Origin of the sequence: Streptomyces sp. AC558_RSS880, assembly GCF_019049255.1 — a bacterium.
Classification (GTDB): Bacteria; Actinomycetota; Actinomycetes; order Streptomycetales; family Streptomycetaceae; genus Streptomyces.
This window is the reverse complement of record NZ_JAGMUJ010000029.1, coordinates 57,672-402,653: the sequence shown is the minus strand read 5'-3', so window position 1 is coordinate 402,653 and position 344,982 is coordinate 57,672. Positions and strand designations below refer to the sequence as shown.

Annotated in this window: 259 protein-coding genes, 10 pseudogenes and 1 riboswitch (1 of these 270 cut by a window edge); of the genes and pseudogenes, 114 read left to right on the top strand and 155 right to left on the bottom strand. The window is 72.1% G+C overall.

The genetic code is table 11. The features are described 5' to 3' along the window. The 5 genes from KUM38_RS11870 to KUM38_RS11850 all read left to right on the top strand — a co-directional run. On the top strand, positions 1-792 hold a 792-nt coding region (locus KUM38_RS11870), incomplete at its 5' end, for a polysaccharide deacetylase family protein (RefSeq protein WP_217129270.1). Continuing rightward, positions 789-974, top strand: a complete 186-nt coding sequence (locus tag KUM38_RS11865) for a hypothetical protein (RefSeq protein ID WP_217129269.1) — start codon at positions 789-791, stop codon at positions 972-974. The genes KUM38_RS11870 and KUM38_RS11865, both read left to right, overlap by 4 nt. A gap of 33 nt (positions 975-1,007) precedes the next feature. Continuing rightward, positions 1,008-1,724, top strand: a complete 717-nt coding sequence (locus tag KUM38_RS11860; protein WP_217129268.1) for a peptidyl-tRNA hydrolase — start codon at positions 1,008-1,010, stop codon at positions 1,722-1,724. A gap of 16 nt (positions 1,725-1,740) precedes the next feature. Beyond that, positions 1,741-2,052, top strand: a complete 312-nt coding sequence (locus KUM38_RS11855) for a hypothetical protein (RefSeq protein ID WP_217129267.1) — start codon at positions 1,741-1,743, stop codon at positions 2,050-2,052. A 223-nt stretch (positions 2,053-2,275) separates the two neighbouring features. Beyond that, positions 2,276-3,106: a helix-turn-helix transcriptional regulator gene (locus KUM38_RS11850; protein ID WP_374227051.1), complete on the top strand. Its 831-nt coding sequence runs from the start codon at positions 2,276-2,278 to the stop codon at positions 3,104-3,106. Positions 3,107-3,157: 51 nt separating this feature from the next. Here KUM38_RS11850 and KUM38_RS11845 read toward each other — a convergent pair whose 3' ends face one another. Beyond that, on the bottom strand, positions 3,158-5,023 hold the full coding sequence (locus tag KUM38_RS11845) for a glycoside hydrolase family 76 protein (protein WP_217129265.1): 1,866 nt from the start codon (positions 5,021-5,023) through the stop codon (positions 3,158-3,160). Next, the gene (locus KUM38_RS11840; protein WP_217129264.1) at positions 5,023-6,519 is read right to left on the bottom strand and encodes a glycoside hydrolase family 76 protein; all 1,497 of its coding nucleotides are present in this window, start codon (positions 6,517-6,519) and stop codon (positions 5,023-5,025) included. Before KUM38_RS11840 ends, KUM38_RS11845 begins: the two co-directional genes overlap by 1 nt. Before the next feature lie 255 nt (positions 6,520-6,774). Between KUM38_RS11840 and KUM38_RS11835 the strand changes: the two genes are divergently transcribed. The 5 genes from KUM38_RS11835 to KUM38_RS11815 all read left to right on the top strand — a co-directional run bounded on the left by KUM38_RS11835 (position 6,775) and on the right by KUM38_RS11815 (position 12,538). Next, positions 6,775-7,719 carry a C45 family peptidase gene (locus KUM38_RS11835; RefSeq protein ID WP_217129263.1) on the top strand — a complete coding sequence of 315 codons (945 nt, stop codon included), beginning with the start codon at positions 6,775-6,777 and terminating at the stop codon, positions 7,717-7,719. Between the two features lie 291 nt (positions 7,720-8,010). Next, positions 8,011-8,532, top strand: coding sequence for a hypothetical protein (locus tag KUM38_RS11830; protein WP_217129262.1), 522 nt, complete (start codon positions 8,011-8,013; stop codon positions 8,530-8,532). A gap of 105 nt (positions 8,533-8,637) precedes the next feature. Continuing rightward, on the top strand, positions 8,638-9,948 hold the full coding sequence (locus tag KUM38_RS11825; RefSeq protein ID WP_217129261.1) for a DUF692 domain-containing protein: 1,311 nt from the start codon (positions 8,638-8,640) through the stop codon (positions 9,946-9,948). A 107-nt stretch (positions 9,949-10,055) separates the two neighbouring features. Then, a complete protein-coding gene (locus KUM38_RS11820) occupies positions 10,056-10,835 on the top strand; it encodes a TIGR04222 domain-containing membrane protein (RefSeq protein WP_217129260.1) in 780 nt (259 codons plus the stop codon). 89 nt (positions 10,836-10,924) lie between these two features. Continuing rightward, positions 10,925-12,538 carry an alpha/beta hydrolase gene (locus KUM38_RS11815; protein WP_217129259.1) on the top strand — a complete coding sequence of 538 codons (1,614 nt, stop codon included), beginning with the start codon at positions 10,925-10,927 and terminating at the stop codon, positions 12,536-12,538. Here the strand turns inward: KUM38_RS11815 and hemQ are convergent, their stop codons facing one another. Both hemQ and hemG read right to left on the bottom strand, forming a co-directional pair. Then, on the bottom strand, positions 12,539-13,270 hold the full coding sequence (hemQ, locus tag KUM38_RS11810) for a hydrogen peroxide-dependent heme synthase (RefSeq protein ID WP_217129258.1): 732 nt from the start codon (positions 13,268-13,270) through the stop codon (positions 12,539-12,541). A gap of 5 nt (positions 13,271-13,275) precedes the next feature. Beyond that, entirely contained in the window at positions 13,276-14,733 is a 1,458-nt protein-coding gene (gene hemG / locus KUM38_RS11805; protein WP_217129257.1) for a protoporphyrinogen oxidase, read from the bottom strand. 156 nt (positions 14,734-14,889) lie between these two features. Here hemG and KUM38_RS11800 point away from each other — a divergent pair, with 156 nt between their 5' ends. Further along, positions 14,890-15,891 carry a DUF4349 domain-containing protein gene (locus tag KUM38_RS11800; protein ID WP_217129256.1) on the top strand — a complete coding sequence of 334 codons (1,002 nt, stop codon included), beginning with the start codon at positions 14,890-14,892 and terminating at the stop codon, positions 15,889-15,891. A 48-nt stretch (positions 15,892-15,939) separates the two neighbouring features. Beyond that, positions 15,940-17,337 (top strand): FAD-dependent oxidoreductase, encoded by a 1,398-nt coding sequence (locus tag KUM38_RS11795; protein ID WP_302181194.1) that lies wholly within the window; start codon positions 15,940-15,942, stop codon positions 17,335-17,337. Positions 17,338-17,467: 130 nt separating this feature from the next. Here the strand turns inward: KUM38_RS11795 and KUM38_RS11790 are convergent, their stop codons facing one another. Continuing rightward, positions 17,468-17,791: a hypothetical protein gene (locus KUM38_RS11790; protein ID WP_217129255.1), complete on the bottom strand. Its 324-nt coding sequence runs from the start codon at positions 17,789-17,791 to the stop codon at positions 17,468-17,470. A 132-nt stretch (positions 17,792-17,923) separates the two neighbouring features. Between KUM38_RS11790 and KUM38_RS11785 the strand changes: the two genes are divergently transcribed. Continuing rightward, positions 17,924-18,748, top strand: a complete 825-nt coding sequence (locus KUM38_RS11785; protein ID WP_217129254.1) for a rhomboid family intramembrane serine protease — start codon at positions 17,924-17,926, stop codon at positions 18,746-18,748. 79 nt (positions 18,749-18,827) lie between these two features. Here KUM38_RS11785 and KUM38_RS11780 read toward each other — a convergent pair whose 3' ends face one another. From KUM38_RS11780 to KUM38_RS11770, 3 genes are all read right to left on the bottom strand, one after another. Beyond that, the gene (locus tag KUM38_RS11780) at positions 18,828-20,117 is read right to left on the bottom strand and encodes a ribonuclease D (protein WP_217129253.1); all 1,290 of its coding nucleotides are present in this window, start codon (positions 20,115-20,117) and stop codon (positions 18,828-18,830) included. 164 nt (positions 20,118-20,281) lie between these two features. After that, positions 20,282-20,941, bottom strand: coding sequence for a response regulator transcription factor (locus tag KUM38_RS11775; RefSeq protein WP_073930923.1), 660 nt, complete (start codon positions 20,939-20,941; stop codon positions 20,282-20,284). A gap of 269 nt (positions 20,942-21,210) precedes the next feature. Then, positions 21,211-21,894, bottom strand: a complete 684-nt coding sequence (locus tag KUM38_RS11770) for a DUF3000 domain-containing protein (RefSeq protein ID WP_217129252.1) — start codon at positions 21,892-21,894, stop codon at positions 21,211-21,213. 128 nt (positions 21,895-22,022) lie between these two features. Here KUM38_RS11770 and hemE point away from each other — a divergent pair, with 128 nt between their 5' ends. Continuing rightward, entirely contained in the window at positions 22,023-23,117 is a 1,095-nt protein-coding gene (gene hemE, locus KUM38_RS11765) for a uroporphyrinogen decarboxylase (protein ID WP_217129251.1), read from the top strand. Between the two features lie 102 nt (positions 23,118-23,219). Continuing rightward, the gene (locus KUM38_RS11760; RefSeq protein WP_217129250.1) at positions 23,220-25,292 is read left to right on the top strand and encodes a SpoIIE family protein phosphatase; all 2,073 of its coding nucleotides are present in this window, start codon (positions 23,220-23,222) and stop codon (positions 25,290-25,292) included. Here the strand turns inward: KUM38_RS11760 and KUM38_RS11755 are convergent. The 3 genes from KUM38_RS11755 to KUM38_RS11745 are packed head-to-tail and all read right to left on the bottom strand — an operon-like array spanning position 25,270 to position 28,366. Continuing rightward, positions 25,270-26,100 carry a carbohydrate ABC transporter permease gene (locus KUM38_RS11755; RefSeq protein ID WP_217129249.1) on the bottom strand — a complete coding sequence of 277 codons (831 nt, stop codon included), beginning with the start codon at positions 26,098-26,100 and terminating at the stop codon, positions 25,270-25,272. The genes KUM38_RS11760 and KUM38_RS11755 overlap by 23 nt on opposite strands. Continuing rightward, positions 26,097-27,050 carry a carbohydrate ABC transporter permease gene (locus KUM38_RS11750; RefSeq protein ID WP_217129248.1) on the bottom strand — a complete coding sequence of 318 codons (954 nt, stop codon included), beginning with the start codon at positions 27,048-27,050 and terminating at the stop codon, positions 26,097-26,099. The genes KUM38_RS11755 and KUM38_RS11750 overlap by 4 nt, the downstream gene beginning before the upstream one ends. After that, positions 27,050-28,366 (bottom strand): ABC transporter substrate-binding protein, encoded by a 1,317-nt coding sequence (locus KUM38_RS11745; RefSeq protein ID WP_217129247.1) that lies wholly within the window; start codon positions 28,364-28,366, stop codon positions 27,050-27,052. The genes KUM38_RS11750 and KUM38_RS11745 overlap by 1 nt, the downstream gene beginning before the upstream one ends. Before the next feature lie 151 nt (positions 28,367-28,517). Here KUM38_RS11745 and KUM38_RS11740 point away from each other — a divergent pair, with 151 nt between their 5' ends. From KUM38_RS11740 to KUM38_RS11725, 4 genes are all read left to right on the top strand, one after another. Beyond that, the gene (locus tag KUM38_RS11740) at positions 28,518-30,935 is read left to right on the top strand and encodes a glycoside hydrolase family 2 protein (protein WP_217129246.1); all 2,418 of its coding nucleotides are present in this window, start codon (positions 28,518-28,520) and stop codon (positions 30,933-30,935) included. Further along, entirely contained in the window at positions 30,932-31,966 is a 1,035-nt protein-coding gene (locus tag KUM38_RS11735; RefSeq protein ID WP_217129245.1) for a LacI family DNA-binding transcriptional regulator, read from the top strand. Before KUM38_RS11740 ends, KUM38_RS11735 begins: the two co-directional genes overlap by 4 nt. Before the next feature lie 296 nt (positions 31,967-32,262). Further along, on the top strand, positions 32,263-33,480 hold the full coding sequence (locus KUM38_RS11730) for an acetyl-CoA C-acyltransferase (protein ID WP_217129244.1): 1,218 nt from the start codon (positions 32,263-32,265) through the stop codon (positions 33,478-33,480). Next, entirely contained in the window at positions 33,477-35,606 is a 2,130-nt protein-coding gene (locus KUM38_RS11725; protein ID WP_217129243.1) for a 3-hydroxyacyl-CoA dehydrogenase NAD-binding domain-containing protein, read from the top strand. The genes KUM38_RS11730 and KUM38_RS11725 overlap by 4 nt, the downstream gene beginning before the upstream one ends. 52 nt (positions 35,607-35,658) lie before the next feature. On the opposite strand, the gene KUM38_RS11720 is transcribed toward KUM38_RS11725, so the two are convergent. Together KUM38_RS11720 and KUM38_RS11715 are read right to left on the bottom strand one after the other, a co-directional pair. Next, the gene (locus KUM38_RS11720; protein ID WP_217129242.1) at positions 35,659-35,805 is read right to left on the bottom strand and encodes a hypothetical protein; all 147 of its coding nucleotides are present in this window, start codon (positions 35,803-35,805) and stop codon (positions 35,659-35,661) included. Positions 35,806-35,815: 10 nt separating this feature from the next. Beyond that, the gene (locus KUM38_RS11715) at positions 35,816-36,496 is read right to left on the bottom strand and encodes a hyaluronoglucosaminidase (protein ID WP_217129241.1); all 681 of its coding nucleotides are present in this window, start codon (positions 36,494-36,496) and stop codon (positions 35,816-35,818) included. Positions 36,497-36,662: 166 nt separating this feature from the next. Here KUM38_RS11715 and KUM38_RS11710 point away from each other — a divergent pair, with 166 nt between their 5' ends. After that, positions 36,663-37,010: an NYN domain-containing protein gene (locus tag KUM38_RS11710; RefSeq protein ID WP_217129240.1), complete on the top strand. Its 348-nt coding sequence runs from the start codon at positions 36,663-36,665 to the stop codon at positions 37,008-37,010. Between the two features lie 79 nt (positions 37,011-37,089). On the opposite strand, the gene KUM38_RS11705 is transcribed toward KUM38_RS11710, so the two are convergent. From KUM38_RS11705 to KUM38_RS11685, 5 genes are all read right to left on the bottom strand, one after another. Beyond that, positions 37,090-39,831 carry a CDP-glycerol glycerophosphotransferase family protein gene (locus KUM38_RS11705; RefSeq protein ID WP_217129239.1) on the bottom strand — a complete coding sequence of 914 codons (2,742 nt, stop codon included), beginning with the start codon at positions 39,829-39,831 and terminating at the stop codon, positions 37,090-37,092. A gap of 50 nt (positions 39,832-39,881) precedes the next feature. Further along, the gene (locus KUM38_RS11700; protein WP_217129238.1) at positions 39,882-41,357 is read right to left on the bottom strand and encodes a glycosyltransferase family 2 protein; all 1,476 of its coding nucleotides are present in this window, start codon (positions 41,355-41,357) and stop codon (positions 39,882-39,884) included. Positions 41,358-41,378: 21 nt separating this feature from the next. Further along, positions 41,379-44,132, bottom strand: coding sequence for a glycosyltransferase (locus KUM38_RS42875; protein WP_217129237.1), 2,754 nt, complete (start codon positions 44,130-44,132; stop codon positions 41,379-41,381). Continuing rightward, positions 44,129-45,937, bottom strand: coding sequence for a stealth family protein (locus KUM38_RS11690; protein ID WP_217129236.1), 1,809 nt, complete (start codon positions 45,935-45,937; stop codon positions 44,129-44,131). The genes KUM38_RS42875 and KUM38_RS11690 overlap by 4 nt, the downstream gene beginning before the upstream one ends. Positions 45,938-46,255: 318 nt before the next feature. Continuing rightward, complete coding sequence (locus KUM38_RS11685; RefSeq protein WP_217129235.1) at positions 46,256-47,320, bottom strand: hypothetical protein; 1,065 nt, start codon at positions 47,318-47,320, stop codon at positions 46,256-46,258. A gap of 342 nt (positions 47,321-47,662) precedes the next feature. On the opposite strand from KUM38_RS11685, the gene KUM38_RS11680 reads away from it, so the two are divergent. Then, entirely contained in the window at positions 47,663-48,769 is a 1,107-nt protein-coding gene (locus KUM38_RS11680; protein ID WP_374227050.1) for an LCP family protein, read from the top strand. Positions 48,770-48,841: 72 nt separating this feature from the next. Here KUM38_RS11680 and KUM38_RS11675 read toward each other — a convergent pair whose 3' ends face one another. The 9 genes from KUM38_RS11675 to ngcE all read right to left on the bottom strand — a co-directional run bounded on the left by KUM38_RS11675 (position 48,842) and on the right by ngcE (position 61,074). After that, on the bottom strand, positions 48,842-50,344 hold the full coding sequence (locus KUM38_RS11675) for an amino acid permease (protein WP_217129233.1): 1,503 nt from the start codon (positions 50,342-50,344) through the stop codon (positions 48,842-48,844). A gap of 149 nt (positions 50,345-50,493) precedes the next feature. After that, a complete protein-coding gene (dxs, locus tag KUM38_RS11670) occupies positions 50,494-52,425 on the bottom strand; it encodes a 1-deoxy-D-xylulose-5-phosphate synthase (RefSeq protein ID WP_217129232.1) in 1,932 nt (643 codons plus the stop codon). A 275-nt stretch (positions 52,426-52,700) separates the two neighbouring features. After that, a complete protein-coding gene (locus KUM38_RS11665; RefSeq protein ID WP_217129231.1) occupies positions 52,701-53,993 on the bottom strand; it encodes a sugar ABC transporter permease in 1,293 nt (430 codons plus the stop codon). After that, positions 53,990-54,781 carry an ATP-binding cassette domain-containing protein gene (locus tag KUM38_RS11660; RefSeq protein WP_217129230.1) on the bottom strand — a complete coding sequence of 264 codons (792 nt, stop codon included), beginning with the start codon at positions 54,779-54,781 and terminating at the stop codon, positions 53,990-53,992. The genes KUM38_RS11665 and KUM38_RS11660 overlap by 4 nt, the downstream gene beginning before the upstream one ends. A 185-nt stretch (positions 54,782-54,966) precedes the next feature. Further along, on the bottom strand, positions 54,967-56,067 hold the full coding sequence (locus KUM38_RS11655) for a sugar ABC transporter substrate-binding protein (RefSeq protein ID WP_217129294.1): 1,101 nt from the start codon (positions 56,065-56,067) through the stop codon (positions 54,967-54,969). 135 nt (positions 56,068-56,202) lie between these two features. Beyond that, positions 56,203-57,414, bottom strand: coding sequence for an ROK family transcriptional regulator (locus tag KUM38_RS11650; RefSeq protein ID WP_217129229.1), 1,212 nt, complete (start codon positions 57,412-57,414; stop codon positions 56,203-56,205). A 233-nt stretch (positions 57,415-57,647) separates the two neighbouring features. Further along, on the bottom strand, positions 57,648-58,583 hold the full coding sequence (locus KUM38_RS11645) for a carbohydrate ABC transporter permease (protein WP_217129228.1): 936 nt from the start codon (positions 58,581-58,583) through the stop codon (positions 57,648-57,650). A gap of 15 nt (positions 58,584-58,598) precedes the next feature. Next, entirely contained in the window at positions 58,599-59,531 is a 933-nt protein-coding gene (locus KUM38_RS11640) for a carbohydrate ABC transporter permease (protein WP_217129227.1), read from the bottom strand. A 79-nt stretch (positions 59,532-59,610) separates the two neighbouring features. Then, positions 59,611-61,074, bottom strand: a complete 1,464-nt coding sequence (gene ngcE / locus KUM38_RS11635) for an N-acetylglucosamine/diacetylchitobiose ABC transporter substrate-binding protein (RefSeq protein WP_217129226.1) — start codon at positions 61,072-61,074, stop codon at positions 59,611-59,613. A gap of 373 nt (positions 61,075-61,447) precedes the next feature. Between ngcE and KUM38_RS11630 the strand changes: the two genes are divergently transcribed. After that, positions 61,448-65,251: a GH92 family glycosyl hydrolase gene (locus KUM38_RS11630; protein WP_217129225.1), complete on the top strand. Its 3,804-nt coding sequence runs from the start codon at positions 61,448-61,450 to the stop codon at positions 65,249-65,251. Positions 65,252-65,412: 161 nt separating this feature from the next. Further along, entirely contained in the window at positions 65,413-67,371 is a 1,959-nt protein-coding gene (locus KUM38_RS11625; protein ID WP_217129224.1) for an alpha-glucuronidase, read from the top strand. On the opposite strand, the gene KUM38_RS43255 is transcribed toward KUM38_RS11625, so the two are convergent. Beyond that, complete coding sequence (locus KUM38_RS43255; protein WP_217129223.1) at positions 67,317-67,505, bottom strand: Beta-galactosidase C-terminal domain; 189 nt, start codon at positions 67,503-67,505, stop codon at positions 67,317-67,319. The genes KUM38_RS11625 and KUM38_RS43255 overlap by 55 nt on opposite strands. On the opposite strand from KUM38_RS43255, the pseudogene KUM38_RS11615 reads away from it, so the two are divergent. After that, a pseudogene (locus KUM38_RS11615) lies at positions 67,490-68,141 on the top strand (transposase); the annotation flags it as partial. The gene KUM38_RS43255 and the pseudogene KUM38_RS11615 sit on opposite strands and share 16 nt — an antisense overlap. A gap of 33 nt (positions 68,142-68,174) precedes the next feature. Here KUM38_RS11615 and KUM38_RS11610 read toward each other — a convergent pair. The 5 genes from KUM38_RS11610 to KUM38_RS11590 are packed head-to-tail and all read right to left on the bottom strand — an operon-like array spanning position 68,175 to position 73,947. Beyond that, the gene (locus KUM38_RS11610) at positions 68,175-68,858 is read right to left on the bottom strand and encodes a hypothetical protein (protein ID WP_217129222.1); all 684 of its coding nucleotides are present in this window, start codon (positions 68,856-68,858) and stop codon (positions 68,175-68,177) included. Then, the gene (locus KUM38_RS11605) at positions 68,855-70,372 is read right to left on the bottom strand and encodes a xylan 1,4-beta-xylosidase (protein ID WP_217129221.1); all 1,518 of its coding nucleotides are present in this window, start codon (positions 70,370-70,372) and stop codon (positions 68,855-68,857) included. Before KUM38_RS11605 ends, KUM38_RS11610 begins: the two co-directional genes overlap by 4 nt. Beyond that, positions 70,369-72,024 carry an extracellular solute-binding protein gene (locus KUM38_RS11600; protein ID WP_217129220.1) on the bottom strand — a complete coding sequence of 552 codons (1,656 nt, stop codon included), beginning with the start codon at positions 72,022-72,024 and terminating at the stop codon, positions 70,369-70,371. The genes KUM38_RS11605 and KUM38_RS11600 overlap by 4 nt, the downstream gene beginning before the upstream one ends. Positions 72,025-72,079: 55 nt before the next feature. Further along, a complete protein-coding gene (locus KUM38_RS11595) occupies positions 72,080-72,961 on the bottom strand; it encodes a carbohydrate ABC transporter permease (RefSeq protein WP_217129219.1) in 882 nt (293 codons plus the stop codon). Continuing rightward, a complete protein-coding gene (locus KUM38_RS11590; RefSeq protein WP_217129218.1) occupies positions 72,955-73,947 on the bottom strand; it encodes a sugar ABC transporter permease in 993 nt (330 codons plus the stop codon). Before KUM38_RS11590 ends, KUM38_RS11595 begins: the two co-directional genes overlap by 7 nt. Positions 73,948-74,211: 264 nt before the next feature. Here KUM38_RS11590 and KUM38_RS11585 point away from each other — a divergent pair, with 264 nt between their 5' ends. Beyond that, positions 74,212-75,204: an acetylxylan esterase gene (locus tag KUM38_RS11585; RefSeq protein WP_217129217.1), complete on the top strand. Its 993-nt coding sequence runs from the start codon at positions 74,212-74,214 to the stop codon at positions 75,202-75,204. 61 nt (positions 75,205-75,265) lie between these two features. On the opposite strand, the gene KUM38_RS11580 is transcribed toward KUM38_RS11585, so the two are convergent. The 4 genes from KUM38_RS11580 to acnA form a co-directional block, all read right to left on the bottom strand. Then, entirely contained in the window at positions 75,266-76,360 is a 1,095-nt protein-coding gene (locus KUM38_RS11580) for a lytic polysaccharide monooxygenase (RefSeq protein WP_217129216.1), read from the bottom strand. A gap of 191 nt (positions 76,361-76,551) precedes the next feature. Next, complete coding sequence (locus KUM38_RS42870; RefSeq protein WP_217129215.1) at positions 76,552-77,784, bottom strand: caspase family protein; 1,233 nt, start codon at positions 77,782-77,784, stop codon at positions 76,552-76,554. Between the two features lie 13 nt (positions 77,785-77,797). Continuing rightward, positions 77,798-78,184, bottom strand: coding sequence for a hypothetical protein (locus KUM38_RS11570; protein WP_217129214.1), 387 nt, complete (start codon positions 78,182-78,184; stop codon positions 77,798-77,800). Positions 78,185-78,307: 123 nt separating this feature from the next. Further along, positions 78,308-81,031, bottom strand: coding sequence for an aconitate hydratase AcnA (gene acnA / locus KUM38_RS11565; protein WP_308408948.1), 2,724 nt, complete (start codon positions 81,029-81,031; stop codon positions 78,308-78,310). Positions 81,032-81,328: 297 nt separating this feature from the next. On the opposite strand from acnA, the gene KUM38_RS11560 reads away from it, so the two are divergent. Then, complete coding sequence (locus KUM38_RS11560; protein WP_217129212.1) at positions 81,329-81,535, top strand: DUF4236 domain-containing protein; 207 nt, start codon at positions 81,329-81,331, stop codon at positions 81,533-81,535. A gap of 64 nt (positions 81,536-81,599) precedes the next feature. Further along, positions 81,600-83,129, top strand: coding sequence for a UDP-N-acetylglucosamine 1-carboxyvinyltransferase (locus KUM38_RS11555; protein ID WP_217129211.1), 1,530 nt, complete (start codon positions 81,600-81,602; stop codon positions 83,127-83,129). 196 nt (positions 83,130-83,325) lie between these two features. Here the strand turns inward: KUM38_RS11555 and KUM38_RS11550 are convergent, their stop codons facing one another. Next, positions 83,326-83,580: a hypothetical protein gene (locus KUM38_RS11550; protein WP_308408947.1), complete on the bottom strand. Its 255-nt coding sequence runs from the start codon at positions 83,578-83,580 to the stop codon at positions 83,326-83,328. Between the two features lie 112 nt (positions 83,581-83,692). Here KUM38_RS11550 and KUM38_RS11545 point away from each other — a divergent pair. Continuing rightward, positions 83,693-83,851, top strand: a pseudogene (locus KUM38_RS11545) (transposase); the annotation flags it as partial. Positions 83,852-84,034: 183 nt separating this feature from the next. On the opposite strand, the gene KUM38_RS11540 reads toward KUM38_RS11545, so the two are convergent. From KUM38_RS11540 to KUM38_RS11515, 7 genes are all read right to left on the bottom strand, one after another. Next, positions 84,035-84,301, bottom strand: a complete 267-nt coding sequence (locus KUM38_RS11540) for a hypothetical protein (protein WP_254396991.1) — start codon at positions 84,299-84,301, stop codon at positions 84,035-84,037. Positions 84,302-84,516: 215 nt separating this feature from the next. Further along, a complete protein-coding gene (locus KUM38_RS42865) occupies positions 84,517-84,642 on the bottom strand; it encodes a hypothetical protein (RefSeq protein ID WP_302181193.1) in 126 nt (41 codons plus the stop codon). 389 nt (positions 84,643-85,031) lie between these two features. Next, positions 85,032-85,400, bottom strand: a complete 369-nt coding sequence (locus KUM38_RS41750) for a beta/gamma crystallin domain-containing protein (RefSeq protein WP_254396990.1) — start codon at positions 85,398-85,400, stop codon at positions 85,032-85,034. A gap of 293 nt (positions 85,401-85,693) precedes the next feature. Continuing rightward, the gene (locus KUM38_RS42860) at positions 85,694-86,140 is read right to left on the bottom strand and encodes a hypothetical protein (RefSeq protein ID WP_302181202.1); all 447 of its coding nucleotides are present in this window, start codon (positions 86,138-86,140) and stop codon (positions 85,694-85,696) included. Between the two features lie 126 nt (positions 86,141-86,266). Then, positions 86,267-87,463, bottom strand: a complete 1,197-nt coding sequence (locus KUM38_RS11525) for an FAD-dependent monooxygenase (RefSeq protein WP_217129210.1) — start codon at positions 87,461-87,463, stop codon at positions 86,267-86,269. Between the two features lie 5 nt (positions 87,464-87,468). Beyond that, a complete protein-coding gene (locus KUM38_RS11520; RefSeq protein WP_217129209.1) occupies positions 87,469-88,686 on the bottom strand; it encodes an FAD-dependent monooxygenase in 1,218 nt (405 codons plus the stop codon). A 226-nt stretch (positions 88,687-88,912) separates the two neighbouring features. Further along, positions 88,913-89,260 carry a hypothetical protein gene (locus tag KUM38_RS11515; protein ID WP_254396989.1) on the bottom strand — a complete coding sequence of 116 codons (348 nt, stop codon included), beginning with the start codon at positions 89,258-89,260 and terminating at the stop codon, positions 88,913-88,915. 460 nt (positions 89,261-89,720) lie between these two features. On the opposite strand from KUM38_RS11515, the gene KUM38_RS11510 reads away from it, so the two are divergent. Continuing rightward, positions 89,721-90,359 (top strand): TetR/AcrR family transcriptional regulator C-terminal domain-containing protein, encoded by a 639-nt coding sequence (locus KUM38_RS11510; RefSeq protein WP_217129208.1) that lies wholly within the window; start codon positions 89,721-89,723, stop codon positions 90,357-90,359. 59 nt (positions 90,360-90,418) lie between these two features. On the opposite strand, the gene KUM38_RS11505 is transcribed toward KUM38_RS11510, so the two are convergent. After that, entirely contained in the window at positions 90,419-90,652 is a 234-nt protein-coding gene (locus KUM38_RS11505) for a hypothetical protein (protein ID WP_217129207.1), read from the bottom strand. 517 nt (positions 90,653-91,169) lie between these two features. Here KUM38_RS11505 and KUM38_RS11500 point away from each other — a divergent pair. Both KUM38_RS11500 and KUM38_RS41745 read left to right on the top strand, forming a co-directional pair. Further along, on the top strand, positions 91,170-91,544 hold the full coding sequence (locus tag KUM38_RS11500) for a peptidase inhibitor family I36 protein (protein ID WP_217129206.1): 375 nt from the start codon (positions 91,170-91,172) through the stop codon (positions 91,542-91,544). A 355-nt stretch (positions 91,545-91,899) separates the two neighbouring features. After that, a pseudogene (locus KUM38_RS41745) lies at positions 91,900-92,471 on the top strand (transposase family protein); the annotation flags it as partial. On the opposite strand, the gene KUM38_RS42855 reads toward KUM38_RS41745, so the two are convergent. From KUM38_RS42855 to KUM38_RS43565, 6 genes and pseudogenes are all read right to left on the bottom strand, one after another. Continuing rightward, a complete protein-coding gene (locus KUM38_RS42855; protein ID WP_308408946.1) occupies positions 92,470-93,393 on the bottom strand; it encodes a protein kinase in 924 nt (307 codons plus the stop codon). The pseudogene KUM38_RS41745 and the gene KUM38_RS42855 overlap by 2 nt on opposite strands. A gap of 525 nt (positions 93,394-93,918) precedes the next feature. Then, positions 93,919-95,139 (bottom strand): FAD-dependent monooxygenase, encoded by a 1,221-nt coding sequence (locus KUM38_RS11475; protein ID WP_217129205.1) that lies wholly within the window; start codon positions 95,137-95,139, stop codon positions 93,919-93,921. After that, entirely contained in the window at positions 95,136-96,533 is a 1,398-nt protein-coding gene (locus KUM38_RS11470; RefSeq protein WP_217129204.1) for an MFS transporter, read from the bottom strand. The genes KUM38_RS11475 and KUM38_RS11470 overlap by 4 nt, the downstream gene beginning before the upstream one ends. 418 nt (positions 96,534-96,951) lie before the next feature. Next, positions 96,952-99,495: an FtsX-like permease family protein gene (locus KUM38_RS11465; protein WP_217129203.1), complete on the bottom strand. Its 2,544-nt coding sequence runs from the start codon at positions 99,493-99,495 to the stop codon at positions 96,952-96,954. After that, positions 99,492-100,322, bottom strand: a complete 831-nt coding sequence (locus tag KUM38_RS11460) for an ABC transporter ATP-binding protein (protein ID WP_217129202.1) — start codon at positions 100,320-100,322, stop codon at positions 99,492-99,494. The genes KUM38_RS11465 and KUM38_RS11460 overlap by 4 nt, the downstream gene beginning before the upstream one ends. Positions 100,323-100,846: 524 nt before the next feature. After that, positions 100,847-101,800: pseudogene (locus KUM38_RS43565) on the bottom strand (response regulator). A 134-nt stretch (positions 101,801-101,934) separates the two neighbouring features. Here KUM38_RS43565 and KUM38_RS11445 point away from each other — a divergent pair. The 5 genes from KUM38_RS11445 to KUM38_RS11425 all read left to right on the top strand — a co-directional run bounded on the left by KUM38_RS11445 (position 101,935) and on the right by KUM38_RS11425 (position 118,088). After that, the gene (locus tag KUM38_RS11445; protein ID WP_217129201.1) at positions 101,935-103,845 is read left to right on the top strand and encodes an SMI1/KNR4 family protein; all 1,911 of its coding nucleotides are present in this window, start codon (positions 101,935-101,937) and stop codon (positions 103,843-103,845) included. A gap of 168 nt (positions 103,846-104,013) precedes the next feature. Beyond that, positions 104,014-110,370, top strand: a complete 6,357-nt coding sequence (locus tag KUM38_RS11440) for a protein kinase (protein ID WP_217129200.1) — start codon at positions 104,014-104,016, stop codon at positions 110,368-110,370. Positions 110,371-110,411: 41 nt separating this feature from the next. Continuing rightward, positions 110,412-113,369 (top strand): DEAD/DEAH box helicase, encoded by a 2,958-nt coding sequence (locus KUM38_RS11435; protein ID WP_217129199.1) that lies wholly within the window; start codon positions 110,412-110,414, stop codon positions 113,367-113,369. Next, positions 113,369-117,487, top strand: a complete 4,119-nt coding sequence (locus KUM38_RS11430; RefSeq protein WP_217129198.1) for an Eco57I restriction-modification methylase domain-containing protein — start codon at positions 113,369-113,371, stop codon at positions 117,485-117,487. The genes KUM38_RS11435 and KUM38_RS11430 overlap by 1 nt, the downstream gene beginning before the upstream one ends. A 73-nt stretch (positions 117,488-117,560) precedes the next feature. Then, positions 117,561-118,088: a hypothetical protein gene (locus KUM38_RS11425; protein ID WP_308408945.1), complete on the top strand. Its 528-nt coding sequence runs from the start codon at positions 117,561-117,563 to the stop codon at positions 118,086-118,088. A gap of 46 nt (positions 118,089-118,134) precedes the next feature. Here KUM38_RS11425 and KUM38_RS11420 read toward each other — a convergent pair. Next, a pseudogene (locus tag KUM38_RS11420) lies at positions 118,135-118,260 on the bottom strand (DUF397 domain-containing protein); the annotation flags it as partial. A gap of 307 nt (positions 118,261-118,567) precedes the next feature. Here KUM38_RS11420 and KUM38_RS11410 point away from each other — a divergent pair. Together KUM38_RS11410 and KUM38_RS11405 are read left to right on the top strand one after the other, a co-directional pair. Further along, positions 118,568-118,977: pseudogene (locus KUM38_RS11410) on the top strand (hypothetical protein). A gap of 125 nt (positions 118,978-119,102) precedes the next feature. Then, positions 119,103-119,498 carry a hypothetical protein gene (locus KUM38_RS11405; protein WP_217129196.1) on the top strand — a complete coding sequence of 132 codons (396 nt, stop codon included), beginning with the start codon at positions 119,103-119,105 and terminating at the stop codon, positions 119,496-119,498. 37 nt (positions 119,499-119,535) lie between these two features. Here KUM38_RS11405 and KUM38_RS11400 read toward each other — a convergent pair whose 3' ends face one another. Next, positions 119,536-120,447, bottom strand: a complete 912-nt coding sequence (locus KUM38_RS11400) for an SDR family NAD(P)-dependent oxidoreductase (protein ID WP_217129195.1) — start codon at positions 120,445-120,447, stop codon at positions 119,536-119,538. 100 nt (positions 120,448-120,547) lie between these two features. Between KUM38_RS11400 and KUM38_RS11395 the strand changes: the two genes are divergently transcribed. Continuing rightward, positions 120,548-121,213, top strand: coding sequence for a TetR/AcrR family transcriptional regulator (locus tag KUM38_RS11395; RefSeq protein WP_217129194.1), 666 nt, complete (start codon positions 120,548-120,550; stop codon positions 121,211-121,213). A 51-nt stretch (positions 121,214-121,264) separates the two neighbouring features. Here KUM38_RS11395 and KUM38_RS11390 read toward each other — a convergent pair whose 3' ends face one another. Continuing rightward, complete coding sequence (locus KUM38_RS11390) at positions 121,265-122,335, bottom strand: hypothetical protein (protein ID WP_217129193.1); 1,071 nt, start codon at positions 122,333-122,335, stop codon at positions 121,265-121,267. 344 nt (positions 122,336-122,679) lie between these two features. Here KUM38_RS11390 and KUM38_RS11385 point away from each other — a divergent pair, with 344 nt between their 5' ends. Next, on the top strand, positions 122,680-123,120 hold the full coding sequence (locus KUM38_RS11385; protein WP_217129192.1) for an ATP-binding protein: 441 nt from the start codon (positions 122,680-122,682) through the stop codon (positions 123,118-123,120). 34 nt (positions 123,121-123,154) lie between these two features. On the opposite strand, the gene KUM38_RS11380 is transcribed toward KUM38_RS11385, so the two are convergent. The 8 genes from KUM38_RS11380 to KUM38_RS11345 all read right to left on the bottom strand — a co-directional run bounded on the left by KUM38_RS11380 (position 123,155) and on the right by KUM38_RS11345 (position 132,022). Beyond that, complete coding sequence (locus tag KUM38_RS11380) at positions 123,155-124,474, bottom strand: hypothetical protein (protein WP_217129191.1); 1,320 nt, start codon at positions 124,472-124,474, stop codon at positions 123,155-123,157. Between the two features lie 247 nt (positions 124,475-124,721). Beyond that, entirely contained in the window at positions 124,722-127,280 is a 2,559-nt protein-coding gene (locus KUM38_RS11375) for a hypothetical protein (RefSeq protein WP_217129190.1), read from the bottom strand. 268 nt (positions 127,281-127,548) lie between these two features. Next, on the bottom strand, positions 127,549-128,061 hold the full coding sequence (locus KUM38_RS11370) for a hypothetical protein (protein ID WP_217129189.1): 513 nt from the start codon (positions 128,059-128,061) through the stop codon (positions 127,549-127,551). 8 nt (positions 128,062-128,069) lie between these two features. Then, entirely contained in the window at positions 128,070-129,260 is a 1,191-nt protein-coding gene (locus tag KUM38_RS11365) for an ImmA/IrrE family metallo-endopeptidase (protein WP_217129188.1), read from the bottom strand. Positions 129,261-129,310: 50 nt separating this feature from the next. Continuing rightward, complete coding sequence (locus KUM38_RS11360; protein WP_217129187.1) at positions 129,311-129,619, bottom strand: GNAT family N-acetyltransferase; 309 nt, start codon at positions 129,617-129,619, stop codon at positions 129,311-129,313. After that, positions 129,616-129,939, bottom strand: coding sequence for a DoxX family protein (locus KUM38_RS43560; protein ID WP_217129291.1), 324 nt, complete (start codon positions 129,937-129,939; stop codon positions 129,616-129,618). Before KUM38_RS43560 ends, KUM38_RS11360 begins: the two co-directional genes overlap by 4 nt. 199 nt (positions 129,940-130,138) lie before the next feature. Next, positions 130,139-131,083, bottom strand: coding sequence for a C45 family peptidase (locus KUM38_RS11350; protein WP_217129186.1), 945 nt, complete (start codon positions 131,081-131,083; stop codon positions 130,139-130,141). A gap of 366 nt (positions 131,084-131,449) precedes the next feature. Then, complete coding sequence (locus tag KUM38_RS11345) at positions 131,450-132,022, bottom strand: GNAT family N-acetyltransferase (protein ID WP_217129185.1); 573 nt, start codon at positions 132,020-132,022, stop codon at positions 131,450-131,452. Between the two features lie 305 nt (positions 132,023-132,327). On the opposite strand from KUM38_RS11345, the gene KUM38_RS11340 reads away from it, so the two are divergent. Further along, positions 132,328-133,281, top strand: a complete 954-nt coding sequence (locus KUM38_RS11340) for a MerR family transcriptional regulator (RefSeq protein ID WP_217129184.1) — start codon at positions 132,328-132,330, stop codon at positions 133,279-133,281. Here the strand turns inward: KUM38_RS11340 and KUM38_RS43555 are convergent. The 3 genes and pseudogenes from KUM38_RS43555 to KUM38_RS11325 all read right to left on the bottom strand — a co-directional run bounded on the left by KUM38_RS43555 (position 133,232) and on the right by KUM38_RS11325 (position 134,628). Next, positions 133,232-133,801: an ABC transporter substrate-binding protein gene (locus KUM38_RS43555; protein WP_217129183.1), complete on the bottom strand. Its 570-nt coding sequence runs from the start codon at positions 133,799-133,801 to the stop codon at positions 133,232-133,234. The genes KUM38_RS11340 and KUM38_RS43555 overlap by 50 nt on opposite strands. Next, positions 133,743-134,267, bottom strand: a pseudogene (locus KUM38_RS11330) (hydrolase); the annotation flags it as partial. The gene KUM38_RS43555 and the pseudogene KUM38_RS11330, both read right to left, overlap by 59 nt. A gap of 46 nt (positions 134,268-134,313) precedes the next feature. After that, entirely contained in the window at positions 134,314-134,628 is a 315-nt protein-coding gene (locus tag KUM38_RS11325) for a trypco2 family protein (RefSeq protein WP_217129182.1), read from the bottom strand. 91 nt (positions 134,629-134,719) lie between these two features. On the opposite strand from KUM38_RS11325, the gene KUM38_RS11320 reads away from it, so the two are divergent. The 5 genes from KUM38_RS11320 (at position 134,720) to KUM38_RS11300 (ending at position 142,149) form a co-directional block, all read left to right on the top strand. Then, positions 134,720-136,045, top strand: coding sequence for a serine protease (locus KUM38_RS11320; RefSeq protein WP_217129181.1), 1,326 nt, complete (start codon positions 134,720-134,722; stop codon positions 136,043-136,045). Between the two features lie 46 nt (positions 136,046-136,091). Then, complete coding sequence (locus KUM38_RS11315; RefSeq protein WP_217129180.1) at positions 136,092-138,401, top strand: tetratricopeptide repeat protein; 2,310 nt, start codon at positions 136,092-136,094, stop codon at positions 138,399-138,401. 75 nt (positions 138,402-138,476) lie between these two features. Next, positions 138,477-139,868, top strand: a complete 1,392-nt coding sequence (locus KUM38_RS11310; RefSeq protein ID WP_217129179.1) for a hypothetical protein — start codon at positions 138,477-138,479, stop codon at positions 139,866-139,868. Further along, complete coding sequence (locus KUM38_RS11305) at positions 139,865-140,884, top strand: hypothetical protein (protein ID WP_217129178.1); 1,020 nt, start codon at positions 139,865-139,867, stop codon at positions 140,882-140,884. The genes KUM38_RS11310 and KUM38_RS11305 overlap by 4 nt, the downstream gene beginning before the upstream one ends. Next, positions 140,881-142,149, top strand: coding sequence for an ABC transporter substrate-binding protein (locus tag KUM38_RS11300; protein WP_217129177.1), 1,269 nt, complete (start codon positions 140,881-140,883; stop codon positions 142,147-142,149). The genes KUM38_RS11305 and KUM38_RS11300 overlap by 4 nt, the downstream gene beginning before the upstream one ends. Positions 142,150-142,230: 81 nt before the next feature. On the opposite strand, the gene KUM38_RS11295 is transcribed toward KUM38_RS11300, so the two are convergent. Next, entirely contained in the window at positions 142,231-142,671 is a 441-nt protein-coding gene (locus KUM38_RS11295) for a hypothetical protein (RefSeq protein WP_217129176.1), read from the bottom strand. 303 nt (positions 142,672-142,974) lie between these two features. Between KUM38_RS11295 and KUM38_RS11290 the strand changes: the two genes are divergently transcribed. Continuing rightward, the gene (locus tag KUM38_RS11290; RefSeq protein ID WP_217129175.1) at positions 142,975-144,663 is read left to right on the top strand and encodes a hypothetical protein; all 1,689 of its coding nucleotides are present in this window, start codon (positions 142,975-142,977) and stop codon (positions 144,661-144,663) included. 73 nt (positions 144,664-144,736) lie between these two features. On the opposite strand, the gene KUM38_RS11285 is transcribed toward KUM38_RS11290, so the two are convergent. The 3 genes from KUM38_RS11285 to KUM38_RS11275 are packed head-to-tail and all read right to left on the bottom strand — an operon-like array spanning position 144,737 to position 147,394. Further along, complete coding sequence (locus tag KUM38_RS11285; RefSeq protein WP_217129174.1) at positions 144,737-145,993, bottom strand: NAD(P)/FAD-dependent oxidoreductase; 1,257 nt, start codon at positions 145,991-145,993, stop codon at positions 144,737-144,739. Then, positions 145,990-146,403 carry a GtrA family protein gene (locus KUM38_RS11280; protein WP_217129173.1) on the bottom strand — a complete coding sequence of 138 codons (414 nt, stop codon included), beginning with the start codon at positions 146,401-146,403 and terminating at the stop codon, positions 145,990-145,992. Before KUM38_RS11280 ends, KUM38_RS11285 begins: the two co-directional genes overlap by 4 nt. Next, a complete protein-coding gene (locus tag KUM38_RS11275) occupies positions 146,390-147,394 on the bottom strand; it encodes a glycosyltransferase family 2 protein (protein WP_254396988.1) in 1,005 nt (334 codons plus the stop codon). Before KUM38_RS11275 ends, KUM38_RS11280 begins: the two co-directional genes overlap by 14 nt. A 121-nt stretch (positions 147,395-147,515) precedes the next feature. Here KUM38_RS11275 and KUM38_RS11270 point away from each other — a divergent pair, with 121 nt between their 5' ends. The 5 genes from KUM38_RS11270 to KUM38_RS11250 all read left to right on the top strand — a co-directional run bounded on the left by KUM38_RS11270 (position 147,516) and on the right by KUM38_RS11250 (position 153,831). Continuing rightward, positions 147,516-148,643, top strand: coding sequence for a hypothetical protein (locus KUM38_RS11270; RefSeq protein WP_254396987.1), 1,128 nt, complete (start codon positions 147,516-147,518; stop codon positions 148,641-148,643). Between the two features lie 170 nt (positions 148,644-148,813). Then, complete coding sequence (locus KUM38_RS11265) at positions 148,814-151,030, top strand: MMPL family transporter (protein ID WP_217129172.1); 2,217 nt, start codon at positions 148,814-148,816, stop codon at positions 151,028-151,030. 104 nt (positions 151,031-151,134) lie between these two features. Beyond that, on the top strand, positions 151,135-152,334 hold the full coding sequence (locus KUM38_RS11260) for a sensor histidine kinase (RefSeq protein ID WP_217129171.1): 1,200 nt from the start codon (positions 151,135-151,137) through the stop codon (positions 152,332-152,334). Next, positions 152,331-153,014, top strand: coding sequence for a response regulator transcription factor (locus KUM38_RS11255; RefSeq protein WP_217129170.1), 684 nt, complete (start codon positions 152,331-152,333; stop codon positions 153,012-153,014). Before KUM38_RS11260 ends, KUM38_RS11255 begins: the two co-directional genes overlap by 4 nt. A 79-nt stretch (positions 153,015-153,093) precedes the next feature. Further along, on the top strand, positions 153,094-153,831 hold the full coding sequence (locus KUM38_RS11250; RefSeq protein ID WP_217129169.1) for a cyclopropane-fatty-acyl-phospholipid synthase family protein: 738 nt from the start codon (positions 153,094-153,096) through the stop codon (positions 153,829-153,831). On the opposite strand, the gene KUM38_RS11245 is transcribed toward KUM38_RS11250, so the two are convergent. Beyond that, positions 153,777-154,391: a TetR/AcrR family transcriptional regulator gene (locus KUM38_RS11245; RefSeq protein WP_217129168.1), complete on the bottom strand. Its 615-nt coding sequence runs from the start codon at positions 154,389-154,391 to the stop codon at positions 153,777-153,779. The genes KUM38_RS11250 and KUM38_RS11245 overlap by 55 nt on opposite strands. An 88-nt stretch (positions 154,392-154,479) precedes the next feature. Between KUM38_RS11245 and KUM38_RS11240 the strand changes: the two genes are divergently transcribed. Beyond that, positions 154,480-154,812: a hypothetical protein gene (locus tag KUM38_RS11240; protein ID WP_217129167.1), complete on the top strand. Its 333-nt coding sequence runs from the start codon at positions 154,480-154,482 to the stop codon at positions 154,810-154,812. On the opposite strand, the gene KUM38_RS11235 is transcribed toward KUM38_RS11240, so the two are convergent. From KUM38_RS11235 to KUM38_RS11215, 5 genes are all read right to left on the bottom strand, one after another. Further along, the gene (locus KUM38_RS11235) at positions 154,754-155,476 is read right to left on the bottom strand and encodes an ABC transporter ATP-binding protein (RefSeq protein ID WP_217129166.1); all 723 of its coding nucleotides are present in this window, start codon (positions 155,474-155,476) and stop codon (positions 154,754-154,756) included. The two genes, KUM38_RS11240 and KUM38_RS11235, sit on opposite strands and share 59 nt — an antisense overlap. Beyond that, on the bottom strand, positions 155,469-156,446 hold the full coding sequence (locus KUM38_RS11230) for an ABC transporter ATP-binding protein (RefSeq protein WP_217129165.1): 978 nt from the start codon (positions 156,444-156,446) through the stop codon (positions 155,469-155,471). Before KUM38_RS11230 ends, KUM38_RS11235 begins: the two co-directional genes overlap by 8 nt. Then, the gene (locus KUM38_RS11225) at positions 156,443-157,330 is read right to left on the bottom strand and encodes an ABC transporter permease (RefSeq protein ID WP_217129287.1); all 888 of its coding nucleotides are present in this window, start codon (positions 157,328-157,330) and stop codon (positions 156,443-156,445) included. Before KUM38_RS11225 ends, KUM38_RS11230 begins: the two co-directional genes overlap by 4 nt. 95 nt (positions 157,331-157,425) lie before the next feature. Further along, complete coding sequence (locus tag KUM38_RS11220; protein WP_217129286.1) at positions 157,426-158,394, bottom strand: ABC transporter permease; 969 nt, start codon at positions 158,392-158,394, stop codon at positions 157,426-157,428. Between the two features lie 20 nt (positions 158,395-158,414). Continuing rightward, positions 158,415-160,004, bottom strand: a complete 1,590-nt coding sequence (locus KUM38_RS11215; protein ID WP_217129164.1) for an ABC transporter substrate-binding protein — start codon at positions 160,002-160,004, stop codon at positions 158,415-158,417. A 202-nt stretch (positions 160,005-160,206) separates the two neighbouring features. Next, positions 160,207-160,390: riboswitch (cobalamin riboswitch) on the top strand. A 29-nt stretch (positions 160,391-160,419) separates the two neighbouring features. On the opposite strand from KUM38_RS11215, the gene KUM38_RS11210 reads away from it, so the two are divergent. The 4 genes from KUM38_RS11210 to KUM38_RS11195 are packed head-to-tail and all read left to right on the top strand — an operon-like array spanning position 160,420 to position 163,138. Continuing rightward, positions 160,420-161,139, top strand: coding sequence for an energy-coupling factor ABC transporter permease (locus KUM38_RS11210; RefSeq protein ID WP_217129163.1), 720 nt, complete (start codon positions 160,420-160,422; stop codon positions 161,137-161,139). Further along, positions 161,136-161,522 carry an energy-coupling factor ABC transporter substrate-binding protein gene (locus tag KUM38_RS11205; RefSeq protein ID WP_254396986.1) on the top strand — a complete coding sequence of 129 codons (387 nt, stop codon included), beginning with the start codon at positions 161,136-161,138 and terminating at the stop codon, positions 161,520-161,522. The genes KUM38_RS11210 and KUM38_RS11205 overlap by 4 nt, the downstream gene beginning before the upstream one ends. A 6-nt stretch (positions 161,523-161,528) precedes the next feature. Continuing rightward, positions 161,529-162,278: a cobalt ECF transporter T component CbiQ gene (cbiQ, locus tag KUM38_RS11200; protein WP_217129162.1), complete on the top strand. Its 750-nt coding sequence runs from the start codon at positions 161,529-161,531 to the stop codon at positions 162,276-162,278. Continuing rightward, entirely contained in the window at positions 162,275-163,138 is an 864-nt protein-coding gene (locus KUM38_RS11195; RefSeq protein WP_217129161.1) for an energy-coupling factor ABC transporter ATP-binding protein, read from the top strand. Before cbiQ ends, KUM38_RS11195 begins: the two co-directional genes overlap by 4 nt. A 40-nt stretch (positions 163,139-163,178) precedes the next feature. Here the strand turns inward: KUM38_RS11195 and KUM38_RS11190 are convergent, their stop codons facing one another. Both KUM38_RS11190 and KUM38_RS11185 read right to left on the bottom strand, forming a co-directional pair. After that, complete coding sequence (locus KUM38_RS11190; RefSeq protein ID WP_217129160.1) at positions 163,179-168,152, bottom strand: DNA repair ATPase; 4,974 nt, start codon at positions 168,150-168,152, stop codon at positions 163,179-163,181. A 68-nt stretch (positions 168,153-168,220) separates the two neighbouring features. Continuing rightward, positions 168,221-170,266, bottom strand: coding sequence for a flotillin family protein (locus KUM38_RS11185; protein ID WP_217129159.1), 2,046 nt, complete (start codon positions 170,264-170,266; stop codon positions 168,221-168,223). Between the two features lie 373 nt (positions 170,267-170,639). On the opposite strand from KUM38_RS11185, the gene KUM38_RS11180 reads away from it, so the two are divergent. Next, positions 170,640-171,698 (top strand): helix-turn-helix domain-containing protein, encoded by a 1,059-nt coding sequence (locus KUM38_RS11180; RefSeq protein ID WP_217129158.1) that lies wholly within the window; start codon positions 170,640-170,642, stop codon positions 171,696-171,698. 14 nt (positions 171,699-171,712) lie between these two features. Here KUM38_RS11180 and KUM38_RS11175 read toward each other — a convergent pair whose 3' ends face one another. Continuing rightward, on the bottom strand, positions 171,713-172,168 hold the full coding sequence (locus KUM38_RS11175; protein WP_217129157.1) for a DUF6299 family protein: 456 nt from the start codon (positions 172,166-172,168) through the stop codon (positions 171,713-171,715). 233 nt (positions 172,169-172,401) lie between these two features. On the opposite strand from KUM38_RS11175, the gene KUM38_RS11170 reads away from it, so the two are divergent. Continuing rightward, positions 172,402-172,596, top strand: a complete 195-nt coding sequence (locus KUM38_RS11170; protein ID WP_217129156.1) for a DUF5999 family protein — start codon at positions 172,402-172,404, stop codon at positions 172,594-172,596. A 15-nt stretch (positions 172,597-172,611) separates the two neighbouring features. Here the strand turns inward: KUM38_RS11170 and KUM38_RS11165 are convergent, their stop codons facing one another. Together KUM38_RS11165 and KUM38_RS11160 are read right to left on the bottom strand one after the other, a co-directional pair. Continuing rightward, the gene (locus KUM38_RS11165) at positions 172,612-173,010 is read right to left on the bottom strand and encodes a RidA family protein (protein ID WP_217129155.1); all 399 of its coding nucleotides are present in this window, start codon (positions 173,008-173,010) and stop codon (positions 172,612-172,614) included. Continuing rightward, positions 173,007-174,239, bottom strand: coding sequence for an acyl-CoA dehydrogenase family protein (locus KUM38_RS11160; RefSeq protein ID WP_217129154.1), 1,233 nt, complete (start codon positions 174,237-174,239; stop codon positions 173,007-173,009). The genes KUM38_RS11165 and KUM38_RS11160 overlap by 4 nt, the downstream gene beginning before the upstream one ends. Before the next feature lie 117 nt (positions 174,240-174,356). Here KUM38_RS11160 and KUM38_RS11155 point away from each other — a divergent pair, with 117 nt between their 5' ends. Both KUM38_RS11155 and KUM38_RS11150 read left to right on the top strand, forming a co-directional pair. After that, complete coding sequence (locus tag KUM38_RS11155) at positions 174,357-175,967, top strand: AMP-binding protein (RefSeq protein ID WP_217129153.1); 1,611 nt, start codon at positions 174,357-174,359, stop codon at positions 175,965-175,967. Positions 175,968-176,002: 35 nt separating this feature from the next. Further along, the gene (locus tag KUM38_RS11150) at positions 176,003-176,824 is read left to right on the top strand and encodes a PaaX family transcriptional regulator C-terminal domain-containing protein (protein ID WP_217129152.1); all 822 of its coding nucleotides are present in this window, start codon (positions 176,003-176,005) and stop codon (positions 176,822-176,824) included. Between the two features lie 128 nt (positions 176,825-176,952). Here the strand turns inward: KUM38_RS11150 and KUM38_RS11145 are convergent, their stop codons facing one another. Both KUM38_RS11145 and KUM38_RS11140 read right to left on the bottom strand, forming a co-directional pair. Next, the gene (locus tag KUM38_RS11145) at positions 176,953-179,250 is read right to left on the bottom strand and encodes a bifunctional salicylyl-CoA 5-hydroxylase/oxidoreductase (RefSeq protein WP_217129151.1); all 2,298 of its coding nucleotides are present in this window, start codon (positions 179,248-179,250) and stop codon (positions 176,953-176,955) included. A 4-nt stretch (positions 179,251-179,254) separates the two neighbouring features. Then, positions 179,255-180,082, bottom strand: a complete 828-nt coding sequence (locus KUM38_RS11140) for an enoyl-CoA hydratase family protein (protein WP_217129150.1) — start codon at positions 180,080-180,082, stop codon at positions 179,255-179,257. A gap of 212 nt (positions 180,083-180,294) precedes the next feature. On the opposite strand from KUM38_RS11140, the gene KUM38_RS11135 reads away from it, so the two are divergent. After that, complete coding sequence (locus KUM38_RS11135) at positions 180,295-180,723, top strand: ATP-binding protein (protein WP_217129149.1); 429 nt, start codon at positions 180,295-180,297, stop codon at positions 180,721-180,723. A 15-nt stretch (positions 180,724-180,738) separates the two neighbouring features. Here the strand turns inward: KUM38_RS11135 and argF are convergent, their stop codons facing one another. The 3 genes from argF to KUM38_RS11120 form a co-directional block, all read right to left on the bottom strand. Beyond that, on the bottom strand, positions 180,739-181,746 hold the full coding sequence (argF, locus tag KUM38_RS11130) for an ornithine carbamoyltransferase (protein WP_217129148.1): 1,008 nt from the start codon (positions 181,744-181,746) through the stop codon (positions 180,739-180,741). A 59-nt stretch (positions 181,747-181,805) separates the two neighbouring features. Continuing rightward, the gene (locus tag KUM38_RS11125) at positions 181,806-183,056 is read right to left on the bottom strand and encodes an arginine deiminase (protein ID WP_217129147.1); all 1,251 of its coding nucleotides are present in this window, start codon (positions 183,054-183,056) and stop codon (positions 181,806-181,808) included. A gap of 74 nt (positions 183,057-183,130) precedes the next feature. Beyond that, positions 183,131-184,816, bottom strand: a complete 1,686-nt coding sequence (locus KUM38_RS11120) for an HEXXH motif domain-containing protein (protein WP_217129146.1) — start codon at positions 184,814-184,816, stop codon at positions 183,131-183,133. Positions 184,817-185,731: 915 nt separating this feature from the next. Here KUM38_RS11120 and KUM38_RS11115 point away from each other — a divergent pair. Further along, positions 185,732-187,057 (top strand): cation:proton antiporter, encoded by a 1,326-nt coding sequence (locus KUM38_RS11115; RefSeq protein ID WP_217129145.1) that lies wholly within the window; start codon positions 185,732-185,734, stop codon positions 187,055-187,057. Positions 187,058-187,107: 50 nt separating this feature from the next. On the opposite strand, the gene fxsT is transcribed toward KUM38_RS11115, so the two are convergent. From fxsT to KUM38_RS11065, 10 genes are all read right to left on the bottom strand, one after another. Continuing rightward, on the bottom strand, positions 187,108-191,706 hold the full coding sequence (gene fxsT, locus KUM38_RS11110; RefSeq protein WP_217129144.1) for an FxSxx-COOH system tetratricopeptide repeat protein: 4,599 nt from the start codon (positions 191,704-191,706) through the stop codon (positions 187,108-187,110). Further along, positions 191,707-192,786 carry a MoxR family ATPase gene (locus KUM38_RS11105; protein ID WP_217129143.1) on the bottom strand — a complete coding sequence of 360 codons (1,080 nt, stop codon included), beginning with the start codon at positions 192,784-192,786 and terminating at the stop codon, positions 191,707-191,709. After that, on the bottom strand, positions 192,783-194,330 hold the full coding sequence (locus KUM38_RS11100) for a hypothetical protein (protein WP_217129142.1): 1,548 nt from the start codon (positions 194,328-194,330) through the stop codon (positions 192,783-192,785). The genes KUM38_RS11105 and KUM38_RS11100 overlap by 4 nt, the downstream gene beginning before the upstream one ends. A gap of 170 nt (positions 194,331-194,500) precedes the next feature. Further along, complete coding sequence (locus KUM38_RS11095; protein ID WP_217129141.1) at positions 194,501-197,095, bottom strand: polynucleotide kinase-phosphatase; 2,595 nt, start codon at positions 197,093-197,095, stop codon at positions 194,501-194,503. Beyond that, entirely contained in the window at positions 197,092-198,561 is a 1,470-nt protein-coding gene (locus KUM38_RS11090) for a 3' terminal RNA ribose 2'-O-methyltransferase Hen1 (RefSeq protein ID WP_217129140.1), read from the bottom strand. The genes KUM38_RS11095 and KUM38_RS11090 overlap by 4 nt, the downstream gene beginning before the upstream one ends. Positions 198,562-198,726: 165 nt before the next feature. Then, positions 198,727-199,650 (bottom strand): LLM class F420-dependent oxidoreductase, encoded by a 924-nt coding sequence (locus tag KUM38_RS11085; protein WP_217129139.1) that lies wholly within the window; start codon positions 199,648-199,650, stop codon positions 198,727-198,729. Between the two features lie 299 nt (positions 199,651-199,949). Continuing rightward, positions 199,950-200,420, bottom strand: a complete 471-nt coding sequence (locus KUM38_RS11080; RefSeq protein ID WP_217129138.1) for a DUF6099 family protein — start codon at positions 200,418-200,420, stop codon at positions 199,950-199,952. Positions 200,421-200,601: 181 nt separating this feature from the next. Next, on the bottom strand, positions 200,602-200,943 hold the full coding sequence (locus KUM38_RS11075) for a nucleotide pyrophosphohydrolase (protein WP_217129137.1): 342 nt from the start codon (positions 200,941-200,943) through the stop codon (positions 200,602-200,604). Then, a complete protein-coding gene (locus KUM38_RS11070; RefSeq protein WP_217129136.1) occupies positions 200,936-202,243 on the bottom strand; it encodes an ATP-binding protein in 1,308 nt (435 codons plus the stop codon). Before KUM38_RS11070 ends, KUM38_RS11075 begins: the two co-directional genes overlap by 8 nt. A gap of 75 nt (positions 202,244-202,318) precedes the next feature. Next, positions 202,319-202,714 carry a cell division protein SepF gene (locus KUM38_RS11065; RefSeq protein WP_217129135.1) on the bottom strand — a complete coding sequence of 132 codons (396 nt, stop codon included), beginning with the start codon at positions 202,712-202,714 and terminating at the stop codon, positions 202,319-202,321. A 567-nt stretch (positions 202,715-203,281) separates the two neighbouring features. Here KUM38_RS11065 and KUM38_RS11060 point away from each other — a divergent pair. Then, on the top strand, positions 203,282-203,839 hold the full coding sequence (locus tag KUM38_RS11060; protein WP_217129285.1) for a YdeI/OmpD-associated family protein: 558 nt from the start codon (positions 203,282-203,284) through the stop codon (positions 203,837-203,839). A 19-nt stretch (positions 203,840-203,858) separates the two neighbouring features. On the opposite strand, the gene KUM38_RS11055 is transcribed toward KUM38_RS11060, so the two are convergent. From KUM38_RS11055 to KUM38_RS11040, 4 genes are all read right to left on the bottom strand, one after another. After that, a complete protein-coding gene (locus tag KUM38_RS11055) occupies positions 203,859-205,349 on the bottom strand; it encodes a glycoside hydrolase family 3 protein (protein ID WP_217129134.1) in 1,491 nt (496 codons plus the stop codon). A gap of 9 nt (positions 205,350-205,358) precedes the next feature. Then, on the bottom strand, positions 205,359-206,189 hold the full coding sequence (locus KUM38_RS11050; protein WP_217129133.1) for a carbohydrate ABC transporter permease: 831 nt from the start codon (positions 206,187-206,189) through the stop codon (positions 205,359-205,361). Next, on the bottom strand, positions 206,186-207,172 hold the full coding sequence (locus tag KUM38_RS11045; protein ID WP_217129132.1) for a carbohydrate ABC transporter permease: 987 nt from the start codon (positions 207,170-207,172) through the stop codon (positions 206,186-206,188). Before KUM38_RS11045 ends, KUM38_RS11050 begins: the two co-directional genes overlap by 4 nt. Positions 207,173-207,260: 88 nt before the next feature. Further along, the gene (locus tag KUM38_RS11040; protein ID WP_217129131.1) at positions 207,261-208,538 is read right to left on the bottom strand and encodes an extracellular solute-binding protein; all 1,278 of its coding nucleotides are present in this window, start codon (positions 208,536-208,538) and stop codon (positions 207,261-207,263) included. Between the two features lie 371 nt (positions 208,539-208,909). On the opposite strand from KUM38_RS11040, the gene KUM38_RS11035 reads away from it, so the two are divergent. The 7 genes and pseudogenes from KUM38_RS11035 to KUM38_RS11010 all read left to right on the top strand — a co-directional run bounded on the left by KUM38_RS11035 (position 208,910) and on the right by KUM38_RS11010 (position 216,682). Next, a complete protein-coding gene (locus tag KUM38_RS11035) occupies positions 208,910-209,674 on the top strand; it encodes a GntR family transcriptional regulator (protein ID WP_217129130.1) in 765 nt (254 codons plus the stop codon). A gap of 172 nt (positions 209,675-209,846) precedes the next feature. After that, positions 209,847-211,376 carry a glycoside hydrolase family 3 protein gene (locus KUM38_RS11030; protein ID WP_217129129.1) on the top strand — a complete coding sequence of 510 codons (1,530 nt, stop codon included), beginning with the start codon at positions 209,847-209,849 and terminating at the stop codon, positions 211,374-211,376. A 77-nt stretch (positions 211,377-211,453) separates the two neighbouring features. After that, on the top strand, positions 211,454-212,479 hold the full coding sequence (locus KUM38_RS11025) for a phytanoyl-CoA dioxygenase family protein (protein ID WP_217129128.1): 1,026 nt from the start codon (positions 211,454-211,456) through the stop codon (positions 212,477-212,479). Further along, positions 212,476-213,792 (top strand): DUF6271 family protein, encoded by a 1,317-nt coding sequence (locus tag KUM38_RS11020; RefSeq protein WP_217129127.1) that lies wholly within the window; start codon positions 212,476-212,478, stop codon positions 213,790-213,792. Before KUM38_RS11025 ends, KUM38_RS11020 begins: the two co-directional genes overlap by 4 nt. Beyond that, positions 213,750-214,952: pseudogene (locus tag KUM38_RS11015) on the top strand (type III PLP-dependent enzyme); the annotation flags it as partial. The gene KUM38_RS11020 and the pseudogene KUM38_RS11015, both read left to right, overlap by 43 nt. Next, on the top strand, positions 214,947-215,486 hold the full coding sequence (locus KUM38_RS41735) for a GNAT family N-acetyltransferase (RefSeq protein WP_308408949.1): 540 nt from the start codon (positions 214,947-214,949) through the stop codon (positions 215,484-215,486). The pseudogene KUM38_RS11015 and the gene KUM38_RS41735, both read left to right, overlap by 6 nt. A gap of 5 nt (positions 215,487-215,491) precedes the next feature. Beyond that, positions 215,492-216,682, top strand: a complete 1,191-nt coding sequence (locus KUM38_RS11010; RefSeq protein WP_217129126.1) for an MFS transporter — start codon at positions 215,492-215,494, stop codon at positions 216,680-216,682. 79 nt (positions 216,683-216,761) lie between these two features. On the opposite strand, the gene KUM38_RS11005 is transcribed toward KUM38_RS11010, so the two are convergent. The 4 genes from KUM38_RS11005 to KUM38_RS10990 form a co-directional block, all read right to left on the bottom strand. Next, positions 216,762-218,180 (bottom strand): Nramp family divalent metal transporter, encoded by a 1,419-nt coding sequence (locus KUM38_RS11005; protein ID WP_217129125.1) that lies wholly within the window; start codon positions 218,178-218,180, stop codon positions 216,762-216,764. A gap of 98 nt (positions 218,181-218,278) precedes the next feature. Continuing rightward, entirely contained in the window at positions 218,279-219,238 is a 960-nt protein-coding gene (locus tag KUM38_RS11000; RefSeq protein WP_217129124.1) for a phosphoglycerate dehydrogenase, read from the bottom strand. After that, positions 219,235-220,014, bottom strand: a complete 780-nt coding sequence (locus KUM38_RS10995) for an HpcH/HpaI aldolase/citrate lyase family protein (RefSeq protein ID WP_217129123.1) — start codon at positions 220,012-220,014, stop codon at positions 219,235-219,237. The genes KUM38_RS11000 and KUM38_RS10995 overlap by 4 nt, the downstream gene beginning before the upstream one ends. A 32-nt stretch (positions 220,015-220,046) precedes the next feature. Continuing rightward, on the bottom strand, positions 220,047-221,096 hold the full coding sequence (locus KUM38_RS10990) for an aldo/keto reductase (RefSeq protein WP_374227049.1): 1,050 nt from the start codon (positions 221,094-221,096) through the stop codon (positions 220,047-220,049). Between the two features lie 98 nt (positions 221,097-221,194). Between KUM38_RS10990 and KUM38_RS10985 the strand changes: the two genes are divergently transcribed. The 3 genes from KUM38_RS10985 to KUM38_RS10975 are packed head-to-tail and all read left to right on the top strand — an operon-like array spanning position 221,195 to position 224,488. After that, positions 221,195-222,652: a four-carbon acid sugar kinase family protein gene (locus tag KUM38_RS10985; protein WP_254396984.1), complete on the top strand. Its 1,458-nt coding sequence runs from the start codon at positions 221,195-221,197 to the stop codon at positions 222,650-222,652. Beyond that, positions 222,649-223,653: a 4-hydroxythreonine-4-phosphate dehydrogenase PdxA gene (gene pdxA / locus KUM38_RS10980; protein WP_217129122.1), complete on the top strand. Its 1,005-nt coding sequence runs from the start codon at positions 222,649-222,651 to the stop codon at positions 223,651-223,653. Before KUM38_RS10985 ends, pdxA begins: the two co-directional genes overlap by 4 nt. Before the next feature lie 25 nt (positions 223,654-223,678). Next, positions 223,679-224,488 carry a DeoR/GlpR family DNA-binding transcription regulator gene (locus tag KUM38_RS10975; protein ID WP_217129121.1) on the top strand — a complete coding sequence of 270 codons (810 nt, stop codon included), beginning with the start codon at positions 223,679-223,681 and terminating at the stop codon, positions 224,486-224,488. 124 nt (positions 224,489-224,612) lie between these two features. Here KUM38_RS10975 and KUM38_RS10970 read toward each other — a convergent pair whose 3' ends face one another. Next, positions 224,613-226,355 carry an ABC transporter ATP-binding protein gene (locus KUM38_RS10970; RefSeq protein ID WP_217129120.1) on the bottom strand — a complete coding sequence of 581 codons (1,743 nt, stop codon included), beginning with the start codon at positions 226,353-226,355 and terminating at the stop codon, positions 224,613-224,615. After that, on the bottom strand, positions 226,352-228,154 hold the full coding sequence (locus KUM38_RS10965; RefSeq protein WP_217129119.1) for an ABC transporter ATP-binding protein: 1,803 nt from the start codon (positions 228,152-228,154) through the stop codon (positions 226,352-226,354). The genes KUM38_RS10970 and KUM38_RS10965 overlap by 4 nt, the downstream gene beginning before the upstream one ends. A 200-nt stretch (positions 228,155-228,354) precedes the next feature. Here KUM38_RS10965 and KUM38_RS10960 point away from each other — a divergent pair, with 200 nt between their 5' ends. Beyond that, positions 228,355-229,089 (top strand): TetR/AcrR family transcriptional regulator, encoded by a 735-nt coding sequence (locus KUM38_RS10960; RefSeq protein ID WP_217129118.1) that lies wholly within the window; start codon positions 228,355-228,357, stop codon positions 229,087-229,089. A 25-nt stretch (positions 229,090-229,114) separates the two neighbouring features. Here the strand turns inward: KUM38_RS10960 and KUM38_RS10955 are convergent, their stop codons facing one another. Next, the gene (locus KUM38_RS10955; protein ID WP_217129117.1) at positions 229,115-229,786 is read right to left on the bottom strand and encodes a MerR family transcriptional regulator; all 672 of its coding nucleotides are present in this window, start codon (positions 229,784-229,786) and stop codon (positions 229,115-229,117) included. Between the two features lie 126 nt (positions 229,787-229,912). Between KUM38_RS10955 and KUM38_RS10950 the strand changes: the two genes are divergently transcribed. From KUM38_RS10950 to KUM38_RS10940, 3 genes are all read left to right on the top strand, one after another. Next, on the top strand, positions 229,913-231,346 hold the full coding sequence (locus KUM38_RS10950; protein WP_217129116.1) for an MFS transporter: 1,434 nt from the start codon (positions 229,913-229,915) through the stop codon (positions 231,344-231,346). A gap of 247 nt (positions 231,347-231,593) precedes the next feature. Then, positions 231,594-232,796 carry a mannose-6-phosphate isomerase, class I gene (gene manA, locus KUM38_RS10945; protein ID WP_217129115.1) on the top strand — a complete coding sequence of 401 codons (1,203 nt, stop codon included), beginning with the start codon at positions 231,594-231,596 and terminating at the stop codon, positions 232,794-232,796. Positions 232,797-232,963: 167 nt separating this feature from the next. Further along, positions 232,964-233,920, top strand: coding sequence for an ROK family protein (locus tag KUM38_RS10940; RefSeq protein WP_217129281.1), 957 nt, complete (start codon positions 232,964-232,966; stop codon positions 233,918-233,920). A 55-nt stretch (positions 233,921-233,975) separates the two neighbouring features. Here the strand turns inward: KUM38_RS10940 and KUM38_RS10935 are convergent, their stop codons facing one another. Both KUM38_RS10935 and KUM38_RS10930 read right to left on the bottom strand, forming a co-directional pair. After that, the gene (locus KUM38_RS10935) at positions 233,976-235,004 is read right to left on the bottom strand and encodes a LacI family DNA-binding transcriptional regulator (RefSeq protein WP_217129114.1); all 1,029 of its coding nucleotides are present in this window, start codon (positions 235,002-235,004) and stop codon (positions 233,976-233,978) included. Next, positions 235,001-237,304 (bottom strand): glycoside hydrolase family 2 protein, encoded by a 2,304-nt coding sequence (locus tag KUM38_RS10930; protein ID WP_217129280.1) that lies wholly within the window; start codon positions 237,302-237,304, stop codon positions 235,001-235,003. Before KUM38_RS10930 ends, KUM38_RS10935 begins: the two co-directional genes overlap by 4 nt. On the opposite strand from KUM38_RS10930, the pseudogene KUM38_RS10925 reads away from it, so the two are divergent. Both KUM38_RS10925 and KUM38_RS10920 read left to right on the top strand, forming a co-directional pair. Then, a pseudogene (locus tag KUM38_RS10925) lies at positions 237,300-237,635 on the top strand (carbohydrate ABC transporter permease); the annotation flags it as partial. The gene KUM38_RS10930 and the pseudogene KUM38_RS10925 sit on opposite strands and share 5 nt — an antisense overlap. Next, positions 237,632-238,495 (top strand): carbohydrate ABC transporter permease, encoded by an 864-nt coding sequence (locus KUM38_RS10920; protein WP_217129113.1) that lies wholly within the window; start codon positions 237,632-237,634, stop codon positions 238,493-238,495. The pseudogene KUM38_RS10925 and the gene KUM38_RS10920, both read left to right, overlap by 4 nt. Positions 238,496-238,659: 164 nt before the next feature. Here the strand turns inward: KUM38_RS10920 and KUM38_RS10915 are convergent, their stop codons facing one another. Continuing rightward, a complete protein-coding gene (locus tag KUM38_RS10915) occupies positions 238,660-239,358 on the bottom strand; it encodes a 2-phosphosulfolactate phosphatase (RefSeq protein ID WP_217129112.1) in 699 nt (232 codons plus the stop codon). Positions 239,359-239,407: 49 nt separating this feature from the next. Beyond that, positions 239,408-239,953, bottom strand: a complete 546-nt coding sequence (locus KUM38_RS10910) for a GNAT family N-acetyltransferase (protein ID WP_217129111.1) — start codon at positions 239,951-239,953, stop codon at positions 239,408-239,410. A gap of 126 nt (positions 239,954-240,079) precedes the next feature. On the opposite strand from KUM38_RS10910, the gene KUM38_RS10905 reads away from it, so the two are divergent. Genes KUM38_RS10905 through KUM38_RS10860 form a run of 10 tightly spaced genes read left to right on the top strand, consistent with a single transcriptional unit; the run spans position 240,080 to position 251,325 of the window. Then, complete coding sequence (locus KUM38_RS10905; RefSeq protein WP_217129110.1) at positions 240,080-241,336, top strand: ATP-grasp domain-containing protein; 1,257 nt, start codon at positions 240,080-240,082, stop codon at positions 241,334-241,336. Beyond that, positions 241,333-242,184: a hypothetical protein gene (locus tag KUM38_RS10900; protein WP_217129109.1), complete on the top strand. Its 852-nt coding sequence runs from the start codon at positions 241,333-241,335 to the stop codon at positions 242,182-242,184. Before KUM38_RS10905 ends, KUM38_RS10900 begins: the two co-directional genes overlap by 4 nt. Beyond that, a complete protein-coding gene (locus tag KUM38_RS10895) occupies positions 242,181-243,263 on the top strand; it encodes a PLP-dependent cysteine synthase family protein (protein WP_217129108.1) in 1,083 nt (360 codons plus the stop codon). The genes KUM38_RS10900 and KUM38_RS10895 overlap by 4 nt, the downstream gene beginning before the upstream one ends. Continuing rightward, positions 243,260-244,321, top strand: a complete 1,062-nt coding sequence (locus KUM38_RS10890) for a dipeptide epimerase (RefSeq protein ID WP_217129107.1) — start codon at positions 243,260-243,262, stop codon at positions 244,319-244,321. Before KUM38_RS10895 ends, KUM38_RS10890 begins: the two co-directional genes overlap by 4 nt. After that, the gene (locus KUM38_RS10885; RefSeq protein WP_217129106.1) at positions 244,305-245,585 is read left to right on the top strand and encodes an MFS transporter; all 1,281 of its coding nucleotides are present in this window, start codon (positions 244,305-244,307) and stop codon (positions 245,583-245,585) included. Before KUM38_RS10890 ends, KUM38_RS10885 begins: the two co-directional genes overlap by 17 nt. Further along, positions 245,582-246,388 (top strand): bifunctional 2-polyprenyl-6-hydroxyphenol methylase/3-demethylubiquinol 3-O-methyltransferase UbiG, encoded by an 807-nt coding sequence (locus tag KUM38_RS10880; RefSeq protein WP_217129105.1) that lies wholly within the window; start codon positions 245,582-245,584, stop codon positions 246,386-246,388. Before KUM38_RS10885 ends, KUM38_RS10880 begins: the two co-directional genes overlap by 4 nt. Positions 246,389-246,399: 11 nt before the next feature. Continuing rightward, entirely contained in the window at positions 246,400-247,995 is a 1,596-nt protein-coding gene (locus KUM38_RS10875) for an ABC transporter substrate-binding protein (protein WP_217129104.1), read from the top strand. Next, positions 247,992-248,945 carry an ABC transporter permease gene (locus KUM38_RS10870; protein WP_217129103.1) on the top strand — a complete coding sequence of 318 codons (954 nt, stop codon included), beginning with the start codon at positions 247,992-247,994 and terminating at the stop codon, positions 248,943-248,945. The genes KUM38_RS10875 and KUM38_RS10870 overlap by 4 nt, the downstream gene beginning before the upstream one ends. Continuing rightward, positions 248,942-249,769 (top strand): ABC transporter permease subunit, encoded by an 828-nt coding sequence (locus KUM38_RS10865; protein WP_308408943.1) that lies wholly within the window; start codon positions 248,942-248,944, stop codon positions 249,767-249,769. Before KUM38_RS10870 ends, KUM38_RS10865 begins: the two co-directional genes overlap by 4 nt. Then, on the top strand, positions 249,766-251,325 hold the full coding sequence (locus tag KUM38_RS10860; protein WP_308408942.1) for an ATP-binding cassette domain-containing protein: 1,560 nt from the start codon (positions 249,766-249,768) through the stop codon (positions 251,323-251,325). The genes KUM38_RS10865 and KUM38_RS10860 overlap by 4 nt, the downstream gene beginning before the upstream one ends. Before the next feature lie 18 nt (positions 251,326-251,343). On the opposite strand, the gene KUM38_RS10855 is transcribed toward KUM38_RS10860, so the two are convergent. The 11 genes from KUM38_RS10855 to KUM38_RS10805 form a co-directional block, all read right to left on the bottom strand. Beyond that, entirely contained in the window at positions 251,344-252,192 is an 849-nt protein-coding gene (locus KUM38_RS10855; protein ID WP_217129102.1) for a hypothetical protein, read from the bottom strand. A 28-nt stretch (positions 252,193-252,220) separates the two neighbouring features. Further along, complete coding sequence (locus KUM38_RS10850; RefSeq protein ID WP_217129101.1) at positions 252,221-255,613, bottom strand: AAA family ATPase; 3,393 nt, start codon at positions 255,611-255,613, stop codon at positions 252,221-252,223. Positions 255,614-255,751: 138 nt separating this feature from the next. After that, positions 255,752-257,149, bottom strand: coding sequence for a glycoside hydrolase family 43 protein (locus KUM38_RS10845; RefSeq protein ID WP_254396983.1), 1,398 nt, complete (start codon positions 257,147-257,149; stop codon positions 255,752-255,754). A gap of 627 nt (positions 257,150-257,776) precedes the next feature. Continuing rightward, positions 257,777-258,649: an urease accessory protein UreD gene (locus tag KUM38_RS10840; RefSeq protein WP_217129100.1), complete on the bottom strand. Its 873-nt coding sequence runs from the start codon at positions 258,647-258,649 to the stop codon at positions 257,777-257,779. Then, positions 258,646-259,341, bottom strand: a complete 696-nt coding sequence (gene ureG, locus KUM38_RS10835; protein WP_217129099.1) for an urease accessory protein UreG — start codon at positions 259,339-259,341, stop codon at positions 258,646-258,648. The genes KUM38_RS10840 and ureG overlap by 4 nt, the downstream gene beginning before the upstream one ends. A gap of 31 nt (positions 259,342-259,372) precedes the next feature. Further along, positions 259,373-260,047, bottom strand: a complete 675-nt coding sequence (locus tag KUM38_RS10830; protein ID WP_217129098.1) for an urease accessory protein UreF — start codon at positions 260,045-260,047, stop codon at positions 259,373-259,375. A 48-nt stretch (positions 260,048-260,095) separates the two neighbouring features. Next, positions 260,096-261,940, bottom strand: coding sequence for an urease subunit alpha (locus KUM38_RS10825; RefSeq protein WP_217129097.1), 1,845 nt, complete (start codon positions 261,938-261,940; stop codon positions 260,096-260,098). Further along, the gene (locus tag KUM38_RS10820) at positions 261,924-262,586 is read right to left on the bottom strand and encodes an urease subunit gamma (protein WP_217129096.1); all 663 of its coding nucleotides are present in this window, start codon (positions 262,584-262,586) and stop codon (positions 261,924-261,926) included. The genes KUM38_RS10825 and KUM38_RS10820 overlap by 17 nt, the downstream gene beginning before the upstream one ends. A gap of 466 nt (positions 262,587-263,052) precedes the next feature. After that, positions 263,053-264,477, bottom strand: a complete 1,425-nt coding sequence (locus KUM38_RS10815) for a Cys-Gln thioester bond-forming surface protein (RefSeq protein WP_217129095.1) — start codon at positions 264,475-264,477, stop codon at positions 263,053-263,055. A gap of 467 nt (positions 264,478-264,944) precedes the next feature. Next, positions 264,945-269,585, bottom strand: a complete 4,641-nt coding sequence (locus KUM38_RS10810) for an AAA family ATPase (protein WP_217129094.1) — start codon at positions 269,583-269,585, stop codon at positions 264,945-264,947. 71 nt (positions 269,586-269,656) lie between these two features. Then, positions 269,657-270,148 carry a hypothetical protein gene (locus tag KUM38_RS10805; RefSeq protein ID WP_217129093.1) on the bottom strand — a complete coding sequence of 164 codons (492 nt, stop codon included), beginning with the start codon at positions 270,146-270,148 and terminating at the stop codon, positions 269,657-269,659. 431 nt (positions 270,149-270,579) lie between these two features. Between KUM38_RS10805 and KUM38_RS10800 the strand changes: the two genes are divergently transcribed. Next, a complete protein-coding gene (locus KUM38_RS10800) occupies positions 270,580-272,343 on the top strand; it encodes a lysyl oxidase family protein (protein WP_217129092.1) in 1,764 nt (587 codons plus the stop codon). Between the two features lie 162 nt (positions 272,344-272,505). On the opposite strand, the gene KUM38_RS10795 is transcribed toward KUM38_RS10800, so the two are convergent. Further along, on the bottom strand, positions 272,506-275,229 hold the full coding sequence (locus KUM38_RS10795) for an AAA family ATPase (protein ID WP_217129091.1): 2,724 nt from the start codon (positions 275,227-275,229) through the stop codon (positions 272,506-272,508). 123 nt (positions 275,230-275,352) lie between these two features. Here KUM38_RS10795 and KUM38_RS10790 point away from each other — a divergent pair, with 123 nt between their 5' ends. The 4 genes from KUM38_RS10790 to KUM38_RS10775 are packed head-to-tail and all read left to right on the top strand — an operon-like array spanning position 275,353 to position 277,674. Then, complete coding sequence (locus tag KUM38_RS10790) at positions 275,353-275,739, top strand: nuclear transport factor 2 family protein (RefSeq protein ID WP_217129090.1); 387 nt, start codon at positions 275,353-275,355, stop codon at positions 275,737-275,739. Beyond that, positions 275,736-276,389 (top strand): CatB-related O-acetyltransferase, encoded by a 654-nt coding sequence (locus KUM38_RS10785; RefSeq protein ID WP_254396981.1) that lies wholly within the window; start codon positions 275,736-275,738, stop codon positions 276,387-276,389. Before KUM38_RS10790 ends, KUM38_RS10785 begins: the two co-directional genes overlap by 4 nt. Next, complete coding sequence (locus KUM38_RS10780) at positions 276,386-277,279, top strand: virginiamycin B lyase (RefSeq protein WP_217129089.1); 894 nt, start codon at positions 276,386-276,388, stop codon at positions 277,277-277,279. The genes KUM38_RS10785 and KUM38_RS10780 overlap by 4 nt, the downstream gene beginning before the upstream one ends. Positions 277,280-277,293: 14 nt before the next feature. Continuing rightward, positions 277,294-277,674 (top strand): VOC family protein, encoded by a 381-nt coding sequence (locus KUM38_RS10775; RefSeq protein ID WP_217129088.1) that lies wholly within the window; start codon positions 277,294-277,296, stop codon positions 277,672-277,674. Between the two features lie 117 nt (positions 277,675-277,791). Here KUM38_RS10775 and KUM38_RS10770 read toward each other — a convergent pair whose 3' ends face one another. Beyond that, a complete protein-coding gene (locus KUM38_RS10770) occupies positions 277,792-280,743 on the bottom strand; it encodes a BTAD domain-containing putative transcriptional regulator (protein ID WP_217129087.1) in 2,952 nt (983 codons plus the stop codon). Positions 280,744-280,905: 162 nt separating this feature from the next. Here KUM38_RS10770 and KUM38_RS41730 point away from each other — a divergent pair, with 162 nt between their 5' ends. Both KUM38_RS41730 and KUM38_RS41725 read left to right on the top strand, forming a co-directional pair. After that, a complete protein-coding gene (locus KUM38_RS41730; protein WP_254396980.1) occupies positions 280,906-282,081 on the top strand; it encodes a tryptophan dimethylallyltransferase family protein in 1,176 nt (391 codons plus the stop codon). Positions 282,082-282,132: 51 nt separating this feature from the next. Continuing rightward, the gene (locus tag KUM38_RS41725) at positions 282,133-283,500 is read left to right on the top strand and encodes a tryptophanase (RefSeq protein ID WP_254396979.1); all 1,368 of its coding nucleotides are present in this window, start codon (positions 282,133-282,135) and stop codon (positions 283,498-283,500) included. A 162-nt stretch (positions 283,501-283,662) separates the two neighbouring features. Here the strand turns inward: KUM38_RS41725 and KUM38_RS10760 are convergent, their stop codons facing one another. After that, positions 283,663-284,874 (bottom strand): MFS transporter, encoded by a 1,212-nt coding sequence (locus KUM38_RS10760; protein ID WP_217129086.1) that lies wholly within the window; start codon positions 284,872-284,874, stop codon positions 283,663-283,665. Positions 284,875-285,074: 200 nt separating this feature from the next. Here KUM38_RS10760 and KUM38_RS10755 point away from each other — a divergent pair, with 200 nt between their 5' ends. After that, a complete protein-coding gene (locus KUM38_RS10755) occupies positions 285,075-285,590 on the top strand; it encodes a hypothetical protein (protein ID WP_217129085.1) in 516 nt (171 codons plus the stop codon). Here the strand turns inward: KUM38_RS10755 and KUM38_RS10750 are convergent. The 6 genes and pseudogenes from KUM38_RS10750 to KUM38_RS10725 form a co-directional block, all read right to left on the bottom strand. Further along, positions 285,587-285,814, bottom strand: coding sequence for a hypothetical protein (locus KUM38_RS10750; protein WP_217129084.1), 228 nt, complete (start codon positions 285,812-285,814; stop codon positions 285,587-285,589). The genes KUM38_RS10755 and KUM38_RS10750 overlap by 4 nt on opposite strands. 106 nt (positions 285,815-285,920) lie before the next feature. Further along, positions 285,921-286,999, bottom strand: a pseudogene (locus tag KUM38_RS10745) (peptidase C39 family protein). A gap of 207 nt (positions 287,000-287,206) precedes the next feature. Beyond that, positions 287,207-287,893 carry an RES family NAD+ phosphorylase gene (locus KUM38_RS10740; RefSeq protein WP_217129083.1) on the bottom strand — a complete coding sequence of 229 codons (687 nt, stop codon included), beginning with the start codon at positions 287,891-287,893 and terminating at the stop codon, positions 287,207-287,209. Beyond that, positions 287,893-288,609: a hypothetical protein gene (locus tag KUM38_RS10735; RefSeq protein WP_217129082.1), complete on the bottom strand. Its 717-nt coding sequence runs from the start codon at positions 288,607-288,609 to the stop codon at positions 287,893-287,895. Before KUM38_RS10735 ends, KUM38_RS10740 begins: the two co-directional genes overlap by 1 nt. Continuing rightward, on the bottom strand, positions 288,606-292,382 hold the full coding sequence (locus KUM38_RS43245) for a CHAT domain-containing protein (protein WP_217129081.1): 3,777 nt from the start codon (positions 292,380-292,382) through the stop codon (positions 288,606-288,608). The genes KUM38_RS10735 and KUM38_RS43245 overlap by 4 nt, the downstream gene beginning before the upstream one ends. Before the next feature lie 112 nt (positions 292,383-292,494). After that, a complete protein-coding gene (locus KUM38_RS10725) occupies positions 292,495-293,037 on the bottom strand; it encodes a hypothetical protein (RefSeq protein ID WP_308408941.1) in 543 nt (180 codons plus the stop codon). Between the two features lie 360 nt (positions 293,038-293,397). On the opposite strand from KUM38_RS10725, the gene KUM38_RS10720 reads away from it, so the two are divergent. The 4 genes from KUM38_RS10720 to KUM38_RS10705 all read left to right on the top strand — a co-directional run bounded on the left by KUM38_RS10720 (position 293,398) and on the right by KUM38_RS10705 (position 301,327). Beyond that, entirely contained in the window at positions 293,398-296,772 is a 3,375-nt protein-coding gene (locus KUM38_RS10720) for a CHAT domain-containing protein (protein WP_217129080.1), read from the top strand. A gap of 865 nt (positions 296,773-297,637) precedes the next feature. Then, positions 297,638-298,735, top strand: a complete 1,098-nt coding sequence (locus KUM38_RS10715; RefSeq protein ID WP_217129079.1) for a SagB/ThcOx family dehydrogenase — start codon at positions 297,638-297,640, stop codon at positions 298,733-298,735. A gap of 58 nt (positions 298,736-298,793) precedes the next feature. Next, a complete protein-coding gene (locus KUM38_RS10710) occupies positions 298,794-300,080 on the top strand; it encodes a cupin domain-containing protein (RefSeq protein ID WP_217129078.1) in 1,287 nt (428 codons plus the stop codon). Continuing rightward, a complete protein-coding gene (locus tag KUM38_RS10705) occupies positions 300,077-301,327 on the top strand; it encodes an MFS transporter (RefSeq protein ID WP_217129077.1) in 1,251 nt (416 codons plus the stop codon). Before KUM38_RS10710 ends, KUM38_RS10705 begins: the two co-directional genes overlap by 4 nt. Before the next feature lie 91 nt (positions 301,328-301,418). Here the strand turns inward: KUM38_RS10705 and KUM38_RS10700 are convergent, their stop codons facing one another. From KUM38_RS10700 to KUM38_RS10690, 3 genes are all read right to left on the bottom strand, one after another. Further along, positions 301,419-301,868 carry a hypothetical protein gene (locus KUM38_RS10700; RefSeq protein WP_217129076.1) on the bottom strand — a complete coding sequence of 150 codons (450 nt, stop codon included), beginning with the start codon at positions 301,866-301,868 and terminating at the stop codon, positions 301,419-301,421. A gap of 80 nt (positions 301,869-301,948) precedes the next feature. Then, positions 301,949-303,052, bottom strand: a complete 1,104-nt coding sequence (locus tag KUM38_RS10695; RefSeq protein ID WP_217129075.1) for a 3-dehydroquinate synthase II family protein — start codon at positions 303,050-303,052, stop codon at positions 301,949-301,951. Then, positions 303,049-303,864 carry a 2-amino-3,7-dideoxy-D-threo-hept-6-ulosonate synthase gene (locus KUM38_RS10690; protein WP_217129074.1) on the bottom strand — a complete coding sequence of 272 codons (816 nt, stop codon included), beginning with the start codon at positions 303,862-303,864 and terminating at the stop codon, positions 303,049-303,051. Before KUM38_RS10690 ends, KUM38_RS10695 begins: the two co-directional genes overlap by 4 nt. A gap of 448 nt (positions 303,865-304,312) precedes the next feature. Between KUM38_RS10690 and KUM38_RS10685 the strand changes: the two genes are divergently transcribed. Further along, positions 304,313-305,089 (top strand): AfsR/SARP family transcriptional regulator, encoded by a 777-nt coding sequence (locus KUM38_RS10685; protein ID WP_308408940.1) that lies wholly within the window; start codon positions 304,313-304,315, stop codon positions 305,087-305,089. Between the two features lie 136 nt (positions 305,090-305,225). Here the strand turns inward: KUM38_RS10685 and KUM38_RS10680 are convergent, their stop codons facing one another. Further along, positions 305,226-306,263 carry a ParB/RepB/Spo0J family partition protein gene (locus KUM38_RS10680; protein ID WP_254396978.1) on the bottom strand — a complete coding sequence of 346 codons (1,038 nt, stop codon included), beginning with the start codon at positions 306,261-306,263 and terminating at the stop codon, positions 305,226-305,228. A 64-nt stretch (positions 306,264-306,327) separates the two neighbouring features. Then, entirely contained in the window at positions 306,328-306,807 is a 480-nt protein-coding gene (locus KUM38_RS10675; RefSeq protein ID WP_217129071.1) for an Rrf2 family transcriptional regulator, read from the bottom strand. 91 nt (positions 306,808-306,898) lie between these two features. Between KUM38_RS10675 and KUM38_RS10670 the strand changes: the two genes are divergently transcribed. The 4 genes from KUM38_RS10670 to KUM38_RS10655 all read left to right on the top strand — a co-directional run bounded on the left by KUM38_RS10670 (position 306,899) and on the right by KUM38_RS10655 (position 312,392). Beyond that, positions 306,899-308,176: a CynX/NimT family MFS transporter gene (locus KUM38_RS10670; protein ID WP_217129070.1), complete on the top strand. Its 1,278-nt coding sequence runs from the start codon at positions 306,899-306,901 to the stop codon at positions 308,174-308,176. Between the two features lie 280 nt (positions 308,177-308,456). Beyond that, positions 308,457-309,707, top strand: coding sequence for an FAD-dependent monooxygenase (locus KUM38_RS10665; RefSeq protein WP_308408939.1), 1,251 nt, complete (start codon positions 308,457-308,459; stop codon positions 309,705-309,707). Positions 309,708-309,723: 16 nt separating this feature from the next. Next, positions 309,724-311,382, top strand: coding sequence for an AMP-binding protein (locus KUM38_RS10660; RefSeq protein WP_308408938.1), 1,659 nt, complete (start codon positions 309,724-309,726; stop codon positions 311,380-311,382). Then, positions 311,379-312,392 (top strand): methyltransferase, encoded by a 1,014-nt coding sequence (locus KUM38_RS10655; RefSeq protein ID WP_217129068.1) that lies wholly within the window; start codon positions 311,379-311,381, stop codon positions 312,390-312,392. The genes KUM38_RS10660 and KUM38_RS10655 overlap by 4 nt, the downstream gene beginning before the upstream one ends. A gap of 20 nt (positions 312,393-312,412) precedes the next feature. On the opposite strand, the gene KUM38_RS10650 is transcribed toward KUM38_RS10655, so the two are convergent. Next, positions 312,413-312,649, bottom strand: coding sequence for a hypothetical protein (locus KUM38_RS10650; protein WP_217129067.1), 237 nt, complete (start codon positions 312,647-312,649; stop codon positions 312,413-312,415). Positions 312,650-312,813: 164 nt separating this feature from the next. On the opposite strand from KUM38_RS10650, the gene KUM38_RS10645 reads away from it, so the two are divergent. After that, positions 312,814-313,755, top strand: a complete 942-nt coding sequence (locus tag KUM38_RS10645; protein WP_217129066.1) for a hypothetical protein — start codon at positions 312,814-312,816, stop codon at positions 313,753-313,755. Here the strand turns inward: KUM38_RS10645 and KUM38_RS41715 are convergent. Both KUM38_RS41715 and KUM38_RS10635 read right to left on the bottom strand, forming a co-directional pair. Further along, positions 313,752-316,343: an AAA family ATPase gene (locus KUM38_RS41715; RefSeq protein ID WP_217129065.1), complete on the bottom strand. Its 2,592-nt coding sequence runs from the start codon at positions 316,341-316,343 to the stop codon at positions 313,752-313,754. The two genes, KUM38_RS10645 and KUM38_RS41715, sit on opposite strands and share 4 nt — an antisense overlap. Further along, positions 316,340-317,722, bottom strand: a complete 1,383-nt coding sequence (locus KUM38_RS10635; protein WP_217129064.1) for a hypothetical protein — start codon at positions 317,720-317,722, stop codon at positions 316,340-316,342. Before KUM38_RS10635 ends, KUM38_RS41715 begins: the two co-directional genes overlap by 4 nt. Positions 317,723-317,880: 158 nt before the next feature. On the opposite strand from KUM38_RS10635, the gene KUM38_RS10630 reads away from it, so the two are divergent. Further along, entirely contained in the window at positions 317,881-319,077 is a 1,197-nt protein-coding gene (locus KUM38_RS10630) for an RNA-guided endonuclease TnpB family protein (protein ID WP_217129063.1), read from the top strand. A 35-nt stretch (positions 319,078-319,112) separates the two neighbouring features. Here the strand turns inward: KUM38_RS10630 and KUM38_RS10625 are convergent, their stop codons facing one another. From KUM38_RS10625 to KUM38_RS10600, 6 genes are read right to left on the bottom strand one after another with little or no spacing between them, the layout of a single operon-like run. Beyond that, the gene (locus tag KUM38_RS10625) at positions 319,113-319,814 is read right to left on the bottom strand and encodes a 4Fe-4S single cluster domain-containing protein (RefSeq protein ID WP_217129062.1); all 702 of its coding nucleotides are present in this window, start codon (positions 319,812-319,814) and stop codon (positions 319,113-319,115) included. Next, on the bottom strand, positions 319,811-321,559 hold the full coding sequence (locus KUM38_RS10620) for a vWA domain-containing protein (protein WP_217129061.1): 1,749 nt from the start codon (positions 321,557-321,559) through the stop codon (positions 319,811-319,813). Before KUM38_RS10620 ends, KUM38_RS10625 begins: the two co-directional genes overlap by 4 nt. A gap of 50 nt (positions 321,560-321,609) precedes the next feature. Next, on the bottom strand, positions 321,610-322,938 hold the full coding sequence (locus tag KUM38_RS10615; RefSeq protein WP_217129060.1) for a hypothetical protein: 1,329 nt from the start codon (positions 322,936-322,938) through the stop codon (positions 321,610-321,612). Further along, positions 322,935-325,622, bottom strand: coding sequence for a hypothetical protein (locus tag KUM38_RS10610; RefSeq protein ID WP_217129059.1), 2,688 nt, complete (start codon positions 325,620-325,622; stop codon positions 322,935-322,937). The genes KUM38_RS10615 and KUM38_RS10610 overlap by 4 nt, the downstream gene beginning before the upstream one ends. Further along, positions 325,619-326,851, bottom strand: a complete 1,233-nt coding sequence (locus tag KUM38_RS10605) for a hypothetical protein (RefSeq protein ID WP_217129058.1) — start codon at positions 326,849-326,851, stop codon at positions 325,619-325,621. Before KUM38_RS10605 ends, KUM38_RS10610 begins: the two co-directional genes overlap by 4 nt. 8 nt (positions 326,852-326,859) lie before the next feature. Then, complete coding sequence (locus KUM38_RS10600) at positions 326,860-328,884, bottom strand: hypothetical protein (protein WP_217129057.1); 2,025 nt, start codon at positions 328,882-328,884, stop codon at positions 326,860-326,862. Positions 328,885-329,630: 746 nt separating this feature from the next. Between KUM38_RS10600 and KUM38_RS10595 the strand changes: the two genes are divergently transcribed. Then, complete coding sequence (locus tag KUM38_RS10595; protein ID WP_217129056.1) at positions 329,631-332,345, top strand: CHAT domain-containing protein; 2,715 nt, start codon at positions 329,631-329,633, stop codon at positions 332,343-332,345. Positions 332,346-332,434: 89 nt separating this feature from the next. Here the strand turns inward: KUM38_RS10595 and KUM38_RS10590 are convergent, their stop codons facing one another. From KUM38_RS10590 to KUM38_RS10575, 4 genes are all read right to left on the bottom strand, one after another. Continuing rightward, positions 332,435-333,253 (bottom strand): hypothetical protein, encoded by an 819-nt coding sequence (locus KUM38_RS10590; protein ID WP_217129055.1) that lies wholly within the window; start codon positions 333,251-333,253, stop codon positions 332,435-332,437. After that, the gene (locus KUM38_RS10585; protein WP_217129054.1) at positions 333,235-333,594 is read right to left on the bottom strand and encodes a hypothetical protein; all 360 of its coding nucleotides are present in this window, start codon (positions 333,592-333,594) and stop codon (positions 333,235-333,237) included. Before KUM38_RS10585 ends, KUM38_RS10590 begins: the two co-directional genes overlap by 19 nt. 118 nt (positions 333,595-333,712) lie before the next feature. Further along, positions 333,713-334,834 carry a Gfo/Idh/MocA family protein gene (locus KUM38_RS10580; protein WP_217129053.1) on the bottom strand — a complete coding sequence of 374 codons (1,122 nt, stop codon included), beginning with the start codon at positions 334,832-334,834 and terminating at the stop codon, positions 333,713-333,715. A 219-nt stretch (positions 334,835-335,053) separates the two neighbouring features. After that, positions 335,054-336,085: an aldo/keto reductase gene (locus tag KUM38_RS10575; RefSeq protein ID WP_217129052.1), complete on the bottom strand. Its 1,032-nt coding sequence runs from the start codon at positions 336,083-336,085 to the stop codon at positions 335,054-335,056. Between the two features lie 104 nt (positions 336,086-336,189). On the opposite strand from KUM38_RS10575, the gene KUM38_RS10570 reads away from it, so the two are divergent. Then, positions 336,190-336,645, top strand: coding sequence for a MarR family winged helix-turn-helix transcriptional regulator (locus KUM38_RS10570; protein WP_217129051.1), 456 nt, complete (start codon positions 336,190-336,192; stop codon positions 336,643-336,645). 180 nt (positions 336,646-336,825) lie between these two features. Then, positions 336,826-337,302, top strand: a complete 477-nt coding sequence (locus tag KUM38_RS10565; RefSeq protein ID WP_217129050.1) for a hypothetical protein — start codon at positions 336,826-336,828, stop codon at positions 337,300-337,302. Between the two features lie 474 nt (positions 337,303-337,776). On the opposite strand, the gene KUM38_RS10560 is transcribed toward KUM38_RS10565, so the two are convergent. After that, a complete protein-coding gene (locus KUM38_RS10560) occupies positions 337,777-339,462 on the bottom strand; it encodes a ribonuclease J (protein WP_217129049.1) in 1,686 nt (561 codons plus the stop codon). 265 nt (positions 339,463-339,727) lie between these two features. Continuing rightward, a complete protein-coding gene (locus KUM38_RS10555) occupies positions 339,728-339,922 on the bottom strand; it encodes a hypothetical protein (RefSeq protein ID WP_217129048.1) in 195 nt (64 codons plus the stop codon). Positions 339,923-340,123: 201 nt separating this feature from the next. Here KUM38_RS10555 and KUM38_RS10550 point away from each other — a divergent pair, with 201 nt between their 5' ends. Continuing rightward, on the top strand, positions 340,124-340,909 hold the full coding sequence (locus KUM38_RS10550; protein ID WP_217129047.1) for a hemolysin III family protein: 786 nt from the start codon (positions 340,124-340,126) through the stop codon (positions 340,907-340,909). A gap of 269 nt (positions 340,910-341,178) precedes the next feature. Here KUM38_RS10550 and KUM38_RS10545 read toward each other — a convergent pair whose 3' ends face one another. Continuing rightward, complete coding sequence (locus tag KUM38_RS10545; RefSeq protein ID WP_217129046.1) at positions 341,179-341,517, bottom strand: helix-turn-helix domain-containing protein; 339 nt, start codon at positions 341,515-341,517, stop codon at positions 341,179-341,181. A gap of 1,054 nt (positions 341,518-342,571) precedes the next feature. On the opposite strand from KUM38_RS10545, the gene KUM38_RS10540 reads away from it, so the two are divergent. Continuing rightward, entirely contained in the window at positions 342,572-342,931 is a 360-nt protein-coding gene (locus KUM38_RS10540; protein WP_217129045.1) for a hypothetical protein, read from the top strand. A gap of 102 nt (positions 342,932-343,033) precedes the next feature. On the opposite strand, the gene KUM38_RS10535 is transcribed toward KUM38_RS10540, so the two are convergent. The 3 genes in view from KUM38_RS10535 to KUM38_RS10525 are tightly spaced (at most 49 nt apart) and all read right to left on the bottom strand, a layout consistent with a single transcriptional unit that may run on beyond the window. Next, positions 343,034-343,342, bottom strand: a complete 309-nt coding sequence (locus tag KUM38_RS10535; RefSeq protein ID WP_217129044.1) for an SCO5918 family protein — start codon at positions 343,340-343,342, stop codon at positions 343,034-343,036. A gap of 49 nt (positions 343,343-343,391) precedes the next feature. After that, on the bottom strand, positions 343,392-343,796 hold the full coding sequence (locus tag KUM38_RS10530) for a CBS domain-containing protein (protein ID WP_217129043.1): 405 nt from the start codon (positions 343,794-343,796) through the stop codon (positions 343,392-343,394). 46 nt (positions 343,797-343,842) lie between these two features. Then, on the bottom strand, positions 343,843-344,982 hold the 3' portion of the coding sequence (locus tag KUM38_RS10525) for a DEAD/DEAH box helicase (RefSeq protein ID WP_217129042.1). 357 nt of this gene lie beyond the right edge of the window; the window shows 1,140 of its 1,497 coding nt (coding positions 358-1,497); the start codon falls outside the window, past its right edge — the gene reads right to left on this strand; the stop codon is at positions 343,843-343,845.

Genomic DNA, 344,982 nt, shown 5'->3' with positions numbered 1-344,982 from the left:
CGCCAGGCGCCCCGCCCCGCGCCCTCCGTACCCTCCGCGTCCTCCTCCCCCTCGGTCCCTCCCACCCTCGCCCCGGGCCCGTCCGGCCTGACCCCGGTCTTCCGCAACGGCCCGCGCACCGGCGACCGGACGGTCGCCCTCACCTTCGACGCCGACATGACCGCCGACCAGGGCCCGAGGGCGGCGGCGGGCGAGCACTTCGACCACCCGCGGCTCATCACCACCCTGCGCGCGCTGAAGGTTCCGGCCACGGTGTTCATGACGGGCCGCTGGGCCGAGGAGTACCCGGAGCAGGCCCGCTCCATCGGCCGGGACCCGCTCTTCGAGGTCGCCAACCACTCCTACAGCCACTACGCCTTCACCGGCGACTGCTACGGCCTGCCGACCGTCTCCGCCGACCGGATGCGGGCGGACGTGGAACGGGCGTACGCGGCGTTCCGGAAGGTGGGCGTGCCCGATCCGAAGCCGTACTTCCGCTTCCCCGGCGGCTGTTACGACCGCGCGGCGCTCAAGGCGCTGACCCCGGCCGGGGTGACGGCCGTGCAGTGGGACGTGGTCGGCGGCGACGCGTTCGCCACGGACGCGGAGGCGGTGGCCGCGCAGGTCCTCGCCGGCGTACGTCCCGGCTCCGTGGTCGTCCTGCACTGCACCCGCAGCGCGGCCCCGACGACGGAACGGGCCGTACGGAGGATCGTCCCGGAGCTGCGCCGCCAGGGCTACCGCTTCGTGCAGGTCTCCGACCTGATCGCGGCGGCGAACGGACGGGCCGAGCGTCCTACCCTTGAGCCATGAGCGACACCGACGACGACTACTGCCTGATCGATGTCACCCGGCCGCCCAAGGCCGACGGCCCGCCGTACGCGGCATGCGTGCTGTGCCAGGAGCCGACGGAGTACCCGGAGTCGTACAAGGGCATCACGCTGTGCCCGGTCTGCGAGTGGCGGGAGGCCGAGCGGACGTCCTGCTCGGGCTGACGGGACCGCCGCGCGGGTTGGCAGACTGTCCCCGTGAGCGACAACCGAACGGCTTCCGCCGACAGCCCCTTCCGCCCCGACCCGGGCGCCCGCGACGAGGCACCCCAGTTCGTCCTGCCCCTGGTGGTCCGCATCGAGCGGGCGGCACCCCCGGCCCGTACGGACGCGCTGGAGACGGCGGCCCGCGCGGTGCTGGTGATGCTGAGCGACGAGCGCTCGGCCGGCGAGGGCGAGTGGGCGCGGGCGATGCGCGACTGGCAGGACGCCCGCATCCGCAAGGTGGTGCGCCGGGCACGCGGCGCGGAGTGGCGCCGCGCGGAGACCCTCCCCGGCATCACGGTCACCGGCAAGTCGGCGGAGGTCCGCGTCTTCCCTCCCGTCCCCCTGGACGGCTGGCCCAAGGACCTGGCCCGCCTCCAGGTCTCCGGCACGGACCTGGACGATCCCGACCCGGTCCCGCCGACGGACCCGACGGTCCCCACCCTGTGGCTCAACCCCGCCCTCGACATGACGGCCGGCAAGGCCATGGCTCAGGCCGGCCACGCCGCCCAACTGGCCTGGTGGGAGCTGCCGGGCGAGGCCCGCGCGGCCTGGCACGCCGCGGGCTTCCCCCTCGCCGTCCGCACCGCCGACGCCTCCCACTGGCCCGGCCTGACGACCGCCGGCCTCCCCACGGTCCGCGACGCGGGCTTCACGGAGATCGCCCCGGGCTCCTGCACGGTGGTGGCGGACCATCCGGCGTTGCGATGACAGGGAGGGAGGACGCGTGACCGAGCCGATCACCGGTTGGATCATGGGCCGCAACCTGCGTGGCTTCCTTGAGCTGCTGTCCCGCTACGCCGGATACGCCTTCGACGAAACCGACTGGGAAACCGTCGAAGCCGGCGTTCAGGACACCGACGACGAAGCTCCCGACGGCTGGTACGCGTATCCCCTCGCCGGTACGGACGCCACCCTGTGGGTCTCCCTCGCCCGGGCCCTCGGCGGCCGGGAGGTGTCCGTGAGCGTCACAGGCGCCGGGACACCGGAGCTCCGGCTCCGTACCGACACCCTCCTGTCCGCCTTCGCCGGCCCCTGACCACCGCCTTGTCCGACTGAAGCAGGCAGAGGACGGGCTGCGCCGGAGCGAGCGGCGCGGGGTGCGCTCGTGTGCGGGGGGGCGGGGCGGGGCGGTGTCTACCGCGCGGACGTGCGCAGCTCGTCCAGTCCGGCGGAGAAGGTCACGCCCGGCCGGTAGCCCAGGTCGGCGCGGGCCTGGGTGATGTCGTAGCTGCGGCCGAGCGTGCGGGAGGATGGCTCCTGTGAACGAACTCGGTGTCGCGTTGCGCGCCTGGCGGGATCGGCTCGACCCCGGCGTCGTCGGGCTGCCCCGTCATTCGCCCCGCCGGGTCGCCGGCCTGCGGCGGGGCGAACTGGCGCAGTTGGCCGGAATCTCCGCCGAGTACGTGGTCCGGCTCGAGCAGGGCCGGGCGTCGACGCCGTCGGCGCAGGTCTGCCTGGCATTCGCCCGCGCGCTGCACCTGTCCGACGACGAGCAGGCCCATCTCCTGCGCCTGGCCGGCCACGCCGCGGCTCCGGACCGCATTCCGCGACTGGTCCCCGCCAGCGTGCACCGGATCGTGGAGCAGCTCGCCGACAGCCCGGTGGCGGTGTGCGACGCCGCCTGGCAGTTGCTGCACTGGAACCCGCTGTTCGCGGCGACCTTCGGCGATCCCACGAGGGGAGGCGACGACCAGCGCAACGCCCTGCTCTTCCAGTTCGAGAACCAGGCGAGCCGAATCCGGCAGACCCCTGCGGAGCGGGCCGCGTTCGAGGAGTCACTGGTCGCCGATCTGCGCGCCACGACGAGCCGGTACCCGAACGACCCCGACATCAGGGCGTTGCTCTCGAGGCTGAACCGCGGTCACCGGTTCCGTGAACTCTGGGCGCTTCGGTCGGTGGGTGACCACCAGGGCGCGCACAAGATCGTCGCGCATCCGGAGGTGGGAGACATCGCTCTCGACTCCAATGTGCTCACCACCCAGAGCACGAATCTCCGTCTCGTGGTGGACACCCCGCGCGACACGGACGCCAGGAGCAAACTCGCTCTCCTGTCCACCATCGGCATCCAGGAGATGACCTCGAGAAACTGACGTGTGGCCACGTGTGCTCCGCGGTGGTCGCCGCCCGTCCGGCCCTGCCCCTCACCCGCCCCGCGTCGCCACGCGCGGGGACGCGGTCAGGGCTGCCAGGGCACTGGCCTGGGTGCGCCAGTCCGTCTGGTTGGGTGTGGTGCCGGCCCAGCGCTGGCCGAGGCGGTTGAGGGGGTCGCGGTCGGTGTTCCAGATCGACTCGGCCTGCCGTGCGAGGTACGCGCGGTGGACCGTCGACCCGGTGGCGTCGGCGAGGTCGGCGAAGTGCCGTACGAAGATGCCCTTGAACTGCTTCTGGTTGTCGTCGCACGAGGCGGTGCCGATGTCGCAGGACTCGGTCAGGACGCCGTCGCGGGTCAGCCGGGGTGAGGACATCGCCGCGTCCGCCAGCCGTCGCGCGGTGTCCAGGTAGCGGGTCTCGCCGGTGGAGCGCCACAGTTGAGTGAAGGCGCCGATGGCCAGGCCCTGGTTGTAACTCCACACTGTCTGGCCGTTGTTGGCGCAGTCCCGGGTCAGGCCGTCGTTGACCAGACCCGAGGAGTTGATCAGCCCGCTGTCCAGGTACCAGTCCGCCGCCGCGGTCGCGCGCCCGCCCCACACCGTGTCACCGGCCAGACGCCGGTGCAGCGCGGTCGTCAGCCACAGGTACAGGCCGCTGGTGACGGCGTTCTTGTAGGTGTGCTCCCGGTCCCACCACATGCCGCCGCCGCACGTGCCCGGATCCCAGTGCCGGTGCAGGTAGTCCGCGATGATGACGGCCTCGTCCAGGTAACGCCGTTCCCGCGTCCGGTCGTAGGCGGCCACCCACGCGATCCCCCACCATCCCGCGTCGTCGACGGCGCGGCTGATGAAGTGGCCCTCGACCGGGTCCGAACCGCGGACGCCCGCGGGGAAGACGCCCTTGTTCTGCTCGAAGGTGCGGGAGACGGCCCAGTCGTAGTCGTGCCGCCCGGTCTGCCGGGCGAAGTCCATGACGGCGGTGAGCGCGACGGCCGAGTTCCACCAACTGCTGTGCCACCAGCCCTCGTCGGTCCGGTACGACGCCATGAGGGCGTCGGCCGCGGCGCGCGCCCGGGTCGGCACCGGCCGCGCCCACGCCGTGCAGCTGCCTTCCTGGTGGGCGGCCTCGCGGCCGCAGGCACGGACCGCGCCACCGTGGAGGAGGCCGCGCGGGTCCCGGACGGCGAACATGACCGTCCGGGTGGCGGCGGCACCGGACGGGACGCTCACGCGTCCCAGGGAGGAGCCCTCGGGCCAGGTCACCCCGCCGTCCCAGGAGCGGTCGATCCAGATCTCGTCGCCCGCGCCGCCGTTCTCGACGACGCCCCAGGCCATGCCGTTGTCGTGGTCCATGTGCAGGCTGATGGTGCGTCCGAAGAGAGTCGTCGCCGGCACCGGGCGGTCGTCGCCGGCCGCGCCTGCGGGGTCGGCGCCGTCGCACGACGCGCCGTCGCAGACCTTCGGGTACACCCAGTCGGTGCAGGTCACCCCGGCCGCGTCACCGCAGGCACGAATCCAGCCGCGCCGGTGCCCCACCGGGTCGGTGATGTTGTACATCAGCGTCCGCGTGCCGGTCCGGGAGCCGGGGACGGACGCCTTGCCCAGCAGCGGCTCCCAGGTGGCGCCACGGTCCCAGGAGCGGTCCAGCCAGACCGAGTCCCCGTTCACCCCGTTGTCGATACTGGCCCAGGCCATGTTGTCGGGATCGGACACGTGCAGGCGCAGGGTCCGCCCGTTGACGTTCCGGTCCGGTACGGGGAAGGTCTCCCGCACCGCCTCGGAGGGGTCGAGGGTGTCGCAGGCCAGCGCGCACACCGGCGTCGCCGCGTGGGAGGGCGTGGGGACGGCGACCAGTCCGGTCAGGGCGAGCCCCAGGGCCACGAGCCCGCCGAGGAAGCGGCGGGTCCGGTCCGGCATCAGCGCTTCCCTCCCGTCGGCCGGGGCACGGCGTTGAACAGGTCGACCACGCTCTGCTGACGCGCCGCGTCCACCCGGTCGAGCGGCCCGTACCAGCGCAGCCCGTACTGGTCGAGGGCGTTGCGGTCGTTCGCGTGGGCGCGGTCGGCCTGACGCCGGAGGTAGGGGGTGTACGGGTGGTCCGGGAGTACGGCGTCGAGGTCACCCAGACCGCGGACGTGCGCTCCCTTGAACGACGGTCCGTCCGCTCCGCAGTCGCCGTTCTCGCACGGGTCGCGCAGGATGCCGTCCGCCGTGTTGAGGGCGGACGAGGTGGTGGCGGCGTCGGCGATCCGCCGTGCGTCGGTGAGCAGGGCGTCGTCACCCGTGGCCCGGTGCAGTTCGGTCAGGGCGCCGAGGAGCACGCCCTGGTTGTACGACCACACCGTGTCGCCGTTGTTGCGGCAGGTGCCCAGGTCGATGCCGTCGTTGACCAGGTGTGAACCGTTCACCATGCCCGTGCCCCGGAACCAGGACCAGCCGGCCCGCGCCCGGTCCAGGTAGGTCCGCTCGCCCGGCATCCGGTTGTGCAGCGCGGCGTTGAGTTCGATGTAGAGGGAGTTCGAGATCGCGTTCTTGTACGTGCGCGCGGTGCTCCACCACACCCCGCCGCCGCAGGTGGAGTCCCAGTACGCGGCCATGTGGTCGGCGTCCGCGCGGGCGGTGGCGAGGTAGCGGCTGTCGCCGGTCAGGTCGTAGGCGGCCACCCAGGCCAGTCCCCACCAGCCGGTGTCGTCGATGTAGTCGTTGCGGAACTGTCCGTCCCGCGCGTTCACGTTCAGGTCGTAGGTGCGGGCGACGGCGTACGTGTAGCTGCCCATGCCCGAGGTGCGGATGTTGTCGATGACGGCCGTGAGCGCGTTCGCCGAGTTCCACCAGCCGGTGGTGTCGAACAGGCCCGTCGAGTAGTCGTAGAAGGTCATCAGTCCGGTGGCCGCGGCGGTGCGCCGGTCGCCGGCGTTCCAGGTGGTGCGGGCCCAGGACGTGCAGGCGATCTCGGGGCGGTCACCGGCCTTGCCGCAGGCCCGCAGCGCGCCCACGCCGTGGGCGCCCCAGTCGTCCACGTTGTACATCAGGGTGCGCCACCCGCGCTGTCCCGAGGGAACACCGGTGTTGCCGAGCCGGCTTCCCGAACTCCAGGTCCGGCCGCCGTCGAAGGAGCGGTCGAGCCAGACCTCGTCGCCCGGACCGCCGTTGCCGAGGGAGGCCCAGCCCATCGCGTCGGCGTCGTCGAAGTGCAGGGCGATCGACCGCGCGTGGACGGTCGCCGTGACGGGTGTGCGGTCACCCGGGGAGAGGGCGGGGTCACGGCCGTCGCAGTACTTGTTGCAGATGCCGGCCGCCGCGCTCGCCGTGTCGTCGGCGGACGCGGTCCGCGGCAGCAGCGCGCACAGCGCGAGGACGAGGCCGAGCGCCGCGGCGGAACGCCACCGGCGGGATCTCCGTACGGGATTCATGGGCGGACTGCTCCCTGTGTGGGGCGCCTTCCTGCCCTGATGTCACCTGGTGTGGCCGTGTGCGGAAGCCTTCGACGGGGGCGACGGCCCGGCACACGGGGCAGGGTGCTCGGCGGATGTGGGGGGTGTGAGAGCGCTCTCGCAACGTAGTACTGAGCATGGAGAGCGTCAACGTGCCTGGCAGAACAAGGAGTTGCTCAAGAAATTAGGTAGGTTGCCACTACTTCGTCCGAGGTCCGTGAAGGAGCGTGGGGAGTGAGCCGGTTGCGGAAGACCTTTCGTGCCCTCGAGATCGGCGACGGCGGCGACGGCCGCTGGGCCGCCCATGCGCAGGCCCTGTGGCCGCGCGCGGAGGAGTGGATGACCGACGAGAGCCGGACCGCGGAAGGCGCGGACCGCGCCCGGGCGCTGTTCGAGACGCACATGCCGGAGCTGGTCCCGGTGCTGGAGCGGCTCGCCCGTCAGCTCGACCGGCCCGGCGGGGAAACGTTCCTCACCCTCGCGACCCTGCGGCCGTTCTTCTCGGGCTGCACGCAGACCGGCGGGGACGGCACCCTGCTGCGCAACTACGACTTCGCGCCCGACGAGTGCGAAGGCACCATCGTCTCCTCGCACTTCCTCCGTCCGGTCATCGGCATGCAGGACGCGGCGTGGGGCCTGCTGGACGGGATGAACGACGCCGGGCTCGCGGTCTCGCTCACCTTCGGCGGCCGGTTCGTCCACGGCCCCGGCTTCGCCGTCCTCATCGTGCTGCGCTACCTCCTGGAGACGTGCGACACCGTCGACGAGGCGGTCGGCAGGCTGCGGTCCCTACCGATCGCCATCCCGCAGAACGTCACCCTCGTCGACTCCGAGAAGTCGGTGACGGTGTTCGTGGGACCGGACATCCCGCTGACCGAGGCACCCGACGCCTGCGCCGCCAACCACCAGCACCTGCCGGTGCCCGACGACCAGGAGCGGTTCACCCGGACCCAGGAGCGGCTGAGCACCGTCCGGGCGACGGGGACGGACGTGGCGGCGATGCTGAAGCCGCCGCTGTACCAGTACGCGTACGACGAGGGCCTGGGGACGGTCTACACCGCCCACTACCGGCCCGCCGAGGGCCGCGTGACCTACCACTGGCCCGACGAGACCTGGGAACAGTCCTTCACCGGCTTCACCACCGGCTCCCGCGCCGTCGCGCTCGGTCAGGCCGGCTGAGAACCGGGCCGCGTCCGCACGACCCACACGTACCCGGCCAGGCCGAGCGCCCCACGGACCATGGTGTCGGCCCACACGGGCACGATGTCCTGCCCGGCGTCCCATCCCGCCGCCCGCAGGAGGAGCGGACAAGGAGGAGGAAGGGAGCGTCCGCACTGGAGTCACCGGCCGGCGCCGCGTAGCCGGCGTCCACCATCCAGAACGGCGGCACCAGGGGGGAATCAGCGTGCCGGACAGCGCTTTCGCATGGTCGGATGCTCTCACCCGGCCGACGGACACCAGGGGGACACCGTGAACCGACCGCTGCTCTTTCTCGACGTGGACGGCCCGCTCAATCCCTACGCGGCCCGACCGGAGAGACGCCCCGCCGGGTACATCACGCTCAGGGTGCCGGTGGACCGGGGGCTGTTGTGGTCGCGTCGGCGGCCGTTGCGCGTGTGGCTCAACCCCGAGCACGGTCCGGCTCTCCTCCGGCTCGGGTACGAGCTGTGCTGGGCGACGACCTGGATGGGGGACGCCAATCGGTGGATAGGTCCCCGGCTCGGGCTGCCCGAGCTGCCCTTCGTCGACTTCGGTGACGCCCTGTTCCAGGAGCGGCCCGACGGGGTGCACTGGAAGACCGGTCCGCTGGTGGAGCACGCCGACGGGCGGCCCTTCGCCTGGGTGGACGACGAGCAGAGCGAGCTCGACCGGGCGTATGTGGCCGCCCACCACCCCGGGACCGGGCTGCTGCACCATGTCGATCCGCGGACCGGGCTCCGGGAGGACGACTTCCGCGCCCTCGCCGGCTTCGCCCGGCCCGCGCGCCCCTAACCTCAAATGTTGCTCTGAAGGTGGCCGGGCGCGGTTCGGAGGTGTTCCGGGGGGCCATATCCCTCTCACCTACGGGGGCCGGACACACCGGTGGAGGAGGGGACGATGGTGCAGCTGGGGACGGGGATCGGGTGGCGGCCGGAGATCGCGGAGGCCGTCGAGGGCATGCCGGGGATCGACTGGGTCGAGGTCGTGGCCGAGAACGTCTGCCCCGGGCATCTGCCCGAGTCGCTGGTGCGGTTGCGGGAGCGGGGGGTGACCGTCGTGCCGCACGGGGTGTCGCTGGGTCTTGGCGGGGCCGAGCGGCCCGACGAGGGACGGCTGGCCGCCCTCGCCGAGCGGGCCGAGACGCTCCGGTCGCCGCTCGTCACCGAGCACATCGCGTTCGTCCGGGCGGGCGGGCCGCTGACCGCCTCGTCGCTGATCGAGGCCGGGCACCTGCTGCCCGTGCCGCGCACCCGTGACGCCCTCGACGTGCTGTGCGAGAACGTCCGTATCGCGCAGGACGCGCTGCCCGTGCCGCTCGCCGTGGAGAACATCGCCGCGCTGTTCTCGTGGCCCGGCGAGGAGATGACCGAGGGGCAGTTCCTGTACGAGCTGGCCGACCGGACCGGCGTACGGCTCCTCATCGACGTCGCCAACCTGCACACCAACCACGTCAACCGGGGCGAGGACCCGGCCGAGGCGCTCGCCGGACTGCCCTTGGAGGCCATCGCGTACGTCCATGTCGCGGGCGGGTTCGAGCGGGACGGCGTGTGGCACGACAGCCACGCGCACCCTGTTCCGGAGCCCGTGCTCGCGGTCCTCACCGACCTCGCCTCCCGCGTCTCCCCTCCCGGCGTCCTGCTGGAGCGGGACGAGAACTTCCCGGAAGCGGAGGAGATGGAGCGGGAGTTGGGTGCGATCCGGCGGGCGGTCGAGGAGGGGGCGGGGCGACGGGAAGCGGGCGCGGGCGCGGCGGCGGTCGCGGGTGTCCGGCCCGAGCCGCGGCAGGGCTCCCTCGAGGCCGCCCGGGAGCGGCTCGCGCTCGCGCAGACCGCGGTGCTGTCCGCGCTGGTCGCCGGGACGCCCGTACCGGAGGGGTTCGACCGGGTGCGGATGGGGGTGCAGGCGCGGGCGCTCGCCGCCAAGCGGGCCGACGTCGTCGCCAAGGTCGCGCCCGAGCTGCCGGTGATCCTCGGGAGCGGTTACCGGGCCGCCTTCCTCGCGTACGCGCAGACGCAGCCGATGACCGGCGGCTACCGGCGGGACGCGCTGGACTTCGCCGAGCACGTGCTGGCCGGGCGGCCCGAGGACGCGTCGGTGCGGCGTGCCCTGCGGGAGTGGTGGCTGGAGCGGTCGGGGTCGAGGCCGCGGTCGCACAGGCCGGCGGTGCGGCTGGCGCGGGCCACCCGGCGGGTGCTGCTGCGGCGTTGACCGCCAGCGCCCGGCAATCCGAGCGGAACGTCACATACGGACAACACTCCGTCCCGGATCGTGAACAGGGCATGGTGTTGTCGCGACCGCGCGCTTACAAACATTTCATGTTCTGGGTCCCTCTTCTGCTCCTGGCCTGGGCCGTCGCCGGTACGGCGTGCCTGCGGCTGTGCCTGGCCGCCGTGCGCGGTGCCGCCGCGGTCGACTCCGACGCGGGGACGGGGCGCGATCTGACGCTGTACGAGGCCGCGTTCCTGTCCGGTGGTCCCGGGCGGGTCGCCGACCTCACGCTCGTCGCGATGGCCCGTCAGCGGCGGCTGCTGCTGGCGCACACCGGCTGGGCCACGGTCGTCGATCCGTGCGGGCGGGACGAGATGGAGCGGTCGGTGATAGGGGCGATAGGGCCTCAGGGGCAGTCGCCGATCGCGCCGGTGCGGGCCGCCGCGGCGACCGCGGACGCCGTGCGCGGGATCGCCGAGCGGCTGGTCAGTGCCGGCCTTGCGGTGCCCGACGGCGCCGGGACGACCGTCGCCGAGGCGGTGCGGCAGGTGCGGCTCGCCGTGCCGGCCGTGGCCGGGCTGGGGACGGTCGCCCTGCTCATGCCCGTCCCGTCGGACATGCCGCGCCTTCTCGTCGCGCTGTGGTTCGCGCTGCCGTTGGTCCTCGTGCTGGGCTGTCTGGCCATCACACGGTTCGAGGTCCACCCGTACTCGCCCTGGGCCTCCCCGGCCGGTCAGCGTCTGCTGGGTGCCCTGCCCCGCGGCGCCGGCGACGCCGATGACGACCGCTCGTATCTCACGTCCGTCGCGGTGCACGGCATCCGCGCGGTGGGCGAGCCGGAACTGCGCGCGGCCTTCGCACACCGGGTGCCTCCTCGGGGGCATTGACGCCGACACCCCGGCGTGCGGTGCTTGCCTCACCCCACCGACGTACGAAACATCCCTTTTGTCGCCATCGTGCACCGAAGGGATCGTCGATGAGAACTGCCGCCGCCGTCCATGTGGCCGCCGGGTCCTTGCTGCTCACCACCCTGGCCGCCGCCCCGGCCGGCGCGGGAACCCCCACCGCCGAGCTGCGCGGCACCGCGACGGCCGCCGCGCGGGCCGCGGCCGAGGGCATCGACTTCGGCCCGTGCCCCGCCGGGCAGGAGCTGCCGGGCACCGTCCGGTGCGGCACGCTGCGCGTCCCGCTCGACTACGCCCGCCCCGACGGCGAGCAGATCTCACTCACCGTCAGCCGCGTCCGGGCCACCGGGAAGGACCCCGGCGGCAGCGGGCGCGCGGTGCCCCGGCAGGGATCCCTGGTCCACAACCCGGGCGGGCCGGGCGCCACCGGCATGTACTTCCCCATGATGGGCGTGCTGCCCGAGTGGAAGCGCGTCGCGGCGGCGTACGACCTCGTCGGCTACGCCCCGCGCGGGGTGGGCCGTTCGGCACCGCTGTCCTGCACGGACCCGGGGACGTTCTTCGAGGGCCCCTCGACGGCACCCGTCCACCCCTCGGCGGCGTACAAGCGGGAGCGCGTCGCGCGGGCCGAGGCGTACGCGCGGGGCTGCGCCGAGCGGACCGGCGACGCGCTGCGGCACTACAACTCGCTCAACAACGCCCGTGACCTGGACGTCCTGCGCGCCGCGCTCGGCGAGAACCGGCTGACGTTCCTCGGATCGTCGTACGGCACGTACTTCGGGGCGCTGTACGCCACGCTGTTCCCCTCGCACGTGCGGCGGATGGTGTTCGACTCGGCGGTGAACCCGGACCCGGAGCGGATCTGGTACCGCAACAACCTGGACCAGTCGGCGGCGTTCGAGGACCGCTGGGCGGACTTCCGGGCCTGGGCCGCCCGGCACGACGCCGTGTACGGGCTGGGGAACACGGCGCGCGAGGTGCAGGACAGTTACGACAGGGCCCGTGCGCGGCTGGCGAAGGAGCCGGCGGGCGGGAAGGTCGGGCCCGGACAGTTGCAGGCGGCGTTCCTGAAGGCCGGGTACTACGACGACCACTGGCCGCACCGGGCGCACGCGCTGTCGGCGTACCTGAAGGGCGATCCCGCCCCGCTGGTCGAGCAGGCCCAGGAGTATCCGGAGGCGGCGGCGGAGGCGGAGAACGCGCGGGCGGTGTACCTCGCCGTGGAGTGCAACGACGCGCCCTGGCCGACGGACTGGGCGGTGTGGGACCGGGACAACACCCGGCTCGCGCGCCGGGCGCCCTTCGAGACCTGGGGCAATGTGTGGACCAACCTGCCGTGCGCCTACTGGCGGGCGCCCCGGCAGCGGCCGCTGGACGTGCGCGCGGGCAGCGGTGCGCTGCCGCCGACGCTGATCCTGGCGGCGGAGCGGGACGCGGCCGCCCCGTACGACGGTGCCCTGGAGCTGCACCGGCGGCTGGCGGGGTCGGCGCTGGTGACCGAGCGGGACGCCGGCAGCCACGGCCTCGCGGGCGGGGCCAACGCCTGTGTGCACGGCCACCTGGAGGCGTATCTGCTGGACGGCCGGGTTCCGGGGCGGCGCGCCTCCTGCGCGCCGCACCCGGAACCCGAGCCGCAGCCGGCTTCGGCGGACCGGCGGGCCGCTGCGGCCCGGCCCGCCGTCTGATCAGGCCAGGCCCGCGACCAGTTCCGCGACGTCCTTGCGGCGGCCCGTGAAGAACGGGACCTCCTCGCGGACGTGCATCCGGGCCTCCGAGCCGCGCAGGTGGCGCATGAGGTCGACGATCCGGTGCAGTTCGTCGGCCTCGAAGGCGAGGATCCACTCGTAGTCGCCGAGCGAGAACGAGGCGACCGTGTTGGCGCGCACGTCGGGGTAGCCGCGGGCCATCTTGCCGTGGTCGGCGAGCATGCGCCGGCGGTCCTCGTCGGGCAGCAGGTACCAGTCGTAGGAGCGCACGAAGGGGTAGACGCTCACGTAGTCGCGGGGCGTCTCGTCGGCGAGGAACGCCGGGATGTGCGACCGGTTGAACTCGGCGGGCCGGTGCAGCGCCATGTTCGACCAGACCGGCTCGAGGGCGCGGCCCAGCCTGGTGCGGCGGAACAGGTTGTAGGCGTCCTGGAGCTGGTCGGCGGTCTCGGCGTGCCACCAGATCATGAGGTCGGCGTCCGCGCGCAGGCCCGACAGGTCGTAGGTGCCGCGGATCGTGACGTCCTTGGCGGCGAGCTGGTCGAACAGTTCCTGGACCTCGTCGGCGTATCCGGCGCGGTCCTCCGGCAGGACGTCCTTCAGTTTGAAGACGGACCAGAGGGTGTAGCGGATGACCTCGTTGAGGTCCTTGGCCAGCTTGCCCTTGTTCGGGATCCGGTCGGGGGCGGGGGTGGTGGCGTCGTCACTCATGTCCCTTATTCTCCTGCTCCTCCGTGGAGGCTCTGCACCGGGTGGGCGGTGAGCTGCTGCACAGCGCGCAGGTCACCGTGGATCTGGTCGGCGGCGGCGTACGCGCTCGCGATGCACGCGGGGACGCCGACGCCGTCGTAGGCCGCGCCGCACACGGCGAGCCCGGCGAGGCCCGCGAGGTGCTCGCGGACGCGGGCCACGCGCGCGTGGTGGCCGACGGGGTACTGGGGCAGGCCGTCCCCCCAGCGGGTGACGCGGGTGGCGACCGGGGTGGCGTCCAGGCCGACGGCGGCCTTCAGGTCGTGCCGGGAGACCTCCACGAGGCCGGCGTCGTCGCGGTCGAGGATCTCCGTCTCGCCGTGGCGGCCCACGGAGGCGCGCAGGACGACCAGGTCCGGGTTCTCCTCGGCGATCCAGCCCCATTTGGCGGAGGCGAAGGTGGACGCCTTGATGGTGCGGCCGTCGACGGGCGGCACGAGGAATCCGCTGCCCTCGGGCAGACCGGTCTCCGCGCGGCGGTAGGCGAGGGTGATCAGCGCCATGGAGGCGTACTCGACGCCGGCGAGCTCGGCGGCGGCACCGGGCGCCTCGGCGCGCAGCAGACCGGCGGCGGCCGGGGCGGGGACGGCGACGACGACCGCGTCGGCGTGCAGGGCGCGGTCCCCGGCGACGATCCGCCAGCCGTCCCGCGGTTCCCGGCGCAGCTCCGTGACCGGCGTGCCGGTGAGGATCTCCGCGCCGCCCGCCCGCAGCGCGTCGGCGACCGCGAGCGGGAGGGTGCCCACGCCGCCCGCGATGCCCGTGAAGACGGGGCCCGGCTGCGGCGCGGCGGCGGACCTGGCCTGGATCCCCCGGACCGCCTCGGTGAGGGAGGTGTGGGTGCGGGCGGCCTCGAAGAGCTGCGGGACCGCCGAGCGCATCGAGATGCGGTACGCGTCGCCCGCGTACACCCCGCCGAGCAGGGGCTCCACCAGGCGGTCGACGACCTCGCGGCCGACGCGCGCCGCCACGTACTCACCGACGGCCACGTCGTCGCCGACCTCGGTGCGGGGCAGGTCGGCGTCGCGCTCGATCCTGGCCAGCCCCTCGTCGGAGAGGACGCCGGCGAGGGCTTCGGCGGTGCCGGGCACGCCCATGACGTGGCCCTTGGGCATGGGGTGCAGGGCGCCCCGGGTCCACAGCGAGGCCGTGGCGGTGGCCGGCGGCTGGAGCCGGTCGGCGAGGCCCACCGCACGGGCGAGGCCCACCGCCTCGGGGCGGCGGGCCAGCAACGACTCGGCGCCGAGGTCGACGCGCACGCCCGCGATCTCTCCCGGCAGCAGCTTGCCGCCGACCCGGTCCGAGGCCTCCAGCACGGTGACCCGCGCCCCGTGTTCCCGCAGCCGGTACGCGGCGGCCAGCCCGGCGATTCCCGCTCCGACGACGACGACGTGCTGCCCGGAGCCCGCATGTGATCCGCTCATGACTCCACCCTCTCAAACGCCCCCGGCGGTCCCGCCAGGGCCATGTGGCCCCGCCGAGTCCCTACCGTGACCGCATCGGGACCGTCCGGCGCCAACGTTCCGCACCCCTGCCGCGTCGAAGGATCGTCAGTCGTCACGACACCGGGGGAGCCCCTTATGCGCATACGACGATCCGTACGTCCCGCCCACGCCCTGGCCGGGGTCCTGCTGGCGGCGGCCCTCGCCGTCAGCGGGTGCAGCGGCGCGAGCGACGACTCCGCCGGGTCCGGGGCCGCCGACAAGGCCGCCGTCGCGCCCGCCGAAGGGCAGGCCGCGCAGGAGGACGCGAAGCAGGGCGCCCCCGGCGGCGCGGCGAACGACGCGAGGGCGACCGCGCCGCCGAAGGCCACCGCGAACCACATCATCCGCACCGCCTCCCTGACCGTGCGGGTCGAGGACGTCCCGAAGGCGCTGGACGAGGCCCGGACGACGACCGAGACCGCGGGCGGCTACATCGGCGACGAGACCACCGACCGGGACGAGGAGGGCCACGAGCACACGCGCGTGGTGCTGCGCGTGCCCGTGGAGAAGTACGACGAGGTCCTCGCCGATCTGGAGGGCACCGGCAAGCTCCTCGAACGCAGCGCCAAGGCGCAGGACGTCACCGACCAGGTGGTCGACGTGGAGAGCCGGATCACGACCCAGCGGGCCAGCGTGGCCCGCATCCGCGAGCTGATGGACCGGGCGACCAAGCTCAGTGACGTGGTCACCCTGGAGGGTGAGCTGAGCAGCCGCCAGGCCGACCTGGAGGCCCTGCTCGCCCAGCAGGCGTCCCTGAAGGACCGCACGAGCCTGGCCACCATCACCCTGTCCCTGTCCGAGACTCCGGTGGAGGAGACGGCGAAGGACGACGATCCGGGGTTCACGGACGCCCTCGCGGGCGGCTGGGACGCGTTCGTGACGATGCTGCGCTGGCTGGCGGTGGCGTTCGGCGCGGTGCTGCCGTTCGCGGCGGTGGCGGCGCTGCTCGTCCTGCTGTGGCGGAAGGTCGTACGCCCCCGGCTGCCGCGGCGGCCGGAGCCGGCGCCCGTGACGACCGCCCTCGGCCCGCTGCCGGTGGCCCGGCCGGTGCCGTCGTCGGCGCCCCGCCCGGCGTCCGACGGGGACGGGGAGGGCTGAGGGGCCCTCGGGCGGTCCTGAAATCCCCTGCCCCCGTAGCGTGTTCACATGACCATGAGCGATGCGCGCGGTACGAGGGAACGCCTGGTGGTGATCGGCGGTGACGCCGCGGGGATGTCCGCGGCGTCACAGGCCCGCCGGCTGAGGGGTCCGGACGAGCTGGAGATCGTGGCGTTCGAACGCGGCCACTTCACCTCCTTCTCGGCGTGCGGCATCCCCTACTGGGTGGGCGGTGACGTCCCCGACCGGGACCGGCTGATCGCCCGCACCGCCGAGGAGCACCGCGCGCGGGACATCGACCTGCGGCTGCGCACCGAGGTCACGGAACTCGACCTCGACCGGGGGCGGGTGCGCGCGCGGGACGTCGACTCCGGCGCCGAGTCCTGGACGTCGTACGACAAACTGGTGATCGCGACCGGTGCGCGGCCGATCCGCCCGGAGCTGCCCGGCATGGACGCCCCCGGGGTGCACGGCGTGCAGACCCTCGACGACGGGCAGGCCCTCCTCGACACGCTGTCCCGCACGCGCGGGCGCCGCGCGGTGGTCGTCGGGGCGGGTTACATCGGTGTGGAGATGGCCGAGGCGATGCTCCACCGCGGCTACGAGGTGACGGTCGTCAACCGCGGCGCGGAGCCGATGGCGACCCTCGACCCCGACATGGGGCGCCTGGTGCGCGAGGCCATGGAGGGCATGGGCATCACCATGGTGAACGACGCCGAGGTCACCGAGCTGCTCACGGGGGACGACGGCGGGGTGCGGGCGGTCGCCACCGAGGACGCCGAGTACCCGGCGGACGTCGTCGTGCTCGGCATCGGGGTGCGCCCGGAGACGACCCTGGCACGGGCCGCCGGACTTCCCCTGGGGGAACACGGCGGACTGCTCACCGACCGGTCGATGCGGGTGCGCGGGTACGAGAACATCTGGGCCGGCGGCGACTGCGTGGAGGTCCTCGACCTGGTCTCCGGGCAGCAGCGGCACATCCCGCTGGGCACGCACGCCAACAAGCACGGCCAGATCATCGGCGCGGGCGCCGGCGGCGGCTACGCCACCTTCCCGGGCGTGGTCGGTACGGCGGTCAGCAAGGTGTGCGACCTGGAGATCGCGCGCACCGGGCTCCGGGAGAAGGACGCCCACCGCGTGGGCCTGCGGTTCGAGTCGGTCACCATCGAGTCGACCAGCCGCGCGGGTTATTACCCGAACGCCTCCCCCATGACGGTGAAGATGCTCGCCGAACTCCGCACGGGCCGGCTCCTCGGCGTCCAGATCGTCGGCCGCGAGGGCGCGGGCAAGCGCGTCGACATCGCGGCGGTCGCCCTCACCGCCGGCATGACGGTGGATCAGATGACGACCCTGGACCTGGGCTACGCGCCCCCGTTCTCCCCGGTCTGGGACCCGGTCCTGGTGGCGGCCAGAAAGGCGGCGACGAAAATCCGGGCGACCGTATGAAGAGGGGCAGGCTGAGCGCCCCTTCAGGGGCGCGGGGCTGAGTCCGTGTGCGGCTCGTGGGCGCGACAAGCCCCATGCGGCCGGCACCCCGCGACGCAACCGAACCCCTACGGCGCTGTCCGGCAAGCCCTCACGCGGTCCCGTTGATCCTCTCGATCACTTGCCGCGCCTGCTCCGCCGGAGGCCGTGACGGCAACGACGCCACCGACGCACCGGCGTCCTGCGCGGGTACCGGCGCCTGCGCCGCAGGCTTCGCGTGCGCGGCCCCCCGCACCGAGCGCAGCCGATGGCTCACCGCCTCGTCCAGCGTCACCGGCCGCCGCATCTGCGAGGCGAGCCGCCCCGCCTCCTGGCCGAGCCGGGCGACGTCCTCCCACGGGAGGCGCACCACGAGCGTGAGTTCGGCCTCGCCGTCGGGCAGCGCGTGCATCGCGGTGGGCACTCGGTCGTTCATCGCCTGTTCCTCCACGTCGGCCCCGCGGCCCCTTCCCGGGCCGCGGACGGTCGACGAGTCATACGCACGGCCGGACGGCGGTGTTCAGCGGCGCCGCGGATTCACCGACCGCCGCCCGGGCACACGTGGGATGTGGTCATCCCCGTCCATGACGTGAATCCCGCGCGGCGCACCCCCTGGGTGACGTACGCGCTCCTCGCCGCCGACATCGTCGTCTTCGTCGTCCTCACGCCGGGTGTCGTCGGTTCACTGACCGGCGGGAGCAGTCTGGCCGACCTGTGCCACCTGCAGGCGTTCCTGGACCGCTACGCGGTGGTGCCGCAGGAGCTGATCCACCACCGGATGCCGGACCTGGTGCCCACGGGCGGCACCGGCGTGGGCCCGCAGGGTCCGGGATGCGTGATCGGTGCGCCGGGCTACGACAAGTCGCCGGAGCTGAGCGTCCTGACGGCGATGTTCCTGCACGGCGGCTGGCTGCACCTGCTGGGCAACATGCTGTTCCTGTGGATCTTCGGCAACAACGTCGAGGACCGGATGGGGCACGTCCGCTTCCTGCTCTTCTACGTCGTCTGCGGTTACGCGGCCTCGTACGGTTTCTCCCTGCTGAACGCCGACTCGGGCGAGCCCCTGATCGGCGCCTCCGGGGCGATCGCCGGGGTGCTGGGCGCCTATCTGGTGCTGTATCCGAAGGCGCGCGTCTGGGTGCTGGTGCCGTTCCTGATCTTCCTGCCGCTGCGGCTGCCGGCCTGGACCGTGCTGGGCCTGTGGTTCGTGCTCCAGGCGGTGTACTCGTCGGGCCAGGGCGTCACCGACGCCGGGACGGTGGCGTACGTGGCGCACGTCGTCGGTTTCGTGGCCGGCATGCTGCTCGCCTGGCCGCTGCGCCCGGGCACACCGCCGCCGCCCGAGCCGCGCGGCGTCCTCTTCGGACGGCGGGCACGGCCGGGCCGGGGATAGCGGCGGGGTCCCGCCATGCTCCCTCCGGGGACAGCGGCGGGTCCCGCCACGCCCCCTCCAGGACAACGGCGGGGTCCCGCTACGCCCCCTTCGCGGACAGCGCCGCCACCAGCACCGGGGTGACCTGCTCCACCTGCCACGGGCGAGCCCCGTGCTCGGTGAGAGCCGCCCCGACGGACTCGGCGCGCACCACCGCCGGCGGCTCCCAGCAGACCCTGCGCACCGTGTCCGGCGTGATCAGGTTCTCCGGCGGCATGTTCAGCCGCTCGGCGAGCTCGCTGATCCCCGCCCGGGCCGCGGACAGCCGTGCCGCGGCCGCCGGGTCCTTGTCGGCCCACGCGCGCGGCGGCGGGGGGCCGGTCACCGGCTGGCCGGGCTGGGGCAGTTGCGCCTCGCTCAGCGCCTTCGCCCGGTCGACGGCCGCCTGCCACTGCTCCAGCTGGCGCCGCCCCACGCGCTGCCCGAACCCGTTGAGCGCGGCGAGGGCGTGGAGGTTGGCCGGGAGGGCGAGCGCGGCCTCCACGATCGCCGCGTCCGAGAGCACCTTGCCCGGGGAGACGTCCCGGCGCTGCGCGATCCGGTCGCGGGTCTGCCACAGCTCCCGCACGACGGCCATCTGCCGGCGCCGGCGCACCTTGTGCATGCCGGAGGTGCGCCGCCAGGGGTCCTTGCGGGGCTCCGGCGGCGGGGCCGAGGCGATCGCGTCGAACTCCTGCCGGGCCCAGTCCAGCTTGCCCTGCCGGTCCAGCTCCTTCTCCAGCGCGTCGCGCAGGTCGACCAGGAGCTCGACGTCGAGGGCGGCGTAGCGCAGCCAGGGCTCGGGCAGCGGGCGGGTGGACCAGTCGACGGCGGAGTGGCCCTTCTCCAGGACGAAGCCGAGCACGTTCTCGACCATCGCGCCGAGCCCGACCCGGGGGAACCCGGCGAGGCGTCCGGCCAGCTCGGTGTCGAAGAGGACGGTGGGCACCATGCCTATCTCGCGGAGGCAGGGCAGGTCCTGGGTGGCGGCGTGCAGGACCCACTCGACGCCGGACAGCGCCTCGCCGAGCCCGGACAGGTCGGGACAGGCGACGGGGTCGATCAGCGCGGTCCCGGCGCCCTCGCGGCGCAGCTGGACGAGGTAGGCGCGCTGACCGTAGCGGTAGCCGGAGGCGCGCTCGGCGTCCACGGCGACGGGGCCGCTGCCCGCGGCGAAGGCGGCGACCGCCTCGGCGAGGGCGGCCTCGTCCGCGATCACGGGAGGGATGCCCTCGCGCGGTTCGAGCAAGGGGATCGGCGCCTCCGTAACAGAAGATCCGCCGTCGTCCGGAGGGGCGCCTCCGGTGGTGCGCAGTGAACGGTCTGCTGCGGTGTCGTGGGCGTCGGTCACCTGTCAAGGGTATCCGTGCCACGAAGGCGCCCGTCGACGGTTGTGTTCCGTGACGGGCGCCGGCGGGTCGTATTCCGGTCGGGAGGGTGAGAGGCGGTGTTCGCGAGCCCGTGGGTGGGGCGGAGGGCCGGACGGGTGAGGTGGTCAGAAGTGGCCGGAAACGGTCAGTGGATGATGCCGGTGCGCAGGGCCACCGCCACCATGCCGGCGCGGTCACCCGTGCCGAGCTTGCGGGCGATGCGGGCGAGGTGGCTCTTGACGGTCAGTGCGGACAGGCCCATCGACACGCCGATCGCCTTGTTCGACTGGCCCTCCGCCACCAGTCGCAGCACCTCGACCTCGCGGCCGGACAGCTCCCGGTAGCCGCCCGGGTGGCTCGGGGCACCCGGGGGGCGGCGGTGCAGGCGGGCGGCGGCGCCGATGGGGGCCGCACCGGGACGGGTGGGGAGCCCGAGGTTGGTGCGGGTGCCGGTGACGACGTATCCCTTCACTCCGCCGGCGAGGGCGTTGCGCACGGCGCCGATGTCGTCGGCGGCGGAGAGGGCGAGGCCGTTGGGCCAGCCCGCCGCGCGGGTCTCCGAGAGGAGGGTGAGGCCGGAACCATCCGGCAGGTGGACTTCGGCGACGCAGATGTCGCGGGGGTTGCCGATGCGGGGACGAGCCTCCGCGACGGACGAGGCCTCGATGACATCGCGCACACCGAGCGCCCACAGATGGCGGGTGACGGTGGAACGGACGCGCGGGTCGGCCACGACCACCATGGCGGTCGGCTTGTTCGGGCGGTAGGCGACCAGGCTTGCGGGCTGCTCGAGGAGAACGGACACCAGGCCTCCTGGGGTGCGGGACGGGGGCGGCTCGTGGGGGGTGGAGCCGGGACGAACCGTGCTTTCAAGGTCACAGTCGTCTTCGGCAATAAACCTGGTGTCCTTTAACGAATGATCACGAAGGGATGAGTAACAATCCGAGCAATTCGGACGCACGAGCGATCATTCGAAGATCGAACGGTTTCGATCCGCGTCGCAAAGCTTCCGAAAGTGGCCGTGTCGACAAAGAGATGGACGCTGACGGCTGCCGGGAGCGCCCAGCGGGGAGCTCAGCGCGACTGCGGTCCCCTCCGCTGCGGCAGCGTCACCACGGACGCGTCCCCCGGAGCGGCCGGCGGCAGCCCCGCGACCTGCGCCAGCAGATCGGACCACGCGACCAGGTGGGCGGCCGCGTCCGGAACCCCGCCCAGGCCCTCCCGGGGCGTCCAGGAGGCCCGGATCTCGATCTGCGAGGCGGCGGGCCGCGCGGACAGGCCGCCGAAGTAGTGGGAACTCGCACGCGTCACCGTGCCGCTCGGCTCACCGCACGTCAGTCCGCGCGCCGCCAGCGCACCGGTCAGCCAGGACCAGCACACGTCCGGCAGCAGCGGATCCGCCGCCATCTCCGGCTCCAGCTCCGCGCGCACCAGCGTCACCAGGCGGAAGGCGCCCCGCCAGGCGTCGTGTCCGGCCGGGTCGTGCAGCAGCACCAGCCGGCCGTCGGCCAGGTCCTGCTCGCCGTCGACGACCGTCGCCTCCAGCGCGTACGCGTACGGGGCGAGCCGCTTCGGAGCGGGCGCGGAATCCACCTCGATCTGCGGCCGCAGCCGCGCGCCGCGCAGCGCCTCGACAGCGGCCCGGAAGGGCGGCGGGGGCGCACCTCCCGCACCCCCCTGTCCGGGGTCCCCTCCGGTCTCCTTCCGCTCGTCCATTCCGCCAGCGCCGTCCGACAGTCGTCCCTGAGCCGCAGCCATGCGGGGAAGATTAAGCGGAACGGGCCCCCGGCGCAGGGAGAGACACCCGCGCCGCCCGGCGGTGTCCGGATCCCGCCCGGCGGGCCCTGGGGTCCGGGCGCGCCGGAGGGTCGTGCGAGACTTGCCGTGTGAGTGCCAACGCGAGCCCGACGGGCCAGACGCCGACCTCGACCCCCGATCCCGTCAGGAACGACGCAGTCCAGGAATCGGCCTTCCTCAAGGCGTGCCGCCGCGAGCCCGTGCCGCACACGCCGGTGTGGTTCATGCGGCAGGCCGGGCGCTCACTGCCGGAGTACCGCAAGGTCCGCGAGGGCATCGGGATGCTCGACTCCTGCATGCGCCCCGACCTGGTCACCGAGATCACGCTCCAGCCGGTGCGCCGCCACCACGTCGACGCGGCGATCTACTTCAGCGACATCGTCGTCCCCCTCAAGGCCATCGGCATCGACCTCGACATCAAGCCCGGCATCGGCCCGGTCGTCGAGCAGCCCGTGCGCACCCGTGCCGACCTCGCCCGGCTGCGCGACCTCACCCCCGAGGACGTCTCCTACGTCACCGAGGCGATCGGCATGCTGACCCGCGAACTCGGGTCCACCCCGCTGATCGGTTTCGCGGGCGCCCCGTTCACCCTCGCGAGCTACCTCGTCGAGGGCGGCCCGTCCCGCACGTACGAGAACGCCAAGGCGATGATGTACGGCGACCCGGAGCTCTGGGCCGACCTGCTCGACCGCCTCGCCGACATCACGGCCGCGTTCCTCGAGGTGCAGATCGCGGCCGGCGCCTCGGCCGTCCAGCTCTTCGACTCCTGGGCCGGCGCGCTCGCCCCGGCCGACTACCGGCGCTCGGTGCTGCCCGCCTCGGCGAAGGTGTTCCGCAAGGTCGCCGGTCACGGCGTCCCGCGCATCCACTTCGGCGTCGGCACCGGTGAGCTCCTCGGCCTGATGGGCGAGGCCGGCGCGGACGTCGTGGGCGTCGACTGGCGCGTCCCGCTGGACGAGGCCGCCCGCCGCGTCGGCCCCGGCAAGGCGCTCCAGGGCAACCTGGACCCGACCGTGCTGTTCGCCGGCCGGGAGGCCGTCGAGACGAAGGCGCGGGAGGTCCTGGACACGGCCGCCGGCCTGGAGGGCCACGTCTTCAACCTCGGCCACGGCGTCATGCCGTCCACCGACCCGGACGCCCTGACCCGTCTCGTGGAGTACGTCCACACGCAGACCGCGCGCTGACCCACCGCGTACGCGCCTCACGCGCATCGGAACCCGGGAGCGGGGTACTGGGCACACGTCGCCCACTACGTTCGCTCCCGGGACCGGGCAGGTGAAGGCCTCATGCGGCTCGAAATGTTCGACCCTGCTCCGATCGGCGTCGTGTTCACGCGGGGGCCGGAGCACCGGCTCGCGTACACCAACCAGATCTACCGCGAGACCTTCGGCGACCGTCCGCTGGGCCGGACCATCCGCGATGCCTTTCCCGACCTCGAGCAGTCCGGCTACTTCGACATCTTCGACCGGGTCTTCGCCACGGGCACGGCCGAGGTGCTCACCGCCATGCCCATCGACCTGGCCTACCCCGGCCCGGTGGACGGCGGAACCCGCTACTTCACGTTCAGCATCTCCCACGCCACGATGAGCGACGGCCGACACGGCGTGCTCGGCGTGATCGTGGAGGTCACCGAGCAGGTGACCGCCGCGAAACGGATCCGCGTCCTGTCCGAGGAGCGCCGCCGCGCGCTGCAGCGCTACCGCAGTCTGGTGAACGCCGGATCCCAGATCGTGTGGGTGACCGGCCCCAAGGGCGGGGTGACCGAACCGAGTCCCGGCTGGCAGCGGGTGACCGGGCAGAGCTGGGAGGAGTTCCGCGGCGACGGATGGATCGACGCCGTCCACCCCGACGACCGCGCCGCCGCCGTCGAGTCGTGGCAGCGGGCACTGGACGAGCAGGCGCCCCGCTGGACCCACACCTACCGGCTGCGGCTGGCCACCGGCGGCTACCGTCACTTCGCCGTCGACGCCGCACCGGTGCGCGACGGGGACACCGTGGTCGAGTGGATGGGCACCTGCGCGGACGTCGAGCAGGAGTGGCAGGAGACCCGCCGTGAGGAGCTGCTGGCGCGGGCCACCACCGCCACGGCCGGCATCGTACGGCTGAAGGAGATGCTCGCCGCCCTCGCCGGTGTGATCGTGCCCGACATCGCCGACTACTGCACCGTCTACCTCCTGCCGCACGCCCTGCACCGCCCGCCCGGCACCCCGCTCACCGCCGAACGGGTCGCCGCCGTCACTCGCCCGGGGCTGCCGGACCTGCCTCCGCCCCACAAGGAGCACCTGCGGTCCGGCAGTCCGCTCGCCCGCACCGCCGACGGGCGCAGCCCCCTTCACGCGGTCTTCCCGCCCGGTGAGCCCCCGCCCGACCTCCGCCCGCCCGAGGCCGAATCGTGGCTGGCCCCCGGGACGAACAGCGTCGTCCTGCTCCCCGTCGTCGTCGACGGCACCACCGCCGCCCTGGTCACCGCGTCCGTCAGCGGTGGCCGCCCGTCCCTCGGCCAGGCCGAGATCGACCTGCTGCGGACGCTCCTGGAACGGGCCCACACACCCCTCAGCAACGCCCTGGAGTACCAGCGCACCCGGCAGGTGGCGCTGGCCCTCCAGCGCAGCCTGCTCACCGATCCCCCGGACGTGCCCGGCCTCGACCTCGCCGTCCGCTACCGGCCCAGCACCGCGGCCGCCGAGGTCGGCGGCGACTGGTACGACTCGTTCGTGCTGCGCGACGGCGCCACCGTCCTCACCATCGGCGACGTCTCCGGCCACGACCTGCCCGCCGCCGTCACCATGAGCCAGGTGCGCAACATGCTCCGCGGGCTCACCCTGGACCGCCAGGAACCGACCGGCACGATCCTGCGCCGGCTGGACGTCTCCCTGCAGACCCTCTACCTGGAGTGCACCGCCACCTGCGTCCTGGCCCGGGTCGAACGCCCGTCCCCCGGCCGTTTCCAGCTCAACTACTCCGTGGCGGGGCACCCGCCGCCGCTGCTGGTCGAGGCGGACGGCACCGCGCGCTTCCTGACCTCGGCCCGTTCCCCGATGCTCGGGCTCGATCCACAGCCCGAGTACGCCAGCGCCGTACAGCCGCTGCTGCCCGGCTCGACCCTGCTGCTGTACACCGACGGGCTGGTGGAGCGCCGCGAGGAGGACCTCACCGTCGGCCTGGAGCGGCTGCGGCTGCACGCCTCGGCTTCCGCCGGGCACCCGCTGGAGGCCTTCTGCGACGCGCTGCTCGCCGACCAGCTGACCGTGGACAACGACGACGACGTGGCCCTGCTGGCCCTGCGCCTGCCCCCGGCCCCCGCCGACGAGCAGCCGCTCCCGCCGAACGGGCTCCCTACTTCGTCGCCCCCCTCATGAACCCGTTGTAGATGAAGCGCTGGAGGAAGAGGAAGACGAGCAGGGTGGGGAGGATGACCAGGACCGCGCCCGCCGAGATGGTCTCCCAGTGCGCGCCGAAGGGGCCCTTGAAGCGGAACAGGGACGTCGAGATCACGCCGAGGTCCTCGGAGGGCATGTAGAGGAAGGGGATGTAGAAGTCGTTGTAGACGTTGATCCCCTTCACGATCACCACCGTCGCGATCGCCGGTTTGAGCAGCGGGAGGATCACCTTGCGGTAGACCGTGAAGGCGCCCGCCCCGTCCAGGCGGGCCGCCTCGTCCAGGGAGACGGGGATGGAGCGGATGAACTGCAGGAAGATGTAGATCGACACGATGTCCGTGCCCATGTAGAGCGCGATCGGCGCCCACAGGCTGTCGAACATGCCGAAGCTGTTGACGATCTGGAAGGTCGCCACCTGGGTGGTCACCCCGGGGACCAGCGCGGCGAGCAGGAACAGGGCGACGACCAGCTTCCTGAAACGGAAGTGGAAGCGGTCGATCGCGTACGCCGTCATCGAGCCGATGAGGATCGTGCCGCCGACGGCGACGACCAGGACGACCGCCGTGTTGCCGAACGCGGACAGCATCTGGCCGTCCCGGAACGCGGTCACGTAGTTGTCGAAGTTCAGCGGGTCGTCGGGGAGGGCGAGCGCCCCGCTGCCGTCCGCCATCTCCTCCGAGGACTTCAGCGAGGTCAGGAGGACCACGGTGAGCGGCAGCAGCACGACCAGTGTCGCGAGGACCAGCGACAGGTACACCAGCGTGCGGGCCACGGTGCGACGGGTCATACGAGGTCCACCTTCTCGTCGGGGACGATGCGCCGCTGCACCCAGGTGACCGCCAGGACGATCAGCAGCAGGACGACGGCGGCGGCCGAGGCGAGGCCCGTCTTGTTGAACTGGAAGGCCAGCTTCACGGTCTGGATCACGAACGTCTCGGTGCCGGTGGCGCCGCCGGTCATGATGTACGGGATCTCGAAGACCGAGAGCGAGCCGGAGACGGAGAGGATGACGCTGAGGCCCAGGATGGGCTTGATGCCGGGCGCGATGATGTGCTGGAACTGCTGCCAGCGGCTCGCGCCGTCGATCTCGGCCGCCTCGTACAGCTCGCCCGGGATGGACTGGATGGCGCCGAGGAACAGCACGAAGTTCAGGCCCAGGTAGCGCCAGACGGAGACGCCGGCGAGCGAGGTGTTCGCGGAGAACGGCGTGCCCAGCCAGGCGTGGTCGGTCTCGACGCCGAGCAGGCGCAGTACGGAGTCGAGGGTGCCGCCGTCCTGGAAGAAGTAGAGGAAGACGAAGCCGATCGCCACCCCGTTGATCAGGTACGGGAAGAACAGCACGCCCTTGAAGAAGTTCCGGAAGCGGACGTTGAAGCTGAGGACCGTGGCGAAGTAGAGGGCGAGGACGATCTGCACCACGGACGCGACGAGGTAGTAGCCGCTGACGAAGAAGACCTCGAACAGCTCGGAGCGGGTGAGGAGTTCGGTGTAGTTCTCGGTGCCGGTCCAGTTCAGCTCCGGGCTGACGCCGTCCCAGTCGGTGAAGCTGTACGCGAGCATGTTGGCGATCGGCGCGTAGGTGAAGGTCAGGAGCAGGGCCAGCGGGGCGGTCAGGAAGAGCCACGGGGTGAGGCGGCGGGTCAGCCGGGTGCGGCGCGGGGTGGGTGCCGCCCGCTTCGGCCCGGCGGGCGCGGCCGGGGCCACCGGCCGCGCCGCCTTGCGGGTGGTGTCCGTCATCAGGACCCCAGCGAGTTCCGCGCCTCGGCCCACCGCTCGCCGAGGTCGCCGAGGAGGTCGTCCAGGCTGCCCTCGCGTGCGCCGCGGGCGAGGTCGACGAGTTCCTGGCGGTAGTCGGGCTTGTAGATGCCGACCTCGGACTGGTTGTCGATGGTCTTCACCTCACCGCCCTTGGTGTCGTCGAGGTCGATGAGCTTGACGCCCTGCTCCTCGTACGGCTTGAGGATGTCGGGCAGCGGTGCGTCCTTCAGCGGGGACAGGGCGAGGTTGGCCGCCGCGTAGCCGGACTTGTCGGTGAACCAGTCGATCCAGGCGCGGGCGGCTTCCTTGTGGTCGGAGTTGACGTTGACGGCCTGCTGGTAGTCCGGGGAGGTCACCGCGCAGAAGGCGCCGTCCCGCTGGGCGGGGAAGGGCATGAAGCCGATGTCGGCGGGGTCGGTGCCGGCCTGCTTCGCGGCGTCCCGCATCTGGATGACGGCCCAGGAGCCGAGCCACATGGTGGCGATCTCGCCCTTGGCCAGCTTGGGTTTGGACGCCTCCCAGTTGGTGGTGGTCGGGTCCTTCTCCACGAGTCCGCCGCTGACGATGTCGTGGAGCAGGGTGTCGCCCACGCGCAGGTCGGCGCCCTCGGCCCAGGGGTCCCCCTCGGCGAGCTTCGTGGTGGCCCCGGTGTCGCAGCTGACGGAGCCGTTGACGTTGGTCCACTGGGTCAGCGGCCACATGTCCTTGAAGTTGGTGTAGTAGGGCACCGCGTCGGTCTTCGACTTGATCGCCTTCAGGTCGTCGAGGAACTCGGCCGGGGTGGTGGGCCAGTCGGTGACGCCGGCCTCGTTCCACACCTTCTTGTTGTAGACGAAGCCGGGGACGACCCCGAGGGGGCTCTGGCCGTAGACCTTGCCGTCGACGGTGGAGTAGTCGGTGAAGCGGTACTTGGCGGCGCGTTCCGCCTCGGTGCCGAGGGAGGCGAAGAACTTCGGGTAGTCCTTCTTCTCGATGACCGCCGGGATCATGAGGACGTCGCCGTAGTTCTCCGTGTTCATACGGATCTTGACCTCACCCTCGTAGTCGGTGAGGCCGTCGAACTCGACCTTCACTCCGGGGTAGGTCTTGTTGAACTCGGCCGCGTACTTCTTCATCGTCCCGTCCTGCACCAGGTCGGTCCGGTGGGTGAGGACCGTGAGGGAGCCCTTGACCTCGGACGGGTCGTCGGGGGCCTTGGCGTCCGCGCCCTTCGAGGAGCCTCCCGTGCCCGTGCAGGCGGAGGCCAGCAGGGCGAGGACGGCGATCGATCCGGCGAGTACCTTGCGGCGGTTCATGTGCACCAGCTCCGTTCACGGGGCGGACGAGCACGAGTGGGTTGGCTGGTTCGGCACTCTGGCAGCCACTTACTGAACCGGTAAAGTCTCTATTAGGACATCGATGCCAAAAGGGCGCCCCGACAGGGCTCGACCGGTTCAGGGAGTGTGCATGCGTCAGGTCACACCGCTCACCGAGGGATGGACCCTGCGACACCCGGACGGCACGGGGGACGTGCTCCCCGCCTCGGTGCCGGGGTGCGTGCACACCGATCTGCTGGCGGCCGGGCTGATCCCCGATCCGTTCCTCGGCCGGAACGAGACCGAGGTGGCGTGGGTGGGCCGGCGGGACTGGACGTACGAGACGGAACTGACCGCCGGAGCGGGCGCGCACGAGCGGACGGATCTGGTCTTCGACGGTCTCGACACCGTCGCCGAGGTCCTGCTCGACGGCCGGACGCTGGGCCGGACGCGGAACATGCACCGCTCGTACCGTTTCGACGTGACGGGGCTGAGCGGGCGGCTCACCGTGCGGTTCGCGTCCGCCTACGCCGAGGCCGAGGCGGTGCGCGGCACGCTGGGCGACCGGCCGGGGGCGTATGCCGAGCCGTACCAGTACGTGCGCAAGATGGCCTGCTCGTTCGGCTGGGACTGGGGGCCGACGCTGGTGACGGCCGGGATCTGGCGGCCGGTGCGGCTGGAGCACTGGTCGACGGCCCGGATATCCCGGGTGCGCCCGCTGGTGACCGTCGAGGACGGCGTGGGACAGGTCGAGCTGGCCGTCGACGTGGAGCGTTCCCGGGACGGGGCACCGCTCGCCGTGGAGGCGAGCGTCGGCGGCGTACGCGCCCGCGCGGAGCTCGACGGCACGGAGGGGACCGTACGGCTGCGGGTGCCGGACGTACGGCTGTGGTGGCCCCGGGGGTACGGCGAACAGCCGCTGTACGACGTCGAGTTGACGCTGCTGCACGGCGAGGACGCGCTGGACTCGTGGCGGCGCCGGATCGGGTTCCGGACGGTGGGGCTGGACACCTCGGCCGACGCCCACGGCACCGGGTTCACCCTGGTCGTCAACGGGGAGCGGCTGTTCGCGCGGGGCGTCAACTGGATCCCGGACGACGTCTTCCCGTCCCGGATCACCCGTGAGCGCTACCGGCGGCGGCTGGAGCAGGCGGCCGGCGCGGGCGTGGACCTGGTCCGCGTCTGGGGCGGAGGGATCTACGAGAGCGAGGACTTCTACGACGCCTGCGACGAGTTGGGGCTGCTGGTCTGGCAGGACTTCCCCTTCGCCTGCGCCGCCTACCCCGAGGAGCAGCCGCTGCGCGGGGAGGTGGAGGCGGAGGCCCGGGAGAACGTCGTACGGCTGATGCCGCATCCCTCGCTGGTGCTGTGGAACGGCAACAACGAGAACCTGTGGGGGTTCCGGGACTGGGACTGGGAGCCGGGGCTGGCCGGGGACTCCTGGGGCGAGGGGTACTACCTGGGCGTACTGCCGCGCGTCGTGGCGGAGTCGGACCCGACCCGGCCGTACACGGCGGGCAGCCCCTGGTCCGGGTCCTGGCTGCGCCACCCCAACGACCCGGCGCACGGCACCCACCACTCCTGGGAGGTGTGGAACCGCGCCGACTACGCCGACTACCGGCTCGACGTCCCGCGTTTCGTGGCCGAGTTCGGCTGGCAGGCGCCGCCCGCGTACGCCACGCTGCGCCGGGCGCTGCCCGGGGAGGAGCTCGCTCCGGACTCCCCCGGCATGCTGCACCACCAGAAGGCGGACGACGGCAACGGCAAGCTGGAGCGCGGGCTGGCCCGGCACTTCGCCGTACCGGAGGGCGACTTCGACCGCTGGCACTATCTGACGCAGGTCAACCAGGCACGCGCGATCGCCGCCGGGATCGAGCACTGGCGCTCGCACTGGCCGGTGTGCGCGGGCACGGTGGTGTGGCAGCTGAACGACTGCTGGCCGGTGACCTCGTGGGCCGCGATCGACGGGGACGGGCGGGAGAAGCCGCTCTACCACGAGCTGCGGCGGCTGTACGCGGACCGGCTGCTGACCGTGCGCGCGGACGGCGGGGGTCTGGTGGTGGCGGCGGTCAACCAGTCCGCCGAGGCCTGGCACGGCACGCTGCGGCTGCGCCGGATGTCCGTGGACGGCACGGTGATCGGGGAGGCGGGCCCGGCGCTGGCCGCCGAGGGGCGGACGGTGGCGGTGACCGCGGTCCCGGACGATCTGGTTCCGGCCGGTCCGAAGGAGTTCCTGGTCGCCGACGCATGGGGGTCCCCCCGCTCGAGCGAAGCCGGGAGTGGGAGAGGGACGAGGGCGGTGCACTTCCCGGTGCCGGACCGGGAGATCCCGTATCCGCGGCCCGAGTTCGAGGTGGCGCTCGCGCCGGGCGGGATCACGGTCACGGCCCGCACCCTCGTGCGGGACCTGCTGCTCCAGGCCGACCGGCTGGACCCGGAGGCGGTGGCCGACCGGGGGCTGGTGACCCTGCTGCCCGGAGAAGAGGTGACCATCGGGGTGCGGGGCTGGAAGAATCCGGACCCGGACACCGCCCGCTGCGCCCTGTACTGCGTGGAGCCCACTCGATGACGGAAACGCCGACCCCCCGCGTCACCATCAAGGACGTCGCCGCGCGCGCCGGTGTGTCCAAGGGGGCCGTGTCCCTCGCCTTCAACCGGAAACCCGGCCTGTCGGAGGCGACCCGGGACCGGATCTTCCGGGCGGCGCGGGAGCTGGGGTGGGCGCCGAGCTCGACCGCGCGCACCCTGGCCGGTTCACGCGTGGACGTGGTGGGCCTCGCGGTGTGCCGGCCCGCCCGGCTGCTCGGCCTGGAACCGTTCTACATGGAGTTCATCTCCGGGGTGGAGAGCGTCCTGGTCGAGCGGTCCTGCTCGCTGCTGCTGCGGCTGGTGCGCAGCCCGGACGAGGAGGTCGGGCTGATGGAGTCGTGGTGGAGGGGCCGGCAGATCGGCGGGTCGATCCTGGTGGACTTCCGGGCCGACGACCCCCGCCCGGCGGTGGCCGGGCGGCTGGGGCTGCCGGTGGTGGCCGTCGGGCACCCGTCGCTGACGGGCGGGCTGACCTCCGTGTGGACGGACGACGCCACGGCCGTGACCGAGGCGGTGCGGTATCTGGCGGCGCTCGGGCACCGGCGGATCGCCCGGGTGGGCGGCGCGGCGGCGCTCGGGCACACCTCGATCCGCGCGACCGCGTTCGACGAGGCGGTGCGGGCGTCGGAGCCGCCGGCGCGGGCGTGGCAGGTGGCCACGGACTTCTCCGGGGACGCGGGCGCGCGGGCGACCCGCTCGCTGCTGGCCGCCGCGCCGGGCGACCGGCCGACGGCGATCGTGTACGACAACGACATCATGGCGGTGGCGGGGCTGTCGGTGGCGGCCGAGATGGGACTGCGGGTGCCGGACGACGTGTCGCTGCTGGCGTGGGACGACTCGCAGCTGTGCCGGCTGACGCATCCGACGCTGTCGGCGATGAGCCATGATGTGCACGGGTTCGGGGCGGAGGTGGCACGGACGCTGTTCGGTGTGCTCACCGGCGAGGGACCGGGGTCCCACCCCGTACCCACCCCGGTCCTGACCCCACGGGGTTCTACCGCCCCACCGTGATTCGCCCCCGCCGCCCTTTCCCGTCCCGACCTGGGGCTCCGCCCCAGACCCCGCTCCTCAAACGCCGGAGGGGCTGAAACTTAGCCCCTCCGGCGTTTGAGGAGCGGGGGGCCGGGGGCAGCGCCCCCGGGGACGGGAACGGGAAGGGGCGGCGGGGGCGAAAAACCCCTCACCGGGCACGGCCGGACGTGTGATGTTCGCCGCTCCGGGCGGCGGGGCTGGGCAGTCACGTTACCCACAAGTAGCATGACCCGTAAGCAAGCGCTCAGCGTCCCGCACCCTGGAGGAGAGCCATCGTGCCTCGTACCGTCAGGGACGTCGTCTTCGTCGACGGCGTCCGTACCCCGTTCGGCAAGGCGGGCCCGAAGGGCATCTACCACGAGACCCGCGCCGACGACCTCGTCGTGAAGGCGATCCGGGAGCTGCTGCGCCGCAACCCCGGTCTCGACCCGAAGAAGATCGACGAGGTCGCCATCGCCGCGACCACGCAGATCGGCGACCAGGGCCTGACCATCGGCCGCACGGCCGGCATCCTCGCGGGCCTGCCCACCTCGGTCCCGGGCTACTCCATCGACCGCATGTGCGCCGGCGCCCTGACCGCCGTCACCACGGTGGCCGGCTCCGTCGCCTTCGGCGCGTACGACGTCGCCGTCGCGGGCGGCGTCGAGCACATGGGCCGCCACCCGATGGGCGAGGGCGTGGACCCGAACCCGCGCTTCGTGAGCGAGAAGCTGGTCGACGAGTCCGCCCTGTTCATGGGCATGACCGCGGAGAACCTGCACGACCGCTACCCGGGGATCACCAAGCGGCGCGCCGACGAGTACGCGGTCCGCTCCCAGGAGAAGGCCGCCAAGGCGTACGCCAACGGCAAGATCCAGGCCGACCTGGTGCCGGTCTCGGTGCGCCGCACCAACGAAGAGGCCGGCGAGACGGGCTGGGGCCTGGTCACCGCCGACGAGCCGATGCGTCCGGGCACCACGCTGGAGAACCTGGCCGGTCTGAAGACCCCGTTCCGCGTGCACGGCCGGGTCACCGCCGGCAACGCGGCCGGTCTGAACGACGGCGCCACCGCCTCGATCATCGCGAGCGAGGACTTCGCCCGCGAGAACGGCCTGCCCGTCAAGATGCGCCTCGTCTCCTACTCCTTCGCGGGTGTGGAGCCCGAGGTCATGGGCTATGGCCCGATCCCGGCCACGGAGAAGGCCCTGGCCCAGGCGGGCCTGTCCATCTCCGACATCGGCCTGTTCGAGATCAACGAGGCCTTCGCCGTCCAGGTCCTCGCGTTCCTGGAGCACTACGGCATCGCCGACGACGACGCGCGCGTCAACCAGTACGGCGGCGCCATCGCCTTCGGCCACCCGCTGGCCTCCTCCGGCGTCCGCCTGATGACGCAGCTGGCCCGCCAGTTCGAGGAACAGCCGAACGTCCGCTACGGCCTGACCACCATGTGCGTCGGCTTCGGCATGGGCGCGACGGTCATCTGGGAGAACCCGCACTTCGAGGGGGACAAGTGAGCACCACCGCAGAGCTTCTGAAGGGTGCGGCCGAGCTGTTCCCCGGCGAGGTCGTCACCAGCGCGCACGTACGCCACTTCGACCTGCCGCTCGGCGCGGGCCGTTTCGCGCTGATCACCCTGGACAACGGCCACGACCACACCAAGCCGACCACCCTCGGCCCGCAGTCGCTGGCGAACATCGACGCCGCGATCGACCGGGTCGAGAAGGAGGCCGCGGACGGCGAGATCGTCGGCGTCGGCGTCACCGGCAAGCCGTTCATCTTCGCGGTCGGCGCCGACCTCAAGGGCGTCGAGCTGCTGAAGCGGCACGAGGACGCGCTGGCCATCGGCAAGGGCGGCCACGACGTCTTCAAGCGGCTGTCGAAGCTGGCCGTGCCGACGTTCGCGTACTACAACGGCGCCGCGATGGGCGGCGGCGTCGAGATCGGCCTGCACTGCTCCTACCGCACGGTGTCGGCGGCCCTCCCGGCGTTCTCGCTGCCCGAGGTCTTCCTCGGGCTGGTCCCCGGCTGGGGCGGCTGCACCCTGCTGCCGAACCTGATCGGCGCCGAGAAGGCGGTCTCGGTCATCATCGAGAACAGCCTCAACCAGAACAAGCAGCTCAAGGGCGCGCAGGTCCACGAACTCGGCATCGCGGACGCGATCTTCGAGGGCGCGGACTTCCTGGAGCAGTCGCTGATCTGGACGGCGGCCGTCCTCAAGGGCGAGATCGTCGTCGAGCGTCCGGTGATCGACCGCGGTGAGGCCTGGGACCAGGCCGTCGCCAAGGGCCGCTTCATCGCCGACGGCAAGGTGCACGGCGCCGCCCCGGCCGCCTACCGCGCCCTCGACATCATCGCCGCCGCCAAGAACGGCGACCTCCAGCAGGGCTACGACGCCGAGGACCAGGCCCTCGCCGACCTGATCATGGGCGGTGAACTGCGCTCCGGCATCTACGCCTTCAACCTGGTGCAGAAGCGCGGCAAGCGCCCGGCCGGCGCCCCGGACAAGAACCTGGCCCGCCCGGTCACCAAGGTGGGCGTCGTCGGCGCCGGTCTGATGGCCTCGCAACTGGCCCTGCTCTTCCTGCGCCGCCTGGAGGTGCCGGTCGTCCTGACCGACATCGACCAGGAGCGCGTCGACAAGGGCGTGGGCTACGTCCACGCCGAGATCGACAAGCTGCTCGGCAAGGGCCGCATCAACCAGGACAAGGCCAACCGCCTCAAGGCCCTGGTGAGCGGTGTCCTGGACAAGGCCGAGGGCTTCGCGGACGCGGACTTCGTCATCGAGGCCGTGTTCGAGGAGATGGGCGTCAAGCAGAAGGTGTTCGCGGAGGTCGAGGCGGTCGCCCCGGCACACGCGATCCTGGCGACGAACACCTCCTCCCTCTCCGTGACGGAGATGGCGTCGAAGCTGAAGCACCCCGAGCGGGTCGTCGGCTTCCACTTCTTCAACCCGGTCGCGATCCTGCCGCTCCTGGAGATCGTCCGCGGCGAGCAGACCGACGACGCCGCGCTGGCCACGGCGTTCGGCGTCGCCAAGAAGCTGAAGAAGACCGCGGTGCTGGTCAAGGACGCCCCCGCGTTCGTCGTGAACCGCATCCTCACCCGCTTCATGGGCGAGATCCAGAACGTCATCGACGAGGGCACGCCGGTCGAGGTCGCGGAGAAGGCGGTGGAGCCGCTCGGCCTGCCGATGTCCCCGCTGGTCCTGCTGGAGCTGGTCGGCCCGGCGATCGGCCTGCACGTCTCCGAGACCCTGAACCGGGCCTTCCCGGACCGCTTCACGGTCTCCCCGAACCTCGCGGCCGTCGTCAAGGCCGGCAAGCGCGGCTTCTACGTCTACGACAGCGGCAAGCCCGAGCTGGACCCGGAGGTCGCGGCACTGCTGAAGCAGGGCGACACCGTCCTCACCGAGGAGCAGGTCCGCGCCCGCGTCCTGGACGCGGTGGCCCAGGAGATCGGCCTGATGCTCGACGAGGGCGTCGTCGCCGAGGCCCAGGACATCGACCTCTGCCTGATCACCGGCGCCGGCTGGCCCTTCCACCTGGGCGGCATCACGCCGTACCTGGACCGCGAGGGCGTCTCCGAGCGGGTGAACGGGAAGCGGTTCCTGGAGCCGGGGGTGGCCTCGGTCCCCGCGTGATCGGTCGTACGCGACTGAAGAGGGCCTCCGCGGTGCGCGGAGGCCCTCTTCGTCATGCGTCGGTCTTCTCGGCCGCTTCGAGCCGCGCCCTCAGCTCGGCGTTCTCCGCCTCCAGGGCGGAGATGCGCTTGCGGGCGAAGTACAGCTCCATGACGGCGTCGTGGAACTCGGACACGAGTTGCTCGGGGGTCAGTTGCACGCTCTCGTCCTCACGCCAGCTGGGTCGGCTTGCCGTCGCCGCCCTTCCAGAACAGCTTGCCGTCCTGGGCGTAGAGGGAGCCGCCGCCGGCGGAGGCCGGTGCGTTGGTCGGTGCGGCGTCGACGTCCGCGAGCCGCAGCGCGCCCTCGGCGAGGATCGCGGACGGGGCGCCGGGCGCCGCGACCACGTGGAGCTGGGACTGGGGCGTGTCGCCCCGGCCGATGCCGATGCCCGTGCGGCCGGTGCCCTTGACCACGAAGTCGTCCACGCCCGGGTTGTTCCGCAGGACGATCAGGGCGCCCGTGGTCGGGCCGTCGGTCGCGGTGACGAAGATGCCCTGTGCGGCGGTCCCCGAGGTCCTGAGATCGATCGAGAGTCCGGAGGCTCCGGGGTCCGAACCGTCGGCGTACCCCTTGTGGGATATCTTCAGCGTCCCGCGCGAGGTCTCCACACCGGTCAGGTACATGGCCGAGGTGGCGGGGTTGTCCGAGGTCACGTTCAGTGCCGCGGTGTCCCCGGACGGGGCCTTGTGGTTGATGGTGACCGTGTGCGCCGTCGTCGACGAGCCGTAGAACTGGGCCGGTGAGGTGTACAGGGTGTACTCGCCGTCGGCGGCCGCCTCCGAGCCGGCCGCCACGGTGACGGCGCCCGCGGTGAAGGCGCCGAGGAACACTCTTCGTCCCACTGCCATGCGATCTCCCGGTTGAGGTTGTCGTGTGAAGATCCTTCCTGGTGATGATCTCTCACATACGGCACCAGGTCACCCCTGGAAGCGGTTCCCGGAGCCGGGCGTGACGAGCGTGTTCGCGTGGCCGTCGCCCGGATGCCGTCGGCCGTCGCGTGCGACCCTGGTCCGCATGAACGAACTGCTGGTGGTCGACGGGGCCAACGTCGTCGGATCCGTGCCGGACGGCTGGTGGCGGGACCGGCGGGGTGCCGCCGAGCGGCTGCGCGACCTCCTGGTGGACCACGCGGGGCGGACCGGCGCCGATGTGGTCCTGGTGGTCGAAGGGGCGGCCCGGGGCGTGGAGTCCGTCCCCGGCGTGCGGGTCGAGTCGGCGGCCGGCAGTGGGGACGACCACATCGTGGCCCTGGTGGAGCGGGCGGAGCAGCCCGTGGTCGTGGTCACCGCCGACCGTGAACTCCGGCGCAGGGTCGGCGCGTTGGGGGCGACGTGCGTGGGACCGCGGACGGTGCGCCCATAAGGCCGCGGGCACGTCCCGACGCCCCGGCCGGGCGCCGCGCGCTGCTGTGCGCACCGCTCGCCGCCCGGCCGGAGGGGTCTCACACGTCCGATGCCGCGAGCTCCGCGATCGCGGCCGTCGCGCGGGCGCAGTTGTCGCGGTCCTCGAAGGCGAAGAACGCACGCGCCCGGTAGTCGTACTCCGGCTCGCGCCTGCACCCGTTGCCGAGGTAGCGGATCACCTCGGTCACCACTTCCTCGACGTTGCCGCACACCGGTCCGAACCCGTCGTACTCCGCCTCGAAGTACCCCTTCCTGGCGTGCTTGGCCCAGTACTCGTCCGGGTCGAACCGGGCGTAGACGAGCGGCGTGCCGAGATAGGCCATGTCGAAGTGGACGGAGGACCAGTCCGTGATGAACAGGTCGCACTGGCGCAGGGCCGTCTGGACACTGACCTTCGTCTGGTCCAGGCGCTGCACCCGGGGGTGGTCCGGGACGACCCCGTCGACCATGTTCCGCATCTCGTAGTGCGGCAGGAAGTCGAGCACGTAGTCGTAGTGCTCCAACGCCTCCATCAGCTTCGGGTGGCGCAGCAGCTGCACCATGAACTCCCGGTAGGTCGACTCCCGGAAGATCTCGTCGACCGCGTCCTGGTCGGCACCCTCCCCCTGGAGGTACGAGGGGATCGTCAGGTACTTGCGCCAGGTGGGCATCAGCAGGACACGCCGTCGGCCGCGGTCCGGCTGCAGCGCGTCGAAGCGCGGGAAGCCCAGCGCCTTGGCCTGGTCCCCGTAGTGCATGTGCTCGGAGAAGTACTGGGCCTCCCGGTCGCTGGTCGCGAACACCAGGTCCACACCGGTCCGGTTGCGGTGCAGGGCCTTGCTGCCGTCCTCGTCGGTGACCCCGTGCTGGAGGAAGACCCGCCGGGCCCCGACGCGCCAGTTGAGGTGCTTGAGGTACTTCGTGCGGTCCCAGCCGTCGGGGAGCATGTAGGAGTCGATGTCGTAGGCGTTGATGAGCAGCGACGCGTGCAGCATGAGCAGCTTGTGCTTCCAGGAGCTGTGCGCCACCACGTTCCCCAGGCGCTTCAGCTTGGCCCGGTCCGCGCTGCCCTTCTCGATGATGTAGTAGGCCTTGCGGCGGCGCTCGTGCTTACGCAGGTACGTGAACAGGTGCAGGCTGTTGTCCTGTGCGGTGTCCTTGCGCTCGCCGATCAGCCAGATCTCCTTGCGGCGGAAGAACCCGAGCGTGGCCCGCCGGATGGCGCGGGCGCGCCAGAACGGCGCCTTGCGCTTCTTCTGGTCCTGGTCCATGCCCTCGAGGAACTCCTCCCAGGCCTTGTCGCCGGCCCGCCCCTGCGCCTCCCGGACGACCAGGACGGCGTTGTCCTTGCCCTTCGACAGGGGAAGGACCCAGCGGTCCGCGACCTTCATCGGGCGGGCGCTGCGCAGCATCGCGGTGGTGGTCATGCACGGGCGCGAGACATCACGGCCGGAGGTGCAGAACACCAGCTTCAGCGGGAACTCACCGTCCTTGACGGCGCGTGCCGGGACGACCGCCTCGAATCCGCCCCAGGCGAGATCGTCACGCGTCGCCAGCAGGTCACTGCGCCACACCTGCCGTGCGGGCACCATCTGACCGCTCTTCTCCACCCACAGCTGCAGGTCGTTGCGCATGGGGCGGCTCATCGGGAGTCCGTTGAGCACGAACCGTCCGGCCACGACGATCCCGCCCGACTCGGCGTCCGCCTGGATCCGTTCCACGTGCACGCTGGTGGAGGAGATCTTCGTCAGCGGGAGCAGCGCGCTCGGCACCGCGACATCGAGGTAGAGGTCTCCGCCTCGTCCGTACACACCGCTGATCGCCTGCTCCGGGCGCGCGAAGAGCTCGTACCAGTTCATGTACATCGCCAGGAACGGCACCCGGTGGCGGGTGTCGTGGGTGGAGGCCAGGACCGCGTCGGGTGTCACCAGCGTGTAGACGGCGCGGGCCCGCTCGAAGAGCCGGAACAGCTCGTCCTCGGGCAGGACCTGCGGCGCGCGCAGGGCGAAGCCCTGGTAGCTGCGCACCAGGAACCGGTTGAGGACTTCCTGCCGGTGGCCGGAGAGGCGGGAGCGGAGCGTCATCAGGTACTCCTCCAGCAGGAGGTGGTCCCAGTAGTTCGCCGTGCGCTCCCACAGCTTGTCCATCGTGGAGTCCTCGGCGGCGCGCTTGCGGTACCGGTAGACCGTGGTCGGCACCATCGCGATGCGGTCGGCGAGCAGCATGGCGGGAACCGAGAAGAACGCGTCCTCGAAGTGCACGCCTTCGCGGAACCGGATGTTGTTGGCGCGGATGAACTCGACGTCGAAGAGCTTGTGGCAGGCGCTTCCGCCGTGGATCATCTCCGGGATGTTCTCGATTCCGGGATGCACCTGGACGTTCGTCCCGAAGTAGCGGAGCCAGGGCCAGTTGGTCTCCTCCGGGAACGTCTCCATCCGTCCGATGGTGAGCGGCACGCGTTCCTTGACCGCGGTCCGCCACATGGTTTCCAGGGCGTCCTCGGGCAGGACGTCGTCGGAGTCGCAGAACGTGATGTAGCGGGCGCTGACCAGGTCCATTCCCGCGTTCCTGGCCCCGCCCGCCTTTCCCTCGGGATGCACGAACGCCCATACGTTCTGGTACCGCGCGGCGAATTCCGCCGCGATCGCGGCCGAATTGTCGCTGCTGCCGTTGTCGACCAGGATCACCTGGCAGCGGTCGAACATCGTCTGGTGGGCCAGCGAGTCCAGGCACTCCTGGAGATATCTCTCCACGTTGAAGATGGGGACGACGACGGCGACGTCGTAGAGGGGATCGAACACCTGTGACTCCTGTTTTCTGCCTAGTACCCCATTTCTGGAGCGGACCGTGATCAGTGCTGGACGGACTCGATGACGAGTTGGGCGTTCCCGCCGTCGGCGGTGATGCGCGCGAAGCCGTGGAACCCGTTGACGGGCGGTTGCTGGGCCAGGGCCGGGGAGACGGCGCAGGGGCGTGAGACGTCCCTGCCCCGGGTGCACAGCACCAGACGCACGGGGAAGGAGCCGGCCGGGAACTCCCGGGGGTCGACGGCGACGCTGAAGACGGCTCCCTCCTGGCCCGGCCGGTCGTGGGCCTGGCCGTGGTTCACCGCCGGAAGGGTCTTGCCGCTCCGCTCGAACCAGACCTGCAGTTCGAGCTTGGCCAGCAGTTCGTCGGGGAGCCCGTTGACCGAGAAGCGGCCGTGGAGCACCGCGGTCCCGCCCTCGCCGGCGGAGAGGCCCTCGATCCGGGCCGGAACGGACGTGACCTTCGTGAGCGGCAGCCCCCAGGACGTTCCCGGGTAGTCGACGTAGAGGTCCCCTTCCCGGCCGAAGACCGAGCCGAGGACGGAGGCCGGACGGTGGAAGAGGTCGAAGTCCGCGAAGTGCAGCGCGAGATAGGGGAGCCGGTGCCTGGTGTCGTGCGTGCTGCGGGCGAACTGCTCCGAGGTGATTCCCCAGTAGAGCGTGCGGCAGCGCTCGAAGAGCTTCCGGCAGTCGGCTTCGCCGAAGACCTGCGGCGCCCTCAGCAGGAAACCCTGCATGCTGCGGATGAGGAACCGCTCCAGCGTCTCCTGCTGGTACGGCGTGAGTACCTGACGCATGCCCGCCAGGTACTCCAGCATCATCAGCTGGTCGGCGTAGTTCTGCGGGAGGTCCCAGATGGTGTCCATGACGGAGGTGCCGTCGCCGCGCCTGCGGTACTCGTAGACGGGGGCGTCGACCAGCGCGATCCGCTCGGACAGCAGCAGCGCGGGCAGCGAGACGTAGGCGTCCTCGAAGGCGGTGCCGGTACCGAACCGGATGCCCTGGGAGCGCAGCAGGTCGAGGTCGAAGATCTTGTTCCAGCAGGACGCCGAGTGGATCAGGTCGGGGATGTCGGCGACGCTGCCCACCGTCTTGACGTTCTTGCCGAAGTACTTGTGCCACGGCGCCTTGACCGGCTTCGGGACATGCTTCTCGCGGCCCACGACGATCGTGGCCCGGGTTTTGACGATGGTGTTCCGGAGCACTTCCAGGGAGCGCTCGGGCACGATGTCGTCGGCGTCCCAGAAGACGATGTACGGCGTCGAGGCCATGTCCATGCCCATGTTGCGTGCGTCGCCCGCCCGGCCCTGGGGCTGTGAGACCAGGTCGACGTTGGCGTACCGGTCGGCGAACTCACTCGCGATGGCCACCGACCGGTCACCGCTGCCGTTGTCGACGAGGATCACGTGGGCGCGCGCGAAGGCGGTCTGCGCGGCCACCGACTCCAGGAATTCGGCGAAGTAGTTCTGGACGTCGCGGAACGGTACGACGACCGTCACGTCACGGTTGGCTTGGGACATGCTTCCTCCTGGCACACCACATCAATGGTTCGACCCCCGGACAAGACGATCGATCGCTTCCGTCGCCCTCGCGTTGTTCTGCTGGTCCCGGCGCTCGAAGAACCGCTCCGCCCGCCGCAGGTACTCGGGCTCCCTCTCGCACCCTCCCCGCAGGTAGCGGACCACTTCGCCCACGACCTCCTCGACGGTTTCACCGACCGGCCCGAATCCGTCCCGGCGGGCGTCGAAATAGCCCTTCTGGTAATGCCCGCCCCAGTACTCCTCGGCATCGAACTGCGCGTACACCAGGGGAGTTCCGAGGTATGCGACGTCGAAGGCGGTGGACGACCAGTCCGTGACGAAGAGATCGCAGCGCCGCATGGCCTCCTGCACACTGACCTCGTTCTGGTCGATGACCCGGATCCGGTCGCGGTCCGGCACCATCTCCCCGACCATCGCGCGCATCTCGTAGTGCGGCAGGAACTGCAGTGTGTAGTCGTACCGGTCCAGGGCGGCCAGCAGCTCCGGGTCGTTCAGGAAGCGGACCATGAAATCCCGGTAGCCGGAGGCGAGGAACCGGTCGCGCATGGCCTGCCGCGCCTCGCGTCCGCCGCCGTCACGGCTGTACGAGGCGACGGTCAGATAGGCGCGCCACGTCGGCATGAACAGGATGGTGCGCCCGCCGCGCCCGGGAACCAGCGCGTCGAAGCGGGGGAAGCCGGTGACCTCCACCTGCCCCTCGTAGCCGAGTTCCTCCGACAGGAACCGCCCCTCGTGCCGGCTCACCGCGAAGATGAGGTCGACGCCCGTGCGGTTGCGGTGCAGGCCCTTGCTGACGTCCTTGTCCGTCACACCGTGCTGCAGGAAGACCCGGCGGGCGCCCACGCGCCAGTTCAGGTGCTTGAGGTACTTCGTGCGGTCCCAGCCGTCGGGCAGCATGTAGGTGTCGATGTCGTAGGCGTTGACCAGCACGGACGCGTGCAGCATCAGCAGCTTGTGCTTCCAGGAGCTGTGGGCGACGACGTGCCCGAGCCCCGCCAGACGGGCCCGGTCGGGGCTGCCGGCCCGGATGACGTAGTACGCCCCACGCCGCTTCCCGGCGGTGCGCGTGTGCCGGAACAGGTGCCAGCCGTTGTCCTGCGCGGTGTCGCCCCGCTCACCGAACAGCCAGATGTCCCGGCCGAGGAACAGCGACTTCAGTGGCTTCGTGAACAGCCGTATCAGGCGCTGCCTCCAGAAGGGCCGGCGGCGCAGCACGTGCTTGGCGTCCTTGACGAGGAGGCTGCCCCGGACGCCGCGCCCGCCGAGCCGGCGGGCCGTGCCGGAGACCATCAGGATCGCCCGGTTCTTCCCCTTCCAGTGCGGCACCACCCGTGTCCCGCCGTGCTCGACGACGCGCGCGCCGCGCAGATAGCCCGCGGCGACCAGGCACGGGGTGACCGCCTGGCCACCCTCGGAGTCGATGACGAGTTCGAGGTCGTGGACGCCCTTCCGCAGGGCGTCGAGGGGCAGGTCGGCGGTGAAGCCGCCCCACTCCGTGTCGGGCCGGGTGTTCTTCAGGTCCCGCCGGCGGACCTGCGTGGCGGGAACGCTGAGACGGCTCCCCCGGACGCGCAGGCCGAGGTGCCCCGCCAGGGGCCGGACCAGGGGCATGCCGCTGACCTCGAACCGTCCGGAGATCCGCAGCGTCCCGGTTCCCGGCACTCGGCGGACGTGCTCCAGATGGGCGGTGAAGGGTGTGGCCTGCGCCAACGGGGCCAGTGAGTCCGGCAGTCCACCGGTGAGGTAGGGGCGGCCGTCGCGCACGGAGAGCTTGTGCAGCCTGGCCGCCCGGTCCGCGAACAGGCCGAAATCCCCGGTGAGGAAGGCGAGATAGGCCACGCGATGACGGGTGTCGGCGGTGGCCCTGACGATCACGTCGGGCGGGACGTCCCAGTAGACCGCGCGGCACCGCGAGTAGATGTCCTCCAGCTCCGCCCCCTGGAAGAGGTCGGGCGCCCGGAGCGCGAAGCCCTGGTAGCTCCGTACCAGGAAGAGGTCGAGCACGGCCTTCGAGGGTTCCGGGAGGCCCGGGCCCAGCCGGTGCAGGTGCTCCACGAGCTGGAGGTGGTCCCAGTAGTTCTGCCGCCGCGTCCAGATCGCGTCCATGGTCGAGTTCCCCGCGGCGCGCTTGCGGTACCGGTAGACGCACGCGTCGACCAGGGCGAGCCGGGTGGCGAGAACGAGCGCGGGGACGCCGACGTAGGCGTCCTCGAAGTGGACGCCTTCCGCGAAGCGGATGCCGTGGGAGCGCAGGTAGGAAAGGTCGAAGAGTTTGTTGCAGGCGCTGGCGCTGTGTACCAGTTCGGGCATTTCGGCGAGGCTGCCGAACGTCCGGTCGCCCTTTCCGAAGTGGTCCTTCCAGGCCCAGTTGGTCGGCTTGGGGAACGTCTCCATCGCGCCCACCACGACCTGGGCACCCGTGGTCAGGGAGGCGTCCAGCATGCGCTCGAGCGCGGTGGGCGGAAGCACGTCGTCGGAGTCGCAGAAGGTGATGCGCGCGCTGGTCGCCCGGTCCATGCCGAGGTTGCGGGCCGCTCCGGCGCCGCCGCCGTGGCGCACCAGCACCGTGGCGTTGGCGTGCCGGCGGGCGAACTCCGCGCAGAGCCGGTAGGAGCCGTCCGTACTGCCGTTGTCGACGAGCACGACCTCGCAGCGCTCGAACACCGTCTGCGCCTCGATGGAGTCCAGGCACTCCTGGAGGTACTGCTCCACGTTGTAGACCGGCACGACCAGCGTGACGTCATAGGAATTCATGTGCGGCTGAACTCACTCGCAGACTCGAGGGCATTCCCGTATTCCTCGGCTTCATAAGGACTGGGTACCGGGAAGTACGCTTCAAGGAAACGTTTCAGCATATCTCGCTGCGCTTCCGGGTCAGCCGACTCCACCGTGTCGTTGAGGCAGAAGGTGTCCATGTTCCGGTTGGCGAGGAGCGTGTTCAGGCGCCGCTCCGCCAGACCGGCCGAGAGGTCGATGTACCGGTACTGGATGTCCCCCACCGTGGCCCGGGCGGAGTGGTACGCGAAGTAGTGGTGCAGCGACGAGGCGATCGGCACGTCCTCGGGGGAACGGAAACGTGAATGCTGGGTGGCGGCGTGCTGCTCCGCGAAGGTCTCCTCGATCTCCTGCAGCACACTCCTGCGGAGCGCGTGCGGCGTGTGCTTCATCTTCTGGGATATGGCGGTGCCGAATTTCTGCGCGATGAGCCAACGACTGTTCTTGCCCGCGGCATTGACCGGAAGGTCGGTCGGGGACACCGCGCCGCCCGGTATCAGCGCGGGCGAGGTGAAGAACTTGGTGATGCCGTTCGGGTGGAAGAAATGCCCGGGTGTCACCGGCCGGCCGAAGAACACGTCGTCGTTCAGGTAGAGGAAGCACTCCGAGAGTCCCGGAATGTGGTGCAGCTGGCTCTCGATGGCGTGCGAGTTGAACGTCGGCAGGGCGGAGGCGTCGGAGAAGATCTCCCGGTGGTCCACCACCCGGAGGTTCGCGTGCCGCGCCTGGAGCCAGGAGGGGACCTGGCCCGCCGTCACGAGATAGATGTTGCGCACCCAGGGTGCGTTCTGGTGGAGCGACCGCAGCGAGTAACGCAGTTCGTCACGGCTGGTGTACCGCGAGTCGTTCGCCGCCTGCTCGTGCAGTCCGTCAGCGGAGAACCCCTGGCGCACACGGTCGCGCGACGCCCGCCAGACCGGGTCGGAGTCGTCGACCCAGGTGTAGACGACGTCGATCGGGAACTGGTGGTCCTCGGGGAGCGGCACGGCGAACTCGGCCAGCGTCCTGGCGTGCCCCGTGTGGTAGACGGGAGGTATGGGACTGAAGAGGCTCTGCGGCGCCGACTTGCGCGGAGCTCCCGCCGGAACCGCGTCGATGACCCGGTTGGGGCGCGGAGCCCGCAGCTCCCCGTCCCGCTCCGTCCACATCTCGAGGTCGCATCCGGTGGCCGCGCCGAAGACCAGCTGCTGAGTGGGGTCGCACACGTACCACGCGACCCGCAGCACCTTGTGCTTGCGCAGCTGCCGCCACGACCGCTCGTCGTCGCCGGGTTCCATGCGGGCCTCGTTGCCGCCGGCGGGCCCCACATAGCCCGGGGCCTGCGCGAAGGCCATCTGGAGCAGCTCCTCGACCAGCGGGCGGGACGCGGCGGGGACGGCGACGGCGGGCAGCCCGCTGTTCGTGCCCCGCACGCAGAAGTAGTCGACGCCCGCCGCTTCCAGAACGGAGACCACGATGTTCAGGTTGCGGGCGCGGGCCGCCCAGTCCGTCGCCCCCTCGACCAGCAGCGCACGCATGTGGCGGCGGCCCACGCGGACGACCCGCAGGCTGTGGGCGGTGCTGTGCCGGGGCGCCTTTCGCTTGCCCCCCATCGCCCAGACCACCGCGGCGGAGCGCACGGAGTCGGCGGCGGTGAGCGAGGACTTCACGGCCTTGCGGACCGGGGTCGGCACCCCGCGGACGATGCGCCGCCTCGCGCCGGTCGGAACCGCGGACCGGTACGCCGAGATCAGCGCTCCGGCTTCAGGGTTGTCCGAGCCACCCACGAGGCATCCACCATCCATACCCAGCAGCTCTGCCCTCCGAGGCTGTCGCACACCCCGCTGTGTGGGCCTCGGCGTGGAAGAAGCTCGCATTACCAGACGTAAGGGCGCGTCGCCCTGATTCCGCTGCGATCACCGCATACCGGTGAACCGTCAAACTTTCACATGATGATTACTTAAAAGTCCAGGTCGAGAAACCATGTGGACACCTTGCGGCACGTGACAATCATCACCGATGAGCAGTACAACCCTTTGCGGCTCTGGATTTCCAGCATGATCTGCTGTATTGACGCGCCGTGAGGTGCCGGGCTTCGTCGGCCCGGAACGGTGCGGTCCGGCTCAGTCCTCCGGCAGGCGCTCCCAGTCGGACAGGGTGAGGCCGGGCTCCGGCCGCTGCCGGTTCACCAGGACGGCGCCGTCCGCGCCGACCGTCGCCATGACGACCCGGCCCCGCCCGTCCAGCGCCAGCGCCGGAGTGCCGCTACAGGTCACCCCCGTGTCGGACCACCACAGTCCGCCGGACTCCCCGCCGGTGCCGCAGACGCCGATCACGGCTGTTCCCGTACGCCCCTGGTGGGCCAGGACCGTGCAGTCGTAGCCGTCGACGGTGGCACGGAGCGCGGCGTGGGGTCCCTCGCCCGGGGCCCCGCCGACGGGGAAGGCCCACTCGCCGGGCCGCTGTGCGTAGACGCCCGTCCCGCTCTGCTCGGACCAGTACGCGGTGAACACACCGGGGGCGGTCTCGAGGAGCGCGGCCGAGCCGGGTACCGGCGCCGGCGTGAGGTCCTGCGCCCGGCGCAGGTCGGCTCCGGGCTCCGTCTGCACCCAGCGCATGACCGACCGGTTCCCCGGCGCGAGGAGTTCGACCAGGCCGGCGGAGTTCGCCGCCGCGGTCAGTCCGCCCGCGACCGCACCGCCGCGCAGGTCCTTCCAGGCCTCCCACGCCCCGCTCTTGGATTCGCGCCGCAGCATGACCCCGCCGGGGCCGCCCGAGACGAAGACGTGGACCGTGCCCTGTCCGTCGACGGCGGCGGTCGGCGCGCCGAGTGTCGCGGCGTCCCGCGGGTCGCGGTACGGGTTGCCCAGGGAACGCCAGTCCCCCAGCGTCCGGCCCGACTGGTACTGCACGGCGTAGAGCAGGTCGACCTTCGGCGCGTCCCCGCCCGTCCGCTTCTCCCTGCGCCCGAGGAAGTGCGCGTAGCGATTGGCCCCTTGGGCGACGGCGAGACCGGTCAGCCCCTCAGCGGGGAAGAAGTCCGGCCTGCTCCAGCGCCCGCTGCCGGCCGCGGTCTCCGTCCAGCGGCGCACGCCGCCCTCGACGAGCGCGTACACGGCGAGGCGGTCGTCGTTCCCGCGCAGCAGCCACGACCCCGTGGCCACCGCCTGCGCACCTCTGCCGCGCATGTGTGCCGTCCCTTCCCGCGCCGGGCCCCGGTGTCCACGGATGACTCCAGAATTCGCCACATCATAAGCACGTCCGAACAAACGCCCCGCTGGCCCGTCGGCGCCGCACGAGCCCCCGGCCACGACATCCGGAACGGGTCCGGGAGCGGCCGGAGCCGGCCGGGACGGGGCGGTTCGCCGTCCTCGCCGGGGCGCACAACCGGGCACATCGCTCAAAAGAGCTTTCGCATACCTGTCTATAGTTCAATGCCAACCAAGCGTCAGCCGAGCAGCACCGACCCGGCCCCTCACGGGAGCGGCCTGCTGCCCTTGCCCTCCGGGCACGAGTTGCGAGGACCCGCCGTGAGCCACGACCTGAGCACCCCTGTGCCGCCTGCCGGCCAGACCCCACCCGCCGAGCGGGGCAACCGCAGAGCCCCGAAGAAGAAGCGCCGTACCGGCCGGATCGTGCTCTTCTCCCTGCTCGCCCTCGTCCTCGTCCTCGGCGGCACCGCCTACTGGCTCTACTCGTCCCTGGACTCCAAGCTCAAGGACAACGCCGTCGACCTCGACAAGGCCCTCGGCGACGACTCCTCCCGCCCCGCGAAGAAGGCCGCGGCGGGCGACGCCATGAACCTGCTGGTGCTCGGCTCCGACTCGCGGGCCGGTGACAACGGCGACCTGGCCGGCGGGGCCGTGAGCGGACAGCGGTCGGACACCACGTTGCTGGTGCACATAGCCAAGGGCCACACCGAGGCGGTCGCGGTGAGCATCCCGCGCGACACCCTGGTGACCCGGCCCGAGTGCACCACGAAGAGCGGCAAGGTGCTGCCGGAGGCGAAGCGTGTGATGTTCAACGCGGTCTACGCCCTCGGCGGGCCGGGCTGCACGGCGAAGACCGTCGAGTCGATGAGCGACGTCCGCATCGACCACCTGGTGGAGCTGGACTTCTCCGGCTTCAAGCAGATCGTGGACGAGGTCGGTGGCGTCACCGTGACGCTGGACAAGCCGATCGACAACGACCAGCTGCAGCTGGGGACGGGCACGCACCGCCTGGACGGGGACCAGTCCCTGCAGTTCGTCCGCACCCGGCACGGCTACGGCGACGGCAGCGACCTGGGCCGCATCGAACTCCAGCAGAAGTTCCTCAAGGCGCTGATCGGCGAGGTGCAGAAGCAGGACCTGCTGACCAGCCCCACCAAGGCCTACTCCATCGCCCGGTCCGCGACCGGCGCGCTCACCACCGACAAGGAACTCGCGTCGCTGACCGCCCTCGCCGACTTCGCCCAGAGCGTCAAGGGCATCGACGCCGAGGGCATGCAGACGATCATGCTGCCGGTCGCGTACGACAAGGTGGACCCGAACCGGGTGGTCGCCGTCGAGTCGAAGGCGGAGAAGCTGTGGACGGCGATCCGCGACGACACCGAGATCCCGGCGGAGCTGCTCAAGGACGCCAAGAAGACCGGCTGACGGCCGGAGGGGGAACGGCCCGGCGCATCGGGCCGTCCCCCCTGGCCGCGGTGCGGACGGCAGGCCGATCGATCACTTCCCGTGTGTGCGGGCCTCCTCGCCCTCGCCCCGGGCCAGCCGGCTGTGGCCGCGGCCGTAGAGGAAGTAGACGACGATGCCGATCGCCATCCAGATGCCGAAGCGGACCCAGGTCTCGGCGGGCAGGTTCAGCATCAGCCACAGGGAGGCGGCGACCGACACGATCGGCAGCACGGGCACCCAGGGGGTGCGGAAGGCGCGGTGCAGGTCGGGCCGGGTCCTGCGGAGGATGATCACGCTGATCGCGACGATCACGAAGGCGAACAGGGTGCCGATGTTCACCAGCGCGGCGAGCTCGTTCAGCGGGGTGAAGCCGGCGAGGACCGCGATGAGGACACCGAGCAGGATCGTCGGCCGGTGCGGGGTCTTGAACCGGGGGTGGACCCGGGAGAAGAACCTCGGCAGCAGTCCGTCGCGGCTCATCGCGAAGAAGACCCGGGTCTGGCCGAGCAGCAGGATCATGCAGACGGTCGTCAGGCCGACGGCGGCGCCGAAGCTGATGAAGCCCGCGAACCAGGGATGCCCGGTGGCTTTGAAGGCGTCCGCCAGCGGGGCGTCCACGGACAGTTCGCTGTAGTGCTGCATGCCGGTGACGACGATCGACACCAGGACGTACAGCACGGTGCAGATGAACAGGGAGCCGAGGATGCCGCGGGGCATGTCGCGCTTCGGGTTCCTGGTCTCCTCGGCGGCCGTGGCGACGATGTCGAAGCCGATGAAGGCGAAGAACACCACCGAGGCGGCGGTGAAGATGCCCATCACGCCGAAGTTGGCCGGGGCCCAGCCGAAGATCAGCTGGATGAGCGGGGCGTCGAGGCTCTGGCCCGCGGGCACCGGCTTCGAGTCCGGGACGAAGGGGTCGTAGTTGTCGGCGGTGATGAAGAAGGCGCCCGCGATGATCACCACGAGGACCACGGTCACCTTGATGGCGACGACGACCGAGGTGACGCGGGCGGACAGCTTCATGCCGAGGACGAGGATGCCGGTGAGCACCAGCACCAGGACGGCGGCGAGGATGTCGAACCCGAAGGCGTCGGCGCCCTCGCGGCTGCCCAGTGCCGCGGGCATCTCCCAGCCCGCGTTGTTCATGAGCGACTGGATGTAGCCGGACCAGCCGACGGCCACCACCGCCGTGCCGAGTGCGAACTCCAGGACCAGGTCCCAGCCGATGATCCAGGCCGGCAGCTCACCGAGGGAGGCGTACGAGAACGTGTACGCGGAGCCCGCCACCGGGACGGTGGAGGCGAACTCGGCGTAGCAGAGCGCGGCGAGCGCGCAGACGACACCGGCCACGACGAAGGCCAGGGCGGTGGCGGGCCCGGCGTTGTTCTTGGCGACCGTACCGGTGAGGACGAAGATGCCGGTGCCGATGATGACACCGACGCCGAAGACGGTCAGATCCAGCGCGGACAGGGATTTCTTGAGCGCGTGCTCGGGTTCCTCGGTGTCGCGGATGGACTGCTCGACGTTCTTCGTCCGGAAGAGAGGGCTGGTCACGGGTACCTCCCACGCGTGGCGTCCTCGACATGATCGAGAGGGGGTGTAGGTCGTATGCCCCGGTACGGGCACCCTCACGCAAACGGGCCGCCCGCGCCACTTTTCACAAGGGCACGGGCGGCCCGTCCGGGCGACGCGTGAGGCGCGGGTCAGTCGCGGGCCGGCTCCACCGAGTCGACGGCGTCCGCGGACGACCGCTCGTACCCGCCGTCGAGCTTCGCCACCAGGCCGGTGACCTGGCGGGCGATGTCGGGGGCGGTCAGTCCGATCTCGGCCATGACCTCGGCGCGGGAGGCGTGGTCGAGGAAGCGCGGCGGGATGCCGAAGTCACGCAGCGGCACGTCCACGCCGGCGTCGCGCAGCGCCTGGGCGATCGTGGAGCCGACACCGCCGACGCGGGAGTTGTCCTCGACGGTGACGACCACGCGGTGCTTCTCGGCGAGCGGGGCCATGGCCTCGTCGACGGGCTTGACCCAGCGCGGGTCGACGACGGTGGTGGAGATGCCCTGCCGGTCGAGGAGGGCGGCGATCTCCAGGCACATCGGGGCGAGGGCGCCCACGGAGACCAGCAGGACGTCGGGGGTGTCGGTGCCGGGCTCGCGCAGGACGTCCATGCCGCCGACGCGGCCCACGGCGGGTACGGCGGGGCCGACGGCGCCCTTGGAGAAGCGCACCACGGTGGGGGCGTCCTCGACGGCGACGGCCTCGCGGAGCTGGGCGCGCACCTGGTCGGCGTCGCGCGGGGCGGCGAGCCGCAGCCCGGGGACGACCTGGAGGATCGACATGTCCCACATGCCGTTGTGGGAGGCGCCGTCGGTACCGGTGACACCGGCCCGGTCGAGCACGAACGTCACACCGCACTTGTGCAGGGCCACGTCCATGAGCACCTGGTCGAAGGCGCGGTTGAGGAAGGTGGCGTACACGGCGAAGACGGGGTGCACCCCGGCGTGCGCGAGGCCGGCCGCGGAGACGGCGCCGTGCTGCTCGGCGATGCCGACGTCGTAGACGCGGTCGGGGAAGCGCTTGGCGAACTTGTCGAGGCCGACCGGCTGGAGCATGGCCGCGGTGATCGCGACGACGTCCTCGCGCTCCTCGCCGAGCCTGACCATCTCCTCGCCGAAGACGGACGTCCAGTCGGCGCCGGAGCTGGCGATCGGCAGGCCCGTGTCGGGGTGGATCTTGCCGACGGCGTGGAAGCGGTCCGCCTCGTCCTGGAGGGCGGGCTGGTAGCCGCGGCCCTTCTCGGTGAGGCAGTGCACGATCACCGGGCCGCCGAAGCGCTTGGCGCGGGCCAGGGCGGACTCCAGGGCCTCGATGTCGTGGCCGTCGATCGGGCCGACGTACTTCAGGCCGAGGTCCTCGAACATGCCCTGCGGGGTGATGAAGTCCTTCAGGCCCTTCTTGGCGCCGTGCAGGGTGTCGTAGAGGGCCTGGCCGACGACCGGGGTGCGCTCCAGGACCTCCTTGGTGCGGGTCAGGAAGCGCTCGTAGCCGTCGGTGGTGCGCAGGGTCGCCAGGTGGTTGGCGAGGCCGCCGATGGTGGGCGAGTAGGAGCGCTCGTTGTCGTTGACGACGATGACGAGCGGGCGGTCCTTGGCGTCGGCGATGTTGTTCAGCGCCTCCCAGGCCATGCCGCCGGTGAGCGCGCCGTCGCCGATGACCGCGGCGACGTGGCTGTCGCGCTTCATGATCTGGTTGGCCTTGGCGATGCCGTCGGCCCAGCCGAGCACGGTGGAGGCGTGGCTGTTCTCGATGACGTCGTGCTCGGACTCGGCCTGCGAGGGGTAGCCGGACAGGCCGCCCTTCATCTTCAGCCTGGAGAAGTCCTGCCGGCCGGTCAGCAGCTTGTGCACGTAGGACTGGTGGCCGGTGTCCCAGAGCACCTTGTCCTTGGGCGACTCGAAGACCCGGTGCAGGGCGATGGTGAGCTCCACCACACCGAGGTTGGGACCGAGGTGGCCGCCGGTCTTGGAGACCGCGTCGACGAGGAAGGTCCGGATCTCCCCGGCCAGCTGGTCGAGCTCCTCCCGGCTGAGCCGGTCCAGATCGCGCGGTCCCCTGATACGGGTCAGCAGCGGCACCCGTGCCTCCTTGCAGTAGAGCTGATCGAGCTGTTGCCGGGCGGGTCGAGTCTAATGTTCCGCTCCGGCGGACGGACTCCGGGCCGTGCGTCGTGCGTCACCCGGACAGCAGTACCCATGAACGACGTGACTGTGCCCGGCACCTGTACGTGACTGTGCCCGGCACCTGTACAGGTGCCGGGCACAGTCACGCCCCGAGGGGCGCGGGGCCGTATCGATCCGCGGCTCCGCCGCGCGCGGGCGCGACAAGCCACGACGGGCCCGCAGCGCAGCGACTACGCGCGCCCAGCCGTCTTCTGGGTCTTGCGGGTGACCGCGTCGATGACGACGGTCGCCAGCAGCACACCACCGGTGATCATGTACTGCACCGGCGAGGCGATGCCCTCCAGCGCCAGACCGTACGTGATCGAGATGATCACCATCACACCGAGCAGCGCGTCCCAGGTGCGGCCACGGCCACCGAAGAGCGACGTACCACCGATGACGGCCGCGGCGATGACGTTCATCAGGAACTCACCGGTACCCGCGCCCTGGTTGGCGGAGGCGATCTTCGAGGCGACGAACAGGCCGCCGATCGCGGCGAAGGTGCCGGCGATCGCGAAGACCGAGATCCGGACCATCTCCACGTTGATACCGGCGCGGCGGGACGCCTCGACGCTGCCGCCGAGCGCGAAGACCTTGCGGCCGTACGCGGTGCGGCGCAGCACGAAGTCCGTGAACACCAGGAACGCGAGGAAGATCACCACGGCCAGCGGCAGGCCCTTGTACTGGTTGAACACGATCGCGGCGGCGAAGGCCAGGATCGCGAGCAGTACGGTCCGCACGATGATCTCGTTCAGCGGGCGGGACGGCACACCGGCGGCCTCACGGCGGCGGTTGTCGAAGAACGCCAGGAGGAAGTACCCCACGGTCGCGACGAGCGCCAGGCCGTACGCGGCGGCCACGTCCGAGAAGTAGTAGCTGGTCAGCTTGACGACCAGGCCCTCGGAGTCGAGGTTGATGGTGCCGTTGTCGCCGAGGATCTGCAGCATGAAGCCCTGCCAGAACAGCAGTCCGGCCAGCGTCACGGCGAAGGCCGGGACGCCGATGCGGGCGAAGATGAAGCCGTGGAGGGCGCCGGCCACCGTGCCGGTGAGGATCGCCAGCACCAGGGCCAGCACCTCGTTCATCCCGTGGGTGACGTTCATGACCGCGAAGGCGGCGCCCGCGACACCGCTGACCGAGCCGACCGACAGGTCGATCTCGCCGAGCAGCAGGACGAAGACGATACCGACGGCGATCATGCCCGTGCCGACCATGGCGACGGACATGTCGGAGAAGTTGCCGGCGGTGAGGAAGTTGGAGTTCAGGCTGGTGAAGATGGCCCAGATGATCAGCAGGCCGACCACGACGGGGATGGAGCCGAGGTCACCGGCCTTCATCTTCCGCTTGAACTCGTTCCAGTAGCCCGCCAGGCCCTGTTCGCGCACCAGCAGCCGGGGGTCGACCACGGTGACCGCGGCGGCAGCCGCCTCGGGGTTCTCCACGGCGTGGTCCTCGGCGGGGGTGGAGGTCTTTTCGGTGCTCACTTCTTGCTCTCCCCATTGGTGCGCGCCGCACGACGGGTCACGGCGTTGTCCGTGGCGCCCGTGATGGCGGAGATGATCTCCTCCTGCGAGGTCGACTTGACCTCGAAGACGCCGTTGTTGCGCCCGAGGCGCAGGACCGCGACCTTGTCGGCCACGGCCTTCACATCGGCCATGTTGTGGCTGATGAGGATGACCGCGTGGCCGCGCTCGCGCAGCCGCTCGACGAGGTCGAGAACCTGCGCGGTCTGCTCGACGCCGAGGGCGGCGGTGGGCTCGTCCAGGATCACCAGCTTGGGCTCGCCGAGCATGGACCGGGCGATGGCCACGACCTGGCGCTGACCGCCGGAGAGGGAGGCGATCGGGATCCGGACGCTGGGGATGCGGATCGACAGGGTGTCGAGGAGCTCGCGGGAGCGGCGCTCCATCTCGACCTCGTCCAGGACTCCGCGCCTGCGGAGCTCCCGGCCCAGGTAGAGGTTGCCGACGACGTCGATGTTGTCGCACAGCGCGAGGTCCTGGTAGACCGTCGCGATGCCCAGGTTCTGGGCGTCGTGCGGCTTGCTGATCTGGACGGCCTTGCCATCCCACTCGATGGATCCCTCATCGATGGGATGCACGCCGGCGATCGTCTTGACCAGCGTGGACTTTCCGGCGCCGTTGTCGCCCACCAGGGCGACCACCTCACCGGCGTGGACCTCAAGCTCTACGTCGGTGAGCGCCTGGACGGCACCGAAACGCTTGGAGACCCCGCGCAACGCCAGCACGGGCGTAGCGGACACGTGAACCATCTCCTTCGCCGCCTGACCCGGCGGGAGGTTGTGCAGAAGTTTCTGGGGGGGGTTGTTCCGTCCGGCGCCCCGCGTAGCTTGCGGGGCTGATGTGTGCGGGGCGCCGGCGGAGCGCGTGGCAGTCGATCCCGTGCGGGGGGTCCGGGTCACGGACTCCCTGATGCGTCACGGGACTTGGGGACTGCTTACTTGAGGCCGATCTTGTCGCAGGCGGCCTTGTACTTGCCCGTGCAGATCTCCTGGACGGTGTAGATGCCGTCCTTGATCACGGTGTCGTTGATGTTCTCCTTGGTCAGCGACACGACCGGGACGAGCACGGAGGGGACGGCCTTGGTGGTGGGGCTGTCGACCTTGTCCTTGGCGATGGAGTCCAGCGACTTGCCCTGGGCCAGCAGCACGGCCATCTCCGCGGCCACGTCGGCCTCCTGCGGGTACGGCTTGTAGACGCTCATGTACTGCTCACCGGTGACGATGCGCTGCACACCCGCGAGCTCGGCGTCCTGGCCGGTGACCGGGATGTCGTCGATGCCGGCGGCCTTCAGGGCGGTGATGATGCCGCCCGCCATGCCGTCGTTGGCGGAGTAGACGCCGACGATCTTGTCCTTGCCGATGGCGGAGATGGCGCCCTCCATGTTGGAGTTGGCGTTCTCCGGCTTCCACTCCTTGGTGTCGTACTCGCGGCCGACCTTCACCTTGCCGTCGAGGACGGAGTGCGCGCCCTCCTTGAACATGGCGGCGTTCGGGTCGGTGGCGGACCCGTTCATCATGACGATCTGGCCGTCCTTGGCCTTGTCGCCCAGGGCCTCGAGGAGGGCCTCGCCCTGGGTCTTGCCGACGGTCACGTTGTCGAACGAGGTGTAGGCGTCGATCGGACCCTCGGCGAGGCGGTCGTAGGCCACGACCGGGATGCCCTGGTCCTTGGCCTTCTTCACCGAGCCGGCGATGGCCTTGGAGTCCACCGCGTCCACGATGAGCACGTCCACCTTGTTGGTGATCATCGTGTCGACCTGCTGGTTCTGCAGGCTGGCGTCCTGCTTGGCGTTGGCGTAGACGACCTCGCCCTTGTTGTTCGTGAGCTCCTTGACCTTCTTCTCGATCAAGGGCTTGTCGAACTTCTCGTACCGCGCGGTCTGGTTCTCCGGCAGGAGCAGACCGACCTTGATGTCATCGCCCTTGGCGGCGGAGTCGCCGGAGTCCTTCTTGTCGCCGGACTCGGCGGCGCTGCCGCAAGCGGCGAGCGAGACGGCCATCGCACCGGCGGCGATGGCAACGGCGGCACGACGCATACGCGTGTTCACTTCTACAAAACCTCCCTGACGAGGCCGCGTCGTTGCGGCCGAGGTGGCTGGAAGTCAACTCGGCCACACGTGCGACGTCAAGAAGTAAATCCTTAACGAGATGGCAACGGTGCCATCCGTTCTCTAAGTGAAGGCAGGGGTCGCCGCGGTGAGCGACCCGGTCGCAGTGCCGTCCAAAAGGGTCGAATCGCCCATCTCGCTCAGTGCGAGGGCGAGCGCTCCGAGCACCTCGGCACGGCCTCCAAGTGCCCCGGGGAGAACGGACAGTTGACGTGCCGCACTGGGGATCGCATAGCGGCCGACGGACTCCCGGATCGGCCCGAGCACCAGCTCACCGGCCTCGGCGAGATCACCGCCGAGGACCACCCGGCTCGGGTTCAGCAGGTTGCAGAGATTGGCGACTCCACTGCCGATGTGGCGGCCGACGTCGGCGATCACCCGACGACAGCCAGGGTCCCCGTCCCGCGCCAGCCGCACGACGCCCTCCATGGTGAGATCGGTGCCGTGACTGGGCTGGAGCAGCGGGAGCACGTAGCGCGCGGCCGTGAAGGTCTCCAGGCAGCCGCGGTTGCCGCAGCGGCAGACGGGACCGGATTCATCGAGTGTAATATGCCCGATTTCGCCTGCGGTGCCGCCTGGACCGCGATAGATCTTCCCACTGATCACCAGACCGGCGCCGACACCGCTGGCCACCTTGATGTACGCCAGGTCGCGCACGCCCCGGCCACTGCCCCAGACCATCTCGCCGAGCGCGCCGAGGTTGGCGTCGTTGTCCACGTGCACCGGCACGCCGAGCCGCCCCCGCAGCTCCTCGGCGGGCCTGGCGCCGGTCCAGCCGGGCAGGATCGCGGTGGAGCCCAGGGTCCCGGACTCCACGTCGATCGGCCCCGGCACGCCGAGGCCCACGCCGGCGACCTTGGACGGATCCACTCCGGTCGCCTCGATCAGCCGCTTGACCAGCTGTTCCGCCCGGTCGAGGCCCTGTGTCGAGGAGGCGTCCACATCCAGTGGCTCGGACTCCTCGGCCAGCACCTGATGGGCGAGGTTCCCGACCGCGACCCGCAGATGGGTGTGCCCGAAGTCGACTCCGACGACGATTCCGGCGTCCCCGCTCAGCGAGACGCTGCGCGCCCGGCGCCCGCCCGCCGAGGTGGGCGTGACCTCGACCGTTCCGCCGTCCTTCAGCTCCCGGACGATGTTGGAGACCGTGGCCGCGGACAGGCCGGTCGTCCTCGCGATCTCGGCCTGGGTGAGGGAACCCGCAAGACGTACTGCTCGGACGACCCGCTCCAGGTTGGCTCGGTGCAGCGACGACTGCGACCCCGGAGTCTCCACGACGACCTCCTGCGCGCGGGGCCGCTTCGGTGAGACCCCGTTCTCATGTCCAACTAGTGAACTCTAAGCTGAGCCGTTCGGGTCGCCTCCCGTCAAGAGGTTGAACCGTTTCCGAGTGCACGGACATACGCGCACACGCCGCTCCCTGGGGCGGGAGCGGCGTGTGTCCGGGGGGTTCCGGTGCGTCACTTCAAGGCGATACCGGTGGTCTGCCTCAAGGCGGTACCAGTGGTCTACTTCAAGGTGGCGGAGGTGAGCCCGGCCTGCACCTGGCGCTGGAAGGACAGGTAGACCACCAGCATGGGCACCATGGCGATCGTCACGCCCGCGAAGAGCACCGGGAGGTCCGAGGCGTACCCCTGCTGCTGCTGGAGCTGGATGAGCCCCTGGGTCAGCACATAGCGTTCCGGATCGTCGCCGCTCTGCGGCTGCATCAGCACCGTCGGCAGGATGTACTGGTTCCACTGGCCCAGCGTGTTGAAGATGCCGACGCTCAGCAGACCGGGCTTGGCCATGGGCAGCATCACCTGGAAGAAGGTCCGGGTGTGCGAGGCCCCGTCCAGGATCGCCGCCTCGAAGACCGCCGTGGGCAGGGTCCGGAAGAAGGCGTGCATGAAGAACACCGTGAACGGCAGCGAGTAGGCCACGTACACCAGGGCCAGGCCGTGGTAGGTGTTCAGCATGTCCAGCCGCTTGACCATGAAGAACAGCGGCACCAGGGCCAGGAAGACGGGGAACATCGCGCCGGCGACGAAGAAGTAGTACAGCAGGCGGTTGCCCCGGAACTCGTAGCGGGCCAGCACGTAGGCCGCCATGGAGCCGAACAGCATCGTCAGCGGCACGGACATGATGAGGACGATGACCGTGCTGGTGAAGTAGTCCCCGATGCCCTTCTCCCAGGCGCGGGAGAACACGTCCAGGTCCCAGTTCCGCGGCCAGCCGAAGGCGGAACCGCCGATCTGCGTGTCGGTCTTGAAGGAGCTGAGCACCAGCCACAGCAGCGGCAGCACGATCAGCACCGCCCACACGACGAGGAAGCCGTGCGAGAAGACGTTCAGTACGACGCCTTCACCGCGCCGGTCGCCGGGGCGGACGGTGCCCTTGGTCACCGGCGGCGGGGGCGGGGTGGGGCCCCCGGTGGGGGAGGTTTCCTTGAGAGGTGCGCTCATCGTCGTTACTCCGCCTCAGAACTCGATGCGCTCGCGACGGGTGGCGCGCAGCATGACCACGGACACGATCAGGGTGAGGAGCAGCATGACCACGCCCATGGCGCAGGCGTATCCGCTCCGGCCGTACACGAGGAAGTTCCGCATCATCACGGTCGACATGACCTCGCTGGCATGGTCGGGGCCGCCGCCGTAGCCCCGGCCGGAGGTCATGGTGGAGACCAGGATGAACATGTCCATCGCCGCGATGCCGAGGTAGACCCAGGCGGTCTGTACGGAGTCCCACAGCAGCGGCAGCGTGATGCGGAAGAAGGACTGGGCGCGGCCGGCGCCGTCGATCAGCGCGGCCTCGTAGATGTCCCGGGGAATGGACTGCATGGCGGCGGAGAACAGCACCAGATAGAAGCCGACGCCATGCCAGACGACCACCGCGATGAGTGCCCAGAGCACCATGTCGGGCTCGTTGAGCCATTCCACCGGACTGTTCTTGTCGACGAGCCCGAGTTTGATCAGGACGCCGTTGAGCATTCCGCCGCCGTCACTGCGGTACACCGCTCCGAAGAGCACCGCCATGATGGCCAGGGAAAGCACCTGCGGGAAGAAGTAGATGACCCGGTAGTACTTGGATCCGGCGACCCCCGAGACGCCTCCGGAACGCCCGCGTCCGCCCGCGTTCAGCATGAAGGCGAAGAACAGCGCGAGCAGAATGGTGATCACCGGGATGAACACCAGGAACAGGATGTTGTGCCAGATGGCATCCATGAAGATGTCGTCCTCGAACAACGCCGTGTAGTTGTCGAGGCCGACGAAGCTGAAGGTCTGCGACTGGCCCTTCCAGTCGGTCAGCGAGTAACCGAACGTCTGGATGTACGGCCAGATCACGAAGATCAGATAGAGCGCCACGGGAAAGAAGAGGAATCCCGCGACGAACCGGTGCTGCCCTTTACGCATGGCGTTCCTGCCCCTGGGTGTGGCCGTTCCGGGCCGGGAGTCACCCCGGCCCGGAATGCGGTCGGTCGAGCGAGCGAGATCAGTCGCGGTGGTTCTGCTTCGAGGCCGGGTCCTTGGCCTGCTTGTCGACCGCGGCCTGGGCGCGCTTGAGCCACTCCTTGGGCTGGATGCGCTTGGCCATCAGCTCGTTGGAGGCGTTCTCGATGGCGGAGTTCATCTCGCTGTACCACTCGGTGTACAGGAAGCGGAAGGTGTTGTCGCCGGCCGCCTTGGAGGCCTCGACGGTGGACTGGGTGCCCGGACGCAGTTCGACGTCCGGGTCGACGCCGTCCTTGAGGATGGTCAGCGAGTTCGCCTCCTTGGCGAACAGCGTCGACCACTCCTTGGAGAGCATCCTGCGCATGAACTCCTTGGCCGCGGGGAGGTTGTTGGCCTTGGACGGGATGATGAAGGGCTCACCGGAGCCGGCCCGGATCGCCTCGAACGGCAGCACGCTGCCCGGCAGCAGCGGCATCGGCAGGAACTTCATGTCGAAGTCCGCCGGTGTCGTCTTGAGCTGCTCGTTCTCGAGCCAGGAACCGCTGGTGATGAAGGCGGCCTTGTACTGGTTCCACCGGGTCTGCGACTCGGTGTGGGTCAGGCCGTTCGTACCGGGCATCAGAAGGCCCTTCTCGACGACCTCGTAGACCGCCTCGACGGCCTCCTGCGCGGCGTCCGAGCCGACGAACGCGTCGGGTTCGAGGTTGTCGATCGCCTTCATGGCGTCCAGGCCGCCCTTCTTGGCGATCAGGTCCATGATGGCGACGTTGATGTAGTACGGGTACTTGCCCTGGTGGGCGAGGCCGCCGATGCCCTGGGACCTGGCGTCCTTGCAGATGGCGAGGAAGTCGTCCCAGGTCTTGGGGGCCTCCCAGCCCTTGTCCTTGAAAAGCTTGCCGGAGTACCACAGGCCCCACACCGTGTAGATGTAGTTGAGGGCGACGACCTTGCCCTCCTGCATTCCGGCGTCGAGCGTGCCGGGAATGAGGGTGTCGCGGACCTTCTTGTCCGGGGCGTCGACCGAGGGGGCGTCCAGCACTTCGGCGAGGTCGAGGAGCTGGCCGTTCTTGGCGAGCACATCGATCGGAATCTGCTGGTTGCCCGAGTCGTCCACGATGTCCGGCGGATTCCCGGCGTTGAACCGGGGCTGGAGCTTGCCCGTGATCTCCTGGGTGCCGGTGTGGACGGAGGTGACGCCCCACTGCTTTTTGAAGGCGGCCTCCCACGCCTTGGCGTAGTCGTCGCCGTAACCGCCCTTGAAGATGACGACGTCGAGTTTGCTGCCCTTCTTGACGCCGAACGGGTTGGAGTCGGACGTCTTGCCCTCGTTGTCACCGGAGTTGTCGTCCCCGCCCCCGCTGGCACAGGCGGACAGGAAGCTCATCGTCGGTACGGAAATCACGCCCAGCGCGGCGGACCGCTTGATCAGTGCGCGGCGCCCCACACCGGACGTGCCGTTCTCGGTGGAACCGGTGTCGTGGTTCTCGGCGGAAGTGGATCCCATGCTCAAGTCCTCGCCTTCTCCAGGACTCAGGCGGTGAACCGGATCCTCCCCGGCACCGCGTTCGGGTCAAGCTGGGTCGTGCAGGAAGTGCGGCCGTACAGGATCGGGTGCGGTGAAGACGCCCCGGAGTGCCGACAGGTATAGTCCACTTCCCGCCGACGGAGCAAGATCGAATTCAAGGTTCACCTCCGGTCTTTTCCGAGTTGAGACCTCGCGGAAATATCGGTCCCCGGCGCGTTCCCGGCGGAAAAATCATTGCCGTTGGACTGGAATGTCAGATTCAACCCCCTTGACACCACGGGGCACTTGACGCACTACTAGACCTTGCGCATCCGACTGACAACGTTGTCCGGCGCAGGGAGGGTACTCACGCATGCACAGCAGGGTTCGGCACAGATGGGGAACGGCGGTCGTCGCGGCGACCGCCTTCGCTTTGGCCGCGGGCTCACAGGGCGCCGCCGTGGCGCTGCCCCAGGCGCCGCAGAAGGCGGACCGTGAGTTCGCGTCGTCGTTCGAGTCCGGGGATCCCGCCCCGGACTGGCTGAACACCGTCGACACCACGCGGGGCGGCGAGAAGCGCGCCTCGGGTGTGGACGGTGGTTACAGCTCCGGCATTCCGGGCAATGTCACCGACCACGTCACGGACGTCCGCGCCAGCGCGGAGAACACCGGTGGCGGGGAGGTGAAGGAGAACCTCGTCGACGGCGAGCCGAGCAGCAAGTGGCTGGCCTTCGAGTCCACCGGCTGGGTGGAGTTCGACCTGGACGCGCCCGTGAAGGCGGTCCGTTACGCGCTCACCTCCGCCAACGACGCCGCCGAGCGGGACCCGAGGGACTGGACCCTCAAGGGCTCCACCGACGGCGAGGACTGGAAGACCCTCGACACCCGCTCGGGCGAGACGTTCGCGGAGCGCTTCCAGACCAAGCTCTACGACATCGACGCCTCGGCCGTCGCCGAGTACCGGCACTTCCGGCTGGAGATCACCAAGAACGGCAGCGGCGGCATAGTCCAGCTCGCCGACGTCCAGTTCTCCACCGGTGACGACGAGGCGCCCGTTCCCCAGGACATGCTCTCGCTGGTCGACCGGGGCCCGACCGGCTCGCCGACGGCCAAGGCGGGCGCCGGATTCACCGGCAAGCGCGCCCTGCGGTACGCCGGCCGGCACACCGCCGACGGGCGGGCCTACTCGTACAACAAGGTGTTCGACGTCAACACGAGGGTCGACCGGAACACCGAACTGTCGTACCGCGTCTTCCCGTCGATGGCGGACGGGGACCTTGACTACGACTCCACCAACGTCTCCGTCGACCTCGCCTTCACCGACGGCACCTATCTGAGCGACCTGCGCGCCACCGACCAGCACGGCTTCCCGCTCACCCCGCGGGGACAGGGCGCGTCGAAGATCCTCTACGTCAACCAGTGGAACAACGTGGCCTCCCGGATCGGCTCGGTGGCCGCCGGCAAGACCGTGGACCGGATCCTGGTGGCGTACGACTCCCCCAAGGGCGAGACCAGGTTCCGCGGCTGGCTGGACGACGTGGCGCTGAAGTCGGTGCGGCCCGAGCGGCCGAAGGCCCACCTCTCCGACTACGCGGTGACGACCCGGGGCACCAACTCCAGCGGCGGGTTCTCGCGGGGCAACAACTTCCCCGCGACGGCCGTGCCGCACGGCTTCAACTTCTGGACCCCGGTCACCAACGCCGGTTCGCTGAGCTGGCTGTACGACTACGCGCGCGGCAACAACGCGGACAACCTGCCGACGATCCAGGCGTTCAGCGCGAGCCACGAGCCGAGCCCGTGGATGGGCGACCGGCAGACCTTCCAGGTGATGCCGTCGGCCGCCGCCGGCACCCCGGACACCGGCCGTGAGGCGCGCGAGCTGGCGTTCCGGCACGAGAACGAGACCGCGCGGCCGTACTACTACGGCGTGCGGTTCGAGAACGGCCTGAAGGCCGAGATGGCGCCGACGGACCACGCGGCGATGATGCGCTTCACCTACCCCGGTGACGACGCGAGCGTGACCTTCGACAACGTCACCGACCAGGCCGGCCTGACCCTCGACGAGGAGAACGGCACCTTCACCGGCTACTCGGACGTCAAGTCCGGGCTGTCCACGGGCGCGACCCGGATGTTCGTCTACGGCGAGTTCGACCGGAAGGTCACCGGGGGCGACGCGAGCGGCGTCAAGGGTCACCTGCGCTTCGACGCGGGCGACGACCGGCGGGTCACGCTGCGCCTGGCCACCTCGCTGATCAGCGTGGACCAGGCGAAGGACAACCTGCGTCAGGAGATCCCCGAGGACCGCGACTTCGAGGCGGTCAAGAAGAGCGCCCAGCGCCAGTGGGACAAGATCCTCGGCAAGGTCGAGGTCGAGGGTGCCACCCCGGACCAGCTGACCACGCTCTACTCCAGCCTCTACCGGCTGTACCTGTACCCGAACGCGGGCCACGAGAAGGTCGACGGGGAGTACAAGTACGCCTCGCCGTTCTCGAAGATGCCGCAGCCGGACACCCCGACGCACACCGGCGCGAAGATCGTCGACGGCAAGGTGTACGTCAACAACGGCTTCTGGGACACCTACCGGACCACCTGGCCGGCCTACTCCTTCCTGACCCCGTCCAAGGCCGCCGAGCTGGCGGACGGGTTCGTGCAGCACTACAAGGACGGCGGCTGGACCTCCCGCTGGTCCTCCCCCGGCTACGCCGACCTGATGACCGGCACGTCCTCGGACGTCGCGTTCGCCGACGCGTACGTCAAGGGCGTCGACCTCGACGCGGAGGCCGCGTACGACGCGGCGGTGAAGAACGCCACCGTCGTGCCGCCGTCGTCGGGTGTGGGCCGCAAGGGCATGGCGACCTCGCCGTTCCTCGGCTACACCAGCACCGACACCCACGAGGGCCTGTCGTGGGCGCTGGAGGGCTACCTCAACGACTACGGCATCGCCAAGATGGGCAAGGCGCTCTACGAGAAGACGGGTGAGAAGCGCTACAAGGAGGAGTCGGAGTACTTCCTCGACCGCGCCCAGGACTACGTCAACCTCTTCGACTCCGAGGCCGGGTTCTTCCAGGGCAGGAACGCCAAGGGCGACTGGCGGGTCGAGTCCTCGAAGTACGACCCGCGCGTGTGGGGTCACGACTACACCGAGACCAACGGCTGGGGCTACGCCTTCACCGCCCCGCAGGACAGCCGCGGTCTGGCCAACCTGTACGGCGGCCGGGACGGCCTCGCCGACAAGCTCGACGAGTACCTCTCCACCCCCGAGACGGCCTCCCCCGAGTTCAAGGGCTCCTACGGCGGTGTCATCCACGAGATGACCGAGGCGCGGGACGTCCGGATGGGCATGTACGGCCACTCCAACCAGGTGGCCCACCACGCCCTGTACATGTACGACGCGGCCGGACAGCCCTGGAAGACGCAGGCGAACGTGCGCGAGGTGCTGTCCCGCCTGTACACCGGCAGCGAGATCGGCCAGGGCTACCACGGCGACGAGGACAACGGCGAGCAGTCGGCCTGGTACCTCTTCTCCTCGCTCGGCTTCTACCCGCTGGTCATGGGCAGCGGCGAGTACGCCATCGGCTCCCCGCTGTTCAAGAAGACGACCGTGCACCTGGAGAACGGCCGCGAGCTGGTCGTCAAGGCGCCGAGGAACAGCGCGAAGAACGTCTACGTGCAGGGTCTGAAGGTCAACGGCAAGCGCTGGAACTCCACCTCGCTGCCGCACTCGGTGATCGCGAAGGGCGGGGTCCTGGAGTTCGACATGGGTCCGCGTCCGTCGTCGTGGGGCACCGGCGAGGACGCCGCGCCCGTGTCGATCACGAAGGACGACGAGGTGCCCACGCCCCGCGAGGACGCGCTGAAGGGCGACGGCGCCCTGTTCGACGACACGTCGGCGACCGGCGCCACGGTGTCCACCGTGGAACTGCCCGTCACCGGGGACACCGCGGCGGTGCAGTACACGCTCACCTCCTCGGACCACACCAAGGCGCCCACGGGCTGGGTGCTGCAGGGCTCGGCCGACGGGACGACGTGGACGGACCTGGACACGCGGACGGACGAGACCTTCCGCTGGGACCGCCAGACGCGCGCCTTCTCGGTCGACCAGCCGAAGGCCTACGGCCACTACCGGCTGGTGCTGACCGGTGAGGCGGCGCTGACGGAGGTGGAACTGCTGAGCTGAGCCGACTGCCGCTCACATGGCGGGTCCGGACCTTGTCCGGGCCCGCCTTTCCCATGGATTTCCGCAGGCCGACAGGTACCTCTCCGGTCACCGGTGCACCAGAATGGGGGCGGCCCCCGGTGCTCTCCGGGCGGCGTGTCCTTGGCAGGGGGAGCGCGCGGATGACGTACTCGGGGGACTTCGACGCGGCCTGGCTGCCGGCGGACGCGTTCCGGGCGGTCGGCAGTCGACGTTCGCTGATACGCGCCGGCGACGGGCCGCTGATGGAGACCGTGTACGGCGAACTGGCCGACGCCTGCGCGCGGTTCGGCGGACGGGTCGTGCGGGACGGCGGTGAGGACGCCGAGCTGGTTCTCGACCTGGCGGACGGGCTGGGTGAGGAGGGTTTCGCGCTGATGCGCCGGGACGGCACCACGACCGTCACCGCGTCCGGCGGACGCGGGCTGCTGTACGGCCTGTTCCACGTCGTACGGCTCGGAGAGGACGCCTTCGCCGGTGAGCGCGCCCGTGAGGAGCACCGTCCGGCGTACGCCTCGCGCATGCTGGACCACTGGGACAACGTGGCCGTGCACCCGGTCATGGGCCAGGTCGAGCGCGGCTACGCGGGCGGTTCGCTGTTCTGGGCGGACGGGCGGGCGCGCGGGGACGTCGACCGGGTGCGGGCGTACGGCAGGCTGCTCGCGGCGTGCGGGATCAACGCCGTCGCCGTCAACAACGTCAATGTGCACGCGGCCGAGGCGCGTCTGCTCACCGACCGGATCGGTGAAGTCGCCGCCATCGCCGACGTGTTGCGGCCGTACGGCATCCGCACCCATCTGTCGGTCACCTTCGCCGCGCCGATGGTGCTGGGCGGGCTGCCCACCGCGGACCCGCTGGACGAGGCGGTGCGCGGCTGGTGGGCGGAGGCGACGCGCCGGGTGTACGAGGAGATCGGCGACTTCGGCGGGTACGTCGTGAAGGCCGACTCGGAGGGCCGGCCCGGCCCGTTCGCGTACGGCCGCTCGCACGCCGACGGCGCGAACACGCTGGCCGCCGCGCTGGAGCCGTACGGCGGCACGGTGCACTGGCGGGCGTTCGTCTACGACCACCACCAGGACTGGCGGGACCGGAGCACCGACCGGGCGCGGGCCGCGTACGACCATTTCACCCCGCTGGACGGGGAGTTCGCGGCGAACGCGGTGCTCCAGGTCAAGCACGGGCCGATGGACTTCCAGGTGCGCGAGCCGGTCTCCCCGCTGATCGGCGCCATGCCGGACACCCGGCTCGCGGTGGAACTGCAGGTCACGCAGGAGTACACCGGGCAGCAGCGGCACGTGTGCTGGCTGGGCCCGATGTGGAGCGAGGCGCTGCGGTTCCGTCCGGACGGCGAGGTGAGCGCCGGGCGGCTGGCGGACGGTCTGGTGGCCGTGTCGAACGCCGGCGACGACCCGTTCTGGACCGGGCACCCCCTCGCACAGGCCAACCTCTACACCTTCGGGCGCCTCGCCTGGGACCCGGCGGCGGATCCGCGGGCGGTCCTCGACGAGTGGATCGCGCTGACCCATCCGGGGGCGGAGGAGCGGCTGGCCGACGGACTGCACGCGGTGCTCGACGGTTCCTGGTCGACGTACGAGAAGTACACCGCGCCGCTCGGCGTGGGCTTCATGGTGCAGCCGGGGCACCACTACGGGCCGAGCGTGGACGGCTACGAGTACAGCCCCTGGGGCACCTACCACTTCGCCGACCGGGACGGCGTCGGCGTGGACCGCAGTGCGGCGACCGGCACCGGGTACGCCGGTCAGTACGCCAAGCCGTGGGCGACGGTGTACGAGTCGCCGGACACCTGCCCCGACGAGCTGCTGCTGTTCTTCCACCACGTGCCGTACGGGCATGTGCTGCGCAGCGGGAAGACGGTGATCCAGCACATCTACGACACGCACTTCGAGGGTGTCGAGGAGGCCGAGGAGGCCCGCCGGGTGTGGGCGGGCCTCGCGGACCTGGTGGAGCCCGCCCGGCACGCGCGCGTGACCGAGCGGTTCGAGGAGCAGCTGCGCAGCGCCCGCGAGTGGCGCGACCAGGTCAACAGCTACTTCCTGCGCAAGTCCGGGGTGCCGGACGCGCGGGGGCGGACCATCCACTGAAGACGCAGGACCGCCACGCCGAGCGGGTCGAGGGTGAACGGCTCGTCCCGCTCGGCGTGTCTGCCGGTGAGCGGATCGGTGGCGGCGGTGGGTGGGGATGCTGATGCCGGCTCTGGTGAAGTGGGAGGCCGCACGCTGGTTCCTCGCCGCCGACGGCGAGTCCGGCAAGCGGTACGGGAACGAGACGATCCGTGTCACCCCTGACGGCGAGGTATCGATCAAGCTCCCGGCCCCATTGGCGCATCTGGCCAACGGCAGGCACGGCCGGTACGTGCTTTCCAGGACGGTGGTGTTCCGTCACCGGGGCGAGGAGCGGGCCGACCGTGCAGCGGCGAACCGGGCGGGCCGGCACGGGCTGAGCATCGCGATCGAGGACCTCGGCTTCCAGGCGGAGAAGACGCGTGAGAAACACGGCAGGCGAAAGAGGTTCCGCGAGCTGATCTCCGGCATGCCCGTCGCCGGACTGCGGGCCCGACTGGTCAGCATGGGGCCGCCGAGCTGGGATCACCATCGTCGTCGTGGACCCGGCCTACGCCTCCGAGTGGGGCGCGCAGCACTGGCGCAAGTCCCTCACCACGAAGACCCGCAAGACCACCCGTCACGACGCGGCGAGCGTCGCGAGCGGACGGCGCGCCCTTGGGCACCGCACCCGGGGACGTGAGGGAACCCGCCCCCGCTTTCCTGGACCACGGACACGATCCGTGCCGCCCGGACGCGGAGCGAACGCGGGGGACCAGCGTGCCCAACACCGTTCGGGGCATGCGGCTGAGCCTGTGCGACTCGTGCTCAGTCTTCAGGAACGGTCATGCGGTGAAGTCCTCCTGGGTCTCGGCGATCACCGGGCGGCTGCTGTGCAGCAGGGACAGCAGCAGGGGGGCGGCGAGCAGGGCGGGCAGGGCCTCGGTGAGCAGGGCGGTGCCGGCTGCCGTGAGGATCAGCAGGGAGAGGGCGCCGAGGGTGGCGCGGGGGTGCCGCAGCAGGAAGTAGGCGGCGAGCCGGGCGGTGTCGCGGGCGCGGAAGGTGAACAGGGTGGTGAGGACCAGGGCGTGCGCGCCCCACAGGAGGGAGCCGGTGCCGATCAGCGCGAGGAGCGCCGCCCACCAGCCGGGCAGTCCGGTGACGGAGAAGTGGGTGAGGGTGAAGGCGATGACCGTGAGCCAGGCGAGCAGCGGCGCCCACAGCTTCAGCACGGGCAGGGCGCCCAGTCGCCAGCCGCGCAGGAAGGCGCGGGCCGGGTGGAGTGCGGTGAGGTCGCGGCTGCGGTGGTGCAGGGCGTGGAGGGCGGCGGAGGCGGCCGGGCCCAGGGGCAGCAGGCAGAGGGCGGCGAGGGGAAGGTTGGCGGGGTCGGGGGCGAGCAGGAAGAGGCCGGCGAGGCCCGGCGCCGCGGTGAGCAGCAGCAGGGCCTCGACGGTGACGAGTGTGTGGATCAGGGCGGCGGCCCGGGACAGCGGCCCGGTGCCGAAGGCGTCGGTCCGTACGGTGCTCACGGCGTCTCCCGGCCGAGCAGCCGCCGCTCGTCCCACCAGGGCGGGGTCTCGTCGTCGACCGGGGTCAGCTCGACGAGGGTGATCTCGTGGCGGGCCAGGGTGAGGGCGAGGTCGACGCGGCCGTCCTCGATCGGCAGCCGGTGGTGGGCGCGGGCCGGTTCGGAGGCCTCGTGCAGGACGTGGAACTGCCCCGGCTTCGGTGAGCGGGGGCTGCCCATGTGCCGCCAGGCGGTGTACGCGTTGCCGCGCTCCTCGTCGGCGGAGGACCGGCGGACGAACGCCTCGCCGCGCGGGGTGGTGCCGACCGGCAGGGACAGGCGCAGGGTGTGCCGGTCCGGGCCGGGTGTCTCACCGGTCGGGTCGACGGGGGCCCAGGCCAGGACGGTGACCCGGCCGTCGGTGTGCCGGGTCACCAAGTGGTCGTCTCCCCGCGCCAGTTGCCGCTCTCCCATGCGGGCCATGAAGGCGTACAGGTGGTAGGTCGGTTTGCGCACCTGGCGGTGGGCGAGGAGGCCGAAGCCGCCGTGGAAGAGCGCGGTCGGGATGCCGGTCTCCTCGAAGACGTCGCTGAACGTCCAGTAGGAGAAGGAGTCGGCGTGGTCGCCGCCGGCCGTGACGACCGGGGCCAGGTAGGCGGCGTGGAAGGCGGTGTCGTGGAGGGGGTTGTCGGGGCGGTAGGAGGAGTTGAACTCGGTGATGTGGACGGGCAGGCCCGCCAGCCGGGTGCCCTTCAGGGACCGGCGGGGCTCGGCGAACTGGTCGAGGAGGTCGCTCGCCGGGGCGAGTGTCTGGTGGACGCCGAACGGGACGTGCCGGGCGGGTCCGGAGCTGTAGGCGTGCCGGGAGACGAAGTCGACGGGCACGTCACGCCGCTCGGCGAACGCGGCGAACCGCTCCAGCCAGCCGTCGGCGCCGGGCGAGAGCGCCGGACCGCCGACCTGGAGCCGGTCGTCCACCTCCTTCACGGCGTGCGCGGTCGCCTCGTACAGCCGGTGGTACGCCGTCTCGTCCGCGTCGAGCCAGAAGTCGGGCAGGTCGGGCTCGTTCCACACCTCGACGGGCCAGGTGCGCACCTCGTCGGCGCCGTAGCGGTCGATCAGGTGGGCGAGGACGGCGCGGACCAGGTCCGTCCACTCCTTCTCGTCGGCGGGCGGGGTGACGTTGCCCTTCCACCAGAACACCGTCTGCTCCCCCGAGGCCAGCGCGCCCGGCATGAAGCCGAGTTCGAGGAAGGGGCGGATGCCGAGGCCGAGGCAGGCGTCGAGCACCTGGTCGAGGTAGGTGAACGAGTGGTGGGTGCGGCGGGTGCCCTGCCACTCGTAGGGGCGGTGGACGCCCAGGCCGTCGCTGAGCAGGCCGTGGCCGCGCAGGTACCGGAAGCCGATGTCGCGCTGGAGCAGGGCGAGGGAGTCCTGGTAGTCGCGGCGCAGGGCGAGGTCGAGGCGGCCGGTGCCCACGCAGGACCGCCAGGCGTCGGGCAGCCGGCCGTTCGGCGCGTCGGGAACGCGGATCACGCGTTCTCCTCCTTGAACCGCTCGTAGGCCTGGTTGTGCAGGTCGATGAACCGGTCCATGTTCTTGGCCTTCAGCTCCTTGACGTAGTCGTCCCACTCGGACAGCGGGCGCTTGCCGAGGGCGAACTGGAGGGTGTTCTGGGTGACGTGGTCCTTCAGCGGGGTGTCCCACAGGGTGGCCTGCTCCTGTTCCTCGGAGCGCAGCGGGTGGGGCGGGTCGACGGGCATCTGCTCGCGGGAGGCCATGGCGTCCGTGAACTTCTTCTCGTCGGGGCCGAAGGAGGAGGAGACCAGGGCCCAGCTGCCGCCGTAGGCGAAGACGCCGTTGTGGAAGCCGAAGTCCTTCTGGAGGTCCTTCGGGGCGTCCGGGTCCGAGCCCATGAGGCTGATGCCGGGCTTGAGTTCGTACTGCCCGGGCCCGGAGCGGGTGAAGGTGGTGTTCTCCACGCCCCACTTGCAGAGCTCCTGGCCGGCGTCGGAGTACCAGAGCCAGTCCACGAACTGCATCAGGGCGACGAAGTCGTCGCCCTCCAGCGCCTTGCTGGAGATCATCATGCCGTTCTCCAGGCGGGCGCCGCCCAGCACGACCGGTCCGGCGGGTCCGATCGGCACCGGGATCATCTCGATGGTGGCGCCCTTGACCTGCTTGCCGAGGTTGTAGCGGTAGTTCTGCACCAGCTCCTGCGGGTTGGCGCTGATCGCGAAGGACTTCTCCGAGAGGATCTTCCTGACCGCCTCGTCGTCGGTCTGGGTGAAGCTCTCGGGGTCCATCAGCTTCTCCGAGACCAGCTTGTGCAGGTACTCGACGAAACCGCGGTAGGCGTCCGTGGCGCCGGTGAAGACGAACTTCCGCGCCTTCGCGTCCCAGCTGGTGTTCAGGTACGACCAGCCGGCCCGGACGCCGTACGCCTGGCCGAGGTACTGGGACAGGGCGCCGACGGGGAACGGGGTGTTGGTGCTCCAGCGGTCGGTGAACGGGTAGCGGTCGGGGTACTCCTCCTTGAGTGCCTTGAAGGTCTCGTACACCTCGTCCCAGGTGGTGGGCAGGGTCAGGCCGTGCTTGTCGAGGACGTCGGTGCGGAAGGCCAGCGAGTAGCTCTGCTTGACCTTCTCGTGCAGTCCGGGCAGCAGGTAGTAGCGGCCGTCGGACTGGCGCAGCGAGTCGACCTCCGGCTGGAGGTTCCATCTCTTCACCTTGTCCCGGAAGTTGGGCATCAGGTCCACGTACTCGCTGACCGGGAGGATCGCGCCCGAGGAGACGAACGCGGTCTCCGCGCCCGGGTAGGTCTTGGGGATGAGGAGGGGGGCGTCGCCCGCGCCGATCAGCAGGCTGCGCTTCTTCTCGTAGTCGCTCAGCGGGACCGGGGTGGCCTCGAGGGTGATGCCGGTGCGCCGGGTGAGCTCCTTCCAGAACAGCCAGTCGTCCTTCAGCGGGTAGGTCGGGTTGTTGTTGTGCAGGACGGAGAAGGTCAGCGGCTCGGTGGCCTTGAACTGCTCGCCGGCCCGGTAGTTCTTCATGGCGCCGTCGCGCTTCTTCGACAGGTCCTTGGCGTCGTCGTCGCCGCCGCTGCCGCAGCCGGTGAGGGCGGCGAGGCCGATGAATCCGGCGGCGCCGAGGATCTGGCGCCGCGACAGCTGTCCGGTGTTCTTCACGGGGACTCCCTTGGTGCGTCGGCGGTTCGGGGTGGAGGAGGGAGGGGTGCGGCCGTCAGCCCTTGACCGCGCCGAGCATCACGCCCGAGACGAAGTAGCGCTGCACGAACGGGTACAGGCAGAGGATCGGCAGCGAGGTGAGCACGATCGTGACGGCCTGGATGTTCGCCGAGACCTGGGTGAGCTGCTCGGTGGCCGCGCCGGCGCCGGTGCCTCCGGTGGCGCCCGCGAGCAGGTTGCGCAGATAGACCGTGACCGGCATCAGTTCGGTGCGGTCCATGTAGAGGAACGCCGAGAACCAGGAGTTCCAGAAGGACACCGAGTAGAAGAGCACCATGGTCGCGACGACCGCCTTGGACAGCGGCAGCACGATCCGCAGCAGGATGCCGTACGTGCTGAGGCCGTCGATCTGCGCGGCCTCCTCCAGTTCGGTCGGCAGGCTCTCGAAGAAGGCCTTCATCACCAGCAGGTTGAAGACGCTGATCGCGTTCGGCAGGGCGATGGCCCACACGCTGTTCTTCAGGCCGAGGCTGGTGATCAGGACGTAGTGGGGGATCAGGCCGCCGGTGAAGAACATGGTGAAGACGGCGATGCCGACCAGGGCGCCGCGCCCTTTGAGGTTCTTCTTCGACAGGACGTAGGCGTAACAGGTGGTCAGCACCATGGCGACGGCGGTGGAGACCACCGTGTAGAAGACGGTGTTGCCGTAGTTGCGCCAGAACATCGAGTCGGAGACGACGATGTCGTAGGTGGTGAGGTTGAACCCCTTGGGCCACAGGGTCACCTCACCGGCGCGGATCTGCCGCTCCCCGCTGAACGAGCGGGCGATGATGTTGACGAAGGGGTACAGCGTCACCAGGACGACCAGGGTGAGGATCACGCCGTTGACGCCCTGGAAGACGCGGTAGCCGCGCGTCGGCCGGTTGACGCTCACCACAGGCTCGTCCCCACGGTGCGGCGCGACAGCTGGTTGGCGGAGGTGATCAGGACCAGGCCGATGACCGCCTCGAACAGGCCGATCGCGGCGGCGTAGCTGAAGCTGTTGGACTCCACGCCGGTCCGGTAGAGGTAGGTGGAGATCACGTCGGCGGTCGGATATGTCAGCGGGTTGTAGAGCAACAGGACCTTCTCGAAACCGACGGCCATGAACGTGCCGATGTTGAGGATCAGCAGCGTGATCATGGTGGGGCGGATGCCGGGCAGGGTGACGTGCCAGATCTGCTGCCAGCGGTTGGCTCCGTCGATGCGGGCGGCCTCGTACAGGTCCTCGTCGATGGTGGTGAGCGCGGCGAGGTAGAGGATCGTGCCCCAGCCGGCGGTCTGCCAGATCTCCGAGCCGACGTAGATGGCGCGGAACCAGCCGGGTTCCTGGATGAACCGGATCGGGTCGTGCCCGAACCAGCCCAGGACGTGGTTGACCGGGCCGTCCGTGGCGAGCATCTGCAGCGTGATGCCGGCGACGATCACGATCGACAGGAAGTGCGGCAGGTACGACACCGACTGCACGAACCGCTTCAGCGATTTCCGGCGCACCTCGTTGAGCAGCAGGGCGAGCACGATCGGGATCGGGAAGCAGAAGACGAGCGTGAGTCCGCCCATCCACAGGGTGTTCCTGAACACCTGCCAGAAGGTCGGGTCGGACAGGAACATCTCGACGTAGCGCAGTCCCACCCAGTACTCGCCGAAGACCGAACCGCCCGGTTCGAACCGGCGGAACGCGATCACGTTGCCGATCATCGGCAGATAGCGGAACACCAGGAAGAACAGCAGCGGCAGCACGGCCAGCGAGTACAACTGCCAGTCCCTGCGCAGCGCGCGCCGCCAGCCGGTGCGCGCGGGTGAGCGTGTGCGCCGTGGGGGCGCCTTCGTCGGCGGCGGGTCCTGCGTGCCCGGCGGTGGAGCCGACGTGGTGGGGGTGCTCATTGCTCGGACCTCCCGTGCCTGTGCAGCGGAACCGAAACTTTCGAGCTCTTGCCGATAACTTGCGGCAACTTATGAGCAGCAGTAAGCGGTGTCAATGGGTGGTGCACGCCGGAAATTTCCGAGGTCCCGACGGCGACGAATCCGGTGCACACGGCTGTGGAAGCGGGTCTTGATCTGTTAACGTCCCCGGAAATTTCAGGTGCGCGCCCGCAACGATCGGCCGTACCGCCCGTTCGATTCCGCTTCGACTCTGCGAGGTGCCCCGTGCCCGCGTTCGACCTGTCCCCGGCTGAACTGGAGCGCCACCGCCCGGACATCGAGGAGCCCGCCGACTTCGACGCCTTCTGGGAGCGCACGCTGGAGGAGGCGTCGGCCGAGGGGGATCCGCTGGTCTCGGTCCGGCCGGTGGAGAACGGGCTGCGGCTCACCGAGACCTGGGACGTGACGTTCCGCGGCTTCGCGGGCGACCCGGTGCGCGCCTGGTTCAGCCTTCCCGCGGGAATGGCCGAACCCCTTCCGGCGGTGGTGGAGTTCGCGGGGTACGGGCGCGGACGCGGGCTGCCGCACGAGCGGCTGACCTGGGTGAACGCCGGGTACGCGCATCTGCTGATGGACAACCGCGGCCAGGGCGACCAGTACGGCTGCGGCGGCGACACCCGCGACCCGCACACCATGGCGCCGGGCGGCCCCGGCCCGGCGGTCCGCGGTCTGCTCGACCCGGGGGACTACCACTACCGCCGGCTGATCACGGACGCGGTGCGCGCGGTGGCCGCCGTGCGCGCGCTGCCGGGGGTGGACGCCGGCCGCGTCGCGGCCGTGGGCAACAGCCAGGGCGGCGGACTCGCACTGGCCGTGGCGGGCCTCGTACCGGACCTGGCGGCGCTCCTGGTCACCGCCCCGCTGCTGTGCGGCATCCACCGCGCCCTGGACCTCACCGACGTGCCCCCGTACGGCGAGATCACCGCCTACCTCGCGGTCCACCGGGGCGCCGAGGAGGCCGCCTACCGCACCCTCTCCTACGTCGAGGGCGTGTCCTTCGCCCGGCGCGCGCACGCGCCGGCCCACTTCGGGGTCGGGCTGCGCGACACGGTCTGTCCGCCGAGCGGGGCGTACGCGGCGTTCAACCGGTACGCGGAGCGCACGGGCGGGGACCCGGCCAAGGTGCTCCACGCCTATCCCTTCAACGGGCACGAGGGCGGGGACGCGGTGCATGTGCGGCGTCAACTGGATTGGCTCGGGCCGTTGTTGGACGGCTGAAGGGATGCGTGGGCGGCACCGATGACGACCGGACACGCCGTCGGGCCGCCCACGGGGGCGCTCAGCCGACCCGGCAGGGCAGGGTCGTCGTGCTGTCACCGCCCGGGCCGGAGACCACATAGCCGAACGTCGTGCTCTCCCCCGGATCGAGGGAGCCGTTGTAGCCGGCGTTGTGGACCATCACGTCCTGGCCGTCGTAGGTGGCGTCGCCGCCCCACAGGCTGTCGACGCTCTGGCCGTCCGGGAGGGTCCAGTCGACCATCCAGCCGAGCATCGGCACGTCGCCGCTGTTGGTGACGGTCACCTCGGACTGGTGGCCGCCGCTCCAGCTGCCCGTGGTGCTGCGGGTGGCGGTGCACTCCCCCGGGACGGGGTCGGGGTCGGTCGGGTCGCCGGGGTCCTTGACGCCGGTCACCTCGCCGTTGCCGCCGTCGAAGACGACGTCGGAGCAGGAGTAGAAGGTCTCCTGGCTGTCCGAGCGCTGCCACACCATGTAGACGATGTGGCGGCCGGACTTGTCCTCCGGGAGCTGTCCGCTCCAGCGGTAGTCGGCCTCGACGCTGCCCGGGGACCCGTTGAGCGGCGGGTGGTCGACGGTGAGGAAGGGCTGCTCCTCCATGTCGGCCCAGGTGAGGGGCTGGGTCGGGTCGAAGCCGTCCTTGGTGATGTACACGTGGAACCAACCGGGGTGGGCGGCCCAGGCGTTGTAGGAGAAGTCGACGGTCGCGCCGGCGGTGAGATGGGTGAGCGGCCAGTCGGCGCTGGGGGTGTCGAAGCCGGTGAAGTTGGTGTTCCCGCCGCTGCACAGCTCCCCGTCGGGCACGAAGCCCCGGGTGCGTCCGGCACCGTCGGAACGCAGGACGGAGAACCAGTTGTAGAAGGGGGTGGTGCCGCTGACCTGTGCGGCGGTCTTGCAGGCCGGGTTGACCGGCTTGATCTCGCCGGTGTCGGTCAACGCGTCCTGCCAGCACAGGAAGGTGCGGCTGCCGGGCTTCATGGGGGTGCCGTGGGCTTCGGCCTCACCGCCCGCCGTCACGACCAGGCCGATGGCCGGGACGGTGGCGAGCAGGGAGACCAGGACGAGGAAGAGGGCTCGGGTGCGGGTGGAGAGCGCCGATCGGGAAGCCGCTTCGCTCTCCGGTTTTGTTGTGATCATGACACACCTGTCCGCGGCTGTGGGGTTGACGGATCATGCAGGGGTGCGTGGAGGGGGCGAGGTGGGAGTGTCCCGACGGCGGGTTCCGGTCCGCCGGAGCATGGGAGCGCTCCCACCTCGCCCGTGAGGGGACGGTAGCGCGGGGCAGCGCGCTTGTAAACGGTTGCTGCGCCCCGGAGTTGTGCGGCGGGTCAGCCGTCGCCGTCGATCACCCGTCGGAGGTCGCGGGCGACTTCGCCGCCTTCGAGGAGGAAGACCACTCTCGTCAGGGCGGCGTCTCCACGCGGCGCCTTCTGGACGGCGCGGGCGATCGCGACGGCGTCCTCGCGGAGTCGGACGCCCCGCAGATCGATGTGGCGGCCCAGTTTCTCACCGAGGAGGATCGCGAACTGGATCCGGGCTTGCGGGTCCTGTACGCACGGGAGGGCGATGAGGGCCTCGGTGAGGCGGAGGAGGGGGTCGAGGGAGCTGTCGTCGTCCCATGCGCCGTTCGTGTGCTCGGCCGGGGGCCCTGGGGGCGGGGGGACGGTCGTGGACACGGGCACGGACGAGCGCGGCGGGGGCGCGGGGGCCGGGGCGGACCAGCTCGGCGGGGGCGCCGGGGCCGGACCGAGCCGAGGCGAATACCGATACGTGGGCGGCGTCTGAGCCGACTCGGACGAGACCGGGGCCGGCGCGGGCGAGACCGGGACCGCACGGGCGACCACCACCCGGCGCTCCAGCTCCGCCCACATCTGCGGGCGCTGGGTGACGCGGGCGGCCTGCAGTTCGTCGTACACGTAGTCGTACAGCTCGTGCACGCCGATCAGGCCGTCCCGGTCGCGGTCCGCCTCGCCGGTGCTCAGGCCCTTGATGACGGCCCCGGTGAACTGCGAGGGTTCCGGGTCGAGTTCGGTGATCCGCTCGCCCTCGAAGGCGTACTCGGTGCGGTTGGTCGCGGTGAGCACCGCACGGCCGTGGCCGGCCAGCTCGTCCTTGACGTGGACCGTGGCGTCGCCCTTGCCGCCGGCCAGGAAGGCACCGCTGTAGCAGCAGTCCAGGAGCAGGACGATCGACCGCGCCCGGCAGGCGCGCATCCGCTGGTGCACGAACAGGGCGGGGACGGACGTGGAGGCGAGCAGCCGCCGGTCGGTGTCGGTGGCGGCGAAGTGCAGTTCGCCGTGGTCGTCCTTGAGGCCGTGGCAGGAGATGTGCAGCAGGAGCAGGTCGTCCCTGCGGCGGTCGAGGAAGAAGTGCTCGATGGCCCGGGTCACTTCCTGGTGGCGGCCGTCGACGACCGTGCTCACCTCGAAGTCGCCGATCCTCGGGTCCTCGAGCACCTCCGCCAGTGCCTGGGCGTCCCTGGCGGGTGAACGCAACCGCCGCAGGGCCTCGTTGTCGTACCGGCCCGTCGCGACGAGGAGGGCGTGGCGTCCCGCGGACACGGTCGTACGTCCCTCACTCCCCCTGGCCGTCGGACGGTTCCGCCTCAGGACCGTGCGCGGCCAGGAAGGCGTCGACGATCCGCTGCTGGTCGGCGGAGGAGACGGCCTCCAGCTCCAGGCTGTCGTCGCCCAGGGAGATGCTGACCGTGCGCACCGGGCGGTTCTCGATCCAGGTCCGCACCAGGTCGAGCACCGAGCGCAGCGCGATGGGCGCCAGGGTCACGGCGAGCGCGCCGACGGCGATCGCGTCCACGGGCTTCGCTCCGTCGGGGACGTCCCCGGAGCGGACCGGTTCGACGTCGTCGACGTCCAGTTCGAGCAGTCGTTCGCGCAACTGGGCTGTGAGCTGGTCGAGTTCTTCCTGGTCGCTGTCCTGACCGCCGGCCAGGACAAGACGCATGCGTTCCGTGCGGCCCACCGCCACCCCCGTCATCCGGTGAGACTTCAGCGTACAACGGCGGCAACGGCGAGGGCCGTACCCCCGTCACCGGGGATACGGCCCTCGACTGCCCTGCCGTACCGCTTACTTGCGGATCAGACTGCGCAGCACGTACTGCAGGATGCCGCCGTTGCGGTAGTAGTCGGCCTCACCGGGGGTGTCGATGCGGACGACCGCGTCGAACTCGACGCCGGTGTCGGTGGTGACCTTCACCGTGCGCGGGGTGGTGCCCTCGTTCAGCTCGGTGACGCCGGCGACGGAGAAGGTCTCCTCGCCGGTCAGGCCGAGGGACTCGGCGGTGTGGCCCTCGGGGAACTGCAGCGGCAGGACGCCCATGCCGATGAGGTTCGAGCGGTGGATGCGCTCGTAGGACTCGGCGATGACGGCCTTGACGCCGAGCAGCGCGGTGCCCTTGGCGGCCCAGTCGCGGGAGGAGCCGGAGCCGTACTCCTTGCCGGCCAGGACAACGAGCGGGATGCCCTGCTCGATGTAGTTGCGGGAGGCGTCGTAGATGAACGACACCGGACCGCCGTCCTGGGTGAAGTCGCGGGTGTAGCCGCCCTCGGTGCCCGGCGCGATCTGGTTGCGCAGGCGGATGTTGGCGAACGTACCGCGGATCATGACCTCGTGGTTGCCGCGGCGGGAGCCGTAGCTGTTGAAGTCGCGGCGCTCGATGCCGTGCTCCGTGAGGTACTTGCCGGCCGGGGTGTCGGCCTTGATGGCGCCGGCCGGGGAGATGTGGTCGGTGGTGACCGAGTCGCCCAGCTTGGCCAGCACGCGGGCGCCGGTGATGTCCTCGACCGGGGCCGGCTCCATGCCCATGCCCTCGAAGTACGGGGGCTTGCGGACGTAGGTGGACTCGGCGTCCCACTCGAAGGTGTCGCCGGTGGGGATGGGCAGCGCCTGCCACTGGGCGTCACCGGCGAAGACGTCGGCGTAGGACTTGGAGAACATGTCCTCGCCGATGGCATTGGCGACGACGTCGTTGACCTCGGCCTCGGAGGGCCAGATGTCCTTCAGGAAGACCGGGTTGTTGTCCTGGTCGTACCCGAGGGCCTCGCGGGTGATGTCCACCTTCATGGAACCGGCGATCGCGTAGGCGACGACCAGCGGCGGGGACGCCAGGTAGTTCATCTTGACGTCGGGGTTGATCCGGCCCTCGAAGTTGCGGTTGCCGGAGAGCACCGAGGTGACGGCGAGGTCGTGCTCGTTGACCGCCTGGGAGACCTCCTCCGGCAGCGGGCCGGAGTTGCCGATGCAGGTGGTGCAGCCGTAGCCGACGAGGTTGAAGCCGACCTTGTCGAGGTACGGGGTCAGGCCCGCCTTGTCGAAGTAGTCGGTGACGACCTTGGAGCCCGGGGCGAGGGTGGTCTTGACCCACGGCTTGCGGGTCAGGCCCTTCTCCACCGCCTTCTTGGCCACCAGCGCGGCGGCGACCATGACGTACGGGTTGGAGGTGTTGGTGCAGGAGGTGATGGCGGCGACGGTCACCGCGCCGTGGTCGAGCGTGTAGGTCGTGCCGTCGGCGGCGGTGACCTCGACCGGGTGGGAGGGGGCGCCGTTGGAGATGGCCGGGGCGTCGGAGGCGGGGAAGGACTCCTGGCCGGCCTCGTCGACGTCGCCGCCGTCCTTGACGTAGTTGCGCACGTCCTGGGCGAACTGGGCCTTGGCGTCGGCGAGGACGATGCGGTCCTGCGGGCGCTTCGGGCCGGCGATGGAGGGGACGACGGTGGAGAGGTCCAGCTCGAGCTTCTCGGAGAAGTCCGGCTCGGCCTGCGGGTCCAGCCAGAGGCCCTGCTCCTTGGCGTACGCCTCGACGAGGGCGACCTGCTGGTCGCTGCGGCCGGTCAGGCGCATGTAGTTCAGGGTCTCGTCGTCGATCGGGAAGATCGCGGCGGTGGAGCCGAACTCCGGCGACATGTTGCCGATGGTGGCGCGGTTGGCGAGGCTCGTGGCCGCCACGCCCTCGCCGTAGAACTCGACGAACTTGCCGACGACGCCGTGCTTGCGCAGCATCTCGGTGATGGTGAGCACCAGGTCGGTGGCGGTGGTGCCGGGCTTGAGCTCACCGGTGAGCTTGAAGCCGACGACGCGCGGGATCAGCATGGAGACCGGCTGGCCGAGCATGGCGGCCTCGGCCTCGATGCCGCCGACGCCCCAGCCGAGCACGCCGAGACCGTTGACCATGGTGGTGTGCGAGTCGGTGCCGACGAGCGTGTCCGGGTAGGCCTTGCCGTCGCGGACCATCACCACACGGGCCAGGTGCTCGATGTTCACCTGGTGGACGATGCCGGTGCCGGGCGGGACGACCTTGAAGTCGTCGAAGGCGGTCTGGCCCCAGCGCAGGAACTGGTAGCGCTCGCGGTTGCGGCCGTACTCCAGGTCGACGTTCTGCTTGAAGGCGTCGTTGGTGCCGAACTTGTCGGCGATGACGGAGTGGTCGATGACCATCTCGGCCGGGGAGAGGGGGTTGATCTTGTTCGGGTCGCCGCCGAGCTCCTTGACGGCCTCACGCATGGTGGCGAGGTCCACGACGCAGGGCACGCCGGTGAAGTCCTGCATGATCACGCGGGCCGGCGTGAACTGGATCTCCTGCGACGGCTGGGCCTGGGAGTCCCAGCCGCCGAGGGCGCGGATGTGGTCGGCGGTGATGTTCGCGCCGTCCTCGGTGCGGAGCAGGTTCTCCAGCAGCACCTTCAGGCTGTAGGGAAGGCGCGCGGAGCCCTCGACCTTGTCCAGCCGGAAGATCTCGTACGACTCGTCGCCCACCTGCAGCGTGCTGCGGGCGTCGAAGCTGTTCGCCGACACGACAGTCTCCTTCATTGATGTGCGCGTACCACCGCATCCTGCCGCCACGCCGCCCTGGCCTATCCGCTAAGGTAAGGCTAAGTTAGGTAGCCCTTACCAGGGTGGCGGCTGCGGTGCGCCTCGGCAGATATCTCGATGTCGAGATAACTCTAGTACACGAGGGCGGAATGGTCATGCCCGGACCCGGCACGCCTCACCACACCCCCCGCCGCCGCACCGCCGCCGCATGCCATCAGTGCGCCCGGACGGGGTAACCGACCGGGACGGAGTCGGTTCCGGACGGGAAGGGGTACAGGAATGCCGCTCACGTTTCGCAAGAGCTTTCGGATCCTTCCGGGGGTGCGGCTGAACATCAACAAGCGGTCGTGGTCCATCACCACCGGCGGCGGGAACGGCCCCCGGCACACCTGGAGCAGCACGGGACGTCGTACGACATCGGTGGATTTGCCCGGACCTTTCGGATGGCGCCGGACTCGTCAGACCCGTCGCACCAGGGGACACTGACGTCGCGTCACCCGAATGGACACCCCAGGAGGCGCCATCTCATATCTGAGATAACCTCATCCTCATGTCAGACGACTACCTCGTACGCATCGGCAAGCTCATCCGTGACGCCCGGCAGCACCGCGGGTGGACGCAGACGCAGCTCGCCGAGGCGCTCAACACCAGCCAGAGCGCCGTCAATCGGATCGAGCGCGGCAACCAGAACATCAGCCTTGAGATGATCGCCCGGATCGGCGAGGCCCTGGACAGTGAGATCGTCTCCTTGGGCTACGCCGGTCCGATGCATCTGCGCGTGGTGGGCGGCCGCCGGCTCTCCGGCGCCATCGACGTGAAGACGAGCAAGAACGCGTGCGTGGCACTGCTGTGCGCCTCGCTGCTCAACAAGGGCCGCACCGTGCTGCGCCGCGTCGCCCGCATCGAGGAGGTCTACCGCCTCCTGGAGGTGCTGAACTCCATCGGCGTGCGCACCCGCTGGATCAACGACGGTGTCGACCTGGAGATCGTGCCGCCCGCCGAGCTGGACCTCCCGGCCATCGACGCGGACGCCGCCCGCCGCACCCGCTCCATCATCATGTTCCTCGGCCCGCTGCTGCACCGCCTGGACCGCTTCATGCTGCCGTACGCCGGCGGCTGCGACCTCGGCACGCGCACCGTCGAGCCGCACATGATCGCGCTGCGCCGGTTCGGCCTGGACGTCGCCGCGACCGAGGGCCAGTACCACGCGGTGGTCGACCGTTCCGTCGCTCCCGACCGCCCGATCGTGCTGACCGAGCGCGGGGACACGGTCACCGAGAACGCGCTGCTGGCCGCCGCGCGCCACGACGGCGCCACCGTCATCCGCAACGCGTCCTCCAACTACATGGTCCAGGACCTGTGCTTCTTCCTGGAGGCGCTGGGCGTCAAGGTCGACGGCATCGGCACCACCACGCTCACCGTGCACGGCGTGCCCACCATCGACGTCGACGTGGACTACTCCCCCTCCGAGGACCCGGTCGAGGCGATGAGCCTGGTGGCCGCGGCCGTGGTGACGGAGTCGGAACTGACGGTCCGCCGGGTCCCCATCGAGTTCCTGGAGATCGAGCTGGCGGTCCTGGAGGAGATGGGCCTCGACCACGACCGCACACCGGAGTACTTCGCCGACAACGGCCGCACCCGGCTGGTGGACCTCACCGTCCGCCCCTCCAAGCTGGAGGCGCCGATCGACAAGATCCACCCGATGCCGTTCCCGGGCCTCAACATCGACAACGTCCCGTTCTTCGCGGCGATCGCGGCGACGGCCCAGGGCAAGACCCTCATCCACGACTGGGTCTACGACAACCGCGCCATCTACCTGACCGACCTCAACCGCCTCGGCGGCCGCCTGCAGTTGCTCGACCCGCACCGCGTCCTGGTCGAGGGGCCGACCCGCTGGCGCGCCGCGGAGATGATGTGCCCGCCGGCGCTGCGTCCGGCCGTGGTGGTCCTGCTGGCGATGATGGCGGCGGAGGGCACGTCGGTCCTGCGCAACGTGTACGTCATCAACCGCGGCTACGAGGACCTGGCGGAGCGGCTGAACTCGATCGGGGCGCAGATCGAGATCTTCCGGGACATTTGAAATCTCTAGGAAAAGACAGCACGAAACCCCTCCTGACCGGCACTTATGCAAGCCAGGAGGGGGTTCGGCTCGGTCTGTGGGACTTCTCGGGGACTTTTAGGTCGAGCCGGGAGACTGTCGGTTTCAGAGGCTGAGGACGGATTGCCCGGCGCTGCACGTGTCGGGCACGGGCAGGGCACCGGCTTTCCTCTCGGTGTCAGGCCCCTGGCCCCGGAGCCCTGCCATGCAGGGTCAGATAAAACGTGCGGAGCGATTCCTGGGAGCTTCCCACCGCGAAACAGTTGCGGACCTTGCCCAAGGGGTTCCACACCCGGCCGTCCGGCATGCGTACCCCGGTCGGCTCCCCGAAGTAGGACCGCTGGTCGGCGTCGAAGTCGATCCACGTCGCGCCGGTCCGTCGGACCAGGACCTTTCCGACGTAGGCTCCGAGGCCGAACAGCGCTTCGCGCACCCTCGCCTCTTCCACCCCGTTCTTGTGGACATCAGCCGTCGGAGACGGAGTGGACCCCCAACGCTTCCAGCATCGCCACGAAAATCGGCTCCACGAACGGATCGGGCCAGACTTCCCGCACCAGCACTGGAAGAAGATCCAGTCCACGAACCCGCTGGAACGGCTGAACCGGGAAATCAAACGCCGCACCGACGTCGTCCAGGTCTTCCCCAACCCGCTCGCCGTCCTTCGCCTCGCGACCCCGGTCCTCGCCGAACTCCCCAACGAATGGATCGCCTTCCCTCGCCGCATCAGGCAACTGATCGCCTACACCACCGGAAGGGACGTGACCCTGCCTCGTCACCACAGCCGCTCACCAGCATATTTCACCGGTCACCACAGGATGAAAGAGGCTCACTGACAAGGTGATGCCGTTGGAGCGCCGGCACGTGCAGGGCCCGTGCTCCAACGTCCGTCACGGTGCCGAACGTTTCCGCTGCAGCAGCCAGGTACCCCCTGTCACCGCCCCCGTAATCAAAAAGCCCACCATCAGCGACATCCTGAATTCCTCCATCTTGCTGCCGTCGTCCGCCATAACCACCATCAGCGTCGTCATGAAGGTCGTGATCACCAGCCCGATGGCCAGGTTCTTGCGCACCGGCGTTTTCAGCATTTTCTCCTCGTTTCTCGATGAGTGTGCCGCAGCATCGTCCTCAATTCGGCGGCACACCTGGGTTGTCATCAGTTCGGGTCGATCGATACTCGGTGAGCACGGCCTTGCGTCGCGTTCTGTTACGGACGTTGCCAGCAGACCGCCTCTGGCTAGGCGTCGTGCTTCTCATAGCCGGATGTCCGGTCATTCCCTCCTGCCGGGAGGTCTCCAGCACCGTCCGGTTCAGCTGCTGCGTCAGCCCGCCCGGGCCGGTCGGCGACAAGCCCTGCTCCTTGGGCCGCGGATCACCGGCCTCTGCACCCGCCCGCCCGACGACGCGACATGGAGTAGCCGTACTGGCCTTCGACGACGGCCTGGTGGCTGACGCCGACGACCAACACCAGGCGGCCGCCTACAAGTCCGGTGCGCATCCTGTCTCCTTCGTGGTGTCGACGGTCTGCGGTCGCGCATCCGGTGACGGCAACGGGGTTCGGCACAGTGAGGGGCGACTTGTCCACGCGGCGCTCCGTCCGGTCGGTACGTCGGACGTTCTTCGGTGATCCGACCAGTGGATCGGTCCGGCCGGTGATGCCGATGCGAGCACCCCTGTCCATGCCGACTGGGCATGGACAGGAGGACGTTCCTCGCCCTTTCCGACAATCAGGGGTTCTTCAGCGCCCATCGACGGCGCGCGTGTTCCGTGAAGGCACACTCGCGAAGGCGCGAGGCCAAGGCGGCCCGGTGTCGCACGACTTCACACTGAACGGGTACCGCTGCCGGGTAGCGGGGTGAGCGAAGCCGGCAGCGGCACGCCACTCCGTTACAGGATTTCGATCCAGTCGACGTGGGGCGGCCTGTTGGGGAAGGTGATGATGTAGTGCTTGGGGTAGGTGACGGTTGTCCCGTTCACGTCGTGGTACTTGACCCTGTTGTTTCCGGTGGAGATCTTGTCGACCCACACGGCGGTGCCCGGCCCGCTCGCTGCGAAGTTGTAGGTGCCCTTGTTGGCGAAGCAGAAACTCAAGTTGAAAGAGCCGATGTAGTCCTGGCCGTGCACATCGGCTCGCAGATAGTCGGACGGGCCGCAGTCAACCTTGTCGATGGCGTGTGCTGTTCCGGCCGGTATGACGACGGCCATGACGGCGGCCGCGGCTACTGGAAGGGCGAGACGCAGTTTCCTGGACAGCATCCTCTGACTCCTTTTTTTGGGGGGTACCGGCCGTCCGGCGAGAGCTTGTCGTGGCGCAACAAAATTGACGGGCGTTTCGCCTGCCGGTATGCGATTTTCACGCTAAAAGCATGGCCCTGTGATTGTCAACGGCGGTTTTCCGCAATGGCATTGGGGTTGTGCTGAGGTCGCGCCGGAGCCGCCGGCGGCCTGTAATGGCCCCGGCATTTGGCGCGTCGGGGCCCGATGCGGCCGACCGGTGCACGCCGCGTGAAAATGATGCCACCCGGCGACCTACGCTTGGCCTGTTTTTTTCACTTCTCGATACGCATTGCCCCAGGAAATGCCCTCTTTCCTCGGGGAAATGACCGGGAGGACAGGAAATAAGGGCGAGCAGGCCTGAGGTGCGAGACCATGGCTGTTGACGCCAATACGGATGTCTCCTCGTTGTGCTGGTCCGATTTCTGCGGGCCGGCGAGTGTGCCGATGAGACGGGAGACGGTCGGGTCCAAGGCCACCGGACCGAACACGCCCGGCCCGGCCCGCGGCAGGCCGACGCCGGCCAGGCAGGCACCGCCGAGCGCGACGGCCAGGGCGGCACCGTGGGCCGGACGCCGAGGATCTCCGGACGGGGCCCATCGTGGGGCCGGCGCCTCGAACGCGAACGCCACCGGGTACGCGCCGGCGAAGAACCCCGGGGCACCGCGCCAGCCGTAGGTCATGCTGTCGTGCACGAGCAGGAAGAGGATCAGACCGAGCATCCCCAGCATCATCGGCAGGGCCGAATCCGTCACGAGCAGGGGCGCGAGCCCCCCGGCCACCACGATGCCCGCAGCGCACCAGGCTCCGGCGACACGGATCGTCCCTCGTCGACGCGGACACCGTCGTCACCGCGACGTGCCGGACCGCGCCATGGCCTGCGGCCCGCCCGCCTCCGTCGCCGGTTGGCGGCCGCGGATCCTGCGGGCCAGACCGACGAGGACCGAGCGCAGCGCCTCGGCCCGACGGCTGGACGGGACGAACATCTGCTGCTTGAGCCGCGCGGTGCGCTGGTGCTTGGTGATGAACGGACGCAGCCCGGCCTCCCAGGCGTCCAGGGCGGCGGCGAGGTCGTCGGGGTGCTCCTGCAGGGCCGCGCCCAGTGCGGCGCCGCCGCGCAGCGAGGACGAGGAGCCCATGCCCGAGTAGAGGTTCATGCACCAGGCCGCGTCCCCCACCAGCACGACCCGCCCCGTGCTCCACCGCGGCATCCGCACCTGGTGCACCGAGTCGAACAGGTGGTCAGGGGCCTCTTCCAGGGAGTCCAGGACGTGGCGCACCACGGGGTCGTCCATCCCGGAGAAGACCGCGCGCAGCCGCTCGACCCGCGACCCGCTGAACTGCTCCTGGATGTCCCTCGTCCGGTAGGTCAGCAGCGCGGTGGGCGCGTGGTCGGCGAGCCCGAACACCCACACCGCCCGCTTGGCGCGCGCGATGATGATGCTGTCGCTCGCCTCGTACGTGGGCACCTGCTCCTTCAGCTGGAAGGCGCAGATCATCGCGTTCCACGTGGTCAGGTGGTCCTCGTGCGGACCGAACGCGATCCGGCGCACGCTCGAGCGCATCCCGTCCGCGCCGACCACCAGGTCGAAGCTCTCGCGGTACTGCTTCCCGGTGCCGGCGTTCTCGAGCAGGACCCGCACCTCGGCAGGACCCTCGGTGATCTCGACCGGAGTGGTCGCGAACCGCACCTCGACACCCGTGATGCTCTGCCACAGCGCGGCCTCGATGTCGCCGCGCAGCACCGCTGCCGGCCCTCCGGGCTGGTCCAGGAATCCCAGAGCCGGCCTGCGCCTGCCCCGGCGATCCACCGACCACGCATTCGTGCCGGCCGCCCGTTCCGGGTTGCGGGTGTGCAGGTGGTCGGCGATGCCCAGGTCGACCGCGGCCTGCCGGCCCTCCGGGAACAGCCCGACGAAGTAGCCCCCGGTGCGCCGCTCGGGCGCCCGTTCGACGATCACCGGCGTCCAACCGGCCCGGCGCAGCCCGATCGCCGCGGACATCCCCGCGATCCCGAGCCCCACCACCAACGCCCTCTTCCGCATGGCCGTCACCGCGCCGTGCCGGACGGGACAGCGGCCGCCGCCGCGGTGAACTCCGCCGCCAGCCGGCGGTGGACGACCCTGCGGACCAGATCGAGAACGCCCGAAACCAGCACCTGGACCGGGCGGCTGGACGGTACGAACCGCTGTTGCTTGATCCGTGCGGAGCGCCGCTGGCTGGTGATGTAGGGACGCAGGCCGGCCTCCCAGGCGTCCAGGGCGGCGGCGAGGTCGCCGGGGTGCTCCTGCAGGGCCGCGCCCAGTGCGGCGCCGCCGCGCAGCGAGGACGAGGAGCCCATGGCCGAGTAGGTGTTCATGCACCAGGCCGCGTCCCCCACCAGCACGACCCGCCCCGTACTCCACCGGTCCATCTTCACCTGGTGGATCGAGTCGAAGACGTGGTCAGGGGCCTGCTCCAGGGAGTCCAGGACGTGGCGCACCACGGGGTCGTCGTCCATCCCGGAGAAGGCCGCGCGCACCTGCTCGATCGACGACCCGGCGAACCGGTCCGGGATGTCCTCGGTGCGGTAGGTCAGCCACGCGCAGGGCGCGTGGTCGGCGAGTCCGAACACCCACATCGCACGCTTGGGGCGCGAGACGATGATGCTGTCGCTCGCCTCGTAGGAAGGCACCTGCTCCTTCATCTGGAACGCGCAGATCATCGCCTTCCAGTTCGCCAGGTAGTCCTCGTCCGGACCGAACACCATCCGGCGCACGCTCGAGCGCATCCCGTCGGCGCCGACCACGAGATCGAAGTCCTCGCGGTACTGCTTCCCGGTGCCGGCGTCCTCGAGCAGGACCCGCACCCCGCCGGCGCCCTCGGTGATCTCGACCGGAGTGGTCGCGAACCGTACCTCGACCGCGTCCTCGGTCCCGTCGCCGGTGATGCCCTGCCACAACGCGGCCTCGATGTCGCTGCGCAGCACCGCTGCCAGCCCGCTGGGCGCGTCCAGCAGTCCCAGAGCCGGCTTCCGCCTGCCCCGGCGATCCACCGACCACGAGTTCCCGCCCGGTCGCCATTCCGGGTTGCGGGTGTGCAGGTGGTCGGCGATCCCCAGGTCGGCCGCGGCCCGCACACCCTCCGGGAACATGAAGATGAAGTAGCCCCCGGTACGTCGCTCGGGTGCCCGTTCGACGATCACAGGCGTCCAACCGGCCCGGCGCAGCCCGATGGCCGCGGACATCCCCGCTATCCCGAGCCCCACCACTAATGCCCTCTTCTGCATGGCTTTCCTTTCTCCGATCACGTTCTGATGAATGGATGGCTCAATCCGGCACGACGACGGCGCGGCTGCGGCCGGTGTGTGCCCATGCCTCACCGACCCGGCTCAGCGGGAACGCGGTCCAGGGCAGTTGCAGGGGCCCGACGGCGAAGCGGGCCATGACTTCGGGCGCCTCGGCGAGCGTCTCCCCGGCTGACCGCGGTCCGACGCCGCTCCCGGTGATCCGGATTCACCGGCCGCGCAGCAGGTCCGCGGGCAGCGACGCCTCCAGGCCCGCGAGCGAGCCGATCCACACGTAGGCCGTATTCGCCTCGGTGTCCTCGCCGCTGCGGCCCAGCGCGGCGAAGGCGGCCTCGGTGACGGGCCCCCACAGGCAGTCCGGCACGAGACCGGGCGATGTCTCGGACACCGCATCGGCCAGAGCCTGCTCCAGACCGTCGGGCCCCTCCTGGGCCGGCGACACGGTCGTCGCTCCCGCGCCGCGCAGCCGCTCCAGCTCCTCCGGATCGCGCCCGGCCGCGATGACCCGCTCCTCCCCGAACGCCGGCGCCCCCTGCACGGCGAGGCTGCCCGACATCCCGTGGCGCCCAGCACCAGCACGGTGCCCAACGCCCCCACTTCCTTGCGTCGCGCGGTGAGAACCATCCAGCCCGACGGGCCGGGGTTCATGCCCGCGGCGATCGCGAGTGGATCCGCCCCCCGCCGGACCTCCGCCTGGAAGGGAGCGACCAGCCGCTCGGCCATCGTCCCGAAGGGCGGACGCGCGCACCCGGTGCAGACCAGTCGCCCGTACCGGCGGATACCTCAGCCGGCCACGGCCGTAGTGCCGCCAGGTGGTCGGCCCGCGCACGTGGTTGTCCAGGCCGGCTCCGACGAGGTGCAGGGGCCCGGAACCGGGCGGAACCGTCGGCTCGGGCAAGTCGGCGCAGACGGGCGACGCATCGGGGGCGGTGACGACTGCAGCACTCATCACGGGCTCTCCTTAACTAAGTTCAGCGCCGTAGCCAGCATGCCTGAACACTGTTAAGGTGTCAATCATGACCAAGGGCATCACCCGGGAGCAGATCGTCACGGCGGCGCTCGAACTCCTCGACGACCAGGGCATGGACGCCCTCACCGTCCGCGCGCTCGCCTCCCGGCTGGACGTCCGCGCCTCCGCCCTCTACTGGCACGTGCGCAACAAGCAGGAGCTGCTCGACGAAATGGCCACCGAGGTCATGCGCCGCGTGGCCGGCGCCCTCGCCGCGGTCCCGCCGGGCGACGGGTGGCGCGACGACCTCGCCGCCTACTCCCGCGTGCTGCGCTCGGAGTACCTGCTCCACCGCGACGGGGCCCGCATCTTCAGCGGCACCCGGATCACCGACCCGGACGTGGTCCGCATGAAGGAGCCGTTGTTCGAACGCTGGACCGCGTCCGGCTGGAAGCCCGCCGACGCGGACGACGCCATCGACCTGGTCACCGCGTTCGTCGTCGGCTTCGTCATTGAGGAGCAGGAGAGGCGCCAGGCCGCCGGGACCGATCCGTCGCGCTACTCGATCGACCAGCGCGACGCCTGGCTCGGCGAAGGTGCGTCACTGGTCAAGGAGGCCGGGCACCTCCACGACGACGGCGACCGGCGGTTCGAACGGCTCCTCGGCATGGTCCTCGACGGGATCGCCGCCCGGCTGGACACGTGACTCACCCGCGCCTGCGCACCAGCACCGTCGCGAGCACCGCGGCCGCGACGAGCGCCGCGTCACCCATCAGGATGTAGAGCCGCACCCCGGCCAGGGAGTTCGCGGCGACCCACCGCGACGAGCGAGTCGGTGGCTGTCGCGTTGAGCGGCATCACGCCGACGAAGTTGAGCGCGACCGACCCGACGCAGAGCACGACCGCCACCGGGCCGCCGATCGCACCGTGGTTTTCGGGCGGTGTCATGACGGTCGCGCGCACGCTGCTCGCCGGGATCGCGGTGGGGCTGTTGGCCACGTTCGTCCCGTCGCAACTGGCGCCACTGATAGGCCGACTTCCGGCTCCCCCACAGGCGCCGTGCCCTCCAACGGCTTGATCTTCTGCTCGAACGACTCAGCCGCCTGCATCCGCACCGACTCACGGCGCCGACGTCCCGCGACAGTCGGCCCGCCCCCATCCGCATATCTCACACACCACGGGATACAGCCACCGCCCCAGGCCCATCAGGGACTTCGCCGAACCTGGCGAGCCGAAGTCAGTGGCGCAACCATGACACGCGAGACGCTTCAGGGAAGGGAACACTGGCCAGACGCCCGAGCGGCCCCTTCCGATGGGCCACCCGCCAGGACACCAGGAGGAGGCACTCCCGCATCGGCCGGATCAGCCCGAAACGCCTTCGAACAACGATCAGTTACGCTGACCACCGCGGCACGAACCGGTGTCCACGATCTCGGGTCAAGCCCCAGGCAGTAGGAGGCGGGACCATGACCGCGCTTCCACAGATACCAACGCGCAACAAGGGGAAAGGGTAGTCATGAACCTGGCATTCAAGACCTCGTTAGCAGGAGCAGTCCTCGCCTCCACCGCCGTACTGGCGGCTCCGGGAACCGCATCGGCTGATGAACCCGTGACCCGCTGTGAAGAGGGCCAGATCTGCCTCTATGACGGCCACAACCTCACCGGGAGCAACCTGCAGCTCCAGTATCGGGTGGACATCCCCAACATCGGCTGGGCGTGGAACGACCGAGCCAGCTCGGTGTGGAACCGCGGCGAGGGGTTCGTCTGCATCTACACCGATGCCGACTACCGCGGCTACCACTACACCATCCCGCCGGGTGAGAAGCAGGAACTTCTGTTCCTCTACGACAACGCAGTGAGCTCCCTTGAGTACGGTGGCTGCGGGGGCTGAGCCGACTGGCTGACCGAACCCCTCAACCGCCCGCCCCGCCAGGACCGCTGGGAGGCCGGACCGGACCGGGGGCCGCTGGGCACCGGACCCACTCCCGCCGACAACCCTGGCGAACCGGAGCCGCGTCCGGCCGCCGGACGCCGCGTACTCGGGGCCGGCCCCGCCCCCCTGGTATGAAGCAGCTCCCCACCCTGGGTCGACGTGGGGAGCTGCTTCACGTCGGCGGGTCTGCGCTGTACTCCCACCTGATCACCGTCGGTCTGTCAAACGAGCGGCTCTGTCCCGTAATCGAGGGACGAAGGGTGACGGTTGTCGTTGATGTTGCATGCGAGATGTCAACGAGCTTGTGGGTGTGGTGTTTTCGGGACTGGCGTTGCTGGTCGTAGAGGGTGGCGGACGAGGGTGAGGTCATCCGGGTGCGGGCCCGGACACGGGAGGAGCCGGTGCGGTGCCCGGTGTGCGGGCAGCCGACGGGGCGGGTCACGGCATCCACCGACGTACGATCGCGGACGTGCCGGCGGACGGCGGGCGGGTCGTGGTATCGGTGCGGGTCCGGCGCCTCGCCGACCAGGTCGGTGAGGTGTGAAGGAGTTGGCGGACCGGGCGGGCGCCCGCCTCTCCCGTGTCCTGGCTGCGGCGATATCCCGCTCGACCGCCCTGCGACTTATGGCCCGCCTGCCCTTGCCCGTGGTGCGGGTGCCGCGCGTCCTCGGCGTCGAGGACTTCGCGCTCAAACACCGCCGCCGCTACGCGACCGTCCTGATCGATGCCGACACCGGCGAACGCATCGACGTACTCCCGGGCCGTGGCGCCGACGCCCTGGAGAGGCGGCTGCGCAAGCATCGTGGTCTCGAGATCGTCTGCCGCGACGGCTCCGGCGCCTACGGCGAGGCCGTGCGGGCTTCCGCGCGCGAAGCCGGGCAGCTCAGAAGCGTGCCTCGCGGGCGTACGCGGCGCGGATCCGCTCGGCGATCCGCAGGGGCGCCGTGGGGCGGACGCCGGTGGTCCTGCCGCTTCGGGGCTTCCCGTCCTGCCCGGGGACGATCTCCCGCGGAGCGGCGGGAGCAGCGCTCCCGGATTCCCCGCCGGGTTCGTCGTCGGCGGCGTGCTGCCCCGCCCCGGCCGGTACCGCCGCGTCCGCCTGCTCGTCCTCCACCGCCGCCGGGTCGACGGCGGCGGGCGTGTAGGGGGAAACGCCGGCTCCAGGCTCGGGCTCGAGGGCCGGTGCGGGAAGCTGGGGCACGGCGATCTCGGGTGTCAGGTCGGTGAGGCGGCGTTTGGCCTGGAAGGCGGTCAGGCCCTGGTCGTGGAGGACCCGCACGAGGTACTCGATGTCCTCGGGCAGAGCGGGCCGGGCGCCGGGGTCCAGCGCGAGCATGCCGGTGATCAGGGGTCCGAGCTCAGGAGGGAGGCCCGTCAGATCGGGAGGGGTCGCCGGGTCCTCGATCTTCAGAGCGACGGCCTGCCAGGTGGGCCCCTCGTACGGGTAGTGTCCGGTCGCGGCGAACAGCAGCACCGCGCCCAGCGCGTAGACGTCCGCCGACCGGTCCAGCTGGTGCTCGCCCCGGGCCTGTTCCGGCGACATGCACAGCACGCTGCCGACGACGAAGCCGGTCGCCGTCAGGGTGGTGCGGCGCTCGGCGAGCACGGCGAGACCGAAGTCGATCACCTTGGGGCCGTACCGGGACAGCAGGATGTTCTGCGGCTTGAGGTCACGGTGGAGCAGCCCCGCGTCGTGCACCGTGCCGAGGCCCTCCGCCAGCAGCGCCCCGAGGCTGGCGGTCCCGGCGAGCGGGAGCGGGCCGTGCTCGGTGACGAAGGTGCGCAGATCCGGCCGCCGCTGGACCACTGAGCGCCTTCCGACCTCACGCTGACGTGTGGTGAAAAACGAGAACGGTCTTCACGATGTCGGTGATGCGGTTGGTGCCGCAGCGGAGTTTCCGCAGCAGGCGCCGGCCCTCGAGCGTGGTCATGGCCTGCTCGCCGACGCAGCGGATCTTGGCGTGGGTGGTGCTGTGCCGGCGCTGCCACCGCTTGAGCCGTCGGCCGCGGAACGGGACGCGAACGGGGCGGTCGGCGCCCTGGCAGGCCTTGAAGCGCCCCGTGAAGCAGGCATGTCGATCCGTCGGACTTGCCGTCGGCGTACCTCTTGCCGTGCGCGCGGAAGTCGGTGTGTGGCCCCGGCCACCCTTGTGGGGTGACCGGGGCTCTTCCGCTCGGGCAACGGCGCTGTGAAAACCGGGCGGAGTCGGCGGATTTCGCGATGCTGGTCGTGTCTGCCCTCGCCGGAGCCGGGCATCCGGCGAAATGCCGCGAGAGCGACCGGCTGGCCGGCTTGGAGCAGTAGCACTCCGCGGTCGGCGCCGGGCCGGGCTCACGTCGTGGGCATGAATTCGGGCAGGGTGAGGGCCGAATGGGCCGGTCGTCCCTCCGCGGAGGGAATGGCGCCGAGTCCGCGCAGCCTGCTGTTGCGTTCCTCCAGCGCCTGGGGGGTGGCCGGGAAGAGGGTGGCACCGCCCTTGCCGACCAGCGCCTGGTTCACGGTCACGAAGTTCCGGGTGTCGTGTTCGTAGGCGGCGAAGCCCGCGGCGTGGTCCCGGTCGGCCAGGGAACCGGCGAGCATGTACGCGCCGACGAGTGCGAGGCTGGTGCCCTGTCCGGTGAGGAACGAGGGCGCGTACGCGGCGTCGCCCACCAGCGCGACCCTGCCGCTGGACCAGCGGGGCATGCGGATCTGGCCGACCGCGTCGAAGAACACGTCGTCCGCGTCGCGCATGGCGGTCAGCATGCCCGGGACCTCCCATCCCGCGTCGGCGAAGACCGTGGCGACCAGGTCCCGTTGGGATTCCGGGTCCCGGAACGCGCCGAACGGCGGTTCCGGCTGGGCGAAGTTCAAGAAGGCGTGCACTTCGTCGTCGTCCTCCACGGCGTAAAGAGCCGCGGCCCTGCCCGGGGCGTTCCACATCACGGTCTCGTGGGAGAGGCCGAAGGTGTTGCGCATGGTGAACACGGCGAAGCAGTAGCCGAGATAGTGGTGGAACTGCTCTTCGGGGCCGAACAGCGTCTCCCGGGTACGTGAGTGCATGCCGTCCGCGCCGAAGACCATGTCGAAGGTGCGCCTGCCGCCCCCGCGGAAGGTGACGTCGACTCCGTGGCCGGTCTGGTCGAGGGTGTCGATGGAGTCGTTGAACAAGAACTCCACGTCGTCACGGACCGCCGTGTGGAGAGCGTCGGTCAGATCCCCGCGCCGCACCTCCAGGTCCCGTCCCGCGACACCGCCGGTGACGGTGTGCGGGTGCAGCGAGGCCACCTCGCCGCCGTCCCCTTCGAGGAAGGTCAGGCGGCGCAGGTCGATGTGCGCGTCCCGCAGTCGCGGCAGGATCCCCATCCTCCGGACGACCTCCAGTGCGGTGCCGCGCACGTCGATGGGGTAACCACCGCTGCGCGGCGCGCCCGCCTTCTCCACCAGCGTGACCGCGTATCCGTAGCGGTTCAGCCAGAACGCGAGGACGGGACCGGCGATGCTGGCCCCGGATATCAGGACCGTGCGCCTCGGCGTGGTACGGACATCCGTCGGATGGTCGGTGAGGGTCATTCCTTGACTCCTTTGTTCATGGTGCGGACGACAAGCAGGGACAGCACCGCGACGACGCCGGCGATGAGGAAGCCGGTGGTGAAGGCCGATTCGGCCGGGACCTCCGACCCGGAAGGGGTTCCCGAGGTGAGGAGCGCGCCGCCGAGCATCCCGCCCATGGCGGAGCCCAGCACGCGGGCCACCAGGACCAGGCTGGTGGCGATGCCGGTGTCGCCTTCATCGACGGAAGAGGCGATGCCGGTCACCATGGCCGTGACGCACAGGCCGTTGGCCAGCGCGATCAGCGCCTTGCCGACGACGATGTGCCAGACCTCGGTGTGTGCGGCCGACAGGGCGAGCAGAGCGGCGGCCATGATGACGGTCGCGGTCATGGCCACGGCACGCGAGCCGAAGCGCCGCTCCCCGATCCCGCCGAGCGGCCCGGCCAGCGTCGCGGCCACGGCGCCGGGCAGGAGGATGAAGCCGATCTCGGTGGGACCGGCCCCGAATCCGTATCCGTCGCCGGACACGTCGAGCAGCTGCGGAACGAGATAGACCCCCGTCGCGGTACCGAGGCATATCACGAACGTCGCCACACACGACTTCCAGATCACAGGCCGTGCCAGCATGCGCAGATCGACCATCGGCGCGGCCGCACGGCGTTCGACGGCTGTCCATCCGGTCACGAAGGCGGCCAGAACGACGACGAGGGCGCCGAGCACGAGTGGTTGCGAGCCGGCCTCGGGCGCCAGCGCGAACACGAGCATGAGCGTGACCAGGATCCCGCTCAGGAGAAGCAGGCCGGGCCAGTCGATCCCGGCATCGTCCGGCCGGCCCGGCGGATCGGACGGCATCAGCCTGTTCACCAGCAGGGTGAACCCGATGACCGCGAACGTCGGCACCGCGAACATCCAGTGCCGGGAGAACGCTTCCGCGACGGGTCCGGCCGACAGCAGTCCCACCATCGAGCCGCCCACGAACATCCCGCTGACCAGCCCGATGGCCGCCTTCGACTCTCCCGCGGGGAGGTGTTTGCGCACCACGATGAACGACAGGGGCAGCGCGCCCACCATCGCCCCCTGCAGGATCTGACCGAGCAGCAGCACCGGCAGGTTGGGCGCCAGGGCGGACACCAGTCCACCCACCGAGACCACCGCCATCAGCCGGATCAGGACTCGTTTTCCGCCGTAGCGGTCGCCGAGCTTGCCCGCGAACGGTGTGATGAGCGTGCCGGTGATGGCGAGCACGATGTTGAGGAGCGCCCCTTCGGCCGGACTCATGTCCAGTTCGCGTTGCAGGAGCGGGAGCGTCGGTGACACGACCGACTCCAGGGCACCGGTGGAGACGGCCAGCATGCCGAGGGCCGCGACAGCGGCCTTCCCCATGCGGACCGGGGGAGCCAGGGCTGTGGTCATGAGCGTCCTTTCCGTTGTTGCCGGGCGAGTGAGGGGCCGGCCGTACGCGCAGCGCTGCCGCCCGCGCGGGCCGTCGACGGCGCGGTCGCGGAGCCGCTCGTCGGGGACGTGGCCGATCCGGTCGTGGCTGCCGCCGCGTGGTCGACGGAGTGAGCGGAGTGAGCGGAGTGAGCGGACGCGTGGCCGAGGCCGCTCACGGCCGGCGCGACGAGTGCTGCCGCCACCACCGCGAGACCTTCGTGCACCCGGCACAGCGCCGCGCCGGTGACCGCGCCGGCGATGATGAGCGCGACGGCCGCGGCTCGCCGCAGTGCTGCCCCTTGACGGCGGGCCGCTCCCGGCCGGGAGCGGCCGCGGGGCCGGTCGGCGTGGAGGCCACGACCACGGTGGTGAACGACTCCCGGCCCGTCCGCGTGCGCTACGACCAGCGGCGCAGCGCCGCTCGGGCCGGCAGTGTGACAGCGAGCAGTGCCAGGCCTCCGGCGGCGGCCGCGAAGGATCCGTACACCAGCGGGGGCACGTACGGCGCCTCACCGGTCACGCCCCTCATCATCGGGATCAGCGTGGCCGCGGCGATCGCGGAGCCGAGGACCAGGCCCACCGCGGCCACCAGCAGGCCCTCCCAGCGGAGCATCGTCATCACCTGGCGCCGGGTGGAGCCGACGAGGCGCAGTGTGCCCAGTTCGCGGCGGCGGTCGAGGACCGTCATCACCAGGGTGTTGACGGCGGCGACGGCGGCGAAGCCGCCGAGGACCGCGGCCATGGTGTTGTTCATCCAGGCGCCCAGCTTCGCGTCGAGGTTCTGCTCGGTGGCGTAGCCGGAGGCGTCGGTCACCTGGCCCAGGGCCGTGAGCGACTGCTGCGAGCCGCCCCGTACCAGCAGCGTGCTGTCGAAGCCGGAGGTGACGTGCCCGTCCAGGGTCGCCCGGTCCATGGTCACCGTGGCCAGGCCGAGGCCGCGGCCGTAGACGGCGACGATCTCGGGGCCGGCCTCGGTGCCGTCGGGGAGGTAGAGCGGGAGTCGGTCGCCGACGCCGACGTCCGCCGAGTTCGCGAGGGTCTTGTCGATGGCGATACGGTCCTTGCCGAGCCGGTCGAGGCTGCCTTCGCGTACGTCCAGGTCCTGGACCTTCGCGAGCTCGGCGCCGGAACCGGTGACGCCCTGGGCCGCCGCGCCCTGCAGCGACTTGAACTCGCCGGAGCCGATCGGCACGAGCACCTGTGTGTTCAGCAGTCCGACGGCCGCGTCCACACCCGGTGCGCGGGCGGCCTGTGCGACCGCGTCCACCGGGAGCCCCGCCGGGTCCGTGACCACGTGGTCCGCGGTGAGGCCCGCGCGCAGTTGCTTGTCGGCGGCGTGGGTCTCGCTCGTGTGCATGAACACGAGGGTCGAGGCGAAGGCCACGGCGAGCACGATCGGGGTGATCGCGGAGGCGAGGCGGCGGGCGTTGGTACGGGAGTTGGCGGCCGCGAGCTCGGCCGCCGGGCCCGCGCCGCGCAGCGGGAGGCCGAACAGGCCCGCGCACAGCCGGGCCACCAGCGGGCCGAGCAGCCCGACGGCGAGCATGAAGAGCATGACGACACCGAGGGCGGCGCCGGCCGCGTCGTCCCCGGCGGAGTTGGCGGACACGCCGGTGAGGATCGCGCCTCCGACGAGGGCGCCGACGCCGAGGAGGGTACGGATCAGGCCGGGCCGCAGCCGCTCCACCGACGCCTCCGACAGCGCCTGGCCCGGCTTGATCCTCGCGGGCCGGCGCCCGGCCGTCCAGCCTGCGCCGAGCGCGGTGAGCAGCCCCATGACGACGGCGGCGAGCAGCGGGAGCCCGGAGACGTGCAGGTCCACGGCCTGTGGGATGGCGCCGCGGTCCTGTAGCTGCCCGAACCACCAGTGCGCGAGCCCGATGCCGGGCAGGCAGCCGACGATTCCGGCGAGCGGCGCGACGAGCAGTGCTTCGGAGGCGACCGCTCGGCGGATCTGCCGCGGGGTGGCGCCGACGGCGCGCAGCAGCGCGAACTCGCGGGAGCGCTGACCGACCGAGAGCGCGACGGTTCCGGCGGCGGTGAAGACCGCGACGATGGCGGCGATGCCGCCGAAGGAACCGCCGATTCCGAAGAGCGTCACCTTGGCGTACCCGAGGCCCGGGTCCTCGACGGCACCGCGGTCGTCACCGGTGTGGACCTGGGCGCCGGAGCCGGCCAGGGCCTTCTTCACGGCGTCGGCGAGGGCGTCGGTGTCGGTGCCGTGCTTCGCCAGCACGACGACGGCGTCGGCCTTGCCGGGGTGCCCGGCGAGCGTGGGGGCCTGGGCGTCGGCGAACCAGGCCAGGGCGCCCGCGGCGCCGGTGTTCCGGGCGGTGTCCGCGGGTCCGGCCTTGGCGACGCCGGCGACGCGGAAGTCCTGCCGCCCGGCGGCGGTCTCCAGCACGACGGTGTCGCCGACGGCGGCCTGCGCGGCGCGGGCCGTACCCGCGTCGAGCACGACTTCGCCCTCGCGGGGCGCGGAACCGGTGGTCAGCGAGGTGCCCGTGAAGGTGTGCGAGCCCCATCCGTGCGCGGTGAGCACACCACCCTCAACGGGCAGTTCACGAGCGCCGGAGCCCGCACCGTCGTCCGTCGCGCGCACCGGGAAGGTGAAGTCCGCGACGGTGGTGGCCGCACCCGGCGCCTCGGCGGCCTTCACCGCCAGCCCGGCGTCCATTCGTGCCGTGTCCGGCAGCGGCGTCGCCTCCTTCTCGCGGTCCTCGCCGCTGCCGGTGACCACGTACTCGTACTGGTCGGCCGCCGCGACGACCGGCGCGTTCGCGTACCGTTCCGGCGGCACCGAGGCGCGCAGGCCGGTCTCGAGCAGGATTCCGCAGGCCGAGACGATCAGTGCGGACATCAGCAGCGCGAGGAAGGTCCCCGCGAAGGACGCCGGCTTGAAGCGGACGGCCTCACGGGCGAGTCCGTTGGGGCGCCTCATGCCGCCACCCTCGCGCTCGCACCCGCGTGGGAGGTACGGGAGGTGAGCACGGTCATCCGGGCCGCGATCTGCTCCGCCGAACCGCGCTCCAGGCGGTCGGCGAAGGCGCCGTTCGCGAGGAACAGCACGCGGTCGGCCCAGGCGGCCGCGGCCGGGTCGTGGGTGACCATGACGACGGTGGCGCCGAGGGTGTCCACCGCGTGCCGGAGCAGGCCGAGGACCTCGGCGGCGGTGCCGGTGTCGAGGGCGCCGGTGGGCTCGTCCGCGAAGATCACGTCGGGGGCGGTGACCAGGGCGCGGGCGACGGCCACGCGCTGCTGCTGGCCGCCGGAGAGCTCGCCGGGCCGGCGCTTCGCCTTGTCGGCGAGCCCGACCTGCGCCAGCACCGCGGCCGCCCGGTGGCGGTCCTGGCGCTGCCCGGCCAGGCGCATGGGCAGCAGGACGTTCTGCTCCACGGTCAGCGACGGCAGCAGGTTGAACGCCTGGAAGACGAAGCCGAGGCGGCTGCGGCGCAGCTCGGTGAGCTCGTTCTCGCTCATCCCGGTGATCTCCGTACCGCCGAGGCGCACGGACCCCTCCGACGGCCGGTCGAGCCCGGCGGCGCACTGCAGGAAGGTGGACTTGCCGGACCCGGACGGGCCCATGACCGCGGTGAACGTGCCGCGCGGGAGGCCGAGGTCGACGCCCGCGAGGGCGTGCACGGCGCCCGCGCCCCGGCCGTACTGCCGCCGGACACCGCGCAGTTCGACGGCGAGACCGGGTGTGGCGGCCGGGGCCGGGACCTCCGGTCGTTCGTCCGTCTTCTGCCGCTTGCTGCGTAGCCTCATGTTCCGCCCTCTCGCGATCTTCTCGTGCTGACAGGAGGGAGTGTGCGAGGACGGCTGCGTGCCCGGCGTCATACCCGGGAGCCAATGTGGAGGTGATACCGCGGTAGGGGGTGGAGGAGGGACGGCAGGCCCTCTCCGTCGCTGGTGCTACCGCCGGGGCCTGGGGGGCGAAGCGCGGCCTGCGCCGGACTGAGACACCCGGGCTCGGAGCCGGCAGGAGAGCCTGGGGAAGGATCGACCGGGCTGCCCCCGGCAGCCACCATGCCGGGCAGCCACCATGCCGGGTGGGAAACGCCCACCCCGCCCCGGGAACACGGAGCGAACCGCCCCGAACAGGACCACGACCCGTCAGGCGCGGATCAGGGAGACCGGCACCGGCACCAGCACCAGCACCAGCACCAGCACCAGCACCAGCACCAGCACCAGCACCAGCAGCGTGCGAGCACCAGGGCCGCAGGAGGCCCCTCCGTCTCCGACGGCGACGTGCGCGCGGTCCCGGGGCGCGGTCCCGGTCGGGGGCCGTCCTACTCGCCCGGGGCCACCAGCCCCGATTCGTAGGCGAAGACCACCGCCTGGGCGCGGTCGCGCAGGTCGAGCTTGGTCAGGACGCGGCTCACGTGTGTCTTCACCGTCTGCTCGGCCAGCACCAGCGTCTGCGCGATCTCCGTGTTGGACCGGCCGCGGGCCACCAGGGTGAGGACCTCGGTCTCGCGTTGCGTCAGGGCCTTGAGCCGCAGCGCGGGCCTGCCCCGGGTGGCGGGACGCTGCCGGGCGAAGTCCGCGATGAGGCGGCGCGTCACGGAGGGGGCGAGCAGCGCGTCGCCCGAGGCCACGACGCGTACCGCCGCGATGAGGTCGGTCGGCGGCGCGTCCTTCAGCAGGAAGCCGCTGGCGCCCGCCCGCAGCGCCTCGTAAAGCGGCGCATCCGTCCGTCTCCCTCTGTCTCGTCCGTGGTGACGGGGAGGAAGGTAGGAAGGCGGTGGAGGGCGGAACGTCACCCTGGGGAGCCAAGTCGGGAGTGATACCCCGGTAGGGGGTGGGTGAGCGCGTGTCTCTTCGATGGCCGGTCAGCCGATCGGATGTGTCCGTCCGACCAGTGATCGCCGATGAGAGCCCGTCGGGATGATGCCGTCGACGTGCCGGCCGAGGTCGGTGCCGGCCACCGGGACGCGCCGGGCCGCCCGGGCGGTCCGCGAGGTGCTGGAGGAGGAGGTCACCTGGGTCACCCGGCAGTCCGGGGCGTGTTCCAGGATGCGGCGGGTGGCCTCCAGGCCGTCCATGTTCGGCATGCGGATGTCCATCAGCACGATGTCCGGCTGGAGTTCGCGTGCCGCCGCGACCGCTTCCGCCCCGTCGGCCGCCTCACCCACTACCTCGATCCCGCGGGCGGTGGGAATCATCCGGAAGCCGGTTCTGATCAGTGTCTGGTCGTCGGCGACGAGCACGCGGGGCCGGTGCCCGGCTGCGCCCGGTGTCATGGGCGGTCCAGGGGAATGCGGACCCGGACGCGGTAACCGCCGCCGAGGCGGCGCCGGTCGTCCCGTGGTCGGGCCACGGCCGCCGGGACCCGAGGACCGGTATCGATGTCAGTGGCGGCTGCCACACTCGGCCCGTGACCGAGGAGACCGAAAACCGCTTCGACTGGCAGCAGTTCCTCCGGCGTTGGCAGGAGGAATGGGTCCCGGACGAGGACGACATGGAGGACCTGACGGAGGGCGGCATGACCCTCGCCGACCTGGCGCTCGCCGCCCCGCCCGCGGCCGAGGCGGAGATAGCCGCCGCCGAGGAGCGCCTGGGAGCCCGGCTTCCTCCGTCCTACCGGCGGTTCCTCGCTGCCAGCAACGGCTGGCGGCTCGACGGGGGATCCGTCTACCGGCTGGGCGCGGCCCACGAGATCGACTGGTTCGGGGATCCGTTCGGCATGACCGCGAGCTACCAGGAGGCGCTGACCGAGCGCTCGACCGAGCAGGAGGTGCTGCTGGCCGGGATGTGGCGGCGGGCACTGCGACTGGAGACCGACTCGGACATGTCCTACGCCCTGCTGGACCCGGGCGACACCGACGAGGACGGCGAGTGGGCCCTGTACGTCTACAAGGGGTGGAGCGGCGAGTTCCCGGACCGGTATCCGTCGTTCCGCGCCTACATGCAGCGGATGTACCAGAGCTTCCACTCCGAACGGGCGGGCCTCCCCGGCTTCGTGAACGACACCACCCGCGCCCTGGACGCCGACGTGGAGCGTGCGCGGGAGGAGGCCATGGGCGGGAGGTGGGAGACCGCCCGGGAACTGCTCACCGAGGCGGAGCGGTACGGGCGGCCCCGCGCCCGGGGCATGCTGCAACAGCTGGCGGCGCTGTCGCACGGCGTCGGGCACGGGTACTACGGCTTCGGTGAGCTCGTCGCCGATCCGCGCTGCACGGGCGAACTGGTGCCCGTGATGGCCGCCGCGCACCTGCGGGACGAGCGTCCCGGCCGCGGGCCCCACCGGTTCGTGCTGGGCACCGAGACCGACGACGGCGTCACGGCGGCCGCGGACGAGATCCTGGCCCGGGTGCGCGACCGCACCTACCGCTACGCGCCGGAGGGTGCCTTCGGACAGGCGGTGGCCGAGGCGTGGGAGTCGGCGAGGTGGGGGGAGACGGACGCGGCGTGGCGGGTGATCCGCGCCGCGCTGCCGTCGTGGTCGCCGCCGGTGCCGGACCTGCTGGCACCGGTCGGTCTGCTGGGGGACCCCGTCCTGGGTCCGGTGGTGACGCGGGAGCGCGGACTGGAGCTGCTGGCCACGCCCCGGGCCGGCCGGCCGGGCCCGGTGCCCGATCCGGTGCCGGACCTGGATCCGCCGGGACTGTGCTGGCTGGCGGAGACTCTGCGGTGGAACGCCCCGTACGGCTCCTACCGGTGCCTGTGGGTGGAGGACGCGGAGCCGGAGTCGCTGCCCGGCCTGGTCGGGGAGGACGGGGGTGTGGGCCTGACCGCGCCGCCCGTCCGCCCTGCCGGGTGGTTCCCCCACGACGGCAGGCAGCGGGACGACTCGGCGCCGTGGGAGGACCGGGCCGTGGTGGCGGTGGGCCGGACGGGCTCCGGGTGGGCGTTCGGCTTCGACACGGCCCCGCGGACGTCGGGGCCCGGGAACTTCTTCGTCTCCCCGGCCGCCGCCGCCTCGCGCGGCGGCCGCGCGGTGGTGCTGTGGGTGCGCGGCACTCGCGACGGCGGTCTCGCGGTGTTCCACCTGTCGGTCGCCGAGCGGGGCGAGCAGCTGTACGCGTACACGCTGCGCGGCACGGACGTCGAACGCTCGGGGCCGGTGCCCGGGGCCCTCGATCCGGAACGGGTCCTGCGCGGCGTCGGCGAGGCGGACCGCCAGCGGTGCCTGCTGGCCGCCGTACAGGACGAGTTCGGTCTGTCCCTGCCCCGGCACGCCCTGGCCGAGGGCATCCTGCCGCACCTGACCACACGGTCCTGGAACCGCGCGCCGCGGGAGGGCGAGCCCTACGCGTACGCAACGATCAGTCTCGGACGGTCCTGAAGCCGCACGCGGCTCTCGCCAGACACGCCACACTCCTAGTGTCCACGCGAGGGATAGCATGTTGACGACGTAAACGCACGGAAAGGAACCTCCTCGAAGTGTGAAGGTGTACGCTCCCTGCGAGATGTACCCGTCTCGCACGAGACGGGCGGAACTGGGGAGGGGCGAGTGGGCCTGGAAACGGTCGGCGGGCGGTTCCGGATCACGGGGGCCGTGGGGCGCGGCAACATGGGGGAGGTGCACCGGGCCGAGGATCTCGACGCCGACCCGGACTCCCCCCACCGCCGGGTCGCCGTCAAGACCGTGCTGCGCGGCCGGACCGGGATCGCGGTCGACACCTCGGGGTCAGGCAAGGAGATCGACCGCTTCCGCCGCGAAGTGCGGATCATGCGGATGCTCTCCCAGGGCCACCCGAACCTCACCCTGCTGATCGACGGCGGCGTGGACGACACACCGGGCGCCGGCGGTCTGCCCTACCTGGCCATGGAGCTGCTGGACGGTCACCCGCTCGCGGACCTCATCGACGAGGAGCCCCAGCTCCCGGTCTCCTGGACCGCCGCGATCGGGGCGCAGATCGCGGCCGGGCTCACCGCCGCGCACACCGCCGGGGTCGTCCACCGCGACCTGAAACCGGCCAATGTGATGCTGACCGGCGACGGCACCGTCAAGGTCCTCGACTTCGGCATGGGCTCGATCGTCGACGACCCCGACCAGACACGGCTGACCAGCACGGGCGTCAGCCTCGGCACGGCCCGCTACATGGCGCCCGAGCAGTTCCGCGCCGAACGGGTCTCCGCCCCGGCCGACCTCTACGCGCTCGGCTGCATCCTGTACGAACTGCTGACAGGGCGGCCGCCGTTCTCCGCCCGGACCCACTACGAGCTCTCCGAGCAGCACCTGCACGAGCGGCCGCCGCGGTTGACCCTGGTCCGCCCGGACCTGCCCGCCGGTCTTGTCCGGCTGGTGGAGCGCCTCCTGGAGAAGGACGCCGAACTGCGGCCGGAGAACGCCGCCCTGGTCCGTGAGGCGCTGGTCCCGCTCGCGCTCGCGCCGGACGCCACGGCCGCCCTGCTCGCTCCGCACTGGCGGGCGATGGACCCGGTGGCGCGGCTGCGCGCCCTGCTCCCCGAGCCCGCCCCCGCCGCGCCCGCGCCCGTGCCGCGCAGACAGCCGCGCCTGCCCGAGGCGATGGACGTCTTCGGCATCCACGCCGACCTGATCGCCGAGTACGAGAGCTTCACCAGGAGCGGGACGGTGATCCGGGACGCCCGGATCGAGGGCTTCGTCGCGGACGACCTGAAGGCGAAGTCGCAGTGGCCCGACCCGTGGCTGTCGCTGAACCCGTTCTTCGCCGACGGCGGCCAGGTCACCGACCTCGTGCGGGACGGGGTGCTGCACCCGAGGTGCGCGGAGATCTTCCAGGCCGGGAAGAAGGAGACCTCGCCGCGCCCGGACGGCCGGCCGCTGACCTTCCACCTCCACCAGCGGCAGGCGATCGAGGCCGCGCGGGCGGGCGACTCCTACGTCCTCACCACCGGTACCGGTTCCGGCAAGTCCCTGTCGTACATCGTCCCGATCGTGGACCGGGTGCTGAAGGAGCGCCGGGCGGCGGGACCGGACGCCGGGGGCCGGGTGCGCGCGATCGTCGTCTACCCGATGAACGCGCTGGCCAACTCGCAGCTCGGGGAGCTGGAGAAGTACCTGCGCCACGGCTTCGGGAAGGGCCGCGAGCCGGTCACCTTCGCCCGCTACACCGGCCAGGAGACCACCGAGGAGCGCCGCGAGCTGCGCAGGAACCCTCCGGACATCCTGCTGACCAACTACGTGATGCTGGAGCTGATGCTGACCCGGCCGGACGACCGGTCCAGCCTGATCCGCATGGCCGAGGGCCTCCAGTTCCTCGTCTTCGACGAACTGCACACCTACCGGGGCCGGCAGGGCGCCGACGTGGCGTTCCTGATCCGCCGGGTCCGCGAGGCCTGCCGGGCGTCGGCGTCCCTGCAGTGCGTCGGCACCTCGGCGACCATGTCCACCGAGGGCTCCTGGGAGGACCAGCGGCGTGAGGTGGCCAAGGTCGCCGGGCGGCTGTTCGGTACGACGGTGCTGCCGGAGCGGGTCATCGGCGAGACCCTGGTCCGGGCGACCGACGAGGCGCCGGAGACCGTTCCCGCCGAGCGGCTGCGGGTGCCGGCGGCGCCCCGCTCGTACGAGGCGCTGACGAAGGACCCGCTGGCCCGCTGGGTGGAGTCCCGGTTCGGACTGGAGCGCGAGGAGGGCACGGGGCGGCTGCGCCGCCGCGCCCCGGGCACCGTCGAGGAGGCGGCGGCCGAGCTGGCCGCCGCGTCCGGAGTGGCCGAGGAGAGCGTGCGCGAGGCGATCCGCACGACCCTGGAGGCGGGGGCGCAGGCCAAGCACCCGGTGACGGAGCGGCCGCTGTTCGCGTTCCGGCTGCACCAGTTCCTCTCCAAGGGCGACACCGTCTACACGACGCTGGAGGATCCGCTCACCCGGCCGCTGACCCGCACCTACCAGCTGGAGCAGCCGGACAGCGACGGCAAGCCGCTGTTCCCGCTGGCGTTCTGCCGCGAGTGCGGCCAGGAGTACCTGACCGTCTGGCGCACCGAGGAGCACGGCGCGTTCCGCTACGAGCCGCGCCGGGACACCTCCGCCTCCGGGGGCCGCGAGGGCGAGGGATACCTGTACCTGGGCATGCCCGGGCAGGACTACGAGTGGCCGGCCGACCCGCAGAGGGCCGTGGACGACCGGCGGCTGCCGGAGTCGTGGCTGGAGCCGGACGCGCGGGGCGTGACGGTCGTCAGGAAGTCCCACCGGCCGCACGTGCCCCAGCGCGTCGTCGTGGACGCCTACGGCGTCGAGTCGGGCGAGGGCGGCCTGCCGGCGGCATTCGTGCCGGCACCGTTCCTGTTCTGCGTGCACTGCCAGGTCTCGTACGAGCAGACGCGCGGCCGGGACTTCGCCAAGCTGGCCACCCTGGACCAGGAGGGCCGTTCCTCGGCGACCTCGCTGATCTCCGCGTCGATCGTGAGGTCCCTGCGGGCGGTGCCCGAGGAGAGCCTGGGCAAGGAGGCGCGCAAGCTCCTCACCTTCGTCGACAACCGGCAGGACGCCTCCCTGCAGGCCGGGCACTTCAACGACTTCGCCCAGGTCACCCAGTTGCGCGGCGCGCTGTACCAGGCCGCGGTGCGGGCGGGCGAGGAGGGGCTGCACCACGACGACCTCGCCGAGGCCGTCACCGAGGTGATGGGGCTTCGGCCCCACGAGTACGCGGCCGGTACGCGGCTGGCCCCGTCCATGGAGCGGCGGGCGGCGAAGGCCTTCCGGGACGTCGTCGGACACCGCCTCTACCGCGACCTGGAGCGCGGCTGGCGCATCACGATGCCGAACCTGGAGCAGACGGGGCTGCTGCGGATCGACTACGAGGACCTGGACTGGATCGCCGCCGATCCCGGGTCCTGGGAGTCGTCCCACGCCGTGCTGCGCGACGCGGACCCGGCGCTGCGCGAGGAGGTCGCCCGTACGCTGCTCGATCACATGCGGCGGGCCCTCGCCATCGACGTGCAGTACTTCCGCGACGACTTCGACACCCTGCGGCGGGCCAGCGAGGAGCGCCTCACCGGGCCGTGGGTGCTGGGCGACTCCGACCAGCCGGCCGTCGGCACCGCCTACCCGTACGGCTCGCGGCCGGGCATGGAGCGCTCCGCGCTGTTCCTGTCGGCGCGCGGCAAGTTCGGCAAGTACCTGCGGCGGAACATGCCCGGACTGCGCGAGGGCTCCGCCTCCCTGGACGACGTCCAGTGCGTCATCGAGGACCTGCTGAAGGTGTTGCGGGACGCGGACCTGGTGCGCGAGGTGGAGGCGGCCCCCGAGCGCTCCGGTCCGGCCTTCCGCCGCCGCGCGGCGGAGAAGCGCACCGGCTACCGGGTGTCGGCCGCCGCCCTGGTCTGGCGGGCCGGTGACGGCGAGCGGGGCGCGGTCGATCCGCTGGCGCGCACGTACAGCAGCGGCGAGGGACCGCGCGTCAACCCGTTCTTCCGCGACCTGTACCGGACGGCGGCGGCCGAGCTGTCCGGCCTGTTCGCGCGGGAGCACACCGCGCAGGTCGCGCCGGAGGACCGGCTGGAGCGCGAGAAGCGGTTCCGTGACGCCGAACTGCCCCTGCTGTACTGCTCGCCGACGATGGAGCTGGGCGTGGACATCTCCTCGCTCAACGCGGTGATGATGCGCAACGTGCCGCCGACCCCGGCGAACTACGCGCAGCGTTCGGGCCGGGCGGGCCGCTCCGGCCGGCCCGCGCTGGTGACCACGTACTGCGCGACGGGCAACAGCCACGACCAGTACTACTTCCGCCGTTCCCAGGACATGGTGTCGGGGCAGGTGGCCCCGCCGCGCCTGGACCTCGCCAACGAGGACCTGGTCCGCTCCCACCTCCAGGGCATCTGGCTGGCGGAGACCGGCATGAGGCTCGGCACCGCGATCCCGGACGTCGTCGACGTCGCCTACGACCCCGACGGCGGCGACCGCCCCGATCCGCGGATGCCGCTGCCGCTCCTCGGCGACGTCCGCGACCTGTCCCTGGACGAGGGGGCCCGCAGGCGTGCGGTCGCCGCCGCCCGTACGGTCCTCGCCCCGCTGATCGCGGACTTCGAGGCGACGACCTGGTGGTACGACGAGTGGATCGAGGACCGCGTCGAGCGCGCCCCGAAGGAGTTCGACGCCGCCTTCGACCGGTGGCGGGACCTGTTCCGGGCGGCCGTCATCGACCAGTACGAGCAGAACAGGCGGGTCGTCGACCACACCCTCTCCCCCGGTGAGCAGGGCCGGGCGCGCACCCGCCGCCGGGAGGCCGAGACGCAGACGAACCTGCTGCTGAACCGCTCCGCCGACAGCAAGTCGGTGATGAGCGACTTCAACCCCTACCGCTACCTGGCGTCCGAGGGGTTCCTGCCCGGCTACAGCTTCCCGCGGCTGCCGCTGGCCGCGTACATCCCGCGCTCCGGCAACCGCCGAGGCGCCGACGGCGACTACCTGCAGCGGCCCCGGTTCCTCGCGATCCGTGAGTTCGGCCCCGGCGCGCTCATCTACCACGAGGGCGCCCGCTACCAGGTCACCCGGGTCCAGCTGCCGCCGGACACCTCGGGCGACCTGGCGACGGCGGAGGCCCGGCGGTGCGACGGCTGCGGCTACCACCACGACGTCAAGGCCGGCTCCGACCTGTGCGCGATGTGCGGCGAGCCGCTGCGGGGCAAGCGCACCGGCCTGCTCCACCTGCACACCGTGTACACCACGCCGCGCGAGCGGATCTCCTCCGACGAGGAGGAGCGCCGCCGGGCCGGTTTCCGCCTGGAGACGTCGTACGCCTTCCAGGACCACGGCGCCCGCAAGGGCCGCCTCACCTCGCACGTCACCGACGCGGGCGGCGCCCCCGTCCTCGACCTGGACTACGGCGACTCGGCGACCGTCCGCATCACCAACCTGGGCCGGGTCCGCGACAAGGAGGGCGAGCCGGACGGCTACTGGCTGGACCTGGGCGACGGCCGCTGGCTCAACGACCGGGCCGCCGCGGACGCCGTCGAGGGCACCGGCATGCCGGTGGTCGACGAGGACGGCAACGAGAAACGCCGCAAGAAGCGGGTCCTGCCGTACGTGGAGGACCGCCGCAACGTCCTCGTGGTCACCCTGGACGAGCCGCAGCCCGAGCCGGTGGCGCTGTCGTTCCTGTACGCGCTGGAGCGGGGCGTCGAGGCGGCGTTCGAGCTGGAGGACTCCGAGCTGACGGCGGAGCTGCTGCCGCCGGACGACGGCCCGCGCCGCCGCATGCTGTTCACGGAGGCCGCGGAGGGCGGCGCCGGTGTGCTGCGCCGGATCCGGCACGACGAGGACGCCCTCGCGAAGGCCGCCCGGACGGCGCTGGAGATCTGCCACTTCGACCCCGACACGGGCGAGGACCTGGGCGGGCCGACGGAACACGAGAAGTGCGCCCGCGGCTGTTACACCTGCCTGCTGACGTACGCCAACCAGGGGCACCACCGCCAGTTGAGCCGGCACACCGCCCGCCCGCTGCTGCTGCGCCTGGCCGGCGCCCGCACCGAGCGGGAGGACCGCGGCGAGTCCCGCAGCGAGGCGTTCCGCAGGCTCGCCCCGGCGGCCGGCGGTACGTCCGGGGGCGCTCCGGTGTCCTCGCCGACCCCGGTGGAGGCGGACCTGTCGGCCCTCGTCGCGCGGGGCGACCTGCTCGGCTGGCTGAAGGCGAAGGGCTACCGGCTGCCGGACGAGGTCGACGTCCTCGCCGACGCGGCGGCGGCCCGCCCCGACCTGGTCTTCCGCCTGGACGGCGTCCACCTCGCCGTGTTCGTCGACGTCCCCGGCCGCCCGGCCGACCCCACCCGTGACGTCGAGGCCGGCTACCGCCTGGAGGAGGCCGGCTGGGACGTCGTGCGCTTCCCGACGGACGCGGACTGGGACGCCGTCGTCGACCACAACGCCGGCTACTTCCACCTTCGTTGATCGCCTCACCCCCTCTTGACCTCTAGGAACCGAGACATCTCATGAGCCCCACGTACACAGCCGGCTCGCTGGTCGCCGCCCGTGGCCGGGAATGGGTGGTGCTGCCCGAGAGCGCCCCCGACATGCTGGTGCTGCGCCCGCTGGGCGGGAGCGAGGACGACATCGCGGCCGTCTTCCCCACGTTCGAGGAGGTGCGTCCGGCCGAGTTCGCCGCGCCGAGCCCGGCCGACCTGGGCGACCAGCGCGCCGCCGGTCTGCTGCGCACGGCGCTGCGCATCGGGTTCCGGTCGGGCGCGGGCCCGTTCCGCTCGCTGGCGTCGATCGCCGTCGAGCCCCGCGCCTACCAGCTGGTGCCGCTGCTGATGGCGCTGCGGCAGCGCACGGTACGGCTGCTGATCTCGGACGACGTCGGCATCGGCAAGACGGTCGAGGCGGGCCTGATCGCCAAGGAACTGCTGGCGCAGGGCGAGGCGACCCGGCTGGCGGTGCTGTGCTCCCCGGCGCTGGCCGAGCAGTGGCAGGGCGAGCTGCGGGAGAAGTTCGGCATCGACGCCGAACTGGTGCTGGCGTCCACGGTGTCGCGCCTGGAGCGCGACCTCGAGCTGGGCCAGTCCCTGTTCGACAGGCACCCGTTCACGGTCGTCTCGACCGACTTCATCAAGTCGACCCGCCACCGCGAGGACTTCGTACGGCACTGCCCCGACCTGGTGATCGTCGACGAGGCGCACACCTGCGTGGCCGCCGACGACGCCGCGCGGGGCGGCGCGTCGTCCGCGACGAACCAGCTCCGCCACGAGCTGCTGCGGAAGGTGTCCGCCGACGCCGACCGCCACCTGCTGCTGCTGACGGCGACCCCGCACTCCGGCAAGGAGTCCGCGTTCCGCAACCTGCTCGGCCTGGTGCGACCCGAACTGGCGACGCTGGACCTGGAGACGGCGGCGGGGCGGGCGAAGCTCGCCGAGCACTTCGTGGCGCGCAAGCGCGCCGACGTCCGCGACTACCTCACCAAGGAGGACGGTCTCGCCGACGACTCGCTGGCCGAGCGGACCGCGTTCCCGTCCGACCGCTGGACGAAGGACGAGCCGTACAGGCTGACCCCCGCCTACCGGGCCCTGCTGGACGACGCCATCGCCTACGCCCGCGACCGCGTCGAGGCGGCCGGGGAGCAGGGCCGGCGGGAGGCCAGGATCGCCTGGTGGTCGGTGATCGCGCTGCTGCGCTCCATGGTGTCCTCCCCGGCCGCCGCCGCGCAGACCCTGAGGACCCGCTCCGAGTCCGCCACCGCCCGCACCGCGCAGGAGGCGGACGTGCTGGGCGCCCCGGTGGCCGCCGACTCCGCCGACGACGACCGCCTGGAGGGCATGGACGTCGCGCCCGGCGCCGCCGAGTCGGAGGACGCGGGCGCACGGCTGCTCGAACTCGCCGAGCGGGCGGGTCAGTTGACCGGCCCGGCGGAGGACGCGAAGCTGAAGGCGCTGATCCGGCACCTGAAGGGCCTGATCGCCGACGGCTACCACCCGATCGTCTTCTGCCGCTACATCCCCACCGCCGACTACCTCGCCGAGCAACTGGACGGCAGGCTCGGCAGGAAGACGAAGATCGCCGCCGTGACCGGCACCCTCTCCCCGCAGCAGCGCCTGGAGCGGATCGAGCAGCTCGCCGCCGAGGCCGCCGAGGCGGGCGACGACCCGGCCGTGCGCCGCGTGCTGATCGCCACCGACTGCCTGTCCGAGGGCGTCAACCTCCAGCACCACTTCGACGCCGTCGTCCACTACGACCTGGCCTGGAACCCCACCCGCCACGACCAGCGCGAGGGCCGCGTCGACCGCTACGGCCAGAAACGCGACCAGGTCCGCGTCATCACGATGTACGGCGAGGACAACGGCATCGACGGCAAGGTCCTGGACGTGCTGTTCCGCAAGCACCGCCAGATCAAGAAGGACCTCGGCATCTCCGTCTCCGTGCCCGACGAGACCGCGTCCGGCGTCACGGACGCCGTGGTGGAGTGGCTGCTGCTGCACGGACGGCAGGGCAGCCAGGAGAGCCTGTTCGAAATGGGCGGCCACCAGGAGTCCTTCGACCGCGTCGAGCGGGAGTGGAGCTCGGCCGCCGAGCGGGAGAGGACGTCCCGTTCCAAGTACGCGCAGCGCGCCGTCCACCCGGAGGAGGTGGCCCGCGAGGTCGCCGCCGTACGGGCCGCGCTCGGCGGCGCGGAGGAGGTGCGCGAGTTCGCCCTTGAGGCGCTGCGGGACCTGGACGCGCTGGTCCGAGACCCGCGTGACGGCAGCGGCGACTTCACCGCGCAGGTCGGCGGCACCCCGGCGGGGTTGCGTGACGCGCTCGCGGCCACGCTGGGCAACCGGCTGGTCGAGGAGGACCGCGAGATCCCGTTCCGGACGACGCCGGCGATCGGGCGCGGCGAGGCCGCCCTGGTGCGCACCGATCCGGCGATCGGGGCCGTCGCCTCGTACGTCCTGGACTCGGCGCTCGACGCGAAGGCTCCCGGGCCCCGCCCGGCCCGCCGCTGCGGTGTGGTGACGACGGACGCGGTCACCGTCCGCACCACGCTGCTCCTGGTCCGCTACCGCTTCCACCTCACCCTGCCGTCCCGCACCGGCGAGCGGCAGCTCGTCGCCGAGGACGCCCGCCTGCTCGCCTACGAGGGCCTGCCGCAGCGCGCCCGCTGGCTGGACGACGACGCGGCCGCCGCGCTCCTCGGCGCCCGCGCCACCGCCAACACCCACGAGCTGGCCGCCCGCAACGCCCTCACCCGCGCCCTTGAGGGCCTGCCCGGCCTCGCCGGGCACCTCACCGAGTACGGCACCCGTCTGGCCGCCGAACTCGACGCCTCGCACCGCCGCGTGCGCAAGGCCAACGAGGAGATCGTCCGCGGCCTGAAGGTCGTCCCGCAGGAGCCCGCCGACGTCCTCGGCGTGTACGTGTACGTGCCGCCGCAGCCCGCCGCGCCCGCCCCCGCCGTCCCCGGAGCCGAAGCCTGATGCCCGCCGCCGCCACCCGCACCGCCCTGGCCTTCACCGCCGTCACCACGGTCGGCGGACTCCTCCCCGCCGACATGCTGCTGCGCATCGCCGAGGCGCGGAACCTGCCGGGCACCAAGCCCGCCGACTACGGCCTGCCCGCCTCCGTGCCCGTACGGGACGAGGCCGAGCGTGCCTGGGAGTACCTCAAACCGCTCTGGCGCGACCTGCGCGCCGCCCTGCCCTCGGACCCGGTCACGGGCGTGCCCTCCGCCGACCCGACCGGCCGGGCCGGCACCGACTGGCTCGCCCAGCTCTTCCGCAAGCTGGACTTCGGGGCGCTGACGGAGGTCGGGGCGGCGGGCGTCCCGGCCGACTCGGACCCGGAGAAGCGGTTCCCGGTGTCGCACCGGCACGGGCCGGCCCTGCTCCACCTCGTCGCGTGGAACCAGGAGTTGGACAGGCGTCCGGCGGCCGGGCAGGTTCCGGCGCAGTCGATGCTCCAGGACTGCCTGAACCGTACCGAGGCCCATCTGTGGGCGGTGCTCACCAACGGGCGCCGGCTGCGTCTGCTGCGGGACTCGTCGTCCTTCGCGACGGCGGCCTACGTCGAGTTCGACCTCGAGGCCATCTTCGACGGCGAGCTGTTCAGCGAGTTCGTGCTGCTGTACTGCGTGCTGCACGCGTCCCGGTTCGAGGTGCCGGAGGGGACGGCTCCTTCGGGGTGTTGGCTGGAGAAGTGGCGGGCGGAGGCCGTCACGTCGGGGGCGCGGGCGCTGGACCAGCTGCGGCTGGGCGTGCAGAACGCGCTGACCGTGCTCGGGACCGGGTTCCTGCGGCATCCGGAGAACGTCCGGCTGCGCGAGGACACCGACCCGAAGGCCCTCCGGGACGCCCTGCTGCGGCTCGTCTACCGCCTGCTGTTCGTCTTCGTCGCCGAGGACCGGGACGCCCTGCTCGACCCGAAGGCCGGCGAGCGGCAACGGGAGGCGTACGAGCGGTACTTCTCGTCCGCGCGGCTGCGGGAGCGGGCCCGGCGGCGGCAGGGGACGGCCCACGGCGATCAGTACGAGGCGCTGCGGATCGTCCTTGACGCGCTCGGTACGGAGGGGGGCCGTCCCGAGCTCGGTCTGCCCGGTCTCGGCGGTCTGTTCTCCCCTACGAGGACCGACGCGCCGCTGGACGGGCTGAAGCTGTCCAACGAGTCGCTGCTCGCTGCCGTACGGCATCTCGCGCAGGTACGTGATCCGGGCGCCCGGCGGTGGCGTGCGGTCGACTACCGGCACCTGGACGCGGAGGAACTGGGCTCGGTCTACGAGTCGCTGCTGGAGCTGGAGCCGAAGCACTCCGCCACGGACCGGTCCTTCGAGCTGATCGAGGCCGCGGGCAACAGCCGGAAGACGACCGGGAGTTACTACACCCCGTCCTCGCTCATCGAGTGCCTGCTGGACACGACGCTCGACCCGGTGATCGACGACGCCGTCAAGCGGGGTGAGCGGCGCGCCACGGCGGCGGGTCGTCCCGACCCGACCGACGACATCGTCGAGGAACTGCTGTCCCTGACGGTGTGCGATCCGGCTTGTGGTTCCGGGCACTTCCTCGTCGCCTCGGCTCGGCGCATCGCCAAGCGGGTGGCGTCGGTGCGTGAGCACAACCCGGAGCCGACGGTCGACGCCGTGCGCCGCGCCCTGCACGAGGTCGTCGCGCGCTGCGTCTACGGCGTGGACCTCAACCCGATGGCCGTGGAGCTGGCGAAGGTGTCGCTGTGGCTGGAGGCTCTGGAGCCGGGCAAGGCACTCGGCTTCCTCGACGCCCACGTCAAGCACGGCAACGGCCTGTTCGGCGCCACGCCGAAGCTGCTGGCGGAGGGCGTCCCGGACGACGCGTTCAAACCGATCGAGGGCGACGACAAGAAGTACGCGGCCCGACTCGTCAAGCGGAACAAGGCCCAGCGCGGCGGCCAGGACGAGCTGGTCTTCGACACGGAGACACCGCCCGACAACGAACGGTACGCCGCGGAGCTCTCCCGTATCACCGGGGCTCGCTCCGACCTCCTGGAGCACGTACGGGCGCAGGAGTCCGCCTACCGCGCCTATACGGAGTCGGCCGCCTACGTCCAGGATCTGCACGCCGCTGACGCCTGGTGCGCCGCGTTCGTCTGGCCCAAGCAGGAGGGGGCGCCCGAAGCGCCGACCGACCAGGTGTTCCGCGCGCTGCGCGGCCGCGACCGGTCCGCCGTCCCGGACGCCACCCACGCCGAGATCATGAGCCTGCGCGACCGGTACCGGTTCTTCCACTGGCACCTGGAGTTCCCGGAGGTGTTCACGGTCCCCGAGTCGGGCATCGGCGTCCAACCGGCCACGGGCTGGGCCGGCGGATTCGACGCGGTGGTGGGAAATCCGCCGTGGGAACATCTCGAGCTGAAGGAGCAGGAGTTCTTCGCCGCTCGCTCTCCGGAAGTCGCCAAGGCTTCAGGAGCCCGACGCAAAAACCTCATCCAGCGACTCGCGACGGAGAACCCGGACCTCTACCGCACCTACCAGGACGCCAAGCGGGAGATCGACGGCACGCGACACTTCGCGAGCGCTTCCGATCTCTATCCCCTGTGCGGCCGGGGACGCATCAAGACGGACACGATCTTCGCGGAACAGGACCGCCGCCTGGGCGCACCCCACGGCCGGGTCGGGCTGGTCGTTCCCGTCGGGATCGCGACGGACGCGACGACACAGTTCTTCTTCAGGGATCTGGTGTCGAAGGGCCAACTGGCCGCGCTCTACGGTTTCGAGAACGAGGAGAAGCTTTTCCCCGGCGTCGACCACAGAGTGAACTTCGCCGTGTTCTGCATGGCGGGATCCGGTTCACCCGACACCCCGATCCCCATCGCTTTCCGTGTCCGCCAAGTCGCCCAGATCACCGAGCGCTGCTACACCCTCACCGGCCACGACATCCACCTCTTGAACCCCAACACGGCGACCTGCCCGATCTTCCGCTCACGCAGGGACGCGGAGATCACTCTCGGCATCTACCGTCGCATTCCCGTCCTCGTGGACGAGACGAAGGGGGAAGACGGGAACCCCTGGGGCATGAGTTTCATGCAAGGCCTCTTCAACATGACCAGCGATTCGCACCTCTTCCGTCCCTCCCCTCAGGACGGCGAGACCTTCGACGACCTCCTCAAGGACGGCTGGCGTCTGGACGGAAACGTCCTGGTGCGCGGCGAGGAGCGTCTGCTGCCGCTCTACGAGTCCAAAATGCTTCACCATTACGACCACCGCTTCTCCACCTACGAGGGGGCGACGGAGAAGCATCTGGCGGTGGGCGCTCTGCCCCGCTTCACCGTCGAGCAGCACCAGAACCCCTCCGCCGTTCCGATGCCCCGCTATTGGGTTCCCGAGAACGACGTCCCCACGGGTAAGCGCGACAAGAACGGTGAGGAGGTCGAACTTCCCGGCGTACGCAGCCTCCTGTCGGCCAAGAACTGGAACCGTGACTGGCTGATGGGATTCCGCAAGATCTGCCACGGCACTTCCATCCGCACCGCCATCACCTTCGCCTTCCCCAGGTTCGGGCTCGGCGACTCCGGAAACATCCTGCTGCCGAGCGGAGCGGATCAGCCCTGGCTCTTCTACGGCAACTCGACCGCACTGGTGCTGGACTACGTCCTCCGGCAGAAGCTGGGCGGAAGCAACCTCAACTTTTTCCAGTTCGAACAACTCCCGTTCCTGAACCCGGACCAGCTGTCCCGCCACGCGGGCATGATCACCCCTCGCCTGCTCGAGCTGACGTACACCGCCTCCGACATGACCCCCCTCGCCCGCGACATCGGCGACACCGGCGCGCCCTTCCGCTGGGACGAGGACCGTCGGTCCGTCATGCGCGCCGAACTGGACGCCCTCTTCTTCCACCTCTACGAAATCAACCGCGAGGACACCGCATACATCCTGGACACCTTCAACGTCGTCCGCGACAACGACATGAAGGAGCACGGCACCTACCGCACCAAAGAACTGGTCCTCGCCGAATACGACCGCATGGCCGCCGCCGGTCTCACCCTGGAGACCCCGCTCACCGAGGGCGAGTCCGGCACCTACCGCTCCACCCTCACCCCGCCCCCCGGCCAGGGCCCCCGTCACGACTGACCCGCCCCTGGGGTGGCCCCGCCCGGTGGCCACCCCAGGGCGTGTCCCACCGCTCGACCAAGGAACAACGCACGTGGTACGTCGAAGCCAGAGCAGCAATCCCCGTTCGGTCGTCGTCCTGACCTCGGGTACGGACTGGGGCACCCGGGCCGCCGGGCAGCGGCGGAGCAGCGGGGCCGAGTCCCCCATGCCCAAGCGGCAGCCCGCGAAGATCAAGGCCTTGCAGCAGACCATCAGGGTGGCCCGCCTGGCCATCAACACCAAGCACTGGAACGAGGCGCGTTACGCGCTCAGCCGGGCCCGCGCCCTCACCAACGCCCTCCCCACCAACGTGGCCCTTCAAGAACGCGAGCAACTCTCGGCACTCCGGAAGAAGTACGCGGCGCGCAACACGCCGGCCGCGAAGAACGCCAAGCAGGCGAAGGCGGCCCCGGCCAAGCCCACGGGCGGCAAGAAGCCCGCCCCGAAGAAGTCCACGGCGAAGAGCGCCGCCCAGCAGCCGAAGTCCGCGCCTGTGCGCGACCTCGGTGACCGTTTCATCAACCGCGCGGCCCTCGGCTACGGCCCCACGGGCGAGACCAAGGGCTCCCGAACGCGGTGAGGGCGTGCCGCCCGCCCCTCCGGCGGACGGCACGCCCTCACATCGCTCAGCTCTCCGACGCGAACCGCACGAACTGTCCCCAGCCCTCACGGCCGACGGCGAAGGCCGGGCGGGTCACGTCCTTGGAGTCCCGTACGTGGATGGCCTGCTCGGTGACGGCGACCTCCACACAACGGACAATCAGACGTACCGTCCACTCTTCGTGTCCGCACGCTGACTCAGCGCACGGAGTGCCATGCTCGTCCCCACCCCGTCCGACCGACACTCCGAGGTCACGGAGAGCGAGGAAAAACCGTCCGTGTCCGCCGGTCACCTGCGGAAACACCCGGGCGGCCATCGCCCCTCCCGTGAACTCCCGCCCTGCACGGGCGGCGGCGGCCGGTCCTGGCCGCGTTCAGACGAGCTGGAAGAGGTGCAGCGATGCAGAACGGAACCACCCTGTACGCACTCGACATCAGCGGGGCCTCGTTCACGAAGGCGTGCGACGGCCCCCGCACCCCGATCCGCCCCCGGCCGGAGGCAGGCCGGAACTGATCGACCGCTACCGCCAGGTGGCCGCGGAGTTCCGGACGTCGGACCTCCCGCCCCTGGAGACGGCGTACTGGCTCGTCAAGCCCCGCTCACTGGTCCGGGGCACCTGGGACGAGGCGAAGGAGGCGGCGGCCTGGCTCGGCGAGCGGCTGGCCGAGTACGCCCCCGGTTCGCGTCGGAGGGCGACCGGGACACCGCACGCCTGGCCCGGCTGGTGGACGCCGCCACCGAACGACTGCGCTCGGGCGCCGACGTGTCGTACGGCCACTACCTCGAACGCCCCTCGTACCTCACCCTGGCCGTGGTCACGTGCTCCCCCAACCGCGCGGTCCCCGAACTGACCTGTCCGTGCGCATAGTCGACGGGACGGGTGCGCCGTCCAGGAAGGACAGGTACGTCCACGGAGACAAGATGATTCCGGAGAAGCTCAACGACGGGTACAGCCCCCTCGCCCCGTAGACCAGTTGGGAAGGACCGGCCACGATGAGGACACTGATCAAGCTGACCAGGGCCGGTGAGGCGTTCCGGGGACGGCTCACGGCGACGCAGACGGACCTGATGTGCGAGGCGTTGAGCACGCTCGACGGCTGGGCCTCCACGGACGAGGCCCTGGTCGTCCAGCTCGGCGCGGACCGCGAAGAGGTCCGCCGGCTGTACGACAGACTCCAGGGTGACCACAAAACCCCCCGGGAGTTCACCCTGACCTCCCGCGAGTTGCACGTCATCCATGCGGCGCTCACGGCCATCGCCCCAATGTTCCTGACGAGCGGAGGATTCTCGGAGGAAGGGTTCTACACCAGGACCGGCTTCTTCCGGGAGAACTTCGACGCCATGGCGTCGAACATCGTCAGCGCCGTGTCCAAGGCCACGGCCTCGTAGGTGACCCGGCCGTCCCACCCGGCGGCACGCCGTGGAGTCACCGCTTGACCGGCACGGGAAACGTCACCCCGGTGAGCTCCTCGGAGACGGTCCACAGGCGCTGCTGAACGGCCTGGTCATGGGAGTCGGGGCTGGAAGTGACCAGCTTGGGGTAGCCCCGGGTCTCGCTCCGGTTGCCGGGGCCGTAGTACTGCCCGCCGACGACCGCGGGATCGGTGGCGGCGCGCAGAGTGGGCAGGGCGCCCATCTCCGCCTTCTGGGTGAGCAGCGGCGCGAGCCAGGTGACAGGCGCGCGGAGCGGGGCGGGCATGTTGCGGGCGAGCTCGGTGTTGGACACACCGGGGTGGGCGGCCACCGCGATCGTGGTGCCGTGCGGTGCGAGCCGACGCTGCAGTTCGTACGTGAACATCAGGTTGGCGAGTTTGGCCTGGCCGTAGGCGGCGACGCGGCTGTAGGAACGCTCCCACTGCAGATCGTCGAAGTGGATGGCGGCCCGGATGCGGTGACCGGTGCTGCTGACCGTCACGACGCGGGAGCCGGGGACGGGCAGCAGCCGGTCCAGCAGCAGGCCGGTCAGGGCGAAGTGGCCGAGGTGGTTGGTGCCGAACTGCAGCTCGAAGCCGTCGGCGGTGGTCTGCCGCGGGGTGTGCATCACACCCGCGTTGTTGATCAGAAGGTCGATACGCGGGTGGACCGCGCGCAGGTCGGCCGCCGCGGACCGGATCGACTCCAAGGAGGTCAGGTCGAGGGCCTGGACGGTGACGTCGCCGGCGATGCGGGCGGCTGCCTGCTTGCCCTTCTCGACGTTGCGGACGGCCAGGACCACCGCCGCCCCGCGCGCGGCGAGCATCCGGGCGGTCTCGAAGCCCAGCCCGGTGTTGGCGCCGGTCACGACCGCCACCCGGCCGCGCTGATCGGGGATGTGCTGCTCGGTCCAGTCACTACTCATGACACTCTCCTAAAGAACCACCGGTCTGTTACAAGGGCCAACATAAAAGACCGCCGGTCCCTTGTCAAGGAACCGGCGGTCTTTAAGCTAGGCTGAGGGCGTGACATTCCAGCGGGCGCGAAGCGAGGAGCAGCGGGAGATCCGCCGTCGGGCGATCCTGGACACGGCGGCGGCGATGCTCGAAGAGATGCCCGTGGCCGACGTGAGCCTCAACGAGCTCAGCAGGCGGGTGGGCCTGGCCAAGTCGAACGTCCTGCGGTACTTCGAGTCACGCGAGGCGGTGCTGCTCGAACTGCTGGACGCCTTCCTGGAAAGGTGGCTCGTCGAGCTGGCGGAGGAACTGGCCGCGGACATCGAGGCGGATGCCGCGCCGGAAGTGCGGGCGGGCCGGCTGGCCGACACCCTCAGCCGTTCGCTGGCGAGCCGGGTGGTGCTGTGCGACCTCTTCGGCGCGCAGGGCGGCGTCCTCGAGCACAACGTCTCCGTCGAGGTGGTCAAGCGGCACAAGCGTTCCTCCCTCACGCGGCTCGCGGACATGGTCGAGCTCGTGCGCCGCCACGTGCCCGAGCTCGGCGACGACGCGCAACTGTTCTGCCTGATGAGCCTCGTCTCGGCGGGCGCCCTGTCGTCCTACGTCCCGCCGCCGCCCAGCCTCCTCGCCGCCTACGCGGAGGAGCCCGCCCTCGGCGTGCTCCACATGGAGCTGCGTGACGCTCTGCGGGTCTCCTTCACCTCGATGCTCCTGGGCATACTGCCGCGCGCCTGAACATCTCCATGACCGGCGCTTCCGTGCCTGCCCGCCTCCGGAGCCGACAGTTCATTGGATCAGGTCGGTGTGCGGGTGCTCGGGGGAGGCCGGGCAGACGTAGAGCTGCATGTTGTCGGTGCTGCCCACTTCCACCCTCGTCGGCTGCGCGGGGGACAGGCCGGCGGGGCGACCGGCGGCGTAGGCGGCCCGGTCCTCGTACGGCACCCAGCCGTGCGTACTACTGTCCCATTCGAAGGAGGCGATGGTCAGCAGCGGGACCATCTGGGCGTCGCAGACGGTGCAGTACCGGCGGTACGGGTCGGTGCGGCCCCACGGCGGCCAGCCACCGACCTTCCAGCCGGGAGCGTCGGCCAGGTTGCCGTCGTAGAACTCCACCGGATACTCCGCGTACGAGCTGTCCACGTCCGCACCGGCTGCCTGCCATCTGCTCCAGTGCCCCACCACCTGCCTCGACTCCGGGCTCAGATCGAAGCTGTTGGGATACTCGGTGATCGCTTCCGGTGCCAGCAGACACGGCTCCGGCACGTAGCCCGAGTAGTTGGCCTCATACGGTTCCGGTGGCGTGGCGAGGACATCGACGACCGAGGCGGCGGACCGCCAGAACACCGCGGTCGCGGGCTTCCAATCCGGCTCGTGGTCATAGGGACACCAGAGGACCTGGAGCAGATCGGCCTCTCCGGGCGGCTGCAGCAGGGGCACGTCGCGCAGATACAGCTGGGCCACGGGCAACAGGGGGACCGGGCACTCCGCGGGCCAGGGAGGGCCGGCGTCGAGTCGCTCCGCGAGCCTCTCGGCCTTCTGTCGCAGGGCCGCCTCCTCCTCGGGCGTGAACGAGGGACCATAGGGGTCCTCATACCGCTGGGCCCGACTGTGCCTTCCGAGCCGCACTTCTGCCGGCGACTCGCGGAACCCACTGTCACCGTGCAGGTGCGAGTCCTCGCAGTGCGGCCAGGGTTCCTCGGCCGGCCACAGCAGCGGGCCCCCGACCGAGCTGTCCCCGACCGAAGGCGATCCCGGGCGGGGATGCAGCCGGATCGCAGGACGCGCCAGCGGAGCCAACTCGGGAAAAACCGCGGTCACCTCGACAGGCCGAGGCGGAGTAGTCCGTACGAAAACCATGCCGGTGATCCTGCCACCAGCCACCGACAGTCCCCCGCCACCTCGATCGGCGTCCACGCTCAGCCGGCCGCGACGCCCGCCCGCCCAGCCGCGGTAACAGCGTGGACGGCGGGTCAGCCGACGCGCCGCGGTGCCGCGAAGGCTTCCCACCGACCGCCGAACCACTCGACCGACCCGGCCGCGGGCGTGCTCCGGGACATCGGGAACCCTCCGCCGTCTTCCCGCGTTCCTCACACAACGTCGCGGGAATCCGGCGTACCGCCCGCCTCCCCCGTCCGTACGCCTACTCTCCGTACGGGGCGCGGCACTCGCCCCCGCCCGCACCCGACCGCCACTCTGACGCCATGAACCACGCGACACCCCAAGTGGGCGCCCCCGTCAGCACCTTCACCCAGCTGCTGTCGTCCACGCGGCGCGGCGCCCGGCTCCTCGCGGTGACCGAGCTGCGCTCCCGGGGCGCTTCGCAGGAGCTCACGGAGCGTGCCGAACTCGTCGTCGCGGAGCTCGCCGCCAACGCCGTACTCCACGGCCGCGTGCCCGGCCGCTGCTTCCGGCTCACCCTCGTCCTCGACTCGGCCGCCGGCCGCCTCCGCGTCGGGGTCAGCGACGCCCGCGGGGACCTCCACCCGCTCCCCCGCCCCACGGACACCGCACCCGACCCCCTCCCCACCGGCGGACGCGGCCTCACCCTGATCACCGCCCTCGCCGACCACTGGAACTGCGTCCCCTACCCGCCCAGCGGCAAGACGGTCCGGGCGGTGCTGACGACACCGGCCGGCGCGTGACCGCGTCGCCCGAGGAGAGCCGAACCCCCCGCGCCTACGCTGCTGCGGCCAGCGCGGGGAACACGACCACCGAGCCGTCCTTGTCGCGGGCGATCTCGATCGCCACATCCGTCGGGCGGCCGCCCACCGCGACACCGTCGCCCAGCCCACGGATCTGGTACGCCACGCGCAGGAGCCGGTCGACCTCACCGTTCGTCAGGACGGGGAGCTTGCTGTTCGGGCGCGCCAGCACCAGCGCCGACAGGCGCATCAGCACACCGGCGATGCCCGACTCCAGCTCGTCGAGGCGCTGCTCGTCATCCCGCAGCGCGCGAGTGAAGTTCTCGAACAGGTTCTCGGGCTCGCTCTGGGCCTGCTCGACCGCCTGGAGGACGTTGACACGCCGCTTCAACGCGATGGCCAGGGCGGCCAGTTCGAGATGGGTGCGGAACGTGCCACCCTGTTCGTCCACACCGGGGAACGACTCGGTCAGCGTGCCGATCTCGACGGGCTCGCCGTCGGGAAGCCTGTCGAGCGCGCTCGTCCACCGGGCCAGGCGGATGTCGGCCTTGCCCAGTGCGGTGTCGATGGCGTGCACCGCCGAGTCGAGTCCCAGCGAGACACCGAGCCTGCCCTGGTCGAGCAGGATGGCCGTGGCCTTGTCGATGGCGGGACGGCAGCCGTTGAGCGCGCTGTGCTCGTCGTCGAGCTTGTCCGCCTGAAGCTGCTCCAGCAGTTCCGTGATGTGCTCGATGGCCTCCTGCCGCTTGGCGTCGGCGTGCGCGCTCACCCCGACCGCCACGGCCATGAGGACGAGCGGTGCGGCCACGGTGAGCGCCGCACTGCCGGCAGTCGCGACGCCGGCAGTCGCACCAGCTCCGCCGGCTGCGCCCGCTGTTGCCGTTTTACCGACCGGCATGAACGTCGCACCGGCGACGATCTTGCCCGTCGCCGAATCCACGAGGGGGCCGCGGATACCACCGGCCACCGCTTTCGACTGCATCGAACAAACGATGCCCTGACCGAACTGCTTGGCGACCTTCGCCGGAACCACCATGCGGTACAGCCCCTCGCCGGAAGCCGTCGCCTTGGCCGCCGCGGAACCGCGCGCCGACTGTGTGATCAGCTGCGACAGGTGCTGCGCCAGCGGGCTCGCGGCGTCGAGCGAGATGCCCCGGCCGCGGTCGAGCTTGTCCGGCAGCGGATGCAACTCGAGTGTGGCGATCGGCCGGTCGGCCAACGCGGCCAGCACGCCGCGCAGTTCGGTCAGACGCTCAGCCGTCATCGGCCCGTCCCCGGCCACCGCCGGCACCTGGACGTCACCTGTCGCCAGCGTCCACACCGGAACGGTCGTTGCCTTGCGATAGTCGATCATCGTCCCCCCTGGCTCATCCCCACGTCAGCCCACGACTGACGTCCCAGCAAAACCGTATAGCCGAATCGCAGCACCCGGGTGTCACTCGATCCACATCGGGCCGTCCCGGAACCAGGCCGGCTTCCTCGCACACCTGCAACCTCCGTCGCGTCATCACCGCGTCTGCGCCCCGTGCGCCCCCTTCGGCCGACGGGTGACGCACACCGCTTCGCCCCACCCCGTCACGAACGCCGACACCGCGACGCGCTCACCGTCGGTATCGCCAGAGCTGTCGCAGCCGTAGGGCCTCCATGGCCCGATGGGCCTCGAGCTCCGTATCGAGGACGGGCTCTCGGCCGATGCCCAGGCGCACCTGGTGGTAGAGCCGGTGCGGGGCGACGGCGGAACCGTCGACCAGTGTGGACAGGAGGGGCGCGTCGGCCGGTGTGCCGCGGTCCGCCGCCACGAGCAACGCGACTTGGTCGTCGGGGTGCAGGAAGGGAAGTTGCCCACCCGCCCTGCGACGGAGGTCGCCCCAGTTCAAGGGAGTGCCGTCGGCGCGGGCCAGTTCCTCGAGGATGCCGCGGACGGTGAGGGCCAGTTTGTCGATCCTCTCGGCCGACAGGCGGCCGTCCTGCGATGCTTCGGCGGTGCCGCCCGCCTCGGCCGGCGTGTTCCGCGGGGCGGCCACGGGACGGGAGGAGCGCTCGGCGGACACCCGCTCCTCCAGCCTGCGCCGCCACCGTCTGACCAGCCTGGCCTCCTTGACCGGCAGCGGCCGGGCGAACTGCTCGCACTCCTTCCCGATCTCGTCAACCAGTCGCCGCAGGTCCTGGGTGGGCCGGTCCTTGTGGGTCCGGCTCAGTTCATCGAGCAGGCGTTTGATCCTCCTGACATGCGGATCCTCCGTCTCGACCGGTTTCGGTTCGACGGCCTTGACCGTTTTCGGTTCGGAAGAGATCGCCCGGTGCACCGTCCTGGCCGGAATGTCGGTGATCGGGCGGCCGATCAGGCGGTCGAGAAGGTCCAGGACGCGGTCGCCCTCCCCCAACCAGACACGGAGGGCCCGCCTGTGGGAGCGGACTTCCTCGTACCGTCGGAGATGCGCCTCTCCCTGTCCCATCGCCTCCGACAGGCGCTGGACACGCATCCCCTTCGTCCGGGCCCGGGTCCTCGCCGCTTCCTCCAGCTTCTCCCGCATCTCCGCACGTTTCCGGTGTGCCTGACGCAGGTCGCTCTCAGAGGGCGCTTGCACCTTTGCGGCAGGCTGGTTCGTACCGAGCCGTGAAGCGGCCGACACGTGTGTTGGCCGGCTCCCGTACGCCTCGTGCGTCTTCCTGGCCTCGGCCACCGCCCACTGCTGCACAGCGAACTCGGAGGCCGGCTCGGCGGCTCCAAGACGGCTCAGCACCCGGCCCAGATACGGAAGGGGCCTGCCCAAGTGGGTGACGATCAGGACGCTCAGCAGCGGCCGGTCGGGGACCCGCGGCCTGTCCACCTCGACCAGCAGTTCCTGGCGCTTGAGGTCCGGCAGGTCGTAGACCCACCTGCCGAGCCGCCCGGCCAGTTCGCTCCACGTGATCGTGGCGCCCCTCGCCGCGATCTCTTCCAGCACTTTCCTGAGCACGTCGGCCGGCTTCCCCGGTGCGGTCTCCGGCGCCTTGGGCCCGCTGGACACGGGTTCGGCGAGAGGGGTCCGCTCACACGTGCCGGAGGCGCGGGGCGCCGGGACGTGCTTCTCGTCGAGCGCGACACTCGGACGCCACAGACCGGTGCGCTCCGCGTCCAGGCCGTTGAGCTCCACGAGGGCGTCGGCCCGGACCGCCCACGAGGAACCGTGTCCCTCGACGACGTCCGTGACCAACAGTCGGACCGAGCCCGCGAGGCGGTAGACGTACTGGTCCGTGGGGTCCGGCACCGTGTCGGGCAAGGACAGGAAGGCCCGGACGATGCGGCTTCCCGCCGGCTTGACGAAGCCGGGGATCAGGCGCCTGCCGGGCACGTCCAACGGCGACGGGGACAAGGGGGCTGCTTCCGTGTCCACCGCGAACACGAGCTGTCCGCCGGACAGGGGCACACTACCGGGAAACGGCTCACTGCCGGTGCCGTCGTCGCGGACCGCTCCCTCGGCGCGCAGTTCCTCGAGTGCGGGCGTGACGAGGCCGCTTTCGGTCATCCGGCAGTGTTCCAGGGGAGCCCAGGGCGTCTTCTTCCGGTCGGTCAGGGTGCCGATGAACACTCGACGGTCGTTGTCCTCGGTCTCGCACCGCACGAGCAGCGCGTACCCTCGACGCGCCACCATGTCACGTGCGAGCACGTCGTCCCGGCCGAAGACCCACTCGATACGGCCTTCCTTCGCGCCCAGGCTGTCCGCCGCCTTGCGCCAGCTCCGGTAGTCCTCCGGGTGGAGCTCGAACCGGAGGTGCGTCTTCGTGCGATGCAGCCGGAAGTCCACGGCATCGCCGTGGCAATGTCCAAAAGTGCGCAGCTCTCCCTGAACCGCGTGCCCCTGCGTCGCCAGCCAACGAGTGACATGGGCTTTGATGAACAAGTGGTCGGCGCCGTCCGCGCTGTGGGTGGTCCGGTGGCATTCCCCACGGCCTGGATTGGCTTCGTGGGAGAAGTGGCAGACCTTCGTCACGTACCGCTTGGGGCGCAGCGGTTCTCCGCAGCCGCCGAGAAGCGTGCCGCACCAGAAGTCGTCCCTCCCGAACTGGCGGAGGAACTCGTCGAGGTTGTGCGGCTGTTCGGGAAGGATCACCGGCTGGTCCGAGTCGCGGCCCCCGAGGACCGCGGTCTGGATGAGACGGGTGTCGATCTGCCCCAACTCTGGATCCTCCGATGAACATGTGAGACGACCGCCTCGAGAGACAAGGAGATGGAACGAATTTTGACAGGTGTACATCGATCGCACCACATGCCCTGAATGCGGAAGAGCCTGGTCAGGACATGAACCGAGGCATCGGGAAGCCGCTCGCCACGCATCGCTTCCCATACCGAACTCCGGCTGGACGCGCAAGGACCATCCACCGCATCACCAGTACGTTGACATCGCTAACAAGCTTATTTACGGTGGCTGTTGCTACGCAAGGGGCTCAGGGGGGCGGCAGACCGTGCAGGTGGACGACACCAGTGGACCCGGCCCGACCGTCATGGTGCACGACCTGCTGGATGCTGCCGAGCACGCCTTTCTGCACGCCGAGTTCGACCTGGTGCGACCGCTTCTGCAACATGTCCAGCGCACGTTCGGCACTCCTGACGCCGAGGACGCCGCCGCACGGTACGCCGTGCTCCGCGCCGCGCTGGCCGCGCGGGTCGGGAACTGGCCGGAGGCGGTCCGGCGGTGTTCCGACCGTGCGCAGCCGGTCCGCAAGGGCGATCTCGGCATCGGTGCACAGTTCGATCGGCTCGCCCAGCCAGCCCTCGGCGCGGAGCCGGGCGAGGTCGCGCACGTAGGTGGCGGAGCGGCGGGCTTCCTCCGCCACCGCTTCGGTCCAGCGGCCGCAACCGTCGAGCACTTTGCGGAGCAGGTCCAGGCGTCCCACGGTGCCGAAGTTGCACAGGACCGTGTTGTCGGGGAAGAGGCTGACGCGGCTGGACGAATCCAAGGAACCTGTCATGGCTGGAATACCGGATCGCCCTTCTCGTCCTCCGGCAGAGGGCGCGCGGCGCGCGCGGGTTCGACTATGGCTCTCAGGTCGTCGACGGTGCGGTCCAAGTAAGCGGCCAGCGGGCGCAGGGTCGTCTCGCCGGCCTCGTACGCGGCGAGCAGCTCCGCCATGGGAACGAGCGGCGGACGGACCACCGCTGATTCGGCGCGGTGACGGTAGTGGTCGTCGAGCCGCCCCGCCAGGACGTGACAGATCTCGGTGGTGAAGCCACGGAACCGGTCGCGGCGGGCGGTGTCGAGCAGACCGAGCCGATGCAGCCGCGCGGCCAGCGCGCTCGGTGAGACCTTGAGGGTGACGACGAGTTCGCTGAGTTCGGCGTCGGTCGGGGCTTGCGGGTCGGTGACCGTGCGCTCCCAGGCCACCCGTACCTCGGCTTCGGGCATCAGGAAGTGGGCGGCGAAGACGTTGGCCCGCACCTCCGTGTAGTCCTTCTGCCTGCCGGGCTGCGGTGCCGCGTCGGCGCGCAGGTCCTGGGCGTCGCGGGCGAGGAGGTGTCCGACCTCGTGGGCCAGGGTGAAGCGTGCCCGGGTCCACTCCTGGGTGGTCGCGAGCAGGACGATACGGAAGGCGTCGGACTGCCACGTCGCGCCGGACAGGGCTGCCTGTGGTGGGAACTCGACGAGCGCCACATCGATTCCGCAGTGGTCCGCGAGGAGCCGGATGAGGGCCGGGAGATCCATACCCGCGGGGGATCCCGCACCTCGCCGCGCGAGGTGTTCCGTGAGGTCGGCCGCCAGACGTTCTCCCTGGTCGACGTACCGTTCGAGCTCGGGGCGGGGGGCGGGCAGGTTGGGGATCGAACGAGGTCGGCCGAGCAGTTCCAGAACGTCGTAGGCGTTCTGGAAACGGCAGGCGATCGCCTCGATCTCGGCCCACCCGGCCCCTTCGGTCACCGTCCCTGCGGGGCGGGCGGCGGCCCGGGGGCGCACCGGCTCACGTCCGCTCAGCAGGTAGTCCACCGTCGTGTCGGTGGCTTCGGCGATACGGGCGAGATCCAGGGAACTGAAGCGGCGCACACCGCTGAGCGACTTGGAGAGTTTGTCCGGCGACAGTCCGACCCTCTCGGCGAACGCGGCCTGGGTGAAGGAGGCTGCGTCCATAACCTTGCGTACACGGTCGATCACAGTCTCAGTCATTCCCCCACCGTATCGGCGGCTTGCGAAAATCGCAACGCGTCGGCTTGGTCTCAGTCACTGACCTTGCTGCGGGACTGGTACAGCAGGCCCTGGCACTCGGGGTGCCGGCTGATCCAGCCCGCGAAGAAGGGACGGGTGGCCAGCACCCGCAGGTTCGCGGCGCGTGCCTCGTCAAGGGCGGTGCGGGCCAGCGCGGACCCGACTCCCGCCCCCTCGTACTCCGCCTCGACCTCGGTGTGCACGAGCGCGACGAGCTCCGTCGTGCGGATGTATTCCGCGACGCCCGCCACCTTGGACTCTCCATCGACACGGGCCTCGTACCGCTTCGCCTCGGGCGCGTCTCTCACTTCGACCGTCATGCGTCCCCCTCGCGGGTCCGATCCCGCTCGACGCGACAGAATCCCGTCGGCACGGGATCCGGACCCGGGCAGAACCGTGACTGGTCGATCCGTCCGTCTCGGGTCCACATGACGGCAGACCCGCCCAGCACCACGGCCGCACCGTCCGGCCCGGTACCCACCATCTCCCACTCCGTCCAGAATTCCGGGCCTGCGGTGACACAGCGACGGAAGACGGCCGCACCGACCAGCGTGACGGTCATACCGACAGCAGCGGCGATGCCCAAGGGCCGCCAGAAGAGTCCGACAACCAGGCCCACGGTGGCGGCGACCTCGGCCAGCCCGACGAAGAATGGTCACTGGGGGAACAGCGCGGTTGCCGCTCGGCAATGGCGGTGAGGCGGCGCTGGAGCCGACCGTGGAACCCTGGGCGGAAACGCACCGGACGCTCCCGGATCAGACGTGGGTCGTCGTCACCCACTCGTCTTCGCGTTCTTGCAAGATTTCCGTGCAGGGGTGGGCAGGAGTCCGGAAAGCTTCTCAGCCGGCCCGGCCCAAGGTCACGGTGCGGGATCCGGGTGCGAAGTCACCGAAGGACTGTTGCCAGGACTCACCGGGCCAGTAGTACGTCACACGGCCCTCGACGGGCCGGTAGCGGGCTGTGTAGAGCGTGCCCGATCCCTGCTCGTCGACGGATCGATACAGCGGCGGCTTCAGCATCGCCGCCACGTCCGTACCCGCGGCGCGAATGGCGCGCAGCCGCTCCCGCGTCCGCAAGGCCCGCTCCTGCTCGTCGGTCACCGGCAGGTGCTGGTGATTGGCGGCACAGGCATCCGGCGCCACCGTCGGCGACATATCCGGCCCCACGAACACCGTCACCGCCTTCGCGGGATCGACAAGGGTGAGGTTCTGAGGGACGGCGATCGGCAGGGACCGCAGCCTGCCGACCGCCTCGTCGACGGTGTCGCACGTCTCCAGCAGATAGCGCACCACGATGAGAATGGCGAAGCCACGTCCGAAGACGGAACGTCCGCCGAAGGTGACCGAGACCGCGAGACCGGCGTCGTTCATCCCGTCCAGCAAGCCCCACAGCACGTCCTGCATCCCGATCACGGGGCGCAGGAAGCAGGAGGAGACGATGGTGCCCTCGCACTGATCGGGCGGGAAGTCGTAGTTGCGCAGCAGAGTGCCGTTCCTGCCGATCTGGGTGCAGGCCGGGGAGAACGGCCGCAGTGCCGCGTGGGTGAGGAAGGCTTCCGCCTCGGGCCGGTCGAGTTGGACGGCCAGGCGGTCCAGAACCGGGACCAGTTCCGGCATGTGCGCACGGAACAGCGCCCGAACACGGTCCGTGCCCTCCGGAGTCCGGCCCTCCTCGGTCAGCAGGCCCTCCATGTCCTGCCACAGGGTCCGGGCGTGGGCGGCCCACCGCCCGTCGCCGCCGTCGCCGACCTCGATCGCCTGGAAGGTCATGTCCTGTTGCTGCACGGCTGCCACTCCCCCTGTGAGAATCGGACGAGGCGAGGGCAACCTAGCTAATTGTGCGGGTAATTCACCAGGCGGCCGTCATCGGTGGCGGCCAGGCGCTCGATCCGATGAAGCCGCTGAACGCGAGCGTGGCCGATTCCAAGTAGGCGATCATGTCCCGCGTTGAAGGAGCCGGGTGTCAAGAAGGCGTTGGCGAGAGCAATTGTCAATCGCTGTGGTTCGGGTGACGTGATCAGGTTGCGACGGTCTCGTCGCACTCGACCAGCTTGAACACCATGGCGAGGGAGGCGGCCGGGCTGCCGGCCCGCCAAGGCGTCCTCACCCAGTCCGGACGCGGCCTGTACCGGAAGCGGATGCAACGGCCGCTCAGTGGGCCGGGGTCGGCATGGCCGACGGTCGCCACTCTCGCCTGATCAACCCGAACACCCACGAGTCGGACACCTCGCCGTTCACGACGCAGTCTTCCCGCAGTGTCCCTTCCCGCATGAATCCGAGCTTCTCCAGGACCCGGGCGGACGCCACGTTGCGCGTATCGGTCTCAGCCTGCACTCGATTCAGGTCCAGTGTGTCGAATGCCCACTTCAGCACGGCGTGCGCGGCTTCCGTCGCGTAGCCGTGGCCCCACATCGCATCGCCGAGGACGTAGCCCAACGACGCGCTGCGGTAGTCCGGGTTCCATCCGGTCAGACCGCACCAGCCGACGAAGGCCCCGTCAGAAGCACGGTCGATGGCCACCCGCACCCCGGTGCCTTCGTCCTCCATCTTCCGGCACGTCGCGATGAAGCGGTCGGCTCGAGCCCGTTCGTTCCACGGCGGGGAGTCCCAGTAGCGCAGCACGTAGGCGCTGCTGTGCAGTGCGAAGAGGGGATCCACGTCGGTGTCGGTGAAGGGGCGCAGTCGCAGGCGAGCGGTGTGCAGTGTAGGGGTGGCCAAAGTCATGCGCACCATCCTGCGTCCTCATGGGGCGGGCAGAACACCGAATATCCGATCCGGACTCAACGCCCTCCGAGAGATGCGGAGACCGTCGGCGAGACTCTTCAGCGCCCGGGTCCGGTGGTCGGCGGCGTCGAGAAGCACGAGGAGCTTGAAGTGGCCGTGCGGGATTCCTCCGTCTCGTCGGGCCTGCCGGCCGAGGGCGGTCGAGTAATGGTCAAGGCCTGTGGATCGGCGACCCGGTGGGGTGGAAGCACCAACGGGGAGACTGGGCTTGAGTCTCCCGTAGGGGGAGGCACGAAGGTGCAGGCATGGACGGCGACACGCTCTTCACGATCGGGGCCCTGGCCCGGCGGACCGGGCTGACGGTCAAGACCATTCGGTTCTACTCCGACACCGGAATCGTGCCGCCGACGGACCGCAGCCCGGCTGGCTACCGTCTCTATGACATCGGCGCACTGGCGCGTCTGGATCTGGTACGCACCCTGCGTGACCTGGGGCTCGACCTTGCTGTCATCCGGCAGGTGCTGGACCGGGAAGTCTCGGTGCCCGAGGTCGCGGCCGCACACGCCGACGCCCTGGAGGTGCAGATCCGCACCCTCCGACTGCGGCGCGCGGTGCTGCGAGCGGTGGCCAAACGAGGCTCCACCCCCGAGGAAATGGACCTCATGCACAAGCTTGCCAAGCTCTCCGACGACGAACGCCGACACCTCATCACCGACTTCATCGACGACACCTTCGGCGGGTTCGACGCCAACGCCGACTTCGTCGACATGATGCGCTCGGCCATGCCCGAACTGCCGGACGACCCCGAACCCCATCAGGTCGACGCCTGGGTGGAACTCGCCGAACTCACCCAGGACCCCGACTTCCGCGCCGCCGTCCGCCGGATGGCGGAGTACCAGGCAGCCGAGCGCGCCCAAGGCGACGTCACCGGCTTGCACCACGACCTGACCGAGACCGTCCGCGACAGCGTCGGCCGCGCACTCGATGCCGGCATCGCCCCGGTCTCGGCCGAGGCCGCACCCGTCATCGACGCCCTTACCGCCCGTTACGCACAAACCTTCAGCCGCGCCGACGACGCCGACTTGCGCCACTGGCTGCTGACACGCCTGGAGATCGCCGGCGATCCCCGCGCGGAACGCTACTGGCACCTGCTGGCCGTCATCAACGGATGGCCCGTCCCGCCCAGCCTGGTACCGGTGTTCGCGTGGTTCACAGAAGCCCTGCGCACTCATACTCCGCGGCAGTCCCGCGTGCAGTAGTCCCACGCCTGACGGTCGCTCCGATCCTCGCGGCTTCGATCACGCCGCGAGGATCTCGGAGCATTCGACAAGGTGACCGCCCTCGAAGTGGGCTCCGGCTCCGGCGTTGCAGATCTCCTGCAGGGCCTTCTTCGCGCCGGGCTGGGCGGACTTCGGCAGCGCGCAGCGTGTCGAGTATCAGCGGCATGGCCGGCAGCAAGGTGTCGGTGCCGTATCCACCGAGGACGAGTTCCACGTCGTGCTCGTCGATCAGCCGTTCGTGGATCCTGGGAACGTTGTCAGCGTTCTCTTGGTCGTCGTACCGGACGAACTCGACGGGAAGGCCGAGAAGTCCGCCTCGGCTGTTGGTGTCCTCACGCCAGATTTCATGGGCGAGACGGGCCGACCCGCTGTCGTCCGCGAGGGAACCGGTCAGCGACAGGCGGTACCCGATACGGATCGGTGCCGGGGCGGCGGTGATGTCAGGCCTCGTTTCCGGTGGGCGTGGCCAGGAGCTGCATTTCCCAGGTGAAGGCCACACCGGTGGCACCGCCGTGCTGCTGCTGGACCTCGGCGGCACCCCGCATGGTCTTCTCACGGGCCCAGTCGCGCTGCCACTCGCCCAGCGCGACCATCCAGGTGATCGGGACCACGCCCGCCTGGACCATGCGCCGTACCGCCATGTCGTGGGCCTCCTTCGAGACACCACCCGACGCGTCGGTGACGGCGAAGACCTCGAAGCCCTCACCCACCGCCTGTATGGCCGGCATGGCCACACACATCTCCGTCCAGAGGCCGGCGATGATCAGCTTCTTGCGTCCTGTCGCCTTGACGGCGTTCACGACACGCTCGTCCTGCCAGGTGTTGATGAAGGTCCTGTTGATCGGCTTCTGCTCCGGGAACACATCCTGCAGCCCCTGAACGAGGAGGCCACCGCGCTCTTCCAGAACGGTTGTCAGAATGGTCGGGACGTCGAACACCTTGGCGGCCTTGGCGAGCCCGACGACGCATGGCCACAGCAGCGCGGCGGGAGGGCTTCCGGAGCGGGGTGGCTCAGCTTCGGGCGGTGGTGTCCTCGCGGCCGACCTCGTGGTGCCGGCCGTCGGGGCGGGGAAGGGGCTTGAGGGCGACCTCGATGCGGTGCGTGGAGTCGTGGCTCACCGAGCCGCCCAGACGTGCCTCGACCACGCCCAGGCGCAGCCCCGCCCCGCCCTCGCCGGCCCGGTGGAACTGCACCGAGAACTCCAGGCTGACCTGCTCCACGTGGAACCGCCAGTCGCTCTGCGCGCCTTCGGCCTGGGCCCGCGCCAGCTCCGCACGTACCGTGCCGATGGCCTCCGCCAGGCCGATCGGTTCCGCATTCGTCATTTCAACACACCGCCACTTTCGGTTGATTGACCGATGCACCCTGCTCACAAGTCTAGGGACGCCCCGTGCTTTGCACGTAGTGTGAGACGGCATGGGGGAACTGCGTGCGGACTGGAGACTCAGGCTGCGGCGCGAGGACGCCCACGGCCCCGTGTGCGGCGCCGGCGTGCTCGTCGACCAGTACACGGCGCTGACCTGTGCGCACGTGGTGCGCCGTCCGGACGCCGTGATGTGGCTGGAGTTCGCCGAGAACGGCGGGCTGGAACCGGTTGCCGCGCGGGTCATGCCCGGCGGCTGGCTGGCGGAGGGCCCCGGCGGCGAGGACGTCGCCGTGCTGCGCCTGGACAGCCCCCGTCCGCAGGCGCGCCGCGCTCCGCTGGACACCCGGCTGTGGGGCGGTATGGAGGTGTACGCGACCGGTTACGCGGAGGGCTTCGACGACGGCATGAGCCTGTGGGGGCGGATCGGCGGTGTCAGCGGTGAGCGGGTGCAGCTCGACGCCGTCACCCGGTCGGAGGTGGTGCGCGCCGGCTTCAGCGGCGCCGCCGTGTGCACCCGGCCCGAGGAGGGCCGTCCCGCCCGGGTGGTGGGCCTCGTCGTCAGCTGGCGCGGAGACCTGGGCGCGGCCCTGCCCGAGGACAACCGGCTCTCCTTCTCGTACCTGATCCCCGTCGGCCGCATCGCCGAACTCTCGCCGGTGGTCAAGGAGCTGAGCGGTCCGGGCGCCTGGGACCACGGCTTCGAGGAGCGGTTGACCCGGTGGTTCGACGACCCGGACGAGGACCCGGTGAAGATCACCGTGGTGCCCCCGGGCAGCGGCAAGGACCGCTCCCTGCGCCATCTGCTGCACCGCGCCCATGTCGTCCACCGCGGCGGCGCCAGCAGGCCCGAGCTCATCGACCACGCGCTGGACCAGGTGACCTTCCCGCCCGGCGAGTACCTGGCGTACTGGGACTGGCTGCGCGGCGCCAAGGCCCGGCGGCCCGAGCGGGCGGCCGACCGGGCGCCCGTACGGCCGGTCACGGTCCTCGTCGACGGTCTCGACGAGGAGCCCCAGCCGGGCCCCCTCATCGAGATCCTGGCCAGGTTACGGGTGTTCGGTTTCCGGCTGCTGCTCGTCTTCCGGCACGAGGGCGGGCCCGGCTGGGCCGCGTCCCGCGACCTCCTCCTGCGGCCCGCGCTCCTCCACCACGCGGACACGCTGCTCGACCGCCTGCAGCGCGCGGAGTTCAGCCGGGCGATACGCCGCGACATCGTCGACAGCGCCTCCCTCGGCTCCGTGACCGAGACCGCCGACCGGCACCGGGCCACGCGCCGCCTGCTCGACGACGTACGGGACCCGCAACAGCAACTCGCCCGGCTGCGCGCCCTCATCAGGACGCTGCGTGCCGACCTGAGCCGCTGCGGGGACCGGTGACGCGGCGCACCGCCCGGCCCGGGTGGGGAAGGAGGGCCGCGAGACCATGACGACCTGCCCGCACCGGCGCTTCACCGGAGCCCCCTGCGGCGGCACCGTGCTGCCCACCGGCTACTGCGCCACCTGCGGCCGCGCGGCGAACGGCCCCGGACTGCCCGACCTGCCCGGCGACCCCCGCGCACTCGGCCCCCGCGAACTCCTCGCCCTCCCCGAGCGCGAGCCGCGCCCCGCCGGGGAACGCCTCATCCGTCCCGAGGCCCCGCTGCGCATCCGCATGAGCTGCTCGTCCGCGGACTGCGGCATCACCTTCGCCCCGCCCTACACCGAGGGACCGGTGCCGATCGAGGGATTCTGCCCGGCGTGCGGCGAGCGCTACTCGTACCGGCCCGAACTCGCCGAGGGCGACCTGCTGCGCGACCAGTACCGGATCATGGGACCCATCGCACACGGCGGCCAGGGCTGGGTCTACCTCGCCGAGGACACCCACCTCGGCGACGTCGTCGCCGTCAAGGGACTGCTCAACCGGTACGAGCACGACGGCGCCCGCCTCGCCGACGTGGAACGCCGCAACCTCGTCGCCATCCGCCACCCCCGCATCGTCCAGATCCGCGACTTCGTCGCCCGCAGGGACGACAGCGGGCAGGTCACCGGCGGCTACATCGTCATGGACGACGTCGGCGACGGCACCCTCGCGAGGGTCACCGAGGAGGTCCGGCGCGGGGAGTCCGTCCTCGACATCGAGCACGTCGCGGCGTACGGCTGCCAGATCCTCGAGGCCTTCGTCCATCTGCACGCCGACGGCGAACGGGTCTTCGTGTACGGGGACATGAAGCCGTCCAACGTCGTGCACCACCGGGACGGCATCAAGGTCATCGACCTCGGCGGCATGCGCGAACAGGGCCAGGGCCTGCCGCCCGCCCACGTCACGCCCGACTACATGGCGCCCGAGACCGCGACGTCGGCCGCGCCCACCGTCGCCCACGACCTGCACACCGTCGGCGTCACCCTGCGGGAACTCTCCCGCTGGGCCGTCACCGAGGCGCCCGGCCTCGGCACCGCCTCCTTCCAGCGGGTCGTCGACCGTGCCGTGCGGACCGACCCGGGCCGCCGCTTCACCGACGCCCGTGAGATGGTCGGCCAACTGCGCGGTGCCCTGCGGGAGATCCGCGCGCTGCGCGGCAAGAGCGACCCGCCGGAGCCCTCCGACCACTTCCGGCCGTCCACCCGGCTGCCCGGCGCCCGGCTCGGCACGGTGCCGGGCATCGGGCACTGGCTGGAGAGGCCCCGCCGCGACCGGTACCAGCCGCCCGTGGCACCGACCCTCGACCTCGGCACGCCCACCCCCGCCGAGATCGCCGCCTGCCTGCCGGTGCCCAGGCCCTATCCGGGCGATCCGCAGGCCACGCGGTTCGAGGTGAGCAGCGGTTACGACCCGGACCGGCTCCTCGATCAGGAGGACGAGAAGCCGCCCTCGGTGGAGATCCGCCTGCACAACGTGCGCGTCCTGCTGGGCCGGAACACCCGCGACGACCTGCGGCGCGCCCAGGAGGAACTCGACACCGCCGACTCCGTCCCCGGACCGTCCGCCGTGCGCCGGTGGCGGCTGGAGTGGCACCGCGCCCTGCTCGCGCTGCGCGGCGCCGACCTCGACGACGACCCCCGGCAGGTCGCCGAGGCCCGGAACCACTTCACACAGGTCCACCTCGAACTGCCCGGCGAGTACGCCCCCAAACTGGCCCTCGCCCACTGCGCGGAACGGCTCGGTGACGACCCCGCCGGGCCCACGGCCAAGGAACTGTACGAGGCCGTGTTCGCCCGCAACCCCGCGCACGGCGGCGCCGCCCTCGGCCTGGCCAGGATCGCGCTCCGCGCACGCGACCGCCGGACGGCCATCGACGTGCTCGGCCGGGTCCGGCAGGGCACGCTGGACCACACCGTCGCCCGGATCGCCGCCCTGCGCATCCGCGCGGCCCGGCTGCCCGGAGACGGCGATCCGCTGCCCCTGCCCGCCGAGGTCGACGCGGCACTGGCCGAACTGCACGGCCTGGTGGGCCGGCGTCCGGGCGACGGGGAGCCGGGCCTGTCCGAGGACGAGGCGCTGCGCCTGAGCACCGAACTCCACGAGTGGAAACTGGACGCGGTGCACAGCCTCAGCGACCGTCCCGGCTCCCCGGGAAGCGGTGCCGGACGGCTCACCGCCCGCGCCCTGCGCCGTCTGAGCGCGCCGGAGCGCGCGTTGCGCGAGCAGTTGGAGTCGCACTACCGGCGGCTGGCGGCACACCACCAGGAACCGGCCGCCGCCCACGAGCACCTCGTGGACCTCATGCACGCGGTGCGACCCCAGACCGTGTTCTGACCGTGCGACCCGACCGGACGGAACGGCACCCGGCGACGCAGGCGGACGAAGGCGAAAGGAGCGGTGACGTACGACATGAGCAGCCCCACCCGGCCCCCGCAGCCGGGCATCCGACTCCACGTCGACCTCGGCGGCGATCCGCGCCCGCACCGGAGCGCGAAGATCGAGGCCCATCTGCGGGTCGACGTGGCCGCCGGCGGCGCCCCCACCGACCTGCCCGCGGTCCAGCTCGCGGTGATCATCGCGGTGGACGTCGCCGAATCCCACCGGGCGGCCGTCCGGCACGCCCTGCCGGCGGCGCTGCGCGCCCTGCCCGACCGCATCTCCTTCGCCGTGCTCGGCGGCGGCCCCGAGCCGGTCCGGTGCTATCCGCGGGGTGACGACGAGTGGGCCGTCGCCGACCGGGACGAGAGGCGCCGGGCCGCCTTCGTCGCGGGCTCGCTCCCGCTGCACCGGGAGGGGCCGCGTCCCGCCGGGTACGCCGCCTGGGTGGCCGGAGCGCGCGCCCTGCTCGCCGGCCGGCCGGTGTCCGTACGCCATCTGGTGCTGATCACCGACGGCAGCAGCGCCGTCGCCGCCGACAACCGTCTGGAGGAGGAACTGGACGCCTGTGCGGGGCAGTTCACCTGCGACGTGTTCGCCGTGGGCACGGACTGGTCCCCCGATCCCCTGCTGACCCTCGCCGAACGGTTGCACGGCACGGCCGAGTTCGTGGACGACGGACTCGGCCCCGCGATCACCGCCGCCATCCAGCGGCTGCGCCGGGTGCACACTCCCCAGCTGCCGGTCGAGGTGACCGTACGGCCCTCCGTGCGCCAGGTCTCGCTCAGCGAGAAGGCGCCCCGGCCGCACCGGCTCGGCGGGCTGCCCCAGCCCGGCCGGCCGCACTGCTGGAGCTTCCCCACCTACCAGTGGGAGCAGGGCCGCCGCGACTACCTGCTCACCCTGGTCGCCGACTCCGACACCGACCCGCTGGAGACCGAGCTGCAGTTCGCCATGGTCTCCATCGGCGACGTCCACGCGCCTGTCACCGCCCGCTGGCACCTTCCCGGGCACGCCCCGCCGCACGCCCCGGCGGGCGCCGAGAGCGTGCGCACCCTCAACGAGGCCACCAGAATGCGCAAGGCGCTGCGCCAAGGACTCATCGCCCTCCGGGAAGGCCGTCGCGACACCGCGAAGGACCTGCTGGGGGAGGCTGCCCGGCTGGCGGTGCGGTCCGGCACGGACTGGGTGCTGGACGAGATCCGCGCGGTCGCCCACATCGAGGACGCGGCCGGGGGGCGGGTCCGGCTGCGCACCGTCGACGCCGGCACCCTCGGCCCGATGATCCTGCGCGCCGGGTCCCGTCCCGGCGGGCCCCTGGCCGAAGCCGTCGGCGCCCGGCCGGGTCCGCGTTGCGGCGGTTGCGGCACGCCGGCCGGGAGCGAGGCCCGCTACTGCATCGCCTGCGGGGAGAAGCTGCTGTGACGGCCGGACGTGCCGCCTCCTGGCGGCGGTACTCCCCCGCCGCCTTCTGGCGCGGGCGTCCGGGCTCCTGGCGGACCCGTCGGCTGCTGGAGGTGCATCTGCTGGTGCTGTTGCTGCTCACGGCCGTGGCGTCGACCGCGCTCTTCCTCTCCAGCCGTCAGGTCCAGCACGGCGCCGAAGCGCTGGCGTCCCGCGAGGCGCCGGCCGTGCAGGGGCTCGCCGCCGCCCGGCTCGCGGCCCTGCGCGCCCACGAGGAGGCCAACAGCCTGGTGGAGATGGACCTCATCGGCGTGGCGGGCTCGGGCGAGGCCTACCGGTCCCAGCTCTCGGCCGCCGACCAGGGCCTGTCCCGGATCGCCGACCGCACGGACCAGGACCTCGGCACGGTCAAGGGCCTGCTCGCCACCTACAGCGACTCGCTCGCTCTCGGCACGTCCCTCTCCCATGACCAGCCCCTCATGCGGAAGCTGAGGTTTCGGGAGGCCGAGTCGCTGCTCACCCGCGACACGGTGGGAGTCGCACCGCGTCTGAAGGTCCTGCAGCGGAACCAGTTGGAGCACGCCGAGGCCACGACCGCCATGGGGCGGTGGCAGCACGCCGGGTGGTGGGTCGCCGAACTCGCCCTGATCGCGACGGCGTTGACCCTGCTCTCGGCGCTGTTCGTGCTGCGCGACCGCTGCGGCCGTGACTGGAACCCGTACCTGCTCGCGGCCCTCCTCCTCACCGTGCTGCTCGCGGTGGTCCCGCTGATGACGGCGTACTCCACCCAGGACGAACTCGACGGGGCGCTCGGGGATCTGCGACGGATCACCGAGACGTCCTGGCGGAGCGGCCCGCCGGCCGAGGCGCAGCAGCACGTCACGGAGATGTCGGAGAAGGTCCGGCAGCGGCTGACCGACGGCACGTGGACCGAATCGGTGTACCGGGGCGCTCTCGTCGGCAGCCTGTTCGCCGTCGTCCTGCCCGCGCTGGGGCTCGGTCTGCGGCTCGACCACGACTACTGGAGGCGACGGTGACCCGGCGGTTCAGGATGCTGGTGTTCGGTGTGGTCATGCTGCTGGTCGCGGCCGGCGGCATGGTGGTGGTCTGGGCGCAGCACGACGACGAGGAGCCGGTGACCATCCTCGGGACGTGGACGGCCGGGCAGGCGGAGCAGTTCGAGAGCGTGCTGCGGGGTTTCGGCATCCCCTTCCGCTACCAGGGCACCGCCGCCCAGCGGGAGGTGCTGCTCTCCAAGGTGCAGGCGGGGGAGCCCCCGGACATCGTGATCATGCCGGGCCTCGGTGAACTCGCCGAGTACGCCGACCAGGGCCTTCTGGAGCCGCTGGACGATCTCTACGATCCGCGGGAGTACGGCGCCCCTTGGATGGCGGCCGCCTCGTCCCCCGGGCACGTGTACTGGGTCCCGGTCAAGGCGGACCTGAAGAGCATCGTCTGGTACCGCGAGGGCCGGAAGCCGGACGCTTCACCGGCCCCGCTGAAGAGCTGGTGCATCGGCATGGGGGACGACGGCGCCTCCGGCTGGCCCGGCACCGACTGGGTCGAGGACCTCGTGCTGCAACGGGAGGGCCCGGAGGTCTACGAGAAGTGGGCGCTGGGCACCGGCGAGGCGAAGTGGTGGCGAAGTGATCCGGTGCGCACCGCCTGGGAGGCCTGGGCCGGTCTGCTGCGGCAGGACGAGGAGGCGGCCGGGTCGGCTCTGCTCACCGACCACCGCGGCGCCCCGCACGGCAACGGGCTGCTGTTCGACGGTCCGGACGAGTGCGCCCTGGAGCACCAGGGCTCCTTCGCGCTCTCCTTCTACCGGGACGACGCGCGGCACGCGCGCCTGACGGACTCCGCTCCGCTGCTGCCCGAGGGGGACGGTCAGGTCCGGGGGCGCGAGGTGACCGGTGACTTCGCGGCGCTGTTCAGCGACCGTCCCGAGGCCGGTGAGCTGATCGAACGGCTGGCCTCCCGGGAGGGCCAGCAGAAGTGGGCCGACCGGGCGGGCGTCTTCTCGGCGAACCGTCAGGTGACGCCGCGAGGCGACGCGGTCAGGGGTGAGATCGCCCGGCGGCTTCGCGAAGGGCCCCGCTGCCTGGACGCCTCGGACGTCATGGCGCCCGCCGTGCGGGACGCCTTCTACGAGGCCGTACTGCTCACCATGGCACGGGCCGCCGCCGGCCAGGACCCCGGTGTTCCGGACCTCCTCCAGGACGTGCAGAGGGTGCAGGACGCACAGGACGCGCAGGGCGCCGACAGCAGGGCGGCTCCGAAGACGGTGTGCAGTACGCGGTGAGCGACGGGTGGCGCCTCCCGCACGTGGCACGACGGCCTGTTCCGCCCGGCGAGCACCGGGCGGAACAGGCCCCCTGGACGATCAGTCGAGACCCGGAGGAAAGACGTGGTGGGCTCCCCCGCGGACGAGTACCCGCCAGGCTTCGATCCGCCCCGAGCAGTCGGGGAACACCTCGAGCCGGAACGCCTGCTCCCAGTTCACTGTGAGCTCACCCGACTGACCCACGGTCACGCTGTCGACGGAGGGACGGAGTTCGCCGAGCACTCGATTGAACGTGGTGGTCTGGGCGTCGTAGATCATGCGGAACTCGTCGAACGCCTGTGGTCCCGCGTCCTTCTGCGCATACCGCATGTCCGCGGACCCCAGGAGGATCCTCCCGTGCCGCACGATCCGGAACGGGCACTGCATGTGAACCATGACCGTCTCGCCCTGGAGGCCGTCGAACTCGACGACGCCCATGTCCACCGCTCTGCCGACGGAGCGGACGATCGTACCCGTCAGGATCCGGGTGATCTCGTCCACGTGAATCTCAGCAGCCACCGAACAGCACGCCCGACAGCGGTCCGGCCGCAAGCGCGAGTGCGAGCGTCAAGGCCACCCGTCTGCCGGTTCTCCTGCGTGCGCGGGCACGACGAAACATCCCCCAGCCCTCCCCGGAGCTCCATGGAACCGATCAAGCGAGCGATTGCGTAAAAACGATAAGTAAGGCCTCGCGGAAATTACCCGGCGAACTCATGGACAATCAAAGATGTCCAATAAATGAACGACCCACTGCACTGAATTCCCTGCGAAGGATTGCGCGGAATACTGTTAACGTCCCGCGTCGTGACCAACTTGCTGATACCGCAGGCCCGTACGCAGCCGCCGGCCGGACGACGAGCGCGCGCGGCGCGGCTGGTCGTCGGGCTCGTGACGGGGGCCGTGCTGGTGTGCTCCGTGGTGACGGCCCGGCTGCACGGGGACATCCGCTATGTACTGGCGTGTCTGCGGAGTGGTGAGGCGGTCGGCATTTCGCCGTCGGAGACCTTTACTCACCGGCCGTATTTCTACCGGTGGTTCCTGTACTGCCTCGACCAGCTGGGCGCCGGTCCCACCGCGGTACGCGAGGCGGTCCTGCGGGGCGTCGGTGTGCTGTTGTGCCTCGCCGCCGGGCTCGCCCTGCGCGCGGCGCTGCGGCGGCGGCTGCCGGGGCGGGAGGCGGATCTGGCCGGTGCCGCGGTGGCCCTGGTGCTCGCGCTGGCGCCGCGCACCGACTTCCTGCAGCCGGAGTGGACGGCCGCGCTGCTGTCGGTGCTCGCGGTGGCCGTCGTGCTCGCCGACGTACGGCCCGTGCCCGCCGCGGCGCTCGCGGCCGTACCGCTGGGGCTCGCGGTGATGATGAAGTACTCCACCGCCGCCACCGCGCTCATCGCGCTGCTGGCCGTCTTCGCCGCCGGCCGGGTGCGCGCGCTGCTCCTCGCCGCCGCGACGGCCGTGTCGAGCGTGCTGCTGCTGGGCTTCAGCCTCTGGTCGGGGTCGCGGGAGTGGCAGTGGGTCCGGGACATGCCGCAGATCAACCAGGGCTCACTGTCCCGGCAGGGCGTGCGGCCCGGGGAGCTCTTCGCCCGGTCGGTCGACTTCCTCGCGGACCGGGCCGCACTCAGCCCCGTACTGCTCCTGCTGCCCGCGGCGCTGCTCCTGCTGCTGGCCGGCCAGGACGACCGGCGCAGGCGCACCGAGTGGGCGGTGCTCGCCGGGGCGGGGGCCGCCGTGGGGCTGGGCGCGGTCGTGGTGCAGGGCAACTGGTTCGCGTACCACGCCGCCGCGCTGCCGGTGGGCGCCGCCGCGCTGTGGGGGCTCGCGGTGGCGCGGTGGTACGGGGCGCGGGGACGGGTGCCGCTGGGCTTCCTGGCGGTCAGCGGCGTGATCGCCGTCCTGGCGCCGTGGTACTCCGCCGCCCCGCAGGGGCTGCAGCGGTCGGCGGTCGTGTGGGGGGCGGGGGTCGTCGCGCTCGGCGCCGCGTTCTTCGACGTGCGGCGCCCGGCCGGGAGCGGCTCCGGGTTGCGGGTGCCGGCCGCCGTGGTGGGGGTCGGGCTGGCCGCGGTGGCCGTCTGGCCGTCCTCCCCCCATCTCATGGACCGCGGCGAGGTGGGCGAGACCAACGCCGCGTATCTGCGGGTCTCCGAGGAGAAGGCCGACGCGGCGGCCGAGGTGCGGCGGCGGTTGCCGGACGGGGCGCTCGTGCAGTACCTCGCCTTCGGCGACGAGGCGTACTTCATCGGGCACGCCTCGCCCTGCCCCTACCCGATCCCGACGTTCCTGCAGCGCACCCGCTACCTCCCGGACGTGAGCACCCTCGACTCGTACGCCGAGAACGCCCGTTGCCTGGACGAGGACCCGCCGCGGTACGCGGTGCTGAACCGCGGCTGGTTCCCCCCGGCGAAGATCGACCGGGCGCTGGCGCGGCGGATCGAGGCGCGCTACGACTGTCCGCCGGCGCCCGCGGAGCGGCTCGTCGTGTGCCGGCTGCGGTGATCGCGGGCCGACGCGCCCGCACGGCGACGGCCACCGCCCCGGACGGGGGCGGTGGCCGTCGCCGTACCGCGGCTCACCGGGCGCCGATCAGCTCCATGACCCGGTGTGCCATCGCCACGGCGTAGTTCTGTCCCCGGTCCTGCGGATAGACCTGCGCCATCGTGGCCAGCGTGACCCGGCTCATCGTCGTCTCGTGCGGCGGGATGAGCTCCCGGTACTCCGGGGTGACGACGGGCTGCGCGAAGGGGGCGCGGGAGAAGTGCCGGCGGGAGATCCAGGAACGGTCGAAGTCCGGGTTCAGGCGTCGCAGCCAGGGCGTGTACGCCTGCAGCAGGTCCTCCGGGTCGGAGGTGAAGCGCCAGTCGTCGCGCGGCACGTAGTTCCCGACGTACACGACGTGCTTGCCGCCGTACTCCGCCGGGTCCACCATCCGGGTGTGCTCGACGACGGCCAGGAACGGGAAGTCGGTGTCGTTGACGTTGAGCCAGTAGTACGGGATGAGGCTGCGGTCCAGCTCCAGCACGAGGCAGGTCGCGCCGAGGTACTGGTTGCGCCACGTCACGTCGTCGGACGGCAGTCCCGCGGCCCGGGCGAAGGCGGGCTGCGGGGTGGTGACGACGACGTGGTCGAAGCCGTACGACGACCCGTCCTCGGTGTCGACCGTCACCGTGTCGCCGTCCTGCCGGATGCGCGTCAGCCGCCTGCCGAACTCGATCTTCCCGCCGCGCGAGGCGACCGCGTCCGCCAGCGCCGCGTACACCTTGTCGAACCCGCCGTGCACATAGCCCAGTTCGAAGGTGCGGCAGTGCACCCGGGCCCACAGCCAGGCCATGGACACCTCCTCGGCGCGCTCCCCGAACTTGCCGCGCAGCAGCGGCTCCCAGATCTCCTCCGTGGCGCGCCGTCCGGCCCAGCGGCGCAGCCAGCTCAGCGCCGTGCGGTCGTTGAAGCGCTCGCCCTTGCGTACGGCCTTCAGCGCGGCGGAGGAGAACGCGAAGCGCAGTGCCGGCAGCGGCGGGAGGAAGCGCAGCATCTGCAGCGGGGTGCTGAAGGGGCGCAGCCGTCCGGCGCGGTAGATGCCGGTGGTGGGCTTGTGGAAGCGCAGGGACGAGCCCAGGCCCAGCTCCTCGATCAGCTCGATCATGGCGTGGTCGGAGCGGAAGATGTGGTGGTAGTAGCGCTCCAGCGGCGTGCCCTGCACGGTCAGTGAGGCGGCCAGGCCGCCCAGTTCGTCGGCCGCTTCCAGCACCGTGACCGTGTGCCCGGCCTTGACCGCGTCGTAGGCGGCGGTCAGTCCGGTGGCGCCGGCTCCGATGATGCCCAGGTTCACGCGAAGCTCCACTTCCGGTTGAGCACGAATTGCACCGCCAGGACCAGCGGCAGGGAGGCGGCCTTCACCAGGTTCGGGTCGGTCCCGAGCCGGCCGGCGAAGAGCCACAGCAGCCCGATGGTGAGCGCGATGCCGCACATCCCCACGGCGTAGAAGCGCACGAAGCGCAGCGCCAGCCGGTCGCGCTTGCCGAAGGTGAACACCGCGTTGAGAACGAAGTTGTTGGTGATGCCGAGGGTGGTGCCGACGCCGTTGGCGACCTGCTCGTGCCATCCGAGGACGTTGTAGAGCAGCGCGAACGCGGCCAGGTCCAGGGCGACACCGCTGCCGCCGACGAGCGTGTAGCTGACGAGCTGCCGGAGTTTCCGGGGAGGTCGCTCGGTACGGGCGGGCGTGTCAGTCGCCGTCATGCCGGACCACCTGCCGGACGATGTACAGCGGCCGTCCCTGCGCCTCGCTGTACGTCCGCCCGATGTACGAGCCGAGCACCCCGAGCGAGAGCATCTGCACCCCGCCCAGGAACAGCACGACGACCATGAGCATGGTCCAGCCGGACACCGTGATGTCGGGCCGGAACGCCTTCATCGCCAGCGCGTAGAGGATGCCCGCGAAGGACAGCGCCAGCACCACGAACCCGAGGCGTGTGATCAGTTTCAGCGGCACCGTGGAGAAGCCGGTCACCCCGTCGACCGCCAGCCGCGCCATCTTCCGCAGCGGGTACTTGGTCTCGCCGGCGAACCGTTCGTCGCGGTCGAAGCGCACCTCGGTCTGGACGAAGCCCATCGAGGCGACGATGCCCCGCACGAACCGGCTGCGCTCCCGGTAGCGCCGCAGTTCGTCGGCGACCCGCCGGTCCAGCAGCCGGAAGTCCCCGGTGTCCAGCGGGATGTCGACCTCCGTGCACGCCCGGAGGACCCGGTAGTACGTGGCGGCCGTCGCCCTCTTGAACACCCCGTCCCGCCGGGACCGGCGCCGCGCGTGCACGACCTCCGCACCGTCCCGCCAGGCGTCGATGAGTTCGAGACTCACCCGCGGCGGGTCCTGCAGATCGGTGTCCATCACGATCACCGCGTCGCCGCGCGCCTCGTCCAGTCCGGCCGTGATCGCCATCTGGTGCCCGAAGTTGCGCGCGAAGTCGACCACGCGCACCCGCGGATCGTTCTTCGCCAGGTCGCGGAGGATCGTCAGGGAGGCGTCGGACGAACCGTCGTTGACGTAGACCAGCTCGAAGGAGAGTTCCGGGCGGGTACCGATCGCTTCCACGAGTTCGTCGTGGAAGCGCCGTATGCCGTCCTGCTCGTTGAACACCGGCAGCACGTAGCTGACCAGTGTGGTTCCCCTCGGGCTCTCCCGGGGGCGCGGCATCGATGACGGTGTCGCGGGGGCGGGTGCGTCTGACATTGCGGCGACGCTAGGGAGCACGGCTGAACGGCGGGCAAATAGCCGATGGTGTCCCGCACTCGAACAGTTGGCGAACGGTCGTCCTCGGAAAGTCGGATGCGGCGTACAACCGTTCGGGGTGATGATCGGTCTTTACAGCGACCACATCGGTCGTATTTACAAGGAGACCGTCATTCCCGCCATACGCAAGACCCTGACCGCCACCGCCGTCGCCACCGTGGTCCTGGCCGGGGCCGCCGCCTGCGGCACCGTGGAGAACCTGTCCGCCGGGCAGAAGCTCGACCAGGCCTTCGAGAAGCTCGGCAAGGAACGCTCGCTCTCCTTCGAGCTGGACCTGGACACCGACGCCGCGTCGCTGAAGGCGCTGGACTCCGGGGCGGACCCCGGCGAGGAGATGCCCGAAGAGGCCGCCGAACTGCTCAGCGACGCGCGGATCTCCGTCTCCGTGCAGTCCAAGAAGCCGATCGAGGAGTCCAGCGAGAAGGACTTCACCGCCATGGCGGTGAAGTTCAGCGTCCCGGACGGTGCCCTGTTCGAGTACCGGCTGGTCGGCGACTACACCTACGTCCGTGCCGACCTGGACGCGCTCGGGCGGATGAGCGGCAGCCCCATGCCGTCGGCCGACGAACTGCCCGACAGCGCGGGGGCGTTCAAGAAGCTCCTCGCCGGTGAGTGGATCAAGATCTCGACGAAGGAGGTCGAGGAGGCCGGCGAGCAGATGTCGGGGGCGGAGGGCGCCGAGGCCGCAGAGCCCTCGGCGGAGCCCACGCTCGACGCCAAGACGCAGAAGAAGATCGTCAAGGCGCTGCGTCAGGTCATCGCCCAGGAGGTCGACCTCGAGACCTCCGGCGGATCGGACGGCACCGAGCACATCAAGGCCACCGCGCCCTTCCGCACGCTGATGACCGAACTGCTCGACGAACTCGGCCCGCTGGCGGACGAACTGCCGCCGGGCGCCGAGCTGCCGACGGCCAAGGACCTCAAGGACGCGCCGAACGAGAAGGTCACGGCCGACTTCACGCTGAAGAACGGCGAGCTGACCGAGATGTCCGTGGACCTGGCCAAGCTGACGGAGAAGGCGAAGGTCAAGAAGTTCGCGCTGGTGCTGCGCCTGGGCGAGGGCGAGAAGGCCACGGCCCCGGCGGGCGCCACCGAGGTGCGGATCGACGAGCTCATGGAGGGCTTCTTCGGCGGCTTCGCGGCGGGGGCGCTCGGCGAGGAGGAGTTCGCGGAAGGCGCCGAGGGCTGACAGGCACCGGAGTCCGTGGCGGGGCGCCGTCCTCCCTGAGGAGGAGAGGACGGCGCCCCGTCTCGTGCGAGCGCACCAGGGGAAAGTGACGGCAGGCGCACGACGCCGTGCGGGGCTCCGCCCGCGAGTCTTGGAGGGAACCCAAGACCGAACGCGGAGATCCCTGACCTGTGGCTACCTTCCTGTATCGCATCGGCCGCGGCGCCTTCCGGCGGCGATGGCTCGTGACACTGCTGTGGGCGGTGATCCTCGGCACCGCCGGGGCCGGCGCCGCCACGGCGCCCGCCGCCGGTGACGACGGCACGTCCTTCATGCCCGGCATCGAGGCGCAGCGGGCCTTCGACCTCATCGGGGAGCGCTTCCCGGGTTCGGACGCCGACGGCGCCGACGCGCGGATCGTGTTCATCGCCCCCGACGGGGAGAAGGTGACCGCCGCCGGCCACCGCGCCGCCATCGACGCGTTCGTGGCCACGGCCGGCGACGGGCCGCAGGTCGCGAGCGCCGTGAGCCCCTTCGCGGCGAACGCGGTGAGCGAGGACGCCTCCACCGCCTACGCCACCGTGACCTACGAGGTCTCGTCCGGCGACCTCACCGAGGCCGGACGGACCGCGCTGGAGACGGCCGTCGACGAGGCCCGCGACTCCGGTCTCACCGTGGAGGTCGGCGGCAGCGCGCTCTCCTCGCAGCCGGCCGCCGGGGGCGCGGCCGAGGCCGTCGGCGTCGGTCTCGCCGCCGTCGTCCTGCTGATCACGTTCGGCTCCCTCGCCGCGGCCGGGCTGCCCCTGCTCACCGCCGTCGTCGGGGTGGGGATCAGCATGGGGGCGATCCTGGCCCTCGGCAGCGCCCTGGGACTGTCCATGACCACCGGAACGCTCGCCTCGATGCTCGGTCTCGCGGTCGGCATCGACTACGCCCTGTTCGTGGTCTCCCGCTACCGGGAGGAGCGGGAGAACGGGCACGAACCGCGGGAGGCGGCGGGCCTCGCGGTCGGTACGGCCGGCTCCGCGGTGGTCTTCGCCGGTCTCACGGTCGTCATCGCGCTGGCCGGACTGTCCGTGGTCGGCGTGCCGATGCTGACGAAGATGGGTCTGAGCGCCGCGGGCGCGGTCGTCGTCGGCGTGCTGGTCGCGCTGACCCTGGTGCCCGCCCTGCTGGGAATGTGGCCGAACGCCGTCCTGTCGCGCAAGGCCCGCGGGCGCGGCGTCGCCGCCGTCCGGCACACCGACGGCGCGGGAGGCGGCGGCTCCCGCTGGGCCCGGTTCGTGCTGCGCCGCCCGGTGGCGGTGCTGCTGGCCTGCGTGGCCGGGCTGGGTGTACTCGCCCTGCCGGCCACCGACCTGCAACTGGGCATGCCGGGCGCCGAGGCGAAGCCGGTCTCGACGACGGAGCGGCGTGCCTACGACGCGCTCGCCGAGGGCTTCGGACCGGGCTTCAACGGCCCGCTGACGGTCGTCGCCGACGTCAAGGGAGCGTCCGATCCCGAGGCCGCCGCGACCACCGTCGCCGACGCGATCCGGGACACGGACGGTGTCGTGTCCGTCTCGCTGCCCCGGTTCAACGCCGAGGGCGACACCGCGCTGTTCTCGGCGGTCCCCGCCACCGCGCCGAACGACGAGCGCACCAAGGACCTCGTGCAGACCATCCGGGGAGAGCGCGGCGGCCTGGAGGACGAGACGGGCGCGACCTTCGAGGTCACCGGCAGCACGGCGATGAACATCGACGTCGCGCAGGCCCTGCAGGACGCCCTCGTGCCGTACCTGTCCGTCATCGTGGTCCTCTCCCTCCTGCTGCTGATGCTGGTGTTCCGTTCCGTGCTGGTGCCGGTCAAGGCCGCCGTCGGGTTCCTGCTGTCGGTGCTGGCGTCGCTGGGCGCGGTCGTGGCGGTCTTCCAGTGGGGCTGGGGCGCGGGACTGCTGGGCGTCGAGCAGACCGGGCCGATCATGAGCCTGATGCCGGTCTTCCTGGTGGGCATCGTCTTCGGCCTGGCCATGGACTACGAGGTCTTCCTGGTCTCCCGCATGCGGGAGGCGTACGTCCACGGCGAGCGGCCGGCGCAGGCGGTCGTCAGCGGGTTCCGGCACAGCGCCCGGGTGGTCGTCGCCGCCGCGGTGATCATGATCGCGGTGTTCTCCGGGTTCGTCGGGTCCGGCGAGTCCATGATCAAGACGATCGGTTTCGGTCTCGCCGTCGCCGTGCTGTTCGACGCGTTCGTCGTCCGCATGGCGTTCGTGCCCGCCGTCCTGGCCCTGCTCGGGGACAAGGCGTGGTGGCTGCCCCGCCGGCTCGACGGGCTGCTGCCCCGCGTCGACGTCGAGGGCACGGGGCTCACCGGGCGGTCCGCGCCCGCAGGTGAGGGCCACCCCGCCCGGGAACCGGTCCGTACCTGATCCGGGCCCGCTCCCGGCGGGCCGCGCGGTCGTGTCCCACGGCCGCGCGGCCCCGTCCGTCACGTGCCACGATGTCCCCGCAGGCCCGACCCGGAGAACGCACGATGAGCACACCTTGGCGAAGCCGGGCGACGAGCCGCCCCCGGACCACCGAGGCCGTCCTCCTCGTGTCGCTGTTCGCGGTCGCCGTCTCCGGCTGTCTCCTGTCCTCGTCGGTGATGCCGGGACCGCCCCCGCTGTGGCCCGCCGTCACCCTGTCCGCACTCACCTGCGCGGTGCTGCCCGGACGCCGCACCCACCCCCTTCCGGTGCTGGCGGTGACCGCGCTGGGCATGGTCGCCCTGGCCGCTCTGGGGCACCTCGTGACGGCCATGAACATGGGCCCGCTCATGGTCGCGCAGTACTCGGTCAGCCTGCGCGCCGAGCGCCGGACGGCCTGGTACAGCGCGCTGGCGGTCACCGCGCTCATGGTCGCCTCCGGTCTGTTCCACGGCGAACTGCGGGACCAGTGGATCATCGGCCTGGTCAATCCGGCGGCCTGGGTGCCGCTGTCCGCGGCGCTCGGCGGCTATGTGCGGGTCCGCCGCGAGTACGCCGCCGCCAGGACCGAGCACATCGCCCGCGAGCGCGAGGAGGAGGCCCGCCACCGCGTCGTCCAGGAGCGCATGCGCATCGCCCGCGAACTCCACGACGTCGTCGCCCACCACCTCGCCCTGGCCAACGCCCAGGCGGGCACCGCCGCCCACCTCGCACGGGCCGATCCGGAGAAGGCGTACGAGATCCTGGACAAGCTCACGGGGACCACCGCGGCGGCCCTGCGCGAACTCAAGGCCACCGTCGGACTGCTGCGCCAGGACACCGACACCGACGACGGGCTGGCGCCCGCGCCCGGCCTGGCGCAGCTGCCCGGCCTGGTGGCCGCCTGCGCGACGGCCGGCCTGGACGTCACCGTCACCGAGGAGGGGCGGGCGCGGCCGCTCGCGCCGGGGCTCGACCTGACGGCGTACCGGATCGTCCAGGAGGCCCTCACCAACGTCACCAAGCACGCGGCCACCCGCACCGCGCGGGTGCGGCTCGCCCACACCCCCCACTTCCTCACCCTGACGATCACCAACGACACCGCCGGTCCCGTGCCCCGGCCCGGGCCCGGGCCCACCTCCGGCCACGGCTTCGGGCTCCTCGGCATGCGCGAACGGGCCCTCGCCGCGGGCGGCACCTTCCGCGCGGGGCCCCGGCCGGAGGGCGGCTTCGAGGTCGCCTGCACCCTTCCCCTGCACGGCCACGACGAAGGCACCGCCCCATGACCATCCGCGTCCTGCTCGCCGACGACCAGGCCCTGTTGCGGGCCACCTTCCGCATCCTCATCGACTCCGACCCCGGCCTGACCGTCGTCGCGGAGGCCACCGACGGACGGGAGGCGGTCGACCTCGCCCGCCTCCACACGCCCGACGTGGTCCTCATGGACATCCGTATGCCCGGCACCGACGGCCTGGCCGCCACCGCCGACATCTGCTCCCGGCCGGAACTCGCCGCCACCCGGGTGCTGATCCTCACCACCTTCGAGAACGACCAGAACGTCGCCAGGGCCCTGCGGGCCGGTGCCAGCGGCTTCCTCGGCAAGGACGTCGGCCCGGACGTCCTGCTCGCCGGCATCCGCACCGTGGCCGCCGGTGACTCCCTGCTCTCCCCCACGGCGACCCGGACCCTCATCACCCGCTTCCTGGCCACCCCCGACGACGACACACCGCTCGCCCCGCCCGAACGCCTCACCGCCCTCACCGAACGCGAGCGCGAGGTCATGGCGCTGGCCGCGCACGGCAAGTCCAACGCCGAGATCGCCGACCACCTCGTCGTCAGCCCGCTGACGGTGCGCAGCCACGTCCAGCGCGCCATGACCAAGCTGCACGCCCGCGACCGGGCCCAGCTCGTCGTGATCGCCTACCAGAGCGGCCTGGTGCGGCCGCGCGCACACGGGGACGGCTGACCGGCCCGGCTTTCCCCGCACCACGGGACCCGGCCGAAAAGCAGGTGCGTCGAGGCCCCGTCCGTGTCAGGCTCCGGCGGTGCGTCGTGAACAGATCTCCCTGCTTGCCCATGCCGATCACCCGATCGCGGCCCCGCTCGACGACGACTCGGTGCGGCGGCTGCTGGAACGTGGTGTCCCGCGCGACGGCGCGCGGGTGCTCGACCTCGGCTGCGGCGGCGGGGAGTGGCTGCTGCGTGCGCTGGCCGGGCATCCGGGACTGCGGGCCGAGGGCGTCGACATCTCCGCGGACTCGCTGGAGCGCGCCCGGGAGGCGGCGCGTGTGCGCGGGGTTCAGGAGCGCCTCGTGCTCCATCACGGGGACGCCGGGGACTTCGCGGCCTCCCCCACGTTCGATCTGGTGATCAGCGTCGGGGCCACGCACGCCTTCGGCGGTCTGCTCGCCACCCTCGCGGCGGCTCGCGCACACCTGGCTCCCGGCGGACGCGTCCTGATCGGCGACGGGTTCTGGGCGCGGGAGCCCTCTTCCGAGGCCGTCGAGATGCTCGGCGACCTCAGTGATCTGCCGACCACCCTGGACCGCGTCGTCGCCGACGGCTGGACCCCGGTCCACGGGCACATCAGCTCACGCCGGGAGCTCGACGACTACGAATGGGCGTGGACGGGATCGCTGGCCTCGTGGGCCCTGGACCACCCGGACGATCCGGGCAGCGCGCAGGCCCTGGCGACGGCCTCCGCCCACCGCGACGGCTGGCTGCGCGTCTACCGGGACGTTCTCGGCTTCGTCTGCCTGGTGCTGCGCCCCACGTCCGGCTGAACCGGACCGCAGGCGATGTCGTGGAAGGCGCGGCGCAGCAGCGCGGTGACGCGCTCGGGGGGAGCGTCGCGCAGGCCGTCCAGGTGGAGCAGGTGGCGTCCGATCACGGTGCCGATGGTGAGCGCGCCGATGAGTCCGGCGCGTAGCTCCGCCTCGTCGTCGACGAGATGCCGTGCGGCCTGCCGCTGCCGGGACACCATGGCGGCACGGACGTCACCGGCCGCGTCGGGGTGGGTGAACATCGACCGGATGGCGGCCAGCGCGTCGGTGGGTTCCTCGGCGAGCTTCTGCTCGAGCGCCGCCAGCAGCTGTTCGGCGGCCCGCTCCGGAGGGCCGGTCACCGGCTCCTCCCGCTCGAACCCCGACACCCGGGCGAACAGCTTGTCCTTCGACCCGAAGTAACGCATCACCAGCCCCGGATCGGTGTCCGCCGCCGCCGCGACGGCCCGGATGGTGGCCCGGTCGTAACCGACCTCGGCGAACAGTCGTCGCGCGGCGTCCAGGATGCGGGTCTCGGTGCGCCGACGCTGCTCGGCTCGGCCGGTGGGGCGGGACGTCATGATCCCAGTCTACATCTGTTGACCGACCCTGCCGCGCTCGTCTACCGTTTTCAGTCTACGGACGTTGACTGAATCGGGGTGGTTCGTCATGGGGCACGTGTTCCTTCTGTCCGCGCTCGCCGGGCTCATGGGCGCGAACGCGGTTCCGCACTTCGTCAAGGGCGTGACCGGCGAGGAGTTCCCGAACGTGTGGGGCAACGACCCGCTGCGCAACGCCGTGGCCGGAACGTTCGGCCTCGCGCTGGCGGGTGCGTTCGGGTACGGGGCCGGCCTCCCGGCCCATCCGCTCACGGGTGCCGTCGGTCTCCTCACCGGAGCGCTGGCCATGGCGGTCTTCCACGGGCTCGGCGGCGCCTACCGGCTCAACTCCGCGCTGGGGCGCCCCAATCCGCCGCGCGCCTCGCACGCGGAGACGGGGTGATCGCGGGTGGCGTCGCCACCGTCTCCCAGTCGGCCGTGCGGTCGCACCAGCGGTTCAGGAGGGTCCGGTCGTGGCCCACGGCCAGCAGGCCCGCGCCCGTCGAGGCGCGGTAGTCCTCGACGACCCCGACCAGCGCGGCCGTGGTCGACGCGTCCAGCATCGCGGTCATCTCGTCGCAGATCAGCCAGCGGGGGCGGAGCACCAGCGCGCGGGCCAGGCACGCGCGTTGGAGCTGGCCGTCGCTGACCTCGTGGGGGCGGCGGGTGAGCAGGTCGGGGGTCAGGCCGACGGTTCCGGCGAGTTCGGCCACCCGGTCGGGGACGGACGAGCGGCGGCCCGTGGCGCGCAGGGGCTCCGCGATCAGGTCGGTGAGGCTCAGGCGGGGGTCGGCGGAGAGGCGGGGCTGCTGGAAGACGACGCCGACGGTGGTGCGCAGCTCGCGCGGGGCGCGGTGGCGCCAGTGGCGTACGGGGGTGCCGTCGAGGACGACTTCCCCGGAGTCCGGACGGTGCAGGAGGGCGGCGACCCTCGCCAGGGTGGACTTGCCGCAGCCGCTGGGGCCGAGCAGGCCGACCGACTCGCCCGGAGCGACGGTGAGGGTCGCGTCCCGGACGACGGGGGCGCGACGGTCGTAACCGGCGGTGATGGCGCGCAGTTCAAGCACGGATGTCCTCGGGGGTGGGTGCCGGGGCCGGGTGGTGGCAGGCGATCGACCCGGTGAAGGGCGGGAGCGCCGTGCAGGCGTCGGTGGCCCGGTCGCAGCGGGCGGCGAAGGCGCAGCCGTCGGGGAGGTCACCGAGTTCGGGGGGCATGCCGGGGATGGGGGTGAAGGCCCGGTCGGGGAGGGCGTCCAGGAGGCCCCGGCTGTAGGGGTGGCGGGGGCCGGGCGCGCCGAAGAAGGCGGTCGCGTCGGCGAGTTCGACGATGCGGCCCGCGTACATGACCGCGACCCGGTCGGCGATGCGTTCCGCCGCCGCGAGATCGTGGGTGATCATCAGCAGGGCCCGGCCGCCGTCGGCGTCGACGTGGCGGCGCAGTTCGTCGGCGGTGCGGTCCACCAGGTCGCGGTCCAGCCCTGTGGTGGGTTCGTCGGCGAGGAGCAGGGGTGCGTCACCGATCAGGGCGAGGGCGGTGGCGGCGCGCTGGGCCAGGCCGCCGGAGAGTTCGTGCGGGTGGCGGTCGAGGTGGTCCGGCGGGAACCCGGCCCGTCCGGCGGCCCGTTCGGCCGCCGCGCGCAGGGCCGCGCGGCCCCGGACGCCGGTGAGCTGGGCGACCGTCTCCTCCATCTGGGAGCGGATGGTGCGTACCGGGGTGAGGTGGGCGGCGGGGCTCTGCGGGATGAGGCCGATGCGACGGCCCCGCACGGTGCGGGCGAGGGTGCGTTCGTCGGCGGTCAGCAGGTCCAGGTCGCCGAGGTGGGCGTGGCCCGCCGTCTGCGCGTTGGCGGGGAGCAGGCCGAGGAGGGCGGAGGCGAGGACGGACTTGCCGCAGCCGCTCTCACCGATCAGGGCGAGGCATTCGCCGGGCGCCACGTCGAAGCGGGCGTCGGTGACGGCGGCGACACGGCGGCCGCCCGGCAGCAGGAAGCGTACGGAAAGGCCGCGCACCGACAGCACGGGGGATCGCTCGGTCACAGGGCCAGCTCCGATCGGCGGCGGGGGTTGATCCGCTCCCGCCAGACACCGGCGAGGCCGGCGATGGCGAGGGTGGGGATGATCAGGAACAGGCCGGGGAAGAGGGTCGGCCACCACTGTCCGGCGAGCAGGGAGCCGCGGGCGTCCTGGATGAGGGTGCCGAGGCTGGCGGTGTGGGCGGGCAGGCCGAGGCCGAGGAAGGACAGGGCCGACTCGTGCCACATGGCGTGCGGCACCATCAGGACGGCGGCGAGGCCGGCCTGGGGCAGCACGCCGGGCAGCAGGTGCCGTACGACGACCCGCCACCGGGAGGCGCCGCCGGAGACGGCCGCGTCGATGTACGGGCGGGAGCGCAGCGAGAGGACCTCGGCGCGGACGATACGGGCGGTGGACAGCCAGTGGGTGAGGCCGACGGAGATCACCACCGGCCAGACGCCCGGCCGGAACATGGCGACGATGAAGACGCCGAGCAGCAGGTGCGGTACGGAGGAGAAGGTGTCGACCAGGCGCATGACCGCGCGGTCGGTCCAGCCGCCGAGCGCGCCGGCGGCGGCGCCGACGGCGGTGCCGATCACGGTGGCGGCGAGCGCGGCCACCACTCCCACGAGCAGGGAGACCCTGAGCCCGTACACGCAGCGCAGCAGCAGGTCGCGGCCCACGTCGTCGGTGCCGAAGGGGTGGGACCAGGACGGCGGCAGGAGTTTGGCGGCGAGGTCGACGGCCTGCTGGTCGAGCCGGACCAGCGGCGGTACGAGGAGCACCGCGAGGACGGTCACGGCGACCAGGGCCGCGGAGACGCGCAGGCGGAGGGTGTGGGTGGAGCGGCGGGCGGTGCCGTGCGCGCGCCACACCGTCTTCGTCACAGCGGTGGTGTCAGCAGCCATGGGAGTCACATCCGTGGGGGGCACGTCCGTGGGGGGCACGTCCATGGGGGTCACGTCCATGGGGGTCACGTCCATGGGGGTCACGTCCATGGGGGTCACATCTCATTCAGCTTCACCCTCGGGTCGATCAGTCCGTAGAGCAGGTCGGCGAGGAGGTTTCCGGCGAGGACGGCGGCGGTGGCGAGGGTGGTCAGCGCGGCCAGCAGCGGGAAGTCGACGGAGGTGGCCGCCTCCACGGTGGCCGCGGCGATGCCCGGCCAGCTGAACACGGTCTCCACCAGCAGGGCGCCGGTGATGAGTTCGGGGACGCGGGAGCCGATCAGGGTGAGGACGGGCAGCAGTCCGGAGCGCAGGGCGTGGCCGAGCAGGACGGTGCGTTCGCTCAGGCCGCGGGCGCGGGCGCCGCGCACGGGGTCCTCCGCGAGGGCGTCGCCGACGCCCTGACGGACGTAGAGCGTGAACCAGGGCAGCTGGGAGACGGCGAGGACGCCGGCGGGCAGGATCAGGTGGCTCGTGACCTGGCCGAAGGTGACCTGTTCGCTGCCGGTGTCGGTGAGGCCGCCGGCCGGGAGGACGTCCAGCTCGAGGGCGAACAGCCAGACGGCGAGCAGGGCGATCCAGAAGACCGGGGCGGCCTCCAGGGCGTACGCGAGGGAGGTGACCGCGCGGTCGAGGAGCGAGCCGGGGCGGCGGGCGGCGAGCACGCCGAGCACGGTGCCGAGCAGGACGGCGACGGCGAACGCGACGGCGCACAGCAGGGCCGACCAGACCAGGCGTTCGCCGATGACCTCGGCGACGGGCTGGCGCATGACGGTGGACTGGCCGAGGTCGCCGCCGAACGCGGAGGTCAGCCAGTCCCACCAGCGGGCGGTGAACGGCCGGTCCACGCCGAGGTTCTCGCGCAGCCGGTCCAGGGTCTCCTGGTCGGCGCCGAGCGCGGCGGTGCCGGCGTACGCCTTGACGGGGTCGAAGGGGGAGGCGGCGGCGACGGCGAACACGCCGAAGGTGACGACGAGCAGCATGGGCACGGCGAACAGGGCCCGCCGTGCCGTGAGCCGGGTCATCTCTCCCCAGGGGAGGGAGGTCATGCGCCGGGCTGCCAGTCCTCGACGTTCCACCAGGGGCCGCTGGCGAAGCCGTGCTCGTGCGGTTCGGTCTGGGTGGTGAGGTCCTTCCAGCGGTCGGCGAGGACGTACATGTGGTCGATGTGGGTGAGGAAGGTGTAGCCGGGGTTCTTCACCAGTTCGCGCTGGAGGGTGTCGTAGGCGGCCTCGCGGTCCTCGGGGTCCTGGCCGCGGCGGCCGGTGTCGAGGGCCTCGTCGACGGCCGGGTTGTCGTAGAGGGCCATGTTGTTGAAGCCGTCGCCGGCGAGGGAGGAGTGCAGCAGGGTGTAGAGGCCGAAGTCGGGGTCGCCGGTGCTGCCGAAGCCGGCGAGGACGGCGTCGTGCTTCATCCGGGGTTCGATGACCTCCCAGGTGGCGCTCTCGACCTCGACGTCGACGCCGGCCTTCTTGGCGTCGGAGGCGTAGGCGAGGGCGTGGTCCTGGCGGACCTTGTCGCCGGAGGGGTAGTAGAGGGTGAAGCGGGCGGGGCGGCCGTCCTTGGCGCGGATGCCGTCCTCGCCGGGCTTCCAGCCGGCCTCGTCGAGGATGCTCCTGGCCTTGCCGAGGTCCTGGGGGCGTTCGACGTCCTCGGCGAACCAGGGGTCGTCGAGGGGCAGCGGGCCGTAGGCGGGGCGGCCGGCGCCGTCGAGGATCTTGTCGACCATGGTCGCGCGGTCCACGGCCAGGTCCAGGGCGCGGCGGATCGCGGTGTCGCCGGCGACCGGGTTGCCGGTGGGGAGGGTGACGGCGCGGAAGTCGTACGACGTCGCCCGGTACGTCTTCTTGCCGTCGTCGCTCTTGAAGGTGGCGGCGAGGTTGGGCGGGAGGGTCGCGCCGTCGAGGTCGCCGGAGCGCAGCCGGGTGGCGCGGACGTCGTCGTCGGCGATGATCGCCATGGTGAGCTTTTTCACCTTCGGGGCGCCGCCCCAGTAGTCCGGATTGGCCTTGAAGGTGAGCTTTTCGCCCTTGCTCCAGCCGGTGAGGACGTACGGGCCGGTGCCGATCGGCTCGGTGTTGAAGGAGCCGGTGTTGGGGTCCTGTTCGCCCGCTATGTGCTCGGGGACGATGGGCAGCACCGTGCGGGCGGCGAAGGCCGCGTAGGGGTAGTCCAGGGTGAAGACGACCTTGTCGTCGCCGTCCGCCCGGACCTGCTTGACGGCGTCCAGTTCGCTCTTGGCGGTGTTGTTGGTCCTGTCGTCCAGGACGGTGCGGTACGTGAACACCACGTCGTCGGCGGTGAGCGGCTCGCCGTCGCTGAACTTCACGCCGTCGCGCAGGGTGTACGTGTAGGTGCGGCCGCCGTCGGTGATCTCGGGGAGCGCCTTCGCCAGGGCGGGCTTCAGCTTCATGTCGGCGTCGCGGGCGAGGAGTCCGTCGAAGATCTTGGAGTTGCCGTCCTTGCCGTAGCCGAGCAGGGGGCTGAGGGTGTCCGGTTCGGACGGGACCCCGATCACGACGGAATCGGCGGACGCCCCGCCGTCCGCGCCGCCGTCGCCCGGCGCCGAGCAGGCGGCGACCGCACCGGCCATCGCGAGCGCGGCGGCGGCACCCCGCATTCGTCGGGTCGTCATCGAACCTCACATTCCTGATGCCTGGAAATCGTTGTTGCATATTAATTGCAGCAAGGTACTGCCCAGGACGTCGGCCCCTCACTCCCCCGCCCCGGCGGGCGGCGCCGCTCGTGTCAAGTGCGCAGGTGCGCGCCGGTGTGCGAGCCGCCGGGCGCCGGGCGCGCGCCCCCTGTGGCCGCTTGTCACCGGACCGGAACGGGCACTACTGTCACCACGCCTTGGTGACGGGAAATCGGTGCGATACCGGTGCGGCCCTCGCCACTGTGATCGGGAAGTCCGGCTCCGGCCCTCACGGGCAGCCACTGGGTCCTTCGGGACCCGGGAAGGCGGAGCACGGGCGGTGGTACCCGTCAGCCAGGAGACCGGCCAAGGCGCGTCAACCATCCACGAGGTGCTGGAGAGGGTCTGCTGAGCCATGCACATAGCCGAGGGTTTTCTGCCACCGGCGCACGCGGTCGCCTGGGGCGTCGCGTCGGCGCCGTTCGTCGTCCACGGAGCCCGGTCGCTCGTCCGCGACGTCAGGGAGCATCCCGAGAGCACGCTGCTCCTCGGCGCGTCGGGAGCGTTCACGTTCGTCCTGTCCGCGCTGAAACTGCCGTCCGTCACGGGGAGTTGCTCCCACCCCACCGGCACGGGTCTGGGCGCGATCCTGTTCCGGCCGCCGGTCATGGCGGTGCTGGGCACCATCACCCTGCTGTTCCAGGCGCTGCTGCTCGCCCACGGCGGGCTGACCACGCTGGGCGCCAACGTCTTCTCGATGGCGGTCGTCGGCCCCTGGGCCGGGTACGGGATCTACCGGCTGCTGCGCCGGTACGACGTGCCGCTGATGGTGGCGGTGTTCTCCGGCGCGTTCGTCGCCGACCTGTCGACGTACTGCGTGACGAGCGTGCAGCTGGCGCTCGCCTTCCCCGACCCGGGCAGCGGCTTCCTGGGCGCGCTGGGCAAGTTCGGCTCCATCTTCGCCGTGACGCAGATCCCGCTCGCGGTGAGCGAGGGGCTGCTGACGGTGCTGGTGATGCGCATGCTGGTGCAGTCGAGCAAGGGGGAGCTGACGCGGCTCGGGGTGCTGGTGACGTCGGTGGCCGGGCGGAAGACGGCGAAGTCGTCCGACTCGGCGGAGGCGGTGGTCCGATGAGCCGCAACGCGAAGATCAACACGCTGCTGCTGGTGCTGGTGGCCGCGCTCGCCGTGATCCCGTTGGTGTTCGGGCTCGGCGACCACAAGGAGGAGCCCTTCGCCGGCGCGGACGCCGAGGCGGAGACGGCGATCACCGAGCTCGACCCGGACTACGAGCCCTGGTTCTCGCCGCTGTACGAACCGCCGTCCGGCGAGATCGAGTCGGCGCTGTTCGCCCTCCAGGCGGCACTCGGCGCGGGCGTCCTCGCGTACTACTTCGGGGTGCGGCGCGGGCGGCGGCAGGGGGAGGCGCGGGCGCTGGAGCGGCTGCGGGCGGAAACGAACGCGGACACGGACGCGGACACGGACGCCGAGGCCGTTTCCGAACGACGACGGGTCTGACGGCGCATGCTGCCGATCGACGCGGCGGCGCACGGCAGTCGCTGGCGCCGCCGTCATCCCGTGGACAAGGCCGTGCTGGGACTGGGCCTCACCGTGCTCGCGATCTCGCTGCCGCCCTGGCCGGGCGCGGCCCTGGTGCTGGTGGCGGCGCTCGCGGTGCTGCTCGGCCCGGCGGGGGTGCCGGGCCGACGGCTGTGGCGGGCGTACCGGGTGCCGCTGGGTTTCTGCGTCACCGGGGCGCTGCCCCTGCTGGTGCGGGTGGGCGGGCCGGGCGGGTTCGTGTCCTGGGCCGAGGACGGGCCGCTGCGCGCCGGGGAGTTGCTGCTGCGCACGTCGGCGGCCTCGCTGGGCGTGCTGCTGTTCGCTTTCACCACACCGATGTCCGACCTGCTGCCGCGCCTGGTGCGGGCCGGGGTGCCGGCCCCGCTCGTGGACGTGGCGCTGGTGACGTACCGGATGAGCTTCCTGCTGCTGGACTCGGTGCGCCGCGTCCACCAGGCGCAGGCGGCCCGGCTCGGGCACACCACCCGGGCGGCGACGTGGCGTTCGCTGGGCGGGCTCGGCGCGACCGCGTTCGTCCGGTCCTTCGACCGGGCGGCGCGGCTGCAGACCGGGCTCGCCGGACGCGGCTACGACGGCACCCTGCGCGTGCTGGTGCCCGAGGCCCGTGTCTCCGTCCGGTTCATGGTCGCGAGCGTGGCGCTCCTTGCGGCGCTGGCCGTCCTCACCCTCGTACTGGAAAGGCGACTGCCGTGAGCGAGTCCGTGCTGCTGGCCCTGCGGGGCGCGTCGTTCGCGTACGAGGACGGCCCGCCCGTGCTCGGCGGCCTGGACTTCGAGGTGCGCGAGGGACGCGCGCTGGCGCTGCTGGGACGCAACGGCAGCGGCAAGACGACGCTGATGCGGCTGCTGAGCGGCGGACTTCGTCCTGACGACGGCGAGTTGACCGTCGAGGGACGGCCGGTGCGCTACGACCGCACAGGCCTGACGGCGCTGCGCACCACCGTGCAGCTGGTGGTGCAGGACCCCGACGACCAGTTGTTCGCGGCGTCGGTCGGCCAGGACGTGTCGTTCGGGCCGCTCAACCTCGGCCTGTCCGACACGGAGGTGCGCGCCCGGGTGGCGGAGTCACTCGCCGCGCTGGACATCACCGCCCTCGCCGACCGTCCCACGCACCTGCTGTCCTACGGGCAGCGCAAGCGGACGGCGATCGCGGGCGCGGTCGCCATGCGGCCCCGCGTGCTGATCCTGGACGAGCCGACGGCGGGCCTGGACCCCGACGGCCAGGAACGCCTGCTCGCCACCCTCGACGGCCTGCGCGAGAACGGCACGACGGTCGTCATGGCCACCCACGACGTGGACCTCGCCCTGCGCTGGGCCGACGACGCGGCCCTGCTCACCCCGTCGGGCGCGCACACCGGTCCGGCGGCCGACGTGCTGGCCCGCACGGACCTCCTCGCGGCGGCGGGGCTGCGGCTGCCGTGGGGGGTGGCGGTCGGGCGGCTGCTCCGGGCGCAGGGGCTGGTGACCGGCTCGGCCGTCGGCCCCCGCTCCCCGGAGGAACTGGCGGCCCTGGTGACCGCGTCCGTCACCGGCGGTGACGCGCACGTCCCGTGAGGGGCGTCACCGGCGCGATCACCCGGGCGCGGGCGGCGTCTCAGGTGTCCTCCGGGGGCCGCCGGGCCGCGTGTCGGGACCCCGGGCCGGCCGGCGGACGGCGTGGGTCGGCGGCGCGGGTGATGGCCGACTCGACCGCGGTGATGCGGTCGGCGAGGAGGGCGAGCGCCGCCACCGCTCGGGACAGGGCGTCCTGGTCGGGGGCGCCCAGGGTCAGGGTGCGGACGTGGGCGGACTTCACCGCGGTCCAGCGGGCCGCCTGTTCGGCGGTGAGCGTGCCGCGCAGTTCGGCGAGTTTGAGGAGGTTCGCCTCGGCGCCCGTGGTGAGGGTCTGGGCCTCGGCCGTGTAGTGGTCGTCGATGACGGCGGCCAGCTCGGTGTCGTTCATGACGGGCTGGATCCGCTGGGCGATCTTGTTCATGTTGCGGTAGGAGCCCTGGAGCCGGAACGGCGGCTCGGTGCGGGCGTCGTCGGACCGGGCGGCGGAGGCGATGTACGCCGCGTTGACGGCGAGGACCGTGCGGCGTGCGGTGAGCAGGTGGCGCAACACCGCCAGGACGCGGTCCAGTTCGGTGGGGGCGTAGGGATGGGTGAGGCGGTCGGCGCGGGCGGTGGGGTCGTTCCCGGCGAGGCGGATCAGCAGGTCCAGGTCGGTACGGTCGCGGCCGGCGAGCGGGGCGAGCACCGGGTTGGCGGTGAGGGCGTTCTCCACGAAGCTGAGCGCGAAGACGTCCTCCTTGCCGGTGAGGACGTCACCGAGGTTCCACACGTCGGCGCGGTTGGCCAGCATGTCCGGAACCCGGAAGGCGTCACCGGACTCGGTGTAGGGGTTGCCGGCCATGCAGACGGCGAACCGCTTCCCGCGCAGGTCGTAGGTGCGCGGCTCACCCTCCCACACGCCCTCCATCCGGCGCGTGGCGTCGCACAACGGGATGAACTTCTGCAGCAGTTCGGGCGAGGTGTGCTGGATGTCGTCGAGGTACAGGAGGGTGTTGTTGCCGGCGGCCAGCGCGAAGTTGATCTTCTCGATCTCCTGGCGGGCGGTGGCGTTCGGCGCCTCGGCCGGGTCGAGCGAGGTGACCGCGTGACCGAGGGCCGGACCGCTGACCTTCACCAGGACCAGGCCGAGGCGGTCGGCGACGTACTCCATGAGGGTCGTCTTGCCGTAGCCGGGCGGGGAGACGAGCAGCAGCAGGCCGCCGGTGCCGGTGCGGCCCGACTCCCCCGTGGTGCCGAGCTGTTTGGCGAGGCTGTCGCCGACCAGCGGGAGGTAGACCTCGTCGACCAGCCGGTTGCGGACGAACGACGACATCACGCGCGGCCGGTGGTCGTCCAGGCGCAGCCGGGTGCGCTCGGCGGTCACCAGGGCGGTGCGGCGGCGCTGGAAGGCGCGGAAGGCGGGTGCGTCACGCTCCCTGAACTCCTCGGTGCGGGCGAGGAACTCGTCCAGGCGGAGGGTGAGGCGGCGGTCGGTGATCCGGGGGTGGGTGCCGAGCAGGCCGTCCACGGTGACGGTCAGGGGTGCGTCGGAGGTGTGGCGGGGTGTGTCCGGGCAGAGTTCGGCGGCCACGGCCTCCGCGAGGTCGCCGGCGGTCATCTGTTCGCCGGTGGTCGCGGCGTACGCGGTCAGCCAGGCCTCGACCAGTTGGCGGCGGGCGGTGAGGCCGGCGAGGGCCGGGAGGTCGTCGTCGTAGGCCTCGATGGTGACCTCGCGGCGGAACGTGTCGAGGAGCGTGCGGGTACGGGCGCTGAGGACGAAGCCCTCGGGACCGGTGGTCAGTTCGTCGAAGAGGTACGCGGCGCAGGCCTCCGGGCGGGCGGTGGCGTCCTCGTCCCAGGCGCGTACGGCCCCCGCGAGTTCCGTGCGCAGCGCGTCCAGGGCGGGCGGGGGGCCGAAGACGTCGCGGACGCGGGCCAGGGAGCGGGCGCGGCGGGTGAGGTCGGCGCGCTCCTGTGCCGTGGTGCCGTGCGTCCAGTACAGCAGGGCGTGGGCGCGGGCGGCGGGCTCGTGGCGCAGCGGGCCCGCGCCGTCGTACAGGGGCAGGAGGACGGTGAGGATCGCGGTGGCGTCGTGGTCGTGGACGCCCCGCTCGTACCCCTCGTCGTACGCCTCCTCGGCGGCCCGGCGGACCAGGGCGGCGAGGTCGTCCGTGCCGGTCAGGGCGTCGGGGCCGGGCTCGTGCAGCAGGCGGGCGGCGAGGTGCTCGGCGCGGTAGACCTCGGGCGACTCGGACGGCAGGTGCCGGTTCCGGAGCGGGCGGTCGGCGAGGAGGGCGGGGTCGGTGACGGGGGCGCGGTAGTCGGTGCCGGTGAGGGCGAGCGCGAGGCCGTCGCCGTGCGGGACGACGGTGAGGTCGAAGGGCTGGGTGGAGACGGCGAACCGGTGGCCGCCCAGCCGGAGGGCGCGTCCGCCGTCCGCGTAGAGGTCGGTGCGGTCGCGCAGGGCGCGGGCGGCCTCCTGCCGGGCGGAGCGCAGCCGGCCGTCGAGTTCCTCGGCCCGGACGCGGTCGCCGAGTTCGCGCAGTTCGTCGGCGGTGCGGCGGACCTTGGTGACCAGTGGGTCGGAGGCGAAGTAGGTGCTCACCGCGTCGGCGTCGGGGAGCGCGGCGGAACGTCGCGTGACCGTCTCCAGTACGCGGACGGCGGCGGACGCGAGCTGCTCGGCGCGGCGGGCCCGGGCGTCGGACAGGCTCTGCTTGCGGGCGGAGAACGCCTCGTGGATCTCGGTGCGCCGGTCGGCGAGCTCGCCGAGGACGTCGTCGAACTCGGCGAACCGGGACTCCAGGGCTTCCAACCGGGCCAGTACCCGCGTCAGTTGTTCGTCGCAGGCCTCCGGAGTGCGGGCCGCCGCGAGGGCGCCGGTGACCGTCTGGCCGAGCAGGGCGAGTTCGGCGGCGAAACCGGCACGCGCCTCACGGTCGAGGAGCGACCGGCGGCGGGCGTCGAGGGTGGCGCGGGCGCGGTTGACGCCTCCCATCGCCTCGGCGACCCGCTCCAGGACGGCCGTGCGGACGGTGGTGTCGGCGATGTCGAGCCCGGCGACCACCTCGGTCACCGTGCCCAGCCCGTCGGCGAGCTCGTCCAGGCGGGTGGCGACCGGGGCCGCTTCGGCGGTGGTGGTGATCGACCCGGCGTCGGCGACCAGCCGTTCGACGTCCGCGTGGTGGGCGGCGAAGGCGTCCTCGCGGGCCAGGAAGGCGATCGCGCGCTGCCCGAAGGAGGCGAGGTCGGCCCCGGCCCCGTCGGCCAGCGCGTCGATGCGGGCGTGGTCCGCGTACCGCATGTCCTTCAGGGTCAGCAGATGGCCCTGGGCGTGGCGGAGTTCGGTCAGTCCGGTGACCCAGGCGGCGGCCTCGCGCGGCTGCTCGCCGCGCAGCCGGCGCACCACGGAGGCGATCCGGTCCGCCGCCTCGTCGAGCGCGTCGGCGGCCCGGACGGTGAGGTCGCGCACGGTCTCGAACTCGGCCAGCACCTGGTCGGAGGTGGCCCGCATCTGTTCCAACGGCGTGCGCAGATCGCCGAGTTCGGTGTCGCCCAGCCAGTGGTGGGCGTCCAGTGCGCGGACGCAGGCGGCCACCAGGGCGGTGTACACCTCGGTGGTGGGGGTGGTCTCGGTGACGGAGCGGGCCAGGGACAGGCAGTCGGAGATGCCGCGTACGAGGTCGGCGTTGCCGACCCGGGCCAGCGGGCCCTCGCCGACGGGCTGTGCGGCGGCGTGGGTGTCGGAGACGTAGGGCGAGTGCCACAGCTGCACGGGGTGGACGCGGGCGGGTTCGTCGCCGTCGGGGCGCAGCAGGGCGAGGAGTCCGTCGTCGAACAGCGCCCAGCCGTGGCAGGCCATCGGGGTGGCGACCGCCTCGCGGATGAGGTTGTACGACAGCAGCAGCGCGCGCCCGCGTCCGGGCGCGTGGAAGACGTACAGCACGTCCTCGCCGTGCGGCGAGCGCACCTCGTGGGCGAACTCCATGCCGTCCGTGTCGAGTTCGTACGTCTTGTGCGGGCCGGTGGCGAGGCAGTAGCCGCCGGGGAAGACGATGCCCTGGTCGTCGGGGAGCCGGCGGCAGCCCTGTCCGATGCCGTCGAGGCGGACGACGGACCGGGTGAGGGTGTTGAAGACCAGGTGACGGTGGGCGGTCTCCTTGTACGGCAGGACGCGCAGCAGGATCAGGGGGCCGACGCGGGCGTGCGCGATCTCGGCGTCGGCGAGGGACTGCAGGGGCTCGTCGACCGGTTCGCTGTGGATGCCGTCGGGGGTGGCGGTGTCGTTGTCGGTCTTGACGGTGAGGGTGCCGCCGAGGGTGTCGACGAAGACCTCGCCCCGGACGGAGACGTGCGGGTGGCGGCCGAGGACGTGGTCCTCGCGGGTGGTGGGCGTCCAGTCGATGCCGGCGGGCGGGGTGCGGGCGTGGTCGCGGTCGCCGCGCGCGTCCAGGAAGACCGCCGAGCGGCCGTCCTCCGGGATCGTCCAACGCAGGACGCGGATGTCGCCGGCCTTCTCCCCGGTCTGGAAGACGGCGAGCAGCTTGCCGTCGACCCGGCGCAGCCGCAGCAGGCGCGCCTGGCGGTAGTAGCGGTGCAGGGCGGCGAACTCGCGCACGAAGCCGGGGTCGTCGAGGAGTCCGGGCACGGCGTCGTCGGGGAGCCGGTTCAGCTCGCGGTCGTGCGGGGCGAGGACGTCGCCCACCGCGGTGTCGGTCTCCGGACGGGGCCGGGTGTCGTAGCCGAAGAGCAGGACGTTCCCGACGGCGACGATGTCGCGGGGTACGGCGGTGCGGTCGGTGCGCAGCCGCTCGGTGCCGGTGAGGCGCAGTTCCGGGGCGCCGAACTCCTCGGCCCGGCGGTGGTTCAACGCCTCCGCGCGGCGGGCGAGTTCGGCGGCCCGGTCGGCGAGGCGGTCGCGCAGCACCTGGTAGGCGCCGCCGTCGACCGCCGGGTGGGCCGCGGTGCGGTGGTCGCCCGCGTCGGGGGTCTCGCGCGGGGCCGTGTTCGTGGGCTCGTGGGTGCCGGTGGTCATGGCTGCCTCTCGGAAGGTGCGGCCGGGAGCCGCCGTCCCCTGTGCGGCGGCTCCCGGCCGGAGGGTGGTCAGGCCCCGGTGCGGCCGTTCGGCGCGGCCAGCGGTGTGTCCGAGAGGCCCAGCTCACCGGCCTTCTCGATCAGTTCCCTGAACCGTCCGGTGTTCTCACCGCCCTGCTGCATCAGCCGCATCAGCAGCGCGGACACCGTGAGGTTCTGCACGTCGGCGGTGGAGACGGAGCCGAGGATCCGGCTCAGGTCGTCGGTGAAGCTCGCCGAGCCGTCCAGCCAGGGCCCGGCGAGGACCTGCGCGGTCTCGGAGTTCTTGACGAAGCCGTCCACGCCCTTGCCGAGCGCTATCGAGGAGATGAGGCGGTCGAAGAACACCGACTCCCCGCCGACGATGTTGATGTCCGCGTTCTCCAGTCCGGTGGCGAGGACGGTGGCCTGTGCCTCGGCGACCTGCCGCTGCACGTCCAGTCCGGCGAGCCGGATGTCCTTCTCGGCCTCCAGTCGCAGCCGGTACTCCTCGTGGCCGCGGGACGCCTCGTCGAGGGCTGCCATCGCCGCCGCCTTCTCGGTGAGGCCGGCCGCCTCCGCCCGCAGCCTGCTGCCGATGGCCTCCGCGTCGGCGAGGGCCTTGGCCCGCGCGCCCTCGGCCTCGGCGCGCAGCCGGGCCCCGGTGGCCTCGGCCTCCGCGCGGCCCGCCTTCTCGATGACGTCGGCCTCCTTGTCGCGGACCTGGACGACGGCCAGCCCCTCGGCCGCGGACTCCGCCTGGACGCCCTCGGCCAGCCGCAGCTTGGCCCGTGCGTCGAGGTCGGCGGTCTTCAACCGGGCCTCGGCGAGGGTGAGTTCCTCGGCGGCGCGGTGCGTGGCGGCCTGCTCGGCGGCCTCGGCGGCCTTGATGTCCTTGACCAGCTTCTCCTGCGCCTCGGCCTCCGCGGCGATGATCACGGCCTGCCGCTGCCGCTCCGCCTCCTCCACGGCCCGCAGCTTCTTGATCGACTCCTCCTGCTCGGCGACCGTACGGTCCACCGCGACCCGCTCCCGGACGACCTCGGCGATCTCCCGCTTCTCCGCCTCGACCTCCTTGTCGGCGGCGATCCTGGTCAGCTGGGTCTCCCGCTCGCGGGCGATGACCTCCAGGAGGCGGTCCTTCTCGATGCGCTCGCTCTCCACGGCGATGACCCGCTCGCGGTTCTTGGCGGCGACGGCGACCTCACGGGCCTGGTTCTCGCGCTGCACGCCGAGTTGCTCCTCGGTGCGCAGGAAGGCGCTCTGCGCCCGCAGCCGCTCCTCCTCCACCACCCGCGCGGTCTCGGCCTCCTCGCGGGCCCGTACGGTCTCGATCTCCCGCTTCTGCTTGATCTCGGCGTCGGCCTGCCGGCGCTCCAGTTCCAGGATCGCCTCGCGCGCGTCGACGTCCTGCCGGGTGATCTCCTTCTGCTCGTTGCGCTGGGCCTCGTTGGTGCGGACGTGCTCCACGGCCGTCAGCTCGGTGATCTTGCGGATGCCCTGCGCGTCGAGGACGTTGCCCGGGTCGAGCTGGGTCAGCGGCGTCTGCTCCAGGTAGTCGATCGCCGCGTCCTCGAGGTGGTAGCCGTTCAGGTCGACGCCGATGACCTCGATGATCCGGTACCGCAGTTCCTCGCGCTTGGTGTAGAGGTCGGTGAAGTCCAGCTGCTTGCCGACGGTCTTCAGCGCCTCGGAGAACTTGGCGTGGAACAGCTCCTGGAGCGTGTTGCGGTCGCTGGCCCGCGCGGTGCCGACGGCCTGGGCGACCTTGATGACGTCGTCTACGGTCTTGTTGACCTTGACGAAGAACGTGATGCGGATGTCCGCGCGGATGTTGTCCCGGCAGATCAGGCCTTCCTTGCCGGCCCGGGTGATCTCGATGGTCTTCACCGAGATGTCCATCACCTCGGCCTTGTGCAGCACCGGCAGCACGACCGACCCGGTGAAGGTCACGTCGACCCTGCGGGTCTTGGAGACGATCAGTGCCTTGCCCTGCTCCACCTTGCGGAACAGTTTGGAGACGACGAGCAGGCCGATGAGCACGAGCAGCAGGGCGACGCCGACGAGTACGGCGATGCCCACGGTGGCGGCATCCATGGGACACGTCCTCCTGGACTGGAAAGTAGGTCGAGCGGTGCCTCGTGGGTGAGGCGGGTGAAGGTCCGGTGGAGGAGGAGACGGCGCAGCGGCCGCCGCGGTTCTGCGCCGGGCGCGGACGGATGCCGTCCGCACCCGGCGCGCCCTCTTGCGCACCGCTCACGTCGGGGGGCAGCACCGCTCCCCTCCGGGTCCCGGCCCGGGCACCTGCCGGTGCCCGGCACCGGAACCATCCGCGGTGCTCCCCGCGGACCATGCTGCCCGCTCGGGACGGACTCGCACATTGCCGGAACCCGGCAATGTTCATTAGGGTCTTGATGCCGGTGTGACACAACCGGCGCGTCAGGGAAGCGTCAGGAATCGGGGGGAAGGCGTGACGGAACGGAAGGTCCCGGAGGAGTATCTCGAAGGCTATGCCCGCATTCTGACCGAGGTCGCGGCCACGGGCAGACGCCTCACCCGGGACGAGATCGCCTCCCGGCGGGCCCTGGGGGAACGGGCCGCGGAGGCGGGCTTCGGTCTGCGGTCCCTCGTCAACGCGCATCTGTCCGGCGCCCGCGGGGCGTGGCCGCGCGGGGCGGACTCGGCCGACAGCGCGCTCGTGGCCGTACAACAGGTCGTGGACGCGTTCGCCGAGGGGTACGAGCGGGCTCAGCGGATGGCGGTGCGTCAGGAGGAGGCGGCGCGCCGGGAGTTCATCGACGACCTGCTCTACGGTCGCAGCGATCTGGGACGGCTGGCGGAACGCGCCGAGCGCTTCGGGCTGCGGCTGTCCCACGAGCACGCGGTCGCCGTCGCCCGGGGCGCGGTCGCCTACGACGAGGGCGACCCGGTGCCGCGGCAGGTGGAGCGCGCCCTGATCTCCCGGTTCGGTGACCGCAGCATCCTGCTCACCACCAAGGACGGACGGCTGCTGTGCGTCGCGCCCGGGCACCAGGGGGAGGTGCTCACGTACTTCGCGAAGCAGGCGCACGCCGCCACCGACGGCGGCCAGGTCGCCATCGGCCGCCCGCAGCCGGGTCCGGGCGGTGTCGTCCAGTCCTACGAGGAGGCCCTCAGCTCACTGGAGATAGCCGAGCGGCTGGGGCTCGACGATCCGGTGCTGCGCGCCGCCGACCTGCTCGTCTATCCCGTACTGGCCCGCGACCGCCAGGCGATGGCCGACCTGGTGCACAACACCCTGGGGCCGCTGACCACGGCCCGCGGCGGTGCCGTGCCCCTCCTGGACACGCTCACCGCGTACTTCGACTCCGGCTGTGTCGCCGCGGAGGCGGCCCGGCGGCTCTCGCTGAGCGTGCGCGCGCTGACCTACCGCCTGGAGCGCATCCACAAGCTCACCGGCGCCAACCCGTCGGACCCGTCCCACCGTTACATGCTCCAGACGGCGGTGATCGGCGCACGCCTGTTGGACTGGCCCGCCGACGAGTCGTGAGGGGGGCGTCCGGGTCAGTCCTCGACCAGGGTGATGTCCCGGTGCCCGACCGCGTGGACGGCGGGCAGCAGGAGGACGCCGCCGGGGCGCAGCTCCACGAGGGTGGCCTCGACGTGGGCCCGGCCCGCCTCGAGGGCGTTCTTGGGCACGGTTTCGGTGTTCTCCCAGCGGTGCTCCTCGCCGTCACACACCGCGCGGGTGCCGTCGCCGCCGGAGTAGTGGGGGTCGGACGAGGACCGGCCGACCGAGGAGCTGACGAAGACCGGTCCGTCGCCGCCGCGGCAGCGGTAGGTACCGGAGAGGGTGACGGCACCGTCGGCCATCCGGCCCTCCGCGTCCACCGTCACGGACTCCGAGGGGGCGGAGGGGGCGGAGTGGGCGGCCGACGCCGGCGAGGGGGCCGCCGCGGCAAAACCGAGCAGCAGCAGCGCGGAACCGGCCGCGGCGCCGAGGACGGGACGTACGGACATGGGGAACCTCCCGAAATGAGCGGAACAAGGAGCTCCACCAGTACCCGGCGTGGGACCCGGGCCAGTCGCCGTCACCCCTTCGGTGGCGAGTCGGCCGCGGCCGTCGGGGAACCGTCCCGGGAATGTCCTGGGGCTGTCACGTTTCCCGGCGGGCGGTTCCGACGCGTGCGCGGCCCGGGCATGGTCGGTGCATACGACCTGTTCGGATCGTTCCACCTATGTGGAGGTGCGCCATGTGTGCCCACCGGTCTTCCTGTCCCCGGACCCATGACTCCGCCGCACATGTGGTGGCCGCCCACCCCGAGCAGGGCTGGAGCCTGCTGTGCGACGGTGCGATCGTCTTCGACGACACCGGCGAGCTGCTCCCCGACGGCCGGGTGATCGCCCCGCACCGCGTCCCCGCCGACCGGCTCGCCATCGCCGCCTGAGCCGGTCCGCCCCGCTCAGGGCAGCAGGGCGAAGCCGTCGAGTTCGACCAGGGCTTGTTCGTCCCAGAGGCGGACCACCCCGACGACCGCCATCGCCGGGTAGTCGCGGCCGGCCAGCTCCCGCCAGATGCGGCCGAGTGCGCGGGCGTGGGTGCGGTACGCGGCCACGTCGGTGGTGTAGACGGTGACGCGGGCCAGGTCGGCGGGGGTGCCGCCGGCCGCGCGCAGGGCGGCGAGGAGGTTGGTGAGGGCCCGCGCGAACTGTTCGGGCAGGGTGTCCCCGACCACCTCGCCGTCGGCGTCGAGGGCGGTCTGGCCGGCCAGGAACACCAGCCGGGAGCCGGTGGCGACGACGGCGTGGGAGAAGCCGGCCGGCGGGGAGAGTCCGGGCGGGTTGACGCGCTCGACGCTCACCGGTCCTCCGGGTTCCTGTACAGCTCCTTGGCGATGATGCCCCGTTGCACTTCGCTCGCCCCCTCGTAGACGCGGGGTGCGCGGACCTCGCGGTAGAGGTGTTCCAGCAGGTGCCCGCGCTGCAGGGCGCGGGCTCCGTGCAGTTGGACGGCCCGGTCGACGACGTACTGCGCGGTCTCGGTGGCCAGCAGCTTCGCCATCGCGGAGCGCCGGGGCACGTCGGCGGCGCCCTCGTCGTACGCCGTCGCCGCCGCGTACACCATGAGCCGGGCCGACTCCGTGCGCAGCGCCATCTCGGCGACCTGGTGGGCGACGGACTGGAGGTCCTTCAGCTTGCCGCCGAACGCGTCCCGCCGGGCGGTGTGGGCGAGGGTCGCGTCCAGGGCGGCCTGCGCCATGCCGACCGCGAAGGCGCCGACGCTGGGGCGGAACAGGTTGAGGGTGTCCATGGCGACCCGGAACCCCCGGTCGGCCTCGCCGAGCACGTCGTCGGCGGTCACCGGTACGGCGTCGAAGCGGAGGGCGCCGATGGGGTGCGGGGAGAGCATGTCGAGGCGGCTGCCGGTGAGGCCGGGGCGGTCGGCGGGCACCAGGAAGGCGGTCACGCCCCGCGCGCCGGCGCCGGGAGTGGTGCGGGCGAAGACGGTGTAGAAGTCGGCGTCGGGGGCGTTGGAGATCCAGCACTTCTCCCCGGTGAGCCGCCATCCGGAGCGGCCGTCGGGGTGCGCGGCCAGGGACGCCGGGGCCGGGGCGGCATCCGGGACCCGGGCGGCATCCGGCGCCGCGTCCCGCTCGGCCGGCTCCGCCGGGCCCGGCCGACCGTCCGGCTCCGCCGTGAGCGACAGCGCCGCCGCGTCCGAGCCGGCGTCCGGCTCGCTGAGCGCGAACGCCGCGACGACGCTGCCGTCGCTCACCCCCGGGAGCCAGCGGGCGCGCTGGGCGGGGGTGCCGTGGGCGTGCACCGGGTGGGCGCCGAGGCCCTGGAGGGCCAGGGCGGTCTCCGCCTCGGTGCAGGCGTGGGCCAGGGACTCCCGCATCAGGCACAGGTCGAGCGCGCCCGAGGTGAACAGGCGGGAGAGCAGGCCGAGGGTGCCCAGTTCGGCGACCAGGGCGCGGTCGACCCGGCCGGGTTCGCCCTTCCCGGCGAGTGGCCGCAGGCGTTCCGCGGCCAGTGCGCGCAGCTCGGCGCACCAGGCGAGTCGTGCCGGTTCGAGCGAGAATGCGGTCATCGCCGGTCCCTTCCCTCGCCTCCGGGCCACTCCCGAGGTTATCGCGAACCGTTGACTGCCGTCACCAACACGATACGCTCCTGATGCGAGCCCACCACGCCAAGGGGGCGAACCGTCATGAACCCACGGGCCACCGCGCACGTCGACACCTTCGCCCGCGACCACCTCCCGCCACCCGGCCAATGGCCCGAGCTCCGCTTCGACCTGCCGGAGCTGCGCTACCCCGACCGGCTGAACTGCGCCGCGGAGCTGCTGCACGGCCCGCCCGACGACCGCCCGGCGTTCCGCACTCCCGACGGCACGACCTGGACGTACGGCGAGCTGCGCGCCCGCGTGGACCGGCTCGCGCACCTCCTCACCGGCGACCTCGGGGTCGTTCCCGGCAACCGGGTGCTGCTGCGCGGCCCCACCACGCCGTGGCTGGCCGCCTGCTGGCTGGCGGTGCTGAAGGCGGGCGCGATCGCCGTCACCGTGCTGGCCCAGCAGCGCCCGCACGAGCTGAGCACCGTCTGCGAGATCGCCGAGGTCCACCACGCCCTGTGCGACATCAGGGCCGTCGACGACCTCGCCAAGGCCGACGTCCCGGGCCTCTCCCTCACCACCTACGGCGGCGACTCCCCCGGCGACCTGCTGCACCGCCCGGCGCCCGCGACGCCGTACGAGGCCGTGCCGACCGCGGCCGACGACGTGGCGCTGATCGCCTTCACCTCCGGCACCACCGGACGCCCCAAGGGCTGCATGCACGTCCACCGGGACGTGCTGGCGATCGCGGACACCTTCTCCCGGCACGTGCTGAAGCCGGTCGCGGACGACGTGTTCGCCGGCAGTCCCCCGCTGGGCTTCACCTTCGGGCTCGGCGGCCTGGTGGTGTTCCCGCTGCGGGCCGGGGCGAGCGCGCTGCTCCTCGAACAGGCGCATCCCACCCAGCTGTTGGCCGCGATCGCCGAGCACAGGGTGTCGGTGCTGTTCACCGCGCCCACCGCCTACCGCGCGATGCTCGCCGGACTCGACGGCCACGACGTCACGTCGCTGCGCCGCTGCGTCTCGGCGGGCGAGAACCTGCCGGCCGCCACCTGGCGGGCCTGGCACGAGCGCACCGGGCTGCGGATCATCAACGGCATCGGCGCCACCGAACTGCTGCACATCTTCGTCTCCGCCGCCGACGAGGCGATCCGCCCCGGCACGACGGGAGTTCCGGTCCCCGGCTGGCAGGCGCGCGTGCAGGACGCCGACGGCACGCCCGTGCCCGACGGGGAGCCGGGACTGCTCGCGGTGCGCGGCCCCGTCGGCTGCCGCTACCTCGCCGACCCGCGCCAGCGGGAGTACGTGCGCGACGGCTGGAACATCACCGGCGACACCTATGTCCGTGACCCCGACGGCTACTTCCGGTACGTAGCCCGCGCCGACGACATGATCATCTCGGCCGGGTACAACATCGCGGGCCCCGAGGTCGAGGACGCCCTGCTGCGCCACCCGGACGTGGTCGAGGCGGCGGTGGTCGGGCGGCCGGACGAGGCGCGCGGCCAGGTCGTGGTGGCGTACACGGTCCTGAAGGAGGGCGCGGAACACGACGCCGAGGCGCTGCGCGCCTTCGTGAAGTCCGAACTCGCGCCGTACAAGTGCCCGCGGGAGATCGTCTTCCTGGACGCCCTGCCCCGCACGGCCACCGGCAAGCTCCAGCGGTTCCGGCTGCGCGCCCCCACCGGGAGCGGGGACGACCGTGCGTGACGCCGGGGAACCTCGCCGTCCGCATACGACTTAAGATGATCAACGTGTCCGACCAGCAAGCCCCCCACGCTCCGAGATCCCTCATCGTCACGCTCTACGGCGCGTACGGCCGCTTCGTGCCGGGCCCGGTGCCCGTCGCCGAACTGATCCGGCTGCTGGCCGCGGTCGGTGTGGACGCCCCGTCCGTCCGCTCCTCGGTGTCCCGGCTCAAACGGCGCGGCCTGCTCGTCCCCGCACGTACCGCACAGGGCACGGCCGGATACGAACTGTCGCCCGACGCACGCCAGTTGCTCGACGACGGCGACCGGCGCGTGTACGCCACCGATCCGCCCGAGGACGAGGGCTGGGTGCTCGCCGTGTTCTCCGTCCCGGAGTCCGAACGGCAGAAGCGGCACGTGCTGCGCTCCCGGCTGTCCGGCCTCGGCTTCGGCACGGCGGCCCCCGGCGTGTGGATCGCCCCCGCGCGGCTGTACGAGGAGGCCAGGCACAGCCTGGAGCGCCTGCGCCTGGACGCCTACGTCGACTTCTTCCGCGGCGAGCACCTGGGCTTCGCGCCCACCGCGGAGGCGGTCGCCCGCTGGTGGGACCTGGCCGGGATCGCCGAGCAGCACGAGGCGTTCCTGGACCGGCACGCGCGGGTGCTGCGCGCCTGGGAGCGGCGCACGGACACCCCGCCCGAGGACGCCTACCGCGACTACCTCCTCGCCCTGGACTCCTGGCGCCACCTCCCCTACGCCGACCCGGGCCTGCCCGCCGCCCTGCTCCCCGCCGACTGGCCGGGCACCCGCTCGGCGGCCGTCTTCCGCTCCCTGCACGAGCGGCTGCGGGACGCGGGGGCGGCGTTCGTGGCCGTGTGAACCGCCCACCGACCCGGCGCCGGTCCTGCGCACCCCGTCGCAGACCCCGTGGGAGTCGGCCGACGCGGTCCACGCGATGCCGGCGGGGCACGGGCCGGCCCGGCGGGCGGGGCCCGTGACGTCCGGGATCAACTCCCGAGGCCGAGACGGGGTCTGGGCGCGTCCGTGCGGCCGGTCCGGGGCCGCCTGCTGCCCGCACGGTACGGTGCCGGCCAGACCGCGCCCGGGCCCTCGTAGCCCTGCTCGGCCGCCGCGTGGAGCGTCCAGTGGGGGTCGTAGAGGTGGGGGCGGGCCAGGGCGCACAGGTCCGTACGCCCGGCCAGGATCAGGGAGTTGACGTCGTCCCAGGAGGAGATCGCGCCGACCGCGATCACCGGGACGCCCGCCTCGTGCCGGATCCGGTCGGCGAACGGGGTCTGGTACGAGCGCCCGAACTCCGGTGTCTCGTCGGCCACGACCTGCCCGGTCGACACGTCGATCGCGTCGGCGCCGTGCGCGGCGAAGGCGCGGGCGATCTCGACCGCGTCGTCGGCCGTGGTGCCGCCCTCCGCCCAGTCGGTGGCGGAGACGCGGACGGTCATCGGCCGGTCCCCCGGCCACACCGCGCGCACCGCGTCGAACACCTCCAGCGGGAAGCGGAGCCGTTTCTCCGGTGAGCCGCCGTAGGCGTCCGTGCGGTGGTTGGTGAGCGGGGAGAGGAAGCCGGAGAGCAGGTAGCCGTGGGCGCAGTGCAGTTCCAGCAGGTCGAAACCGGCCCGCGCGGCCCGCACGGCGGCGGCCGTGAACTGTTCCCTCAGGTCGGTGAGCTGGGCCCGGGACAGTTCGCGCGGCACCTGGCCGCCCGGCCGGTACGGCAGGGGCGAGGCGGCGACGAGGGGCCAGTTGCCGTCGTCGAGCGGCTCGTCCATGCCCTCCCACATCGGTTTGGTCGAGCCCTTGCGGCCGCTGTGGCCGAGCTGCACGCCGATCGCGGTGCCGGGCGCCCGGTCGTGCACGAAGTCGGTGATCCGCCGCCACGCCTCGGTCTGCCGGCCGGTGTAGAGGCCCGCGCAGCCGGGCGTGATGCGCCCCTCGGGGCTGACGCACACCATCTCGGTCATCACCAGTCCGGCCCCGCCCAGCGCGCGGGCGCCGAGGTGCACGAGGTGGAAGTCGCCGGGGACGCCGTCGACCGCCGAGTACATGTCCATGGGCGAGACGACGACCCGGTTGCGCAGGGTCAGTCCGCGCATCCGGAACGGGGTGAACATCGGCGGCGTACCGGGCGGGCAGCCGAACTCGCGCTCCACGGACTCGGTGAAGCGGGCGTCGCGCAGCCGCAGGTTGTCGTGGGTGACGCGGCGGCTGCGGGTGAGCAGGTTGAAGGCGAACCGGCGGGACGGCTGGGCCACGTAGAGGGGCAGGTTCTCGAACCACTCCAGGCTGGCCCGGGCGGCGCGCTGGGTGGAGGCGACGACGGGCCGGCGCTCCGCCTCGTAGGCGGCCAACGCGTCGGCCGGTGACGGTTGTTCGTCCAGGCACGCGGCGAGCGCCAGCGCGTCCTCGACGGCGAGCTTGGTGCCGGAGCCGATGGAGAAGTGCGCGGTGTGGGCGGCGTCGCCGAGGAGCACGACGTTGCCGTGCGACCAGCGCTCGTTGACGACCGTGCGGAAGGTGGTCCACGCCGAGTCGTTGGACTTCAGCGGGCGTCCGCCGAGCGCGTCGGAGAAGATCTTGGCGCAGCGCTCGACCGATTCGCTCTCGTCCGTCTCGTCGAATCCGGCGGCGCGCCACACCTCCTCGCGCATCTCGACGATCACGGTGGAGGCGTCGGACGCGTACGGGTAGCCGTGCAGCTGCATCACACCGTGCTCGGTCTCGGCGATCTCGAAACGGAAGGCGTCGAAGGCGAAGTCGGCGGCCAGCCAGATGTAGCGGCAGCGGTGCGCGGTGATCCGGGGCCGGAACACGTGGGCGAAGGCCTCGCGCGTTCCGCTGTGCACCCCGTCGGCGGCCACCACCAGGTCGTACGTCTCCGCCAGCCGGGCCGGGTCGGGTGCCTCGGTGTGGAAGCGCAGGTCGACTCCGAGGGAGCGGCAGCGCTCGTGCAGGATCTCCAGCAGGCGGTGCCTGCCGAGGGCGGCGAACCGGTGTCCTCCGGAGGTGTGGCGGGTGTTCCGGTGGACGATGTCGATGTCGTCCCAGTGGACGAAGGCTCGTCGGAGGGCTCCGTAGACCTCCGGGTCGGCGTGCTCGATCCCTCCCAGGGTCTCGTCGGAGAGGACGACGCCGAAGCCGAAGGTGTCTTCGGGGGCGTTGCGTTCCCACACGGTGACCTGACGGTCGGGATCCAGGCGTTTGAGCAGCGCGGCGGTGTAGAGGCCGCCGGGGCCTCCGCCGATGATCGCCACGCGGAGGGGGTGGGGCGTGCCGTCGGTCGAGCGCATCCCCCTACCTCCCCTGCCACTTCGGTGGGCGCTTCTCCGTGAAGGCCGCGTGGAACTCGGCGTAGTCCTCGCCGTTCATGAGCAGGGCCTGGGTCGAGGCGTCCAGTTCGACCGCCGCCGACAGGGGCATGTCCAGCTCCGCCGTGAGGAGGGCCTTGGTCTGGGCGTACGCGAGTGCCGGGCCGTCGGCCAGGCGGCGGGCCAGGTTCCGGGCGGCCTCGTCCGCGCCGCCCTCGTCGGCCAGTGCGCTGATCAGGCCGATGCGTTCGGCCTCCGGTGCGCGCACCGTGTCGCCCAGCATCAGCAGCCGGGTGGCGTGGCCCAGGCCGACGACCCTCGGCAGCAGATACGCCGCGCCCATGTCGCCGCCCGACAGGCCGACCCGGGTGAAGAGGAAGGCGAAGCGGGCGCTGGGGTCGGCGACCCGGAAGTCGGCGGCCAGGGCGAGGACCGCGCCGGCGCCCGCCGCCACTCCGTGCACCGCGGCGATCACCGGGAACGGGCACTCCCGTACCGCCCGCACCACCTGGCCGGTCATCCGGTTGAAGTCGAGGAGCTGCGCGGTGTCCAGGGAGAGGGTCGCGCCGATGATCTCGTCGACGTCGCCGCCGGAGCAGAAGCCGCGCCCCTCGCCGGCCAGCACCAGGGCCCGTACGGCCCGCTCCCGGGACAGCTCGGCGAGCAGGTCGCGCAGGTCGGCGTAGGCGCCGAAGGTGAGCGCGTTGAGCTTGTCGGGGCGGGCGAGGGTGACGGTGGCGACGCCGTCGGCGAGGTCGACGCGCAGATGCTCCCAGCGGTCGGTGCGGGCGGCGGAGCCGGTGAAGGGACTCATGAGGGCGGCCTCCTAGGACGGGCACTGCGCTGCTCAGTGAGCTCTGCCTCATGAAGTTATCACCCATCGGTGACCGTCGTCACGTCCACGCGATACGCTGTTCGGGCGCCGTCACGTGCGCGGCGGGGCCCGCCCCCTCGAAGGGCCGCACCGGGTGCGCCGTACCATGGACGGTTGAAAACAGGAGCACCCGCTCCACGAACGGACTCGCCGTGCACGAACCCCCCGCCGCCTCCACCTCCTGGCGCGTCGCGCTGCCGCACACCACCGCGGCGGTGCCCGTGGCGCGTGCGCTGGTCCGTACGGCGCTGGCCGAGCGGGAGCACGCCGCCGACTGCGACACGGCGGAGCTGCTGACGGCGGAGCTGGTGGCCAACGCCGTGGAGCACACCTCCGGGAGCGGCCCGATAGAGCTGGTGGTGCGGCTGCTGCCGGCCGGCTGTCAGGTCGAGGTGCACGACGCCGACCCGGAGCCGCCCGGCGACCTCACCCGCCCGGCCCGCGGCGTGCCCGACCCCTGGCAGGAGCACGGGCGCGGGCTGCTGCTGATCCGCACCCTGAGCTCGTCCTGCGGCCACCGCCCCACCGAGTCCGGCAAGGCGGTGTGGTTCCGGCTGCCGGGCCAGCGGCGCCCGGTCTGAGCAGGACGCGGGGGCTCAGGCGAGGGTCGCGACCAGGACGGCCTTGATCGTGTGCATACGGTTCTCCGCCTCGTCGAAGACGACCGAGTGCGCCGACTCGAAGACCTCGTCGGTCACCTCCAGGGAGGTGAGGCCGTGGGTCTCGAAGATCTCCTGGCCGACCTTGGTGCCGAGGTCGTGGAAGGCGGGCAGGCAGTGCAGGAACCCGACGTCCGGGTTGCCGGTGGCGCGCAGGACGTCCATGGTCACCGCGTACGGGGCGAGGGCCTTGATCCGCTCGCCCCAGACCTCCTTGGGCTCCCCCATGGAGACCCAGACGTCCGTGCCGACGAAGTCCGCGCCCGCGACGCCCTCGGCGACGTCCTCGGTGAGCGTGACGCGCGCCCCGCTCGACGCGGCCAGTTCCCGCGCCCGGTCGACGATCTCCCGGGCGGGCCAGTAGTCCTTCGGGGCGACGATCCTGACGTCCATGCCCAGCAGGGCCGCGGTGACGAGGTAGGAGTTGCCCATGTTGAAGCGGGCGTCGCCGAGGTAGGCGAAGGCGATGTCCGTGAGCGGCTTGGGGCTGTGCTCGGTCATGGTGAGCACGTCGGCGAGCATCTGGGTGGGGTGCCAGTCGTCGGTGAGCCCGTTGTAGACGGGCACCCCCGCGTACGCCGCGAGCTCCTCCACCTTGGCCTGGCTGTCCCCCCGGTACTCGATCCCGTCGTACATCCGGCCCAGCACCCGCGCGGTGTCCTTCACGGACTCCTTGTGGCCGATCTGCGAGCCGGACGGGTCGAGGTACGTCGTGGAGGCGCCCTGGTCGGCGGCCGCGACCTCGAACGCGCAGCGCGTGCGCGTCGAGGTCTTCTCGAAGATCAGCGCGATGTTCCTGCCCCGCAGGTGACGGTGCTCGGTCCCGGCCCGCTTGGCGGCCTTCAGTTCGGCGGCCAGCTCCAGCAGGCCGAGGAACTCCTGCGCGGTGAAGTCCAGCTCCTTGAGGAAGTGGCGGCCGGCGAGGGCGGTCGGGACAGTCGCCATGGGGTGCTCCAGGGATGGGGGACAGGAACTCTTGGAAGTGTATACGAACTTTTGTATTTCTATACGGCGTGTTTCTGTGCGACGCCCTCCACCGCGTCCCGCTGGACGGGACAGCTCATGCAGCGCGGCCCGCCCCTGCCCCGGCCCAGCTCGCTGCCGGGGATCTCTATCACCTCGATGCCCTGCTTGCGCAGGTGCGTGTTGGTGGTGACGTTCCGCTCGTAGGCGACGACGACGCCCGGTTCGACGGCCAGGACGTTGCAGCCGTCGTCCCACTGCTCGCGCTCGGCCGCGTGGACGTCCTGGGTGGCGGTCAGCACCCGGATCTCGCTGAGCCCCAGCGCGGCGGCGATCGCGCGGTGCATGTGCTCCGGCGGATGGTCGGTGACCTTCAGCTCCTTGTCCCCCGCGCCCGGCTCGATGGTGTACGAGCGGAGCATGCCGAGCCCCGCGTACTGGGTGAAGGTGTCGCCGTCGACCATGGTCATCACGGTGTCGAGGTGCATGAAGGCACGCCGCTTCGGCATGTCGAGCGCGACGATGGTCTCGGCGGAACCGGCCGCGAACAGCTTGTGCGCGAGCATCTCCACCGCCTGCGGGGTGGTCCGCTCGCTCATCCCGATCAGCACCGCGCCATTGCCGATCACCAGCACGTCCCCGCCCTCGATGGTGGACGGGTAGTCGGCCTGCCCCTCGGACCAGACGTGGAAGGGCTCCGCGCGGAACAGCGGGTGGTGCCGGTAGATCGCCTCGAAGTGCACGGTCTCGCGCTGCCGGGCCGGCCAGCGCATCGCGTTGATGGCGACACCGTCGTAGATCCAGGCGGAGGTGTCGCGGGTGAAGAGGTGGTTGGGCAGCGGGCCGAGCAGGAAGTCGTCGAGCTCCATGGCGTGGAAGCGCACGGAGGTCGGCTCGGGGTGGGCGTCCAGGAACTCCCGCTTGGTCATCCCGCCGATCAGCACCTCGGCCAGCTCGGGCCCCGGGAGGGTCTCGAACGCGGCGCGGAGGTGGTCGGTGGCCAGCGGGCCGTACTCCTTCTCGTCGAAGACGCGGTCCAGGACGAGGGCGCGGGCCGCCGGGACGTCCAGCGTCTCGGCGAGCAGGTCGCCGAAGAGGTGGACGACGACGCCGCGGTCGCGCAGGACGTCGGCGAACCCGTCGTGCTCGGCGCGCGCCCGGCGCACCCAGAGCACGTCGTCGAAGAGCAGGGCGTCCTTGTTGCTGGGGGTGAGCCTTTTGAGCTCGAGATCGGGCCGGTGCAGGATGACGCGGCGGAGCCGGCCGGCCTCGGAGTCGACGTGGTAGGTCATGCCTTTCATCCTGACCGTCCGGGCACGTGTTCACCCCTGTCCCCGGGTTCCCGGCTTCCGGAAATCCGCTTCCGTCAGCCACCGCGTCCGGACCGGATCGACTCGGGCCGGGCCAGCAGCCGCCGGGCCCCGGGCCCGCGGTCCAGCCCGGCCCGGGCGACGATCCACCCGGCGAGGAGGTGCGGGTCACCGGGATCGCGGGCCAGGTCGTCGTCGTACCCGGCGAACGCGGCGGCGGCGTTCCCGGCGGCGAGGTGTTCGTCGGGGGTGCGGGGGTCGGCGGGCGGGAGGGCGAAGGCGTGGGTGCGGACGTCGGGCCAGGGGGCGCGGTCGGGGCGGAGGCGGAGGGGATCACCCGGACGTTCGGCCGGTGCGGTCGGGGCGACGTTGCGCAGGCGCCACTCGGTGCGGTGCAGGGCGGCGGCGGTGCGGGCCCGGGTCAGGGCGGCCGGGGGCACGGGCTCGCGCAGCCAGGTGTCCAGGGTCCGGGCGAGACCGGTGACCAGGGCGTGCCCGGTCTCGGTGAGGCGTCCGCTGGTGAGGAGGGTGCGCACGACGAGCCTGCTCTGCGTGCGGCGCAGCGCGAAGTGGTAGGCGGCCGTCCCGGCGTGCTCCGGGTCGGACATCCGGTCCCGCCAGAACCCGGCGACGCCGGTGAAGGCGTAGGCGCCGTGCAGCAGACCGGTGAGGTGGCGCGGGTCGGGGCGCCACGGGGCGTAGTAGCGCTCCGCGCGGTCGTCGCGCAGGAGCGGGAAGAGGTGGATCAGCGCGGCGAGCTTGCTGTGCTGGAACTCGTGGACCAGCGCCTCGGCCAGGGCGAGCGACGAGGAGGGACGGGCGATGACCATCGCGCCGTAGGAGTCGCCGCTGGACGCCGACACGCGGACGTCGGGGGGCGGCGGGGGCAGGAGGCCGGTGCGGGCCCACGGGACGACGGCCCGGATCACGGCGGGGTCGAGCCGTCCGGGCCCCGTGCCCTTCCCGGTCGCGAGGATCGCGGCGGCCTCGTCGAACAGCCGCTGCCAGGCCGTGGCCTCGTCGGCGTCCAGCCGGGCGGGCGGTACGGGGTCGTCGAGGTCGCGGTAGGGGTCCAGGTCCTCCAGGGGTACGGCGACGGGGCCGACCGTGAGGGTGCGGAGGGGGAGCCAGCGGGGGTCGTCGGCGGGCGGTGCCCCGTCCACCGGCACGGGCGCGGGGCGGCAGGTCAGGCTCGACCGCCGGCCGTCGCGTCCCGGACCGGTCAGGGTCAGCTCCCCGGCTCGGGTGCTCGCCCTGCCCGCCGACAGACCGGCCGCCCCGTCCGGGAGCCGGGCCAGTCCCAGACCCGGCAGGTGCAGCGCGCCGTCGTCCAGCGGAACGCGCAGGACCGTTTCCGTGCCGGCGTGCAGCGCGGCGACCACCGCGAGGGTGTTCAGCCTGGCCGCCTCCACCCACAGCCGCGGCCCGGTCGCGGTGCCGTGCGCCCGGCGCAGCATGTGCGCGATCCAGGCGCCGGTCGTCGGGGCGAGCAGCAGCCGCTCGACCGGCTCGGGCGCCCGCTCCGCCGCCTCCTTGAACACCCGCCAGGCGTCCGCGACCGGGGTGAGGGGGGTGGGCAGGTCCCAGAGCTGCTTCAGCAGGGTGCGCAGCAGCAGCAACCGGCGTGCGCGCTCGCCCTGTTCGAGGAAGGCGACGGCCTCGGCGGAGTGGCCGCCGGCGGCGAGTTCCGCGAAGAGGGGGGCGGGCATGCGGAACGGGCTGGGGCGCTGCTCGCTGTTCATTACCGGGCCTCCGGTCGGTGGGCGGGCATGCGGGAACCCGGTGGGGCGCTCCCGGCACGGCGGGCGGCTCTACTCGGCCCGGCCGGGCTCGCCGCCGCCCCGGATGCTGCCGCGGGACCGGAGAACCTCTACGAGAAGACGGGTGCCGGGGGCGAGGGGAGCGAGGCCGTCCAAGGCGGTCAGGGGCAGTGCCGCAAGATCCGCCAGGTCCGACTCCCGTGCTGCGGTTTCGGCGTTGCGCTGAGCGGCCGGCTGATGCAAGGTGCGTCCCCCTTCTCGCACGGTGGCACTCGATGCCCCGTGTCCTTGGATTCATCATGACCATTCAGGACCGCATCGAAAACCGTACGATCACGCCACCCGATCATCATCAACTGCGCGGACGGTGAAGGGAATCGGTCCCTCCTGCCCCTGCTCGGAGGCCGGCGGGGAGGAGCGTTCGAAGCCGGCCTCGCCGTGACGCACGTCAGCCTGTGACGAGGCGGATTCCCGGGACGCGGGAGCCCTCGGCGGCGTCGGCCGGCCGGAGGCGGCATCCCGGTCCGCACGGGGCGGGACCGCCGGATCGCGGGTACCGCGGAGAACGGCTCGCTTCCCTGAGGGCCGCGAGACGCGCCCGTACGGCCGGAAACAGTCCCTCCGGATCAGCGGCCCAGGAGTGCGGTGCCCGCAACCGCCGAACCCGAGGGCGCACCGACGGCGCACGGCAGCACATGTGGCGGACGAATGCACCCTGGTCCCATGGCCGGGCACGACCGCTACCGGTATGCCTCCTGTGACTCGGGTCAAGCGTGTGTACAACACCCGATGCCCTGTCAGATCACCTCTATCCTGAGGAAGTTGACCTCGCGCAAGCGTGCGACGACTCATCGGCGGCCGCTCGGCCGGCTGAACAACCGGACCACAGGGGGACACATGAGCCCTGACGCGCTGATCGCGCACTTCGTGGGGGCCTCGGCCCTGATCCTGGTGGCCGCGCACGCGGCGGGCTGGGCTGCACGAAAGCTGGGGCAGCCGTACATCGTCGGCCAGCTGACGGCGGGGATAGCGCTTGGCCCCTCCCTCCTCGGCAGTGCGGTACCCGGCGCGTACGAGACGCTGTTCCCCGAGGAGATCGATACGGCCCTGACCGGCTTCGCACAGTTCGCCCTGGTGGTGTTCCTGTTCGCGGTGGGCTACGAGCTGGATCTGAAGCTGCTGGGCGACCGGGCGCGTACCGCGGTGACGGTGGCGCTGGCCTCGTTCCTGGTGCCGATGCTGGTGGGCGGCGGGTGCGCGTTGCTGTTCTGGGACCGTCTCCGGGCCCTCGGCATGCCACGCGATCCGTCTCCGTCGACCGTGGTGTTCGCCGGGATCGCCCTGTCGGTCACGGCCGTACCCGTACTGACGGCCATAGTGCGGGAGAACGGACTGGCCCGGACGGTGCCCGGCGTGGTGGCGGTCTCGGCCGCCGGCCTGCTCGACGTGGTCTGCTGGACGGTACTGGCCGGGGCGTTGCTGGAGAACGGCGGCGACCACACGCTCGGGTGGCCGTGGCGGGTGGCGATCGCGGCCGGTTTCCTCGCCGGGATGCTCCTCGCGGCCCGGCCGGTGCTGCGCCGGCTGCTGTGGCGGACGCGCATGGAGCCCTCGCTGCGGATGGCGCTGCTCATCGGCTTCGCCCTCGGGTCGGCCTGGGTGACGCACTCCCTGGGGCTGCATGTGATCTTCGGTGCGCTGCTGGCGGGTGTGGTGACACCCCGGGAGCCGGACGACCGGCTCGATCCCGATCTGCTGCGGCCCCTGCACGACGTCAGCTCGCTGCTGCTCCCGTTCTTCTTCGTGGTCTCGGGTCAGGCCGTCGTGCTGAACGGCATGGGGGCCACGGGATGGGTCGCCGTGCTGGTGGTGACCGCGCTGGCCGCGGTGACGAAGATCGGCAGCGGTGCGGCGGCGGCCCGGCTGGGCGGCCTGGACCGGCACGACGCGTACACCGTGGGCATCCTGATGAGTGCCCGCGGTCTCACCGAGCTGATCGCCCTCGACGCGGGCCTGCACGCGGGCCTGCTGAGCGACCGGCTCTACAGCATCCTGGTGTTCATGGCCCTGGCCACCACACTCTTCACCCAGCCGCTCCTGCACCTGGCCCGCCGCCTGGCCGAACGGCGTCCGCGTGGTCGGACCGACGACCCGGCCGACCTGCCGCCCCCGCCCTCCGAGCGGGACGACACACGCACCGCTCCGGCGGCGGACCTGGGCTGACACCGGGCCGGGGCGGCGATCGCGCCGCTCCGGCCGGCCCGTGCCCCCCGCTACAGCGGCATGGGGGCGATGTCGCACTCGATACGGTGGTTCAGGCGGGCCGCCTCCAGCCAGGGGTGGCCGGCGCGGACCACCCGGGTGAAGCCCTCCACCGCCTTGCTCTTCATCTGGTCCGCCTCCGCGCCCCGGCCGAGACCGCGCAGGTCGAGAGCGAGGTTCGCGGTGCAGGACAGGGTCAGCGGGTGTTCCGCGCCGGCGACCACGGTGAGCCCCGCCAGATTGGCCTCGTCGATCTCGTACGCGCGGTCGAAGTCCAGCCGTGCGTAAGCGGTGTTGGCCCGGCCGATGTCGACGGTCCGGGTCATCACGTGCTCGGGTCCCAGGGTGGCCACCAGTCTGCGGGACGCGTCGTCCTCCAGTTCCGCGGCGCTGTCCACAGCGCCCATCATGCGCAGGGTGGCGGCGAGGTTCGCCTTGGCCAGCAAGGTGTACGCGTGGTCCTCGCCCAGCAGCGACGCGTAGCCCCGCGCGGTCTCCTCGCCGAGCTCACGCGACTTCTCGAGGTCGTCGGAGCCCCCGGCGAGGCGCCGGTCGACGCAGAGGTTGATCGCCGTGGAGAGCGAGTCCGCGTGAACGGGGCCGTAGCGGGCGACGAAGCGGCGCAGGGTCTCCTCCGAGAGCTTCAGCGCCTCGTCGAGCGCCCCGTCCCGGCGGTAGCAGACGGCGAGGTTGCGGGCCACGCGCAGGGTGAGCGGGCGCTGCTCGCCCAAGGCTTCGCTGGCCCTGCGGTAGACGTCCTCCTGGAAGCTCCGGGCGCCCGGGTAGTCGCCGCTCTCCCGCATGTCGATGGAGAGGCCGTTGAGGGTGTTGAGCGTGAGGAGGTTGTCGGGGCCGAACATGTGTTCACGCTGCCGGGCGTTCTCCTGGTCCAGGGGCAGCGCCTCGTCGAACTGCCCGCACAGCCGCAGGTCGACCCCCCAGCTGTGGGTGGCCCGCAGGGTGATCGGGTCCTCGGGACCGAACATGGAACGCGCCAGCTCGGTGGCCTCCTTGCCGAGGTCCCGTGCCTCCGCGAACCGACCCTGGTAACGGCGTGCGTCGGCCATCTCGCACAAGGAGTCGATGAGGTCCTCGGGCTCGACCTCGATACGCCGGGAGACCTCCAGGGCCTTCTCGGTCAGCGGGATGGACTCGCCGATCTGGCCGATCTGGCGCAGGGCGAAGGCGAAGATCTTCGTGATGCGGATGACGTGGATGTTCTCCTCGCCGGAGGCGGCGAGCCAGGCGTTGTACGCCTGGCGGCCGAGGTTCGCGGCCCCTTCGTGGTCACCCCAGTAGTAGAGGAAGAACACGGTGTCGGAGACGAGCTCCCGCACATAGGTGTCGGAGCTGGTGACCGCCTGGGAGGTGAGGATGTGCGGCAGCAGCGCCTGGTAGTCGGGCCATTCCTGCGACGAGGCGTAGTGGCCCGGTTTGGCGGCGGAGAGCAACTGGTGGGCGGCGTCCCTCATCCGGCCGCGCTGCTCCTGGTCGAGCTTGGCGAGAAGCACCGTCTGCAGCAGGCGGTGCATCTGCAGGGTGTCGGTCCGGGGATCGGTCTTGATCAGGGAGAACTGGTTGAGGTCGCGGACGGCCCGGTTGAGTTTGATCGACTCCCGCAGCAGCGGGTCCACCTCGGGCGTGATGTTGACGCCCCGGCCGCCGCGCAGCATGGACCGCGGAATGGGCTCGGGGGCCATGCTGGCGCAGATGTCGAGGAGCTGGCGGGCGCCGGGGTTGTTCTCCTTGATCCGCTCCAGCGAGATGTCCCAGGCGGCGGCGACGGAGACCGGGTAGTCGGGAGCGGGGTCGAGGTCGAGGATCTCGGGGCTGCGTTCGGCGAGCAGGGTGAGGTACTCGTCGACGAGCATGCCGGTGACCGCTCGCCAGGCACCGGCCTGCTCCACCGCGAGCGGCAGGTCGCCGAGGGCGTCGGCGAGGCGGTCGGCGTCCTGGGCCGAGAGGTCGGGTGAGCGCTTCTGGAGCAGCTCGACGGACTCCTCGCGCTCGAACACGCTCACCGGGAGCGGGGTCGCCACCCGTTCCCAGGACCGGTTCCGTGAGGTGACGATGACCTTGCCGGGGCCGCTGGTCGGGAAGTACTGGCGGACCACGTCGATGTTCTCGGCGTTGTCGAAGACCAGCAGCCACTTGTCGTAGGGCTCACCGGAGCGCAGCGCGTCCAGGACGGTCTGGACCGACGTGTTGGCGGTGCCCTCCTGTCCCGGCTGGGCGACGCCCAGCCGGGTGGCGAGACCGGAGAGCGCGGTCAGGATGAGGCTCTCCCGCTCCGCGGGGATCCAGCAGATCACGTTGTGGCTGTGCTGGTGGGTGTAGATGTACTCCAGGGCCAGCTGGGACTTGCCCACGCCGCCGAGGCCGTGCAGCGCGTGCGGCAGCACGGCCGCGGTGTCCTGGGCCTCGAGCTGCTCCTCCACGGCCCTCAGCAGCGCCTGGCGGCCGACGAACGAAGTGTTCCTGAGGGGAACGTTCACCATGATGGCCGGCGGTGCGGTCGTGGTGCTCTGCATGAGCGGCTCAGCCTCCGGGGCTTCGTTTGGGATCTCGGTCACCAGGCTCGGCACGGTGTCTCCAGGTGTGACGCGAACGTCCGACGCTGGATGCCTCCCGTCCTGGTCGTCGGGGAACTCGCCGCCCTCCGGGTCTTTCACGCTTCCGGATGGTTCCGCGGACACCCGTTCGGCCGTGTGGGGCAGGAGCCTGGAGACATCGGGTTCGATGCGGTTCGCCCGTTCGGAGTAGGGACCCGAGAGGGCCCGCATCACGGCGAGTTCACTGCGCCGCCAGCCGGGCTCGGCCGGATCGGGCAACGTGGCGCCGACCGGGTCGTGCAGCGCGGCGCGCAGCGCGACGCCCCGCTCGCCGGCGGCCGGCAGGTCGCCCACCACACTGACGGTGAGCGCGAGTTGGGACCGGGTGGTGGTGGCCAGCAATGCCTCACGGACGCCGTCGGCGAAATCGGGGCGGCCCTCGCCCCCGCCGTCCCAGTCGATCAGTCCGCCCATGAGGATCTCGGCGAGGTGGTCGGGGCCGGTCTCCGGCATGACCCGGCGCCGTAGCTGTTCCACCAGGTCGAACTCGAACGGGACGGCGGCCAGTTGAGTGGCGAGACGGCGCGCCGCGGGCGTGGCGAGCGTCAGGAAGCGGCGCACGGCGGCGGCCGCGGCGCGCGGGAAGCGCGGGGCGCGCAGACCGGGGGCGGGCGTACCTTTGGTGAGGGTGCCCGCGAGGACGACGGGCAGGTCACGGCGTACTCCTCGCTCGCCGGTCACGAGGTCGGCCCAGGCGGCGACGGAGCCGGGTTTGAGGGAGAGCACCGGGACGGGCAGGAAGTCGTCGGCCACCTCGGGCAGCGGGCGCAGGGGGTTGGCACCGCCTGGTGGCGCCCCGTGCCCGAGGCAGTCGTTGGGCGTGCCGAAGCCACCGGCCTCCAGGACCGCCGGGTGGGGGTAGAGCGAGGTGCGGTGGCGAAGGTGGGGCGGGAGCAGATGGACCAGTGCGGTCGGGCCGGAGCGGGCGAGCCGGTTCAGCAGGACGTCGGCGGCGGGGGCGGCCCAGCCGTGGGCGAGTCCGTCGGTGACGGCGAGGAAGATCCGGCCGCCCCGGCCGTCGAAGAGCTCGGACGGGTCCGCGACGGCGCCGCCGCTGGCCCAGTGCAGGGCGGCCGTTCCGGTCCGCGGGAGGGTGACCCTGAGGGTACGGACGCTGCGGAAGGCGCCGCTGTGTTCGGCGGCCTCGGCGAGGCCGGCCACCGTCTCCTCCCAGATCCTCATGGTGGGCGCGTCGTCGGCGAGCAGTACCAGATCGAACGCGGAGGTGCGGGCGGGGCGGAGGAACGGCATCCACATGCCGTCGGCGAGTCCTTGCTCGGCGGTGGTCTCCTCGTCGAGCTCCAGGGTGTCGCGGGAGGGTACGCGGCGGGCGAGCAGGTGCAGGGCGCGGGCGAGCAGGGCGGTGCGGCGGCCGGGTCCGTACTGCGGCAGGTTGGCGTCGGGCAGCAGGGGGCGGCCGACGTGGAGGGTGGCGGCGCCCTCGGGGTGCGGTAAGAGCCCGCCGCCGCCGAGGAGCGGATCACGCGCCGGTGCGGGAGCCCCGGCCGCGTCCACGGAGGCGGCCGGTCCGACGCGGTCCGGGGTGCCGGGCCGGTCGGGCGGGAGCTGTGCGGGAAGACCGGAGCCGGTCGTGAGATCGGCTGAATCCGCACGCTTGGAGGGCGTCGCGGGTTCCGGTTCGTCCTCGGTGCGGGATGTCGTGACCGTTTTCACGGCGCCCTCGGCCGGGTGGGCGTCCGGATCCGGCGCTGCTTCCGGTCCCGCACCGGCGGGGCCGCCGTGACGGTTCCAGTACGCGGCGAGCCACACCGCGTCGGCGACCTCCTGCCACCGCGGTGACTCCCGGTCCTCGCCGTCCGGCCACGGGAGCGGCTGGTCATGGGTCAGGACGCGCCGGGGCGGGGCAGCGGCGGCGGAGCCTCCGACCTCACTCGCGCATTCGACGGACTCGGGAAGCACCGAGGGAGGCGACGCCCCCGATTCGGGGCCGCCGTCGCCGGGTCCGGACGCGCGCTCCCTGGGAAAGCCGTTGTCCATTCAGCGGCCCTTCGCGAGGTCGCGGAGCAGCATTTCCACGAGCTTACGCCCGTTCCCGTCGACCTGGAAACCACCCATGGTAGTGATCTGGACAGCGTTGAGTAACTGGTCCAGGGAGTGCGTGCCCCCGGCCCGGACGCGCTGGAGGAACAGGTCCACCAGGTCCTCGCTGTGCCGCGGGCGTTCCCCGAGATGCCGGCTCACCATGGCGAGGAGCTGTTCGCGGGTGGGCATACGGAGTTCCAGGGGCAGGCAGCGCCTGCGGAACGCGGCCGGGAACTCCCGCTCCCCGTTGCTGGTGATCACCACGACGGGGAACTCCCGGCACTCGACCCGCCCCTGCCGCAGTACGGCACGGATGCCGGGGTCGCTGGTGTGGACGCTCGCGGTGTCGGCGGCGTCACGGACCAGCTCCGGGACGTCATAGCTTCCGTTCTCCAAGACGTGCAACAGGTCGTTCGGCAGGTCGATGTCGCTCTTGTCGAGCTCGTCGACAAGAAGCACACGGGGACGATGGTAGGGCAGCAGAGCGGTCCCCAGTGGCCCGAGCGTGATGAAATCCCCGATTAGCGGCCTGTTTTGACGTTCCGTCAGAGAACTCTCGGCGTCCTCCGCCCCGTCGGCACCGGATGCCACCGCGTCCCGCAGTCCCGCCTGCCAGGCGGCGATGGCCTGGGCGCGCCCCATGGCGTCGTAGACGTACAGGCCGTCGCGCAGGGTGGTACGGCTGACGATGTTCCACTCCAGCACCCGGCCGAGCCCCAGTTCCCGCGCGATCAGATAAGCGAGGGTGGACTTGCCGATTCCAGGAGGCCCCGTGATCAACAGCGGCCGGCGCAGCAGCAATGCGGCGTTGACGGTGTTGATCTCCTCGGAACCCAGCTGCGGGGCGATCCCGTCGGGGCCCAGCCTGCGCAGCGCCCCGTCCGGGTCGTCGGGCGGCGCGGACTGGGGCGGGCCACCGCCGAACCGGCGCCAGGGCGGGGGCTCGGGCAGTTCCACGGCGGCGGCGGGAGACCGGCCTGTGGCATGGAAGATCCGCCAGCCGTCCGGGACCGTCTGCTCCTCCTGCGCGGTCATGCCGGTGCCTCCTCGTTGGCGAGATCGCCGTCGTCGGTGTGGATGTCGACCAGTCGTGTCGGATCGTCCCAGAAAAAGGCGATATGACGCCCGAGCAGATCGGGGCTCTGCGCGGGATCGACGGCTTTCCTGCGCAGCCGGTGGATGGCCATGGGGATCTGCGCCGCGATCGGTACGGAGGCGAACACCGCGGTGACGACCTCGCGCCGCTCCTCGGCGAAGGCACCCCGACGGTCCCATATGGCGAGGGAGATGCCTTCCGCGATGGCGGCTTTGAGTGCTTCCAGGGCGGGCGTGTCGGCGGGTGCGTCGAGTACCACGGCGGTGCGTGCGGACTCCCCGGCGAGCGCGGTCTGCCAGGCGTCGAGCTGTTGGGCGTCCGCGCCCGTCCAGCCGTGCACCGTGACACCGTGCTGCCGCAGTCTGTGCCAGCGATCGCGCCATTGCTGCCGGACCACCGCGTCGTCGGTGCGCATCCGCTCCAGACTGCGCAGGTGCACCCCGTACTTCAGGGCGAGCGGCAGCGGCCGGCCGTGGCCGGTCCTGAACCTCAGCCCCGCCACGTCGTGATTGAGGAGGTCGTACGGGAGGACGAACTCGACGTACGTGGGCTGTTCGCGCCCGACCGGGTCCTGGTCGGGCGGGGTGGACCAGAGCCGGGCACCTTGCTGGAGGGCGTGTTCGACGGCCTGGCCGAGGCCGTCCAGGGTGGTGACGGCCGGCTCGCCGGGCTGCGGGTCCCAGTGACCGGGGACGGTGTTCAGCCAGGGACGTACGACGATGTCGCCGGAGCCGTCACGAGCGGGTTCCACGGCGACGATGAGACAGCAGGGGATGTCCGGATCGTTGACGGTCTCCCGGCGGGCGCTCCGGTGCTGTGCCACCGCCGCCGTCAGGCCCGAGCGCTGGGCCCAGCCGTCGACCCACTTGAGGAGGGCTCCGCGGTGACCGGGTGACGCGGCGAGGGAGGCGGCCACGTCGACCAGGAGCACCGCGGGTGGTAACCCGTCCGGTTGCACGTTCCATTCCAGGGTGTGCGCCAGAAGCTGTTCGGGCGAGAGTCCGGCGGGCAGGTAAAGGCCGTTGAGTTCCTCGGCGAGCCTGTCCCGCAGCCGTATCGCGGACAACTCCCCTTTGGCGTCGGCCAGCAGGGCGTGGGCCGTGCCGATGTCGTGGCCGGAGAGCGGACCGGGGAGGGAGACGGTGTCCTGGGGCGGCACGGCGGGGGCGAGCAGCCGCTTGAGTTCGTCGGCCGGCGCGGCCCCTTCGAAGAGCTCGACCACATTCACCAGCACGCGTTCGCCGCTCGCCACGCTCAGCGCGGCACGCACCATGACCACGACGTCCTCGCGGAGCCGTACGCCGCGTACGTCGACCGTGCGGGCCAGCTGTTCGCCGAGCACGGTCGCGAACTGGACGCGCCCCTGGGCGTCCTCCATGCAGCCCAGTTCGCACAGGGCACCGGTGAGCCGGGACAGCAGTTCCAGACCCTGCGCGCGCGGCACCCCGCCGTCGGAGCCGCCGAAACCCTCGCCTTTCTCCACCGACTTTTCCCCCATGAGTCGGTTCGCCTGCCTGACCGACCTGCGAAGTTAGCACGGCAAGTGATGGTTAACCAGGGACATGTGAGGCACGGAGGAACGAAGTCCGGCCGAGTCCCCCTTGCGGGTGGCACTCGGCCGGATTCATTCACCACCGATGCGACACGTGCCTGTCACAGCCTCGGGTCCACCGGCTCCGACTCCAGGGCCAGTACGGCGAAGACCGGCTCGTGGACCCGCCACAGCGGCTCTCCTCCGGCGAGGCGGTCCAGGGCCTCCAGGCCGAGGGCGTACTCGCGCAGGGCGAGGGAGCGCTTGTGGTTGAGGAAGCGGTTGCGCAGGCGGGCCAGGTTCTCCGGGCGGGTGTACTCGGGGCCGTAGATGATCCGCAGGTACTCGCGGCCCCGGCACTTGATGCCGGGCTGCACCGGGCGGCCCTTCTCTCCCCCACTCTCGGCTCCGCTCGAGCGGGGGGACCCCCAGTGCACCAGGGCGCCGACCGGCTTGACGACCATGCCCTCGCCGCCGCGTCCGGTCATCTCCAGCCACCAGTCGACTCCGGCGCGCACGGACTCGGGGTCGGCGGTGTCGACGTAGAGGCGGCGGGTGGTCTGCAGCAGTCCGGTGGTGTCGTGCTCGACCAGGCGGTCGATGAGGGCGAGTTGCTCGTCGTGGGGCAGGGCGGCGAGGCTGCGGCCCTGGACGGCGAGGATCTGGAACGGGGCCAGACGGACGCCGTCCAGGCCGTCGGTGGTCCAGCAGTAGCGGCGGTACGCGTCGGTGAACGCCGCGGCGGAGTCGGCGCGTTCCCGCTGGCGGTTCAGCAGGTCCTTCACCTCCACACCGCGGGCCGCGGCGCCCTCCAGGGCGGCCAGGGCGCCCGGGAAGACCGCGCCGGAGGCGGCGCCGACCGCCGCGTACTGGGAGCGCAGCAGCCCGGACGCCTTCAGCGACCACGGCATCAGTTCCGCGTCCAGCAGCAGCCAGTCCGTGTCGAGTTCCTCCCAGAGACCGGCCTCGGTGACGGCCGTGCGCAGCCGGCCGAGGATCTCCTCCGTGACGGAGGTGTCGTCGAAGAAGGGACGGCCGGTGCGGGTGTAGAGCGAGCCGGTCGGGCCTCCCGTGGCGCCGAAGCGCCCCGCGGCCACGTCGGCGTCGCGGCAGACCAGGGCGACCGCGCGGGAGCCCATGTGCTTCTCCTCGCACACGACCCGGGCGACGCCGTCCCGCTCGTACTGGGCGAACGCCTCGACCGGGTGCTCCAGGTAGCCGTCGAGGTGCGAGGTGGCGGTGGGGGCCATGGTCGGCGGGAGGTACGGCAGCAGGCGCGGGTCGACCGCGAAGCGGCTCATCACCTCCAGGGCCGCGGCGGCGTTCTCCTCACGGACCGATATCCGGCCGTGGTGCCGGGTCTCGACGAAGCGGCGGCCGTGCACGTCCGCCAGGTCCAGCGGACGGCCGTCGTGGCCGCCGGGGGCCTCGGTGCGCAGCGGGCGGGTCGGCTCGTACCAGACCCGCTCGGCCGGTACGTCCACCAGCTCCCGCTCCGGCCAGCGCAGCGCGGTGAGCTTGCCGCCGAAGACGGCGCCGGTGTCCAGGCAGATGGTGTTGTTGAGCCAGGTCGCCTCCGGGACGGGGGTGTGGCCGTAGACGACGGCGGCCCGGCCGCGGTAGTCCTCCGCCCACGGGTAGCGCACGGGCAGGCCGAACTCGTCGGTCTCGCCGGTGGTGTCGCCGTAGAGGGCGTGGCTGCGGACCCGGCCGGAGGTGCGGCCGTGGTACTTCTCCGGCAGACCGGCGTGGCAGACCACCAGCCGGCCGCCGTCGAGGACGTAGTGGCTGACCAGTCCGTCGATGAACTCCCGCACCTCGGCGCGGAACTCCTCGCTCTGCTCGTCCATCTGCTCGATGGTCTCGGCGAGTCCGTGGGTGTGCTGGACCTTGCGGCCCTTGAGGTAACGGCCGAACTTGTTCTCGTGGTTGCCGGGCACGCACAGCGCGTCGCCCGCCTTCACCATGGCCATCACGCGGCGCAGCACGCCGGGGCTGTCCGGGCCGCGGTCGACGAGGTCGCCGACGAAGACGGCGGTGCGGCCCTCGGGGTGCACGCCGTCGACGTAACCCAGCTTGCCGAGCAGCGCCTCCAGTTCGGCCGCGCAGCCGTGGATGTCACCGATGATGTCGAAGGGGCCGGTGAGGTGGGTGAGGTCGTTGAACCGCTTCTCGGTGACGACGGTGGCGTGCTCCACCTCCTCCACACCGCGCAGCACGTGCACCTTGCGGAAGCCCTCGCGCTCCAGGTGACGCAGGGAGCGGCGGAGTTCGCGGGTGTGGCGCTGGATGACCCGGCGGGGCATGTCGGCGCGGTCGGTGCGGGTGGCGTTGCGCTCGGCGCACACGTTCTCGGGGACGTCGAGCACGACGGCGATCGGCAGGACGTCGTACTTCCTGGCCAGCTCGATCAGCTGCCGCCGGGCGTCCTGCTGCACGTTGGTCGCGTCGACGACGGTGCGGCGGCCCGCGGCCAGCCGCTTGCCGGCGATGTAGTGCAGCACGTCGAAGGCGTCCCGGCTCGCGCTCTGGTCGTTCTCGTCGTCGGCGACCAGACCGCGGCAGAAGTCGGAGGAGATGACCTCGGTCGGCTTGAAGTGGCGGCGGGCGAAGGTGGACTTGCCCGAGCCGGAGGCGCCGACGAGCACCACGAGGGAGAGGTCGGTGACGGGCAGGGTACGGCCCCGCGGCTGCGGGGTCTCGGCGGTGGCGGTCATGCGGCCTTCTCCTCCTTCACGGTCCCGGCCGTGAACACGGCCATCTGGGTGGGCGGTCCGACCTCGGGGTCGTCCGGCCCGACGGGCACGAACTCCACCCCGTATCCGTGCCGTTCGGCCACCTCGGCCGCCCAGGCGCGGAACTCCTCGCGGGTCCACTCGAAGCGGTGGTCGCCGTGCCGGACGTGCCCGGCCGGGAGGGTCTCCCAGCGCACGTTGTACTCGACGTTGGGGGTGGTCACGAGGACCGTGCGGGGGCGGGCCGCGCCGAACACCGCGTACTCCAGGGCGGGCAGCCGGGGCAGGTCGAGGTGCTCGATCACCTCGCTGAGCACGGCGGCGTCGTACCCCTTGAGCCGCTTGTCGGTGTACGCGAGCGAGCCCTGGAAGAGCTGTACGCGCGCCGCCTGCCGCTCCCCCATGCGGTCCAGCTTGAGCCGCCGGGAGGCGATGGTGAGCGCCCGCATCGACACGTCGACGCCGACGATCTCGGTGAAGGACGGGTCCTTGAGCAGTGCCTGGACGAGCTGGCCCTGGCCGCAGCCGAGGTCGAGCACCCGGGCGGCGCCACAGGCGCGGAGCGCGGCGAGGATCGCCTCCCGCCGCTGCAGGGCGAGCGGGGTCGGCTTCTCCTCGGACTCGGACTCGGACTCCGCCGCCACGGCGTTGTCGATCTCCTCGACGTCGCTGTCGTCCACCTCGGCCAGCCGGACCAGCTCGAGTCGCTCCATGGCCTGGCGGGTCAGCGACCAGCGGCGGGACAGGTAGCGGCTGGTGATCAGCTTCTGCTCCGGGTGCGCGGGCAGCCAGCCCTCACCGGCGCGCAGCAGCTTGTCGACCTCGTCGGAGGAGACCCAGTAGTGCTTGGCGTCGTCGAGGACGGGGAGCAGTACGTAGAGGTGGCGCAGGGCCTCGGCGAGGGTGAGCGTCGCCGCCTCCAGGACCAGGTGTACGTACCGCGAGTCGCCCCACTCGGGGAACTCGGCGTCCAGGGCCACGGGCTCGGCGGTGACCGTCCAGCCGAGCGGCTCGAAGAGCCGGCGGACGAGTTCGGCGCCGCCGCGGGCGGGCAGCGCGGGCACCTCGATACGCAGCGGACGCGGTTGCCCCGGCAGTTCCGGGCGGGCGGCGCACACACCGCGCATCGCGCTGGAGAAGACGCCGCTCAGCGCGACGGCGAGCAGGGAGGACGCCGCGTACGGGCGGTCGTTGACGTACTGCGCGAGTGCCGCGTCGGGGGCACCCCCGCGGCCCTTGCCCTTGCCGCGCCGGACCAGTGCCACCGCGTCCACCTCCAGCAGCAGCGCCGCCGTGCAGCGCTCGGCGTCCGCCTCGGGGTAGAGGACGTGGGCCGTGCCGTAGGACGTGGAGAACGCCTGCGCCTTCTCGGGATGCTTGTGCAGCAGGAAACCGAGATCGGTCGCCGGGCGCTCGGCGGAGCCGGTGGTACTGATCGTCAGGAACACGGTGGTTACACCTCGAAACGCCTTCTGAGCTGGGGGGACACGCCGGATTCGGACGTGTGGTGCCAACGTACCGGGAACCGTCGGGGATGCCCCGGGAATTTACCGGCGCATGCGGCGGGGCCGTCCGTTCCGTACGGACGGCCCCGGGTGGCGCGGTGCTCGTGCCTACGACAGCTGGGACTGGACCTGGGCGGAGATCAGCTCCAGGTGGTCGAGGTCGTGCAGGTCGAGGACCTGGAGGTAGATGCGGCCGGCGCCGGTCTCGGCGTAGCGGCCGATCTTGTCGACGACCTCGGCGGGGGAGCCCGCCAGGCCGTTGGTCTTGAGTTCGTCGACCTCGCGGCCGATCGCGGCGGCGCGGCGGGCGACCTCCTGGTCGTCCTTGCCGACGCAGACGACGAGGGCGTTGGAGTAGACCAGCTCGCCCGGGTCGCGGCCGGCTTCCCGAGCGGCGTCGCGGACCCGGCCGAACTGCGTCGCGGTGTCCTCGATCGAGGCGAAGGGCATGTTGAACTCGTCGGCGAAACGGGCGGCCAGGCGGGGCGTGCGGGTCGCGCCGTGGCCGCCGATGAGCACCGGCACCTTGGGCTGGGTCGGCTTGGGGAGCGCGGGGGACCTGGTGAGGTCGTAGTACGTGCCGTGGTAGTCGAAGGTCTTGCCGGTCTCGGTGGCCCACAGGCCGGTGACGATCTCCAGCTGCTCCTCGAGGCGGGCGAACTTCTCCTTCGGGAAGGGGATGCCGTACGCCTTGTGCTCCTCCTCGAACCAGCCCGCGCCCAGGCCCAGCTCGACACGGCCGCCGGACATCTGGTCGACCTGGGCGACCTGGATGGCGAGCACGCCGGGGAGGCGGAAGGTGCCGGCGGTCATCAGGGTGCCGAGCCGGATGCGCTTGGTCTCGCGGGCGAGGCCGGCGAGGGTGATCCAGGCGTCGGTGGGGCCGGGCAGGCCGTCGGCGGAGCCCATGCTGAGGTAGTGGTCGGAGCGGAAGAAGGCGTCGAAGCCGAGGTCTTCTGTTGCCTTGGCGACGGTGAGGAGGGTGTCGTAGGTGGCGCCCTGCTGGGGCTCGGTGAAGATGCGAAGATCCATGGCTCCATCCTGCACGCTTGCGTGCGAGGGTCGGCGCTTGCGGGGGTGTTTGCAGCGCGGCGCCTGCGAAGTGCCCCGCATTGGAGTGGGCCGGGGGGCGCGCGACCTGGCGCTTACGGGGTGCCTCCCCCACTCTCGGCTCCGCTCGAGCGGGAGGTACCCCCACCGCCCACCCGTGCCGCCCTGGGGGTACCTCCCAGACCCTTGAGGCACTGGGGGGAGGCACGACTGCCCGCGGCTGACGCGGCATGCGACTGCCCGCGGCTGACGCGGCAGGTGACTGCCGCGGGCCCGTCGTGTCAGCCGGCCTCGCGCTCCGGTAACGCCTCGTCGCGGGATGTCAGTTTGCGGAGCATCTCCAGGACGCGGTCGCGGGACTCGTCCGCCGCGTCGATGGCCTCCATGCACTGCCAGTACGTCGCCTCGTCGTCCGCGGAGCTGGCGAGCCCCACCAGGGCGATACCGACCTCGCCGAGCAGACCGCCGAGGTGCAGCAGGACCGGGCGGGTCTCGCCCAGCTCGGTGAGCCGGGCCGCGCGCAGTTCGTCCGGGCCGAGTTCCGGGGCGCCCAGCACTCCGCAGCCACGGCCCGCCAGCTCGGTCAGCCCCAGTGCCTCACCCCGCAGTTCGGGCGGGCCGACGACGGCGAGGCGGCTCCCGATCGCCTGAGCCAGAGCCTGCGCCTGCCACACCTCGGTCAGCAGCTCCCGCACGCCACCGCCCGCGGCCAGGGCGCGCCTGCTTGTCACGATGAGCCGCACAGCGTCCATGCGCTGCCCCCGTCTGTCCGACGCGCTGCCCACGCGTCCGCATCCGTTGAACTCCCTTGTTCACTACCCAGAGTGAAAGAGTGTGAGACAAAAAGCCAGAGGAAGACCGAAATCTGCCGACAACGATTCGGATGGAGTTCACTTTTCAGATACGGAGAGTAATAACGGAGTCGATGGCTCCTCACCCCTGAGGCGGCTCCCCCACCGGAAACCTGCGCTCGTTGCGGTCGATCTTCGCGGCCAGCGCGGCCAGCGGGTCGACGCCGAGCACCTCGCACAGCTGGAGCAGATACGCGAGGACGTCGGCGACCTCGTCGCTCACGCGGTGCGCGGTGTCCGGGTCGTCCATGACGCGGGCGGACTCCTCGGGCGTCAACCACTGGAAGATCTCGAGGAGTTCGGACGCCTCCACGCTGAGCGCGGCGACGAGGTTCTTCGGGGTGTGGTACGGCTGCCAGTTCCGCGCGGCGGCGAACTCGGCGAGCCGGTGCTGGAGCCCCGCGAGGTCGTACGGATCAGTCACGGTCCAGGTGTACCACCGTCACCCCGCTCACCCCCGCCGCCCAGGAGGCGTCGCTCACCGCCCCGACCAGCCGGATGTGCCCGCGCTCACACATCCGCGCCGCCAGGCGCAGCAGCTCGCCCCGCTGCACCGGATCCAGCGCCCGGTCCAAACCGTCGGCGAGGACCGTGAGGGTCTGGAGCGCCGCCGGGACCTCGCCGGGCGCGTCGACCTCCAGCACACCGGGCCCGGTGAGCAGCACCAGGGCGAGCGCGGCGTACCGCAGCTCGCCGTCGCCGAGGCGCCGCAGCTCGGTACGGGTGCCGTCGCCCCGGTCGAGGAGGGCGCGGACCAGGCGGCCGGCGTCGTACGGCTCGGCGAGCAGGCCGGTGACCGGCCCGGCGCATCCGGCGCGCACCGCGTCCACGAGGAGGGCGTACCGGCGTCCGCACTCGGCGCGGGTGCGCCACAGGACGTCGGCGAGGTTGTCGCAGCCGCCGAGCAGCCGTCCGGTGCCGACCCGGACGGGGTCCCGCATCCGCTCGGGGCGGGGGTCGCAGGGGAAGACGGAGCGCAGGGCGACCACCATCTGCTCGGCGGCGGCGAGCACCCTGCGCTGCCCGGGGGTCTTGCCGGCGACGCGCAGCGGCAGCAGTGCGGTGCCGAGCCGGTCGTCCGGCAGCGGGGCGCGGGTCACCGGAGCCGCCCCGGCCGTGTGCCAGGCGGCCTGTACGGTGCGCCGGCCGGGGTCGCGCAGGGCGGTCTCCAGGAGGACCACCCCGCCCGCCGTCAGCCGCTCCCCCACGATCCGCAGCCCGGGTTCGGCCTGCACGGCGACCTCCAGCCGGACCGGCCCCTCGGGACCGTCGGCCGTACAGCCGATGCGGAAGCCGCGGCGGCGCTGGGCGTCGGCACGGGCCCGCTCCGGCACACAGGCGCCGGGCTCCGGGAACGCCTCCCCCAGCTCGGCCCCGCCGCCGAGCCGGGCGAGCGCCTCGTACGCCCGCAGCGCGCTGGTCTTGCCGCTCCCGCTGGGCCCGGCGAGCAGGGTGAGCGCCCCGAGCGGGAGCGCCACGCCGCGATGCCCGGCGAAGGCGGACAGCAGCAGCTCGGTGACGCGCGGCCGGTCGGGGTGGCCCACGACGCCGGCGGACCGCGCGGCCGACAGATCCGACGTAACCGGTGTAACCGGCGAATCCACTGAATCCGGTGTAACCGGTGAACTCGGTGAATCCGGTGCGGCCCGCGAATCCGGTGCGGCCGGGCCCGCAGACGAGGGCGATGTGCTCATGTCCGGGCGGGGCGGGGAAGGTGGGGTCATGTGCGGGACGCTAAGGGGTCCGGTGCGGGGCGAACCGTTCCGCTCGACGGGCCTTCCCACGATCGGGCGACGCGCTCAGGCCCCCGGCACCCCCACCCCCTCCATCAGCCCCGTGACCTCCGTGCCGGCCGGAGTCAGGAGGAAGACGTTGCGGTCGACCCGGTGCATCCCGCTGGCCAGGCCGAAGACGACGCCCGTACTGAAGTCCAGGACTCGTTTGGCGGTCTCGGTCTCCGCGCCGGTCAGGTCGAGCAGGACCGGTATCCCGGACATCAGTGTCTCGGCGACCTCGCGGGCGTCCGCGAACACGTTCACCCGCAGGACGACGAAACGGCGGCGCGCCTCCGTCGCGGCCTCGGGCAGGGCGCGGTGGCCCACCGCGGACGGCCACGCGTCGCGGCCCCGCAGCGGAACGACCTGGGCGAGCCCCTCCCACTGTTCGTCGGTGACGTCGTGGCTGTTCACCGGCATGCTCCGTCCCCTGTCGCACTGGCTGTCTGCATCGGGCAATTCTTACTCATGGTCACCCGTTCGGCCCAATAACGACACGCTCCGCCATCGCGGGGCCCGCGCAGCGTGACGCTTGCCCCCGGTACCCGTGGGGTACCCGGCGCACCGTCGAGGACCGTGCCGCTCGCGCAGAAGACCCCCATGAGTGGGCCGCGCCGCCCGCACCCTCGCCCTGACGGGCACGGCCCTGACCGCGGCGGCTGCCGCCACGGCTCTGCTGCGTGGGCTGCGTCACCATTGACCTTGCTCGCCCCCACCGCCCCTTCCCGTCCCGTCCCTGGGGGCTGCGCCCCCAGACCCCTCTTTCGGCCCTACGGGCCTCGTCCTCAAACGCCGGACGGGCTGATTTCAGCCCCTCCGGCGTTTGAGGAGCGGGGCCCGGGGCGGAGCCCCGGGACGGGAAGGGAAGGGGCGGTGGGGGCGAGAAAAAACTCAGGCCGGCTGCCGGGCCCAGCCCTCGTTGACCCGCGTCGCCCGGGCCGGTTGCATGGGCGTATGACGGGTGAAGTGAACAGTGTGGTGGGGCCGATGCTCTCCTTCGAGACGCAAAAGGACTGGGAGGCGTGGCTGGAGGAGCATCAGGGGGATGTCGACGGGGTGTGGCTGAGGATCCCGAAGAAGGGGTCCGGGATCATCGGGGTCGACTACGCGACCGCGCTGGAGTCGGCACTGTGCTACGGCTGGATCGACGGGCACAAGAAGGGGCTGGACGACACCCACTGGCTCCAGCGGTTCACCCCGCGGCGGGCGCGCAGCCGGTGGTCGGCGGTCAACCGGCAGAAGGCCCTCGATCTCATCGAGCAGGGGCGTATGCGGCCGTCCGGGCTGCGCGAGGTGGAGCGGGCGCGGGCGGACGGCCGCTGGGATGCCGCGTACGCGAGCCAGAGCACGGCGACCGTCCCCGACGACCTGCGGGCCGCGCTGGACGCGGCGCCCGGAGCCGGTGACTTCTTCGGCACCCTCGACAGCCGCAACCGGTACGCGATTCTCCACCGGATCGAGGAGGCCAAGCGGCCGCAGACCCGGGCGGCCCGGATCGAGAAGTTCGTCGCCATGCTCGCCGAGGGGCGGAAGATCTACCCGTAGCCCTGCCCGTGCCGGCGGGTCAGCCCGCCACGACCGCCTCCGCCGCCGCCACACCGCAGACGCGGGCCGCGCCGTGGGTGGCGATGTGCGCCGCGCCGCGCGGTGCGGACTGCGGTACGCCCATCTCCACGACCACGGTGGACGGGTCGGCGGCGAGCAGGGTGTCCAGGGCCGTGCGCATCCACGGGTGCCGGTGCTCGTCGCGGACCACGGCGACGACGCGCCGGCCGGCCGCCGCCCTCAGCGCCTGCTCGCCGGCGTCGGGGCCGGTGAAGTGGCCGGTGGTGGTGCCGGGCAGCAGCCGTTCCAGCTCCGCGCCGACGCCCCACGGGGTCTCGTCGCCCACGGCGATGTTCGGGGCCGGGTTGAAGGTGGCCACGTACACCGGTCCGGTGACCGGCGCGGGGCCGGTGGCGCGGGTGACGGTCACCGCGCGGCGGGCCGCCGTGAGGCCGATCTCCGGCTCGGGTGCGACGGCCGCGGCCGGGGAGCGTCGTACGGCGGCGGTCCAGTCGGCGAGGGCGCGCACCCGGGCGGCGGCGTCGGCGAGCCGCTCCTCCGGGAGTTCGCCGGAGCGTACGGCGGCGACCAGCGCGTCCTGCAGGCGCTGCACGGTGCCCTCGTCGCACAGCCCGCCGCCCACGCAGATCGCGTCGGCGCCGGCGGCGATGGCGAGGACGACCCCCTGTTCGAGGCCGTAGGTGCCGGAGATGGCGCGCATCTCCATGCCGTCGGTGACGATCAGGCCCCGGTAGCCGAGTTCACCGCGCAGCAGGTCGGTGAGGATGCGCCGGGAGAGCGTGGCCGGGCGGTCCGGGTCGAGGACCGGCACCCGGATGTGCGCGCTCATGACGGCACGGGTGCCGGCCGCGATCGCCGCCCGGAACGGCTGCAGTTCGCGCTCGTCGAGGGTCTTGGCGTCGAGGTCGATGTGCGGGATCGCGTGGTGGGAGTCGACGCTGGTGTCGCCGTGGCCGGGGAAGTGCTTGGTGCAGGCGGCGACGCCGGTGGACTGCAGGCCCTCGACGTAGGCGGCGGTGTGCCGGGCGACCAGGGCGGTGTCGCCGCCGAAGGAGCGCACGCCGATCACCGGGTTGTCGGGGTTGGCGTTGACGTCGGCCGACGGCGCCCAGTCGAAGTTGACGCCGCACTCCGCGAGCCGGCGGCCGAGTTCGCGGGCGACGCCCCGGGTCAGGTCGGTGTCGTCGACGGCGCCGAGCGCGTGGTTGCCGGGGAAGGAGGAGCCGGTGCGGACCTCCAGGCGGGTGACGTCGCCGCTCTCCTCGTCGATGGCGACCAGCAGGTCGTCCCGCTCGGCCCGCAGTTGCGCGGTGAGGGCGGTGACCTGCTCGGCGGTGGTGACGTTGCGGCCGAAGAGGGCGACGGAGGCGAGGCCCTCGGCCAGCCGGCGGCGCACCCAGTCGGGCGCGGTGGTGCCGGCGAAGCCCGGCTGCAGTACGGCGAGCGCGTCCCGGGTGAGGGTGTCGGTGCCGGTGGTGGTTGTCGTCATCGGGTGGCGTTATCCCTTCACGGCGCCTGAGGTGAGGCCGCTGACGGCCTTGCGCTGCAGGTAGACGAAGAGGATCAGGATCGGGACGGCGAACAGGGAGGAGGCGGCCATGGTCGCGCCCCAGTCGTCGCCGAAGACGGTCTGGAAGCTGGACAGCCACAGGGGCAGGGTCTGCGCCTCGGCCTCCTTGTTGAGCACCAGCACGAGCGGGAACTCGTTCCAGGCGGTGATGAAGCCGAACATCGAGGTGGACATCAGGCCCGGCGCGAGCAGCGGCAGGACGACCCGGCGGAACGCGGTGAGGCGGCTGCAGCCGTCGACCATCGCCGCCTCCTCCAGCTCCTTCGGCACGGCGGCGACGAAGCCGCGCAGCGTCAGGATGGTGAAGGGCAGGATCATCATCATGTAGAAGGCCGTGAGCGGCACCAGGCTGTTCAGCATGGAGGCGTCCCGCACGATCATGTAGATCGCGATGACCATGACCTCCCAGGGCGCCATCTGGGCGAGCATGAAGCCGATGATGAAGCCGCGCCGCCCCTTGAACCGCATCCGCACCAGGGTGAAGGACGTGACCAGGGCGATGATCAGCGAGAAGACGACCGCGAGGACGGTGACGATCAGCGAGTTGCCGACGAGGGTCCAGAAGTTGTCGACGCTGGTCGCGGTCTCGAAGTGCTCGAAGGTGATGTCGGTCGGGAACCAGACCGGGTTCTCCGAGATGATGTCGCCGGTCGGTTTGAACGCCGTGGCGAACATCCAGTACACGGGGAAGACGCAGCCGATGAACAGGACGACGGCCGTGACGTTGGGCCACAGGCGGCCGAAGAGCGAGCGCTTCACAGCTCGTCCTCCTCTTGCTTGAGCACGATCCTGAGGTAGTAGGCGGTCAGGCCGAGCAGGATCAGGATGGTCAGGACGGCGATCGCCGCGCCCATGCCGTAGTGCTGGTTGCCGACGCCCTCGACGTAGGCGTAGACGGGCAGGATCTCGGTGAGCCGGTCGGGGCCGCCGCCGTTGAAGGTGAAGACCTGGACGAACGCCTTGAAGACCCAGATGATCTCCAGGAACGTCGTCGCGTAGAGGAACGGCCGCAGGAACGGCATGGTGACCGTGGTGAAGCTCTGCCAGGCGCCGGCGCCGTCGAGGGACGCGGCCTCGTAGAGCTCCTTCGGGATGGTGGTGGTCGCCGCGTAGAGGTTGATCGCGACGAACGGGATGGACATCCACACGATCAGCAGGGTGACGACGAAGAACGTCGACATCTGGCTGCTGGTCCAGCTGTAGTCGGCCATGGAGTGCCAGCCGAGCTTGTCCAGGACCCAGTTGACGACGCCGAAGCGCTGGGCGAACAGCCACTGGTAGACGGTGGTGGCGGCCACGACGGGCATCGCCCAGGCGAGCACCAGGCCGAACAGCAGGGTGAACCGCATCCGCTTGCCGAGGCGGGCGAGCAGCAGGCCGGTCAGCGTGCCCAGGACCATGATCAGGACGACGTTGGCCGCCGTGAACAGGATCGAGCGGAGGGTGACCCGCCAGAAGTCCTCGCCGGTGAGGACCTCCTTGTAGTTGTCGACGCCGTTCCACTCGGTGACGTGCTGGATCAGCTGCGCCATGTTGAGGTTCTGGAAGGACAGCAGCAGGTCCTTCAGCAGCGGCCAGCCGAGCAGCAGCACGGTGGCCGCGACGGCGGGCAGCAGCAACAGGTACGGGGCGAGCGCGCCGGCGCGCGACGCGGCTCGCGGTGTCGGCCTGCCGGGTCCTGTGTCGTCCGCCTTGCGGACGTCCGCCGGGCCGGAGGGCGGCCGTTCGGTCTGCACGGTCATGCTCGCGATCTCTCTTCTCGACGTACTCGACGCCGGGGCGGGAGCCGGCGAGTGGCCGGCCCCCGCCCCCATCCGTGCGCTCGCGCGCCTACTGCTGCTGCGCCAGGCGCTTGTTGAACTCGCCCTCGACCTGCTTCGCGGCCTCGGCCGGGGACTTTCCGTTCAGGACGGCGGTCAGGTACGTCTTGATCGGGTTGGGGTCGTTCTCGACGGCGGCCCACTCGGGGATCAGCGGCGTGGTGCCGCCGACGGCGGCGGCCGGCGCGGCGGCCTCGGCGGGGGCGTTGCCCTCGAGGTTGCTCTGCAGCGACTCCTTGTTGGGGATGACGCCGTTGGCCTTGGCGAGCGCGCCCTCGAACTTGTCGGACAGCGCGATCTTCAGGAACTCCTTGGCGAGCTCCTGCTTCTGGCTGCCCGCGGCGACGGCGAGGTTGGAGCCGCCGAGGAAGACGCCCTCGGGCTTGTCGGCCGTGGCGCCGGGGATGGTGAAGTAGCCGATGTCCTGCTCGATCTTCGGGTTGGCCTTGATCGCGGTGGCGGCTTCCCAGCCCATGCCGATGAACGAGCCGGTCTTGCCCTTGGCGAAGATCTCGGCCTGCTGCGGGGTGGCCTCGTCCTTGTCCTTGGGGGCCTCGGACAGGGCCTGGAACTTCTTGTAGGTCTCCGTGGCGGCGGCGACCTTCGGGTCGTCGAGGTTGGAGACGTACGTGTCGCCGTCCTTCTTGACCAGCTCGCCGCCCTCGCCGATCACCAGGCCGACGAAGTGGTACCAGTTCTGGCCCGGCAGGTAGATCGGCTCGGCGTCGGTCTTCTCACCGATCGTCTTGAGGGCGTCGTAGAACTCGTCGCGGGTCTTGGGGGTGTCCTTCAGCCCCGCGTCCGCCCAGACCTTCTTGTTGTAGACGACGACGCGGTTGGCGAAGTACCACGGCACCGCGTACTGCTTGCCCTCGAAGACGGAGGAATTGTTGAGGGAGTCGGTCCAGTCGGCGCCGATCTCGGTCTTGAGGTCGCCCAGGTCGGCGAGGCCGCCGGTCTTGGCGTAGGCCGGGGTCTGGGTGTTGCCGATCTCGAAGACGTCCGGCGGGTTCTCCTCGGACAGGGCGGTGGTCAGCTTCTGCTGGATGCCGTTCCACTGCTGGTTCTCGAACTTGACCTTCGCCTTGGTCTTCGCCTCGAACTCCTTGGCGAGGTCCGCCTGCCAGTCGTCGGGCGACGAGCCGTCCATCACCCACACGGTGAGCGTCTCGCCGGCGTAACCGTCCGCGCCGGCCTTGTCGCCGCCGTCACCGTCGTCGCCGCCGCACGCCGCGACGGAGAACAGCATGCCCGCGACCCCGATCGCGGCTATCAGCTTGCGCTTCACGCGCCACCCCTCCTCAGGAATGCCTTGCACACCCACGCCCTCGGCGGTGACCCCCACAGCGGCGCAACAGCTCGGTGGGCTGGGACCCGGCTTCCTCTAAATGGTTTAGACCAGCAAGGGGAGCTTGGCCTAGACCTATGGCTCTGTCAAGGGTCGTGAACTCACGCCTGGATAACGGCTCCGGCACCCCTGACGGAGCGCGGAACTCCGCCCAAACGGGGACGGGTTGACGCTTGGACTAGACCAAAGCGAGAACACACCGTTATAACGGGATCGCCGAGCGTGCGGCGCCGAACCCGGCCGTCCGCCGACGTGCACCGCGGTCGGCACCTGCCGTCCGCGCGCCGGACACCGCAGCCGGAAGGCAGGTCATGAGCACGGACGTCAGCAGCGCCCAGGCCGACACGGGGGCGCCGGGCCGCATCGGGCGCGTACCGAAGTACTACCGCATCAAGCAGCGGTTACTGCAGATGACCGACGAGCGCGCCCCGGGCGCCCCGATGCCGGCCGAGCGCCTGCTCGCCGTCGAGTTCCGCACCTCCCGCACCACGATCCGCAAGGCCCTGCAGGAGCTGGTCGGCGAGGGCCGGCTCGACCGGATCCAGGGCAAGGGCACGTTCGTCGCCCGCCCGAAGGTCTACCGGACGCTCCAGCTGACCTCGTACACCGAGGACATGCGGGCGCAGGGACTCAACCCCACCTCGCAGGTGCTGGACATCGGGTACATCGCCGCCGGCGCGGAGCTGGCGGCCCTGCTGGAGGTGGAGCCGGAGGACAGGGTGCTGCGCATCGAGCGGCTGCGGCTGGCCGGCGGGGAGCCCATGGCGATCGAGGCGACCCACCTGTCCGACCGGCGCTTCCCCCGGCTGCGCCGCAACCTGACCCGCTACACCTCGCTCTACACCACCCTCGCCGAGGTGTACGGGGTACGGCCGGCGGAGGCCGACGAGACCATCGAGACCTCGCCGGCGACACCCCGGGAGGCGGGGCTGCTCGCCACGGACGTGGGCCTGCCGATGCTGCTGCTGTCCCGCCACTCGCGGGACGAGACGGGAACGCCGGTCGAGTGGGTCCGCTCGGTGTACCGCGGCTCGCGCTACAAGTTCACCGCGACACTGACGCGTCCGGGGCCCTGACCGGGCGGTTCGCGTTCAACACCGCGTTTTTCCAAGGGTGTTCGACCGCCGCACCGAAAGGGCGTTCCTTGACAGGGCCCATTGGTCCAGTCCAACATCCCAGTGGTCTGAACCAGTCGTGGCGCGTTCCGTCCGCAACCGCCGCGTGCACAACCCCGCACGGAGGCACCGGATGACCGAGAGCAGCCACCCGCGACTGCTGCGGTGGGCGCACTCCGTGCTCCAGCCGGGCTTCGCGGGGACGACGGTGCCGGACTGGGTGCGCCGCCGGATCTCCGAGGGGCTCGCCTCGGTCGTCCTGTTCGGCCGGAACATCCACGGTCCCGAACAGGTGGCGGGGCTCACCGCCGCCCTGCACGCCGAGAACCCGGGTCTCGTCGTCGTCGCCGTCGACGAGGAGGCGGGCGACGTCACCCGGCTCGAGGCCCGCACCGGGGCGTCCCGCCCTGGCAACCTGGCGCTCGGCACGCTCGACGACATCGATGTCACCGAGCAGGTCGCGCGGGACGTCGGCCGGGAACTGCACGGCCTCGGCATCACCCTGAACTACGCGCCGAGCGCCGACGTCAACACCACCCCGCTGAACCCGGTCATCGGGGTGCGCTCCTTCGGGGCGCGCCCCGACGTCGTCTCCCGGCACACCGCCGCGTGGGTGCGGGGACTGCAGTCGGCGGGGGTCGCCGCGTGCGCCAAGCACTTCCCGGGCCACGGCGACACCGTGGTCGACTCCCATCTCGGGCTGCCGCGGGTCCCGGCCGACGCCGGGACCCTCGCGCTGACCGCGCTGCCGCCGTTCATCGCCGCGATGGACGCGGGCGTACGGGCCGTGATGACCGCGCATCTGCTGGTGCCCGCCTACGACAGCCGGTGGCCGGCGACCCTGAGCCGCCCCGTCGTCGGCGACCTGCTGCGCGGCGAACTCGGCTTCACCGGACTGGTCGTGACCGACGCCGTCGAGATGGGCGCCGTGGCCGACCGCTACGGCGTGCCGGGCGCCGCCGTCCGGGCCGTCGCCGCCGGCGCGGACGTGGTCTGCGTCGGCGGCGGGGACGCCGCCGAGGAGACCACGGCGCGGTTGGCCGACGCCCTGGTGAACGCCGTACTGGACGGACGGCTGCCGGAGCGGCGGCTCGCCGAAGCGGCCGGCCGGGTCCGGGAGTTCGCCGCGTGGGCGGGCACGCTGCGGCGCGGCGCCGCCCCACCCGCCGGCGCCCCCGACCTCGGTCTGGCGGCGGCCCGGCGGGCCGTCCGCGTCCATCACGAGCCCGGCCGTGACACCGGGTTCCCGCTCGTGGGCGTCCCCCACGTGGTGGAGCTCTCCCCCGCCACCACCCCCGTCATCGACCCCGGAACCCCGTGGGGCGTGGCGGAACCGCTGAAGACGCTGTGCCCGGGCACCACGTCCGTCCGGCTCGGCGAACGGCAACTCCAGGGCGGTGACGAGGACGTGCTGGACCGGCTGGCACTGCGCCCGGCGGACGGCCGTCCGCTGGTCGTGGTCGTCCGGGACGCCGCCCGCTACGGCTGGATGACCCGCGCGCTCACCGGCCTGGTGCGCCGGCGGCCCGACGCCCTCGTCGTCGAGATGGGCGTACCCGCCGGCGCGCGTCCCGGGGCGGTGTACCTGGCGACGCACGGCGCGACGCGCGTGTCGGGCATCGCCGCGGCCGAGGTCCTCGCGGGGCGCACCGGGCCGGCGTAGCACCGGCCGGCCTCCGACCCCTCCTCCATCCCCTTCTGTCCGCATGCAGTGAGTGATCCCGATCTCCGGAGTACCGCATGACGACGCACCACCGTTTCTTACACCGCGCCGCCTCCGAGCGCCCCTACTTCAGCGCCGACGGCGAGACCTACCTCGCCGGGACGCAACTGCGGCACCTGACCAAGGACCTGCCGCTGCGGGTGCTCTCCGAGGAGCAGTTCGCGTCCTGGCAGAACCACGGCTACGTGGTGGTGCCGGAGGCGATCTCCCCCGACGCCGCCAAGCTGCTGCTGGAGTTCGCCTGGGACTTCCAGGGCCTGGACCCGCAGCGCCCCGAGACCTGGTACGAGGAGCGCGCCTTCCGCTCGGACCTCGACCGGGACCTGTACGTCTACGGCTTCGTCGAGGCGTACCAGCACCAGCTGATCTGGGACAGCCGGCAGGCCCGGCGGGTGTACGACGCCTTCGTGGACGTGTGGGACTGCGAGGAGCTGTGGGTCACCCTGGACCGGCTCAACCTCAACCCGCCCAATGTGCGCAACCGTTCGCGTTCCCTCATCGACCCCACGGACGAGGGGTTCGACATCGAGCTGCACTGGGACGTGGACACCACGGCGAGCGTGCCGCCGCAGCGGGTGCAGGGCATCATCGCGCTCACCGACACGGAGCCGGACCAGGGCGGCTTCCAGTGCTCCCCGGAACTCTTCCGCCGGTTCGAGGAGTGGAAGGTCGGACAGCCCGCCGACCGGGACCCGATCCGCCCCGGTGCCGACCGCACCGAGTTCCCGGTCGTCCGGCCCCAACTCAAGGCCGGTGACCTGCTGATCTTCAACGGAATGCTGGCGCACGGCGTGGCCCCCAACACCTCGGCCGACGGGGTGCGGGCGGTGCAGTACCTGTCGATGATGCCCGCGCTGGAGGAGCACGGGGAGCTGCGCCGCTCCCGGGTGGAGTCCTGGCGCACGCTCAGCACCCCGGAGTGGAACGCGACCCTGCTCGGCGACGCGGTGAAGCACGAGTCCCTACGCTACGGCTCCGCCGAACTCAATGATCTGGGACGGAAGTTGCTGGGACTGGACTCCTGGAACGGGCGGACCCGATGAGAGAGGGAGCCGACGTGCACCGGATATGCCTGAGCCTCCCCACCGACCGGGAGTGCTCCGCGACCATCACCGCCATCGGCGGGGAGGCCTCGTACGCCGCCCGGCACTTCGACGTCGAGGTGCACCTGCTGATCCTCGACTCCTCCGACGAGCGGACCCGCGAGGCCCACGCCCGGACGGTCGCCGCGCTCCCCGAGGCCGCGGGCGTCGTCGTGCACCACCTCGACGAGTCCGCCCAGCGGGACTTCCTGCGGGGCGCCGTCGAGCGGGCCGCGCTCGCGGAGCCGGAGCGGATCCTCGACCTGATGCTCCCGGACGCGCTCTCGTACGGCGCCTGCACCAACCGGGCGTTCCTCGTCGCGGCGGCGCTGGACTGCCGCTCGGTGCACCGGCGCGACTCCGACTGCAGCTACCAGGTCTTCGACGGCGAGCCCGTCTACCCCGTCCACCACGAGCTGACCTCCCTGGGCAAGCGGGCCCGTGACGCCTTCGCCGGGGTGTCGGAGGTGGCGCTCGACCCCGCGCTCGCCGACCGGCCCGTGTCGATGGTGGGCGCCTCCTTCATCGGGGAGCTCTCCGTCGACATCGGCGGGATCCGGGAGCTCGACAAGGACGTGTACGAGGAGGTCGTCGGCCTGTGGGCGCCCGGCCACTGGTCCGCCGAGCAGAAGCGGGAGCTGGTCGAGGAGTCCTTCAAGGGCGCCGGGACGCTGCCCTTCACGGGCGACCGCTCGACGCTGACGCTGGTCGACCCGATGCGCGTCGACATGTCCAACATCGCCTTCGACCGGGACGTGTACGAGCGGCTGCCGCTGCCGCCCGCCACCGCGACCATCGGCAGCGACTACTTCCTCATCCACGCCGTGTACGACGCCGCGCTGCCCGGCGTCCTGCACAACCGGCACATCGAGAACTACTACACCGGGGAGCGCCGCACCCACGCCGGTTTCCTGGCGTACCAGACGCGGTTCGTGAAGTTCCTGCTCTCCATGCTGTACCTGCACTACGTCTACGAGCGGATGGCCGACGCGGGCGCCGCGCTGCTGGACGACGGCGGGCGGCTCGACCCGGCGCCGTTCGCCGCGTTCCTCGCCGAGAGCGTGCGGCTGGACCGTACGGAGAACGAGCGGCGACTGGACACGGTCGCGGCGGCGTACGGACGGCTGGGCGGGAAGTACGCCGAGTTCGCGCGCGGCATGACGGCGGACCGGGAGCGGCTGCTGGACGAGGCCGCGCTCGACACCGAGGACTTCGTGGCGCTGATCGGCGCCTGGGAGGCCCTCGTGCACGCGAGCCGGGGCGCTCTCCGGTGACCGCGGCCCTGCGTGCCGCCCTCGCGGCCGCCACCGAGGACGCGCTCGTCTACGACCTGGACGGGATCGCCGCCCGGTACGACGCGCTGACCGCGGAACTGCCCGGCGTGGACGTGCGGTTCGCGATGAAGGCGTGTCCCGTGGAGGAGGTCCTGGCCCTGCTGGCCGGCCGGGGCGCCGGTTTCGACGCGGCGAGCCCCCGGGAGATCGCCCGGGCGCTGGCGACGGGCGTGCCCGCGCACCGGGTCCACTACGGCAACACCGTCAAGTCCGACCGGGACATCGCGCGGGCGTACCGGCTCGGTGTCCGGGACTTCGCCACGGACAGCGTGGAGGACGTGGCGGCGCTGGCCCGGCACGCCCCGGGCGCCCGGGTGTTCTGCCGGCTGGCGACCGGCGGCGAGGGCGCGCTGTGGGGGCTGAGCCGGAAGTTCGGGTGCTCGGCGGAGGACGCCGTGAGGGTGCTGGAGACCGCGCGGGACGCGGGTCTCGTCCCCGCCGGTCTTTCGGTGCACGTCGGGTCGCAGCAGATGACCGCCGAGGCGTGGCAGCGGGCCTTCGCGGCCCTCGCCGAGGTGCTCACGGCCCTGCACGCCCGCGGGATCGTGCCGGACCACGTCAACCTCGGCGGCGGTCTGCCGGCGCTCGGCTATTCCGACCGCCGGGGTGAACGGCTCGATCCCCCGCTGGACAAGATCTTCGCCGTGCTGCGCGAGGGCGTGGAGCGGCTGGCGGAGCTGTCCCCCCGTCCCCTGGACTTCCTCGTCGAACCGGGACGCCACCTGGTGGCCGACCACGGCGCGATCAGGGCGCACGTCTCCCGGCTGACGTCCCGCCGCCGACCGGACGGGGAGCGTGAGCACTGGCTGTACCTGAGCTGCGGCAAGTTCAACGGCCTGTACGAGATGGACCAGGTGCGGTACCCGCTCGTCTTCCCGTCCCACCCGGACACGGCCGACGCCGGCCTGGTGCCGGTCGTCGTCGCGGGCCCCACCTGCGACAGCGACGACGCCTACGACCACGAGCACCGCCGGGTGCGGGTGCCGAGGGCGGTCGCGTCGGGCGACCCGGTCTGGGTGCTGTCGGCGGGCGCCTACGCCGCCAGCTACACGACCGAGGGCTTCAACGGCTTCGAACCGCTCCCCCGCGTCTGCGTGGGCGGTGACGGCCCGGACGTGCGCATCCGCCGTGTCGCCGAGGACGACTGGCCGCGGATCGCCGCGCTGGAGGCCGAGGTGTACGCGTCGGCCTCGCTGTCCGAGGGCGTCGAGGCGCTCCGCTCCCGGGGCCGGTCCTCCCCGGGAACCTGTTTCGTCCTGGAGAGCGGCGACCGTGTCGCCGGCTACGTGCTCGCCCTGCCCTACCCGCGGCTGCGGTACCCGGACCTGACCCGGCCGGAGGAGCGGGCGTACGACTCCCGCAACCTGCACCTGCACGACCTCGTGATCGCGGACGACCTGCGCGGCAGGGGGCTGGGCGGCAGACTGCTGCGGCACCTCACGACGGTCGCGGGACGGTCGTCGTACGAGCGGATCTCCCTGGTCGCCGTCGGCGGGACGGAGAGCTTCTGGTCCGGGCACGGCTACCGGCCCGAGCCCGGGGTCGAGGTCCACGGGGGTTACGGCGACGGCGCCGTCTACATGTCCTGCCCGGTCCAGCACCGCCGCCCCGGCGGCCCGGAAGAGGGGTCCTGACGTCCATGCTGCCCACCCTCGGCGACTTCCGCCGTGACCAACTGGCGACCGCCACCCTGTTCTTCTTCCTCGGTTTCCAGTACGCCACCTGGGCCTCCCGGCTGCCCGCCCTCAAGGACCGCTTCGACCTGGGCGGGACGGAGGTGGGGCTGCTGCTGATGGCCGCCGGTGTCGGGGCGGCGGTGTCCTTCCCGCTGGTCGCGCCCCTGATGCGGCGGCTGGGCGCCCGGCGGCTGGCGCTGTGGTCCGCGCTGGCCCTGGTGGCGGTGCTGCCCGTGCTGGCCGCGGCCGGCAGTTATCCGCTCGCCCTGCTGGTGATCTTCGTCGACGGTGTGGCCGTCGGCTGTCTGAACGTCGCCATGAACGCGCAGGGCGCCGCCCTCGAGTCCCACTACGGGCGGGCCGCGATGGCCCAGTTGCACGCGACGTTCAGCGGAGGCTCGCTCGGGGGCGCGCTGCTGGCCTCCGGGGTGAACACCGTGACGCACTCGGTGACCGCGCACTTCGCGGTGGCGGCGGCGGCCGGGGTGCTGCTGCTGGCCGGTTCCCGGCCACGGGTGCTCACCGACGCCCCGGCTCCCCCGGCCGGGGAGCGGTCGGCGGAGGACGGGAAGAAGGGTCTGCGGAGCCTGACGGGCGCCTCGCGCACGGCTCTCGTCCTGGGCGGCGCCATGGTGTTCGGCACGGTCGTCGAGGGTGCGATGAACGACTGGTCGGCGCTCTATCTGACGGAGGAGACCGGCGCGTCCGGGCGGCTGGCGCCGCTGGGCATCGCCGTCGTCTCGGTCATGATGGTGCTGGCCCGTCTCCTGGGCGACGGCTGGCGGAACCGGTGGGGCGACGCGCGCATGGTGCGGGTGGGCAGCACCATGGCGGGGACGGGCCTCGCCCTCGCCCTGCTGGCGGGCGGCACCTGGCCCGCGCTCGTCGGCTTCGCCTGCGTCGGCCTGGGCATGGCGACGGTGACCCCCTGCCTCTACGTCGCCGCCGCCGCGGAGGGGCCGGGCGCCCTCGCCCTGGTCGCCGCCATGGGCACCACCGGCCTCCTGGCGGGCCCGGCCCTGATCGGCTTCGTCGCCGGCCTCACGGACCTGACGGTCGGCATGACGGTGGTCGCGGTGTCCGCCGTGCTGGTGGCGGTGTGCTCGATGCGGGTCCGCTTCAAGGAGCGGGAGGGCGAGGCGGTTCCTCACTGAACAGCGAAGGGCTCCCGCGCGTGAGGTCCGTGCGGGAGCCCTTCGACGGGTTCACGGGGCGAGCGGCAGGCCGTCGCCGTTACTCCGGCACCGCGCCCAGCGTCTTCAGGACGCCGTACACGCCGACGCACAGGATCGCCGCGCTGCTCAGGACCAGGGCCGCGGTGAGCCAGGGGTTGGCGCGGAAGCGCTTCGGCACCCCGGTGTGGCGCAGCCGCCACACGGCGACGACCACGGCGAGCAGGAAGATCCCGCCGCCGATGCCGCCGATCTGCACCATCAGCACCGGCGACTGCATCCAGAGGAAGAAGCAGGTCCACAGCAGCGGCAGGCACCAGGTGAGGACGCGGATGGTGCGGGTGCGGGCGCGGACGTCGCTCCAGTCGACGACGCCGAGCAGGCCGAGGGTGTTGGTCCACAGCCGGGGCACGGAGGCGGTGGAGCCGATGAGGGTGGAGAAGAGGACGGCGAACGCGCCGACGAGGAACAGGTACTCGGCCCAGGGGCCCATCGTGTCCGTGTAGATGCGGGACAGCGTGGTGATCATCTCGTTGCCCTCGGGCACCAGGCCCTGCGGGTGGAGCACGGCCGCGCCGATGACGTAGAAGGACAGGGTGCACAGCACGCAGACGGCGAGGCCGGTGAGGGCGTCCAGGCGCATCACCTTGATCCAGCCCTCGGCGCGGCGGGCGCGCTCCTCGCTGCCGTCGTCGGGGCCGGTCCAGCGGGCGTAGCCCTTCTCCAGGCACCAGTAGGTGTACGTCGTCATCTCGTCGGCGCCGACGCCGGTGATGCCGAAGACGGCCAGCGCGATGCCGACGGTGCCGGCCGGGATCTCGAAGCCGAAGCCGCTGCCCAGTTCGGACGAGCCGTAGCCGAACTCGGTGCCGGGCAGGCCGACCGCGAGGCTGACGGTGACCAGGGTGAAGACGACGACGGAGACGAGGCAGGCGCGTTCGACGAGGCTGTACTTGCCGGACTGCAGCAGCAGGATCGCGGCGACCGTGACGACGACGGCCCACAGCGCGAGGGAACCCCAGCTCAGCGGTTCACCGATGACCGGCCACAGCACCGAACAGGCCGCCGCCGTACCGCCGATGATGCCTCCGCGCTGGAACATCTTGGCGAAGTCCATGCCGATCCAGAGCCAGTTGATCCAGCTCAGTCGGCCGATGCGGGGGCCGACCTCGCGGTAGCCCTCGAGCGCGGTGCGTCCGTTGAGGATGGTCCACTGGGCCAGTTCCATCTGGACCCAGACCTTGACCGCGGTCGAGACGATCACCAGCCACAGCAGTGCGAAGCCGGCCTGGGCGCCGAGCGCGGTGGTGGTGATCAGCTCGCCGGAACCGACGACGGCGGCCGACAGCACGAAGCCGGGGCCGAGATGGCGGATCCGGTCGCGGAAGGCGGTGGGTGCCGGGCGGGCGTCCTCGGGGCGCAGGGCGTACGGATCGGCCTGCGCGTGCTCCGCCGCTGGGGCGGTGGCGGTGGTCGACATGACGGTGTTCCTTTGCTGGATCCGGCGCCGTCGCCGGAGCGGAAGGCAAACAGGGCGGGTAACGGCATGGGGGGTGACGTGGCGGGTCGGTGGCGGGGTCAGCCGGCCGCGTGGCGCGGGGGCTCGCCGGCGAGGACACGGAGTACGTCCTCGGCGACCATCAGGCCCATCGCGCGGTTGGCCTCCGGGGTGCAGGCGGCCATGTGGGAGGTGAGGGTGAGACGGGGTGCCGTGCGCAGGACGTGGCCGGCCGGGAGGGGTTCGACGGCGAAGGCGTCGAGCGCGGCGGCGGCCAGGTGCCCGGAGTGCAGGGCGGCGGCGAGCGCGGTGTCGTCGACGAGGCCGCCGCGGGCGGCGTTGACGAGGATCGCGCCGGGTTTCATGGCGTCGAGGCGGGCGGCGTCCAGGAGCGGCGCACCGGCGGGCGGGAGGTGCAGGGTGACGACGTCGGCGCGGGCGAGGAGCGCGTCGAGGGTGACGGGCTCGGCGTCCGCCGCGGTCACCGCGTCGTCGGTGACGTACGGGTCGTGGGCGAGGACGCCCATCCCGAAGGCGCGCGCGTAGCCGGCGACGAGCCGGCCGATCCGGCCGAAGCCGACGATGCCGATGGTCCGGCCGTGCAGTTCCGGGCCGAAGAGCTTGGGCCAGCCGCCCTCGGTGACGGCGGTGTGCGAGGCGCTGATCCGGCGGGCGGCGTCGAGGACCAGCCCGAAGGTGTACTCGGCGACGGCCCGGGAGTTGGAGCCGGGCGCGCAGACCACGGGGATGCCGCGGTCGCGGGCGGCGGCGACGTCGATGGTGTCGGTGCCGACGCCGTGCTTGGCGATGACCTTCAGCCGCGGGGCGGCGTCCATGACCTCGGCGGTGACCGGGTCCATGCCGGCGACGAGCGCGTCGGCGCCGGCGATCCGGGCGAGCAGTTCGTCGTACGGCAGGGCGCGGTCGTCGTACGGGCGGACCGGGCCCGCGCCGCCGTCGGCGAGGAGGGTCCAGGGGTCGGGCGAGTGGCGGGCGAAGGTGGGCGTGGTGATGAGGGTGGTGCGGGTGGGTGTGCTCATGCCTGTCCGCCCTTCCGCGCCGCGTCCAGGTGGGTGGCGGCGATCTGCTGGAGGTGGACCACGTCGGCGGCGACGGACGCGAAGGTGAAGCCCTCGTCGAGTCGGCGGGCGGCGCTCGCGCCGTCGCCGTTGTGGATGCCGGCGGCGATACCGGCGGCCTCGGCGGCCTCGCGGATGCGGGTGAGGGCCTGCTCGAACGCGTCGGCCACGTCCGGGTCGGTGGAGGTCTTGCCCCCGATGGCCAGGCGCAGGTCGGACGGGCCGACGTAGACGCCGTCGAGTCCCGGGGTGGCGCAGATCTCCTCGACGTTGGCGAGCCCGTCGGCGGTCTCGATCATGGCGAGGACGGCGGTCTGCTCGTGGGTGTCGGCCGGGTTCGGGCCGATGCGGAGCTGGGCGCGCATGGGGCCGTAGGAGCGGCGGCCGTGCGGCGGGTAGCGCACGGCGGCGACCGCGTCGGCGGCGTCCCGCGCGGTGTCGACGAGCGGCACGATGACGGCGGCGGCACCCGCGTCGAGCGCGCGGCCGATGTACGTGGGGTCGTTGGCCTCGACGCGGACCATGCCGACGGCGGTGGAGCCGCGGGTGTCGGTGGCGATGAGGTTGTTCAGCAGGCCCTGGTAGCCGAAGAGGCCGTGCTGGGCGTCGAAGGCCAGGTAGTCGTAGCCGAGCCGGGCGAGGCGTTCGGCGGCGACGGGCGAGTCGAGCAGCGACCAGTAGCCGATGAGGCGCTGGCGGTCGCGCAGTGCGGCGGTGAAGTGCGCGGCGGTGGTCATGGGGGGTCTCCGGGCTGGTGGGGCGGCGGTGGTCAGCGGTTGTAGGCGGGCATCGGGCCGCGCAGCGCGGAACCCACGGCGTCGCAGGCGGCGGTCACGTCCGCGGGCAGCGGACCGGCCTCGGCGGCGGCGATGTTGGCCCGCAGGTGTTCCGGCCGGGAGCCGCCGAGCAGGAGGGCGTCGGTGGAGGGGCGGTCCAGCAGCCAGCGCAGGGCGAGTTCGGTGAGCGGGAGGCCGGCCTCGTCGGCGATCGCGGTGAGCTGGGCGACGGCGGCGAAGAGGTCCTCGTTCCAGTAGCGCTGCCGGTACATCGCGGCGAGCTTGGAGTCGCCGAAGCGGCCGGTGGCGGGGTCGGCCTCGAAGCGGTGCCGGCCGGTGAGGAGGCCGCCGCCGAGCGGGTTGTAGACCATGGTGCGCAGCCCGCTCACCGCCGCGTACTCGACGTACTCCTCCTCGATCCGGCGGGCGAGGAGGTTGTGCAGCTGCTGCGCGACGACCGGGCGCGGGGCGCCGGCCTCGTCGGCGGCGCGGGTCAGCTCGGCGATCTGCCAGGCGGCGTAGTTGGACACGCCGAGCGCGCGGATCTTGCCCTCCGCGACGAACTCCGCCACGGCGGTGAGGGTCTCGGCGAGCGGCGTACGGCGGTCCGGCTGGTGCAGGTAGAAGAGGTCGACGTGGTCGGTGCCGAGCCGCTTGAGGCTGCCCTCGAGGGCGGCCCGCAGACCCGCCGGGGAGAGCGGGGCGTGCTCGCCCTGGTCGGGGTGCGGGATGCCGGCCTTGGTGGCGAGCACGATCCGGTCCCGGCGCCCGGGCAGCAGCCCGGCGAGGATCCGCTCGCTCTCGCCGCCCGCGTAGCCGTTGGCCGTGTCCACGCCGGTGAGGCCGGCGTCGAGGGCGGTGTCCAGCATGGCGGCGGCGCCCGCGCGGTCGACGGTGTCGCCGAACGTCATGGTGCCCAGGACCAGGCGGGAGAGCGGTACGGGGACGGGCGGGAGCTCGATGCCCTGCGGGCTTCCTTCTGCACTTCCCTGTGCACTTCCCTGCGGGCTTCCCTGCGGGCCGGGGCGGGTGCCGGTGCTCACGAGCGGTTCCTTCCGGAGCGGGCGGGTTGCTTCTCGGTGGGTGAACGCTCGCATGACTGCGCGTTATGCGCAAGGGTCTCGCGCGAATCGCGCAAGCTATGTCATCATCGGAGCACCGCGACGCCGAGTTCCTGGAGGAGGTCCGCATGTGCCGTCGGGACGACACCCCGGTCGTCGCGCTCGCCGACGACCTGTCGGGGGCGGCGGAGGCGGCCGCGCTGCTGCGGTTGCCCGCGCGGCTCGTGCTGCACCCCGCCGAGCTGGGGGTATCCGTTGCCGCGGGGGAGGCCGCGGTGGTGGACCTCGACTCGCGGTACCTGGACGACGGGACGGCGGCCGACGCCGTACGGGCCGCGCTGGGCGCGGTGGGGAGGTCCCCGGCCGCCGGCGCCCACACGGACACGGACGCCGCCGGGTCTCGCGCGTTTCGCGCAGTCAACTCCTCCGGGACGCACGGCGATCCGCTCTGGTTCAAGAAGTGCGACTCGCTGCTGCGCGGGCCGGTGGGTGCGGAGGCGGCCGCCTTCGCGGAAGGGGCCGAGGTCCTGGTGATCGCGACGGCCCTGCCCGCCGCCCGGCGCGTGGTGCGCGGCGGCGTGGTCCTGGTCGACGGGGTGCCGCTGCACGAGTCCCCGGCCTGGCGCGCCGAGGAGCGCGCCGCGCCGCGGTCCGTCGCCGGGGCACTGGCGCCGCTGCCGACTGCGGACGTACCGCTGGAGACCGTACGGGAGGGCCCCATCGCCCTCGCCGGCCGCTTCCGGGAACTGGCGGCCCGCGGACGGCACCCGGTCTGCGACGCGGAGACCGACACCGACCTGACGGTGATCGCCACCGCGGCGGACCTCCTCGGCCACGGCGCCCGCCTCCTGGGCAGCGGCGGCCTGGCGGCGGCCCTCGGCCGCCGGCTCGCCTCGCGGCGCGCGCACGGGTCGCCGGCGGGAGCCGGGCCCGCGGCGGCAGCCGCCCCCGGAGCGCCCTCGGCGCCGGCCGGGCCGACGGCGGTGCCGGCCGGCTTCTCCGCCCGGGTGGCCGCCGGGGACGGGGTGCCGTCGGGAGCCGGGGGCGTCGCGCGGCCGCTGCTCGTCGTCGCCGGGAGCGCGGAGCCCGTGGTGGCCGAGCAGGTCGCCCGGCTGGTCGCGGCCGGGGCCCGGCATCTGCCGCTGGCGCCCGGGGAGTTGGCCGGGGCGGAGGGCGTCGTGCTGCCCGCGCTCGCGCCCGGCGCGGTGACCGTGGTGTCCGTGGACGGGTCCGGCGGGATCCGGCCGGGTGCGGCACGCGCGGTCGTGGCCGGACTGGCGCGGGCCGTCTCCGCCGTGCCGGGGCGCCCGGACCTCGTCCTGACCGGGGGCGAGACGGCCCGCCGGGTGCTCGACGCGCTCGGCGTGACGGCGCTGCGGCCGGTCGGCGAGATCCACCACGGCGCCGTGCACTGCAGGACCGCGGACGGCCGGTCGGTCGTCACCCGCCCCGGGAGCTTCGGCGGCCCGGACTCGTTCGTTCGCATCGCGGCGGCACTCCGCCCCCGTCATCCCTCTCAGCAAGGAGTCACCCAGTGAACGCGCAGCAGCCCCTCCCCCTCATCGGTGTCACCATGGGCGACGGCGCCGGTATCGGGCCCGAGGTGATCGTGCCGGCGGTGCTGGACACCGCGACGCTGAGCCGGTGCCGGCCGGTGGTGATCGGGGACGCCGCACGACTGCGGGAAGCGGCCCGGATCCTCGGCACCGACTGCGAGATCGTGTCCGTGCCGACGCCGGCGGCGGCCGAGTCCGCGCCGGGCCGCATCAACGTCGTCGACCTCGGACTGCTGCCCGCCGATCTGCCCTGGGGCAAACTGTCCCCCGTGGCCGGGAACGCCGCGTACGAGTACGTCAGGCGGGCCGCGGAGCTGGCCCTCGCGGGCGAGATCGACGGCATCTGCACCGCCCCCCTCAACAAGGAGGCGCTGCACGCCGCCGGGCACGTGTACCCCGGCCACACCGAACTGCTCGCCCACTTCACCGGCGTGGAGGAGGTGTCGATGATGCTCTCCACCGAGAAGGTGAAGGTCATCCACGTCACCACCCACATCGGCCTCATCGACGCCGTCAACCGGATCGAGCCCGGCCTGGTCGAGCGGACCGTGCGCCGCGGCCACGAGGCCATGGTCCGCGCCGGGGTGGCCGCACCCGTCATCGGCGTCTGCGGCATCAACCCGCACGCCGGCGAGAACGGCCTGTTCGGCTACGGCGAGGAGGAGGAGAAGATCGTCCCCGCGCTGGAGACGGTGCGCCGCGACGGCATCGACGCGCGCGGCCCGCTGCCCGCCGACACCGCGTTCTTCCTGGCCTCCCGGGGCGACTACGACCTCATCGTGGCGATGTACCACGACCAGGGCCACGGCCCCGTCAAGGTGCTCGGCATCGAGGCGGGCGTCAACCTCACCGTCGGCCTGCCGGTGATCCGCACCTCCGTCGACCACGGCACGGCCTTCGACATCGCCGGTACGGGCAAGGCCGAGGCCGGTAGCATGATCGAGGCGCTGCGGCAGGCCGCCGAGATGTCCACCGCCCGCTGAACCCACGTACCGCGAAGGACACTTGATGCCGCCCAACGGATCCCAGGCTCGGCGCGAGGAGATCCTGCGACTCGCCACCACCACCGGTCTGGCCAGCGTCGAGGAGCTGTCACGGCACTTCGGCGTGACCGCCTCCACCATCCGCCGCGACCTCGCCCGGCTCACCGCCGACGGCCGGCTGGCCCGCACCTACGGCGGGGCGATGGCGCTGAACGCGCACCCGGAGGCGTCGCTGCGCCAGCGCACCACGGAGGCGTACGCGCAGAAGCGGGCCATCGCCCGCTGGGCGGCGGCGCAGGTCCAGCCGGGCGAGACCGTGCTGCTGGACGCCGGGTCGACGGTCGGGGCGCTGGCGCACGAGCTGCGCACGGCGCGGGACCTCACGGTCGCCACCACCGGCCTGACCGCGCTGCACGAACTGGCGGACGTCGAGTCCGTCCACGTGGAGTGCCTCGGCGGCACGCTGCGCCCGCTCAGCCAGGCCTTCGTCGGCCCGCTGACGGAGGCGGCGCTGGAGCGGATGACGTTCGACCGGGTCTTCCTGTCCGCGGACGGGGTGACCGCGGACGGCGGGATCTGCGAGGCGGACCTGCGGCAGACCCGGCTGAAGGAACTGATGGCCCGCCGGGCCGCCCGTACGTACGTCCTGGCGCACGCGGCGAAGCTGGGGCGGGCGCCGTTCCACGCGTGGGCCACGCTGCCGCCGGGGTGGACGCTGGTCACGGACGCCTCGGCGACGGAGGCGGATGTGGCCGCGTTCACGGAGCGCGGCACCCGGGTGGTGCTGGCGGAGCCGGTGGAGGAGCCGGCACGGCCGGCGGACGGGGCGGGGTAACCGCGCCCCCGCCCCCGCCCGCACCGACGCGGGAACACCCTCGAGCGCCGGCCCGGACAGCTGCTCAAGGGCCCCCACGACAAGGGCCCCATGAAGGGAACGGGGCGGCGCCCCGGCACATCGCTCAGCCGGCCGGTGTCTTCGCCAGGCGCCAGCCCCGGCTGCGGCTGCGTTCGGACCAGAAGTCGGCGTACCGGCCTTCCCGGGCGATGAGTTCGTGATGTGTGCCGCGCTGGACGATCCGGCCGCCGTCGAGGACGAGGATCTGGTCGGCGGCCCGCACCGTCCGCAGCCGGTGGGCGATCACCAACAGGGTCCGGTCGCGGGTGAGCTCCGACAGGGCGTCCTGGACGGCCCGCTCGTTCTCCGGGTCCAGGGACGCCGTGGCCTCGTCCAGCAGGACGATCGGCGCGTCCTTGAGCAGCGCCCGGGCGATGGAGATCCGCTGCCGCTCACCACCGGACAGCGCCGCGCCGCCCGCCCCGACCTGCGCGGACCAGCCGCCCGGCAGCCGCTCCGCGATCTCGTCGACCCGCGCCTGCTCGGCGGCCCGGCGCACCTCGGCGTCCGTGGCGTCGGGCCGGCCGGCCCTGATGTTGTCCTCGATGGTGCCCTCGAAGAGGTAGACGTCCTGGAACACCACGGAGACGAGGGACATCAGGTCCTCGGTCCGCAGTTCGCGGACGTCCGCGCCGCCCACCCGCACGGCGCCCCCGCGCACGTCCCAGAAGCGGGCGATCAGGCGTGCGATCGTCGTCTTGCCGGAACCGGACGGCCCGATCAACGCGGTCGTCGTGCCCTCGGGGATGCGGAAGCCGACGCCGTCCAGCACCGGGCGGCCGTCGTCGTACGAGAACTCCACCGCGTCGAACTCGATGTCCGCGCCCGACGGGCGGGCCGGGTGCTCCGGCTCGGGCAGCGGCTTCTCGTCCAGCAGCCGCCGCACCCGGTCGAGTGCCGCGCCCGCCGAGCGCAGCGCGGAGCCGAGGTTGGCGGCCTCCGCCATCGGCTCCACGAACCGTGCGGTGAGCACCAGCAGGGCCAGCAGCCGGGGAGCGGCGAGCGAGCCGTCGAGGGCGAGGTAGGTGCCGTACACCAGGATCACCGTGAAGGCCGCCTGCACCGTGAGCGTGAAGCCGACCTGGCCGGGGACCCCGGCCGCCATGACCCGGCGTCCTGCGTCCCGTTGGGCGGACAGCGCCTCGTCGAGCCGGCTGCCGCCGGCGGTGCGGGAGCCGGGGAAGGCGCGCAGCACCGGCTGCGCCTCGGCGTACTCGATGACCCGGTTGGCCGCCTCCGTCATGGTCCCGGCGCGCAGCCGGTCGGCGGTGGCGGTGCGGTGGGCGCTCCAGCGCAGGACCAGCGCGATGAACGGGGCCGTGCAGGTCGCGGCGAGCGCGAGCCGCCAGTCGAACGGGTACATGAGCACCACCACGGCGGCCGGTGTGAGCAGCCCGCTGATCAGCGGGCGGAACAGGTAGCCGGGGACGCGCATGATGCCCATCACGGACTGGGTGGTGAGATTGCTCAGCTCTCCGGTGCGGGTGGGGCCGAACCAGCCGAGGGGCAGCGTGGAGACGTGGTCGCCGATGCGGTGGTGCAGGACGCGGGAGAGCGCGGCACCGGCCTGGAACCCGGCCTTGGTGGCCAGGTAGTGGACCACGGACTGCGCCACGGCCGCGGCGGCCAGCGCCCACACCCACGGCCAGGCCTGCTCCGGCCTCTCGCCCAGCAGCCGTTCGAGCACCGGCACGATCAGGACGAACGCCGCCGCCTGCAGGACCGCTCCGAGGACCTGCAGGGCGAGTACGTTCCGCAGCAGCCGCCGTTCGGCGGGGCCGACCACGGCCATCAGTCGGCGGATCATCGGACGGCCTCCTCGACCGGGGGACGGATGGTGTCGTTGTCCGCGGACTCCCCCGGACCGCCGGGCCGCCGGGCGGTGCCGCGCTCATGGGCCTGCCACATCCCCGCGTAGGTGCCGCGCAGGGCCAGCAGTTCGGCGTGGGTGCCCCGCTCCACCACGCGCCCGCCGTCGAGGACGACGATCAGGTCGGCGTCCTTCACCGTGGACAGGCGGTGCGCGACGACCAGCAGGGTGCGGCCGCGGGTGAGCTCCGACAGGGCGTCCTGGACGGCCGCCTCGGACTCGGGGTCCGCGTACGCGGTGGCCTCGTCCAGGACGAGGACGGGGGTGTCGGCGAGCATGGCCCGGGCGATGGAGAGGCGCTGGGCCTCGCCGCCGGAGAACCTGGCGTCCTCGCCGACCACGGAGTCGTAGCCGCGCGGCAGTTCCGTGATCCGGTCGTGGATGCGGGCCCGCCTCGCGGCGTCCACGAGCTGTTCGCCGGTGGCGTCCGGCCGGGCGATCAGCAGGTTGGCGCGGACGGTGTCGCGCAACAGCCGTACGTCCTGGAAGACGAAGGACATCCGGCGGTGGAGCTCCTCGGGGGCGAGGTCGCGCAGGTCGGTGCCGCCGACGCGGATGGTGCCCTCGTCCGGGTCCCAGAAGCGCGGCAGCAGTGCCGCCAGCGTGCTCTTGCCCGCGCCCGAGGGGCCCACCAGCGCGGTGGTCGTCCCGGGTGCCAGGGTCAGGTCGACGCCGTCCAGGACGCGGTGGGCTCCGTCGTGGGAGAAGCCGACGGCCTCGAAGGTCACGGCTCCGGGGCCGGCCGTCACGGGGTGTTCGGGCAGGGGCAGTTCGGGGGTGGCCAGCACCTCGGCGATGCGGTCCGCGGCGGCCTTCGCGGCCCGGACCTCCTCCTCGGCGAAGCTGATCGTCAGCACCGGTGTGGTGATGCCGACGGCGAGCAGCGCGAACGGGACCAGGTCCGCGGGGGCGGTGCGTCCCGCGGTGATCAGGGCGGTGCCGCCGAGCAGGACGGTGAACAGCATCGTGGGTGCCGAGAGCACGATCTCGGACAGCGCCCTGGGCGCGGCCAGCGAGTCGACCCAGCCGCGGAAGAACGCGGCGAACCGGTCCGCCGCGTCGGCGTAGCGGCGGTGGGCGCGCCGGGTCTGTCCGAAGGTCTTCACCACGGCGATGCCCTGGACGAACTCCACGGCCGCGCCGTTGACGTCGGTCATGGCGGCGTCCAGCGCGGGCAGGTTCTTCTTGAACGCCGCGCCGGTGCGGCCGAACAGGCCGATGCCGAGGACCAGCGGGATCATCGTGATCAGCGTCAGGCGCCAGTCCACCCGGAACAGGTAGGCGAGCGTCGCCAGCGGCACGATCACCGCGGCCGTCAGCTCCAGCAGGGAGTGCGCGACCAGGTGGTGCAGTGCGTGCACGTCGTCCTGCACGGCCTTCTTCACGGCGCCCCCGCCGCGCCCCGAGAACCAGCCCAGCGGGACCCTGTCGAGCCGGCCGACGAGTCGCCGCCGGACGGACAGCTGGAGGTCGTTCTCGGCGAGGTGGCTGACGACGCTCGCGGTCACCAGGAGCAGCAGCCGCGCCAGGAGGCAGGCGCCGGCGAGGGCGGTGACGGTCCAGGCGCGGTCGCGGTCCACCTGACCGTCCGCGAGCAGCACCCGGGCCAGCTCGGCGACGGCGACGAACGGGGCGATGCCGAGCAGGGCGGCGACCGCCTGGCAGAGCACCGCCAGAGACAGTCGCCCGCGGACGGGTCGCAGTAATGACGGGAGCGCGGCGGGTTCCGCGGCCATCGTCGTCCTCCATTCCGGAAGCGCGGCAGGGGTCGGCCGCGCGTGCGTGAGTGACACGAAGAGTAATTACCCAGTGGGTAAAAGTGAGGATCGCTACCCACTGGGTAATTCGCGGTGACCACCCTACGACGGACCGGGCGGGCCGGGTCAAGGAGGACCCGTGGCGCGGAGACGGCCGGGGAGTGGATACGCTGCGTGCCATGCCCAGTTCACCCGCACCCGGGGGCCGGGGGCGGCGCCCCGCCGACCGGCCGCCGATCACGCCCACGGGCATCGTCGACGCGGCACTCCGGCTCACCGAGACGGACGGGCTCGACGCCTGGTCCACCCGGCAGCTCGCCGCCGCGCTGGAGGTCTGGCCGCGGGCCGTCTACCACCACGCCGGGGACCGGGACGCTGTGGCGGACGCCGTCGCCGACCGGGTGGTGGGCATGATCCCGCTGCCGCCGCAGGACCTTCCGTGGCGGGAGTGGTTCACCCGACTGCTGCTGGACGGGCGGCCGTTGCTCCGCCGGTACCGGGGGGTGGCCCGCCGGCTGGTGCGGATCGGGCCGGTCATCCCGTCGGCGCTGACGATGATGGACCGGGGCGTCCTGGTGCTCCAGCGGGCCGGGTTCGCCGACGGCGCGACGGCCGCGTACCGGTATCTCACCAACTCCGCCTTCACGTTGGTGACGGTCGAGGACGACCGGGCGGAGAACCTGCCGGAGGCCCGGGCCCGGCTGGCCGGGGCGCTGGCCGCGCACCGTGACGACCCCGACCGCCGCGGCCTCGCCGCGGTCGGTGCCGCCGTCACCGGCAGGGGCGCCGACGACCCGGACGCGATAGCGGCACTGGAGGACGACTTCTACGCCTACACCGTGGAGCGCTCACTGGACGGCGTGGCGGCCGTTCTGGACAGGCCGGACCGGGGCTGGCCGCCGGGCCCGTCCTGACCGTCGACGCCGCCCGCGGCCCCGGTCACGCCTCCCCCTCCTCCTCGCACGGGCCGCCGCCGAACAGGCGGGCCGACTTGTCCTCCTGGGCGAGGCGGCGCATGGCCAGCAGCGCCGGCTCCAGGAGGACCGAGACCAGAACCGCGCGTTCGGCCAGCTCCAGCACGCCGGACGCGCCTTCCATCTGCCGGACGTCCAGCTCCGAGATGTGGTCCGCCAGCCGCGCGTAGGGCAGCAGGGACCGCCAGTCGATGCCCGAGTCCATGTCCGACAGGGCGTCGAGGACTTCGCCGAGACTCTGCACGGCGGCGGTGCCGGGGTGCACCTCCCAGCCCATTTCGGCGACCAGTTCACGCGCGTCCTTGACGCCGCCCGTCTCCTCGCCCGCCTCCCGCCGCTCCCGCGCCAGTTGCTTCTGCCGCTGGGTGGCGGGGCGGGCGTCGGTCACGATGCCGAAGATCTGGTGCAGGTCACCCTCCTCCGTGATGGCACCGAGGATCTCCTTCACCGCGCCCACCGGCAGCCGCCGCACGCCGACCAGTGTGCGGATGAGACGGAGGCGACGCAGGTGCTCCTCGCCGTAGTCGGCCTGGTTGGCGGCGGTGGCCTGCCCGGGGGGCAGCAGACCGTCCCGCAGGTAGTACTTGATCGTGGGGATGGACACGCCGCTGCGACGGCTGAGTTCCGAAATCTTCATCGAGTCTCGCTTACTCACTGGATAACGGATAACGGATCGCACTACTATCCACTTTGGGGCCGAGGGATCTCCTCGCGCCGGGACCCCGTGCGCCGCCCCGCCCTGTCACGCACCGGAGGTTTCGTCATGAACACTCTCAAAAAGCCGTTATGGTCGGTCATCCTCGCATGCAGTCTGCCGATGTTCATGGTCGCGCTCGACAACCTGGTGGTGACGACCGCGCTGCGGACCATGGCCGTCGACCTCGACGCGTCCACCGAGGATCTGCAGTGGTTCGTCAACGCCTACGTCCTCAGTTTCGCCTGTCTGCTGCTGACCGGGGCGGCGCTGGGTGACCGGTTCGGCCGGCGCCGGGTCTTCGTGGCCGGCATCGCGCTGTTCACCCTGGCCTCGATCGGCTGCGGCCTCGCGGACAGCAGCGAACAGCTCATTCTCATGCGGGCGTTGCAGGGCCTGGGCGCCTCGGCCGTGATGCCGCTGTCGCTGACGCTGCTCGCGGAGGAGGTGCCGGAGAAGAAGCGCAACCTCGCCCTCGGACTGTGGTCCGCGGTCAGCGGCACGGCCGTGGCGTTCGGGCCCGTGGTGGGCGGCGCGGTGGTCGACGGCCTGGACTGGCAGTGGATCTTCTGGATCAACGTCCCGGTGTGCCTGGTGGCGATCCCGCTGGTGCTGTCCGTGCTCCGGGAGAGGTCCCTGGCCGGCACCCGGCTCGACCTGCCCGGCATGTTCCTCGCCACGGCGGGACTCCTCGCGATCGTCTGGGCGATCGTGAACGGCGAGGAGAAGGGCTGGAGTTCGGGCCCCGTCCTGTCGGCGCTCACCGGCGGCGCGGTCCTGCTGGCCCTGTTCGTGAGGTGGGAGCGCCGCGCGGCCCAGCCGCTGCTTCCGCTCTCCTTCTACCGCGAGCGGGCCTTCGTCTTCTCCAACCTGGTCTCCGCGAGCATGTACTTCGGCGTCTTCGGGTCGATCTTCCTGCTGTCGCAGTTCTTCCAGGTCGCGCCGGTCCGCACCCCGTTGGAGGCCGGTGTGCTCACGCTGGCCTGGACCCTGATGCCGATGTTCGTCGCCCCGGTCGCCGGCGCCCTGACCGACCGGGTGGGCGGCGGACGGCTGATGGCCCTCGGCCTCTTCCTCCAGGCGGTCGGGCTGGCCTGGATCAACCTGGTGGCCACGTCGGACACCCCGTACGCGCGCATGATCGGCGCCATGGTCGTCGCGGGCATCGGCATGGGCCTCGTCTTCGCGCCGACGGCGGCGGTGGTGCTGGGCGCGGTCGGGCCGCAGCACCGCGGGAAGGCGTCCGGCGCCAACAGCACCGTCCGCGAGATCGGTGGCGCCCTCGGCACCGCCGTCCTGAGCAGCGTCTTCGTGCACTACGGCGACGACCGCACGGCTCAGGGGTTCGTCGACGGCATGAAGCCGGGCATCTGGATCGGCGTCGCCGTGGTCCTCGCGGGTGCCCTGTGCGCCCTCGCGATCCCCCGCCCCGACGCCACCGCCCCGGCCCACACGACCGAGGACCGCGAACCCGACCGGACCCCCAGCCCGGCGACCCGCTGAACCCCGGCCGCCGTTCCCTATGAGAGCACCCAATGTTTCGGCCATGTCAATAGAGGCGTCAACGTTTTCGGCGTCTACGTACGCCGCGAGGGCGCCATTTACTAAACCGGTTACTAAACTTTGGGCACTTTCGCGACGACTGTTGCACAGCAGGTTCCCGCCACCTATGTTCCTGCCGGACTGGCACTGAGCGTTGACGGCTCACGACCTTTGCTATACCGGTTTACTTACGGATATCGTTCGGCCCGTGGATCCAATCCGACCGATCATCAAGCCGTACGCCTGGGGCTCGCGCGAGGCGCTGGCCCGGCTCCGAGGGCGGAGCGTTCCCTCGGCCGGGCCCGAGGCGGAGCTGTGGATGGGCGCCCACCCCGCCGGGCCCGCGGGACTGACCCGGGACGGCCGCGCGACGACCCTGCACGAGGTGGTCGCGGCCGCCCCGGAACGCGAGCTCGGCGGCGCGTGCGCCCGCCGGTTCGGCGGGCGGCTGCCCTTCCTGCTGAAGGTGCTGGCCGCCGAACAGCCGCTGTCCGTCCAGGTGCATCCCGACCGGGAACAGGCCCGGACGGCGTTCGCCGCGCAACTCGCCACCGGCACCGGACCCGGGACGTACGCGGACGACTGGCCGAAGCCGGAACTGCTCTACGCGCTGACCCGCTTCGAGGTCCTCGCCGGCTCCCGCGACCGTGACGAGGCGGTGGCCGTGTTCGACGGGCTCGGCCTGGCGGACGTACGCCCCCTCACGGACGTCCTGCGCGCCGGCGACGGCGCCACGGCGCTGACCGACGCCCTGCGGACCGTGCTCGAGACCGGGCACGACCGCGCCGGGCTGGTGCCGGCCGTCGTGGCGGCGAGCAGGCGGCAGGCGCGGGTCCCCGGCCCGTACGCGGCCGCGTACGACGCGGTGGTCCGTATGGCCGAGCACCATCCCGGCGATCCCGGCCTCGTCGCCTCCCTGCTCATGCGGTACCAGGTGCTGGAGCCGGGGACCGCGCTGTTCATGCCGGCCGGCGGACTGCACGCCTATCTGAACGGAGTGGGCGTGGAGCTCATGGCCGCCTCCGACAACGTGCTGCGCGCGGGGCTCACCACGAAGGAGGTGAACATCCCCGAACTGCTGCGCGTCACCGATCCCGCGATGCGCGTGCCGGTGGTGCGGCCGAGCGGTGTTCCCGGCTCGCGTACGCGGGCGTACGCCTGCCCGGTGGAGGAGTTCGCCCTGTACCGGACCGAGCTCGGCGGCCCACCGAAACCCGTCGTGCCGTCGTCGGGTCCCCGCATCGTGCTGTGCGTGGACGGCTCGGCGCTGCTGCGCGGGCCGGAAGGTGACGAGCTGTCACTGGGGCCGGGCGCGTCGTGCTTCCTGTCCGACTCCGATCGGGACGTCACGGCACAGGGCGACGGAACGCTGTTCGTGGCCGGCACCGGGCTCGGCGTCGCCCACCGGTAGCCGGCTCCTCGCGCCACACGGCCTGTACGGACGGGCCCGCAGGAGGGGGAACACGGCGCGGACTCGCTTGGAAACAAAGGAAGACAACGTTGTCCATCATCACTCCCGACCAGGCCGCACCTCAGGTGGGCCGCGCCCCGACATCGACCGGAAGGAAGAACCCACAGGTGTACGCCGCGTTGGACATCGGAGGCACGAAGATCGCGGGAGCCCTGATCGACGAGGAGGGATCCGTCGTCCGGCGTGCCGAGCTGCCCACACCCGCGCGCGAGTCGACCTCCCGGATGGCGGGGACGGTCGACGCGGTCATCGACGAACTGGCCGCACACCCGGCCTGGGGCACGGTCTGCGGTCTGGGCATCGCCAGCGCCGGGCCCGTCGACACGGTGGCAGGCACCGTCAGTCCCGTGAACATACCGAGTTGGCGGGCGTTTCCGCTGGTGGACAGCGTACGCGCGCATCCGATGCTGTTCGACGGCATCGAGCCGGTGCTGCTGGGCGACGCCGTGGCGGTGGCGGCCGCCGAGCACTGGCGGGGCGCCGCGAGGGGGGTGGACAACGCCCTGTGCATGGTCGTCTCGACCGGGGTGGGCGGGGGGTTCGTCCTGAACGGGCTGCTGCACCCCGGCCCCTCCGGCAACGCCGGGCACATCGGTCACATCTCCGTCGACCTGGACGGGCCGCCCTGTGCGTGCGGGGGGCGGGGATGCGTCGAGGGGTACGCCAGCGGCACGGCGATCGCCCGCCACGCCGTGCGGTCGGGCTGGACCCCGCCGGCCGGTGCGGAGGCGACGGCCGCCGCCGTGGCCGTCGCGGCGCGTGCGGGGGACGAACGCGCCCTGGCCGCCTACGACCGGTCGGCCAAGGCGCTGGCCGCCGCGATCGCCGGCAGTGCGACGCTGCTGGAGATCGAGGTGGCCGTGATCGGCGGCGGTGTCGCTCAGGCCGGTGACGTCCTGTTCACTCCGCTGCGCCGTCATCTGAGGGCCTACGCGGTTCTCGGCTTCACCCGCGGGCTGGAGGTGCGGCCCGCCGCGCTGGCACGGGACGCCGGGCTCGTAGGAGCGGCCGCCGCGGCACGCCGCCGGGCCCACGCGCCCGCCGCCCCGACCGTCACCGGCTGACGAGAGGGGCGCGGCTCGAAACCGAGCCGCGCCCCTCCCCCGTCTCCGCTTCGTCCTACCGGCGTGGAGGCGCGGTCGACCCCCGCGGTACGAGCGAGGGTGTCGACACCGGCCGGGAGGCGACTTCCTTGCCGGCGATCACGTCGAAGAGGACCCGTGCCGCCTCGGCGCCGAATCCGTGCACGTCGTGGCTCATCGCCGACAGGGTCGGATGCGTCAGGCGGCACAACTGGGAGTCGTCCCAGGCCAGCAGGGACAGGTCGTCCGGTACGGAGACGCCCATCTCGGCGGCCACGCCCAGTCCGGCGACGGCCATGATGTCGTTGTCGTAGACGATCGCCGTGGGGCGGTCGGACGACAGGAGCAGCATGCGGGTCGCCCGGGCGCCCTCCTCCCCCGAGAAGCCCGTCTCGACGTGCCGGCCGCCGTTCAGGCCGAGTTCCCGCATCGTCCGCTCGAACGCGTCCGCGCGGATGGCGCTGTGGCCGAGGCCCGTGGGTCCGCCCACGCGGGCGATGCGCCGGTGGCCCAGGGCCGCCAGATAGCGCACGGCCTCGGCCACGGCGGTGGCGTCCTCGGTCCACAACGACGGGAAGCCGCCGGTGAGATCCGGATGGCCCACGCCCACGGCCGGCAGCCCGAGCTTTCGCAGCGGCTCGATTCGCGGGTCCCGCCGGTGGAAGTCGACCAGGATCGAACCGCCTGTCTGACGCTCCCTCCACCAGCGCTGCTGGAGCTGGATCTCCTCCTCCAGGGAGCCCACCAGGCGCAGCAGCAGGGAGCAGTCGCGTTCGACGAGCACGCTCTCGATGCCGGAGATGAACTCCATGTAGAAGGGCTCCAGGCCCAGCAGCCGGGCCGGCCGGCAGACGGCCAGCCCGATGGCGTCGACGGACTTCCGCGACAGACTGCGGGCGGAGGAGTTCGGCGCCCAGCCGAGCTGCCGGGCCGCCGCGAAGATGCGGTCCCGGGTGGCCTCGGACACTCCCGGTTTGTGGTTGAACGCCAGCGACACCGCGCCCTTGGACACGCCGGCGGCCGCGGCGACGTCCTTGATGGTGACGCGTTCCGGCGGTGTGCTCACGCGGGTTCCACGCAGAACAGGGCCGCGCGTACCGCGTTGGCGCCGGTCTGTGCGGCGTTGTTCACCCGCAGCCGGATCTGCTCCCCGGGGAGCAGGGTGTGCAGTCCGGAGTCGCAGACGGCGTCCGGTCCGAGCCGGTCGGCCTGCAGGAGGAGATCCCGTACCAGGGTGTGCGCAGTGACCACGACCTCGACACTACCCCCGCCGGCACCGGCGCCCGCACCGACCGGGACCCCCACGGCGACGTCGTAGCGGGGCTCGGGGTAGGCGAAGTCCTTGTCGGCGGCGGGGAAGTACAGGGCGCGCAGGCCGTCGGCGTCGGCGACGAGGAACTCCTTGACGGACCGGGCGTCCGGGGCCGACTCGCCCGGCACGGTCTGCCGGTTCACCTGACGGGCGGGAACGGTCAGGTCGAGCGGCTGCTGCGCCACCACGGTGCCGTCCGCCCGCATGCGCCGCAGGGTCACGGAGGCGTGCCACGGCTCGGCGGACTGGTTGACCAGGGCGAGCACCGGGCCGTCGGCGCCGGGCTGGAGGGTCAGCAGGCGGTCGGCGTAGACCCGGCACAGCTCGTGGTACAGCGGCTTGAGGCGGCCGTCGCCGTCCACGGCGGCCCAGGAACTCACCGGCCAGCAGTCGTTGAGCTGCCAGACCACCGTGCCCGCGCACACCGGCCAGTGCGAGCGCCAGTGCTCGATCCCGGCGGCGATCGCGCGCGCCTGCACGACCTGGGTGAGGTAGTGCCAGTGGTCGAAGTCGTCCTCGGGGAGCCGGAAGTGGCGGGCGACGCCCCGGTTCAGCTTTCCGTTGCCGTCCTCGGCCTTCTGGTGGTGCAGCATGCCGGGCGAGTCCGGGGCGAGGTCTTCGCCGGGCAGTGCCCGTCGCAGGGTCGCCATCGCGGGCGGCGCCTGCCAGCCGAACTCCGACACGAAGCGGGGCACCGAGTCGCGGTACTCGGCGTAGTCGCGGCGGTTCCACACCTCCCAGGAGTGGTGGGTGCCGTGCGCGGGGTCGTTGGGGTGGTGGTCCCAGGAACCGGACCAGGGGCTGCCGGCGGTGTAGGAGCGGGTGGGGTCGAGTTCGGCGACGATGCGCGGCAGCAGGTCGAGGTAGTAGCCGCCGCCCCAGGAGTCGCCGGCCAGGGCGGGCTCCCAGTCCCAGTCGCGGAAGCCCCACAGGTTCTCGTTGTTGCCGTTCCACAGCACGAGACTGGGGTGCGGCATCAGCCGGACAACGTTGTCCCGCGCCTCGGCCTCGACCTCGCCGCGCAGCGGCTGCTCCTCCGGGTAGGCGGCGCAGGCGAAGAGGAAGTCCTGCCAGACCATGAGGCCCAGCTCGTCGCAGACGTCGTAGAAGGCGTCGTCCTCGTAGATGCCGCCGCCCCAGATCCGCACCAGGTCGATGCCCGCCTCGGCGGCCTGCCGCAGCCGTGTGCGGTAGCGGTCGGGGGTGACGCGGGAGGGGAAGACGTCGTCGGGGATCCAGTTCACGCCGCGGGCGAAGACCGGTACGCCGTTGACGACGAAGGTGAAGCCGGTGCCGTGTTCGTCGGCGGAGCGGTCCAGCACCACGTCGCGGAATCCGATCCGGCGCGACCAGGAGTCGAGGTGCCGCTCCGGTGCGGCTTCGGTGCCCCGGGAGACGAGGGTCACCTCCAGGTCGTACAGCGGCTGCTCGCCGTATCCGCGCGGCCACCACAGGTCGGGGGCGGGTACGTCGAGGATCAGTACGGCGCTGTCCCCCGTCACCGTGCCCTGGGCCTGTACGCCGCCGACCCGCGCGCTCACCTCGAGGTGCCGGTCCGCGCCCTGCTCGGTGCGCTCGATGTCGATGCGGAGTTCCACCCGGCCGACGCCGTCACGGACCGTGACCAGGGGACGCACCTCCGCCAGGCGGGCCGTCGACCAGCGCTCCAGCCGGACCGGACGCCACATTCCGGCGGTGACCAGCGTCGGCCCCCAGTCCCAGCCGAAGCCGCACGCCATCTTGCGGATGTACTGGAACGGCTCGGGGTAGACGTTGGGCCGCTCCCCCGTCCGTGCCCGCACCGCCTCGGCCTCCTCGTAGGCGGAGGTGAACTCGACGCGGAGCGGGCCGTGGCGGTCGGTGACGTCGAAGCGGTACCGGCGGTGCATGTTCCGGGTGCGGCCGAGCTCGTGCCCGTCGAGCGTGATCACGGCGGCGGTGTCCAGGCCGTCGAAGACCAGGTCGGTGCGTTCGTGGCGCTCCGCCGCCGTCCGGGCGGGTTCCAGGTTCCGGGTGTAGGTCCAGGCGCGGCGGCCCTCCCAGGCCACCTCGATCCCCGGCGAGCTCTACGAGGCCGCCCAACTCGACGGTGCGAGCCGCTGGGAGCAGTTCAAGCACATCATCGCGCCGAGCATCCGGCCGGTGCTGAGCCTCAGCGTCATCCTGGCGATCTCCGGCTCACTGTCCGTCTTCGAGATCCCGTACATCATGACCGACGGCGCGACCGGGACCTCGACCTTCGTCATCCAGACGGTCAAGTTCGCCTTCCAGTTCAACAAGACCGGACTGGCCTCGGCCTGCGCCGTGGTGCTGCTGGCGATCATCCTGCTGATCACCTGGATCCAGCGCCGCCTCGTGCCCGACGAGAAGGTTGACCTCGTATGACCCTCACCGCCCCTGCCCAGGGCCGCTCGCGCCGGCGGCCCGGCGTCGCCACCACGCTGACCTATCTGTCGCTGGTCGTGGCCTCGCTCGTGGTACTGCTCCCGCTCGTCGTGGTCTTCCTGACCTCGCTGAAGTCCTACGGAGAGATCCAGGACGGCCAGGGGGCGCTGGCCCTGCCGGACGACTGGCTGAACTTCTCCAACTACGCCACGGCCTTCAACGACGGCCACCTGCTGACCGCCTTCGGCAACACGGCCTTCATCCTGCTGTTCTCCATCACGGGCACCGTGGTCATCGGCTCCATGACGGCGTACGCCATCGACCGCTTCGACTTCCGCTTCAAGAAGCCGATCATGGCCCTGTTCCTGATCGCCACCCTGGTGCCCGGTGTCACCACCCAGGTCGCGACCTTCCAGGTCGTCAACAGCTTCGGCCTGTTCGACACCCGCTGGGCGCCGATCCTGCTCCACATGGGCACCGACATCGTGTCGATCTACATCTTCCTGCAGTTCATCCGGTCCATTCCCACGTCGCTGGACGAGGCGGCCCGGCTCGACGGCGCCAACGCCTTCACCATCTACCGGAAGATCATCTTTCCGCTGCTGAAGCCGGCGATCGCGACCGTGGTCATCATCAAGGGCATCACCACGTACAACGACTTCTACATCCCGTTCCTCTACATGCCCTCGGAGGAACTCGGCACCATGTCCACGGCCCTGTTCCGCTTCAAGGGCCCGTTCGGCGCCCACTGGGAGAACATCTCGGCCGGAGCGATCATGGTGATCGTCCCGACCCTCGTGGTCTTCCTGTTCCTGCAGCGCTACATCTACAACGGGTTCGCGCAGGGGGCGACGGAGTAGACGAAGCAACGGCCCGCCTGAAGCGCACTCGGCCCACCCCGTCCTCCCGGAACCGAGCCGGTCGCGTACGCCCGGCCGGGGGCGGGCGCTTCGACGAGGACCGGCCCGCGACCCCCGTCCTCCTCCGTTCCGGGAACCCGGCGCGTGGGCGGGGCGGGTGTCGGTCACCTCGATCCGGACGGGACGCCGGGCACCGCGACGGGACGGAGCACCGTCAGGGACTCCTCCTGGCGGGCCACCATCGCGAAGGGGAACCTGTCGACCTCCAGGCAGAGCTCTACGTCGTCCGGGTGGTATCCGCTCCGCAGCCCGGCGGCGAGATCGGCCGCGGCACGGGAAGTCCTCGCGCGGTGGAGGTACGGGGCCGCCTCGACATCGTCTCCGGCCAGGGACCGGCCGATGTATTCGGCGCAGGCCAGGTCCTCGTCGGCCCGGCCCTCCTCGCCGGTGACCACGAACGTCACCGGGCCGGAGCCCTCGGTCCGCAGGAACCGCGCGGTCGGGCCGGCCACCACGAAGCTCGCGCACAGGACCAGCGGCGCGTCCGCGACGGCCAGCGCGCCCACGGTCCCCGCCGTCGTCTTCTGCACCAGCGTGCGGCCGGTGAAATCGCGTGACCTGAGCAGGCCGGGTGAGTTCACCGCGTCGAAGCCCGCCGCCGGCGCCCCGTCCTTCAGGGCCAGCCAGCCCGGGTGGCCCTCCTTCAGGGCGAGTGCCTCGCTCTCCGTCGGGGCCAGGACGATCCTCTCGACCCCACGCGAGAAGGCCCAGGCGGCCACGGTGAAGGCGCGCATGACGTCGATGACGACGGCGACACGGGGAACGCCGGTCAACTCCGGTATGCCTGTGAAGTGATGGTCCATCGCACCATTCTGACGCCCCGGATCGTCCGGGCGGACCGGGTCTCCCCGCTCAGAACGGGATCTCGAAGTGGACGGTGGAGACGCCCGGGCCGTGTTCGCCGGTGGTGCGGGCGTCGAAGATCTCCTTGGCCGTGCCGCGCCAGAAGGCTTCCGCGCCCTCGACGTCCACGTTGGTGTGCAGGTAGATGCAGTCGTAGCCGGGGGTGTTCGCGACGAAGTCGCACGCCGCGTCGACCAGCGTGCGCGCGAGGCCGCGGCGCCGGTGCTCCGGGCGCACGTAGACGCGGACCAGTTGGGCGGTGGTGCCGGACGGGTAGCGTTCGGCCAGCCAGCGGGGGTGCGGCGGGTGGGCGGGGCCCTGTGAGTGCACGCCGGTGGTGGCGACCACCTCGCCGTCGTGGAGGGCCACGAGCAGGACGTGGCGGGGGTCGTCGAGGTACGTGCCCTTGAGGTCGGTGACGTCCCGGTGCCAGCGGGGGACGTATCCGTATCCGAACTCCTTGTAGAACGTGTCGAGCATGACGGCGCGGGCGCCGTCGGTGTCCGCGGGCGTCGCGGGACGCACGGTGTATCCGGCGGGTGCGGTCCGACTCATCGCGTGGTCCTTCCGTATCGGGGTCCTCACAGTACCTGACAATGAAAATGATTACCGATATCGTGGCGCCCGTCGCGGCCCTGGCGTCAGGGCCGCTCCCTACGCGACGACACGAAAAGGGGAGCCGTGGCTCATCTGCTGGTGGTCGAGAGCTGGGTCGGATCGATGAGCAGGCTGCTGCCGCGGGCGATCCGGGAGAGCGGACACGAGTTCACGTTCCTCACCCGCGACCTGCACCACTACCTGCGCTCGGCACCCGAGGGCGCGGCGCACCCGCTGCTCGGGGCGCGCAACGTGATCACCGCGGACACCAACGACACCGAGGCCCTGCTCCCCCGGGTGGAGCGGCTGCACACCGTGTTCGGCTTCGACGGGGTGGTCACCTCCTGCGACTACTACCTGCCCACGGTGGCACGGGTGGCCGCGCGGCTCGGGCTGCCCGGACCGGCTCCCGAGGCGGTCGAGAGCGCCTGTCGCAAGGACGCCACCCGCCGGGTCCTGGCCGACGCCGGAGTTCCCGGCCCGCGGTTCGCGGTGCACGAGGAGTGGACCGAACTCGCCCGGGCGGCACGGGAGATCGGCTACCCGCTGGTGGTCAAACCCGTCGACCTGTGCGCCGGCATGTACGTACGGCGGGTGGACGACGAGGAGCAACTCGCCGCCGCGGTACGGGCGCTGGCCGACTTCCCGGTCAACGCGCGCGGGCAGCGGCGGGCACCCGTCGTGCTGCTCGAGGAGCTGCTGGACGGCCCGGAGGTGAGCGTCGAGACCGTGTCGCACGCGGGCGCGGTGCACGTCGTCGGCGTGACCGACAAGAGCGTCGGCGGGGCGCCCGCGTTCATCGAGACCGGCCACATGTTCCCCGCCGCCCTCCCGGCCGCGGCCGCCGAGGCGGCCGAGCAGACCGCGCTCGGCGCGCTCAAGGCGCTCGGGCTGACGGACGGTGTGGTGGCGCACACCGAGATCAAGCTGACCTCCGCCGGACCGCGCGTGGTGGAGGTCAACCCGCGGCCCGCCGGGAACCGCATCACCGAACTGGTACGGCACGTCACCGGCATCGACCTCGCCGCGGCCTTCGTGGACGTCTGTCTGGGCCGCGCGCCCGACCTGCGGCGCACGGACACCGGGCTGCGCAGCGCCGCCGTCGGCTTCCTCGTGCCGCGGACGGCGGGCACGCTCGAGGCGCTGGACGCCGGACCCGTGCGGACCGCGCCGGACGTCCTCGAGGTGCAACTCGCCGAACCGGGACGGCAGGTGAAGGCGGCGGGCAGCAACAACGAGTACCTGGGGCACGTGATGGCGGGCGACCCGGCCGGCACCGGCGCCCGCGCCCGGGTCGAGGCCCTGCTCGACGAGGTGCGGTCCGGGCTGGTGATCCGATGAGCCCCGCCGCCCCGGCGTCCGCCCGCGCGGCGACGACGTACGACGAACTCCTCGCCCTCGCCCGTGCCGGTGCACTCGGTCCGGATCCCGCCGGGTCGCGGATCTCCGTGGCCTTCACCACCCGGCAGGCCGTACGGCACGAAGGGCGCGGCACCGGTTACCGCAACGAGGTGCTCAGCCTGCGGCTGGCGGAGGCCGTCGGCAGTTGCGCGGTCGAGCCCGGCGCGCTGCCCGACAGCGCGGTGGAGGACTGCGTCGGCGCGGACGTGGCCCGGCTCCTCGAGCATCCGCTGCTCCCGGTGCGGGTGGCCGCGCTCGACGCGTACCTGATGCACGTCACCCCGCACGCCCCGGAGAACGGGGCGCGGCCCGTCGCCCTGCCCGCGGGGACGTCGCTGGAGAAGTCCCGGGCGCGGGCCGAGGCCGTCGCCGGACTGCTCGTCCTGCCGCCCGGGGCGACGGTGCTCGTGGTCGGCGTCGTCAACTCCCTGCTGGAGGCGCTGCGTTCACGAGGGCTGGGATACGTCCCATGCGACCTCAAGGGCGGCGTCACCGAGTGGGGCGAGCCGGTCGTCACCGACGCCCTCGCCGCGGCCGGCCGGTGCGACGCGCTGCTCGTGTCCGGGATGACGCTCGGCAACGGGAGCTTCGAGCCGCTGCGGGAGCACGCCCTGCGGCACGGCAAGCAGCTGGTGATGTTCGCCCAGACCGGCAGCGCCGTACTGCCCCGCTTCCTGGGTCACGGGGTGAGCGCGGTGTGCGCGGAGCCGTACCCGTTCTTCTGGCTGGACGGCGGTCCCGGCACCGTGCACCGTTACCGCGCCGACCGTCCGGGAGGCACCCGGTGACCACCACCGCCGCCGTACGGTCCGCCGCCCGCCCGGAACTGCTCACGCTGCTCGGCCGCACCCCCGTCGTCCGCATCACCGCCGGTCTGCCCGGACCGCACCCCGGTTTCTGGGCCAAGCTCGAAGGGCTCGCCGCGGGCGGGATGAAGGCGCGGGCCGCCGTGTCGATGCTGAGGGGCGCCCGTGAGCGCGGTGAACTGCGTCCCGGCGCCCCGGTGGTGGAGTCCACCTCCGGCACCCTCGGCATCGGGCTCGCCTTCGCCGGACAGGCCCTCGGCCATCCCGTCGTACTGGTCTGCGACAGTGAACTGGAGCCGTCCATGCGGCAGTTGCTGCGCTCGTACGGGGTGCGGCTGGAGATCGTGGACCGGCCCGCGCCCCAGGGCGGCTGGCAGGCCGCGCGCCTCGCCCGGCTGCGCGAACTGCTCGCCGTGCTGCCCGGCGCCTACTGGCCCGACCAGTACAACAACCCGGACAACACGGCCGGTTACGCCTCGCTGGCCGCCGAACTCGCCGCTCACCTGGACCATGTGGACGTACTGGTGTGCAGTGTGGGCACCGGTGGGCACAGTGCCGGCGTCATCGGGCCGCTGCGCCGGCACTGGCCCGCGCTGCGGCTGATCGGCGTCGACTCCACCGGCTCCACCATCTTCGGCCAGCCCGCCCGGCCCCGGCTGATGCGCGGCCTCGGCAGCAGCATCCATCCGCGCAACGTCGCCTACGACGCCTTCGACGAGGTGCACTGGGTCGGCCCCGCCGAGGCGGTGGACAGCTGCCGCCGACTGGCCCGGGGCAGTTTCGTCAGCGGCGGCTGGAGCACCGGCGCGGTCGCCCGCGTCGCCGCCTGGGCGGCCCGCGTCCACCCCGGCGCGGTCGTCGCCACCGTCTTCCCCGACGGCCCGCACCGTTACCTCTCCACCGTCTACGACGACGACTTCACCACCGCCCACGGCGTCGATCCCGACGCGGCGGCCACCCGTCCCGTGCAGATCCCGCACCCGTACGCCGCCGAGGCCACCGGCTGGGCGCGGTGCACCCGCGTCACCGACCCGCTCGCACGGCCGGAGGAGGACCGGTGAGGACCGGCCTGCGCACCGTGCGCCTCGCACTCACCGAGCCGCTGCGCATATCCCGCTCGACGATGTCCGCCCGTGACGCCGTGTGGCTGAGCGTCGAGCACGAGGGCGTGACCGGTCACGGCGAGGCCGTCAGCAGCGTCTACTACCGGCTCGACGCCGGGACCCTGGGGCGTCTCCTCTCCGGCGCCGGTGCGGACCTGGCCCGCTTCCCCGATCCGGAGACCGCCCTGGAGGCCCTGCGCACCGGCGGGCTGACCGACGCGACCACTCCCCCGGCCGTGACCGCCGCCGTGGAGGCCGCCCTGCTGGACCTCGTCGGCAAGCGCGCGGGCAGTCCCGTCCACCGGCTCCTGGGCGCCGCGGACACTCCGGTCGCGGCCACCGCCCGCACCATCGGCATCACGTCCCCCGCCCACGCGGCGGCGCAGGCCCGCTCCCTCGCGGCCGACGGCTTCGAGGTGCTCAAGGTCAAGGCGGGGGCGGCCGATCCCGAGGAGGACGTCGGGCGGGTACGGGCCGTCCGGGACGCCGCGCCCGGAGCCCGGCTGCTGCTCGACCCCAACGGCGCCTGGACCACGGCGCAGGCAGCGGCGCTGCTCCCCCGGTTCGCCGAACTCGGTGTCGAGGCCGTCGAACAGCCCCTCGCCCCCGGTGACCCGGAGGCCCTGGCGGCGCTGGCCGAGCGCTCGCCGCTGCCGGTCGTGGCCGACGAGGACGCCGTGGACCTGGCGGACGTGCGCCGCCTGGCCGGGCGCATCCACGGCGTCAACGTGAAGCTCGCCAAGTGCGGCGGGGTGCACGCGGCCCTGCGCATCGCCGGGTCGATCGACGGCAGCGGCACGGAGCTGATGCTGGGCTGCCTGGCCGCCAGCACCCTGGGGCTCGCGCCCGCCGTGCACCTCGCCGACCGGGCCCGCTGGGCCGACCTGGACGGGCATCTGCTGCTCGCGCACGATCCGTGGACCGGCATCGGCGGCGAGGACGGCCGGGTACGGGCGAGCGGCCGGCCCGGGCTGGGCGTCGAGCCGCGGGAGGGGCGCCGTGCGGACCTGGCATGAGATACGCAGCTTCCCGCTCGCCGTTCAGCTCCTGCTGGTCAACCAGCTCGGCGTCAACACCGGCTTCTACCTCCTCATCCCCTACCTCGCCACCCACCTCACCGAGAACCTGGGCCTGTCGGCCGTCGTCGTCGGCGTCGTCCTCGGGGTCAGGAACCTCAGCCAGCAGGGCCTGTTCATCGTCGGCGGCTCCGCCTCCGACCGGCTCGGCGCACGCGGCGTCATCATCGCCGGCTGCGCCCTGCGCACCGTCGGGTTCGCGCTGTTCGCGCTCGGCGACCACCTCGCCGTCCTGCTCGCCGCGTCCGTCCTCAGCGGGTTCGCGGGCGCGCTGTTCAACCCCGCCGTCCGCGCCTACCTCGCGCAGGAGGCCGAGGAGCGCAGGGCCGAGGCGTTCGCCCTGTTCAGCGTGTTCGCCACCACCGGCGCGCTGATCGGGCCGCTGCTGGGCAGCGCGCTGCTGCTCGTGGACTTCCGCACGTCGGCGCTGACCGCCGCCGGGATCTTCGCGGTCCTGACCGTCGCGCAGGCCCTGGTGCTGCCCGCCCGGCGGGTCGAGCCGAGCGGCGGCGGGGTGCTCGCCGACTGGCGGGAAGTGCTCGGCAACCGCGCCTTCCTGGCCTTCGCGCTCGCCATGACCGGCCTGTTCACGCTGGAGAGCCAGCTGTACCTGCTGCTGCCCGACGGCGCACGGCGGGCCACCGGCTGGGACGGCGCCGCCGGTCTCGTCTTCCTCGTCGGCGCCCTCGCCCACCTCATGTTCCAGCTGCGCCTCACCCGCGCGCTCAAGCGACGCGGGGACCGGGCCCGTTGGGTCGCGGCGGGGCTGGGCCTCATGGCGCTGGCCTTCCTGCCGCCCGCCCTGGTCACCGGGGCGTCCGGCGGCCCGGACGGTGCGGCCGGGGCGGCGCTGCGGGTGCTGCCGGTGCTGGCGGGCGCCCTGCTGCTGTACCTCGGGGTGATGGTCGCCCAGCCGTTCGTGATGGACATGGTCCCCGCCTTCGGCCGCCCCGGGCTGACCGGCACCTACTTCGGCGTCTTCTACGTCGTCTCGGGCGTCGCCGCCGCGTTGGGCAACACCGTCGTCGGCTGGGCCATGGACACCGGGCGGCACGGCGGCGCCGCGTGGCTGCCGTGGGTGTGCTGCGCGCTGGCCGGGCTCGCGTCCGCGCTCGGTGTCGTCCGGCTGCGCCGGCTGGGATCGCTGCCCGCGCCGCCGGAGCCCTTCGCTTCCGCGGCCGTACGAGGGAGGACTCCGGCATGACCGGCAACCTGCTCACCGACAACCCCGCGCTGTACGAGGCCCGTTTCCCCGACCCCTCCCGGCTGGCCGGACGCTGGGCGGAGGACTGCCTGCGGCGGCACGGCGCGGGCCGACGCGTGCTGGACCTGGGCTGCGGCACCGGCCGCGACGCCGCGTGGCTGCACGGCGCCGGCCGCGAGGTGACCGGCGCGGACCTCTCCGAGGCGATGCTCGCGCACGCCCGCGCCCACCATCCCGGACCCGAGTACGTCCGTGCCGACCTGCACGGGTTCGATCTGGGGCAGGGGGTGTCCGACGCCGTGGTGTGCCTGGACAGCGCCCTGCTGTACTGCCACACCAACGATCAGCTCGACGGCTTCCTGTCCTCCTGCCGCCGCGCCCTGACACCGGGCGGCCTGCTCGTCGCGGAGATGCGCAACGGCGCGTACTTCCTCGGCCGCACCGACCTGCTCGACACGCCCAGGGTCGACGAGTTCACCTGGCAGGAGACCGTCCACCGGTCCGTCACCACGCTGACGGTCGACCGTACGGCCCAGCTTCTGCGCCGTACGCGCCTGTGGACCGCGGACGACGGGTCCCCGCCCGTCGAGCAGCGCTCCGCGTGGCGGCTGCTGTTCCCGCAGGAACTGCGCCACCTGCTGGGCGCGCACGGTTTCGAGGTCCTGGAACTCCACGACGGTCCGGGCCCGCGCACCGAGCCGCCGTGGCAGGAGGGCCTGCTCCCCGGCCGTACCACCGACGCCGACCGGCTCCACGTGGTGGCCCGTTCGACCAAGCCGTCCACCGGCACGATCACACCCTGAAGGAATCGCACATGCACGACGAACCCACCCGCCGTCTCCCCTCCCCGGACCGCTTCCCGGAGCTGCGTCGCCGCGGCTTCCTCGCCGCGACCGGCCTCGGCGCGCTCACCCTGGCCGGCTGCGGCGGCGGCTCCGGTTCCGGCGACGGCGAGGGCAAGGGCGACGGCTCGCCGAAGAAGGGCGGCCGGCTGCGCGCCGCGTTCGCGGGCGGTGGGGCCAGTGAGACCCTCGACCCGCACCTCGCCAACCTGTTCGCCGACGTCGCCCGCGCCAAGGCCCTGTTCGACAAGCTCGCCGACTACGGCGCCGACCTCTCCGCCCGGCCCCGGCTCGCCGAGAAGTGGGAGGCCGACAAGACGCTGGCCCGCTGGCAGGTCACCCTGCGCGAGGCCACCTTCCACGACGGCAAGCCCGTCACCGCGAAGGACGTCCTCTACAGCTACCGCCGTATCGCCGACCCGAAGCAGACGTTCCGCGCCAAGGCGTCCCTGGAGCCCATCGACCTCGACGCCAGCCGCGCCACCGGCGAACGCGTCATCGAGTTCGTGCTCAAGCGGCCCACGGCCGAATTCCCCAACATCCTGGCCGCGTTCGGCGCGTACATCGTGCCCGAGAACGCCACCGGGTTCGACAAGGAGCCGATCGGCTCCGGCCCGTTCCGCTTCGTGTCGTTCACGCCCGGCCGCTCGGCGGTCTTCCGCCGCTACGACGACTACTGGGAGGGCGCCCCGCACCTCGACGAGATCGAGTTCGTCGTGGCGAACGAGGAGTCGGCCCGGGTCAACGCGCTGCTCGGCGGACAGGTCGAGTACGCCCACGAGCTCAACCCCACCACCGCCCGCGCCCACGAGGACCAGGGGCAGATCGAGATCGTCCGGCTGCGGGGCAGCGCCATGCAGGCGTTCTGCATGAAGACCGACCGGCCGCCCTTCGACGACGAGCGGGTGCGTCAGGCGTTCTTCCTCATCGCCGACCGCCAGGAACTCGTCGACGGCGCGCTGTCCGGCGCGGGCGAGGTCGGCAACGACCTGTTCGGCAAGGGCTACGAGTACTACGCCGACGGCCTGCCCCAGCGCGAACAGGACCTCGACAAGGCCCGCGCCCTGCTGAAGCAGGCCGGCGCCGAGGACCTGAAGGTCACCCTGGACACCTCCGCCGTCGCCGCCGGGTTCACCGAGGCCGCCAGCATCTTCCGCGACCAGGCGAAGAAGGCCGGGGTCACCGTCGAGGTCAAGATGGGCAGCAAGGACTCCTACTGGAGCGACATCCTCGACAACGGCTCCCTGTGCTGCTACCGCTCCGGCGCCATGCCCATCGAGGCGCACATCTCCCAGCGGCTGCTCACCGACTCCACCACCAACGCCACCAAGTGGCGGCACAAGGACTTCGACGCGCTCTACCAGCAGGCCCAGTCCACCCGCGACAAGACCGGGCGCGCCGCCGTCTACGAGCGCATGCAGCGCCGCCTGCACGCCGAAGGCGGCTTCCTCATCTGGGGGTTCGCCGACTGGATCATCGGCACGGCCCGCACCGTGAAGGGCGTGGAGACCGACGCGCCCGCCAACACCCTCGACTGGGCCCGCTTCGACACGGTGTGGCTCGCGTGAGCGGACTGCGCTCCTTCGTCGCCCGGCGGCTGCTCCTCGGCGCGCTGCAGACCGTGGCCGTGGTGCTGCTGGTCTTCGCGCTCACCGAGGCGCTGCCGGGCGACGCCGCGGTCGCCCTCGCCGGGGACCAGCCCGACCCGGCCCGCATCGCGGCCATCCGGGAGGCCATGCAGCTGGACCGGCCCGCGTGGGAGCGGCTGGCCGACTGGGCGTCGGGCCTGCTCCGGGGCGACCTCGGCACCTCCCTGATCTCCGGCCGTCCGGTGAGCCAGTACCTCGCCGACGGCTTCGGACCCACCCTGCTGCTGGCCTCGCTGACCGTGGTGCTGCTCGTACCGGCCGGGTTCGGGCTCGGGGTGCTGGCCGCCCGGCACGCGGGCCGGCCGGCCGACCGGCTGATCAGCTCCGTGACGCTCGCCGTGTACGCCGTTCCCGAGTTCGCGCTCGGTGTGCTGCTGGTGACCGTGTTCGCCCTGCGGCTCGGCTGGCTGCCGCCGACCGCCGTCGGCTACGGCACCGACCTGCTCGCCCACCCGGCCGCACTGGTCCTCCCCGTGCTCGTGCTGCTGTCGCGGCCGGTGTGCTCGCTGGTGCGGCTGGTGCGCGCCGGCATGATCGACGCGCTCGCCTCCCCGTACGTGGCGCAGGCCCGCCGCTACGGCGTGTCCGGCGCCCGGGTCCGGTACACCCACGCGCTGCCCAACGCCCTGGCGCCCGCCGCCCAGCAGCTCGCCCGCACCGTCGACTGGCTGCTGTGCGGTGTCATCGTCGTGGAGGCCCTGTACGTGATCCCCGGGCTCGGCACCGTGCTGCTGGGCGCCGTCGCCGAACGCGACGTGCCCGTCGTGCAGGGGCTGGCGGTGGTGTTCGGCGTGCTGACCGTCGTACTGAACCTGGGCGCCGACCTGGTCGCCCACCGGCTCGCGCCCCGGGCGGGGGTGGCCGCGTGAGAGCCCCGCGACCTCTGCGTACGGGCCGCTTCGCCCTCGGCCTCACCCTCGTCGCCGTACCGCTCGTCCTCGCCCTGCTCGGCCCGGTGTTCGCGGGCGATCCGGGTCCGCGGGCCGCGTCCTTCACGCTGGGCGACGGCCACTGGCTCGGCACCGACTTCGTCGGGCGAGACGTGTGGCGGCAGGTGCTGCACGGCGGGCGGCCGGTGGTGCTGACCGCGCTCGCCGCGACCGCCCTGGCCTATCTGGTGGCCCTCCCGGTCGGGCTGGCCGGCGCGCTCACCCGGCACCGGCTGCTGGAGGAGCTGCTGATGCGGCCGCTGGACGTGCTGCTCGCCGTCCCGTCGCTGCTGCTGATCCTGCTGGTCGCCACGGTGTTCACGCCGGGCGCCGTCGGTCTCGCCCTGCTGGTCGCCCTGGCCAACGTGCCCGACGCGGCCCGGCTGGTGCGCGCCGCCGCCACCGAGGCCGCCGCCCGGCCCGCGGTCGAGGCGCTGCGCATGCAGGGCGAGACGTGGTGGCGCATCGCCGTCGGCTATGTCGGCCGCTCCATGCTGCGCACCCTGGCCGCCGACGCCGGCACCCGGCTGACCGGCGTGCTCTACCTGGTCGCCACGGCCGCGTTCCTCGGTGTCGGCGTGGCGCCCGACGCCGCCGACTGGGCGGTCATGGTCGACCGCAACCGCACCGGCCTGTTCGTCCAGCCGTGGGCCGTGGTCGTCCCCGCCGTGCTGATCGTCGCGCTGACGACGGGGACGAACCTCCTCTTCGACGCCGCGCTGGACGAGGGCGGTCGACGGACAAGGAAGGAAACACGTCCGTGAACCATGAGCACACGGTGGTGGATCCCGTGGCCGAGCTCCGCGACCTGCGCGTCGTCGTCGGCGGCCGGGCGATCGTCGACGGGGTGAGCCTGCGGGTCCGGCCCGGCAGGGTCACGGCGTTGATCGGCGCGTCCGGCAGCGGCAAGACCACCACCGGCCTCGCCCTGCTCGGCGAGTATCCGGCGGGCGCCCACGTCACCGGCGACGTACGGGTGGCGGCCGACGGCCTCGTCGGCTACGTCCCCCAGCATCCGGCGGCGGCCCTCAACCCCGCCCGCCGCGTCTCCGCGCTGCTGACCGACATCGCCCGCGCCCAGGTGCGCCGGCTGCCGGTGCGGCAGCGCCGGGCGGCGGCCCGCGAACGCGTCCTGCGCGCCCTGGAGGAGGCACAACTCCCGGAGAGTGAAGCCTTGTTGCGCCGTTATCCGCACCAGCTCTCCGGCGGTCAGCAGCAACGCGTCGTCCTCGCCCAGGCACTGCTGCTCGGCGCGCGCGTCGTCGTCGCCGACGAGCCCACCACGGGCCAGGACGCCCTGACCAAGAGCCGCATCGTCGAGCAGCTCACGGCGGTCGCGGCCCGCGGCATCGCGGTGGTGCTGCTCAGCCACGACCTGGACGTGGTGCGCGCGCTCGCCGACGAGGTGGTGGTCCTGCGGGCGGGCCGGGTCGTCGAGTCGGGTCCGGCTCGGCGGGTCCTGCTCTCCCCCCGGCACGAGTGGACCCGCGAACTGCTCGACGACCGTGCGGAGTCGCCGGATCCGGACGACCCGGCCGCCGGGGAGCCCGTCCTGCGGGTGCGCGGTCTGACCGCCCGCCACCGCGACGGCGCCCGTGGCACGGCCGTCGTCCTGCGCGCCCCCGAACTCGACCTGTATCCGGGCCGGTCGCTCGCCGTCGTCGGCCGGTCCGGCAGCGGCAAGACCACCCTCGCCCGCTGCCTCGCCGGCCTCCACCGGGACCACGACGGCGAGGTCCTCCTGGACGGCACGCCGCTGCCGCGCAGCCTGCGCGACCGCGGCCGCGCACAACTCGCGGCCGTGCAGTACGTCTTCCAGGACGCGCACGCCGCCTTCGACGAACACCGCCCCGTGGTGCAGCAGGTGGCCCGCACCGCGGTCCGCCTGCGCGGCACCGACCCGGACACGGCGACCCGGGAGGCGCTGACCACCCTGGCCGGCCTCGGGCTCCCGGAGGAGCTGGCCCACCGGCACCCGGGCCGTCTCTCCGGCGGCGAACTCCAGCGCGCCGCCCTCGCCCGCGCCCTGCTCGCCCGCCCCCGCGTCCTCATCTGCGACGAGATCACCTCCGGCCTCGACACGCTCACCCGCCGGGGCATCCTCGACGTGCTCACCGCACTGGTCCGCGACCGCGGCAACCTGTCCCTGGTCCTGATCACCCACGACCTGGACACGGCCGCCCTGGCCCACCGCGTCGCCGTCCTGGACGCCGGCGAACTCGTCGAACAGGGCCCGGCCCGACAGGTCCTGACCGCGCCGAGCCACCCGTTCACCGTCTCCCTCACGGAGACGACGGCACGTCTGACGGCGGGGACGTGACCCACGCGCCTCCCCGCGTCAGGCCCGCGGCACGTGGGGATCCAGGACGGCGGCCAGGGCCGGGCTGCGGAGGTAGCCCGCGACGCGGTGGAAGTCGAAGAGGCGGACGCTCTCCTGGAGATCGAGGTCCACTCCGTCGAAGTACCGCTTCAAGGGCCGCAGGACGGCCACGGGGTCCCCGTGGTCGCAGACGTTCACCCAGCGGGCGACGCCCGCCGGGCGGACGCCCCGCTCGGCGGGGGCGGGCAGCAGCCGGTGGAAGACGCCGTGCGGCAGGGCGAGCGGCGAACCGAGGGTGACGAGGAGGTCGACCGTCAGCTCGGGGTGCGCGTGCAGGGCCTCGTAGGTCACGACCGTCCCGAGGGAATGGGCGATCACGACGCGCGGCCGGTGCTCGGCGATCACCGCCGCGACCTCCTCACGGGCCGCGGTCCGGGCCGGCGCGTCCGGGGCGCGCAGATAGGCGGCGACCTCGCGGAAGCACAGGGCGACGAAGGCGCGCGTGAGCCGTCCGTCCAGGCTGAAGCGCTTCGCCACCGTCTCCGCCGCGTGCCGCAACGGCATGGCCAGACGCCCCTGCGCGGTGACCTCGGGCAGGTCCAGGGCCTCCAGCCAGTGGGCCACGAGCGCGGCCTCGTCGGGGGCCAGCCTGTCCAGGGCGTCGTCGTCCGGGCCCTGTGCCACCGGACGGCCGCGGCTCAGATGGTGGCCGTAGTAGGCGAACGCCACCTCGCTCTCCGCCAGGGGCCGGCCGAGACCGGCGGCGAGGCTCCGGGCCCACACACCGGCCCGCTGCACGGCGACCTCCTCCGGTGCGCGGCCACGGACGTGGTTCCCGACACCGTGGACACCGACGATGAGGGACATTCCTGTCTCCTTCCGGGAGTTGGCGGGATCAGACACGGGCGACGGTCCCCCAGGGGAGGAACGGCGGAAGGTCACTGCCCGGTTCCAGCGCGACGAGGGTGTCGGTCAGCGCGACGACGACCGTGCCGTCGGCGGCGACCGCCAGCTCCTGCGGGCTCTCCGGAAGGCACAGCACCGCTGTCTCGGCGCCGGTCAGCAGGTCCGACACGCGGACCGTGGCGTCGTTTCCGGCGGTGATCGCGTGCGCACGTCCGCCCACCGACGCGACCGCCGCACACCGCACCGGCCCCTCGTGCCGGCCGGGCTCGCACACCTCCTTCCCCGCCTCCAGGTCCCAGACCCGCACCGCGCCGTCGTGGCCCCCGGTCACCGCGTGCGCACGCCCGCCCACCGACGCCACCGCCACACACCGCACCGACCCCTCGTGCCGGCCGAGCTCGCACACCTCCTCCCCCGCCTCCAGGTCCCAGACCCGCACCGCGCCGTCGTGGCCCCCGGTCACCGCGTGCGCACGCCCGCCCACCGACGCCACCGCCACACACAGCAAGGCGTCGTCCCCGTCGAGCAGCGGATCCCCGAGTTGCCGGTTCTCCTTCAGGTCCCACAGCACCAACAACCCCACATCGGACAGGAGCGACCGCCACCGGTAGCCGCACAGGACCGCCACCGGACGGTCGCGGACGGTGGCACCGGCGACGGCCACGAACAGTTGCCCGAACACGTCCGCGCTCTCCCGGTCGAACCGTGGCCCCGGCAGCTCCCACACGTTGAGCCGCGACGACCAACGTCCCATCTCGTCGAACCGGTGGACGGCGAGAACGGTGGAGTCCCAGACGGTACAGGTCACCCGGCTCTGGCCCTGGTCGACCCCGAGAGGAGGTGTTCCTCGTCCGATCACCCTGCGTCCCCGGAGGTCCCAGACTCCCACGTCGCCGTTCCGGGAAGCGGTGACGAGGTGCGGCCGGCCGTCCAGGGTCACCGGCACGAGGCCGGTGATGGTGGAGGTTCGCTCGACCAACTCGGCCCCGAATGTCGCGTCCGCCACGACGTACTCCATTGCCGTGTACTCGGGTACGCGTCCCACTCGGTACGCCCGCCACGAGCCGCCCCGGCCGAGGGCCGTGGCCAGTTCCCCTTCGTCCCGGCGGGCCGCGGCGACGGTGAGGATCTGACGGCGCTGCGCGGATGTCCGGCCGCGGTGCGCGTCGGCGGTGTCGACGTACAGTCGCGCGAGCGGCGGGAGCCGGTCGCGTCGCGCCCACTTCGGCAGCCGGCGCCTGCCCCGGAGCGGCCTCAGCTGCCGCTCCAGGGCTTCGGCGTCGGCGTGCACCACGAACTCGGCGTCGCCGAGGAGCTCGTGCAGCCGTCCGGCCTCGGCGGCGTGCCCGGCCGCGTGGCGCAGCAGATACGGCTCCGTGGTCGCCCAGCGGTGCGGGTCGCGGACGAGGGTGAGCAGCCGGGTGAACACGGCGTCGGCGTACGGCTTCTCCGCCCGGAACAGGTCGGCCAGGCCCTGGTGGAAGAGGCGGTGCACCGTCCGGCCCTCGCCGTCCACGTCGCGGCGCAGGTAGAAGAGGACCGTGTCCAGTACCTCGCGGACCTGCTCGATCCCCGGTTCGCGCGGCCCGAAGGCGGCGGCCACCGTCCGCACCACCTCTTCCGGCATGCCGTCCCCCTGCGCGTGGGCGAGGGCGTGGAGGACGGCGTCCGTCCACAGCGGGCGCCGCCGGTCCTCGAGGTGCAACTTCATGACGCCGCGCAGGTCGCGCGGGACGGCCTCGACGAGTCTTCGCACCTCGGCCGGACCGTCCGGGACGGGCTGGTCGAGCACGTGCCGCGCGTACAGCGCGGCCACCAGGAACTCGCCGCACTCCGGTACTCCGCGCCGCACCAGTTGCCGGGCGATCCCGTCGGCCAGCCGGCCGGCGGTCCCCTCCCCTTCGGCCGTCGCGTAGCGGGGATCGGTGGCCAGCACGTCGCGCAGGTAGTCGCGCAGTTCGCCGCGCAGCCGCTGGCCCGGCACGTCGTCCAGGTCGACGCGTCCCCCGCCGGCCCTGCGGAACAGCGGCGTGAAGCGGCGTCCCGGGCGGACGCCGACCAGCATCCGGCAGGCCGGGGCCAGGGCGAGCAGCGCGGTCATCAGCTCCTTGGGGTGCTCGGCCTCGTCCAGCGCGTCGAGGATCAGCACCGGCGGGCGGCCGCGGTCCTGGAGGGCGGTGACGACCTCGGTGACGTCGTGGGTCGTACCGAGTCCCCACTGGCGGCCGAGGGCGGCCATCACCTCGGGGACGGAGCGCCGGCGCGCGTGCACCACGGCCAAGTCGGTGACCAGTGGGGGCCCGTCGGCCGAGGACGGCCACAGCCCGTGCGTCGTACCCCGCAGTTCGGGGTGCGCCCCGCACACCAGCGCCCCGAGCAGCGCGGACTTGCCCACCCCCGGCCTGCCGGTGACCACGCGCAGGTCCTGACCCTTGCCCCGCAACCAGTCGGACAGAGAACGCACTTGGGGGCCCCTGCCCCGGAAGAACACCGGGCCCCCTTCTCCGAACACCGCCTCCGTACCGGAGGCCCGGCCGGTGAAGTGCCGGACGTCGGCCACCTCGTCGAGGAGCGCGGTGACCGTCCGGTCGACCCGGGGGCGAAAGGCGGCTCGCGCCCCGCCCCGGCCGTACCCGGGATTCGGGAAGAACGCCAGGTGGGACAGGTCCGCGGCCGACACGGGGACCATGGGGTCGAGGGCCTTCTGCGGCGGCCCGTTCAGCGTGTACTCGTCCACCAGGTCACCGACCTGACGGCAGAAGAGGTGGAAGGGGATGTACGGCACGGACGGATCCACCCGGACGCTCCCGTCCGCGAACCGTCCGAGCACCTCGGTGACCGCCCGGGTCAGACGGCCGTCATAAGCCTGCTCACCGGCCTCGGCGGCGGCGAGCACCCAGGCCCGTCGCCGGTCCCCGGGCAGGGAGTGCTGCCACTCCCGCCGGGCCACGTTGCCGGAGTAGCACAGGTCCAGCAGGAACAGCACGTACGGCGCGGACCCGTCCGGTTCGGCGTCCTCGACCAGTTTGAGCCAGCTCTCGATGTCGTGCCGGGTGGGCCGCTCGTCGCCCCCGACGACGTAGACACCGCCACTGTCGGCCGGTTTGCCGTGGGCCAGGATGTGCACCACGACGAACCCGGGACCGGCCTCCAGCACCGACTCGACGGCCCGCTCCAGCGCGGCCGCCGATCCGGAGGGGTCCTCCTCGGCGTCGTGCGCCCGGTAGCCGAAGAAGCGGAGGGCGTCGCGCAGCCGCCCGGCGTACTCCGGGGCGAACGGCAGCGGCGGCCATTCCGGCTGGTCCTCGCCCACCAGATCGGGCGCGGGGCCTTCGACGCCCACCACCAACGCCCGGTGCTCCGACGGCGGTTGCCCGTCCATGTCCACTCCCCCTGCCCGCTGCCGAGCAGCACTGTAGGGGGTCGCGGTGATGCGGGCGGTGCCGTTTCGCCATTCGCGCGGACCACGACGTCGTGCGCCGACCGCCTCCGGAGGGAGCGCACTCCCGGCGGCGTGCGATCAGTGACCCACCGAGAAGGTGGCGTCGGCGCGGTCCGTGGCGGTGCCGACCGGGTCGACGCGCAAGGCGTAGCCGGAGTGGCGGATGTAGCGGGTGGGGTGGTTGTGGGAGCGGAAGGAGGACCAGGAGGCGTCGGCCAGGCCGGCGACCCGGTGGAAGGTGGCGTCCTGGGCGAAGACGGCGGTGCCGTCGTTGACGTCGAGGCGGACCTGGTAGTCGTAGTGCCTCAGGTAGCGGGTGGGGTGGCTGACCGACTGGAAGGAGACGCCGGAGGAGTCGGCCAGCCCGGGGACCAGCTTCCACTGCGCGTCGGTGTACGGGTCGAAGGGATAGGTGTCGATCCGTGCCAGGTAGTCGGCGTGGCGCACGTAACGGGCCGGGTGGTTGTACGACTTCAGCCGGTTCCAGGCGGGGGCGCCCCAGCGGGCCAGCAGGTTGCCGTACTCAGCGGCCGTGATCGGGGCGATGGTGCAGTGCTTGGCGTTGACCGGGTGGGTGTAGAGCTTCTGGTCGACCGGGGTCCAGGTGCCCGCCGCGAGGTCGGTGGTCTGCCAGGCGTAGAGGACGCCGTTGGGGGTGTAGGTGTCGCCCCACAGGTACCAGGTGTTCGAGGTCAGGGACTTCACGAGGGTGGGGGCCTCGGTGCCGCCGTGGGAGACGGCCGTGCCGAACGGTGTGAAGCTGCCCGGATTCAGCGAGGTGGAGCGGGCACCCACGAGGGTGCCGTTCCTCTTGAAGTACAGGTGGTTGACGCCGTTCACGCCGACGGCCATGTCGCCGTCGATGACGTCGTACCCGGGGTCGAAGAAGACCTGGGGGGCGGATACGGTCGTGAAGTCGCTGGTGTGGTTCACCATCAGGACGTTGTGGCCGGTGGAGTTCACAGCGGAGTAGAGGATGGCGTACTGTCCGCGGCTCGCGTCCCAGAAGGCCTCGGGGGCCCAGCTGTGGGTGACCATGTCGTGCAGGTGCGGGCGGCGGTAGTTCGTGAAGGTGCGCAGGTCGGCGGAGTCCCACACGTGGATGGTCTGGCTGTTGTGGCCCCAGTCGGTGCCCTTGAGGTCCGTGGCCAGCACGATGAAGCCGCCGTCGCGCTTGCGCATGATGAACGGGTCGCGCAGGCCGCCGGCACCGGCGGTGGGGGTGACGACGGGGTTGTTCTGGTTCAGCGGCGTCCAGTCGAGGGAGTCGGTGCTGACGGCCAGGTGGAGGCCGTAGTCGGTGCCGAGGCCGCTCGGTGACTCCGTGAAGTAGCCCATGACGTAGGCGGAGTCGGCGGCATGTGCGGGCGGGGCGCCCAGGGACAGATCGACGGCCAGGGCCGCCGTCGTGGCCGCGGCGGCGCCGAGGAACAGTCTGCGGGACGGCATCGCCCGGCCGGGGACATGGGGGTTCATCGGCACTCCAGGTGTGTGGGGCGGGTGCGCGAACGGAACGGGCGTGATCTGCTCGACGACCCCCACCATCGTTCGACATGACGAACAAGGTTCGGGAAGCCGGTCAGAAACTAGGACCCGGCTGACGACCCGTCAACGCTTTCCGCGCGACTCCGCCCCCACCGCGTCGTAGGACACGGCCCCTCGCCGCACCGCCAGGAGGCATGTACCCATTCCGCAAGCGGGAGCATTTCGGCCTCCGGCGTTCACACTCCGCTCATTTGAGTGCGCGAGTCGCATTCGCCCGCCGAGTGCTCACACTTTTCGGCAGAGCAGAGAGGGGACATGAGCCCGCAATGGAGTGGCCGACGTGCGGTTCACCGGAGTACGTCGAGCAGGGCCGCTTACCCATCGACGACGAACCGACCTTCTCCCTGATCACGGCAAGGACACCCGGAGGCAAGCACGCGCCGTCTCCTGGGATGCCTGGTCGGCGTTCACAAAGCCGGCGGCCGACTCACTCGTCTGGACCCCCGGTGGGGCAGCATCTGCGCTGCCCCACCGACCACCACGTCCACTCGACGTCCAGCGCGGCTTGTTTCGTCGCTGCCTTGCGCCCACGCGTCTTCCGCACCGGACGCCGGTCCTTCAGCTCCTCGACGCCGACCTGGTGCTCGCGGAGCTGGTTCTCGCAGGCGACGTCGCCGTGCCGGAGACGTGTGCGAGCGCGGCGTCGAGGAGGTCGCGGAGCAGGGCCGGGGTCGGGGCGACGGCGGTGGCGAGGAGGGCCGCGCCGTCGGCGAGCGGCGCCAGTACGCAGTGTCCCCGTTCCGGGCCGCCGAAGAGGACGGGGTCCGGGAGCGGCACCGGCTCGGGGTCGACGAGGAGGAGCTGACCGGTCGCCCGGTGGCCGCCCAGTACGGCGGGTCCGTCCCACGCCGGGGCCGGGGCCCCGTAGACGGTGTGCTGGTCGAGGACCGGCCGGCCGTCGCGCCGTACGGTCAGGCGGGTGGACAGGTGGCCCGACGGTTCGGCGGTGCGTCCGAGGAGCTGCTCCTCGCGCAGCAGGAGCCGGGAGGTCGCGGCGAGTTCCACCCGGTAGGTCTGGTACAGGGTGCTGCCCCGCGTACTGATCAGCGGCCGGGGCAGCCAGTGCAGCGACGCGTGCTCGCCGACGGTGAGCCGTACGTCGTAGGTGGCGGGGTCCGTGGTGGAGCCGCGCAGGGCGATGGTGGCCGCGGACGTGGTCACCTCCAGCCGGGTGCGCGCCCCGGCGGTGACGTCGAGCGCGAGTCCGTCCCCGCCGAGCGGTGCGCTCATCGCGCCGAGCACGCAGACCCGTGCCCACTCCCCGCGGGGCCGCAGCCGGCGCAGGTGGAAGGGGCCGTCGCTGTGCAGGAGGGGGAGTGTCGTGGCGCGGCCGTTGTGGGAGGCCCTCAGCCGGGCGGTGGCGCGGACACCGGTGGGGTGGGCACGGGTCGTCGGAAGGCCCCCGGCCGGTGCCTGGGCGGTGGCCGTCACCCGGTGACTCCGGCGTGCCAGGCGGCGAGGCACCCGGTGACCCAGTCGGCGACCGGACGGATGCCGTCGGCCGCGGTCAGGCTGGTGAAGGCGTACGGCAGGTCCCCACGCTGCCTGCGGGTGTCGGCCCTCATGGTGTCCAGGTCGGCCCCCACGTACGGTGCCAGGTCGGTCTTGTTGACCACGAGGAGGTCGGCGGTGGTGATGCCGGGGCCGCCCTTGCGGGGGATGTCGTCGCCGCTGGCCACGTCGATGACGAAGACCTGGCTGTCGACGAGTCCGCGGGAGAAGGTCGCGGTGAGGTTGTCTCCCCCGGACTCGATGAGGATCAGGTCGAGCGGGCCCAGGCTCTGTTCGAGCTGCTCGACGGCTTCGAGGTTGGCGGAGATGTCGTCGCGGATGGCGGTGTGCGGGCAGGCGCCGGTCTCCACTGCGGTGATGCGCTCCGGTGGCAGTACGGCCTCGCGGCGCAGGAAGGCGGCGTCCTCCTGGGTGTAGATGTCGTTGGTGACCACCGCGAGGGACAGCCGGTCCCGCAGGGTGCGGCACAGCGCGGCCACGGTCGCGGTCTTGCCCGAGCCGACCGGCCCGCCGAAGCCGATCCGCAGGGCGCGGCGGCTGCCGTCCGGGCGCCGGTGGTCGGCACTGTGGGTGTGGCGGTGCGGCAGGGTCACGGGATGGTCCAGATGCACGGGGGCTCCAGGTCGGTGCGGTGGAGGCGGGTCAGGAGGCGAAGAGGCGGACGGGCCGGGCGGCGTGCTGCTCGCCGGTGATGTCCAGCAGCGGGGCGGACGCGGCGGGCAGGACGGTGACACCCTCGGCGGCCACGCGCCCCGCCGCGCCGGCCGCGGCACCGGCGACGGTGTCGCACTCGTCGGCGAGCCGGGCCAGTACCGCGGTGGCCTCGAACGGGTCGAGGCTCAGCAGGCGTACCGCCGCGGTCGCCGGGCCGCCGACGCTGTCGTAGGCGGCGGCGTGGGCGGCGTCGAGCGGGGTGAGTCCGGCGGCGCGGGCCGTGACGCCGAGGACGACCGGCTGGTGGGCGCCCTGGGGGCGGTGGCGGGCGAGGTGGTCGAGTTCGGCGCTGGGCCAGGTGGCGCGGGCGGCGCGCATCAGCTGCCGTCCGAGGCGGCGGGCGACGCGACGCAGGGCCGGTGCGGGGGTGCGGGTGTCGGCGGCCTCGTCCAGGGCGAGGGCGTCGTGTCCGGTGGCGGCCGCGGCGGCGAGACCGGCGGCGGTCAGTCCGGCGGTGTGCAGCCGCCCGCGGCAGAACGCCTCCAGGCCGGCCGCGTCGTGCACGCTTCCGGAGGTGACGGCGGCCTCCATCCCGCCGGAGTGGGCGTGTCCGCCGGCGGGGAAGCGGCCGTCGGCCAGGAGGAGCAGGGCGGTGCGGCTCATGGCCCGCCTTTCGCATGGGGGCCGGGGCCGACCGGCCCCGGCCGGGGATCAGAACAGGAAGTACCGCTGGGCCATGGGGAGTTCCGTCGCGTAGTTCCGTCCGACCTCCTGTCCGTCGACGGTGGTGCGGACGTCGGAGGTGGTGGCGCCGCCGATGGTGACGTCGAAGGTGTCGGGGTCGATGTCGATCTCCGGCAGCCCGTTGTTGTGCACCATGTCGGCCTTGGTGACGCCCCGGGTGGAGTGGATCGCGCGCAGCGGCTTGAGCAGTCCGGTCGCGGCGAGTTCGCCGTCGAGGGCGGCCTCGGCGACGAAGTTGAAGGAGTTCGCCGCCGGGGCGCGGCCCTGGAAGCCCCAGACCGGGCGCGGCAGATAGGGCTGCGGGGTGGGGATGGAGGCGTTGGCGTCGCCGATCTGCGCGTAGGCGATCTGGCCGCCCTTGATGACCATGTGGGGTTTCACGCCGAAGAACTTCGGCTCCCACAGGACCAGGTCGGCGAGTTTGCCGTCCTCGACGGAACCGACCTCGTGGTCGATGCCGTGGGTGATGGCGGGGTTGATGGTGTATTTGGCGATGTAGCGCCGGGCCCGGAAGTTGTCCGCGTCGGCGTCGTCCTCGCGCAGATGGCCGTAACGGGATTTCATGACGTGCGCGGTCTGCCAGGTCCGCAGGATCATCTCGCCGATGCGGCCCATGGCCTGGGCGTCGGAGGACATCATCGAGATGGCGCCCATGTCGTGCAGCAGGTCCTCGGCGGCCATGGTGGAGGGCCGGATCCGGGAGTCGGCGAACGCCATGTCCGCCTCGACCTCCGGGTTGAGGTGGTGGCAGACGATCATCATGTCGACGTGTTCCTTCACGGTGTTGACCGTGAAGGGCCGGGTGGGGTTGGTCGACGCGGGCAGTACGTTCGGCTTGCTCGCGAGGCTGATCATGTCGGGGGCGTGACCGCCGCCGGCGCCCTCGATGTGGAAGATGTGCAGGCCGCGGTACTTGGCGTCCTTGGTCCTGCGGTCCTTCTTGGTCGCGGCGAAGGTGTGCTGCACGAAGCCGGACTCGTTCAGGGAGTCGGCGTGCAGGGCGACCTGGACTCCGGTCTCCTCGCACACCGTCAGGGCCACGTCGATCACCGCCGGGGTCGCGCCCCAGTCCTCGTGGATCTTGAAGCCGAGGGCGCCGGCCTTGACCTGGTCGTGCAGCGCCTTCCCGGAGACGGTGCTGCCCTTGGCGAGCAGGCCGATGTTGACCGGGAAGGCGTCGAGCGCCTCGAACATCCGCTGGATGTGCCACTTGCCGGGCGTCACGGTGGTGGCCGTACTGCCCTCGGCGGGCCCGGTGCCGCCGCCGATCAGGGTGGTCACGCCCGACGCGATGGCCTCGTGGATCTGTCCGGGGCACAGGAAGTGCACGTGCGTGTCGATCCCACCGGCGGTCAGGATGCGCCCCTGGCCGGAGATCGCCTCCGTCTCGGGCCCCACGACGAAGGCCGACGCGCGCGGGTCGTCGTTGTCGGGCGGCGTCATGGTCTCCGGGTTGTACGCCTTGCCGATCGCCTGGATCCGGCCGTCGCGCAGTCCGACGTCGGCCTTCACCACACCCCAGTGGTCCAGGATCAGCGCCCCGGTGATCACCGTGTCCACCGGCTCGCGCGGGTCGTCGCGCGGGATGTGCGACTGCCCCATGGACTCGCGGATCACCTTGCCGCCGCCGAAGACCATCTCGTCGCCGCTGCGGCCGGGCCCGCCGCACCAGTCCGCGTCGATCCTCAGCCGGAGGTTGGTGTCGGCGAGCCGGACCCGGTCCCCGGTGGTCGGCCCGTACAGGTCGGCGTAGCGGGAACGCGGCAGCGGCTCCCAGGGCTTCGCGTTCTCGTTCTCAGTCCCGTCGGGCATCGAGGTGCTTCTCCTCTTCGCTCTTGTCGGCCTGGAGTCCCTGGACGATCCGCTCCCCGGCGATGGGCACCAGCATCACGGTGCGCGCGTCGCCGGGCTCGAACCGTTCGGAGGTGCCGGAGGCGATGTGCAGCCGCATCCCGTGGGCGTCCGCGCGGGTGAAGGCCAGGCCCTCGTTGGCCTCGGCGAAGTGGAAGTGGGAACCCACCTGGATCGGACGGTCCGCGGGATTGGACACCTCCAACGGCACGGGTGCGGCGCCCTCGTTGAACGCCACCCGGTGCTCGTCCTCGTCCGGCAGCAGCTCCCGCTTCCCCGGATGGACGTCCACCTCGGTGTCCGCCTCGTCGAACGGGTCGTGGATGGTCACCAGCTTCGTCCCGTCCGGGAACGTCGCCTCGACCTGGACGTTGGTGATCATCTCCGGTACGCCGTCCATGACCTCGTCGCGCCGCAGCACACGGCGCCCGGACTCCATCACCGAGTCGACCGTCGCCCCGGCCCGCGCCTCCTCGTAGACGTGCGCCGTCAACAGCGCCATCACCTCGGGATAGTTCAGCGACAGCCCCCGCTCACGGCGCCGCCGGGCGACGTCCGCCGCCACATGGACCAGCAGGCGCTCCTGCTCGTGCGGAGTCAGATGCATGCCGTCCCCCTCTCCTGTTCCGTCGCTTCACGACTGCGTCCGCCGCACGACGATCGTCGGAGAGCGAAGACGGCGGCGTACGGAGAACGGCCCCGTCATGCCTGATGGAATGAAGCGGAAGCACGGGTGGTGCGGGGCGCATCCGCAAGCACACCGTCCGCCCCCCGATCGCGCTGCCGACGGCGGCACCGCGACCCGCGTCCGGGGGGATCGAGCGCGGCGAAGGCCACGTCCGCCGTGTCGTACCGAACCAGTCCGTGAACGCCATGAAGCGCACCCAGCGGTGATCCGCGGCACCCCGCACCGCCTCCGGGAACGGCAGCATGCGCGGCTCCGCAGCCGCGTGCTCCCGGGCCGTGCGGACCGCACGACGAACCGGCGCCGTGCTCCCGTACGGGCCCCCATGACGAACGGGTCCGGCACACGCGGTGCGTGTGCCGGACCCGTCCGTCGGATCAGCGGCCGGTCACTCCCCGGCGGCCGCCTTCTTCTTGCGCAGGAAGAACATCGCCGCGCCGCCCGCGGCCACCAGGGCCACCGCGACACCCGCGATCACCGGGGTCGCGCTGGAGCCGCCGGTGTTCGCGAGGTCGCCCTCGCCGCCGGTCGTGTCCTCGGCGGAGCCGCCGGCCGGGCTGGGGGCGGAGGACGGGGTGTCACCGTCCGTGCCCGGCGTCTCGGTCCCCGGGGTTCCCGGGGTGCCCTGGGTCTTGCAGTCCAGGACGCCCTGGAAGCGCTCCGAGAAGCCGTTCGGGCCGGTGATGGTGAAGTCGTACGCCGCGTCCTCGTCGACCGGGACGGTCACCGTCTTGGTCCCGCCCGGCTCGACCGTGTGCTCGGCGCCCGCGAGTTCGAAGGTGAACGGGGCGTCGCCCTCGTTGCTCGCCGTGACGTCGACGCCGCCCTCGGCGCAGTTCTTCTCCGCCGTGACCGAGGGGATGGCGCCCTTGGTGGCCCAGTTCGCGGTCGCGTCGGCCGTGACCGTGGACTCGCTGGAGCCGGCGAGGATCTGCGTCTGGCTCTTGCTGGGGCTCGCGAACGCGCGGCCGACCGGGATCTCGGTGGTCGCCCGGACCGTCAGCGAGGCCGAACCGTCGGCCGTCCCCTCGGGAACGTCGAAGTACAGCTCGGTGCCGTCACCGGCGGACGTGACGGCCTTGCCGCTCTTGTCGGTCACCTTGACGCCGGCCCCGGCGGCGTCGGCGGAGGCGGCGACGGAGACCTGACCGGCGTCGGTGCGCACGGTCACCGGGCCGAGCTTGCCGCCGGCCTTGCCGGAGACCGCGTTGGGCTCCAGCGTGAGGGAGGTCTTCGGCTCCTGGAGGTTCTGGGCCTGGGCCTCGAGCCAGTCGGCGAGCTTCTCGGCCTGCGCGTCGCGGGCCTCGACCTTCGCCCCGTCCGAGAAGCGCCAGATGGCCACCTGGGTGCCGGCCGCCGCGGTCTTGGCCGTCAGCCCCTGGGCACCCGCCTTCTGGGCCAGCGCCGTCAGGTCGTCGACCTGCGGGTACGAGTTCTGGAGGATCCAGAGGATCTTTCCGGCGTTCTCGTTGGCGCCGAGCGAGGTCTGGGCCCAGGGGGTCTCCAGGTACGTCGCCTTGTTCTGGGTCGGGTTGTGGATGTCGATGCAGTACGACTGCAGGCGGCCGCTGCCCTCGACGCTCATCTCGAACAGGCCGGCGGCGATGTTCTTGGTCTTGCCGTCGCCGACGTCCAGACGGGCCGAGTCGTACGTCTTCAGCCCGTCGAGGGTGGCGACCGCACCCCCCTGGTGGTGGGCGTCCCCGTCGTCGGCGGCGGCGTTACCCGCACCGGCGAGAAGGCCCATGGTGAGCAGTCCGGCCGCGGCCGCTCCTGCGGCGACACGTCGTCCGGTGGTGCGTCGCCCGGTCATGGCGGACGCGGAATGAAGAGCAAACACAGATTTCCCCTCCGGCGGGACCCGCAACGGGACACGCGAGATGTGTTCACACGTGATGCGTGGTGGAAGAGTCACGCCAGTTGTCTCAAGTGCTGGACAAGCACACGGGGATCCTAGAGATGGAAGCGTTCCGGATCTTCGTTCCCGACGCCGCACGACCGTTCCGAAGCGGAACCGTTACTTCCCGCGACCGGAGTGTCCCCATCCATCCAACCTTCACAACCCACCCGGGAAGCCTGCACACCTACTGTCCGGTAGAGGGCGGCCACCGGTATGCGCTCGGCATGCGTTCCCGCACCCATGTGCCGTGCCGGGGACGGGAATCGAAGCGGCAGGCGAGCCGGCCCTGGCCGATTGATCCGCGCCGGGCCGTGCAGCGGTCCAGGGCGGTCCTCGGCGGGACACGACTGTGCCCGACGCTCCACCACGCCCGCGTGAAGTCAGTCGCAGGACTCGCGGTGGGTCAGGTGCGGGAACATCTGTCGCCACCGGTCCTCGGGGACGCTCGAGGGGTAGGCCGTGCACAGGTCCTCGTAGAGGTCGTCGGTGGCGAAGTCGAGCACATAGGTCGTCTCCGGAGTCATGCCGGTGGTGTCCTGGGCGGTGACGGCCAGCCACCGGGGGCCCTCCGGCGATGTCACCGGCGGCACGTGCACCGCGTCCGCGTTCTCCAGGGTGAAGAGCTCGGGGGTCTTCCACCGCCCGTCCTTCCCGATGGACCAGAGGCGATGGGGCCCGCTCGTCACCGCGTGGCGGCCGTCGGAGGTCATGTCGATCGAACCGACCGCGCGGTCGAACAGGAGGTCCTGGCCCGTCTTCTCGGGATGTGCCGGATCGGAGACGTCCCAGAACTCGACGCTCCCGTCGGCCAGTGTCGCCGCCAACCGCCCCTTGCCCACGGGGAAGTAGCCCCCGGGTGCGGCCGGAAGCAGGCCACCCTTGACGGGGCGCGTGGGCCTGGAGAGGTCCCAGAGCCGGATCTCGTCCCCCACCGCCTCGGTGACGAGCAGCCGCGACGCGCCGTAGTACAGGGCGCCGTCCATCGACGCCGCGTCCTCGATGCGGTCCCCCTTGCGGGGCCGGGCGGGGTCGGAGACGTCCCAGAACCTGATGTGCCGGCCGTTCTCCGTCGTCGCCAGTGCCCGTTCTCCGGCGAACCACAGGCTTCCGGAGCTCCCGAGCGGACTGCTCGCCCTCACCTCGAGAGTGCCCCGGCGCACGGGTTCCGCCGGATCCCGGATGTCCCACAGCGCGGTGTCGGGTTCCTCGTGCGAGCCCACCGCGAGGAGCATGCCGTCGGGACTCACGGCGATGCTCGGGTTGTCGGCGGTGAACCGGATACCGGAACCCTTCTTCACGGCTCCGCCCGGCTCCAACTGCCAGACCTGAAGGGTGTGTTCCAGTCCTCCGGTCCAGTGGTGGGCCAGGAAGAGGGGCTTCTCGCGGCGTGTCAGGAAGAACTTCGCCTCCCACCCCCTCGGCAGGGTGTACCGGACCTTCGGCGCCTCGAGGTCGCTGACGTCCCACACCTTCGTCGTGCGGCCCACGTCGTCGTCCTGCGAGGCGATGACCAGCTCACCGTCGGCGCTGAACGGGCTGGTGCCGGTCTGGGGAGTGACGTGGATGCCGCCCGTGAACGCCGGTGCCCAGGGCCGGTCGGGCCACACCCGTATCCCTCCGCCCACCTCGCCGACCGCCAGATACCTGCTGTCCGGGCTGTACGCGACCGACTGGGCCGGTTCGCCCGTCGGCAACGTCACCCCGGGTACGCCGTCCACCAGCTCCGACACCTTCCTGGTCGTGTCGGCCCGCCTGACGCCGTGGGCGCGGTCGGCTCCCGCCAGGAACCTGCCGTCCCCGCTGAAGGCCAGGGACGGCATGCCCCGGTTGTCGATGCCCCAGGTGTCCCGGTACTCCTCCGCCTCCACGCGCCGCAGGTCCTGCCCGTCCACCACCTCCCACCAGGCGATCTTCCCGTATCCGCCGGTCGCGACCGCCAGGTCCCGGCGGGGGTGGGCGGCCACCGCCATGACCGTCTCGGCCCGTTCCGTGTCCCGCAGCACGGGCCGGTCCGGGTCGCCGACGTCCCACAGCCGTACCTGCGCGGGCTGCCCGCTGCCCGTGTCCCCGTTGGCGTTGCCCGTGATCAGATGGCTCCCGTCGCGAGTGAAGGCCAGGGAGATCAGTTCCGACTCGGCGACCGTCCGCTGCGCCCGCAGCGTGGGACGGGCGGGGTCGCCCACGTTCCACAGCCGCAGCAGTCCCTTCGCGCTGCCCGCCGCGAGGGTCCGGCCGTCCTCGCTGAAGGCCAGCGTGTACGTCACCCGGTGGGCGAGACGCACCAGGGCGAGCCGCCTCGGCTCGTACGGGTCCGCGGTGTCCCACAGCGTCAGTTCGTCCGCCGACTGCGCGGCGAGGATCCGTGAGCGCGGGTGGAAGGCGACGACCGGGCTGCTCCGCAGCGTGAACCGGCCCGCTTCGACCGGCCTGGTCGGCGCGGACACGTCCCACAACTGGACCCGGCCGCCGTCGGATCCATTGCCCCGGTGGCTCGCGGCCAGGACCTTGCCGTCCGCGCTGTAGGCGACGTTGAGGACGGGCACGCGATACGGCTCCTCGGGCACGAGACGGGCCGGTGTGACGGTCATCGAGGCCGTGTGGAGGCTGGAGCGGGTCTCAGGAGTGACCGCCGTGCGGTAGGCGGCCAGGCTGAGGCGGAGCGCGGTCTGCGGATCGCGGTCGCGCAGGGCGTCGGCCCGGGCGGCCAGCTCCCTGGCGATCAGGCTCTTCTCCCGGCTCTCCGCCTGCTCGTTCTCATGGACGGCCCATCCGAAGAGAGACACCGCCACCAGCGCCAGAACCGAGAGGGAGGCGATCCACACCCGCGTGACGAGGCGCCGCCGGCGCTGCGCGTGGTCGCTCGCGGCGACGAACTCCCCCACCACCTGCGGGACGGGCACGCGGACCACCGCCGGCGCGGCCGCGCCGGCCGAACCGTCGCCGGCCGCCTGCCGGGCTTCCCGGACCGGCCGGTCGTCCTGGCCGGGCGGGGCCTTTCGAACCCCCCGGGGGTGCTCCGTGGTGAGCTTCTTCGCCTCCGCCAGGGCATCGCCCCCGTAGAGACCGCTCGGCTTCCGTCCGGCCTCGGCCCAGCCTTCCGCCGCCGCGGTCAGCCGGCGGAGTCTCAGCAGGTCGTCCCGCACCTCGTCGATCCAGCCGCTCAGCCTCGTCCACGCGTGCAGCAGCGAATCGTGGCCGAGCTGCGCCCCGCCCTCCTCGTCGACGACGACCAGGCGGGCGTCCGCGAGCCGGCGCAGCAGGTCCTCGCTCCCCGCCGACTCCGCCGGAAGCACCCGGCGGCGGACCAGCCGCCCCTCGCCGTCGGCGACGTGGACCATGGCCAGCAGGAGGCTCCGCAGAGCCGTGCGGCCGGTGTCGTCGAGGGAGTCGTAGATCCTTTCGGCAGCCGTGGCCACCGCGCCCCGTATGCCGCCGGCGGCCGCGTACCCGGCGTACGTCAGAGTCGTCCCCCGGCGCCTCAGCCAGATCTCGGGGAGGGCGTAGGCCAGGAAGGGCAGTGCCGCGGCGTCACCCGTGGTGCGCCGCTCCTCGTTCACATCGCGCCGCAGGAGCTGCGGCACGCCCTCCTCCCACCGCAGGCCCGCGTACTCCGCCGGGCGCACGATCGCGGCCTCGACCTCCTGGTCGCCCAGCGCGGGCACGGCGAAGTGGCCCGCCCGCACGACGGGTGCCAGACGGGGATCGCCCAGGGCGTCGCCGTAGTAGTCGGCGCGCAGCGCCAGGACGATCCGCGGACCGGACGTCTCGGCCCCGTCCTCGTCCGCTTGCGCGGTGAGGGCGGCGGCGAACCGCTCGCGTTCGGCCTCGTCCGAGCAGAGCGTGAAGTACTCCTCGAGCTGGTCGATGACGAGGAGACGCGGTGCCTGCCCGGCCCTGGCCCCGTCCTCCGTCGCCGCGGGCCGGCTGAAGCGCCCGCGTTCCAGATCCCGTACGACGTCGGAAGGCGCCCTGCCCACCGCCGCCGCCCACGCCTCGGCGAGCCTGTGGAAGGGCCGCTCACCCGGCGCCGGCACCAGCCGCACGGGACCGAGACCCGCCTGTTCCGCGGCCACGCCGAGCCCGGCCCGCAGGAGCGAGGACTTGCCGACCCCCGACGGCCCCACCAGGACCACCGGCTCACCGGGGCGGGCCTGTTCGACACGGCGCAGCAGCTCCTGGGTCAGTTCCTCGCGGCCGAAGAAGAGCCGGTGCTGCTCGGGGAGGAAGGGAAGGATGCCGGGGTAGGGGCAGACGGCGTCGGGATCCGGGGCGTCGGCCGCCCGCTGTCCGGTGTGCGGGCCCGGCAGCGGTTCGTATCGCCGGTTGACGGCGAGTATCAGCTCGCTCATGCGCGCGGTGCCACCGCCGTACGGGCGGGCGGCGCTGCCCTGGAGCCGCTGGTCGAGCAGCCGGTAGACGCCGCCGAGCGTCAGCCGCTTCGGACCGCCGGCGTCGCCCTCCCGCAGCAGGCCGAGCAGGTGGCCGCTGAAGAGGGTGTGCTCCGCGTCCGGCGGGGCGTACGCCAAGGCGTCGCGCATCGCCGAGGCGAGCAGGTAGCTGCCGTCGGGCCGGGCACCGGCGAACGGGTCCGCGGCGGCCGGCCGGCCGGGCTCCTGTGCGTTTCCGGCGAAACAGCAGTCGAGGATCACGACCGGGTCGGCGGCGGCGTCGCTCAGGTAGCGCTCGACCTCCGTGTAGGGAACGGAGTGCGCCGTGTCGGTCTGGGACTTGGTCCTCGCTGTCGCCAGGTAGAGCTGCCGGCCGGGTCCGCGCAGCCCGTGCCCGACGAAGTAGAGGAGGACGGTTCCGCGCTCGTACCGCTGCTCGGTGGGCTCGGCCCGGCCGATGACCGTCGCCAGCGCCTCCAGGACGTCGCTCGGCGATGTCGGATCGGTGAGGAGCGTGACCCGGTCGCCCATGCCGCACACCGTGCTCAGGGTCTCGGCCACGTCCCGCGCCGACCGGAGGGCGGACGGCAGAGCGGGCAGCAGCCGTCCCGGATGGGCGGCCGTCCCGACCACCAGCGCATGGCAGCCGGCTGCCGCCAGATCCGTTCTGGCCGGTGGAGCCGGCACGTCCCCCGGGGCCATGGTCAGCCCGCGTCTCGCGAGGGACCGACGCGGCCGTCGTCCTCCGCCGTGCCCCGTGTCTCCTGGACGCCTTGTGTTTCCCGCGGCCTCTGCGTTCCCTGCGTTCCCTGCGCCGCCGGTGGGTGCCGGTCCTGCCGGAGCGCCGCGGCGACCTGTTCGGCCAGCTCACTGGCGCCTTCGGCGGTCAGGCCGCGCACCTTCTCCGAGGAGACCACGACCTGGGTACCGTCCGGCAGGCTGAGGGTGACGGTCTGAGTGCCCCGACGGCCCTGCAGCCACACCACGACGGCCGCCCCCAGCGCCGCCGTCGGACCGCCGGGAGCCAGCAGCAGCGAGACCAACTCCCCCAGCGCGCCCATGGCCCCGCTCGGCGGCGTGGCGGAAACCTCCCGGCGGACGAGCACGCGCAGATCCGGGTCCTGGCGAAGCCACGCATAGAGATCGTCCAAAGCCCCGGCCGCGTCCCCGGCGTCGACGGCCAGTGTCACTCTCATCTCTGCTGCCCTTCAGGTGCGAACGCGGTGCTGGAGTTATCAACTGTCCACTCGGGCACACCGGTTGGCAACGTAAAAACGCGTCTCGGCGGCGACGGAACCGAGCCGGACGCGAGCCGGAACCCGTACCGTCGTGGCGTCCGGGCGGCCCGGTACGGCTCCGCGGCGTACGTCTCCGGCGCGATCCACGCACGCCATGTGCTGGATGTTCCCGGCCCTGTTCCAGGTGGACTCCGCATGGACGTAAGCCAAGTCCGGCAGCCGGTAAGCGCTTTTCGGACAAACTGGGGGCCGTCCGGGTGAGCAGAGACAACCCGGAGGGTGCCCAGCGGCCTCTCATGATCCGAACACCGCGGCTCCGCAAGCCAGTTGGGGTCGTGCTGATCGTCCACGTTCCATGACGCACTCAAAAGCCGGAAGCACGAGGACTGATGACCAGACTCCCAAAGGGCCGCCCCAGCCGCCTGACCCGCCCCTCCCTCGCCGTCGCCGCGGCCATCGCCGTGGTCGCGGGCGTCGTCGCCGCCGCGCCCGACGCGAAGTCCGAGGAGCCGACGCCGAAGCTCAGCCTGATCGCCGCGTCCACCTCCGTCACGCTCGACTCCTGGAAGGAGGATCCCGGGGTCTATCTCGACCTCGGGACGTACCTCACCTCCGAGAACGGCGCCTTCGAGCTCAAGGTGACCCGGAAGTCCTACAAGGACCCGGTCGTCGCCCAGCAGATCCTCCGGAACGGGAAGAAGACCCGGATCAAAACGCTCCCCGCCGGGCTCGTGAACGACTTCGCCGGCCTGCCGGACTTCACGCAGATCACCCTCACCGACGCGGCCGGCTCGACGGTGCTGGAGAAGACCGAGGCGTTCTGCCCCAACAACGCCTCGGGGCGGGTCCGGCCGGACGCCCCCGCCAACTCGAAGTATCCGGAGAGCTGTCCGACGAACCCCTTCACCCTCGGTTCGGTGTGGGGCGTCGAGAACGGCTGGGCGTCCAACACCTACTCGGGGCACTACACCGAGGCGGCCCAGCTGGACGCCGGCACCTACACCGCCGAGATCAACGTGGCCAAGAAGTACCGTGATCTCTTCGGCATCGCCGACAAGCCGCAGACCGTCAAGGTGGTCGTCCGCGAGCGGAGTTGGGAAGAAGAGGAGAGTGCCGGCGCCCGCAGCTCGGCGAAGACCACCGCCTCCGGGCACAGCGCCCACGCGCAGCACGACGCGCACGCGCAGCACGGGGCGCACGCGCAGCACGGGGCCGCCGCGGACACCCCGGCCCCCGGCGCCGTGACGAGCGGCGCCGGCCCCTCGTACAACGCCGGCCACGGACCCTATCCGTCGGCTCCGCCCGCCCTGCCGTGGGCGCTGAAGAGGAAGTCCCTGGGGCGGCAGGCCCTCGCCACCGCCGAGGTCGGTGACAGTACCGGGCAGACCGACGGTTCGCGGCAGGCACCGGGCGCCCAGCCCAACGCGAAGCGGCCCGCAGGCAAGGCGTCCGTTCCCGACGTGCCGAAGCCCGACCTGCGCTCGCTGCCCGCGTTCGGCATCACCGTCAGCGACGGCTACGAGGAGGTGCCCGGCAAGGACTACCTCGCCTTCAGCGCCAACGTGTGGAACGCGGGTCCGGCCAAGCTCGTCGTGGACGGCTTCCGCTCCCCGGGCAAGGAGGTGATGGACGCCTACCAGTACTTCTACGACGCCGACGGCAAGCAGGTCGGATACACCCCGACCGGCGGCATGGAGTGGGACCCGCGTCCCGGCCACGAGCACTGGCACTTCCTGGACTTCGCCAGTTACCGGCTGCTGACGGCCGACCAGAAGGAGACGGTGCGCAGCGGCAAGGAGGCATTCTGCCTGGCCAACACCGACGCCGTCGACTACACGGTGAAGAACGCCGACTGGCACCCGGACAACACGGACCTGTCCACCGCGTGCGGCCAGGAGAACTCCATCTCCGTCCGCGAGGCGCTCGACGTCGGCTCCGGTGACACCTACACCCAGGACCTGCCCGGCCAGTCCTTCGACATCACGGACCTGCCGAACGGCACGTACTACATCCAGGTCCTCGCCAACCCGGAGAACCGGCTCAAGGAGACCGACCACAGCAACAACAGCGCGCTGCGGGAGGTCGTCCTGGGCGGCGAGAAGGGCGCCCGTACGGTGACGGTCCCCCCGCACCACCTGGTGGACGCCAACTGACCCGCCTCTGACGGCCGGGGCGGCTCCGGAGACGAACCGGAGCCGCCCCGGCCCGCCGGAACCGCCCAGGGACCCCGATCGCTCGCGAGGGTCGACGGAGGGGCCCGGTAACGGAGTCGAGGAGGGCTGCGCCGAAGGACGATGCCAGGGCCAGGGATGGCGTCATGGTGCGGCATCGGTGAGGGTGAGGGCGGCGAGTTCGGTCCGTGCGGTGACGCCGAGTTTGGGGAACGCCTTGTAGAGGTGGTACCCGACGGTGCGCGGGCTGAGGAAGAGCTGCGCGGCGATGTCCCGGTTGGACAGGCCGCGTGCGGCCAGCCGGATGATCTTCCGTTCCTGCGAGGTGAGCACGGACAGGGCTCCGCCCGCGTCCTCGGGCGCGGACACGACTTCGCCGGTCGCGTCGAGCTCGGCGCGGGCCCGTTCCGCCCAGGGCGTGGCGCCGAGCCTCCGGAAGGTCTCGAACGCGTCGCGGAGTTGGGTCCTGGCCTCGGACTTGCGGCGCGTGCGGCGCAGCCATTCGCCGTAGAGGAGAGCGGTTCGCGCGCGTTCGAACTGCCGGTCGTCGGGGTGCAGCCGCAACGCGGCCCGGTACAGCTCCGCGGCGTCCGCCTCCGGCGCGAGCAGCGCGCGGCAGCGTTGGACGTGCGCGTCGATCCACGGCTGCGCGGCGTCGTGCGCCCAGTCCGTGAGCCGTGCGAGCGGCTCACGGGCGTCGGCCGGCCGGCCGAGCCGCACCGCCGCCTCGACCAGGTCGGGAATGCTGCGCAGGCCGGGAAGCTGATGGCTCACGGGTCCGGTGTGCAGGGCGGCCAGACGGGTGCGGGCGGACTCCCATCGGGCGTGGCCGAGGTCGAGCAGGGCCAGTGCCCAGTGTGCCCAGGACATGCCGGGCGGGGCCGCGCCGGGCTCCGGCGCGGCGAGCGCGTCGTCGGCGAAGGCATGGCAGCGTCGCTCGTCGCCCGCCACCGCGGCCAGGTAGGCCAGCACGCCGCTGATCTCGGCGGTCCACTGCCGGTGTCCGAGCTCCTGGGCGATGTGCAGCGCCTCGGTCGCCTCGTCCCGGGCGTCGGTGTGACGGCCGAGGAAGGCCGACGAGCGGGCGACACACGCCAGCACGGGCGGCGTCCGGCCGATCCGTCCACGGTCACGGCACTGGGCGAGGAGCTCGCCGGCCACCCGGTGTGCCTCGGTGTCCCGGCCGACGGCCTGGAGACTGGTGGCTCCGACCAGGATCGTGTCGTGCGGGCCGCCGAATCCGGTCCGTTCGGCGGCCGCGACGCGTCGTGTGAGGGTCTCGGGATCCCGGTCCCCCTGGCCGGTCGCGGACCGCACCACCCAGGTCAGCAGACGGGCCACGTGGGTGAGCGGATCGTCGGGCGGCAACGGCAGGGAGTCCAGCCGGTCCGCGGTGTCCGCGATCTCGTCCTTCCCGAGGTACCAGGCGGCGTGCACCGCGTCGAGCATCATGTGGGCGGCCAGCGCCGGGTCGTCGGCCCGGGTCAGCTCGGCCGCCTCGGTCAGCGACCGGCGGGCCGTGCGGAGCAAGCCGTGGTGGAACGCCGCGGCGGCGCGGACCCGGATGGCGCGCACGGTCAGGGCCGGGTCGTCGGTGCTCGCGGCGCCGTGCCGGGCGAGCTCCACCATGCGGTCGATGTCGCCTTCCTCGGCGATCGCCTCCGCCGCCAGCACGAGTCGGCGGGCCCGGTCCGTGCCGGGCTCCGTCAGCTGTGCGGCCCGTTCGTAGGCCGCCGCCGCGGCGGCGTATCCGCTTCGTTCGGTGGCCCGTCGGGCGGTGCCCTCCAGTTCCGCGGCCACCTGCTCGTCGGGGCCGGTGGCCACCACGGCGTGGTGCCAGGCGCGCCGGTCGGCGTCCTCCGGCCGGTGGAGGGCTTCGGCGAGGGCCGTGTGCACCACGAGGCGGAGGCTGACCGGCGCCGCCTGGTAGACGGCCGACCGCACGAGGGGGTGGCGGAAGCGCACGGTGTGGTTGTCCACCCGGAGCAGCCCCGCCGTTTCCGCGGGCACCAGGTCCGTGGGGCGGCAGCCGAGAGGGGCGGCCGCGCGCAGGACGACGTCGCGGTCACCGGTGTCCTCGGCGGCCGCGACGAGCAGCAGGTGCCTGCTCGGCTCGGGCAGCCGCCGTACCCGGTGGAGGAACGCCGCCTGGACCGTGTCGGTCATGGGCAGGGCCTGGCCGACGGCGACCGGCCGGCCGGCGGCGAGAGCGACCGGCAGTTCGAGGAGGGCGAGCGGGTTGCCCTGGGCTTCGGCCAGTACCCGGTACCGGTTGGCGGGGGACAGCGTGGCGGCGTGCTCGGCCAGCAGTCCGGCGGCGGCGGGCGCGTCGAGCCCCGTCAGCGGCATGGGGGCGAGTCCGGGGGCGTCGAAGCCGGTCCGGGCGGTGATGATGAGCGCCGTGCCCTCGGCGTCGAGCCGCCGCGCGGCGAACAGCAGGGCCTCGGCCGACGCCCGGTCCAGCCACTGCGCGTCGTCGACGAGGCACAGGACGGGCCCGCCGTCGGCGAATTCGGCGAGGAGGGAGAGGACGGCGAGACCGACGAGCATACGGTCGCCCGGTTCGGCCGGGGCGAGGCCGAAGGCCCCGCGCAGGGCACGCGCCTGCGGTGCGGGGAGGGCGTCGGTCCGGTCGAGAGCGGGTCGCAGCAGCAGGTGCAGGCCGGCGAACGGCAGATGGGCCTCGGACTCGATCGCGGTGCCGCGCAGGACCCGCAGCCCGTCGGCCGCCGACGCCGCGTACTCCATCAGCGCGGTCTTGCCCATGCCCGGCTCCCCGGTGATGAGCAGGCAACCGCTGCGACCGGTCCGGCAGTCCGCCAGCAAGCGGTCGATGACTGATATCTCGTGACTCCGTCCGTGCAACACCTGGCGAGAGTACTTAAGCCGACCGGGATTCCCGGACCGGATGACCGGGGCGTGACGGATTCCGCCCCCGGCTCCCGGCCGTAGCGTGGTGGAACAGGGCACGACGGCGGAGGGAGATCGACGATGTCCGGCTTCGACGAGCTGGCCAGGCGGTACCTGGCGAGCTGGAACGAGCGCGATCCGGCCAGGCGCCGGGCGCTCGTCGACGAGCTCTGGACCGACGACGCCGGCTACGTCGATCCGATCGTGGCGGCCGAGGGCCGCGACGCCATCGAGGACGTGGTGGCCACGGCCCAGCGGCAGTTCCCCGGCCTGGTGTACCGGCCGGCCGGGAAGGTCGACGGCCACCACGACGTGGCACGCCTCGCGTGGGAGCTGGCGCCGGACGGCGGCCCTCCGGTGATCGTCGGGCTTGCCGTCATGGTCACCGAGCAGGGCCGCCTGCGTCGCGTATACGGCTTCCTCGACCCCGTCCCCGCAGACACCACTTCACCAGGAGCTGGAAGTTGACACCCGATCCGATGACCCTCCACCCGCTGCCGGCACATGACCGGGTGGTGTTCCTCAAACCGCTGGTCGGCTCACCGAAGATCGTCGTGGGCGAGTACACCTACTACGACGACCCGGAAGGCGCCACCGACTTCGAGTACCGCAATGTGCTCTACGCCTACGGCCCGGAGCGGCTCGTCATCGGCAAGTACTGCGCCATCGCCGCGGGCACCCGGTTCCTGATGGCGGGCGCCGACCACCCGACGATGGGCGTGTCCACCTTCCCGTTCACCATGTTCGGCGGCGAGTGGGCCGAGCGGACCCTCGACATCGTCACCGGCATGCCGAGCCGGGGCGACACCGTGGTCGGCAACGACGTCTGGTTCGGCCACCGGTCCACCGTCATGCCCGGCGTACGCATCGGCGACGGCGCCATCATCGCCGCCGGCGCGGTCGTCACCGCGGACGTACCGCCGTACACGATCGTCGGCGGCAACCCGGCCCGCCCGATCCGGCGGCGGTTCGACGACGCCGACGTCGACCGGCTCCTGCGGGCCGCCTGGTGGGACTGGCCGGTCGGGCTGGTCACCGAACACGCCCGCACCATCATGGCCGGCACCCCGGCCGACATCGCCCGCATCGCCGCCGACCACGGTCAGGTGACCGCATGACAGACGTGTCGATCGTGGAACACCCCGTGTCCGGCGGCGGCGGACCGTACGCGATCACCACCGGCCCGGACGGCGCGCTGTGGTACACGCTGGTCCACAGCGGCCGGATCGGCCGGCTCGTGCCCGGCGCCGAACCGGAGAGCCACCGGCTCGACCCGGACTGCGGGCCGACGGTCATCACCACCGGGCCGGACGGCGCCCTGTGGTTCACCGAGTACAAGGCACACCGCATCGGCCGGATCACCACCGACGGCGCCGTCACGGAGTTCCCGCTGCCCACCGCGGAATGCGGGCCGTTCGGCATCGCGGCGGGGCCCGACGGGGCGCTGTGGTTCACCGAGACCACCGCCGACCGCATCGGCCGTGTCACCACCGACGGTGAGGTCACCGAGTTCCCGCTCCCGGCCACCGGCACGTTCCCGTCCGCGATCACCGCGGGACCGGACGGCGGGATGTGGTTCACCATGAACCAGGCCGACGCGATCGGCCGGATCGGCACCGACGGCACGGTCACCGTCCACCCGCTGCCCACCGCGGCCGCCGCACCGGTCGGCATCACCCTCGGTCCCGACGGCGCCGTCTGGTACGTCGCGATCGCCGCCGGCCACATCGGCCGCGTCACCCCCGAGGGCGAGGTCACCGAGTTCCCGCTGCCCGACCGCGCCGGCCGGCCGCACGCCATCACTGCGGGCACCGACGGCGCCCTGTGGTTCACCGAGTGGGGCGGCAACCGCGTCGGCTCCATCACCACCGAGGGCGTGATCGAGGTGCACGACCTGCCCACGTCCGGCTCGGAGCCGCACGGCATCACCCTCGGCCCCGACGGCGCCGTGTGGACGGCACTGGAGACCGGCGCCCTCGCCCGTATCGCCCCGAACACGCTTTCCTGACAGAGGAGTTCACCTTGCCCGTGACGTTCAACCACACGATCATCCCCGCCGACGACCGCGAGGAGTCGGCCCGGTTCTTCCGCGAACTGTTCGAACTCCCCGAGGCGCCGTCGTGGGGCCCGTTCACCAACGTCCAGCTCGACGAAGGCGTACTGCTGCAGTTCGCCGAGCTGCCCGGCGTCGACCGGATCCAGATGCACCACTACGCGTTCCTGGTCGACGACGACCTGTTCGACCGGGCCTACGCCCGCCTCCGGGCGGACGGCACCGAGCACTGGGCCGATCCCCAGATGACACGGCCCGGCGAGACCAACACCGAGCACGGCGGCCGCGGTGTCTACTTCAACGACCCCGCCGGCCACGCCATCGAAATGATCACCAAGCCCTACCTCTGAACCGAACCGCCCGAAAGGCCCCCGTGACACACACCGCCCCGCGGAAAGACCGGGCCCGGCTTCAGGTACCCGCCGCAAGCGGACAGGAAGGCAGGTCCCGCAGGACGATCGCCCGCGTCACCCCCCGAACGCCCCCTCGTCCAGCGCGAGTCGCAGACCGTCCTCGGCGGACGCGCCCCGGGACCATGCCGTCCGGTACGCGTCGGCGTCCAGGGATGCGCGCACCCGCCCTTCGGCAGCGACGTGCGCCTCGTGGAAGGGGCGCAGACCGATCAACGCCACCCCCGTGTCCTGCCGCAGGCGGTGGGCGGCGCCCAGGAGCCACGCCGCCCGGGTGCAGTCGCCGGTGGCCGCCACCGCCCAGGCGAGTGTCTCCAGGCCCCACACCGGTCCCCAGCTGTCCCCGATGGCCCTTTGCCGCGCCAGCGCCTCGTGCAAGGGGGCCAGGGCACCCTCCGCTTCGCCGTGTCGCAGCTCCACGAGCCCCGTGCACCACCGGGCCCAGGTGCGGGCCCATTCGGCCGCGCTCGCCTCGGCCTCGGCGACGTACACGTCACGAGCCGCGCAGGCCGAGGGGCGATCACCGAAGAACGCCTCCGCCATGGCCCACAGCATCGTCGCCATGTGGGCGTCGCCCTCCTGTCCGACGGCGCGGAACCCGTCCCGCGCCTCGGCCAGCAGCGCGATGCCGGCCGGGTCGCCCCGTACGAGCATCGCGTGCGCTCCCTCGATGTACGTCACCGGCGCCGCCGGCGGGCCGTCCGGCAGCTCCCGGGCCGCGGCACGGCATTCGGCCAGGAAGACCTCGGCCGCCGGGTTGTCGCCCTGGCAGAGCGCGATCCACGCCTTCATCACCAGCGCCCCGACGACCAGCGGCGGTGCCCCCTCGGCCGCGGTACCCGACGCGTCCGGCACCACCGGTGCGCGTGCCCCGTCCGGGCCGGGGGCCAGCAGGCGTTCCAGCCAGTGACGCCCCTCCCCCAGCGTGCTGCTGAAGAACCAGCACCGGGTGCGGGCCAGGTTCACGGCGATCTCGACACCGGCCCCGATCCGGTCCTGCCGGGTCGCACAGTAGGTCAGGGCGGCCCGCAGGTTGGGCAGTTCGGTGCGCAACCGGATCAGCCAGTCGACCTCACGCGGCCCGCACCATTCCCGGCCGGCCCGTACCGCCGTCATCCGGTAGAAGTCACTGTGCCGGACCCGCAGCCGTGTCGTACCGCCTTCTTCCTCGAGCCGCTGCCGGCCGTACTGGCGGATGGTCTCCAGCAAGGTGTACCGGGCGCGGTCACCCGAGCTGTTGACCACCACGATCGACTTGTCCACCAGCCCGGCCAGCAGGTCGAGCACGTCCTCGCGCGCCACGCCCTCGCCCGCGCAGACCGTTTCCGCCGCCTCCAGGTCGAAGCCGCCGGAGAACACGGACAGCCGGTTCCAGAGCCGCCGTTCCCCTTCGGTGCACAGGTCGTAGCTCCAGTCGACGACGCCGCGCAGGGTATGGCTGTAGCGGGCCGACGTGCGCGGCTGCGGCACGGACAGTAGGCGGAACCTGTCATCGAGGCGCTCCAGCATCTCTTCGGCCGTCATCGAGTTCAGCCGTACCGCCGCGAGTTCGACGGCGAGCGGCATGCCGTCGAGCCGCCGGCACAGCTGGGCGACCGCCTCACGGTTGCGGGCGGTGAGCCGGAAGGCCGGGGCGGAGCCGGCGGCACGGTCCACGAGCAGCCTCACGGCCTCGGAGCGGAGCAGCGGGTCCTCGGCCCCGGCCTCGTTCTCCGGGCGAGCGGTGCCGTCCGCGTCGGGCAGGGTGAGCGACGGCACCGTCAGCACGTGTTCTCCGGGCACTCCCAGACGCTGCCGACTGGTGGCCAGTACGCGCAGCCCGGGTGCCGCGCGTGCCAGCTTCAGCACGAGCGCGGCGACGTGCTCCACCAGGTGCTCGCAGTTGTCCAGGACGAGCAGCAGGCACCGGTCGCGCACATGGCTGACGACGGCGTCCGCGGCGGGCCGCGCGGACTGGTCCCGTAGTCCGAGCGCCTCGGAGACGGCCCGGTCGAGGAGGTCCGCGTCACTCAGCGGGGCGAGGTCCGCGAGCCGGACACCGTCGGCGAAGGAAGGCGCGACCTCCGCGGCGACCCGCAGCGCGAGCCTCGTCTTGCCGACACCGCCCGCTCCGGTGAGGGTGACGATCCGGGCGGCCCCCAACAGACTCCGCACCTCTGCCACCTGGGTCTCGCGGCCGACGAACGTCGTCATCTCGACCGGCAGATCGCCCTCCCGGGGCGGCGGAGCCGCCTTCGCTCCCCGCGTCTCCTCCAGGAGTGGGGCGGCGGTCAGCAGCCGCCGGTGGACCTGCCTCAGTCCGGTCCCGGGCGCGACACCCAGCTCGGCGGCGAGCAACGCGGTGACCGTGCGGTAGCTCTCCAGCGCCTCACCCTGTCGCCCGCAATGGAACAGCGCGAGCATCCGCTGGGCCCAGAAGTGCTCGCGCAGCGGGTACTCCTCGACCAGGCCCCTCAGTTCCGGGAGTACGTCGGCGGCCCGGCCGAGGGCCAGGTCCGCGTCGATCCGCAACTCCCATGCGTCCAGGCGTTGTTCGGACAGCGCCGGTACGACGCCCTGGAGGAGGTGTGCGGGCAGGTCGGACAGCGGGTCCCCCCGCCACAGCTCCAGGGCCTCTCGCAGCAGGGGAGCCGCGCGCACCGCCGCGCCTTCTTCGAGGGCCGTACGGCCCTGGCGGACCAGGGTGGTGAAACGGTGCAGGTCCAGAGCGTCCGGCGCGGCTTCGATCACGTAACCGTGGGGGCGGGTGAGGACGGGCGCACCGCCCGGCGGACAGCCGAGCGCGCGGCGCAGGCGCAGGACGTAGTTCTGCAGCGTGTTGCGCGCACGGCCCGGCGGATGCTCGCCCCACAGCCGGTTCACCAGCGTCTCCACGGTGACCACCTGGTTGGCCTGGGCGAGCAGGGCCGCCAGCAGCAGCCGGACCTTGGCCGCGTCGATGCGCACCGGCCGCCCGTCGCGCAGGACTTCGAGGGGCCCCAGGACCTTGAACTCGTACCGCGTACTCACCACTCCCCCGGTCACTCGCCCCGGGCGGCCACGACCGGAGAGCGAGGAGTGACCGTCCCGATACGCATTGTAGCCATCGCGCGACCGGGAAGTGACCGGTGCGAAGCCCGTGGTGAGGACCGTGTGGCCAGCGTTCACGGCACACCGTCCTGGAGTCCGCACATGGTTTCGAGCAACCGCCGGCAGCCGAACCCGCCCGCCACGAAGACGGCGTCCGCGGAGGCCGCCACCGACGTGACCCTGGGCGAGCACGTCGGGGGACAACTGCGCGGAGTGTGCCGTGCGGCCGGGTTCGCGGACCCGGCCGGCGCCGGCGAGGTCCCGCTCCTCGACCTGCTGGACCTGCTCGGTCCCGCCGCCCGGCGTCCCTTGGCCGCCGGCCCGCCCTCCCCCTCGTTCGTCTGCGACGACCACTCCCCGGTGGAGTTCTCCCTCGCGTTCACCGCCGGGAGCGAGACGGGCGTACGCGTCCTGGCCGAACCCGGCTGCACGGCCGCCGCATTCGAGGAGAACGGCCGCCTGGGCCTGCGGGCCCTGGAGGCACTGGCCTCGCGCCGGGCCTTCTCGACCGAACCGGTGCGCCGGGTGGAGGACCTCTTCTTCCCGGCGGCGGCCCACGGCCCCTTCGCGCTGTGGTGCGCGATGGACCTGCGGCAGGACCGGCCCCCGGGCATCAAGGTGTACGTCAATCCACAGGCCCACGGGCGGGAGCGGGCCGCCGAGGTCGTGGAGGAGGCACTGAGCCGGTTCGGATTCGGCCGGGCATGGCGCGCGCTGCGGGAACGAGCCACGCCACGCGGCCCCGAGAAGGACGAGATCCTGTTCTTCGCACTGGATCTGGGCCGGTGGCACACGCCACGGGTGAAGGTCTACGTCGCTCACCACGACGTCACCGCCACGGACGTGCACGCCGTTTCCCGCCTGCTGCCGGGAGACCGTGCCGGGCGGGTGGACGAGTTCTGCCGCATGGTGGGAGGTGACCCCGGGCGCTTCGCCCACCGGCCCCCGGTGTCCTGCCTCTCCTACACCGAGCGGGACAGGGAGCACCCCAGCGGCTACACCGTCCATGTGCCCGTCCGCGACTACGCACGGGACGACGGGGTCGCCCGGGACCGTGCGGCGGCCGTCCTCCGGCTCCACGGCATGGACGCCGTCGTCGTCGACCGCGCGCTGGCCGCGATGACGTCCCGGCACCCGTCCGACGGAGTGGGCCTGATCGCCTATGTGTCCCTCGTGCGGAGCACCTGGCAGCCGCCTCGCGTGAACGTCTACTTCTCGCCGGAGGCTTACGAGGTCCGCCCACCGCGCGGCGCACGCCGACCCCGTACCACCGGATGACCGGTCGGGCCGCGCAGACCGCGCAGACCGCGCACCAGGAAAGGTGAGTTCATGGAGCCGTACAGGATCAAAGTCGTCGAACCGATTCCGGTGACCACGAGAGCACAGCGTGAACGGGCCCTGCGGCGCGTGCACTACAACCTGTTCGGGCTGCGCGCCGACGAGGTCACGATCGACCTGCTCACGGACTCGGGAACAGGTGCCCTGTCAGCGGCGCAGTGGGCCGCGGGCATGGCCGGCGACGAGTCCTACGCCGGGGCACGGTCCTTCTACCGCTTCCAGGACGCGGTGCGGGAACTGACCTCCTACCCCTGTGTCCTGCCGGTCCACCAGGGCCGGGCGGCGGAGCGCATCCTCTTCTCCGCCCTGCTCGCTCCGGGACGGATCACGCTCAGCAACACCCACTTCGACACCACGCGCGCCAACGTGGAACTGGCCGGCTGCCAGGCGGTGGATCTTCCCTGCCCGCAGGCCGGGGATCTCGACAGCGACGAGCCGTTCAAGGGCGACATCGACCTGCACCGGCTGGACGAAGCCCTGCGGGGCCCCGACGCCTCCCGGATCGCCCTGGTCGTCATGACGCTGACCAACAACGGCGTGGCCGGCCAGCCGGTGTCCATGGACAACCTCACCCGAGCCGCCGCCCTCTGCCGGAAACACTCGGTTCCGCTCTTCCTCGACGCGGCCCGTTTCGCGGAGAACGCGTGGCTGGTCACCCAGCGTGAGACGGCGTTCCGCGGCCAGAGTCCGCGCCAGGTCGCCGAGCAGGCGTTCCGGCTGGCGGACGGCTGTCTGATGAGCGCGAAAAAGGACGGCATCGTCCACATCGGCGGCTTCCTCGGCCTGCGCGACCGCGCCCTCGCCGAGCGGTGCGAGCTGCTGCTCATCGCCACGGAGGGCTTTCCCACCTACGGCGGCCTGGCCGGCCGGGACCTGGACATGGTCGCCCAGGGGCTGACCGAGGTCACCGATCCCTCCTACCTCCGGTCTCGTGCCGACGCCGCCCACCACCTCGCCCGCCTGACCCGCGACGCCGGCGTCGGCATCGTCGAACCCCCCGGCCTGCACGCCCTCTACCTCAACGCCGGCCGCCTGCTCCCGCACATCGCCGCGCACCGCTTCCCCGGCCACGCTCTCGCCTGTCAGCTCTACCTCGAAGGCGGCATCCGCTCGGTGGAACTGGGTTCCCTCTACCTCGGCCGCGAGGACGAGAACGGCGCACCGGTCACCACGGCCCCCTACGAACTGGTCCGGCTGGCGCTTCCCCGCAGGACCTACGGGCTCAGCCACCTGAACCACGTGGGTGAGGTCCTGGCGGCGACGGTGAAGGCCAAGGAGCGGATCCCCGGCTACCGCGTGATCGAACAGCCCCCGCTCCTCCGCCATTTCCGCTGCAAGCTGGAACCCGTGCCGTCGTGACGCGCGGGCGAGCCCGGCCTATGCGCACCGGCATGCGGAGCGTCACCCGACAGCAAGCAGGGGTGACCGCGCAGGCGTGCGCGAAGTGGTCGTGCACCACATCGAGGACGGTGACGGCCCGGTCACGCGTGACGGGGCAGGAACCGTCGAACTCGTTCGCTCTCAGCGTCGACGGGGTCGCAGCACCCCGGCGAGCAGGACGACGAGCAGTCCGGCCAGGGGTACCACGAGCAGGCCCGTGCGCAGGCCGGCCGCGTCGGCGACGAGTCCGACGACGGGCGGGGAGCACAGGAAGCCCAGGCGCATGAGCCAGGAGACGATGGTGAGTCCCGACCCGGGCTTGAGGCCGGGCAGTTCGTCGGCCTCGTGCATCGCCGCGGGCACGAGGGTCGCCACGCCGAATCCCGCCGCGGCGAAGCCGAGGACCGTCCCCGGGACCGTGGGGACGGCCAGCGCCAGGCCCATGCCGGCCGCGGCGACGGCCCCGCCGGCGCGGGCCACCTGCCGCTGGCCGAACCGGTCCACGAGCCGGTCACCGATCAGACGGCCGACGAACTGCGCTCCGACCAGGGCGATGAATCCGCAGGCGGCCAGTGTCACCGACGCGTCCAGGGAGTCGGCGAGGTACAGCGCGGCCCAGGAGTTGCCCGCGTCCTCGACGAGTGTGCCGGCGGTGGCGATGAGGACGAGAGCGGTGAGCATGTACGCGGTGCGCCGGGAGGTCGTCGCGTTCCGCTCCGGCCGCGGGTCGCCGCCCGCGGCGCCCCCTCCCTCCTCGGCCGGCTCGGTGTCGGGCCCGGGCAGGCAGTGGCGCAGGGCGGCACAGGCGGCGATCCCGAACACCACACCCGAGACGAGCAGGTGCTGCCCCCGGGACAGGTCCAGGGCGATCGCGCCGGCGGCCATGGCCCCTCCGGTGACGGCGCCGATGGACCAGATGGCGTGGAAGGAGTTGATGATGGAGCGTCCGTAGCGGCGCTGCACCCGCAGGCCGTGGGCGTTCTGCGCGACGTCCGTGATCGCGTCCATGGCCCCGGCCAGGAACAGCGCCGCCGCGAACACGGCCACCGAGTCGGCCAGGCCCGCGGCGAGGACCCCCGCGCCGGTCAGCAGGGTGCCGGCCACCGCGACGCGGGCCGACCCCAGCCGGCGGACGAGCACTCCCGCCGCCAGGCCCGCGGCGATGGCACCGGTCGGGAACGCCGCGACGGCCAGCCCGTAGGCGGCGTTCCCGATTCCGAGATCGGCCTTGATCTGCGGATACCGCGGCAGCAGGTTGGCGAACAGCGCCCCGTTGGTGAGGAACAGCACGGCCACGGCCGCACGGGCCCGCCGGTCGGCCCGGGTGGGCTGCTGCAGTACGTCGACAGTCATGCGGGGAGCCTACAGGTGGAGCGTACGGTCGTACATTCCCGGCGTGTACGACCGTACGCGCCCGCATCGCGCTCGGGCCGAGAGCTCCGGGAAGAACGTCCGCGAGATTGCCGGGCATATTGTTGACAATCTTGTGGCGTGCGTCACACCTTGCCCCCGAGGCATCGGCGAAGCACTTGGTGCTCGATGAGGGGAGACCCATGCGGCGGCTGACCGCTTCCCACGGACGTGATGCACTCGCCCACTCGACGAGCGTGCGGGCGGAACGCCCCGTGCGCCGCGAACGCCTCCTGAGAAGCACGGCGCTCGCGGGTTCCCTCGTCCTCACGGCCGTCGCGGTGCCGGCCTCCGTCGCGGCGGTCGCCCCCGCGCAGAGCCGCGGCCGTGCCGCGGACCCCCAGGGCGCCGCGCTCGCCTTCGACTCCGGCGCCTACACGACGCTCACCGTCACCGTCGACGGCCGGCCGGTGGACGTGCGCTGGTACAAGGAGGTCTGCTACGTCGCGAACCCGGTCGCCGCGGCGGCGCAGCAGCCCGGTGGTCCCGGCGGGGGCACCACCACGATTCCCCACACCGCCTGCGGCTACCAGAGCATGAACGTGTTCGTCCCCGAGAGCGCCTTCGGCGACCAGCGGGCGCCGGTCTACCTCGCGGTGAACAACGACGGTTGGATGGCCAGTTACATACGGGCGAGCGTCACCGCCGTTTCCTCCTAAGGCAGTTCGACGAGCAACGTCGGCGCCGCCCTGAAGGCCGGATACGTCTTCGTCGACGTCGCCAGCCGCGGCCGCGGACTGGTCGGCGCCGACGGCTCGTCCCCCGGCAAGGCCCCCGCGGCCGGGACACCGCGTTCACCGTCTCGGTCAACCTCGACCGGGCGCTCGCCGCCGACCAGCAGGTCGAGAACCTCGACCACCGGCTCGCCTGGAACCAGCCGCACGCCGGCAACTTCGACGTGCTCGAGGCCATGGCCTGGATCGCCGAGGCCGTCCGCACGGCCGGCGACCCGCTGACCGGCCGTCGTTCCCGGTATCCGAGCCGGGGTGTCACGGGCGCGGGCGGCCGATGGTCACGGCACCGCGGAAGCGGTCCGCCGAGAGGGCCGACATCGTGTCGAGCGACGGGTCCGGGACGGGCAGCAGGTGGGCGTCGACCCAGGTGTCGCCCGTCGCCGCGTCGGCCCAGGGGTCCTCGATCACGACGGCGCCGGGGACGGTGCCGTGGCAGAGCACCCAGTGCGGCACGTCGAAGCCCTGCGTCCGGGCGAGCGAGAGCAGGAGCAGCACGTGCTCCCGCCGGCCGAGCGCGTCCCGGATCGCGGTCAGGGAGAGGCGGCGCGGGTCGACCGGGACGCCGATCCGTCCGGCGTCCGTACGCGACGTGCGCTGGAGCAGGGCGCGCCACTCCTGTTCCTGCTCCGGGAGGTGGTCGAGCAGGACGGGCCGGTCCGTGTCGAGGTGGACCGTGACGGGGGACGACGGCCACGTCCGGCGCACGGCGACACCCAGTCCGACGGGCTCGCACGCGAGGAAGTTGGTCGCGTCGCGCCACAGCGTCAGCTCCGCCCGGCGGTCGAGCGCCTCCCTGGGCAGCATTCCCGCGTGCGCCTGCGCGACCAGGGCGGTGACGGCGCCGCACGTGAAGTGCGTGGTCTGCCCGTAGTACGGGGGTTCGCGGCCACCACGCCGTCGTGCAGCCGGCGGACGTAACCGGCAGCCGGTCCGGCCGCGCCCTCCGACTGCGCGAGCGGGAGGCGCATCGAGACGAAGCCGGCGGCAGCGGCGTCCTCGGGGCGTGCCGTCCATCCCTCCCACTTGACCTGCGCGAGCTCCCGGCGGCGTGCGTGGGTGACGACGACCGCGACGGCCGCCGGCACGTCGCCCACGGCGTCGACGATCTTCAGGTAGGCCGTGTGCGGGCGTGCCGTCACGAGCGCGGCGGCGGTCCAGTCCTCGCCGTCGTCACCCGGGACGGCCACGAGGTGCGGGGCGTGGGCGGAGCGGTCGACCGTGTGCCAGCGCTCCATCACCTCGGGGTGCCCGAACCGCCGCAGCGGGGCCGGCGGCGTGCCGGGGTCGAACGGGACGACGATGCTCTTCACGGGCGTTTCCTGCTGAGACGGCATTCCGGTGCTCCCGGGGGGGGGCAGCCCTGCTGGACGTCATGAGCCTGGAGCAACCCGCGACCCGCCTGTTCTCGCCCGACGCGCTCATCCCCCTGCTCATCGGTCCCGAAGGACCGCATCGGCAAGGCCCACCCCCTCACCGCAGAGGTGGCGGACCTCCTGGAAGTCCGGCTCCATCGCCTGGACGACGCCGTGCCGTCCCGCTCGTCACGGGCGCCTCGGCCGGGAGATCTCCGACCGGAGCGGTTCGAGGAGTTCGTTCGCCCGCTCGATCCCGGCGTCGGAGCCGAGGTCCGCGATCCCGCCGTCCGGCAGCACCTCCAGCGGTTTGCCGTCACAGCCGTCGCAGCCGTCGAACCGGTCGTGGAAGAGCACCAGGGCGTGCTCGGGCCGGTTGCGCCGGGACTGCCAGACCAGGCCCACGATGTCGGGCGTCTGCGTGCGGATCTCGCTCGCCCAGCGCCTGGCCTGCGGGTAGTTGCGTTCGTCCTCCAGGAGCGTGGAGTCCTGGCAGACGGCGGCCAGGTCCTGTTCCCCGAGCAGTGAGACGAGGCTCAGGTCGCACCTGGTCCGCAGGGCGCTCAACGACCGTTCCCGTACCGTGATCCAGGGGATGTACCGCATGCTGGACCGCCGGTCGAAGGGCCGCGAGCGCAGCACGCTCTCGGCGAGGGCCGTGGTCGGGTCGGCCGCCAGGTACAGGGAGTGGTACGGGTCCAGCGCCGTGCCGTCGAAACGGCCGCCCTCGCGGTGGTCGTGGACGTCCGCGAGGATCGGGTTGAACTGGTCCGGAGCGTACTTGGACTTGTGCACCCGCCACAGTTCCGTGCCTGCCGGGACCACCTGCCGGTTGGGGCGCAGCTCCAGCGGTGTCATGGGGAAGAAGCCGCTCATCAGTCCCCCTCCGCCAGTGCCGTGGCCGCGCCGACCAGCTCCCGGTCGGGCAGCCGGCCGAGGAGCGACGCGGGCGTTCCGCCCAGCCAGGTGTTCCCGCTGAGCCACCAGGCGGCGGCGCCCCAGGGGTCGATGTCGGCGAGGAGCACGCGGTTGACCTCCAGGACCACCTCGCAGGGCCTGCCGTCGCCCGTGCCGAACTGGAACTCCGGGTAGCGGTCGCCGCCTTGGGCGTCCGTCAGTCTGATCAGTTCGGGAGGCGGTGCCGTGCCGCCGCACCGGGCGCGCGCCTCGTCGGCGGAGAGGGCCGGGGCGCTCAAGAGCTGGTCCTGGGCGGTGTCGCCGGTGTCGCCGGTGCTCTCGGTGCCGTCGGTGCCGGAGGCCGGCTCCGGGAGCACCAGGCGGGCCATCAGCTCCCGCGCCCCGGCCACGGTGGACGGCCCGGGCGGCGCCGCGACCAGACGTACGGAGTCCAGCGCGAGGCGCACCGGATGGTCCAGCGGCAGCGGCAGCAGCGCGAGGCGTACGCCCTGCAGCGCTCTGCGGACCGCCCTCGTGTCGTCGGGCGCCGCGTCGCCGAGAGCGGCCAGCCGGGCGAGCAGCAGCGCGTACTGCTCGTCGTCGAGCGCGTCCCGGACGGTGTCCCGGTGCTCGCCGACCAGGGCGAGCAGCCGTTCCGTTCCGCCGCGGCCGCCGCCCGTGCCGTCGTCGTTCACGCGTTCCCCCCTTCTGTCGTGCCGTGCGTCGTGCCGTCCGTCATGTTCCGTGTCCTCGCTTCCTTCCGGCCCGGATGCCCCTGGTGGACGAAGGCGGCCCACAGCGGGATGCGGTCGAGTCCGGGGCGTTCCATCTCCCTCAGCAGTTCGCCGTCGAGCGAGCCCGGGTTCTCCCGGTGCGGGTCGAGCATCCACAGTTGCGCCGCCCTGAGCGCGTCGGCGGGGCCGAGCCCGTCGACGGTCAGGTGGTGGTGGAAGACCGCCATCATCAGCGCCGACGCGCTGTCCGCCGTCCGCCACCGCGATCCGACGACGTCCCGTGCCCCGCCGGAGACGAAGGCCGTGGTGAGGGTCAGCGCCTCGTCGTGGTCGCGGTTGCTCAGGTCGGTCTCGCAGGCACTCAGCACGACCAGCGGGCCGTCCGGGGCGCCGTCCGCCGGGCCGCGTCGCGGATCCGTGCGGTCGAGCAGCCGGGTCACCGTCAGCAGGCCGGTGTCCGGTGCGGCGCCGTCCGTCGCGGCCTCGGGGACGGGGTTGTCCCCGGTGCCCTCCGGGACGGCGAGGTACAGGGCCGAGACCGTGGGGCGCGTGCCCGCCGATCCGTGCGTGGCCACGTGGAGCAGCGAGGCTCCGTCGGCGAGCAGCGCGAGGATCTCGTCGGGTGTCGCGGCGCCCAGTCTCCCGTCGGGCTCGTCGGAGACCTCTCCGCACAGCCGCGCTCGCGGGTAGAAGGCGTCCCGCAGGGCCCTGACCTCGACATCGGCATGGACCAGGTCCATGGTCGGGTCGGCGACCAGGACGGGGGCGGCCGCCGGGTCGCGCGGCGCGCGCCCGACCGTACGCAGGAACTGACCGCCGGACGCGGCGTAGCTGACGACCACCGTCTCACACAGGTGGCGGTGGGGCGCGTCGCCCGGAGAACGTGCGGCGTGCCAGGGGACGATGCCGAGACGTCCGCAGGGCACCAGGACGGCCCGCAGCGGCCGGCCGTCGAGCCGCCCGGCGTCCGTGAGCCGCTTCTCGATGCCGGCGAGGACCGGGCCGAGCACCTGGAACGCCCAGTCGCACAGCGTCCCGAGGGCGTCCTCCCATGCCTGCTCGGCGGACGGGTCGCGTTCCCGGCCGTCGCCGCGCGCGTCCGCCGCGTCGATGTAGCGTTCCAGCGGACCGCTCCCGGCGCCGGACAGCAGAGGCAGCGCGCCCGTTCCGGCCCCGAGGTGCGGCCCCACCGCGATCACCATCCCGGGGACCTCGTCCTCACCGGGGACCAGGTAGACGAGGACGTCCGCGCCGGCCTCGGCGACCCCGTCCGCGAGCTCGGCGAGCGTGGGCGTGGCGAGCGGGCCGCCGTCCTCCTGCCGGTAGCCGAGGGCTTCGAGGGCCCGGCGGCGCAGCGTACTGGGCAGTTCGCCGGGGACACCCGGTCCTCCGGCCGCCCCGGCGCCACGGGAGAGGCCGGCCGCCCGCCAGGCCTCGGCGAGCTCGTGGTGTCCGGCCGCGTCGAGCAGTTCGGGCACGGCCGACGAGGTGGCGGCCGCCTGCAGCACCAGGGCCCGGCCCAGTTCCAGGGCGGCCACGGCCTCGTGCACCCGCCCGCACGTGAGCGCCCAGCGGGCGGCCCGCAGCCCACGGCTCGCCCCGGAGCGTGCCGCCAGCAGTCCGTGCTCCGCCCCGGTCTGCAGGAGGACGTCGGCGGCCAGCGCGGTCAGCGCCTCCTTGGCCGCGTCCACGCAGACGGTGTCCTCCGGGTCCTGCCTCAGCACCTTGCGCAGGTGGTACGCCTCGGCCAGACGCCACAGCGCGTCGGCGGCGATCCGCTGCCCCCGTCCCCGCCGGACCTCGTCGCGGATCCGCTCCAGCGCCTGGACCAGGGCGTCGAGGTCGGCCGGATCGCGGGTGTGGGAGAAGCGCAGGCCCAGGGAGGCCGCGTAGGCGTCGGCCTCCTCCGCCGAGGCACCCTCGGGAGGCTCGGGCGGGAGATCCTCGGGCACCGCCACCCGCTCGCCGGTGAGGCCCGCGCGGAGCAGGGCCGGGTCCGGCATCGGGATGTCCGGCGGGGGCGGCCCGCCGGCGAACGGCAGTCCGCTCCCCTTGGCGCCGGTGATGCCCTGCTCGGTGTAGGGCAGGGCCCGCAGCAGCATCTCCTTGTCCTGGGTGACGGCACCGAGCCGGCCGTAGGCCGCGCCGAGGCAGGAGAGCACCGCGAAACGGCACGGATGGTCCTCGGGCACCGCCCTCTCCAGCTCCTCGGCCTCCTCGACCAGCTCACGGAGCCGTTCGACGTCCTCCGTCTCGCCCGCTTCGAGAATCCGGCTGAAGGTCGCGAACGCACGGCCCAGGACAGAGGGGTCGCCCACCCCCGGGATCGGCGACCCGGCGATCCCCTCCAGGTGGGCCAGGACCGTGTCGATGTGGGCCCGGCCCGCCGACCGGTCCTGGAAGGTGCCGCCGACGGCGGGGCTGACGGCGAGCAGCAGCGCTCTCAGGCTCTCCAGCGCGGGCGTCGCGTCCGGCCCGGGCAGCGGCGTGTCCTGGACGGAACGCAGCTGGGCGAGCAGCCGGTTGAGCGCCTCGGGATCGCCCCGCTTCAGCACGTCGTCGAGCCCGGCCGTGGTCTCGCCCACGGTGTCCAGCGCGGCAATGAGCCGGCGGAAGTCGTCGGGGGTGAGCGGAGGCCGCGGGGGCGGGGGTGAGGTGGGCCCGGGGTTCCGGCGGGGTCCGGACGCCTCGTCCGCCCCGGGCTCCGGCGCGGGCCGTGGCCCCGGGACGTCCGCATGCCGGTCCCCGGGACCGGCCGGGCGGCCGGGCTCGGAATCCGCGCGGTCGGACTCGGAAGCCGGACCACCGGAACCGGGAGCCGGACGCCCCGGCCCGGAAGCCACACGGTCGGACTCGGAAGCCGGACGCCCCGGCCCGGAAGCCGGACCACCGGAACCAGGAGCCGGACGACCCGACCCGGAAGCCACGCGGCTGGACTCGGAAGCCGGGCGGCCGGGACCTGGACCGGCGGCCGCCGCCGTCTCGTGCGTCCCGGAACGCCCAGGCGCGGAGACCGGGCCGCCGGTACCGGAGGTGTCGGCATGCCCCGTCGTGGGGGCGTCGTCTGTGCCGAACAGCCGCTCCGCCATCCGGCGCAGCTGGTCGGACGCCGGTGTCCCGGCGGGCATCATGCCCGTCAGCAGGTCGGTGAGCCCGGCCCCGGCAGGCATCGCGAGCACGCCCCGCATCCGGCGCAGCTCGTCGAGGAACGGGGACGGCAGCGGCAGTTCCATCACTTCCGCCGTCAGCGTCTCGACCTCCGCCGCCATGGCCACCATCCCGGCGGGGCCCACCCGTGTGACCCGCTCCAGGAGGGCGGAGAGGTCGGGCGCCGCCCCGGGCGCGCCCGGCCCCGGCCGCAACGGCACCACGTGCGACAGCAGGAACAGCGCCGCCCACCGCCTGTCCTCGTCGCTCACCGCCGCGCCCAGCGGCGTCCGCCGGTCCCGCGCCTCCCGCAGCAGCCGCTCCGCGCGCTCCCGGTCCGCGGGCGCGCCGCCCCCGGCGGCGTGCCGCAGGGTCAGCGCGCCCGCCAGCCATACGCTCACCGCACCGCGCAGGCCGGCATCGTGGTCCAGGAGGCGGACCAGGCCGTCGAGTTCGGCGACCGTCGCGTCGTGGTCCGGCGGCGACGTGCCCGCCCCCGCGCCGGGCACCAACCGTCTCGCCCGCTCCATCGCGTCCGCCGCCCAGGCGCGCAGGCCCAGAACACCGCCGGTCTCCTCGTCGCCCACCGACACCTGCCTCCGTCCCCGCCTCGCCGGCGGAAGGGGATCGGCCCCCGTTCCGATCCGTACTATGCCGATCCGCCGGGCCCCCGGTGGCCGTTCCGCCCGTTTTCCGCGCTCAACACCCGGAATCCGCCCGGGACACGCCCAGATCGGCGCGCATCTCGCGCCGCATCCCCCGCAACCGCTCCCACAGCGCGTCGATGCCCTCCCGCACGGCGGCGGGCGAGTCCCCGCGTCTCGGTACGCCGTCGTCCAGCCGCCGCACCATGCCGTACACCACGCCGAGGTCGTGGCTGACGCCACCCGCGTGCTCGAGCACGCGCTGCGGCAGCCGCATCTGGGCCTCCGCGTACACGTCCCGGTACCGGTCGCGTGCCTCGGTCAGCCGCTGCCGTACGGAACCCGGCTCCCCGGGGCGGTCCAGTGCGTGCACCTGGTCGGTGAGCGCGGCCAGGTACTGCCGGCCCGCGGTGTTCAGCGCCACGTAGCACGACCGCAGTTCCTGGGTCTCACTGCGCCGTTCCCGCAGCTCCTCGGTGCGCTCCTGCTCGCGCTGCCGGCTGCGGTCCGCCGCGCGCTGGGTGAGCAGCGCGGACAGCAGCGTTCCGACGACTCCGACGACCGTGGCCACCGGAACGGTCGCACCACCGAGGTCCACGGGACCTCCCTCCCTCGCCCTCGCTCCACGTGTTCCGCCGTTTCCCCACGGGACCAGCGAAGCAGCACGTCCCCCGCCGGGTGAACCACCGGCCCGGACAACGACCGGTGTTCGCCCCGCCCCCGACCACCCGGACACCGGCGGCCGGCCGCACACGGCGAACGGCGGTGCCGCGCGCTTCGGGCAACCCCAGGGAGCCTTACCACCTCTCAGGGCGTCTCCTGGCCGACTTCCGGTCTCCTTCCGGGATTTGACGCGATCGCCGTACTGCGGGAGCGGCCGTGGAGCCATCATGGGCCCACGGGGCCGGTGAGCCGGCGGATGCGGAAACACCAGCGGCGGACAGGGGGACGCGCGAGCATGGTGAGCGACGATTCGGACGGGGGCGTCCGGGGACTGCGGCTCTGGGCCGCCGACGCGACCGAGAGGGCGGCCCGGTTGATCTCCCGGGCGGGCGAGGGGACCCTGTCCCCCGGGGACTTCGACGGCCCGGTGGCCGAACTCTCGGGCCTGCGGGGCCTCTTGGACCACGATCACGCGCTGCTGGGCGTGGTCACCGTGCGTCTGGGCGCCCTGCTCGCCGTCCGGTACGCCACCGGGAACGGCACCCAGGAGGACCGCGAGCGCGCGCAGCGCCTGCTGAACGAGGCGCGGGACCCTTCGACACCGTCCGGTGAGGCGGTGACGGAGCAGGACAGGCAGTGGGCGGCGATGTTCCTGCTGACGGTGACGGACGTGTCGGTCCCGGTCGGCACGCCGGGGGCGGCCCCGGACTTCTGGCCCGTCTTCGACCAGACGCTGAAGGCGGGCTCGGGCGCAGTGGAGGAAGAGGCGGCGAAGTTGGCCGCGCTGGCCGAGGAGGCCGGTCGGCTGCCGGTGCCGCCGGAGGTCCGGGAGAAACTCGGGCAGGCCCGGGAACTGCTGTCGTACATGGCGCGCTCCGGTCTCTCCGAGCCGGAGCGGCTGCTGGGCATGCTGCCCGCGGACCTCCCCTTCACCGAGCAGCTGCGGATGCTCCTGAACCTGGTGAAGGACCTGCCCGAAACCCCCGAATCCCCTGGGACCCCCGGGACCCCCGGGACCCCGACGGCGACCGCCGACGGCGGCACTCCGGACCCGGACCCTGCCGCCCCGGACCCGGAGGCCGACACCACCGTCCTCGGCTCCTGGCTGGCCGCGCTGCTCGGCCCCATGGAAGCCCTGCAGACGGGCGACCCGGAGCAGATCAGCCGACTGCTCCAGCGGCTGGGCACGGACCTGGACCGGCTGCCGGACGGTCACGGCCGGGCCCCCGAGATCGAGACCCTGATGCGCCTGGTGCTGCAGGCGGGCCAGCCGCTGGGCGGCAGCCACCAGGACACGGACGCCGCCCGCGGCCACGCGAGGCAGGTCACCGAGCACTTCGAACAGCAGGCGGCCGCCGACCCGGCCGCCGCCGGACTCCTCATCGGCAACCGGGCGATGAACCTGCTCCTCCGGGTGCGCGAGGCGGAGGAGGCGGAGTCCCGGGAGGACCTCGCGGCGCTGGTGGACGAACTGGAGTCCCTCGAGCGGTCCGTTCCGGCCGGCCACCCGTTCCACCCGGTGGTGCGGCTCGCGCTCGGCAGCGCGCTGACCGGCCTCGGCACGCACACCCGGGACACCGGGGCGCTCCTGCGCGGCATCGCCCACCAGGAGGAGACCCTGGCCTCCATGTCCCCCGCCTCCCACGGCCTGCCCGACCCGCTGATCAAGGCCGTCAGGGACACGCTGCTCACCGCCCGGGCCGTCGTGGGCGACGCGCCGGACCTCATGCCCGAGCACGCCCCTCTCCCCGCGGACGCCTCCGCGGACACCCGCTACATCTCCGCCCTGGCGGCGACGATGCGGCACGCCGTGACCGAGGACCCGGCCGACCTGGACACCGCCATCGACGAACTGGAGCGGGTCCGCGACCGCGTCCGGCAGGGCAGGCACCCGCACATCGCCGCCCCCGCGCTCTGGCAGCTCGCGGAGAACCACCGAGTCCGCCTGGCCCGCACCCAGGACCCGGCGGACCGGGACGCCGCCACAAGCGCGGCGATGGAGGCCCTCCAGGCGCTCGCCGGCGACGTCGTCCTGCAGTCCGGCCCCGACCACGGTCTGCTGGCCGCCCGGTCCGGAGCCGACCGCGGCGTACGGGCCGCCGTCTGGGCCGCCTCCCAGGGCCGGGTCGAGGAGGCCGTGGCCGCGCTGGAACTGGGCCGGGCGCTGGTGCTGCAGGCGGCGTCCACCTCGCGGGCCGTCCCCGACCTGCTGGAGTCCCGGGGCCACCACGAACTCGCCCGGGAGTGGCGGGCGGCGGGCACCGCCGGCGGCGGGGAGCCCGGCGTGCTCCCCCGTGAACTGCCCAGTTCCCTGCGGCGCCGCGCGCTGGTGGCGCTCGGCCACCGGGAGCCGGACGGCGTACTGTTCCGGACACCCACGGTCGAGGAGCTGAAGGCCGGGGTCGCGGAGGGCGAGGCGGACGCGCTGGTCTACCTGCTGGCCGGTGAGGGCACCGCGCCGGGCATGGCGATCGTGGTGGGCCCGGACACCGGCACCGGCGTGCGGGCGCTGCCGATGCTCTCCGGCGAGCGCAGCGGCCCCCTGGAGGGCTACCTCGACGCGGCGGCCCGGCACCAGTCGCGGCCCCACGACGCGTCCGCCGAGCAGGAGTGGGAGGAGGCGCTCGCCGAGCTGTGCGACTGGGCGACCGGAGCGGTGATCGTGCCCGTCATGAGCGGCGTCGCGGAGCGGCTCGCCGCCAACGGGAACCGGCGCGGGGGCCGGCCGGGCCCGCCGAGGATCGTGCTGGTGCCGTGCGGGCGCCTCGGCATCGTCCCGTGGCACGCGGCGCGGCTGCCCGCCGGGGCACCGCACGCGTACGCGTGCCAGGCGATGGTGTTCAGCTACGCGGCGTCCGGCCGGCAGTTCCTCGACACGGTCCGCCGCGCCCGGCGCGCCCCGGCCGCCGACCCCGTCCTGGTGGCGGATCCCAGCATGAGCCTGCCGCACGCCGAGCTGGAGGTCGCGGCACTCCACCGGTCCCTGTACCCGGGGGCGCGGCTGTACGGAGACCTCTACGACCTCCCCGTCGAACCGGAGGCCGCCGGTACCCCGGACGACCTCCTCGACGTGCTCGCCGGGACCCCGTCCGTGCTCCACGTGGCCTGCCACGGCTCGGCCGGGCCGAGCCCGACGGCGTCCGCACTGCACCTGGCGTATCCCGAGGACTGTCCCGAACCGCTGCCGGACGAGGGCGGGCCGGACGCGCGGCCGAACCCCGGCATGCTGACCGTGTCCCGGCTCCTCGGCCGCCGGACGGGTGAACAGGGCTCGGACGACGGCCCGTTGGTGGTGCTCAGTGCCTGCGAGACGGACCTGAGCACCCGCGACCACGACGAGGCGCTCACCCTGACGACCGCCTTCGTGGCGGGTGGCGCGCGCGACGTGGTGGGCTCCCGGTGGGCCACCCGTGACTCCGCCTCGGCCCTGATGATGGCCGTGTTCCACCACTACGTGTCCGTCGAGGGCCTCAGTCCGGTGGACGCGCTCAGGGCGGCGCAGATGTGGATGCTCGATCCGCACCGCGAGAACCCGGGATCGCTCGGCGACGACCTGCTCGGCGAACTGCGCGGGGGTCCACGGCTGGACCGCCCGGCCGCCTGGGCCCCCTTCATCCACCAGGGTCACCCCGGCCCCGCCGCGACAGGCGCCGCCTCGGACAGCGGCTGAGGGCCGACGGGGCGGGCCGTCGGCTCTCCACCGAGTCCACCGAGCCCACCGAGCCCACCGAGTTCACCGCGCCCACCGCACTCACCGCATCCACCGCGCCCATGCCTGCTCGCCGGGCGTCGGGACCGCGTGCGGCGCGGTCCCGAGTGCGGGCGACGGCCCGCGGACGCCGCCGCCCGCGCGGAACACCGCGGACGTCGGCGACCGACGGATCGTCGAGGCGGCCGCCCCCGAGCAGGCCGGGCAGGGCGGCCGGGCAGGGCGGCCGACCGGCCGGCGGAAACGGATCGCCATGGGAAACCCGATACACCGCGCACTCGCTCTCGACGAGAATTCTCACGCCCGCCGGAAATGATGGATTCCCGAAAAAGGGAGCCCTTTCAATTTCCGGACGGGGGATTCTAGTGGCACCCTGTCGAGAACCGCTCAAGACTTGTTTCGCGATCCCCTGAAGGCCGGATCAGGAAGCGACGAACGGAGGAGTCGCTTCGACCACATAGGCCCCCACCTGGAGTTTCCCTTCGAGGCCGGCGCGCCGTAGCCGCATTTTTGGCCATGAATCGTGGAGCGTCTTGCCGGAGTCGAAACGCCGGGCCTAATGTCGAACACGTCGGCAGAACGAATAGCGACCCAGGCTGACAATGGGCTCTCTTTTCTCTCCGCCGACGCGTCGGAAAACCGCCGACCAAGCAACAGGAGGTGACAGAAATGGAGCTCGACATCGAGATCGTCGAGGACGGCCAGGTGCTGCTGCACCACCCGTCCACCTGATCGTCCCGCGCGGACGAACGGTAAGTCCGGCTGTGATGCCCAGGCATCACAGCCGGACCACATCTGGAGCGCAGTCGCCGAGAGGGAGACGTGAATGAAGGTCCGCCGTCCCGAACACCTGGTTCTGCGATGGCTTCCCGAGGGACTGGAGGTCGGCGTCCCGGGGCGGGCGCAGTGGATCAGGCTCTCGGACGATCTGCGCAAGGTGCTGGACCGGGCCGGGGACGGAATCGACCTGGACGAGCTGGCGGGCGCGTTCGGCTCACAGCACGAGGCCCAGGTGCGCCAGGCGGTGACCGGTCTGCTCCGGCTCGGGGTGCTCGCCGCCGTGGACGACAACCACCGGGTTCCGGCCCTGTGGCAGCGCTGGGGCGGCCTGGCGCAGCGCTTCCACGTCGAGGCGCGGGACGTCGACTATCTCGTCGACTCACCCCGGCGGGCCGACGAGGCGGAGGCGATCCTCGCCGGGGGCGACGCCCCTGCGGCGTTCAAGGAGTACGCGGACAGCCCCGTCGTGCTGTTGCCGCGCAGGCCCCTGCCCCTGACCGCGCCGGTGGACGACGTCTTCGCCGGGCGGCGCACCCATCGCCGGTTCGCGGACGTCCCCGTCTCCCTCGACCAGCTCGGAACACTGCTCTTCCACAGCTTCGCGCCGCACCGGTTCATCGACGGCGGGGACTTCGGGGTGCAGCAGTGCCGGGTGAGCGCTTCGGCCGGCGGCCGCCACGAGGTCGAGGCGTACGTCGTCGTCCACAACGTCACCGGCGTTCCGCCCGGCCTGTACCACTACTCGGTGGTGCGCCACGCGCTGGAACTTCTGGACGCCCGGGCCGACCGGGCGCGACTGGCTGACCTGACGTACCATCAGGAAGCCTCCTACCAAGGCGCGTTCACCATTCTCACCACGGCCGTCGCCAACCGCCTGGCCTGGAAGTACCGTCACCCGCGCGCCTATCGCCTGTGGATGTACGACGCCGGGCACTACGCCCAGACCTTCGCGCTGGCCGCCACGGCTCTGGGCCTCGGCCCCTTCCAGACCGTCGCCTTCGCCGACAGCCAGGTGGAGCGGTTCCTGGGTGTCGACCCCGACGACGAGTTCGCCGTCTATCTGTTGGCCGCGGGGGTTCCGGAGGCGCCCGCCTCGCTGCTCCCGGCCGACTTCGCCTTCCCGAGCCCGGGAGCGGTGCGATGACCCGGCGGTTCACCGTGGTTCGCCTCCCGCACCGGGCCGTCTGCCGCAGGAGTGGGTCATGAGTCTGAAGCGCTGTGTCGCACTGCCGCCGGACGAGTTCCGCGCGTCGGTGTTCGGTCACCGACATGTGCACACCCCAGCCGCCGATCTGCCGGACGACTTCACCGACCTGTTCTCCCCCCACGTCCTGGAGGAGCTGCTCTCGGGCGGGTTGCGCACCTCTTCGCTACGACTGGTGCGTGACGGCGTGGAAGGCGACGTGACCCGGGGCTGCATCGCCGAATCGGGTGACGCTCCCGGCACCCCGCCGTTCCCCGACACCGACGGCATCCGTCACGCGCTCGCCTCGGGACAGACCCTGATCGTGCGCTCCCTGCACCGCTTCCACCCTCCGATACGGCGCTTCGCGCACGAACTGGCGGCCGAGATCGGTCACCCCGTCAAGGTCAACGCGTTCGTCACACCGCCCGGCTCCCAAGGGGTGGACCTGCACTTCGACGTCCAGGACGTGCTGGTGCTGCAGATAGCGGGCGACAAGCGGTGGCTGTTGCGTACGCCGCCGCTGCCCGACCCCCTGCCGGCCCACGCCTGGTTCGACGTTCCGGCGCGGCGGCGGGAGGAGATGCGCGCGGCCAGCCGGCCGCTCGCGGATCTGGTGCTGCGGGCCGGCGACAGCCTGTACCTGCCGCGGGGGACGATGCATTCGCCGATGGCGCGGGACACGCTGTCCATCCATCTCACCGTCGCCGTCTCGACGATCACCCGGCACGATCTGCTCGGCGAACTCGTGCGCAAGGCGGTCGACGACGACTGGATGCGCGTCGGCGTCGACACCGACGGGCTCGTCGCCGACCCCGGACTCGCACGGAACCTGCTCAGGGAAGCCGGTGAACGGCTCGCGGCGCTGGCCGCCGACGCCGCTCCGGAAGACGTGCTGTGGGCGCTGCGGAAAGCGGCGTTCCGGGAACAGACGCCGGAACCCGTGCCGTTTCTGCCCCTGCCGGAGGGCGTACGGCCTCAGGGTGTTCACCGGCTGCGGGCGGGCGTGTACTTTCACACGGCTTCCGTGAAGGATGGAGTTCAGCTGTCGGTGGGGAACCGCCGGGTGCGGCTGCCCGCGTCGGTGTCGCCCTTCCTGGCGGCGCTGCACCGTGATCAGGTCGCGGACATGGCAGGGCTCACCGCGGCCCTGGGTGAGGACGACGCGCGAAAGGTGGCCGCGGCGCTGGTCGACATCGGTCTGCTGCTGCCTCCCTCCGCCGCACCCTGGCACGCCACCACAGCGCAGGAGGCGGTGCTGCCGGAGGGCGCACCGGGAAGAGAAAGCGATCCGGACGACTCATGACGGAAGACACCACCGCGGCCGGCCGCGTCGACGAGGACACGGCGAGCGGCGGGAAGTTACGGGATCACCCGCAGTTCCTGCGGCTGTGGGCGGGACAGGCCAGCGGGGCCGTCGGCGACCAGGTGTTCCCGGTGGCCCTCAGCCTGTACGTCCTGCACGAGGGAGGCGGTGCGGCGCAGGTCGGCCTGGTGCTGGCCGGCCGGGGCGTGGCCCTGGTGGTGTGCCTGCTGGCCGGCGGTGTCATCGCGGACCGGTTGCGCCGCACCCGCATCCTGATCGCAGCCGACGGCTTCCGCTCGGTCGTCCTGCTCGTCACCGCGGTCTTCCTCACCTGGCTGCCCCTGGGCGTCCTGCCCCTGATCACCGCCGTGGTCGGCGCCGGCGAGGCCCTCTCCCGGCCGGCGTCGCGCTCGCTGCTGCCGAACCTGCTGCCCGACGGCCTCCTGGAGCGTGGCAACGCCCTGGTCTCCGCGGCGCAGCGGGGCGCCGCCGTCGGCGGTGCGCTGGTCGGGGTGACCGCGGTGACCCTGATCGGGGTGCGGCCCGCGCTGCTGGTGACCAGCGCCGTGTTCGCGCTGGCCGCGTTCTGTGTCCTGCGGGTGTCGGACTCCAGGCCCTCGGCGGCCGCCCGTGCGTCCGTACTCGGTGAGGTGGCCGCCGGGCTCCGGGCCATCCGCCGGCGTCCCTGGGTGATGGCCGTCATGGGCACGGTGTGCCTGCACCTGTTCGCCGGCTCGGCGACCGCGCTCACGCTCCTGCCGATCGTGGCACGGCGCGACTTCGGCGGCGATGTGGCGTACGGCGTCGTGCTGGCCGCCATGGGTGCCGGTGCTCTCCCGGCGATCGCGCTGGCGGGGCGCTGGCAGCCCAGGGCCCGGGGAGCCGTGTCGATGCTCGCGCTGACCGGGTACGCGCTGGTGCCGCTGAGTCTGGCCGCGCCGTTCCCGCTGCCCGCGGTGATGCTCTGCTTCGCGCTGGGCGGCTTCGTGGTCGAGCTCTACTTCGTGTACTGGATCTCCGCGTTGCAACGCGCCTTCCCCGACGCGCTGCTGGGCAAGGTCTTCGCCCTGGACCAACTCGGCGCGTACGCGCTCCTGCCGGTCGGGTTCGCGCTCGTCGGCCCCATGGTCTCCTGGCTGGGCATGACCGGCACCCTCGTCGCCGGAGGCGCCGTGGTCGCCGCGTCGAGCCTCCTGTGCCTGGCCGTGCCCGGCGTAGCGCGCTTCGAGGACCGCACCGGCTCCTAGGAGGCGCCCGGGCGGGAGGGGCGCCTGTCCGAGCCGTGGTGCCCTGTGCGCCCGGGTCCACCGCGGTGGACCCGGGCGCACAGGGCTTCGTTCACACCGCTGCCGCCAGGTAGCGCAGTGATGCCAGTTCCGGACGGGCGACGGCCCGGTCGGGGACCCGGCTCCTGGCCGCCACCACCTCGCGCAGCAGCGCCTCCCTCTGGTGCAGGGAGCCCGGCCGGCCGGTGAGCACCCGCTGCCACGAGGTGGAGGTGGACCCGCGCGGGGTGCCGTCCTCGTCGTGGAGGTGGACGCGGCAGTCCAGCACGATGCCTCCGTCCGGCTCGGGCAGCAGTCTGGACAGGCCGATGCGGACGGACGACTCGGGGAAGTCCACCACCACGGTGTCCCGGTCGCACAGGACGTGGCGGGCCTCGGCCAGCCGCGGGTCCCCGATGATCATGACGAATCGGAGGGCGAGACCGCGCCGTTCGAGCGCCGTCCGTCGCCGCCGCGCCGGCCGGGGGCCCGCCGGATACCGGGAAGCGTGTGTGCTGAGCATGAGGCACTCTCCCTATGACTTCCGTGCGGTCCGGGGCGGACCCGGCCGGGGCGAGGGGGGTGCGCCCCGGCCGGGTGGACTCACTTCTCCAGGCAGAACTCGTCGATCGGGTAGCCGACGTGGCGGTCTTCCACGGGCAGGTAGCCGAGCACCTTGTCGCCGGGCTTGAGTTCGGTGCTGTTGAGCACCGAGCCTCCCGGCCCGAGGACCCGGACGTGCCAGTCGTCCTGGAGGATCAGGTTGGCGGTGCGTCCGTCGGGTCCGACGGCGTCGATGGACAGCAGCGGACGGGACTCGATCTTGACGCGGCCCACGGTCACCAGCCGGGTCCGGCCGTGGATGTCCACCGCGGTGACCTTGCTGCCCGACTTCAGCTCGCTCAGGTAACTGGTGCGCCGGTCCTTGGCGAGCGTGTACGAGTGGATCGCCCCGGCGTTGACGCGGAACGGCCGGGTGGGCATGTACGGCAGGGGATGGGTTTCGCTGACGCAGAGGATCATGCCCTTGGAGTGCGAGCCGACGAGGATGCCCTCGTCCTCGCGGAAATACGTGGCGGTGTCCACGCAGGCCCGCTCACCCATGCCCACGTGGGCCGTCGCCGTGATCTCGAGCTCGACGAGGGTCAGATCGGGTATGTCGACCTCGGCCGCCTGCCTCAGCGCCGTGGCGTCGCCCACCCGGGCCGGGGCCATGAGCACCCCGTCCGAGCCCAGCTCCAGCACACCGAAGATGATCTCGGCTTCCTCGACGTCCTGCGCGACCGTGATCAGGCTGCCCTTCGCCCCGGCCGCCGCGGCGATCACGATCTCCAGCGGGATCTTCGTGGGATCGCGGAAGAACAGCAGACTCCACTTGTCCGTGCGGCCGGACCGGCAGGCGTCCTCCAGGGTCTCGGCGTCCTTGATCTCCACGTACCGCCCGAACTCGACGTCCGGGTGGCGTCCGGCCAGCTCGGCGGGGTCCCCGTGCTTGGCCGGATCGACGATGACCACGTCCGCGGCACCGAAGTCCTCCGGCAGCGGCCGGTCCTGGGGGAACAGGATCTTCTTCACGGTCGGCGGCAGATGCTCCAGGTCCTCGGGGGCCGCGGCGAGGATGCCGTCGACGCGCGCGTGAATCGCTTCTTGGAGGATGGCGTCCTTCGCGGAGCCGACGTTGCGGATGTCGATCCAGCTGAGCTTCACATCACACCTGCCATGTGTCGGGAAGGGAGGGAATCGGGGGTTCCGGCCGGGCCGTGCACGATGTCGGCGAGTTCGCGGACCACGCGACCCGGAGTGCGGGAGGAGAAGACGCGCCGCCCCACGGCGAGGCCGCGGCAACCGGCGGCCAGCGCGGTGCGGGCGAATTCGGCCAGGCTCTGCCCGTCGGCGGCGCCACCCGCCACCAGGATCGGCACGGGTGAGGCGGCGACGGCCTCGGCCATGCGTTCCGCCGGTCCCGCGAAGACCGTCTTGACCACGTCGGCGCCGAGGTCGGCGGCGATGTTGGCCACGTGTGCCACCTGCTCGGGGGAGGCGGGTCCGGTCAGTCTCGGGCCGCGCGGGTAGACCATGGCGAGCAGGGGCACGCTCCACCGGTCGCACGCCGCCGCGACCGCGCCCAGGTCCGCGAGTTGCGCGGACTCGGTGTCGGCTCCGATGTTCACATGGACGCTGACCGCGTCCGCTCCCAGCCGGACCGCCTCCTCGACGTCCCCGACCAGGACCTTGGCGTTGCTGTCGGGGCCGAGCGCGGTACTGGCGCTGAGGTGGACGACCAGCGAGCAGGTGGTGAACATCTCGGGAGCGATCAGCCGGGCCCGGCCCTTGTGCACGACGATGCCGTCCGCTCCGCCGTCCACGATGTCGCGTATCAGACCGCCGAAGCCCGCGGCCGTGGCGACGGGGCCGTCGGACACCGAGTGGTCCAGGGGGACGAGAAGAAGTCGTCCGTCGTCATGACCGGACAGCCTGGCCAGACGTAATGCTCTACCGGTTAATGGTGCGCGCGCCATCGGGTGCTCCTTCTGCCGGCTGGTGTGGAACAGGCGGAGGTTGGTTTCGGCGGGGCGCTTGCAGCGTCACAGAGGGCGTTCAAGAAACAGTCGAAGGAATCGTTGAATTACAGCTCGGGATTCCGATGCGGACGCTTCGCACCGTTCGAACCGCAGGTCGCACGGCTGTCTGTGCAACCGAGGAACTTCCTCGGTTGCACAGGCGAGAAGCGGCCGGTGTAAATCCTTCACATGTTTACAGCCAGGTCGGCCGAAACCGATCCGGGCAAGCGGAGGGGGGCTGTTACCTTTGGATCGCTCAGTCAATCCATGTGGCCGAATTACTGGCAACAGGTGACCGGATTCGAGTGATGGGGGACAGATGCACCAAACGAACTACGCGCCCGACCTCTGCCTCGATTTTCACACCGCACGCGAGACCCCCCGAGTCGAGAGCTCTCAACCCCGTGTGCAGGCCAGGGTTCTGGGTGCCCTGCACATCGGTGTCGAGGGGGCGGTCGAAGCCGTCGCGGTCGCACCGAAGATACGAACGGTCCTGGCCATGTTGCTGGTCCACACCGACCAGGTGGTCCCGGTCCAGGGCCTGGTGCGGGAGCTGTGGCAGGAGAACCCGCCCGTGACGGGTCTGCGCACCCTGCAGACGTACATCCTGAACTGCCGGAAACTGCTGGCCCGGGTCATCGGGCACTCCGCCGCCCGGATCTCCCAGGAGGTACTGGTGACCGGATCCGGTGGTTACTGCCTGAAAGGCGACCATCTCCAGCTCGACTGGCTGGAGTTCCAGCGGCTGACGACGCTCGGCCGTAGGGCGCTGAGCGAGGGGAAGACGATCGAGGGCATCGGACTGCTGGACACCGCCCTGGAGTTGTGGCGGGGAGACGCGCTGGCGGACGCGCCGGCCGGTCGCGTACTCGACTCCAAGCGGAGGCTGTTCGAGGAATCCAGACTCGACGCCATAGCGATACGGGCCGAGGCCCAGATCAAGGCCGGGCTGCACCAGCGGGCCATCACCCAGCTCGCCGCCGTCACCCGGGAGCACCCGCTCCACGAAGCCCTGCACCACCAGTACGTACGGGCGCTCGCGCTCGGCGGCCGTCGGGCCGAGGCCCTGGAGGTCCTGCGCGGTCTGCGGGTGCGCCTCGTGGACGAGATCGGAATCGAACCCGGGGCCCCGCTCCAGGACCTCCAACTGGCCATCCTGAACTCGGACGCCCTCGTCGTCTGAGGCGGGCTCCGCCCGCGGGGGCGCCCTCGGGAGCACCGAGCACCCGCATCGGTGAACCGGCGCACCGATGGCGGCTTGCGGCCCCGGGAACGGTCGTTCCCGGGGCCGCAAGCCGCCACTGGTCGTCCGGCGGGTCCTACACGGCGGGGGCGGCGCTCCACGGAGGCGCCGGGTGGAACGACGGGGCGGGCGCGGACGCCTTGACCAGGGTGGCCAGCTCCTGCCAGACCTCCGCGCAGGCCGTGGCCATCGCGGAGATCGACTCCGCGCAGTGCGCCGGCACCGCCGCGGCGATGTGCCGGTGGTCCGCGGCCATGTGGAGCTCCATCATCCGCAGCAGCAGACGCCCGGTCTCGGTCATCCGCAGGGACGGATCCCGGCACAGGCTGCGGAACATCGCCTCACGGGCCTCGGCCGACATGGGCGCCGTGTCCCGGTGGACGACCAGGCGCGGCGGGGCGGGCCGCGACGCGGGCACGGCCGCGGGAGTGGCCGGCGTCGGCTGCGGTCTGGACGGCACGGGGTCCTCGCCGCGCCGCAGTCTGTCGCGCACGTCACGGACCGTTCCCGGTGCGATGCCCGCCCTCTTGGCGATGCTGCGCAGTGACGCGGACGGATCCTCGGCGATGAGCCGGGCCGCGGTCCTGCGGCCCTCGGCGCTGCTGAGCGGACGGACCCGGCCGTCCTTGCCGATGCGGCCCGTTCGACCCGCGTCACCCTGGATCCTGAGGCGTTGGGCGGCGACCGTCTTGGCCGACAGACCGGTGATGGAGGCGATGGCGCGGTCGGACCACTCCGGGTGCGTGCGGAGGATGCGGATCGCGGCTGTGGTGCGCTCGGCCGCGGACAGCGGCAGCCCGTGCCTGACGTTGGCCTCGACCGCGAGGATGAACGCGTCCTCCGCCGGCCCGTCGAAGAACCGCACCTGGATCTCGTGCCTGCCGCGCCACCGGGCGGCCAGCAGTCGGTGCATGCCGTCGATGACGCGCATGGACGGACGATGCACGATGATCGGCGGCAGCGGCGCCTCCGATTCGGCGAGCAGACGGACGTGTTCGTGGTCCTCGCCCCCGCGGCGAGGGGAGTCGGCCAGCAGCAGGCGGGCGATCGGTACTACTTCCACGGCGGACAGTTCGGAGCCGAACACGGGCACGAGGCACTCGTCAGGGCTCATTACTCGGTGCACCTCCGGGAACATGCGGTGTGGGGGGGCGGCGCGGGCGGGACGAGAGGGCCCGCTATCCGGTCCCGGCCAGCCACTGCCGCACCGACCCCATGGCCGATCCCGAACTGTCGGCCTCGATGTCCCGGGCGAGGTCGGCGATCGTGACGCCCTCGAGCGCCGCCCGCCACGCGGAGTCGGCGGCGGCCATGGCCCGTGACACGGCACAGGGCGTGCGGCACTTCTCGGGGTCCAGGGCGAGCGGTCCCTGTCTGCGGATCTCCGTGCAGCGGAACGCCGGTTCGGGGCCGTCGATCGCCCGGACGACGTCCAGGACGGTGATCCGGTCCGGGGACCGGGTGAGCGTGTACCCGCCGGTCGGTCCCGGCGTGGAGCGCAGGATGCCGCTCTGGGAGAGCGACTGCAGGTGTTTGGCGAGGTAGGCCGGCGGGATGCCGTGCAGCTTCGCGATCCGCCCGGCCGGCACGGGGGCCTGGCTCTGAGTGAGCGAGACACAGCAGTGCAGGGCCCACTCGACTCCATTGGACAGCTTCATGACGCCAGACTAGCAGTCTCGGATGTTGACTGTCCGAGATCCTGGTATAAACAAGGACGGCACATATCCGAGATAGACGAAGGTGCAGGTCATGAGCGAGACTGAAGATCGTTTATCCTCCACGTCACCCGCCGTCGCGGCACCGGGTCACCGCTCGGAAGACGCCGCTGCGGCCTCCGGCCAGGAGCGCGCCGCCCTCGGGTTCGCCGCCGTGGCCCTGTTCGTGGCGGCGGCCAACCTCCGTCCCGCGATCGCCGCGGTCTCCCCCCTGGTGGACCGCATCCGCGCGGACCTCGACCTGTCGGCGACCGCGGTGTCCCTGCTGACGACCATCCCGACCCTGGCCATGGGCCTGTGTGCTCCGCTGGCCGCGTCGGTGGGCCGCCGGTGGGGACTGCAGCGAGGTGTGCTGATCGGCCTGGCCGTCGTCGCCGTGGCCACCGCGGCCCGGGGGCTGGGCGGGACCACCTGGCTCCAGCTGTGCTGCGCCGCCGTCGTGGGCGCCGGCATCGCGATCACCCAGACGCTGCTGCCGGCCGTCGTGAAGACCCGCTTCGCCGACCGTGCCGGCCTGGTGACCGGGATCTACACGGCGGGGCTCGGACTGGGCGGCGCGGTGGCCGCCGGTGTCAGCGCCCCCCTGGCCGACGCGGTCGACTCCTGGCCCGTGGCCCTGGCGTCATGGGCTCTCCTCGCCGTCGCCGGCATCGGGTTCTGGTCGGCGGCGAAGGGGCCACTGCGCCTCGCCCACATCGACGGCCCCAAGGGCCCGGCCACCACCGGTCTGCCCTGGCGCTCCGGCCTGGCCTGGCGGATCACCGCGATCTCCGCCGGCAACTCCGCCCTGTACTACTGCGAGTTGGCGTGGATCGCGCCGTTGCTGCACGACGACGGCGGACTGAGCGAGGCCCGGGCCGGCTTCGTGCTGACGGTGATGATCTCCATCCAGGTCGTCGCGATGCTGGGCGTTCCCGCCCTGCTCGGCGAGCGCGACGACAAGCGCTTCGGACTGGCGGTGACGACGGCGCTGACCGCCGTGGGATTCCTGGGCTTCGCCTTCAGCCCGGGCACCGGCACCTGGCTCTGGGTCCTCGCCATGGGCATCGGACACGGCGGACTGTTCACGCTGGTGCTGACCCTGCCCGTCTCGGCGAGCCGGGACGCCGCCCAGGCCGGGCGGTTCGCCGCGATGGCGTTCTTCGTCGGGTACGCGTGTGCGGCCGTCGGACCGGTCGTCGTGGGGGGTCTGCGCGACACCACCGGTGACTACCGCCTCGGCTTCGGCCTCCTCGCCGCCGTCACCCTGCTCATGCTCGCCCCCATCGCCCGGCTCTCACCGCGCCGGATCGAGGAGGACCGGCGCGTGTAGGCGCTCCGCCGCGGGCCGGCGACGGACCGCGGCCCGGTGAGCCGCCCGCCACGGCGGGCCGCCGGACGGCCGGACGGACCGTCCGGACAACGGACCGGCAGGAGTCCACCCAATCCCCCGGGGTGGGCTCCTGCCTCTTTTCCCGCACGTGCCCATGGCATTGAGCACTCCTACTGCTCGGCCTCGACAGGTGTTTGCGACGCTGACGGCACCCTGCGGTCCGGGCGGCGAACCGGCCCTCACGGCGTCACCCGGACCAACCTCCCCCCTGGTCGAGAGGATGCGCATGGCCCCGTCGAAGGCACAGGTAGCCATCGTGGGAGGTGGCGTAGCCGGCCTGGTCACCGCCACACTCCTGCACGGTCACGGCATGGACGTCCGGCTCTTCGAACGGACACCGGTGCTGGGGGCCGTGGGCGCGGGCATCCAGCTCTCCCCCAACGGGGTGCGCGTCCTGCACCGGCTCGGGCTCGCGGACGCCCTCGCCCGGACCGGGGTGCGAGCCGGTGCCATCGAGACCCGGCGGTGGGACGACGGAAGCCCGATCGCCCGGGTGCCGCACGGCACCCTGTGCGACGAACGGTTCGGCGCCCCGTACTACTTGATCCACCGCGCGGATCTGCAGCGCTGTCTGGTGTCCGCCCTGCCCGAGGGCATCGTCGAACTCGGCAAGGGCTGCACCCGCCTGGTGGAACGGCCCGACACGGTCGAACTCCACCTCACGGACGGCTCCGTGACCACCGCCGACCTGGTGATCGGGGCCGACGGCGTGCACTCCGTCGTCCGCACGGCGGTCGTCGACGACGCGCCGCGGTTCTCGGGCTACTCGGTGCACCGAGGTCTCGTCCCGGCCGAGGTGGTGCCCTCCTTCACCCGTGATCCGCGGGTGGTGTTCTGGCTCGGCCCCGAACGGCACGTCACGTACTACCCCATCGCGGGCGGCGACACGGTCCACTTCAGCGCCGTCGGCGTCAGCCCGGACACCCGCTCCGGTTCCACGTCGGCCCCGGGCGCGGTCGAGGACCTCGACGCGGCGTTCGCCGGCTGGCACGAGGAGGTCCGGCGGGTGGTGACCGCCGCCGCCTCGGTCACCCGGTGGGACCTGTTCGACCGCGACATGGCCGACCGGTACGCCACCGACCGGGTGGTGCTGCTCGGCGACGCCGCACACCCCACCCTCCCCTATCTCTCCCAAGGGGCGAACCAGGCGCTGGAGGACGCCGTGGTCCTCGCGCGCTGCCTCGAGGACGCCCGCCCCGGCGACCTGACCGGGGCCGTCCGCCGCTACGAGGAGCTCCGCCTGCCCCGCACCGCCGAGGTCCACCGGCGCGCCCGCGCCCTGGGACGGACGTTCCACCTCCCCGACGGCCCCCACCAGGAGCGGCGCGACCGTGACATGCGCGCGCGGCAGGACCTGGAGCACCTCGACTGGCTGTACGGCCACGACGCCGCGGCGGCGACCACGGCACCGGGACCCGAGCGGGCTGCCGGACGGGAGCCCGCGGCCGTACGTCTCACCCCCCGCCCCTGACCTACGAGGAGAACCAGTGCTGCACACGTTGTTGAGCCGGGTCACCCGCGGGAACGGCTTCTACATCGGCGACCTCTTCCACGCCGCCGCGCGCCGCGACGCCACGACACACGTGACGCTGGACCGCCCGCTGCAGTCGGCGCCCGACCTGGGCACGCACTTCACCGTCGGGCAACTGGCCGATTACATAGATGAGTTGGCGGCCCGCTTATGGGCGGCCGGAGTCCGGCCCACCGAACGGGTGGCGCTGTACAAGACCGACAACTTCGACATCGCGCTGCTCGCCTGCGCCACCGCGCGCATCGGCGCCGTACCCGCGCTGCTGTCACCGGCCCTGGACGGCGCGGTGGCGCACGAACTGCTCGTCCGGCTCGAGAAGCCGTGGCTGCTCACCGACGGCGACACCCTGGCGGGCAAGCTGCGCGGCGTGCCCCTGGCCGACGACGTGCGCGAGATCCTGCTGTCCGCCGGTACGGCACCCTCGGGCCCCGTCACGGAAACCTCCGGGCGGACCATCGGGCCGACCGCGCTCGCCGAGTACGCGGACGCCCCCCGGCGCGAGCCGGTGTTCCTCCACCCGCGTCAGCCGTCACTGATCACGCACAGCTCCGGTACGACCGGCGTCCCGAAGCTGGCCGTGCACTGCCCCGAGGCCGGCTGGCACCGTCTCGTGCCGCAGCGGCTGGTCTCCTGGCCCATCCGGGGCAAGGAGACGGCCGCGCTGTGCATGACGTTCGTGCACTCCCGCTTCTACCAGGGGATCGCCATGTTCCTCAGCCACGGCAACCCGATGGTGATCGCCGTGGATCCGCACCCGGACCGCATCGGCCCGCTGTTCGTCCGCACCCGCCCCGGATACATCGAGACCCACCCCAACACGTACGTCGACTGGGAGGAACTCGACGACGCGCCCGGCGCTCCCCTGTCCAGCGTCCGCGTCTTCGGCGCCACGTTCGACGCGATGCACCCGCGCACCATCCAGCGGATGCTCGCCGCCTCACGGCACAAGCGGCCGGTCTTCGTCCAGTTCTACGGGCAGTCGGAGATCGGTCCCATGGCCGGCCGCTGGTACACCCGCCACACCGCCCACAAGGCCGACGGCCGCTGCGTCGGGATGCCGCTGCCCGGCTTCATCTCCATGCGCGTCGTCGACGACTCGGGCCGGCGGCTCGGGACCGGACGGACCGGCCACCTCGAAGTGCGCAGCCGCACCCGGATCCTCACCTACCTGGGCGAGGACGAACGGTTCCGGAGCGAACTGCGCGACGGCTGGTGGCGGGTCGGTGACATGGGCTACCTCAGCCGCTGGGGCCTGCTGCACCTGATCGACCGCGAGGTGGACCGGATCGATGCCGTGGACAGCAACCTCGCGGTCGAGGACCTCCTGATGGGCCGCCTCGAGGAACTGCGGGAAGTGGTGATCGTGGCGGGCCCGCAGGGCGAGCCGGTCCCGGTCGTGGCCACCCGGGGCGAGGCGCCCCTCGACGAGAAGCGGTGGCGGCGGGCGACCTTCGACCTGCCCCCGATGAGCGCCTTCCGCCAACTCCGGTTCGACGACCTGCCGCGCACCTCGACCCGGAAGGTACAGCGTTCCGAACTCGCCCGGTTGATACGGGAAGAGCACCCGCCGCCCGGCGGGCCGCACACGGCGTCGGACACCACGATGGGGGCATGACCATGAAGGAAACGGCAGGGCGTCACCTGTTCGAGCTCATGGCCGGGTTCTGGAAGACCCAGGCCGTCTACCTCGCCGTCGAGTCGGGCACCGTCGACGCCATCGCGGCGGCGGACCGTGCCTCGACCGTCGACCTGTCCATCGAGACCCGGACCGACGCCGACGCGCTGGGGCGGCTCCTGCTGTTCCTGGAGAGCCTGGGAGTGGTCGAGGGCGACGAGGCCGGCGGCTGGGCGCTGACCGAGGTCGGTGAGCTGCTGCGCACCGACACCCGCGACTCGATGCGCGACCACGTGCGCATCTACGGCTCGCACTTCTACCCGGCCTGGGGCGCGCTCTCCCACTCGCTGCGCACCGGGCGCTCGGCGTTCGCACACGTCTACGGCTCCGACCTGTTCTCGTACCTGCACAAGAACCCCGAGGTCTCGCTGACCTACGAGCGGGCCATGGTGGCGGGGACACCCTTCTTCGCCGAGGTCAGCGGCGCCTACGACTTCTCCGGGGCGCGGCGGATCGTGGACGTCGCGGGCGGCCACGGAGCACTCCTCAACGAGATCCTGAACGCCAACCCGGGCCCGCGCGCCGTCCTGTTCGACGCCCCGCACGTGATCGAGGAGAGCAAGGACCGCCCGATCGCCACGGACCACGCGGACCGGTGCGAACGGATCGCCGGGAACTTCTTCGAGTCGGTCCCGTCCGACGGCGACGTCTACCTCCTCTCCCGCATCCTGCACTGCTTCGACGACGAGGCGTGCCATCGGATCCTCACCAACTGCCGTCGCGCGATGGCCCCCGGCGGCAAGCTGGTGATCCTGGAACGCGTACTGGTCCGGGGCACCGGCTCCTCACTGTCCCAGGGCTACAACATGCACATGCTGGTGGTCCTCGGGGGTGGCCGGGAGCGGGACGAGACGCAGTACCGCACCCTCCTCGACAAGGCCGGCTTCACGGTGGAATCCATCCACGGCCTTCCCCTGGAGACGCATCTGATGGTCGCGGCACCGAGCTGACCCGCCCGGGGGCACCCGGCTCACCGGCCGTCCGGGCGCTGTGGGGAGAGGGTCCCGAGGGCCGCGCGAGCGCGGTCGTGCGCCCGGCCCCCGTCGGGGGCCGCCAGGGCGCGGCGGTACCAGTGGCGCGCCTCGTGCCACTTCTGCTCGGAGGAGGCGACATCGCCGAGCAGGGCCAACACCAACGAGGTCAGGACGGGTTCCGCGGGGCGCGGGGGGCGGGCTGCGGGCACGGGGGCACTTTCCGGCTCGCTCACGGGCTCCTCCCTTCCTCCGGGCCTCATCCGTGGGACAAGGCCCGCTCACTGATGGCGCAGTCTAGATCCGGGCGGCCCCGCCCCACAGGTGAACGCGCCTGCCGGCCGGAACTTCGGCGCTACGCTGCCTGAGGCAGCGGTGTGGACAGGGAAGCGGGGCGGGGATGACGGCTGCGGACGACACGTCCTCACAGGGGCGTGCCCGCCAGGTACTGCGCGACGCGCTCGCGGGAGGCGACGCCCTCGCGGCGCTCGGCGCCTCTCTCCGGTGGGCCGCGGAGGTGCTGGCGGAGAGACGGGACGACGACGGTGTCGCCGCGCTCGAGGGGGTGTTCGACCTGTACGACGCGTTGGAGGAGGTTCCGGCGCTGGCCGCCGAGGCCCCCCTCCTGGTGGCGGCCGCCCGGCCCGGGGAGCGGCCGGCGGAGCAGCTGGACAAGCGGCTTGCCGAGCTCACCGCGCTCCACGAACGGCTGCGGGCCGATCGAACGGCACTGGAACGGCTTGCCGACGCCGAGGACGAGCTGCGCCGACGCCTCGCGGACCACGCGGAGTTGCGGGACCGCATCGCGGAACTGCGCCGCCTCGAACGGCTGGTGGACACGCTGGACGCGTTGAGCGGACAGCACCAGGTGGTGGACGAACGTCTGAAGGCGCTGCGCTCCCGGGACACTTCCGCCGAGCGGACGCTGACCGCGGACTGCGGCGCACTGGTGCGGCTCAGCGAGGACCAGTTGGACGCGCTCGCTCCGCGGACCCGGGAGGCCCTGCGCCAGGCCGAGGAGAGCGGCGAGCGGCTCGCCGTGGAGGAGCGGGAGCTGGCCCGGATCACCTCCGAGCTGGACGAGCGGAGCCGGCGCCTCGAGGCGGTCCGCGCCGCGCTCGGGGAGCGGATTCCCCAGTTGGAGCGCTACGCGCGGGCGGATCGGGAGCTGGCGGAGGCGCTGTCCGCGTGGGGGCACGCCGACGGCGACGGCAGCGGCGGCGCGCACGGGGACCGGCTCGTCAAGACCGGTACGGCACTCGAGCGCGCGCGGCTCGCCGCCGCCGACGTGGAGCGACGCCTCGGCGAGATCGACCGGGTGCTGCGGGAGGCGCTGGACTAGGGGGGCGGGACGTCGTCGGCGGTGAACGTGGAGGGGTCGGTGGCGGTGGGGCCCGCCAGGAGGCGGGCGGCGAGGCGGGACTCCATGGCGGCGAGCAGGCCGCGTACCTCGCGGGCGCTGCCGAACCCGGTGGGATCGGCGCGCCGCCGGCTGTCGAACCACTGCCCGGCCCGTTCCGCGGCCTCCGGCGTGAGGAGGTAGCCGTCGGCCGCGGCGCTCCGGCGCAGCACCTCGACCAGTTCCTCGGCGTTGTACGGCGGGAACTCCACGCTCAGCGTGAAGCGGGAGGCTAGACCGCTGTTGCTGCGCACGAACGCGTCCATTTCGCGCGGATAACCCGCGGCGATCACCGTGAGCCGGTCGTTCCAGTTCTCCATCTCCCTGACCAGGGTGTCAACGGCTTCCCTGCCGAAGTCGGCGCCCTGGATGCCGGAGCCGGCCGTCAAGCTGTACGCCTCGTCGATGAAGAGCACGCCGTCGAGGGCCGCGTGCACGGCCTCGCGGACCCTGGGCGCGGTCTGGCCGACGTACTCGGCGACCAGGTCGGCGCGCGTGGTCTCGACCACATGGCCCTTGCGCAGCACTCCGAGCTTGCGGAACATCTCGCCGACGGCCCGCGCCACGGTCGTCTTGCCGGTGCCGGGTGGCCCTGTGAACAGCAGGTTCGGGGGCGCGGGCAGGCTCCTGCCGCGGGCCTGGCGGAGCCGGATGCGGTTGGCGAGGTCGCTGAGCGTCTTGCGCACCGGGGCGAGGCCCACCATGTCGTCCAGCTCGGACAGCAGGGTGCCGTCGTCGGGCGCGGGCCGGGGCAGGAGGGCGCGGTAGCCCTCCGGCAGGTCTTCGACGGTGAGCGGCTGCCCGATGTCCTCGCCGACCCGGACGGCCCACTCGGTGAAGATCTTCTCGCTGAGGTTGCGCATGGTGCCGGCGTTGCCGAAGTCGGGGCCGCGCGTGGCGTGCAGTTCGGTGACGACCTGCAGCAGCCGGTCGGCCAGCGTCTCGTCCCAGCGCAGGCCGCGTGCCGCCAGGTACCGCAACAGGATGCGGTGCAGCACGTCCGGCGGGTAGTCGGGAAAGACGATGCGCTCGCCGAACCGGCGGTGGAGGCCGTCGTCGGAGGCGAGGAACTCGTCGACCTTGTCGGGGTACCCGGCCGCGATCACCACGAACCGGTCCCGGTCGTTCTCCAGCCTGGCGAGCAGGACCTTCAGGGCGTCCCGGTCGAAGCTGCCGTTCTCACTGCTCAGGCCGTGCACCTCGTCGAGGAACAGCACCCCGTCCACGGCTTCGTCCAGCACGGCGTGGGCGCGGGACGAGGTCTGTCCGACGTACCCCGCGATCAGGTCGTCGAGCCGGGTCTCCACCGTATGGCCGCGGCTCAGCACGCCGAGTTCCCGGTACATCTCGCCGACGAGCCGGGCCACCATGGTCTTCCCGGTACCGGGTGGACCGGCGAACAGCAGGTGGGGGGAGGCCGGTTCGGCGTTCTCGCCGAACCCCTGCCCGCGCAGCAGCGCTTCCGCCGCCACCCGCCTGCGCAACCGTTTCAGGTGTTCCTTCACCGGTTCCAGGCCCACCAGGTCTTCCAGCTGCTTCTCGGCCGGGCGCGTGTCCCGGCCCGAGCGCGGCAGCCAGCCCCGCTCGGTCAGCTCCCCGCCGCTGAGCGGGGTGTCGCCGAGGGACAGCAGGTTGCTGCGCCAGTTCTTCACGGTGAGCGGTTGGGCGGCCATCGCCCGTACGACGCTGTCCAGTTCGCGCCAGTCACCGATGCGGAGGCCGTCGCGCAGGCGCATGCGCTGGACGAGGCGGTGCAGTTCGGCCTCGTCCGGGAAGCCGACGCGGACGGAGGGCGTGGCCTGCCGGCACAGCCGGGCGGCCAGGCCGGGGTAACCGTGCAGCGATTCGACGTACTCCACACAGGCGTCGAACGTCGGGCGTGCGAAGACCAGGACGACCGGGTGGTCGTAGTCGCCGTGCCGGGCCCAGTCGCTGAAGAAGGTGTTCAGGGGGCGGGTGGCGTCGGTGTGCCGCAGGGTGCTCTCCGCCTCGGTGAACACCACGGCCGTACGGCGCGGCGGATCGGCCAGATATCCCGCCAGGGTCATGACGGTGAAGGGGTCGGAGAGGGCGCGCGGCGGCCCGGGCTCGGCGGGCGAGCCGGTCCCCTCCGCGGCGGAGGAGGTGTTCCGCGACCCGGCGGGCGCGGGGTTCCGCTCCGGTGCGGGCGGGCGGACCACCACCCGGCCGAGGGGGCCGCGCAGCCGGGGATGGCGCATGAGCCCGGGCCCCGCGGAGCCCGCCGATTCCGTCGGTGTGCGCGGCGGCGCGTCGGCCGGGGCGCGGCCGGACGGCCGGGACCGCGCCTCGGACTCCGGGTCCAGGAAGTACAGGGGCCGGCGCTGGGAGCTGTAGGCCACATACGCGCAGGACTGGGCGCGCAGCAGGTGCCACAGCACCGCGTCCAGGTTCCTCTCCCGGTAGTCGGCGCCGACGAAGGTGTCGTCCACGCCGGGCCCGTACACCACGGTGAACGGCTCGCCGACGCCCAGCCGCAGGTCGGCGAAGCGGGAGCCGAGCCGACCGGTCACGAGACGCCGTCGGCCGGGCGCTTGCGCAGCGGGGCGGCCTCCGGCTTCCGGAACCGGTCCAGATCGACGGCCGTCGGGTCCGGGACGCCGGGTTCGCTCTCCAGGGCCCCGGTCGGGTGCCCGTCGTCCGCGAGCGCGTGCCGTACCGCCTCGGCGCGGTCCCGGAGTTCACGTTCCGAGGCCGTGTCGTAGTCGTAGGAGAGGACCCGCAGGATCTGCCCCGTCTCCCCCTCCGGCGCGGGCAGGACCTGTACCACGATCTTGTTGCCGTTCGCGTGCTCGAGGACGGCATGGTACGAGCGGCGTTCGTCCTCGTCCTCGTACTCGCCGTCCGTCAGCTCGTAGGCGCCGATCCGGGAGAGGGTCCCGGCCACCGAGTCGGCGAGGTTCACGCGGAGCTGTGAGGCGAGCAGCCGCATGCCCGCCCGGTCCACGACCTCGCCGAGCCGCTGCTCCATCTCCGCCGCCTCGGCGGCCAGTTCGCGCTGCTCGGCGACGGTCGTCGCATCGTCCCTCGCCCGGGAGAGCCGCTCGGCCACCTGACCCCGCAGCTCTTCGAGTTCGCCCTCCGACCAGTGGTCCACATCGAGCTCGGCCCCCGGCAGCGGCCGGCCGTCGGGGCCCGTCACCGGCCTGACCTCGTTCTGCGTGCACAGGGTCTCGACCATGACCAGGGCGTCGGTGGCGGCGCCCTGGGCGAGCCGCCGCTCCAGCTCCCGATGCTCGATGTCGAGGCGCAGTTCGCTGAGGTCCAGGTAGGCGCGCTGCGCAAGGGGGAGCGCGGCCTCGTGATGGCCGGCGTCGCTGTTCCGCCGGGCGGTGTCGAGGTCCAGGCGGAGCCGGTCGAGCCTGCCGGGAGCGTGCCGTTCGTGCGGCAGAGTGGCGATGAGCTCGGCCATCGTGGCGCCGTCGGCGAGCCACTCCCGGACGGCGGCCGCGGCACGCTCGCGGTTCCCGGCGAGCTCGTCGACGCGTTCGGTCAGGCCGGCGATGTCGCGGCGGCGCTGTTCGCGTTCGGCGGCGAGCTGCCCTTCCAGGGCCGCGCGCTGCTCCGCGAGCCTGGTACGGGTGTCGCGTTCGAGGCGTTCCGCGGTGCCGCGCAGCTCCTGGTGCAGGCGCTCGGACTGCTCGCGCAGCCTGCGCTCCGTGTCCCGCTCGAGTCGCCGGGTGTGGGCCGTCAGACCGGAGAGCGCCTCTTCCGTCCGGCGGGCGCGCTCCTCCAACTGGGCCCGGGTGCGGGCCTGGTCGGCCTCGGTCCGCCGCCGGACCTCGTCGAGGAGCCGGGGAACGTCGCGCCGGACCTGCTTGAGGTTCTGGGCCGCCCGCTGGGCCCGGTACCACTCGGTCTCGTCCACCAGGATGCGCTTCTTGCCGCTCATCGGTGCTCTCCTTCATGGATACCCCGGGCTTCAGCCTGGGGAGGAAACGAAGCTCCTGCGGAGCAGGGCGGGGAAGGCCGGTTCGCCGTCAGGGCGGACCGGCGTTCACCCCCGACTACCGGCAGCCCGTCACAAACTGATGGGCCAGTATGTGAACCGTGAAGACCAGCCACGTGAAGCGGGCGTTCAAGTACCGCTTCCATCCGACCGATGCGCAGGCAGCCGAGCTGTCCCGCACGTTCGGCTGCGTGCGGAAGGTCTACAACCTGGCTCTTGCGGCGCGCACCGAGGCGTGGACGCGGCAGGAGCGGGTGAACTACAACCAGACGTCGGCGATGCTGACGGCCTGGAAGAAGACCGAGGAACTCGCGTACCTCAACGAGGTCTCCTCCGTCCCGCTCCAGCAGGCCCTCAGGCACCTCCAGGCGGCGTTCACCCACTTCTTCGGCAAGCGGGCGAAGTACCCGCGTTTCAAGTCGCGCAAGAAGTCGCGGAAGTCGGCGGAGTACACCACCGGCGCGTTCCGGTTCGAAGACGGCAGGCTGACCCTGGCGAAGATGACGGAGCCGCTGGACATCGTGTGGTCCCGTCCGCTCCCGGAGGGTGCGTCGCCGTCCACGGTGACGGTGTCGCAGGACGCCGCCGGACGCTGGTTCGTGTCCCTGCTGTGCGAGGACCCGTCCGTCCAGCCGCTCCCGGCCACGGATGCGGCCGTCGGTGTCGACGTCGGGCTCGACCACCTGCTGACCCTCTCCACCGGGGAGAAGGTCGCCAACCCCCGGCACGAGCGGCGTGACCGCGTCCGTCTGGCCAAGGCCCAGCGGCAGCTTGCCCGCAAGGCAAAAGGCGAGGGCGCCAACCGCCGTAAGGCCCGTCAGAAGGTCGCCGGAATCTACGCCCGGATCACCGACCGGCGCCGGGATCACCTGCACAAGCTCACCACTCGGCTCGTTCGTGAAAACCAAACGATCGTGATCGAGGACCTCGCCGTCCGGAACATGGTGAAGAACGGCAGCCTGGCCCGCGCCATCAGCGATGCGGCCTGGTCCGAGTTCCGGAGCATGCTGGAGTACAAGGCCCGGTGGTACGGCCGCGAAGTGATCGCGATCGACCGCTGGTTCCCCTCTTCCAAGCTGTGCTCCGTCTGTGGCAGCTTGCGGGACAAGATGCCGCTGAACGTCCGGGAGTGGACGTGCGACTGCGGGACGACCCACGACCGGGACGTGAACGCGGCGAAGAACATCCTGGCCGTCGGGCTGACGGCGTCTGTCTGTGGAGCTGGTGTAAGACCTCAACGGAGTACTCCGGGCGGGCAGTCGGTGATGAAGCAGAAACCCCTACGGCGCGAGCCGTAGGAATCCCCTCCTGCAAGAGGGGGAGGAAGTCAAGGTCAGTCGTCCTCACCTGTTCGGTCGGCGGTGGTCCGCGCCCGGGTGGTGCCGGGCGTCGCGTCGGGTGTTCCGGGGAGGCGCAGCCGCGAACGGGCCTCCTCCACCGCGGAGTCGAAGGCCGCGAGCAGCCCTGGAGGCGGGACCCCGACCAGCAGGGCGGTGGTCCCGTCGACGGTTATCTCGGCGGTACGCGGACCGCCCGTGAAGTCGTACCCGCATCCGGCGAGCCGGGGCGTGAGGTGGTGGACGCGCTGGTTGCTGCTTCCCCGCAGCCCCTTGCCGTCGTCGAGGCCGGCGACGTACCGGCCGTCGATCAGCACGTCCAGGAGGCCGAGCAGTTCGGTGACGCCCGGTACGGGCGGGCGGGCACGCAGCCGTTCCAGGCGGTAGCCGGTGAAGCAGACCACCGAGAGGTCGCGACGGCCGCGGGCCGCGCGGACCAGCGCGGCGAGCCCGTCGGCCTGGGCCATCGGCTCGCCGCCGGAGAGCGTCAGGCCCGTCACGCCGGGATCGGCGAGCAACTCGTCGGCCAGTTCGGCGGGCTCCACGTGGCGGGCGGCGCGGTCCGGGATCCACTCCGGGGCCAGGCAGCCCGCGCAGCGGAAGGGGCAGCCCTGCACCCACACCACCGACCGTCGCCCCGGGCCCAGGGCGTGGGTGCCGACCCGGGTGGCGGCGACGTTGAGGGCGGGGCCGGTCACGGCAGGTCCCGTTCCGAAGGCGCGGGCCTCTCGCGCTGCGCGGGCGGTCGCGGCGGGGAGCCGCCCCAGGGGCCGTCCCCGTGGTGCGGGAGTGAACCGGGCCGCGGGATCGGCATGGGGCCGGGTGCTCCGCCGGCTTCCGGTACGGCGGCCGCGGGCGGCCCGTCGCGGTCCGCCAGGTAGGCGAAGCGGATGCCGTTGATCACTACCGCCTCGCCCGGCCGGCACACGGCGTCCGCGCTCCGTGCCGGGGTGCCGTCCGGGCTGTAGCTGAGGTGCAGCGCGATCCCGCGACGGCCGTCGTCCGCCCGGAACCGGCGGCCGTGGACGCGGCCCGCGCCGCCGATCCGCGGTGGTGCGAGCGCCATCTGCCGTCCGTGCAGGGCGATGTGGTCCTGCGGGCCGTCGCCGGGCGCCGGGGACAGGACCAGTACGCCGTTCAGGACCGCCCGGTTGTACCGCATCCACAGCAGCAGGGCCGCGAGGAGGACCAGCAGCGGAACCCCGATCAGCAGGGGCAGGGTCAGTGCGGAGCCGACCTCCGCCCGCAGCCGCAGGCCCCCGGCCGGTCCCTCCACCGCCTCCGGCACCTCGAACCTCACGTCGTCCAGGGTGGCCGCCCAGGGTGTCGTGACCTCGCCGTGCACGGTCAGGCCGACCTCGGCCTCCCAGGTCCGCCGCACCGGCAGCAGCCCGGCGTCGGGCTCGCCCCGTACCTGGACGTCGAACTGCCGTGCCGCGCCCGGTTCCAGGGACACCCGGTCCGGCAGGCCGGTGACGGTGAGCGGCTGCCCGTCCAGGGTCGCCCTGAGACCGGTCACGGTCAGCGGCACCCGCTCGGTCGTGGCGGTCAGGGTCAGCGTGGCCGCCGCACCGCCGTCGCCCAGGTCGAGTACCCCGGTGGGCGACAGCGTGGCGGTGACACCCTTGCCCTCGTCCGGTGCGATCAGCCGCGCGGCCTTGCGCGCCCGGACCCGCTCGGCGGCCCGCCCGAGATATTCGGCGAGGTTCTGTACCGAATCCGGCCGCAGCTCGGTGGTGTCCGGGATGACGCCGGACAGCTGCGCGGTGCCGGACTCGTCGGTCGCCAACGGCATGGAGTAGGCGGCCAGTTCATGTCCGTCGGCCAGCTCCTCGGCCCGGCCCCGCAGCGCGTTCCACGCCGCCCCGTCGGACGTGGGGTACGCGGAGCCCTTCGGCGGCTCGTGCTTGCCGTCCGTGAACATCACCACCGAGCCGATCTCGGCGGCGTCGGGCCGCTCCAGCTCGTCCAGGCCGCGGTCCAGGGCGGCGCCGATGTCGGTCCGCACACCGGAGGGCCCGGCCCGGTCGGGCAGCTTGCCGATGATGCCCTTCGGGTCGGACGGGTGGCCCAGGTAGACCGCCTCGGCCTTGTCCCCGAAGGTGAACAGGGCGACGTAGTCCCGTGGTGACAGGCCCTTCAGGAACGGCAGCAGCGCGGACCGGACCGACGAATAGCGTCCCTTGTTCAGCATCGAGCCGGAGACGTCCACCAGGACGACGTAGTCGGCGGGCACTCGGTCCAGGCCGAGCTCGGAGTAGATCTCGCTGCGGCTGGGCGACGACCCGGCCCGCGTCGGATCGGCAGTGGCGGCCGCGGGAGCCGTCCCGGACGTCACGGCGGTCAGGGCCGTGAGCACCAAGGCGGCGAGTCCGGCGGCGGCGCGGTGGACGGCACGGGCGCGCGCTCGTCCCGGCCTCGGGCGTGGCGGCGGCTGGTTCATCGGATGAGAGCTCCTCGGGCGCGGCACTGGTCGGGGTCGACGGAGACGGATCAGGTTTCGGGCGGGACGGGCAGGGGGCCGAGCGGAAGGCGGGTCTCCGCGTCCGCGCCGCTCGCCACCGGGCGCAGCACGAGGGTCGCCGCCCCGTCCGCGCCGACGCGGACACCGACCCGGCAGAGCCCGTCCGGGGTGCCGGCGGGCAGCGTGACGTCCGGCAGCGGGACCGGGCGGCCGTCGGGGCCGACGGCCTCGACCCGCAGCGGGCGTCCGGCCGCCGCGTCGGGAAGCACCTGGACCGGCCGGCCGTCCCTGACGGCGAACACGATGTCGCCGCCGGGCTCCAGGGCCCCGGCGGGGGCCAGTTCCAGCGCCTCGGTGTGTGGTCGTCCGGCGGCACGGCGGTGGGTGCTGATGCGGACGGCGTACGGATAGCGGTCGCCGGGGTCGGCGAGTCCCGCCGCCACCAGGGCGCCGCCGGCCGCCGCCGCGTACCCGGGGTCCACGTCCGCGGGCAGCGGCAGCAGCCGGTGACGCTCCGCCAGCTGCCGGGTGAGCGGTTCGAGCCGGGCCAGACCTCCGGCGAGCAGCAACGGCGGCCGCGCGGCCGCGCCGGGCGGCGCGGCGACCTCGTCCAGGGCCTGCCGTACCGCGTCGATCAGCGGCGGAAGGGATCTCCGTACGGTCCCGGCGGTGATGTCCCGGTCGCCCAGGCGGTGGACCGGGGTCTCGTCGAACGGGTCGGGGCGGCGCACGGCCCTGGCCACGGCGAGCCCCAGCCGGCGGCCGTCGGGGTCGTCCAGGCGCGCGGCGGCGAGTCTGCGGTGCCCTTCCTCGTCGTCGGGCAGACCGGCGGCGGCGAGGAGTGCCGCGTCGAGTTCCGCTCCCAGACGGCCGGTCGGCCCGGTCGCCTCGGCGGTGGCGCGAAGCAGCACCGAAGGGCCGGCCAGTGTGCAGCGGGCGGCGTCGACGGCGCGGGCCCCGGCATCGCACACGAGGTACTCCTCCCCGGTGTCGGCCGCCGCGCCCGCGGTGTGCCGGACCAGGGCGAGCAGGGCGTGCGCCGTGCCGATCGCCCGGACCCGTGGACAGCCCTCCGCGGCGAGGGCCGCCGTCGCGGGGCCGGCCGACGCCTGTGCGGTGCGCCGCGGCAGGACGACCACGGCCCCGGCGGGCGGACCGTACCGGGCGAGGTAGGTGCCGTACGCCTCGCGCAGCGCGGCCACGGGCCGGCCGCGCACGGCGGCGGAGAGCGGCAGCCCCTCGCCCGGCACGTCACCGGGCAGCGGTACCGGACGCGGCGGCGCGGCGCCGGGCCGTGCGACGGCGAGCCGGGCGTAGCGGGTGCCGATGTCGAGGGCGAGGGTGTGCGGCGGGTTCATACGCGGTCGTCACCTCGCCCCCGCCGCCAGCGCCGCCAGGAGGACTTCGTGTCCTGGTCGGACTCGGGACAGGTGCCGGACGGCGGGCGGGACGGGCCGTGGTCCGGCCCTCGGCCGGGGGACGGCGCGGGCTGCGTCGGCGGTCGCCGGGACGGCTTCTGGCGCAGGAGCCTGATCGCCTGCTCGACGCTGTCCTTCAGCTCCTCGTGGCCGTCCAGTGCCCGCTGCCGGACCAGGTCACCGAACCGCTGCTGGGAGATGGAGTAGTAGAGCAGATGACCGAGCGCCCGCTGCGGCGAGGCACGGTCGAGGTGCCTGGCCAGGCGGTGGAGCGCGTCGCCGCTTCCCGCCCGGTCGTGGAGCCAGGGTCTGATCGCCTCGAGCACGGCCGACGGGTACTCGATGACCTCCTGCACGCGGTCGGCGTACCGGGAGTGGGGGCTGGCCCGCACGATGGCGTCACCCAGCTCCTCGGGAGCGGCCGTACGGGTGGCGACGAGCCGGCGGATGTCCGCGGTGTGGGCAAGCCACTGCAGGTCGGGGTGGCTCCTCAGATGGTGCTCCCACTGCGCGGGCATGCCGTGGGTGATCCAGTCCCCGGTGCGTTTCAACAGCTCGGCGATCCGTTTGAGCACCGGTCCCTCCAGGCTCCTCACGCCGCCTGCGGCCGGATCTCCCTGGGGGTGGATCAGCTCCCACAGGACCGGATACGGGACCTGTTCGGGCCGGTCACCGACCAGCCCGGCGGCCAGCGCGGCCTCCTCCCAGCTCAGCAGTCCCAGGGGGGGCAGCTCCCTTCTGAGGACGGCGGCGTATTCGGCGGGCGCCTCGCCGTCGTCCGCCAGACACCGTGACCGCCGCATGTCCGAGTCGAGCAGAGGACGCTGGAACAGATCGGCCCACGCGGCGTGCTTCCCGGTGAGGCCGGGCCGCAGCGGTACGAGGGCGTCGACCGCGCGGAACAGGAAGGCCCGGTCCGTGTCCGTGCCGCTCCGTCCCGCGGCGACGTCGTACAGCTCCGGCTTGAGCCAGGAGAGGGCATCGGGATTGCCGGCGTGACAGGCGAGTCTCAGGCCGGTGCGCCAGGCCGTCGCCAAGACGTCGGCGAACGCGTCGATCTCCCCGCCGTCCTGGACGACGAGCGGTTCGCCGTGGAACAGCGCGGCGCCGCGCAGCCAGTTCGGCGCCTTCCGTTCGCTGTCCCCGCGGGGCAGGTCCAGCAGGTCCCGGACCAGCCGGTCGTCCAGAGTGTTCTGCTCGGCGTTGACGTCGAGCCAGGCCAGGGCCAGTTCCGGGCGCCGGAGGAGAACGGCGTGCACGGCGGCGGCCGTGTTCTCGTCCAGATCCCGCTGCAGGGCGTGCAGCAGCGCGCTTCGCGACCGCAGTCCGTCCGGCGTCGTGGCCGCCGCGCCCCCGTCCAGGTAGCCGGCCAGGACCAGGGCGTGGGCCTGCCCGTCCCGGGGCACCGCGGCGGCTGCCAGGTCGAGGACGGCACGCACCCGGGGAAGGGTCTGGCTCTCGACGTCCCAGGAGTTGAGTTCGTCCGCGAGGGCCTCGCCGGCCCGCGGGGACCAGTGCTCCAGGAGCAGGCTCCGGGCCTGCGCGCTCTCCGCCCCGGAGCGGCCGCCGGGCAGGGCGCAGCGCGCCAGGTGTCGCGCCAGCGTGGCGGCGTCCGGCTCGGTCAGACTCTCCAACGGGCGCAGGCTCAGCAGCCTGGCCACATCGTTCAGCCGGCTCGCGCCCCGGTCGATGTCCCTCAGCACCACCGCCTGGAGATCGAGATCCCGCAGGTGCTGCAGCGCCTGCTCGGCGTCGTGCGGGGTCAGCGGGGTGCGATGGGACAGCAGGTGGGGGAGCAGGGCGTCGACGCCCTTCTTGTCCCGCAGCCGCAGCAGCTCCGCCAGATAGGCACGGCCCTGACTCGAACGGGGCTCCTGCGGCGGCTGCCCGCGGAGTACGGCATGGCACTGGCTTCCCCTGGGACGCAGCGCGAAGGTCAGCCGCAGCTCGTGGTCGGCGCCGTGACCGGCCCAGGTCGCGGCGGACAGCCAGGCGCGGCTGCCGTACGGCAGCAGGGCGCAGATCCCGTCGAGCACGGCGACCCGGGTGACGGCGTTCAGACCGGCGTACTCCGGGGACAGCGTGATGACCACGTGCCGCCCTTCGAGAAGCAGCGCGGCGCACCGCGCGGCCCACTCGAACCCGATGTCCTGCTCGATGTACCGGGCCAGCTTCGTGACCATGGTGGGGGCCGCGTCGAGGACGAGGTGCGGCGCCTGCTCGGCGCCCGGGCCGACGGCCGGCCACTCGGCGTCCAGGGCGGCGGTGTAGAGCGGGGACCAGGTGAGCCCCGCGCCGCTGACCGGCTGCCAGTCGAGGAGCAGCAACCGTGCCGAGTAGCTGATCCGGCCGGTGGCGTCCCGCCCGCCCGACCAGGTGGTCTCCACCAGACCTGTCACGGGCCGGCCGGCTTCGGTGCCGCCGAGGAACGCCACCCAGGGCAACGCGTCGGGGGCGTGGACGCGATCGGCGCGCGGCGTCTCCGTGGACGCGGCCCAGAAGTACTTCTGGGCGACCCGGGGTTCCACGCTGCCGGCCTGCACGTCGTAGGCCACCTGCCCCGGCGCCTTGCCCTGGAGGGACCAGGCGGCGTGCACCGAGGTCCCGGCCGATGCCCCGCTCACCTGCGCCCCCGCCAGAGCCTGCCACCTCCGCGCGACGACCCCCGCAGTCCTTCCTCAAGGGCCATCAGCGGCTCGATGACGTTGATCGGCGTCGGCGGGGAGCTGCAGATCCGCTCGCCGTCCGGCTCCACATTGACGTAACTGCGGTAGTCGAACTGGCTGTTGGCGTTGAGCTGGAAACCGATGGCGGAGGTGGCGTAGTAGGACATCCGGTCGGGGTGGAAGAAGTTGCCGAGGGCGTCGCGGACCAGGCGGGCGCTGCCACCGCGGAAGCTGTTGCAGATCCAGTCGAAGAAACCCCGCGCCTGGTGGTCGGGGACGCGCGGGATGACGCCGACCCGCTCCTGGGTGACCCAGCCGGCCCGCAGCGCCGGCTCGAAGACGTCCGGGTGGTCGAACTTGGTGATGCACACCGCGACGTGGTGCGGCAGCCGGCCGTTGCGCAGGAGCCGGTTCTCGTCGCGCACCCGGGCCGCCATCTGAGTGGCCATCCCGTAGAAGTAGTTGATGCTCGCGGTCTGCTGGTTGGCGTCCAGGAGCGGGTCGAACAGGTAGACCAGGCCGCCGCAGCCCGACAGATGGGTCACGGCCTGCTCGTGCAGGTCCTCGGCGACCTGGTTGGACCTGGGGTTGAACGCCTCTCCCGGGAGGTCGAGCACCTCGAGCGCGAACGAGATCTGCCGACGGCGGAAGCCTCCGATGCCCTGTGCGTCGCCGGTGAAGGACCATCTGAGGTCCCGCTGCGCCCGGGTCGCCTCCGGGAAACTCTGCCGCGACACCAGCTGGTCCACGCTGTCCAGCAGGAACTCCTGGGAGGACGGGTCCATCCCGGCGATCACCCAGTTCACCTGGGCGCGTTGCTGGTGCTGCATGGCGCCGATCGGCACCGCGCCCAGGAACGTCGTCTTGCCGGACCCGGAGGCTCCCCACACGCCGATCCTGACGCCGGCGGGAGCGGCCCCGCCCATCTGCGGTATGGCCTTCGGCGGCGTGACCCGGTCGGACACGGTGTGGCTGTCGGAGGCGCCGGCCTGCAGCGGCTCCGGTACGGGCCGGAGTGCCGGGGCGGGGGCCGGTCCCTCGGCGCCGGGCTTGCCGTTGAGGGCGAGCGACTGCCAGGTGCGGTCCGCGTCGGGGTGCCCGTTCGGGGACTGCCTCTGCTCCGGGGAGCCGGCCTCGTCCCCGGAGCCCTCGGGCTCCGGGTCGGGCCGGCGCTGCTGTGTCGTCATGGGCCGGTTCAGCTCCTAGGTGGGTCGGATGGCCGTGGGGGGAAGGGCGGCGCGGTGAACGCGAGCGGGGTGCCGTCGGTGTCGTGGGACCGCTCGGCGGTGAGGGCGAGCGCCGCCTGCTCCGCCGAGTCGGTACCGGGCCGGAGCAGGAGGCGGTCCGGGCCCGTCAGGTCCCGCCAGGCCCGGGAGAGGTAGCGGCACAGCCGGTCCCCGCCGGGTGTCCCGGGAGCGACGGGCGCGGTGAAGGGCTCGGCCCGGACGCCGACCCGCACCCCCCGGTGACGCAGGGTCCGCAGCTGCTCCCGCCAGTCGACGGCACGCGGGCAGCCGGGCACCAGGCCCTCCTGCGTGTACGGGGCCGGCGGCCGGCCCCCGACCACCAGGAGCACCTGGTCGGCCGGCCCGTCGCGCTGCCCGGCGGTCATTCTGGCGGCCTCCCTGAGCGCGTCCTCCAGCGAGGAGGTGAGGGAGCGCCGGGGCCGTACCTCCACGGTCAGCTCCCGTAGGTGTCGCAGTGCCCGGCCGGGTGTCCCCGGCCGCACGGCCCGGACGACCTTCCGGTCGGGCTGGTGCTCGTTGCGGGGCGCGTGGTCGTAGTAGCCGATCACCGCGGCCCGCAGGCCGCCGCCCGCGCCGCCGTGGCGCTCGGCGGCACGGATCAGGTCGCTCGTGAAACCGACGCGCTCGGCGACCTCGGCCCGGTCGGTGCCGGACATCTCGACGGCGCAGATGAGCTCCACGGGCCTGGGCCGCCGGAGGTGCCGCGGCATGCGGGCGAGCACGGCGCGCAGGTCCGGTCCGGGTCCGTCCGGTGCCTCGGCCAGGATGTGGCCGCCGTCCGTGCGCACCTCGATCTCGCCCGGTCCGTGCAGGACGAAGGTGAGGTGCGCGGAGCCGAGTACGGGCAGTTCGGCACGGGGCAGGCCGAGGAGCGGGGGGCGGTGGTCCGCCGAGCGGTAGTGACCGGCGAGCAGCGGCAGTACGACGGTCAGGGTCTCGGACGGCGCGGCGCCGCCTCCCGGGGGCGGCACCGGGAGGCCGCCGTGCACGGTGACCGAGGCCGTCCGGGTCTCACCGGGGGCGAGCCGTAGACCGGCCTCGAACAGGACGTGGTGCGCGAGCTCCACCGGAAGGTGGTCGCCCGTGCCGGTTCCGGCCCGCGCCAGGAGCAGGGTGTGCGGTTCGCGCAACGGTGCGCCGCGCAGCAGCCGGCGGACCCGGTCCGTGGTGGCGGACACCGTGCCCGGACCGGGTGCGGGGGCCGGGGCGCTCTCGGTACGCGCCGCGCAGGAATCGTGCAGTACGGCGGCAGCCCGGTCGAGGAGGGTCCAGCCGACGCCACCGCGCAGCAGCACCAGCGCGGTGGTACGGGTGCCCGTCCCCCCGCACGCGCTGGGCACGACGGCGTGCAGCCAGTCGCGCACGGCCCGGTCGAAGTCCGGACGGTCCACCGGCTCGACGGTGCCGATGCCTCCGGCGAGTTGGAAGCGGCGCGGGGCTTCCGCGGGGGCGAGCCCGGGGACCAGCTCGGTCCAGGGCGTCTCGGCGTGCGGGCGCGCGTGCGGCAGACCGGCGGCGTCGGCGTACGCGCGTACCACCGCCGCCCGTCGGGTGCCGAACTCGACGAACAGCACCTCGGGCACCTCACCGGTGGTGAGCCTGTGCAGCAGCTCGGCCAGGGCGTGCGGTTCGGCGGCCGCCGCGGGGGCGGGGAGTGCGACGGGGCCGGGGCCGTCGGAGGGGTGCGGGATGCCGGAGGGCGCCGGGCGAAGCAGCCCGGCGATCTCCGCCTGCTCGGCCGGACCGCTCAGCGCGCGCCGGGCCGCGTCGAGGTCCCAGGCGTGCGCGGCGGCAGCCAGCTCGGCCGCTGCGGACCGGTGGTCCTCCTCGGTCGCGGCCCCCAGGACCGGATCCCCGAAGAGCAGGAATCCACACGCCCGGCAGCGTCGTTCGCCCCGTCCCGGGTGGAGGCAGACAGGGCAGCGCACCACCAGGCCGGACCGCTTCTCGTCAGCTCCGGAAGAGAGCAACACGTTCGCGGTGCCCTCTCAGAGCGGCCTGGAGCGATATCCGCACCCGGCGACACTTCCGATGGACGTCACATCTGCCCCCTTGCCCCTGCTGTACTGCGGCATCCCTCCTCGCAGCGGCACCGGACGGTGCCGCTGCGAGGAGAAGCCCGGTCCGAGACGAGCCCGAGGAACTATCCGGTCACACCGGGCCCTGTAGTCAACTCCTGGACATCCAACGCGTTTTCGTTGGTTCCCCCCCAAGGGACGGCCCATTGTCGCGAGCGCGTTCCCAGGCCGCAACCGGTCCGCTGCCCTCAGTCGTCTCATGAGTGGACTCGTGGGCGCATTGATGCACTCCCTCGTGCACGATGCGCCCCCTCGCGCCGTGTCGTACGGCACCGACGCCTCCGCACCCGGCGCGGACCGCTCAGGAGGGAGCGGCTTCCCCTCCGGTCCTCCACTCGAGCGCCCCATGGCTCAAGTCAACCGGATCGTCCGGTCGGGGACCGGTCGCGGTCGGGGCGAGTATCGGCCGGGACTTCGCCGCACCACTTCCGCCGCCGCCGGAGCACGCACCACGGAGTGGACGTCCCACCGCGCACCGTCGCCGCCCCGGCCGTGCCACCACGGTGGCCGGCTCGCCGCCACCCTGCCGCACGGCGTCATCGCCACCGGGGAAGGTGTGGGACCGTCTTCGGACAGTGCGTGTCGTGTGGATTACGGATCGTCGTGGCCGAACGGCCGAACGGCGGAACGGGGGAGGCGGAATGGCCGTATCGAAGGAAGACGCCGACGGACTCGTCGCGGCTGCACGGAAGTTGACGGTCGAGGGTTCGCCGGAGGACTGTGCGGCCGTGGCCGAGGCCTGCAACCATGCCATGGACGCCGGGGCTCCGCTGAGCATCACACGGCCGACGGTGGAGCTTCTGGCCGCTTGCCGGGCCAGGATTCCCCAGGACGACGAGTGGCAGGCCGATCTCCTCGGACTCGAGTCCGTGGCCTGGCACCACCGGTACCGGCGCACCGGTGCGGACGAGGACCTGCGGCGGGCGACCGTGGCGGTCGACGCGGCCTGCGCCCTCACCGGCCCCGGTCATCGCTCCCACCATCGGCTCCGGGCCCAGCAGGCCCTCATCCACTCGTTGCGGCCGGGTTCGGGGGCGGTCCCCCTCGATGTGCTGAGGGAGGCGGTGGAGGCCCGCGACCCCAATCCGCGCAACCACGCCGTCAACATGCTCAATCTCGCGGGACAGTTGAATCTGCGGTACCTCGCCACGCGGGACTTCTCCGCCCTGGACGAAGCCATCGGTCTTGCCGAGCAAGCCCTGGCTCTCGACGACCGTACGGACGACGAGGACTACCCGTGGCGTCTGCTGTGGGCCGGACAGCTCCACGCCCAGAAGGGTCACGACACCAGGGATGCTCCGACCCTCAAGAAGGGGGTGGAACTGCTCCAGAAGGCCGTGACGCACGTGCCGCCCGGTCATTCCTTCCTGCCCGGCCTGCTCAACCAGCTCGGAGCCGCCATGCACGCGCACTCCAGGTTGAGCGGTCCGGGAGACGCGACGCGCAGCGAACTCACCGTGGCCGTCCACATGATGCGGGCCGCGCTGCACATGACCGACCCGACGGTGCCGGACTACCCCACGTTCGCCTCCAATCTGGCCATGGCCCTGGCGGGCCTTTCGAAGGAGACCGGGGACGCCTCCCTGCTGGACGAGGCGATCGCCACGGCCGAGAAGGGAAGCCGGGCGGCCGCCGCCAGCCCCACGGCCCGTGACGCGGAGACCCTCACCCCGGTGACAGGGCTCCTGCGCAGCATGCGGGACCGGGACGACCCCGCGGCGATCCAGGCGTTCTCCACGACGTTCGACGGATCCCACCGGCTCAGTGCGGTCCTGGCCGGACAGCTCGGCGCCGGCCTGGCCGCCCGAGCCGGCGACTGGGAGACCGCCGCCCGGCTGACCCTGCGCGCGGTGGAGGCCCTTCCGCACGCCGCCTCGGAGGCGCTGAGCGTGGAGGACCGGGAGAAGGGCCTGTCCACGATCGCCACCAGCCTGGCCCGGGACGCCTGCGCGCTCGTACTCCGGACGGGCGGTTCGGCGGACCGAGCGCTTCAGGCCCTGGAGACGGCCCGGGCGACGCTGGTCGGCCAGGCTCTCGCCCGCCGCAGCGATGCCGATCTCGATCCGGTTCGCGCGCTCGCTCCGCACCTGGCGGAGCGCATGCGGGAACTCCGCACGGACCTGGCGCGGGTGGAGGACGCGCCCTACGGCCCGGCCGCCGACCGCCGCCACCGGCTGACCGACGCCGTCCACGAGGCGACGCGGCGGATTCGTGCCGTTCCCGGTCTGGAGGACTACCTGCGCGCACCCGGCGCGGATGTGCTGCGCCGGCGGGCGGGGACGGTACCTGTGGTCACCCTCAACGTGAGCGACTACCGGTGCGACGCGCTCGTCCTCCGGGCCGACGAGGAGACCGGTGTGGTCCCGCTGCCCGGTCTCGTCCTGCACGACGTGACGGAGAACGTCCGGCGATTCACCACCGCGACGACGGAGCTGACCCGGTGGCCCGCGCCGGGGCCCGCCGCGGCGAAGAAGCACCAGCGGGAGGTGCGGGAGGTTCTCGCGTGGCTCTGGGAGTCGGTCGCGGAACCCGTGCTCTCCGCGCTGGGCATCACGCCCGCTCCGCGGGACGGCCGTCTCCCCTCCCGCCTGCGCTGGTCGGCGACCGGTCCGCTGACACTGCTCCCCCTGCACGCCGCCGGGCTGCCCGACGTACCCGGCGCGTGTGTGGCGGACCGTGTCGTCTCGTCGTACACGCCGACTCTGAGGCTGCTCGACGACGCCTCTTCCCCGGCCACGGGGACGAGCCGCCGTGAGGGGCACCTGGTCGTTCCGGTGCCCCACTCCTCGCTCATGCCGCACCGGCCGTTGGAAGGAGCGGGGCAGGAGGCCGCGCACGTGGTCTCCACCGTCCCGGGGGCGCGGCCGCTGCCGGAGGAGGCGGTGTCGGCGCTTGCCGTGAGGGCCGGTCTGCGGGGCGCCCGGGGCGTCCACTTCGCCTGTCACGGGCAGAGCGACGCGCGGCACCCGTCACGCAGCCACCTGGTCCTGCGGGACGAGACCCTCACCGTCGCCGACCTGATGACGGAGCGACTGGACGGTCTCGAGCTGGCCGTCCTCTCGGCCTGCAGCACGGCACACGCCGGCGAGCGGCTGCCCGACGAGGTCCTCCACCTGACCTCCGCCTTCCGCGTCGCGGGGGCCCGCCATGTGGTGGGCACCCTGTGGGAGACCGGCGACCGGTCCGCGGCCGAGTTCACCAAAGCGTTCTACACCTCTCTCGGCGCACTGCCGTACGACGGCACCCGGGACACCGCGGACGACAGAGTGGCCGCCGCCGTGCACAGGGCGGTGCGGCAGGTCCGCGCGCAGCAGCCGTCCCCGCGGGCCTGGGCACCCTTCGTCCACGTGGGCTGACCCGTCGCGGACCGTCGACCTGTCACGGACCGTCGACCCGTCGCGGGCCGTCGACCACGACGCGGTGACGCGACGTCAGGGGCGTCGTGTCACGGGCCGCCGGATGCGGTGCCACGCCTGCGGACCGGCGGCCCGGACGGAGCCCGCCAGCGTTGCGGCGCGGGAGGGTCGGCAGCGGCGAGCCGCTTGTGGAGCGTGGGGGCCAGCTGCAGCCCCACCTCGGCCGGGTCGGCGGCCGACGGAGGCGTGATGCCCAGCGAGCGCGCCACGGGACGCAGGCCGATGTCGACGGCGCTCTCCACCAGTGCGGCCATCTCCACCGTGCGCTGCCGGGCGAGCACCCATCCGGCGCACAGCACCACCCCACCGATCACCGCGGCCGGCCACCACCAGCAGCCCAGCACCAGGTACCCCAGCCCCCACGCACCTACGACGGTGGCGGACTCGACCGCGGTGATCACGGACCGCAGTTCCTTCCGTATGTGCGGAGCCAGGACGAGCCAGAGCCGGGGCCAGAGCATCTCCAGATCGATCCGGTAGTAGTCCGACACCCGCTGCTCGACGTTCCGCATGTGCCGTCCCAGGGACCTCGGCCACCGGGCGAACCACAGGAGGAGCACCGCGTGTCCGGTCATCCTCGCCGTCAGGCCGGCCAGTGCCGCCAGCACGATCAGCCCGGCCGCGATCGCTCCCAGCGTGCCGGGGCGGGTGTCCTGCGCGCCGTCGTACCAGCCGGAGACGGTGCCGGCCAGGCGCTTCCGGTCCGTGGCATGACCCTGGCCCAGCGCGGAGGCCACCCACGCGGCGGCGACGAACAGGCAGCCGGGGAGGGTGAGCAGGGAGAGCCAGCGCTCGGCGACCTTGCCGCCGAGCCCGGCGAGGAACCCCGTCACGACGGCGATGTCCATTTCTCGGGCATCACAGCCCCCTGGACCGAGCAGCGCCGTCGCTCCTCGGGTGCGCCCGCCTCGGCGTCGCGCGAGCAGACCCCGTTCGGGCAGACGGCCCGCAGGACCGCGCCCTTGCCACCCTGCAGCCCGGGGAGCATGACGTAGCCCCCGCCGCGGGATGCCTCGACCTCCTGACCCATGGACCGCAGGACGGCACCGAGCCGGTCCGTACAGTCCTCACCCCGGGCCGCGGCAGCCACGCACGCCTCGAGTTCGGCCCGCTGCGCCTCCGTCTCCGCGACGTCCCGCAGTTCGTCCAGGTAGGTGCAGCACCACGCGATGAGGTCAGATCCGGCCACTTGTGCTTCTCTCCCCCGTACCGGCCGTGCGGTCACGGCCGTTCCCTTCCTTCTCCGGGCAATCTCCAAGAAGCATAGGGACGTTGGAGATCCCACGCACTGGCCACCGAGCGACGGGTCACGCTGCCGCGATGACGGATGCGATGCTGCGGTGCCGGGCGACGCCGTGCGCGAAATCGGGTACGCGTGACGTGCCCTCCCGCAGGTCCTCCAGGAACTGCCGGTAGGCGTGGGCGACCGCGTAGGCCGACGCGTCGGCTCGGGGTTCCAGTCGCGGGACGCGGACATACGATTCCGGCACCGTCATGGGAGTGAGTGCGGTGGCCGTTCCGCGGCCGCCCTCCAGGGTGAGCGGGCTGAGCTGTGGGTGGCCGATCGGGGCGGTGAGGACGAGGTCGCCCTCGGTGCCGTTGATCTCCCAGCGGAAGTTGGTTCCTCGGGACGTGCCTCCGCGGTAGTGGAAGGTGGCCACCGCTCCGCCCGGCAGCCGTCCCGAGGCCACCACCTGGTCCGCGGCGGTCATCGGCACGGGCCGTCCGCTCTCGGTGTCCACGGCCGACGTACGCCTCGACACCAGTTGGATCCGCAGTTCCTCGGGCTCTCCCAGGACCGACGCGAGTCCGTCGAGAGCGTGGCTGAAGGGAATCGTCAGCAGTGTCGCGCCGTTCGCGGCGTCGAGCACATAGTGGTCGCCGGGGCCGACGGTGGCACCCCAAGCGCCACCGGAGCCGACCACCGTCGTGGACAGCACCTCCCCCACATAGCCGTCGGCCACGAGATGCCGTGCGTGGACGAGCGCCGGGTGCGACCGTGCCTGGAGTCCGACGACGGTCGGCACGGCGCGATCGCGCGCCGACCGCGCCATGTCCTCGGCCTCCGCGAGCCCGTTGCCCAGCGGCCACTCGCACAGCACGCTCTTGCCGGCGCTCAGCGCCGTCCGCACCAGTTCCCGGTGGTGCGGCACCTTCACCGCCACGACCACCAGGTCCACCTCGTCGCAGGCCACCAGTTCGGCAGCCGTCCCGAAGGCACTGGGCACACCGTGCTTCTGTCCGGAGCGCTCCGCCGATTGTTTCGAACTCGCGCTCAGGGCCCTCAGCTCATACCCCGGGACGGCGCGCAGGGCGGGCAGGTGAGAGCGCTCGGCCCAGCCACCGTGCGCCCCGAGTCCTATGATCCCTACTCCGATCGGCTTCCCGGACCGGGCCGACTCGGCAAGCAGTGACTCGGATGTGTTCATGATTCGTCACCTGTTTCTTTGTGTGAAGGGCACGGAGTGTGAAGGGCACGGACGTCACTCGCAGGGGCCATGGAGCAGATACGGAAGTGACCCTTCACGCGCCCGGTTCATGAGAGGTGGGGTCGCGTGTCGAGCAGGCGCCCGCGCGGGAGATCCACACCCGGTGGGTGCGGGGTCACCGGAAGGCCCGAAGCCTGGAGCCGGCCTGGCCGTCGACGGTCAATTCCCCGTGTCTGAAGACGACTTCGGGCCGCGCTCGCTGTCCAGCAAAGCCATGAGGGGTGCGGCGTAACGGGTTCCGGCCACCGCGCCGGCCGGGACGGCCTCGTCCATCCTGCCGAGGTCGGCCTCGGTCAGGGTGACGTCGGCCGCCGCCAGAGCCTCCTCGATGCGGTGCGGTCGGCGGGCGCCCAGGACGGCCACGACGGTGCCGCGCTCGCGGCCCCGGGCGATGACCCAGGCGGTGGCGAGCTGCGCGACGCTGATGCCGTGTGCGTCGGCGAGCGGTCGCAGCCGGTCGACCAGGGTGAGGTTCGTGGCGAGGTTGTCGGGGTGGAAGCGGGGCAGCCAGTGGGTGCGCGGGTCGCCTCCGGCGGGTTGCCGGTAGGTGCCGGTGAGCAGACCGTGTGCGAGGACCCCGTAAGCGGTGACGCCGATCCCCAGCTCGCGGCAGGTGTCCAGGATGCCGTTGGTCTCGGGGTCACGACTGAACAGGGAGTATTCGATCTGCACGTCGCAGATCGGGTGCACGGCGTGGGCACGGCGGATGGTCTCCGGCCCTACCTCGGAGAGTCCGATGTGGCGTACGTATCCGGCCTGGACCAGTTCGGAGATCGCGCCGATCGTGTCCTCGATCGGGGTGTCGGGGGCGAGCCGGGAGGGGCGGTAGATGTCGATGTGGTCGGTGCCGAGGCGGCGCAGCGAGTAGGCGAGTGCGTTCTTCACGTGGGCGGGACGGCCCTCGATGCCGACGAAGTCTCCGTCGGGGCCGCGCAGGCCGCCGAACTTGACGCTCAGGAGCGCCTTTTCGCGATCGCCGTCACGGAGTGCGCGGCGGATGAGGTCCTCGTTGTGCCCCATGCCGTAGAAGTCGGCGGTGTCGAGGAGGGTGACGCCGGCCGCGAGGGCCGCGTGGATCGTGGCGATGGCATCGGCCTCGTCCGCGGGCGCGGTGTGGTCGGACATACCGGCGCAGCCCAACGCGAGAGGGGCGACTCGTAAGCCGCCGGTTCCAAGGGTTCGGGTTCGCATGAGTCCTTCTGCGGGGTGGAGTGACGAGCGCGGCCGTCAGGGGCCGACGAAGCGGCAGGCGCCTGCTAGCGTTGACATCTCAACACTAGAAAGGGTGCGTTGATATGTCAACATCGGACGCCAGGGCTCCCGAGCCGGACGAGGCACCGACCGAGGCCGCACTGGATCCCGTCGCCCTCTGGTCCGCCTTCAAGCGCGCCCACGAGATCGTCCGAACCCGTGTGATCGCGGACGCCGCCGAGGCGGCGGGCCTCTCCGAGCCGGACCTGACGATCCTCGCCGCCCTGAACAAGGGCGGGGGGTCCCTGCGCCAGAGCGAGCTCGCCGCGTCGCTCGGCTGGGACCGCACCCGCCTCTCCCACCAGCTCACCCGCATGAGCAAGCGTCAGCTCGTCACCCGCGAACGCGCCGACGGTGTCATCGTCACCCTCACCGACACCGGACGCCAGGCCGTCACCGCCGTGCACCCCGGCCTTGACGCCGCGGTGCGCCGCCACTTCACCGACAAGCTCTCCGCGCAGGAGATCGAAACACTGGACTCCGTTCTCCGCCGGCTGTAGCCGCCGGACCACGAAGCCGACAAACCACACGGACACGACCGCCCGGCCAACCCCGAGCAGCTCGTCCCGCCGGTCAGAGGACCCGACTCACCAGGTCGCCGCCTTCTGGACCGCCTCCTCGAGAACGGTCCATGAGACAGTCGGGCACGGCTCACCGATCGTCATCGAGGAGAAGGATGCATGAGAGCGTTGCCCGCCGTCACCGACCGTGATGAGTTCGATGCCCTGGTCGTCAGGACCGACTACCTCGACGACCATGCGTGGCAGGACGTGGCGGCGGCGCTGACGGAGCCCTGGGGAGACAGGCAGTACGAGGCACGCGTCCACTTCATCGACGATCCGGCCTGGGCAGGGGCGACCGTCGACGAGGTGCTGACTGCGGTCTGCGGCGACGACACCCTGGCCGTCGTCTTTCTCGCCGACCGTACAACCATGCAGGCCGAGAGCCATCCGCTGCTTGCGGTCACCACGCTGACGCGGGAGGAGTGCGTGGACGAAGAGGACTACGAACAGCTGACCGAGTTCGGCCGCGATTTCCGCACCATCCCCGCAGGGCTCCACGACATCCACGCGAACCTGAGCATCGGCAACCTGGGCTTCGAGGAGTACGCGGCATGGGCTCACGATGATCCCGAGGGGATCTACCGGTCCCTCTGAACGGGCTCACGGAACTGCGGAACGGCGCCCGCCGGCGTTGTCGCCACGCCCTTTGGCCCATCACGGCGTCGCAGGACATACCTCGTCTCGTGGCGCTCACCTGGGCCACCGCGGCCTGACTTCTGCCCGAACGGAACGCATCCCCCGTTCGGACGCCCGGTGCGCCTCCGGCGAAGGGCGCGGGCAGCGCTCCATGAGCCCATCGGGGCCGACAGTGCACAACACCCGTACGAGGCGGCCTTGCCCTACGTTGCCGCTCGGGCAGCAGGTCAGCTGCTGGAGGGGCTGCGGTATGCCCGGCGCAGCGCTCCCGCCACCGGGCCGCCCCGGGCGCGCCCGGGGCGGAACCCGGGCGCTGTTCGTACGGGCCGACCCGGTGGGCCGGTGATGAGGCTGGACATCAGCGACGACTCGTCGCCGAGTTTCACCTCGTACACATCGGCGCCCGACCCCGGACGCCTGCCGGGCCGTGGCTCAGGCGTCGATGATGACGGGGATGATGAGGGGCTTGCGGCGGTGGGTGCGGAACGCCCAGTTCGCCACGGCACGGGCGATGAGCTGTTCGAGCTGGCGCGCGTCCCCGACGCCTTCCTCGGCCGCGGTGGCCAGGGTCTTCTCGATGACGGGGACGACCGGCTCGAAGGTGGTGTCGTCGTGGACGAAGCCGCGGGCCAGGAAGTCGGGGGCCTCGGCGAGGGCGCCGGTGTCCGCGTCGACGATCGCCACCACCGTGACCACACCTTCCTCTGCGAGGGTGAGGCGGTCCTTGAGGGACGCCTCGGTGGCGCCGCCGACTTCCATGCCGTCCACGTAGACGTTGCCGGCGGGGACCTTGCCTGTGATGGACGCGCGCCCTTCGACCAGGTCGACGACGACGCCGTCCTCGGCGATGACGATCCGGTCGGGGTCGACGCCGGTACGGATGGCGAGGTCGGCGTTGGCCCGTAGGTGGCGCCATTCGCCGTGCACGGGCATGACGTTGCGGGGTTTGACGATGTTGTAGCAGTAGACGAGTTCGCCGGCGCTGGCGTGCCCGGAGACGTGCACCTTGGCGTTGCCCTTGTGGACCACGTGGGCGCCCCACCGGGTGAGTCCGTTGATCACCCGGTAGATGGCGTTCTCGTTGCCGGGGATGAGGGAGCTGGCGAGCAGGACGGTGTCGCCCTTGCCGATGCGGATCTGGTGGTCGCGGTTGGCCATGCGGGACAGGGCGGCCATCGGTTCGCCCTGGGAGCCGGTGCACACCAGAGTGATCTTGTGATCGGGGAGCTTCTCCAGCTCCTTCGTGCTCACGACCAGACCGGAGGGGACCTTCAGATAGCCCAGGTCACGGGCGATGCCCATGTTGCGGACCATCGACCGGCCGACGAAGGCGACCTTGCGGCCGTGCTGGTGGGCGGCGTCCAGGACCTGCTGGATGCGGTGCACATGGCTGGCGAAGCTGGAGACGATGACCCGGCGCGGCGCGGTGCGCATCACCTGCTCGATCGCCGGGTTCAGTTCACGCTCGGAGGTGGTGAAGCCGGGTACTTCGGCGTTGGTGGAGTCGGTGAGGAACAGGTCCACGCCCTCCTCGCCGAGGCGGGCGAAGGCGCGCAGATCGGTGATGCGGTCGTCGAGGGGGAACTGGTCCATCTTGAAGTCGCCGGTGTGCAGCACCATCCCGGCGCCGGTGCGGATCGCGACCGCGAGGCTGTCCGGGATGGAGTGGTTGACCGCCACGAACTCGCAGTCGAAGGGGCCGAAACCGCGCCGGTCGCCCTCGCGCACGCGCACCGTGCGCGGCCGGATGCCGTGTTCCTTGAGCTTGGCCTCCAGGAACGCCAGCGTCAGCTTGGAGCCGACGAGGGGAATGTCGGACCGCTCGCGCAGCAGGTACGGAACGCCGCCGATGTGGTCCTCGTGGCCGTGGGTGAGCACCACGGCCACGATGTCGTCCAGCCGGTCCCGGATCGAGGTGAAGTCCGGCAGGATCACGTCCACGCCGGGCTGGGTCTCCTCGGGGAACAGCACACCGCAGTCGACGATGAGCAGTTTGCCGGCGTGCTCGAAGACGGTCATGTTGCGGCCGATCTCCCCCAGGCCGCCCAGGGCGATGACCCGCAGCCCTCCTTCGGGAAGGGGCGGAGCGGCTTTCAGCTCGGGGTGCGGATGACTCATACCCTGACGGTACCCGGAGAGCGGGACGGCATGATCCACCGCCTGTGCGATCTCTTCTTCCCGACGGTCCGGGGCACCCACACCTGCTGCGCCGGAACAGGGAGTGGTGACAGGCGGTAGCGCCTTCGGTGGGTGAGCCGTGGGCCCGGTGGTGCCGGCGGAGCTTTCGTGTCCCTTGTCGTGGTGGCCGGCGTCCGCGGCCTCCTTGTGCGCCTCGGCACTGGTCCACTCGGTGTACAGGCGACCCTGGTGCCGTCGGCGTTGTTCAGGACACGCGCCGAGCCTCGCGAGGGCGGCTGTGAAGCCTCCGCGCCGCAGGGTCGGCGGCGTCGTCGGCGTCGGCGGCGTCGGCGTCGGCGTCGGCGTCGGCGTCGGCGTCGGCGTCGGCCCACTGTGCGCACATCAGCCCACCGGCCCCGTCGGTGCTCAGAAGCCAGGACAGTGCGGCGCGCCCGTACACCGAGGGGACCGCAGTCGTGTCAGCACGGACCCGTCCTCACGACCGGCTTCGAGCCGTGGGGGGGGCAGCCCCGGTCGGTGGCGGGTCGCCGGTCTCCGCGCTCTCCTGATGGCCGAGCAGGCCCGTGCGGTGAATTGCCGGCTCGACGTCATGACCCGACCTTCGAAGACACTGTTACGGGGAGGCTCTTACCATGATCGGATGGCTGCCGATGATGCCCAGAAGACCGAGGCAGGACGGGAAGTTCCGTCCGAGGACGCCGCCCTGGCCGAGCTCCCCGGCGGATCACATCATGGCCATGCCGGAGAGAAGCCTCACCCGGTGGCCGACCTGGTCGAGTGGGCGAACGACCTGGTCGAGCCGGTCAAGCCGAAGCTGCGTGGCTGGCTCCATGCCGCGATGGTTCCCGCCTCGTTGTCCGCCGGCATCGTCCTCGTCTGCCTGGCCCGGACCCAGCAGGCGGCCCTGGCCTGCACTGTGTACTCCGTCACCGCCTGGCTGCTGTTCGGGACGAGCGCCGTCTACCACCTGGGCACCTGGGGGCCGCTGGGCGAGGCCGTCCTGCGTCGCCTCGACCACGCCAACATCTTTCTGATCATCGCCGGCACCTGCACCCCTCTGGCCGTCCTTCTCCTCCCCCCTGACCGGCGAAACCTGTTGCTGTGGATCGTGTGGACGGGCGCGCTGACCGGCATCGCCTTCCGCGTCCTGTGGGTCAACGCTCCCCGCTGGCTCTACACCCCCTGCTACCTGCTCCTGGGGTGGGCACCGGTGCGTTACCTGCCCGACTTCCTCCACACCGGCGGTGCGGCCGTAGTCACCCTTGTAGTGACCGGCGGCCTCCTCTACAGCGCGGGCGCGGTGGTCTACGCCGTCCAGCGCCCCGACCCCTCACCCCGCTGGTTCGGCTTTCACGAGGTGTTCCACGCCCTGACCGTGGCGGCCTTCACCGCGCACTACATCGCCATCTCCCTCACCGCCTACTGACCACAGCAGCACGCACCTTCACTCCTGTGGAACGGAGCCGTCGCCGCACTCGCGGCCCGATCAACGGCCGTCTGGGGGATGCCCTTGAGAAGAGGCGGCGCCCAGGCTCGGAGCCTGCCGGCCACCTCACCCGCTGTGGGAGTGCCGTGACCGGGGCCGAAGACGAGCGAAATGCCGGTGGAACCGACCGGACACGAACACGAACCCAGCGGTACAGCCCGGCCGTGCGCGGTTGTGACGGCCCGCCGATACCGGCGGACCCGCTCACCTCAGGCCGCGGCCGACGGACTGGACGGCCCAGCGGCGCGGCGGTACTCGGCGTTGATGCGCTGGGCTTCTTCGAGCTGGTCTTCGAGGATGATGATCCGGCATGCGGCCTCGATCGGCATGCCCCGGTCGACGAGCTCACGCGCCCGGGCCGCGATGCGCAGTTGGTAGCGGGAGTAGCGGCGGTGTCCGCCCTCGGAACGCAGTGGTGTGATCAGTCGCGCTTCGCCGAGGGCGCGGAGGAAGCCGGGAGTGGTGCCGAGCAGCTCGGCGGCCCGGCCCATGGTGTAGGCGGGGTAATCGTCGTCGTCGAGACGGCTCAGCGACTCGTCTGCTGTCATCTCACCTCTCTGTGGAACGCGTGGAGGGGCCTTGGTGCCGTACGGCACCAAGGCCCCGAAGGAACTGCGACACCATCTGCCGGCCCTAGTGCTGCGCCGGCCTACTGTTTCCGCCCAGCCGCCCGATACTCCGACGGGTGTGCGGGGATCGCGGATGCGTGACCGGAGACCACCTGCCTATCGATGTCCTGCGGTACCCGAGCTCGTGTCTTCCGCCCGGGCGATCCCGATGGTGCTCGTCTCCTCCGTTCTTCCCTCGGAACCAATCACTTGCAAACAGGAACTGCGTACTGCTGATACCGCGAACTGCTGGTGACCTTGTACAGCGCCACCCCCCGGCGGTCGGCCCCGTCGCCCGTTCTGCGTCTGCTCCGGCTCGAAACCCCACCACCGGGCTCCCCGGCGCGCGCGTCCGCAGTCCGACGCCTTCACCGGGGCACCACTCGATACAGCACTGCTGGTACCGCAACCGCATCGACTGCGGTCCTGCTCACGGCGGCCCCTCATCACTTCGGGCCACCCGGTCCGGTCGTCAGTCCCGTCACCGTCGTACGACAACCTGGCTTCGGAACTCCACCACCGCACCGTCGTACGGGGACTGCTGCCCGGCAGTTCGTGTCTGCCGGGCCCTGTCAGATCTCGACTACGAGAGAAACCATAACCGCGGGGCCTCCGAATGTCTATCCTCGCAACCACAGATTTACTGCTGCCGGACGGTGAGGACTCCCGATGAGTCGATCTGCGCGGCTGGGGGTCGTCCGTAGCGCCGCCCCGCCGCACGGACGGGACCCAGAGCCACCCGCCGAGCTTTCCGTGACGCCGCCGACCGGCGCGGCGCGCCGCCGACCGCGATCCTCAGCCCCCTCCGGCGAACACGGTGGCTCCTGGGTCGGCGAGCGGAGCGCAGGAGCGGGCGGGACAAAGGCCGGGGCCAGGATGACCCTGCTGAGCACGGTGTCCGCCAATGCCCCGGGCGAGCCGTGTGCGGCCCGTCTCGGCCGGTGGTGCCACCGGCCGAGACACCCGGACGGACCGAGGCATAGAATTCGATCTCATGCCGAAACCTGACGAGCTGATCGTTGACATCGCCGCCCTTGTGGAGTCCGGGCAGAGCAATCAGATGTCCCTGACCGTGGTCACCGGTGGTGCTGTCATCACCGGTCGACTGGCTCCCGAAGCCGTGTGGAGGCAGAGGGTGTCGGAGGTGCTGACGGACTCCGCGCACCTGCGGGATTTCTCCGCCGTCTTCGACACCCCCGCGAAGAAGGACGGCCCACCCACGCATCTGCACTTCCACGTCGCGCGGATCCTGCAGGGCACGGTGGGGATCCCGGAGACGGGCGGGATGTACCGCATAGCGATCGAGGACGTCAGCGCCTGGACCGTGGGCGACTTCAGCTACTCCGACCACTGACCCGCCGCCGCGCCGGGAGCGGCACGTCACGCGGTGAGGGCCCCACCGGCATGTGCCGGTGGGGCCCTCACTGTTCTGTTCGGCTCCCGCTCGTCCCGTTGGTCAGCCGGACAAGGGGGTGCCGAGCATCGCGGAAGCCCGCTGCAACGGGCTTTCCCCGCACGCAGGTGCGGCCTCGGGAAGGGCGCGACAGGTGAAGCCGAGCCGGGACATGGCCCGCAGGACCTCACCGGCGCTGAAATCGCGACGGTCCTGGCGGGTGACGACCTCGCCGACCTGCTTGACGGGGTAGTGGCGGCGTCCGATGATCACGGACTCGCCGGTGACCGGTTCGGGCTTGATGCCCTTCATCGATTCCAGCACTCCGCTCTTGGTCAGGTCGAACGGGAAGCGGGCGATGACACAGCGCATGATGCCTCACGAGGAGAAGGGGAGACGGGGCCGACCGCCGTGAGGCGGTTCAGCGGGAGAGCGCGAGGACGCCCAGAGCGTTGCCCTGTTCGTCGACCACGGGCAGGGCCCCGAGCCGGCGGTACCGCATCGCGCGCTCGACTTCGGCCCTCGTGGTCAGCGGCGAGGCGAAGGGAGCGATGACGTCGGCGATGTCACGCAGACGGATCCGGTCCGTGTACCCGGAGCTGTCACGAACGGCCGTGAGCCGGGCCCGGGTGACCAGGCCGGTGCACAGACCGTCATCGTCACAGACGACCAGATGCCCCGTACGGGCGGCGGCCATCACGGACAGTGCCACTTCCACGGTCATGTCCTCCCAGACCTGCGGTCCGGCCGCGTCCATGGTGTCGGCCACCGTGCCGTGCCCGGAGTGGGCACTCGCCGGACGGAACTGCATCTGGGTCAGCGTCAAAGGGTGCCTCCTGCGGGGATGGGTCGGCTTCCTGATCACGAAGGTTCTATGCCGCCGTACCGACAGTGGACTGCCGTACGGGCGCGCGGCGGGCCGCCGAAGCGGGGCGGCGTCGGCCGCGTGAGGTCGCACCGCGCTTCTTGGGGCGTTCGGCCACCGGTGCGGTGATGACGACCGGGACGCCGGAGGGGGCCTGGGCGCCGGTGATGCGGTGCAGGGCCTCCTCGCCGGCGCGGACCCGGGTGGTCTGCGGGACGATGCCGGCTGCTGCCATGAGGCGGGTCATGGCGCGGCGCTGGCTCGGGGTGACCAGGGTGACGACGCTGCCGGACTCGCCGGCGCGGGCTGTGCGGCCGCCGCGGTGGAGGTAGTCCTTGTGGTCGGTCGGCGGGTCGACGTTGACGACGAGGTCGAGGCTGTCGACGTGGATGCCGCGCGCCGCTACGTTGGTCGCCACCAGCACGTTGACGTGCCCGGTCTTGAACTGCGTCAGCGTGCGGGTGCGCTGCGGCTGTGACTTCCCGCCGTGCAGGGCGGCGGCCCGTACCCCGCTGTTCAGGAGGTGCTCGGTGAGGCGGTCGACAGCGTGCTTGGTGTCGAGGAACATGATCACGCGGCCGTCGCGTGCGGCGATCTCGGTGGTGGCCGTGTGCTTGTCGGCGCCGTGGACGTGCAGCACGTGGTGTTCCATCGTCGTGACCGCGCCGGCCGAGGGGTCGACGGAGTGCACGACGGGGTCGCTGAGGTAGCGGCGCACGAGCAGGTCGACGTTGCGGTCGAGGGTGGCGGAGAACAGCATGCGCTGGCCCTCGGGGCGGACCTGGTCCAGGAGTGCGGTGACCTGCGGCATGAAGCCCATGTCGGCCATCTGGTCGGCCTCGTCGAGGACGGTGACGCACACCTGGTCCAGCCGGCAGTCGCCGCGGTCGATGAGGTCCTTGAGGCGTCCCGGTGTGGCGACGACGATCTCGGCGCCACCGCGCAGCACGCTCGCCTGCCTGCCGATCGGCATCCCGCCCACCACCGTGGCCAGCCGCAGTTTGACGGAGCGGGCGTACGGGGCGAGCGCGTCGGTGACCTGCTGTGCCAGCTCACGCGTCGGTACGAGGATCAGCCCCAGCGGCTGCCGGGCCTCGGCGCGCCGCCCCGCCGTACGGGCCAGCAGCGCCAGACCGAAAGCGAGGGT

Excerpts from the sequence above, each read along its gene's own strand:
- KUM38_RS11865 (WP_217129269.1), top strand. The coding sequence starts at position 789 with ATGAGCGACACCGACGACGACTACTGCCTGATCGATGTCACCCGGCCG.
- KUM38_RS11845 (WP_217129265.1), bottom strand. The coding sequence starts at position 5,023 with ATGCCGGACCGGACCCGCCGCTTCCTCGGCGGGCTCGTGGCCCTGGGG.
- KUM38_RS11840 (WP_217129264.1), bottom strand. The coding sequence starts at position 6,519 with ATGAATCCCGTACGGAGATCCCGCCGGTGGCGTTCCGCCGCGGCGCTC.
- KUM38_RS11825 (WP_217129261.1), top strand. The coding sequence starts at position 8,638 with ATGGTGCAGCTGGGGACGGGGATCGGGTGGCGGCCGGAGATCGCGGAG.
- KUM38_RS11820 (WP_217129260.1), top strand. The coding sequence starts at position 10,056 with ATGTTCTGGGTCCCTCTTCTGCTCCTGGCCTGGGCCGTCGCCGGTACG.
- KUM38_RS11815 (WP_217129259.1), top strand. The coding sequence starts at position 10,925 with ATGAGAACTGCCGCCGCCGTCCATGTGGCCGCCGGGTCCTTGCTGCTC.
- hemQ (WP_217129258.1), bottom strand. The coding sequence starts at position 13,270 with ATGAGTGACGACGCCACCACCCCCGCCCCCGACCGGATCCCGAACAAG.
- hemG (WP_217129257.1), bottom strand. The coding sequence starts at position 14,733 with ATGAGCGGATCACATGCGGGCTCCGGGCAGCACGTCGTCGTCGTCGGA.
- KUM38_RS11800 (WP_217129256.1), top strand. The coding sequence starts at position 14,890 with ATGCGCATACGACGATCCGTACGTCCCGCCCACGCCCTGGCCGGGGTC.
- KUM38_RS11795 (WP_302181194.1), top strand. The coding sequence starts at position 15,940 with ATGACCATGAGCGATGCGCGCGGTACGAGGGAACGCCTGGTGGTGATC.
- KUM38_RS11790 (WP_217129255.1), bottom strand. The coding sequence starts at position 17,791 with ATGAACGACCGAGTGCCCACCGCGATGCACGCGCTGCCCGACGGCGAG.
- KUM38_RS11770 (WP_217129252.1), bottom strand. The coding sequence starts at position 21,894 with ATGGCTGCGGCTCAGGGACGACTGTCGGACGGCGCTGGCGGAATGGAC.
- KUM38_RS11760 (WP_217129250.1), top strand. The coding sequence starts at position 23,220 with ATGCGGCTCGAAATGTTCGACCCTGCTCCGATCGGCGTCGTGTTCACG.
- KUM38_RS11755 (WP_217129249.1), bottom strand. The coding sequence starts at position 26,100 with ATGACCCGTCGCACCGTGGCCCGCACGCTGGTGTACCTGTCGCTGGTC.
- KUM38_RS11750 (WP_217129248.1), bottom strand. The coding sequence starts at position 27,050 with ATGACGGACACCACCCGCAAGGCGGCGCGGCCGGTGGCCCCGGCCGCG.
- KUM38_RS11745 (WP_217129247.1), bottom strand. The coding sequence starts at position 28,366 with ATGAACCGCCGCAAGGTACTCGCCGGATCGATCGCCGTCCTCGCCCTG.
- KUM38_RS11740 (WP_217129246.1), top strand. The coding sequence starts at position 28,518 with ATGCGTCAGGTCACACCGCTCACCGAGGGATGGACCCTGCGACACCCG.
- KUM38_RS11735 (WP_217129245.1), top strand. The coding sequence starts at position 30,932 with ATGACGGAAACGCCGACCCCCCGCGTCACCATCAAGGACGTCGCCGCG.
- KUM38_RS11715 (WP_217129241.1), bottom strand. The coding sequence starts at position 36,496 with ATGGCAGTGGGACGAAGAGTGTTCCTCGGCGCCTTCACCGCGGGCGCC.
- KUM38_RS11710 (WP_217129240.1), top strand. The coding sequence starts at position 36,663 with ATGAACGAACTGCTGGTGGTCGACGGGGCCAACGTCGTCGGATCCGTG.
- KUM38_RS11700 (WP_217129238.1), bottom strand. The coding sequence starts at position 41,357 with ATGTCCCAAGCCAACCGTGACGTGACGGTCGTCGTACCGTTCCGCGAC.
- KUM38_RS42875 (WP_217129237.1), bottom strand. The coding sequence starts at position 44,132 with ATGAATTCCTATGACGTCACGCTGGTCGTGCCGGTCTACAACGTGGAG.
- KUM38_RS11690 (WP_217129236.1), bottom strand. The coding sequence starts at position 45,937 with ATGGATGGTGGATGCCTCGTGGGTGGCTCGGACAACCCTGAAGCCGGA.
- KUM38_RS11685 (WP_217129235.1), bottom strand. The coding sequence starts at position 47,320 with ATGCGCGGCAGAGGTGCGCAGGCGGTGGCCACGGGGTCGTGGCTGCTG.
- KUM38_RS11660 (WP_217129230.1), bottom strand. The coding sequence starts at position 54,781 with ATGGTTCACGTGTCCGCTACGCCCGTGCTGGCGTTGCGCGGGGTCTCC.
- KUM38_RS11655 (WP_217129294.1), bottom strand. The coding sequence starts at position 56,067 with ATGCGTCGTGCCGCCGTTGCCATCGCCGCCGGTGCGATGGCCGTCTCG.
- KUM38_RS11645 (WP_217129228.1), bottom strand. The coding sequence starts at position 58,583 with ATGAGCGCACCTCTCAAGGAAACCTCCCCCACCGGGGGCCCCACCCCG.
- KUM38_RS11640 (WP_217129227.1), bottom strand. The coding sequence starts at position 59,531 with ATGCGTAAAGGGCAGCACCGGTTCGTCGCGGGATTCCTCTTCTTTCCC.
- ngcE (WP_217129226.1), bottom strand. The coding sequence starts at position 61,074 with ATGGGATCCACTTCCGCCGAGAACCACGACACCGGTTCCACCGAGAAC.
- KUM38_RS11630 (WP_217129225.1), top strand. The coding sequence starts at position 61,448 with ATGCACAGCAGGGTTCGGCACAGATGGGGAACGGCGGTCGTCGCGGCG.
- KUM38_RS11625 (WP_217129224.1), top strand. The coding sequence starts at position 65,413 with ATGACGTACTCGGGGGACTTCGACGCGGCCTGGCTGCCGGCGGACGCG.
- KUM38_RS11590 (WP_217129218.1), bottom strand. The coding sequence starts at position 73,947 with ATGAGCACCCCCACCACGTCGGCTCCACCGCCGGGCACGCAGGACCCG.
- KUM38_RS11580 (WP_217129216.1), bottom strand. The coding sequence starts at position 76,360 with ATGATCACAACAAAACCGGAGAGCGAAGCGGCTTCCCGATCGGCGCTC.
- KUM38_RS11570 (WP_217129214.1), bottom strand. The coding sequence starts at position 78,184 with ATGCGTCTTGTCCTGGCCGGCGGTCAGGACAGCGACCAGGAAGAACTC.
- KUM38_RS11560 (WP_217129212.1), top strand. The coding sequence starts at position 81,329 with ATGCCGCTCACGTTTCGCAAGAGCTTTCGGATCCTTCCGGGGGTGCGG.
- KUM38_RS11555 (WP_217129211.1), top strand. The coding sequence starts at position 81,600 with ATGTCAGACGACTACCTCGTACGCATCGGCAAGCTCATCCGTGACGCC.
- KUM38_RS11540 (WP_254396991.1), bottom strand. The coding sequence starts at position 84,301 with ATGACAACCCAGGTGTGCCGCCGAATTGAGGACGATGCTGCGGCACAC.
- KUM38_RS42865 (WP_302181193.1), bottom strand. The coding sequence starts at position 84,642 with ATGCGCACCGGACTTGTAGGCGGCCGCCTGGTGTTGGTCGTCGGCGTC.
- KUM38_RS41750 (WP_254396990.1), bottom strand. The coding sequence starts at position 85,400 with ATGCTGTCCAGGAAACTGCGTCTCGCCCTTCCAGTAGCCGCGGCCGCC.
- KUM38_RS42860 (WP_302181202.1), bottom strand. The coding sequence starts at position 86,140 with ATGCTCGGTCTGATCCTCTTCCTGCTCGTGCACGACAGCATGACCTAC.
- KUM38_RS11525 (WP_217129210.1), bottom strand. The coding sequence starts at position 87,463 with ATGCGGAAGAGGGCGTTGGTGGTGGGGCTCGGGATCGCGGGGATGTCC.
- KUM38_RS11520 (WP_217129209.1), bottom strand. The coding sequence starts at position 88,686 with ATGCAGAAGAGGGCATTAGTGGTGGGGCTCGGGATAGCGGGGATGTCC.
- KUM38_RS11515 (WP_254396989.1), bottom strand. The coding sequence starts at position 89,260 with ATGTCGGGCAGCCTCGCCGTGCAGGGGGCGCCGGCGTTCGGGGAGGAG.
- KUM38_RS11510 (WP_217129208.1), top strand. The coding sequence starts at position 89,721 with ATGACCAAGGGCATCACCCGGGAGCAGATCGTCACGGCGGCGCTCGAA.
- KUM38_RS11500 (WP_217129206.1), top strand. The coding sequence starts at position 91,170 with ATGAACCTGGCATTCAAGACCTCGTTAGCAGGAGCAGTCCTCGCCTCC.
- KUM38_RS11475 (WP_217129205.1), bottom strand. The coding sequence starts at position 95,139 with ATGACCCTCACCGACCATCCGACGGATGTCCGTACCACGCCGAGGCGC.
- KUM38_RS11470 (WP_217129204.1), bottom strand. The coding sequence starts at position 96,533 with ATGACCACAGCCCTGGCTCCCCCGGTCCGCATGGGGAAGGCCGCTGTC.
- KUM38_RS11465 (WP_217129203.1), bottom strand. The coding sequence starts at position 99,495 with ATGAGGCGCCCCAACGGACTCGCCCGTGAGGCCGTCCGCTTCAAGCCG.
- KUM38_RS11460 (WP_217129202.1), bottom strand. The coding sequence starts at position 100,322 with ATGAGGCTACGCAGCAAGCGGCAGAAGACGGACGAACGACCGGAGGTC.
- KUM38_RS11435 (WP_217129199.1), top strand. The coding sequence starts at position 110,412 with ATGAGCCCCACGTACACAGCCGGCTCGCTGGTCGCCGCCCGTGGCCGG.
- KUM38_RS11430 (WP_217129198.1), top strand. The coding sequence starts at position 113,369 with ATGCCCGCCGCCGCCACCCGCACCGCCCTGGCCTTCACCGCCGTCACC.
- KUM38_RS11405 (WP_217129196.1), top strand. The coding sequence starts at position 119,103 with ATGAGGACACTGATCAAGCTGACCAGGGCCGGTGAGGCGTTCCGGGGA.
- KUM38_RS11400 (WP_217129195.1), bottom strand. The coding sequence starts at position 120,447 with ATGAGTAGTGACTGGACCGAGCAGCACATCCCCGATCAGCGCGGCCGG.
- KUM38_RS11390 (WP_217129193.1), bottom strand. The coding sequence starts at position 122,335 with ATGGTTTTCGTACGGACTACTCCGCCTCGGCCTGTCGAGGTGACCGCG.
- KUM38_RS11385 (WP_217129192.1), top strand. The coding sequence starts at position 122,680 with ATGAACCACGCGACACCCCAAGTGGGCGCCCCCGTCAGCACCTTCACC.
- KUM38_RS11380 (WP_217129191.1), bottom strand. The coding sequence starts at position 124,474 with ATGATCGACTATCGCAAGGCAACGACCGTTCCGGTGTGGACGCTGGCG.
- KUM38_RS11365 (WP_217129188.1), bottom strand. The coding sequence starts at position 129,260 with ATGACTGAGACTGTGATCGACCGTGTACGCAAGGTTATGGACGCAGCC.
- KUM38_RS11360 (WP_217129187.1), bottom strand. The coding sequence starts at position 129,619 with ATGACGGTCGAAGTGAGAGACGCGCCCGAGGCGAAGCGGTACGAGGCC.
- KUM38_RS11345 (WP_217129185.1), bottom strand. The coding sequence starts at position 132,022 with ATGACTTTGGCCACCCCTACACTGCACACCGCTCGCCTGCGACTGCGC.
- KUM38_RS11340 (WP_217129184.1), top strand. The coding sequence starts at position 132,328 with ATGGACGGCGACACGCTCTTCACGATCGGGGCCCTGGCCCGGCGGACC.
- KUM38_RS11325 (WP_217129182.1), bottom strand. The coding sequence starts at position 134,628 with ATGACGAATGCGGAACCGATCGGCCTGGCGGAGGCCATCGGCACGGTA.
- KUM38_RS11320 (WP_217129181.1), top strand. The coding sequence starts at position 134,720 with ATGGGGGAACTGCGTGCGGACTGGAGACTCAGGCTGCGGCGCGAGGAC.
- KUM38_RS11315 (WP_217129180.1), top strand. The coding sequence starts at position 136,092 with ATGACGACCTGCCCGCACCGGCGCTTCACCGGAGCCCCCTGCGGCGGC.
- KUM38_RS11310 (WP_217129179.1), top strand. The coding sequence starts at position 138,477 with ATGAGCAGCCCCACCCGGCCCCCGCAGCCGGGCATCCGACTCCACGTC.
- KUM38_RS11280 (WP_217129173.1), bottom strand. The coding sequence starts at position 146,403 with ATGACGGCGACTGACACGCCCGCCCGTACCGAGCGACCTCCCCGGAAA.
- KUM38_RS11275 (WP_254396988.1), bottom strand. The coding sequence starts at position 147,394 with ATGTCAGACGCACCCGCCCCCGCGACACCGTCATCGATGCCGCGCCCC.
- KUM38_RS11270 (WP_254396987.1), top strand. The coding sequence starts at position 147,516 with ATGATCGGTCTTTACAGCGACCACATCGGTCGTATTTACAAGGAGACC.
- KUM38_RS11260 (WP_217129171.1), top strand. The coding sequence starts at position 151,135 with ATGAGCACACCTTGGCGAAGCCGGGCGACGAGCCGCCCCCGGACCACC.
- KUM38_RS11255 (WP_217129170.1), top strand. The coding sequence starts at position 152,331 with ATGACCATCCGCGTCCTGCTCGCCGACGACCAGGCCCTGTTGCGGGCC.
- KUM38_RS11245 (WP_217129168.1), bottom strand. The coding sequence starts at position 154,391 with ATGACGTCCCGCCCCACCGGCCGAGCCGAGCAGCGTCGGCGCACCGAG.
- KUM38_RS11240 (WP_217129167.1), top strand. The coding sequence starts at position 154,480 with ATGGGGCACGTGTTCCTTCTGTCCGCGCTCGCCGGGCTCATGGGCGCG.
- KUM38_RS11225 (WP_217129287.1), bottom strand. The coding sequence starts at position 157,330 with ATGGCTGCTGACACCACCGCTGTGACGAAGACGGTGTGGCGCGCGCAC.
- KUM38_RS11220 (WP_217129286.1), bottom strand. The coding sequence starts at position 158,394 with ATGACCCGGCTCACGGCACGGCGGGCCCTGTTCGCCGTGCCCATGCTG.
- KUM38_RS11215 (WP_217129164.1), bottom strand. The coding sequence starts at position 160,004 with ATGACGACCCGACGAATGCGGGGTGCCGCCGCCGCGCTCGCGATGGCC.
- KUM38_RS11210 (WP_217129163.1), top strand. The coding sequence starts at position 160,420 with ATGCACATAGCCGAGGGTTTTCTGCCACCGGCGCACGCGGTCGCCTGG.
- KUM38_RS11205 (WP_254396986.1), top strand. The coding sequence starts at position 161,136 with ATGAGCCGCAACGCGAAGATCAACACGCTGCTGCTGGTGCTGGTGGCC.
- cbiQ (WP_217129162.1), top strand. The coding sequence starts at position 161,529 with ATGCTGCCGATCGACGCGGCGGCGCACGGCAGTCGCTGGCGCCGCCGT.
- KUM38_RS11190 (WP_217129160.1), bottom strand. The coding sequence starts at position 168,152 with ATGACCACCGGCACCCACGAGCCCACGAACACGGCCCCGCGCGAGACC.
- KUM38_RS11185 (WP_217129159.1), bottom strand. The coding sequence starts at position 170,266 with ATGGATGCCGCCACCGTGGGCATCGCCGTACTCGTCGGCGTCGCCCTG.
- KUM38_RS11175 (WP_217129157.1), bottom strand. The coding sequence starts at position 172,168 with ATGTCCGTACGTCCCGTCCTCGGCGCCGCGGCCGGTTCCGCGCTGCTG.
- KUM38_RS11170 (WP_217129156.1), top strand. The coding sequence starts at position 172,402 with ATGTGTGCCCACCGGTCTTCCTGTCCCCGGACCCATGACTCCGCCGCA.
- KUM38_RS11160 (WP_217129154.1), bottom strand. The coding sequence starts at position 174,239 with ATGACCGCATTCTCGCTCGAACCGGCACGACTCGCCTGGTGCGCCGAG.
- KUM38_RS11155 (WP_217129153.1), top strand. The coding sequence starts at position 174,357 with ATGAACCCACGGGCCACCGCGCACGTCGACACCTTCGCCCGCGACCAC.
- KUM38_RS11150 (WP_217129152.1), top strand. The coding sequence starts at position 176,003 with ATGATCAACGTGTCCGACCAGCAAGCCCCCCACGCTCCGAGATCCCTC.
- KUM38_RS11145 (WP_217129151.1), bottom strand. The coding sequence starts at position 179,250 with ATGCGCTCGACCGACGGCACGCCCCACCCCCTCCGCGTGGCGATCATC.
- KUM38_RS11140 (WP_217129150.1), bottom strand. The coding sequence starts at position 180,082 with ATGAGTCCCTTCACCGGCTCCGCCGCCCGCACCGACCGCTGGGAGCAT.
- argF (WP_217129148.1), bottom strand. The coding sequence starts at position 181,746 with ATGGCGACTGTCCCGACCGCCCTCGCCGGCCGCCACTTCCTCAAGGAG.
- KUM38_RS11125 (WP_217129147.1), bottom strand. The coding sequence starts at position 183,056 with ATGACCTACCACGTCGACTCCGAGGCCGGCCGGCTCCGCCGCGTCATC.
- KUM38_RS11120 (WP_217129146.1), bottom strand. The coding sequence starts at position 184,816 with ATGAACAGCGAGCAGCGCCCCAGCCCGTTCCGCATGCCCGCCCCCCTC.
- KUM38_RS11115 (WP_217129145.1), top strand. The coding sequence starts at position 185,732 with ATGAGCCCTGACGCGCTGATCGCGCACTTCGTGGGGGCCTCGGCCCTG.
- fxsT (WP_217129144.1), bottom strand. The coding sequence starts at position 191,706 with ATGGACAACGGCTTTCCCAGGGAGCGCGCGTCCGGACCCGGCGACGGC.
- KUM38_RS11105 (WP_217129143.1), bottom strand. The coding sequence starts at position 192,786 with ATGACCGCGCAGGAGGAGCAGACGGTCCCGGACGGCTGGCGGATCTTC.
- KUM38_RS11095 (WP_217129141.1), bottom strand. The coding sequence starts at position 197,095 with ATGACCGCCACCGCCGAGACCCCGCAGCCGCGGGGCCGTACCCTGCCC.
- KUM38_RS11085 (WP_217129139.1), bottom strand. The coding sequence starts at position 199,650 with ATGGATCTTCGCATCTTCACCGAGCCCCAGCAGGGCGCCACCTACGAC.
- KUM38_RS11080 (WP_217129138.1), bottom strand. The coding sequence starts at position 200,420 with ATGGACGCTGTGCGGCTCATCGTGACAAGCAGGCGCGCCCTGGCCGCG.
- KUM38_RS11070 (WP_217129136.1), bottom strand. The coding sequence starts at position 202,243 with ATGACCCCACCTTCCCCGCCCCGCCCGGACATGAGCACATCGCCCTCG.
- KUM38_RS11065 (WP_217129135.1), bottom strand. The coding sequence starts at position 202,714 with ATGCCGGTGAACAGCCACGACGTCACCGACGAACAGTGGGAGGGGCTC.
- KUM38_RS11060 (WP_217129285.1), top strand. The coding sequence starts at position 203,282 with ATGCTCTCCTTCGAGACGCAAAAGGACTGGGAGGCGTGGCTGGAGGAG.
- KUM38_RS11055 (WP_217129134.1), bottom strand. The coding sequence starts at position 205,349 with ATGACGACAACCACCACCGGCACCGACACCCTCACCCGGGACGCGCTC.
- KUM38_RS11045 (WP_217129132.1), bottom strand. The coding sequence starts at position 207,172 with ATGACCGTGCAGACCGAACGGCCGCCCTCCGGCCCGGCGGACGTCCGC.
- KUM38_RS11035 (WP_217129130.1), top strand. The coding sequence starts at position 208,910 with ATGAGCACGGACGTCAGCAGCGCCCAGGCCGACACGGGGGCGCCGGGC.
- KUM38_RS11030 (WP_217129129.1), top strand. The coding sequence starts at position 209,847 with ATGACCGAGAGCAGCCACCCGCGACTGCTGCGGTGGGCGCACTCCGTG.
- KUM38_RS11025 (WP_217129128.1), top strand. The coding sequence starts at position 211,454 with ATGACGACGCACCACCGTTTCTTACACCGCGCCGCCTCCGAGCGCCCC.
- KUM38_RS11020 (WP_217129127.1), top strand. The coding sequence starts at position 212,476 with ATGAGAGAGGGAGCCGACGTGCACCGGATATGCCTGAGCCTCCCCACC.
- KUM38_RS11010 (WP_217129126.1), top strand. The coding sequence starts at position 215,492 with ATGCTGCCCACCCTCGGCGACTTCCGCCGTGACCAACTGGCGACCGCC.
- KUM38_RS11005 (WP_217129125.1), bottom strand. The coding sequence starts at position 218,180 with ATGTCGACCACCGCCACCGCCCCAGCGGCGGAGCACGCGCAGGCCGAT.
- KUM38_RS11000 (WP_217129124.1), bottom strand. The coding sequence starts at position 219,238 with ATGAGCACACCCACCCGCACCACCCTCATCACCACGCCCACCTTCGCC.
- KUM38_RS10995 (WP_217129123.1), bottom strand. The coding sequence starts at position 220,014 with ATGACCACCGCCGCGCACTTCACCGCCGCACTGCGCGACCGCCAGCGC.
- KUM38_RS10985 (WP_254396984.1), top strand. The coding sequence starts at position 221,195 with ATGTCATCATCGGAGCACCGCGACGCCGAGTTCCTGGAGGAGGTCCGC.
- KUM38_RS10975 (WP_217129121.1), top strand. The coding sequence starts at position 223,679 with ATGCCGCCCAACGGATCCCAGGCTCGGCGCGAGGAGATCCTGCGACTC.
- KUM38_RS10970 (WP_217129120.1), bottom strand. The coding sequence starts at position 226,355 with ATGATCCGCCGACTGATGGCCGTGGTCGGCCCCGCCGAACGGCGGCTG.
- KUM38_RS10965 (WP_217129119.1), bottom strand. The coding sequence starts at position 228,154 with ATGGCCGCGGAACCCGCCGCGCTCCCGTCATTACTGCGACCCGTCCGC.
- KUM38_RS10960 (WP_217129118.1), top strand. The coding sequence starts at position 228,355 with ATGCCCAGTTCACCCGCACCCGGGGGCCGGGGGCGGCGCCCCGCCGAC.
- KUM38_RS10955 (WP_217129117.1), bottom strand. The coding sequence starts at position 229,786 with ATGAAGATTTCGGAACTCAGCCGTCGCAGCGGCGTGTCCATCCCCACG.
- KUM38_RS10950 (WP_217129116.1), top strand. The coding sequence starts at position 229,913 with ATGAACACTCTCAAAAAGCCGTTATGGTCGGTCATCCTCGCATGCAGT.
- KUM38_RS10920 (WP_217129113.1), top strand. The coding sequence starts at position 237,632 with ATGACCCTCACCGCCCCTGCCCAGGGCCGCTCGCGCCGGCGGCCCGGC.
- KUM38_RS10915 (WP_217129112.1), bottom strand. The coding sequence starts at position 239,358 with ATGGACCATCACTTCACAGGCATACCGGAGTTGACCGGCGTTCCCCGT.
- KUM38_RS10910 (WP_217129111.1), bottom strand. The coding sequence starts at position 239,953 with ATGAGTCGGACCGCACCCGCCGGATACACCGTGCGTCCCGCGACGCCC.
- KUM38_RS10900 (WP_217129109.1), top strand. The coding sequence starts at position 241,333 with ATGAGCCCCGCCGCCCCGGCGTCCGCCCGCGCGGCGACGACGTACGAC.
- KUM38_RS10880 (WP_217129105.1), top strand. The coding sequence starts at position 245,582 with ATGACCGGCAACCTGCTCACCGACAACCCCGCGCTGTACGAGGCCCGT.
- KUM38_RS10875 (WP_217129104.1), top strand. The coding sequence starts at position 246,400 with ATGCACGACGAACCCACCCGCCGTCTCCCCTCCCCGGACCGCTTCCCG.
- KUM38_RS10855 (WP_217129102.1), bottom strand. The coding sequence starts at position 252,192 with ATGTCCCTCATCGTCGGTGTCCACGGTGTCGGGAACCACGTCCGTGGC.
- KUM38_RS10850 (WP_217129101.1), bottom strand. The coding sequence starts at position 255,613 with ATGGACGGGCAACCGCCGTCGGAGCACCGGGCGTTGGTGGTGGGCGTC.
- KUM38_RS10845 (WP_254396983.1), bottom strand. The coding sequence starts at position 257,149 with ATGAACCCCCATGTCCCCGGCCGGGCGATGCCGTCCCGCAGACTGTTC.
- KUM38_RS10830 (WP_217129098.1), bottom strand. The coding sequence starts at position 260,047 with ATGAGCCGCACCGCCCTGCTCCTCCTGGCCGACGGCCGCTTCCCCGCC.
- KUM38_RS10825 (WP_217129097.1), bottom strand. The coding sequence starts at position 261,940 with ATGCCCGACGGGACTGAGAACGAGAACGCGAAGCCCTGGGAGCCGCTG.
- KUM38_RS10820 (WP_217129096.1), bottom strand. The coding sequence starts at position 262,586 with ATGCATCTGACTCCGCACGAGCAGGAGCGCCTGCTGGTCCATGTGGCG.
- KUM38_RS10815 (WP_217129095.1), bottom strand. The coding sequence starts at position 264,477 with ATGACCGGGCGACGCACCACCGGACGACGTGTCGCCGCAGGAGCGGCC.
- KUM38_RS10805 (WP_217129093.1), bottom strand. The coding sequence starts at position 270,148 with ATGAGAGTGACACTGGCCGTCGACGCCGGGGACGCGGCCGGGGCTTTG.
- KUM38_RS10800 (WP_217129092.1), top strand. The coding sequence starts at position 270,580 with ATGACCAGACTCCCAAAGGGCCGCCCCAGCCGCCTGACCCGCCCCTCC.
- KUM38_RS10790 (WP_217129090.1), top strand. The coding sequence starts at position 275,353 with ATGTCCGGCTTCGACGAGCTGGCCAGGCGGTACCTGGCGAGCTGGAAC.
- KUM38_RS10780 (WP_217129089.1), top strand. The coding sequence starts at position 276,386 with ATGACAGACGTGTCGATCGTGGAACACCCCGTGTCCGGCGGCGGCGGA.
- KUM38_RS41730 (WP_254396980.1), top strand. The coding sequence starts at position 280,906 with ATGGTTTCGAGCAACCGCCGGCAGCCGAACCCGCCCGCCACGAAGACG.
- KUM38_RS41725 (WP_254396979.1), top strand. The coding sequence starts at position 282,133 with ATGGAGCCGTACAGGATCAAAGTCGTCGAACCGATTCCGGTGACCACG.
- KUM38_RS10760 (WP_217129086.1), bottom strand. The coding sequence starts at position 284,874 with ATGACTGTCGACGTACTGCAGCAGCCCACCCGGGCCGACCGGCGGGCC.
- KUM38_RS10755 (WP_217129085.1), top strand. The coding sequence starts at position 285,075 with ATGCGGCGGCTGACCGCTTCCCACGGACGTGATGCACTCGCCCACTCG.
- KUM38_RS10740 (WP_217129083.1), bottom strand. The coding sequence starts at position 287,893 with ATGAGCGGCTTCTTCCCCATGACACCGCTGGAGCTGCGCCCCAACCGG.
- KUM38_RS10720 (WP_217129080.1), top strand. The coding sequence starts at position 293,398 with ATGGTGAGCGACGATTCGGACGGGGGCGTCCGGGGACTGCGGCTCTGG.
- KUM38_RS10715 (WP_217129079.1), top strand. The coding sequence starts at position 297,638 with ATGAAGGTCCGCCGTCCCGAACACCTGGTTCTGCGATGGCTTCCCGAG.
- KUM38_RS10710 (WP_217129078.1), top strand. The coding sequence starts at position 298,794 with ATGAGTCTGAAGCGCTGTGTCGCACTGCCGCCGGACGAGTTCCGCGCG.
- KUM38_RS10705 (WP_217129077.1), top strand. The coding sequence starts at position 300,077 with ATGACGGAAGACACCACCGCGGCCGGCCGCGTCGACGAGGACACGGCG.
- KUM38_RS10700 (WP_217129076.1), bottom strand. The coding sequence starts at position 301,868 with ATGCTCAGCACACACGCTTCCCGGTATCCGGCGGGCCCCCGGCCGGCG.
- KUM38_RS10690 (WP_217129074.1), bottom strand. The coding sequence starts at position 303,864 with ATGGCGCGCGCACCATTAACCGGTAGAGCATTACGTCTGGCCAGGCTG.
- KUM38_RS10680 (WP_254396978.1), bottom strand. The coding sequence starts at position 306,263 with ATGAGCCCTGACGAGTGCCTCGTGCCCGTGTTCGGCTCCGAACTGTCC.
- KUM38_RS10675 (WP_217129071.1), bottom strand. The coding sequence starts at position 306,807 with ATGAAGCTGTCCAATGGAGTCGAGTGGGCCCTGCACTGCTGTGTCTCG.
- KUM38_RS10670 (WP_217129070.1), top strand. The coding sequence starts at position 306,899 with ATGAGCGAGACTGAAGATCGTTTATCCTCCACGTCACCCGCCGTCGCG.
- KUM38_RS10665 (WP_308408939.1), top strand. The coding sequence starts at position 308,457 with ATGCGCATGGCCCCGTCGAAGGCACAGGTAGCCATCGTGGGAGGTGGC.
- KUM38_RS10655 (WP_217129068.1), top strand. The coding sequence starts at position 311,379 with ATGACCATGAAGGAAACGGCAGGGCGTCACCTGTTCGAGCTCATGGCC.
- KUM38_RS10645 (WP_217129066.1), top strand. The coding sequence starts at position 312,814 with ATGACGGCTGCGGACGACACGTCCTCACAGGGGCGTGCCCGCCAGGTA.
- KUM38_RS10635 (WP_217129064.1), bottom strand. The coding sequence starts at position 317,722 with ATGAGCGGCAAGAAGCGCATCCTGGTGGACGAGACCGAGTGGTACCGG.
- KUM38_RS10620 (WP_217129061.1), bottom strand. The coding sequence starts at position 321,559 with ATGAACCAGCCGCCGCCACGCCCGAGGCCGGGACGAGCGCGCGCCCGT.
- KUM38_RS10615 (WP_217129060.1), bottom strand. The coding sequence starts at position 322,938 with ATGAACCCGCCGCACACCCTCGCCCTCGACATCGGCACCCGCTACGCC.
- KUM38_RS10605 (WP_217129058.1), bottom strand. The coding sequence starts at position 326,851 with ATGACGACACAGCAGCGCCGGCCCGACCCGGAGCCCGAGGGCTCCGGG.
- KUM38_RS10595 (WP_217129056.1), top strand. The coding sequence starts at position 329,631 with ATGGCCGTATCGAAGGAAGACGCCGACGGACTCGTCGCGGCTGCACGG.
- KUM38_RS10590 (WP_217129055.1), bottom strand. The coding sequence starts at position 333,253 with ATGGACATCGCCGTCGTGACGGGGTTCCTCGCCGGGCTCGGCGGCAAG.
- KUM38_RS10580 (WP_217129053.1), bottom strand. The coding sequence starts at position 334,834 with ATGAACACATCCGAGTCACTGCTTGCCGAGTCGGCCCGGTCCGGGAAG.
- KUM38_RS10575 (WP_217129052.1), bottom strand. The coding sequence starts at position 336,085 with ATGCGAACCCGAACCCTTGGAACCGGCGGCTTACGAGTCGCCCCTCTC.
- KUM38_RS10570 (WP_217129051.1), top strand. The coding sequence starts at position 336,190 with ATGTCAACATCGGACGCCAGGGCTCCCGAGCCGGACGAGGCACCGACC.
- KUM38_RS10565 (WP_217129050.1), top strand. The coding sequence starts at position 336,826 with ATGAGAGCGTTGCCCGCCGTCACCGACCGTGATGAGTTCGATGCCCTG.
- KUM38_RS10560 (WP_217129049.1), bottom strand. The coding sequence starts at position 339,462 with ATGAGTCATCCGCACCCCGAGCTGAAAGCCGCTCCGCCCCTTCCCGAA.
- KUM38_RS10550 (WP_217129047.1), top strand. The coding sequence starts at position 340,124 with ATGGCTGCCGATGATGCCCAGAAGACCGAGGCAGGACGGGAAGTTCCG.
- KUM38_RS10545 (WP_217129046.1), bottom strand. The coding sequence starts at position 341,517 with ATGACAGCAGACGAGTCGCTGAGCCGTCTCGACGACGACGATTACCCC.
- KUM38_RS10540 (WP_217129045.1), top strand. The coding sequence starts at position 342,572 with ATGCCGAAACCTGACGAGCTGATCGTTGACATCGCCGCCCTTGTGGAG.
- KUM38_RS10535 (WP_217129044.1), bottom strand. The coding sequence starts at position 343,342 with ATGCGCTGTGTCATCGCCCGCTTCCCGTTCGACCTGACCAAGAGCGGA.